Genomic DNA, 461,373 nt, shown 5'->3' on the forward strand with positions numbered 1-461,373 from the left:
TAAGCGAGATAGCAGGAAGTTTACTAAGGTACCTGAAAGAATGGAAGCAATTAAACCACCTCGCAATAAAAACAATGCAAATTGTGTCACCGTAAATCCATGCAAGCCATATGTCATCATACCAACTATAATATAGGCAAATAACGGTAAGGTGCACCCTATCAGAAAATAATATTTGTATTTTTTCGTGACGGCAAACAACAACATGATTGCATAGGCAATCGCAATGAAATTCAGAACAATAAAAAATGGCGGCATAGATTATCAATCCTTACCTTAAAAAAGCATTTTCAATGCGAATGTCGATCAGTTAAGAGTCAATGGGCATTTAATAGAATTATAAATGAGCGAAGCGAATTGATTGTCTTTCTTTGTTATCAAAGAAAGAGGCGCCTTTGGTGCAGAGAAGGATTTTTAATAAAGATTAAAAAAAATCCATCTGCTCACTAACGTGAGCTTCTTCCCTTGATTCCAAGGGAAGACAATCATTCACTTCGTTCATTTCTTAACTAACTGGCATTGCATATTCAATGTTAGAACTTGATATCAAATTCATCTGTCAAAAGTTGCTGCATAAGCTCGTCGGACAAATCACTTCCCTGCGTTAGTTGCTCTGGTGTCAATTTCTCCATGAGCTGATCACGAGCCTCTTGAATTGCTGCCCCAGAACCAACAGATGCAATTTTTAACCAAGCATATGCTTTCACAAGATCTTTGGCAACACCATTGCCTTCTTGATAACAAAGCGCCAAACGATATTGAGCATTGTTATCCCCCTTCATTGCGGCCTTTTCAAATAATTCAAATGCTTTTTGAGGATTTTTTTCTACACCTTGCCCATTAAGATAGCTCATCCCTAGTTCATATTGAGCACCAAAATGATTTTGTTCAGCAGCCATTGTAAAATATTGTGCAGCTTTCACCTCATCTTTCTCAATACCATTACCATTTCTATAGCGAATTCCCAGGTTATATTGAGAATCTTTGTATCCTTTGTTGGCAGCCTCTGTAAGCCAACGAATCGATTCTTTGTCATTAAAATCTGTGCCAAGTCCTTCTGCATAAAATCGAGCAAGTTCATTTTGTGCTGGACCATACCCCATTTCCGCAGCTTTTGTATAGGCTTCAAAGGCCTTAACATAGCTTTGCTCTTGATTCAAACCATCTCTAAAGCAATTGCCTAAATAGTAAAAACCTTCAACAAAATTTAATTGCGCTGCTTTTTCAAACCACACACAGGCTTGCTTAGGATTTTCAGGATAGCCGTACAAACCCTTTAAATAAGCTTTACCCATATAAACAACAGCATCAGGATAACGATGCGCCAAAGCCTTCTTTAACCAATCATTGGCTTTGTTTTGTTCTTCAATCGTACCATAACCTTCTGTGAGGTAGAGAAACACTTTAAACTCAGCGGCTGGCACCTGTTTATTGGCTGCTTTTTTTAACCAGTCAAAGGCTTTAAGTTTGCTTTGCTCAACACCCCAACCATTTTCATATGAAATACCCATTTCATACATCGCCGGACCATAATTATTTTTCGCGGCTTGCTCATATAACTCAAGTGATCGCTGATAACTCTGTTTAACACCATCACCATCTCTGTATAATTTAGCCAATGCTACTTTAGCATCCATCGATCCTGATTGTGCTGCTTGAATTGTCCACTTAACATATTCAGCATCATCTGCGGTAACTCCAAGACCTTCTTTATATGATTTTGCAACTTTAAGTTGCCCTTGTGTATAATTTAATTGTGCTGATTGAAGGTAATATTTAAAAGCTTCTTCAGCATTTTTATCTACCCCCAATCCTGATTCATAAGAAACACCTATCGCAAAAATAGCTGGCGCATATTTTTGCGATGCTGCTTTTTGAAACCATTGCATAGCTGCATGATTGTTTTGTTTCTCTCCCAACCCTTTACTATAGGCCAAACCAATTGCATACTCTGCTGGCGCATAGCGTTGATCTGCGGCTTTCTTTAACCACATATTTGCCATTTTATAGTTAATATCAACCCCTAAACCTTGACTATACATAAGCCCTAAATTATAAGAGGATGGTGCATGACCACTATCTGCAGCCTTACTAAACCAATTCATTGCCTGCCTATAATTGATACGGGTGCCAACACCTTTTAAATAACATTGAGCAAGATTATATTGTGCATTCAAATGTCCTTGCTCCGCAGCTTTTATAAACCAACTCAGTGCAATTTTTGGATTAGTATCTACATAAACACCTTCCAAATAAAATACCCCTAAAGTGTATTGTGCTTCTGCACCGCCACGTTTTGCAGCGGTATTAACCATTTCAAATTGCTCGGGTGTAACCGCAGAATTATCTGTTGTAATGGCTTGATACTCAATGCCACTATTTATATCACTCCCAATATCTTCTGCAAGTGCCATAAAACTCACACCACTGGTAAAGACAATACCGCCCAGCATAGATAATAGTCTAAATTTTGACAGCATGTTTTTTTCCTCAACCATTAGCTAAAATGATAAAAACCAACTATTAATTTAAAGTGTAAAGCATTAAAAAAATTTTTTCTCTTAAAATGGAATTTAGGTGATAAAAAAGTGGATATTTTATCAATTATCTGGAAAAAAAGTATTATCAAAAGAGTGTCAACACTCTTTATTTTAAATTTGATGATATCCTCTCCATTAATGGCTGCTGATTTTGGCAGTTATTTTGATAAAAAAAATTGTACCACCGATCAACCACTGGGCAAAAAATCACCTTGCGCACCAACAAAAGAGTTATATACCTACAATCAAGATTCTGAACTTGGGCACTTACTTCTCAATAAAACGGACAAGATATCAAAGCAAAAAGCAATTACACATCTTACTAAAGCAGCCAACCAAGGTGATATAAAATCACAATATACCTTAGGCATCATCTATCTTGGAAATTATGGTTTCCCAACAGATTATTTAAAAGCAGAAAATTTTTTTCAACTTGCAGCCCATCAAGGTAATGCAGACTCTCAATTTGAATTAGCAAATCTTTATCGCCTAAAAATAGAACCACTGAATAATAAATCTCTTGCCTTCTATTGGTTGCAAAAAGCAGCTGAGAATAGCCACATTGAAGCAATGTATCAATTCGCCCAAGAATATGAAATGGGGGAGAATATTCAATACAATCCCAATACAGCTTTCTATTGGTATTTACGCGCAGCGGAAGCCAATCATAGACTTGCGCAATATCAAATCGCCAAGCGATATGAATCTGGCACTGGCGCTAGACTAGATTTATCACAAGCTTTTTATTGGTATGAAAAAGCGGCCTTTCAAAATTTGCCTGAAGCACAATATCAAGTTGCAAAAATGTATGAAACAGGCACTGGGATTCATGCGAATCCAACGGAAGCACTTATTTGGTATCAAAGAGCCGCAGATAATCATCAAGCCGACGCGCAAGTAAGACTGGCTGAAAGTTACGATCGAGGCATATTGACGCCAATCAACCATACGGTATCTCATTATTGGTATTGCGAGGCTGCAAAACAACAGTTGCCGAATGCACAGTATCAATGTGGTAGTTGGTATACAATTGGTAAAGGTATTGCGATAGATTATGAGAAAGCAATTTTTTGGCTTAAACAATCAGCAGAACAAGATGATGTTCCGTCGCAAGCACTCCTAGGAAAAATTTACTATAACGCAGGACCACATCAGGATTACGCGCAAGCTAAATATTGGTTGGCAAAAGCTGCTAACAACAATGATGCTATGAGCCAATATACCCTAGGTCAAATGTATTGGAACGGAACAGGCGTTGAACAAAACTTTCAGCAAAGCATCCGATACATTCAAATGGCTGCCAATAATGGATTAGTCTTGGCTCAAGCTCAACTGGGGCTTGCTTATCATCAAGGATTGGGAACCCCTAAAAATTATCAAGCCGCTGCTAAGTGGTATAGAAAAGCTGCCTATCAGCAAAACAGTCAAGCACAATTTAATTTATCAATGCTTTATTTTCAAGGTAAAGGTGTGAAAAAAAACATGAAGCGTGCTTACGCTTGGGCTGATTTAGCTGCAAAAAATGGTGAAGCAGATGCAGCCTATGCGCGTCAAAAAATAAGTCATTTATTCACACAGCCTGAATTAGAACAAGCGCAGCAATTAACGCAATCACTAGTGAAGTAAGTTGCCTGTAATTCTCTAAATTTTTAAATGAATAAAGAAAATAAAAATGTCTTTACTCATAAGAAATGAACGAAGTGAATGATTGTCTTCCCTTGGAGTCAAGGGAAGAGGCTCAACAAAAGTTGAGCAGATGGATTTTTTAAATCTTTATTAAAATCCCTCCGCCGCAGACGGCGACTCCCTTTGATTCCAAAGGGAGCATACAGCGCTTTGCGCCACTGAGGAATAACTTAATAAACTATCATTTAAGCAATCAGCATTATACTTCTAATGCCACTTTTGCGCCAAAACGCTCAGAAACATAATTTTCAACGATATCTTTAAATTCAGCAGCAATATTATTGCCTCTTAATATCTTGAATTTTTTACCATCGACAAAGACAGGTGCTGCAGGGCTTTCACCCGTTCCTGGTAAACTAATACCAATATCAGCATGTTTACTTTCACCAGGGCCATTTACAACGCATCCCATGACCGCAACCGTCATATTTTCAACACCAGGAAATTGATTTTTCCAAATGGGCATCTGTGTGCGGAGGTATTGCTGAATAGATTGAGCAAGCTCTTGAAAAAGACTGCTCGTTGTACGACCACACCCAGGGCAAGCGGTCACCATTGGAGAGAAAGCGCGCAAATCTAAAGATTGTAATATTTCCTGACACACTCTTACTTCTTGTGTTCTATCACCACCTGGCTCTGGGGTGAGTGAGGCACGAATGGTGTCGCCAATGCCTTGTTGTAACAATAAAGCAAATGCAGCTGCTGTGGCCACAATGCCTTTGCTACTCATACCAGCTTCCGTTAAACCTAAATGCAAAGCATAATTACTGCGTTTTGCGAGTTCTAAATAGATTTTAACAAGCTCTTGTACTCTACTGACTTTACAAGCCAAAATAATTTTATCTTTCTGCATGCCCATACTTTCTGCTCGTTGAGCAGATGTCAAAGCAGAAAGAACCAATGCTTCTCTTGTAATTGCTTCTGTGGATTTTGGATTTATGCTTTTAGCGTTTTGATCCATTAATCGAACAACTAAGTCTTGATCTAAACTTCCCCAATTCACGCCAATGCGCACAGGTTTATCATTTTTCAAAGCAACTTCAATCATCGTTGAAAAATTTGGATCGTGCTTATCGCCAAAGCCAACATTACCAGGATTAATGCGATATTTTGCCAAAGCAGTTGCACACTCTGGATATTCTGTTAACAAGGTATGACCAATATAATGAAAGTCACCAACAATAACCGGCTTTTCCCATCCAAGTTGAACTAATTTATCTCGAATATAAGGGACTGCTTTTGCGGCTTGTGGATTGTTAACAGTAATTCTGACAATCTCAGAACCTGCTTGCCAAAGCTCAAAACACTGTTGGGCTGTTGCCTCAACATCAGCTGTATCTGTATTTGTCATGGACTGCACAACGATTGGCGCCCCGCCACCAATAATGATGCCCCCTACATTGACAGGAACAGTTGTATGGCGTTTTATTGCAAAATCTTGCTCATCTTGGTTGTTCATTTTCAATACTAACTCATGTTGTAAAACTTTGCATAGAATAGCAAATTTTAGTACAGAGTTAAAATCTAATACTAAAAATGCATCTGTTGTGGGTATATTAAGATCAAAGGCGAAGATACTAGAAGCTGTCTCAAAAGCAGCAACTTTTGGGTTCAGCATTTTGAGACAGCGCTTCTATTTTTATTTTGTCACTTTAGGTCGCGTAGACGTAACAGCTGCTTTGTGATTCGCCTCAACAGGCTTATCATCCGGCTTATGGCTCTCTTGAGGTTTGGGTTTAGCTTTAGATGTATATGTGCTTAAAATGGATTGACCGCCACGCTTTAAATCATCAATCTCATGCGTTAACGCTTGATTTTCTGCGTCTGCGTTAAGCAATGCATTTTCTAGCTCGAGCTGACGTGCTGTTCTTTGCTTTTCTTTTTCCGTATCAATCACTTCTTTAAGCTGTGACAAATATTGGCTGCCATTTAAATTATCGGTAGCCATATTTTCAACATATTGAAATAGAAATAATTTGGTCAGAGAAGAAGCAGCCATCATAGACATCGTTCCAACGGTGAACAAAGTCGAAGAAAGCAAAATGAATGCGCCTAAACTTTCCATGCCCTGATACATAGCAGGCAACCAATCAAGCACCGAGAAAATAGCGGGTAATGGCATTATTCCCGTTAGCATCAAAGTGGTTAAAAGCACTGCAACAAAAGTTAATCCTAAAGGTATAAACCATTTTACGGGTGTGTACCATCGAGGAAAAGGACGAACAAACTGATTCGTATCAACAACTCCACCTAACATACAACTCATCCTATAAGTTCATTACACTCTCATGCAAATGTATGCCAAAGCACCATACTGCATAGAGAGGGTATATCGTTTTAAATTTCGAAGAGTACTATACTCGATAGTGAATCATCCTGCCAAGTTTGCTGAGAGAAAGTTTGCTCAAAAGCACCCAAATTATTATTAAGTTCACTTGATAATATTTCACCTTGTGCTTCAACGAATAATTGCTTAACCGCATCATCTGAATCCATTGTTAGCACATCTTTCAAAGCAATAGATGTATTCTCGCTCTTAGGGAAAGACCACGGAAACAAATGTAAACTATCAAAATTCTCTGTGAGTGAATCAATTGATGATAAATCAAAGCCATGTGATTCTATAAGCGTTTTTAATTCAGGGCGTGCATCACTGTAATCATCTGCGACTTCATTGAATTTATTTTTATACTGTTCACTGCTCATGGCATCTATCACAAGCTTAGCTCTTTCCCACTCATGCGAATTTATAGGCATAGTACTATCAAATAAAGATGGATGGTTATAAACCAAAATATCACTCAAAGCACTAATATCAAGTCTGGGATCATTCTCCAAATAAGATTTTAAAACATCCGTGCACGTATATTGATACCAATCAAAATACCAATCATGTGCAATTGTTTGCGCATCTTCGATCGAATATCCTCTTTCCGCAAGCGCCATAAAAGCAAGTGCCTCAACAGCCACTTCAATGCTTCTCCAGCCACAATTGCCCGTTGTTTGAGGGGGTTCAGGAAGTACATAAAGTTTTTCAAGTCCTAACTGATAATGCAAATCATATTCTAATTTAAACTGATCTTCATTGTTTAAAATGGTTTGCAAGATCTCTGGCGTAACATTTTCTGGATGATGCATTTTGTATACGATTGAACCAGACTCATTACCATCAAATGACATACCGGTGTTTGATACTGCAAAATAACCATTTTTGCTGTCTAAAATAGTTACCACAAAATGCCCTTCCCATCCTGTTGGCAATAAAATAGTATTACCATTTTTATAATTTTGATACAAATCAGAAATTACTTTTTGATCATTAGTAGCATCGGCAAGTTGTGCAGAATAGCAAATAGTTGAGTGAATCTTATCAAAAACAAAATGTTGTAAACTATTGTTAGAATCCATTTGCTTCATATAAGTGGACAGGGTTTGGGCAGCAGCATCTACAGTATAATTTGAAAAATGCCCTTCCGCGCCAATAGAAAAAGAATATTTATGATCAAATGAACCGTTTTTATCATAAGCGATTTGATAATACCCAGCAACAGGCAACACATGCATCAACAATTTTGCATCTATATAAATAGATTCCGTTGTGTCATGCTGATTAATCGCATCTGCTGTTTTATTTATTTCTGCACGCGCTTTTGCATCTTCGGTTGAAGAAGCAACAATTCTTAACAAAACAGAGATGGGTAGCCCTTCTACAACAAACCCTTCACCAGGCACATTTAATACAGCAGGGCTTGTATGCTCTGCTAGTAATTCAATCACACGCAAAAGATTAGATAGTTCATTTTTTTCACCTTTATCAGAGGCCGAAAACAGCGCATCCATTGCGGTATAAAGCGTAATATCATCTACATAAATCTTAGGTTGCTTGAGCAGATATTCAGCAATTTCATAATGCCCTTTGACAATAGACAAGCTCACCGAATCCCATTCTTCATATGAAAAAGCATTAATATTTGCGCCTTTTTCAACTAAAAATTGTACTGCTGCGAATTGATTCATCATAACAGCAACATGCAAAGGCGTGCTATTCAGGTTATCTTTTGCATTAATAGAATAACCTTGATTTAATAAAACCGTCAGCATATGTATATTACCTTCTGCTGCGGCATAATGAAGGGGATATTTGTGATCAATTTTAACAAGGTGATTATGCGAACCTTGGCTTGTTACGCTGGCAACAGCAGCTGTGCCGTACTGCATTTCAAGGGCGTTGATCCAAGATTGAATATCTAAATTCGCTAAAATATCTTCTGCACCTTCGTTTTCTAAATCATTTTCCAAGGCAACATCTGTTTCTTGAATTTTGGGTAGTAAGGGGAATACTTCATGAGCAGAAATATATTTAGTTGTCCGACTTATTTTGGGTGCATTTTTATTATTTTCTAAGGAAAACTCAATGATATTCTTTTCTACTACCTGCATATGCAAACCTACTTACCTAACCAATTTTTAGGCAGTGATTTAAACATAAATTTAGTTAAATGTACAACAATTTCAACGCAAATCTTAAGCCTTTAAAAATCAGCCCACAAACATCATGATTTTAAACAATCAAAAGTTATTTTTTTGATATAAACTTGAAATTTCTCATGCTTATTGCTGTTTTAGCTATTGGCAGATACGCGCAGATACACAAACTTGATTTGCCTCGACTCCAAGTAATATCACTTATCCGACGTTTGAATATTGTCTCTATTTCAATATTTTTTCTAAAAATAACTGTGTTCTGGGCATCTTCGGATGGTTGAAAAAATCTTCTGGCGGCGCCTGTTCAATAATTTCACCATCATCCATGAAAATGACTCTGTCAGCTATATTTTTTGCAAAGCCCATTTCATGAGTAACACATACCATAGTTATGCCCTCTTTTGCTAAATCCGCTATAACATCTAAAACCTCTTTGATCATCTCTGGGTCAAGCGCACTGGTAGGCTCATCAAATAATATAATCTCAGGCTCTAAACACAGCGCTCTTGCAATAGCAACACGTTGTTGCTGCCCACCAGAAAGCTGAGCTGGATACTTGTTGATTTGCTCAGAAATTTTCACTTTATTTAAATAAAGTGTTGCCAATGCTTCTGCTTGTGCAAAGTTTTTTTTCTGCACATTCATAGGTGCAAGCATCAAATTTTCTAAAATATTAAGATGCGGAAACAAATTAAATTGTTGGAACACCATGCCTACTTTTTTTCTAATTGTTTTCAAGCTTCTTAAATTATCAGACAATTGAATGCCTAGAACCTCAATATTACCTTTTTGATGTGCCTCTAAGCGATTAATACATCGAATCAATGTGGATTTTCCTGAGCCAGAGGGTCCACAAATAATGATTTTCTCTCCCTTCTGGATTTGAAGATTAATATCTTTTAAGACATGAAACTCATTATACCATTTGTTAACCTTGTTAAAATTTATAACCGTATTATGCTGCATAACATTCATAAATGATGAACCTTTAATTTAGTTTCGAGTTTCTTGCTGAAAAGCGACATACTGAAACAAATAATCCAATACACTAATGCACAGAAAATATAAGCCTCTAATGCACTACCAATCCATTTTGGATCTGTAATCGCAGATTGAATGATACCTAAAAAATCCAGCATTCCAACGATCATGACTAAAGTAGTATCTTTAAATAAACTAATAAAAGTATTAACAATACCAGGAATAGTAATACGCAAAGCTTGTGGCAAAATAACCAATCGCATGCTCCGCCAATAGCTCAATCCCAGCGCAGCGCAAGCTTCATACTGTCCCTTAGGCACAGCATACATGCCACCTCGTATGACTTCTGCCAAGTAAGCGCCTTGAAATAAAATGATCCCACAGGCAATTTTCAGCAATTTATCAAAATTCACTCCCTCTGGTAAAAAGAAAGGCAGCATAAAAGACGCCATAAATAAAATTGAAATTAAAGGCACACCGCGTACAACCTCAATCACTGTCACGCATATTGCTTTAAGGACAATGAGCTTTGATTGTCTACCCAGCGCCAATAATAAAGCAATGGGGAATGCCAACAATATACAGCATACACTTAAGAATATTGTTAGAAATAATCCACCCCAGAGATCGGTTCCCACGGGCGCTAAATGAAAACTGTCTCCCCGCAACAAAGCAATGCTTGTTATTGCACTCAAAAAAACAATGATCATTTTTAAAAATAGATGTTTTTTAAAAAATGCGAGCAGCCCAATACTCATTAAAAAAATAAAAAACACAAAATTGACACGCCAAATCTCAGCATCTGGATAAAACCCATACAAAAACTGTTTCCAGCGAACACTTATAATCGCCCAACATGCGCCTTTTGTATGACACTCTGTTAAACTTGGGGCAAAAAAAGTAGCATCAATCACCGCCCACTTTATAGCCAAATAGCTCAAATAAATGATCAAACATATGCTTAGCACAGAAAAGAGATTTTTCCAGATAGAGGAAAAAATATTTTGACACTGCTTAGGAATCAATGCACTCACTGAATACTCCATTTCAATCGCTTCTCATAGAGCATCATAAAAAATGAAATTGTCAAACTAATGACCAAGTACACAGCCATTGTAATTGCAATAATTTCTACCGCTTGCCCAGTTTGATTCAAAACAGTGCCTGCAAAAACAGACACTAAATCTGGATAAGCAACCGCTGCTGCAAGAGATGAATTTTTGGTTAAATTCAAATACTGATTGCACAAAGATGGTAATATCACCTTTAATGCTTGTGGCAATAAAATATGCTTTAGTATTTGCCAAGTTGAAAGACCCAGCGCTAAACCTGCTTCTGTTTGACCTCTTGAAATTGACAAAATACCCATCCGAACAATGGTGGCAATATAAGCGGCAGTATAAAGACTGAGCGCAATCACCAATGCCATAAACTCTGGAATCAGAACAATACCACCTTCAAAATTAAAACGACCTAAATAAGGAATATGCAAGGGTAATAAAGCAACGCCAATCATACCCATACCTATAAAAAAACTTATGCCTAATCGCACAACGTTTTTACTAAAAAATCTTCTTGTGAAAGCTATCGTTAGTAAAAACAAAAGAGACAGACTAATAAATACAGCGCCCATACCAGTGAATTCAAAGCTAGGCAAATACAAACCTCGATTTGTAATAAACACCACATTCGCCAAAGATATCGCTTCTGTTGGATAAGGTGCTGAACGTAATACAACGAAATACCAGAACAAAAGTTGCAAGAGTAATGGAATATTACGAATCACTTCCACATAAGCGACAGCACATTTTGACCATATTTTATTCCTGGAGATACTGATTAATCCAATCCCACCACCTATCACTGTTGCCAGCACAATTGAAAATGCTGATACCATCAGCGTATTAATAAGACCAACCCAAAATGCACGCAAATAAGTTGAACGCTCTGAAAAATCAATTAAATGCATGATAATATTGAAACCAGAGGTTTGGTTAAGAAAAGAAAATCCTGAGGCAATACCTCTTGCTTGCAGATTTTGACGCAGGTTATAGGCCAAAAAATATATCAATGTTGCTACAAACAATATTATTAAACATTGAATAGCAGTATTTCTAAAACGCTGGTTGTACCAAAATGGAGATTTTATCTTCATAGCGCCTCATCTAAAAGGTGGTGCATACAATATGCCGCCTTCTGTCCATAAACGGTTCACACCTCTATCCACTTTCAACAAGCTTAATGTGCCTAAATTTCTTTCAAAAATATCGTGATAATTACCTACCTGTAGTATGATTTGGTATACCCAATCATTTTGTAGTCCTAACTTCTCTCCAAGTCCTCCTTGGTAGCCCAGAAGTCTTTGAATATCAGGTTGTGTTGTATCTCCCATACTGCTGACATTATGTTGATTAACCCCTAGCTCTTCTGCATTAATAAGCGCAAACAAAGTCCAACGCACAATATTCGACCAATTATCATCACCTTGCCTAATAACAGGCCCTAATGGTTCTTTTGAAATGGTTTCTGAAAGTATTGTATGATTTGATTGATCTTTTAATTGTAAGCGCTGTGCAAATAGACCTGCTCTGTCTGTAGAGTAAGCATCACAACGTCCTGTATCATAAGCAAGGACTGCTTCATCACTTTTTTCAAAGGTAATGATTTGATATTTAAGATCATGGCTTTGAAAATAATCAGCAATATTCAGCTCTGTGGTTGTTCCTGCATTGGTGCAAATAATTGCCCCATTTAAATCAGCAATAGATGAGACTTTTAAAGTTGAGTTTTTTATCTTATTTTTTACAATAAATCCTTGACCGTCGTAATATAAGACGCCCGCAAAATCGAGACCTAAAGAGCTGTCTCTCGATAAAGTCCATGTAGTATTACGAGCAAGCAGATCAATCTCGCCGGATTGGAGAGCAGTAAATCTATCCTTTGTTGATAATGGTATAAATTTAACTTTCTGTTTATCCCCCAAGGCAGCGACGGCCACAGCCCGACAAAAATCCGCATCTATACCCTGCCAATGGCCACGATCATCGATCGTTGAAAAACCAGCCAATCCTTGAGACACTCCGCACACAAGATATCCACGTGCTTTGACTGTTTGCAATGTATCTTGAAGCGGTATGACTTTCTGAGCAATGGATGTTGTCGGAATCAAATGAATCAATAATAAGAGAAAATATTTTAAATATTTACCCAGTACATAAGTAACAACTTGTCTTCCAATCCTCATTAAGCGTATCAACAAAGAAAAAGCTTTTCTTATAAAAAGTAAGTAGTTACACATATTATCCGCATCCTAAAGCCATACATAACTGTCAGCTTTCTTTACAAAAAAGAAAATAATGATATAAGCATTCACTAATATTTATATGTTTATCAACTGATTATGTTGCTAGGCACAGAAATTGCCTTGCATCGTTTAGACACAAGTGGAGTAATCAAATGAAAAATCTAATCGACTATAACCAGTATGTTCAATCTCTCGAACGCACTGCTGTGGGTGGTTTATGCTTTCATCACATTGAACAATGCATCTATATTACAGACAGCACTCGTAAGCTTCTCGGAATATGGAATTTAGACATGGGGCAACCTGAAGGATAATCTCTCCCTTAAAACACCAAACACGCTTTCCATCATAAGTGCCTTAGAGCAGTTGTGATGGAATTATCTTTTTTTACGATCTAGAACACTCTAAAAAGATTAAACAGCTTGAAAATCAATTAACGTTGCCTTGCCCCCTTCCAAAGAATTTTTGAATAATTCCCTATAAATTCTAGTTTTTATCTGCTCTCTACTGCCAACCAGAAATATCAATAGCAATTATTACTATGACGACAAAGAGCATTATTTGCCACAATACCATTATGTTTAATGACTAAATAGTGTGTTTAAAATGCTTGACTTTGAAAAAATGAATTGCCTCTATACAGCAATTGAAAATGGCAATCTGCTTGAGGTTGAGCATCTTTTAACCCTCGAGGACATCCGCGATAACATTACAGCTAAGAATAATAAAGCTTTTGATAAAGCGGCTAGCGGCGGCCACTCTGAGATAATGAAGCTCCTTCTAACATTGCCGGCAGCAGCAAGAGCCGAAAATAATAAAGCTTTATGTATGGCTTCTAAAAATGGGGATATTGAAAATATAAAATCCCTTCTAACATCTCGGGCAGTGGTAGATAGTATTCAATATGATTACAATAACCGCGCTTTACGCTTGGCTGCACAAAATGGCCATCTTGAGATAGTAAAACTCCTTCTAGAATGTCCAGAGGTGGCAAATAATATCGCAGCCTATGATAATGACACTTTACGTTGGGCTGCTGGGAATGGCCTTCTTGAAACAGTGAAGCTACTTTTAACATTTCCGGAGGTAGTAAATAACATCACTGCCAAGAATAACGAAGCTTTCCGTAAGGCTGCTGGCGGTGGCTATTTTGATGTAGCGAAGCTCCTTCTAGAATTTCCTGATGTGATAAATAATATCGCAGTTAAGAATAACCGTGCTTTTATTGAGGCTGTTGATGGTGGCTATCTTGATGTAGTGAATCTCCTTTTAGCGTTTCCTGCAGTTGTAGATAACATCACTGCCAATAATAACCAAGCACTTCGTTGGGCAGCTCATTGTGGCCATCTTGATGTCGTCAATCGTCTTTTACAGTTTAAGAAAGTCAGAGATAACATTGCTGCTGATGATAACTACGCACTTCGTTTTGCAGCTCTAAATGGTCATCTTGATGTCGTCAATCGTCTTTTAGAGTTTCCGGCAGTAAGAGATAATATTACTGCCAATGATAACGAAGCACTTCGTTTAGCCGCTGAAAATGGTCATTTTGATGTCGTGAATCGTCTGATTCAGTTTCCGGCAGTACGTGCCGCCGTATTGGCAGCAGACAATGCAGATGAAAGTCTTCTCGACTTAGCGAAAAACACAGAAAACTCAATGCGAGCATTAAACCTGCAAGAACAAGGCATAGTGAATGCATTGCAAAAGCTGTACCCAGATTTAGATTCAAAAAATATTTCAGCCATAGAAAAAGAATTGAAATCTTTAAGAAATTATCTTGAAAAGCATTGTAAAGCTAAACGACTGCATTTGATTTTTAGTAGACGTAATTTTCAGTACCAAATTGATAGTATATACCACAAAGCTTGGCGTTATTTGTTTGCACGTCCTAATTCCTGGATGTCTCCAGAAGCTAATTTTGTAGAAGTCACAGAACAAGGCAGACAATCCTCCATTGCAGAAAAAGATTGGCACTTATTAGCATTAATTTGGCGAGCATTGAATGATGAAAACATTAAGCTGAATGCCGATAATCTTGCCTTGATAGAGAATGCTCAACGAACAGAAGAAGGCATTGCTAGTTTAGAGCTGATTAGACGCAACTTAATAGAAAGCTTTATATCCACCTTGGCTTTATTGGCTAGAGCACATAATTATGACGACAACGAAAAAGATGATGGTAAGTTAGATAAACCCAGTTGCAGCATGGGTGTAACTCAGCGCTTGCTCACAGGCCTAATCGGCTTGGAGATAGCAGAAAAACCAGATACAAGACCCATCGGGGTTAATTATTTAGCAGAGCGTTTTAAGGAACAATTAATCACGCATGAAGCCAAAGGATTGTTGCCTAAGCTAAAGACTTTGAGTCATGCAGGATTAGTGCAGCTTAATGAGCTGTTAGATAAATTTATCATGGAGAATGATGGTTCGGTGCTGGATGAACTAGTATCAATATTGGCATTCGAGTCGCAAGAAGTAGATGCGTTTATTGAAGAGGCAAAGAATTATTACGGAGAACTTCGTTTCTTAGCTTTGCACAACCTATCTTACCAAGGAACAGTCTATAAAGACGCAGAAACCCTGATGCGAGGCTTGGCTGCTCATCCACACATTGCTTTTGCGAATGAAGTTTTTCAATTTGTTGAGCAGGAGCTTGCGCTAAAAGCAGCTCAACAAAACGAAGCTGATACAGATGCGGTCATGACTAAGGCTAATGTTTTGCAATTTAGCGAAACAGAATCAAGCAATGCCCCACGCCGTAATCCTGATAGCACATCTAAGAAAAGAAAAAGAGAAGAAGCCTTTGATGAGGACAGCCAAGAAGAAGAGAATCCAAAGAAGAGAAGAAGGATAGGATAATTAAGTTCTTCAGTTTAGTACTTTTCTGGAGGCATTGAAGCCTCAGTCCTCCAGATTATTACTATCAATAAAAATCAATCTATTTTCCTCATAATGATAACCTACACCCTTATCACAAGCGCGCAACTAAATCAATAGAAATTAATACTATGAAAATCACAAGCTAAATTTGCTTTGATTAATGGCAGGTTAGTTAAATAGTCTTTTAGGAGAGAAAATGAGAAATTCAACCGTAAGTATCCCAGAAAATAAAGAGTCTTTTGATAATGCGATTAAAAAAAGCACCCTTAATACAGTCCCTCCTCTTTTAGAGTTTCCTGCAATAGTAAACAACATTGCTGCTAAGGATAACAATGCATTTTTCTGGGCGACTTCAGATGCTAATCTTGCTATCGTCAATCGATTTTTAGAGTTTCCTGAAGTTGCTACTAAGGATAACTATGCATTTTATCTTGAGCCAAAAGCAGATCAAAATGAAATTACAAATACAGATGTGGCCATGCATGAGAGCCGCGTTTTGCAATTTAGCAAAGCAAAATCAAGCAATGCACCTCTGACAGAGCGTTTTGACGATATGCAGTTAGATTCTAATAAATCAGAGCCTTTGAGTACTCGTCTTCAAAAACCTTAATCTACTTCTCAGAAGGTCTGGATTTTTGAAGAAAGATACAAACATGTGCTATCGCACCTAAAAGTGTAATAGCACATACATAAAACCCTATGAGCACTTCCCGTTAAATCATGAGCCAAAGAAAACTTCAGCCGATGATTTTCCACACACAAAAGAAAACAATGCCATTTTATAATGACATAATGCAGAAAAAATTCTTGAATAACCCTCCACAACTCTCACCCCTATCTGCACTCTACTATCGAACAGCAATAGTCAATAGTAATTAATACTATGCAAATTATAAGCTAAATTTGCTCTAATTTATCAACCAGGTTAATCAAATGTTTTTGAGCGATAAAAGAATGATAATACCCGCATCAATACGCCGTCCTTTAAAATCTCCAGAACAGGTAGAGCGCATTGATGTAAAGCCACATGTGAGAGCTTATGATGGCGATCATCCTGCTATAAATCTTAATCTGATGAGGATTTATGAAATACTCAGCGCAAGCAATGCAAATCAAAATCTTTGTGTCTTAGAGCAAACTCATGAAAGCCAGACACAAGAACTGAACCCGCAAGAGCAAGAAGCCATCATGACTGAGAAGCCTATTTTGCAATTTAGCCAAACAGAACCAAGAAATGCCCCACGCCGTAATTCTGATAGAACATGCAAGAAGAAAAGAAAAAATCGAATTTAGAACATAGAGAAACCTGAAAAATAACGCTCTAAAAAGATTGAACAACTTGAGAATCAATTAAGTTTGCCCTGTCCCCTTACAAAGAATTTTTGAATAATTCTCCATAAACGCTACCTTTTATCTGCCCTCTACTGCCGACCAAAAATATCAATAGCAATTATTACTATGACGACAAAGAGCATTATTTGCCACAATAAAATCTAGCTTGATGACAAAATGGTGTTTTTTTTACAATGATTAACTTTGAAATAAATAAGCTCTATGCGGCAATTCAAAACAATGATCTTCATCAGGTTGAACATCTTTTAACAAGCAAAGATGTGCGCGATAACATTGCCGAGAAAGATAACAAAGCTTTTCGCAAGGCTATTAAGTATCTCCGTTTTGATATAGCGAAGCTCTTTTTAGAATCTCCAGAAGTGCGCCATAACATCGTTGCAAAAAATAACAACGCTTTACTTTGGGCTGCTAAAAATGGCTATCTTGAAATAGTGCAAGCTCTTTTAGAATATCCAGCTGTAGTAAATAACATCGCTGCTAATGATAATGAGGCTTTCCGTTTGGCTGCTAGCAATGACAAGATTGAGATAGTAAGGCTCCTTTTAGAATATCCTGAGGTTGCAAATAATATCACAGCCAATAATAACCAGGCTTTTCATGAAGCTATTAACTGGGGTTATCTTGATATACTTGAGCTACTTCTAAGATTTCCTGCTATAGCAAATAACATAACAGTGAATGACAATCACGCTTTTCGTGTAGCTGCTCTTAACGGTCACCTTGCTATAATTGAGCTACTTCTAAGGTTTCCAGCAGTAGTAAGTAATATCACAGCCAATAATAACCTAGCTTTTCGTTGGGCACATCTGAGTGGTCATATGAATGTGTGCCGTCGCCTTTTAGATTATCCAGCAGTACGTGCCGCCGTATTGGCCGCAGACAATGCAGATGAAAATCTCCGTACCTTAGCACAAAACAAAGAAAACTCAATGCGAGCATTAAACCTGCAAGAGCAAGGTATGGTGAATGCATTGCAAAAGCTGTACCCAGATTTAGATTCAGAAAATATTTCAGCCATAGAAAAAGAACTACAATTTTTAAAAACCCATATTGAAAGCCGTCTTGCAGCCAAAGGCTTGAGCTTAGAGAAAGGTGAAGGCGATGTGTTTGAGCGTCAACAAGCAGATACAGAGCACCAAGCTGGTCGCTATTTGTTTGCACGTCCAAATCCCTGGATGTCTCCAGAGGCTAATTTTGTAGAAGTCACAGAACAAGGCAGACAAGCCTCCATCGCAGAAAAAGATTGGCACTTATTAGCATTAATTTGGCGAGCATTGAATGATGAAAACATTAAGCTGAATGCTGATAATGTTGCCTTGATAGAGAATGCTCAACGAACAGAAGAAGGCATTGCTAGTTTAGAGCTGATTAGAAGCAACTTAATAAAAAGCTTTATATCCACCTTGGCTTTATTGGCTAGGGCACATAATTATGACGACAACGAAAATGATGATGGCAAGTTAGATAAGCCCAGTTGCAGCATGGGTGTAACACAACGCTTGCTCACAGGCTTAATCGGCTTGGAGATAGCAGAAAAACCAGATGCAAGACCCATCGGTGCAGATTATTTGGCAGCGCGCTTCAAAGAACAATTAATCACGCATGAAGCTAAAGGATTGTTGCCCAAGCTAAAGACTTTGAGTCATGCAGAATTAGTGCAGCTTAATAAGCTGTTAGATAAATTTATCATAGTGAATGATGCTTCAGCGCAAGAGGAACTCTCATCAACATTGGCATTCGAGTCGCAAGAAGTAGATGCATTTATTGAAGAGGCAAAGAATTATTACGGCGAACTTCGTTTCTTAGCTTTGCACAACCTATCTTACCAAGGAACAGTCTATAAAGACGCAGAAACCCTGATACGAGGCTTGGCTGCTCATCCACACACTGCTTTTGCGAATGAAGTTTTTCAATTTGTTGAGCAGGAGCTTGCGCTAAAAGCAGAGCAACAAAACGAAGCGAATACAGATGTGGTCATGCTTAAGACCAATGTTTTGCGGTTTAGTGAAACAGAATCTAGCAATGCTCGTAACCCTGATCTTTTGGCAGAGCGTTTTGACGATATGCGGTTAGATTCTAATGAATCAGAGTCTTCGAGTAATCGTCGTCAAAAACCTTAATCTACTCTTCAGAAGGCCTAGCCTTTTGAAGAAAGATGCAAACATGTGCTATTGCATCCAAAAGTGTAATAGCACATACATAAAACCCTATGAGCGCTTCCTGCTAAATCATGAGCTAAAGAGAACCTCAGCCGATGATTTCCCACACACAAAAGAAAACAATGCCATTTTATAATGACATAATGCAGAAAAAATTCTTGAATAACTCTCCACAAATCTCACCCCTATCTGCACTCTACTATCGAACAGCAATAGTCAATAGCAATTAATACTATGCAAATCATAAGCTAAATTTGCTCTAATTTATCAACCAGGTTAATCAAATGTTTTTGAGCGATAAAAGAATGATAATACCCGCATCAATACGCTGTCCTTTAAAATCTCCAGAGCAAGTAGAGAGCATTGATGTAAAACATCATGTGAGAGCTTATGATGGCGATCATCCTGCTATGAGTCCTAGTATGATGAGGATCTATGAAATACTCAGCGCAAACAATGCAAATCAAAATCTTTGTGTCTTAGAGCAAAATCATGAAATCCCGACACAAGAACTGAACCAGCAAGAGCAAGAAGCTATCATGACTAAGAGGCCTATTTTGCAATTTAGCCAAACAGAACCCGGCAATGCCTCACGCCGTAATTCTGATAGAACATGCAAGAAGAAAAGAAAAAATCGAATTTAGAACATAGAGCAACCTGAAAAATAACGCTCTAAATAGATTGAACAACTTAAAAAGCAATTAACTTTGCCCTGCCCCCTTCCAAAGAGTTTTTGAATAATTCTCTATAAATTCTACCTTTTATCTGCTCTCTACTGCCGACCAAAAATATCAATAGCAATTATTACTATGCAAATCACAAGCTAAATTTGCTTTAATTTAAAAAGTTAGCCAGGTAGTTTTTAAGAGGAACAAAATGATAAGAAGTTCAAGCGTAAGTAGCCTAGAAAATATAGAATTTTTTTATAATGCGATTATAGAAGGTGATCTTGATGAAGTGAATCGCCTTTTAGAGTTTCCAGCAGTCGTAGATAACATTTCTGCGAATAATAACGTAGCACTTTGTTTGGCAGTTAGAGATGGTCATCTTGATGTCGTCAATCGTCTTTTAGCGTTTCCGGCAGTCGTAGATAACATTACTGCTAATAATAACGCAGCACTTTGTTGGGCAGTTCATAATGGCCATTTTGATGTCGTCAATCGTCTGTTAGAGTTTCCAGCAGTCGTAGATAACATTACTGCTCGTGATAACTACGCACTTCGTGAGGCAGCTGAAAATGGCCATCATGCCATCATCTCTCGATTGATGGAGTTTGAGGCAGTACGTAGAGCCGTATTGGCAGCAGACAATGCAGATGAAAATCTTCGCGCCTTAGCGCAAAACGCAGAAAACTCAATGCGAGCATTAAACCTGCAAGAGCAAGGTATGGTGAATGCATTGCAAAAGCTGTACCCAGATTTAGGCTCAAAAAATATTTCAGTCATAGAAAAAGAATTAAAATCTTTAAGAAATTATCTTGAAAAGCTTTGCAAAGCTAAACGACAGCATTTGATTTTTAGTAGACGTAATTTTCAGTATCAAGTTGATGGTATATATCACCAAGCTTGGCGTTATTTGTTTGCACGCCCAAATCCCTGGATGTCTCCAGAGGCTAATTTTGTAGAGGTTACAGAACAAGGCAGACAAGCCTCCATCGCAAAAAAAGATTGGCATTTATTAGCATTGATTTGGCGAGCATTGACTGATGAGAACATTAAGCTGAATGCCGATAATCTTGCCTTAATAGAGAATGCTCAACGAACAGAAGAAGGCATTGCTAGTTTAGAACTGATTAGAAGCAACTTAATAAAAAGCTTTATATCCACCTTGGCTTTATTGGCTAGAGCACATAATTATGATGACAATCAAAAAGATGATGGCAAGTTAGATAAACCCAGTTGCAGCATGGGTGTGACTCAGCGCTTGCTCACAGGCTTAATCGGCTTGGAGATAGCAGAAAAGCCAGATACAAGACCCATCGGGGTTAATTATTTAGCCGAGCGTTTTAAGGAACAATTAATCACGCATGAAGCCAAAGGATTGTTGCCTAAGCTAAAGACTTTGAGTCATGCAGAATTAGTGCAGCTTCATGAGCTGTTAGATAAATTTATCATGGTGAACGATGCTTCAGCGCAAGAGGAACTCTCATCAACATTGGCATTCGAGTCGCAAGAAGTAGATGCTTTTATTGAAGAGGCAAAGAATTATTACGGCGAGCTTCGTTTCTTAGCCTTAGACAAGCTATCTTACCAAGGAACAGTCTATAAAGACGCAGAAACCTTGATACGAGGCTTGGCTACTCATCCACACATTGCTTTTGCGAATGAAGTTTTTCAATTTGTTGAGCAAGCGCTTGCGCTAAAAGCAGAGCAACAAAACAAAGCTGACACAGATGTGGTTATGACTAAGGCTAATGTTTTGCAATTTAGTGAAACAGAATCAAGCAATGCACGCAATCCTGATAGAACATGCAAAAAAAGAAAAAGAGAAGAAGCCTTTGATCAGGATAGGCAAGAAGAGGAAAATCCGAAGAAGAGAAGAAGGATAGGATAGTTAAGCTCTTCAGTTTAGTACTTTTCTGGAGGTCTTTGGGCCTCCAGCTGTTATCAATAAGAAAAAACATAGCGTTTTTTTCTCTTAGCTTAAAACACTAAATGGCTTAATCTTTATTGATTATATAAAAGCATATACACTCATAACCATATATCCCAACAATCTCTTTGTTTATCGTATATTTGTTACGCCCACCCTATTTTTTAATGCATAATTCCAAAAAAGAATAAAAATAAGACGAGCATAGCAAAGAAACAAATGATGGGAAAAATATGGGGTTCATAGAAGTTAATCTTGATAAAGATATTGATGCTGAAGATGAAAAGGAATTTACAAAAATAGAAGAAACGAAAGAAATAGAACAAGATACTATTTTTAGTCAAGGACACTTAAACAGCACTCCTTTCGTCTATACCACTAAGAGACATACAGAGATTGCTTCTGTTGCTTATCAACTCGTTGATAATTTCCATCATCATGTAAATGCATCTTTAAATGGTACCGCATTTAATGACGCCCAACCTTTTCGCATGTCACATCAAGGTTTAGAACACAGCTCTACAACAAATGAATTATTAACAAGTGTAGGAAAACAAGCATTCGTGCCAGCAATGATGCAACACTTCGCACCACTAATACCCGCAGTGCCATTCATCGCTGCCCCTAAAGCAGCCTTGCCATTTGCAAATGTGCCCTTGTCTCAAGAGGCATTAACCATTGATGAAGCTATTGATGAGTCTCCCTTTGAATTTGTCCTGACAAGAGCGCTGGTTGATTTGCCTGAGCGCGATACGAAGTTTTCTTTGAGTGATTTAGATCAAGGATATTACACACATACCTTTGAAAATATATTAAATGAAATAAAAATCAAAGACACAGCACAAAATATTATGGATACAAACACCACCCAATGGAACGGATTGGTTCACATTGCAAAAGAAAATAGATTTACAGACAGCGCCGTGAACACAATTATTTTAGAGCTTCACACTCAAAACTTGGTTAAAAAGCTTCAAGCACCTGATTCATCACCAGAGAAAGATGCACTTATTGATCAACTAGTAGATATTATTTTTGATGAGCAATACATTACTGCCTATGAACTCTATGAGACAATTGCAGATCTCCTTGAAGAAGATGCGTGGTTAGATATTGCAAAAGAAGCTTTTCATATTGACTATGATCTTGCTATTGAGGACGAGCAATATCTCCTTGGAGAATTCTTAAAAGTAAAATTCTCTGAAACAACGCTTCAATCAATGCTGGATGAGTTTTTAGAGGATGTAGAAAATTTTAATTTTGATCATTATATATTAGAGGCTGAAATTTTAGACCTCAATCCAAGTGAATCAGCAGATTCAGTACAACAACTTTCATTGCAAGAAAAATTAGAATATCGTGATTTCTTAGAAGAAATTATACCACGAATCAAAAGAGATCAATTATTGATTGCAAATGGCGAAACCGATGATTTACCAGAGACAGATGAATTTATCGATACTGTAGAAACAGATTCTGAAGATGAGGTTAATATTACTACATTTTCAGACATCTACAATAAAATTGCCGATATGTTTGATAGCATTTATGGCAATGGCGCATTTGAAAGCATTCCTGATAATACAAGCGATTTGCCCGCTGGAAATGATGAAATAGAGCTAACGCATACAGAATTAGAATACAAGGTTGATAACTTGTTTGCTCGCATCATGAATTTATTAGGCAATACGGATGATACAGATGTAGAAGAATTCTGTGAGATCGCACCCGAACATCAATGGGATAGTTATGATACCATCGATCTTGCACATGAACCTGTTTCTATTTCTCTAGATAATTATGAAGAAATGATGGGTCTTCCTGATCCTCGCGTTTCTTCTAGTATTGTCTACAATCCTCTTTCTGAAGATATAGATGTGCCGGAAAGTACATTTGAAGATGTTTCTTATGATGCACTCCTTGAGCGGATGAGTCGCATTGAAAAATTACACGCAGAAGCATATCCAATAAGCTTGGATGATACATTTGAAGATTCTGATTCCTTACTGCTTGATAGTAGCTCTGATACCATCTCTTTAGATCTAAACACTCTGCTTGGCAATCTATCAACAACACTAATAGAGTCAGCGCCTTTTGACATGACGGCATTCTTTTATCCAACAAATGAAAGTGCTGTAGATTTTAATGATCTGTTCCCGGCAACAATCTTATTTTAGTATGATATAGTCACAGCACATGAGTTTTCGGGTAGGCGTCAAGCCTCGAGCAACCGGAGTGTACATAAAAGTACATGAGGATTGCGAGAGGGCGAAGACAACACCCCCGAAAACTCATGTGCGAAGACTATATAGTCGCTTTTATATATAGCACAAGGATGTGACTTTTTATTCGTGTAAGATTAAAGTATTTTTCTGCCCCACCGATAAACAAATTAATGCTTATTGTTCAGATATTCATTGTTTATTTATCCAGGGTGACGGAAATGTATGATAAATGGCACAACTATTCAAAGTCAAACGCTCAAACGCATGAAGCGCCAACTTCATCATCGCCAGTAGAAGCAGAGATCGTTACGCCAGATTTTTCTCCTGGCACTGTTAGCTCAAATGATGAAGAAGAAATAACCGTCGATTTAATTGAACAATATCTAAAAGAAATTAGGCATATCCCCTTGCTCACTAAAGAAGAGGAAATACAATATGCGCGCCTTGTACAACAAGGTGATAATGCTGCTCGTAAAAAAATGATTGAATCAAATTTACGTTTAGTGGTAAAAATTGCGAGACGCTATCTCAGAAGTGATCTACATATCCTCGATCTCATTGAAGAGGGAAATCTAGGTCTCATGCATGCTGTAGAAAAATACGACCCAGAAAAAGGCTTTCGTTTCTCTACCTATGGTGCATGGTGGATTCAGCAAAATATTGAACGCGCTATCATGAACCAAGGTAGAACAGTTCGTGTCCCCGTACATGTTGTGAAAAAAATTAATTCTTGTTTTCGCATGAAAAGAGAATTGTCTAAGGCACTAGAACATGCGCCTACCTCAAAAGATTTAGCTGAAGCGCTGTCAAAATCAACCAGCGATATTGAACACATGATGGTACTAAGTGAAAAAGTGCTTTCAATTGATAGCCCCTCTTCTGATTACTTTGACAGAACGATGCTAGATACCTTGAAAGATGAAAACTCAGACGATCCTTTTGTTTCTTTCATGGAAAAGAATTTATCCAACCAGATAAATCAATGGCTTAATCACCTTTCTCCTAAACACAGAGAAATCATTGTTAAACGTTACGGACTCTGTGGTTCTGAGCCTAAAACACTTGATCAAACTGGATTTGAAGTAGGCTTAACACGCGAAAGAGTCAGACAACTTCAGACCGAAGGCTTGAAACAATTAAAGCAATTTATTGAAGCTGATGGTGAAAATAAAACATCTTTATTTATTTAAGAAAGAGAGTACGAACTAAATAATACACTCCTCCCATTAACGCTCGAATTTTTTGTGGCATCTGCGATATAATCTTCTATACATTTTTTAGTATTTGATCGCCACATGAATAATTATCTACTTTATATTACCATGGCCTGTAATTTATCAGCCCTTGTATGGCTTTTTTATAAACATGCCAAACTTGCAAAAAATCTATCCTTCTTACTTACACAACATTTTCAACAATTTCAAAATCACTTTAATCAACAACTTTCTCAAGAAGTTGACAAACTGAAGACACAGCAACATACACATACGCAACAATTATATGAAACACATTTAAAATCTCAGCATTTGCAAAATGAATCACTACAAAAACTTATGCATACGCTTCAATCACAACATGAAACAAGCATTCATAAGCTTCAAGTTGCGATTGGTGAAAACTATGCCCACCAACACAAGCAACTGCATGAGGTATTAACACATTCTACAAAACAGCTACACGAGCAATTTAATATTTTAAATCAATCGACTGAACGCCACATGATTCAAATTAATCAATCGATGGAAACACATCTTCTCAAGGGCTTTGAAAAAACCAATGAAACCTTTAGCAGCATTATCCAACGCCTTGCAATCATTGACGATGCGCAAAAGAAAATTACTGACCTATCACAAAATGTTGTCAACTTACAGGACATTTTGAAAGATAAACGTTCCCGTGGTGCCTTTGGAGAAATACAACTCAAAGCACTCATCGATAATTTATTACCCGAACAAAGTTATCAATTCCAATACACGTTATCCAATGGTGCACGCGCAGACTGCACTTTATTCTTACCCAACCCAACGGGAAATATTGTTATTGATGCTAAATTTCCTTTAGAAAATTATCAAAAAATGACTGATTTTGAGGAAAACACACAAGGAAAGATTGAACTAGCGCGCTTATTTAAACAAGACATTAAAAAGCACATCCAGGATATTAGTTCTAAATATATTATTCCCAATGAAACCGCTGAAGGCGCCATTATGTTTATCCCTGCTGAAGCAGTTTTTGCAGAAATTCATGCACACCACCCTGATTTGGTTGAACTCGCTTACCAAAAGAAAGTCTGGATGACCTCCCCCACTACGTTAATGGCCATCTTAACAACCGCACAAACTGTTTTAAAAGACGATGCAACTAAAAAGCAAATACATATTATTCAACGGCATTTAAAACTCTTGGCTCAAGATTTTGGGCGATTTGAAAAACGTATGGAAAATTTATCTAAACACTTACAGCAAGCTAATATAGATGCAGAACAAGTCAATACCTCTGCAAAGAAAATTGCTAAGCAATTTACACTTATTGAAAATGTTGAATTAGCGCATGAGCAATTATCTTGCCTTGAAGCCCAAGAAATAGAGTAACAATATTTCCGTAATGAGGAGAATACCCATGCAAAAAGGCATAGATACCCCAAATGCACTCTTAAAAAAATACCAAGAAAGGTTAAGCGCGTCACAACGTGCGCTTATTGATAATTTTATGGAAACGGTGGGATTTGAGATCACTTCTTGGCAACCTACATTTTCACAAAGCGAGATGGAGTGTGACACTATTCATAATATTGAACTTTTATTAACAAAATGGTTTTGCATTATTGAAGAAAACATTCTCGATATACTCGAGGAGATTCCCAATAGAGACACACAGGCAGGTGAACTGCATACTTGGTTTGTGGCCTTTGATAAAATAATGACCAATCATCCAACAGAGTCAGCCAAAGATAAGTGCAAATTTATGCGCCAATTGATGGCTGCTGTAGATTATAATCTCTCTTTTATAGTCGCTTGTGCCCATTCTGTTGCAAATTGCCCATTCTTCGATTTTACAGCCAATTATCCAAAACTGATTCTCGAACTCAAAAATGTGCATGAAAAAGATCCAGATAACGCTAGCTATCTTTACCCAAAAGCCATAGAGACACTCATTCGCACTTGGGCGAACTCGCACGCAACTCTATTATTGATGCGCTTTGCACCTTGTGTCACCACGCAATATGGACAATACTCTCGGCAACAACCCATTCTCCAAGTTGAGGATACCGCCCCCGGTACACTGCCTAAACTACGGCGTCACAATTCTTTTTCCTAAAGTACCCTGCTAAAGACTTGAGTCTGATCGCTTAATATTCCAAGCGATCAGCACAAAGACAATCATTATGGTTGAAAGCGCCCAAAGCTTTGGCAATTCTGTAAAGGCAAGGTAGCCCACAATGCTGTTAAATAAGAATCGGCAAATATCAAAGGGGGCTAAAAAAGTAATTTCAGCAAAGACCAATGCCTTACTCACACAATAAATAGCAAAAACAGTTAGCAATCCAGCAAGTGACAACCACCCTAAATGAGCTATGCTAATGGGTGTCCATTGTGACAGAGCAGGAATAAAGGATACGGGAATAATAAATAACAATAATGATAAAGTGAGCATGCGTGCACCACAGCCTCTTTGCGCAAGCAATCGTGTCGTGATTTTAGCAACGGCAAAACAAAAAGCAGAAATCAATACAAACAAAACCCCCAGACTATTGGCTTGATTCGCTTTTAGCACTTCTACTGTCTGCATAATAAAAAGAGTTGCGATAAAACTCACGCTGATCAAAGCAATGCGAATAATATTCAAGTTCTCTTTCAAGACCCAATTTGCAATCAACACCCCCATAATAGGGCCAACAATACTCAAAGCAACCGCATCTGATAGCGGCAAATAAAATAAAGCAAAATACCAGGTGATAACAGCAACCCCAGAAAAAACACCTCTGAGGAGGTGAATCGGTATATGTTTCAGCTGCCAAGCAGCAGCACTTTTAAAGTACCATGGCAGCAGTATTAGAAATGCAATTAAATCTTGGAAAAATACAATTTCATAAACAGGTAAAGCAGGAATATCGCTGGCAACCCCACCCGATAAATAACGCGCAACACCATCTAATCCTGCATAGCAAGCAAAAGCAGCTATTTTCCAAGCGGCTCCCATCCATGCATGATGTGATTTTGGGGTTCTAATCTGCTGAATTGCCTGCAAAAGTGCCTCTCATTTTAAAAAAGAGCATATACACGAAGCTCTTTTATTTTTGAAATGAGTATAGGGACAGTTGTCTCTATATTCAATTGTTAATTCCTAAACGCCTACATCGGTCAAAGGCAAACTAAGCTATGATCATCTAAACTTTATTAATAAGGGCTATAACTTTTAATTTATTCAGGAAACTTAATGTTTCGTTCCCTTAAAGAATCTATTATCCATTGGATCACATATGAACCACCGCCCAGTGGCTTTCCACTCTGCGATTTTGAACGCATTCGCTATGAAGTGCGCCCTTCTGATGTATTACTCATTGAAGGCAGAAGTCGGGCAAGCACGGTGATTAAGCAAATAACCCAAAGCTCTTGGTCACACTCCTGTATTTATATTGGTCGATTACACGATATTGACGATATTCAGCTGCGCCAAGAACTGGCAGAGCATTTTACAGGCTCTCCCGATGAACAATTAGTCATTGAGGGTTACCTAGGGAAAGGAACCATCGTCAATCCCCTGAAGAATTACAAACAAGATCATATACGCATTTGCAGACCCAGAGGCTTGTCTCGAAAAGACGCCCAAAAAGTTCTAGAGTACGCTATTTCGCAAATAGGGACAGAATATAATACACGACAAATTTTTGACCTCGCACGATTCTTAGTGCCGTGGAGCATTTTACCGAGCCGTTGGCGCTCTTCTTTATTCGAACATCATGTCGGAGAATCAACTAAAACTGTATGTTCAACCATGATCGCTGAAGCTTTTTCTTCTGTAGAATTTCCAATTTTGCCACTGATTAAACAGCATGAAGAAACGGGTATTGAGCTTATTCAAAGAAATCCCAAACTCTATACACCACGCGATTTTGATTATTCTCCTTTTTTTGAAATCATAAAATACCCTTTCATAGAACTCTCTGATAGTCCAAATTATCGTAATTTACCCTGGAACAGAACAGGATTAGTAAGTTCTGATGGGCAATCTGTCGAAGAAACGCCGATACAATCTAAGAAAAAAAATAAAAATAAGCAGAGTGAAAAAATCAAAAATATCACAGAGCCACTTTCTTCATCAGAATTAGAAAAAGAACCAGAAAACAAGGCAGTGCAAACAGAGAGCCTTTTCTCTGAGTCAGAATTGAATCCTGAATTGAATAATGACCAAACAGCGAAGCTACATATTGAAGACACAGTGCTGAATACGGATAACGAGCCTGCAAACCACCTTAAAGAACCACCTCATACGGAAGACACTGTAGAAAAAATAGCAATAGCAGAAGAGAAGCCATCAAAAAGCTTACTCCAGCGCATAACACCCTCCATTCCAATCAAACTCTCTAAAGGCTAAAGAGAATACAATCTGGCTAATCAAGACAAATTGGATACCAGTCTTTACTGGCATGACACAATATATGAGAAATTTGTAAATTAACCAACTATGCAGGTGATGAGCGGACTCTCCCCTGTATTTATCTAACCTCACCCGCCCTACGGGCACCCTCTCCTGTCAACAGGAGAGGGAAAGTGCCGTATATCATTATTCAACTCAAAAAAACATCCTACAATTACAAACTATGTGCTTGCTCGTCCCTCTCCTAATTTTAGGAGAGGGTGGCTGAAAGCCGGGTGAGGTTAACAAAAAATTTAAAACAGCTCATCACTAAGTGCCGTAAAGCAGATTTCAGCTCAATTTTAGGCATCAACTTGCATTTTAATACAGCGTATAAAAATTGCTTGATACCACATAGCATGGTTCCTACAATAGATTCACCCTACTTATTGTTTTAGTTAAAAATCTTGAAATTCATGACCCAGCAATTCATTTCTCTTTTGCAGTATTGTGTTGTTTTCTACATAGTCTTAACAGCACTATTTTACTTGTTGTCTGACTTTATTATTTTTCAACCGCCTCAACCACCTCGATATCATTTGAATTCCAATATTCAGTTTGTTACCTTGGCCAATGGTGGAAAAATTGCAACGACTTATTATGAAAATCCTCACTCAAAATACACCTTGCTCTATAGCCATGGTAATGCAGAAGATTTAGGCACATTACAAGCTTATCTGTATTATTACTTTCAACGTGGATATTCTATTCTTGCTTATGATTATGAAGGCTATGGCTTAAGCAGCGGAAAAGCATCAGAACAAAATGTTTATCAAAACGTCGAAGCTGTATTTAAATATATGCAAAACGACTTAGGCATTTCTGCAGATCGCATTATTGTGCATGGTTCTTCTTTAGGCTCAGGCCCAAGCGTTCACTTGGCATCAAGACATAAAGTAGCAGGTCTTATTTTAGAAGCCCCCTTCGTCTCTACCTATAGAGTAAAAACAAGATTTCCTCTCATTCCTTTTGATAAATTCGTCAATATCAAAAAAATAGCACAAGTCAAAGCCCCTCTTCTTATCATTCATGGTAAAAGAGATACTATTGTGCCCTTTTGGCATGGTCAAAAATTAATGCAAGCCGCTAATCGACCCAAAACCTTTTTCGAAGTAGAATATGCAGGCCATAACGACCTCATCCAAGTTTCGGGTGCAGCTTACTGGCAAACAATTGAAACTTTTGTAAATGGCTTAAATCATGAATGAACCAATGACTTCAGATAAATTTTCCTGTTACTGCTGTAGTGGAAAAAATTACCAAGAATGCTGTGAGCCTTATCACCTCGGTACATTGCTCCCTGACACCCCTGAACAATTAATGCGCTCACGCTATAGTGCATTTGCTATAAAAGACATGGTTTATATTGAAACGACCATGAAAGAAAAAGCACTGCATTCTGCCGATCTTGAGCAAACAGAAGAATGGCTTAAGCACATTAACTGGAAAAAGCTAAGCGTCATCAAAAGTGAATCACCCCAAGCATCCTCAGGGATTGTTCATTTTATTGCAGAATACGAAGAAAATGGGCAAGAACGACGCCTAGAAGAAATAAGTGAATTTAAGAAAATTGCAGGTAGATGGTATTACGTCCATGGACGCCAACTTAATCCACAACAAGCGCAAGCCAAAAATAAAATTGGCAGAAACGATCCCTGTCCTTGCGCAAGTGGAAAGAAATACAAGCACTGCTGTAGTTGAGGTGCCCCCTAAAAACTAAGATTTGAGTTTTTTCGCGAGTGATTATTGTTCTCAACAATAGGATCGCCACCTTCTGGTGGTGGAAAATCTATATGCAAAGCCTTAAGTCCCCATTCTTCCGAGCTAGATTGTGCTGATTTGCTAAATACTAAAGATTTATCTTTTGCTTCTGCAGGAATGCTGCTTGAAACGGGCTGTTCACTCTCAAGCTGTAGTGCTTCTAATTTCTCTACCAATGAATGAGCTTCCATGCTTGAATCTGATTTTGCTATTGGAACAGTTGAAGAAGCAACTTTTTTTTGTGCGGCTGAGTGTTTTTTTTGTGCATCAAAATCATCGGCGGCTTCAGAATCGGCTGTTGACTCCATTGATGCAGTAGTACCTTGTAGAGCATTCCACTGGAACGATATTAATGCTTGAATGCCCGCACATGCTTCTATCGCAAGCAGTAAATCCGCTTGATGCTCATTTATAAGAGATAAAAATGCATATGGCTGCCCATGAAAATAGGCATAGTTTAGTAATGTCCAACCATTAGGATGATATGCATTTCTTGCATTTACCGAAACACATGATTTGTCTAAGAATGCAAAAACGCTTTGCCAATCATCATATTCTGCCGCACGAAAGAGTGCTGCTTCAGCACATAAAACCTGATAGGTTTTTGCTTTATATCTTTCAATCAATGTTTTTGTATTGACCAAATCACTGTCCTGTTTTGCCCAGTCTAAAATGCTTCTATAACTAGAACGATAAGGCATTATATAATTCGAAGTTAGCCAACCATGCTCAATCAAATGAAGGATCAGTGGCCATTTTTTGTTCTGAATCAAATGTTCCATTGTATGTGGACTGGGATGCTGACAAGCACCAGGATAATGACGTAACCGAGCAATAATCTCTATATTACCTTGAAACAAAGCGTAATCTACAATTGAATTGGATGGTGCAGAAGGAAAGGCAGCTTCCCGTATATTTGCAAGCTCAGGATGCTGATCGAGCATCTTAAAAACATCGACCCATTTACGCTTGTGTATCAACGCAAATAATGTATCAGCCAAAGGTTTTCTAGGATCTTGAAATCTCAGCATTTTATCCCCACTTATCTATATTAGAGAGCAAGCACACTTCTCATTTTATTGGCTATAATTACATAGTTCATTCGAAGAATCTATGCATAATAAAGCTGTTAGTCTAAATAAAAAACAAAATATGGGTAAGATAATTAACTTTTTGTCAAAAAAAAGGTTGAATTTCCATGAGGCGAGAAATTCAACCTTACTGTAAAAAGCAAAATTATATGAGGCTTAATTTTGCTTAGGCATTTAAACTGGTTTCTTCATCCTATCTTAAATGCTATACCGCTATTATACTTATTAAGATTTTTATCCATATCAGAAAAAGTCTTAGTGATGAGCGCCACAAGAGATACAAAAAAGTTAATTGCATGATTATTAATAAATAATAGACAATTTAAGTCATTAGAAGCTAGATGAATGGATTAAATAAGCGGATGAATCTGTTATTCTCAGCATCTTAAGAGCATGATTTTCTGGTGCATCAGGCTACGTTGCATTGTTTAAACTTTCTTCTGCATATACACTTGAGCAATATTACAGCTTCTACTTTCTTCTGTGCTTTAATAATAACTTAACAAAAAAACGATAATAATATGAATAATAAAATTTTTATTTTTGATTTTGATTCCACTTTTATTCAAGTAGAAAGTGTCAGCATTCTAGCAGAAATCACTTTGGCAGATCATCCCAACAAAGCGAATATAATGAAAGAGATCGACGCCTTAACCGAACAAACCATGGCTGGGTTATATTCTTTTTCAGAGGCTTTGCAACAACGCTTGCATTTATTTTCATTGCATCGCACACATATTCAAAAAGCAATTGAAATCCTCAAAACTAAAATAACCCCCTCTATTCAAAAAAACATTGCTTTCTTCAAACAATACGCCAACCAAATTTATATTGTTTCTGGTGGTTTTTATGAAATTATTCTTCCCATTGTTAAGTCTTTTGGGATACAAGCAGATCATGTTTTTGCAAATCATTTTTATTATAACTATGAAGGTAAGGTTGTAGGCCTAGATACAGAAAACCCACTTGCTCAAGATCAAGGAAAAATAAAGTTACTGAAAAAATTAAATTTTGTACCTGAACACACCACGATTATTGGCGATGGCTACAATGATTATGAAGTTAAAGAGGCAGGCTTAGCGGGTACCTTCTACGCCTTTACAGAAAATATTAGCCGTGAAGCCGTTATTAAAAATGCAGATGCCATCATTCATAACTTAGATGGTTTATTTTTACTTTCCGATATCGCTTATCAACCTCAAGATAGAAACAAAAAAGTATTACTGCTTGAAAATATTCATGAAAGCGTACGCTTATTTTTCCAAAACAAAGGCTATGAAGTCATCAGTGAAAAACATGCATTACCAGAAAATGAGCTTATCAAAGCATTAAGCGATATTCATATTCTTGGCATTCGCTCTAAAACAAAAGTCACTGCCACTGTGCTTGAGCATGCCCCCCAATTAGAAGCCTTAGGTGCCTTTTGTATTGGCACCAATCAAATAGATCTCCCCAAATGCCAACAACAAGGTATTGCCGTGTTTAACGCACCTTATAGTAATACCCGCAGTGTTGTTGAACTCACCTTGGCTGAGATGATACTCCTGATGCGAAGAGGTGTTGCGTTGAATCGAAAACTGAACCAAGGTATTTGGGATAAATCTGCTGAAGGCGCTCATGAAGTACGTGGCAAAACACTCGGCATCATTGGCTACGGCAACATTGGTTCACAACTTTCTATCTTGGCAGAAGCCATTGGCATGCACGTTATTTTTTATGATATCGAAGAAAAATTACCTTTAGGCAACGCGCGCGCATTATCCAGTATGGACAAAGTTTTGTCACGCGCAGATGTTGTCTCTATGCATGTAGATGGTCGTAAGGAGAATCGGCACCTTATTGGAAAAAGAGAATTTGAAAGCATGAAACACGGTGCTATCTTTTTAAACTTGAGTCGTGATTCTGTCATCGATGAACAAGCACTCTTAGAGGCACTTCAATCAGGTCATGTGAAAGGTGCTGGCATTGATGTATTTCCCAATGAGCCACATCAATCTGGTAGCACTTTTCATTCTAAGCTTTTAGACCATGATAATGTCTTTCTTACCCCTCATATCGGTGGCAGCACGATGGAAGCACAAAAACATATTGGTGATTATGTTTCTAAGAATTTACATTCATATACCTCGCATGGTACTTCCAGCGGCAGTGTAAACTTTCCTCAAATTGATTTACCCGCTATTGAAAGCGATCATCGTATTATTCACATACATAAGAATACACCAGGCGTGTTAGCAAAGATCAATGGCTTGTTGGCAAGTTTCCAAAACAACATTGAAGGTCAGTTCTTAAAAACCAATGAAGACATTGGTTATGTAATCACTGACATTAACCACCAAGTTAAAGATGAGCTGATAGAAGAACTGAAAAAAATTCCTAATACGATTAAAGTAAGGAAATTGAGCTGAGACGCGCTTCATGCCACTTAGTGAGAGCTGTTTTAAATTTGTATTAACCTCACCCGGCTTTCAGCCACCCTCTCCTAAAATTAGGAGAGGGACGAGCAAGCACATAGTTTGTAATTGTAGGATGTTTTTTTGAATTGAATAATGATTATGGCACTTTCCCTCTCCTGTTAACAGGAGAGGGTGCCCGTAGGGCGGGTGAGGTTAGATGAATACAATTATAAAAACTACATACGCTCAACGGTTTTTAAACCTAAGAGCTGCATACCTTGTTTGAGTACACGTTCAGACAGTTCACATAGCTGTAAACGCTGATCTTGCGCTTCACTGCCAATCACACGGCAATCTCTGAAAAAAGCATTATATTTTTCAGCTAACAAATATAAATATTCACATAAACGATGTGGTAACAGATCATCGGCAATAGAATCTAAACTTTCATTAAACTGTGCCAAATGCAATGCCAATGCAATCTCACTCTCATGCTGAAGCGACACAGGAACCGTTTGCGCCACAATTCCCTTTTCTTGCAATTGTCGTTTAATTCCATGGATCCGCACATAAGCATACATTAAAAAGGCTGCTGTATTACCTTCAAATTGAAGCATTCGGTCATAACTAAATTGATAGTCGTGAATTCGATTAGAGGATAAATCAGCATATTTAATAGCATTCACACCCAAAGCATTAGCAATTTCAGTGATTTGCTCAGTATCTAATCCTCTGCCCTGCTCTTCTTCCCTTGCTTCCAAAATAGCCTGAGCTTTCTCAACAGCAGTATGAATTAAATCAATAAGACGTTCTGTATCACCCGAGCGTGTTTTAAATTTTTTACCATCTGGCCCTAAAACTAAACCAAAGGGAACATGATCAACGCGTGTTTTTTGTGGGTTTAACCAACCTGCTTTTTCAGCGGCTTTAAAGAGCATTGCAAAGTGTGTGGCCTGGCCAATATCCGTTACATAAATGAGCCAATCGCCCTTCTCTTCAAAGATGCGATGCTTAATTGCAGCCATATCAGTCGTTGCATAGTTAAAGCCACCATCTGATTTTTGTAGCATGAATGGTAAAGCTTCACCTTCTCTGTTTGTATATCCGTCCAGAAATAAGCATTTTGCACCATCAGAAATTTCCACAATGCCTTTTTGTTCTAACTCTTCAATTGTGCTTTTTAAATAGGGATTGTAAAAAGACTCACCACGTTCATTTAAATCAATATCTAAAATATCGTAAATTTCTTGATAGCTTTTACGTGAAATCTGACAAATCAAAGTCCAAATTTTTAAGGCTTCTTTCTCACCACCTTGCAAAGCAACCACTTCTAATTGAGATTGCTTTTTGAAATTTGCATCTTCATCAAATTTCGCTTTTGCAGTTTTGTAAAATTGCACTAAACGTGGTAATTCAGCAGAATCAGGATCACTGATAACAGAAGGCTCATATTGTTTAATATAGGCAATCAACATGCCAAAAGCAGTTCCCCAATCTCCCACATGATTCAATCTCAATACATCGTAACCGAGGAAACTTAAAACACGCGCAATACTTTCACCAATAATGGTAGATCTTAAATGCCCCACGTGCATTTCCTTTGCAATATTAGGAGAAGAAAAATCAATCACTACTTTTTGATGCGAAGCTGTTTTGTCAGTTGCCAGATCTGGCGTTTGTAACATTTTGTTACAGCAAGATTCAAGCATAGCAGTAGAAAAGCTAATATTCATAAAACCAGGTCCAGCTACCTCTAGGGTAGCCAGCTCATCACCTAGAATTATTTTCGCAGCATCAAGTGCTGCCTGCGCAATTTTTTGTGGCGGTAAACGCAATACTTTAGAAAGCTTCATCGCGCTATTACATTGATAATGTCCAAAACTACTTTGCGTGCTTTGCGTAATTTCTGCTTCAAAGTTTTCTGTTGCTAACTGTGGAAAAGCATCGAGAAAGGCTTTTGTAAACTGTGCTTTTAAATATCGTTTTAAATTCATTATTATCTCTTTGGAAAAGGAAAATCAAAATAAGTATCAGGAAAAGGTTCATCTATTAAGCTAAAGTGCCACCATTCTTGCTCAATTCCTACGAATCCACATTCACGCATGAGCCGCTGAAGTAATTGTCGATTTTGATAAGCTTGAGTACTCACCTGTGTATTAGCAGGATGAGATAAGACATCCATAAAATCAAAGCAAGTACCCATATCAACGGCTTTGATTTGAGAACCAGACACATCCACAATATTGCAATCAACCGTACTACCCCTGCTATGGCTAGAACGTCGCACAATATAGCCTAACTTAAAAAAATCAGCTTTATCTATATTCGGGTAATAATCTGATTTATTCTTATCACAGCTTGAATGCGCCCATTGCCAAAAATCTTCACTTGCACGTTGAGGGCGATAACTATCAAGAATCAATACTCTAGGTTCACGGATATTAAATGCTTTTTTTACATCTGCATCTTGAATATATTCATGTAATTTTAATAATCCCTGTAAAGCAGGTAAAGTAAGGCAAGCTTGAATATCAGGTGTATATCCTGCCAAGGGGCGCCCCATTAGATTATCATCCGAGGTGTATTTAAGATCGATAATAAAAGGCGTCTCGTCTCCGAGTGTCACAAAGGAATCCGGCATGCTGCAAGATAATTCCGCCAATTTTAAAGATTTGCTTTCATTCAATTTGATATTCAACCAACTTATTTGTGCCGTTTATCTCATTTTAAACTATTTTTATCTTTAAACCCACGCCTATGCGTTTTCAAAAGCCGAATGAAGCGTTAACATAGTCATTCAGAAAATTTTGGAGTCGTTATGTCACGTAAAAAGCGCGCAGAAACAGAACAAATTCTAAAGGCATTGCCAATAGCAAATACTTATCAGGTTTACTATTCCGCTGAAGCAGAATCAAATTTCAATGCGCTGTCGCAAACTTTAGCGAAGCTAAAGGGCTTTTTACAATTCCTAACTAAATTAGACTGGGCACAGTTTTTACATTTTATGAACCATGCCTGCGTGAAACCAGCCAGAGATGTGAGCCTCAAAAACAAAATGGCTATGCCTGAACCCAGCAGCAAACACGAGACTTACAGTGATGTGGTTATTAAAGGCAACGGAGAAACCCAAACACAAAGCGTACAGCCTGGCAAAAGAAAAGGTTTACGTCGTAGATTCGCGGCTTCTAAGTAAGATATAAAGCCCTGTGGGACGACCCTGAGTGTTCCCCACAAATAAATGCTCGTCATTGCGAGTGGAAGCCGTCTATCATTGATTGAAAAAGCACAAAAACATCACGGCTAAAGCGAAGCAATCTATCATGAAATTTTTAAGAAGAGCGCAGTAAGAAAGATTTCAAGATAGATTGCCACGCAAAAGACGTGACAGTTTATCTCTTATTTCACCTTTTTCCTGCGTCTTTTGCTCGCAACGACAAGTTCTTAATTCCTGGGGATCACTCAGGGTCGGCACGAAAATCCTACAATATACTATCAGTAGTCATCATCCTCACCACTTGTATCTATTGTTATAATTCGCCATCCTTGATCTAGTAGCGAATGCTTCTCGTAAATAAATCGAAGTTCAATGGGAATGCGCTGCTTTTTGCCATCTTTCTCAATGTTCACAAAACCTTTGATGTAACCTTTTTTCGCTTCATGACTCAATTCATTTGCACCGGCTTGCCAGTTACGAGCCGTACTCAGACCTGAGCGTTCCAGCTCACTCTGAAATTGCTCTACTGTTGCAGTCTTTTTAAATTCTGTCGCCATCATAAAATAAGCCGTTTCGTAGCTTTTATTTTCTATCGAATGAAAAAAGCCTTTTGCCGCCATTGGTAAAACAGGCATTTGAGAAGAAATAAGGGCTATACCCGCCCCTAATATTGCAAATGCCACCAAAACATAAAGTAGTTTTTTGAAGAATCTAGGCACACAACCTCGTCTTATATACAATCAACCATGTAATAATATTTAAATTATACCGCAAATTTAAGATAAGTGACCTGATGATAGATATAGACCCCAACATAGCAGGACAACTACCTAAAAACAGAATGCAACGTATTCTAAAATTGCTTTGGCAAAAATTCAAACATCAGTCTATCTTCACAAAATGGATCACTTTGTTGCTGATATTATTTACAGTGCTTGTCATTGTTGTATTTTTCTCAACCTTTATTATTTGGAAAATATTTTATTTCTTATTTGCACGCATATTTTTAAATAGCTTAGAATGGTATCTCATGCGTGATCCCCACGAATAAAGATTCGTCATTGCGAGCTGAGCGATCGCCACAAAATTTTTATTCTGAGAAAATCAGATAATATGTCATGCCAGCGAAGGCTCATAGGCGTCAACTTAAATTTCGTAAGTACAGCCATAGCTATTGTTTAGCATGATTCTATCATGTATTTATCTAACCTCACCCGCCCTACGGGCACCCTCTCCTGTCAACAGGAGAGGGAAAGTGCCATATCTCATTATTCAATTCAAAAAAATCTGTTCTACAATTATAAACTATGTGCTTGCTCGTCCCTCTCCTAATTTTAGGAGAGGGTGGCTGAAAGCCGGGTGAGGTTAACACAAATTTAAAACAGCTCTCACTAAGTGCATGAAGCGCGTCTCAGCTTAATTTTAGGTCTCAATTATCTTTAAGTTGACGCATATGAGCGAAAGCTATACGCTCAATACGCCAAAACGCTGTCTTACTTGTTCCGCTTCTGCAGAAACACGTTGCTGTTTTGCAAGCTGTGTTTGCGCTTCAAGCTTCAAAGCTTGTAAGTCACCCCATGTTTGAACCAAAGGTTCTATCATTGATTTAGGAAATAAATTGTAACGGGCAGGCGTGCTATTGCAAGTTCTAAAATGCTTCAATTTCTGTCCCAAACGCCGTTGTACAGCAATATCTAAATTAGCGCTCTGTGCTGGATTGTGCACCTCACCATTAAGAAGCTGATCAACCTCATTAATAATGCCCTCTGCATCAGCCACTCTGTCATCTGCTTGCAATCTTCTTTTACGATAATATTGCAAGGCTGGCATAAAGCGACCACTTAAAAACTCACGAAGCGCATGTCCCAGTTCAGAATCTCGATCGGTGCCATCATGTTTATAATCATTTTTTCTAGCCACCATATCTTGAATTGCCCCTAAGGTTGCCTCTCTCGCCTGATTTCGCTCATCTGAAACTAAGCCTCTTTGAAAATTAGCAAAACAATTTAAAGGCAGAATGTGGCTTGTCACTGCATGAATTCCACCGCGCCCACAATTAGGTTGAGGATCTTCGCCAGCGTTCACGCCTAATAATACATTGAGCTTATCTATTTCACTTGCGGTAAAAACGTATTCTGTATTGGTATTGCCCCCTATTTGGTAAGCTATGGTTCGATACACTTGTTTTGCAGCTGTGCCCGCAGTAGCCCCTCCCAACCACAATCCCAAGGCTCCCGTACAAATATCAATGACCACAGCACCTGCACCATCCGACAATCCATTAAAACCATTAATAATGGTTTCAGGAATAATGCCGTCGACAATGGCACTTCCCCAATCATAAAAAGCAGGCACTTCAATAAACAAGACACAACCACCCGCCATACCTCCTACCAAAACAACAAACATGCCTAAGTTTCTTAGCCTCTTATTGCCTTGGAAAAATCCAATAACCGCATTAAATGCTTCTTTAATTGGATTTAGTTTTAAACTAGACCACAAATAACTCAAACCTTTTGCAACACTTTCTTTCATTTTTACCTCTTATTTAATAGATTGCAGCAAAACCTCATATTGATTGCTTATAAAACTTTCAGGCTCATATTTTAATTTTACTTTTTTCAGTGTTTTGATTTCAGGATAAGCAGCCATCAATTTTTCTGGCTCAGCGAGTAAATTTTGTAAATGAATGCCACCTTTTTCTTGTAAGACAAAGTCATTTATCTCAAGCATCATTTTTTGATATAACGCTAAATCATCTTTATTGTCCTTTAACTTCATGAATAGCGTAACGCCTAAACCAGGATTTTTAGCAAATGTAACAAGTGATATATCATCTTTTTGCACATAGGATGCGAGGCTATGAATAATCTGAATAGAAGGATAGTCTTTTGTTATTGCTTGTAATTTCTCAAAGAACACATTTCTCAAAGCAATTGGTATGACAAAATGCGATCTCCGTATTTCTATCCCACTGTTTATTGTTGCCATCGGGTATCTATTTAACAAAGCGACTTCATTGAAAGAGACTGGATTTGGCTCAAAGATACTTGAAATGTCATGTAAACTAGCATTTAATCCATCGGTAAATGTATTTTGATAGCGTCTTGAAGATTCAAACACATATCTGGCAATTGGATTAATTTTTATGATTTGAAATTGTACGGCGCGTGGCTCAAATATACCGTATGATATTTTTTGCATTTGCTCAAACTGTATTGAAGTATTTTCATCCCCTCTATACCAAAATACCGCTGGCGGATTATGCTCTTCATAAGATGCTTGAGCAAATAAATAGAGATTATCAACTGTTGCAAAGCTAACCTTTAAAATAACACCAATTGTGCCCATGCCACCCAGTAAACTTTCAAATAAATCTTTATTTTCTTCTCTACTACAATGAATAATTGCACCATTTGAGAGCAGAACATCCATCCCCCTTACATGCGTGGATAAAAGTGTTCTATCAAAGCCAATGCCATTTAAATTTTCAATGACGCCTTGGTATACTGTCATCCCACTATCATAAGGATACATCCCAAGCGCACGACCAAATTGTGTCAAATAGTCTTGAATTTGCGCAAATGTCGCGCCACTTTCCGCATGAATTATGTTTGTATCTGCCTCATAATGCATATGTTGAAAGCGAGACAAGCTTAAATTAATTGCATGAGTGTCTAGTGGCTGTGCCGCATTAGCAAGAATGTTAATTTTATTGTTAATCTTACGCGCATCGGCAAGTGCGTCTTTAAAATCGTGCGTGGCAGAAGGGTATTGCACTCGCACAGTATTTTGTTGATTTTCCTCTGATTTATTGGTTATAACCCCCATTACACCTAAAGACAAGAATGATTTTATCATTTCATCTGTATTCACATCCCAAACAATCACTGGAAATTTTTTCTCAAGAAAAACGTCTAGCAACGCTCTTTCGACTGTATAGTGCGCCCCCAAGATATCTGGTTGTATCAAGCGTATCATTTGTGTTTGTAGCCATGGCCATTGATACAGCCATGGAATATGCGTAAAACTGTAAGCAAGTCCTAAATATTTTTTATGGCTTGAGTCAATAAAATTGTACTGTATAACAATTTTAGGATTTTGCTCTCTTAATGCATATAGGAAAAATGGATTGGTGGATTCAACAACCACATAATCAAAAGCTTGATGTTTTTGGATAATACTTGCCAATCCTCGCGCAGAGTCACCAGCAGCATACTCATCATTTACAACATCAATAAAGATTTTTTTACGGCCATTGATACGCGCAAGTGTCTCATCCAAACTTGCTAATTTATAAGGGATTGCTCTTTGTGGTTCTTGATAGTAAACACAACTTAAATCTTTTGTATATTTGCTTGCAATAGTGCCTTGAGCATCTGTGTAATTATCTAATCGACTTGGTTTATATAAAAAGTATTGAGCATCTTTTGTCGCTTGAACGCTAACTTTAAAGGCATCAACATCACTTGCGATAAGATCTTCGATATACTCAAGCGTATTGTAAGGATGTTGGCTATTTTGGAATGTAGAAACGACTATCTTAGGAAATGCTTGTAATTGCGCTTTGTATTGGATAGCTACAGGATGGTAGCTAGGTTTAAAAAAAGAATAAAAAAGACCGAAAAGAATCAGAACAAAAGTACTTCGTACTAATATCTTTTTAAAGCAACCCTCTTTTGCGTGTACTGACATCTAGCTGTTCCTTGGCTTAGCATGTACATCGATGTTCTATTGTAACGATTCACTCCATATCATGGAACGTCTCTTTGGGTGTTCTTTAGAATCTAAGGGGAGCTATAGACAAATATCAAATCAGGGTAAGTAAGATAACAAAAAATACTGATATAAACTCAGCACTTGGAAACAGAAAGAATCCAAGTGCCTTGCTTATTAAATGTCAGGAAAAAGAAAACTAAAGATTTAGTTCGCTATCGCCTTTTTCATTCTTTTTTAGCTCTTCAAGCTTTTGATCAATTTCTTCTTTCATGGGTGCAGCTTCAGTTGCAGCTTTCTCTTTTGCACTTTCTAAAGATTCACCAATGTCTTTTGCTGTCTCTTCCGCACCTTTTTTAATGGTGTCTACGGTATCAGCAACGCCATCTGACATCTCTTGAACAGTATTTTTCATTGAATCTATCATTTCTTGAGATTTTGTAGCATCTTCAGTTTGTGACTGAGGTGCAGCACTGCTATCTTCTGCTGGCTTAGCTTCTTCTGCAGGGGGAACAGTTTGTTCAGCAGCTGGCTGCTCTGTAGGTTGAAGCGCTGGTACGGTGGTTGCATTGCTATCTGTGCCGTATTCCATGCCAGGTGATTGTTCATCACCAACAATTTCTTCAGTTTTATTACAAGCTGTCACAATCAATGATGATAGCAACGCTGCGCATAATAACGATTTTTTCATGCTGCATCCTATAAAGATAAATAAAAAAACTAAGCCTCTGTAGGTCAGAAGCTATGCTCTCATTGTTTAGTAGAAGGTAACAACCACCGATGAGGCTCAGAAGGTAGTTGTTACATAGAAATATAGCAACTAAATCTTAGTTTGTATCAACCGTTGTCTCTTCAGTTGTTGTTGTAGACTCAGTCGTTGTCGTAGATTCGGGTGTTTTTACTGTTTTGGTTTCAGTTTGAGTTGTAGCGGAGCTGTCTTTTTTGTCAGCACTGCTATCGGCTTGTTGATTACAAGCAACAACAAAGACCATTGATGATAAAGCAACTGCAGCTAATATTGATTTCATTGGGCGATCTCCCTTCAGCATTGTTAATATGGGTTTACAATGCCTATACTTTACCTGACATAATTTAACTTTAAAATAGCATGAACAACTTTAATACAATTATTATTGCAGATGGCGAGATCCCTTCCCCTACCTATTGGGGTTCCTATTCGTACAAACAACTTATTTGCACAGATGGCGCTGCTGTTGTGCTAAAAAACTTTGAAATAAATCCAACGATTATCCTCGGCGACTTAGATACATTACTCTCTCATTTTAAAACGGAAGCACAGATCCAAGCAGAATTTCCCCGAGCAAAACTTATTAGAAAGCAAGATCAAGACACAACCGACTTCGAAAAAAGTTTATTATTTGCTCAAAACAAAAATGACTACCCCATTTTATTTTTAGGTATTTTTGGCAAAGCCATCGATCATAGTCTGCACAACTTATGTTTGTTTTCTCAATTTTCATCTGAAGCAATAAATAGGACAGCCATAACAAATGGGACAGCCAAAATTGAAGCGGCTCCTCCCCCCATGGTTTGGCTCAATGAATTTAAGGGAACAACTCAATGGGGCTTTATGCTTCCCCCTAATTGCTGTATACACACGGAAATAGACCAAACCATATCCTTCTTCCCAATGCCTGAAGCAGAATTAAGCAGCACAGGCTTGTATTGGGAGTTATCAAACACAAAACTTTCGCAGCAAAATAAGCACTCTGTACGAAACAAAGCCTCTAAAAACCGTCTATATCTACATACAAAGGGCCTTTGTTTTGTTATCTTGACCCAGAAGCGCTGCCCTATCGTGGAATTACAGCTAAACAACACTAACTAAATGATATTGTTTAGAAAATTCTCTAAAAGAAAAGACAAACGTAGCTTGGTTATCGATGAAGTGCACATGCCCAAGTGGTATTTTGACTATATATATGTTAGATTATTTAAAGTTTGCAAATTAACTATGAATGCATATGGAGGCTGTATATGCCAGACACAATCCAAAATTACGTCGATAAAAGCTGGAACGAATTCTCTAAAACTTATGATTTTGAAAAAAAATTTGGTATAGAAGCATTACGCCATAAACTTAGCCAAGAAAATAGAAGTCGTGGCTTACAAGGCGTAACTCGTGATGAAGTACTTAACTTAATTGGCTCGCACAACAATGAGCTTAATAATGATTTGTCTAGTCGCTTAGAACTTGCTTACCATGCACGACAAGCCAACATGACGCCACGTGCAAAACAACGACCTGAACAAGTAAATGAAAACATTGTGGATAGAGACTTAAGCGGTCCATCCCAAAAGAAATTACCACCTTGGCCAGGTGCAGATAAAATTGATTTCGCATCTAATCCAGCGATTCGCCAAGCCGTTGATAATTTTGCGAATGTCATTAATCATTCTAATGATAGACAAGAAGTTACCGCTGCTTACGATCAACTAAAAGCTGAATTAAAGAATCAGTTAAAAGCTGAATACAAGAATCGTTTAACAGCTAAATTAACACCAACCGCGCCAGCTCCCAAAAAAGAGCTTCGTTAAATAAGAACCTATGTCACTCAGTCAGGAAATTTTACAAGGAACGTATCAAGGCGTGGCAGCACGCCTTGAACAAGGTGACTCCCCCAACATTATTGATGAATATGGTTATACCCCATTGGTACATGCCATTATTACCAATAAAATTGATATCGCTTCACTTCTTTTAAAACACCATGCTCGTGTAGACATACTCGATACCTCTGGGCTTACTGCACTGCACTGGGCTGTTGATATGGGCTACTATGATATCTCAAAGCTATTGCTCGATTACCATGCCAATCCCAATGCCTATAGCAGTCAAGGACAACCCATTCTTTTTTATCCTTTGCTACGCAAAGACAAAAAACTCATAAAACTTTTATTGGAAAAAGGAGCCGATTTACATTTTGCCAAAGATTATATTATGGCGAAATTAGTTGGTCATCGCTTTGAATTACAAGGTGCTTGCGATATCGTGAGTGCAGAAGGACTCTTTTTAGAAGTTGATATGGAAGGCTTTTATTTAGAATTTACTTTAGATTTAATCGGCGACTCACTCAATCATTTCATACACAGTTACGTTGCAAAAAGAATGGATCTACATGAAAAAGAATTGGCGCAGATTATAGATGCCTTTAAACATGCAACCAAATTAAGAGAATTTAAACATATTTCCAAGAGTGTCGAAGAGAATAAAGACACCATCTATAAGCTGACTGAGGCAGATTTACTCTTATTGCCCGTATCCTTTGTTGGCCATGCAATTACCTTCATCAAGCATGGGAATCTATTTGCGAAGTGTGATCGGGGTGTACATAAAATGACCGATCCTATTGTCATTAATACCGTACATAATCAAAAACCTTTGACACACCATTTTTACACACACTTATTGTATAAGCGTCATACACGCAAATATATTCAGAAAGATCTTTATCAAATTTTAAATTTAGAACCTTATGTAAAGCTGCCCATCCAGCATCAAATTACTGGAAATTGTTCTTGGGCAAATGTAGAAGCATCGGTTCCAACCATGCTGTATATGTTATTGCATGACAAACTAAATAATAAAACAGCCGCAGATCAACTCGTTGTTGAAGTTATGCGCTTTTACTTTGCATGGTTAGATTGGGACAAAGATCGCGCCATTGAAGATATGCTTACTGATTTTGAAGATTTATCTGTCAATAGACAAAAAGCAAGAGCCGCGCTACTCGGAGAAGTTTTGTTCCAATCCTGTAATCCTGAAAAGAAAAACGATCTCAACAGAGCAAAAAAAATCTTGGCACTGTTAGTACGCAAAGAATATCATTTCATTATTAGAAGCTATTTGAATGTATTTGGTGGAACAACAGGACGCTCAGCCACAGGCAGCAATCTTAGATTGCTGTTAAAAAATTGTGGTTACCAAGCCGCAGATTTTAGTTCTTAAATGCTTGATATTTACCCTATCCTTATACTATTATCTGCCGTTTTTGTCTTTCTATCGCCCATCATGCTTAAAAGAATACGTGCAAAGTTAAAATACATTCGCCTCAATCGAATCAATAAACAAATTTCACAGCTCTATAAAGATGTAAATCCTTATCAAAGCTCTATTCAAGCAAGAAAAAATCTAGGGATGGAAGATAAAAACTTTGTCTATGGTGAAGTCAACATTATCACTTTTCTTGAAATTCTGAATGATTTATCCCCTGCGCCTGATACTGTTTTTTATGATCTTGGCTCAGGCTGTGGCAAACAAGTCATTGCCGCAAGTCTCGCCTTTCCATTCAAAAAAGTAGTGGGTGTAGAGCTTTTATCTGAATTACATGAAATAAGCCTAAAAAAATTATCGCAATTAAATCTAAATGAGCAGAAAATCTCTTTTATAAAACAAAATTATTTCGAAACAGATATTTCTGATGCAGACATTATTCTCATCAATGCCACTTGCATTGATGAGAATAATTGGCAAAAACTCACAGAAAAGCTTGTTGAAGCAAAAGCAAAGTGCAAATTATGTGTCATCACAAAACGCATCAAACATGAAGCCTTTAAATTGCTTTCACAAAACATGGAGTTAATGAGCTGGGGCTACGCAACAGTTCGGCTATATGAAAGACGCTAAAAGACTTATAAGCAGGGGATCTAAGTGGAAAAACTAAATCTTATTGAAAAAATATTAGTATGGGCGCTGCCTGTTATTTTTGCGATTACCATACATGAAGCCGCACATGGCTTTGTGGCCAATAAATTAGGGGATGACACAGCCAAAAGGCTAGGACGTATTACCGCAAATCCACTTAAGCACATTGAGCTTGTGGGAACCATCATCGTCCCACTTATCTTATTAGCAACCACTAATTTCATTTTTGGCTGGGCAAAGCCTGTCCCTGTTGATATGCGAAAACTCCGAAAGCCCAAAAAACATATGGCAATTGTTGCCATTGCAGGACCACTTTCTAATGGCCTTATGGCTGTTTTTTGGATTCTATTCTTAAAATTAAGTTTATGGTTTGTGCAAAATGATTACGCTATTGGCATGCTACTGGCCTATATGGGGCAAGCGGGTATTGTTGTAAATCTCATTTTAATGATTTTAAATTTATTCCCTATTCCACCATTAGATGGTAGTAAAGTGCTGTCTGCCTTTTTACCAGACAAACTAGATAAATATTATAGCCAAGCTTCTTTGTTGGGTTTGATGATTGTGATAGCACTTGCTGCCACAGGCGTGCTGGGAGAAATCATGTTCCCTATTTTTGATTGGATGCGGTATTACTTATTTTTAATTTTTGGATTGGCATAAAACAGAGTACTCAATCCTTATAGAAAAGTAATCTGACTAATTATTTTTATGCTTAATGCGTGCAGTTACAATTATAGTAGCAATATGAACAAACAACTTATTTAACCAACTTTTTTTTGGGGCTGATTTTAATCCCTCTGACTTTAATCTCTCATAGCATTCTCAAGCTCTAATCGGTATTATCACGCGCTTAAGCTGAAATGGATGTCGACTCAATTCTTTTATATGTTAGAATCCTACTTAAATTTTATATATGGCTGGTGATATGAATAAGCAATACTTACCAAATGACTACTCATTTAAGCTATCTGATTGTCTTCTTGGTGTTCAAACCCTCTTTATTGCACTTGGCGCCCTTGTACTGATGCCACTTCTAACAGGTCTCAACCCCAGCGTTGCTCTTTTTACTGCTGGTGTTGGAACACTCATTTTTCAATATTTAACCAAAGGTCAAATTCCCGCTTTTCTAGGCTCCTCTTTTGCGTTCCTACCAGCAACGATTTATGGCATGGAACATTGGGGCTTATCTGGCACATTGTTTGGTCTGGCCTCTGCGGGTTTAATGTACTATTTATTTAGCGTTTTAATTTACTGGCGCGGTCAGGGGCTCATTGACCGAGTTTTTCCGTCTATCGTGACCGGCCCCATTATTATGAGTATCGGATTGGTACTCGCTCCCGTGGCCATTAATATGGCAATGGGCTATACCGGCAACGGTGAAGTAGAGCTCTTCGCTGAAAACCAAGCCATTGTTGTTGCACTCATTGCGTTAGCCGCGACTGTTGTCACGCGACTATTTGCCAAAGGTAAATTACAGCTCGTACCGATATTAGTAGGTGTACTTGTTGGTTTTATTGCAAGCACATACTACGGCATGGTGGACTTAAGCAAAGTATATGCTGCACCTTGGTTTGAAATACCACAGTTTAGTTTTCCAACTTTTAATATTGAAGCCGTACTAATTATGGCACCTATTGCTGCTGTTTCAGCTATTGAACACATTGGTGATGTAATAGCGATTGGGGGTGTAACCAACCGAAATTATGTACGTCATCCTGGCTTACACCGCAGCTTGCTGGGCGATGGTGTTGCCACCATGTTTGCAGGCTGTGTTGGTGGACCACCTAACATTACTTATGCAGAAGTAACCGCTGGCGTTGCACTTACAAAAACATTCAATCCCGGAATTATGACTTGGTCTAGTATTGCCGCTATTTTCCTTGCATTTGTAGGTAAGGTAACTGTTCTCTTTCAAGCAATTCCAACCCCTGTCATGGGCGGTATTCTAATTTTATTATTTGGTGCTATTATCGTCACAGGTTTACATATTTTGGTTCATTCTCAAGTAGACTTGATGAAACCACGTAACATGACTATCGTTGGTATTATTCTCGTCATTCCTGTCGGTGGCTTAAGTCTGGGCTTGGGTAGCTTTGCAATCGAAGGTATTGGCTTAGGCGGTATCACTGGCGTACTCTTACATTTATTGATCCCCGTAGAGAAAGATCAACAAGCGGTTCATTCAAACTAACGGCACAAAATAAGGGAGCTTAGATTTTCCATGGAATGGCTAACTTGGATTAATGATCCGCATGCATGGGTTGCATTAGCAACCCTTACTGCACTTGAAATTGTGTTGGGTATTGATAACATCATCTTCCTAACGATTTTAGTCGGTAGACTCCCCCCTGCGCAACGCCAATCGGCGCGCTTAATTGGCTTAGGCCTAGCCATGGGCACGCGCATATTACTTTTGTTCAGTATTGCTTGGGTAATGACGCTCACCAACCCACTTTTCTCTATTCTTGAAATGTCTTTTTCAGGCAGAGATCTGATCCTCATTATCGGTGGTTTATTCTTGATGGCTAAAAGTACGCATGAGATCCACAACAGCCTCGAAAGTGACGGTGAAGCTCATGATGAAACAAATACCACCACTCGAAAGGTAAGTTATTTAAGCATTTTAATTCAAATTGCCTTGCTTGATGTGGTTTTTTCTTTGGACTCTGTTATCACCGCTGTGGGCTTAGCAGAGCATGTAGAAATTATGGTTATTGCGATTGTAACTTCAGTCCTTGTTATGATGTTTTCAGCAAAGAGCATTGGTGAATTTGTAGATGAACATCCTACTTTAAAAATGCTTGCTCTCAGTTTCCTTATTCTGGTGGGTGTAGCACTCTTAGGAGAAGGTTTTGAATTGCATATACCCAAAGGTTACATTTACTTTGCAATGGCTTTTTCTGTTATGGTCGAGATGCTAAACATTAAGATGTCTAAAAAAAGAAAGCTTCTTAAGCTAAATAAAAATCTACCTTAAAGTACCGTGTCTCTTTATTTTATGCGAGCCAAGCCTCTGTTGGCTCGCATAAAAAACACTTTGTCAACCAACTTATACATTATATCCTATCGATACTACCGTCTATCTTCTAATAGCTACAGATATTTGTATCAATACTTAAAACCTGTTAATTTTTCATCACTTTCATAAAACAAAACCTTTAAGGGGATTTTCATGGCAACTGCAGGTCCAACAACAGAAGATCAAGCAAAGACAACTCCAGTCGTTGCAGAGAATGACAAGAAAAAGAATCGTGGCACAGTAGGCCTCGCATTTGGCGTAGCAACTGCTGCTATTGTATTTGGTCTAACGCTTGCCTCAGGTGGCGCAGCACTGAGTGCAGCTTTTTTAATTAAATCACTTTTCGTTAGTTCTTTTGTCGGACTATTATTTGGCGCAATGGCAGAAAGTATTGCAAATGGTGAATTAAAATCTAGCCACAGAGTCATGCATGTAAGAAAACATCATATTGGTATTCCTGTACCTCCTCCTACAAAAACACGCACAACCGTGTATCGTACAGGTCCAACGCCAATTATTCATCACGCCAAACCAACCGCGACAGTAACAAAAACAACCGTATTAAATACTGGACCTGCAAAGACTTACACACCAGGCCATCGTAGCCACACAACAACAATGCGTACTACAGCTACACAACCAACAACAATGCCTTCAAGTAAGCCTCATGCAGCACACAGACCAGCAATGCGCAAAAGCAATCACGGCTAATTAAACACTGCATGCAATAAAAAAGCCTCTATCAAAGAGGCTTTTTTTATGGGAATTATTTTGCAAGTAAATAGATAACAGCAACAATCCCTACGACAACAAGGCTTAACCTAAATAAAGGGCCAATCATAGCAGGCAAAGCATTACCTTGTAACATTAGCATCTTACGTTTTACATAGGGATCACTTTTATTAATGGTATATGCTTTTTTATAATAATCTAATGCATTATCACTTTCTTTTCTTTTTTCATAGATAAGTGCACAGTTCACAAAACCAGCACCACTATTATGAAAAGCCTGCGTTGATTTCTTAAATAATTCTAAGGCTTTGTCATCATCACCCAAATGTAAATACAACAATCCTAATAAATTATAAACATCAAAGCCCATCGCTAAATTATAAATATTTTTCTCAATTTTTTTCAGATCGAGATCAATATTAATTCGTTCATACAGTGTCATCGCTTTTATGATCTCACAAAGCCTATCATGAATAATCGCATAAGCATCAGGATCCCAACGACTCATTCTTAGGAAAGTAATAATTGCTTTTGCAGAATAGCGATAAGCATTTTGCACAGATTGATCAAAAAACGATACATACTCATGAGGTCCTAAGCTCTCCATATGCTCGACAAAAGCAAGCTTAACATTAGGTAGCTCATCAAATTGGCTATTCAGACTATACATGCATACTTGGAAATCATTGTTATTTTCAGAAAGAAGCGCATCTCCGCCTAAGCGTTTCACATATTCGCCCATCAAATGAAAATTAAACAACAAGGTATAACAACCTTCATAAGTCATACGATATTTTTCATCCAAAGCAGCAAAGACCTCAAGCTTAGAGGCACCTTTATCTCCCATTAAAAATGCAACATTATGATTCGTTAACGTATTAATATTATTAAAAAAATTAATTGCAGCAATGGGGATCGGCATCAATGCTGTTTTGTCTCTCAATACCGTTTTATATTCATTGAGAATATCTCTTAAATGTTTGTCTTCAAAATATTCATCTAAATTAATGGCTTCAAACGAATAGTCAAATCGCAACTCATTTAAATATTTTACTTCTTTTGTATCAAAATTTTTAAATCGGCTTTTGAGCCCTAAATTTAAAGACACGTATTGATTGTCTTTAAAATTAAGAAAATCATGACGAATACAATCAAATATATAATTCGACACCACAATCAGTGGCTCTTTTATGTCTTGAGAATAGCTTTTTTGAGCATTCTTTAAAAATATGTCAGTATCTGTTTCAACATCAAAAATTGCAAAATCAAGCACACCCTTTTGCACATACTCAGCCAATGAACTGTTGTTTCGACAAAACTCAACATTTTTTTCCGACAAGTCTGACATAATATAGCAAAAGGAAACGTCTATATTCTGTCGTTCAATAAATTCCATGAGTGATTTTAAAAAGTAAAACCCAAATTTTCCTATACCACAACCTAACTCTAAAATATGAAAACAAGTATTTTTAGGGTATTTTTTCGACCAATCAATCAGTAATTGTCCAACCAGATAGGCGTAATGATGACCAATAAATGCATTATTGGTAATATAATAAGGTATATCTTTTTCCCAAGCCTGAATACCCATCGTATTAAAATAGTTTTTCTGTAAATCCCAGAGCTTTGACTGAGAAAAGCGAATCGGATTTTCAATTAACTTACTATCTCTGCTTTTGCCTTCAACAGCACTTTGACTCATTCAAATTCCTTTTCAGATTTTATTTTCAGATTCTACTTTGCTTTCCAAGGTATTAAAATCCCACAATCCTTTATCCATTAATTGGCTAGGGCGAATATTCTGAATAGCACTCAAAATATTACTTGGAATTTTTGGATTTTTCTTTGCCAAATCAAGCAACAAACGCTTAGTATCGTTTCTGGCCATGTTGCTTTGGGAACCACACAAATTACAAGGAATAATAGGGAACTCACTCAAATAGGCAAATTCAGCAATATCACGCTCTTGCACATAAACCAAGGGACGAATCACAAGCAGGGATTTATCATCTGTTAATAATTTAGGTGGCATTGAACGCACTTCACCGTTATAAAAGATTCCCATCAAAAGCGAATGAATTAAATCATCTCGATGATGCCCTAAAGCAATTTTATTAAATCCATGCTCCTTTGCATAACGATAGATATTGCCGCGTCGCAGGCGAGAACATAAACTGCAATAAGTGTGGTTTTCTGGTGTCTTTTCTTTAACAATAGAATATGTGTCTTTGGTCAGTACCGTGTATGGAATATTGCGAGACTCCATAAACAATTTTAGTTTTGAATCATCCCAACCCGGTTGGGATTGATCTAAGGTAAAAGAAAAGATCTCAAAAGGTATTTTAGCGATCTTCTGTAAATGCTGTAGCAATACAAGCATTGTAAAAGAATCTTTGCCACCCGACACACAAACCAAAATTCTATCGTGTGGTTTAATCAATTCAAAATCATGAATTGCCTTTCCTGTGTAATGTAATAATTTTTTCTGTAATCGAGATATTTTTTTTGCCTTTTGCTGGGCAATTTCCTCCTCAGTTTTAGGCTTATTGCTTGGCTCGGGCTGAGGAATAATTGTGCGTGTATCTAACTTCATCATAAAATATTGAACTTCTTTTAAGTGTGTATAGAGAATCCCAGCCAAATACTCGTAATCAAATACCTGTACACATGCTTGGCTGCGATGATGCATCTATCTTAATACAAAGCTACCTACCTGAAAAGCAAACACGCACGGCACCACAGCATAAGCCCTCTTTTTAGCCCATAAAACACCCTCCCATACGAAAATATGGGATTTCAGCGTTGAATATTGAGACAAAAAATCTAGTTACCAGACATAATACGTTCGCAAGCAGAGCTTTCTGACTGCACCATACCAATCAAGCTTTCTACCAACAAAGAAATCCCACTCGTAGCAAAACCCAGTGCCAAAGAGCCGCCTTGCTTAATCATATTGTTATCGATACGCACCTTAGGATCAGAGATTGTGCCTGTAACGCTAACCGCACCTTCAAATTTGCCAAGTTCAATAGGCGAATTACTTTTTGATTTGAAATCTATCAGCATAGATAATTTTTCAGATTTCAAATCAATATCCGCTGAGCCCAACCCCATCAAATGGGTTGACTCTAAACCAATACGCTGCTCTGAACGCGCAACACCGTTATTAATTGAAAATTTTGCAGCCAAGCACTTTAGCTTATCTTGTTTATTTGCTGACAGTATATTAAAAACAGCATCTGAGATGCTGCCCCTCAATTGTCCTGTACTTAAAAGATCCATATCAGAAAGATAAAATTGAGCTTTCGCCTTTAAATTATTCAGATAATCAGGCATCTTATCTAATGGGGCACTACCAGAGAATTCAAAGTTTGCAAGCCCCCCTGCCACTTTCAATTGAGGATTAAAATGCTGGACCATTGCAGCAGCTTTTGCTTTGACAATATTGATGGCAAAATCAGATTGTGGCTTAGCAGAAGAAAGATGTTGCAGGGTAACCTGAGCATTATAATCACCATCAAACACTTTTGCAGTGTTTGTAACCACTACTTTTTCTTTATTAAAATCAAAAGTAAAACGACTTTTCTGAAAAGGGATTCCTTTTATGAAGCATTGCTTAGCATCAAGTACTATCTTTCCTTTTAATCCAGATAATCCAGCTAAAGAAAAGAAACTATTTGATGCATCATTTGATTTGTCATTTTTAGAGAAAATAGACATCTCATCCACTTCAAACTTTCCTGAAACTTTTCGATGACTGCCAAACATGACAAAATTAATGCGGCCATGATATGTGCCAGTATCATGCGTAATCAGCATGTTAGAAAATTTCACCTCATCTTGAGTTGACTCCATTTCGCCTTGCACTTTCTTCAGCATAAATAATGCTTGCTTACTCTGATCTTGAGAAATTTTTAGATTCACAAACTCAAAATAATCAAAATCAATAACATTATTAAACAAGCCATATAAATTAATTTTTAAATTAATTCCACCAACTTCTACTTTGTAAGCAACACCATTCATATCTATTATTAAATCAATATCTTCGATCTGTGTTGCCAAATAAGGCAATAACTGCGCTTTAACATTCCCTTTGATATTCATATCAAAGCCTGTCGCTTTTTTGAAGGACGCTTCAATGGCATCACTATGCTTATTCAAATCAGCAAATTGAATGGCCACCATGCCGCCAATTGCTAGCAATACAAAAAACAAAGTAACTTTGAATATTACTTTAAAGATATTCATTAGAAATTGCATTTTCGCTCCAAATATTGAATGAGAGTATTGATATCATTTATCTCACAATTTGTTGTTCAAAAATTCTCTGTTTATTCGATGACATCTCAGGAAGAGAAATATCGTCTGTTGTTGGTGCTTCTACAATGAAACTGTCGTCTTCATCTTCTTCTTGTTGATATTCTTTCAAAATTTCCATACTTAAATTTTCACCCCTATCAAGCTCTTCCTGATTAAGAGTTTCATAAATACTGTTCTTTAAGTCTTCTGCGGGAAGCATGCCAGATTGTGCCGCTAAATTTGCCCAAGCATAGGCTTCTACTTTATTCGGCGATAGCCTTTCATTAAAATATAAATGCCCTAAACGATATTGTGAAAACTCATCCCCTTGCAATGCAGCTTTTCTGTACCAAATAACTGCAAGTTCAAGATCATTTTTTTCATAGAGATCGTTTTCATACATAATGCCTAGCTCTCTTTGTGCCAAAGGATAAGATTGTGCAGCTGCCTGTTCAATCAGTTTAAGGCCTTTTTCCCAATCTTGTTGGTAACCATGCGCTCCCTCAAGATAATTTTTACCTTGTCTATAGATAGCTGAAGGCACATTGGAATGTGCTGCAAAATCTAACAGTTCATCTGCATTGTTTTCTGCAATATCAACATCAAAACCTTCTTTAAATATTTCTTTTGCTACATCTTGTGCTGCTGGTACTTGCGCTTTAATGGCTTGTGCTAGCCACATTTTTGATTGAGCAGCATCTTTCTCAACACCAGTGCCTCTAAAATACATTTTGGCCACTTCTAAATAAGCAGCGGCATAATGTTGTGATGCAAGATTGCGATAAAGTGAAAAAGCTTCATTTAAATTTATTTCCGTGCCAATGCCTTCCTGATAAAAATTTGCGAGTAAAAAAGCCGCCTTTTGATCATGATTTGCTGCTTTTTCTAACCAGAAAAAAGCGACTCTATCATAAACAGGAATAGAAAAATCCGCCAAGGTTTTTGCTAACTTGTACTGCGCTTGTGCATCACCACTGATCGCCATTAATGCTAAATGCGTAATAACTTGATTTTTGTCATCTATAATTGATTTGCCATCAATAAATAAAGTAGCCATGATCACTTTTGCAGGATGAAAATTCATATTCGCAGCTTGTTTAAAATATTTTATGGCTAGATCATTATCCTTTTCCCAAGGATAATCACCACGTAAAAGTGCAACACCCATTTCATAAAATGCTTCAGGCTCATTTTCATAGGCAGCCTGCTTAAGTAATTGCTGCGCTTTTTTAACATCTTGTCTAACATATTTTCCAGCAATATAGCATTTTGCCAATAAAACTTTTGCCGGTGAATAATCTTGGCTTCTTTGCAATAACTCTGCCACATCAACTTTCACCGATAGTTTATCCTCCATGACAAGCTTCGCAAGTAAATAGGATGCCTTAGAAGAATGTGCCTTACTTGCTCTGGCTAACCACAAAGCTGCCGCATCATAAGCTTTGGCTTCAATTTTCTGCTCAGCAATGACTTCCATTGCAGGAACGAATTGTGCCTTTGCTGCAGCCAATAACAACTGTCGCCCTTTAGCCACATCTAAAAATTCAGCTTGCGATAAAATTTGATACAAAATATATTGTGCTTCTGCATCATGAGCTTGTGCTGCTTTTTCAAACCACGCTTTTGCTTTTGCACTATTTTTCTTAATTATTTTGCCTTCATAATACATCTTCGCTAAGATTTTTTGTGCTCTTAAATCAGAGCGATGTGCGGCTTTTTCTAATAATTGAATACCTAAATTCACTTTATTGTTAGATAAATAATAATTCGCTAAATATAGCTCTGATTCTGGATGATGATTTGCGACAGCTCTTTCAAACCACATAACAGCATAAGACTTATGCTCTTCTCCTAATGCACCTGATTCAAAAGCTTTCCCCAGTGCATGCTGCGCTTGTGGAATATTAGCTCTCGCATCCTGTAAGCAAATAGGGTAAGCTCCCATTGCTCCTATAGATTCAATCAGTTGTTCACATCGCGTCTCTGGAATGATAGATTCTGAAAATCGTGTTTCCGATTTATTACAGCCTGCTATTGTGAAGGCTAATATAATGAGTAATCCAGACCTCAACACCATTATTCTTCCTTGAGTCCTTGAATTCCGTTTTTTAGGTGTATGCCTAAATACTATTATCTTTTCCCAGTGTTTATGCAGCATACTGGATTTAGATTTAAGCACAAAATAGATCTTTTAACATTTTATCATGTATTACAGTTTAACGATCATTTTTGTCATTTTGATAATGGTATAATTATATTGCGATTGCAATAGGCATATCCTCTATTTAAGTAAGTTAATAATAGCTGAAACTGAAATAGATATATCTGTACAAATTTTACGAGCAGCAATCCTTAAATAGGACATCCAAAATATTAAATGGGACATCCACATTTATTTTATTCATCTTAAATCGATAAATGTAGGGTAACCAAAGACATTAGGATTCGTGTCTATAACCTATTTCCTTCATAATTTCACAAAAATGATAAGAAAATCCCCATAAAAAAGTGATTAATCTTTCAGTGAATGAATTGAAACTAAGTTTAGAGTTTAGAGAGATGGGCTAAGCAACGTGTGTATTGGTGTAGATTCGTTTTGCTTGTCTAATACCTTTGAGTCCTTTCCTTGCTGCTTTGCCAAAATTAAGCAATAATATTTCACTTCCTACTGCATAAGAGAAATTTTTACTCAAATTTTTAACTAAAGAAATCCAGTTTATGGGAGTGAATTGTAATCTGGCTAAGATAGGAGTCAAATGCTCAGGAATAGAACCAGCATCTTTATCATTACGAATTATTCTGCCTGTACAATCTACTAAATCAAGGTAATCAGAAAGTCTGAAATCGATAGTATGAGAGTGGGATTTTGAGAGATTAGCAAAAGGCACCAAAGACTTGGGCTGTGCAAGATTATTATATATATCTGCCCTTTCACGCTTTTGTTGCTTGGTAGATTTTAACTTGTTGATTTTCAATTGCTTTGAAATATGCTGAATACGCTCATAAATGGAAGTAAATTTTGATTTTTCTGGTGTCTTGCTAATCCCTGCTCTAATTGGATTCAAATCCACATAAACCATGGCACTTAAAAGTGCCCCCTCATCTAATAAAGCCTGGGATTTAAAGCGTCCCTCCCAGAATCGCCCCGAGGTATCATCTTCTTCATTGACATCTCGAGCAATTTTTTCATTTAAGCAACGCATAAACCAACTGATGCTGGTGAGACGCTCTTTCCAAAGCTCAATTTTCGATTTTAAATGCTTATTTCTTTCGGCATCTTTAGGAAAAATAAATGCCCAACGATTTATAATTTCTTTTTCATCCCAGGCTTGAGATTGCTGCTCATCGACATATAAAACAACATGATAATGATTGCTCATAATAGCGTAAGCGCAAATTTTAACAGCAAAGATATCTGTTAAATATTTTAATCGATCGACAATCCATGCTTTTCTATGCGAATAATCGGTACGGGTAGATTCATCATAACCACAAAGAAAGCTACGACGCACGCATCGATTCATGACGTGGTAATACGGCGTTGCATTTAAATCAATTTGTTCTGAGCGGGCTAAGGTCATAAACTAAAATAAATTCTTTATTATTGAAGGAAATTTTAGCGCAAAATTTTTGAGTGCATCAACTTGTTTTGGATGTCCTGAATTTTTGTTATGATATTATTTTTAAAATGAATGAATGTCATTGTGGAAAAACAGCGATTACTCGATAAAATAAAAATTTCAGATTTTGAACCATCCTACTGGGCACAAACTGGCTTGCAACAAACCATTATGGCCTATTGCTTACCCTACAACCCAATGATAGATAATCAAACTTTAGAACACGTGCCACTGGAAGATGGTGACAAAATTGTGATTGCACTTAATTTTCCCAAACCTTCCATCAAACCCAAACGTGTTGTTTTGCTGATACATGGATTATCTGGCACTTATCTTTCTAAATATATGATTCGTCTCACACAACGCCTCACTCAGTCAGGAATGATTGTTGCACGCATGAATTTGCGAGGTTGCGGCCCCGGAAAATTTCATGCAAAAAAACTATATCATGCTGGTACAAGTCCAGATGCACGTATGGTCTTACAATGGCTTGCTAAACGCTACCCGCAATTAGCGACCACCTGCATTGGTTTCTCTTTAGGTGCAAACATTAGTCTCAAATTAGGAGGCGAATCTGGCTTTGATAATGGAAATTTAGATAGTTTAGTAGCCATTTCTCCCCCTTTAGATCTCTATAGTTGTGTAAAATTATTGGCAAAACCACCCAATAAATTTTTAGATACGCGTTTTGCACAAGAACTGGTTATGGAGGTCGCAACTTTGCATCAATTTCTAGGCACCCCAGTTCCTAATTTTCCTCAAGATTTATCTGTTTATGGTTTTGATGAGTTTTATACTGCTCCTCAAAATGGCTTTCAAGATGCCAAGGATTACTACACCCAATCAAGTGCACTACCCTTTATAGAACACATAAAATTACCTACTTTTATTTTATACGCCAAAAATGATCCCATTATTTTCACAAGAAATTTTAAATATATTCCGCGAAAATCCAATATCGATCTTCTTATCACAGAAAGTGGAGGACATGTCGGTTGGGTTAATAAAGCAAGCTGGCAAGGTATTCGTTGGATGGATAATGCCATTGAGAAATGGATACAGTGGTTTGAAGCAAATAAGTGAACCTCAGGAGAGTAATATTTTACCCTCCTAAGATTCAATTACTTTTTTACCCCTGGCTTTCTTTGACTTTTTTCCGATCTGCAATCACCTTATAAGTGTGTTGTACATCCTCCAAATCAGGAGAAAGTTTTAGCGCACGCTCTGCAATTTCAAATGCCAGATTGAGATCACTTTCCTTCAGCAACCATGCCATATTATTTAAGATAATGGGATGATTGGGCACCAAACTATCTGCTTTAATATATGCTTTGAGCGCTTCTTTGTTGTTTTTAAGCAACAGGTAATAGTTCGCTAGACTAATTTGCGCGACACCATCTTTAGGATATTTATCAAGCCAATTTTCCAGCGTGGAGATTGCCATAGGCTCTTTTTGGGCCAACCAATAATTAGCTGCTAAGTCTATAACCCAACGTGGATGAGGATGTTTCTTTTGTAATTGCTGATATAAATGTGCCGACCTCTCAAATTGTCCCTCTTTGCTATATAATGATGCTCTTAAAGAGAGATAATTTTCAGATTGTATCAGATGCGTATAATTCATTTCATATTGATTGAGTGTTTGTTGCGCCAATGCATATTGTTCGGTCAATCCATAAATCTCTGCCAATGCCAAAAGCACTTTAGGCGATTTTTGTAGCTCAGGTGTTAATCTTGATAAGACAGACAAAGCTTCAGGTAAACGTTTCTCTGTGACATATATTTTCGACAAAGCAAGACTTGCTTGCAAATCATTGGGTGCATGTTCTAACGCCTTAAGCAACCAAGCTTGTGCGGATGCTTGATCATTCTCAAGATTATAATACTGAGCCAGTTTCAAATAACCTCGCACAAATTTAGGATGATGCTCGACAACTGTTTTTAAATGCGCCAAAGCATTTGCTTTATTTCCTTGAGAATAATCTAAATTAGCCAAATTAAAGTGCGCTGTTGGATCGCCTTTATCGATTGCAAGAGAAGCATCAAATTGTGCTCTTGCTTTTTCAAGATCGCGCAAAGCAATGTAGGCAATGCCTTCGAAATTATTTGCCATTATATTTTTAGGGTTTTGAGCAAGTAACTGATCTGAAAATTCAATTGCTTTTTCTGGCTTATTTTGTTTTAGCAGACTCAAAAATTGATAGAATTGTGCTGGCATACTATCATGATTTATTTGCATTGCCTGGTTAAAGGCTTTTTCTGCCAGTTGATACTCGCCCATTTCTAAGCTACCAATACCATATTTTAATTGAACAGCAAAAGAATGAGGATTTTCCTCTAAAGATTTTCCAAGTAAGTTAAGACCTTTTTCTGTCTTGCCGGTTGAAAGATAATGCTGACCTAACATATTAAGTGTACTGCTGTCCGTGGGATCTTTATCAAGCAAGGCAGTCAATCTGGCTTCAGCACTCTGAACATCCCCTAAATTAAACTCAACCATTGCAAGCATTTTTTGCGCCAATATATGGTCTGGATTTTTGTTGATAAAATAGAGCAAATATTTGCGTGCTTGTTCTGGTTGCTGCTTCACATAATGAAGAGTACCTAATAGAAAATGGGCTAGCAAATGATCGGGCGCAATGTTAATCACTCGCTCTAAAGAACTTTGAGATTTTGCATAATCATGCTGTAAAAAGGAAACTATCCCTGACACATAGTTAAGATAAATATTCTCTCCAGAAATAATTTTTACTTTACGAATATCTCTCCACGCATCTTCAAACTTAGATTGATGTGCCAACACCAATGCTCGATATAAACGTGCATATTGATTTTCCAAACTTGTTGGCAAGCTTAGATTTACAGCTTTAGAATAGGATTTTATTGCATCCTTTAGATGACCTTGTATTCTTTCTAAATCTCCTTTAAAAGTCCAAACATCTGGATCTTTATCATTAATCTCAAAGGCTTTGTTGAGCAATACATCTGCTTTTTCTTTTTCATTTTGAGACAGATACAAGGTGGCAAGCCCCAAATATGCACGAACACAATGTGAGTCTAAGGCAATTGCGCGATTAAAAGACGATATACTTTCTGACAATAAGCCTTTACCCAATTGCGCTTGGCCTTTTAGAGCATTCATCATGGCCTGTTCTTTTGAGTGAGCAGAATGTAGATCACCTTCAGAATCTAAAGCATTCAAAGTATCATCGTATTTTTTTTGTTTAATGAGCGCCATCCCCAACAATACAAGCGTTTCATTTTTGGATGCACCCAACTCGATGGCTTTGCGAATATGGCGCTCAGCTTCTAGTGGTTCGCCAATTTTCAACAGTACATCAGCGATTAATTTTCTGGCTTCAACTTGATCTGGTTTTAATTGTATGGCGCGTCTTAAATGCAGCAAACTTTCCGCATAGTTTTTTTCATTATAATCTTTGATTGCGCTATTTAAAGAAACATTTTCTGAGTCTGTATTATTACAAGCCGCTAATAAGCTTGATAACAGGACAAGCGTTGTAAGTGTCAATTTCGTCATGCAAAAACTTCCCTATAAATTTAGTTCCTACTTGTTCTCTAAGGCACTAAGCAACAACGCAAAAAATCAAGGATTTTGACTATAACCCACAACCAAAAGGATCCCCGCATCCCATGGAAAATTTATCCATCATGGGTGTTTCTTCTCGATTTAAATTCATTTTTTGATGAGTTTTTTGAGTTACCTGCTCTTGAACAATCAGCTGAATATTTTTATTAAATTGCGGAAAAAATAGCTGATTCAAATCTGCTTCAAGTATTTCTACCTTTTCTTGATCTAATTTAGCTAAGTTTTTAATTTCCAGCAAGCTTGAATTAACGCAAGGATTACATTCCAAACTACGATGGTTTAAAGGGCTAAAACCAGCTGCTTTCAGTAGCGCATTTCTTTGTTCATTATCTAAATTCAACAAAGGATGCCACACCGTTCTATCTCCATGGTGCTCACAATGCTCAATATATTCTGGCACAATCTTGCGGTATATCGCTTGGCGTTTAGGTAATGCAACTAACCACTCTCCTGCAGGATCATTTTCATCTAGCCATTGTAGAAAGGGAATCCCTTTTAAAAAGCCTGCACACCACTGAAACTTAGGTGTGGGTATGCTGTTGCGTTGCTTAGCTAGGCTTGCAAAGTCACAAGGCGCATCCAAACGAAGGACTTGAAAGCCATAGCGCTTTGCTAAAGCTTCACCTTGTTCAACTTGCCGATGCCAGTTTTGCGCTGCCCAACCAGTATTTATATAACATACAAAAATATTTTTTATATTGGCTGTTTTATGCTGATGAAACCACTGAATCAAAGCAATCGACTCATCACCATAATTACTGCGAATAACAACATTCATTTAATTAAAGCTCATTTAGTATATTCGCTGATGTGGTTTCGAACGCAAACAGTGTGCATTTAAGAAGGCATACCACTTAGCCAAAAAACAATGCCTGCAGCAAAAACACTAATAATAATAACAGCGGCAATCGCATCAAGTGCTTCATTGGATAGTTTTTTCTCTACTTTGGCTTCATTTTTCACTTTATAATCTCCGTATAAAAAAGGTTAAAGTTCGTCAATATTCTATCATGATCTGCTGAAGAACTAAGAACAAGCATATGAGCAAGTTGCTCACTTACCTACAGGTTTGTTCTTATTTAATGCTGCGGCAACTTCAGGGGGCATATAATTTTCATCATGTTTTGCCAATATTTCCTTCGCGACAAAGCTATTTTCAGTGCCCAACTTACCAAGAGCAACAATGCCCTGCCCTTCTCGAAATAAATCCGGCAAAATACCTTGATATTGCACTTCAATGTCATGATTAAAGTCAGTTACACGAAATTTTACCTTTAGTTCTTTTTCACGCTGCACACTGTCTTTAACAACCATGCCTCCCAAGCGAAATTGTGAACTCGCATCGACTTTCTGCTCAACAATATCGGTCGGTGTAAAAAACAAATTAATATTTTGTGATAATGCATATAAGACTAAAGCAACGGCTAGACATAAAGCGCTCAGCCCAATCATGGCAATATAAATTCTTTGTTTTTGTTTAGGAGACATGAGATAGCTTCTTCTTCAATAGACGACGTTTTAGTTGAGATAAATGTCTAGCACTTTGTATCCACAATCCACCCAGTAAGCAGAAACTAATGGCATAAGAAGACCAAATATATGCACCATATCCATTCATTGATAGATATTCTAACATGTGCTTTCCTTATTATTTTTGAGCCAATCACTGTGCTCAGCACTTTGCAAGATCTGAGTTTGCAATCTCAATGTTAAAAGAAAGAGGCAAAACAGTAAAACACCTAGAATCATCGATAACAAGGGGTACAGCATAGAAACATCAATTGCAGGCTTAGAAAAACGCGTGATGGTTGAACCTTGATGCAGTGTTTGCCACCAATAGACAGAATAATGAATAATAGGCAAATCAACTAACCCAACAACAGCCAATATTGCAGGTGCCAAGGATTTAGGTTGGTTTGCCTTTATGGCATCATATAATGCGATATACCCCAAATATAAAAACAGTAGAATTAACTCTGATGTTAAACGTGCATCCCAAACCCACCACGTTCCCCACATTGGCTTACCCCATATCGCGCCGGTCAGCAATGCAAGCAGCGCCATACTAGCACCAATGGGTGCCAAACTATAAGCCATTAACTCTGCAACTTTGAGCCGCCAGATTAAAAAGCCAAGACTTAAAACGCCAATTAAGCCATAAAGCATCATAGATAGCATTGCAAAAGGAACATGAATAAAAATAATCCTATAAGCATCACCTTGTTGATAATCTGCGGGCGCAATAAACAATCCAGCCACAAGACCGTAACTCAAAGCTAAAAAGGCAAAGATCCCTAACCATGGTCTACTTGCAGCACAAATCTGATAACACTGCTTAGGAGACCAAATAGGTGCAAAAAATTTAAGTATTCTATTCACAGTTACTCTTCACTTGTCTGTTGTAAAGTAAGGCTACACAAAAATGGCAAAAATAAAGCACATACGATAGAAATGGCTGCCAGTAATGCACATTCAAACATAGGCTTTTGCATTAATTGCAAAGTCGCTACCGCACTTTGGCCTAATATTAAAATAGGGGTATACAACGGTAATAATAAAAGTCCTAATAATAAACCTGGCTGCGGTAAGCCTACCGTCAGCGATGCCGCTAAAATCATTAATAAAATTAAAGCTGGCGTTGTAATCAGAAAAACAAGCCCTAAACCAACAGCCAACGACACATTAAAATACAGCCAGAATGAAACAATTGGCAGCAATACAATAAAGCCTAAACCTAGCACTAGCCAATAAGCCAAAGCCTTGGCAAGCATAAAAAGCCATAACGGATATGGGCTTAATTTCAGCTGACTGAGCCACCCTTCTTCTAGATCTTTTCTGAGTGCAAGTTCACTCATTGTTAACATTGAGAATAAAACGGCTACCCAAATAACCACAGGGCTTACCCGTATCAACAGCTCAGATTCTCTGCTCAAACTAAAACCAAAGAGCGCAATCGTCAAACTATAGAGCAACAAGACAGGGATCCAATCCCCCTTGTTTCTCAACATCAGTGTCAATTCAGTTGTAAAATAATGCGCGAGTACTTTAATCATTATGTGTCACAGCACTAGAGCTAGTATTGAGCCTAAGCAGATGCATCTTAGATATGCTGCAAAAATCTTGTTGGCTATGACTGCTAATAATAACGTTATTATTTTTTTCACAATGCATTTCAAGTCTGCTTTTTACAAAGTCTGTTGTCTTTTCATCTAATCCAACAAAAGGCTCATCTAATATCCACACAGGCTTATTCAACAGGAAGACACGTGCCAAAGCAACTTTTCGACGCTGCCCAAAAGAAAGGGCTTTCACGAGCTTATGACGCGATGCATAAAGATCAAGTGCTTTTAAAAGCGCCTTTACATCTTCTGATTCTTTCCAAGTTTTGGGTAGAATTTTTTCAGACAGAACCATAAAAGAAAGCTCAATGTTTTCCAAAACAGACATATCCTTTTTTAAGCCATTTTGATGGCCGACATAGCTTAAGTAAGATTGAGCTTGATGAACGTCACAGTCGTTACTTCCATCAAAGCACCACTTCACTGTTCCCTCATCAAAACGCAACAATCCCGTTAATAATTTAAGTAAGGTACTCTTACCAGAACCATTAGCTCCAATGACTTGTAATAATTTTCCACGCTCAAAAAAAAAGCTGACTGGCTGAATAATTATTTTATGAAACAATTGGTATTGCAGATTATCTACTTTGAGCAAATAAGGAGAATTCACTTAGTTCACTTGCTTATTCATGGTAAAACATAAGGTTGGCATTGTCTCTCTTGTGGGTAAAACTTATGTGCGAAGACTATGACTGTAGGATGACACCCAAGCATACAATGCAAAGACAATATCTTACCACAGGCACAAGAGCGCAAAAAGTCGTTTAACTAAAGCGCTTTGCAAAAAAACACTTTCAGAATGGCATCTACACCCAAACCTTTATAGAATAAGGTCGCACTATAAAATATGTTTAGACAAAAAACTAAGGTTATTTAGATGATTGAATTTTTAAGCAACTATGGACTCTTTTTCGCAAAAACACTGACTTTTGTTCTCGCAATTATTGTTGTTTTAGCAAGCTTCATCTCTATGACACAAAAACCCAGAGCTGAAGACGGTCTTTTATTGATCAACAATGTGAATGAAAAATTTCAAGATGTAAAAGACGGTGTCCAATCGGAAATCCTCTCTAAAGCAGATTATAAAGCCTGGCAAAAACAAGAGAAAAAGCGAGAGAAAGAAGAAAATAAGCAAGAAAAAAAATCAAGCAGCAAAAAACCAAGATTATTTGTTCTGCGCTTTGATGGCGATGTGAAAGCCTCAGAATCCCTTGGCTTAACAGAATGCATTAACGCTATCATAGACACAGCTGATAAGAATGACGAAGTGCTCCTCATCCTAGAGAGTGCTGGTGGTTATGTGCATAGCTATGGTCATGCAGCATCACAAGTTCATAGAATACGCGATCATCAATTAAAGCTAACCATTGCAATTGATAAGTGTGCGGCCAGTGGCGGTTATCTAATGGCTTGTATTGCAAATGAATTAATTGCCTCTCCTTTTGCAATTATTGGCTCCATTGGTGTTGTCGGACAAATGCCTAATTTTCATCGCTTATTAGAAAAAAATAACATTGACTATGAGTTACATACAGCAGGCGAATATAAACGCACTTTAACTATTTTTGGTGAAAATACAGATAAGCAACGTGATAAATTCGTTGAGGAAATCGAAGTTACGCACCAAATTTTCAAAGATTATGTATCCAAACATAGACCAATGCTTGATATTGCAGAAGTAGCAACCGGTGAACACTGGCATGCAATGCTTGCGCTTGAAAAGAAACTCATTGATAAAATACAGACCAGCGATGCTTTCATTATGGAAGCTTTGAAAGATCGCCAAGTTTTTGAAATTAGCTATCAAGAAAAGCAAAAAATGTCGGATAAATTTCTTTCTAAGTTAGCACTTCAATTAGAAAAATCTGCACTTACATTATTTACAAAATTTAATTTGTTTAAGTTTTAAGGGTTAATTGAGCTGTTTTAAATTTGCATTAACCTCACCCGGCTTTCAGCCACCCTCTCCTAAAATTAGGAGAGGGACGAGCAAGCGCATAGTTTTTCGTTGTGCAATAGATTTTTTCTAAACAGAATAATGATATGGCACTTTCCCTCTCCTGTTGACACTACGGGATGCACACATTTTCTTTAAACAGTAGAATATACTGTGTCATGCCAGCGAAAGCTGGCATCCAGAATTTATCTTGATAAATAATATTCAAGACTTATTCTGCGTTTTCTTTTAATAGTTTAAATTAATTCTTGATATGTACTAGATGCCAGCCTTCGCTGGCATGACATATTAACTAATTTTTTCAGGATAAAAAATTTGGGGGGATCGCTCAGGGACAAGCTGCGGGACGTGGAGGGAAGTAGGTCAGTAAAATGTCAACAGTCCCTAAATCATTTTGTAATTAAGATTTAGAAAGGGATGCCTTTTTAGCCTGCAATACTCGTATCATTTGCGCTTCAATCTTAGTCAAGCCACAATCCTGCATGAGTGTTTCTTCATCCCCACCCAGCTCAATCATCTTACGCGCTTGATGATAATGTCCCTGACTCATTTCTTTAGATTTTTGGAAAAGATTTTGTACACTTGTCAATTTTTCAGCAAAGCCTGAAACCTTAGATTCTAGTTCTAAAATACGTTCACCCATGGGTGTTAAAGATTGCGTAACTTGCGAAAATTTATTATCCGATAACTCTTGATATAATTTTACTTCATGAATTGATGTACGATATTTATTCACTCTATGAATAACATAACATGAAACAGCAACGCTTACCGTTGTGGTTACAAAAGAAATCCCTAAAATATACGGCACCAATGTACTTGCATCCATTGCATCATTCCTTGAGTGAATTTGTTTTGATTTCAGTGATATTCACGGTACTTGGAGTCCTGCTTGGCAAAATTGTATAAGGCATTATACCGCCTGTCGTTTTTTGTTGTTTTATTGCTTTTTCCATAACCGCAGGCTCTGGTTCTTTAAAAGTTTTCTCTCGCAGTCTTTTCATGCGTTCATTTTTAGCAATAACAAGCACAACCCTTCTATTCTGCTGTCTGCCTAATGCAGTTGAATTGCTTGCAACAGGGAAATTAGAACCATAGCCTGTCACCACAAAGCGCTCTGGAGATAATTTCAACTCTATAAATCGACGCACAACAGCAGCAGCACGTGCGGCAGATAACTCCCAATTTGAAGGAAATAGTTCATTTTCTATGGGTATATTATCTGAAAATCCTTCAACTTGAATGGGAGAAGCAAAAGACGATAAAATATCTCTAAGCGGTAAAAAAACTTTATCTGAGTCTGGCAATAAAATTGCACTACCCATTGCAAAAAGCACGTTTGTATTCAAAGTAAGTTCCAACCAATTTTCCGTTTCTTCAATCGTCATCAAACTTTTATCAATACCACCTTCAAGCTTATGACGCATCTCATCTGTTAATTCAAAAAAAGCTGGCTTTGTTAAAAAATGAGGTGTCAATGCCCCCAAACCTAATTGACCATTTGGCTCACCAGCACGATTGACGGTTTTGCTAACTCCTTGCTCATTTTCTTCAACCGAATAGGCAAGAGGTGTAATATTTAAAAAAGCAAGTCCCAGTGAATCAGCCAATATTCTATACTTGCCCTCATTCACAACAGATAATGCATACATTGTGACAAAAAAAGCAAAGAGTAAGGTAATAAAATCTGCATAAGAAACAACCCAGCGATCATGAGATTCTGGCTCATGTGCGATTTTGCTAGAAATACCTCTACGCTGCTGCATTATCATCGCTCACATAACTCAATAATTTGTACTCAATGGCTTGCGGATGCTCACCTTTAGCAATCGCGCAGATCCCTTCCATGATCATAGAATTTTGGATGGTTCTATTCAAAATTTGATTTTTTAATTTTTTAGAAACAGGGATACAAAAAATATTCGCAAAGGCAACACCATAAATCGTAGCAACAAAAGCCACAGCAATACCTGGCCCCAATAGTTCAGGCTTGTTTAAACTCCCTAAAATATGAATGAGTCCAAGTACAGCACCAATAATACCAATGGTAGGGCTATAGCCCCCCATACTTTCAAATACTCTAGCAGCTTGTAGATCTTTTACCTCACGAACATCAAGTTCGTGCATCATAATATCTCTGATAACGTCAGAAGAATGTCCATCGACAATAAGTTGTAAACCACGACGTGTATAAGAAGATATTTCATCACTTGTTAAAAATTTTTCTAAACTAAGCATCCCTTCATTGCGTGCTAAAATAGACCAATGTATGATGTTTTTGAGATCTTTGTAATAATGCTTATCGGGTGGAAAAATAACCCAAGGAAAGATTTCTAAAGCGCGTTTAAATACGAAATGAGGTGACTCTAACAATACTGCGCCGAAGGTGCCACCTAGCACAATAATCAGTGCAGGCACATTGAGCAGCATTGAAAGTTGGCCACCATCTATATATTGCCCTGCTAAAATCGCAGTGACTCCAAGCATAAATCCTATAATCGTGAGCGAATCCATATGCTCTTATTTCCGTATAAAATTATTTCCACTTATCGAGTCTAGCCTGTAGTCGTACCATTGCCTGGCTGTGAATTTGGCTAATTCTAGATTCACTCACACCCAATACTTCACCAATTTCTCTCAAATTCAATTCTTCATCATAGTAAAGCGCTAAAACAAGTTTTTCTTTGTTTGGAAGATGCGCAACTTCTGATGCCAATTTATTTTTAAAGTCTTCTTGTTGAAGACCATCTAAAGGGCTAGGAATTTGGCTTTGACCTGATGGCTGACTTAAATAATCATCATTCAAGCCCAAATCATCAAATGCAAATATTTTTGCACAATTCATATCTTGTATGACGGAGTGATACTCTTCTAAAGAAATATTAAGTGTCTTGGCAATATCGGCATCTTTTGCATCTCTGCCTGTTTCATTTTCAATTCTTCGAATTGCAATCGCAAATTTCTTCATATTTTTATGAACCGAGCGTGGCGCCCAATCCTCTTTTCTAATTTCATCAAGCATCGCACCTCTGATTCTAATGCCTGCATAGGTTGTAAATGCAGCGCCTTTGGTATGATCATAATTTCGTGCTGCTTCAATAAGACCAATCATGCCTGCTTGTATTAAATCATCGACTTGAATATTCTGTGGTAATCGCGCCAAAAGATGATGGGCGATTTTTTTTACTAAGGAAGCATGCTGCCGAACAAAATCAGAACCTGTATTATCAACTAATTGATACGCCTTTGCACCACTCATGTATTTACCTCTATAAAATTCAGTGGCTTAATCATATCCTCTAAAAACAGCTGTGCCGAATTAGTATCCGTATTAAGCGATTTTTTCATATCGATTAACTTTGCAGCAATTTCTCTGTAGTGCTGCGCTGCTTTAGAACTTGGATATAACTCCATTAATGATTTTTGTTGCTTAATTGCTCGCTTTACATATTCATCGTTTGGAATCCATCCCAAAAAGTGTAATGACACACTTAAATATTTGTCAGCTACATTTGTTAGCTTAGCAAAGATTTCCTTAGACTCAGTCAAACTACTGGACATATTCACCAGTATTTTCATTCTTTTTATTTGATATTTTGTATTTAAAATTTTGATTAAACTGTAGGCGTCTGTAAGCGAAGTTGGCTCATCTGAAAGCACAACAATAATTTCATTTGCAGCCAAAGAAAATCTAACAACCATGTCAGAAATACCAGCTGCAGTATCAATGATAAAAGTATCAACTTGATCACTAAGCGAATTAAAACCATCGATCAATCCCATATATTCTAATGGTTGTAATTGCACAAGACGTTGCACTCCAGATGCAGCAGGAATAATATTGACACCCAAAGGCCCTTTGAGAATAATATCATTCAGTTCACATTTCCCATCAATCACATCATTTAAAGTCAGCGTTGGCTTTAAACCAAGCGCAACATCAATATTTGACAAGCCAAAATCTGCATCCAATAAAAATACTCTTTCCCCTAGCATTGACTGAGCAATAGATAAATTAATGGCTGTGTTTGTTTTACCTATACCTCCCTTACCACCCGTGATTGCGATCACTTGCTTTTTATGAGGCAGAGGCTTGTAGTTCGGATTCATTATTAAATTTCTCCATGAAATAAGTTGCCATTTTTTCATCAATGGAAATTTGGTCTAAAGCATATTGATTAACAACCATCAGCAAATCTTTGATAAGAGAAGAACGATGTGCTTCAATCAGTGGCTCTGTCATCACAGAAGACAGATTTAAGTAAGCAATCGGCACGTCAAAACGCAACGAAAAATCTAACAAAGGAATATAGTTTGGGTGTTCATCAATTTTTGTTATTGAAAGTGCGCAAACATTCATTTCTTTGGTTAAATCAAATAAAGCACTTAAATAAGTTGTACCAACAGAACTAGGAATCACATAAAACAAATTCAGATCGTCGTTCATTTTCTTAAAATAATTCAAATATTCATTACACGTTTCATCCATCATATTTGGGGATGGCATATCAATGAATATCTGCTTTTTATCAGAGCAAAAGGCAATCGCCTCTTCTAACTCAGTAATGGATTCCACATAAAAACAAGGTAAGTTAAAAATATTATAAAAAGCTTTAGCCTCGTGCACAGTGGTTAATTTGTTCTGGTTAATAAAAATAATGCCTATCTGTTCATGAAACTGAGGCTCAACATTCTGCATTAAAAATTTTGCAAACATTGTGGTTTTGCCAGAGCCAGAAGGCCCCGCCATAATATTGTATCTTTTGATTGATTTGTTTTTTTTGTACAACTTGATTTTATTTACAACCGCATTTAAAACAAAAATCCAGGCCTCATCAAAACTAATATCATTGGGCAGCTGAGAGACTAAAGAATCTATCGTTTTAGCCTCAAAGCCAATGGATATCAATTTTTTGTAAACAATGGCTTGAATTAAATTTTCTTTTTGAAACTGCTCCCAATACTGAGCATGATAATGAGAAGTCATCATTTTTTTGATAGATAAAATTTCACTCTTTATGTTCAAATAGGAAAAATCATCTATCGCATCCGTATTGTCTATGGCAGATGATTTTTTTAGAATCACATTGCTAAATCTATCATCAGAACTTGAAACACGATTAAAAAAATAAGGATTCACAGTTGGTGCTTCTTCCTTCGATTTTTTTAAGCGGGACAATGCATTGGCCGTTTTATGTGCATGCTGTGTATTGCCTGTTGAATCATCCATAAGATCAGCAGGTGCTGCAATAACATGCACCTTACCTTCTATGGTTTCATTAGATAAAATAACAGCTTCTGCTCCCAGCTCTTTTTTAATCATATGCAACGCTTCTGCAATAGAACCGGCAACAAATCTTTTTACTTGAAAAGATTTACTCATACTAGCTATTTCCTAATGTAGATATAACATTAATTTGTTTATCATCTGGTATTTCATTAAAGCTCAGCACAGACAATTCTTTGATGGATGGACGCAATAATTTAGACAAGACAGGTCTTAATTCATTGGCAGCCAAAAGAATCACAGGATTCCCCATTGCAATTTGCTTACGTGAAAACTCTACTAACTTTTTCTGAACTTGGTTGAGCAACATAGGTTCTATCACGGGATTCTCTTTTCCTGATTGAATACCTTGTTGCAATATTTGTTCCAATTTTGAGTCAAGCGTTATAACAGGCATTTGACTCGCTGGCCCAATCAATTGCTGTACAATCATACGTCCTAATTTCACTCGAACTTGCTCTGTTAAAATGGCAGGATCTTGACTCTTTGAGGCATAAGATGACAATGTTTCGACAATTGTTTTAGAATCACGAATCGGAACATGCTCTCTCAATAAATTTTGTAGAATTTTAACCAGCGCCGATAAATTCAATTTCTCTGGAATAAGATCTTCAACCAATTTTGGTGATTGTTTGGCTAATCTATCAATAATTTTTTGCGCCTCATCATGTCCTAGCAACTCATAGGCATGATCTTGAACAATTTGACTTAAGTGTGTTGCAATCACTGTTGCAGTATCAACAACGGTATAGCCTTTTGTTTGAGCTTGTTCTTTAAGACTTGGGTTAATCCATACAGCATCCAAACCAAAAGCAGGATCTTTGCAATCGATACCATCGACCTTGCCAAATATCTTCCCAGAACTGATAGCAAGCGCTTTATCCATATGCACCTGGAATTCCCCCATCACAACGCCCATTAATGAAATACGATATTGTGATGGTTGTAATGCCAAATCATCTCGAATGTGAACAGAGGGCACCAAAAAGCCAAGCTCTTGAGAAAGCTTTCTGCGAACCCCTTTGATTTTTTGCATTAATTCTCCGCCAGTTTTTTCATCAACCAGAGAAATTAATTTGTAACCTACTTCTAGGCTGACAGGATCCACACTTTGAACATCGTCCCAGCTGACTTCTTTAGGCTCTGCTTTTTTATCTTCTTTTTCAGAAAGTGTTATACCTTCTTCTTGCCCTACCTCTTTCTCTAAAGTCTTTTGATATAAATAATAAGCAGCGCCCCCCAATAACCCTGCCACTGTGATGAAAACAAAATGAGGCATACCTGGAATAATCCCTAGCATAAACATAACAACCGCAGAAATCATTAATGGTTTGTAATGAGAGAAAACTTGGATTTTAACAAGATCACCAACATCATGGCTTGCAGAAACACGTGTAACCATAATCGCTGCAGCCGTTGATAATAAGATAGAAGGCACTTGCGCAACTAGGCCATCCCCAATTGTCAATAAAGTATAAATACGAGCAGACTCAGACATCGACAAATCATGTTGTAAAATGCCAATAGCAAATCCACCCAAAAGATTAATGATTAGAATCAAAACACCTGCGATCGCATCCCCTCTCACGAATTTACTGGCACCATCCATGGAGCCGTAAAAATCAGCTTCACGCGCAACCTCATCACGTCGTGCTTTAGCTTGTTCTTGATTAATAATGCCTGCGTTTAAGTCTGCATCAATAGCCATTTGTTTACCAGGCATCGAATCTAAGGTAAAACGCGCACTTACTTCAGAAATTCTACCACCACCCTTTGTAATAACAACAAAGTTAATGATCAAGATAATCATAAAGATGACGATACCAACTGCATAATTCCCACCAATCACAACATGGCCAAAAGCTTCAATCACCTTGCCAACCGCATCTGTACCTGTATGCCCTTCTAAGAGCACAACCCGTGTAGAAGCGATATTCAATGCCAAGCGTAATAAAGTTGCCACCAATAAAACCGTTGGAAAGATGCTGAAATCTAATGGCCGCAATGCATAAGTACAAGCCAAAAGCACGATCAAGGACAATGTAATATTAAATGTGAAAAAGATATCTAATAAGATAGGTGGCAAAGGCAAAATCATCATTGATAAAAGCAAAATGATGAATATAGGGATACCAACGCCGATACCTGTTATAAATTTAAAATAATTGTTGGCAACTATCGTTTGCATGTTACTTTACCATATCTTTAGGAACATTGATGTTTGTCGGCAACTTAGGTTTGGACGCTTTACCCTTTTTGAACATTTTAAGTTTATAAACATATGCTAAAACTTGAGCACAAGCCACATATAATCTACTTGGAATTTCTTGATCTATCTCTGTATTATAATAAATAGCACGCGATAACATGGGAATTTGCACAATGGGAATTTCATGATGTTTAGCAACTTGTCTTATTTTCTCTGCAATATTGTCAGCGCCTTTTGCCAATAACTTAGGTGCCTTCATTTTCTTATCATCATATTTAATTGCAACGGCAAAGTGCGTTGGGTTTGTGATAATGACATCTGCCTCTGGTACATTAGACATCATTCGTTGCCGCGAAATATCTCTTTGAATCTTTAACAGTTTATTCTTAACTTCTGGTCTTACATCCGATTCTTTTAACTCATCTTTTACTTCTTGTTTGGTCATCTTTATCTGTTTATGGTGCTCATATATTTGAAATGGCACATCTATCATAGAAATGATAACTAAAGAGGAGCACAATATAAAAAAAGAAAACTCTACAATATTAAAAAACTTCACAATAGCACTTGTAACCATTGGCTGAGAAAGATGCAAAATCTCCTCAAAAAACATATAAAATAATAAAATGCAAAAAGCACTCACCAATACAAGCTTTAAAATAGATTTGACCAACTCCATCATGCTTTTCATAGAGAAAATTTTGCTCAAACCTTTGATCGGATCAAGTCTATCAAATTTTAAGCCGACATTCTGAATGGATAGATTAATACTGCCCACCAATAAAGGACCTAAAAAACAAGCAACGACACAGAGTATTAAAAAAGGTGTTAAAATAGATACACCGAGTGAACCTGCTTCACGCAATATTGTAAACATTGCCTGAGTTTCCATTACATTAATATCTTCTGCCCCAAAGGCAATTGTAAATATTTTTAAGCAATCAACAGCAATCATATTGCCAAAACAAAGAAAACCTACTCCTGCAAAAATAAGTAGCAACATGGTGTTAAAATCTTTAGAACGCGCAACAACCCCTTTCTCTTTGGACTCTTGCTGTCGCTTCGGGGTGGCTTCTTCGGTCCGTTCTTGTGAGTCTTCAGACATTGCTTAGATCATCCACTGGTTAATTTTCTCAATGAGCTGATTAAACATCTCTGTAAACTGTGGTAGCAATGTTACAGAGGTGAACCACAAGATAACCATACCAAGAATCATGGTTACAGGAAAACCAAGAGAAAAGATATTAAGTTGTGGCGTAGCTTTTGTCATTATACCGATAGCCATATTCACGATGAGTAATGCTGTTACGGTGGGTAATGCAATTTTTAGGCCACCTAAAAATATCCAACTACCCAAGGTAATCAATTCATTAAAGTTAATAAATTTGGTACTTGCCAAAGAAACAGGTATTTTATCAAAGCTCTCTACAATCGTTTGTATTAGAAATAAATGTCCATTCATAGACAAGAAGAGTAATGTTACAATCATTAAATAAAATTGACTTAAGGCAGGAACAGAAACACCATTTTGAGGATCAACCATCGAAGCAAATCCCAAACCCATTTGCATGGCACATATTCCAGCCGCCATCACAAAGGCCTGAAAAATAACATGAACGGATAAACCTATCATAATTCCTATGAGGATTTGCTTTAAAAGCAGATAAATCAACTGAAAGAAAGTCAATGCATTTTGGGTAATTGGGGCATTATCATATAACAAAGGGAATACAATCAGGCTAATGGCAAGACTGAGAAACAATTTAAGACGTTTAGGAACAAACTGAGCACCAAACATTGGCATCACCATGAGCATCGCCGAAATACGTGCAAAGGGTAATCCAAAATAAAAGATAAGATTATCTAATTCATAAGGTGCAAACACAGCGGTTACCCTATCAACTGCGGAATAACGTCAAACACTGAATGCGTAAAATCTGTAATAATAGAAGATAACCAAGGTGCAGCAAGAATAAGCGTCAAAAAAGTAACCAATAATCTGGGAATAAAGCTCAGTGATTGCTCATTAATTTGAGTTGCAGCTTGAAAAACACTGACAATAAGACCTGTAATTAAGCTGGGAACTACAATAATACTGACAAGTAAAATGATAACCAACAATGCCTGTCTAAATAAATCAATGACAGATTCTGGGCCCATCTCATCCCCCTGTTATAAAGCTTGTAGCAAGCGTTCCCAATAGTAAATTCCAGCCATCTACGAGTACAAATAACATTAATTTAAATGGCAATGACACAATCAGAGGCGACATCATCATCATACCCATAGACATTAATACGCTGGCCACTACCAAATCGATAATCAAAAAAGGAATAAAAATGATAAAACCAATTTGAAAAGCCGTTTTAAGTTCAGATGTAATAAAGGCAGGCAGTAAAATTGATAAAGGTATTTTATCTGCCTCTTCCTCTAAAGGCGCATTTGTTCTGGATAGCTCATAAAAAAGATGCAAATCATTTTCCCTAGTTTGTTCAAGCATAAATTTTTTAATAGGCAGTACAGCTTGTGTCAATGCTGTTTTCTGATCTATTTTATCGTTCATATAGGGTTGCAAAACATTGTTATTAATTTCTGATATAATAGGTGTCATAATAAAAAAAGAAAGAAACAATGAAAGACCAATAATAATTTGGTTACTCGGCGTCTGTGGCATACCCAAAGCCTGCCGTAAAATAGCTAATACAATGACAATTCTTGTAAAAGAAGTCATCATCAACACCATTGCCGGCAACATCGTCAGCAGGGTCATGATTGCTAAAATTTGAATATTTACCGAATAAGTCTGCGCACCGTTGTTATCAGGCAAAACTTTTAATAGCTCAAGATCAAACTGTCCCGCTAAAGCAATAGATGGCAGCAATAATATTCCTAATGCAAATACTACACGCTTAGTTGTTGCTTTCATGGTTCTCATGACTCTCATGTTCATTCACCTTTGCAATAAATTGGCTATTAAAATCGTCATTGAACACATGAAGCGTGTTAATTGTATTGTCAGAAACACCCAGCAGAAGCTTTTGACCTAAAACCTTTACTAAAACTACTTTTGTTTTTTTACTCACATTTGCGCCACCCATTATTTCTAGATCTTTAAATTGATAGTTTTTTAAAAGCTGTGTCTTTTTCGCAACAAAACCAAATACCACTATCATGGTAACGATCAATGCAAGTGCGAGTGTGATGCTTGACATAAGGCTAGTTGTAATCATTCTTCCCTCATGACCACTTAAAGATTTATTAACTTATAGTCACAGCACATGTTTTTTCGAGTAGGCGTCAAGCCTCGAGCAACCTTCGTTCCCATAAAAGTACATGAGGATTGCGAGAGGGCGAAGACAACACCCTGACATTGTGCCCCTTGCGGGTAAAACTCATGTGCGAAAACTATAATTTGCGAATTCGCTCTTCTGCATTAATCACATCCATTAAACGCAGACCAAATTTATCATTCACAACAACAACCTCAGCATGTGCTATCAAAGTACCATTAACCAAAACATCTAATGGCTCTCCTGCCAAGCGATCTAATTCAATAACGGAGCCTTGATTTAAATTTAATAGCTTTCTAATGCTGATCGAAGTTTTACCAACCTCTAATGACAAACTGACAGGGATATCCATGATCACATCAAGATCAGGATTATCATTTTTAGAGTCTTTATTTTCATTGGTTAAATCTTCAAATCGTGCGCCAGAAGGCATTTTTTGACTTGAAGAATCTGTTGCAGCATCCAAAGCATCTATATTTTCGTCTGTCATTGCATCCCTTATTTTCTATCAAATTTCCCAACGATTTTAACGGCGTAATTACCTTCATGTGTGCCAAATTTCACATCGTAAACAGGTATTCCATTTATTTTTAAAAGACTTATATCTGAAATTTCAATAGGAATGATATCGTCTGACTTAAAATTAACCACATCTTTTATTTTGATTTTTTTCTTAGCTAAAATACAACCGATATCGACGGAAGCTTCCAATATTTCATATTGCAGTGCTGCCATCCAGGCATCATTATTTTGCATTTTTTCTGTACTTTCGCTATTATTTTCTAGCTTTGACTTAATAGGGTCGAGCATTGAAACAGGCAAGGCAAATATAATATCACCTCCACCGCCTTCCAATTCCACTCTAATTTTTTTGATTAAGAAAAACTCATGCGGCTGGATCCATGTGATCATATTAGGATCAGATTCTTTAGAAGAAGGCTCGTATTTAACAGTATGTACTTCTTCCCAGGCAGTATTCAGATCTTGCAAAATTATTTTTAAAACTCTATCAATGATTCTATATTCTGTCAGCGTAAAATTGCGTCTCTCAATATTACCGTGGATTTTTCCATCGCCACCAAAATAATTTTCAACCAAGGTATATACCAAACAAGCATCAAAACAAATGATTGCATTTCCTTTGAGTGGATTAAGCTTTAATATATTAATATTGGTAGGAACACTCAATGCACTCAAAAAATCTTTGCCATTTACAAGGGTCATCGGCTTTGCATTTAGTTCAATTGTCTTTTTCATAATGCTTAAAAGACTAACTTTGGCTTTTCTCATAAAGCGCTCGTAGATCTTTTCAATCTTATAAAATCGGTGCTGTAATAATCCTGGCTGAATTGAAAAGTCGTATTCTCTAGGAAAAGCTGGATCTTGATCCACTATGGAGTCACTATCCTCTTTGCTAAGCAATTCATCAATTTCTTCTTGCTTTAAGACGTCATTCATAATAGATGTTCTTCTCTTGGCTTATTATTTTTACAGCAACAATATAAATTTATTTTTCTTTACAGAGAAAAAGCAAAGATCGTACCAAGATTTAAAGCAGTAATTTCAAGAGGTTATACTTTAGATGTCAAAAAATCGACAGAAATTGTAAATCTAAGAAGACAATAGCAGTTCTATTGACAAGATATTTTATGACCAAACATTTATTTTGCTATTTTTTTGTATCACTATCTAGAATTAATTATGCATACAAATCAACCAAGCCTTTTATATTCCTAACCAGAGAAATGCTTTCACCGCCAGCACTTTCATTTGTATGCGCAAAACCACCATTACCACTAGCGCTTTGCTCATTATTATTTTGCTCATTTTGATGAAATACCCCCACATCTCCAAGATTAAGCCCTTCCTGACCAAATATTTCTCTTAAATCATTTATCTGCGCTTCGATAGCGTCTTTAGCAGCAATTGATTGTGCATTAAACACAATGTGCGTTGCGCCCTCACGCTGAGATATCTTAATTTCTAGCGCACCTAATTCTGGTGGATCAATGATTAATTTTGCTGAGTTTTCATTTTTATTAATCATGAGAAATATTTTATCAAATAAAGGGTTTTCTGGCTTAGCTTCTGGTTTATAGGTTAATTTGCTGGCATGTACATTTGTAATTAATTTTGTATCAGAAACTTGAGTATTTGACATAATATCTGTGGCTGACATTTTGTCTTTAGTCATTGTAGGTTCTGGCTTTATAACACTGTCAATGACCGCAACGGTTGCTTTTGGCATTGCAAACTCATCGATAGGATCTGCTGAAGCAAGTTCTTTAACAAGTTTTTTATGAATAGCAGCTTCAGCCTCAATATCTGCTTTATCAAGATCAAGTTTTGCATTCATTGCTTTGCTGTCTTCTTGTATTTCATCAATGTTTGCTAATACAACATCATCTTGAACAACCAAAGTCGGAAAATCAGATGTATTCTTAAATCCATCACTATTATTCATGATAATATTTGTAATATGCTCATTCATTGTATCTGGGCTTTCTTGTGACAAAAGCTTATTCACAGATGTTTTGATAAGTTCGATATCTGTAGATACCAGAGGAAGACTTGCATTCACAGATACTGAAGATTCATCTTCTGCCACAACGGGCATTACCTCGTGGTTAACTTCAGGATTAATAAGTACATTAATCTCACCATCTTCATCTAAGTCATCGCTCTTAGCACTTGTATCTTTGCTCGTCGTTTTTTGTGCCATCGGCTGGTTATTTATCTTTGTCGAAACTGCTTTCTCATCTGTCTCAGTCGTTTCTGTTTTCGCTTCTTGGTTATTAGGTAGCTTTTCTGCAGCCTTGTTGCCACTTACTGCCGTATCTTTAGGCAAATTATTTCCTCTTGGCTTTGTCTTCTGTTCAGAGGATTGATTGGCTTGTTCCTGTATATTTTTATAAATATTATCTCGTCTGACAGCAACGCCAGTATTATCTCTGTCCAATGCATTGATATTGTTTGTTTTTTTTGGCGCTGTCAAAGTACTTGTCAGCGTGTTGTTGTTTTGCAGACCTAATAAATTCTTTTCCATATTCTCAATCACCAAATGACTATATTACTCACTATACAAAGACCATGCCAAAATACATTTATGATAGAAAAGCGTCCTATCTAGCAATGTCAATATATTGTCACTATCGCCAATGATATTTATATGTTACTCAATCGTAAACAGTTCATTTAATTTAGTAATCATTAAAATCTTTAAAATATCTGGTGGACAATTGCTAATTTTAATACTGGCTGTATCGCCACCGGCATGATCTCGCAAAGCCAATAACATACCCAAAGCAGAACTATCAATATAATTAGAGGCTTTGAGATCCACTACATAATCGTCTGGTTTTTCTTCCATTTGTTCATATGCATTTCTAAAGAGGTGCAATTGACTGAAATCAAAGCGTCCTTCAACCAGTATGCGCAATCGACGACCATTATTTTCAGTATGTGCTGATATAGGCATATGACATTTCCTTATGACGTATGATTATGTAATGTATAATTTCTAAAAAGCTCTTCTATATTTTTAGATTCCATTTTTAATTGTTCGTATTGAATTTCTTTATTTGCACTATCTATCAATTTATCGATCTGAGATATCTTATAATGTAACATTTCAATCAGTTTATTATGATATTGCAACTCTTGTTCAAGTTTAGAAATATTATTACCTAAATCAATAATACTGGTGCGTAAGTAAATGCTAAAATTTTGCTTTAATTTTAAATCATGCATCGTCTGTGCTTGGCTATCACTATCTTGTATGGTATATTCAGACAGATAGGACTCTAACAATGCAATTTTTTCACGTTCTGCCCTGATTTTTGCTGAAGTATTTTGTGCGCGAATGATAATAAAGCCAAGATTCCTATCCCAAATTGCTTTTAATTTTTTATACTTATCAATGACACTCATTTTATAGCTCTTTAACTGTTAATAATTGTTTTTAAATTCTGCACATCATTTTCAAAGGTTGATTTTTCACTAACCATCTGTTGCAAAAACTTTGTGATTTCTGGCATCTTTTTGATGATTTTATCAAACTCAGGGTCACTACCAGCTTGATATGCGCCCAAAGAAATAAAATCTTTTTGTTTCATATACTGGCTATAATAGCGTTTGAACAAACGTGCTGCTTGCAAATGTTCTGGAGAAATGATGCTATTCATAACACGACTGATAGATTGCTCAATATCAATGGCTGGGAAATGCCCCACTTCCACAAGACGTCGAGACAACACGATATGTCCGTCTAAAATACTTCTAGCACAATCGACAATGGGATCTTGAATATCATCAGATTCAGCTAATACAGTATATATGGCTGTGATAGAACTCCCCTTTTGTGTTCCATTCCCCACACGCTCAATCAACTTAGGTAACTTCGTAAAAACAGAAGGTGGATAACCTTTAGTGGTAGGTGGCTCTCCCAATGCTAATCCAAGCTCTCGAATGGCTTGCGCATATCTTGAAACAGAGTCCATTAAAAATAACACGCGCTTATTGCTATCTCTGAAATATTCTGCAATGGATGTGGCATATTCGGCAGCTTGTATTCGGTTCAAAGGCGAGCTATCCGCAGAAGAAACAACCATGACTGTTTTACTCAAGGCTGAACCAAGATTATCCTCAATAAACTCTTTTACTTCACGACTACGCTCACCAATCAATGCAATGACAATGATATCTACTTTTGAATACTTCGCAATCATCCCCATTAAAACGCTTTTGCCAACACCACTACCTGCCATTAGCCCGATACGTTGCCCTTCTCCCACAGTAAGTAAGCCATTGATTGCTTTTACCCCTAAATCTAAGGGCACAGAAATTCTACTTTTTTCTAATGGATTTATCTTTGCCGTAGAAAAAGGCATATTCACAACATCTTTCAATTTACCTAAAGCATCTAATGGTCTTCCATAAGAATCTATCACTCTACCCAATAAACCAAAGCCCATAGGGCTTTGTCTAAATTCATTCAACTGCTTTATTTCAAAATTAGGAGAAAGTCCTGTTAACTCTTCATAAGCCATCAAATAAGTAATATCGCCTTTAAACCCGACGACTTCTAATAGCGCTTTTTCTGATTGCGTAATTTCAATTTCACATAAAGTACCAATTTTAGCGCTCAAACCTGTTGCTTCAATGAGATAATTTGATGCTTTAAAAATTTTACCATACTGTAAAAAACGAGATTCTTGAACATCGGTCTTAAGATATTTTTCAATATCCATGATTTGATTAGTCATTGCTGGTTCCCGTTTTAACTAAATTTGGCTCAAAAAATCTAGCAATTGTTTTCTGAACATCAAACTCAATCACTTGAGAGCTTGAATCTAGTTTAAACTGAAAATCATTAAAGCTATTGTTTTCAACAAATTTTATATCATAACCAGAAAAATCCATTTGAGACATCATATCAATTGTCATTTTATTTGCAACAATAACAATTTTTTTAATATTATCTTGATAAAAAGATAAGGCATCTTGAATAATAGCTTTCAGTGCTGTTTCATGATTTGCCAACTCAACAGCAATCACTTTTTTACATATCTCATTAATGATATAAAGCGATTTTTGCTCAAACATTTCTTCCTGCGCTCTAAAGTGATTACTCATATCATTCATAAGCTGCAACAATGCAGCCTTTTGTGGTAAAACTTCTTGCAACCCCTGTTTTTTACCATCCAAATAGCCTTGTTCTTTTTCTTTTTTTACAATTTCCTCAAGTGCTTTTTTTTGTGGCGTAGACAGGCTTATTTTGCTGTAATTTTGAGATACGTTATTCGCGCCTGAAAAAGTATGCTCTGGAAGTGACCAATTTTTTATATTTTTTCCTTTATCCATTATACAAATTCCTCACCTTTTCCACCGAGTGAAATTTCACCAGCATCGCCCAATTTCTTAGCAATTGCCAATATCTCTTTTTGAGCTTTTTCTACCTCGCTCAATTTTACGGGGCCTTTTGCATCCAGATCATCTAACAATAAGGTTGCTGCACGTTTAGACATGTTTTTTATTACTTTGTCTTTAATAGACGCATCAGCACCTTTTAAAGCAACAACCAATGAATCAGTGCTCACTTCTCTTAATAAAGTCTGTATGCCTTTATCATCAATATTTTTAATATTATCAAACACAAACATTAACTCTTGGATTTCAATTGCCAGATCGTTATCTTTGTCTTTCATTGCATCAAAAATTTCACTTTCTACATTTGTATCAACATAATTCATGATATCAGCTGCTTTTTTAATGCCACCCAATATTTTGGGCTTAATGGTGCGACGATTAGCATATTGATCAATAATAATTTCATTAAGATCAGATATTGCCTCTGTATCAATACTTTCTTGATTGGAAATACGCATAATCAAATCCAGCTGTGACTGTTCATCAAAACACATTAATACTTCTGCCGCTTGATCGGGATCTAAATAACTTAAAACAATAGCTTGTATTTGTGGGTGCTCATATTGTACAAAATCAAAAATAGATTTTGGATCCATCCATTTTAAACTTTCTAAGCCCTTGTTATTGGCCTGCATCAGCGCATCATCCAGTATAGAATCGGCTTTATCTTCACCAATTGTATTGGCCAAAACTTCTCTCACATGGATGGCATTATCAATACCTAGATGTGTTTGACTTTCCGCTTTCTCAATAAAATCAGACACAATTTTCTGCATGCTTTCTTTATCAACATCCTGCAAATTGGTCATGACTTGTCCTAAACTTTGTATTTGCTTAGGCGATAAATATTTCATCACTTTTGAAGCTTCTGCAGGGCTTAACATCATTAATAAGATAGCCGCACGCTCAATTGTTGGGCGCTCTTTTGTCTCAGCCATTTTCTACCTCAACCCATTTTTTAATCACTTGTGCTGCTCTTTTAGGATCTTCATTCACAATATCTTTTACCTTTATTAATGAAGGAGATGCGCCTTGAACACCTTTGGCTGCCTCATTAAAACTTTGTTCTGAAGCAATTCTTTTCAACATTTCTTTCTTTTGCGCAGAAACTTTAGTGAGGTTTTTGAACATAGGGCGCAATACCACAAAGACAAGCATTAGTAAAACAATACCACCAATAATATTTTTAAGCATTGGCATAAACCATGTTTTTTCAAGCAAGCTCGGCGGCGCAAGCTCTTCAATAGGTGCATTTTCTGCAAAGGTTGATTTAATGATAGTTACGGTATCTTTTCGCTCCTCACTAAAACCTATTGCATCTTTAACGAGTTTTTCAACATTTTTCATTTCTTCTTCGGAAAGTGGTGTTTTAACCATTTTCCCTTTTGCGTCATAGCTTACTTTGTCACCAATAACAACAGCAACTGACAATCTCTCTACACGGCCAGGTGCAGATGAACGATGGGTAATCTTTCTATCAATCTCATAATTTTTTGTGGCTTGTCGCTTTTGATTCTTACTTTCTTTTTTTGTATTAGATTGATTTGCTTCTGGGTTATTGTCATTTTCTATTCTTTCAGGTGCGCTACCTGGAACGGGCGGCTCATTAGAAAGCGCCCCTGGAACCCCACCCACAAAATCCCCGCCCTCTTTTGAGATTTCTAAGGTCCTCTCGCTTCTCACAACTGCTGCTTTAGGATTAAAATTTTCTGAAGTTTCTTCTTGAGAAGTGAAATCAACAACAGCAGTAACTTTCGCTTTAATTTGCCCAATCCCTACCATTGGCTCAATTAAATCTTCAATTCTTGAAGAGTACATTTCTTCTATTTTCTTAGCAAAATCTAAATTTTTAGAGGCATTTGCAATTTTATCATTACCCGTCGTGGATAAGAGATTGCCATTCTGATCGATAACTGTCACATCCTTCGTTGACAATCCTTGTATACTTGAAGCAACAAGATGTGTAATAGCTGCAATTTGCTCAGATCCTAAATTATATCCGCCATACAGATTTACAAAAACAGAGGCACTTGGATTTTTCTTGTTTCTGATAAATTCACTTTGCTTAGGAATGGCTAAATGAACGCGTGCTGATTTAATATTTTGAATAGAAGAGATAGTTCGCTCTAACTCTCCTTGCAATCCTCTGATATAGCGTGTGGTTTCAATAAATTGACTTGTGCCAAGACCTGCATCTTTGTCTAAAATTTCAAGCCCTGCCCCCATATTTCCTGTTACACCATTTTGGGCTAATTTAATCCTTGCCTCAAATATTTTAGAAGCTTCCACCATCACTAAACCTGTCTGTGAATCAAGCTTATGAGGAATCGCACTTTTTTGTAGTGCATCCATTACCTCACCTGCACTTAAGCTATCCAATTGATTATAGACAGGTACAAAATTTGGTGTTTGTGACCAAAACACGACATACACACCCACAGCAATACTGAGCGAAATACCTACCAGTAATAAAACTTGTTTTACCAGTGATAACTCATAAAAACCTTGCGCTGCTTCTGATACTTGAGCTTCAGTCACAAATAACTCCTAATTAAATAGGCATGTTCATTATATCTTGATAAGCATTGACTAATTGATTACGTACTTGTGTCATTGCTTGAAAGGATAGATTGGCTTTTTGAAGCGCTACCATTACCTCTGTAATATTAACATTTGGATCATGCATCTCAAATCGAGAAACCAAATCACTTGCATTTGCAGATAAGTTGTTGACACCATTCACAGCTTCTGTAAACATTGAATGAAAAGAATTTTCCTTGACAGTCTCTGGCGCAATACTTGGACTACGTTGAGCCATATCTGCCAAAGTTCTCATTCTCGCTAATAAATCACCAGCATCAATTTGATTCATTTTTAGACTCCCTCCCTGGAATACTAAAGCCAAGCTCTTTCATCTTTGCAAGCTTATAACGTAAGGTACGAGGACTAATACCTAATAATTTTGCTGTTTCTGTACGATTACCATTTAAAGCTTTGAGATTTTCTAAAATGGCCTCATGCTCTGTAGATTCAAGTGTTTCAGATAATTCAACGGATTTAGCACAACCATCTTTCTCTATGTCTATTTCTTCTAGAAAGATATGCTCCGGCAGAATAATATCAGACTGTGATACAATGCAAGCTCTTTGAATCACATTTTCTAATTCACGCACATTACCTGGCCAACGATAGCCGAGTAGTTTATTTAATGCTCTTTCGCTCAATGTGCATATTTGTGATTGACTATATTTTTCAACAAAATAAGAAGCAAAATGAATAATATCATTTTTTCTATTACGCAAGGGTGGCAAGCTGATAGGAAATACATTTAATCTAAAATACAGATCGCCTCTAAACTCATTTTTTGCAACTGCCAATTTCAAATCTTTATTTGTCGTTGCAATAATACGAACATCAAGCGCAATTGCTTTTTTACTCCCCAAGCGCTCAACTTCTTTCTCTTGCAAAACTCTCAAAATTTTGGCTTGTAGTCCAAGCGGCATTTCGCTTACTTCATCTAATAATAAAGTACCACCATTGGCTTGCTCAAATTTTCCTTCGCTGGCTTGATGCGCCCCTGTAAATGCACCTTTTTCATAACCAAATAATAATGCTTCTAGCATATTGTCAGGGATAGCTGCACAATTTATAGCTAAAAAAGGCTTTGTATTTCTAGAGGAATTATCATAAATGTATCTGGCAATAACTTCTTTGCCCGTTCCACTTTCTCCGCTTAAAAGAACGGTTGCATTTGTTTGCGCAACTTGTTTGGCAAGTTGATAAACATCATCCATTTTTTGATCAGAACGTTTTTCTTTATATATCTCAGTCGTATCTTCTAAAATTTTAGTACTCATTTTTTCAATGAGATCATTCAGCTCAAATGGCTTAGTGATATAATCGCTGGCACCATTTTGCAAGGCATAGACTGCATCTTTAACAGTGGCATGTGCTGTCATAAAAATAATGGGTGTTTGCACATTTTTTTCTTTGAGCACAGATAAAAAATCCAAACCATTTTCATCTGGTAATTGAACATCTGATAAAATGATATTAAAATGATTGCTTTGAATTTTTTCGAGTGCCGTAGCGCTATTACAAGCTGTTTCAACTGAGTATTTTTCATAAGTCAATCCAGATGAAATTGCCTCTAGCAAATCAGCATCATCTTCAATGATTAGTACTTTATTATTCATTTTATATTAGCCGTTTTAGGTAAATTAATAGAAAAAATGGTACAATCTGTATTACTAGAGAAAATCAGCGTTCCTTGATGTGCTTCAAATATTGCTTTTGCAACAGGAATGCCTAAACCAGAACCACCTTTTTTGGTTGTAAAATGTGTTTTTTCAATCTGTTTAATATTATCTGAGCGAATACCATCCCCATAATCAACTACTTTTATCACCAAAGCATTACTCTCTTGAATGAGACTTATATCAATTTGCCCTTTGGCATGACTTGCTTCTATTGCATTATCAATAATATTTTGTATTCCACTTAAAAGAGAAAGTTTATTGCCTAAAATATCAAAATTATTGTCTAATGATTCTGCATAATAAGAAAAATTTATTGTTTTAAAAGTATCTTTGTAAGTCTCAATCAAATCTAAAAGTAATGTTTGTAAATTTATTTTTTCTACTTTGATATCATTGCTTTTAAATATTGCTAATTCAGTTTCAATTAATGACTTAATGGTATTCAGTTGCACGCCTACTTTTTCCATCAAAGAAAAAATATCTTTATTATCTTTTAATTGTTTTTTTAAAGACGATAGATATACAAAGGCCGTGGTTAAAGGTGTTTTAAGTTGATGAGCTAATATTGATGAAATATGATTAATTGAGCGCAAGCTATTTAGGGTGTGTACCTGATCAGATTCTCTTTTAATGTCTGTCACATCAGACAAAACCAAGGCTTGAAGATTTAAATTCGTAATAGATTGGGTTGCAACCGATATCTTTTTATTATTTTTGAGTGTGATTAAGTGCCCGCCCTCAGAGATGCTTGATAAACATTCTTGAATCACCGTCATCCAGCTTCGATTGATAAGCTCAATGCCCAATAAATTTTGTGCCATAGGATTGCAATAATAAATAATACCATCAGCTCGCAACAGAATAATCGCCAAGGGTATTTCACTTAAAATTGAAATGTCTGTTTCGCTGATGGCTAGTCTATTATTTTTTGTATTTAACATGTCTATTTTCGTCATGCAAATGATTACTGATTTAAAAGCAATTTTGATGCCACAATCAAAAATCATTATTTTTCAATGGATTAGACAAATGCTTGCGTATATTTGTCAATCATTTGACGAAATGATTACTTGGAGATAAAAAGTAGTTTTAGGAAATGAACGTGCATGTTTGTTAATGCGTTATTCCTCAGTGGCGCAAAGCGCCGTATACTCCCTTTGGAATCAAAGGGAGTCGCCGTCTGCGGCGGAGGGATTTTAAAACATAGATTTAAAAAAATCCATCTGCTCACTCTCGTTGAGCCTCTTCCCTTAATTCTAAGGGAAGATAATCATTCACTTCGTTCATTTCTTAAGTGACTGGTATTAGGGCGTAGCCTGCTCTCTGTCACAAAATTTGTCATGAAAACTGGATACCGCGGACAAGCCGCGGCACGTAGGCATTAAGGTGGGACTCAAATATCAACAATCTCTAAAGCCATAATGCAAAAGCGATTATGCCGCTTGATCTTTTAGCAAATGATACTTTCTAATTTTTTCAACCAAGGTTGTACGTCTAATTTTTAATAGTTTAGCAGCGTGTGCAACAACCCCATTTGATTTATTTAAAGCATCCATAATATATGCCTTTTCAATATTATTAAGCACCTCTTTTAAATCAATACTGTCATCTGTTTTTACAGAGGCCGGAGACACCAAAATGGTTTGACTCAATTGTTCGATTTTAGATTGTGTGACTTCAGCAACATTACCAAGCTCTTTTTTGATCCCTTGCCCTCTGTATTTTTCGGGTAACTGCCCTGCATCAATGGTTTGATTAGGGTACAGAACAAATAAACGCTCAATCAAATTAGATAATTCTCTAATATTACCCTTCCATTCACAATTTTGTAAATGGCTAATACATTGGCTGGTTAAAGATATTTCTGATTTTAGTTCTTTAGATAATCTGCTAATCAAATGATTAATAATGATAGGCACATCTTCTTTTCTTGAGCGCAAGGAAGGCATTTCAATGGGGAACACATTTAACCTATAAAATAAATCTTCACGAAAAACCCCTTGCTTAATACCATCCTCTAAATTTCTGTGCGTCGCAGCAATAATTCGTACATTTGATTTCAAAGATTGATTGCTACCAATACGCTCAAAAACACGCTCCTGAATCACGCGTAGGATTTTAACCTGCATATTAAGAGGCATATCGCCAATTTCATCCAGAAAAATAGTACCACCATCCGCCAATTCAAATCGACCTTTGCGTGTGCTGATAGCTCCCGTAAAAGCCCCTTTCTCATGACCAAACAACTCACTCTCAAGTAATTCATGAGGGATTGCACCACAATTGACAGGAATAAAGGGTTTGTTTCGTCTGTTTGACATCATATGCAGGCAGCGTGCAGCAATTTCTTTACCTGTCCCAGACTCGCCAGTGATAAAAACATTCACTTCGGTATGTGCTACTTTCTGAATCATTGCTTTAATTTCTAAGATTTGACTGCTGTTACCGCTGAGTTCTTGCACTGTGTAACTTTCCATGTCGTCGCAATCCTATTATTGAATCCGTTGAGCCTATGAATTATAGAGCTATTACTATATTTATATTTAATACTATATAATTACAGAGTAAATATTATTCTTAACTGCGCTTAAGTTAATTAATAGCTAATAATCACTGGGTATGTCAAATTATTGTCGAAAATAGTCGAATATTTTTGACATTTTTTGAAAATCACTGGCATTTGATATACCTAAGGCAGTTTTTTATGCAAATAGGTTATCTGTTCTTGTGCAATCGGCGGTTATGCAAAATACCTCTCTACAGATATTATCCTACAGAAGGTTGGGCGATATTCATCTTATGTAACACCAATATACTCAATTACTTCATCTGTTTTTGATAGTTATTCTTGGCTATTCCTATCGCTCTTATCTGACACAAATCATTTTCAATGCTATGTTTCCTTTGCTCAACATATTGTAAGACATTGACGACAAGGCCTAGCATATACTGTAAATCCTCACCCTTTACGTTCATTTCATTTAATACATATTCTATAGAATCACGATGAAAAGCGACGATCATATCATCTGTCACAGAATCAGGGCCTTTAGCAATCTGAACGTTAATCTGTTCAAGCTTCTCTTTGTATCGTTGATAAAGATCTGTTGAAGACATAGCGACTCCCTTATGGTTTTAGTCACAGTACATTAGGCTTACAAGAAGACGCAGCCCTCCTCTCCCTTTCTGTGAAGCGTCGTGGATGAAGGCTATGCATGAGGGTTAATTGCATCCCAGCTTTCTTTTATCTCAAACAAAAGGCCTCGAATTTCCTCCAGGATAGATTCTTGATTATGCAAGTTAGCCTCAACCAACCGACGCATCATATAATCGTATAATTTTGCAAGATTTTCTGCCATTTCGCCTTGCTGTGTATCCAAGCTTGCATTGAGGCCATCAATTAAGGAAATTGCAAGACTTATATTTCGTCCCTTTTCTTCTATATGATGAGCTGTCATCGCTGTTTTTGCATTATCTAAGGCTAATAATGCATTATTCATAAGTATTGCAATAATTTTATAGGGATCTGTCTCTAATTTTTCAGATTCATTAGAAACGGACTGATAGGCTTTTAATGCATGCGCATGATTCACGGTAAACTCCTAAGGGTTATTTTTTATACGCTAATGGATCGGGTAAACTTGAAAGCTGCTGGCTTAAAAAATCACTGGTTGATTTTAAATTGGCAACAATACTATCCATTGCAATAAATTGAGAAAGCAATCGTTTTTCCAAGTTTTGTAAATGCAGTTCTAAGCGCTCTCTTTTCTCATCAATGCCAGCTATGGTTGAATTCAAGCCAGTTGTTCTTGACTCCAAAATCCCAGAGCTTTTAAGATAATTATCAAAAAGCGCATTTAATTTGATAGCAACACCTGTTTCACTTTTAGCAAAAAGTGTACCCACATTATCAAATTGTGTATCGAGTACACTTGTTAATTTTGAGTTATCAATCATTAATTTTCCAGTGTATCTATCACTGGTAATACCCATTTCTGCGAGTGTACTAACGCCACCTGCTCCTGTAGAAACTGCGCTAGAAATTTCTCGACGAATTTGTATTTCAAGATTTCTCAAAGTAGCATCGCCAACCAAATCACCCGAGGCAGACAAAGAGCCTTCTGTCCCAGACTTTTTAAGATCGTTGATTGTTTCAATCATTTTGTTATAACTATTTACAAAGCTTTGAATTGAATTAATTGCGGAATTTTTATCAAGATTAACCGTTAGTAACTTTGGGTCTGCAATATTTGTTTCTTTTAAGGTTAATGTGACACCATCAATCGCATTCTCAACGGTGTTACTTGAGCTGGTGATTATTGAACCATCAATAATCACGGTTGAATCACTACCTGCTTGAGTGATATCTAAATAATCTGAGCTTAAACGTGACAGCCCAGCATTGTCGGTATTATTACCATCTCCATCAGATACAGCAGAAACAGTAAATATTTTGTTTTCTCCTGTTTCATTCGATGAGAACATAATTTTCGACCCCGTATCAGAAGTGACAATTGTTGCACTGATGCCTGTTGTCGTAGAAGTCTCATTAATACGTTTAACAACCCCTTTGAGTGTCTGATCAGCACTTGTTATCGAAAAAGTATGCTCAACGCTTCCAATTTTAAATTTTAGGGAGCCTGTTCCGAGAATTTCATCAGGATTACTAAAGGCAGCGCTGCTGAGTTTGTGATTTTTCGCTAACTGCGTAACTTCTACAGAATAACTCCCTTTTGCAGCCACAGCGCTGGCTGTCGCTGTGTATTTACTTTCATCAGCAGAAATTGCAATTCTGCCTTGGAATTTTGACGGACTCTTTAGATTTGCTAATGTGCTCTGAAAATCAGACAATACACCTCTTAATGTTCCATAAGCTGTGATTTTAGAAAGTACTTTTGCTTCATCACTATTAAATTTTGCTGCTTTGCTTTTACCTTCCGCAGCCAACATGTCATCAACGAGTTGCCTTATGTCAATGCCAGAACCTAGGCCAGATGTTGTTACCGCCATAGTGTCTTCTTCTCTTTGAGTATTTACACATTAATTATGCAACTTATAGACCAAGTCAATAAAATCCACATTCTCGATTTCACGAATTATTTCATTGTTTACATGATTAAAAATATTTATCTTTGATTTTCCAGAATTTTTATCTATATCTAATTGATAGCATCGGCTGATTTGTATCTCACCATTACTGCTTTTATTTTTAGGCGCTTCTGCAGAAAGATCTAGTTTAATCAAATCAAAGCAGTCATCCCTATTGCTTTTTGTTTGAAGAATCGGCAAAGAATGACCTAACAACGACAGTTTTTTCCGCGATTTCTCTTGCGTATTTTCTGAAAGATTGTGTTTTTTAGCATCTGTCATAGCTATTTTTTTCCAATAAAAAAACGGGGGTTTCCCCCCGTTCTTCTTCAATGATTATCGTAACAAACCTAACACATTCTGAGGCACTTGATTTGCTTGAGACAAAATCGCGATACCCGCTTGTTGTAAGATTTGTGCTTTGGTTAAAGCAGCTGTTTCTTGCGCAAAATCCGCATCTAAAATACGAGATCTTGCTGCTTCCATATTTTCAATACCATTTGCAATATTAGAAATAGTGCTTGAAAATCTGTTTTGTACAGCACCTAACTGCGCACGAACACCACTGATTTGGTCTAATGCACCATCGATAACATCGATTGCAGCATTTGCACCCGCTTGTGTTCCAATATCAATCTGACCAACGTCACTTAAAGTAGATGAATTTGCTGAACCCACTGCACCTGCAAACAATGATGTGCCTGTAGAAGCAGAGCCTGAAATATCAGAGGTTACGTTGAAAGCACTGGCTGAGTTGAAAGATATTTCACCGCCCACAACGGTTGAGTCAAAGTTTGTTCTTGCACCACCATCAAAGAGTGATACAGCTTCACCACCGCTATTATTGGCTGCATTACCTGTAACACGAATGGATTGTTCAACAGCAGCAGACTGTGTGCTACCTGTACCAGAAACAACCGTCACATCAGGTGAAGCATAGTCTACAGCAGCACTGTGCTTAAAGTTTTCAATAGCAATGTCTTTACCTGTACTGTGTGTTAACACAATCTCAGCATTGCTACTACCAATTGCAGCAGTGATACCTGTGGTACCCGCAACATCATTGATTGATTTCACAAGTGCAGTCATATCACCTGTTGTAACGGTTGCAACAACAGCAGCCTCTGTCGCATTATCACCATATAGGTTGAAAGACACAGTACCATCTGCTGATAGATCAGATAATGTCAATGAGGTTGTAGCAGAAGCAGTAACCCCTGTTGTTCCTGCAATCGCATTTACAGCGGCAGCAATACTATCGGCAGCTTGTCCTGCAGAAACATTCACAGTATCAGAACCGTTACTACCAACAATCGTCAACACTTGCGCACCAACGTTATTGCTTAGATTGTTTGCAGTATTGGTTGTGCTATTTACAAAGTCATTAATAGAACCATTACCCACAGCAACCGTAGTTGCGGTTGTATTGCTGATAATAGAATCGGTATCAGAAGATATTGAATAGCCTTGATCCATTAAGATATCGACTCTGCCACCAAAGGTTGTTGCTTGTGTTGCAACTAAGGTTGTAGCAGCAGCACCATCTAAACCAACCATATCAAACACACCTGTACCTGCGGTGCTTGCAAAGCTTAAATCGCGACCATCTAAGGCAAATACATCTAAGCTTGTACCATTGCTAACCGCATAGATACCCGCACCTTGCAAGGTAGCGTTTGCATTAATAGCGGTTGCCATTGAGTCAGCTGTTGTTGTTGCACCACTAGAAATCACTTGGCCTTCTAAGGTAATGTTGGTTGCTGCGTTCATGGTTGCCAAATTACTAACAGTAACTTGGTTGAAAGCACGTGCTTCAACACCTGTTGCAGCACTCAGATTAGCAGCAATTGTACTTGCTTCATCATTTGCTGCCACAGCGACTGTTTGCGTTGTTGACACACCAGCACTATTTACATTGGTGATGGTAAAGTTAGATACACTGTAACCATTGGTTGCAGCGTTCGCTTGCGCAGCACCGACTTCAGCACCTAATGCAGCCCCACCTGCACCACCTGCCACACCCACATATAATTCTTTATGGGTTGCACCTTCTAAGCCTTGCGCATTATTTGTTTTTACTGAGTTCGTACCTAATGCAGTAGAACGTGTATCTCTAATAGATACTGAAATGGTTTGATTTGCTTCAGCACCTACATGGAAAAGTGCATTTTGTAAATCACCATTTAAAATTTTCAATCCGTTGAAAGTTGTGGTGTTTGCAACACGTGACATTTCTTGTTTCAATTGATTTGTTTCACCTTGTAAAGCAGCACGATCGGAAGCAGAGTTCGTGCCATTGGCTGATTGAATAGCCAGCTCTCTCATACGTTGCAAAATGTTCGTTACTTCTTGTAAAGCACCTTCAGACACTTGCGCTAAAGAAATAGCGTCATTCGCATTACGAGATGCCTGTGTCAAGCCTTTGATTTGTGATGTAAAACGGGTACTAATTGCAAGTCCCGCAGCATCATCTTTTGCACTGTTAATGCGTAAACCTGATGACAGTCTTTGTAAAGACGTTGATAATGCCTCACCAGAACGCGACAAATTCTTTTGTGCGTTTAATGATGCTAAATTCGTATTAATAACCTGTGCCATTATGATTGCTCCTAAAAAAAGCATCGCTGCTTTAATAATCTTAGCGGATATACACCCAAAATCGGCTATATTTACCGCTCCCAGCCCATAGTATCGACACATTTTTTTAAAGGTTTAGAGATTTATAAAAAAATATTTAATTTAAAATATAAAAATAAAATGTATAGACATGCAGTGCAAAAGATTCTGCAATGAAGGAAATGAAAAATGTTATGTTTAAGTCAGTTTCTATAAGAAATTAAACAAAGACAAGGATTGAATACGCGCAAATGTTTGCTGAGATATTTGAAGCGATAGCGTCATCTGTGATAAAAGTGATACAGCTTCTGCGTAATCTAAATCTTCAATCTTACTTAATGCTTCTTGAGCAATGAACTTAATGTTGTCATTATTTTGATTTAATGAGTCAATCACATTTAATCGAGCACCAATCTGCGCTCTCACATTATTGAGTGAGGATTCTGCACTTTCCAAACTGTTAAGAAAGACACCGATCTCATAATCTAATCGAGCCGGATCATTGCCCAATACTTTAATATTGTCCGAAATATTTTTGGTGCTTGTGAAAATATTTTGTGTTGGCACTTGTTTGATTTCCACATTAAAAACATCACCAGCATTTGGTTCTCCTGTAATCGATAATCTTAGGCCATTAAACTCAATTTCTTGACCTGGAATGTATGTAATATCATCATAACCGGATAAGGGTTGATTTGGGTTTGAATCCGCAACAATATCAAAGGATGTGCCACCCGCATTAAAGATAATAGAATAAGTTTCATTAAGATTGTGCGGTACACCCACTACTTTTGCAGCACTAAAGACGGCGTCGCCACTATTGGTTGAAGTATTAATAGATCCAGCACTTAACCCAATATCACTAGGCAATGCACCTTGTATATTAATACTCTGATTACTGCGTAGTGTGACCGTCGCTCTTGAGACTTGGTTCAAGGCTCCTGCGCTCAGATCAAAATTACCAAAACTCGCAGCTGCACCACCCGCTGTTTGAAGCTGAATATTTCTACCGTCACCAGCCACTAAAATAATGGCTGTGCCCACGCCTCCTGGCTGAGTTGCAATAACCCCTGTTGTCTCACTTTGATTATTAATACTGTTCATTAAGGAGGCTTCTGTGCCTGTCGTATCTGTAATTGTCACGCCATTTAATACAAACTGACCAGAGGTAATCGGTTGACTATTAAAAATACCCAAATTCACCATATTCTCATTAACAATAGCATGAACACCATGTTCTGAATAACTTGTATTAATAGCAGTCGCTATAGCAATGCCACTACGTGCTGCATCTGTTGAAGAAAGACCATCGGAAATTGCCGCAGAGATGGCAATATTATTAATCATTAAATCACCGACATCTAATGATGGCAAAGTACCAGCATTGACTAAACCTGAACTTGCTGTGGTAATAGAAGCAATGCCACGACTTGTATTTAAATCCAATGAAGAAGTTGTCAAGTTAAAAAAAAGTGTCTTGCCCGTATCATTTGATTCAATAAAACTTGCATCATTCAATTGTATTGTTCTTTGCCCTTCATCACCCTGAAATACATAATCACCAGATAAGGATTTGGAAATAGCCTGTGTCAATGTTTTGAAACCAGAAAAAATATATTCGCCATTACCATTTTTAGAATTTGCCAACGACTCCATATCACCTAAAATAACCTGCATTTCATTTGAAATAGCATCGCGCTCAGTGCTTGATAAAGAACCATTGTTTGCTGAAATAGCCAACTCTCTCAATCTTTGATAATTATTTGTAATACTTTGCAAAACTGATTCTTCAAATTCAAGGCTTGATTTAGCTGAATTAGAGTTTTTGCTATATTGTTCAACTCTTAATATATCTTGCCTCAGCTGCAATGCACGAGATGCACCAATGGGATCGTCAGATGGCTTTATGATTTTTTTGCCTAAAGACGCTTTGGATTGAAGTTGGCTCAGCTTAGATTGCTGATTCAACATTCCTTCTACACTTCTTTGAAAATATTCTATGCTTGAAATTCTCATTTATCTACTAAACGCTCCAATTAAAGTATCAAAGAGACTACGAGCAACAGAAAATAATTGTGCAATGGCTTGATAACTCTGCTCAAATCTCAACAAGTTAGCTGCCTCTTCCTCTAAGTTTACACCTGATATGTTATTTCTTCTTGTTTCTAATGCATCTAAGAAACTTTTGCTGGCTTCAGAATTGGTTGAAGCTTGGCTGGCCTGAGATGCAATATCACTTACTGATTGTGAAAGGCTGTCTTGCAAGGTTGCATGACCACCACTAATAAGTTTATCGAGCTGTATTCCCAACATTTTGATACTATTACGATTATCACCACTGCCGTCTTGATTAAAGCCAATACTAAAAATATCACCAGATTTTGGAACCCCTTCTAATGATATTCTATAGCCTGGATCATAAACATAAGTTGAGTTCGGACCTGGTAAAGAATTGTCTACGACACCACTGATGGGAAAAACTTCATGTGTGCCCGAAGAAGGATCATAGATCTGATCAGGACCAATTTGCACACCTGGAAAACCATTTCCAACATTATAAACTCTAAATACAGTGTCAGAGATAAATTCAATTTGGATAGGCGGACTTAATTGTTTGGCTGTTTGAAAAGCATTTCCCAATCTAGATGCAGTAGATGCAGGTGTGCCCGAGGTATCCACCACATTGCTAACCTTCATTATTCCTGTACCAGTATTATTTAAAGAAGCCGAGGTTGCTACAGGATAGGCTAATGCAAGTTGCTTTGGATCTTTAATGATTGCTTTTATTTCTATAGCGGCATTTCTGGTTGGCAAAATAGCAAAACCATCACCGATATTCATGCTGCCTGATTCAACCGATATGGTCATCCCATCTACTTTCATCGTTGAAGAGGTAGATTGAACAACAACAGAATCATCAGACTGACGTCTTAAGGTATAAAATGTGCCATCAAAGGACAAACTGTAATTATCAAGTGTTAAACCTGAATTTTCAGTAGGTGTTGTGCCGCTATTAAAACCAATAGAGGATAAATTGTTTCCCGTAATTTTAATGGATTGGGTTGATGACAATTCCACACCCGCACGCTGTATTTTATCAAGCGCTATCGCACTGCTTGTATCAAAATTTGCAAAGGTTGCAACAGGCGTGCCTACATCACTCGTGAGTTGAATATTTCTGCCATCTTGTGCAATCAATGAAATATTTGAATTTCCATCGCCAATCGCTCGGACACCCGTTTGCGCACTCAAGGCATTAATATCTTGAAGTAATGTAGCTTCATCTGCTCCCGTTGTGACAATATTCACACCATTGATACTAAAGTCACCCGCAGCAAATGCTCCGGCTGTAAATTGCCCTAAGTAAACCACATTTGGCTGCGCTGTAGCTGTCACACCATGCTGTGTAGAGCGCGAATTAATCGCCGCAGCAATTGCAATGGCACTCCCCGTATTCCCAGCACTTGATACACTATCATCGGCCATTGTTGCGGCTCTTATTGAAATGCCATTAAGTGTCATGTTCCCAGTTTGCAGGCTCAGTAAAGATGAAGTGTCAATAATATTTGTGTCAGAAGAAAACACCTCATAGGGTGGTTTCGATGGATTATTAATATCATTAATAGAAACATTTAAAATTGCATTACCTGTATTGCTGGTGCTCGCTATACTTCTATTTCTGATGGCATCTATCGAATTAACATCAGAAAAGACAAGCCCGCCTTGAGCACCATTTAAGTCAATACCCAAGCTATGCTGATCATTCATTGCGCTTGCAATTGTAATGGCTAAACGCCCCATTGCATTAATCGTTGTCGTTAAAACAGAATCTCTCATTGATAAAAGAGCGCCCATTTGCCCACCAGATATATTGTTCGTAATAATCTGATTTGAATACGGCGTGGTAAGTACTACATCTTTTTTTGAAGGATCGATACTGTTGAGCTGGGTTCCTAAGGTGCTTGCCACGCCGCCCATTACAAGAGGCAAACCGCTACCAATAAACACATTTATTGAACCATCTGTATCTTGTATGCTTGAAACACTCACATATTTTGATAGTTCAGATAATAACTGGTCTCGTTGATCTAATAGATCGTTAGGTTGGCCAGAAGCGCTGTTACCACCAATTTTTGCATTAAGACTCGCAATATTCTGAGCAAGAGAATTTATTTCTGTCGTAATAAAACCAATTTTCTGATCGGTGCCAGACAGTTGAGATTGAAGTTGTCCATAAACATCATTAAACCTACCGGCAAGCATATTTACTTGAGAAATAAAAAGTTGTCGTGCAGGAATTGAGTTCGGCGTGTTATTCAGATCTTGAAGGCTTAAAAAGAAATTATTAAAACCTTGTACAACCCCTGTATTTGGATCTGCTAAGAGACCATCTAATTCACCTAATAAATTTGCAAGTGTTTCTAATTCATTGGCATTGCTTGTCTGGGTACGAAGTGCATCAATTGTAAATTGATCGACAATCCGACGTGTAGATAAGGCAGACACACCTGTTCCAATATATCCAGAACCTATTTTGTCAGCAGGACGCGTGACAAAAGTTTCAACTTGCCGACTGTATCCCGGCGTATTCACGTTGCTAATATTATGAGAGGTTGTATTTAAGGCTTTTTGTATAGCCTGTAAACCTGAGGATGCAATGCCTAATAAATCACTCATTTGTTACCTACTTATCTGAGCCAACTTGTCCCTGTAACTGTCTCATAATCACATCTTGCAAACCAATTGACTGCGTTTCGGATAAAGATAAAACAAGCTGCTTATCATACATATCTCTGTACATATCTTCAGAATCGCTGTCAAATAGCTCTGATTTGAGACACTCATCTGCCTCTCGCATACTCTTTAATACCATCTCAAGAAATACAGATTCTAATTGCTTTGCCACAACCGCCAAATCTTCTTTATTGTTGCCGGCTTGCTTTTCAAATTGCTTTAAAGCACTCATATCATAATAATTAAAAGTATCAGCGCGTTTAATATCCATATTACTCACTTTTAGATAATTTCAATATTTGCGTTTAAGGCACCCGCTTGCTTCAACGCTTCTAATATTGCCATCAAATCGCTGGGTGCTGCCCCTACTTTATTGATTGCATCTACGATCGAATCAAGCGACGCTTCTGGTTCTAATAAAAACATTCTATTTTTATCTTGAGAAACAACCACCTCAGATCTATCCACAGGTGTTGTAACGCCACCACTTAAAGAATTGGGTTGTGAAACTGATTTGGTTTCACTAATAGTAACTGTTAAATTACCATGAGAAATTGCAGCGGGTCCCACAGTAACATTTTTGCCAATCACGATTGTGCCTGTTCTGGAGTTAACAATAATGCGTGCAGGAACAACGCCAGGCGCAACCTCTAAGTTTTCTATGGCAGAAATAAAAGCAACTTTTGTTTCTATATCTTCAGGTACCAATACTTTAATAGAAGTGCCATCCAACGCCACAGCCGTTTTAGGTCCTACATACTGATTAATCATTTCAGAAACACGTCTCGCAGAAGTAAAATCAGATTGATTTAGATTAAAAATAACATGATCAGTCAGGAAGAATGGGCTAGGCACGCCTCGTTCTACCATTGCACCATTAGGAATTCTGCCTACAACAGGTACATTCACTGTTACCTTAGAACCATCATTACCTTCTGCGGACAAGCCACCTACAATAAGATTGCCTTGTGCAACTGCATAAATATTACCATCTGCCCCTTTGAGTGGTGCTAAGAGCAAGGTTCCACCTCTTAAACTTTTGGCGTTACCTAAGGATGAAACTGTTACATCCAGAGTTTGACCAGGTTTTGCAAAGGCAGGCAACGTACCGTTTAAAGCAACTGCCGCAACATTTTTAATAGAAGGATTTACATCTGGTGGAATGGTCACCCCTAATTTATTGAGCATGCTTTTAAAAGATTGCTTCGTAAAAGATTCTGTATCACCTGTGCCATTCAAACCAACAACCAAACCATAACCAACCAATTGATTGGAACGTACACCTTGTATGGATGCAATGTCTTTAACGCGTGCAGCATGGCTTTGTACTGAAAACAATACAACAAAGGCACTCATCAAAATTTTCTTAATCATTGCTTATCCTATCTCAAAATTCATATATGAAAATTACAATGGCCATAGAGAACTGCTCACAATTTTAGTTATCCATCCTGGCTTAGATGTATTTGTTAATGAGCCGCGGCCACTATAAGATATACGTGCATCGGCAATTCTATCTGATTCAATGGTATTATCAGGATGAATATCTTGTGGTCTTACAATACCAGCCACACGTATAAATTCATCACCATGATTAATGTTAATCCATTTTTCCCCTCGCACATATAAATTACCATTTGGCAAAACTTGTGTTACCATCACGGTGATTTTACCTGTTAATTTATTCTTTTGTGCCGCATCTGCCTCACCTTTAAACTCACGTTTGGCATCAATACTTGTTGCAAGATTTAAATTATCTGTGGTACTTAAAGGAATAGGCAATTGCTTAGGTAAACTAAAATCTGCAGTCGTTCCTAATAATGTGGGATTAAGAATGGTTGCATCAGATTCTTTTTTCAGCTTCGAATCAGCAGATTTAGAAGCGTCCATCTTTTCATTAAAAATAACGGTAATAATGTCACCAATCTGATGCGCTTTAATATCCTCATACAATGACAAGCCTAGACCCGGATGATAAATCGATCCCATATCAGGTGTGAGTGGTTTACGCACTTCTGGCATAACAGGTGCAAAGTTTGGATCGTTCGGGCTATCAAAATGTGCACATCCGACTAATCCAAGCATGCTCAAAACAACGAATCCCTGTCTAATCATATTACATCCTATTTTATAAATTTTGTGAGAGATATCGCAACATACCATCCACTGTTTCAACTGATTTTGCGTTCATTTCATAAGCTCTTTGTGTTTGAATCAGTCGCACCAGCTCTTCTACCACATTGACATTCGAACTCTCTAACGATCCTTGGGCAAGACTTCCTAATCCTGTTAAGCCTGGAGTACCTGTTGTAGGTGTGCCACTCGCTGCTGTTTCGGTGTATTGATTTTCACCTATTGGTTGCAAACCTGCGGGATTGATAAAATCAGAAATTTCTATGTTACCAATTTGTTGAGGTGTATTATTACCTTGTGTTAAGACTGACACTATGCCATCTGTACCAATAGTAATACTAACGGTATCATCTGGAACAGTAATATTAGGATCTAACAAATAACCATTGCCGGTCACTATTTGTCCCTGACTGTTCAATTGAAAGGAACCGTCTCTTGTATAAGCAATGGTGCCATCTGGACGTGTGATTTGAAAAAAACCTTTGCCATTGATTGCCAAATCCAATTGGTTTTGAGTATTAATCACTGATCCTTGACTAAATATTTTTTGTGTTGCAAGTGTTTTTACACCTGTACCCAACATTAAACCAGAAGGTAACTCGGTATTTTCAGTAGATTGACCACCAGGCTGGCGAACATTTTGATATAATAAATCTTCAAAAACAGCTCTGCTCTTTTTATAACCTGTTGTGCTCACGTTTGCCAAGTTATTAGAAATAACTCTAATATCTGTGTTCTGTGCTTCTAAGCCTGTTACACTGATCCAAAGTGCTGGATGCATGATTCACTCCTTGATATATGCGCCAACTCTCTAGGCGATATATATTATTTTTTTAAATTTACGATACCGTTAAGATTGATGTAGAAGCTTCGTCATTTTGCTCAGCTTGTTTCATCAATTTTAATTGAATTTCAAATTGTCTAGCTAAAGAAATCATATTGGCAATGGACTCTACCGCATTCACATTGCTTGCTTCAAGAAAGCCTGAACTAAGCGTAACCGAAATATCTCTTTCGAGTGTTGCATTATCTTTTGTGTAAATTAATCCATCTTCTTTCTTTTCAAGATTTTTAATATCTGGGCGTACCAGCTTGATTCGATCGAGCACAACTTGCGTATTGGTGGAGGAACCCAATGGCACATAACTCACCGTACCATCAATACCGATTTCAATTTTTTGAGCTGGTGGAATAAATATTTCACCACCCTCACCCATCACAGCTAAATCATTTTCCGTTAACAATTTACCATCTTGATCGAGTTTCAAACTACCATTTCGCATGTAAGCTTCTTTATTTTGTCCATTTAAAACGGTAAACCAACCTTCTCCTTTGATTGCCATATCAAGATCTCTGCCTGTTGGAATCAAAGCACCGGGACTAAAGTCTGTTGCTGCTTTTTCTGTTAAAGCATAGACCCGTGAAGGGAGCGAATCTCCAAACACGGGCATGCTACGAAATTGCGCAAGATCTGCCTTGAAGGCTGTTGTACTGGCATTAGCCAAGTTATTGGCATTCACACTTTGTGCATAGAAAGTGTTTTCTGCCCCACTCATCGTTACATACAACATCTCATCCATATTACTCTTACCTTAAATTAATAATGGTCTGTGTTACTGCATCTGATGTTCGAATCGTTTGCGCATTGGCTTGGAAGTTTCTTTGTGCCAAAATAAGCGCTACGAGCTGATCCGTGAGTTCCACATTCGAGTCTTCTAAAGCCCCCGATTGAATCGATCCTAAATCAGCAGTGCTTGCAGCCCCTATTAATGCTGGGCCTGATGCAAAAGTTTCAACCCAACTACTATTACCTTGTGGACTTAAACCTTGCACATTACCAAAGTTGGCAAGAGCTACTTGTCCTAAGGCTAGCGACTGCCCGTTACTATATCTTGCAATAATCGTTCCACCTGCATTAACATCCACTCCCGATAATCGGCCTGTTGAATAACCATCTTGACTCAACCCTTGCACAGCAAAATCTTCACCAAATTGCGTAGATTGGCTAAAGTCAAAATTAAGAAGTTGCGGGCCTGCAGCGCCACCAACAGGCACCCAGTTTTCAATGGAAATGGGATCTGAGCTTGTTTGGATGATGCCGGATTGAGGGCCTAAAGATAAACCAACTTCTCCAGGAGAAGTGCCACCAATGGTAATGCCACGGTTGTTTGTGGTTGCTAAATTATAGGTTCCACGTTGTGTCTGATTTAGCGCTACACCACCATTTAAATTGAAATTTGAAAATGTGGCGCCCCCTGTTGTACCATCTGATTCTAATTGAATATTACGCGCATCCGCTGTGGTCAAAATAACTTCACTACCTGGGCCACCTGGTTGAGTTGCAACAACACCTGTATTCGGTGTTTGTGCATTTACTAGATTTAATAAATCAGCATCTGAAGCAACTGCCCCCACAATGGCGACACCATTGATGCTTAAATCACCAGCGGCAAGCGCACCTAGGGTGGGAACCCCTATGTCTAAAACGTTAGGATTCGCCGTGGCAATTACCCCATGAAGATTGCTTGTGGCATTAATTGCCGCTACATTGGCAATGGCACTTGCCGATGCATCCGAGGTTGAAAAAATATCAGATGTATTTTTTGCAGCATCAATCGGTATACCATTAATAATTAATTCATTCAAACTCAAAGAAGGTATTGTTCCAGAATTTGCTAATCCTGATGCAGTACTTACCACAGGACCTGCGCCATAATATTGAGGTGGCGCACCCGTATTATTTACGATGAATTTTCCAGAAGAATCAAATACAACAGTATAAGGTGCTGGTAGTTGCCCTGCGCCATAGGCCACAGGCGGTGCACCCACAGGTGGTGTTGCTGCTGTTGGTGTAACATCTGTTCCATCAATGCCCACATAAACATTCCATGTATTTTGTGCAGGTGCTTTAACAAAATAGCTTGTTACAATATGAGAATTCCCCAAACTATCATACACGGTTGTTGAGGTTGATTTATTATAGCTAGAAGGATCCGGAGGATTAGCTGGCGTAAAACCAGTCTGAAAAGGAGAAGCGGGCGGTTTTGTTGATGAATCTAAGTTAACATCAATAGAAACATTACCCGTCGCTCTTGGGGACAGACTTGCATTGGTAATTTGCAAATCACCTTGCGCGCCCGTGATGGTACCTTGTGAATCTGCTAAAAAACCTCTCAATTTTTGATTTGAAGCATTTACAATATAACCATCTTTATCAACACCAAAGGCACCTGTTCGAGAATAAGATATCGAGCCATTATCGCTGAGAATAAAAAAGCCTTCGCCACTCACTGCCAAGTCCAAATTATTATTGGTAAATCCAATTTGACCTTGAGAAAATTGTTGAGTTACTTTTGAAAGCAAAATACCTGAACCAATCGCTGTGCCAGATACACCAAAAGCTGAGTTTGCATATATGTCCGCAAATTCAGCTCTAGACTCTTTAAACCCTGTTGTGCTCGCATTCGCAATATTATTACCAATAACACTCAATTCACTAGAAGCTGCTTTCAAACCACTTAATGCTGTATTAAACGCCATAACGACTTTCCTTCTAAAAATATTCTGATGTTTAGCTTATTGTCTTAACATCACTGATTGAAACTTGGCCTAATCCTGTAATATTGATACCCAAGGCTTGTCCATTTTTATTAATGCTGACACTTTCAACATTCGATGCCACGTAAGTATTCAATGGTGTTTCTTTCCCAAGCACACTTCCCGTTGCGGTAAGTGTGTATTTACCAGGTGCCACCGCCTGCCCATCGCTGTCTAAGCCATCCCAGCTAAATGCAAAATCACCTTTAGCTTGGCTACCGTATTCATAAGTCTTCACTACCTCGCCATTGGCATTACGGATCTCCATTCTCAGGTTATCCATTCTTTCAGTCAGCACCATTGAGCCCTTGACAGTTTCACCATTTGTGAGCATTGCTTGATTGGTTAAAACCTCAACCTTCTTTCCAACCAATGAGGTTGCTTGCAAGGCTTGAGAAGAAGATAATGCACTTGCCACATTGGTTAACGATTGCTCCATATTTTTAATACCTTCAACGGTACTAAATTGAGCCAATTGCGCTAAAAAATCAGCCCCCTTTTCTGGCTCTAAGGGATCTTGATTTTTAAGCTGTGTTACAAATAATTGCAAAAAGTCTGCGCTTTGCGAGTCTTCCTTTTTGTTTACTTGCGTTGGTGTACTTAAACCAATATCCGCTAAACTTACGCTCGGTATTATATTTGTAGACATGCCTTACCTCTAACGCCCTAATCTTATGGTTTCTTGCATTAACTGCTTTGTTGTGTTCATTATCTGCACATTCATTTGATATGTTCTAGAAGCAGATATCATATTTGCCATTTCATGAATCATGTTCACATTAGGCAAAAAGATATACCCTTCTTCATTAGCCATGGGATGCTCTGGCTCATATTTTGTTTGTAAAGCCTTATTGCTTTCGACAATACCCAGTACTTGAACACCCGCAGATTGATAATCACTGTCATCAAAAGCAACATCCGCTTCTGCTTCATTATTTAAAACAGTTGCAAACACAGGGTTACGTGCTCGATAAGTCTTATCTATACTGCTCGATACGCTGGATGCATTTGCCATGTTACTTGCAGTAGTATTTAATCTCACTGTTTGAGCACTCATGCCCTGACCAGCCACATCAAAAATTTGAAACATTCCCATAATTATTCGCCTTTTATTGCTGCTAATGTACTTTTAATTTTTCCATCTAAAAAACGTAACGAAGCAATATAATGCATCGTGTTTTCTGTAAATTGTGCATTTTCAATTTGAGTATCTACTGTATTACCATCTAAAGAAGCTTGATTCGGTATGCGATAAAGCAACATTTCTTCCCCATCGCTCATGTCATTGCCATCAGAGATATGTCGAGCAGCTGTGGTTGTAAGCATTCCAGCCTCATCAGACATGTTATCAATCACTCTTTTGAAATCGATATCTTTGGCTTTATAACCAGGGGTGTCTGCATTCACGAGATTACTCGCGATAATCTCTGCTCTTCTGGATCTTATGTTCAACATGTTTTCATGCAGACTAAACATTTGTTGTAATTCTGAAAGCATGCGCCTCTCCCTTTGACCATTTTTATTTTTGTCAGCAAACTAGTAATAGCAATTAAGATGCCAAATTTATTTTTCATATTTATCAACGCATTGTATTTATATCGATTTACAGAACTGAGAAACTGGCCGTAGGCATCGGCAATAGCTTGCCCATCCATCACAAAATGGCAATTTGGCATAGATTATGCTGGCATATAAAAGGAGCCATATATAATGTCAACTTGTTGACGGTTAGGGATATTCATATGATTGTTAAATTCTTACTCTTTGTACCCGTTTTGTATTTAGCCGCCTTAAAATCACATGCGAATACAACCAGTATGGATGAACTAAAAAACGCAGTTACTGACTTCGTTAAGCAGGATGTGCAAACACTCTATCCTAATAATAACGATTACAATGTGGTACTTGGCTATCTTGATAGTCAATTGAACTTAACAAGTTGTGCTCATCCTTTATCTATTAGCAAGCGTCATGGTGAAGTGAATCAAGGCCGATTAAGCCTGGACATTAGGTGCGAAAGCCCTACTGCATGGAAAATTTCTTTGCCAGTACAAGTACAAATATTCAAGACAGTGGCTGTTTCCAGCGAATTATTATCTAAAGGCAAAACAATCCAAGCCTCTGATATTGCCTTGATAAGACAAAATATTACAGCACTTTCTCAAGGCTATTATGAAAGTCCTGAGGATATCATTGGTAAAGTCATATCTAGACCTATCAGCCAAGGTACCTTAATCAGACCCAGCATGATTCAAGAAGCTGTTCTTGTAAAAAGAGGGAGTGCTGTAAACATTGTGAGTCACGGCAAAGGCATTAGAGTGCAGGCTATGGGCATTGCAATGCAAGATGGTATTAAAGGACAAACAGTAACTGTCAAAAATAAGGCTTCTAACCTGACAGTTGAAGGTGAGGTGCTCTCCTCTGATACCGTGGTTATTAATTTATAGCAGTCATATGATATCTTTCAACTATAATTGTATGGTGCTCGTCTGTGGCGACCGAAGTAAAAAGGAATTTAGTATATGAAAATAGATGGCAACAATCCTCTACTGAACCCAATGCTGTATGCTAAAACAGACGATGTCAGCAGCGAAAAAATAGCTGAAGACATCATAAGCTCAGCAAGCAGCGCTACAGAATCCCCCTTGGCAGACAGCCTACTGCAGATCACTGAAAAGCTTAAATTTCTAAATAATATTAGCAATGAGCTAAGCAAACAAAGCCCTGTTGATGCGGGGCGCGTCGAAGAAGTAAAACTCAAACTCCAAAACTTTGAACTAAGCATTCAACAACCCGGCGAAGCAGGTGAAAAAGCAGCAGAAAAGATTGCTAAAAAAATGATGGAAATGGAAAAATTTTTATCCAAATAGCATCTAGATAAATAGTAAGGAATTTTTATAATGTCTAGCCCAGAGAATCACAAAATAGTAGACGTACTATTATCTGAATTACACACTCAGCTTGAAGCATTGTGCAATACACTTACGCTAGAAAAAAGCATTTTACAAAAACATAAACTAAACGAATTAGAGCCTGTTTTAACACTCAAAGAAACACAATTTGATACTTTAAATATCACCATACAGAAATTAAAAAATTTATTAGACAGCCAAAACCTTGATTTCAACATACAAGGTATGGAAGCATTATTACAAGATGCGCCTAAAGATTTGATGGAGCGTTGGAATACATTTATCACTGTCTTACAACGTGCCCAGGAAACCAATCTGATCAATGGCATGCTTGTGATGGGGATGAAGAATTACAACGATCGTTTGCTCAATTTATTAACCCAAACTACAGAAACTTATCACCCAAATCAACAATCAAAACATCCTCTCTCAACACGACAACACAAGGTGTAATTATGTGGGAACGTATTAAGCATTTTTGGGGACATGCGCCTCAAAAGAAGCAAGAAGAAAAACCCACGCCTCATTTAAATCATTCAATTTATATTGAAAAGATATTACAAAATCTTATTAATTCCAGAAGCATGTTAAGCATTCATTTTCCAGGTTCCGCTGAAACCTTTGTAAGTATGCTTCTTGAAATTCATCCGAATCAAGAATATATCATCTTAGATGAAATCACGCCGATAGAAGGCCATCATCTTGCCATTCAAGGTAGTCCTTTTACCGTTGCTTCCAAAGAGCAAGGCGTGTTTCTTTCGTTTGGTACACGCATTATTCAGCACGCAGATCAGAACGAGCTGAGTTTCTATTATCTTCCCTACCCTAAAGATGTAAACTACAAACAACGCAGACAAGCCTATCGTGTTCCCGTATTGCACGACAATTCATTGCGCGCTGATTTATATTTGCCGAATCAACCTAGAATTTCTGCAAAAGTAGCGGATATTTCCGTTTCTGGTGTTCGATTGACTGTAAAATACAATATCACGCCTGTTGTTGGGGATATGCGCTTTATTGATCAATGTTTATTGATATCACCTTATACAAAACCAACTTCCTTTTCACTTGAAATCAGACGTGTTTATTATGATTTATCCCAGAAATCAACCATCTTATGTTGCCAATTTTTAGAGGTGACTGCAGATAAACAGCTTTATTTGATTGAATTGGTCGGAAAAATGCAGCAAAGCAAAATTATGAATCGCTTCAACGATGGCAAGAAAACAAGTTAATCAACTCATGAAATGCTTTACAGCTTTCTTTTTTACATGCTAAACTCAGTGTAGATTAACAACCTAGGATATATATAGTATGAAGGAAGAAAGCTTAATCAATGAACTTAAGCCCTATCAGCCTTACGGTATACCAATGTTAAAGTTTCTCTTTGGATTAACACTCATTTCTCTTGTAATAACGGCTCTTTATGAGTTTGTCATATAGCAAAAATTCCTCTCTAGCCAAAGCCTCATTATCCCTTTCTAGCAGCAAATGGGGTAATTATGTTGATTTTCTCGCCTCGGTGGCACAGTGGATAGCGCGGCCCCCTCCTAAGGGGCAGGTCGTAGGTTCGATTCCTACCCGGGGCGCCAGTGAAATCAAGGGGTTACAAACAAGGACAAGGGCGCATTCTAAGACCAAATGCGACAATCATTTTTGTGCTGCTGTATAAATAGCTCTTGAGGCGTTTTATAACCCAAACATTTTCTTGGGCATCGGTTCATTTTTAATGCTAACTCATCAAGCGCTTCTTGGCTAATTTTCGCGATATCCGTTTCTCTTGGCAAGTGCCATCTTAAGCGCCCATTCATGTTTTCATTGCTGCCTTTTTGCCAAGGAGAATGGGTTTGGCAATAGTAAACGCGGCACTTCATTTGCTCCTCAAGAAATGCATTATCAGAGAACTCACAACCTTGATCAAAAGTAATACTTTTACACATTTTGCTAGGAAGACCATCAAATTTCTTTTTTATTTTTTCCATCACACCTCGCGAATACTTCCGTTCATTTTTTATCAAAAATACAAGTCGGGATTTTCTTTCAACTAAAGTAGTCACCACTTTTTCTTTAACACCTTTAAACTGAATGGTATCGCCTTCCCAATGACCAAAACGTTCTCTTTTCTCTATTTCTTTTGGCCTTTCTGTGATTAATCGAAAATCTCCATACCGGCACTGTTGTTTTTGCCTAGTATAACGCTTTCTTCTTTTGGGCTGTTTATACGCTAAGCAATGGTATAGTTCTTTTCTTTTGGATTGGTATACAAATTGATAAATGCTTTCATGGCAAGCATAAAAAGTTAGTTTCTGGTATTTCATTCGTCCTGATATTTGTTCAGGACTCCAACCTTTTTTTAAACTTCTAGTGACATAATCACGCAAGACACCCTTTGTTTCAAATTTGCTAGGACGTTTTTGTTTTGCTCGTTCAAGCATCTTTAATTGAGCTGCTTTTGGAAAATAACCTTCTGGTTCCTTATTGCGTTTGAGTTCACGATAAATACTTGAACGATGTTTTGATAGCCTTCTAGCTATTTCTGCTTTGCTAAAACCCATTTCAAGTAAAATACATAAACGTCGTCGATCCTAGATCGACAAATGAGTATACTTACCCATGCGGCAGTCTCCTTTGCTCTTTCTTGTTCCCCAAGAACTTGAATATACAGCATTTTTTGACTGTCGCACTTCTGTTTAGAATTTGCCCCGAATTATATAACACATGCTCTTCTGCTTTTTTTATTGAATAATCTTGAAGGCCATTGTTGATTAATTTTCTCGCAAAGCGTGCGGTAGATGAATAGCCTAATTTCATAGCTTTAGCTTCTAAAGTTTCCTTTTCTTCGTCTGACAAGCGAATAGAATATTTATTATTCACAAGATAGTCCCTATTTGTTTTTACAAGAAATTTTATTGTAACATTTTTATTTAATGCTAGATAAAATGCTTATAAGACTTAAGCGGACAATAGCGGATTTACATGACTTATATCGGACACATACTGCTCAATAAAAGATCCCCATTTTAACCAAGCTTCCTTTTGTTCCTGGGCATATACTGCATGCTGATAGGTTGCAACAAGCTTGTTTAATGGTTGATGGTTGAGCATTTTTTCAATGACATGTGGTGCAGTCTTAAGATACTCACCCCATCCAGTGGCAGCAGAACGACGAAGATCGTGAACTGTGAAAGGTTTTAAATCTGCGAGTGGCGCAACTTTCTTAGTCCCTTTTGTACCCCTAAGCTTTGCAATCGTACTAGTAAGACTATCTTCGTGAATATGACAGTCTTGGCTTTGACGTCCCGTGTCAAACACGAATTGTGATTCACCTGAAATTTGTTTAATTTTTTTGAGAAGGCTTATTGCTAAGTCTGAAAGATAGACTGTATGTGCTCGACGATTTTTGGTTCTTTCCCAAGGTAATATCCAAATTCCTGAATTGAGATCCAATTCATCCCAACGCATTCCAGCCACCTCACCACGTCGTGCACCAGTTAAGATCAATATCTTAATTGCCGTAGACGACATAATTGACATTGTATTTTGAACGGCTAGTCCATTTTGGATAATGGTTCCTTGGTCTAATACTTGCCATAGTAGATTCAATTCTTGCAATGAAAGGACTCGATCGCGAGGACGGCCAGCGGTGGCCGAAAAATCCTTGGGCTTTAAAATACGGGCAGGATTCTCATCAATATAATGTCGAGCAAGCCCATAATCCAGCATCATATTCAAAGTAGTTAGTGCTTTGCGTGTTTCTTCTCTTGTCCCCCTACGTACCATCGCATCTAATGCTTGCGCTAGGTGTGCACGGTGGATATTCTTTGCCAAGATAGCACCAAGGGTGTTTTTAAGGTGCAAACGCCAGCGATCTTCGTGCTGTTTAATCCATTTTGGTGTTATTTGCGCTGCAATTTTGATATGTTCAATCCACTTATCAAATAATACCTGCATTGTAATGGCTTGAGCGTTTTGCACTTTAATCGCTGCTCTAGCTTGTCTTGGATCAATGCCTTCAGAAACCTGCTTGCGAAGCACTGAAAGCATAGAACGTGCTTCTTTTAATGAGACATCATTTAGTGCGCCAATTGTCATTTGTTGTAATTTTCGGCTGCCCGTTAAACGAAAACAATAGAGCCAACTTTTTGCACCTGTTGGGCGAATTCTCAGAAATAGTCCATTACCATCCGATAATCTATATTCTACGTTTTTAGACGCAGCGTGTTGAATTAATTTAGCATTAAGCTTACTCATTGATTCTGGGGTACCCTGTCCTCTGATAATAGGGTATTTTCCGCATCCCATTTCATTATTTGGCCTCGACTATTTTAGCAATTATCTTTTCAAGTCGTTCTACCCTTTCATCTGTCCCAGTTTGATAAGGTGACAAATGACCTGGTAAAGCGTTTATAAAATAGGTGTTTTTTTGATAATCTTTAAATTTCTTAACCAAATAGGATTTTAAATCTGATTCTGATTCAATTATCTCATCAAGCAAAGATTCTCTGCCATCCAATAGAGTAATAATGTCTTCTAAATCATGGCTACCATAGAAATCGTGCTCACCTCTACCATCGAAAGCTTCCATCTTAGTTGCTACAAAATATGGTGCTGTAATCAATAGTATATCTAATTCGGGCTTCAGAAAATGTGGCTTTGCATTCTTTATCGCCGCCTTGTACCAATAATTGCTAAATCCTAATATTTTTGGATCAGTTGGCATAACATCTAACGCTATTCCATCAATATGCCAGCGACAGATTACACCTGTACTGATATCATTTTTAAACCCTAGCTTTCGCAGCGCTGCTTCAATTCCAGCAAAAGATCCATGACCATATACTTCTACAATGGTATCAACATCCATCGTCGCTCTCGGTGGCAAAGGATAAAACTTATCCAGCAATAACTCGACAATACTGCCACCAACGAATACAAATTGCTTTCTCAATGTGCCTAGTTTACTGGCGATATGAATCACCAAGGGTATATTACTCACCTTGCCACCCTTTTACTTTCTACCAAGACTAATTTATCCAATTTTTCTATTAACAGATTTTGAGCAATACTTTTTTCCCTTGCACGTCCTATTCTAAGGGCATCAAGCAGGACCAATATTTCATGTAAATCTGGATCCGGGTACTGCGATAAAGCTTTAGGAACATTTTTATGCAAGGGTTCCAAGGCCACGCCACGACTTTTTCCCTGAGCATAAGGCCAAACAGGAATAGGATCGTTTCCAACAGCAATGATATGCTTTAACGGCTCAGCAGCATAAGCAGTAGGCAATCCAACCGTTAACGCTGCTGGCTTAACAGGAAAACAGTACGGTACACCAAACAAAATAAACTCCTTAAGTGCAGCATAAACAGGGTAGGCTTTTCCCTGACGTACCGTGAACAAATTGCCTTCAATCAGTTGTTTAATTGCAGCATTTACTTGTGAACTAGACAAACATAATTCTGCAGCAATCCCCATCTGCGTCCAGTCTTGCTTTGACGTCAGGATCTTAAGCCCTACTAACAGATCAATTGGTTTTAACATAAATGCCTCCTATTTAATAAGGATAGCACATTCTATATTCTGAATTCTAGAATAAAGAATGACAAACAAGTGTATAATCACTTTCACGCCCTTAAGCAAGCAGAAATTTAGAGCGCAAAGCCGTTTTGGGTATAACCATGGGTATAACCAAATCGTAGGATACAGGGGGATTTTACAGGGAGGAGCAGGACACAACAATTTATTTTTTATATATATTACAGCATGTTATAAACCATATAGGACACCACTGGAACTATTATACCTAGCCTCCTAAGGGGCAGGTCGTAGGTTCGATTCCTACCCGGGGCGCCAGTGAAATCAAGGGGTTACAAACAAGGACAAGGGCGCATTCTAAGACCAAATGCGACAATCATTTTTGTGCTGCTGTATAAATAGCTCTTGAGGCGTTTTATAACCCAAACATTTTCTTGGGCATCGGTTCATTTTTAATGCTAACTCATCAAGCGCTTCTTGGCTAATTTTCGCGATATCCGTTTCTCTTGGCAAGTGCCATCTTAAGCGCCCATTCATGTTTTCATTGCTGCCTTTTTGCCAAGGAGAATGGGTTTGGCAATAGTAAACGCGGCACTTCATTTGCTCCTCAAGAAATGCATTATCAGAGAACTCACAACCTTGATCAAAAGTAATACTTTTACACATTTTGCTAGGAAGACCATCAAATTTCTTTTTTATTTTTTCCATCACACCTCGCGAATACTTCCGTTCATTTTTTATCAAAAATACAAGTCGGGATTTTCTTTCAACTAAAGTAGTCACCACTTTTTCTTTAACACCTTTAAACTGAATGGTATCGCCTTCCCAATGACCAAAACGTTCTCTTTTCTCTATTTCTTTTGGCCTTTCTGTGATTAATCGAAAATCTCCATACCGGCACTGTTGTTTTTGCCTAGTATAACGCTTTCTTCTTTTGGGCTGTTTATACGCTAAGCAATGGTATAGTTCTTTTCTTTTGGATTGGTATACAAATTGATAAATGCTTTCATGGCAAGCATAAAAAGTTAGTTTCTGGTATTTCATTCGTCCTGATATTTGTTCAGGACTCCAACCTTTTTTTAAACTTCTAGTGACATAATCACGCAAGACACCCTTTGTTTCAAATTTGCTAGGACGTTTTTGTTTTGCTCGTTCAAGCATCTTTAATTGAGCTGCTTTTGGAAAATAACCTTCTGGTTCCTTATTGCGTTTGAGTTCACGATAAATACTTGAACGATGTTTTGATAGCCTTCTAGCTATTTCTGCTTTGCTAAAACCCATTTCAAGTAAAATACATAAACGTCGTCGATCCGAGATCGACAAATGAGTATATTTACTCATGCGGCAGTCTCCTTTGCTCTTTCTTGTTCCCCAAGAACTTGAATATACAGCATTTTTTGACTGTCGCACTTCTGTTTAGAATTTGCCAAAATCCAACTTAATTTTATAGGGTCCATACAGGGTCCGCAAAAACAACAAAATATTCTCATCTTGTTCACCACGATTCGACAGACCACCGTTTTGCCTTCCCTAATACAATACCCGAACAAAGTTTTTCTAATGACTTAAGAACAAATCTATCTTTATCTTGTATTAGCCAATATCCGTCATTCAATTCCTGTACATCTAAAATATTTAAGTCAACTAAACAATCAACATAATATTTTTGCTCTTCCCACCAAATCGAATAGAACCAATATAGCTGGATGCGCCGTTTCTATCTCACCACAAGCTTCATCATCGTGCTTTTTCTTCTCTAAAGCAGATATTTGTGCATCACTCAAAATAATCCCGTCGCGTGATACTTGTTCTTCTAGGGCGTTTAATCGCTTTTTAAAATTTTCTAGATTGTTTCGCAGCCAAATTGAACGAACACCGCTCCCAGATACAAATATGCCATTTTTTCTTAACTCATTGCTTGTTCGATGTTGACCATGGGCAGGTTGTTGTGTTGCATACGTTATTACGGCTTGCTCTATAGCATCATCTACACGATTTTTGATGTTTGGACTTCGGCGATTCTTATTAATTAGAGCATCAATACCGCCGTCTTCCACTAACTCTTGATAACGATAAAATGTATCTCGAGATACACCCATGATTTTACACGCTTTTGATACATTCCCAAGTTCCTCGGCTAAATTTAATAAGCCGGCCTTGTGTTTAATGATGGGATTGTTACTATATTGCATGAGAGTTACCTTTTTGTTTTGATTTTAAGATTAGACACCTTTATCAAAACGGGTAACTCTCTTCTAGTCAAGTCCTAGTGTCAGCTCAAGTCGGAACTAATACATGTAATACATTTTTAATAATTTGCATTATTTTTTAATGATTGCTTAAATTGACTTGCTCATTCTTCAACGGACTTTTGAGCACTGTTAATGACTCGCAAACTGTACTATTCACTACCTGTCTAAAATATTGGATAGTTTAAGTGATGGCTCATATTGACAATTAGAACCTCGATTCCCCATTGTTAAAACAAAGTCGCAGAAAGTATTCAATAATTTTAATTCAGGCAATAATTCTTCAATCCAAAGAAATTGCCCCATTTCATTTACTTCTAGAAAAATATATTCTCCAGCTGGCGTCACAATAAAATCAAAACATCCAAAAGAAATTCCCAATTTTTTCATGAGCTGAATACATTTATCATAAATTAAATTAGGTAATTTTATTTCACCAATTGGTATCTTTCCTTTAAAGTGCAAAGATCTCCAATCTATTTCAGAATGATTTTCAATTCTAACCGCTATACAACAATCATTAAAAAACGTTGCTCTTATTTCATATGCTTTTAAAACCAACGACTGATAAATACCAGGCGTCATTTGCAATACCTCTTGCTCTGGCAAAAAATCAGCGGAAACAATTGCTGTTTGTGAAGAAAACACCCCCTCTTCTTCTTGCCAAGAAAATGGCATGAAAGTTTTATAAATCACACCAGTGCATTTATTTTTAGCAAGAAAATCCAAGATCCGATTTTTATCATTACTGACAAGCGTATTTGGGATTATAAACCCTAATTCTAAAGCCAATCTCAAGTGTACAAGTTTACTATTCGCCATATGATAAGAAGAAAATGGGTTAATCCATACCGCTGATTCACACATAAAAGACCACAATGCTCTCATAAATGAAATACTTTCTTCTTTAATGAATTTTTCGTCATCAGGATGAATTGAATTAGGAAGAGTAGGTAATCTAGGTCGTCTAAACCAAACCACGTCTATTTCATTAAGATTAATGCTTCCCTCTTTAGTATATATTTCTATGCTAGATACTGGTTTGAGAAATAAATTTATTTTCTGCTTTAATAAAAACTCACCAGGATCCCATCGAATTCCTTGTGCTCCCTTCATCTCTAAGGCTCTTGATACGATTCGAGCATGAGCATCTTCTTTATCAGCTAAAATTAAAATTTTTTTCATGCTTTGTTTATATCTATATTCTTTAATATCTCTTTAGCTATTCCACCCGCATTAGGCAGAATACTCGTTTCTGCAATTTCATTAAGCGTTGCCATGCAATTTTGATCAATTACATTTATAGCATTGGGATTTTTGCTGACAATTGCATTCAGTGAATATAAAGCTTTATTTCTATCTGCATGTGATGGCAATGCTGCTTGTTTGCAAAAAGCGTTTACACCTTTCTCAAGAACAATGTCTTTCAAAGCACCACCAGCCATGTGCTCGAGATATATAGAAAGGGTTCGAGCGACATCATTTCGAACGAATGCATTTGGATCATTTAAAAACTCTCTATCGATGATATACTGAACAATCTCGGGGGATTGAGACCATGATAAAAGTCTAGCGGCTAAAGCACGTAATTCAGCATCATTAGAATACTCGATAACATCTAGTAAGTTCTGGCTATTAGGTCTTGCCAGCTTTGAAAGAGGTTCAGCAAGTGCATGCAATTCAGGATCGTCAAAATCAAGATATCCTTTATCAAAATTTTCCAGAGAAAATATACCACTTGATACCTTAGAGCAATACAGCGTATCAAATTTATTATAGAAGTCTAATAATTCACTATTGATTTTGACATTATTTCTTATTGATTTAGGAATTTCCCTGAATAAATAGTCATTATTCTTTTTTATAAATTCAACATCATAATAGAATTTTCCTCCATCATATCCAATAAAACTACACGTAACTTTATTATTTTCAAATTCAGATCGTATTACATCGCACCATTTTTTATATTCATCTGAATTCGCTGAGCTAAATAGTTCCCCTTCATTTATTGGAATAATGCTTCTTACTCGAGCAGCTGTTTTGGGATCACAGCCCATTACTTCAACACCAATCCATTTTCCTTCGAAATTATTTGTAATTTCGGCAGCCAATACATTGCTTTGAAATAAAAAGATAAATAGCAGAAAAATAATTTGAAAATACATCATATATCTCTCTAAGCAACATCCTTGTCGTGTATTATGATATATCCTATATATTACACTCAACATCCGCTCTGGGATAACTTGTGTAGACACAATCTGCTTTTCCAGCAGAAATCCGTTGCACTTCTTCTGAGGTTAGCTTTCTACTAATAAGTCTAGCTAGAACTCTATTGTGAGAATCAGTTAATTGAGGCTTCTTAGGCGAGTTAATATTTTTTTGATCTTTCATAAAAATACTCCTTTACATATAGATCTCTAAAACATACATACAACTTTCAGTTTATCTAAAGTCCAATGCCCTGAAAGTTTTTCAAATCCTACACTACTTCCCTACCTCTTACAACTGAAAGAGAGCAATCAAACAATAACAAGACATATATGAATCATATCAAGGTTAAGTTGCAGACATACATTCGACCTCTGAACGTAAGCTCTACACACTGCTCATAAATCACATAAATCATCAAATCCAACTAAATAGTTGTAGTTTATCGAAAGCTGCCCAACATTTTATGTGATATTATGAACTATCGGCACCAGGAAAATAATACTTGATTGCATGCATAATTTTCAAAGCTTAATTTTCTTTAGAGTTTGAAAAAAGACTTTCTTTATCCAAACATTTAATTATATAGCCCACTATATATTCTATCGGCATTCGGTATATTGCACTCAATATCACTATTTTCAATCAAATCTTTAACAGATTTGTCTATATTTTTCCATGTGCGCGACATTTCGTACTGAGTATATGGATGCTTCATAATATTTATCTTTTTATATCCCAATTTTATTCACATAAAAATCAATTTTTATAATCATCACACAGACTTGCATATCTCATTTTTATCAAAAAAAAAAAAAAAAAATCATAAGTACTCTTTAATGCTTCTATATGGATCTGTCTCTCGCTTAGGGTATGTTGGATTAATTTGGTGTTAAGTTTGCTCATTTATTCTGGCATACCTACTTTAAAATCCCGGCTTAATTGCTTAAACATCTATGAACCTTCGCTTTCATTTTTTACTATTTGCTTTTCAAGAGCTTTGGTTTCTCTATCAAAATCAGATTCAAATAATTTATCTTGAATAATACGATATCTTTCGAACTCGCTTTCTGCATGATCCTTTGCTATTTTTGCACTTATTTTTCCTGCATCTTTTAAGACCACACGGTCATCAAATTCTAAAAATTTATCCAAACGTGTTGCCCAATCTTCCATAGTCATTGGTATTTTTCGTTTCGCTCGCTCTTCGGCAAGTTCTAAGTAAGCGTTAACAATTTTACCAAGAGATTCTAATTCTTCACTGGTAAGATAATTTTTAGCTATGGAGACATCGGTTTTTAGTATTTTTCCATCGGGTGCGCCTTCCCAAGTAGTAAGCCCCATATTGTCTTTGGTGCTGTCTGCAAACCAAAATAATCAGTGAAACCCTCAAAAAACCAACGATATTTGTGGCGTAGGTTAAGTGGTATTTCTAATTTGCTTCCAAGCCAGCTGTGAAAGAGTTCATGCGATAAAAGATATATAACCTTAAAACGTTTTTCTTTGGGACCATCTGGAAATACGAAGGTTAAACAATTTTTAGAATGAGTTCCATAAACAGATGGATGTGTAACTTTGTTAGATTGTTGTGCCAAAGAGATCACATAAGGTGGGAAATCTTTATCTTGCATTTTCTTTCTTTGAAAATTAATTAAATCATTAATGAATGGCTTAAGACTTAAATTATCAAATAACGACCAGCGAGCATTTTCTATAATTGTTACGGGTTGAGCGTGAATGGTAAAGGGAAGATTGTATTTCCCAATAAATTGTGAGGATAAAATCTTTTCAATAGGGCTTGTGAAGGTAAAAATTTTATTTTTACCAAAATCAGAAAAAAGAGAAAAGTTGTCAGGCAGCGCAGAAAAATCAAAGGTAACGCGAGCTATCTGAGTGGGCGACAGTTCAGGGTATACAAGTAAATTAAGTGAGTAAAGGTGAAAGTACTGGCTTTGTATAAAATGAAGATGGGTTTCACTAGAAGATTCATCTTAGCATAATTCGTAAGAAGCCTCTATTTCTGCGTTTGGAGCATGTGATAATTTAGTTTTAGAGCTATTAAACTCTAGTACTTGTATGCCACCCTCTGCATTATAGTTTATTTTTCCTTCCCTTAATTGAGAAAAAGAAGCCCATGGCGTCATGATATGAGTGATGCCCTTGTGATCGCCATTAAAAGTAGATGTTATTTGTATACAAAAATCGGATTTTTTAATTTGATATTGTATCTCAGGAATAGCAGAAGATGAAAATGCAGCGCTACTGATAATGAGTAGAACTGCTAGAGTGATTATGCTTCTAAACATAGCTAGGTATTTATTATCAGAAGAAATTGAGCAGCCTTAGCTACATTGCGATGAAACATAGCTTCTCTCAAGCTAAGTTTTTTTTCGTTGTCGATGCTTCATGTGAATCTTTTTTCATTTACATATTCCTCATCAAAATATTCCAAATCTCTGGACTAACAAAATTAAAAAAACAGATATTCATTCCAAGGCAGTGGGTACAGATAAAATTCTGTGTATAGCTGAGAAAAAGAGAAAAGCCTGCATGCTGTCTGAATCCCACAAAATCACCAGAAAATTTTCTGAAAAATTCATTTTACTTTTAAGCAGATTATTAAAATAAAATGATTTTACAAACTCAAGGACTTCAATGAGCATGTTTAGTTGAAGTCTTCAAAGTTTAGAAAAATCATCACTACTTCAGCTGCATGATAATTCTAAAAAAAGACGCGATTATAGGGGACAGAATTGCATAAAACAATTTATATGGTCTAAATTGTTTCATTTAATTAAGATTGCAAAAAATATTATAGGCTCTTGCAAGAGATATGCCCGAATTAGCGTGAGAGATCAGCCATTAAAAAAATATATCAATTAACAATCTAGATCTCTAAATCAATATGAAGATATATAGGATTATATAGTTCCTCTCCCATTAGCAAATATCATCATCAAAATATACAAGCCATTATGGCTATTGCGCGCCTTTCAGAAAGGATATGCATTTGAAATAGATAAACCTCAACACGCTTGACTACTGTCAATTTGCAACTTAAAGTACCACGCTGCAACGCAATAGTATTCAGCTATCTAAAATATAATCAGTTTTTGAGGTTCAAATGATTAGAAATATAATTCTATTATTCACACTTGTTGCTTTGACGGGTTGTGCAACGATTTTCACGGGATCGACCAGTAATGTACAACTACGCGTAGTAGATGCACAAACAAACACGTTGTTAGACAACGTTACATGTTCCATCACTGATAATGAAGGGATGGTATACTTAGTTAATAGCAACCCAGGTAATGTCATTGCGAATAAAGGAAAAGGTGTTTTGCGCGTTGACTGCCAAAAGCCTGGCTATGTGCAACAAAATATGGGTATTTCTCAAAATATCAATGGCGTGACCTTTATTAATGTGCTTTTCTGGCCTGGATTCATTGTTGATGCACTTACTGGCACAATTCACAAATATCCTGCTCAAGCGACTATTCAAATGAAAAAAGAAGGTTAAATACACATAAATAAAATCCCACGAGACGTTCTGTCTCATGTCTCGTGGGCTACATTTGTAAAAGATCAATTCACCTTATCTTTTAAAATTAGTGTTTTCCACTAACTGGTTAAGAATATCTAACTTACCGTGAGTATCACTTAATACTCATCTTTATTATAAAAAATTGATTGAAACTTTGATTCTATCGCACTAATTTCTTCTTGTGTTAATTTATTAAATTCTTTTTCACGAGCACGTTTAGATAACCGACCTTTTTCTTGTTGTAAAAATTGAATAAGTAAGTGTACGAAACGAGCCGGCATATCTAGATAGCCATCAATAAAATTTTTTATTTCATCATATTTTTTTAAATAATCAATTTCTTTAGGTAATACTTCCTCAATAGTTTCTTGAATACACAAAAATAAAAATTCAGCTTGTTTTGTAGCATCAAAATATCGATATAAATCTTTGGTTTCATTTAATACTTCAACATTACCACTTTCTGTGGCACGCCATTTTATATAATCTAACCTTGGGGAAGAATATGATTCTAATACTGCTCTATACTCCTTTATTCTTTCAAGAATCACATAAGAAACAGGAAAAACTACACCTACAGGAGTAAATCCCTTTTCGATTAGAACATGATGGATAAGGTAACGATGAATTCTTCCATTTCCATCTTCATATGGATGAATAAAGACTAATCCAAATGCAATAGCTGCAGCAGCAAGAACTGAATTATAATTTGAAGATGTTAATAAATTATCAGTCTCAATTAATCCTTCCATTAAATCGCCTACATCTTGAAATCGAGCAGAAATGTGATCTGGAATTGGATAGTTAGTTCCTCTTTCATGCTCACCAATAAAGCCTCCCTGGTTTCGGTAGCCAAGATGAGTATATCTAAAATCGGCAATTACAATTTTTGGACCTATATATTGTTGTTTATCATCCAACACATCAACAAATCTAATTTTTTTATCTGCAAGATCAGCGCCTGTTAACCATTCATAAAGGAACCAAATTCTACGGCTATAGGCTCCAGCTAGTTCCAATTGAATCATTTCTTCAAGTTCAGTTTGAGGAATTTTTTTAAATAAAGCGTTTAGGATCCATAAATTCACCCCTTCGTACTTCAAAGAAAATACCAAATGTGCATAAAGATTATCTTCAGGCTTATGCCTAATAGAAAACATTATCCAGCTATCTTTTTGTGGTATTGTTTATGTTTTTGGCTAATTACAGAAATGAAATCAGGTAGCGGTACTTCTAGTTCATATGCACTAATAATTGCTGAATATCCGGCTAGTGCAGCTCCTTTCTCGAGTAACAATAATCCATGAAAAACATCCGCTGTTTGTGAAAATTGTCCGCTATCAGAACTTTTCATGAAAAGCATCCGCTACCTGTGAAAAATACTCGCAATTTGGGGAGTTCAGTGAAAATTGAATGCTTAAAAGAACCTTCTTAGTATGAAACCAAGACAAAAGCTATCTTTCCAACATTTATATACCAAATAACCTATAAATCACACGACATAACAACCTAGGTCTATCACAACATATTGAACAATTTGTGTAACAGGTTGTTGCATAGGGCATGGCTTACTTCCTTAAATTAAAAGGTGTAATCTATGTTTTCGGAATATTACATTAACTGCTTCTTAGAAAGGACATCAGCTCCAACTTATCTTAATGAATACAAAAAAACTTTTTCCACAATGGATGGCAAAATTAATTTTTCACTTAATGTTTTTAGCTTCTGTAGGTTGCATGCCATCAAGCCACTTTTCCTCAAAAAATATACAAAGGAATAGCTCAATGGAAAATCCTAGCCCTATTACTAAGAAAAGTATTTTAGGCTCGTGGAAATTATTAGATTTTCATATTACGCAATCTAATGGTGACACTAAGAAATGGGGTCTAAATCCAAATGGGTTATTGATCTATGACGAATCTGGCTATATGTCTGCCAGTATTAATTCTGGAGCCAACATAGAAGAAAGTACTCAAAATTTAGAACGAAATATTCTATTTTATTCTGGACAATACAAAATAACAGGAAAAAATGAAATTACCCATTTTGTTGATAATGCATCTAATCCATATCGTATTGGTAAAGAATTCATCAGGAATGCTAAATTACTCAAAAAAAACCAATTACAACTTATTGCAGATGGTGAATATGGACGAGCCTATCTACTTTGGGAAAAACTCTAAAGCTTTATTATTACTCTGTATTTTTTTACGGCAACAATAAATCACTAATCATGTAAAAAGCGTTACTTATATCTAAATAAATGGCAAGCTAGTACTAGATTCTAAAAAAATGCCTTATTTTTAATCTAAATAACCATCTTAACCAAAGATTTGAGAACTTTCGCAGCTATGTATAACTATCGGAAGTTCTCGCGCAAAACAAATTGAAATATCTGTTAAATTGAGATTTTCTTTGAATGAATAGATTTTCTAAGCTCTTTGTTTGCTGGGCTCTTTATTTCTTGAGCAGCAATTCCTGCATAATAAGCCCTTGGATGCAAAACAGCTGCTTTATCAAAAAAGCTCTGGAACATGACAGTATAAGATTTAGCTGCTTTCGTGCCAATATCAAATGCCTTTGTCAGAGAAGGATCTAAATTATCCAACTCGCCAACCTTCTTGTTTAAATATTCTTCATTACAGGTGGTTTTAAATTGATCTCTTAGCCCAAAGATCAAGCTTGAAGCAACCATCGAAGCGCCTAAAAGCATCATTCCAAGCAGATTAAATAATGAAAAATAGGTAATGCAACCAATAGCTAAAATAGTTCCAATACCCACGCCCCATAAACGTGAAGTATAGAAATCATGAGGCACTTCTAATTCCTTTTTAGGCGGAACAGCGATTTCATAACTAAACTTATCCTGAATGAATTTAATTAATTCTTGTAGCTTTTCATCATCCACAACGGTGCATTTTTTACCTATTTTACCTGGCAAGTGTATATTTATCGAATTTTCAGACATCATAGATAGCCCGATTGTATTTTGAAATTTCATAAAGGCGTTCATCACCTCCATAAGATCACGTTCACTTACACAATCTAAGCATAGATAAACTTCGTATCCATTAGATTTAGGATGATAAGAATAAATCTGGTATAAAACGATGGTTTTTTATTGAAGAACTTGACATAACGATTTTTCAATTAAACAAACAATAAAGAGAGCATTTTACTGATTACAATGAAAATATCAATATTTTATTCTTAACCTAAAAATCTATTACAGCTTCAAATATACCTAATTGCGTTCTGCTATAAGCAGTGATAGTGGTAATTAATTATCAATATTTTCATAGGATTGCACCATCATTGTATATACAGCCTTATTACCTAACCAAGTAAAACCAACTTATTTCATGTAAGTTCTATTTTACCCAATAATAGATCATCAACAACCTCCAAACAAATTTCATCATAACTTTCTAAATCCTTATTCTCTTCTTTTATTGCCTGCATTTTTTGAATTGCTTCACGAATATCTTCAGGTAATATTTCATTAGGGGCATTATCTCCAGGCCAAGCAGCATCTCGCGTTGCTTTATTTGGCCATCGTGAATAAGCAACCCAAAGACCATCAGTGCCTTTATGCAAACAAGAACCAATCGCACCACATTTTTCTACAAAATAAGTCGCAATCTTATGCCAATATTGCTGATAAAGCGCCTCTTGGTGGGATTTAAGTTTAAACCGATAAATAATAGCAATCATGCCTGCTCCGTCATTATTCATAAAATATTTCTTCAATAATCCTTTTTTGCTCAAACGCTTCCACGCTATTTTTATCTTTTATCTGACATAGTTCAAAGCTTGCCTTCCACAATGCCCATGCACGAGCGCGCAGCCATGTATCTTTGTCCAAACTCATTTCTCTAATAAAAGTATCACGCGCATTGCTTTTTAAAAAAGTCCAGGCAATCACCAAGTCGCAAGCAGGATCACCTATCGCTATACCACCAAAATCAATGATGGCAGATAATTTGTCATTTTGTAGCAGCATATTACCAATCGCAAAATCGCCATGGATCCATACCGGCGGTTTATGCCACTTTGTTTTGCAAGCACGTTCCCATAAATTGATTGCTTTAGTACCATCTATGATATCTGTCAATTCAGCTATTTGCTCTCTAGCACCTTTGTCATAAACGCTAACATGATCACCACGCCACCAATTATGCTGACCAGGATGCGGTCCCTCAACGTTTTTGATATTTTGTAGTGCTTTCAAAAATTTTGCTAAATCAAATGCAAGTGTCTCTTTGACTTTATCATTTAAAACAAGAAGATTGACGCTTTTTCCCGGAAGCCATTTGTAAATTGAAAATGGATATGGGTAATCTTTAGAAGCCAAGCCCATTTTTATAGGGACAGGAATATTAGTAGTTAAATACGGTGCTAATTTGGGCAGCAAATCTTGCTCTTTGGGCACTTTCAAAGCATAGGATTCTGCTGTTGGCATACGGATCAACAGCTCGCTACCCAGCCTGTAGGTTCGATTATCATGCCCTTGCTTTTCAACAGCGCTGATAGGCAGGTGAGCATATTTTGGGAACTGATTGTTAATAAGTTTTTGAGCAAGCTCAGATGTTATATCAAATGATTGAGAAATATTGGTCATTTGCCCTCTACATCAACTGCGTGTGAAGTAAGAATCAACATATCCTTATTCTTTTGCAGCATAGTTTTTCATACAGCAGATTTTCAAGATACTGCGCGTTTATCAAGCTCTCAAGAATGGCGCTGCAACATAAACAATCTATAACTACACCACAAAACTTCATTTATCCGTTGCCAGCGGCGATTCTAGTATATACTAGCCTGTAGACTCTTGAATTTAGAGAATTATGCACATACCCTCTTTTTTATCGCTTTCTCTTAGTAACACAATTCAATAACAACCATAGGAGCCCATTATGAAATTTATCAACAACATTGTACTATTTTCTGCCTTTTTATTCACGTTGAACGCACCAATAGCGATGGCTGGTGATGCGAAAGATTTACAGCGACTCATGGAGGCTAAAATCAGTATGACTGAGGCCATTGAAATCGCAGAAAAAGCCCACAATGGCAAAGCCATTGAAGCAGAGATCGATTCCATGCGCGATGGCAAAGTGGTATATGATGTGGTGGTTGTAAAAGACAATCGTTTTTACGACTTATCCATTGATGCTATCGATGGTAGCGTATTGCGTAATGTTGAAGACAAATAACTATTTTCGACAAGCCTGCCCTCTGTCTATAGCAGAGGGTGTCTTGCTTATACAGAAGTCAATTAACTTCTTGTGGCTGTCCTAAATTATTGTCCTAAATTATTTCGCTTCAATCACTGTTCGAAGCGCCCATCACAAATGAGCATACATGCATAAAATACCATGCTCCCTGATAGTTATTTGAATTTTTGTTAATTTCAATTATATTTGATTTAAGCGAGGCTATTTAAGTATATCAGATGAGCGAAATTGACCGATATCAAGCAATGATGGCAAGAAAATTAGCCGAGGAACAGCAAGAGAAACTGACTGAAACGCTAAACCACCAATTTACACAGCTCCAACAACTCCGAGAAATGTTTACAACCCGAAAAAAGCACACCTATAGGATTTTTTTGTGTTGCTCTTTCTCGTACGCTGTATTGCTATTGTTAGTTTTATTTCAAAACTATATTTTCAAAGGAGAATTATCACATGATTTAATTCTCAATCTTCTTATCGGTGCTATTTTATTTCTTGCCTGTTTAGCCTCCTTTTTAATTGCTGCAGCAGCGCCTTTTTTGACTTTTATATTTGCAGCTTCACGTGGCAATGAAATACATAAAGCACTGAATGAACAGATAACAGCAATTCAAGCTGGCACGATACATGCTCAAGCAGATTTTAATAAATTGGAAGAAATAGATGCTCAAAAAGTAACCGAAATCCAAGAAGGAATTTACTGGTTACTTCCACGCGTTAAAATACTGAGGAGAATTAATACATTAATGTGCTTATCAAGCGTCAGTATGATTCTGTGTTACTTTTTTCTTTTTAGCAATTTTGGCTTTGCATTACCATTTTCAGCAATGAATTTTATTATAGGATCCACCAGCACAATAATGGCATTAATATTCTTTTTACTTTCTGTGGCACTATTAGCTATTTCTGGTTCTCAAATATTTAAATTTAAGATTAATGAATATTAACCCGCCCCCCAAATAATACTCTATTACCTCCACAACTCTTCTGCAATGATAGCAAGTCCTTTACCTACGCTTCCATATACATCGCCGGTGACAAATTGCGCATTTGGAAAAAGGTTGCATATCATGCGATGCACTACGGGAATTTGAGTGGTTCCACCTGTTAAAAAGACAGAATCAATTTGATCTGCATGAATGCTTGCAGCTGAGAGTGTAGTTTCTATTGTTCTTTGTAATCCATTGATTAAATTATGACAATAAGATTCAAAATTATCTCGAGAAATAGCTATCTGTAAGTCATCTTCAACTTTTGAGATATCAATATCATCCAATAAGGATGAGCTTAACTTAATTTTAGAATTTTCTGCTGCCTGCAATAGATAATGCCCCAGTTTTTTTTCTAATACAGTGATGGCACGCTTAATTAAAAATTTTTGCTCAGACACTAGATATAAATCTTTAATTTCATTAATAGTTTTAGTGGAATATAAATTATTCAGTAAATGCCATGATGTTAAGTCATAATACAACGATGTAGGCATTTCAAGCTTACTTCCATTCATTCCTCGAACAATACTGCCCTTACCCAACAAAGGCATAATTGCATGCAAACTGAGATCTTTATCAAAATTAGTACCACCTATGTGTATGCCACCATTAGCAAGAATGTCTGCTTTTCGATTTATTGTTTTGGTTTTATTGTTAAGCCTGATGATTGTAAAATCTGAAGTACCGCCTCCTAGGTCAATAATTAAAGCCAGCTGCTCGTTACGAATGCTGCTTTCATAATCTAAAGCAGCTGCTATTGGCTCAAATTGAAAGACAACCTCTTTAAATCCTTGCTCCTTCATGATAAGTTCCATTGTATCTTGTGCTAACTTATCTCTTGCATCATTTGTGTCGTGGTAACGCACAGGTCGCCCTAATACGACCTGGCTAAGTTCTGTATTTAATTGTCTTTCAGCAGTCTCTTTAATATATTTGATTACCAAGCCGATAATATCTCGATAGGTTATCCATTCCCCGCATACGGCAATTTTTTCATTCAACAAAGCAGAGCCTAAAATGCTTTTCAAAGACAACATTAATCGCCCCTTTCCACCTTCTAAATAGCGATCTATCCCACATTGTCCGATGAAATGCTCTTTTATTTCTGAATCAAAAAAAATAGCAGATTTAAGGATGGGAGATTCACCGTTCAGTGCTATTAATGATGTTTTAGAATGATGAGATATTGCCAGTGTTGAATTACTAGTACCGAAATCTAAACCACAACTTAACATTTGCTAACCTTTATTCATTGAATGGGGAGGGTGCTGCATGAGTGCGAATACCATACACAGATGTAACAAAACTAACTACCCATATTATTTGATATACAAGGGCTTACTCGTCCCTATATGACCTACAATAAAAATCGTATTATTATCGCCCTTAAGTTTATCAGTTAATTTTATTTTATAAAGAATATTTCGTTTAAGGTCAGATAAAAAAAAATACCGCTGTTTACTGCATGATGAATAATTCGCTACTATTAATAAAAGCTGTCTAAAAAATAGCAATTTAATTAATAAGGTAACCTACACCAATGATTGGTTCTAAAACACTTTCAGAATTAGTACAAAAAGAAGAGCTTGAAACATTAAGAAAACAAGTTGGCATCCCAGGCATATCAGCTGCTTATATTAATGGTATTAACGACGATGATATTCCCTCCACTCTCGTCGATGGTATCAGCAATTCTGGTTCAGAAGTTACAGATAAAAGTGTATTTGGCGCAGCTTCATTAAGCAAACCTGTATTTGCTTATATTGTTTTAAAATTAGCACAAGAAGGCAAAATTAATTTAGATCAAAATCTTGATGAGATGTTTAACACAGCTATTAGCCGTGGCCACGAAGTGATTAATCCTTGGTCCAACCTCGTCGTTGGTGGCCTAAAAGATATCACCGCTCGCATGATATTATTGCATCGAACAGGATTACCTATAACGGCAAAAAATGATGAGGCGCTTAATTTTGAATTCGAACCTGGTACACAATATGGGTACTCTGGTGTAGCTATCCAATGTTTACAGGAAGCAATCGAAGCATATACTAACAAAAGCCTTGAAGATCTTGCTCAAGAATATGTGTTTGACCCGTTTCATATGAATAATAGCAGCTTTGATCGCGTTGCTGCTAATAGCCTACAAACAACTGCATCTGATTACGCTCGTTTTATGCAGGGTTGGATGAAAGATGAAAGCTTGAAAGATGCTTTTGAATTTGATCCAAACTTTACAATGAAAAGAGATCCCTGGGCAACCCAATTAGAAAAGATTAAAAATGATGAAATTGAACAAAAAGTAATCGAAAATGAAACATTAGACAACGTTGCTTGGGGTCTTGGCGTTGGTCTTCAACGAAATGCAAATGGCTCAGTGACTGCCTTCCATTCAGGAGACAGCACCAACTGTAGAGCACTGATGGCATTTAATTTAAGCACTAAAACGGGCGTTGTTTTCTTCACCAATTCAGATAATGGATTAGCGTTGGCAGATAAGATCATGTCTCAAACCGTTCCGCTTGAAGATGGATCGAATTATCTTTTCCGAAAATATGGCTTTGAACGCGATTTTAAAGATGGCTGGCAAGAAAGGGAAAGAAGTAGGTTTGAGAATATTGGTCACGCATTTCCCCCTAATAAACCTCGTCTAGAAGTCTCTGCCTCTTCACATACCCCAAGATCTCTGCCAATCTTAAGTTCTTTCTCGCCAAGCACCTCTAGATCAAGCGATATCGTTTCTAGCATTGAACAATTGCTCATTCGTGCAAATAATATGGGACTTGATCCACAGAAGCTACTAAGAAACGAAGGAATAAATATTGAACAGATGGATAATTTTTCTGAATTACAACGATTAGCTCAAGATGGAAATAAAATGGCGTACGATCTCTATAAAGTTGCTGCCGAAAATATGCAAGGCCGTTCCAGATTGGCCAGCAAACACTTAGATGCAGCCAAAAACCCACTTCAAATCAAAAATACAAAGGATAAATAATGTAACAGAGCTAGCCCCAGCTGTATTTTCTAAGAACTAGCTCTTTTAAAATAGTTTAAAAAGTATTGCTACCATTACTATTACGCAGGCGAGGAGAAGAATCATCATCTTTCTCTTCTTGTCCACTCAATCCATTATCTCCTAGTGTATCATGGTCTAAAGAAGTGGTTCTTTTAGCCTTACTAGAAGAATGCACAAAGATTGGCGTGGACACTGTCGACGCTCTTGCGCTCAACCAAGGGCTAGACGTTGTTACTGAAGCAGACGAGGATGAAGGAAAAGATTCCAATGATTCTTCAGAATGCTTTTCTATGATTCGTTGCTGGCGGTCTAAAATCTCTTTTTCCTCTTCACCCAGTTTCCTACATTTTTCAAATTCAGGCGATGACGATATATCAGAGCTTGATGTTGCGCTTAGCGTCAACTGAGGAGACGATCTCATCATTTTTGTAGTTTTGGTTCTACTTAAAAATCCAGAAGCCCAATTTTTCTTCTTTGCGCGAACAATTGCGTCTTGTCCCTCACCATCATTTTTGGAGAATGTCTCAGGAACAAAATGCCCTTGCAAAACGAGTTTCTCACGCTTGATTGCAACAAGCCGACCTGGTGCCCATGCTAAAAAAGCGGTGTCAGCCCAATGACGAAAGCACGCTGCCAATTCACTTACATCTCTATAATGAGCATCTTGATGTGTATTTGCAAATTTTGAAACATATTCAAGCATTTTTCCAATGCATTCAAGCTCATCCACGCTCAAGATTTTTTCAAAAATCTTAAAATGTCTAAGCTCTATTTTATCTGGGAAAGCATGCCAAGCATAAAGTAAAGCAGCTATTTTCATCATGGCGGGCTCACCATGATCGACAGCGCAATCACCTATCAGCAGGTCTGTAGCATATTGAGATAAACCTATTTTTTTTGCCACTTCAAATAAATAATCATCTTTATAATAATCACCAACTGGCCTATCTGCACTTGGTGGATTGCCCCCAGGACTTGCTTTAACTCCCAAAAATCCATGCCCCAATATTTGTGTTTCTGCTACAATTGTTTCTAAATCATCGACAATGCCGTAGATAAGTGCTTTTTTAGAGCAACTGACAGAACCAAAAGTAAAGGCTTGAGTCATTTCGTTATAGTGTCGATTTAAAAATTCAACTAATTGATGATTTTTACCATGGTATTTGGCGGCTTCTATTTTAGCAAAGAGGCTCGTTTCTAAAATAGCATGGGTTTGTGCTAATTCAGTTCCAATATCTGTTAATTTAAGAGCATCAATTTGTTTGGCTATGAGATTAATAGCTTGTTCTAACTGATGATATTCTTTATTCCGTTGTTCTGCATTGGTGCCACCACCAAAGACAATATGTTCATCTAAAAAAGAAATACCAAAGCTACGCAAAAGCGCTAAATATTGTTCGACGGTATAATCTGTTTCTAAATCACTTGGCGCACGATTGGTCATAATCCCCAATTGTTGGTTTGGTGCTACAGATTGGAACAGTTTAATAGGTAATAATAAATGAGGATTTTTGACACAATTGTCATAGCATTTTACAGAAGTATCATCCATATCCCAAAAAATAAAATAGGTATGCAAATCAATATGATGAGCATCAGATGAGGAAGAACTAAACGGTGATGAAGATAACATGTAGATTACTTTTTTAAAAAAAGAAAATGAGGATTTTATGTTTTTTCTTATAACATGTAAACAATACCAGGCATTATGTCATTCAACCCCAATATCTTGCTTGGATAACTAATTCAACATTTACCCCTAAGCAGATCCATAAATAGAAGAAAGGATAAGAAAGACAATAACACTGCAAATACACCTATTATTTTCATTGTTCGAAACAGGTGAATCTCTACAAATTTCTATCGGATTGTTATCCCAGAATTTTGTAAAACAAAATATCTGGGATCCACGAGCGCTTTAGAAATATTCTCTGATTTCTCTATGAAAAAATAAATATAATAAAACGTGTTATTTGGTATTACTTAAATCTGGGCGCACAAGAGAGATAACTTTTACATGTCTATTTTTTCCATCAGGCAATGGCCAATCAATGCTTTGTCCAATACGCAGCCCAATTAAAGCAGCACCCACTGGCGCAAAAATAGATATTTTACTTTTCTCAATATCTGCCTCATTAGGATAGACTAAAGTCACTTTTTGCTCTTTGTTCGTATCTAAATCCATAAAGGTAACCTCTGAATTCATTGAAACGACATTTGCAGGTAATTCGCTTGCAGGAACCAAGGTTGCACGCCCTAACTCTTCTTCAAGCAATTCAGCAATCTCTGTTTTTATATTTAAAAGCAGTGATGATATTTTTTGATAATCTTCTTCTGATATAACTAAAGAGGGAGACTTACCCATATTGCATCCTTATGAATATTTAAAAAGTCTAGTTTTAAAGTAATATTTTAGCCGCAGAATCGCGACCCTGCGGCGTTAGGAAATAAATTTCAAGACCATCCTTCTTTCTAAGGAAAAGAAAGAATGAGGGCTTGTAAAGGAAAAGAGACAAGAATGAGTCATTTGGATAAAATAAAATTAAACCGTTCGTTTTATGAATAAAAGTAAATAATTCTTATTCCTTAATTATCGTGAAACAACCTAGCATCTGTCAACTAAATTACCTAAAAAGCCAATTAACAAACATAAAGAATAGCCAAGCCCAACATGGATGTCCTGACAGCTATACTGATAATTTTTACTGCAATTTTAGTAATTGCCAATAACGAGAAATAGTTTCCAATGCCTCATTATTGACATCGGTTTGAAAGATACCACGGCTAAGCGTCTCATCATCAGGAAAAAGAATTTTATTATCGAGCAATGTTTTTGGTAAACTTTCTTTGGCAGCTTGATTGGTAATAGCATAATAAGTTTCTTGTACTTGGATGGCAGCAATTCTTGCTTGCAATATGTAATTTAAAAAAATATAAGCATTTTCAGGGTGTGGCGCATCACTTGGAATTGCAAAGGCATCAACCCACATCACAAATTTATCTTTAGGATAAATAAATTCAATTGCAGGATTTTCTCTACTCGCCTTATAGACATCTGCATTCCATGCCATTCCCACTGTAACATCTTCATCAATAATTAAAGAAGCCACTGAATTGTTGTTATATAAACGAATATTGGGTAATAATTTAAGTAAATGCTTATATGCCTCAGCCAAAATATCTGCATTTTGTTCATTTGGAGACTGATCTAAGGTTAATAACCCAATATTAAAAACCTCTCTGGGATCATCTAACATCAGCAAAGCATCGTAATATGATTGAGACCAAAAATCAGACCATTTTTCAATTTTTTTTGAAGCATGATAGTTTCGATTCACAAAAATGCCTGTAACACCCCAAACCCAAGGAATACTATATTCTCCCGTGAGATCATAATCTGGATGTCTAAAACGAGGATCTATGTTTTGATAATTTGTCAAAGCATTGAGGTCTATCTTCTGTATCATCCCCTCTCTGATCATGCGCGATATATAGTAACCTGAAGGCTCAATAATGTCGTATTGCCCTTTGCTGGCTTTCATTTTAGCATATAGCATTTCATTGCTATCAAAAGTTGCAAAATTTACTTTAATGCCCGTGTCCTTTTGAAATTTTTCAATAATTTCAAGAGAAACTTCTTGAGGCCAAGCATATACATTCACAACCTTCTCATTTGCTTGCACAAAAGCACAAAAGGAGACGACAGCTAAGCTTAGCCAAATCCTCATATTTTTCTCCATTTGCTTACCCATTGAGAAAGGCATACTAAGATAAGCGTCATCAGAAACAGCATTGAACACAATGCATTCACCTCTGGAATAACACCTAAACGAGCAAGACTAAAAATTTTAACAGATAAAATCTCAAAATTAGAGCCAGAAACAAAGTAACTAATGATAATGTCATCAAAAGACAAAACAAAACATAATAATCCAGCAGAAATAATAGCAGGTAGCAACAATGGAAAAATAACACGTAAAAATATTTGTTGTTCACTAGCGCCGAGATCGCTTGCTGCTGAAAAAATATTAGGATCGATGCTTTTAACACGACTATAAATAATCACAACAACAAAGGGAATACAAAATGTGACGTGTGCAATATACAAAGACCAAAAGCCTAAAGAAAGCCCCATCATTGAAAACAAAATTAAAAAAGCAATTGCTAATACCAGATCGGGGACAATCAACAGAATAAATAATAAGCCCTGCAGTAATTTTTTCCAAAAGAAGTTGTATCGATAAAAACTGACAGCCCCTAATGTGCCTATTAATAAAGCCGTTGTTGTTGCAGACAAGGCCAAATAAAATGAATGCCAAACAGCTATCCACAAATTACTGTCTTGTAATGCATGTTTATACCAAGTTGTAGTAAAACCATGCCATACCATCGAAAAATTAGCATCATTAAAAGAATAAACAATCAATGCAAAAATAGGGACATATAAAAACAAATAAATCAATCCAAGGTAGCCAACTTTAAACCACCGATTCATAATTGATCCTCTTTTTCCCTTTTAGCCAATAAATCGCTAAACCAGCGCCCATAATAAGCGTTAACATAATATTTGTGGCTGCACCTCGTGGCCAATTGTTTTCAGTGAGAAACTGATCTTCAATTAAATTACCAAGCAACAATGCTTTAGCCCCCCCCAAAAGATCCGAAATATAAAATAAAGTCATTGCTGGCAAGAAAACTAATGCAATACCACCGATAATACCAGGTAAGCTTAACGGGATAACGATCTTGCTAAAAATAGTAAATTTACTTGCTCCTAAATCTTTAGCTGCCTCTATTAATGAAAAATCAAAACGTTCTAAGTGGCTATAAATAGGTAGAATCATAAATGGTAATAAGTTATAGACTAGACCTATCCCAACCGCAGTATTACTAAAAAGAATTTGCAAAGGCTCCTGAATCAAACCTAAAGAAATTAATAATGAATTCAATAAGCCTTTTGCCTTTAAGAGACTCATCATTGCATACGTGCGCACCACTGAGCTTGTCCAGAAGGGCAGCAACAACAATAATAAAGCGTAATTTTTCAGTTTTGCAGGTAACCGCGAAATAATATAGGCAAAAGGATAACCTAATAGTAAGCAGACCAGTGTCACCAAAAAAGCGACATAAAAAGATTTAAAAAATATCTTTAGAAAGATAGGATCTAATAAATCTTTATAATTCTGTAATGTAAACTGTGTAAATGCTAAATGCTCTGGGTCATCTTTTAAAAAACTAATGACAAGCATTAGAATAAAAGAAAACAGAGAAAAAACAAGCAACCACCCACTGATTAAGGAAATTGAGAAGAAGCGAAATTTGTCTTTCATTATTTATCCTTCATAGGGTAATACAACTTCCCACCCTAAAGGCCAGTTAATCCAGACCGATTGACCTACTGCATAAGTGATTTCATGCCCACCATCTTCATCAAAAAATTTGGTTGCCGATAATAATTTTCCATTGGGCAATTTTAGAATCAGATCAATGGTTGTTCCCTTATAAATGACTTCATGGATCAAAGCTGGGAACATATGGCTTTCATCTTTAGAAGCTATATCATGAATGCGTATATCTTCAGGTCGGATTAAAACATGAATTTTATCTGATATTTTAAAGTTACCCGTATTTTGCAATTCATATTGAACATCTTGAATGGTGACAATAATTTTATCAGTCTTCACATCGTCAACCGAAATATCAAATAAATTACATTCTCCAATAAAACTTGCTGCAAAAAGATTTTTGGGATTCTCGTAAATATTGCGAGGCGTTCCTTGCTGAACGATTCGGCCATGCTGCATTACAACAATTGTATCAGACATAGACAAGGCTTCTTCTTGATCATGCGTTACAAAAATAAAAGTAATACCCAGTTTGCGTTGTAACTGCTTAAGCTCAATTTGCATATTTTTTCGCAAACTGTAGTCTAAAGAACTCAAAGGCTCATCAAGCAGAAGAACCAGTGGCTCTTTGACGACCGCTCTTGCGATTGCAACACGCTGCTGTTGTCCCCCACTCAACTCTTTGGGTTTACGATTTTCATAACCCAATAAGCGTACGATCCGCAACATTTCCATTACACGGTGTTGAATTTCATTTTCTGCTACCTTATCGCAACGTAAACCAAAGGCAACGTTATCAAATACTGTCATATGCGGAAATAAGGCATAGCTTTGAAACACTGTATTAATATGTCTTTCTTGTGGAAGCAGCTTTGCTGCATCTTGCCCATTAATTAACATTGTTCCCGCAGTTGGCGTTTCAAAACCTGCTAACAAACGTAATAAAGTGGTTTTACCGCAGCCTGAGGGGCCTAGGAAAGTTAGAAACTCGCCATCTTTAATATCAAGATCAATGCTTTCTAGAATTTTTTGATTGTCGTAATATTTTTGAATACCACGCAATTGTATGATGATTTTCCGCTCAGACATGAGATCCCTTTTATAAGCAAGTACACTATGATTGGCTGTATTTTCAGCGAAGCAATGAGAACGAGATACTTAGCTGGGACTTATCCATAAAACGATTCCATCCCATTCATTATTTCCATCTAATATACTCTTTTGATGATCTGATATTCAATCTTTATCATCCTGCTCAACAAAGGCTTAACGGACAAAATATGACTGATTAACAACAAATAAACATTAAAAACCAACAATTGTTTTGTTGGATAGCTTCTTAAGCATTAGAATTATTGTGGCGCTTCTGATAAACTATTTAGTTTTGGAGTAAAATAACTAATGAATAATGCTATTCCAGCCTGTCCTCAATGTAAATCTGAATACGCTTATGAAGATAGAGATCTTTTTATCTGTCCTGAATGCGGACATGAATGGAACCCTAAACAAAATGTAGAAGAAGCAAATACGCTTATCGTTAGAGATGCCAATGGCAATATTTTACAAGATGGCGATTACGTTGTTCTAATAAAAGATCTAAAAGTAAAAGGCTCTTCCTCGGTCGCAAAGATTGGTACAAAAGTCAAAATTCTTCATCTTACGGAAGGAGATCATAACATTGATTGCAAAATAGAAGGGATCGGTCCAATGATGTTGAAATCTGAATTTGTGAAAAAGGCATAGTTTTATAATTACAGTAATGCGTTATAACCTAAAATAAAGCGCTTTATCACTGAGTGTTCCCCATGAATTAAGATTTGTCGTTGCAAGCTGAGCAATGACGAAGCTTTCTTTGTGGGGATTCCTTCATGGCATATACACATACTTATCTACGAAATACATACAGAGAAGAACAACAGCAATTATTATGCTTATTTTTACAAGCCCATTTAGTGCCTGCTTTATCTCATGATGTCTATTTAACCAGTTTTTAAAAAATCCCATAATTCATACATGTTAGCAGCTCATAATACTTATTTTAGACTATTTTATATAGAACAATCCAAGGCCAAAAATATTTTCAGTAAACGCAAAAATAAAGCGCAGTATCACTGCGCTATTTAAATTAAAGCTTTGAAAGACGAGAACAAGAAGTTTCTTGCCTTAAAGAAACAGATGGCTCTGCAATATGCTTTGTAGAATCTATTGTGGTCTTATCTGTTGACCACCAAATTGCAAACAATGGCTTGTTTAATTCTAAATATTTAAACTGAAGCTCTGTAAGAACGTCATTGTCATCACAAATATTTTTTGCTTTAATTTCATCGACCTGAACCGACATTCCAAATTTTAAAACAATTCCCTCAACCCATTTCTGCGTCAAACGCTGGGAGGAAAGAATGATTTTCATTTTTATACTAGAAATTTGCTCTGCATAAGTGGCCATTTCTGGAAATTGTTGCTGAAGATATGGCAATGCGATTTGCAATCTTGGTACGATATTAAAATGAAAACCATATACCTTACCCCGATCATCCGCATGGCTGTCTCTCTTTCCATCCACCATATAACTTAATAATTCAGACACACCTATATCGCCAAAAGGAGGTAAAGATTGCTTCATAAACACGGAAAGAATGCAGCAAGGATGAAATTTATTTTCCTCAGTCCAATTCGTGGTTAAACCCATGATATACACCTTAAAAATCCTAATAAATTGCGAAGCATTATAACAATTGAAAAAATAATGTATACATCCAAGAAATCAGAAAGAAAATATTCATAAAAACCTATTCATTCTTTAATATTTAACAAAAAATATTATCCAATATGTATTAATTAATAAATTTTGTTAAAATAATCACTATTGCAGTTATATGCATATACACTTTATAGGCATCCCAAAATGAAAAAAGGCCCCACCATCTATCCTCATTCACCTGATGTGACTCAGAATTATTCTTACATGCCTTATTTCAAATCTTTATTTGCTTCGCAATCTGAGCTTGGCAAACCCGTTACAGTTGGAAAAACCTACACGAATGCATTTTTTGATGATTTAGCGCCAGTACATTATTTTTTTACTTATATCGCAGGCTTTCTAAGTGGTGGTTGGTATGGTGGCAAAGGCACTCAACTAAATGCTCAGCAAAAACGTCCATACAAAATTTATGCAGATAAAAATGGTTGCTGCTCTTTTAAAAATAATCCGGCAGCAAAAATTCCTAGCGGATATTACCGATACATAGTTTCTCCAAAAGGCGGATTATATATTTTCGGTGCTGATCCCTCATTATTCCACAATTCAATTCGTGGCTCACAACCAGTGCAATGTGCGGGATCACTATATATTGATAGCGGATTTATCACTCGCATTGATAATTCAAGCGGCCATTACCGCCCTAGCCGTTCTCAATTTATGCGTACACTGGGCGGACTATATGCAGCACGATTTGTTGATGATGGAACCAAAGTATTTACACTCAATGCTAATAGCTTTTTCCCCATTCGTCACAACCATGAAGGTGCTATTGATGAATTAATAACATCTGGTGTCATTCAAATTCCCCAACCTTGGCAAGCAACACACGCCATACATAATAAAATGAAACAACGCCTATAGTTTTGCTTAATGCAACCAAAGCTCAAAACTAATTTTAAGAGCATAATGTGATTTAAACAAAGTTATTTAACTTATTTTTTATAATACAAATTATCAAACTTTTATATAAGCAAGCTTGATTTCACAAATAAGTTAATTTACTATACAAAACCTTTTCTATGCAGTAGTAGGTTTTATATATATGGCAGATCAAAATTCACTCAAGAGCCCCCCCCAATCAAATTATTTCATGCTCTTTGCAAATATTCTTAACTACCAGCCAACAGAATCAGCACAAATAAGTAATCCCAGATTTTCCGAAGCTCTTTGTTATACGTCCAATTTTTTATCAAGCCTTAGTAATAAAACCATAAAACTGCCCTCTTGCTCAAAGCTCAATCTAAGTGAATTAGAAAAAAATACTCAATCCGCACAGCTCTGCATGAAACAAGCCATAACGCTGTTAGATGAAATTGAAAAGCAAGCGAATGAACTTAAGAAAAAGCAAGAAGAATTCGAGGCGCGTGCAGCAACAGCTGCACAAACAACAAATACAACACAAACAAATCCTCTTTCAAGAAAAGCAGTACAACTTAATGCTAAATACAAAAAGAAAGACACAAATAAAAAAAATGTAGACGAAGGCGTACAAACACTCTATCAAAACACATTAACAAAATTATCAACACAAGTTTTAGAGAGTTTAAATAAGCACAATCGTGTATTCATTCCTATCTCATCAAATAACCAAGAAAAAAACACAGCCTTACTCTGTGAATTTAGAAAACAAGAAAATGGTGAAATGCTATTTCTTGTTTGGAATACTGGCATTGGTATTCACAATCACACAAGCACGGATCATCCAGAAACAAATAAACAGTATTCACCTGTGCGAGTATTTCGATGTGCTAATTACAAAAATATTTCTAAAGCAAATTTTAACGCTTTTATTGAAAAATGCCTTACACCTGCTTTACCCGATCTTGGTAATGAAACATTGCCCACGCCAGAACAATATTCAAGCCATATAATAGGGCAAATCACCTTTCTTTCTGGAGAGGAAATAAACAGCACGCCTTATTACACATCTACTATAAAACCACAACCCAATGGCTCTTCTGCCTGGAAAGTATTAGAAACATTTCTAAAAAACACAGCACTTACGTCGGAACAATTTAATGAAGTAGACTATGAGATATCAAAAAATGCTTTTGAAACACTTCTAAACGAAAATGAAGATGTTATCAAACGCTTTCGTCCTCTCCAACAAGAAATAGAAAATATTGCTAATTTATTCACATTAAAACTACAAGATATATCAAAAAAACTGAATTTTAGCGTTGAACGTCAGAAAACTGGACAACAACTCATACAAAGAGCCCAACAACTGGTCAGTGCTCCACAACCAGCACCTCAAATTGATGCACAAAGGCTCAGCACTTTTCTTCCTCCTGTTCAACAACAAATTAACTATAGACCTCAAAGGTTAAATCATTTCTATAAAAAAGCTGTTCCAGCATTAACAACGCCAACGAAAAATGAATATAGCATTGAAACCATACCAGAGATAAAAAACTTAGATCAAGCAAATGCCATCATGCAAAAGTTTATAAAAAAAGCGCAGGCATCTAATCCCCCCCCTCTATCCGCTGCACATGGAAAGTCTTCAAAGAAAACTGAAAAACAGCAACCGCTTCAAATTATTAAGCAATTTGAAACGTTTTTGAATGCCTTGCCACTGACAGATGATTTTGTCAATCAGCAAAATACAACTCAAATACATGATTTTGCATTAACTTTACAAAATTTTGTAAATCTTTATTTAAAAATGTGTAGTAAATATGATGGTCTACCGCATGGTGAACGCCAAGTTGCACTCTACAGTGCTATTGCAGTGCTGGAACTCATTGCAAATAAAAATTTCGAAAAAAGAGCAGATGTTCTAGAAAATTTATATTCAGTGAATGATGACATCACTTTTTCTGAGATTTTAAAAGCAAATATGCCCAATATCTCTCATCCAGTACTAAAATACTTAAATCTGTTAGAGAAAGAAGAGCAAGATAAACTCCCTGCTAGACATAGAGTATTCGAAAACAGCGTACGATCTCACTATTTTACAGAAACAAACAGTACAACACATGTTAGATTGCGAGAGATTCAAGATATTCTCAAGAGAAAAGAATCAAATATTAAAATGAACAGATTATCGTATCTGGATTTAATTGTTAGTGAAAACCAAGCGCTAAAAAAAGCTGCAGGCCAAACAGGAAATACCCAAAAAGCCAAGCAATATACTGGGCATTATTTTCACGAAAATGCTAAGACATTAGCCTCTCAGTATCCTAATGAGTACAGAAATGCAAGCTTATGTTTAACATATAGAACTCTGACAAATAAAATACAAAACTATTTAACCCAAAGCAATTCAATCTATTCATCAACATATGATGAAACAACTCATGAAAAAAACTGGGAGTATCTAAAATATTCTCAACAACGAACTGGAGAGATATATAGCCATGAACACGGTTCATCATACTATTATTCAATGTATGGTAATAACCCGCTAGAAAAGCTACATCCTATCAATGACGAGAAACTCCAGAAAGATTTTCAGATTGAATTAAAAAGGCATACAAAAAAACCAACCCCCAATAATATTCAAATCAAGCTTCATGCTAACAGCATTGATAAAAAATTAGACTTGCGCAGAATTCTTAGCCAAATTGGCGCATGCCCAGAATCTCAAGTTGTTGCGGCAATTGAATATTTGCAATCAAATGCCACAAATATCAATTCAGAAGATATTCAAAATATTGTATTCATGCTCTTATTTGACAAAGGTTTAATGGCACGTGAAATAAAAGAAAACCCAGGTGCTATTTTATCATTGCTAAAAATAATGGAGTCGAGTTTAAAATTTTATACACATGATGGTCTCAAACAACCTTTTGTCTTTTATTTAAAATTAAATACTTTTTTAAGAAAGACACTCACATCTGCAAATAAAGATTTGGATTCTTACAAAAAAATACTGGCAGAAACAGATAGGATTGCAGAGCTATTTAATAACAACCAGATTAAACTGCAAAACATCAAGGAAAAAAGTTCTTTTGAAACTAAGATGCTTAAGGATCTACAAGCACTGAAAATCATTGAGCTCAATAATCAATTAAAATTAAAAGGCGCACTCACGCAGGCGCAACTAACAGAAGTTTACCAACTAAATTTCAGCATGCGCTACGCTCAAGATCTTGTAAACAATCCATTTTTAAATAAAGAATTTGACTATGCTTTGCATGATTTAAAGGCCTACGCGATATCCAAGCCAGAAATGACAACGCGGCAAGTTATTAAAGATGTGATTAGTACACTCGCTGTCGATTTCAGATTTGCGAGGGCAAAATTCGATTTCCCTCATATCACCAGTGGTGACACCAGCATTGATCTTATCAATGCTGAAATCATAGCTAAAGATTTAAGATCCAGACCATTACCCAAAGAAATGTATCAAAATGAAAGCTTTAAAGAGCTTTTTGGCAACGAAGATATTATTTCACAAAGGCTCAGCTATGACCAATACACATTCATGTTTGAAAACGAAAAATACAGAATAGAGGACGGCCAATATTCTTTCAATGATAAGTTTGTCATTCAGAAAAAAATGGCAAAAGAAAACGAACCAGCCCAATGGTACCAATTAAAACAAGCGCCTGAAGAATACCAAAGTATTCAAAATATTCTTCCATCTACCTTCATTAATAAGCAACATCTTATTTGGGAATCTGAGCAGGGAGACATCCTTGTTGTTGACAAAGCAACTAAGCATAAAAAGCTTATCTACTCAGCACAAGACAAAGCGGCCTATTTGTTAGATGAATATGGCCATAGAGAAAAGCGACTTCTATCCAAAGAGGCCTTAACATCTCCTAGCGATCTTACATTTTTAGCCTCTTTTGAGGATCCTGACTTCATTGAGATCTCTGAAGATCTAGCAACAAATGCAATTCATATTCATTTACCAAGATATGACTTAAGCTTCACTTCTCAGCTTATTAATGAAAATCTATATTATATAAGTGATAACGATCAAGATCTTTGCTTACTTAAGTCCAATAACATATCTCTTGAGGGCTACGATAAATCAATTATATTGGCAAATTTGCCAAATAATAACGGTGAACAAAAACCTGTTAAAACATTAATAGCAAAATTCGATGTAGATAAAGACAAAGAACAGTTAACAGTAACACCTAAACAATATGCCACCTTCTACCATGCCAGACAAGGGCACGAACTTGAACCAGCTTCAACAACGGATGCATATTCTCTTGCTCTCCTTTATCAATTATTCTTAAATAAAGAGAAAGGACATGACGTCTTAAAGAAATATGCTCATATGTTCCTTGGTTCTCCACAAGAACTAGAAGCCATCGCCACAATTGCAATGGCTGGAGACAATAAAACGACAGCTGTAAACATGCCATCAACAACAACCCAAGCAATAAAAATACTTGCTTGCAATGTAATTGTGCAATATTTACGACAAGGTCATACCATCAGCAGCATGATTGAAAGTTTAAAAAACCAAGATTCATCTGAAAATGGTACAGCATTGACAGAAGAAAAAATTGAAATGCTTAGCCAATATCTCCAAACATTCAAGATTACTGCACAAAGTAGTCTAAGAGAATATTTAATCATTAAAGATTTTATTCCCAAATCAATGCGCTTAACCCGAGGCGAAGAACTGGCTATCATTCACTTCGTAAAACAAGATAAACCTGATTTTTATCTTGACATCCAAACCAAGAAAAAAGAACTGAAAAATCTTTTAAAAGAATATTATAGCTTAGTAAAATTAAATACGAATGTTGCAGCAATTACGACACAAACAACAGAACGTATTGATATCATAAAAGCTAAGCTCTTAAAAGAATACCATTTCACACCTAAAATCGATATCTTATCTGACAAGACATATGATCTAACAAAACGTGATACGAGATTACCAGAGTCATTAGGGAGTCAAGCAGGGACAACAGCTTTAATCAAAATAGATGATTTGACATTAAACACAAGCTACGAAGCAATAAATGCCAATTATATGCGTTTATTTAAAGAAGCAACGAGCAATCCTAAAAAAGAAGCGCAATTACATAACTTCTTGAATGCAAAATTAAAAACATTAATCCCTCAAAGCAAAGCTCAACAATCTAATATTAATTTTGACGGATTAGATCAACAGCAGGCAGAAGAATTAGGCTTGCCAGATAGCCTGATAAGTCTAATGAACACGCTGGGCGAAATTAAATTACCCGAGGTATTTACACCCGCGCCACAGATTAGTTTTTTTACGCTATTAAAAGCAATGATTTCAAACAAAAACAAGGTTAATGAAATCATTACTAAATATGAAAATGTCCACAAGATCAAAAATAATCTCAGTGGCCACATAAAAATTATTAACAGCGTTGGAAACAGCCGATATATCAATAACGCAAGAGAGGCTATTGAATTTGCCTTATCACATCAATCTATTAAATTCGATATGCCTGCGCTACAAGAAAGCACAGGCAAAAAGCAAGATATCCGCTTTATGTCGAAGATAACAGAAAAATCTTATGTACAAACAAAATACAGCGATAAAACATCACTGCAAAATCTAGATACGATTTTGGAAAGAATTAAACTAAACGCAAAGTTAAACGCCAAAACAAAAAATAGTACTGAACGCACAGAAAAAGTTTTTAGCACCAACGCTAACAAAAGTGATCTCTTCTATCAAAGCCTTATAACAGAATCCAATCAGGACTATGTGAAAGGAAAAGCGGATACTATAAATACTTCACTTCTACAAGGTCAGTGGTTTAAAGCTTTAAGTCCTATTGCAACCCGCAATCAATTAAAGCATGAAATTAATACCGTAATAACAGATCATAAAGATGCTCATAAGGCATTACACGATACTATTGTAACGCTTATGAATAAAGGGCCTAAAGATCCTAAAGCTCAATTAGAATGGCAATTAGCATTACAATCGAAAAATAGAAAAGAATTGACAATAGAAGATGCATTCAAATATTTTTCTAAAGGATGCTTAAGCGACTTACAAAGAAAGCTCCATCTCGAAAAAGATGAAGCTGAGCGCTTAATGCAATTAACTCAACAGTATCTTGTTGAAGGAACACTGCAACAACAATATCAGCGAATTTTAAAGCTTATAGAACAGCTTGAGTCCAATGAACTGAGCGCTGACAACCAAAAATCTCTGTTAAATCAATTAGGATTAGAACTAAGCCTACGTCGTTGTTATGACGTAAATAAATATCGAGATATTTTGCTGTTTGAATATCTTGATAACAAGATTGTTTTTCCGAAACAAATTAGCATACTGGAAAAGCTACTTAAGCAAAAAGGCGATGGTAACTACGAGAGTGTCGCGATTCAATTAATCATGGGTGGTGGTAAGTCAAAAGTATTATTACCACTATTAGCGAAGTTACGTGCTAACGGAACAAACTTAACGATCATCGAAGTTCCTGGTGCACTCTTAGAGACTAATTTCTACGATTTACAATCTGTCTCTAAGAAATTAGATCAAAAAGGAAACCTGTTAAAATTTAACCGTAATATCGATACTGACTCAAAATATTTCTATCGTATGCGACAGCATTTACGCTCTGTTATTGCAAATAAGGAATATATTGTCACTACACGAGAAAGCATTCAATCTATTGAGTTAAAATATATCGATGTGCTTACAAACCCACAAGAAGATTTGGTTGAATGGGAAAAACAAATTAAATATCTTGACGATATTGTTAACCTTATTCAAAACAAAGGTGATGCAATCATCGATGAGATTGATCTCAACTTAAGAACCAGAGATCAATTAATTTATACCGTTGGCGATGGACAGCCAACCCCCCAATATATTATTGAATCGATTATTGCTTTATACCAAGCCTTTGCACACATTGATCACAATGTAAGTGGCACTAAAGTTAACCTTCACGATGTTGTTACTCTAAAAGCTGAAAAACCAAGTGATGAAACGATAAAGTTGATGCTAGAGAAACTGCGTGCACATCTTGTAAACAGCAAGCAATCACCCATTGCATTACTCTTAAATAAACTAACGACATCAGAATTAGCGGAAGTAGATAGATTTTTAGCAAATAAATTCACTAAAGTCCCTGATTGTATTAATAAAATGCCTTTAAAATCTAAGTCGATCTTAGCTGTATATAAAGAGCATTTAAATCGCTTGTTACCAACCTCTTTATCTCGAAAACTATACGAGAATTTTGGGTTATCCCATGATCCTAAAAAGAACGATATGGATAAAGAAATTGCAATTCCATATGTAAGTAACAATACACCCAATGAATCTGCAAAGTTTCAAAATCATTTGCTGACAAAGAACTACACTATCCAAACACATTTGGTACAAAGTATCTCTGCGCATATATTTAAAACAATGCTGACTGATTTAAAATCTAGATTACTTGCAGAAATCAATCTAAATACATATTCAAAACAGCCAATCCATCGGATTGAAAATCTTTTCAAATCCATGCTTGGAAATGATATCGATCTCAAATCTTTAGATCTTAGTGATCAAGAGAAGATTAATCTTTTACATCAGAAGTTTAAAGACTCACAAAAAGTAAAAGAATTCTGTCTAACAGAATATATTTTACCACATGTGTTATCTAATCCATTGACCCTCTGTTCAAATGATCAAAACCATGTATCAGCATACCGCAGTACAGTTGGCTTCACAGGAACGGATTATAACTACCGTTGTTTCCACGATAGTATTCGTCGTGACAACACCGAAAGTCTTGGAACAGATGGGCAGACCATAGCACACTTGCTTAGAAAAGAACGACAAACCCACATATTAGATCAGAATAACGCTCAAGTTTTATTTAATTTATTGAAAAATCATTCTTCTTTAGAAGATGTTCGAGCTATTATTGATGTGGGCGCACAATTCAAAGGTATTTCAAACCGACAAGTTGCAAACAAACTTGCTGAATTTTATGCTGAAAAACCTGAATTAGATATTAAGCACATACTTTACTTCAACAAAGACAATGTATTGTGTGCTTTAAAAGTAGGACATAATCCTGAGCATGAAGAACCACTTGTTTTAGGATCAAGCGATAATATTTTAAGCAAATTGGATTGTGAGAGCAGTCAATATTTTAGCTATTATGATCAAGCACATACAACTGGAACTGACATCAAACAAGCACCTAACACCATTGGTATTGTAACGGTTAGTGAAAAAGTAATGCTAAGAGATTTATTGCAAGCTGTGATGCGATTGAGAGACTTAAAAGACTCTCATCACATCGAATTTGCTGTCATGCAATCACTTGCTAAAGAATATCCCATGATTAAAAAATGGGATGTAAAAACAATCTTAAATCTATGCTTAGAATATCAGGCAAAAACGCTTATGGAAGAACATTTGTCAGCAGCATTTAATAAAATCAACAATGTTGTGCGACATGAGGTATTAAACCAAATTAAAACCTCAAAAAATATTATGGATAAGATGATATTTTCAGATGCTTACAAAGAAATGTTGTATCAATTTGATAATGCCTCTTATTTTGATAAATACGGCATGCCTGAATCAATCATTGAAACAGAAAATCTGCTTAAAATGGCACAAGAACAAGCCATTACACTTTGGAAAAATTGCTTACAAAATGCTCAGAAAAAGATCGACACCAAGGTGCTTAGTCAAATTAGCGAGCAAATGAATCAAATCATTGCTAAATCTATAAAAATTTGTAAAAAGCATCAGCCATCTCCGCTTCAAAGCAATTGTGACAATCAAGTTATTTCTCAAATTGAAGTGCAAAACCAACTTCAAAATCAAAAAGAAAATGAAATTGAAGTCAAAGATGCAAATGTCAAAGAGCGTGTTTATAAATCTTGGGATAAGATAGATCTCGCAACTTATAATGTAGGTCAAACTATATCTCTGATAAATCTTAAGCAAATTGCCACTGCATATAAAAAACCAAATATATCTCTGATGAGTCTTGAGCAAATTGCCACTGCACATAAAAAACCAAGAAATTGGAAATTTGATAACAATATCCAAGTTACAGAGAACTTTTATAATACTTGTAAGAGTACGCCAGCAGACAAGATCAATAGCTTTAAGAAACCTTTGTTCTATGTAATGAGCATTCAAGATGGTGAAAAACTAAGCAAAGTGTTGATTACTCAGCAAGAAGCACATGAATTGCGTGAGAAGCTAAAGAAAAGCACATTACCTAAAAATCGTCATATTTGGATTGATACCCCCAGTGGCATTCCATATGCAGGTATTCAGCCTGATTCAAAGCAAAAACATAAAGATGAAGACAGATTAAGAGAGCAAATTTATTTCTTTAATGCAGATATTGTGTATTTAGCAGCAAATTATAGCTCTTTAACTTGGTTCAAAGACAATGCAGAGGATAAGCTAAACTATTTAGAGCAAGAGTTTTTAAGCTTACACCCAAGCAAGGCTGTTACCTTTTCTCTATTGAAAGAAATTTTGCATCAAGACGGAAAATTAAAACCAGCAACAACACCTGAAGCAAGTAATGTCTTAACAAATAAATCATGGAAAACTTTGCATGATGCTTATTTTTATCCAGAAACGCACAAGCACCCTGCTCATACAAAAGAGGAATATGCTCGCCTGAAAGCTTATGCAAGACACCGTGACAAAATTGGTTTCTTCTCTATTAAAAGTAAATTTCAAGAGTGTAAACAAGCCATTTACTCTTACTTCATTCGATTGAAGAATTCTCTGTTTAGAGCGGGCATTAACTTTGCACTACAGCATTTTAAGATGAGCTGGATTGATAGTGCGCTAACCAAAAAATCGCAGCTTGCTATTAATTTTGCTATCTCAACGATATGGACCGTAGCCTTTGCTGTTAATTGGTATTTTGCGCTTGGCTTTGGGGCATACCTCATGTTGGGCAGTACGGCAACCAGTGCGATTTTTGCAGCAAGAACCGCATGGCGCTTGTATGCTAAGAGCAACTATGACTCGATCACAAAGATTGAGAAAATATCCAATGCTTCTGAATTATATGCACTGAAGAAAGGTACCGAAGCAGGGACATATCTTGGATATACCAAGGGATTCTTTAGCCCAACCTGCTATTACTATTCAAAAGCATATTATGCGGGCTTGGAAATTGGTTGCAGCTCTAATGAAGGGGTGCTCAAGGATGAAATTCGAAGAAAATCCATCGCTAGCCCTGCCGCATAAAATCGCCTAAAAATCTCTACATACTCAATATACAAATTGGTTTCTAGATGTTGTGAATGCAATATCTGGAAACCAATTCTGCCCCAGCATTTACTGAGAAAATTTTTCCTCAAGAGGTAATTCCTCATAAAGTTGCAAAGCACAAAGCGATAACAAGCAGTATGTCAAGAAGCAATAAAAACCAGTTTCTAATTGAGCGTTCATATTAACAAGAATATTAATATCAATAGGAATACCTAGTATCGATGCTTCATGTGTATTACCGCTTGAGCGAGAACCCGTTGATAAGAATGCAAGAAAAGTCGCAACAACAAACACATCACACATCGACCATTTAGCAATGGCCTTTATGAAATTTAAAAGCCTATTGGCTATTTTTTTATCTTTAATCAAAATCACATAAATAAGTAATATTCCTTTAACAACTGGCACAATAATACTAAAAAGAAGAATCATTATTGATACAAAATAGTATTCCTGTTTAAATAAATCATAGACTGTTTTTAAAATAGAATTAGAGGTGTTAAAAAATTCAACACCCAAATGACCAACCACAGAATTTACTGAGCCTTGTGTATTGATCGTCAACATGGACAAATAAACACCAGGAAATAGAAAAACAAAAGAAATTAGCAAAATAACAAGCGCAATTTTATTGCGCAAACCTATACTTTTTAACATACTAACTCTGTCCCTGTATTCTTTCTAATCTTCAATCATTTAAAACTGCCTCATTATATCTATGACTTCAATCCTAAGATAGCAACCCTTCTCTAATTCAGGACATCCAATTAAAAGACATCTCTGGAATAGAACCAACAGCTTTATCATCACGAATAACGCATAAACCAACTAATACTGGTAGCCGCTCTATCCAGTGCTGAATTTAAGGTGGCTGTCCTGTGATGATGGATATCTTAGGGACTATATCTTAGGTATACTTCTGGTAAATCTTGGATTGCAACCGTTAACTGCACATCCAAACTACTAACTGATTGTTGGAATGCTTTTTTCAACACATCCATGAGCATTAATCCAATAGCATTTAACTGCTCTTGGCTTCTTCCTTTAATAACACCGATTGATAAGTATACAAAAGCATTATTTTTTTCTCCCCCACCAATTAAAAAATGCTCTTGTCTGACTACGCGTGTTTTACAGCTCCGTAGCTGAGTAGGTAGTTTTTCACTGAGAATGGTATGAATTTCAAGAAGCGCTTCATTCACATCCTTTTCAATAATATTGTGGCTCAACTCTAACAAAATTTGTGGCATCTTTTGCTTCCCAATAGAATAGATAGTTATTTTTTAAAAAAATTTTTTAGATATCTTTCTCTCTCCTCTCCTTGAGGAGAACCCACATAGAATTCATCAAAATTCTCTACGCTCTTTACTGACGTCTCATGTAGCTGATAAGAAGTGCTGCACCACTCCTCTTTATTACTTTTTACAGGCCCCCACATTGGCAATGAAGAAGAAATTTCTGCTTCGAGTTCTGGCTCTGGCTGCTGTAATGTTCTTTTTCTTGGCGTTCTAATAGGGATAGGCGGAGAAGACTTTGGTTTAAACGAATCATAAGAAAAGCTTAAGGTTAGGGGGGAGACCTTTGCCTCATCTATAACGGGGGCATCTTTTTTCTCATCACTTTCTCTCGCCTGAAGAGATTCTAATTCGTATTGCAGAGAACTTGAATCATTCTTTTCTTGCTTTCTTTCAAGTAATTTTTTAAGCCCTAACATTAGCTCCTCCTTTTATATAACGACTTCTCTTTATCGGTTTAGAATTTTCTACGATATTGATGAACGCCTGGAGGAGACCCTACATGCCACATATCTTCACCCTGTTGAATAAATTCATGAGGAGGAGTAAAGGCTGGTAAAGGTTCTTCTGAGTTTTCCAGCGAGGGACTTTCTTTTGGAATCTCTCTAACTGCCGATGCAGTAGTCGATGCAGTAAATGCAGGTAAATATGGTTGTGAGCCGGTCTCTTCGCTTTCTTGAGGCAACACATCTTCTACTCTTTGGTTGTGCTCACCTTGGTTGCGCTGATCACGATCTTTTTTTTTCTTTTTGATGGATTTTAATAAAGAATCAAGCATGAAATAAATCTCCTAACAATAAACAACTATCGTTTAAAATTATGAGATTTATATGCATTCTGCAAGCTTTTCTCGCTTTGAATCCATTTATTGCAAAGCCATGCAACTTTATGAGATATTTATTGTATAGCTTACAAGCTAACCAACATGAAGATGATATTAAACTAACTTCTCTCTCGTTTTTTCCACAGATTGTGTGCATAATGTTGTGAATAAGCTGCTCGTAGCGTTAAGGTATTAAAAATTTAGCTGAGTTTTACGTGCTTATGAGAGATTGTACAAAATTTGACCAGGTTGAATGAAAATGCTTGCGTTGTTAATAACTTTTATCCCAATTCTTGTCCTCTTAATATGGGGCAGACAACTGTCACAGAATGTGCAAACCATCCTGAAGGTTCTATGTCTACCCTTTGTGGTTCTGGTTGCCTTCTATTCTTTCCTCATTGCCATGGGGATCTTGCTCGCCTACTTTATCTATCTCAAATTTATTTTGCCGTACTTAGAAAAAAAAGATAAATTCCCACCCATTCAGTGGTGAACCATTTCTGTTCCGTAGAAAGCGAGCTTAGAATAATAATTTCAGAACAAAGTCTGATAATAATTTACTTTTTCTTTGGTTTGCATAACCACAGAATCTATTTGATCTTGCACAAATTGTCGCATTGGTGAAAAGCGGCTACTGATAACAAAGCGCAGCATCCAATCTGATAGGTTTCCTTTATAGTTATTGAAAGCCACAACGTAAACCAATAATAATTTGGCATAAGCTAAATCAATGGGAGATGGCTGAGTCACTCTATTACCAAGCAACATAGGAAAAGCTTCTCGGATCTGTGGCACCATACCACTTGTGCCTCTACCAAAGGTCACTGCAAACTGTATTTTATCCTTGAGCGAGCTACGACCTATCGTATCTGCTGCTTGATAATAGTACTGCAATTTTGATTCTTCTGCGGGAGAGGTTACCTGGCTACGTAAAGCTTTAATATCCTCTTTGTATTTTTGTATTAATATTTTGATGGAATAGCTTTTTTGCATAAAACGTGTGTCTATCTGCTTTTCTGTCATCATGTTACCTTTATACTTTATTACTTTGCTTGCTCTTATCATATTCCATTTATGAACCAAACTAAAGAATTGATAGCTGAATTAAAAAAAGCAGGTATACACAATCCTAAAGTGCTAGAAGCTATCCAAAATGTGCCTAGGAATCGATTTATACATTCTAAGGATAGCCACAGAGCATTCAAGAACATAGCTTTGCCGATTGATTGCCAGCAAACTATCTCACAACCTTATATTGTTGCCTTAATGACAGAAGCGCTCTTTCGGCATAATAACCCACAAAAAATATTGGAAATTGGCACAGGTTCTGGCTACCAAAGTGCTATTTTGGCCTATCTATTTCCTACAGTGTTTAGTATCGAACGCATTCTACCGCTTCATAAAAGCGCAACAGAACGATTAAAAGCACTGAATATTAGAAATGTACAGACAGCCTATGGTGATGGCTTTATAGGATGGCAAGAACATGCCCCTTATGACGGAATTTTAGTAACTGCTTGCGCACCTGAGGTACCAATCAGCTTATTGGCCCAACTCTCTCCCAAAGGCGGTGTCTTAGTCATTCCCTTAGCGTCTCAAAAAGGTGCTCAAGAGCTTCGTTTGTTTGAAAAACAAGATGACAAGATCACGTCATCTCACTTAGAATTCGTAAGTTTTGTGCCTCTCTTAGCAGGCACTCATGATCCCAACATAAGCTCTAAATAAAGCGTGGTATTTCAAATTGAACGTAAATATATTTTTCGCGGCTGTCCCTAATCCCGACAATCGTCAGTTACTGAGCCAAAAAATTCTTCAGTGTGAAGCTAAACGCTCCTCACAATTAAAGATTGATTGGAGCCATCTAACTGATTTGCATATCACTTTAGGCTACTTATCCGGTGTTCAAGACATTGATCTCCGTGCAATTGCCCAAAGTTTTCTCTTTTTAAATCAAACCAGCAAATTTCTGGCAACAATCAAAGATGTGCGTATTTTTGGTAATGCCATTGTCTTAAGAATGGAACCTTATCAAACATTCTTGGGGCTTTTTAAAAAAATGAAGCAACAATTACAAGTCACCTTGCAAAACAAATATCAATTTAAAGAACACGATCGTTTTGATGCGCATATTACCATTGGTAGAATTCAAGCCCCTCGGACATTGACGCCCCCACAGAAATTACAATTATGTAATATTGTTGCCGAGCAATTTGCAAATACAACGATTGTCATTCAGCAAGTAGCACTCATGCAGCGAATACCTGAACATCTTCTAAGAAATGCTAAATCAGCTCAATACCAAGCATTACAAGGGTATAATTTTAAGTGATCTGGCATAAAGACGCTTTGCGGCTTGCTCCCCTCCCTCCACAAAGGCTTATGGATTGGTTGACAGGCCCTCAAATACTCAGCGCTGAGCTTAGCAAGGTTTATACAAAGCTAAGCTTAGAGCGACTATCAGAAGGGGCAGAAGTCATTTTAGCGACAGAACAAGCAGCATTGTTAAAGCTAACCCCCGTTCAAGAGCGGTATTATGTGCGTTCTGTTTTTCTCATCGGCAATGATACACCTGTCATCTTTGCAAGAACCGTGATTCCAGAGAAAACCTATCAGCAATATGCAGAAAACTTTGCTTCTTTGGGGAATCAATTTATTGGTCTTCGTTTATTACACAATAAAGAAAATGTCGTCAGAAGTGCATTTGAATATGCCGCTGTAAAGGCACAAAATCCTCTCTATCAAGAGGCAGTTCGCTTTGGTGCAGAGAATCAAGCCCCCATACTTTGGGCTAGACGTTCAGTATTTTGGATGGGGGGATTACCTTTATTGATTACAGAGCTATTTTTAAGCGCCCTGTATTAAAAAATAGCTGCTATCTAAAAGACATTTGATTAATGGGCATTCCCTATCCCAAATCAGTGATCCCCACAAAATTTTTATATTGAAAAAATCAGATAATGTGTCATGCCAGCGAAGGGTGGATCCCAGATATTTTGCTTCGCAAAATTCTGGGATGACAGCCTAGTAGAAATTTGTAGGAATAGCTCAGCTTCCAAAATAGGAAGAACTACCTACAGTTATTTCCTGAGGCTGTTATTTTCTGGGACTAGAACTGCGACTTCTTGAGCGCGAACGATTTGATTTATCACTCTCATGATCAGATTCTGAGTCTGAATCTGACAAAGAAGAAGAAGCTGAAGGCAGAACCTTTCCAGCGGTATCGTCAAGAGGCTTTACATCATCACTGAGCACTAAGGTTTGAGTTGTGGATTCTAACTTTGGGCTCTCACTCTTCTTGCTCAGATCTTTAGAAGCTGAACGGGCACGACATTGATTCATCATCAACAAAGTTGTTGCTGCTGTGACACCAAGCGTAATCCCTACTGCAGCTGTTCTACCCCAAGGGCCAAATGAGTCTGCATATTCTAATCCAGCTTCAACGCCCTCTTCTATGGCTGTCGTATTTAAAAGCCCATTTAATTGTTCCAACATAATCCGTATCCTTATCGTTATAATTAATTCAATCTCCGTGCAATGCTTATATATCCAATAAGCGCTAAAAATAATAACAGCTTAGATAAAGATAGCAACTAAACGCCCATATTTGAGAAAAAAGATAATTATTTCAAATAGTTAAAATAGAAAAATCTTTTACCTCCTAGTTAGTTAGAAAAATGGTATTTTATTAGTAACTTATCTTTATCTCGTATTTTGTATCGATTTTTGGAAGTAAATTGATTACTATTTCTTACCTTCAGTAGTATATTTTCAGCCTTATGGCTAAGTCTTACAGAGTCTTAATGAGAAAAGATTCTCTCGTCAGGTACATGATGATTGTGAGTGATAAGACTCACGTTATTTTTTAGTTAATAATCGATATAAGGTTTTGTTTCGTATGGATATCAATCAAACGATTGCTCAGGAACTTGGTGCACAACTTTGGCAAGTAGAAGCTACTGTCAATTTATTACAAGAAGGTATCACTGTACCGTTCATCGCCCGCTATCGAAAAGAAGTCACAGGTAGCTTAACCGACACCCAATTACGAACACTTGAAGAAAGACTTAATTATCTAACCGAACTGGAAGACAGACGAAAAACCATTCTCAGCAGTATCGAATCTCAAGGTAAACTCACACCTGAATTATCAGCAGCCATTATGGAAGCAGATAATAAAGCGCGATTAGAAGATTTATATTTACCCTACAAGCCTAAGCGCCGCACCAAAGCACAGATCGCAATTGAAGCCGGCTTAGAACCATTGGCAGATGCGCTACTCACAACACCAGAATTAGAACCAAAGCAAGAAGCAGAAAAATACTTAAATACAGAACACAGCATAAACAGCATAGAAGATGCACTCTTAGGTGCAAAGCATATTTTAACAGAGCGTTTCTCTGAGCATGCAGATCTGATTACCCAGATCCGTGAATACATATGGGCACAAAGTACCTTAAAGAGTGTGGTTGCTGAAGATAAAAAGCATGAAGCACTGAAGTTTCAAGATTATTTCGATTTCCAAGAGCCAATCCGAAAAATCCCTTCTCATCGTGCCTTAGCTCTATTACGTGGCCAAAAAGAAAATTTCTTGAGAATATCTTTAGAGCTTACAGAAGATGATTACAATTACATCAAAGGTTTAATTAACGAGTGCTTCTCAATCGCCATGCGAAATCGCCCAAGTGATGCTTGGTTACAAGAAGTGGTCGAGTGGTCTATTAAGATTAAAATTAAATTAAAAATTGATGTCGATTTGATCTTAAGATTAAGAGAAGCAGCAGAAGAAGACGCTATTCAAGTATTCAAGGATAATTTATCAAATCTGCTCATGGCATCCCCAGGTGGCCATAAAGTTGTATTAGGTCTTGATCCAGGTCTTCGAACAGGTGTTAAAGTCGTCGTGGTGGATGCTTTTGGAAAATTATTATTCCATACAGCTATTTATCCACATGCACCCAGAAATCAATGGGACGAGTCCATTCAAATTTTGGCAAAACTCTGTGAAACCTTTAAAATTGAATTAGTTAGCATTGGTAACGGTACCGCATCACGCGAAACCGATCGATTGGTTTTAGATTTAATGAAGCAACACCCTGCTTTAAATTTAACCAAAATTATTATTTCTGAAGCCGGTGCTTCTGTTTATTCAGCTTCAGAATTAGCTGCCAATGAATTTCCAGATTTAGATGTAAGCTATAGAGGTGCAGTTTCTATTGCTAGACGTTTACAAGATCCGCTTGCTGAACTTGTGAAAATTGATCCAAAATCTATCGGCGTAGGCCAATATCAGCATGATGTGAATCAAATCAAATTAGGACGCGTTCTAAACAATGTGGTTGAAGACTGCGTAAACTCAGTTGGTGCGGATGTGAACACCGCTTCTGTCCCCCTACTAAAAAGTATTGCAGGGCTGAATGAAACGGTAGCGCAAAATATTGTCAAATACAGAGAGGCCAATGGTCCCTTCAAAAACCGTGCTGAAATCAAAAAGGTCAGCCGTTTAGGCGAAAAAACCTATGAACAAGCGATCGGATTCTTACGCATTATCAACGGTACAGATCCACTCGATGCATCTGCGGTGCATCCAGAAGCCTATCCTATTGTTGAAAAAATTATAAAAAAGACAGGGCTGCCTATTCAAAGTTTAATGGGTAATGCCGCTGTCGTGCAGAAACTTGCAGCGCAAGACTTTGTCGACGATGGCTTTGGTGTGCCAACCATTAAAGATATTTTTGTAGAGCTTGTTAAGCCTGGTAGAGATCCAAGACCTGAATTTACCACCGCTCAATTTAAAGAAGGTGTTGAAACCTTAAACGATCTAAAGCCCAATATGGCATTAGAAGGCGTTGTTACGAATGTGACCAAATTTGGTGCTTTTGTGGATATTGGTGTTCACCAAGACGGTCTAGTGCATATTTCTGAACTGTCTGATCAATACGTTACCGATCCCAATCAAGTGGTCAAAGCAGGTCAAATTGTCAAAGTGAAAGTATTGGAAGTTGATTTGCAACGCAAACGCATTCAATTAACCATGAAAACAAAATCTACAGAAGGTGGAAAACAAGCAAGCAGCCAAAACACACATAATACGTTTCAATCAAACGGTTCGAAGCAAAAATATAATAATCAATCGAATAAATCCAAGGCACCTCAACAGCAATCAGCGCTCGCTGATGCATTGATGTCTGCATTGAAAAAATAGATTGCGCTACTGAACTGGATGCCCGCCGAGCGGGCATCATATATCTTTAACGACTACCTGGCTTTACTCTACGCGTCTCATCTTTATGTGCCGTCTTAAGCTCTTCAATCACAGGTCTATGTGTTGCACGTAGATCATGAAAAATTAAAGGTGCTCTATGTGTTTGCCCTGCCACTTCTACAGTAGAAGTTTCAGCAGATGGTTGTTTTTTCTCTTCTGCCTGTCCTTGCCTTTGTTCTGTCTTCTCTAAATCTTTTAACGCCTTAGCCTGCTTTTCTTGCGCTTTCTCTTGTTTCTTTTCCTCTTTGGCATGCCTTTTTTGATCTTTCTTATCTTGTATTTTATGAAGCTGCTCATTGAGTCTGACTTCTTTACGCATGTCCGGTGTCGTCACACGGACTGCTTTTTCATTGGCGCTGTGGGTTTTATCCATAGAGCGCTCATGCTGTGCCATCAATACAGCAGAATTTGTCACAGCGGCTGTGGTAAGCCCCGCACTAACCACACCTAAGCCTATACCAACCCCCACTGCAGCAGGCGCACCAGGTGAGAAGGCCACAGGCAAGACAATCGTCGATACACCTGTTACCAAAACATTTATAGCACTTAAACCAACATTCAATAGATCTCTTGGAACTGCTTTTTTTAGAAAATTACGCTCTTCTGCTTTTCGTAAAAATGTGTGGGCATCACTAAATTGATCTCGAAATTCTGCGCGCGCTTGTGATTTACTCTTTTTAGTTGCCATAATCTCAACGGCCTTTTCTTTGCCGTAATATTTTTCCATTAACTTTGTTTTTGCTTTCACCGCCATATTTTCAAAAGGACTTGTGATTTTATCTTTAATATGCGCCTCAACATGCTTTCCTACTTTTTCATATAGATACTTACCGGCTTTCCCGTCCATCATTGTGCGTGGTTGCATAAATTTAGTATTGGATACATTAGGCGATTCCACATTAATACCACCGGTTTGAATGTAATCAATCAAAGCTGCATTACGATGTTGGTTCAATAAGGTCACTGCTTCTGTCGGCAATTCTACTTTGGGGATCACTCGGTGCTGGGCAAGAAAGGCGCTTTGTTGTTCTTCTTTTTGATCGGATGCTTTAGCATCAGTTACAACAATGCCAAGCTGTTTAACTTTTTCTCCAAGCATCGAAATTTTGTCAAAACTTTCTTTAAAATCTGCACTATTGATTTGATTTTCTCTCATAAATGCAAGGATTCCCGTCGGTACAAGTTCATTTAGACTCTCTGGATTTTTTTTGATGTTATCCATCACTTCTCTTCGAAAAGCCTCCTGCTTTTCAGGCAGCAAATTATCATGTATTTTTTTCACCTCATAAAATATTTCTCTGGGCAAGGACAAATGCTGAGCCAAGGCTTGTGCTTGTTTGGCATCTATATTGGGGTTTGAGTCTTTAATATAATCAATCAGTGTTTTATCTAGCGCAGCGCGTTGAGTCTCAGAATGCGTATTAACAAAGTGATTGGCCATTTGAGCATAGACCTCTTTAAGATCATCACGACTCATCTTCGGTTTCTCTATCAATGCTAGCATCTTCTGTTTAGTATTAGGTGAGAGATCTTGAGCGTAAATATGTTCATGAGTGGCTTTAAAATGCTTAACCTTGCTTTTTAGATCAGAAGAAATGGGTAGTTTCGGGTATTCGTCTTTTGCTTGTTTATAATGCGATAGATCCGCATTGATATTACTTATTCTTTTTTGTATTTCTGGTGAAGCTTTTTCTGAAAGCTTTAATTCTGCGTTTATTGCTGTGAAATCAATAGCTGAAATCTCTCCTTTATGAAAATTTTCAATTTGTTCATTCACCGTTCTAATAAGCTTATTTTTTTGCTCTGTACTCAAATCAGGATTTTCAATAACATGTTGTCTTAATGCATAGAGTTGATAATAAATTTTTTCTGGCAAATCAATATAATTTCTTACAACATGCTTTTGCTCATCTGATAATTTTTTTGATTTATCTATTCTTTTAAATAATTTGTCTTGCGTAATTAATTGTTTGTTTAAATTATCTAATGATTTTTTATCTACTAATAAAATTCCCGTAGATCTGACTACGGCAGCAACCGAAGCTGCAAGCATAAAAGGAGGTGCAATGGTAGAAAGACCGGCAACAGTAACAACCATTGCAGCAACAGTGACAGGAACAGAAATTGCTATTAAAGTAAAGGGAAGAATTTTCTGCGCTGCCGTCATATTATTTGTGTTCATTTTATTTTTGATAAAATTGGTCACACCCATTGCGGTACTTGCAATGGCATTACCACCAACAGCAGCCAAATCTTTTAAACCATCAATGATTTTACGCTCAGCGATATTATCCCATGCAGAAGCAAGTAAAAGATTTGTCTTTTTAAATGAAGGGCCAGAGGACGCTTGTGTGTGTTTTGGCATACTATAATCAATCAATCGAGTGATGATTATATTGTAGCATTTAACAAAGTTTGTTAACTATATATATTTTTAATTGATTGATATCTATCAAAAATATACCGAGTCGATTCTCACGTTTACTCAATTTCTAAGCAGTGTTTAATGATTACTACCTGCATATACAAGCTTTAATTTTTTGACTGTTCTAAAGCAAGATTGAGAAAAATAATACTACCAGCAGCAATTAAACTAAGCGCAAAAGGCAAAACATTTGTTGGCGGTATATAAACAACACATGCCCCCAACATGCCTCCCAACATAAACTCTATGCACCCTAAAAGTGCTGCGGCTTTACCACTTTGTTCTTTAAAAGGTTTTAAAGCACCTGTACACGAAGGCCCTAATGCAAAAGCGCAACCAGCACTTGCGATCATGCCAGGAATAAGCAATGTTTCAATACACATACCAAGATAGTGTTGCATTATCCACACTAAAATACCTGCACTGACATATAATAACGCACCAATAGAAACACTTTTTTTAACCCCTAATTTTGCGATAAGAGAAGCAAAAATAAAAGCAGCTAACAAAAAAGCGCTGGCATTCACACTAAACAATATTGCAAAATAGGTTTCAGATAATTGCAAATGCTGCAAATAAATAACCGGCGATATTGAAAAATAACTGAACATGACAGTTTGTACCATTGCCGCACAAACAGCATAACGCCTAAAGCTGACATTTTTGAGGATATGCCAATAAGTTTTCAGAAAATTGCTAGGCTTGCTAACAGCGATTGTATGAGGTGGATATTCAATTCCAAAACCACACATTAAAGCAAGCATACCTAAAAAAGCGAGAAAATAAAAATCTGCACGCCACCCATAATGCAAGGCTAAAAACACCCCCAAGCTGGGTGCAATAATCGGCGCTAACGTACTCATGCTACGCAAATAGGTAAATGCTTTTATTGCATTATTACCTTCATATTTATCTCGTACCAAAGCCAATGCAATAACCATCGCACCGCATGCACCCAATGCCTCCAGACTTCTGCCAATCAAGATATGCAAATATTGATCAACACTTGCTGTTAATACAGAGCCAGCAATATAGAATAATATGCTTACAAACAAAGGAATACGACGCCCAAAACGATCGGTAATAGGCCCCACTATCAACTGTCCCAAGCCGAAACAGTACATATAGATGGTCATTGTCCATTGAATTTGTGGAAAATTTAAATCAAGCGCACGCATCATGATTTGCTGGGAAGGAATATACAAATCCAATGCCAAGCCCATGAGTAATACCATAGGTGTTAGCAAAGCAATGAAACGAAACATAGTGTTATTTGACGACGTCATGAGCGCTTATATGATAAAAGATACCACAGTAATCTTAACAATTGCTGTGGTCTTTTAATAGCTTTGTGAAAATTATGATGAATTCATGCGCCCATCGGTAACAAATAGTTTGTCAAGAAACTTTTTGTGATTAAAGAGACACGTTTGAAGTAGCAGCAGTCAGCGCATCCGTTATTGTAACGAAACCAAGTGGAATGTAAGCATAAACTTCACTGCCACAACTCATCTGGCATTCTGCCAACAGATCGGTGCCGATTTGCTTATAAGCTTCGCTTTCAATCCCAAATTCTGGTGCAAGCAACATAAATGCCCAAAAACCATTGATAGAAATTAAGCATTCCATTGAAACACTATACTCTCCACCTGATACTTTATCTAATTCTAAACTTGTTAATGATCGCATATTGCGCCCCTCTTAATTGCTGTAGGTGATGCCGAATACTATAGGAGATAGCAACAAAGTGGAATCATTAAGTGCTGTTGATTAGCTTATTTAAGAAAGAAGATCCAGGTAGAGTAGTCGATCATCGAGTTTTGAAGATCGACTATATACTCAATTTTGTATCTTAAAAGTTGGCTGGTTTCTCTATATGAGTAGAAGTAGTTTCCGCAAAATTAGAAGATGCAACAACCTGCTGTTGTTGTTCGCTTTCTTCTGACAAGGATGAATCTACCTCTAATTTAGCAATTGGTTCAAATAATTGTCTCGCTTGTTCTTTAGGATAAACAATCACTAAGGGTTTTGCATGCCCCATAGAATCTAGATCGCGCATGACAACATATACAGAAGAGCCATCGCTCAACTCAGCAATTGAATTCAAGGCTTCTGCTAATTTTAAATTTTGTTCTTGTTTTAACGCTTTTGCACCCTTTTTAAATTGAAAAGGATTAAGAGAAGCAATATATTGCAGACCATCGGCCAAACGTGTCCCATCGATCAGATTCCATACTGTATTTTTCAAAGCAGCCATTACGACTGTTAATGTAGAAAGAATATTAACGTACCATATTTTATTGTAGGTTTTGTATAAACCTTCTGCCGTTTCTTTTAACTGATCTACACCATAATCAAATGCTTGATCTATAAAAGAAGGTGGTTCTACAACAGGTAGTGGCTCCGGAAAATAAGAATCTTTTACTTGCTGATAAAGACCAGGAAGATAATAAGCTACAGTGGCAGTGCCTGCTAACACTAGAACATGCCCCACCTTCAGTGAATATACAGGCGTGCTTAAAAGATTAGAAACGGTGCGTTTTACTGTATCTGCTACAGTAGTGAATGCGTTTGTAATGCCTGAATACCATGCCATGTTAACCAAAACCTTATTGCTCTATGAAGTATTGGTTCGAAAACTAACACAATGTTTTTCTTACATCAAAACAACACCGACCAAAGGCTTGATATTTAGGCTTAATGGATCTGCTGTGAGGGACTCGGCAAGGCTAATAAGATAAGTTTGTGTAAGATGCTTTGCCCAGAACTTGCCTGCACAAACTCTGGCTCAACCATCACGCTTTGCTTTTTTAATTTGTCTAACTTGACGCGAATTTGATTATCTTCAAACACTTCTTCTCGTTCTAGTTCAACTGTTTTATGTTTTGTCATCATCAACCTTTTTGTTTTATTGAAGCTACAAATGGAACAGCGCCATATCACGCCTCTTATGATGTTTATAATGGGGACATAATATAATGTTTCAAGCCCCTATACTCGTTTAATCATATCTAGTTATTTAACTATTAAGAATATCTTTGAATCCTAAGCCCTAAATTTTATACACTAAGTAATATAATATTTTTAAAATTGTTTGTTTTATTACTTAGAAGACCTTATGAACTGTAAACTTATATCACACATTAGCTTCCTCTGCTTCTCTTTAATGCTTTCATTTTCCGCCTATAGCAAAGAACCCAATTGGGAAACTTATGAGCAACTCTTGCAAAAATATGTAAGCGTAAAACCCATGGAAGGCGGAACCATCCACTGGGTCAACTATAGTAAAATGAAAGAAGATCCTCTGTTTTTAGAAGCAGTGAAACTCATTGAAAGCTACCCCACAGCAGAACTCTCCAATCAAAAAGAAAAATTAAGCTTTTATATTAATGCCTATAATATTCTTGCAATGAAAATGGTCGTTGATAAATGGCCTTTAAAAAGCATCAAAAATGCAGGGGGATTCTTTACGGCAGTATGGCACAAAAAAGTAGGAACGATTGATAATCAAACAGTATCTTTACACTACTTGCAAAATATTATCCTGCGCAAAATGAATGAGCCGCGTATTCATTTTGCAGTCAATTGTGCAACCATTAGTGCTGCTAATCTAAGACTAGAAGCTTATACTGCAGAAAAACTAGAACAACAACTAAACGAACAAACTCGTTTATTTTTAAAAGATTCTTACAAAGGCGTGCAGAAGAAAAATAATCAATACCATGTCTCAAAGATTTTTAAATGGTTCAAAGAAGATTTTCAATCCACAGGCAATATAGCAGCTTACATCAACCAATATTATCCTATTGATAAAGACCAAACCATTCTCGCTGATATCGACTACAATTGGCAATTAAATGGTGAATAATACATGACAAATTTAAATGATTTTGGCAATGAATATAATTACCCGCCTCTAGATGTGCCTCATCTTTTAGAGGAGCCTTTTGCACAATTTGAATCATGGTTACTTCATGCGATTCAAAACCAAGAAATTGAACCCAACGCAATGACCCTCGCAACGGTAAACAAGCAATATCAAGTTTCTGCACGGATGATGCTTTTAAAGTATTTTGATAAAAATGGCTTTGTATTTTTTTCAAATTATTTGAGTCGTAAAGCAGCTGCGCTAGAAGAAACTAAACAATCTGCACTGGTATTTTGGTGGGCAAAATCGGCAAGACAAATTAGAATCGAAGGCAATGTTGAAAAATTAGATGAGAAACATTCAGATCAATATTTTGCCAAGCGCTCCAAATCTTCTCAATGTGCTGCGCTGGCTTCACAACAAAGCGAAATCTTAGCCAATAAAGAGATTCTTCTCTCTCGCTACCAACAGCTGAAAGAAGAATCAAAAAATAAATCACTGAGCAGACCTCCACATTGGGGTGGATACCTCTTAAAACCGAATTTATTTGAATTTTGGCAAGGCAGGCCACATCGCTTACACGATCGTTTTGTTTATCAACGCCAAGAAGAAAAATGGATTATTAACAGACTCTCACCCTAGGCGGCACTACTTTTTGCACAATACCCTGCCGCCGTCTGCGACAGGGGGCATTTATCAATCTCTCACTTAAAAAAAATCAATCACATTTCTTTCGGTTGGCTGTATCTTGCCGTTCATCTTCTCCAAAAGTGAGACTTGGAATAGTTGGAATACATGTAACAGAAGAGCAAGCCGCAGATAAATTTAGATTTCGAAACTGTGTTAATAAATTATTACCCATTCTTCCTGTCATATCAGAGACAACGCTTGTAGCGTCTCCTACAAACTTTCCTAGATCATTACTTATCTCTGTGAAGAATGTGGAAAAACTGTCTGTCCAAGAATCAGGATCTGATGCTTCAACATCTGTATGCGCTATCTCAAGCTGCTTAGCTGGCGCTCGAGGTTTTATATCATATTGGTACTCTACATCTGGTCCCAATAGATGGGTATTTAAATGGGTAATACTTTCATTATTTTCCAAGGCTGTATTAATTGCCTCTACAGCATCTTTGCTTTCGCAATAAAATGAAAGCGTAATCTGAGCAATAGGCTTATTAAGCAAGGCTGCCAATCGTGTAGCAAGCGCTGGAGAAATTGTATTCCAACGCAAGGTTAAGTTAAGGTATCAAGCTGAGCATCTGCGTCTTTAAGCTGAGCCTCTAAAAAAATAATATCTCCTGAATCACAATCCTTATTCCCTTTCTCAATGCTAATGCTCCCGCTCATGTCTTACTCCCTTTTTGTTCACGTGAAAAACATACAATAGAGGATCTAAATGATTATTTAAAGCCTGTTATCCTGCTTCTATTTTTCTTTGTTCTGGCGCTGATATTATCTGCCCAACATCTATAGTGAAAGCCAATTTTGGATCTACAATGCCATCAAAAGCTTCTATTGCTTCTCTGCCCAATAATAAGGGATAAAGAAAGTGTTCACGGTTTGTTAAGTTAACTCGAATATCACGCTTTTCTTCGCCAACTTGAATGGGCATCATGACTACAAGCCGTTCAGCTAAACGTTTCTTGTTACTTTTACTTTTTTCTGTCCGCATTTTTATTCGAACATTACCAATATATTTCTGCTTTAGCTCAACGCTTCCACCATTGCCGTCCAATACTCGAAACAACAAATAAGGGATCCCATCCTCTTCAACTTCTCGTATATCCGTCGCATCTAAGGAGGCTGATTTTGCGCCGGTATCAAGCTTTGCAGTTAGTAATATGCCTGCATCAGATACCCTTACTTTTTCAATATAGCCATACACCTTTTTTTCAACACCAGCCATTGAATGGGTTGATACCACGAACAACACAGATAATAGAATTAAGAAAGCTTTCACGTGACGACTTTATTAAGCTCTGCAACAAAAATACAGGCTTAATCCTAACAGTTTTTCCGGCAAATTGTGAAGCTTGATTACAGGACAGCCACAATAAAACGAATAGTTTGGTAGATTGACAACTAATATAGAGTTCTATACATTTGGCGCTTAATTCTTAAAACAAAATAACTGCAAGGAAGCCTGTTTATTATAGGAGACAGGTTAAAATGACCACCTCAGGACCACTTCCCCAACCCCTCACTCCACCTAAAAAGCCAGCTTTTAAACTTGGTTTGCATTTAAGCCCACAAAGCCACAAAGTTGCAACACGTCTTCCCAAACACACAGCAATCAATGATTTGTGGGAACTAAACATAAATAATTTAGGTAATGAAATAACACAGTGTATTTCTATGCTATTCTCACATATTGTAGAAAGAGGTGAGCCTCGCGAAGAGATTGATACTTTTCATCATAGCACTGCCGCAACAGCACTGTGGGAAGCCCATCATGGCAAAAAAATTAAAGGCAAAGACCATGCCATAAAAGCAGGTGGGCTTTTTAATAAAGTACGCAATCTTCTATCAACAATTAAGAGCACGCTAAAATACGCAAGCCTAGATGAAGAGCAAGAAGAAATACTGCTTAATTTTCAAGCAATATTAATCGGGCACCATAATAATTTAGTCGTTGCCTTACAAAAGCAACCACAAGCTAAAAAAGACCATCTTGAACAAAACGCTAACATTAAAGTGGACGAATTAAAAAAAATAGGCTTAACAACAGCTCAGCAAACCCGCATTCGCACAGTGTTACCCGCATCTCCGATAAAAACAACTCAAGAGAAGTGCCAACAAGCTACGCCTAAAAAGCGCTCCCGCTCTGATAAACTTAGTATCCTTGCACTACAAAGCGATCGACCTCTGACAAAAGAAGATTTTGACAATTTTCTTAGCACCAGTGTAGAAACAACGACTCCAGAAGTATCTAATGATGCACCGAATGTTGAAGCCGGCATAGCTTTGCCAATGCCTTCTCCAATACCTTTTCTAATACCTCGTCAAATAATGATGAAAGCTAAGACAGCGGTCAGCACATTAGCAACAACACACAAAAGGCTACTTTTTGCTGATACGAGCATAAAAGAAACAACCGATGCTAAAAAAGACACGTCAATCTCTATTTCTGATACAGTAGAACCAGCAAAAGATTTAGTGGATAAATCTTTTTCAATCCATGCTGAGCTAATGAAAAAAGGAAAATTGGTAACGATGAGCACGGAGCCAGTATCAGATGATGCTGACACGGTATTGCTTGGAACAGTTCAATCAACGGTGTTAACAGGCTATAAATCTCACAAAGAGCAACATCAAAAGCTTCTTACTAAGCCAATAGACTTGAGTATTCCAGAAGATGCTGAAAATCTTGCACATCAAAAAACACCTGCTAAAACAAAGCTTAGCAAAACCACCAAATAAGTTTTCAAGTTAACTCATTCCTATTGCTCTTTTAATGTATTTTTTTAAAAGAGCAATAGCGCTCTTCTGGTTTTTAAGAATGCTTTAGGTTACATTGTCAAATACCTGAGGTAACAATATATATCCTTAAAAACTATGCAAAAAAATTTTGATGTTGTGATCGTAGGCGCTGGATTTGCAGGTCTTTCTGCAGCAAAAGCACTCACCTCCTCCAGTTTATCTGTCTGCCTCATTGATAAAACAAACCACCATTTATTTCAACCACTTTTATATCAAGTAGCAACCGCTGCGCTCTCTCCAGCCAATATTGCCTATCCAATCCGAGAAGTTTTTAAAAAAAATCCATCTATTTCTACACTTATGGCCGAAGTTGTTAAAATTAATTTTTCAGATAAAAACATAGAACTTAACAACGCTCAAATTATTCATTATACCTATTTGATACTTTGCCCAGGCTCTATGCATCATTATTTTGATCATCCAGAATGGGAAGCTTTTGCGCCAGGTCTAAAAACACTATCTGATGCCTTGACAATTCGCGACCACACTTTAGCTGCTTTTGAAAATGCAGAAAAAGAAACAAATCCTGAAACACTAAGCGCACTTTTGAATTTCGTCATTGTTGGTGGAGGACCGACAGGTGTAGAAATGGCAGGAAGTATTGCAGAAATAGCACATCAAAGCTTAAACCAAAATTTTCGACAGATTAACCCCATCAATAGCCAAATATATCTTATTGAAGCCGGCGCACAGTTATTAGCAGGATATCCTGCGACCGCTGCAGAACAGACTAAACAAGACTTAGAAAAATTGCATGTCACCATAAAATTAAACCATAGAGTCACAAATATTAATGAAAAAGGTGTCTTTTTAGAAAGCACTTCTGCTACAGAAACAACAACACTATTTATTCCATCGCATAATATTGTTTGGGCAGCAGGAAACCAAGTCTCTCCACTCATCAAAGCACTTAATGTAAAAGCAGATCGTTCTGGGCGTGTTTATGTGAATCCTGATTTATCTATTCCCGAGCATCCCAATGTATTTGTATTGGGAGATTGTGCGCATTTTCCAGACGCGGTAACGGGAAAGCCTCTACCAGCAGTTGCCCCCACAGCAAAACAAATGGGGCAATTTGTAGGAAATTTAATTAAAAATGAAGTAAAACAATCCACACCAAGAGGAATATTTAAATATCAAGACTGGGGCATGATGGCCACAATTGGAAAATATAAAGCAATTGTATTGTCTGGGCCAATAAAATGTAGTGGATTAATGGCTTGGATTATGTGGGGTATTGTTCATATCTTCTTTCTTATTTCATTTAGAATGAAGGTGATTGTCTTTTTTGAATGGATGTACTATTTCTTTAGAGGTCAAAGAAATAGCCGGCTTATTGTTCCCCGCAAAGAGAAACATAAGCCAGACCTAAAAGAATAATATCTAATGCTTATATTTTTTTAGGGGTTTGCTGCATAACAAATCTTCTTTCTTGGCAGCAACAACACCTTCTGTACCATGCACTGCATTCTGCTGCTTATGCACACGCAGCTGTGGCACAAAATTTCTGCTACATCCCAAGTCCTCTATTGATATATCAAAAGACTTAGCAGTTTGCTGTGCAGACGTTTTTTTATTCTCAGCACCGTACATACTTCCTAAAAATAATGTAGTCGCAGCAACCACACAAGCCACTAACAATAAGCCTGCAACAGCCGGATTCATGATAGTAAAAAATTGTGGTATCACACTGCTTGCCAATAATAACAAAGCTGAGAGTCCAGCTATTCCACCCATGATTTTTAATAAAAAACTATTATCTGCTGTTTGTAATTCAGGTTTTGCGCCTGCACCATCTTGTTTAGGCTGCTGCGATTGAGGTGTGGGTGGTGCCACAACCACTGGCGGTGTCTCCGTAATAGGCGTTGTGACTTCTACGTCATCCGTTAAATCAGCAGGAGCACTCGTTGTTACGTGCTTTTTCTTTATACTCTGCTTCTTTTTAGAAACGATAGATGGAGGAGACCCCACAACAGAAGCTTTTTTGACCGTCTGAACAGCTGGTTTCTTAGGCGTTACAGTACTCGGTTTAATCACTTTAGGCTGGCTTGGCTCAACTGCCGGTAAAATATTTTTATTATATTGTTCTTTAGTAAGACCATTCATCATCAAATATTCTTCTTCAGAGAAATCTGCCAGATCTTTTTTATGATGTGCAGCAAAGGTCCCATGTTCTCGTAATATTTGCGCTAAGTTTGCTCTCGCCTCTTTTTGCTGGACAGCGACAATATAACGTGTACGCTGCGGTTCATATTCACGCATCATCTCTTTAGAGGCAGCATCATTGGGTAGTAATGCATTCCAGTGATTGCCCATTTTTTCCACATGAAAAACTAAAGCAGTTTCAGGATGCTTTCCGGCCTCTTCAGATGTTTTAAAGGCATCGATCACATTAATATGATGTCCTGCTTCATTACGTTTTTTATCATAAAAACGAATGACATGGTGCAATAATTGGCTAAGCACTTTCATTTCAAAGTGTCCTGCCTCAATGGTAGGCGAAGCAATACCATTCTCGCCGTACAGATAATAATTCAGTCCAACTGTTTCACCATTGTGATTAAAAAACCACTTTCTGAGAGCATCTTGCCGTTGCTTTGTATTCAAGCGATTATTTTGCATTAGCTCTTTCACTTTCGCTTGAATTTCAAGCATACCATCAAAGTGGAAACTTACTTGAACCTCATCGCGTGTTGACAGTGTAATACATTGATTAATGGCATCATGTAGTTCTAACTTCACTTGTTCAAGAATGGCAGGATCGTTTTGAATTTTATCTGTTACCAATGCACGCAAACCTTGGGCAAGCATCTGTTGAGCGGCTACCCAATCAAGCCCCTCTTTATCATCACTCAAATCATGAATGAACTTATCTAAAGCGCTCTTAATTGAAGCTTTTGTATAAGGTTCTCCCAAAGTCGCTTTAAGATCAATGGTATTCACACCCTCACTTGTATGGCTTAATAACCTACCAATATTTTGTCTAAAATCTTGGTTATTTAATAATTGTTCTAAATTGCCTTCTCTATAGCTTTTTATTAGCCAGATGGACTCTGTATTATATAAACAATTACCATCACCCAAAGCTTGAAATGTTAACATCTACTACCTCGTTGCCTGTATTTAAGCGCGAAACTGTCTCAAAAGCGTGTATTATCCAATTTATTAAGTAATGCATTCAGTGCATATACTCATTATTAATAAAAAGTAGGGATATTTAATACTCTTTAAACTTTTATAAACGGTAATATTTTACCGACAAAACCAATTTGGCAAGCTAACACCATTGAGGAATGATGTCAATTTAATTAGTCTTTTTTGCATCTTAATTTGGTCATAATTCTTCACTTTCATAATTATCTAGTTTTTTTTGCATATATTTCTGCAAAATAAGTGCATGACTATACTTGACCTCTTTAGCGGCAAAAACCAATGTTATGATTTTTCTGTTAGATTGGAAAAGCGCTTGAAATAAATCTTTTTTTTTATTCAGCTCTTTTGTATAGTTTTTTTTGAATTCAGCCCATTTTTCAGGATCATGTCCATACCATATTCGCAAGTCAGGACTGGGCGCAATATCTTTCAACCATAAATCAATTTTAGCGGATTCTTTTTTAACGCCACGAGGCCATAATCTATCAACCAAAATCCTAAAACCATCTGATTTCTCAGGCAACTCATATATCCTTTTAAGCTTAATAAGCATCTTTATCCCTATTCAAGTTGCAAATCTATTAAAAACTTATTTCCAATTTTTTATCGCATCTGCTAGCGTGTAATGATTTAACGATTTTATGAATGATTCATTTGCTTCGTAAAGATAGTGCTTGAGTTGGCAGAAATTCGTTATTTTACAAGTATTGCTATCTTTATTAAAACACTCCACAAGATGCATTGTAGGCTCTAATTCTTTTATTAAATCTCCTATTTTTAACTTAAATGAATAAGGTGTAATCTTTATACCGCCGCCCTTTCCTTTGCTGCTCGTTATATAGCCCAACTGCGATAATCGATGCACAACTTTAACAATATGATTATGAGAAACACCATAATACTCAGATATTTCTTTTACTGTACAAAGTTTGTCTGAGTGAAAAGCTAAATACATGAGACTTCTCAAACCATAGTCTACAAAATTTGTTAACTGCATATTATAAGACCTTGAAACTAAGTTAAATATTAGAAGCTGTCTCAAAAATACCATTTTTCGTTGCTCCTTCGCTGCAGATCCTTTTACGCTACTCAAAGAATCTGCGCCTTGGCTGAAAGAAAAATTACTATTTTTGAGACAACTTCTAGTATATTATTAATATGTATAATACATACATATTAAGGAAAGCAAAACAATGTTAGATGAATATACTATTAGAATTATTAAATCAACAGTTCCAATCCTAGAAAAGCACGCCGAACAACTCACCTACCATTTTTATAAAAGAATGTTCTCCCATAATCCAGAAGTAATCCCTTTGTTTAATTCAGCCCATCAATCAACCGGACATCAACAAAAAGCATTGGCCGGCGCAATTTGTTCTTATGCAGCTAACATAGATAATTTGGAGGCTCTCGGAAGCTCTATCGAACTCATTGCACAAAAACATGCTTCATTACAGATTAAACCAAAGCATTACCCTATCGTAGGACAGAATCTACTTGCCTCAATCCAAGAAATATTAGGTAATGGCGCAACAGACGAAGTGATCCAAGCATGGGCACAGGCGTATGATTTCTTGGCGAACATTCTTATTGGGCGCGAGACACAGATCTATAAGCAACATGCAACAACCACAGGAGGTTGGCAAGGTTTCAAAGCCATGCGTGTCATAAAAAAAGAAATCGAAAGCAGCATTATCACATCTTTCTATTTGGCATCTCTAGATGGTAAAAAACCACCTCAATTCAAACCTGGTCAATATATAACAGTACGTGTACCAACCCCCGATGAAACAACAACCATGAGAAATTATAGTCTCTCCAATCAGCCAGGTGAAGACTGGTTGCGCATCAGTGTAAAACGCGAACAAGGTTATAAGGCCAATATTCCAGATGGTTATGTTTCTAATTATTTGCATGATAACATTGATATAGGTTCAATCTTAGAAATAGCGCCACCTTGTGGAGAGTTTTTTCTGGACATAACAGAAAAACATGAACGCCCACTTGTGCTTTTATCCGCTGGTGTGGGTATCACTCCCATACTCAGTATTTTACTCAGTGCTGTTACTGTTATGTCAAATCGTGAGATTATTTTTATCCACGGTAGTTTGAATGAAAACGTGCATGCTTTCAAAAACAACACTAATAGTTTAGCAAAAAAACATCACAACTTGAAAGTTTACTACCGTTACAGCGATCCTGAAAAGCCTGAAAATCTGCGTAAAGGCATGGATAGTACAGGGTTGATTGATGCTCAGTTCATTGAAAGCTTAGTATCACAAAGAGACTGTGATTATTACTTTTGTGGCCCTCACCCCTTTATGATAAACATATATCATGAGTTGCTTGCCTGGGGGATCCCACCCGCACAAGTGCATTTTGAATTTTTTGGCCCCAACCAAGAATTAGAAAAAAAACAACTTCAATAAAATCTCGCCCCACCCGATCCAAGGAAGGATATATACTGATGTATGAATATATCAGATAAAAGGCCATAAAAAATGGATATATCGAATTGTAAAATATTTTCAAAAATATAAAATGTTTATCAGTTTAGCTTATAAACAATATACCGTCTTTCAACTTTATTAACAGAGCATCACCAAGCAATAAGGAGAAACTAATATGTCTTTAACGTTCTCCCTCATTGACAACAAAGCAAAATCTCGTTTCGATGGTAAAAATATCCAAAATACTAAAAACGATCAATTAAGAAATATATCAGAAACAGAAAATATCTCTCTAAATTGCACTGTTCCTTGTTCGGCAAACAATACAGCATCCTATTCCATCGATAGAAAGACACACACACTTAAAAGTGGCACAGAAGGTTCTGTCAGAGTAGCAAAAAATCTAAATACAAATACTTTTTGTCTTGTTAAAATAAAATCTTCCTATAATATTTCAGAACTATTCTCTGCTTCACGAAGAGAATATAAACTTGCCAAAGAATATTCTGATGCATACATGCTTGCTTACCAAGAGGTGCAGTCAAAAGAACAGGGAAAGGCATATTTATTTATGAATGAAATATCAGGACGAACAATAGAAGAGTTTAATGCAGAAGGGCTTTCTGCCATTGAATGTCTACGTATTATTCATAATTTATTACTTGAGTTATCTGTCTTAGGCCAGAAAAATATTAATCATAATGACATTAATGATAGCAACATCATAATAGACGATAATTTTGACATCTACTTTATTGATTTTGGTCGATCAACAAAAAATACAATGAATGGGCTGATTTATGGCTATGACTTTGATGCCATTTGCGAAATCATTATTGATGATCTCAATCTTATTCGATACGATCGAGAGCTAGAAACACTTTTACGTACAAAATTAGATACTGCAAAAGACGCTAGTGACAATTTTAACTATATAGACATCAATGATCTTATACTTGAAGTAGAAAATAGGATCCACAATTCAAAAGATCAGAAAATACCTCTCAAAAAAAGAAACCAAACAGAATTTTTCTCTTCCTCCACATCGCCAATCGATGATCATATCTTTTTAACATCAGCAAAGAAAGCACGATATTGATAACATGAGCAGAAGACTCTAGCCCAACATAGATATTTTCTTTACTTATTAGTTCATGATCTTATTTGTAAAATTCAACAAAAAACTCCACAGGTTCTGTGAGCGAAACATGATGAATAACTTCAGGCTCAATAACACCATCCTTACCTGGCTCCAACAAATATGTTTCATTAGTTCCTATGATATAGTCCAATTTCCCCTGCATAATTTTAATTAACCCCCATACGTTTTTCTTAGTACTATGATTCTTTAATAATCCTGGTGGCACACTTTCATGAGTAAAGGTTGGCGTACGTTTATAAAACATGAGGTCATTAGGAAGTATCTTCATTTATATCCTTTAATTTTATTTGAATAGCTTCAATAATATGTATACCAAACGCATATTACTGCGTCAAGCTTAGACATTAGTCTTATTTTTTAGGGGCTGTCTCAAAAAATAAGCATTAGTGCATATTAGTCAGATAAATAATGTTTATTTAATTTTTTATTGATCTCTGGCAATATTAGATAAAAATATGTATTATAAATACATATTTTTTAGAACGTGGTTCACGGGTAGGCTGATTACACTACTATTGATTGAAACATTCTATCTATCACCTATTCTTGATGTCAAAACAGATCGTATAATTTCTAACAGCATTGCTCATCCCAATATATTTCATTGCTTATATATTGGTACTAATATGCTAAAAATAATTATTGCTTTAACGGGAGCCTTTTGGCTCATGAATGAGAGAGCTAAATGAAGGAAAATATAATCACTGAAAAGAATATACGCAAGCTTGTAGACGATTTTTATAGCAAAGTACGTGCAGATAAAGCGCTTGGCTCCATTTTTATTAAAGCAATTGGAAATGATCTCAATGAATGGGAACCACATCTTCAAAAATTATGTGATTTTTGGTCTTCCATTATGCTAGGAAGCAAACGCTATCACGGCAGTCCTTTTCAAAAACATCTAATGCTTCCTGCCTTTGATAAAGCCTTATTTGAGCGTTGGCTGATGTTATTTGAAGAAACAACCCAAGAGATCTACACCGAAGAAATAGTCAATCAATACAAAGAAAAAAGCACACGCATTGCAAAAAGCCTTCAATTAGGGCTCTATCAAATTCCTAGAGATGCTATTTAACTTATACTATAGCTAAATCAATAAGGATTTTGAATGCTTAAGAATCTTTTAATCTAATTTCAATCCGTTCTTTTCCGCTCCCAATATTCACTCTTTTAAGAATAACATACCCAACCTCACCCGTAGATCGGACATGCGTACCCCCACAAGATACCTTAGAAAAACCCTCAATTTCCCAAAAACGGCGTTGTTTTTCAATATCAGAAATGCCAGTTATAATTGACAAATCTTGCTTAATAATCTCATTATATTGCACTAATAATTCTTCAAAAAGATGAGAAATATTTTTATCATACACAAAATCTATTCTCGCTTTAGCTTCTGCGATATGTGCGCCAATCTTTTTAAGATTCAGTTTTCTTTTTACTAACTCAAGAATAAGCTCAGCAGCAAAATGTAAGCGCATTAATCTATATCGGCGCTCCCAATTAATTTCCATGATAACCTCATCTCCCACAGCCAATCCATGCGCCGCTGAAAGACGATAATAAATCAAGTTACCTACTTTTTCTGAATCGATAATAGGAAGACCATGAATAGTGGCCTCATCACTTTCTTGTCCACCAGAAAATGAAAAAGCTATTGTTTCTTCCAATAAAATACGATCGAAATTAACCTCAGACACTCTCGTTATTAGTGTTTTTTTATAAGGTTCATCCCAAAATATCTTTTGCATATTTTAACTCTTTCTTATTTCCAAAGAGAAAATTTTTGGGTAAGCTCAGTTAGCTTATCCCAGTCGCCAAACAACACAATACCAAAGTAAATGAGATCTTCCTCTTTCACTTGCTTAGTACACTCTATCTGCTCTTGATATGTTCCAACAGTCATCGTATCGGTAAAATCATTAAAATTGATATTATAATTCATAGCTTCATGACGCAATTTTTTAATTTTATTTGAGCTCTCAGAGAGAATAATAAAAGGGATCTCAGAAATATGAGGGTGAACGTTTCCATCGGCATCTTTATAGGATGTTAAGCGTAAAAAATCCTTTCCTATCGCTGAGCCCAAACCAATGCACATATGCGCCAAGGCATTCATCAACTTACCAGGCTCTATCTTTTTATTTAGAACAGCCACCAATTTATTTGGGAATTGATTTTCTACCATATAGCCTCTTCACAGTTTGTGCGTTATAGCGCATAATAGGACTATGCTAACATCGTGCGCTATAACGCACAAGCCCTTCTAGATAAAAGGCATTTTGTGAAAGACATTAATAATCGTATATCTCAGACTCTAAAATCATTACGCAATGAGCGCAATTGGAGCCTAGACAAGGCTGCGGAGAAAACCGGCGTGAGCAAAGCAATGCTTGGACAGATTGAACGTGGAGAATCCAGCCCCACTATTGCCACCCTCTGGAAAATAGCGAGTGGCTTTCAAACTTCTTTCTCTTCTTTTATTGAAGATTGCCCCCCTCATATTCAAGAACCGATTCATCGTGCAGGCGTAGCACAGCATCTTCATCCCTCAGATAAAAAAATCCGAGTGATGCCACTCTTCCCTTTTGATAAGCAATTAAATTTTGAGCTTTTCGTTATTGAATTATTAGCAAGTTGTGAGCATTTATCTCCGCCACACGCAACTGGCGTTATTGAACATGTCATTGTCATTCAGGGAACAATTGAAGTCTTTGTAAACAATGTTTGGCATCCCTTAAACAAAGGGGAAGGTTTCCGATTTAATGCCAACCAAGTTCATGGCTATCGTAATATGGGCAAAAAAACAGCTTGTATTCATGATATTATTCATTATCCAAATAGTTAAGCCATATCATTCATTGCAGAAACAGAATTAGTTCATCCATAATTATTATGCAAGCATTAATTATGGATGAATTTTTCAAGAAATACTGATCAATTTTTAGGAAACTTGTATGCCAATCATTGCAACAGCATAAGGATTTTGGCTAACAACGCCATGGCCTATAATCCCTACACCAAAATGTTTCACTGGTGTCCAAAACAACTGCGCTTCGACAGGGATTCCAACCCCCTCTTCAGTTTCCGAAGAATAACGATAATAATAACGGCCATATTCTCTTTCTTTTATTTCGGTCTTATAGTAAGAAATGCCTACTGCCCCTGACCAATACCAATTTGAATGTCTCTTTTTATAACCTAGTAGAAGACCAACATCGCCATTTGAGGTATGATCATTATCTGTTCGACCTGTGCCAGTACTTTCAAGCGTAACAAATAGATTGTTCGTAATCATGCCATTGAAACTTAACTGAGCTGCAAATCCGAAGTTATCTAATGTATCGCCCTGAGCAAATGTTGTACCTTTACCCATTCCTAAATTCACCCACCAACGGTGAGAAACATCACACGGCTCAGATTCAACCGCATTTGCAAGACAGGATTTAAAAATACTAATTAATAGAATAGATTTGAGCAGCTTCATGTTTTTATTCTTCTCTATAATAATTGCTTGAATAGGGGGTTTAAGATCATACCTAACACAAAAGTGGAGCAACTCTATATTAATCAATGACATGGTTCAAGTGTATCTACGCTGGTTTGAGGAACCATCAAAAGCTTTATGTTAAAGTTTTTTAATGAAATGGCACTGCTAAAGCAAAGAATGGCAATGTTGGAAATTCGGATTTTTAGGAAAATGGATGATAGCAAATCCAGGCAATTTCTCTAATTTTAATGACTTAAGAATTTTACAGCAAAAGTACAAGAAGTTTTTCTCTCTATTGCCTAAGCGCAATTTCAACCACTCCTCTTGGTGCAAACATATCCATAAAGTGCTGGTACATAATTTCTCGATTTTCACCACCAGAGGAAGATAATAACAACTGTTGAACATATTCAGAAATATCTTCAATAATTCGCTCATAACGATAATAAGCTAAAATGTTTTTATCCACTAGGGTGTTACCATAGCCTTGATAAAACAATGCTTCTTCATGAGGCTGATTCCACACATTACCCACACCACCACCGATAAACATCAAATCTCGCTCTTTGGGCGCCATAATAGGTTCATCCCAATCAACGATATAGATTCTGTCATGACCATCTACAAGTACATTCCCACCGTGAATATCTGAATGACACAGACTATATTGAGGATTAGAACTTGGGATTATATTTGCAAGATTTTCTGCGGCTTTGACTAAATGCAAAATAATTTTCTGCTCTTGCCTCATGAAAGCAAATAGTTTTTCAGCAATCTCATCTGTGATTTTTAGTGCATTGAATTGCTCATAAAATGCACACACACTTTGCCGAAATTTAAGAGAATAATTTTCTTTGCGCAACCGCGCTTGCATTCCAGTCGGCACTTTAAGACCATGAATTTGCTGTAAGGCTTTACCAAGTAGAATCCATTGCTGATCAGAAAGCGAATGAGAAAAAGCATCCTGTGCGTCAATAAATGGATATACAACTAGGTGAAAATCCCCTATTGACACCATCACTTGCTGTTGATTAGTTTTAATGGGAGATATGATCTGTCTGATCCCTGCTTGCGCTAATAACTCAATGATAGCAAGATTAATTTCATTGTAGTGACCATGCCTTAATTTTACGAAATAAGACTGAGCACGTGCATCTACCTTAAAAACACAAGCATTGGTATCTGCACCTCTGTGCAAGGCTAAAATCTCTATAATATCAAGATCATAATGCGCTTTTAGACAATTCTCAATCTGCTGTTCATTCAGAAATTCTCTTCCTCTCATATTTTAATATCCCTTACTTTCTCAATTTTTCCCATCAATAAGCAAGTACATCCATGTCTTATGCCATATTAGCCAATCATGGCGGGAGCTAGACGTCGCATTAAAAAAACACAATTTATCCATTTTTTACTTTTTTAAAATTAACCCAACCATTCTTACTGGCGCTTCAGTTCCACCTTTAATTTTCATCGGCAATGCCAAACTATAGCTTCCAACAGGCGGTAAGCTTCCTGCATTAGCTATATTTTCAACAATATATTTATTAGCGCCCAAAACAGCTTTATGTACAGGATAGCCATTTTCTGGGCTATCTGGCGATAATGTATCAATACCGAGACCAACAATATTTCGTTCAGCCAATAAGAAGTCAGCCGCTTCTAATGATATACTTGGAAAAAGCAGGTTATTTCTGTATTTTTCTGGTTGTTTCCAATACTTATCCCATCCAGTCCAAAAGATTACAAAGCTTTTCTTGGCAATCAGTCCATGCTTATCTTCAAAATTTTTAACATCCTGAAGGGATACAACATAACTTTCATGCGATTTTTCGGAAACATTAATCACCACACATGGAGCAAGCAATTCATTTACATCTAAATCAGCAATGCTTTTTCCTTCTGTAAAGCAATGTGCCGGCGCATCAATATGAGTACCTATTCCCTCATGCATTTGAATTTTGTGGGTGCGAAACTGATATGTACTGTTTGGCTCATAATCATGATGAATCTGATGCTTAAAACCACAATCACCATCCCAAGAAGGAATTCCTTCACTTAAAGAATGCGTTAAATCTACTAACTTAAATGGAATTTTATCTAAATTGATTTTTGAATTTAATTCAACATTTTTCATAAATTACTCTTCTTGAGGATCATTAGTTGAATAATTTCATTGTATTGCTCAGATTTTTCGATGCTAAATTGCCTAAACCCTACTTTTTCATAAGCTTTAATTGCTCTTAGGTTTTCAATATTTGGATCTATTACAACAACCTTAAAATTAGGATAGATTATTTGCGTCAGAAAAGAGTGCAAAATTTTTGCGCCACATCCTTTCCCTAAATAACTTTCATCACCAATAAATAAATCAACACCTGCTATCTCAGATGGAGAAAATTGACTAAATAATTCATGGTTATAATCTATGATTCCTTCTGGTAAAAAATCACTCAAAGCATAATATTGAATAAATCCAATTTGATGGTGCTCTGCATGCACGATAAAACTCGGTACAAGATCTTTATTTTTGATCCTAGCGCTATACATTTAATTCAATGTCCTTTTTTGAAAAATCTAATCCTTTAGCATACCATTTTTTAACATGCGGGACTTGAAACCAAGTATGCAAAATTTCCAAATCTTTTATAGTAAGTGCTTCAAATCTAAGTTCAAGTGGTTTGGCAGGCAGATTTGCACATTGTGGAGATTGGGTTACAATCAAATTGCGATCGAGAGAAGTATCAATCTGAGTTTTCCTCGTCCCCCAAACAGAAATTTTCTTATCAAAAATTTCTGTTAACTGTTGAAAATAGGATACATCCCCATTATCTTCCAAAGCCCATGCCCATGCCAGTACCGCCTGCACAAAGCACCAATTCCAGATCCTGTGCTCAGAAATCTCAAGTATTTTAGCAAAGTGATGAATGCGATGTTCTATAATCTTTAGTGCATTATCTAATTCTAGCAATTTTGGCATAGGATTGCGGATGAATGCTGCAACTTCATAAGCTGGTTCACCAATTACACCTTTAGGATCAATTACAACCCAATCATCGCCCTGTTGCAAAATATTATCATGATGCAAATCGCCATGCAGCAAAACAGAAGCGCTAGAGGTCTCAAGTAAAGTATCGCGTAATTTCCTTGCTTTATTTAAATAGTAATCAGGTATGCTAGAATCTTTATTCAGCACCATCAGCCAATCTTTAATATGAGGGAATATCTTTAGAAAAGGAGGTGCTGCTTGATGTAATTTCTTTAAGCACCCACCCATAATATGAATGGCATCATATTCTTTCTCTGGAAAATAAGTTTTCAAAGAAGCCCCTGAAATAGCCCGTTCAAGCAGGAGCATCCCTTCCTTTTCTGCAAGTACAGTTACCGCACCAAACCCTGAAAAAGCTTTTAATGCTGCTGCTTCTCGTTTGAATCCATCATTACCAAGACCCAATTTTAGGATGATAGCTTGTTTGTCTTGAAAGCCTGAGAGCACATGATTGTAAGACAAATTATTAACTGGCTTTAAATCTGACAATCCATATTCTGCTTTAATTTGAGCAATCAAATGAGGCAAATCCACTAAAAATTGCTTACCCTTTTGCCCATACATATTTATGATATTTTTTTCTAGTTCTTTCATATCATTATTTGTTTTTTCTCAAATCTTTAGTTATCCATGAAAAATTTATTTTCTATCAACCGCGATGATTATTTTTTCAGAAAATCACTTATTCCACTCCTTAAAAAACACATCAGCAAATTATTTAACACTAAAGTTCTTGAGTCCTGTTTCTTAATACTCTACAACACAGCTATCAACAACGCTGTGTCTCTGGATATCTAAATGACGAACATTTCATATCAAAATCTTGAGATATCATGAAGCAACCATCCGTTAATGCTGCTATAGGGTTAAATGGTATCTTTAAAAAATTATCTGGTGAAAATTGCAGCACCACTTTGGAAAATTTGTTTGAAATTGAATTCAAAATCAGATCAAGATCACAGAGTTTTGTTGCAATAATATCTTTTATGTACAATGTTTCATCTTTAATCTGATAAATAACCATACAATCCATTGACTCAATATAGTAAGCAGACATATACAGTAAATTGAGCGTTGCGACTGTTGTTTCTTTGATAATGCCAAAACAGTTTGAAATGGGAATACGATCAGAATACAATCTCTGCATCAAACTTAAATCTTCAGGATTATCTAGATCAATTTTCCTTAGAGACTCCTGCATGTATCCTGAAACATATGTCCCCAATAATGCACCTATGAAAGCTAAAATTGCTGTACCAATAGAAACGCCTAATTTCAACTTACTATTCTTCATATATTTTATTAACCATACTCAATGAAGCAAACAATAGCTCAATCTCAATAAAGGAGGCACTTTAAGCCAAAAATGTTGATCTACTAACAAAATAATAGTTAAGCGCCAAAGGCAATCATATTTTATTTTTGTCTGGATTTACAGTTAGGAAAACGCAAAACAAGCCCGTTAATTTTTTTGTTAACTTGAGGGAATATGAAGATGATCTATATATTCATCAAGGTCTTGGATCATTTTTTGAGACAGAAGGTGCAGAAAAGCAGTTTTGCCTTGCTCAGAGGCCTGAATGGGAGTGATACTTTTGATAATTTTTGCTAAAAACTCGGTCAACAGTAATCATTGTTAAAACCGCTGCATATTAATTGTAGCGGTCGCAATATCATAACAATGTTGGAAACTCAGATTTCTACAGGGTTGAATGATAAGCTAATTCACCCAATTTCTCTAATTTTAATGAGTGAGGCATAAATGTCTTCAAAAGATGGGGAGCCACTATAATATAAAGCTGAATTTTGGGAAAACCTTTTATTGTATAAATTAAATATTTCAGGGTTAGAATCAAAGTTAAAAGCAATATTCTCTTTTAGATTTTTTATGTCTTTTGATCTAAATCTTAATTCTTTATGCTTGACATAATCGTCCGTACCAATAAATTTTTTTACTCGATCTTGCTGAAAAAGCTGATGTACATCATAGAAATGCCTTAAGAAGTTCATTTCAAACTCACCACTTTCAATCTGCTGACGAACTTTGGTACTAATAGCCTGCAGCTTTTCTACAAACGTATACTCCGGTAAATAACATTTTATAGCTTTTGCTCTATTATCAATTAGATCGGGCATAACATCTTTGGCTTTATCAAAAGCCCAAGAACTAATGTCAATTGGCGAATTTGGCGCTATCGCATCAAAACCAACCTCAAGTAGAATATTTGGCTTAATACCGTTTGGGGTGTCAAAAAAACTTTTATATTGTAAGCTTATACCTGCATTTCTAAAAAACTCATCATCAAATTTCTTATCTCTTTTAGACTCCATGCTTGAGATATTAATTTCATTAGCTAGATCATCAAAAAATAATTGCCTGTCTGTAGCATATTTTTTATCAGCAAATTTTGTTCTGCTCGTTAATTTATATTTTGGATCAGGATAAATGTGTATATCAATATCCTCAGAAAAGCGATTAATAATTTTGAATGCTTTTGAAAGAGATGTCCCACCTTTCAATTCAAACTCATAGCCTTGCTGTTGTAACCCCCAGAGGGCATGCATAATCCAATAATCTTTCTCAACCAAATATGGTTCGTCTATTCCAATTTCGTCCGCAACAATCTCAAATAGTTCTTGAGCCTCATCTATTTCATGTAAAAACTTCATGCAACCTTCTTAACTGGATACTGCTTGCCATGTTCTAAAGCAACAAAGAATTTCTTCGTGTAAACGTGCCCATATTGCTTTGCCAGAGCAAATAGCTTAGTATTATCGAATTGATTTTCTTGCACACTATTGGCAACATTATTTAAAAGCTTTCTCGGATCTTCACCTACATCTTCAAGATTATTTACTAAATCAACAAGCAAATATTCTTTGGTTAAATCTTTCGGATAACCTTTAGCTTTTAGCTTAAATTCATAGGTTCGATTGCCTAGTTTAAGATCACCATGCCTCTTTTTGTTATAAACAAATGTTTGTTTTTTTAGCTGAGTTAACCCTAAACCCAAACCATTATAAAGATTAGGTGAGAATATTAAAAAATCATCCGTTTTTAAGAACGCGCTCACTACTTGCTCTGCTGATGCTGGCACATCTCCAAAACGACTTTTTTTGGGAAGCGAGTATAAGCCTGGGCCCACTCTTTTTAAGTAGCCTTCCTTCTGTAGCTGCTTTAAGTCTCTGCCAAGTGAGCCTGAGAGCGATTCTAAATCACCCCAAGAATAAACTTCACCTACAGTGAGCTTTGACAGCAAATTATAGCGTTTTAGTACTCTGTTCATAGTGAGTAATATAGCAAGTTGATAAGCTAAATGCAAGTATTTTAAATTAAAATAATGTCATAATTTAAAGATAGAATATATATCCTATTGATATAAAACATATTTATTAGATTGTATATCAACATATTAAGATAAAAATCTATCGTGATAGTACCCTATACATTACTGATATCCTGCTCAGTATTCGTTTCAAGGACATTAAACGTTTTGCTCACCAAAGATGAAAAACGCTTATTATCCAAGTGTGTATATCGCATGGTTGTTTGAATACTCTTATACCCAGCTAATGAGGCAATTTTATGCAGCTCAGCCCCGCTATTAGCTAAAGTTGAAAAAAGGCATGACGCAGGCTATGAAATACCAGCTTTTCACCTTTTTCATTAAACAAAGCAATTTCTGCTTGCTCAAGCGCTCTGTGCGATTCATTGCGAAAATCATAAATAGATAATGGATTGTGTGGACTGCCAAAGATCAGACCATGCCCCAATGCACGATGGTTCTTCAACTCAGCAACAACGATATCTGTTAAATGTAGAACCTTGTCTGTGCCATTTTTAGTATCTTTACAATGTGCTTGTTGTTGCTGCAGATCGATATCGCACCAACATAATTTTTCAAGCTCACCGCGTCTTGCTCCTGTTGTAATTGCCATAAGAATGAGTAAATAAAACAATGGGATTACCGAAGGATTCCATCGCAAGATGAAGCTCATTCAAAGAAGAGCATATGGATTTAGAAATTTTGAAAATTATAGATTAAGAGTTAAAGTGCTATGTTCGTAAACTGAAGTGCCCCCTTAAGTAGGGAAGACCCGCAAAAGTGGCTCTGATTTATTGCCTTTCATTAATCAGTTACCAGGTAGAGAGCGTGTCAAAATAGCTTGTATTGATTTAAGTGTTACTTATCGAAACCTCATTAAGAAGCACTTCCCTAAAGCCTTAATTGTAACGGATAGGTTTCATGTACTAAGACTGATTGAACAGGCTTTTATGAAAACCTGTCACAGCATCCATCCACAAATGAAGTATCACAGAGGAATACTGGCTATGTTTAGAACGCGTCCTGAGCATCTAACCGAAACCAAGAAGCTTAAACTTAAACAATTCTTAGATGAACATCCGGCCATACAGGTGCTTTATCAGTTTAAGGAGCGACTCTTTACTCTTCTAAAACATAAACATCGCAAGGCAAAGGAATGCAAAAATCTAATCCCTATTTTCCTTGATATGGTTAAACAGCTCAAAGCAGCCATCTTCTTACCGCTTGTTAAGCTCGGGAAGACCTTATTTAAATGGAGAGAGGAAATAGTAAGAATGTGGCGATTCACAAAGAACAATGGAATTACCGAAGGATTCCATCGCAAGATGAAGCTCATTCAAAGAAGAGCATATGGATTTAGAAATTTTGAAAATTATAGATTAAGAGTTAAAGTGCTATGTTCGTAAACTGAAGTGCCCCCTTAAGTAGGGAAGACCCAGAATGTGGCGATTCACAAAGAACAATGGGATTACTGAAGGCTTCCATCGCAAGATGAAGCTCATTCAAAGAAGAGCATATGGATTTAGAAATTTTGAGAATTATAGATTAAGAGTTAAAGTGCTATGTTCGTAAACTGAAGTGCCCCCTTAAGTAGGGAAGACCCGAAATTTTGAGAATTATAGATTAATAATTAAATGGTGCCCGGGGCCAGACTCGAACTGGCACGGAGTTTAACCTCCGAGGGATTTTAAGTCCCTTGCGTCTACCTATTTCGCCACCCGGGCATTGATTGAAAAGTTGGAGGCTGAGGCCGGAATCGAACCGGCGTACGCGGCTTTGCAGGCCGCTGCATAACCACTCTGCCACCCAGCCAAAGCATCTGATTATCGAAAATCAAATGAGACAAAAATGCATGCTAAAACTTGGAGCGGGAAACGAGATTCGAACTCGCGACCCCAACCTTGGCAAGGTTGTGCTCTACCACTGAGCTATTCCCGCGTTATGTTGGGGCATTTTATAGAATTCCTATGTTCTGTCAACCCCTTATTAGACCTAATATTTTAGAATTAAGACACTCAATTTACTAAAATAAAACTTTAAATTTTAAATTTTCTATCTAATCCAAGCGAATTAATTAATCTTTAAATCCAACTTCGATAATTGCTGCACGTAAATAGTTATACATTGACCATAATGTCAGCGCCACAGCAACGTACATAAGCACTATACCCAGCTTTATAAGCGGTAACGACCAATCTGCAGGATTAGCTAAAAGAATAACTATAGCTAAGATTTGAATAAGGGTTTTTGCCTTACCCAAGTAGCTAACTGCCACATTTGCTTGCTTACCAATCTCTGCCATCCATTCACGAAGCGCAGAAATCGCGATTTCACGACTTACAATGATTGCTGCGGGGATAGTTACCCAGATGCTGCCAAATTCGCCTACGATTAATACAAGCGCCACAGCAACGATTAATTTGTCTGCAACAGGATCTAAGAAGGCACCAAATCGTGATGTCTGATTTAGCTTTCTTGCAAGATAACCGTCTAACCAATCCGTTAAACCTGCAAGACAGAATATCCCTGCTGTAATCATTCCAGCATGAGAAATAGGTAAATAAAAGCTCAATACAAAGCAAGGAATTAAACATATTCTTAACAATGTAATTGAATTGGGTATGCTCATTAGCATGAAGAAATTTCCCTAAATCATTCAGATTACCAAGCTCGTTGCAGGCTAGCACGACATTATCGATAGAACAATATTTTCTGTCTTAAATCTTAAACTTTAGTATTTCAAATATATATTAGTACACTGCAACATTCGTTTTTGCAAATGAACGAAGTGGATAATTCTCTTCCCTTGATTTCAAGGCGCACTAAAGTGAGCAGAAGGATTTTTCAGAATCTTTGCTTGAAAAATCCTTCTATGCACCTAAAGATGCCTCTTTCTTTGGTTACAAAGAAAGAACATTGATTCGCTCCGCGAATCGTACTAGTAAGCCTTAGCACGTTTTCGTTTAGACTTCTCTATTCTATGTTTAATCATACGTCTTCGCTTACTGAGCTGCTTAGGTGTAAGCTCATTCACTTTATGCTTATAAGGATTTGCCGTTGTTTTAAACACAAGTTTTACAGGCGTTGAATGCAGTTTCAAAGCCTTCATATAATAATGCATCAAATAACGTTGGTAATGCGGTGGCACGCTTTCTGCCTGGCTGCCATGAATAACAACGGTGGGCGGGAAATGTCCCCCACTATGTGCATAACGTAATTTAATGCGTCTACCATGCACCAAAGGCGGCAAAGCTTGCATTTGTGCCTGATACAAAATTTCTGTTAACTGTGCCGTAGAGTATTTTTTACTTGCTTCTTTATATGCACGAGCAATCAGCTTATACAAAAGCCCCACATTGGTGCCATGAAGCGCAGATATCGTTTGCACTTTAATAAAATCCGCAAAACGTAAACGCTGGCTAATTTGCTGCTTAACCTTTTGCTTTTGTTCTGTTTCTAAATTATCCCACTTATTCAAACATAGGATAATTGATTTACCTGCCTCTATCGTATAGTGAATCAATTTTAAATCTTGTTCGCCCAAACCTTCTTGTGCATCGATAATAATCAAGGCAACGTGGCATGACTGCACTGCTTGCAAGGTTTTGACGATAGAGAACTTTTCTATTTTCTCTTTGATATTCGCCTTTTTACGAACACCTGCCGTATCAATTAAAATAAATTTTTTGCCAAAATGTTCAAGCTCAGACTCAATGCTATCAATGGTTGTACCTGCTTCATCATAAACAACCATGCGTTCTTCACCCAACATGCGATTTGTCAGAGTGGATTTTCCAACATTGGGTCTACCAATAATAGCAACTCTGATAGGTTGCTCTTCTTCAAAAGTATCTTCTAAATCATCTAGCTCTGCTTCTAAAGATTCTAAATCAAGCGCCTCGTCGTCTTCGTCTTCTTCATAATAACCACAGTCTTCATTCACAGGCTCTTCAGGTGGCAATAAACTATCCAGCACATGCGCCATCAACTGATTCAGACCACGATTATGTTCAGCAGAAACACAATGAATTTCTTTGATGCCCACTTGATAAAACTCTGCGGACAAACAATCTGCATCACCGGCATCAATTTTGTTCACCAATAGATACAATGGTTTATTTAACATTCGTAATTGGCTGGCAATTTCTAAATCTTCAGGCATTAAACCTGCTTTAGCATCCACAACAAAGAAAATATGTGAAGCATCATTCAATGCCGCTTTTACTTGGCTTTCAACCAAACTACGATAGGTGTCTTTTAGAAAAAGACCACCTGTATCAACAAAAATATGCGGCACATCATGTCGTCGGCCATGTCCATATTGGCGATCGCGCGTTATACCTTTGAGGTTGCCTACTAATGCATCTCTCGAGCACGTAAATTGATTAAAAAGTGTAGATTTACCTACATTGGGTCTACCTACGATCGCAACTACAGGAATCATGGTGTATATCTTAACCTTTATGTCTATTATTCATATCAAGCGACAAGTCTACGCGAGAGAGTTTGCCATTTTGTTGTGAAACCAACAAGAAATCATTTGCAGCAACAGGCGCCTGATAAAATTTCTCACCTGCTTCTGCTCTACCTTGCAAATGGCCTGTCTGAGTATCCAACCAATGCACATACCCCCCTCTATCAGCAACAACAATATGCCCCTGATAAAGACTTGGATTGGTTATATATCGTGTTGCAAGTTGATTTTGCTTCCACAAGGTAACGCCGGTCTGTCTGTCAATCGACCATAAATTATGCTCATCATCGGTGATGTAAAGCGCTGTTTGATCATAAGCCATATTTTCATGTGCAGAGATATTACGCTCCCAGTTGAGCTGCCCTGTTTCTAAATCAAGGGCTGCTAGCTTGCCTTGATAAGCAATGATATAGACAGTATTACCAATAACGATAGGATCAGCACTGATATCAACCATGCGTTGTAATTCAGAGCGACCCCGAGAAGTTACAAGCGTATACTCCCATTCAATCATGCCACTATACAAATTCAAAGCAACCAATCTGCCCGAAGAAAGGCCAACCAATACTTTATCTTGGCTTACAACAGGCGCACTTTTGGTTCGCAACGTCAGCGCCGGCACAGAGTGATTGACGCGCCATAGTATTTCACCATTTCTAGAATTCAAGGCGTTTACACTGCCATCTAAGGCATTTACAACTACCATTTGACCTTGGCCACCCGGCATAGAAACCACTTCACTTGAAACGGATTGACGCCACAATTCTGCACCTGTTGTTCTGTCTAAAGACACAACAAATTGCTTTGCGGTCACAATCAATTGATTATCAATAACAACAGGCCCTGCTGTAATATTCAAACCAATCTTATGCGACCATACTTCTTTGCCATTACTAAAATTTAAGGCAGAAACTAAACCATTGTCTGAAGCTGAGTAAATGGTGTTTTCAAAAATAATGGGTCGAATTTTATTGTATAAACTATAATTTTCTTTGCCTTTTTTAGTCCATGCAATTTTTGCTACACGATGCCCACTATTCTTTGATTTCATTTCTGGCAAAGCACTTAATTCAGGCTCTGCTCTTTTCTCAAAAGGATTACGAATAGGACTTTGTCCGCAAGCAGTCAACCCCAAAATACTTGCAGTTAAAATCGCTGCACTTACTTTTTTATACTTCAAATTAAACATTATTTGTTGCCTACCCTTTTTGCTTTGTAGCTTCGCTTTCTTTTAATGCTTCAATATCTTTGTTGCTTAAACCAAGATTATTGAGCTTTAATGTGAGCAATGGACCATGAAGTGCTTCATCCGGTGCTGCCAAAATCGCCGCCTTATAAGAATCTACTGCATCTGCCAGCTTATTTTCTTGCTTATTCATATCGCCTTTTAGCTCCTCCATTAAGGTGAGCCAACCATTTGCATTTTTCTTATCATACAAGGCATACGCTTTGTCTAACTCGCCAGCTGCCAAAAATACTTTAATGAGACGTATTCTCGCTATTTTTTTGAAGTCATTATCGATACTTTTTTCCATGACCCATTTCAAATGCTTCTCAGCTTGAACATAGTCTTTTCCTTCAACTGCTTTTTTAGCAAGCATAAGAGAAGCTATTTGCGCATAGGGTGTTTTTGCATATTCGTTAATCAAACGATTTGCTTTACTCTGTACACTTGCTTCATCATTTTGTTCTTCGCTCTTTAGCATCCCAAAATAATGTTCTGAAGCCTGCCCAACCAACACTTCTTTATGGTGAAGCCAATAGCGCCCCCCTAAGAAAATGCTCATTACAATAATCACAATCCATGACAACATATTGCCATGTTTACTAAACCATTTCTTAATCGCTTCCCACTGTTGTTCTTCAGTTTCGTAACCTACCACAACGATCTCCTTACAGAATTAATTCCAATCAACGAATCGCATTTTTTAAAAATATAATCAAATCTTCAAACCCGAGGCTTTGTTGCTCCGTATGAGCACGTAATGACTTGAGCGTAAAACGCTTATTGCTGCGTTCATCTTCACCATAGATAATCGCCCATTCTGCACCACTTTTATCCGCTTTTTTAAATTGCGACTTAAAGCTACCTTCACCACAATGGCACACTAATTTAATATGTGGGACTTCATCTCTAATTTTTTCTGCAATCGCCAGCGTTTCTAAAGAATCATGCACAATAAAAACATCAACGCTTTTAGTTGCTGGTAAAGCCGCTTTTTCTTGCAATAGTAATAATAATCTTTCAATACCTAAAGCAAAACCTGTGCTAGGTGTGGATGTTTTTTGGCCACCAATGAGACTTACTAAATCATCATATCGACCGCCAGCGCAAACTGTACTTTGTGCACCCAGTAATTCAGACTTCCACTCATAAACAGCATGCGTATAGTAATCAAGCCCTCGAACCAAACAAGGGTTAATCACAAAAGGTATAGAATGCTGGCTAAGATGATGTCCGATTGTTTCAAAATGAGCCGTAGACTGCTCGCCTAAAAATTCTAAAATGCTGGGAGCATCTTTTATTAAGGCTTGCATGCTACTTTCTTTGCTATCCAAAATACGCATTGGATTTGCAGTCAACCGTCTTTGCGAGTCTTCGTCCAAAGCATCTTTATGATCAGAAAAATACTCTACTAATTTTTGCCTATAAACGAGTCTTTCTTCATAAGTGCCTAAAGAATTAATTTCTAAAGTCACGACATCAGAGATATTGAGCATTTTCCACAGCCGCGCTGTCATGAGTAGCAATTCAATATCAATATCTGGCCCTGAAAAACCAAAAGCCTCTACACCCAACTGATGAAATTGGCGCAAACGCCCTTTCTGCGGACGTTCTCTTCGAAACATCGGCCCTAAATACCATAGCTTTTGGCTTTGATTATGGATTAAACCATTTTCTAATACGGCCCTTACACATTGCGCCGTTCCTTCTGGCCGAAGACTTAAGAGATCCCCACCTTTATCTTCGAGGGTATACATCTCTTTCTCAACAATATCAGTCACTTGACCTATCGCACGCTTAAACAAGTCCGATTTCTCGAGTAGCGGAGAACGAATTTCATTGTAGCCATAGCCACCCAACAAACTTTTAAATTTGTCTTCCAAATAATGCCAATACCCAATATCTGCGGGTAGTATGTCTTTCATACCTTTAACGACCTGAATATCTAGGCCCATGACAAATCATCCTATCGTTTCTACAAATTATAAAAGCTTGGGCTCTAATGGCATAAACAATCATTTAAAGCTCAAATGTGGAGGCCACATTTTCCCAGATTAAGGGCTAGCAATAAAGCCAACCCATGGAAAATGTTCAAAGATAAGGCAAAAAAAAGTACGAATATGCCTTCTGATATGCAAAATCAGAAAAAAATAAGGTTAAATTCAAAGATGCCAGCAACAAAATTATTAGACTAACTCATATTGGTGTCTAAAATTTCCAAAAATAATGGCTCACGCTCCACTTTCTTACGATAGTAATCGATGATCGTTTGAGGTACTTCCATCATCTCAACAGGTATTGAGTGCAATTGCGCATATTTAATTTGATCTTGTATGCCTTTAGACTTTTCCCAGCCAGGCATCTTTAAAACAATAACTTTATCGCAACGTTTTATCATGCAATGATTAAAACGCTGCCAGTCCTCCAGACGATCTGTTAAATCAGCAAAATTTTCTAGCATGGCATTATGATTTGTTGCAGAAAACACATGAATACCATCGCGAATGAGCTGCGCAGCCATCCATGCAGTCACTAAATAACGAGTATCTCGGATATTTTTTTCTTCATGTGTATAGGGGGAAGCAAGATAGGCCATGGTTTGATTTTGCGACATCGTATTAACTTCCTAGCGTTTAAGTTAACTGGAATGCTTATCATATTATATCCAGTACTTAATGAAAAGGCGGTCTTCAGGGTAAGGACAGTCCGTTAAGAACAAATTAGTATTTAATAGAATGACGAATGAGCGAAGCGAATTGATTTTCTTTCTTTGTTATCAAAAAAAGAGGCGCCTTTAAGGTGCAAAGAAGGATTTTTAATAAAGATTAAAAAAAATCCATCTGCTCACTAACGTGAGCCTCTTCCCTTGATACCAAGGGAAGAAACTATTCACTTCGTTCATTATCAAAGATAAAGACTAGAATAGTCGAAGCACTTGGACGTTAGGCAAGGCGGCAAGCGTCCAAATAACAGGAGTGTATGAAAAATACATGACTGTTATTTGAGACGCGAAGCCAACAAAGCATAACGCTCAAGAGCGAAGACTAGATGGCGTGCCAAGAGCCGTCGGGCTTACGACATGCCGTCCCATACAATTTCTCAGTACGGCCATGCACATGAACGGTCGTAACAAACTCGCGACAGTAATAACCTATTTCCGATTCGCCATCACGCACAGGTCTGTAGGTACCCCAATTGCCTGATTTTGCATTGTTCCAATATACGGTTTCTCCAACAGGAACGCGTGTTGCTTTTGTAAAGGCATAATTGGCTTTTTCCCTGTCATTATCATCCATGCTCACGCCAATTTGATTACCAATTAATCCACCTAAGAGTGCGCCAATTGCGCCACCAACGACACTACCTGCGCCATGGCCAAACTGAGCACCAATGATACCACCCGCAAGCGCCCCTACCACTGTTCCACCCGTTTCTTTTGGTCCTGCTGACTCACAGCCACTGAGTAAAACAATTGTAGATAAGGCCACTGCTGAAAGCTTTAATTTATTCATCATATGACTTAGTGCAAATGCACTCCTCCCAAGATTAATATAACGAGCAATATGTCCTATTTCGACCTGATGCAAAAATCCTTAACCACAAAAGATAACCTTATGTGATGCTATAGTTACAGATAAAGAGATTTGGGAAGTAATGCTGTATGGCTTTAAAAGCAATATCTTCGTCTGCTATTTTTATCAGTGTTGTTTTGATTGGCTTTTTAGTCATGATGCTTTTTTACAGTGCGGTGCTACTTCAAGATCTATGGAAGGTAGTTTATGCTCACTGTAAAGCTACAAAAGAATAAACATTTAAGATTTATTCTTTTGTAGCTGATGATGGCTCAATTCTTCCGCCTGTAATTCACTCATCACCATATCCTGAATTGTATCTTCCATCGTTTTGGCATTTTGAGCTGCTAAATTGAATGCTTCTGAATCCGAGCTTTTTTGATATATCCAGTGTGCAAATTCAGAGACACACAATAAAATTGCCAAGGCCGCAAACCAACGGAATTTAGATTTATAAGAAGGCAATGCAGGTGAGAATGATTTTTCCTCATAAGGAAAAACCTCATTGACACGCTGCTCGTATAATCTCAGCACTTCTTCTCGAGCAATATCTAAATAAGTGGCATATTTTATATAACAGGCAATGAGATCTTGCTTACTGCGCAGCAGCGGTGAGTCCAAATCATCTGACTCAATGATTTCTACCATTGTTTGACTAACACCTAAGTAAGCAGCTATATCTTCTATTCTTTGATTTTGCAGAATTCTTTGGCTTTTTAACAAAGCACCAGGCCCCGAGAAACGAGTAGCAACCTCATCTTTTTCTAAGAAAACATGAATTTGCTCGTCTGACAGTGTTCCCATTTGATCACTCATGGTTCACGGCTCCTATATCAATCAATGCTATAAATTTCTAAGGGTATTAGGATATTGCGCATTTAGCATTAATTGTATGCTTGCTTCTTTGTCCTTTTCACCCGATAGTTCTGCCAATTTCAAACCTAATAGTAACGAACGCTTGGTTGGCGCTGCTAACTTTGTATAAGTTGAATAATAGCTTTGTGCTCGTTGATAATCATTGTTTTTAAACTTTATAACTGCCAACTCTAATAAGGATTGGTATCGATTGGGATCGTGTTTCAATGCACGCTCAAAATAATTTTCTGCCTTTGCAAGATTTGGAACTTGCATAATACAAAGGCCTGCATTTTCTAAAACTTCAGCGGTCTTAGAATAGGTCAAATCTTCTAGCGCCAATAAAAACTCTTTTTCTGCTTCTTGATAGCGACCTTGTCGACATAAAAATGCGCCATAATTATTATGGCTTTTACCATTTTTAGAGTCTAATCGCACTGCTTTGGCATAAAATTTTTCTGCTTCAACAAATTCGCCTACCTTCTCAAGATAATATCCATAAGCTTGATTAACATCTGCAACATTAGGTGCCATTTCAACGGCTTTTACTAATTTAGACTTAGCACGCACATAGTTACCTTGCGTTAAGTAACCCATACCTAATTCAGCATTTAATCGTGCGGCTTTTTCATAATCCACAACATTAGGCATGTCATACATGCTGGTAGGCGATGTTTGAGATATTTTTTCTTTAGGCTGGTTGGCTTCTTGAGATTTATTTACAGTCTGGCACCCAGATAGCAAAACTACGAGTGCTACTAATAATCCTTTATTCAAACTCATAAACGCTCCTAATAAAGCTTCACAAGGAAATTTTAAGCGAATAGCCTAATTAATCGTTGGCTCCTGGCTGACAGTCGTATTAACTACCACAGGCAGCTGATACTGTTTCATCGATTGATAAGCTTGGCTTCTTTTGGTTCTATCCAATACACGACCTGCTAATTGCCCACAAGCAGCATCAATATCATCACCACGCGTTCGTCTTACGATTGTAATGATGTCATGAGCCATTAATATTTCTTGGAATGCTTGGATGGTTTCTTTAGAAGAACACTTATAATCAGCGCCTGCAAATGGATTAAAGGGAATTAAGTTTACTTTAGCAGGGAAATTATTTAAGACCTTAACCAGTTCATGTGCATGATGCTTTTGATCATTAATACCCGCTAACATGACATATTCAATCGTTACTTTTCTACGTTTGTGCTTTTGCGTCCAACGTTTGCAAGTTTTAATTAAATCTGCAAGTGGATATTTTTTATTAATCGGCATAATTTCAGTACGAATCGCATCATTAGGTGCATGCAAAGAAACCGCTAAAGCAATATCGGTATCATCAATAAATTTTTCCAAGAATGGCAATACACCTGAAGTACTGAGCGTTACCCGTTTTTTAGATAAATTATAAGCAATGTCATCTTGCATGATACTAATCGTTGGAAGTACATTCTCGTAATTTAAGAGTGGCTCACCCATTCCCATAAATACTACGTTCGTTACGGGATTTTCTTTTTCAATTTCTTTACGCAAAGTATGCACAACATACCAAAGTTGCCCAATAATCTCGGCAGGCGTAAGATTTCTCTGGAATCCTTGCTGCGCTGTATGGCAAAACTTACAATTGAGTGCGCATCCTACCTGGGATGAAATACATAAAGTTGCACGATTTTTTTCTGGAATATAAACCGTTTCTATCGCTGAATTATTAAATGAAGAAAATAGCCACTTGCGTGTTCCATCTTTAGAATGTTGCATAGACAAAAGCCCTGGCGTGCGAATGTACGCATTTGCCTTTAACTTTTCTCTTAAAGCATGACTCAAATCTGTCATCTCATCGAAATCGATAACGCCCTTTTGATGGATCCATCTCAACATCTGCTGAGCACGAAATGGCTTTTCATTCATTTTTATAAAGAATTGAGTTAACCCCTTCCTATCTAGGTCTAATAAATTTACTTTTTCTTGAGAGTCTGTCATAAACTTAAGTCTTATTTATAAGGGGTTACAATACTTCAATAGAGTCACAGCCGATGAGTCATCAGGTAGGTGCTGATTGTATGATAACAAAAGCTCCCACCTCGAAAACTCATATACAAAGACTATTAGCGAATACGCTCGCAGAGTTCATTGCTTTTGAAAAAGAAAGCAATTTCACGCTTAGCAGTATCTTCAGCATCAGAGCCATGTACTGCATTTTCATCAATACTTACAGCAAAATCAGCGCGAATTGTACCAGGAGCTGCTTCTTTAGGATTGGTTGCCCCCATTACATCACGATTTACTTTAATCGCATTTTCACCTTCAAGCACTTGAACCAACACAGGTCCGCTGATCATAAATTTTACTAAATCATTAAAAAAAGGACGCTCTTTATGCACTTCATAGAATGATTCTGCTTGTTCTTGTGAAAGTTGCATCATACGAGCAGCAATCACGCGCAATCCTGCTTTTTCAAAACGTGCAATCACTTGTCCAACAACATTTTTAGCCACTGCATCAGGTTTAATGATAGATAAGGTTCTTTCTAAAGCCATTTTTTACTCCGGTTTAACTGGGATACCCAAGATAATATTTGGGTGATTGAACAAACTAAATTTAATACACTAATATTATACGCAAGTCATGTTTGGTTTGTACATTTGCAAGATTACTCTCAACAACCACAATCCTTAATTAATTGTGGAGTCGTCCCAAGAAACACGGGCGGGCACAGGGACCCGCCCCTACGTTTTAACGACTAATTATTCAAGCTCTTTTATCCAAGCCATTTGGATAGCTTCTAATATTTTTTCATTACTTCGCTTTGGATCATCCTCAAAATTAGGCAATTCACAAACCCAACGATGTAAATCGGTAAATCGTACGTATTGTGGGTCTTGATCAGGAAAAGCATCCGCTAAATCCTCAGCAATCATGTACACATCAGTCCATTTATAAGCCATTAACCTTTCTCCGAAACATGATTAATTGTATATTTAGGGATCTCTATTTCTAAATCTTCCGCTTCAATGATGGATTGGCAACTTAAACGAGACTCTGGCTCCAAGCCCCAAGCCCTATCAAGCAAATCCTCTTCTCGTTCTTCAGGAGGTATCAATGAATCATAACCTTTCCTGACAATGACATGACAGGTTGTGCATGCGCAAGACATTTCACAAGCATGTTCAATGTGAATATCATGTTCAAGAGCAACTTCTAATATGGATTGACCTGGTAATGCTTCAACCGTTTTCCCCTCAGGACAAATCTCTTCATGTGGCAAAAATGTAATTTTAGTCATAATCTTTAAAAACTTCAGAAATAGAGCGGCCAGTTAATGTTTGATCCAATACCCATTGTAACCTTTTTTGCATCAGAACATCTGCTGCAGATTCTAGAGCTTGAATTTGTGTATTTAATTTAGCAACAGAGTCTTTATTTTCAATCTCTTTGCTCAAAGCCTCTTTTGTATCTTGTATATTTTGGATTTCAAGATCAGTCAGCAATTCACTAGAAGATTGCATTGCTTTTTCAATCGTATCAATCAAATGCTGCGCTTCTACACATTTTTCGCTGATTTTTCTATTTTTTATATCTTGGCTGGCATTCATAATTGAATCGTTTAACAAGTCACCAATTGCATCAGAAGAAAGATCAAAAGTAGGCTTCACTTGAATATGAGATTTTGTTTGGCTTTGTAATTCAATCGCTGTTACATCTAGTAAGCCATCAGCATCAAGACGAAAACTGACTTCGATACGAGCTAATCCCGCCGGCATAGGCGGAATACCCGTTAAGTCAAATCGAGCCAACGAACGGCAATCTTTTGCTAGCTCACGCTCCCCTTGTACAACATGCAATGATAATCCCGTTTGATTGTCCTGATAGGTTGTAAAAGTCTGAGTGCGCTGACAAGGCATCTTCGAATTTCTCATTAAGATCTTTTCAACCAATCCCCCCATCATTTCTATGCCCAATGATAAAGGAATGACATCTAATAAAACATGTGGATCTTTACGATTACCTGACAGAATACTGGCTTGAATGGCTGCCCCCATGGCAACAACTTTATCGGGGTCAATGCTATGATGCAATTTACCTGGAAAATGCTTTTCCATTAACTCGATAATATAAGGAACACGTGTTGAACCACCCACCAATAAAACGCCATCAATCTGTGCGGATGAAACATTGGCTGTTTTTAATACTTCATTCACTGTTTCTAAGGTGTTCATCACTAAAGGGAAAATCCAATCTTCAAATTCCGCACGTGTGATACGAATTGATTGATTTTCAATATTAACCGATACTTCCGTTTTTGTGCTTAAAGCCTCTTTTGTATTTTTTGCAATGACACGCAATGAAGCAATATCTACCCTAGCTTCTACTTTATCTCTCAAATGCTCAGCAATAAGGCGATCAAAATCATCACCACCAAGATGAGATAATCCTCCCATGCCCAGTACTTCAAAGACACCTTTCTCAATTTTCAGCAATGAAACATCAAAAGTGCCTCCGCCCAAATCATAAACCAAATAAAGTCCCTCAGCTTTTTGCTCTAAGCCGTAAGCAATGGCTGCTGCAGTTGGTTCATTAAGTAGGCGTAAAACTTGAATGCCCGCAAGACGTGCCGCTTCTACAGTTGCTTGGCGTTGTGTTTCATCAAAATACGCAGGAACAGTGATCACAGCCTGATCAATGGAAGCATCTTCACTATGCGACAAATGGAGTAAGGCTTTTAATATCTCTGCTGAAACCTGTACAGGTGTTACTGTTTTCTCATGAATCTGAATATGGGGCTGGCTTTGCTCAGAATGATGATATTGATATGGGAAATGTATATTTTGTATTTCTAAATCTTGAACACTACGCCCCATTAAACGCTTGATGGAATATAAGGTTTCAGAAGGTGATGCCATCAATTTTGCTTGTGCTTTAGCACCCACTAATACAGATCCATCTTTATCGTAATGAACGACAGACGGTATTAAGTCACTTTGATTTTCTTGAAAATATTTTACTTTCTCATTTTCAAAAAGTGCAATGATGGAGTGCGTTGTACCCAAATCAATACCAATCGCTTTTTTTACAAGCTTAGGTTCTTCTAATGGTTTAATCTGTAATAAATTCATTGAGTGTCTCAAATATTTTTTAATTCTTCATCTAATTTCAAATAAAATTGAAGCTCAAAGATAAGTCGTTCAATCTCTTGTTGAATAATATTTTTTTGTTGTTTTTCTTGTGATTTTTCTGACATCAACTGCTCAAAAGAATGAGTCAATGCTTGCTCATATTGTAACTGCATTTCTGAAATTTTATTTTTTAATTCTGCTAATATCTGTGAATTAGGCTTTGATTTTAATGATTCAATCTCTTCTCTCAAAGACATTTGCTCTATCAAAAATGCTGTATGAGAAGAATTAGAAATATTTTCATCTGGGCTATCTACAACTTTAGTTTGCATGAGATGCGCGAATAAATATTGTGCGCGTTTTAATGGGCTCATTAAAATCTGGTATGCATCATTAATTAGAGTTGAGAGCTGCAAGAAATATTGCTTTTCATAACTTGAATGATTAGCAAAATTATCAGGGTGAAAATTAGATTGTAATCTCAAATACTGCTTTCTTATTTCAACAGGATCTTGCTTAAATTGCCTGTTTAAACCAAAAATCTCAAAATAATCTTTGTCAAAAATGCTGTTATTGCTCATCTTCATCAACTAAGGTAAAACTCTCACCACAACCACACTGATGCCCAACATTTGGATTATCAAATTTAATACCTTCATTGATACCTTCTTTTGAATAATCCATTTGTGTACCACCTTTAAAGAATTTCAAATAAATTTCTTTATCAATAACGACAGAAAAATCACCAAAATGAAACACAAAATCAAAAGCAGTGATCTGAGATTCTTTTGCAAATTCAAGGACATATTCATATCCTGAACAACCTGCTTTTTTAATACCTAGCCGAATGCCTAATAAATCCTTGCCGTGCAGTAATTTTTTTAAATGTTTCTGCACAGAGTCAGACAATATTAAACCAGGATCATTTTCCGGCAACTGATTAAGCGTTTGCGTCATTATTTCTGGCCTCTTTCTTTGCCTGATAATCTTTAATCGCTGCTTTAATCGCATCTTCTGCGAGCAATGAACAATGAATTTTTACTGGTGGCAATTTTAATTCATTGGCAATGTCTTTATTCTTGATTTCCGTTGCCTCATCTAAATTTCGACCTTTGAGCATTTCCGTTGCGAGTGAACTAGATGCGATGGCAGAACCACAACCATAGGTTTTAAAAACTGCATTTTTAATCACACCCGTTTCTTCATCTACTTGAATTTGCAGTTTCATGACATCGCCGCATGCAGGTGCGCCCACCATACCCGTGCCAACGTCTGTTCTTGATTTGTCTAAGCTACCAACATTGCGTGGATTTTCATAATGATCAATTACTTTTTCGTTATAAGCCATCTCTTAACTCCTTAATGTGCTACCCATTCGACTGTTTTTAGATCAATGCCCTCTTGATACATTTCCCAAAGCGGCGATAAGGCTCTTAATTTTTCGACAACTTCGTGAATACGTCCAATCGCGTAATCAACATCCGCCTCAGTAGTAAAACGACCTATCGAAAATCTCAACGAGCTATGTGCTAATTCATCTTCTAAGCCTAATGCTTTGAGCACATAGGAAGGTTCTAAGCTTGCTGATGTGCAGGCTGAGCCAGAAGAAACAGCTAAATCCTTTAATCCCATGATCAAAGATTCACCCTCAACATAATTAATACTAAAATTAATAATACCAGGGACACTGCTTTCTAAAGTGCCATTAAGTGACAAAGCTTCAATATGAGAAATACCATCCCATAATCTTGTCTTTAATTGAGCGATACGCAACGCTTCCATTTGCATTTCTTGTTTTGCAATAAGACATGCCTCACCTAAGCCAACGATTTGGTGAGTTGCCAATGTACCAGAACGCAACCCTCTTTCATGACCGCCCCCATGCATCTGTGCTTCTAAACGTATACGTGGTTTACGACGAACATATAAAGCACCAATACCTTTAGGACCATAGATTTTGTGCCCAGAAAGTGACAACAAATCAATTTGATTGCTTTCCATATCTAAGGGGATTTTACCTGCGCCTTGTGCAGCATCCACATGGAAAATAATATTTTTTTCACGCGTAATGGCACCAATTGCATGGATATCTTGAATAATACCAATCTCATTATTGACATGCATAATTGAAACAATAATCGTATCTTCTCGAATGGCATTTTGAACCACTTCAGGCGTGATTTCTCCCTGACTATTAGGCGTAAGATAAGTAACCTCAAAACCTTCTCGCTCAAGCTGTCTGCAAGTATCTAAAACCGCTTTATGTTCTGTTTTGCTGGTAATAATATGCTTACCACGACGATGATAAAAATGCGCAGCACCTTTAATCGCTAAATTATTTGATTCTGTTGCGCCACTGGTAAAAACAATTTCTTTGGGATCAGCGTTAATCAAAGCAGCAACTTGCTCCCTTGCTTTTTCAACTTGTTTTTCAGCATCCCAACCATAGGCATGTGAGCGTGATGCGGGGTTTCCGTAGCACGATTGTATACAATTAATCATCTTTGTTTGTACGCGTGGGTCGATAGGAGTGGTCGCCGCGTAATCAAAATATCGTATCGTAGATTGACTCATAGTTTTGGTCCAATAGCACAAGGTTCAACAACAGAAACTTTAGTAGGTACTTGCAATGTGTGTATATGATTCAGAATATTAGGTCTTTGCGTCAGATCTTTAAGTGTTACTTTATGCAAAAATTCAAAAATAACGTGATTTAAAGACTCCCATAAATGATGCGTCAAGCATACTGCACCATCATGACAATTGGCTTGACCTTGACATAAAGTAGTGTCCATCTTCTCTTCTACTGCTTCAATGATTTCGGCAATGGTGATTTCTTCCGGCTTTTTGCTCAGAAAATAGCCGCCTTGTGCACCGCGCACGCTATTGAGCAAGCCTTTTTGGCGCAGCTTAGCCGCCAACCGCTCTAAATACGCAGCAGATAGATGATGACGTTTTGCAATATCAGGGATGTTAATAGGCCCTTCTCGTTGCATTAAAGCCATGTCTAAGAGGGTAGTAACAGCGTATCTTCCCTTTGTAGTTAGCTTCATTTCTTCTTTTCTAGTAATTTAAACAGCTGCAATGTCTCATACCCAAGTAAAGTAGTCAAGATTAGAAATATTATAATGCTTGGGCTATTGCTAGGACAGCCAATCATCTAAAAAATTATGTGGTCTCGCTCAAGGAGACTTTGTAAATAATAGCTTTACAGACCCCTCGTAAGATATTCACATCTTCCATATCTAAACGCGCTTTGAGCAGTAATCGCTTCAATCTCAGCATCAAAATACGGGTAGGTTTAGGATCGATAAAATCAACAGCACGCAAAGCTTGCTCTAAATGTTCAAATACACCCATCACATCATCTAAGCTCGCAGGCACTGGGGCATCCCCCAACAATGTATCTTGTTGCTGCTCTTTTTCTACATAATGTTGATATATCTCATAGCAAATAATTTGAACGGCTTGGGAAAGATTTAATGCTTCATACTGTGGATTTGCAGGGATATAGAGGTGAAAATTACATAATGATAATTCTTCATTCGTTAAACCACTACGCTCAGTACCAAAAACAATGGCAACCTTGTCACTGTTGCTATGCTTTAGAACTTTTTCTGCACATTGTTTAGGGGTCACTTTTGGCCATGGGATTTCACGCATACGTGCACTTGTCCCAAAAATCAGCTCACAGTCCTTCACTGCTTCATGCAAAGAAGTAACAACCTCAGCTTGCTGTAAAATATCATCTGCACCTGCGGCACGCTCCGTTGCAACGGCACATGGAAATTTTTCTGGATTTACTAAAACCAATTTTTTGAGTCCCATGTTTTTCATAGCGCGTGCAACTGCACCGATATTACCGGGGTGACTCGTCTCACAAAGAACAATTCGAATTTTTTCTATCATGGTATAAATTTCTTCGCTGGTTTTTAATTTCTTCACCCGTTGTTATAATGCTAGCCAATCAAACAAGAACATTATAGACAACTAACTCATGCACCCATTATTAAATATCGCTATTAAAGCTGCCAGGGCCGCAGGCAAGATGATCGTCCGCGCAGAAGATGAAGTCAAGTCGCTTACCATCATTGAGAAAGGCAAACATGATTATGCCAGCCAAGTTGATAAAATTGCAGAAGAAATTATTATCGATATTATTCGTAAAAATTACCCAAGACACAAAATTCTAGCCGAAGAATCCGGCTTACTAGAACGTGCTCATTCAGAAGATATTACTTGGATCATTGATCCACTCGATGGTACAACAAATTTCCTCCATGGCTTGCCACAGTATTGCGTATCTATTGCCGTACAACAATTTGGAAAGATCCAGCATGGTGTTGTATATGATCCAAATAGAGACGAGCTTTTTTCAGCCAGTCGAGGTGGTGGCGCGCAGCTAAATGGCAAACGTATTCGCGTAAGCTCAACCCTCAAATTAGACAGAGCTTTAATCGGCACGGGTTTCCCTTTTAGAGAATTTCACAATCTTGATAAATATTTGAGCTTCTTTAGAAAGCTCCTACCAGAATGTTCTGGCGTGCGTCGCGCAGGTGCTGCTGCTTTAGATTTAGCTTATGTTGCAGCAGGTCGCTTAGATGGTTTTTTTGAATATGATCTTAAACCTTGGGATATTGCAGCAGGATCATTATTGATTCTTGAAGCAGGTGGCTGGATAAGCGATTTACATTCAGAAAAAGACTGTATGGAAACAGGCAATGTTTTAGCGGCTACACCTAAGATTTTTCCGATTTTAAAAGAAATGCTTTAGATTTACGGATATTTATACAAAGTGGCACTTCCCCTCTCCTGTTGACAGGAGAGGGTGGGTGAAAGCCGGGTGAGGTTAGATCAACAGCAATAAAACATAAAACTCAAACTACGGCATATCGTCTGCTAATTTCTTCGGTGCCCCCATTAAATCTGCCTTACTGAGTCCGAATGCAACAGCTAATGCGCCAGCAACATATATAGACGAGTAAGTACCGATAAGGATACCAATCAACAAGGCAGTAGAAAATCCATGTAATGAATCACCACCAAAGAGGAATAAGGCAACAACAACAAGTAAGGTTGTCGCTGAGGTCATAATGGTACGAGATAACGTCTGGTTGATAGACATATTCATAATTTCTACAGCAGAACTCTTACGAACTTTTCTGAAATTTTCTCTCACTCTATCAAAAACAACAATTGTATCATTCAAAGAATAACCAATTGCCGCTAAAATACCAGCTAATGTTGCAAGATCAAACTCAATTTGATAATAAGCAAAGATACCTAAAATCAATATTGGGTCATGCAACAATGCAATAGCTGCACTGATACCAAAACGATATTCAAAGCGCATTGCAATATAAATCATCGTTGCAAAGAGCGCGACTAAAACGGCTAAAGCGCCTTGCTCAGCAAGCTGTGCTCCAACTTCAGCCCCCACAAACTCAATACGAAGTAACTCGACGTTTTCCTGATTGGCTCTGAGGGCTTCTAACACCTTATGTCCCAACTCGTCTTCCGTCATGTCTTCTTTATTGGCTATTTTTAATAAGATGTCATTTACAGCGCCGTATTGAGTTACTTTCGTACTTGAAAAGCCTGCTGCCGCTAACTGTTCATTGACCGAGTCAACATCCACTGGCTTATCATAGCGTAACTCAAGTTGTGTTCCGCCCGTAAAATCCAAACCAAAATTTAAGCCTTTCATAAATAAAAGCGTAACCGAAATAATAAAGACAGAAATAGATATAACGGCGGTTATTTTTCTCTGCCCCATGAAATCAATATGAGGAATATTTTTAAAAAACTCCATGTTAAATCCCCACTCTTAATTTTTGTACTGTACGACCACCATAAGCAATATTTACCATTGCACGTGTACCCATAATTGCCGTTAACATAGATGTTAAAATACCAATGGTTAATGTAATAGCAAAACCTCTGATAGGCCCTGTTCCCACACTAAAGAGGATAACAGCAACAATTAAAGTGGTTAAATTTGCATCTATAATGGTAGACAAGGCTCTTTCAAAACCAGCATGAATTGCCGCTTGTGCAGATAAGCCTAGCCTCAATTCTTCTCGTATACGCTCGAAAATAAGTACGTTTGCATCTACGGCCATACCAATCGTTAATACAATACCTGCTATGCCTGGTAAAGTTAGTGTAGCCCCCACCAAAGAAAGAATTGCCACTAACAAGATAACATTAGCGACCAATGCAAGGTTGGCAATAAAACCAAATACACTGTAATACAACAGCATAGCGACAACTACTAAACCTAGACCAACAGCAATCGATAACTTGCCCAATCGAATGTTTTCTTGTCCAAGGCTTGGTCCTACGGTGCGCTCTTCAACAATCGTAATAGTAGCCGGCAAAGAACCCGCTCTTAACAAAATAGCTAAATCTTGTGCTTGCTGAAGTGTAAAGCCTGTAATCTGAAAGCGATTACCTAAAGGACTACGAATGGTCGCAAAACTGATTAAGTTCTCAGACGTCCATGTTTTTTTAACAGATTCACCATTTTCCTCGACGGAATCTGTTTTGGTTTCTATGTATACAACCCCTAAACCAACCCCCACATTTTCCAGGGTTGTTTTTTGCCACAAAGCTAAACCTTTATTGGCAACTGTTACATGTACTGCAGGTTGTCCTGTTTGACCATCAGAACCCACAACGGCACCGATAATAGAATCGCCGGTTAAGATAACGCGCTTACTCAATAAGACCTGCCTATTACCTCTATCGGTATACCATTTTGTACCTGGCGGTGTGATATTGGGCGTTGCCTTTTTGGCTTCTTCTGTCGCTTCCAGATGGAAGGCCAGCGTAGCGGTTTTTCCAAGAATGTCTTTAGCGCGCGCAGTATCTTGAATACCAGGTAATTCAACAATAATGTGATTTAAACCTTGTCTTTGTACAACGGCTTCTGATACACCTAGCTCATTTACACGATTACGCAAAGTAGAAATAGACTTTTCTACCGTTGAATTGGTGATTTCTTGCACACTCACTTGTTTAATATGACCAAGTAATTGATAGCGATTATCAACTTTCTTTTGAATGAAATCATAATCTTTAAAATGTTGATTAATGATTTTAAGCGCGTCTTTTGCCCCCGCTTCAGAATCAAAACTTACAACAACTAACTTATCATTGTCTACTTTGTAAAGCTGGCTGTAACGAAGCTTGTTTTCACGCATGAGTGAACGAATTTCACCCAATGCACTTTCTAAATATCGACTGAAAGAACTCTCAACATCCACTTCCATTAAGAAATGAACACCACCACGCAAATCTAATCCTAGTTTCATGGGACTCGCACCAAACCAAGTCAACCAAGCCGGTGTTTTAGGTGCTAAATTTAAGGCGACAATATAATTCTCACCCACAACCTCTTTAATGGCCTCTTTGGCTTGCAATTGTATTTGGGGGGTAGAAAATCTTGTTAAAATAGTTGAGTTTTCATGCTTAATAGAGATATAAGGAATATCTTTTTCTTTAAGATGATCTTCAATTTTCTCAATGATGGAAGGATCAAGACTAGAGCCAGTTGAAGCAAGTACTTGTACAGCAGGATCTTCACCAAATAAATTTGGTAATGCATAAACAAGCCCTACCAATAAAATGCCTAGTAATAATAAGTACTTCCATAGTGGATACTTGTTTAACATACTACTCCTTGTTTATATATAAATACTCAAAGTCATGTAACCCAAATAGAAAACTGTCTAGCCGATCTTAGAAGCCATCTCAAAGTTACTATTTTTTTGAGACAGCTTCTATTATTTTATATTGCCGACTAGACAATCGAAGACCATACCACTTAAATATCTTTCATCGTACCGCGTGGTAATGTTGCAGAAACAGCATGACGCTGAACTTTTACTTCAATACCTTCAGCAATTGAAAGCACTAAAAATTGATCGCTAACACGCAGAACACGGCCAATAATGCCTCCCGCAGTAATAACTTCATCATCCTTGGTAATACTTTTAATTAAAGCTTGCTGTTCTTTGTGGCGCTTAGATTGTGGGCGAATTAATAAGAAATAGAATATAAGAATGAAACCACCCAAAAAGATAATATGGCCAAAGGGATTTTGCCCAACAGCACCGGCTCCGGTATCGGCAAAAACAGAGGAAGTGTAACCAATTGATAATGCGATTAATAATGCTATATTTCTCATAAAGACACCCAAGATATTTAACTTACTTTAAAATTATTCAATAATTTACAAAATGGACTAGCAATCTACCGTGTAACGGTTTTGGAATCAAATATATCATCCATACAGTTTGCTTGTTAAATAACAAGTATCAGATAAATGTTGATCTCATCGCAGGGTTTGGTATACTTCTCGACCAGATTGGCCGGAGTGGTGGAACTGGTAGACGCGCTAGACTCAAAATCTGGTGATGGCAACATCGTGCGAGTTCAAGTCTCGCCTCCGGTACCAACTAATCTGAATTTCTAATTAAATGACTTGCTTAAGCACATCCTTCATCTCTTTATTCCCATACTCAGCTTCGACACATCATTTGACCAAGATACAAAGTAATCTTTGTCTGTACAAATCGCCATTTGCATCGCCCTCTGGAAATGATTACTTTTTATACCCAGTTCTTTATAAAGACCCAGCATGGTTGTCGTCAATATTCCAGATATATGCGCAATATCAAAGCTCCGCACACTTGAATCTCCCAGTTTTTTTATCGATAAACTTGCAAGCTGCTTTGCTTGAATGACTAAACAAAAGGCAATATAAAGCTTCTGTGCATCTCTTTCTTTTAAAGCCCCGAATCCCAATCGACTAGAACGTTGACTATATTTTTTCAAAATATTCATAAAAGAATGAATTGAATAGGCACTTAAAATATTCTTAGCGTCAAACAAATCCTCATTTAATTTTATTTTTTTGCTCAAATCAAACATGCAACTTAAAAAATTATTATCTAATTTATATTTTTTGATAAAGTATTCATAAATATTTTTCTCAAATTGCTCGAGATAAACAGGCACAGTGTCTCTCATGGCTTCTTTCTGTACTTGCAGTAATTCTGTATTACTTGCTAAATATCGATTCCACAGACTCATTAATTTAGCGCATTGAACACGTTGATTTTGATTGCCTGCTATTGTCAAGAGTTTATCGGCATATTTAATGCAATGTTCTCTGAAAGGATCTATCTCACCCGACATAAAAGCTTGCCTCAATCTCTTTGAGACTTGCTCTAATAATCTATCAATTTCTTCTGTCTGAGCAGCATTGCCAAACATTCTAATAAAAAGACATTGTTTTAAAAATTCCATTTCTTTTTCTAACAACTTTGCATCCAAAGATATCGGTACCTGCTTATCAAAATGAGGCGCTGTAGAAAGAGCCTCACGTTTTGATAACAATGCATCCATTGTGGATTCAAGATTACTAAAAGCAATCATCATATTGGATAAATATTTTTCAGATTTTTTACTCAGTTCCTTCTCCAAGCGACTGGTGTTAATTTTTTCTGATGCCATTAACCACTGATATAACATGCTATAAGTAAGCCATTCATTTCTCTCAAATACGATATCGAAAGCATCATGAAGATCGCCTTGCATCAACCGACCAATACGTTCACACAAAGCATTTGCAAGCGCATCTTTGGTTTTAGAGCTCAAGTATTTTGCAAAAGTATATTGCAGTGTACTATTTTTATCTCTAAACAAAGCGAGATCACGTATCGATTGATTACTGTTTAATCGCTCAATTAAAGTTTGAGCCAGTTGTTCTGCCAGTTCTGGATATTGTGTTTGCGTGCGCCTAAAGAGCTTAAGCTGATTCAATAAATCAGAGCTGGTTTTTAACTCAATTCCTGAACTCGAAAGATATTTATGAAATGCATTTAAAGAAATTGCCAAGCTATCATGCGGTGAGACCAGTCCTAAAATCACCTCAATGCGTACCAATAATTGACTACGCATTTTCTTTGATACACCATATTTTAAAAGAATCGCATCTTCTTCATTCAACACAAGCTCATGAAGCTTTTCAATATCCATATTATGATAAATAGCTTGGTATGCATGAAATATTTGACTTCGCTTCTGTATAAGATCTTGAATTCTCTCTTTAACTGACACAGAAAATTTAGATATTTTTATTTTTTCTATATATGAAAACTCTTGCTCATTTAATTTTTCCAATTTTTTTGAAGCCGAATTTTGTTCTAAAATTATTTCATCTTGTATTTTATCCACAAAACAAATATACAGATATTCAAGAACCCTTTGTTGGTAATCAGTTATCTTTTTCTTCAATATGGAGCTATCAAACTGCATCAATTCTTTCTGCCCTTCAAAATCTTCAATAAAATGATTCAACAAATCAACAGCAAGACTCATATCCCCCATTTCTAATGCTTGTATAATCTGTTGTGCTCTCTTTGCATCTTCAATTTTTTTAGTCAACAACATAAATTGAGGATGTGTTTTAAAACTTGTATCTTTGGTATAACGCTCGATCAAGCGAATCACATCATCACTCATATCTTCATTCATAGCATCAAGTCGCTTAACAATCATCTCAAAAACAGCATCTAATTGCTTCCCATAATATTGAGAAAGATTCGTCTCTGTAGTAGGAATTTTAATATTTTCATAATGATATTTTAAATCTAAGGTTGGCCGTCCCAAAGAGGCCATTTCTGAAAATTTATCTGGCTTTGATAAAAATAGATTCAGCCATAATGCTCGATTCTCTTGCAATAATTCTTTAGATTGCTGAACACCAAAAAAATCCAACAAGTATTGAAGATGTCCTCGCCACTCATTATTTTCTTTTAAATTTTTCAACATATCTGTGTAGATTTTAGCAAGTAAATTCTTCCCTTTTTCTAAGGTCAGAAATGAATCTAAATCAGGTATGTATTTTAATAAAGCTTCAACATATATTTGAGTATGCTGTAAATCATTTATTTCTAACAACCTTTTTATTCGAAGCACTCTATATGCCTCTTTATTCACAAGAGATCCAAATTTTTCAATCATATGCATGAAGCCTAAGGTTTCGATTTTAGAAAAATTATTTTTCTTAATCGCATGGGCAACAGAGGCATCAAAATACTCATTCATCTCGCTTATAAAAATAGGATTATGCGTCACAATATCAAACAATTGTTTTGAATCTAAAACTTCTTGATAATTTTTATTTTTAATAAGATATTGCAAACGTTTAGCGTAATAAATACCATAGATTGCTGGATGATTCATGTTTTCAATCAGCTGATCAAAGGCATGGTGACTACCATCGTATCTTTCTTTCAGTATTTGATATAACTTTTGGGTTACTTCCTGAATTTTTACTGCATTAGAAAAAAACTGCGCCTCATCTTTAGTCGTAATTGATTGATCAGCATGTGACAGAAGGAAAGAAAATCTTTTATCACTATATTCAACGATCAAGCCTACATCCCCTAAAGATAAAATTATGTCCTCATAAACTGCATTATTTCCAGAATAATTTTTAACATAATTTTGGAAAAGCTTATATAAAAGCTTCATATACGGCTTTTCATTTTGGGCAGATTTTAGATCATGAATATATTTTCCAATATTTTTGTATTCTAATTTTATTTGCCCTGCATCATACTGCTTTTGGGGATCTAAATTCTTTTCCTGATCTTTGGAAACATCCAATAAAGAACGAATAAAAATAAATTTATCATCTAAGTTTTCATTTCTTTCATCTTTCCAATTTTGATAGCCTTTGGGGTAGAATTTTTTCAAAAATAAATAAGCAGCATCATCTCCTTTGTCTCCTGTTGAAAAGACATATTGCTTCGCAATATAGGCCAGCAGCAACAAAAACTCTTTTTTGGCCTCCTTCTCATTCTGAAAGTCAAACAAAAATTTTGTGTATTGAAACAAAGTTGTCAGCTCATCCTCTGTTGAGGGCAATTTCTCTCGTAAAATCAATCCTGAGATAAGAAGTGCCGCCTGATATTGTTGAGATGTCCAATATTTTTTGGCAAAACTTAAAAAAGAGTAAACATTGTCTTCGTTTAAGGATCTAAATTCTTCTTCTGGTTTTATATCATGAAGAAAATTAAATTTTTTCAGAATATTAATCGGATGCATAATACGATTATATTGAGCAAGCAATGATGCATCACCATAGAGCGTTAAAAAACGATGAATATCTATCAACATATTTTGAGGCAACAGAAATACTTTTTGCTTGATATTATCAAAAAGACTATACTCCAAGTCTTTAACAATCTGTATTGCAATGAGTTGTCCGTCTTTTTTCATTTCAAATTCTGACTGTTCTAACAAACGATGATAAATATTAAAAAAAAGATAATTTTTATGCCTATTAAAGAAAGGTACCCATTTCAATAACACACCTACCGTCCAAGATGGTTTGAGGCTTTCACCTCGTTTTTTCTCTCTTATCAAAATATCAGGGATTTCTAATGCATCTTGAAAGGCCGCTGTTTGACTTAAGAAAGACAAATTCAGACCTTTGCCTTGTGCCTTAGCCTCTTCTAGCTGAGTTTTGAATTTTTTGATTTGACCAATTGTTTCATTAATGAGTAAAACAGCTTCTGAATGAGCACCTAAAAACTTCCGTTTGAGCCACCCCAAAAAATCTGAGGCTATTGTATGCGTCTGGAAAAACCAGAAATGAATCCAGTTTGTGAGTGAAAACCCTTGCGAATCTGGAATAAAAGCTGACAATTCTTTTGGAACAAGAACATTATTTTTTAAGACAACAGGAATGAAATCAGACTCTGCCTTTTCCCCATTCACCCATTTGCTTAAATACCACTTACTTTTGGCTTTTTCATCATCAGAACGTTTAATAAACTTAACAAGTGTTTGAAATGTAGCAAAATCCATATCATATGAGAGTGATGCTTGATTTTGTCTTAATAAAGGCTGAATAATACTTAAATCTTCTTTTTGATCATAGATAAAAACTAAATCACGTATTTCTTTCATTAAGGCAAAATGATTATCATCAAATCGTACATTACTGCCAATACTTGCAGCATGTACTCGCCAGCTCATTGCCGACAACAAATTTTGTTCTAAACGAGCAAGCTTACGTTTATTAATAGATATAATATTTTTAATTTTTTCATCTGTAGGAAAATCTCTTTTAAGATGTATACCGTTTTCTATAAAATCAAGAAAAGATTTAAAATTCTGGAGATCAATTTTAATCTTTAATAAATCTTTGGCACTTGCTTGCGCAAAAACACCTTGCGAAAGCCAATCTGTTTTTAAATTCTTGAGCCTGGTTGTTCTTTGGCTAATAAGCGAGGTAACATCTTCAATAATTTGATAGGTTTTACCTTTTTCTCCTTTGTCAGATTCTATCGCTTTTTTTATTAAATATTCTTTGGTTATTGTTTCAGGTTGTTCTAAGAGTGGCAAGAGCACACCCAATCTAGCGCCTTTATCATAATCATCTAATGCCTTAGCCGCACACCACACAGCATCTTTATAATTTTTTCGATCATTTTTATCTAAAGCATTCGCGCATGATTCAATTTTATCCCAAAAATGCGCATACACTTCTTCTTTAGGGAGCAAACCCAACATACCCCGTATTCTTAAATTTTTTTCCTCAACAGCATTCATTGCTGCATGCGCAGATTCAAAACGTTTTTTTTGTTCTGTTAGATCTTTAATAACGCTAGAGCCAATTTCGAATGATTTTTCGCTGTTCTGCCAGCGAGTTTGCGCTTTAGCCAATGATTCATTGTATGCTGTTTGCAATGATACTGCTTTTTCATAGTAACTATAAATACTCGGTGGTTTATTTAAGAGGTTATTGAGTGCTTCGACATCATGATTGAAGACAGATACATAGTCTTTTAGTTTACCGGCTTCATCTTGAAAAGTGCCAAGCTGCGAAGATAATCGCTCTTGAATAAGTTGATCACTTTCCACTGGAAATGGGATGAATATATCCATATATTCCTCACAATCTCTTTCTTCGTCCATACATTAATTATTAAGTTCTATGTCATCACCTGCATAAAGTGATTTGTGCTGCCATGCCAGCGAAGGCTCATAAGCGTCAACTTAAATTTCGTAAGTACAGCCATAGCCATTGTTTAGCATGATTCTATCATGTATTTATCTAACCTCACCCGCCCTCTGTCTCTTCTACATAAGTTGATTATAAGCATAGTAACTGTCTTTTTCTTCGTTCGCAAAGCGAACATGTTCTCACTTTGTAAAGGGAGACGCTCGTGCAGCGTAGCTGCGACGAGCAGAGGGATTTAGCTGTTTGACCTTAAATCCACAGCATAAATCCCCCTTGCGCACTTGTCAGTGCGCGTCCCCCTTCAAAAAGTGGGATTTCTTATTCGCTACGCTCATCGAGCGTTCTGTTAAAAATATAACTCTGTAGCTTAATCAAAAATGTGACTAAGAGACAGACCCGCCCTACGGGCACCCTCCTGTTCTGGAAAGAGACATGCTGTTAAAATATTACATGGCACTCATGTACGAAGACGATAATAATCTTTATACCACTTCACAAATCGATTTACTCCCTCTTTAATACTCGTATTAGGGCAATAATTAAAATCATGCTCCAAGGGTGTTACATCCGCATGTGTTGCTGGCACATCGCCTTGCTGCATAGGCAAGAATGCAAGCTTTGCCTTTTTGCCACATGCTTCTTCAATAGCTTCAATAAATGCCATCAATGGTACAGGTTGATTATTGCCAATATTGTATACACGATAAGGCCCATGACTTTTATCTGGCGTTCTCTCGGTCATGCTCATATTTGGGTTAGACTGAGGTGCTAATTCAAGAATTTTTAAAATGCCTGTGACAATATCATCTACATAGGTAAAGTCTCGAATCATTTCACCATTATTATAGACAGACACTTCATCCCCATTGTAAATCGCTTTTACGAATTTGAAGAGCGCCATATCGGGACGCCCCCAAGGACCATAGACTGTAAAGAATCTTAGTCCTGTGGTTGGTATATGATACAAATGTGAATATACATGCGCCATTAACTCATTTGATTTCTTAGTTGCTGCATATAAACTAATAGGATGATCAACATTGTCTTCTGTAGAAAAAGGTAATTTTGTATTACTACCATAAACAGAGCTAGAAGATGCGTAAACAAGATGCTCAATGTGATAATGGCGACATGCCTCTAGTACGTTGATAAAACCTGTTATATTAGAATCAATATATACAAAAGGATTTTCAATAGAATATCGAACACCTGCTTGCGCAGCCAAATGCACAACCCTATTAAATCTCTGTGTTTCAAAAAGCTCATTAATGAGACTATATTCTTTTATATCGCCCTGAACAAAGGTAAATTTTTCATAATGTGATAAATTTTTTAGCCTATCTTTTTTCAACTCTACACTGTAATAATCATTCAAATTATCCAGCCCCACAACCTCATGATTATTTTCCAAAAGCTGCTTTGCAACAAAAGAGCCAATAAAACCTGCAGCACCTGTAACCAATACCTTCATTACAATCTCCAAATCTGTATGCCATGTTTTTCAAATTCTTTTTGATCGAGTGCTGATTTTACATCATAAATAATACGACAATTTGCAAAACATTTTGCATACTGTTGCGGCTCTTTTTCTAGAAATTCTTTATGTGATACACAAAGCACAATCGCATCAACATCTGTTATTTGATGCCACCCCACTAAGTTTACGCCATATTCTATTTTTGCTTCATCAACAGCTGCCACAGGATCATGTACTAATACCTCAATATCATAAGATTGCAATTCATGAATCACATCAACAACCCGAGTATTTCGCACATCTGGGCAATCCTCTTTAAAAGTCAAACCTAATACAGCCACTTTAGCGCCTTTTACATGACTGTCAGAACGAATCATTTGCTTCACAGTTTGTCCCGCAACATATTTCCCCATGTTGTCGTTAATACGACGCCCTGCAAGTATCACTTCTGGACGATAGCCTAATTGCTTTGCTTTAAAGGTTAAATAGTAAGGATCGACGCCAATACAATGCCCGCCAACAAGCCCTGGGAAAAATGGCAAAAAATTCCATTTTGTACTTGCTGCCGCAATAACAGCCTTGCTATCAATACCAATTCTTTCAAAAATGATGGCAAGCTCATTCATCAATGCAATATTTAAATCACGCTGCGTGTTTTCAATTACTTTTGCAGCCTCTGCAACTTTTATGCTTTCTGCTTTAAAAACACCAGCTTTGACAACAGAGCCATAGACTTGCGCAACAATCTCTGTGGTTACCTCATCTTGACCTGATACGACTTTGGTTATGTTTTGAAAGGTTTTACTTTTATCGCCTGGATTAATTCGCTCTGGTGAATAACCAACGCTAAAATCAATCCCACCTTTAAGAGAAGATATTTTTTCTAGAATGGGTAAACATACTTCTTCCGTCACACCAGGGTATACCGTAGATTCATATACAACGATATCACCCTTTTTCAAAATACTCGCAACTGTTTCTGAGGACTGAACCAAACAAGTTAAATCTGGCTGGTTTGCCTTATCCACAGGGGTCGGAACAGCAATAATATGAAAATTTGCTTTTCTCAGTGCTTCTTTCTGCGTTGTGAATTCAATTTTTGCTTCTTTTAATTCTTTCTCAGAAACAGCTTGAGTATGATCATGACCTTTAGAGAGCGCATTAATTCTTTTTTCATTGATATCAAAACCAATGACTTCTTGTGTTAAACCAAAGGCACATGCCACAGGCAATCCAACATAACCTAAGCCAATTACAGAAACTTTTCTTTTGGATTCCACCGTCCTCTCCTTAGCATTCTTTATTTTTATAACTACTTGCATACATACAGTGCATATCAATGAGAGCAGAAAATCAACCACTTCTCACGCTGTAAAGTGGGATTTTCTATTCACTTCACTCATATTAAAAAAGTTTTATCTAATGTGACCACAATATAGCATCCATAAATTATAACCACACTGCTTTTTTGACGGTAATTTGTCATCCGAATCGCTTTTTTGATAAGACATGTATTTGGCATGAGTGCTAGCTTCAATATATTTTTAAAAATCAAGCATATAAACTCCAATTTCTGATATTCAAGCTCATTTTTTAGTTAGAAAACTTGTTTGTTCGATGGTTTATGCTAACTTAGTGCATGATTTGAGGATATAATCTTACAAATTTTATAGACACTTATTAATCAATATGTTTACTAACACACTTATAAATACATCCCCTCATCTACCAGCCTCTGTGTTTCGGCGCTTAGCAGCATTTGTATATGATGCTTTTATTGTCTTTTCCCTTGCTATTCTTGCAACTGCTTTTGCATTGATTTTGAATGAAGGTCAATCCTTTCAGAACGTTCAATATTTATTTCTGAGTTATTTATTTATAGTCATTGCCAGCTTTTTAACCTGGTTTTGGCAAAGAAGCGGTCAAACATTAGGCATGCTTTCATGGAAAATTAAGGTTGTTCAATCAGATTTAAGACCGCTGACTTGGAGAAAAGCGTGGATGAGACTATTGATTGCCATACCTTTCTCGCTGCTGTTTGGCATAACCTGGCTATGGTGTTTTTTTGATAAGCAGAAGCAAAGTTTGCATGATAGAATTTGCGGCACTCAGGTCATTCATTACGCTCAACCGCCTAAAAGCAGGAAAAAACGGTAGGGTGCTCCCCACCGTTTTTTAAATCTATTTTTGAAAACGATAAATCACTTTCAAAACAATCATCATAAAAAGCAGTACAGCCAAAATACTTAAGGGCAACAATCCAAGCCATGCTTGTGGAAACAACTGTAATAAAGCAACGCCCACAGCTCCCACACTCATATTAATAAAATTCATCATACTGGCAGCACTTGCCTTGTCGTCACAGCTGCTGCTTGACAGCACAGAAGCATTCGCCATTACTAGGGTTAAAGATGCATTGATCATCATCATTGGCAGCAATAAAGTTATAATACTCATATGCATATAGAAGCCTACCAGCATCACAACTGCACTCAACAGTCCAAAAACTATGCCATATTTGATCACAATATTTGCAGCATATTTTTGATTTAATTTATTTGCACACCAAGAACCAAGCAATATCCCTAAAGGTGGTATAACACTTAAAACACCAAATTGAGACTCATCCATCTGCAAAACATCCATACAAATAAAGGGGCTTGCCGCACTATACATATAGATAATTGCAGTACATCCTCCCATCAACATCGCATAAGAGACAACCTTTTGATTTTTTGAAACCACTAAAAGCCCATCTGCAATGCTTTTTAACTCCAAGCACTTTATCCTCAAGAATACTGGCTCTTTCAAAAACAAAGTAGCTAAACAAAACATAAAAATGCCATAGGCAAATAAAAAATAAAAACAACTTTGCCAGTCAAAAATTTCACATAAAAATCCGCCTAAAAACAATGAAACACCAGGTAAAATTGCAAATGCCATCATCATTTTTGAAGCAATCGTACGCGCAGCAGATTGTTCATAAAAGTCATTTAAAAGTGTATATGCCATCATCAAACCAACACTTGCGCCCAGTGCCATGATAAAACGACCAATTAATAACAACAAAAACAATTCTGTGTGATAAGAGACAATACAAAAGGCAGTCCCGAAAAGCTGTAAGGTAATTCCAAATTTTAATGCCGGCAAACGACCAAAACGATTGGCGATCGGACCATAGGGCAATTGACCAAGCGCATAGCCAACCAAATAAAGGCTTACCGCCAATTGAGCCGCCGCATTAGACACACCAAAAAAATCTGAAATACTAGGCAATGCAGGCGTAAATAAAACCGCACATACCGTACCAAAAGAAATTAAGAGAACCAGCATGAGTACATGTGGTTTTTTTGCGATATCGTTGCCGACGGTTGTGCTAATCATAATAAGACCCTATGCATTCATAAACTAAAACTAATCTTGCTTACTCACTATGGTATAGGCCTTGATAAAACATAACAATACGCTATATTATTAACTATTGTTAACATTAAGTTTACATATGAAGTTAAAATTAGAGCAATTACACTTATTCAAACAAGTTGCAGATTCTAATAGTTTCACGGCAGCAGCAACGATATTAGGTATATCTAAGGTAGCGGTTAGCAAACAAATTGCTCAACTAGAACTGATTCTTAAAGTGCCATTATTTGAACGCACGACACGAAAGTTAGCACTTACCCCACAAGGCGAAATGCTCTATCAGCATAGCGTAGCAGTACTGCAACAAGTACAAAATTTAGAAGATGCCTTTTCTGCTTTACAAAGCACGCCAAGCGGTAATGTACGAATCATGGTTACGCCTCATTTTGCTGAATATTTTCTGCTCCCTCATTTACCTGAGTTTTTAAGCACTTATCCTGAAGTAAAAATTGAGATCTTACTAGAAGAACGTTTTCCGCATTTAGAAAAAGAAAATATTGATATTTTCATGGGTTCAAGCATGCCTGGCTATGATAATTTAGTGCGAAAACAAATAGCACAAACCCGCTATGTGCTCTGCGCCTCACCTCAATACCTTGAAAGATATGGTACACCGCACACCCCTAAAGATCTCATCAAACATCGTTATTTAACCCATACTATGCGCAGACCCAGTGATGTAATTCATTTTTCAAAAGGAGAAGATCTCAAAGTCTCTCCTATTCTCAGTCTCAACGACACAAAAGCATTACTACAATGCGCCATTAATCATATGGGGATCGTTAAACTGCATGATTATGTGGTTCAAGAAATGCTCTGTCAAAAAAAGCTTATAGCGCTTTTACCTTCTTACCATGAAGAGACAATCCCTATTTATCTTTTTTATACCTATAGAAAATTTTTACCGAATACAATGAGAGTGTTGCTAGATTTTATTGAAGCAAAAATGCATTGTCAGGATAAAATGAGACAATAAAAATACAGGACAGCCATATGTATTTTTAGCAAAAAATTATCATTCATATCTATCGATATAATCATACAATTCTGACATGCAAATTAATTAAATTTCAAAAAAGGTAAAATAATCTGTTTTTTCTATTGGAGATTGAGTAATTGTATAAAGTGAGGAATAAGTTAAGCTATCGCTTGAGGATTATTGTATATTTTCTTTGCTTGAGTAATGCCTTTTAAAGCTTTCTTTCTCTCTTTACCAAAATTAAGTAGTAAAATTTCACTTCCCACTGCATGAGCAAAGCTTTTAGCTAAATTTTTGACTAATGAAATCCAATTCATGGGTTCGAATTGCAATCTGCTTAAAATGGGCGCTAGATGTTCTGGAATAGAACCAGCTTCTTTATCATCTCGAATCACTCTGCCTGTATAGTCCACAAGCTCTAGATAATCAATAAGTTTAAAATCAATGGCATGTGAATGATTCGTTGCGATGTTTGCAAAAGGCACTAAGAACTTGGGTTGGGCGAGGCTATTATATATATCTACTTTTTCGCGCTTAAGCTGTTTAATGGATTTTGGCTTATTGATTTTTAATTGCTTAGAAATATGCTGAATGCGTTCATAAATAGAGGTAAATTCCGATTCTTCCGGTGTCTTTGTAATCCCAGCTCTGACAGGATTTAAATCAACATAAACCATTGCGCTCAACAACGCACCTTCATCTAATAGAGCTTGGGACTTAAAGCGGCCTTCCCAAAATCGCCCAGCGGTATCATCTTCTTCGTTTACATCGCGTGCGATTCGTTCATTTAAGCAACGCATAAACCAGCTGATGCTGGTGAGTCGCTCTTTCCAAAGTTGAATTTTTTGCTTTAAATGCTTATTTCCTTCGGCATCTTTGGGGAAAATAGCTGCCCAACGACGGATGATTTCTGCTTCTGACCACGCTTGCGCTTGTGTTTCTTCCACATATAACACAACATGATAATGATTACTCATGATGGCATAAGCGCAGATTTTGATAGCAAAGATATCGGCTAAATATTTTAATCGATTGACAATCCACGCTTTACGATGCGAATAATCTTTCTGTGTTAGTTCATCAAAACCGCACAAAAAGCTGCGACGCACACAGCGGTTCATGACGTGATAGTACGGCGTTGCATTCAAATCAATTTGTTCTGAGCGAGCTAAAGTCATAACTTAAAAAATATCCCTATTACTGAAAGGAATTCTAGCTCAAAAATTTTGGGTGAAGCAACTTAATGTGGCTGTCCTGAATTTTATTATCTGAAGCGCTGCTTGCTGTTCTCTTTTACCTCTTCAGCAGAACGCACTTCTTTCAGTATAGCTTCTCCCGCCTTCTGAATAGCTGCTGCATTCCGTGGATCTTTTAAATCAGGGTACACCGTTTCTAAATTTTGCTTTTGTGCTTTAATCATTTTATCCATACCTGATTCACGACTATTGTGTTCTCGACCAATTTCACTTTCTATTTTTGTCAAAATAGCATAAATTTTCACAGCTTTTTCATCTGGACCTTTGTCTTTTAAATTCGTAATGCAATCACTGAGTAATTTTATCTGCGCCTCTCGCTCTTTTCCCTTACCAAACATAGCCTTACCCGCATCTTTATGTAAATTAGACATCCATCTTCCAACCGTAACAGAAGACTGGCTTCTACTATGCTCTTCATATAACGACTTAATACCTTTTTCATCTTTAGCAAGAAAATTTTCTATTCCTTCCAGTGCTTTCTGTTGATGTTTTTGTGCTCCCTCTCTAGCTTTAGCTAGATTTAATTGATGTTGCTCTTGTGCAAAAGAAATAAATTTACCTAAAAAATCATGATTGCTTGTCAGGACTCCACTTGGAGGCATGCCACCAGCAGCAATAGCGGCAACCTTTTTAGGATCATTAAGGATCTCAGTCATAGCCGCAATCATTTTCTGCTTATCCATAACAACACCTTGAGAATTTTTAATGTCCCCTGGATAATTATTGATGATTTTTACAAGCGCCCCTAGATTGTTTGCAGATTGGACGCTTGCGGTAAGTGCTGCCTCTCTAGCTTGAGTGGCTAGATTTAATTGATGTTGCCCTTGTACAAAAGACATAAATTTACCGTAAAAACCATGATTTCCTGTCAGGTTTGCATCTCGCACTGCATCTTGACTCATACCTTTAGCAGCAACAATAGTGGCAACCTCTTTGGGATCATTAAGGATCTTAGTCATAGCCGCAATCATTTTCTGCTTATCCATAACAATACCTTGAGAGTTTTTAATGTCCCATGGATAATCATTGATGGCTTTTACAAGCGTCCCTAGATTATTTGCAGATTGGACGCTTGCGGTAAGTGCTTCTTCTCTAGCTTTAGTGGCTAAATTTAATTGATGTTGCTCTTGTACAAAAGACATAAATTTACCGTAAAAACCATGATTTCCTGTCAGGTTTGCATCTCGCACTGCATCTTGACTCATACCTTTAGCAGCAACAATAGTGGCAACCTCTTTGGGATCATTAAGGATCTTAGTCATAGCCGCAATCATTTTCTGCTTATCCATAACAATACCTTGAGAGTTTTTAATGTCCCATGGATAATCATTGATGGCTTTTACAAGCGTCCCTAGATTGTTTGCAGATTGGACTCTTGCGGTAAGCACTTGAGAATCTCGAAGCTCTTGAGCATCTCGAAACGCTTGCGGATTAATCTTTCTTTCACGCAAGTAATTATCGGTCATCATTCTTACTTCTGAGCTCAAATTAGGTTGCATGTCTAATTTAGTGTATAATTGATCTAATATCTGCGGCATTGTTGGGCGCATTTTAGGATCAGGATTGAGTATACGCCTATAAAAATCCTCCCCCATTTTGAGACCAAAATCATGTTCAAACATTTTTCCAATAGAATATATATCTGATGCTTTTGAAAATGTTGCAGGATTCCTTCCATAAACATTACCATTGATTATCTGTACAATCTCTGGTGCACAATAGATGGGAGATCCTTTTGCTCCACCAATAATTTTATCTTGACCAGGTGCTAATACCATGGAAAACCCAAAATCAATTGCACCTATGACAATATTTTCTCCCTTTACATTAGCCATAAAATTTTCTGGTTTGATATCAGCATGTATAATGTTTTTATCATGTAATACTTTTATAGCTTCAGCGGCTTTAATTGCCAATAATAACCGTTGGGAGTCAGGGAGATCTTTGCGAGGTGCACCTCTCTTTTTGCCCATGTAAAGCTCTTCAAAAAGCTCGTTTCCCTCTTTTAATTTCATAACGGTATATAATTTGTTTTGTGCATATTGCCCTTTAAAAGTCTTTCCATATACTCGATCTGCCTCACCTTGTAATTCACCAAGCATTTTCATGATTTTTACTTCAGAATCTAAATCTCCACGTTTTGTTCTTCCTTCAACTTTTACAGCAAAATTCTCTCCATTCATATTTTGAACTGTTTTTACTTTTCCAAAAGCACCTTCCCCCAAACACGATCCTGTTTTAATTGCATAAATAGCATCTCCTACTTTAATAAAAGAACAACCCAATCCATTTGTTTTTTTATCACATTTTGTGGTGCTTGGATTTTTCTCAAAATATTGAATAGCCTTAGCCCAATCCATAGGCTCTACCTTAAACAAACCATCTTTGGTCGCCGGAAGTGCTTGTTCATATCTAGGAGGAGATACTGGTGGAGAATAGGTTTGTTGTGGGTATCCTGGGTATTGTGGCTGTTGTGTCAGAATTGGCGCTTTGCTCGCAAATTTTCTTATTGCTTCAAAATAAGTTGGCGGCGGATTCCGATCTCTAGGTACTATAACAGTTGTGCCTGAAGGTACTTTACTTATGTTATGCGTAGAATCATCTACTAACATTGTATCTTCTCTTCTTAATCCTACACCGTGCTTATTAAAATGTTGTATTGCTGCTGTAATATGCTGCTCTTTGCCATCAGGTGAGCCGTCTGGTTTACCATGACTTGGATAACCGCCAACAATACAAATTTGCTGTATGTATTTGTCTTCAAGTCCCAATTTTTTCAAGGTAGGTAATACCACTTCGGGATAGTGTGTAAAAGATGTGATCGCAATTTTATGGCCATTATCGATTGCTTCACGAATTGTTTGTGCCATTTCCGCACCATTTTTAAGTCCATCAGCACTCGCTAAGAATGCCTCTATTGTCTCTAATGATGCGCCACTACTCTTTGGCACAGCTTGATCAGTGCGCATATTTTTAAAGGTGCCATCTTGCTGCAGTACCTGTACGCCTGGCTCGGTATCATTTGCTCTCACTCCACGCCCCCTCATGGCAGCGTGGAAATGACCATTCACGATAGTCTGGTCAAAATCAAAGCAAATTAGTTTAGTTCCAGGCATAAAACACCTCTTAAATCGCTATAGAACGACTGTAATACACAGATTTTCTCAAGATGCATCACAACAGTTTTGCATACTTATTTAGTCTCGACTCCTTAAATGCAAGAAAGTTTCAATTAATGGCGAACTAATGAGCAGCAACTTAATATGACTGTCCTGGATTTTATCTATCTGAAGCGCTGCTTGCCGTTCTCTTTTACCTCTTCAGCAGGACGCACTTCTTTCAGTATATCCACTCCCACCTTCTGAATAGCTTCTGCTTTCTGCGGATCTTTTAAAGCAGGGTACACCGTTTCTAAATTTTGCTTTTGTGCTTTAATCATTTTATCCATACCTGATTCACGACTATTGTGTTCTCGACCAATTTCACTTTCTATTTTTATCAAAATAGAATAAATTTTTTCAGCTTTTTTATCCTGCTCCATACTGGGATCTTTATTTACATGTGCTATGCAGTCGCTCAACAACTGTATTTGCTCTTGTCGAATTTTTTCTTTGCCAAACACAGCTTTACCTGCATCTTTATGCAAATTGGACATCCATCTTCCAACAGAACTAGAAGAATGGCTTCTACTATGAAATTTATAAAGATCCTCAATGTTTTCCTTATTCATGGAAAGTAAATCTGGAATCTTATCAACCTTTCTTTGCTCTAGAAGATCTTTAGTAGTGTTACTAAGATGAGATGCAGCTTCTAATTTTTTGTACAACTGATCAAGTAGCTGCTCCATATTAGGACGCAGAGCAGGGTCATAGCTTAATATATCGGGAATCTTTATACCAAAATCTTCTTGATACATAACACCCAAGGCATAAATATCAGATGCGAAAGAATATTCATGATGATACACTTCTGGTGCAGCATAACCAGGTGTTCCTTTTGCACTATCCCCAATTATTTTATCTTGTCCAGGTGGTAAAATCATGGCAAAACCAAAATCAATAGCCCCTACTGTTATAAGATTGCCTTTTGCATTTGCCATGAAATTTTGTGGTTTAATATCTGCATGAATAATTCTATGTTCATGTAAATGCTTAATTGCCTCAGCAGCTTTAACAGCAAACAATAATTTTTTCTCTTCACTTATATTTTTTTCTGCATATTCATCTCGAGCCACCTCTATGTATAATTGATCCCACAACTCCTTCCCTTGATGTAATTGCATTACCGTATAAAGTTTGTCAGGGGCATATTCACCTTTAAATGTCTTGCCATAACTACGTGTAGCCTCACCTTTTAACTGACCAATTAATTTCATTGCCTTTAATTCAGCATCATCATTACCACGTTTGCCTCGCCCCTCAATTTTCACTGCAAAATTTACTTTTTCTTCATTCTGCAAAATTTTCACTTTACCAAAAGCGCCTTCACCTAAACACTTTCCAGATTTTACAGCAAAAATTTCTCCCTCTACTTGTATGAATGAATTTGAAATTTTATTTCCTTTTCTTGCAAACTTAACAGCATTAGGATTTTCCGCAAAATACTGCTTTGCCTTTTCCCAATCTTTCTTTTTAATTGAAAGCAAACCTTTGGTTTCAGGATAATTTTGTTGAGGCGCTGATTTTGATTGTTGCATTTTAGGCTCAGGAGCAACAGGTGAAGAATTGTTTTGGGGTTGCACATTATCTGGTTTTTTCTGTTGTGGCTGAGCATGAGGAGAAAATTCTGGAGTCTTCTTTGCTTTTTCAAAAACATCTTTAACAATTCTCTTGAAATTATGTGCCCCAGGTTCTTGTATATTTATTGCCTCTTGCAACAAAACATTTAAATTTTGTAATTTTTGCTCAGATGACATGTCTTTATTTTTAACCAAACCATCCAATTTCTCTAACAATGATGTTATAAATTCTTCTCTTCTATCTTCGCGACCGATACCCCATATCATATGAGTATAATTTATTTCACTCTTTACCTTTTTAATCAACTCATCAGCTTTTACGCTTGGATTAGATTGTGCTTCTTCTCTCGCTTTAGCTGCCATGTATTCTTTTTGTGCACATTCTTGAATTTTATTTCTTAGACCATAATTACCTGTCAGTTCAGATCCTCCCCACTGATAGATATCATCAACAACTGATTTTAAAACAGCAGGCTGATTCGCTATAACTTCAAGTCTATGAATCATGGTTGCTTTATTTAAAGGTTGGCCATTTTGAGCAGACAGCTCACCAGGATGTGCACGTATAATTTCAATCAATTCTTTAAGATTATTTGCTGTTCCTATTCTTTGCCGAAAGTCAGCGTCAGCACGCAAATTTTCTTCATGCTTTTGCGTGACAAGTTGCATAAATTTTCCATAAATACCATGTGCGCCTGTCAAACCATAGCCACGAACGTGTTCTAGTGGTAAACCACCACGAGCATGAATTTGTGCAACCACTTCTTTATCGGATAATATAGCAATAACGTTAAAAGCTAATATATTTTTATCTATCTTATTACCTTGAGAGTTAATTATACTCCCCTGAAAGCTACGAATAGCATTTGCTAGCTGCTCTGCAGTTTTAGCATTAGCAATAGCTTGCTCAAAGATCGCTGTATTCTCTTGTACTGGAGATTGTATTGGAGATGAAGGCTCTATACGCTGCACTACTTGTCTCGCCACCATAAGAAGTGACATATTCTGTCTTATAAAATCAATTGTCATTGACATCTGCGCGCTATCACCTAATCTATTACGTATATTTGCTTCGAATTGACGAATTTGACTGTTATTATTTTTTTTCTCATAATCGTCTAAATTACTTTTTAAAGATTCAAATTCACGCACCAACTTAAGCACATCTTCATGCTCTTTAATTGTTGGATCTAATGTGCTTTTTAATTGAGAAAAAGGTATGTGCGTCATACCTGCTGGGATTGCACTAGATATTTCAGAGCCTATCTCTTTTAGGCGTGCTAACATCTCTTGTATGGATTGTTGCTCAAGTTGTAATGCCTGTCTTTCTGATTCTAATTGCTCTCGCTCTTTTGCTCTGCGTTCAGCAGCTTCTTGCGCTGGGGTTTTCTTTTGCTCTGCAAAAGATTTGAAGAAAATACCATGATCGGAGCCAGATTTTTCTTTTAGAAAACTTGCATTCTCGTTTGAGAAACCCAACATTCCTTGTCCGGCTGCAATTTTATCTTGGTGTAATACAGTCTTAACTCTCCCTAAGATTTTTGCATCTGCCTCTGAGGCAGTAAAATGCATCTGGCTCCAATTTTGAATGGTGTACTGAATCTGTTCTGTTGAGGCAGAGGGGCTGTTTTTTCTTATATTTGCAATTAATTCATCTAAAGCAGTAATTGCATCTCTAAAATTTTGAAACGGCATAACTACACCTTACTCTACAAGACCTTTACTTTAAGAATTAGATTTAAGGAGAAAGTTCAATTAATAAAAGAAATGAATAAAGGACGAATTGCCTCAAATTAAATCTAACTCTATGAACGCAAAGTAGGCTTCGTTGCCTCATATTAAAAGTAACCAGGGAACGGGAGGTTACACATATGGGGTATCAAGAAAAAAAGAGCTATCTTCAAGCGATTTTGTTGCGATACGTGAATGCTGATAGGTCAAAAAAGAGTGCAATACTCAATGAGTTTTGTGCTGTATGTGGATACAATAGAAAATATGCGATTCAGCTACTAAAGAAGAAACCAGTTAAGGAAAAAAAGAGAGCGGGATTAAAACCAGTGTATGATAAACCCGCCCTCTTAGAGCCATTAAAGCAGATTTGGTTTACCGCCGACCAACCCTGTGGCAAAAGGCTAAAACCCATCATTAAACTCTGGCTGCCAAGCTATGAGTCAACCTATGGCTCTCTAGCACCTGAAATAAGGCACCGGCTATTATCAATTAGCCCTGCTACTATCGATCGCTTACTAAAGCCTATACGAGCGACAAACAAACTTAAAGGACGCTGTGCAACCAAACCTGGCATCTCATATACAAATACAATTTAGTCATTGGGATATAACACGGCCAGGTTATGTGGAAGCAGACACTGTTGCGCACTGTGGCGATAGTGTTGCTGGTCGTTTTGCTTGGAGTCTAACCGTTACAGATATTTTTACAGGTTGGACAGAAAATCGAGCCATGTGGAATAAAGAAGGTGGCCTTGTTTATGAACGTATCAGTGATATAGAAAAGGTTTTACCCTTTGAGGTTTTAGGGTTTGATTGTGATAACGGCGGTGAGTTTATTAATCATGCATTACATGATTATTTTACTAAAAGAGAAAAGCCTGTTCAGTTTACACGTTCACGCCCCTATAAAAAGAATGATAATGCTCATGTAGAACAGAAAAATTGGACGCATGTGCGAAACCTATTTGGGTATGACAGGCTAGACAAAAAGAAAACGGTTGTTTTGATGAATGATTTATACCGAAACGAATGGAGCCTGCTTCAAAATCACTTCATGCCATCGATGAAGCTAAAAAGCAAAGAGCGTATTGGCGCTAAATACAAGAAACAATATGAACCTGCAAAAACGCCTTATGAGCGGGTATTAGAGTCAGATTCTGTTGCAGATACCACAAAAGAAAAACTACAGGCTATTCATGCAACCCTTAATCCGTTTACACTTAAGAAAATAATAGAAACAAAATTGGTTGAAATATTTAAGCACATAAAAGTTAGTTCAAATGTGAGGCAACGACTCTAAGGAGAAGAAAGATGAATATTGCATATCTATTCAGCAACGGCCTCGAGCTTACTGTTTGTTTTTTATCTGCTTTTAACAAAATAAAAGTCTTTGAATTAAATGTTCTCGGTTACTTTAGTTATGAGGCAACGAACGACCCCTTGGGTTAGGTTTTGCTATGAGGCAATACGAGGAAATTAACGGCAACGAACTCAGAGCAAGAAGCTTGCAATTACACTGAGTATTTTTTAGTATAAATTTTAATTAAAAACTTGAGATGCTTGTTGTTATAAATTATCTTTTTTTAACACTTGAACAATCACTTGGGCAAATTGAAAAAATCCAAATAATGTTAGGTTTGAGTTTTGGTTACTTTTAAAAGCATAGTTAATCATATCCCACTCTGATGCAAAGTTAAGATTTTCGTTTTAGCTACCACTCTCTTTCTTTTTCACTATCATTTTATAGGTTTCTTTAAGACCGCTGCATAATAATTTCCAGCATTTCACTAAAAATTCTTTTATTTTTGGCAAAAGCCATAACACAAAGGCTTTCGTTTTAGGGTAAGCATAATTCCAACCTTGTATTAATTTTGGCTTAAGTGCGCTCCAAATCCCCTGTAATTTTTTCATAATGGATTGCATACACATATCCAATTTACTTGCTACTTCTGCTTTTGCAGGCTCAGAGATTTTTTCTTCTTTTTTAGCTTGTTCTTGTTCTGGGTTTTCCATAATTTTCCTCATTGCAGATTGTTCAGTGGTTGGGTCAATAGGTGCATTTACTTCATTCCTTTCTTCTGATGTTACTAAGGTCAGTAATTCTAAAGAAGGATCTACATCAGGATACATAAGATGAAAGGTATTTCTATATGCAGCATCCCTTACAATAAAGGCAAAGGCTTCAAACATGGGCACAATGAGTTCATGATTTTCTTTATAGCCAAAAGCCTCTTGGAACATGGGTGCAATTGTACTTGTAACAATAGGCGCAACCTCATAAGCATCACGTTCTTCTGGTGTAAGTGATTTATAAATAAGATGCAATATTTCATGCAGGCAATAGGCTCTTAACTTATCATCCCTCTTTATCAATTCTGTGATAAGCGTCTGCATGCAAGCTTGATAATGCATGCTTTTTTGTTTAAGATCTTTTGTCTTATTTTGCCTTATCCCATCAATAAAATTTTGTAATAAAAGATTACCATTATCAAAAAAAACTAAATTTCTGAAATAATATTTCACGGATTGAATGATATCTTTTGATGTGGTTGAATCCAGCTCTAAAAGAATGCTATTACCTTTGGGTAATCCTGATTTTTCATCCAATAATTTGAGAACTTTTTCTAGATCGGTTTCTGCCAACCATAGATGAGAAGACATCTCTTTTTCGTTTTCAGATTGAGAAAAATAGTTTTCAGATAAATTTATGATATTTCTGAAGCGTTCTACTTTAAGATTGTGCATATCTTCGCTGTAACAGACTACAGTTAACCTGATAGAAGATATCGGCAGCGTATATACTAAACTTTAAAGAGAAAAAACTACATATAAAAACAGTTATCAACTATGCTGCCAGCGCTTCAAAGCGTAACATCCCAATCCGAAGAAAATCAAAGTAGGCAAACAAGCGCCGATAATAGGATGGAGCTGATAAACCAAAGTAAGTGGCCCAAAAAGATCGTTTACTGTATGAAATAAAAAACCAACAACCATACCAATCACCAGTTTTAGCCCTTGTGTAGATGAACGTAATGGCCCAAATACAAAAGGAATTGCTAAGAACATCATCACCATAATGGCAAAAGGTTGTACTATTTTTTGCCATAGTGCAAGCTGATAAGGTCGATAATCTAATTCATTTTGTTTACGATATTGCAAAGTTTGCCATAAACCAACCAATGAAAGTTCATCTAAATATTTTGTACCTAATATGCGTAAAATATTAGGATCGATTGTGCTATGCCAATCAATTTGTGGATAATGTTGAGTCTGTAATCTATCCTCAAAAAAAGTAGTTACTTTAACGTCATATAAAACCCAATGGTCCGCAATATAATCAGCATAAGATGCTTTACTGGCTTTTTGCAGGGCAAAATCCTTATCAAATTCATAACAAATTATCCCTTCTAAATGCCCTCCCACATCGACAGAGCGAATATTAATAAATTTATTATTATCCCTTAACCAAACACCATGTTCTGTTTTTAAGGTTTGACCACCGCTTAAAACAATGGCTTTTTGATTTTGCGCTATTTTATCTGTGGTCGGCGCAACCCATTCCCCCAAACACCAAGCAAAAACAGCCAAGATAAAAGATAATTTAATAACCATGCTCATAATCTGATTGATGCTGATACCAGCAGCACGAATCACAATAAGCTCGCTGTGGCTTGCCAAAACTCCCAAGCCCATCAAAGTACCTACCAATGAAGCCATAGGAAACATTTGATAGATGGTTTGTGGCATTGACAATAGATTAAACATAATCATATGCCAAAAGGTGTAGTCACCTTTACCAAGGTAACGAACTTCGCTGACAAAAGAAAAGATAAGCTCTATGCCAAAAACAAGAAACATAGAAAGCAGAATAGTTCCCAATAAGGTTTTCCAGACATACCGCGTAATGATTTTCATTGTTTATGCCTGACGCATTTTAGGGCGAATTTTAAGATGTTTCATCATGTTTTGGAGCCGGCCCGATACCTGTAACAGTAAAATAAAAGCGAAAATAATAAATAAAATATGCACAGACCATACCCCCACGCTTACGGGCAATACTTTGGCTTCTACCCAACGTTTTGCCATCGTCAAGAGGTTAAAATAAATAATGGCAGATAAGATACCAACAAAGAGCTTAGAAAAGCGCCCTTTTCTCGGTGTTACACGACTTAAGGGCACAGCAAGCAAGCCTAAAACAAAAGTAGTAATAGGAATAGAAAGACGCCATTGCAATTCAGCAAGGTTACTAGGCATCGGATTGGAAAATAACATCGTCGTAGGCATACTACGGTGATAATACAATCCTCGTTGCGGGATTGTTTCTTCAATTAATCTTTGGTAGCTTTCAAAAGCAATCACACTATAATCATTTTCACCTGGCCTACCTTGATAGCGCTTGCCTTGAAACAAATGCACGTAGGTATTACCTGATTCACTATCTAATAAAGCCTTACCGCTACGAGCCGTTAACACACTCCAATCTTTATTTTCAAGTGCAAGCGCAGGCTGTTCAGCAATAAAAATATCTTTTAATTCAGAGCGATCACTATTCACATCGGCAACATAAAAAATCCATCTATCATGCATAAAAGCATGAAATCGCCCAGGTACAACTGTTTTCAATAAGAGCATTGGCCCTTCTTCTTGCAAAAGCAAATCCCTATATTGATAGCAGAGTGGACTTACATATAACGATAAAGTGGCAGAAATCAATGCAATCGGTATAGACAGATATACCACGGTCATTGTTAAGAAGCGCCAACTAACACCGCAAGCAAGCATGACAGGAATTTCTAAATCTACAAATAATTTGCCAAAGCAAAGCAAGACGGCAAGAAAAAATGCTATCGGCAATATAATAGCCAACAGTTCAGGCAGCTGTAGCCACATCATTTGAAAGAGTGCGTTGGCAGCAAATTCTCCCATCGCTGCTTTTGCTATCAAACTGACCAATTTATTGCTCATAACAATGAGCAAGAGAACTAAAGTTGTTGCTAAAAAGTTCTGTATGAGTTCTTTACAAAGATATCTTCTTAAAATCATTGGATCGCATTATTTAAGTCATTTAAAAGATTACTGACTCATGTTAAATTCTTAAGCTAAAAATAACTACTGTCCCCATAAACAAAGAGAAACATTTATTTTTGAGATCAGTTTGAATAAAAAATGGTTCAAAAAGAGACATTCCATTATATGGGGTGAGTCGTTACGCCTAAAATACAACAGTCATCTTCAATAGTAAAAAGTAAATCATAGCTGTCATAAAATTTAAGGTAGGCACCAAGCATCTGAGTATGTAAAATATACTCTCTTGCATGACTATAAGCACACGCTAAAATTTAGCAGTGAAGCTATTGAACAGACATTTCGAACGAATTATACAATTGGTGAGCAAAGATGGAATATCAAATTAAAAGCGGACAACCAGAAAAACAACGGCATGCCTGCATTGTCGTTGGGATCTATGACTCCAGAAAAATGAGTAGATCGGCTGAATTACTTGATGCAGCCAGCAATGGATATATCAGCGCCATTGTCCGTCGCGGCGATATTGAAGGAAAATTCAATCAAAGTCTCATTTTGCATAATGTTCCAGGCTTACTGTCTGACCGTATACTACTCATTGGCTGCGGTAAAGAACGCGAGATTGATGAAATCCAGTACCGAAAAATTATCAGAAAAGCAACGGAATGCCTGAATGACATTGGCGCAATGGAAGCAGCCTCTTATTTAACGGAACTCCCCATTAAAGGCCGAAACCTCGCATGGAAAGTTCAAGAAGCAGTGATCAGCAGTGAACAAACACTATACCGTTTCGATCAATTAAAAAGCCAAAAAGAAACAGATAGACGCCCTTTAAGAAAACTCATATTAATGGCCAACAATCGTGGCGAACTCACCCAAGGTGAAATAGCACTCGAAAAGGGTATCGCTATTTCTGCTGGTATGTCCTTAACAAAAGATTTGGGCAATATGCCAGCCAACATTTGCACACCTGAATATCTGGCAAAACAAGCACAAGTACTTGCAAAATCATTTTCTGCCATGACATGCAAAATTCTCGAAGAAGAACATATGAGAGAATTAGGCATGGGCGCCCTGCTCTCTGTAACAGCAGGCAGTCAAAGCAAAGCAAAACTGATTCAACTCGAATACAAAGGTAGTGATAAAAAGAAAAAACCAATTGTATTAGTTGGTAAAGGCATTACCTTCGACACAGGTGGAAATTCCCTCAAACCACCTGCTGGCATGATTGGAATGAAGTTTGACATGTGTGGCGGTGCAACTGTGTTAGGCGTTTTAAAAGCAGCTGCTTTATTAAAATTACCGCTTAATATTGTTGGAATTGTACCGGCTTGTGAAAATATGCCGGGCTCTACAGCTACTCGCCCAGACGACATTGTAACCAGTATGTCTGGCAAAACCATTGAAATTCTCAACACCGATGCAGAAGGCAGACTCATTCTTGCCGATGCGCTTACCTATGCAGAACGCTTTGAGCCGGATGCAGTCATTGACATTGCAACCTTAACAGGCGCCTGCGTTGTTGCCCTTGGTTATGAAGCAAGTGGATTAATGAGTAATCATAATCCTCTCGCCAATGAGTTATTAAATGCAAGCCAAATAGCATTTGACAGAACCTGGCAATTACCCCTATGGGACAGCTATCACGATGTTCTAAAATCAAATTTTGCAGATATGGCAAATGTGGGTAATATGTCTGCCCCAGCCGCAGGCACTATTGTCGCTGGCTGCTTCTTGTCCAAATTTACAAAAAAATACCATTGGGCACACCTTGATATTGCTGGTGTCGCCTGCCAATGGTCAGGTGATAAAAAAGGCGCCTCTGGCAGACCTGTTCCCCTACTTGTTCAATTTCTTTTAAATCGTAGCGAATAATTAAGTATTATAATGGATAAAACATATCAACCACATTCTCTAGAAACAAAATGGTATCAACATTGGGAAAAATCTGGTTACTTTAAACCTCAGCCCAGTCAATCCAAAAAAGCGTATTGCATTATGCTGCCTCCACCCAACGTAACAGGTAGTTTACACATGGGGCATGCATTCCAAGATTCTATTATGGACGCACTTATTCGCTATCACCGCATGCGTGGTTTTTCAACGCTGTGGCAAGGAGGAACCGATCATGCAGGTATCGCAACGCAGATGGTGGTTGAACGACAATTACAAGCCCAAGGCGTTTCTAAACACGATTTAGGACGAGAGAAGTTCATTGAAAAAATTTGGGAATGGAAAGAACAATCGGGCAATACCATTACCCAGCAAATGCGAAGACTCGGTGCTTCTATTGATTGGAGCAGAGAATGTTTCACGATGGATGATGAGCGCTCTGAGGCAGTAAAAGAAGTTTTTGTTCGCCTGTTTGATGAAGGATTAATTTACAAAGGCAAAAGGCTCGTAAACTGGGATCCTAAACTCCACACTGCCGTTTCAGATCTAGAAGTTATTTCAGAAGAAGAAGATGGATTTTTATGGCATATTCGCTACCCTATTGCCGGTCAATCCACTCATATAGTGGTTGCAACAACTCGACCTGAAACATTACTAGGCGACGTCGCTGTCGCTGTTCACCCTGACGATCCTCGTTACCAGCATTTAATAGGACAGAAACTTCAATTACCCTTGTGTGATCGTCTCATTGATGTGATTGCAGACAGCAGTGTATTACCTGATTTTGGAACAGGTTGCGTGAAAATTACACCAGCTCATGATTTTAACGATCATGAAATGGGTAAACGACATGGCTTAGCCATGATCAATATTTTTAACGACAGTGCGGTCATTAATCAAAATGCGCCCCATCAATATCAAGGACTTGAGAGATTTGCTGCACGAAAGAAAATTGTTGAAGATTTAGAACGTCTTAACCTCATTGAAAAAATAGAGCCTTATAAACTCAAAATTCCAAGAGGCGATCGATCTGGCGAAATTGTTGAACCTTATTTAACAGATCAATGGTTTGTGAAAGTCGCCCCCATTGTCGAACAAGCCATTCAAGTTGTAAAAACAGGAAAAATAAAATTCGTACCAGACAATTGGAAAAATACTTATTTTGAGTGGATGAATAACATTCAAGATTGGTGTATCAGCAGACAGCTTTGGTGGGGGCATCGTATCCCTGCTTGGTACGATGAGGAAGGCAAGCTCTATGTCGGGCGCACCGAAGAAGAAGTGAAACTCAAATATAATATCAGCCTGAATACAAAATTAAGACAAGATAATGATGTATTAGATACGTGGTTTTCTTCTGCTTTATGGCCTTTTTCAACTTTAGGTTGGCCACAAGAAACAAAGGAATTAGAAACTTTCTATCCAACAAATGTCTTAGTCACTGGCTTTGATATCATTTTCTTTTGGGTAGCACGTATGGTGATGATGGGACTAAAATTTACCGACAAAATTCCCTTTAATACCGTCTTTGTACATGGTCTCATTCAAGATTCACATGGACAAAAAATGTCTAAATCAAAAGGTAATATTATCGATCCGATTGATTTGATTGATGGGGTTGATCTTGAAACGCTATTAAAGAAACGTACTGCAGGTCTTATGCAGCCACAGATGAAGACTCAAATCGAAAAAAATACAAAAAAAGAATTCCCCGAAGGAATTCCAAGCTTTGGTACCGATGCACTTCGTCTGACTTTCTGTGCTATCGCAACAACAGGCAGACACATTCGTTTTGATTTAAATCGCGTATCAGGTTACCGTAATTTCTGTAATAAATTATGGAATGCTGCACGATACGTTCTTATGAATGTAGAAGAGCATCCCTTGGGTAAAACGGAAGCGGATCGCACCTACTCTATTTATGATCAATGGATACAATCTTCTTGGCAACAAACCAAGCGCATGGTTGCACAGCATTTTGAAGAGTATCGGTTCGATTTACTGGTTCAGTGTTTATATGATTTCACCTGGAATCAATACTGTGACTGGTATTTAGAATTTACAAAACCTGTTTTAATGCAATCAGATAATGAGTCCTTAAAAATGGGCGCTCGTTATACACTGATATCTATCTTAGATGAATTATTACGTGTTTTTCACCCTATTATTCCTTTTATCACAGAAGAAATTTGGCAACGTACTCACGTGATTTTAAATCAGATGCCAACTACAGAGTCAAAGGAAAGCATTATGACGCAAGCTTATCCAGAATATAATAAGCACCTTCATAATGCACAAGCTGAAAGAACCGTTGAATGGCTCAAAGCCTTCATCATCAATATCAGAACCATTCGTTCAGAAATGAATTTAAGTCCAAGCCAAACCATCCCTGTTGTAACAACAGGTGGCTCTAGCTTTGATATTGAAAATGTGAATAATTATCAAACGGTTTTAAAATCTTTAGCGAAATTATCAGAGCTATCACAACTACCTCCAACAGAAGAAGCACCTGTTGCAGCAAGCAGCTTGATTGGCGATATGACGCTGCATATCCCTCTAAAAGGTTTAATTGACAAAACCAAGGAAATTGAGCGGCTCACTAAAGAAATGGGTAAATTGCAAAAAGATATCGATCTCTTTAGTAAAAAATTAAGCAATCCATCCTATGTCGATAATGCACCTAAAGAAATTATCGAAAAGGACAAAGAGCGCTTAACAAGTGCTGAGACAAATCTTGCAAAATTAACAGAAAACTTTAATAAGATTTCTGCTCTTTAACCCTCACCCGCCCTTTCAGGTCTCCCTCTCCCAAAATTGGTAGAGGGAAAAATCATTCGCTACGCTCATTTGTTTCGGAAATTTATTTGATGAGTACAGCGAATCATAACCCTTCTACCAATTTTGGGAGGGGCTGTCTGCAAGCCTAGTAAAGGTTCAATTGACCATTAAGACGCAATTGAAAACTAATGCTTGATTTTGCTTTTGCACTTTCTCATTCCATCAAAAATGGCTTGAGATATATCGAAAGGAAACATAGCTGGCAAAAGCTCAGATACTGTCTTTATCACAAATTCCATCTTGTCGCATACTTCATTAATAATATTGTACATCTCTTCTTTGGGGAATTGACATTTATCCGCCATTGTAAGCCAATGCTCCAATGTCATATTATGCCAATGGTAATGCGTATTTTTGCTTTTCAATGACATTGCCATTTTTAATTCTTTCCACTCTAATTGACGTTTTATTGCCAAAGGATAAGCAGAGATAACATCATAAATAGGAGTAAGTTTATATCGCCCACCCGCTTCTATTAGAATACTAAAGTTCTTAGCATGTCCATCAATTGCACCTAATATCCAAAAAAGAAAAACTGTTTTCATAAACTGATATCGATCAGTTTTTACAGCTTTTGAACCCTCTAATATTTTCATAATTTGGATAATACCTGGTCCACCATCTGATTCATATTTTAGGCTAGAGGGCATTCCTAATACTTGACAAAAATCTTCTTGAGGCAAACGCAACAACCATTTTTTATCTTTATCCCAAACTCTATCAAATCTTTCTACCACAAGCGCTTTTGTTTTTTCAAAATACTCAATAGATGCTTCATTGACAGGAAGATCATATGCCGACAATATTTTCAAACACAACCATTCATTTTCTACACTATCACTCAAATCAATATTTGAATGCTTTATCATACCTATTGGCAGCTTAATAATGTGACTCGTCGGTGTATTTTCTTCAGGAACATACCATTGATCTTGGTACCACAAGAGTGCTGTTTTTTCTTGCGCGCCAGCGATTGAAATCCGAAAATTAGAAAGAGCGCCCATTCCAAGTGGTGCTGATTGATAATTTTTTAATAAATCTGCTATGGCTACATTGTCAATTTTTTTTGCTTTAATCTTCAATTGATTAAAATCTTTTTGCTCTTTTAAAAACTGTAATGCACCCACACAATCAGAGCCAATGTAAGAAAGAACATCAAAACATTCATTTGTTTTAATTTGGAATCTTGCTTGAATCCGTTTTCGAATCAAAACACTGTCTGGTAATAAATTATCAAAATAGTTATAAACTACATCACCTATATAAGTTTCTTCCCTTAAAGGCATAGATAAACTAATAGGCCTTGCATTTTTATTATGCAGCCAATCATCTTGATACACAAAGCTTAAATCATTTGGTAACTGCTGTAATACCCCTACTTGAATGCCATTCATATAAACATAAAGTACATGCTCAAGCTGCTTGGCCATTTTACCAAGCCCCTTTTTCAGCGTTATCAGATTCATCTTTTGAACGAATGATCATTTCTAAATCAAGTGCAGCCAATAATCGAAACAAGGTATCAATTCGTGTTCCTAATGCCCCACTTTCAATGCTAGATACTGTTGCTTGTTTAAGCTTAAAAGCTTTACCCGCATCGTGTTGATTCAGTTTTTTTGCTTTTCGCTGCCGTTGAATTGCCATCCCCAATGTCTTAGGTGAGTAAACAAATTGCTCCATCTCAAACTCCCAAGGTATTTCATAAGGTATATAAAATATACCTGTATAGGGATAAATAACGGGATATCCCTGTACAGGTATAATATGAATAATATACCTATATGGGTATAAAATCAAATACCCATCAAGTCAATTACCCAAGATTCTGCGCTGGTTCAACTCTCACCTGCTTCAATTTTAAACCCCAGGCTAATTTGCACAGACAAAGCAATTGAATAAACCATTTACCAAGGTCGATTTGATACCATTTGTGGCTAAAAAATGGCATTTGCATATAACGGTGATGATTATTGTGCCACCCTTCTCCAAAGCTAAGCAGGGCAACAAATACATTATTGCGACTGGTATCGGGTGATTTATCATAATCTCGTTTGCCCCATAGATGGCACACTGAATTAACGCACCAGGTAGCATGGCTAGAAATAAATAAGCGCAGCAATCCTCCCCAAACCAACCCAACCCAACCTCCCAGCAACACAGGGATGAGCAAACAAACTAGGCTATAATAAAAATAAAAAGTACTCACATGTCTCACGATTTGATCTTGCAATAACCATTTACCATAGCGTTTAAAATCAGGCTGATAGTCTTTAAAGATCCAACCACAATGTGAATACCAAAAACCTTTTTTAAAGGGTGTGTGAGGATCGCCCTTTTTATCTGCGTGCACATGATGCTGTATATGAATGCTTGCCCAGCTTGCTGGACTCCCTTGCATGGCAGAAGAACCCATGACTAACAATAAATACTTAAGCCATGGCTTTGTCTCAAAAGCACGATGACTCAACAATCGATGAAAACCAACAGAGATCCCCAAGCCAGTTAAACAATACATCACTAGCGCAGTCACAAGGTGACTTTGGGTCACTTGTTCTGTCACTATCGTGTAAACAGCAAGTGGTATAGAAAGAGGTGTAATAAAGACAAGAAAAAATGCATAGTAGTAATTTATATTTGTCCGATTTCTAACATAATGGTGTTTAATTGTTTTATGTAAGGCACTAAGCATTTTATACTTATACTGATTTGCAAATAATTTATTTTATCAAAAATAGAGCAAAATGAGGATTCAGAGAGCAGCAAGATTCATTCTTAAAAGAAAGAGGCAGACTATTTACCGCCTACGCCCCGCGGCTTGTCCTTGTCTCTTCTACATAAGTTGATTATAAGCATAGTAACTGTCTTTTTATTCGTTCGCAAAGCGAACATGTTCTCACTTTCGTAAAGGGCGACGCTCGTTCAGCGTAGCTGTACGAGCAGAGGGATTTAGCTTTTTGAACTTAGCCTCCAGCATAAATCCCCCTTCAAAAAGTGGGATTTTTTATTCGCTACGCTCATCGAGAGTAATAAAATTGACAGCTAAGACAGTAATCTACTACTGTTACAGAAAACTAAATAGCAATCTTTATATTTTAAAGGTGAGAAAAAGTAAAATAATAAGAAGAGTATACAAATGTCATTAAATCCGGTAATCAGCCGTCTAATCCAAAAAGCCTATAAAATGGGCTTTGCAGATATTCATACTTTTGATGAAGATAGAATGCGTGCATTTTTGACACATCCTAAATTTAAAACAAATTCAGCACCTTTTGTTGATTATAAAACGCATCAAAATGTGACCTTGCGATGCTACACCCCTATATGTCCATTATCTAATCAAGCGCTAAAAAAGCCAATGGGTGTATTAATTTATCTTTCTGCAACTGCCTTTGTCTTAGATAGGCTAGATGCCAGCAATGATTATTGCAGTCTGCTTGCCAATACTTTGCAAATGAAAGTGATTAATATTCAGCATGGTCTAGCCCCCGAACATAAATTTCCGAAATTTTTAGATGATTGTGTCGATAGTATTATTTGGTTAGTCGAAGAATCACATCGCTTAGCGATTCTACCAGAAAAATTAGTCATTTGGGGAGAAAGCTCTGGTGGCAGTATTGCAGCCTCTTGTACACACGTACTAAGAGATAGAGGTTTAGGCTATATAAAACATCAAACTTTATTTTATCCTATGGTAGATTTAGTAAACCCATATCCCTCTAAAGAAATTTTTGGATCTGGCTACATGCTTGATAAAACCTTTATCGACTGGCTAGATGAAAGAGGATTTTATCCAAGCCAAGACCGATCACATCCTCTTGTTTCACCGTTACTCTCCAGCAATTTCAATAATTTACCTCCTGCCACAATTATGACTGCTCATTATGATCCCTTGCGGGATGAGGGAGAGTTGTATGCAGAAAAATTAAAACAAGCCGAAGTGCCTTTATATCACAAACGATTTGACGATATGATTCATGGCTTCATGCGGTTCTATGGCAAAGTGCCAACCTGTCATGAAGCCTTCACGACTGCATGTCAACAAATTAAATTATGTTTATCGAAACCGCAATAGTGTCAAAATAATCAATTAAATTTGCAACGCTGTGACCAGGTACCGTGCCCATATTTTCCAAAATGAGCTCTATTCCTGTAAAGTGATTTGCAGCATCAGCATTATTAAGCAGTATTTTTAGATCTGAATTTTCTTGCGTTTGATGAAAATCTAAAAATACGTCCGATAAATTAATGATGCCATCACTATTTTTATCTGTGACATTTTTAAAGATTAATTGATTATTATCACCATTTGCTAAATCTCTGATAAACACTGTAGATATTGCTTGATTGCTGACATCAATAATAAATTGATCATCCCCTCTGCCGCCTTCCATGTAAATAATGCCGCTTTGATTTTCAGAGGAAAGCACATCACCTTCATGCTCACCAATTATTCGCGTAACCGTCGTCATGCCAGGGTAGAGATGAATATTTAAATCTGCATTAACAGATTGGTTCACAACATCATCAAATAAGGTATAAGTAAATGAATCCGTTAATTCTTGCTCAACTTTTCCAGGTGCATATAAGTAATAACCATCATTATCCAATAACAGTTTGCCACCTAAGGGTGTTGGAATTGTCAAATAGTCACCATCTATCGGCAATGAAATAGAAACCGAATCGTTATGAGCATTTGCAACAGCCCCCATTAAATCTAAATGATGTGTAGAGATAAATCCCACAGCATCTTGAACAGTGAAGGAAATTTTACTTACCTTAGCATCTTGAGAATAGAACAAATCATTATCCAATACATTGCCAAGAATAGAATCAGGCAAAGTTTCAAGTAGCTTTTGAGAAAAAGTAAACAATTGAGAACCTGGCTCAATGATATGGTCATCATCTGAAGCAATGGGTTCTAAGGGAGAACGCAAGCTTTCATCTGGATCGATACCAACAGCAAATACGTTAATAGACTCTACCAATGCATTTGGTACTTGGGTCTTTGTATCATGAATAAAATCTTGCCAACTACTCCATGCTTGAGGCCAAGCAGCTTGATCGGTTGCGGTATGATAAGTATTAGGAACACCATCAGAAATAAAATAAACAATATGTTCAAAATGCGCCATAGCAGGGTCAACAACATCCGCTTCTAATGCAACGCGCGTATGATATAAGGCACTGTCATAATGTGTGGCTCTACCCAAAGCATTGCCTGTATCAGGATTTTGCATCTGAATTTGAATACCATCCTGTGCATGCGCATTACGTCTTAGAACATAATCTCTTGCATCTTGAGCAGAGGTTGCCGCATAGCTAAAAGCACCTGCTAAACCATCACCTGATGCAAAAGCCACAATTGTAATAGCAAGTTCATCTGACATTAATTCATATTGATCAATCAATTGAATCAATGCATCTTGAGCCATTTCAAGCCGTGAATGATTATATATCTTTGCATCCATACTACCAGAAATATCTAAAATCAAAACGAGATTATATTGATGTATTCCTTTGCCAGAATTTATATAATTATCATTATCATTTGCAAGTGGCAGATTGTCATTTAAATCAATGCTAACGCTTGCTGACGCACTTTGTTCATCTGAAGATACAGTATAATCAAATACTTCCTGTTTCTTCCCTATTGTAAAATCATCTGGTGCTGTGTAATGGAAATTACCATCTGTCTGAATTTCTAAAAAACCACCCAGCGGTGTTTCAATGATTTGATTTAGATTGGATATCTTAATTTGCGCTTCATTTACAGTTGCAATTAATTGTGGATGATTAACCCGAAAATCTTGTGCTGCTTGATTATTCGCAAAAGTAAATCTAATTTCATTGATTGCAGCTTGGGGCGCACCATTTTGTACTGCCAACTGATCATTATCCAATATATTACCCACCAATGTATTGGGTAACAGCTTAATATTTTGCTCAACAATTTTAAAATTAGAAACAGCCACACTATCAGATAAGGTTATCTTGACTTCTACAATTTCTGACAAGGCAAGCTCTGTTACATCAATTGCTTTAATTCTATTTGCTGAGCGCGAACCAAATTGTAAGCTATTGTCATAAAAAGATGACAATGGATCTAAAAAAGATTCAAAAGGAACGATTGTAGAACGTCCGTCTTTATCATAAAACCTAATCTCAACCGCTTGCATTTCTGGGCCATACTCTAAATTAAAGATGTCAAAGCCAAAACTATAAATCGGAGACTCAAAATTAAAGGTAATCTGACCTGCGGGAGTTGTTGATTGGGGCTGTGGTATATCTAAGATCCCATCTTGATTCTGATCAACATCATTAGCGGCAATAACAATTACATTAGCAGAGACCTCATTTTTGATGTTGCCTTTCTGCCAAGGATTTTGTAAAGACTGTACACCATTTTGAGGGTCGCTTGAATCAATAAGTGTTGCTATATCTGGCCCATTCCCAAAATTATCTATTTCTGTAATCACCGCATGCGAAAGCAATGCTTGCGGCGCTAAAGCTTTCCCCGCAGGTAATTGATCCAAACTAATTGTAAACGGTGATTCAATTAAAAGCTTATCACCGACTTTGTTTAAAGAATAAAGATCATTTTGCGCAACAAGAGATGGTTTCAGAACAACAGGCTCTGGCACAATAATAGCTGGAATAATGAAAGGTGGCCAAACAACAGGACTTGCAGCAACAAAATTGTTTTGAGCTAAACCATTATTATCTTCTCTGTAAACTGGCACTTCATATTTAGATGCTTGAAATAAGTCAAGGTTACGCGCAACACTTTCTATATCTCCATCTTTACCATATCCTAAATTCTCAGACAGAGAGAAACCTGACGAATTTTGCGCTGAACCCGTAGATTTAAGCGTATCTTTAACAGAAGGCTCTGGACTGTCTTCTTGCTGAACTACAGTTGGAAAAACAGAGACTTCTTTTGATAAATTTTCAGCATCTAAACTTTTTTGTATCTCATCTACATCTAAGAGCTCAATACGTTCATCAACACTGTTGTCTGACTGAGTATTTTTAAATAATGGCAACGTGCTTGTTTTACTTTCCATGACTTCTTTTTCCAAAAATAAAGAATGTATACCCACAACAGATGATTCTTAGCCGTAAAGGGTATATACCGATAAAATCCCCGCTTAGTCTATCTCTATCTTCTTACAATGAACATCTTTTTGTTGTAAATACACCATTTTAAGCTGATCTTCCAACCCAAGCATTTTGCTTTAATTACACAAGCATTATTGATTTATAAAAAAGTCAATGAAACGAAAAAGGGAGACAAATAATAACGGATATACCACTTATCCATAGAGTTATGTTGGTTGTCTTAATTTTGTTTAAAAATGAATAGAAATATCCCATACTTCAAACTAAGAACAAAAATATCTAAAGAAAACAGCCTGGGGAAAAACATAGATATGAAAGCAGAACAAACAATATTCTCTAACAGTACACCAGTCTCAAAATATGGGTTTGGCATATTGCATAAAGGACTATCAAGCTCAAACTATAGAGAATTAACTAAGCTCTATGGCATTGCAAAGCTCAAAAGATTAGAAGCGCGTCTTAAAGAACTTAGTTTTTTTAACAACTAGGATTTTAATAATCAGATAAAAAGTCTACTATCTTTAATTTAGGCAATTCTGCATAGGCCTCTTTAAAGCGCTTTATTAAATGATAGTTATCTTTTCGCCACGGATGAAAATTTGGCATAAAATAGCTCAAATAAGGCATCAGCTGTTTTCTCATAAAACCAGGCCCACCCCAAAGAATCCATACCGTTTTGAGCCAAAATTTTGGACTCAATAATTTTTTATCTGTTTTAGCTAAATGCACGTAATTTCTTGTTAAATACATCCACAACACAAAAGTCATTAACAGCATACCTTTCACACGAATCCAATAACTCCCTCCCACTGCTTTATATAAATCAAACACAACGGCTTTATGATCAATTTCTTCTATGGCATGCCACCGCCACAATGCAGCCATTTCTTTAGGCGCTCCTGATAACCAATTTTTTTCTGTCAATAATAGATCAGAAATAACAGCCGTCACATGCTCTGCCGCTAAGGTAAAAGACAAATGCATTTCTGGAGAAAATTTTTGAGCGAGAACTTTAAATTTATCAATGTTTAATTTTTCAATTTGTTTTGGATTATAGCCTTGGTTTTTTAATAAACATTGCATGCGAATGAACTCGCTACCATGTGCAGATTCTTGTCCAATGAATCCTTGGACCTGTTCTTTTAGCAGGGGATCTTGAATATCTTCTTTGTAGGGTAAAACACTGGTAATGGCAAGACGCTCAAATGCAGGGGCTAATAGCGCTATTGCGTTAAAAATATAGGTTCTAACATCATCGCCATTATTCCAATATTTGGGCAATTCATAACTCAAACCAAATCGAAGCCTTCTCACTTCTATCTGTTGAGTGCTGGATTGTTCTGTTGCATTTGATTTTTGATTCATCCTTGAACGTATTGCTCCATTCTTAGGTTTCCATTTTATTGCAAAGCATTAATGTTCGCGGGTTGACAAGAAAGACACCTCCGGCCACCGCTCACTTGTCATCGTCAAATTCACTCTACTGCTTGCTAAGAAGGTTAAGTACTGCGCCCCATCTAAGGCAAGCTGGCTTGATAATTTCTCTTTGAATTTCTTGAGCTGCTCTGGATCATCGCATTTGATCCAACGAACTGCTGCAATATTGACAGAATCATAAACACACTCTACACGATATTCATTAAGCAAACGGTGTGCTACCACATCAAACTGCAAAGTTCCTACCGCACCTAAAATAATTTGATTTGAATCCAAAGGTCTAAATACTTGTGTTGCGCCTTCTTCTGATAATTGATCCAAGCCTTTTTGCAATGCTTTCATCTTCAAAGGATCTTTAGGCCTAACTGCTTGGAATATTTCAGGCGCAAAATTAGGTACACCAATAAATTTAAAATTTTCACCTTCGCTAAAAGTATCGCCAATTTGAATCGTGCCATAATTATGCAAACCAATAATATCGCCAGGCCATGCTTCTTCAACATGCTCTCTTTCACCCGCCATAAAGGTAAGCGCCGTTGAAATTTGGACTTTACGATTTTGTCTTACATGATGTATTTTCATACCTTTTTGATAATGGCCTGAACATACACGCAAGAAAGCAACACGATCACGATGCTGTTGATCCATATTTGCTTGTATTTTAAATACAAAACCTGAGAATTTTTCTTCTAATGGGCTCACTTCTCGTGTATCAGTTTCGCGAGACAGTGGTTTTGGCGCATGATCAACTAAAGCATCTAAAATAGCGTCAACACCAAAGTTATTTAAAGCTGAGCCAAAATAAACAGGCGTTAACTTTCCATCCAAAAAAGCTTGTGTATCGAATTTCTCACATACTTCTTGAATGATCTCAATTTGCTCTTTAAAGGCTTTATAGTGTATGCCACAGCGCTCAACAAAAGCAGGATCCTCAATCGACGCAATTTTTTCTGCGACTTTCAGTTTATCGCCACGACCAGGTTCAAACACATAAATACTTTGGCTTAAAATATCATAGACGCCTTGAAAACCTTTACCCATACCAATGGGCCAATTGATAGGCGCACAACGTATATTTAATATTTTTTCTATTTCATCCATCAATTCAATGGGATCTCGACATTCTCTATCGAATTTATTGACAAAAGTAATAATCGGCGTGTCTCTTAAACGGCACACTTCCATCAGTTTAATGGTACGAGATTCAACCCCTTTTACCCCATCAATGACCATCAAGGCAGAATCTACAGCGGTCAAAGTGCGATAGGTATCTTCTGAGAAATCTTCATGTCCAGGCGTATCTAAGAGGTTAATAATATGTTCTTTGTACGGAAACTGCATAACAGAGGTCGTAACAGAAATTCCCCTTTGCTGCTCCAATAACATCCAATCAGAAGTTGCATGCCTTTGTGCCTTACGTCCTTTAACAGTACCAGCTAACTGAATTGCACCTCCGTATAACAGAAGCTTTTCTGTGAGTGTGGTCTTACCCGCATCCGGGTGAGATATAATAGCAAAAGTCCTTCTTTTACCAAGTTCAACTTCTAACTTTGACATGATTACGCTTGCTCAATAGAATATATATTTAGAATAGTAACATAGCGATTGCTTACACAATCACCCATCATAATAGATTGCAATCATATCTATTTAGTTAGAAAATGTAGACCCTTTTTTACAAATATTTGATGCAGTATTTATGGCAGCTTATGTTTAGGCGCATTAGCTCATATTCAAGTGAGCAAATGACTGTCCAAAATATTTTTGCCTTAGCTATCAGTGAGAGGCTCCATGACCAACAAACATCCTGTGCGTACATCAACGGAAGACAACGAAAATACATTAAAACCATGGACGCTTCTTATCTGTGTGCTTATTGGACTTGCCTTTTGGTTTAGCCCTGCGCCAACGGGACTCAATCAAGCCGGCTGGCACGTGTTTGGACTCTTTGTGACAACCATTGTGTCTCTGATCCTTAAACCGCTCCCAATGGGTGCTGTTGCATTGATTGCCATTGAAATTGCTGTACTCACTAAAATCGTTACCGTAAAACAAGCCTTCGGCGCTTTCGGTAGCACCGTTGTTTGGCTTGTGGTCTTTGCGCTTTTTATTGCTAAAGGCTTCAACGTAACAGGCTTAAGTAAACGTATTGGTTATTTTTTCACTGCACTGCTTGGTAAAAAGACACTTGGCTTAAGCTATGGTCTCATGCTAACCGATCTCATTCTAGCGCCTGCTATCCCAAGTGTTACGGGACGCTCTGCAGGAATTGTGTATCCTATTTTAAAGGACATTGCGACTTCTTATAAAAGCTTTCCAAACTCTGAATCATCCAGAGATATTGGTGCATTTTTAACAATCACAGCCTTTCATGTCACTGTAATCACCTCAGCGATGTTTATGACAGCAATGGCTGCTAACCCATTAATTGCATCTTTAACAGCTGATCAAAACATTACTCTAACCTGGGGAATGTGGGCACTCGCAGCAATTGTTCCTGGGATAATCAGCTTGTTTGTTGTACCTTGGTTTATTTATCTTATATATCCACCCAAAATAAAAACAACGCCTAATGCAAGAATTGAAGCCCTTGCTAAGCTAAAAGAACTGGGCAGCATGACCAAACGAGAGTGGATCATGGCTTTTACAGCTATTGTTTTGCTCGTTCTGTGGATGTCAAGCCAATATATCGATCCTGCAGTTGCGGCCATGGTTGGACTTTCTATTCTGCTTATCACGGGTGTTTTAGAATGGAATTCATTAGTCAAAATTGACAGCGCCTGGGAAACCTTTGTTTGGTTCTGTATTATCATTTTGTTGGCAGGACAATTAAGCGAGCAAGGCGTTCTTTCTTGGTTCACAAACAATGTGCAGTCGCAGTTCAGAGGCTTACATTGGCACTATGCTTTCCCCTTACTTTGCCTCATTTATTTTTACTCTCACTACTTTTTTGCAAGCTCTACAGCACATGTAAGCGCCATGTATCCAGCCTTCTTGGGACTCGCGATTGTACTTGGAACACCTGTGTTACTGGCTGTTTTTGTACTTATCTTTTTCAGCAATTTATTTGGTGGACTAACACACTACAGCTTGGCACCAGCCCCCCTGTTGTTCGGTGCAGGTTTCGTCAACATTAAAGACTGGTGGAAAATAGGCTTTGTTGTGAGTGTATTAAACATCATAATTTGGTGTGGCGTTGGCATCCCATGGTGGAAATTTTTAGGATATTGGTAATTTTCTCTTGATTATCTGTATCAGTACTTCTAACATGCTAAATCTATTTTTAGGTTGTATTAATTTTTAACACGGGGGTTGTTTGTGGCAACTTTAACCATTGAAATTCCAGATGATTTATATGATGAACTTAAAGAAACGGCTACAGAACTAAAGTCTAATCCCAGTGATGCGCTTATTCTTGCTTATAACCACTTTATGCAAACAGAAGTGGTTGATAACGCTGTAGAAGGAATGGAACGCAGCGCAATTTCAGATGAAAACTTAATTTCTTTCCCAGAACTTAAAGAAGAAGTGGATATTGATATCAATTTTCACCCGCTTGCAATGGAAGAATTAGAGTCTTTAGACGAAGAAGATCAAATTGAGCTTATTGGCCAATTGATAGAAAGACTCTCTCAAGACGATGAAGATTTAACAGATGATGTGGATTTAGTTTTAAATGAAACTGAAGCAGCGACCGTATTATTATCTTCATTTGATTTTGGTGACATTGTTTACCGTGTAAACGATGAATTCATCACCATTTACCACATTGCGCTCAGCGATGCCTTTGATGAAGAATTCGAGATGGATGAAGAACTCGATGATGAATTTGAAGAAATTGACGAGCTTGACGGCGAATTAGAATTTGAAGAAGACGAAGAAGACAAACACTAAAATTAAGACTAACTACTCACTCTTCTAAACCTATAAAAGAAATGAGTAGTTAAATTTTAAACTGTTTAATTCTATTCCAAGTCTCTCTCTTCAAAGCTGCATTATCATGTAGTAATTCTAGTGCAGGCAGCAATACTATCTTAGAATTGTTGTCTGCTCTGTCTCTCAGTAATTCTGCATCCCCACCAAAGCAAAGCCCACAAAGGGTTGGTTCCTCATTTACATTATCAAGCACTCTAGAAAAATCACCATACTGAATATTCTGTCTATCCCAAGACAATGCATTTAAAATATTCTCTAATAATTGCTGATTCTGTTGCTCAAGATTTGCATCTTGGTTTTTCCGATGCATCACCCAATATGGCTTAGAATCAGCGCCCTCTTCACATGATTGACGAGATACAAAGCATTCAATCTCCATTTCATCCAAACAATAGGCTTGTAAAATACTTAACTTCAATTTTTACCTCATTTAGAAAAGTTCATTTAAAGCATTTACATATGCTTTTATCGACGCATATACGATATCTGTATCTACCCCTTGACCATGAGCAATCTTGCCTTGTTTTTCTAAACGTATTTTCGCGGTACCTTGCGCCTCAACACCCTCATGTATTGCATTTAAGCTAAAAAACTGTAAATGTGCGCCACTGTGAATAATTTTTTCAATAGCCTTAAAAGCTGCATCAATTGGGCCATTACCTTCAGATGAAGCTTCTTTTTCAACCCCATGCACCCCTAAGACAACATTAATCTGTGCAGGGTGACCTAAACGACTCTTAATATGAATGTTTTGAATGGTTATTTTGTCTGCTTCTTTTTTGTTGCTATTTTTAAATAATCCAATTAAATCTTCATCGTAAATTTCATGCTTTTTATCTGCAAGCACTTTAAAATTTTCAAATAAACGGTTGAGATCTTCTTCCGATCGAAATGGATAGCCCAAAGACTCAAGGCGCGATTTAAAGGCATTGCGACCAGAATGCTTACCAAGCACCATACGATTGGTGTTCCAACCCACATCTTCTGCACGCATAATTTCATAAGTTTCTCGATTTTTTAGCACCCCATCTTGATGTATACCAGACTCATGTGCAAAGGCATTGATACCAACAATCGCTTTATTCGGCTGAACGGCAAAACCAGTCACCGCAGAAACTAATTTTGAGCAGGCAACAAGCTGATTACTTTGAATACGCGTATCACAAGGAAAAATGTCTTGTCGCGTACGAATCGCCATCACAATCTCTTCTAAGGATGCGTTTCCTGCGCGTTCACCCAATCCATTAATGGTACATTCTATCTGCCTGGCGCCATTTAACACACCCGACAAAGAGTTCGCAACCGCCAATCCTAAATCATTATGACAATGCGTAGAAAAAATAGCTTTATCCGCATTAGAAATATTTTCAATCAAATATTTCATGCGTTTACCAAACTGTTCAGGTAAATTATATCCAACTGTGTCTGGAATGTTGATAGTTGTTGCACCGGCCTCAATCACCGCTTCAATAATTTTACACAAGAAATCGTTTTCTGAACGTCCTGCATCTTCTGGCGAAAACTCAATATTATCTGTATATTTTCTCGCCATTTTAATCGAACGCACCGCTCTTTCTAATACCTCTTGCGGTTGCATACGCAGCTTTTTTTCCATATGAATCGGTGAGGTTGCAATAAAAATATGAATGCGTTTATTATTCGATGGCAGTAATGCTTCCGCTGCTCTTTGAATATCAGCCTCAACACAACGCGCCAAAGCACATACGGTAGATTCTTTTATGGATTGAGCAACGGCTTTTACTGCCTCAAAATCACCAGGGCTTGAGATAGGAAATCCAGCTTCAATCACATCTACTTTAAGCCGCTCCAAAGCTAGGGCTATAGTCACTTTTTCTTCTAGCGTCATGGACGCACCCGGGCTTTGTTCTCCATCCCTGAGCGTTGTATCAAAAATAATAAGTTTATCCTTGGAAACCATATGTCCTCACTTATTTTTATGTGCATTCAGAGCACAATACTGATCATCATGCTAACGCATACTACATTTTCTTATTTCGCTTTTCTTTTATCCTTCCAATGAACCCACTTTCTCTTTAAGGCTAATGCAGGACCCGATAATACATAAATTGCAAAAGCCCCCAATAATACTTGTGGCGGATCGATTGATATAAATACCAAAATAATCAAAGCCAACAATACCGCCATAAACGGCACTTTATCTTTTAGATTAATCTCTTTAAAACTATAGTAACGAATATTACTGACCATCAACGCGCCTGTTAAAATCGTAATAATCGCCGCTATAATACAGATCTTATGACCAGGCACGGCATACTCATGAGCAACCCATATCATACCGGCAATCAGTCCTGCTGCAGAAGGAGAAGGCAACCCACTAAAGTATCGTTTATCAGAATGATCCTGAATGTTAAATCGAGCCAAGCGCAATGCTGTCGCAGCCATATAGAAAAAGGCAGCTAACCAGCCAATTTTGCCCAGACTACTCAATCCCCAACTATAGGCCACCAATGAAGGGGCAACCCCAAAAGAAACAATGTCTGCCAAACTATCATATTCAGCACCAAAGCTACTTTGTGTATTTGTTAGTCTAGCAACTCTTCCATCTAAGCCGTCCATGACCATGGCTATAAAAATGGCTACGGCAGCGTGATCAAAATCACCTCGCATAGCAGCAACAATCGCATAAAAACCAGCAAATAAACCTGAAGTAGTAAACAGATTGGGCAATAAATAAATACCTTTGCTACGTGAATCAAGGCTGCCCTGTTTATGAGTATCAGATTCTATATCTTTCATTGTGATCATATTTCCTAATCAAAATACGATAATAGGTAAAAAGAACAGTATAAACCATCCTCCCTTTTACCACACCTTTAGCTCAAGCTTAAAAAGTTCAAAGAACAAAAATGATGTTAGTTAAACATCTTTTTATTTATACCGCATTATAATGAAAAATAAGATATAATAAAGTTAAAGTGTTGTTTTCAGGGAAGATTTAACAGCAATTTCAGGCGGACGAAATATTTCATGACTGAAGACAAAAAACCCAAAAAAATTATTATTGAAGGTGTGACGGAAGAAGGTAAAACCTTTCGCCCTAGTGATTGGGCAGAACGCGTCAGTGGCCAATTATCCACCTTTAAAAACCACCGCATATACTATTCGCCTATGCTACGCCCTTCTTATAGTAAGGGAAATCGCTGCGTCGTATTAGATCCTGCCTTAAAAGACACGAATCCTGAACTTTATAAACATATTCTTGATTTTGCAATTGCAAATAAACTAAAAATCTGTGGGGAAGAAGACGGGGATGAACAAGAAGACAATGAAAACAATCAAAAAACTTAGTATTGCCACTTTAATCGCATTTTTTTCTATAAACTGTTTTGCAGATGAGGTTGATCTCTCACAGAAATCAACACAAACACTCAAGGAATCTGACAAACAGCTTGAAGAATCGCTCAATCGTGAAGCGAAAATCCAAGAGCTGGTAAAAGAAAATGATTTGCTCAGCGACAAACAAAAACAGAAAGCAAAAAATGAGCAAAAAGAACGCGCTCGCAATGAAATCTTAAAAACAAACTGCACCCGTGCTAAAAGCCGTCTCGAAGATTTGATGACAAATGAACGGATATTGATCCAAAGCAAACAAGGTAAAACCCATGCTTTATCTCAAAAAGAAAAGCTGGATGAGATACAATCTACTGAAATTGCCATCAAAAAATATTGCACAAATTAATTTAACCCTCACCCGCCCTTTCAGGGCGCCCTCTCCCAATATTGGTAGAGGGAAAAATGTTCGCTTTGCGAACAAAGGAAATGGATTTTAAAGAAAAGGGAGCCACCTATATGTTGAGTGAATTGTCTAGTTTCATTCAGATAACCATAGATATTCTTTCTGGGATAATGGTGTTTCTTTTTCTAGGTGCTGCCATCACAGCAATATACATGTATATTGCTGATAAAATTCAAACTGAACAAGCCATTCGTCATAATTATCCACTGATTGGCAGATTTCGCTATTTTTTTGAAGAATTAGGCACTTTTTTTAGACAATATTTTTTCGCCTTTGATAGAGAAGAATTACCCTTCAATCGAGCCGATCGCAGCTGGGTTTATCGCGCAGCCAAAAATGTTGACACAACGCTCGCTTTTGGCTCAACACGCTCGCTCACCAGCGTTGGCACGGTACTCTTTGCAAACTGTACGTTTCCAACGCTCTCTACAGACGCGGTAGAACCCGGATCCGCAACAATTGGCCCCTTCTGCCGACACCCTTTCACAACAAAATCTTTCTTTAATATTTCTGCGATGAGCTATGGATCCATTTCTAGGCCTGCTATCTTAGCCCTCTCAAATGGCGCCCATACCGCAGGTTGTTGGTTAAATACGGGTGAAGGTGGTCTGTCCCCCTATCACCTGGAAGGCGGCTGCGATATTGTTTTTCAAATTGGTACTGCAAAATACGGTGCTCGAGAACTTGATGGTTCTTTATCCGACACCAAGTTAAAAGAACTCTCTAATATTCCACAAATTAGAATGTTTGAGTTAAAGCTATCGCAAGGTGCAAAACCTGGCAAAGGCGGAATTTTACCGGCTAAAAAAGTAAATCCAGAAATCGCCAGCATCCGAGGTATTCCTGTATGGCATGACTCCATTAGCCCCAATAGACATACTGACATTAACAGCAATCAAGACTTATTAAAAATTCTTGATCACATTAGAGAAGTGACGGGCAAACCTGTTGGCTTTAAATTGGTCATTGGTAATCAAGAATGGATTGAAGAATTCTGTCTCGATATTATTGAGTTTGGCATTGAAAAAGCCCCAGATTTTATAACAATTGACAGTGCAGATGGTGGCTCGGGTGCAGCGCCACAACCTCTTATGGATTATGTGGGTTTAGTAATCAGAGAAAGCTTGCCTATCGTGACAGATGCATTAATCAAGCATAATTTAAAGGAAAGAATAAAAATCATTGCTTCTGGCAAGCTGATTACGCCTTCAGATGTTGCTTGGGCACTGGCTACTGGTGCAGACTTTGTTCAAACAGCAAGAGGGTTTATGTTTGCTCTGGGCTGCATTCAAGCATTACAATGCAATAAAGATACCTGCCCAACAGGCGTCACTACTCATAATAAACGCTTACAAAAAGGCTTAGATCCTCTCAAAAAAGCAGTACGTGTTGCAAATTACCACATGAATATGACACATGACGTTGGTATGATTGCACATAGCTGTGGTGTTGCTGAACCCAGAATGCTCACACGTGAACATGTGAGGATCGTAAATGAAAAAGGCATATCTATACCTTACACTGAGTATTTAAAAGAAAATAAGCTTTAGTTTAGAGTAATGTTTAAAGCTTTGATGTATTTGGACTTCTGCGAGAACTTGGGATTGGGCTTGCATTTAGAGTCCTATTCTCTAGTATGGATTCTTCTTCAACCTCACCTACTGGCACAATCTGGTCATCATCTGTCAAGAAAGAAGAAGATGTTGCAGCAGATGTAATGGTAGAAAATTGCGTGAGAATCCTAGGGTCAGATGAATCTATAGACATATCCACATAGAGCTGCGGAACTCTTTGGTTTTCTTTTTCTTCGGCGGCTTCTAATAATTGGTTAATTTTTACAAGCAATTTATCTTTTAAGATAATTCTAGAATGATAATTTTCTGGAAACGAGGAAAGATAGTCTATTTTATTAGAACATATTTGTACATTATAACAAGCCAATAATTTGGAGCTATTTTGCAAAGCAAGATTTAGACTCCCAACAGTCGAACTATAAGTAATAAAACTTGCGTTATTGAAAGTTGTTCTTAATCTTTGATATAAATCATTACAAAATATATCTGAACCACCTAAACCATAATTTGACTCAAAAATAACACACGCCATATCCTGTGGGGAAATATTTGCACACTGCGCCATTACAGAATGATACAGCGTATTTTGAGCAGCTTGATATTGAATTGCACGATCTATTTCAATAGGAGATACAACGATTAGATTTACATTAGGAACTTTAGCAGTTATTAGTTTATTAAGAACCAAACTATCCATTTTACGATGCAAGAATACAAGGATTGATTTCATAATGTTAATGCCATACTGCCATATATTAGTTTAAATGCAAACTAATATAGCGCCTTTCATATACGAAAAACAACTTAATAGCGCCAAATACACAAATTAAGCAGACAAACTGCTCAACACAAAAGTAGCTGGCCCATCATTTACCAACCCCACCTCCATTTTTGCGCCAAAAACACCCGTTTTAACTTTAGAATATTGCCCACTCAGATACTGGATAAAATACTCGTATAGCGGTAAGGCCTCTTTAGGATCTGCTGCCTTAGAAAATGAAGGTCGCAAACCTTTATGCGTATCTGCCACTAAAGTGAATTGAGACACAATCAATAATTCACCAGAAGTTTGCATCACATTCAAATTCATCAGATCTTTTTCATCAACGAAAATACGATACGCTAAAATTTTATCTGCTAAACGCGCTATTTCTGTTTTTACTAATGGGTTTTGAGCATCATTTTTATCAATCCCTAAAAAAACAAGCAGCCCTTTCTCGATACGATTAAAACGCTTACCCTCAATCCATACTTCAGCCATACTCACACGCTGTAACAAAGCAATCATATTATACCCTTCACAGATGAATCTTAGCCGTAAAGGGCACAATGTCGGTGTTGTTGTTAGCTTCACGTATCTCACAATAGCCATGTATTTTGTATACACTCCTATTGCTCGAACACTTACCGCCTAACCAGCGAATCATCTGTTGTGGGTATAAACGGCTCATAGTTTGCGCCACGTTGAACCTTTCTCTGAATCTTCTATGGCTATGCCCATTTCCGTTAATTGCGTGCGGATCTGATCGGCCTTAGCCCAATTTTTCTCTGCACGAGCTTGAATTCGCTCTGCAATTAATAACTCAATGGCATCATTTTCTTGATTATCACCTTTGAAAAAAAGCTCAACGTCTTTATCCAAAATACCTAATATTTCCCCTAAAGATAATAAGATATTAGCAAGTTCATTCGCAGCAACCATATCTTTTTCTGTTTTAGCAATATTAATCTTATTTGCCAAATCAAACATCACAGCTAAAGCTTGTGGTGTATTAAAGTCATCATTCATTGCTTGAAAGAATTTTTCTTTCCAAGGATTATCTTTCGCAGGAGAAGTTTTATTAAGATCTAAGCCTTTCAAGGCCGTGTATAAGCGTCCTATTGATTGTTTCGCTTGATCCAAATTTTCAACAGAATAGTTAACAGGGCTTCTGTAATGGCTTGAAATGAGAAAATATCGAACAACCTCTGCATCATACTGAGCTAATACTTCACGAATGGTGAAAAAATTGCCTAAAGACTTTGACATTTTCTCTTTAGAAACTTGTACAAAACCAACATGCATCCAATGATTAACAAAGGTTTTGTGTGTGGCTGATTCAGATTGTGCCCGTTCATTTTCATGATGAGGGAAAACCAAATCAGCACCACCGCCATGGATATCAAAGTGATCCCCCAAGCAATCCGTTGACATGGCAGAGCACTCAATATGCCAACCAGGTCGCCCCTCTCCCCAAGGTGAAGCCCAACTTGGCTCATTGGCTTTTGATTTTTTCCACAATACAAAGTCCAACGGTGATCGCTTTGCTTCTTGCACATCAACACGTGCACCCACCATTAATTCGTCAATATTTTTATGCGAAAGCTCACCATAGGATTTATATTTTTGTACAGCAAAATAAACATCGCCATTCTCTGCCTGATAAGCAAGTCCATTGTCTTGAATGGCTTGAACCATACTGATAATTTTATCCATATAATGGGTGGCTCTAGGCTCTTGATTAGGGCGAATTACATTCAATTTTGCTTCATCTTCCTGCATGTATTGAATGAATCTTTCCGTCAGTTCTGTGATGGATTCATTATTTTCAAGTCCGCGTTTAATGATCTTATCATCGATATCTGTGATGTTTCGAACATAAGTTACGTCCCAACCACTTGCTCTTAAAAAGCGTGTTATCACATCAAAAGAAACAAATACTCTGGCATGCCCAATGTGGCAATAATCATAAACAGTAATCCCACACACATATAAGTGAATTTTTCCTGGATGAATAGCTTTAAACTCTTCTTTTTTTTGTGTGAAGGTATTATAAATTTGTAGCATGCCAACAGGTCCTTAGAATTCTTAATTTTTATATTAGCCCATGAATTGTTGTCTAATCATAAATTTTCTCTGAGCCAATTCCACACGCTGGATCAAAGCATCTTTACCAAGAAAATCAAATATTTTTTGCAATTCAGGGCCATGCGTTTCACCAGTGAAAATTGCACGCAATGGCATGAAAAGTGCTTTGCCATTAAAGCCTTCTTTTTTCAAAGCCTCTATTAATGCTGAATAGGAAATTGCATCAGTTTTTAAATAATCTTTAAGGCAAGTCCAAAATTTAGTATCTATTTTAGACAAGTAACCTTTTGCTTCCTGAGAATATTCCAGTGAATCCTGATTGTTCAGTCTTTGACTCCAAAATTCCACATCTTTAGGAAAACTAATATTACCTTTTACAACATCCAAAAGCTTCTCCGCTTGTTGCACATGAACATTGTTTTTTTCTAGCCATTCTATCTGTGTAGCTATATCTGCTTTTTCCACTGCAATTTTTTGCCAATTGTTTAATTGCATTTCATCATATCTAGCCGCACTTTTATTGATATTGCCTAAAGCAAAGGCTTTACCAAGCTCATCTAAGCTTAAATAGCTATTATCTGTAATGTTATGACCTAAACGCGCAAGATAATTTAAAATAGCCAACTGCAAATAACCACCATCTCTCAGCTCTCTAATAGAATGAGAACCATTTCGCTTAGACAATGGCTTGCCATCAAAACCTAAAATCAATGCCATATGGGCATAATGAGGCGCTTTCAAACCCAAGGCTTGCAAAATAATCAACTGTCTTGGCGTGTTGGTCAGGTGATCTTCACCACGCAAGACATGCGTTACTTCCATTAATGCATCGTCAACCGCATTACAAAACATGAACGAAGCGGAGCCATCTTGTTTCTGAATAATAAAATCACCTAGATCGGCGCAATTGAACAATTTAGGACCTTGAATAAGGTCATTGAAGCGAATCTCTCCTGCATCAGCAACTTTAAAACGTAAAGCAGGCTTAATGCCCAATGCTTGTTTTTTCGCAATTTGAGATTCTGTTAAATGGCGACAAGTGCCGGCATATCGCGGTGCAGCTCCTGCTTGCAACTGTGCCTTACGCTGTAAGCTCAACTCAGCTTCTGTGCAATAACACCAAAAAGCATCTCCCTGCTTGAGGAGCTGCTGATAATAAGTTTCGTAAATTTCACCTCGTTGAGATTGAAAATATTCGCCGGTTGATTCACCCGCCTTTGGACCTTCTTCCCAATCCATACCCAGCCAATGTAAATCATTGATCAATGCTTGCGTATATTCATCTTTAGAACGCGCAGCATCTGTGTCCTCAATTCTTAGCAAAAAGGCACTCTTCTCACCTGCTGCCTGTTGAGATTTAGCAAATAAGTAACTAAAGAGTGCAGTACGTAAATTTCCTAAATGCATAAGCCCTGTTGGACTTGGGGTAAAGCGCGAACGAATAGTAACTTTGTTAGTCATCTAATTATCTCTTTAAGATTTATAGCGGTTAAAGCTCAATCATGGTACCCTACGGGCACCTTTTTAACAGCCTATGAGAATACGAAACAATGATTATACTCCATACCAATTTAGGAGACATCCACCTAGAATTGTATCCTGAAAAAGCACCCAAAACAGTGCAAAACTTTATGCAGTATGCCAAAGATGGTTTTTATAATAAAACTATTTTTCATCGTGTCATCAAAGGATTTATGATCCAAGGTGGCGGCTTTGCCACTGATTTAGATGAAAAGTCACCCCAAAATGGCAAAATTAGCAATGAAGCGAAAAATGGCCTCAGCAACCAAAAAGGTAGCATTGCCATGGCACGAACCAGTGAGCCACATTCAGCACAATCACAATTCTTTATCAATCTCGCTAATAATGAATTTTTAGATCACAAATCTGAGTCTATGGAAGGCTGGGGCTATTGCGTTTTTGGTAAAGTAACTCAGGGTATGGACATTGTAGAACTGATTGGCAAAGCTAAAACCGGCAGCCGTGGTTATCATGATGATGTTCCGCTAGAAGAAATCACCATCGATTCGGTTGAAGTGCTTGACGCTCAGTAAAAATCACACCCTCTTTGTTTCAGATGTTCACTTATCTGAAAATAAGCCTGAGCTTACAGCGCTTTTTCTTAAATTTATTAATGAAAAGGCACTATTTGCTCAGGAGTTATATATTTTAGGCGATCTCTTTGATGTATGGCTTGGCGATGATTTAATTGGTAATTTTGAACACGAGATTGCCACAGCCTTAGAGACATTAGCAAATGCAGGTGTTAAGACTTATTTTTTAGCAGGTAACCGAGATTTTTTTGTTGGTGAAAAATTTCTCAAGCTTGCCAAAATTACCGCGCTTAAAGATCCCTGCGAAATTTCCATATTCGGCTACTCTCTATTATTAACGCACGGCGATCTGCTATGCACGGATGATAAGCTTTATCAGCGTTATCGATCTTTTGTACAAAATCCACTTTCAAGAAAAATTTTTCTCCGCTTTCCAATACAATTTCGTAAATTAATTGCACGTAAATTACGTTCGCGCAGCAAACAATACCAACAGCGACAACCTATTGCAAAGTTAGATGTCACTGAAGAAGGTGTGCAAAAAATACTCGCGCAAAAACAAGCGAATGTAATCATTCATGGTCATGTTCATCGTGCAAATACCATTAACCATAATGTTAATGGTCGAGTAATCACTCGCTATGTACTGGGCACATGGCATCATACAGGTAGTTATATTGTGTTGGATACTCAATCAGTTGAAATAAAAGTCTTTCAATAAACTTAAGCGATTAGACATTCGCTAATGCTGGCGTTTGTATACCCTTCACAGATGAATCTTCGGTGTTGTTGGCTTCGCGTATCTCACAATAGTCATGTATTTTGTATACACTCCTATTGCTCGAACACTCGCCGCCTAACCGATGAACTATCTGTTGTGGGTATAGATTGCTTATTTTATTTTCAGTTACTGGCTTGAATTGATTCCCTTCGCGCTGATAATTAATAATATAAATACTTTCATAACCTGTTCCTAATTTGGTTGAATTATTAAAGTATTGATACAGTACAGCACAAAGAATAAATCCAAATAGCAAGTAAATGAAATTTCTCGAAATTATCTTTGCTTTCGCGGAAAACAGTTGACTTTCATAAAGTGGGTTTCTACGTTCGTAGTGAGATAGATAATCAGTTCGGATTTTTTGTTGGCTCATACGCTTTCCTTGTCGTTTATTTTAATAATAGCGCCGGCCAAAACTCTCTTCAACTGTACATATTATTCTTTATCTTTTCATTTTTAACAAGAATTTATTATTATTTATAATGATTCAAAACGATAACCCTCAATATAATCAAGCTCATCTGCAAAAAAACCAGCTTGCATTCTTGCCGCGATATTGTATGGTCCTCTTAAATAATCAGCTGCATGTTTTTGCACTAATACTTTAAATGTTTGCAAGGCATCAAGCTGTCTTTCTTTGCACAAAAAATGATACCAATGATTTCCAATCTGGACATGATTTTTTTCATCATGAAAAATAATTTTCAAAATAGATGCGCCAATTTTATCACCTGATTTTTCAAGTTTCTCTGCCATAAAAGGTGCGACATCTAAACCACGTGCCTCTAATAATCGTGGCACACAAGCCATACGTGCCAATACATCATAAGATGTATCAATTGCCATTTGCCATAGACCATCATGCACAGAAAAATCACCGTAAGCATATCCCATATTTGCTAAATGTTGATTCAATAAATGAAAATGATAAGCTTCTTCTGCAGCAACACCTAACCAATCAACATAATATTGCTCAGGCATAGTTTCAAATCTGCATAAAGCATCTAATGCTAAATTAATGGCATTAAACTCAATATGACAAACTGCATGAATCATAGAAGCACGTCCTTGCGAACTCCCGACACGTCTTGCTTTGAGTGCGTTGGGGTTTACCCAGCTTAAATTAGACGGAAAACCAACCTCATTTATACAAAAAGAATGTGATCGCTGAAAAGTGATCTGCTCGAAGAGAAATGCATTATATAATTCTCGAATGCAGTATATTTTTTCTTCAGGATCTTGCAAAGCAAGAACATGATTTGCTCTGTCAAATAAAGAGTTCAGATTCATTCATTGTTACTCAATAGATTATATTAAACGGTAATATTAAATGACTTATCACCAAACTGCTAGCACATAGGTCAGAAGATTAAGTCTTGAGACAATCTGTTGTAGCTACAACTCATAATTATATTGGGAACTCTTTCAGACAAACCCAAGTCATTTAGGTAATGAATAATTAGGAGTCTTAAAAGCCATGACTGCCCCTACCCCCGAAGAAATTGAAGCCGTTGGAGATGCATTAATCACACTAACGCACACCGAGTATTCAGAAGAACAGCTGGATGAAATGAATCATTTTTTAAAAAGCTATACTGAAGACTATGCAAAAGAAAGTATAACCACTTTATTTGAAAAAGAAGATAAGTGTTTAGAAGCATTAGAAACACTTCATATTTTTGTTGAAAAATACCATAGCCATGGAGAAATATATCATGAATTAAAGATGGAAATGGATGAGGTTGCTTTTTACATCAATGAAGAGCCAGGTTCCATTTTTCTGTAGAACCTAGCTCTTATCTCATTACATCCTTGTGAGTTTTTTTATAAATTTACTTAAGATAAAACAAGCTCATCGTTCTTTACATGCACACGTATCACACTGCCTGCTTGATAATCTCCTCGCAAAATAGCTTGTGAAAGCGGATTTTCTAGATACTGTCTTAAGGCACGACGCAAAGGTCTTGCACCATATAGTGGGTCATAGCCAATATGTGCAAGCTTATCTAAGGCATCTTCTTCTACCTCAAGCGATAAACCTATTTCTTGTAAACGTTCTCGTATCTCTGCCAATTGTATTTTTAAAATGTCATGAATATGCGTTTGATTCAATGCATGGAATACAATAGTTTCATCAATACGATTAATGAATTCTGGTTTAAAATAATCGCCTAATAAACCTGTCACTTCCTTTTTCATTTCTTCATAAGGCTGACCAGACATGACTTGGATACGTTCTGCACCAATATTAGAGGTCATGACAATAACACAGTTTCTAAAATCAACGGTTCTACCTTGCGAATCAGTTAAACGTCCTTCATCAAGTAATTGCAGTAAAATATTGAAAACATCAACATGTGCTTTCTCAATTTCATCTAACAAAATAATACTATAGGGTCTGCGTCTTACCGCTTCGGTTAAATAACCTCCCTCTTCATATCCAACATACCCCGGAGGTGCACCAATTAAGCGCGATACAGAATGTTTCTCCATAAATTCAGACATATCAATCCGCACTAAAGCTGATTGCGTATCAAATAAAAACTCTGCCAATGATTTACACAATGCCGTCTTACCAACCCCCGTTGGCCCTAAAAACAAAAATGAACCCACAGGTGTATGCGGAGAAGCAAGACCTGCCCGAGAGCGCCGTATTGCATTGGCAATGGCACTGATGGCTTCTTTTTGTCCGACAATATTTTTAGCTATTTCTTCTTCCATTCTGAGCAATTTTTGTTTTTCGCCTTCCAGCATTCTGCTAACAGGTATGCCAGTCCATTTAGCAACAACCTCAGCAATTTCTTCTTCTCCTACTTTGTTACGCAATAAGGTAGCACCCTGTGCTTCTACTTCACTGGCCTTTTGTAATTGCTTTTCAAGTTCAGGAATTTTACCGTATTGTAACTCTGACATACGACCTAAATCACCGGCACGTCTTGCGGCTTCATAATCATTTCTCGCTCTTTCCAAAGCTTCCTTAATATTTTTCGCACCATGTAATGTTGCTTTTTCTGCTTGCCAAACTTCTTCTAAATCAGCATATTCCTTCTCAATACGATGAATATCCTGCTCCAAGTTTTTCAATCTTTCTTTGGATGCTTGGTCTTGCTCTTTTTTAAGCGCCTCGCGCTCCATTTTGTACTGAATCAATTTGCGTTCAAGTTTGTCCAAAGGTTCAGGCTTTGAATCAATCGCCATACGAATGCGGCTAGCGGCCTCATCAATTAAGTCAATGGCTTTATCTGGTAACTGTCTATCCGTAATATAACGTTGTGACAAATTGGCTGCGGCTATGATAGCTGGATCCGTTATTTCCACACCATGATGAATTTCATAGCGCTCTTTTAAGCCACGCAAAATTGCAATGGTGTCTTCAATGGATGGCTGCCCAACAAAAACTTTTTGAAATCGTCTCTCAAGTGCTGCATCTTTTTCAATGAACTTACGATATTCATCTAATGTAGTCGCACCCACGCAATGTAATTCGCCTCTGGCAAGTGCTGGCTTTAACATATTACCGGCGTCCATTGCACCTTCTGCCTTACCTGCGCCAACCATTGTGTGAATCTCATCAATAAAGAGAATGATCTCACCTTCTTGCTTTGAGAGATCTTTTAATACTCCCTTTAAACGCTCTTCAAATTCACCTCTAAATTTTGCGCCTGCAATCAACGCCCCCATGTCCAGCATTAAAACGCGTTTGCCTTTTAAACCTTCAGGTACTTCATGATTCACGATGCGTTGCGCCAAACCTTCTGCAATAGCCGTTTTACCAACCCCTGGCTCACCGATTAATACAGGATTGTTCTTAGTACGACGCTGTAGAACCTGAATTGTTCGTCGTATTTCTTCATCACGGCCAATGACAGGATCTAATTTTCCTTGCTCCGCACGTTCTGTCAGATCAATGGTAAATTTTTCTAATGCCTGCCTTTGATTTTCAGCATTTTCATCATTAACGGCTTCGCCACCTCGTGTTTCATCAATGGCTTGCGTTAGTTTTTCTTTGCTCGTACCTGCGTTTTTTAATATTTTTGCAGCACTATCGCTACTGTCAATGAGGGCAAGCAAAAACAATTCACTTGCAATGAAACTATCTTTTTTGGCTTTGGCTAATTTCTCTGCTTGTAGCAGTAACTTATGTAATTCAGGAGAAAGTCTTGGATCTTCAGCACCCTCTTGCAATACTGAAAGCTGATCCAGTGCCTGACTGACATCTGAACGTAACTTATCAATATTCACACCCGCTTTTTGCAAAATAGGTCGTGCGGTGCCCCCAGATTGATCGAGCATTGCTGATAATAAATGAATAGGTTCAATCAATGAATGTGAGCGGTTAACGGCTAATGAATGTGATTCATTGATGGCTTGTTGAAATTTATTGGTTAACTTGTCTAACATGCATATTTCCTTAGATTATATTCATTACATGTCAACTTTAAGCGCTCTTGTTGTAATCTGAGACGCGCAAGTGAGCCTTTTTAAGAAAGCCCACCGCTGTAAAATCTAAACCCCAAGTGCTCTGACATATATTCTTGATTACATAATGGGGATTCACAATCAAAATTAAAGAGCTATATACCCGCAAGGTGCACAATGTAGGGTAGGCGAGCAACCTTCATGTATATATTATATTAGTACATGAAGGTTGCGAGATAACAAAGACAACACCCCTTAAAGTTTATGGGCGAAGACTAGGAGATAATGTAATAACAGTTGCCATACGCCCTGTTATTTTTTCCTTTCGATAAGAATAAAAATGCTTTGTATCTGTGTAGGTACAGTAATCCCCACCAAAAATATGATCAATCCCTAATTTATAAAGTCTTATTTTGGCAAGGGCATAAATATCTGCAAGCCATTTACCCGGCCTTTTCAATCGTTCAAAGGCTTGGTTTGCAGCATAATCTTGTTGTACAAATAAATCATAGACATCTCTACCCACTTCAAAAGCACGAGGTCCAATTGCAGGGCCAAACCAAGCGAGCAACTCACCATTGGCATGAGGTTTAATTTGTTCAATCGCACGCTCAATAATGCCTTTAGCAATGCCTTGCCATCCACAATGAATAGCAGCAACTAAGCTACCAGCCGTATCACATAAGAGTAAGGGTAAACAATCCGCAGTCATGACAATGCAAGAAAGTCCTGCTTTTCGTGTCCAAATACCATCTGCATCTAGATAGTTTGCATTGGGTCTGGTTAATTCAATTACGCGATCACTGTGCGTTTGATTTAACCATGTTAATTTAGGGTTCAAATTGAATTTTTGTTGTAATCTCAAACGATTGAGTGTCACATTCACGACGTCTTCACCAACATGATGCGCTAAATTGCATTTATCGTATGGTTTACGGCTTAAGCCCATTTCTCGCGTTGTAGTAAAAGCGCTAACCCAATTCGGAGCTGGCCAATTTGGTGTGATGACATTCATCTCCTAACTCCTTAAGCATTGTTTTTATATCTTCTGGAATGGGAAGCTCCCACGCCATGGCTTCTTGTGTTGCTGGATGTGTTAGTCCTAAATAATAAGCATGTAAAGCCGGTCTTGGAAAGGCTTTAATTTTATTTCTGAGATCTTCGCTTAGATTAGGCGCCAATATGCCTCTGGCTTTATAGAGTGGATCACCAATGAGTGGATGACCAACATGTGAAAAATGCACGCGAATTTGGTGTGTTCTGCCTGTTTCTAATTTAACATTGAGCAGCGTATACCCCTTGAAGCGCTTAGCTACTTTGTAATGAGTAACAGCGGGTTTACCGTTGCCTGCAACTGTCATTTTAAGACGATTTTGTCGACTACGCCCCATAGGATAAGAAAGGGTTCCACCGCTGATCAATTCGCCTTTTACCAAAGCATAGTAATGTCGACTTAATTTTCTATCTTTTAAATCGGCAACAAGCTGATGGTAGGCAAGCTGACTTCTTGCTACAACCATGAGACCTGTCGTGTCTTTATCTAAACGATGAACAATGCCTGCGCGTGGCAATAGTTTTAATTCAGGATAATGAAACAACAGTGCATTAAGCAAAGTTCCTTCCCAATTCCCTGCGCCTGGGTGTACGACACAGCCTTTGGGCTTATGGATAACGATAATGTCTTCATCCGCATAGACAACATTGATGGGCAAATCTTCGGCTTTGTCACTCAATTCAGTTAGCTGAGATTTTATAAAAATTTTTTCAGCGCCTGCAACTTTTTGCTTTGGCATGGCAGAAGCACCATCTACCAAGACATCTCCTGCGCGAATCCAGTCGGTGATCTTTGAGCGAGAGTGTTCAGGAAAACATTTGGCCAGTGCCGCATCTAATCGCATGCCTTTGAAATCTATAGGTATTTCTGTTTCAAGCTGAATTTTCATTTAAAGTTACTTAACCCATTTTTTTGGACATATTGTTTGTTATATATCTTAAATAATAACGATGCCCAAATCCACTCCATACGAACCCCACAAGAAGCACACATTTTATTGAAGCTCAGTAATAAGTTTTTACTAAGAATGGATGGAATAGATTATGTAGAGGCGGAACCTGAGCGCTCCCCCTCAAATTTTTATTCTGAGAAAATCAGATAATATGTCATGCCAGCGAAGGCTGGCATCCAGTAGCCCTGTGGGCTACCAGGCGCAAAACGCCTGTGGCTCCCAGATATTTTGCTTCGCAAAATTCTGGGATGACAACCTAGTATAAATTCGTGGGGATTGCTCAGGAGGGCGAACCCACTGTGTCCGTCCTGAAATTTGACGACCGGCGCAGAACCCGCCCCTACGAATGAATTGGTTCTTGTGTGGGTGTCCCATAAGCTAGGTTTTACAGCCAAGTTGGCTTATTGACCTTTTTTGGTTTAATCTTGTGGGCTTGTAAAAATAGTTGTAACCCACACATTATGTATAAAGAAATGAAAAAACTTGCCTCATGTCTGTTAGTTACATTGATACTATCAGGGTGTCATTCTACTTCCAAAGATGAACGTTATAACAGCATGAGTGCCAACGAAATTTATCAGCAAGGTGTAAAAAACACGAATAAGAAACGTTTTAAACCAGCTGTCGAAGATTTTGAAGCACTTGAAGCCCGTTACCCCTTTGGTGATTATGCAGATAAGGCTCAGCTTGGCTCTATCTATGCGCTTTACCTCAATGAAGATTATGCGCAAGCATTACCTGCGACAGATCGCTTTATTCGCATGTATCCACGCCACCCTCATGTAGATTATGCCTATTACATGAAAGGCTTAATTCACTTCTCCGAAGCCATGGGATTTTTCAGTAAATATTTACCCATGGAACGTGCAGAAAGAGATCCTACACCTGCCAAGAAGTCTCTCGCATCCTTTGATCATCTTGTTACACATTATCCAAACAGTGTTTATGCGAATAATGCAAAACAACGTATGGTCTACTTGCGTAATTTGATTGCAGAAAATGAATTATTCGTTGCACGTTTTAACCTCAAGAAAGGTGCTTATTTAGCCGCAGCCAACCGTGCAAACTACATTGTTGTTCATTTTGACAAATCACCACAAATTGAGGAAGCACTTGCGATTATGGTACAAGCCTATCGTCGTTTAGAAAGACCTGAGCTTGCCCAAGATGCTTACACTGTATTAAAACAAAATTTCCCACAATCTGAATTTGTTCAGAAATTAGCATAATTAATAAGGTAAAAGATGCGCACGAGTCAGTTACTACTTGCAACCATCAAAGAATCACCTCAAGACGCAGAGCTTATCAGTCATCAACTCATGTTTAGGGCTGGTTTAATCCGCAAACTCGCTTCAGGCCTTTATACATGGCTTCCCATGGGGCTGCGGGTTCTCAGAAAAGTAGAACGTATTGTCCGCGAAGAAATGGATCGCGCCGGTGCACAAGAATTATTGATGCCTGCCGTACAACCTTCTGAACTCTGGCAAGAAACAGAGCGTTGGGATGCTTTTGGTCCTCAACTCCTAAAAATTACCGACAGACACAAGAGAGAGTATTGTTTCGGCCCGACGCATGAAGAAGTGATCACTGATTTAATGCGTTCAGAATTAAAGAGCTACAAAGAATTACCCAGTTGCTTTTATCAAATTCAAATGAAATTCAGAGATGAGATCAGACCTCGTTTTGGTGTCATGCGTGCCCGTGAATTTTTAATGAAAGATGCTTATTCTTTTCATATTGATAAATCTTCTTTGGAAAATACTTATCAAGCAATGTATCAAGCCTATTCTAAAATTTTTGAACGTTTAGGTTTAAATTTTAAAGTTGTACTCGCAGATACCGGAGCCATCGGGGGCAGTGTATCCAATGAATTTCATGTACTGGCTTCATCTGGTGAAGATGCAATTGCTTTTTGCCCCGCATCAGACTATGCCGCAAACGTGGAAACCGCTACAGCCATGTTGCCCAATACAGCACGCGCAGATGCAAAAGAAACATTGAGAATCGTTGAAACACCCAATATTCGTTCTGTCGAAGACCAAGCCAAGCATATGGGTTTAGCGACAAAGCAAATTGTAAAAACGCTTTTAGTTCAAGGCAAAGATTCGCCCGTCGTGGCTCTTTTGTTAAGAGGTGATGATACGCTCAATGCCATTAAAGCGGAAAAGTTACCAGAAGTATTCTCACCGCTTACGCTGGTAGATGAAGAAACCGTACAATCTGTTTGCAAGTGCCAACCTGGTTTTGTTGGCCCCTTTGAGCTCAATATTCCAATCATTGCGGATCATGCTGTCTTGAATCTGTCTGACTTCTCTTGTGGCGCTAACCAAAATGACAAGCATTATTGTGGTGTCAATTGGAATCGTGATCTCCCCTTACCCACAAACGTTGCAGATTTAAGAACCGTCAAAGAAGGTGATTTAAGTCCTGATGGCAAAGGCTCTTTGGAAATCTGTCGAGGAATTGAAGTAGGTCATATTTTCCAGCTTGGCAATAAGTATAGTCAAGCAATGAATGCAACCGTTCTGGATGATAAAGGACAACGCATTGTCATGGAAATGGGCTGTTACGGCATTGGAGTATCTCGAATCGTTGCAGCGGCTATTGAGCAAAATTATGATGAAAAGGGCATTATGTGGCCAACCCCCATGGCTCCCTTTCATATTAATTTGATTCCCTTACACTACCATAAATCTTATCGTGTGAAAGAAACGACGGATAAACTCTATCAAGAACTACAGCAACATGGCTTTGAAGTTTTGATGGACGACAGAAATGAAAGACCCGGACGCATGTTTGCAGAAAGCGATTTGATTGGTATTCCACATCGATTAGTCTTGAGTGAACGTGCTTTAGATGAAAATAAGATTGAATATAAAAACCGCAGAGAAAGTGATAATCAAATGATTGATTTTGATCAATTAATTGCGTTTTTGAAAGAAAAGGTTAAAGTATAACTTGCTCTGTAGGGGACGACCATTGTGTCGTCCCGCTTGTTCTCAGGTTATTCGAGACGACACAATGGTCGTCCCCTACAAAGATCCTTTCTTTTACAAAAAAACATCCATGAAGAACACGAAGCGTTTAAGCGATGCCTTCATCTGTTTCAAAAGATACAACCGCTCTACGATTCTGCGCTAAAGCATCAGGACTTGATTTTGTATTCACAAGCTTTTCTTCGCCATAGCTTTTTACTTTAATTTGAGATTCTTTAACGCCCTGCGTTCTTAAGTATTCAGCTACGGCTTCAGCACGACGCATACCAAGTGCTAAATTATACTCAGCTTTACCTTTTGGATCGGTATAACCTTCAACATTGATTTTTGCAGAAGGATTTTTTGCTAAATATTGTGCAAACTGATCCAATTCTGTTTTTGCATGTTCATTTAAAGCAGCGCTATCATGTTTGAAATGGTAGGTGCTTGAAACAATGTGCTGTTGATTCTTATCTTGATTTTCTTGCGCGTTTTTTGCTTCATCCGATGCTTTGTTAACAGCAAGTGTTTCAGCATCAACGTTAGCATTAACAAATGCAACTTGATTTGTATGATTGTGATCAAAAGAAGCTTGGTAATTATGATTATATGTGCCACACCCAACCAATGCAAAACTGCAACTTAATGCAACAATAGCAGCTTTTACTAAAGTTCCGTTACTCATTATTATTTTCCTAATTATAGATTATCAGATAAGAAAAAAGGCAACATACCGATAAATTAATGAGAATGCAAGCAGCTCAGCGCGCACTTTAATTCAAAATCATCGTAAAAATAAAGGTTTAAAGGCATGCTATTTTTAAAAGCGAATACTAAAATCTTGATAGACCTCTAAGTCATGCTCATTCACTTTAACATCCGTTACATTTGCAGCATCAGATCCGAGCCACAACCAGTCGCAGAGAGATTGCACGGCATCCTCATCACCGCAAATAACGCACTCAACGCTACCGTTTGGTAAATTGCGTACCCAACCGGTAAGCCCTAATGCTTTTGCTTTTTCTTGGGTTGTCTGGCGGTAAAACACCCCCTGCACTTTCCCTGTAATTAAACAATGTTTGCAAATTTTCACGTCAATTTCCAAATGTTAAAGAAGTTATTATGTTAGTTTTCACAAACACACGCTGTATGTAGAAATTTAATTAACTAGGATGTAAGATAGTTCATCTTAAATTTACGCATGCTTAGGTTAAGAATGCAAGTCACTTTGTACCATAATCCACGCTGTTCAAAATCACGACAAGCGCTTGAAATTTTGAACAATATGTCTGTAAATCTGACGATAGTTGAATATCTTAAGACACCACCTTCTGTTTTAGAACTTAAGAAAATAATTATGCTATTAGGTGGTGAAGCAAGAACCTTGCTTCGCGTTAAAGAGGATAAATATTCAGAGTTAAAGTTGAACAACCCATCACTGACAGAAGAACAGCTAATTAATGCGATGCACCATTACCCAATCTTAATCGAACGCCCTATTGTGATCACTGATAAGCTAGCAATCATTGCACGCCCCCCTGAAAAAATTTTGGAAATATTAAAATAATGAATACAAAAACATCTATTCTCATTTTATATTACAGCAGCCAAGGCGCTACACAAAAAATGGCAGAACTGATTGCCTTAGGTGTTGAAAGCATTAGCAACGTGACAGCCAAACTTCGAACAGTGCCCAGTTTGCATCAATCACAAACACCAAATACCGCTTCTTCGCTGATGGTGACACGAGATGATCTCCTCAGCTGCTCAGGCTTGATACTGGGTAGCCCCACTCGTTTTGGAAATATATCAGCTAATATACAACACTTTTTAGAATCTACTTTAGACATTTGGCTTTCAGGACAACTCATTGGCAAGCCAGCCGGTGTCTTTACATCGAGCAGCACGCTACATGGCGGGCAAGAAAGTACGCTACTCAGCCTGTTACTCCCACTCTTGCACCATGGCATGATCGTCACAGGTTTACCCTATCATCATCCTGAGTTACATCGCACCCAAACTGGGGGCAGCCCTTATGGACCCAGCCATGTAGCAGGCACACAGGGCGATCAGCCTATCAGCAAAGATGAGCGAGCACTTTGCATGGCTTTTGGTAAACGTATAGCAACGATAGCCATGCGCTTAAATTCTCAAGAAGGATCTCATACTTAAAAATACTACCATCTGTCTAAAATTGCTTGTTGAATGCTAAAGAACCCCCTAGAATTTTCAACCTATAGTCTTCGCACATGAGCTTTTAGGGGTGTTGTCTTCGCCCTCTCGCAATCCTCATGTACTAATTGTACACTCCGGTTGCTCGAGGCTTGACGCCTACCCAACATTGTGCCCCTCGCGGGTAAAACTCATGTGCTGTGACTATTATTAGGTTTTTAATATTTTTAAAGGTTGCGATTCATGAATTTCAAAACACATGCTGCTGTCGTTGGTGCTACTACCGTTGCTTGGACTGTCGCAGCTATTTATTTAAGCCCTGCTGTACTTACCGTGGGTGAAATTGCCCTAACAACAAGTATTGCCGCCGTTGAATGTACAATTGCATGGGGTCTATTTCTTGGAACCAAAGAATTAGTCAAAGCCGGATTTAATCGTGCCGCAGAGAAGGCAGCTACCCTCGATGGTTCTAGCTTATCGGCAGGCGCAACTTATGTAAAAGAGAGTGCCTCAAGCGCTTATACTTCTACAAGTCGCTTTTTTGGTAATTTATGGAATCGTCAACAACAGCCAGCAGCAGCTAATGATTTACCAGAGCCCACTATAGAAACTTCGCCAAAGCCTTCTAGCTCACGCAAAGCAAAGAAAAAATAGTGTATTTGCACAAAAAGGAACCGTTTGGTTCCTTTTTTTTGACACTTATCTGAATCAAATAGCACTTTCCCCGCATTTTTTATAAGCTAACTACATCAGCAGAAAACATACAATTTAAATATCTGGGGAGCTTATATATGTTAGATTTTCTCACTTCTAAAAAAGATGGCAAACAAGATTACAGTGCTATTTCAAACGCCTTAATGTCTGGTTTTGGTAATTTATTTAAAATGTTTACCTCTAGCTCAAGCAATAAGAATAGTACCCATCGTAGCAAAGAAACGACTTTCGGTTTTATTCCAAAATTCGCCGGCGCATTTGCAGAAATGGCAACAAAATTTACCAAAGCACTTTTTGGCAACAGCTCTGATCCATTGGTACAAGAAGTTGTTAAAAAAGTAGATGATGTAGGACAAAGCTTTGTTAAAATTCTTAAAAGTGATAACCCAATTGAAGCATTGGTACGTGAAAGCGCTTATCAAAAAATGTCACCTGAAACGGATTTATATGCGGGTGGTTTAATGGGGTTATTCAATATGTTTAGCAAACCTAGCTACAGCAAACAGCCTTACAATCCCGTAGCAACACCGGTTGACTACTCTTACTATAACAAGAGCAAAAACAAACCCTAATAGCGTTTCCCCCACGTTAAGGGCTCAACAGAGCCCTTTTTTTTCGCTGCTCATTTACGCCTGTTAAACTGCGCTGCTCAAAGAATCTGCGCCTTGGCTGAACACAAAGTTGCTATTTTTGAGACAGCCTCTATACTCTGTTAAAGTTTTAGTATTTTTTTAACAAAGGGGATAGTAATTTTTCTTTGCAAGGTTAATGAAGCAACATCTAATTGCTCTAAAGTTAAATAGAGAGAAGACATGGAACGCGTAACTCTATTAATAATAAATTCAGCCACCTCTTGATTAATCTGCATGCCTCTTTTTTTGGCTCTTAACTGTAAAGCACATACCAAATCATTATCTTCCAAGGCATGTACTTGCACAGCAATGCCCCACTCCAATCGAGAACGTAAATCCATCAATTGAATATGTGCTCCTTTAGGAGGTTGTTGAGCAGCAATAATTAATTTTTTTTGTGAGGTTTTTATTCTATTGTACAAATAGAAAATGGCCTCTTCCCAAAGCTTATCTCCTGCAATCGCATCTAAATCATCCAAACAAACCAAATCCGTACGCTCTAAATCCTGCAAAATATTGGTATTGAGCTGCTGCTTTAATGGTAAATACAAAGAGGCTCTTTGATGTAAAGTTGCAAAATGACAAGCTGCTTGAAGTAAGTGCGAACATCCAACCCCTTTTCTGCCCCAAATGTAAATAAACTCATCGTGAGGGCTTAAGATAGCTCTTTTTATAATGTTAATGATATGTGCATTTGAACCAGCATAAAACGATTCAAAAGTACAATCATCTTTCAATTGCAAGCAAAGTGGCAATTGGTTTTCCGTAACGATATCTACCATTAAGGCGTCCATTGATAAGTTAAATCCAGTGATTCAACAGGCCGTTCATGATAGCCCAGCGCTGCAAATCGTTTTTCCATACTAATAACCTGGGACAAAATTTCTTTGTCAACTCCGTTTTGAGGTTTTACCTCAAATATAACACCATTTGCAAATACTTGTCGCACGGTTACTCCCTTGACCTGCTCCAAACCATTCAAATAGGATTCCGCTCTAGAAAAATCACGCGAAGACTGTATTCCCTTTACCCCAATTAATAATGATTTAGAAAAAGCGGTGTCTTGCTGTTTAATACCATAACGCCCTTGTAAATCACTGATCACAGATGTAAGGCCTTTTTGTAGTAAATCATTAAAGTCTGCACTTTGCATAACCCATTCACGATGATAGCTATCAATGAGTATCTGCCATTGTGCTTCCCATCCTTGTGGTTTTTTTATCATTTTGCCGACTAAAATAGCATTCGCACCATAACGGCTTGATGCCCCAGTCAAAACACTTGGGAAATTACTAAAAATATCTGACACAGAAACATTTTGCATATCGGTTAAATCCATGACCGGCAAAACCAAAGGTAAACCTCGCTCTTGCGCAAAATCTAAGAGCATAGCGTGCAAATCAGGGTTTGATTGCTCTCCCATAATATAGCGCTTATTATTCTCATCCATAGCGAGCCATAAAATCAGTGTGGGACGCTTTTGCCCCCACAACGCATACCCATTCTTGAATAATAAATCATTCATCATCTGCGCACTGAATATTACTCTTAATTGATCGCCATGATAATCATAACGTTCAACATAAGCGCTCGCATTTTTCAGTGCTTGCTCCACTGCAGGCAGCTTTAATACATCCTCTGTTCCTGCAATACGTTTGAAAATAATCCTCATTCCTTCTTGAAAAAGCGCTATTCTTTGGGCTTCATCTCGACTGGGTGCCACTATCACCGCCTGATACAAATTTTGAGAAATTTCTGTATTTGCGGGCACATTCGCACAAATATTTGTACAAATTAACATAGAAAAGAAACTGAACAGTATCTGTGTGATGGAAAAATACTGTCTTATCTTGGTTAGTTGTTGTAACATTTGTATCCTTTTTACGACCTTCAGTATTGGCGATTTTGGCAGTTTTAAAATCATAATTTAGCTGGCTTAATTATTTGATTCATTGTTAATCTTGAGGATTACGCATTATGTCTACACCACTCACCTATAAAAACGCAGGAGTGGATATTGAACTTGGAAATGAATTGGTTGATAACTATAAAGATATCGTTTCCTCCACTTTCAATCCAGCCGTACTTAACCCACTCGGTGGCTTCTGTTCATTGTATGACTTGTCGCATTATAACTTGAAACAACCCGTTTTGGTCTCCTCAACAGACGGAGTGGGCACTAAATTACGCTTAGCATTGCAGTGGAACAACCATAAAGGCGTTGGAATTGACCTTGTTGCGATGTGTGTGAACGATTTACTTGTAACAGGTGCAAAGCCACTCTTTTTCTTAGATTATTATGCAAGCGGAAAGTTAGATAAGACAATTACGCTAGAAGTCGTGCAAAGTATTGCCACCGGCTGCAAAATTGCAGGTATGGCACTGGTAGGCGGCGAAACCGCTGAAATGCCAGGCATGTACCACAACAAAGACTATGACTTAGCAGGTTTTTGTGTTGGCGCCGTTGAAAAATCAGAAATTGTAAATGGCAGTGATATTACTGTTGGAGATACACTGATTGCTATTGCCTCTTCAGGTGTGCATTCAAATGGCTATTCATTGGTTCGTAAAATTTTAGAATCAAAGCCAGCCCTAGAAGATGACAACTTAGATGGTCGTTCTATTAAAGACATTTTGCTCACACCAACGAAAATTTATAGCCAATGCATGCAAGCCTTACACCAAGCAAAATTATTAAAGGGTGCAGCCCATATTACGGGTGGTGGTATTACTGAAAACGTGCCTCGTTTTATTCCAAAAACATTTGCAGCAAAAATCAATACTGGCAGCTGGGATTTACCCCCTGTGTTTGATTGGATTAAAACACATGCACAACTTTCTTTAGACGATCTCAGAATCACCTATAACTGTGGCGTTGGTATGGTTGTCTGTGTTGCAAAAGAAAATGCACAACAAGCACTTACACTCTTAGCACAGCATCACGAAAATGCCTGGATCATCGGTGAAATGGTTGAAAATACGCAAGGCGCACAAGTGATCTACACACATGAATAACGCAATCTCCGCTGCCTGCAAAGTTGTTGTATTAATAGGTGGTAGTGGCAGTAACTTGCAAGCACTCATTGATGCAATGCCTAATAGTCATTATGAAATCGTTGGGGTTATCAGTCATAACCCCAATGCTTTTGGATTAGAAAGAGCAGAAAAAGCACATATTCAAACCACTGTTGTTGATCACACTGCTTTTGCAGAACGCAGTCATTTTGAAGTGGCTTTACATGAGGCAATTCAGCATTTTAAGCCAGATCTTGTGTTACTCGCTGGATTTATGCGTATTTTATCTGACACTTTTGTCACACAATACACAGGCCATCTCTTAAATATCCATCCATCCTTATTACCTAAGTTTAAAGGACTACACACACACCAGCGTGCATTAGAGCAAGGTGAAACTCATCATGGTGCGAGTGTACATTTTGTTAGCGCAGAATTAGATGGTGGCCCGGTGATTGCACAAACCATCATTGAAGTAGGAGAGGACGCATCAGCAGAGGCATTACAACAACGCGTGCTAAAAACAGAACACTGGCTCTATCCTGAGATAGTTAACTGGTTTTCTAATGGGCGCTTAAAATTATCACAAAATGTTGTACTATTGGACAATCAGCCTATTCCCGAAACTGGACTTCAATTTACATTCACAGAAATCGAAGGCATAAAACAGTGAAACACCCTATTCCACAAATACATTTTTGGTTTTTAAGCACGATTGCTGCTGTTTTAATTTGGTTAACTAGTCCAGCTGTAAAGGCTTATATAAAGCAAGATACATCACAAACACAAAGTAACGCTTTCCCCTTAGCAGAATACGAAGCTCGCTATAACGTTAAATACTTCGGCGTCACTGCCGGTGAATCCATCCACCGCTTACAAAGAAAACAGGATGGAAGCTACCACTTTGAAAGTAAAACAAAACCCACTGTAAAGCTCCTCCCCTACCAATATCATGAAAGTACCGACTTCGCTTGGGAAAAAAACCAAATAAAACCACAAAATTACTTTTATGATATACATGAAGGCAAGCGATCAAAAAGAGGCAATGTTGCCTTTGACTGGGAAAATAAAACCCTCGGCAACAAAGTTTCTAAAGAACCTTGGGAAATGGCTATCCCAAATAATGTTCAAGACAAACTAACGCAAATGCTACGTCTTCGTTATGACTTAACCCAAAATAAAACCAATTTAGTTTATACCGTCGCAGAAGATGATGAGGTAAAAACTTATTCTTTTCGTATTCTAGGTGAAGAAGAGGTGAAAACACCTTTGGGCACATTCATTGCAGTCAAAGTTGAACATGTGCATCGCAAAGGCCACCGAACCAATACATGGTTTGCTAAAAAGCTAAATTATTTGCCCATTAAAGTAAATCAACTACGCAAAGGACGTGTGGTTGGTGAAGGTGAGATCACCTACTTACATTGGACAAATCAAGAGAAAGAAAAGGAAGGTTTAAAGAAGGGATAATCTAGCAGCTGTCTCAACAATAATAAGTTTGAGATAACTTCTACTACATAAGGAGAGTGTTCATGTATGAACTAACAAACAATGAAGTTGTGCAAGTTTCTGGTGGTGAATATCAAGATTGGCAAGTCGTCGCCATATCAGGCATCGCCTCAGGCCTTGCCTTTGCCGGCATCAAAGCCTTTCAAAGCTGGTCTGTACTCACTGCGGGTAAATATTTCGTTGCCTGTAGCGTACCAACCGCTATTGCAAGCAGCCTGATTGTAGGTGGCATGCATTTACTTTCCTGGATCCAATCTCCAACAGAATCAGTTCCTGAATCTACGGGAGAAACAACTTTAAGCTAAGCATTAGTACAGATTGATTGATTTCGTGTATAATGGCGTCGCTTGAGTGCGCTCGTAGCTCAGCTGGATAGAGTACCTGGCTTCGAACCAGGTGGTCGGGAGTTCGAGTCTCTCCGAGCGCGCCATTTTTCCAATCAAATAGCTACAGAGCTTAATTTATAGTACTACCATTCTTCAACATAATCAGTGCCGGAGTGAGACGAGCATACGCGATTTGCCGCATCCAAAAGTTCCTGCAATTCCGGTTCACTGTAGTGCGTTGTAATATCGCCATTCCGATGTCCCAGTAGTACTTTTCTTGTTTCAAGAGACACACCAGCAGCACGTAACCTTCGACCAAAGGTATGTTGGGTCTTCCCTACTTAAGGGGGCACTTCAGTTTACGAACATAGCACTTTAACTCTTAATCTATAATTTTCAAAATTTCTAAATCCATATGCTCTTCTTTGAATGAGCTTCATCTTGCGATGGAATCCTTCGGTAATCCCATTGTTCTTTGTGAATCGCCACATTCTTACTATTTCCTCTCTCCATTTAAATAGGGTCTTCCCGAGCTTAACAAGCGGTAAGAAGATGGCAGCTTTGAGCTGTTTAACCATATCAAGGAAAATAGGGATTAGGTTTTTGCATTCCTTTGCCTTGCGATGTTTATGTTTTAGAAGTGTAAAGAGCCGCTCTTTAAACTGATAAAGCACCTGTATGGCAGGATGTTCATCTAAGAACTGTTTAAGTTTAAGCTTCTTGGTTTCGGTTAGATGCTCAGGACGCGTTCTAAACATAGCCAGTATTCCTCTGTGGTACTTCATTTGTGGATGGATGCTGTGACAGGTTTTCATAAAAGCCTGTTCAATCAGTCTTAGTACATGAAACCTATCCGTTACAATTAAGGCTTTAGGGAAGTGCTTCTTAATGAGGTTTCGATAAGTAACACTTAAATCAATACAAGCTATTTTGACACGCTCTCTACCTGGTAACTGATTAATGAAAGGCAATAAATCAGAGCCACTTTTGCCTTTAACGATATCAAAGATACGGTGGTTTTTTAGGTCACAAAAAGTGGTGGCAAATCGTTGTTTTTTAGAAAAGAAGTGTTCATCAATCCCAAGTATTTTAGGCCAGTGTTGGGCTTTAATATTCTGAGCACGCAATAAATAATGCTGCTGATACCATCGTTCAATAGTGGATTTACCGAGCTTTAAGTGCTTGGCTAAATCTAATTGAGAGACACCTTGGGTATGTTGTTCAAAGACCTGGGCTTTTAATCTTTCTGTAGCGCGTTGATGTTTTAAGATACCGGGAAAGCGTTGATTAAAATAACGCTTGCAAGCATAACAATAAAACTTATGTGCTTTGAATCTAATGTAGGCACGACGTAGGCCAACGGATTCATATTTTACCTCACGCATGAAGGAGTGCTTGATGCGTAATTTAGAGCCATCACAGAAAGGGCATTTGGGCTTCCGATTATAAGTAGCCTCAATAACTAAAGGTGAAGCATTTAAGACTTTCTTAATTGTAAAACCAGGCAAAAATAAAATAAGATTGGTACGGGGCATCTTTAACCTCATTTTGCTAAATCTTTCACATACTTAGCTTAATACATTACGGTTAAAGTGCCCCCCTTATTGGGGTTGAGCCAAGAAAAAGCGTTAGTTCTATTTTATTTTCCAAAAATCCATAACCTTGATAATAAGCTTTTGCCTTGTCATCTATAGCATGGACAAGCAACCCACGTACAGCAGCGATTCTAGATGCTTCCATTGTTTTAATCAAAGCTTCTTTTAAAAGATGTTTGCCAATACCTTTTTCTTGCCACTTTAAATCAACAGCGAGTCTACCTAGAATCATAACAGGTATTCTTTCTGGTGCATTTTGCTTAAAACTTCTTGTCATTTCATCACGATTAACACTGCCATACACTAAAGAGTAGTAAGCAATCACTGTTTTATTGATACAAACAACTCTAGTGGTAGAGAACTTGTTTTGATTGTCTAAGGCTCTAGTCTTAAGCCAAATATTTAAAACATCATTACCGCAATCAAAATCACTTAGCTCATGTTCTTCTGAAATTAACTTCGGTGCACTTATTTTTCCCACGGCGCTTTCTCTTTAAACAAAGCTTTTAATGCGGGTATTTCTTTTGGTGGAGCATCTAACATTTTTTTAAATGCATCAAAATCTTTATCGCTTAAAAAGAAATCTTGCCTATTAAGAAGATCATTCTCAACCGCCCGGGTTACAGCATCGATGATGTAGCTAGTTCGGTCAGAATGTGGACGCAGCTTGACAGCTTTATCTAAAAGAGCGAGATGTTTAACCGGATATTTTAAGTTAACGACCTTTTTTTGAGCCAGTTTTTTATTTTGCGGACTCTTACGTGCAGATTCCATAAAATTACCTATGTATACGTTGTATATATGATAAATATATACCATGATGTATACGTTGTATATATGATAAATATATACCATGATGTATACGTTGTATACACAACTCATCAAATAATAATCTTGTACCCACACGTTTTTACAGGGTATTTGGTGGTGTGCTAAGGGAGTAACACCACCCGCATATTACCTCCTTAATTCTGTTATTACCCTCTTTCTTAAAAAAAGCCAGATTCAGTTCTACACAATTATGCAAATACAGCATTTCGCAACGGGTCCCCGTAACATAATTATTGTAAAAATCGACAGATTAATTTTAAAAAAAATAACTTCGAACCAAGTAGTTAGAAGTCCCCGAGCCTTTCTTTTCATCTGATCCGTTCTTGAAACATGGGTAGCACTTTGGATATCAAGCAGCCTGTTGGTTTTTTAAGATATCTGGAAAGCGTTGATAAAATAAAGTCCATTTAACATATGCACAATACAGACCAATTGACCCATATTTTACCTCATGTATGAAAGAGTGCTTGATGCGTAATTTAGAACTATGGTAGAAGAAGCCTTTATGACTTTCTTAATTATAAAATCAGACAAAAATAAAATAAGATTGGCAGGGAATATTTTTACCCTAATTTTTATAGCATTTTCACATAAATAACTTAATACATCTCGGTTAAAGTGTCTCTTTGAGCCAATTAGTTTAACCTCCGCATAATTACTGATCCAGCCAATACTGCAATCTCTCTTCGGATTTTTCATAGATTTGCTCACATTGACTCATATATTTATTCATTAATATCGAAATATTCTCAAAATTATTATCTATATCAGCAATCATTTCTTTCATTAATAATTCTGCTCTTGCTACAGCAGTTTCTGGATGCGAAAAGCTTATAGCCCCCTCTAATAAGGCCTCTCCTGCATCCCGATATCTAATTGATAATTCATCACCTTCTTGAGTTTTTTTTTTCCGAGAAGCTGCTTCTGAAATCAGCAAAAAATAAACTGAACATTCAGCAAGCTCATAGGAAAAATTATTTTTTGCCCGAGACTGATCATATGCGTTTGCAGAAAACGGTATAAGAATAAGCATAAAAATTAAAGCTAGTGATATATTTAGCATTTCTACCTCTTAAGGAAATATGCATCTAACAACGACAACTTGAACAAAAGTACTATCACAACACACTAATCTTCCATAACAGCAACCGCAAGCACCTTGATGTCAAGAACAGCATCCTCTGCGCTCTATCCATTTATTCCGTAATGCTTGGTTATCTGCGTAGCCACACATATTTGTGCGAGAGAGCTGTAGCCTTTTTTAGAATTTCCTTTTCACGCTCGATTTTTCTAATTTTAGCCTCAAGTTCTTGTATACGGCGTTGCTCAGATGTTATAGCTTTCCCTTTTGTCGGGGGTACACCTTGACGCTCTTTCTTTAACTGACTGCCCCATCGTTCCATTGTCGATGCCCTATGCCTACTGTATTGGCCGCCTCTTTGGCCATATAACCATCATCTAGCACTAAACTGGCTGATTCGTTCCTAAACTCAGGCGTAAATGCTCTTCGCCCCATTTTGGATACCTCATTTTTCGTTATGGCATTTTACCATCTTTATGCGTGTCCAAAATCATTAGACCACTACAGCCAGCACCTAATAGAACAACATGTGGTCTCATATTTCTTGGACTCTCTATGAATTTATTTTTCCTCATTTTTTCGATCTTTGTATCTATGTGGATTAGATATTTTATCCAATTCGTTTACCATATTTCTAACCCGATAAACTTCTTCTAAAAAAGAACTTAGAAAACCAATGCACATTACTACACTAAACTGTATTCCTCTCAATTGACCGTGCTCAATGAATACCATTTTAAATTCAGAACCATCGGCCTCTTTTTCATATAACTGTTGTAGTTTTTTTAATTTTAGATCTGAGTTTTCTGATGGCAATTTATGAACAAGCTCGTTTCTAAGTTGGTTTATCGACGATATCATAGTCCACATGCTATTTTCACACTCATCAAGAGATATTGCTCTAGCAATATGTGTTTTTTGGCTAAATGTTAATTTTGAACTGGTAATAAACCTTGAATTAAACACAAACTGTGAAATTATTTTAGTCAAAAACTCCTCAAGTAATAATTGACCTCGCAAAACAGTTACATCCACATCATCTGTACTAAAAAAATATTCTTGATGTTTTTTTATGTAACTTATATAGTTGTTACTCATTATTACCCCATATCAAAAATAACAAACAACTCTTGTTCTTATATATCATTTTCTTGATTAACTTTTAAAATGCAACATAGGAAAATTAATTCCTCAGTGTATCTTCTTGCGTACTTTAAGTATCCATATGCAAAAACCCCATTTAGAAAGGAGAATAAAATGAGTATAAATAACAGCCCTGGGAAAAATGAACAAAACACCCAAGTCATAATAAAAATTAAAAGAGCATAAAAGAAATGTAAGACTGATGCCATCAGCATATTTCTCATAAAACCGTAAAGAGCGACATAATTATGAATACGGTCGTAATGAGAATGAGTATTTTCCAAAACAAAATGATAAATAAAATGAAAGAATTTACTAAGCTCATTTGGTTTTGATTCATCCAAACTCATATCAGGAAATAGACATGCCATTATAAATTTTATCTTTCTCCTTGCCTCCACGTGCATTGCAATTGGTTGAACGCGATGAAAATTATTTTCCTCTCTAATTCCGTCAATAACATCATCTTTGGTAATTGGAGGAGAAAATAAGAGTTGTTGGATCTTTAAAGCAGGTAAAATTGGAATTGCCCAAAATATAAAATTAATAACACTTCTTATACAACCATGCTGTTTAATAAATTCATCGTTTTCTTTCACATAGTCACAGTGCTTAACATTTGAATGACTTACGTTCATTTCTTGTTCATTTAAATCATTTTGCGTATATAAAATATAGTTGAATGTTTTTCTTAACCGAGCAAAATAAGGCAATTCTTCAATTATAATATTAGATAATACAGATATTACGTGTCCAATAATATAAAATATGACTAATAGAAAAGGAGATACTAAAAGTAGGAACTCTAATTGCTCACATTTCATAAAAAATTTATCTAAATAAAAAAAACTACAAATTGAATATGAGCTTTCAATACCTACATACTTGTAATCAATAAAGAAAATTAATGCACAGAAATAAATGCCTGGTATTAAATAACCTAAAAAATCATATAGTGAAAATGGACTATTTTTAGCTGTGGAACTAGGCATATATTGTTAATTCAAAAAATATAGTGGTGTTCTTTTATCGGCTAAAAGATTGAGATATTGAAGACCAACCATACACTGACTTTATTGGCAGTTAAAGTTTGAGACATATTAGGATGTTAAATTAAGTTTCTAATAAATCATTTGATACTTAAGTCCTTATCAATTTCATCCAAAATTGATTTAATATTTTCCTCAACAGACATCAAGCCGTCAGTGGGCTCTTTGTGATTTATATTAACTTCAACCTGTTCATCTTTACCTAACAAACTAGCAGAAACATTCAAATAGGTTGCGGGATTTCCGATCCTAACTGAATGGAGAGCCTCTGCACCATGTTTGCGCCAATCATCCATTATGATAGGCCATTTTTTGAAAGGGCGCGCCCAACGAATCCCAATTTTTAAAACAGTTAAAAGCTGAACATTAAACTCTTCTACCGCTCTTCAATGCCTCCCTAGCAACCGCCTTAGTCAAAGCTTGCACCACATCAATATTCTGAGTCTGAATATTGTAGTTATGGGAAACCAAATTAAGCGTGAGTGTTGCTGTACTATTATTGTTTGAATAAATTGAGTTATTCATTATGGGAACTCTAGGTGGCACTAAGCCACCACGAGCAAACTTAGGGAGTTGTAATTGATTAATTTGATTCAATAAGCCAAGGCCATAGCGTTTAACGGCAGAGGCTCTGATAACAAACTCACCACTTGATAGCCTAGCTAAAATTGAATCGCTGGTTGAAGTTCCTTCGCCCATAATCAACCCACCACGTGCTTTCCGTTGAGGCTTTAATAGTTCTTGCGCTCTGCTTTCTATGTTTTGACCATCAGGGATTACAACCGCGGAAATCTTAAGTGGATTATTCAATAACTGAGCTTGAATTTGATTGCACAGCTCTTCAGCTGATTGAATTGCATCATTTATATCAAAGGACACAGACAAATGCTTTAATAAATCAGCATCTGCCTTTATTTGAGTAATTTTATCTACTATCGAGGCAATATTCTGTTCTTGAGCTTGAATCTCTGCCTGCACAACTTTATCAGCAATCGCAGCAGTTGCTTCAGCTTGGCCTATTAAATAGGATTTGGATACATTACCAGTTTTAGAGAGGAATTCAATAATATTTTTGGCATTATTGGCAGATTGAGTTGCTCTCTCTATATCCCCTGACTTCAGCGCACTTTTCGCATCTTCTTGAGCAGAAGATATATCTAAGACCGTTAGCTCATCATCAGCCCTCTTCGGAGGCGCATTAATTTTGTTAATTAAAATCTGATATTCTTTAGCAATTGTTTTACGCTTTTCTTGCAAGGCGCTTAGCTTGCCATTTGCCTCATCATAAACCTTAAGCTGCTCCATTAGGCTGGACTTTAATCGAAACGTTTCTTCCTGCTTGATTTGAATGAATTGATTGGAATTTTTACGCTCAATGTCTGTCCGCTTTATTAGAATGCCATTTACAAAATTTAAATGTTCTGAAAGTATTCTATTTTCTCTAACTGCCTCAAAAGCAGTATTACTTTGAAAATTTTTCCTTGATTCTAAGTTAAGGCGAGCACTCCAATACTGCTGAACTGCTTCTAGGCGCTCTTTGTAGAATAACCGCTCAACTTTGCTTAAGCCCTGAAATTCTTCAATACTCATTCGGACAACACAAAAAAACTACCGCGTGCTATTTATGATTACCTGTCATGACTCAATATAATTTTGTGCACTTTTCTTCAAATCTAAATATTGTTTGACTAAAGAGATACTCTCTACAACCACACCCATCGCTAAGCCTATACCAATTCCCTTGAGGGCTTTGCCAAGCAAAGTAAAATTCGTTACTAATTGTGCTGTAACTAAAGAAGCGACCACAAGTGATTTTGAAAAGCTTATTAATTTAATACCCAAAAGAGCTTTAGCAATAAATATAAATGCTTCTTTGAACTCAAGTAGACTTGATAAATATTGCTTAATGTTTGGTATGACATTAATTATGCTTTGTGTAAAATTTACAACTGCCGGTGCGATAGAAACGAATGCTCCTACTAACTGTGACTTTACGACTTGGGCTAGCAAATCAAATTGGTCAAGCGTCTTTTCAGAGCTTCTCAATAAGCTCTCATCTATGACAATGCCTAACGATCTTGCGTGCTCTCGATAAACTTCAATACCCTTGGCACCATCTTTTAGTAGCAAACTGAGCTGTCGCAGCGGCAGCACGCTCTGCTTGACTGTCCATCCTTGCTAAAGCATCTGCAACATCGTTTAGCACAGCCTCAGTGCTGCGTATACTGCCATCTGCAGCAATCAATTCTATACCTAAGTCTTTATTAATAGAGGCAGCTGCACCGGTACCATTAGTGGCCTCACCTATACGTTTAGTAAATTGCATCAATGAGCTCTCAAGTTTTTGTGTAGAAATCCCCGCTTGAGTGCTAGCAAATCGAAACTCTTGCAGGAAAGAAGTACTCACACCAACCTTATCGGAGGTTTTGGCTATACATACGCCACTTCAAATAGGCTTTTCCCTAACAATCCAATACATGCAGCTGCGCCCGCCAATATTGCTAGTTATCTGGCTACATCTCTTATTCCATTAGCAAATCGCTGCGAGCTGTCTGACAATGTATTGAAATCATTCCTGATTCGTTTAGACTGTGTTGCCGATGTGCTGCCCATCTGCTTAAAACGAGAAGAGAGCTCTTGTTCTGCTTGTCGGATAGAAGCCGAAAAGGGGCTGGTATTTGCTGTTAAAGTTAATTCAACATTATAATTTTTCATAAAACAGAAGGTTGATATGTTTACAAATAACGAAAATCAGAACAAACTGGACGCTTATCATGAAAAAATTGTTCAAACCTTTTGGGAAAATAGCTGCTCATCATTAGATAAATTTCAAAACCTAATGGGGCTTTTAATTCTGGGAGGACTGGTACTTTTCTTTCAGGATGAGGTTGCTAAAAAAATAAGTAGCGTTAAAGATCTTATTCTTACATTCTATTATCTTTCATTAGTGCTGTTGGCATTATCAAGATATCTAACAGTGAATGATTATAGAATATGGATGGATGAAGTTCATAATCACAGAGAGAATATAAAAACTCGCTCAACGCCATTTAAAGAACAAATTCACACAGGTCTATTTTCCAATATTTGTTTTTATATAAGTGTGCTTTTATTTTTTATAGGCTCTTTAATAGGCATTAATTCTATTATTGGTACTAATACATATTTTATAGTTATGTGTGTAGGGTCATTAGTCTTTATTGTGATCATTCCATTGTTAGCCGCATATATGTCATATAAATCTGCCAAGGGTAATTGAATAAATTGGAATGCCCCCTTTCTATCAAGGCAAGCGGTTCTTCTCCAAGCGTGCTAAACTCTCTGTGATGCTGTACTGAGAACCCTCTTTCTCATACCGAAAAAATCTGGATTTAGCACCTTGCACTTATCAACCACCGCCCTTAGCTCAGATGGTGTAAATTCATTAAGACTATCTTGAACCAAATCTGTCATGCGTAAAATGTCACCGATGCCGATTTCTTCGAATAGCCCTTGATCCATTACAGTATTTACAGCATCTATAATAGCCTGATTCCATATCCCTGAAAAACCATACTTATAATCTTATGAACAAGAATATATTAAATTAGTAGCATATATTTGCATTGTTTCAATCTGTTCTTCCAAAAGAGTGTTCCGCTTATCTTGGAGCAAGTTGTAGTATTGGGTACTTTTAATTACTGCCTCATAAGATTCTAATAATTTTTTAATTTCTTCATAAAAAGCTCTTTGATCTTTATGCAAATAGAATGCCCAGGATGCATCTGTATAGCTCTAATCTCTTGATATACATCACGAAAAGCAAAAATAATCTTCTTAATATCTAAGAGGGCTTTATACTGTTCTGTTCCCTTTATTGTATTTCCTACGTTTTCAAACCACAATAGGCCATAATTACAAGTAAAATTGAAGTTATACTAGAAATGCCTTCAAAAAAATCTCAGCACATGACATACGAATTATTATTTTTTAATTACCTTGACTAGCTATATCGGTTGTTAATTAAATTTCCTAAATATTAATGTAAAGGTGTGACAGACTTTTGCAGGGATCAGTGCTGCTTTGTCAAGAAAAGTACAGCAAATTTGCAATGAGCGAACCACAAAATCAAGTTATAATTGAGCCAAAACGATTTCTGGAGAAAGTAATGCTGTAGTGGTCTAATGATTTTGGACACGCATAAAGATGGTAAAATGCCATAACGAAAAATGAGGTATCCAAAATGGGACGAAGAGCATTTACGCCTGAGTTTAGGAACGAATCAGCCAGTTTAGTGCTAGATGAAGGTTATACGGCCAAAGAGGCGGCAAATACAGTAGGCATAGGGCTATCGACAATGGAACGATGGGTCAGTCAGTTAAAGAAAGAGCGTCAAGGTGTACCCCCGACAAAAGGGAAAGCTATAACATCTGAGCAACGCCGTATACAAGAACTTGAGGCTAAAATTAGAAAAATCGAGCGTGAAAAGGAAATTCTAAAAAAGGCTACAGCTCTCTTAATGTCCGAGTCATTGAATCAGTAAAGCTAATTGACACTTTAAGAGAGCAATATACGGTTGTTGAGTTATGTACTATTTTTGGCATTAGTCGTAGTCGTTATAATTACCAGAAAAAAGAAAAAGTGAGTTCTAACTGCACAGAGAGAGAGGAATTAAAAGCAAAGGTCATTGATATTCATGCTAAAAGTCGATGCTCAGCTGGCTCAAGGACAATATCAGCGCAGTTAAAGGTGGAAGGAGTATTTGTAGGTCGATTCTTAATGAAAGAGGCTGGTATTGTAAGCAAACAAGCTCGTAAACATAAGTATAAAGCAAGTGGACAGTCTGCTTTAATCGCAGCTAATGAGCTGAAGCGAGAGCTTAAGGTTAAGCAGCCAAATCAAGTATGGTGTGGTGACATAACCTTTATATGGGCGGGTACGAGGTGGTTATACCTTGCTGTTGTGCTAGATCTTTATGCTCGTAGAGTTGTTGGCTGGAGTATGTCTACGTGAATGACTATTTAACTCCAGTGGCATGCGAACAAGCTGCTGGGTAAATACCCTCTTAATGCATGGCCAAATTTACTTGACCACTACATGCACCTTACAGAAGAAGAAAAAAATAGATGCTTGAATGATCCTGATTATCTAATTAATAAATTTTATCAAAATATAAAGTTTTGTATGGCACAACACAAGGCTGCCTGTTCAGGTGATATTATTAAAGCCCATACTATTAGTAAAAAATATTTAAAATTTATATGTGATGATGAGAAAAAGGTTTATTTAACCAAAGCTTCTAGATTTAATAATAAAAATTTGATTGCTTACAAATTGGGAGCTATTAGCAAAGCATCAATTTTTACAGGATTTTGTGCTAATCATGATAAGAAATTATTTACTTCATTTGAAAATCATTCATTAGTACCATCTCGTCAACAGATCTATGACATTTCATTTCGAACGTTATGCAGAGAATATTTTTATAAAAAAACAATATAAATTTTATGCGCCTATTAAAAACTTCCGAGTTTGGCTTTATGAACAAAACAGGCTATTTAGATTCAAGTATGTATGAAAATAATTTGCTTCATGCACGCAAAGAAGCAAATTGATCTGATCCCCTGACTGTGGACACCTAATTTGATAAACTAAATATCAGTTAGGAGACGTGTATGTCCAAGTATAAGAAGTATGATAAGTCATTTAAGCAAAGAGCAGTGCAGCTAGCACTGACCTCCGAACAACCCACCTCAAAGACAGCGAAAGATCTCGGCATTCTTGAGTCAACGCTTTATAACTGGATATCCAAGGCTAAAAAAGACAAAAATATCCCTGAGGTCAAGGATGAAACTCCTGATTTAAAGCAACTTCATGAAGAACTGTTGAAGCTACGCAAGGAAAATGAACGCCTAAGGGATACCTGCGACATTTTAAAAAAGGCTACAGCCTACTTCGCGAACGACCCGAAGAAAGATTCAAATTCATAGAGAAAGAACGTCATCATTATGATGTTGTTTTGCTCTGCGAATGTATGCAGGTCTCCCGAAGTGGGTATTATGCTTGGAAAAACCGACCAGTCGAACCTGAGTGTAATGACACTTTTATAAAAGAGAGGATGAACGCTATCTTTTTGCTGAGTCGATGTTGCTATGGCTTCAGACGCATGCAGAAAGCACTTAAAAACGAAGGTATCGATTGTAATCATAAAAAGGTAAGCCGTTTAATGAAAGAATTAAAGCTGTTCCCCAAAGTAAAGAGAAAATTCAAAGCCACAACCAACTCAAACCACAAGCTGCCAATCGAGCCAAATCGGTTAGAGCGCAAATTCTTTGCGATAAAGCCGAATATTGCCTGGGTTGGCGATATTACCTATATTTGGACTGAACAAGGTTGGCTTTATTTAGCGACAGTCATCGACCTGTGCTCACGAAAGGTCAAAGGCTGGGCCATGGGTGAGCGCATAACAGCTGACTTGGCTGTTTCTGCGTTAGAGATGGCACTAAAACAAGTTGATTGTTCTAAGGCTCTTCTATTCCATTCTGATAGAGGTGTTCAATATGCTTCCCACGCTTTTAAAGAAGTTATTAAAAATAATGGAATGGTTCACAGTATGAGTCGTAAGGCTGATTGTTGGGATAACGCCGTTGCTGAAAGCTTCTTTGGCACTTTAAAGCAAGAGCTTGTCTATCACTGCAAATTTAAAACACGTGATGAGGCAAAATTAGCTATTTTTGATTACATCGAAGTGTTCTATAATCGTATCCGTTTGCACTCAACGCTGGACTATCAAACACCTGATAGTGTAGAAAGAGCCGTATTAGCTGCGTAGTTCGGTGTCCACTGAATGGGGGGCAGGTCAAATACTCACAAAAACTTATACAACACATTTCTAAAACATAAAAGAACACAAAAAAAAGAAAGAGGCTTAGGCTATATCGTCATAGGCTTTGAAAGGCTTCCAATCGCTGCAACTGGTATTTTTTTTCCCTTTACATAATGTATTAGGAGAAAAAATTCAACATGAAGATCACGGGCAACAAGGGTTTATTTACAATTTAATTCCACTAGAACAGGAATCTTTATTTATCATAGGATTCATGATGTCTACTCAAAATAATCTTCATAAAAATTTTTTAAATCCTTTCTTTGAATTTAGCAAAAATAAAAATGATTTTTTGAATTATATATTAACTTATATTTTATATAATAATGACAATATAGTAATTAATCCAAAATGGTACGATAATCTAGAACCAGCGTTCAAAGATGAATTAAGTCAATTAATGAATATTCAAACAAATAAATATGCTGAGACGATTACAATAGATTATCCAATTCAGTTTTCAACGCATATAAAAAATACAAGTTGTAAAATCTTAAAATATCATTTTTGAAAGATAGAATATAATAATCGATCATTTTAGTCGCAATATTTTAATTCGATCTGTATTAGCAGCTACGGAAAATTCTTCTTTTCGTTTTTGACGCAGCATTTAGAGAACATACACGCTCTAACTATAGAATTATTTACACAAGAAATATGTTGACTTGACCTGCCCCCCATTCAGTGGACACCGAACTACGCAGCTAATACGGCTCTTTCTACACTATCAGGTGTTTGATAGTCCAGCGTTGAGTGCAAACGGATACGATTATAGAACACTTCGATGTAATCAAAAATAGCTAATTTTGCCTCATCACGTGTTTTAAATTTGCAGTGATAGACAAGCTCTTGCTTTAAAGTGCCAAAGAAGCTTTCAGCAACGGCGTTATCCCAACAATCAGCCTTACGACTCATACTGTGAACCATTCCATTATTTTTAATAACTTCTTTAAAAGCGTGGGAAGCATATTGAACACCTCTATCAGAATGGAATAGAAGAGCCTTAGAACAATCAACTTGTTTTAGTGCCATCTCTAACGCAGAAACAGCCAAGTCAGCTGTTATGCGCTCACCCATGGCCCAGCCTTTGACCTTTCGTGAGCACAGGTCGATGACTGTCGCTAAATAAAGCCAACCTTGTTCAGTCCAAATATAGGTAATATCGCCAACCCAGGCAATATTCGGCTTTATCGCAAAGAATTTGCGCTCTAACCGATTTGGCTCGATTGGCAGCTTGTGGTTTGAGTTGGTTGTGGCTTTGAATTTTCTCTTTACTTTGGGGAACAGCTTTAATTCTTTCATTAAACGGCTTACCTTTTTATGATTACAATCGATACCTTCGTTTTTAAGTGCTTTCTGCATGCGTCTGAAGCCATAGCAACATCGACTCAGCAAAAAGATAGCGTTCATCCTCTCTTTTATAAAAGTGTCATTACACTCAGGTTCGACTGGTCGGTTTTTCCAAGCATAATACCCACTTCGGGAGACCTGCATACATTCGCAGAGCAAAACAACATCATAATGATGACGTTCTTTCTCTATGAATTTGAATCTTTCTTCGGGTCGTTCGCGAAGTAGGCTGTAGCCTTTTTTAAAATGTCGCAGGTATCCCTTAGGCGTTCATTTTCCTTGCGTAGCTTCAACAGTTCTTCATGAAGTTGCTTTAAATCAGGAGTTTCATCCTTGACCTCAGGGATATTTTTGTCTTTTTTAGCCTTGGATATCCAGTTATAAAGCGTTGACTCAAGAATGCCGAGATCTTTCGCTGTCTTTGAGGTGGGTTGTTCGGAGGTCAGTGCTAGCTGCACTGCTCTTTGCTTAAATGACTTATCATACTTCTTATACTTGGACATACACGTCTCCTAACTGATATTTAGTTTATCAAATTAGGTGTCCACAGTCAGGGGATCAGATCAACTCTGCTATAATTATAAAAATTCTCTAAAACAGAACATTTGAATAATTACAGAGCTACAAGCATGTCACATGAAAAAAAGCCAGGGATGATCAAGATAGCAATTCGCGACTTCTCTAGCACTGAGATAGATAGAATTGCTAAATCTGCCAATTGCACTGTTGAAGATGTAAAATTTATTTTAAATATTATAGAGTCACATTTTAAAAAGAAAAAATATGTTGATATCTCTGTAATATCAACACACACAGCCTTCTCAATTGATAAGGCAAAGTTTATTATTAACTCGATTAATGCAGTATCTAAAACCCCCAACGAAGAACCATTGCAAAGATCCCAAACATTAATTTTTGAAAAAGCAAAAGCCCCGGATAAGAAAAGAAATAATGATACAGAAAATCCTGGACCTATGGTAACCGCAAAAGATCAAACGAAAGGACCAAAAGGCAGAATTTAATTATGAAACTAGCAGACATTTGGAATTCTCACGTAGCATATACAAAAGAATTTTCTACAACCACTCGGCAATTAGCTTTTGCATCCATAGCGGTGTGCTGGGTTCTAAAACCTCAAAATATTGAAATATTAACTCTTACGCCATTAGTTTGGGCAATAATTTTCGCAGTAGTCTATTTTATTTCAGATTGTCTTCAGTATGCCTCCGGTGCACTGGTTCATTATCGACTTGCCAAGAAGTGCGAAGCACAACAACTTGACTCAATACCCAAAAGCCCCAGACTAGATATTTTCCCATATCTTTTTTTAACTTTAAAAGGCATAGCATTGATAGTAAGCTATATTGCAATCGGGTTCTATTTATTTTAAAAATAGCCTCCTTTTATTTATATCCACCCATATCGAACCACCACCATTAGCGTTTATTTTGATATTGCAGAGTTGATAAGAACCAGGCTCAAAACAGGCTCTCATGTGACATTTTTTTATAAATTTTATACAAACTTAAAACTTTAAGTGAGGACTTAGCTCGTTCTCTCCTTACCAATTGCGACAGCATTCTTTTCAAAAAATATATATTCAGAAAAATAATCAAGTAAGTTAGGTTTTTTTAATGTGCAATTTTGCAAATGATTCATTAGAACCAAGAGCAATGCCGAGAGATTTCCACCAAGTATCTTATTCGCATCACCTGGTTTTCTAAAGCACCATAATTTTTTTCTCGTGCTAAATTCAGGTATAGCATTTATTGCTTTTATTTGCGGAGGAATATCTTCTAGACGCCAATTTAAAATCACTCCTTTATTTAGAAAACAAGTGACATTGGGGAGATTTTTTTGTTCAGCTTGGACGAAAATACTTAACTCTTCAATTTTATTTTCAATACTGTTGCCGTCAACAAAAAGCATAAATTTAAAAAGTGGATTCTTGTAGGGTCTTTTATCGCTAGTGGTAATATTTGAGCCATCTAATGCAAAATCATTGAATTCATTTGGTTTGGTTTTTTCTCTATAAAACTCTTCATTTAATGATTTTATATGTTCGGAAAAATCATTAATTTCTTTTGGATTATTAAAAGTAGACCTAATTTCTCCTACAGCATATACTGATTCAAATGGGATATATTCTGTGCCATCTTCTGCTTTAAATAAAACAGGTACATTATCAGCATCAGATATAATAATATCAAATTGCCGAGAAATGTTTCTTTTCACATCAATGATATGACCATGCCCGACATAAAATCTTTTAGGAAGTATTTTACTCAACACATTTCTTGCACATATTTCAACTTCATTGCCCGAACTTTTAATATCCTTGGTCGAATGAATTAATTTAGCTTTTTCTCGTGCGAGCCATATATCAGTAGCATAAGCATGATATGAATCTAACAAGTTATAAGGTTTTGTTTTCATATATTTTTTCAGGAAAGCATAAAAAAGTTGTTTAGTACATTATATCTATAAAATATGAATAAGAAACCAACAAAAGATTTTTTTCATTCTTTAGGCCAACTGTTGTTCTCTTAAATCATAGTTCGAATTGCAGCCTATTCACTTAGCTTTCTAAGATGGTTTTGTAGTATGCATACATTCAAGTCATTACCCCCCATAGCTCCACCTACTAATATGGTAATTCATATGGTTTGGGTCGAGAGCTTATGGTTACTTAGATAATAAATAGAGCATGACGGACTTTTGCCGGGATCAGTTCTGCTTTGTAGGGAAAAGTGCCGCAACTTTGCAATGAGCGAACCACAAAATAGTGTTAAATATCAAATAGATGATTTATATAATACGAGCTTCGAACCAGGTGGTCGGGAGTTCGAGTCTCTCCGAGCGCGCCATTTTCATCTTTTTTACTAGTTCCGACATTACCCTATGGGGTAACAGTGATAAATAAAAAACGTTTATTGCTGTCGATTACAAACAAGCTTAACCTCTAAATTAAAACCTAATACATGAGCGTACTCATGCAACCTTTTTAAATGTTGGCTCTTCAAGTGCGTCTGCCTTGAACTGTGCCAAAGAAGGTCTTTTAGTGCCTTTAGTCATAGTGACTTTCTCCGTTTTATGGGTCTCACAAATTCTTATCTCGTAATGTTTTAAATCAAAGTTGATGCTTGATACTCTCCAAAGGAAGAAAAAGCGTTAGTTCTATTTTATTCTCCAAAAACCCATAAGCTTGATAATAAGCTTTTGCCTTGTCATCTATGGCGTGGACAAGCAACCCACGTACAGCAGCGATTCTAGATGCTTCCATTGTTTTAATCAAAGCTTCTTTTAAAAGATGTTTGCCAATACCTTTTTCTTGCCACTTTAAATCAACAGCGAGTCTACCTAGAATCATAACAGGTATTCTTTCTGGTGCATTTTGCTTAAAACTTCTTGTCATTTCATCACGATTAACACTGCCATACACTAAAGAGTAGTAAGCAATCACTGTTTTATTGATACAAACAACTCTAGTGGTAGAGAACTTGTTTTGATTGTCTAAGGCTCTAGTCTTAAGCCAAATATTTAAAACATCATTACCGCAATCAAAATCACTTAGCTCATGTTCTTCTGAAATTAACTTCGGTGCACTTATTTTTCCCACGGCGCTTTCTCTTTAAACAAAGCTTTTAATGCGGGTATTTCTTTTGGTGGAGCATCTAACATTTTTTTAAATGCATCAAAATCTTTATCGCTTAAAAAGAAATCTTGCCTATTAAGAAGATCATTCTCAACCGCCCGGGTTACAGCATCGATGATGTAGCTAGTTCGGTCAGAATGTGGACGCAGCTTGACAGCTTTATCTAAAAGAGCGAGATGTTTAACCGGATATTTTAAGTTAACGACCTTTTTTTGAGCCAGTTTTTTATTTTGCGGACTCTTACGTGCAGATTCCATAAAATTACCTATGTATACGTTGTATATATGATAAATATATACCATGATGTATACGTTGTATATATGATAAATATATACCATGATGTATACGTTGTATACACCACTTATCAAATAATAATCTTGCACCCACACATTTTTACAGGGTATTTGGTGCTGTACTTTTGCTCAAAATTTTAATTAATATATTGATTTTTATAATATTTTAAACAGAGATCCTGCTAATGAAGGTAATGTGAATAAGAAAGGGAGTAACATCACCCGCATATTACCTCCTTAATTCTGTTATTACCCTCTTTCTTAAAAAAATTTTGCGAGCTTTTTGCCGAATACAGATATTTTGGCTTTGCTATGACATCAAGAATTATATTTAAAATTAACTTAAGCCCTTTGATAGCGCATAACTACTACAACCAAGACAAAATAATTAGGCCTAGTTTGACAGTAATCTCTCTGAATGCTTTAATCCCTTCATTTTTAGGAGAAAAAGATGGGATTAACTAGAATATCTCGATAGAATTTATTTTTACATTCTTCTGATAAGAATAAAGCAATCAAAATCGTTAAAGAATTTCTCAAACAGAATGAGAATATCAAGCCAACCAGTGAAATTGAGTATTCAGATTACAAAAAACTTAAGGGCATTAAAGTAAGCTTTACCTGCCATCATACTGCCCCTTCATGGTCTGAACTTGCCTATGATTTAATACTAACAACTCAAACTTCAGCTAGAGGATTGATACTGACTGGTTCAATTGATGAGGCTGTAGATATTTTTTCAAATAATGTATCTGGCGCAAAAGGAGTGATTGAATCACTCGGCATGGTTTGTAGTCGAGTGGATTATTCAGTAGAAAATGATATCTGTAACCAATAAGCTTATATACGTGGCTGTCCCAGGTAATGTTCTCGTTGCTATTCAAAGAGAGGCACTTTACGACAGGAGATTTTCAAGGTAAAAATTTAAAAAATCCATCTGCTCACTAACGTGAGCTTCTTCCCTTGATATCAAGGGAAGAAAACCATTCACTTCGTTCATTTTCTTACTGAAATATGGATGCTCTATACCTTATAGAATCAAAAAAAGTAGAACCACCTGCAATTATAAAGTAAACTGCAGAATGTTCAACTTTAGAGAACCTGCGGTTCTTTTGCTTAAATTTTTGGTTTTAAGTAATTACTTACACGCTGATTAACTTCGCCCATAATCATCACCGCTGAAGCAACTCGGCTCATTCGCCAAACGCTGCCTTTGTACATACCTGAAATCCCCTCTTTTCTGAGCTTCTCTTTTGCAAGTGCCCAAAGTGGTAATGGGGATCCAGTTTGCTGTGCCGTTTTCAAAGTATCCCAAGGTTGTGAAAGCACGCCGACAGCAACGCCTGCAACGGCACCACCCGCCATACTCGCTTGTCCTTCAGACATCAATTGTGAAAATCGCTCTTTCATATAGGGGGCAGCAAAGCCATAGCCAACTGTAAACTTTGCATCACGTATTGCAGTGCCAGCCATCCCTCGTCCAAAACCTTTCAAACCTTCATTCGCATATATATGTTTCATCGTAGCAAAAAAGCCGCGCTCTGGCGTTTGTTGAGTCATGATAAGTTCAGTAGGGCCACTTATGGTTGCAGAGAATCCGCCACCCACTGCATTATAAGCGATCTTTTCCATCTCTGTAGGCGGATTATGGTCATCATGACGAAAAGTGCTAATCGCAGCCACAGTACCTACTTGCATCGCAGTCACCGGAATTGTAGAGGACATGTTAGGAAGCCATCCACGATACAATACGCTTGGATTGAAAGTAAATTTCTCTTTTGGAGGAATACGATCATCCTGGTAGCGTGTTTTTAAAGTCCAAAATGGATGATCAATAAGCACCTCAACAGCACCTGCAATTCCACCACTCGCTAATGAAGACCCCAAAATACTTTTTTTCTCTTGTAATGAATCTGAGTCTGACTTAAATTCAGGACCATTTTGCATGATAAGACTCCTACGAATATTTAAATTCATATTTAAAAGATAAATATACGCAAAAAAATTGCGAACAATTTATTTGCTTAAACTATGATCAATTATAGTCACAGCACATGAGTTTTACCCGCAAGGGGCACTGTCGGGTAGGCGTCAAGCCTCGAGCAACCTTCGTTCCCATATTAGTACATGAGGATTGCGAGAGGGCGAAGACAACACCCCCGAAAAATCATGTGCGAAGACTATATTATCTGGGCTGAGATCTGGCCTAACGAGGCGCAGATATATCACTCGATAGGCCGACTGCAGATGTGACTAAAATCACTAAAGAAATGAAAGCAGCAATACTAAAAACAGAAAAGGCTTCTGCTTTTTTAAAGTTATTGATGCTTATAGAATTCATATCAATTAATGCTATATGAGAAAAAGAATATTAGACGAGGCTAACATACTCAATGCTATAATACAAGCCATCATGCTCTTGCTTCTGTTTTAATAGAAACCTTGATAATTTAAGCTGTAAATTCGAATTTCACTGTATTCTTAGCAACAATATTAGTTAACAAGCTTGTTATGATTGCACGTACTATAAATATAATGATTTATTTTATATACCAGAAAGGGTTCTAGCAGTAAAAGACAAAGAAAAAAATTTCTCTTGCTCTTTCACCTCAGAACCAGAATCATGGCTTTAGTGATGTGATGACTCTGCTAGGCTCTTTAAGCATTATCATGTTCAAAATTTCTTTCAAAATTTCATTTGGTTTTGGAGGGCATCCTTTGATGGTGGCATCCACTGGAATAACATTATTGACTGCGCCACGACAGGCATAATTTTCGCCAAAAATTCCACCGCAACTGCCACAGTCGCCAAGTGCCACAACCCATTTAGGGTTAGGAACTGCCTGATACGCCTTTTTCAATGCTTGCTCCATGTTGACTGAAACAGGCCCTGTTACCAAGAGTATATCTGCATGTCGAGGGCTTGCCACAAAATGAAGCCCATAGCCTTCTATATTATGATATGGATTGTTTAACGCTTGTAATTCAAGCTCACAACCATTACAAGAGCCAGCATCAACATGACGGATCGCTAAAGAACGTCCAAATATTTTAAATATTTTCCGATGCAATACAGGTATTGTGTCAGTATTTTGAAGTTCTGGAAGCGTCTTACTTTTTATACCTACCCGAAAAGTTTTTTGAAAAATTTTTATCATACAAATGCCTCACAAATCATGACCAGCATAATTCAAATTAAATGATTTATTAATCAGAGGAAAATCAGCCACAATGTTGCCTAATACAGCAAGCTCAAGTGCCGGCCAATTCAAACTCGATGGATCGTGAGGATGTACGCGAGAGAGAAAATTATCTTTTCCTGTTTTAAGGGCAATAAATACCGCACCTCGAAATCCTTCAACCCAGCCATACCCCTCTTTATTAGCAGGGAGCTCATGAATATTAACCGCAATAATATCCTTTGTAATTTTAAGTTCATGCAAAATATGATTCAAAATACGAATGGATTCAAAAAGCTCACCAAATCGCACCTCCGCACGTGCCCAAACATCTCCTTGTGATTTAATGATCTCATTTACTTTTAAATCAGTATAAGGAAAAGTAGGATTATGAACACGCTGATCACAATGAATACCACTCGCACGTGCACAAAGACCCAAAACCTCTAAATCTTCCGCTTGGCTTTTATTTAGAATACCTGTCCCATTAAATCTATCTTGTACACCACCATGTTGATCAATGATCTTCTTTAATTCTTGAATTTCATTTTTAATAATAGCCAACTCATCTCTGATTTGATCCAAAGCTTCATCATTGAGATCGGATTGGACACCACCTGGTATAATCAAATCCATAAGGTATCGATGTCCAAAAATCAGATCATTGATACGCAACATATCTTCTTTTAATCTTGAAAAATGTGCCAAACCAAAAGCAAAACCTGTATCATTTATTAAAGCACCAATATCACCCAAATGATTCATCATTCTTTCACGTTCAAGCAACAATGCTCTTATCCATAGTGCACGTTTGGGTGGTAAAATATCAGAAACTGTTTCAATTGCCATTGCATATGCCCAAGAAAAAGCCACCGTTGAATCACCGCTGATTCTACCAGCAAGCTTTGCTGCTTCAAAAAAATGAAGCTTTTCAAATCGCTTTTCTATTCCTTTATGCTTGTAACCTAATCGTGCTTCAAGACGCAAAATTTTCTCACCAACAACTTGAAAACGAAAATGTCCAGGCTCTATGATGCCTGCATGTATCGGCCCAACTGGAATCTCATGAACGCCCTGTCCAGAAACGCGCATGAAAGAATAAGGCCGAGTACACTTTGTTATACCCTTCACTGATGAATCTTCTTTCTGTAATGGAAAATAATTGGTAGGCCATTTATGATGAGAAAGCCAAGATCTCTCATCTTTTGTCTGCATTGCTTTTATACCAAGTAAATCAAAAACAGCACGTTGCATACGATTTGCACTCGGAAAAATAGGTGTTAAATCTTGATAATGTGGATTGTGTGAATCAAGATGCAATTTCAAAATAAGTAAATTTTCATTTAAATAAAATGTTATATTTAAGTAATATCTATCAACAATCTCTCCATTGTCTTCACCCCATAGACACAACAGCTTAGCACCGGCCTCAATTAAATGAAGATAAATATTTTTGATATGATCGTTTGATACAATTGCTTTGTATATTTGAAAATCTTTTGAAACCCGCTGAAATTCTATGCCACTAAAATTCATACGCTTAATATACTCTCATGATAGGGTTCAAAGGGATAGTAATTGTTTTGCCGTCTGATAATACCAATCTTTTATAAAATCAGGCATATAAACACCTAATACAATCACAATAAAAATATGAATAAAAAATGGTATGAGTGAAGGTCTAAACTTAAGTTCTTTAACTTTAGATATGCCAAAAACCATGCCTTGCACTTTAGAAAAAATAGCAGCAAACGCCACCGCCAATGAAATCAAAATAAGCGGCGCAGCCCACGGCTGTTCATTCATCGTGGTTGTGATAATTAAAAATTTACTTGTAAAGACACCAAAGGGAGGCATTCCTAAGATAGCAAGACTCCCCAGCATTAAACTCCATCCTATCAAAGGGCTTTGCTCAATAAGCCCTTGAATATGTTTAATTTTTTGACTGCCTGCTTTTTGTGCAGCGTGACCAACTGCCATAAAAATGGCTGATTTGGTTAATGAATGCATCGTCATATGCAATAAAGCAGCAAAATTAGCAATAGGTGTACCCATTCCATAAGCAAAAGTAATCAAACCCATGTGCTCTATTGAAGAATAACTATACAATCTTTTGATGTCCGTTTGTCGCAGAAGTATAAATGCTGCAACAATAATGCTTAATAAACCAAATGCCATAAGCGCATAACTTGGAAAGGCATTACCAATAGACGGCTCAATTAAAATTTTACATCTCATAATCGCATAAAGCGCAACATTTAATAAAAGACCTGATAATATAGCAGATATCGGCGTTGGCCCCTCTGCATGTGCATCTGGCAGCCAATTATGAAGAGGCACTAATCCACATTTAGTGCCATAACCTATCAATATAAATACAAAAGCAATTGAACTGATATTGGGATCAATTTGACTTTTAATGGCATTTAAAGAGGTCCAAAACAAAGCATCACTGCCACTACCCAATACTTTTTCAGCAGCAAAGTAGATAAGTATTGTGCCAAGCAAAGCTTGGGAAATACCAACACTACAGAGAATAAAATATTTCCATGCAGCCTCAATAGATTCACGTGTTCTATAAAGGCTGATTAAGAGTACTGTTGACAAGGTAGCCCCTTCCATTGCCACCCATAATATACCTAAATTATTTGTCATTAATGATAACAGCATTGTACCGATAAAGATTTGATACATACTATGATAGAGCTGCAATCTCTTCGGAGATAAGTTTCTATGCGCCACTTCATTCTTCATATAGCAGCGACTAAATAATGCGGTGGTAAATCCTATAAATGCGGTCAAAAAAACGATAGAAATATTAAATGAGTCAACATAGAACCATTGTCCCAAAGCCATCATCGAGCCATTTTTATTTATCTTGTATAAGAGCAACATCGAAAATAATGTTGTTAAAAATGACGATGCTATATTAAACAACTCAGCATAACGCTTGTGGCCTATCATTCCCAAAAGAATGCCACTCAAAAAAGGAATCATTAAAATTATTAATATAAGCATTTTATTTTTCTTTAAGATTTTCCAAATGATGGATATCAAGGCTATCAAATGATTGTCGAATATGGAGAAAAAATACACCAAAAATAATAGTTCCAATCAACACATCAAATGCAATTCCCAGCTCAATCGCAAAAGGCATTCCTTTGCTTGTACAAGTAGAAGTAAAGAGCAAACTCGTTTCTAAAGATATAAAGGCAATCGCTTGAGTAATAGCTTTTTTTCTGATGATAATCATCATTAAGGAAATAAGAACGCAAGATAAGGCAATTCCAAGTGTTGAACGCGTCAATCTTTCTGCATTTTCGCCGATGGGAAAAGAGAGCGTGAAACTAATGATAACTAAGCCAATCCCCACCAGCAAGATGGTTGGGATATTGTAATTTATTTCAATTTCATTAATGAGGCCAAGTTTGTTAATCACTCTATAGATAATATAAGGCAGAAGAAATACTTTTAGAATAACGGTAATCACGCATGAATAAATCATTGCGTTTTCTTTGGTTGAAAGTGCAATAAAAAACATACAACATGCTGAAAAAAACCCTTGCCAGCTCAACAAGTATATTTGATTACAAATTTTTCTCTGAAAAAGAAAAGCAAAGGTAATTAAAAGAATAAAACTGGATGAAAGATTAATGAGTTGTTCTGTCAAAGCCATTACGAAACCCTCAGTGTTAATAACAAATGAAGGAGGATACCTAAAACAGCAAGCAGAAAGCCTATAGATAGAAATTCTGTTACTCTAAAAATTCTTAATTTAGCCATTGTACTTTCAAGACAGACAATAAAAGTAGCGCCCAAAAATAACTTTATGACACAAGAGATAAGGCCGATGAAAAAACTTAAGGGTGTAATAGCAATGGGTATACCCCAAGGCATAAATATTGATATGCCAATCAGACTATAAATCACAAATTTAAGATCACAAGACCATTGAATAAGCGCTAAATGACGTCCAGAATACTCTAAAATCATCGCCTCATGAATCATGGTAAGCTCTAAGTGTGTTGATGGATTATCAACAGGCAAACGTGAATTTTCTGCAAGCATCACAATCAAAAAAGCAAAAAACATAAAGACAAGACTTGGATAAATCTGCAAGGGATGCGTAATGAGATAGGTTGATACAGTACTCAAAGAGGTAGAATTAGCAAGAAGCGATACACCAAAAAATATCATGAGCAAACAAGGCTCTGCTAGAAATGAGACAAACATTTCTCGCCTTGAGCCTAAATTTCCAAAAGACGTGCCAATATCCATTCCTGCAAGCGCAAGAAAAAATCTTGCAAATCCAAACAATCCTGCTAAAGCAATGAGATCTGCTGCGTTCGAAGCAAATAAATTTACAGAAAAAATGGGAATAAGCATCGCGGCAAAGACCATACACCCTATTTGAATATAGGGTGTTACTCGATAAATAATAGATGCATGATGGGCAACCAAAGTTTCTTTTTGAAATAATTTTCGTAAATTTCTGTACGGTTGAAAAATGCCTGGCGCACTTTTATTTTGCAACCACAAACGGCAATTGTTTAACCATCCCATAACAAGTGGAGATATCATTAAAACAAATAGTGCTTGAAAAACGACTAATACGATTTCCATCTTACGATTACCAATAAAATAATTAATGCGACCACATTGTATGTTAAGTAAATATTTATTTTACCTTGCTGAATCTTTGCGATAAGCCGAGAACTTTTTTCTACTATCTTTATAATAGGGATATAGAGTTGCTCCCACAATAAATCATGAATAACGGAAATATATTTTGGCTTATCATCAAAAGCATTAAAATGATTTTGAGATATTTTCATGAATTGGCCAAATACATTTTTCAAGGGTTGTCCAAAGCCTTCAGCAGTATCTTGCATACGAGGCGTTAATGTTGTCAAACCGCAACGCCAAGGCTCAATACGACGCGTGTTACGATGATAAATAAAGCGCACCATTGTAAATAGCACCAACGTTACACCAAGAATGAAAATTAAATACAACAGCGGATTATAGCTGGCTTTCTCAATTGATATGGGAACAAGGGTAAGCGCTTCATTGGGAAATATTTCTAAAGAATCTTTCTGTTTTAAAATAAAATAAGCTATCGGCTTTAAGACTGAGATGAAAAAGCTTGGAAAAATACCCAACATAAAACATGAAAATGCAAAATAGGAAAGTGCAATTTTCTCTGTTAATAATGCATCTGTAGCACTATTAAGTTTTTTCTCTCGAGGTTGACCCAAAAAGATCACACCAAAAAATTTGACAGACATATACCCCGCTAATCCAGCGACTAATATAAAGAGTGCTGCACAAAGTGGCATAATGAGCCTTAAATAATTTTCAGAAAGCTCTGCAAAGGACAAAAAAGATTGAAGCATCAGCCATTCTGACACAAAGCCATTGAGCGGTGGCAAACCTGCCATTCCAATCACGCCAATTAAGCTGAGTATTGCTACCCAAGGCATAAACCGTATCAATCCACCTAACTTGCCAAGATTTCGCTCTCCAGTTGCGTGTAAAACATTTCCCGTTGATAAAAAAAGCAAACTTTTAAAAAAGGCGTGACTGAGACAATGATATAAAACAGCGACAAGTGCTAAAGCACTCAGATCACTATTATTCATGGATGAAAAGCTAAGACTTAAACCCGTTATCGCAAAAATAAGCCCCATATTTTCTATGGTTGAAAAGGCTAAAAGTCGTTTCATATCTGTTTGTGCAATTGCATAAATAACAGCGTAAAAAGCTGAGAATAAACCAATAATGAGCAATATTAGCCCAACCCAAGAGGGAAAATTTCCACCCAAAATATCAAAAGCAAATCTAATAAAACCATAAATGGCTGTTTTTACCATGACGCCACTCATAATGGCAGAAATGGGTGATGGCGCAGCGGGATGTGCTTCCGGGAGCCATACATGAAATGGCACCAATCCAGCTTTAAAAGCAAAACCTAAAAAGGCAAGCAGCAAAGCGAGCATTTTCCAAAGAGGCGCTAGCGTAACCTGTCGTAGTAAATCAAAAGAGAAATTACCCATTCCATGCTGTGCCACGCCCAAGGCTAATAAGAGCGCTAGAGCACCAATATGAGAAATCAGAAGATAAATAAACCCTGCCCTTCTAGATTCTAAAGAATGATGATTTACGGTGACAAGAAAATAAGAAGTTAAAGCCATTAACTCCCATGCAATCAGAAAGCTATAGCCATCATTGGCTATAAAAACCCACGCCATTCCAACCAAAAACAAATGATAAAAAACAAAGGTCGTTTGAAAAGGCCGTCCTTTGATATCTCTAAAATAAGATGAGGCATGCAAGGAAATTCCAGCCGATGAAAGCCCCAAAATAATTAAGAAAAAACTTGAAAGGCTATCAATGCGAATCAAAAACGGAAAATCCAGAAGCCCAAGCGGCAGAATAAGAGTTTCACACGTTTCTTGACTTAACAAGAAACTCGCAAAATAAACAATCAATAGACTGGATATAAAAGTAGGAATAAAAAATATTTTTGTATTTTTAAGATTTTGAAATAAAAATGGCAAAAAACCACTGCTTAGCCATACCAAGATAGAAGCAATGATTCCATATTCGTTAAAGTTAGCTATCATTTCTCAAAATCTGCTAATGGTTTTACAATCACATGTGTCAATTTTGCATGCCATAAATCCCAATCTCTTTGCAAATCAAGCCAATATTCTGGTGTTGTTCCTGGGATAGCTTCACTAAAAGACAAGGCTGAATCAGCGGTTACCCCCCGCTTTGCATTAATGATTTCATTGAGTCGAGCATAAGTCCATCCCAAATGCAAAGCAAATGCTGTTTGCGTAATCCCATTTGCTTCAAGAAAATTACTCACAAGTACTTGTCCAGGATGCACTGGTTGTTTCATTCCCATGTGAAATACCAAATGTTTATATCATATATCGATTTACGATATTATATTTTTTCATAAACAGCAATAGCCATCTTGGCTTTTTATGGTTTACAGGAATGTAAGATAGTGTCATGACATCGCAATACTCAACTTACTTCTATTTTCATGATAGGATTCTCTCTTCAGGGCAAGTGAGCACACTTGCCCCCTGACGAGGTGAACCGTACCAGGCAAGAAAAGACGGCTCTTTATAAACTTTACACAATAAGGAGTATTTTATGTCTGTCACATGGTCTTGGATTACGCTTGTCATTGCCGGCCTTCTTGAAATTTGTTGGGCTATCGGTCTCAAATATACCAACGGTTTCACAAAATTAGCGCCCAGTATTTTTACTATTTTAACGCTGGTAGCCAGCATCTATTTACTGGCTCGAGCCAGCCAAACACTCCCTATAGGCACAGCATATGGCGTATGGGTTGGAATTGGAGCACTTGGTGCTGCTGTATTGGGCATTATTTTGTTTAACGAAGCTGCTTCACTTACTAGAATTTTCTTTTTGGCTTTACTGCTTATCGCAATTATTGGCTTAAAACTCACCACCCGATAATCAAATATTTTTTCTCGTCAAAATGCCAGTGCGTACTGGCATTTTGTTGCACAACTTATTGTGGCTGTCCTATATAATTTTTTTTTCAACGGATAAATTTTTGATATAGTAAATCGATAATTAAGGAATAGCTTAGTTAAAAAGGAAACTCAATTAAACCAGATTCATGATAGCTAAAGGACTTGCATAGATGGCAATTATCAAAACAACGCTAACAACACTTATTACAGCAATCGCAGTCGTTGCAATTTATGCAACCACCAAACCGGATGATTTTAGAGTTGAACGCTCGCAGATTATCAAAGCCCCTTCAGAAAAAATTTTCCCCTTGATTAATGACTTTAATCATTGGCCACAATGGTCTCCCTGGGAAGATCTCGATCCTAATATGAAAAAAACACTAAAAGGTGCGCCTAAGGGTGTAGGAGCCATTTCAGAATGGGAAGGCAATAAGGATGTTGGCAGCGGTAAAATTGAAATTATAAAATCTACACCTAACACTCAAATCACTATGCAATTAGACATGCAAAAACCTTTTCCAGCAGCAAATACTGTTGAATTCTCTCTTGCCTCTGAAAAAGATGAAACAAAAGTAACATGGTCAATGAGTGGCAAAAATAGTTTTATTGCCAAAGTCATGAGTATTTTCATAAATTGCGAAAAAATGGTTGGCGATCAATTTGAAAAAGGACTCAGTAAATTAAAAGAAGTTTCTGAGAAATAGAATAAATATCCATTATCTATATTAAAGACAATCATGAAGGGCTACCATAAAATGAGTAGCAAAATTAATTATGGCAGCTCCTCTGATTGCGCTTCATCTAACGCCCTTAAAAAAGGTACAAGCGCATCCACACTTAAGATATGATCTATCTTTAACATATTGAGCGCAGCCTGTGGCATTTCTGGTGCTTCTGCTGTTTGTGGATCTTGAACGATGGTAAGGCCTCCTCGTTTTTGTATAGATTGAAGCCCTTTACACCCATCAGAATTTGCGCCAGTTAACAAGATACCAATCAAGTGTGATTGATATGCAACAGCAGCGCTTTCAAATAAAACATCAATAGAAGGACGAGAAAAATTAACAGCTCCTTCTGACGATAAAGACAATGTGAAATCATGTTCTATTAACAAGTGATAACCAGGAGGAGCAATATATACAACCCCCTCTTGAATAGTTTCTCCTAAATCAGCTTCTTTTACTTGCATCATGCTAGATTCATTTAAATATTCTGCAATGATGCTTTTAGCATCCTCTTTAAGATGAATTACAATGATAATAGGAATAAAATTTTTAGGAAACTGAGGAATGATATTATTTAAAACTGAAAACCCACCAAATGAGGTTCCTATCACAATCGCTTTATATTTTTTGCTGCTCATGACATGTTATTTACGATACATTATGTTCTAATATTTCTCGAATCTTCGATGCTAATGCATCTAATCTATACGGTTTCATAATATGCTCTTCTAATATATTTTTATCATGTAATGCAATTTTAGGATATCCCGATGTTAATAAAACTCGTATATTTTTGATATATGTTTTTGCTTGAGCAGCAAGCTCAACTCCGTTTATGCCACCAGGCATAATCATGTCTGTAAATAGCAAATCAATTTTTGCATTGTTTTTAATAATATTAAGCGCTTGAGTAGCATCATGTGCAACAAGTATTGTATAACCAATACTACTCAAATATTCTACTACTAAATCTCGTACATTTGATTCATCCTCAACAATTAATATTGTTTCATGGCCTGTGATATCTTTATCTTCGTTAACAAGCTCTTTTTTATGAACGACCTCATCAGAATATTTAGGAAAATAAAGATTGAACGTCGTACCATGATCCAGCTCACTATATACGGTGATCATTCCTTTTGATTGTGTCACGAAACCATATACCATACTTAAGCCAAGCCCTGTTCCTTTGTTTTTGGCTTTAGTTGTATAAAATGGCTCAAATACATGGCTTAGCGTTTCTGCATTCATTCCTATGCCCTGGTCTGTAAATGATATTTTTGCATAATCGCCAGGTAAAACTTTATATTGACCAATAGAAATAGTTCTATCTACACTAATATTTTGAGCTTGTATATATATTTTTCCTCCATTAGGCATAGCATCTCTTGCATTAATTGCCAAATTTATCAAAGCATTATCAAACTCATTTGCATCAGCCCAAATGGGCCATACATCATCAGCACATTCCAAACATAACTGAATAGTTTCTCCTAATGTAGGCGATAATAACTCAACAGCATTATGCAAATGCTTTGCAAGCTCTATATTTCTTGGAAAAAGTGTTTGTTTGCGAGAAAATGCAAGCAATCTTTTCGTCAAAGCTGTTCCTCTGTTAACGCCATTTAACGCAGATTGCACGTGCTTCATTTCTTCTGCTTCAATAGACAATTTCATTGCAAGCAATTCTAAATTTCCTTGCACAGTCATTAAAATATTATTAAAATCGTGCGCAATACCACCTGTTAATTGCCCCAAAGACTCCATTTTTTGTGCTTGGTGTAGTTGTTGCAAGGTTTTCTCATTATTGATCCTATGAGTTGCATCAGTAAAAACAACAACAGCACCTAAATATTTATTCTGGTTATCACGCAAAGAAGTAACGACATAATCAACAGGGAAATTACCACGATCTTTTTTGATAAAAGCTTGATCCATTTCGCGCGAGGAATAGCCATTAGAACTGGCTTTATATATTTTTGTATCTTCCCAAACATATTGTTTAGCAACAAGACTCTCTTTAGGTAAAATTTTTTCTATCGACTCATTAATAAGATCTTTATAATCCCACCCTAGCATTGTCATTGCTGCAGGATTAATAAAATTAATACAGCCCTGTGCATCAAGACCAAAAATACCTTCTCCTGCTGAATCTAAAATAAGTTGATTGCGTCTCTGTAACGCAATATTTTCTTCACGCGATTTGTGCATTTCCATAAATATTTTAACTTTGCCAAGCAAAATATTTTCTTCAATTGGTTTATACAAATAATCGACTGCACCAAGCTCATATCCTTTAAGCCTATGATTTTCATCAGTATAATAAGCCGTAAGAAAAATAACAGGTATTTTTTTTAGATCATCATTAGTATGCATAATTTCTAAAACTTCATACCCATCCATTTCTGGCATGTTTACATCTAACAATATTAAAATCAAGTTTTCTTCTTGAACAGCTGATGCCAATGCAGCATTTCCAGAAGATGCTTTAATTAATTTTACATTTAATCCTGACAATAGCTTTTCTAAAACTATTAAATTTTCTATCTTATCGTCAACCAATAGCACAGAAGGTTCTTCGGTATATATGGCATTATTTTTCATGCGTTTATAAAAACCTTATATGATTTAAACAAATCCTTTTTTATAAATTTTCCATTCTTTATCAAACAACTCAAGCCCAGGATTTATACTCATAAAATCTAAGCTTTCCTTTACACCTAAACACAAGGCGCCACCAAAACATAGGCTTTCATTAAATAAATTTATGGCTCTGCATTGTAATGTCGCATCAAAATAGATAAGCACATTTCTACAGAGAATTAAATTCATCTCTCCAAATGCGTGATCTTGGGCTATATTATGTTCAAAAAAGAAAATGTTTTTCCTAAGTTTGTTATTAAAGATAAAAGCATCATATTTCAAACTAAAATAATCCATTAAATCGTGCTTACCACCTGATTTATAATAATTTTCTTTATACACATCAAGCTGATCTACCTCAAAAATACCTTCTTTTGCTTTTTTGAGCTGCAATGGATTAATATCTGTGCCATAAATACGTGCCCTGTCATACATGCCCTCTTCATGTAATAAAATTGCCATTGAATAAACTTCTTGACCAGAAGCACAACCAACATGCCATATTTTGATAAATGGGTATGTTTTTAATATAGGGATTATCTTTTTTCGTAATGTTAAAAAAAATCCTGGATCTCGAAACATTTCTGTTACAGGAATGGAGAAACAATTTAACAAGTCATTGAGAAGCAATTCATTACAAAATAATTTTGGAATAAGCTCAGAAATATTTTTTAAATTATGTTTTGAGGCAAGACGATTTGCAGAACGTCTTAATGATTCTTTTTTATATTGACCAAAATCCCAACCATAAAGCATCTTTATTGCTTGAGTCAAAAGCTCCAACTCTAAAAGTTCTTTGTCTTCAACTTTTACTGACATACACAAGCCTTTAGAAGAATAATGAGTTTATCAATATCTACAGGCTTGGTTAGATAATCTGTTGCACCTAACGCCAAACATTTCTCACGATCAGATGACATTGCTTTTGCAGTTAATGCAATAATGGGCAAAGAAGAAAATTTAGGTATTTGACGAATTTTTTCAATCGCTTCTAATCCATCCATGACAGGCATCATGATATCCATGAGAATCCCATCAAAATGATTTTCTTTATTTAGCATATCAATTGCTACTTTACCATTTGATGCAATGGATACATCCACACCATATTGTTTTAATATTTTAGCGAGGGCAAATGTATTGCGCATATCATCATCTACCAATAATATTTTTTTATTATTTAATCCATTATTATCCTCAATATCTTGATAAAAAGGATCTCCCTTAGAAATTGATTTTTCCATTTGATGTAAGAACAATGCAGTTTCATCCAAAAGTCGCTCTAAAGAAACCTTACCCTTGATAATGATATTTTTAGAATATTTTTGGAGCAAATCATGCTCTTCTTCTGTTATTTCATGTCCGGTATATATAATCACTGCTGGATGTGCAAGTGAAGAATCTTCCATTATTTTACTGATCACATCAAATCCAGAAACATCTGGCAATCCCAAATCTAACACCATGCAATCAAATTTTTGAATTTTTAGCAAATGTAAAGCTTCATTTCCAGTGCGCACACTTAATACTTGTATAGATTTTTCTTCATAAGCTTTTTGAATTTGTGCCCTCAAAACATCATCATCTTCAACAACTAAAAGTTTATTAATGCGATCATTTATGCTGTGAGATACACTTTGGATAGCCAAATCAAGTTTTTCAATAGAGATAGGTTTCATTAAATAACTTGCGGCACCATACTTCATGGTTTCTTCCTGCTTATCTGCGCCGCTAATGAAATGGATAGGTATACTCTTTGTTTGAGGATTATCTTTCAACTTATCAGCAACCGATAAACCATTCATATCTGGCAAATTAATATCTAGTAAAATACAAGCAGGTTTTTCTTCTAAAGCTATTTTTAATCCAGTATGGCCTGTTGTAGTATGTTTACAATCAAAGCCCTTCTTTTTACAAACATCCATTAAGATTTTAGCAAATTGTATATCATCTTCAATAATTAACAGTGTTCTACTTGTTTTTTCAGAAATGCTTTTTTGTTGCAGGTTGTTTTTTGCATGTATTTCTATGCTCTCAACGGGATTAAGCACTTCATCAGATTGCGTGCTTACAATAGGCAAATAGAGAGTGAATGTACTACCCTGCCCTTCAATACTCTCTAGTTGAATTGCCCCACCCATTAATTTTGCTAGCTCAGCTGATATAGATAATCCTAAACCGGTACCATTATATTTACGATTAAGCGCACCATCACCTTGATAAAAAGTCTGAAATACTTCATTATGCTTTTCTTTAGGTATTCCTATTCCTGTATCAATAAGACTCCAAGCAATATATCTTTCTTTATCTATATTACTCATCGCTAATTGACTTGTAGAAGATGGCTTATGCACTAACAACTTAACAAAACCATTTTCTGTAAATTTAAGTGCATTAGAGATTAAATTTTTGATAATTTGTTTCAATCGCTGTGCATCTGAATAAATTGAATCAACAACGCCCTGTTCAATCTCCACAGAAAAATCAAGTTTTTTACTTTGGAAAATTGCCATAAAATCAGCTTTTATAATATTCGTAAAATCTTTTATGATGATTTTTGAATTATGAATTTCAATTTTCCCTGCTTCTACTTTTGCAATATCTAATACATCATTAATCAACTGTAAAAGATCAACACCACTTCTATGTATCACATGCAATGACTCAATTTGATCTTTATTCAAATTCTGCTCTTTGTTGTCCGCAAGCATTTTTGATAAAAGTAATAAACTATTTAATGGTGTTCTTAATTCATGTGACATGTTTGCCAAAAATTCAGATTTATATTTACTGGCCACCTGAATCTGCTTTGCTTTTTCTACTAAATCTGCTTGTGCTCTTTTCAGTTCTTCCGATTGTGCTTGTAAACGTGTATTACGTTCTTCTAATGATTGATTCAAGGTACGTTGTTCTTCGTCTCTTACTCTAAGCTCTTCTTCAGAGGTTCTTAATTCTTCTGCTTGCGTTGCCAGCTCTTCATTAGATGCTTTTAATTCTTCTTGCTGCACTTGTAATTCTTTTGTCATATTTCTTTGCTGTATAAGCAATTTTTCAGTCACTGTTTTCTGCTCACAAACTCGGATGCTACTTGATACAAGTGGCGTGATATTTTCTAAATAGCTAATTTTTAATGGTGTAATAATTTCATGAAAAGCAAGTTCAACAACACCCACCAACTCCCTTTTATCTATTAATGGAAAAGTATAAGTATTCAATGGGGGTTCTTCTGTTAATGCTGTCGTGATTACCAAGTCACGTCGCTTGATATTCTTTAATAAGATAGGCTTCTTCTCTAAGGCAACTTGCCCTACGATGCCATGACCCAGTAAAAATTTATTTGATAATAATTCTCTCTCTGTATAAGAATACGAAGACACCAGATTAAGCTGCTGTGTATCTGAATCAAATAAATACAGTGCACCTATACCAGATTCTAAATATCGACAAATAGCTGCCAAAATTTCATTGCATAAATTAGAAAGTTCTGGATTCTGAGATATTGCTACCAATACTTGACTCGTACCTTCCTGCAACCACGATTGCTCCTCATAATACAGTTTATTTTGGATCAATTTTTTTGTCATATTCGATAAAGCAAATACCAATTTATCTTGCTCAGATCGTGGTTGTATAGACAGTGAATAATCCCCGTCAGAAATTGATTTTGCTGTTGAGGTGATTTCTCTCATTGTTGCTATCATTTTATTGATAGATTTTGCTAAACGCTGGATTTCAAGACTACCAGTAACTTTAACATCTTTCCCAAGTTCACCTTTAGCAATTAATTCTGCTGCTTCTGTTATATTGATAACAGGAGATGAAATACCTCGCGACAACCGTGCACTGAATAAGGCGCCAATAATCAATCCAAAGGCTAGGAAGCTCCACTCCATTACACTCAGCAACCACATCGATTCCTTAACAAGCATAACTTGTTGTGCCATTTGTTCATTTTCATATCTAATCAAAGACTCTAAACTTTCTCTAATAGGTGTTACTAAATTTTCCCTATCTTCTATAAATAATTCTAAGGCCTTTTTTCTGTCTATTAAGGTATAATCCTCTATTTCTTGTTGACTTCTCTTCAATGGTGCAATGTTCTCTCTAACAATTTGGAACATTTCTATTTGTTTTGGATCGCGTGATATATTCGTTAGTTTCTGTAAAGATTCAGCACTTACACTAATTTTATTATCCCATGCAATGAGTCGCGTTTTTTTAAAACTCTCTTCTGGAATAATCAACCAGCCTCTTAAAGACGCAATAGATTGATTAATACCATTGAGCAATTCCAAAGAAGCTTGAACAGTTGGCATGCGCTGATTTACAATATCATTTATTACTTCATTTGTTCTATAAGTCTGCCAAAGAGACAACCCTATTGATAATGTCAAAATCAATATCAAGAGTGAAAATGATAAAGCAATCTTTGCATATAAAGTTAGCCCTAAGCGTTTGGCCTGCATTTACCAATCCTCATGAATTTTAAAAAATCAAATTCCTATTTTCATTTACTCTCAGCCCCGATATACAACACTATATTGCATAAGTAGATGATATTTTTATTTATTTGCTGTATCTCGCATATTTAGAAGAGGACATATCTGCCTCAATTTGCGCAGCTAAATCACTAGCTTTTTTTGGATCTTGCTTCAGTATTACACGCAAATCATCATCAATACCTTCTAATACTTCTGCTTTTTTAATAGACTCATCCAATGCTATAAATGCTTTTTCATGTTCTGGGTTATTGCCATCCATAACAATCGCAAGCACTGTTAATGCCTCTCTATTGGTCAATGCCTCCATCGTTAAACCAACTTGCATTAATGCGGTATTCAATCGTTGATAGCCATCAATATCAGGCTCAGCCTCGTGCGTATATTGTCTTATTGCATCTAGAACACTTGGATCAGGCGCAAGATTATCTGTATGAGGATGAGTTGTTAAAGCAGAGACGGCTAAAATATTAGCGTTCAAATTTTGAGATGCAGCGTACAAAGTAGCAGTAAAACCACCAGCATTCACATGATCATCGTTAATAACAATATTTCTGCCAGCCAAATCTGCAACCTCAAAGAAAGGTTGTTTTAAAATCCTTTCATAGGCAGTCGCATCCGTTCGACTGGTTGCTGTTAAAGTCATCACAGGCTCATCTACAAAAGAAACGCCACTTAACTCTGGATATTTTGTTTCCTTCAGTTTATTGAGCTCTCTCACCAGCATTTGAGAATACATATTCGTAAGAATATTATAATTTGTACCTGCTTTATCATAATCTTTAATCGGCCTGACAATGGCAATCTCATTGCCAAATTCTGGTTTGTAGTTTTTGATGGATTGATCTAATAACTTTTCGATATCTTTTGGATCCATTAATGCGTCTAATACTTTATAAGCCGCATCCAATCTAAATTTCATATCTTTATTTTCAATGTCTACGATATCAATTGAGAAACTTAATTTCATTCCAGAAGGTTTCATTGCAGAACTTTTCTTCTGTAATTGTGTGGCAGCCACCCTCTCTTTCTTTAAATTAGAGCCTTTTTTCGCAATTTGACGCAAATCAGCTAAATGCAACTCCATAACTTTATTTATAAAAATATTATTTGTTGCATTTTTTGAATTCGAAAAGATATTCAGTTTATCTGTGCCTTTTTGGCTACATAATGAGTTAATTTTGGCTTGTTCTTCTTCGCTAAATTGAATTAATGCGATGCTATCATCAAGGGCACTTATCGCCGTACCTGGTCTCACTTTAGATTTTTCATACAAAGTCTCTAATTTTTCTTTTAAGGCAGGCGGTGTAATCTCTGCAATCACGCTTTCTAAGGCTTGTTCTAATTTGCGTATATCAGGCATCTCTGGAACAAAACTGGAGCTAAGAACAGCTGTTCTTTTTCGATCTGATTGTGTATATGCCTTTCTCTCGGTGAAATCAGGAGAGTCTGATGAAGAACCATTTACAGACATACTCGACTCTTCGTCTCTAATAAATTTGTCGTATAGCTAAGTGTAGTTGAAAAAAATAGAAATCAGAGATTTTAAAGAAGGATTCATAGCAGAATTGTTTAAATATGCAGCCTATATAAGTATAAAAATAGGGATATTTATACTATTTAAGGCTGCATAAAGAGAAATATTTCATTTGGACGGCTTCTTTTTTTTGTCCATTGCCTCTTTTTCTTTTTGATCGAGGTATTGATTAATACCTGCGGTCATTTGTCTGTCTTCTTCAGCAAGCCTATCACGCTCTTCTTTTGACAAGAGATCAGATTTAGGAACCGCTGTAGGCTTAGGTTGATCATCCTTCTTATCAGGACCTCTTTTCATTTTTTGCCTCTAACATCTCATGTAAATATTTTACTGTAATGCGTATATACCCAGGAAAACAACTTAGCTATTTCCCATTTGTTAAGACTAGCATAAAAAAAACTGTATAAAATTTAGCAATTCGAAGCACTAACACATAATGCATAACTATAAAACTTAGCAACTCGAAGCAGTTATGTATTAGGCTAGGCGCCAAGTCTCGAGCAACCGGAATGTACAATTAGTACATGAGGATTGCGAGAAGGCGCAGGCAACAACGCATAATGCATAACTATAAAACTTAGCAACTCGAAGCAGTTATGTATTAGGCTAGGCGCCAAGTCTCGAGCAACCGGAGTGTACAATTAGTACATGAGGATTGCGAGAGGACGCAGGCAACAACGCATAATGCATAACTGCAAAGAGTTTAGAAGCTGTTTCAAAAATAGTAATTTTTCGTTCAGCCAAGGCGCAGATTCTTTGAGCAGCGTAGTTTACACAGATGTAAATGAGCAGCGCAAAAGAAGCTGCAACAAAGGCTCAACGAAAAATGGCATTTTTGAGGCTGCTTCTAGGCAATGGGGAGAGTAACGCCCTTCTGCCCCTGATACTTCCCTTCTCTATCCGCATAGGAGGTTTCACAAATTTCATCAGACTCTAAAAAGAGCATTTGTGCAACACCCTCATTTGCATAAATCTTCGCAGGTAATGGCGTTGTATTTGAAAATTCAAGCGTTACATGCCCTTCCCATTCTGGCTCAAGTGGTGTGACATTTACAATGATACCGCAACGCGCATAAGTAGATTTACCCAAGCAAATAGTCAATACGCTGCGTGGAATACGGAAAAACTCAATGGTTCTTGCAAGCGCAAATGAATTCGGTGGGATCACACACACATCACTCACAACATCTACAAAACTATTTTTATCAAAGCCTTTTGGATCAACAACGGTTGAATGAATATTCGTAAATACCTTAAATTCGTTGGCGCAACGCACATCATAGCCATAACTAGATGTACCATAAGATACAACTTTTTGCCCATGATGATAGCGCACTTGTCCTTCTATAAACGGCTCAATCATACCGTGCTTTAAAGCCATTTCCCGAATCCATTTATCTGATTTAATTGCCATCTTTAATGTCCTCTTATGACTCAACTACAATTTTTTGAGTCGGGGTAGAATAATCCAGTGCACGTGTTGCAAGTTGCATACTCACTTGCTCCGCACAGTTTAAAAATAATTTTGCTTCTTTGCTCAGCATTTTCGCATCAATAAGTTTTTCACCCTTATCGCTCTTTTCACGAATAGATCTTGAGAGTGGTAATTGCGCAAGCAATGGCAAATCAAATTCGCTTGCAAGTTGCTGCCCCCCTCCTTGACCAAAAATGGCTTCCATATGGCCACAATTTTCACACACATGCGTGCTCATGTTTTCTACGACGCCTAATACAGGGATAGATAACTTTTCAAACATTCTATAGGCTTTATACACATCTGCTAAAGCAATGTCCTGTGGCGTTGTGACAATGACGGCTGCACTCAAAGGAACCTTTTGTGCCATAGTAAGTTGTATATCTCCGGTTCCCGGCGGCAAATCAAGAATCAAATAATCACAGGCTTGCCAGTGGGTATCATTGAGCAGTTGTTGTAGTGCTTGGCTAACCATGGGGCCTCGCCAAATCATGGGGGTCTGCTCATCGACTAAGTAGCCCATCGAAATCGTTTGTAAGCCAAAGCTTTCTACGGGTACAAATTTTTTGTCATCGGCTCCCGCCTTTGTATGTAATTTACCTAGCATTCTTGGCTGACTTGGCCCATAGATATCTGCATCCAACAGCGCAACTTTTGCGCCTAAGGTACTGAGCGACAAAGCAAGATTGAGCGCAACCGTTGATTTACCTACTCCGCCCTTTCCAGAAGCGACGGCAATAATATTTTTGATATTAGGTCTTGGCTGCAAAGCAGATTGCACTTTATGGCGTCTTATCAATGGATTTACGTCCAAACGAATAAACAAGTCTGGCCAGTGCCTGCTCAAACGCTCTATAATAGACTGTTTTAATTGATAATAATTATCCTGAGACAAGTAAGGTATACCAAGTTTTATCTCTAGCTCATTTCCTGTCAACTGAAGTGCCCTAAGTAACTTAGGATCGGCAAAATTTAAGTTCAAAACAGGATCGATGCATGCTGCCAGCTCTGACCGCACTGCTTGTTCAGTTAATGCATATGTATCATTCATTAGAGAATCACTTACTTACCCATCATGCTTAATGGAAGTTATTTGCTGAAATCGGTATAGTGTGCCGAAAGTTGAGCCGTTTGCAAGAGGAAATCATCATTATGTCGAAAGAATTGTCGCAAAAACGCGAAATATTAGTCACCAGCGCACTCCCCTATGCAAACGGGGATCTACATTTAGGACATTTAGTCGAGTATCTTCAAAGCGACATTTGGGTTCGCTATCACCGCCTTCGTGGTACTACTTGCTATCATATTTGTGGTAGCGATGCGCATGGTACCCCCATTATGCTGCAAGCTGAAAAACGCGGCATTTCTCCCGAAGCACTGGTGAATGAAGTGCATCAATCTCAGAAAGAAGATTTTCTGAAATTTGGTGTCGCATTTGACAATTTTTATACAACACATTCCCCTGAAAATAAAAAACGCTCTGCTCAAATATATGAATCCCTCAAAGCAAACGGGGATATTGAAAGCAAAACCATTAATCAACTATTTGACGCAAGCAAAAATATGTTTTTGCCTGATCGCTACGTCAAAGGCACCTGTCCTAAATGCAAAGCAGCCGATCAATATGGCGATAGCTGTGAAGTATGTGGTGAGCATTATGATCCTACTGAGCTCATAGATCCTGTCTCTGTACTCTCTAATACACCACCTCAATTAAAAGAATCAGAACATTATTTCTTCAAGCTCGATTCCTATACAGAGAAGCTTAAAGCATGGACACACAATGGCCATTTACAACCACAAATTACACGAAAACTAAATGAATGGTTCGATGCCGGCTTAAGAGGATGGGATATCTCCAGAGATGGCCCTTATTTTGGTTTCAACATTCCAAACACTGAAAATAAATTTTTCTATGTGTGGTTAGATGCACCGATTGGATATATGGCAAGTTTTGAAAATTATTGCCAACAAAATACCTCTATTCGTTTTGAAGATTATTGGCATAAAGACAGCACAAAAGAGCTATATCATTTTATTGGTAAAGACATTGTTTATTTCCACGCGCTGTTTTGGCCAGCCATGCTCATGGGTAGTCAATATAGAACACCAACCGCTATTTTTGCACATGGCTTTTTAACCATTAATGGCAAAAAAATGTCAAAATCCAGAGGAACCTTTGTCACGGCTAAGCACTACTTAAATTATCTAAGCCCCGAATACCTTCGCTATTACTTTGCAGCAAAATTGAGTGATGGTATCGATGATCTTGATTTAAATTTAGATGATTTTGTGAAGCGCGTGAATGCAGATTTAGTCGGTAAATATGTGAACATTGCCAGCCGTTGCGCTGTCTTCATCAACCGTCATTTTGACAATACATTAAGTGATAGCATTGATGAAACAATCTATCAAAAATGCATTGAATCTTCTGAAGAAATTGGGCAAGCATGGGAAAACCGTCAATATAACCAGGCCATACGTTTAATCATGAAGGTTGCAGATATCGCTAACCAATATGTAGATGAACATAAACCCTGGGAATTGATTAAAAAAGGGCAATCAGAGCAAGTTCAAAAGATCTGTACCCTCGCACTGAACCTCTTTCGTATATTGACCATTTATTTAAAGCCAGCATTACCTTCTATTGCAAAAGAAGTTGAAGCTTTTTTAAACATTAAAGAACTCAGATGGGATGACTTAGAAAAACCTTTGCTCAGTCAGAAGATTGTAGCCTTTAAACCACTCATGAATCGTGTTGATCCTAAACAGGTAGAAAAAATGATCGAAGAAAACACCCCAACTCAAAACACCGCACCTGCAACAGCAGATACAAAACCAAGCGCTGCGCCAGAGAAAGCGAAGCAATATATTTCAATTGATGATTTTGCAAAAGTAGATCTTCGTATTGCAAAAATTATCCAAGCAGAAAATGTTGAAGGTGCAGATAAACTTGTTAAACTCATTCTTGATATTGGTGACGAACAACGCCAAGTATTTGCAGGTATTAAAAGTGCCTACCCACCAGAATCATTGGTTGGCAAATTAACCGTTATGGTTGCAAACCTCGAGCCTCGTAAAATGCGCTTTGGTTTATCAGAAGGCATGGTTTTAGCAGCAGGCCCTGGCGGGAAAGATCTTTGGATATTACACCCTGATCAAGGTGCAGAACCTGGTATGAAAGTAAAGTAATCCTATGAAAGATGTGCTGCTAACAGAAAAAATAGAAGCTTTATTGCCACAGACTCAATGCGAGAAATGTGGCTTTAAAGGATGTAATCCTTATGCGAAAGCACTGGCGGAAAATCAAGCAGAGATTAATCTCTGCCAGCCAGGTGGAAATGTTACGATGCGTGCATTAGCAAAGCTACTGCATAAACCTGAACAACCACTGGCTGAAGAGGCGACACATGCACAAATCGCTAAAACCGCAGTGGTACAAGAAGAAGCCTGCATCGGTTGCACAAAATGCATTAAAGCCTGCCCTGTCGATGCCATCATTGGCACTTCTAAAAAATTGCATGTTGTTATTAGCGATTTTTGTACAGGTTGCGAACTATGCCTGCCCGTTTGTCCTGTAGATTGCATTGATATGGTTGCGACAAATGATTCTTTACCTACTTGGATCATTGAAAGTTCAGAGAAACGCCAACAAAAAGCAAAGGATAGCAAACTTCGCTTTGAAAAGCGTAATGTGCGTATACAAACAGAGCAAGCAAAAAAGCAGGTTGAAAGAGAAAGCATCATCACTCAAACCAATTATAAAGATGATATTGCTGCTTCTATATTAAGAGTAAAAGCGAAACGTAAAGATTTTTCATTTGAAACCAATACATCATATGAATAAAGAGAAACGATCTGAGATTTTCGCACGCTTTGAGCAACAAAACCCAGCCCCCACAACAGAGCTGGTGTATGGTAGTACTTTTCAGTTGCTAGTGGCTGTTATTTTATCTGCACAAGCAACAGACGTCAGTGTCAATAAAGCAACAAAGCTTTTGTTTAAAGACGCTCCTACACCAAAACGCATCTTAGAATTAGGGGTTGCTGGCTTAAAACCTTATATTCAATCTATCGGCCTTTATAATACGAAAGCAGAAAATATTATTAAAACCTGTGATATTCTTCTTCAGCAGCATAAGGGTCAAGTACCAGATGAGCGTGCTGCACTTGAAGCATTACCAGGCGTTGGCAGAAAAACAGCAAATGTTGTTTTAAATACTGCTTTTGATCAGCCCACAATTGCGGTTGACACGCATATTTTTAGAGTTGCCAATAGAACAGGTATTGCACCAGGCAAAACACCTCTAGCAGTTGAAGAAAATTTATTAAAATATGTACCTAATCAATATAAAAAAGATGCACACCATTGGCTGATTTTGCATGGACGCTATGTTTGCACGGCACGAAGCCCTAAATGCGCTACTTGCATAATCAATGATTTATGTGAATATAGTCTTCGCACATGAGTTTTCAGGTAGGCGTCAAGCCTCGAGCAACCGGAGTGTACATATTAGTACATGAGGATTGCGAGAAGGCGAAGACAACACCCCGGAAAGCTCATGCGCGAAGACTATACCCTAATAAAAACTAAGTGGATAAACAGAGGCATATGATGGAAAATTTTAATCATCAAGACACCCGAAAAGTATTTTTTGAAGCTTGGCAAAAAGAATTGCATTCTCAACCTGTCACGCCACTAGAAGGCATTATCGTAGATGTACTGAAGCGCCATCCAGAATATCAATCCATTTTTTCGCACCAAGAAGCATTTGAAAACTTTCAGATTAATTTAAAAAATGGAGGCGTGAATCCATTTTTTCATTTAAGTTTACATGTGGCTATTTTAGAACAAGTCAATGCCAACAGACCTAATGGCATCAAAGAAATTTTTGTACGTTTACATAACAAATACCACGATCAAACAGAAGTAGAACACAAAATGATGGAAGTACTCGCGCAATTATTGCACGATGCAGCCCATAAGCCAGAGTTTTTGGCAGATGATTCAGAATACTTGGAAAGATTAAAACGATTGTTTAGGTGATAAAATAAAATATCGATGAGCACCGCGAATCACTTCTTTCTTTGTTATCAAAGAAAGAGGCACCTTTAGGTGCAGAGAAGGATTTTTAAAATACAGATTCTAAAAAATCCATCTGCTCACTAAAAGTGAGAGCCTCTTCCCTTGACTTCAAGGGAAGAAAATCATTCACTTCGTTCATTTCTTAACGAAACACTTTAAGCTCAACCCGTCTGTTCTTCGCGCGGCCTTCTGCGGTCTTATTAGAGGCAACGGGCATCCTATCTCCAAAACCTTTGAGCGTGAATAGCTCAGGATCAACCCCCTGATAAACTAAGTAATCTTTCACTTTCCACATACGCTCATTAGCAGTTTGTCGATTGGACATATAACCACCCTTACTATCAGAGTGTCCCGTTAAATCAATTCTATAAACATTCTCATCATGAGTAATATGCTCCGCCAAAGCATCTAACTTTATCATTGTCTCTTCGTCCAGCGCTTTACTGCCACTTTCAAAGTAAATGGTTGATTTTTTGATTGTATCAAAGGGGTATGCCACTAATTCATCTACGCAAGTAAGATATTTTTTATACGCATTTTGAAAACCAGAGGTTGCTAAAATAATAATATCTTTATCTTTGCTTGTTACTTTATTTTTAGGGATAGAATCATTGCTTCTTTGAAATTCTATTCTTGGTTCTCGACCTTCTGCTAAAGCAGAAATCATTTGATAGGGGGTCATTTTAGTAAGATGAATAGGTCTTTTACCAGTGGCTGCTTTTATTTCAGCTAATTGTTTGCGATTTGAACTGGCGGTTGTTTTCCAATCGGCTGGCGCATCCACAATAATCACAGGCGTTGCAGATCTCCTTCCCAAAGATGCTTCTAAGAAAAATTCTAACGTAGTGCCTGCTTTTTGAGAGAAAGTAGCAACACCATAACCAGGTATGGCGTGAGAAAGCGTGCAAAGGCGCTTGGAAGACTCTGTAGACCATGCGTCTTTATCAATGGGCGATTTATAAGTATCCGCCCAAGCAACAGAGGCTAGGCTGATCCAGGCAAAGCAGGTTAGAATGACACTATAACGGATGCTCATAAATGCAGTAAAAAATTTTTGATCCTACAACAACTATAGCTAATGAATGAGATATGAGAGAACTTAAAATTATTCAGCCTGATGACTGGCACTGCCATCTACGCGATGGTGCCTATTTATCCAGAACAGTACCTGATAGTGCCGCTATTTTTAAGCGAGTCATTGTCATGCCCAATCTAACAACGCCTATCACCCACCCTTCAGCTGCAAAAAAGTATAGGGAACGGATCTTAAATGCCGTACCTGAAGGTAATGATTTTGAACCACTCATGACACTTTATCTGACAGATGAAACAACGCCTCATGTGATTGCAGAAGCAAAAGCAAGTGGGATCATTCATGGTGCAAAATTATACCCTCAAGGCGTCACGACACATTCTGAAGCCGGTGTAACGAAATTAGAAAAAATTTATCCTACGCTTGAGGCAATGAGTGAACATCACATTCCCTTATTGATTCATGGTGAAGTGAACGATCCTGCTGTTGATATCTTTGATAGAGAAAAGTATTTTATTGATAAAATACTTACACAATTAGTCAAAAATTTCCCAAGCTTAAAAATAGTATTTGAGCATATTACAACCAAAGATGCTGTTCTCTTTGTGGAAGAAAGCTCTAAAAACGTTGCAGCAACTATTACCCCCCATCATTTGTATTATCAACGCAATGCAATGTTTATGGGTGGCATTAGACCGCATTACTATTGTTTGCCTGTCTTGAAACGCCAGGAGCATCAACTTGCACTCATTGCGGCTGCAACAAGCGGCAATCCAAAGTTTTTCATAGGAACAGATAGCGCTCCACACGCCGTTACACGTAAAGAATCCAGTTGTGGCTGCGCGGGTATCTACAATTCACCCACTGCTTTGGCATTGTATGCAGAAATATTCGCTACTCAAAACAAACTGCATAAGCTGGAAGGCTTTACTAGCCTATATGGTGCTGATTTTTATGGTTTAGCCCATAATCAGAAAACCATCACATTACGCGAAATATCCAAAAACGTTCCTGAAACCTTAAGCTTTGGTGATGAAACCATCATTCCTCTCAAAGCAGGTCAATCAGTAAAATGGGACATTATTTAGAAACTATTCATGAATATAAATTTAGCAAAACGATTTCGAGAATTTTTACCCGTTGTTGTAGATGTTGAAACAGGCGGTATTAATCCGCAAACAGATGCATTATTAGAACTTGCGGCTATTTCTATAAAAATGGATAACGTAGGAAAAATACATCCAGACAAAACCTATCATTACCATGTACTCCCCTTTAAAGGCAGTATTTTAGATCCTGTGGCATTGGCATTGAATAAAATTGATCCCTTCCATCCTTTTCGCTTTGCAGTAACGGAAGACGAAGCGTTATCCGATCTGTTTAGGAATATCAGCAAAGAATGTATTAATAAAAGATGCCAACGTGCGGTATTAGTGGGACACAATGCTTGGTTTGATCTTGCTTTTTTAAATGCTGCTAAAGAGCGCTGCGAGATTAAAAAATCCCCCTTTCATCGATTTACATCATTAGATACAGCAACTTTAGGCGCTTTAGTATACGGACAAACGGTTTTAGCAAAGGCCTTGAAAAAAGCCAAGATAGGATATTCTAAGAAGTCAGCGCATTCTGCTCTTTACGATACAGAATGCACTGCTGAGTTGTTTTGTAAAATCGTCAATGAATGGGAATTCAAGACTTAAACAAAACTCAACACAAGGCTTAAAGCTGTGCTTGATTTCCTTCAAGATAGCTTGCAACGCCTTGTGCAGTTGCCTTCATGCCTTCTTTGCCTTTTTCCCAACCTGCTGGGCATACTTCGCCGTGCGCTTCATGATATTGGAGTGCATCGATCACGCGTAAAATTTCATCAATATTACGACCAATAGGTAAATCATTAACGATTTGTGAACGTACATTTCCTTCTTTATCAATGATAAATGCAGCACGAAATGCAACACCCGCTTCAGGATGCTCAACGCCATAAGATTGGCAAATACGGTGATTAACATCTGCAACCAAGGTGTAATCTAATGCGCCAATACCGCCTTTGTTAGGTGGTGTATTACGCCATGCATTGTGCGTAAATTGAGAATCGATAGAGATCCCAATTACTTCTACATTTTTTGCTTTAAATTGATCGATACGATTGTTCAATGCAATGAGTTCTGAAGGGCAAACAAAGGTAAAATCAAGAGGATAGAAGAATAAAACGCTGTATTTACCCTTAATTGCATCAGATAATTTGTAATCCGCTCTAATTTCACCATTCGCCATAACCGCAGCACTATGGAAATCAGGGGCTTTTCGAGCTACTAAGACAGTCATTTAACACTCCAAAAATTTATTTATATGCAAGGGAAAATATGCTAACACATATTATTTTAAGCGACTATTGGTGAATTTATTCAATGCGCTGGATAATCTATGCAGATTGGCGGACATGCTTGTCGCTTTGTCCGCTCTACTAATATAGGAAGAAATCAAACAGCCGCTTCTTTGGAAAGCATTTTCTCGCCAACCAAGCTCTCTTTTGCAAGCAATTCTTGTAGTTCACCCTTTTCATACATCTCAGTGACGATATCACAGCCACCAATCAACTCGCCTTTTACATATAACTGAGGAAAGGTTGGCCAATTAGCATATACCGGCAAGGTTTGTCGAATATCTGGGTTTTCAAGAATATTTACATAGGCAAACTGTGCTTTGCATAACTTTAACAAATGCACTACTTGGCCAGAAAAACCACATTGTGGAAACTGGGGCGTACCCTTCATATAAAGTAATAAATCATGCCCTTCGATTTGCTGCTTAATACGCGATAAAGTATCCATGAAAACCCCTACAAATTCAAAACTCGCATTGTAGAGGATCTTCGTCCAAATTTCATGCAATGCTTGATATATGTTTAGGCCATGCTTAGACTACCGTCGACTATAGATACAAATAATTATTATGTTAACTAGATAATTGGAGTTGATCATGGCAATTGAGTTACCCGCGCTCCCCTACGACCTGGATGCACTACAACCACACATTTCTAAAGAAACATTAGAATTTCATTATGGTAAACATCATCGTGCATACGTGGACAATTTAAACAAATTGATAGCAGACAACACTGAATTTGCAGATCAAACACTAGAAACTATCATTTTAAAATCTTCTGGTGGTATTTTTAACAATGCTGCACAAGTATGGAATCATACTTTTTATTGGAATTGCTTAAAACCCAATGGTGGCGGCCTTCCTACCGGCAAATTAGCAGAAGCCATTAATCAAAGCTTTGGCTCTTTTGAGGCATTCAAAGAAAAATTTACACAAACAGCAATTACTACCTTTGGTTCTGGTTGGGCATGGCTTGTTAAAAAACAAGACGGCAGCATAGATTTGGTTAGCACTTCTAATGCAGCTACCCCTATGACGCAAAATCAAAAAGCATTATTAACATGCGATGTTTGGGAACATGCTTATTATATTGACTATCGTAATGCACGTCCTAAATATCTTGAGCATTTCTGGGAACTCATCAACTGGGATTTCGTTGCGGAAAATTTCGAAAGATAAGCACATCTTAGATTAAGTTCATTGCCAAATTTGCAAGCAGCATGGTAACGAAGCAATCCATATATTAAGATGGATTGCTTCGCGAAGCACTTGCAACCTGAGTGCTCCTTACAAAATTTTTATATTGAAAAACTCAGATAATGTGTCATACCAGCGAAGGCTGGTATCCAGTAGCCCTTTGGGCTACCAGGCGCAAAGCACCTGTGGATCCCAGATATTTTGCTTCGCAAAACTCTGGGATGACAATCTAATAGAAGTTTGTAGAGTTATTCACCATAGACTATTCCGATCTCAAAAACTATATTTTTTCACAGCCCCATAGCACAGCTTTGTTCAACCACCTTAATCCCTTTACTCTTTTTAATGGCATAATTAAACATTAAGCCTCTAAGAGATTAGCTATTTTCTACCCTGCCTATTTCTTAGGTCTATTGCCTTGAAAATCGATTTTAAATTTGTTATCAGATATTTAAACACGCGCTAGTGTGTACCATACCAATAACGCACCTCCAATAATAATTTTGAGCCTTGCTGACGTATACAAGAAGCTGCGATAAATTGATGAAAGACGCTCAGTTTCAAATAAAAAGGACGGTGCCAATGATTAGCCAAGCTCCTCAAAAAAATCTCGCCACAAAGCTCAATTTGATTTGGAATAATAACACTGTAATTACAGAACAAGCCCTCTACGATCTGCTTGTACTCACCAGTCTCAATCATGAATCAATGACACTATCAGGTGAGTCAATCTTTGCAGCAAGCATGCCAGAATTAATCTCTTATGGAAAGCAACCCCTAGAAAAAGCAGCCTTGGATTTGTTAGGGCAATTCATCATTCAGACCCAAGATGCTATTCTCTTAGAAAAACTAGCACAAAGAATGCTTGAAACAGCAGATACTCAAAATATATTTACAAGCTTAAAGGCAACAAGCTGCACAAAACTAGCATGGGTTAATATTGAATTTAGTAAACAATACAATAATTACTTATTGGAAACACTCTCATTAGATGAACTCAAATGGTTGTCTATTGTTATTGATTCAGGCCAATATATTTCCCAAATCGGAAAACAAGATCATAAACTCACAGCCCCATTACCAAGTAATGCGTATTTTGAAAACATTAATCGAACATTAACATTAGCGCAAGCAAATTCAGAAATAAGAGCCTATTTAAGTGCCACAATAAAAAGCAAACTAATGGCTTTATCAACGCCCAAAGCCGACTATGTACGCGAGTCAGAAGACTTGGTCAATCTTGTGACAGAAACTCAAATACGTGCTGAATTCTACCCTTTTGCTCGCGCTCATATGACATGGATTAAAGGTTACGCAGCTAGTATTGGGCAAGCATTTGCAAGTGAAGAGCCTACATTTTTGGAATGGGCATTAGTCACACTTTCCACTGGCAATAGCGAATATAAAGCTTATCAACCATCTGCTGAAGAATATGCAACATTACAATCATGGATAAATAGCTATGGCAGAGGATATCTCATTGATACATTGGATCTATATTTAAGCAAACGCGCTATCACTACACCTCATGATGCAGTTTCAGGATACTATGATAATGCGGTGCAAAGTTTAGATCTCAATAGCAAACGATGGCTGTTATTAGAACTCGCCTTTAAAAATTTTCCCCAAATAAATGAAACGGGCATTCAACAGCCTACACAAGAGCAATTGGCTATATGCAAACAATTGATTGAAAACACAAACGGATGCACAAGCCTTTGGCGTAATTTACAAGAAAAATTAATTCAAAATATAGGTCCACAATTAAAAGAAACCTTCTCTATTATATCAGCGACGCTTTTTGCGATTGCTAGCGAATTACCGGATGAGGCAAGATTATGGCTGTATCTCGCAATCATGACAAATACAAAACCACAATTCTTTGATTTAACCAATATTCACTATCACGAACAACTTAGTAACACAGCCATCCGCCAAATTATCACTTCTGATATTACAGATCACTTTATATTCTTAGCAAGTTGCTCTGATATGATGCGCTCAATTATCAAAGCCGCTTTAACACAGAAAGACAATGCACCTGATTTTGCTCAAAAAGTCAAAACCCTTCCTCTATACCAAAAAAGTTTTACAGAAAATGAGCTAAAAAGATTGGATGAAAATGCTAAACATTGGCTGCTTTACGCACTTTGCTTTAATAATGTTGTCACAAAAGCAACTGCAATATCTTCTACGCTTAATATTACGGTTCCAAGTGGTCGGCTTTTTGAACATGTGAATATAATGCTAAATCAAGCACAAATGAGTTCTGAGCAAAGAGCCATGTATATAGAACAACTTGTTCAAGGTTTATCGTATTCTGCACACGATGCATTTGGATCAGTTGTTCAAAATTTTATCAATATCACCATTGATACGCTTAATGAAGATGAGCAAGCTTGGCTGTTTTTATGCTTACATCAAAAAAACTGCAATATACAATCTGCCGATTTCAATAAACAATTTCCCAAACCAACTGAGAAACTTAGCGCTGTAACTAGAATATTATATTTACTCAGTATGTTCCCCAGTAAAATCGCAATAACAACACAGCATTTAAAAGAAAAAAATGCTATGTTGGGCTATTTTGAACCAACCTTATTAGACGCATTAGGTCTTGTAACAAATCAATATATTGAAGTTTGCGAAATGGCAAATCTGGCCTGCATGGATGAAAGACAATCTACTCGCTTTGCATTTATACTGTCACAAGCACTACCAGCACCCATAAAAATATGGATGGCTGCTAACCTGGAACGAGGTGTAGTTGATGCTTCTCTTATGTTCATGATGATTTCTCAAAATAAAATACCGCCTCATATTGCCATGCCATTATTACATAATGCCACTTCTTTACTATTACTTGCATTAAAATGGCCAAACTTGAAAGAAATCATCATTGAAAAATTTGGCGGAAACAAAAATTCAATAAAACCTATCACTGCAATAAATGTCAATAACATGCCATTAGGTGATGTTGGTATGAGTATGCTATGCGAAATACTCTCTACCCAATCTGATGCTTTAATGGCTTTTTCTGCGCAAGGAACAGGCATCACCGACAGAGGATTGCTCAGTTTCAGTCAAAAATTACTTGCTAAAGCATCGCTTGAAATTATTGATTTTGGAAAAAATGATATTTCTATAGAATGCCTTAGCATGTTATTTGAAAATCCTTTACTTAAAGAAAATCCTCAATACCTCATTAGACTTGTGTCTGCAATATTGTCTGATTTACAACATCCTGATGTTATCATCTATCTAGCAAGCCATTTATTATTAAAAGATGTTTTAACAGATAAAATACCATCACAAGATACACTCGCCTTTTATAAAAAACCTGAGTTTACAAATGCACTTCAAAAAGCAGACTTCCTGCTGAGCCAAGGAGAAAATATTCCCTTGGTAGAAAATATGTTAAATACCATTACTCAAAGTATACCTGCTATTGTGCTGGATACTCAGCTTATCCATGCAGCACTATCAGCAAAGGATACCTCTATAGTAAGCGCTGTACTCTTTCATGTGATGGATAATATTACTAATCCATCAACCATTGAATGGATTAAAACTTGTTTAGAATCAGGTGAAATCCATTTACCCAATATGGGTGGTGCTGATGCCAAACAAGGTGATGTCCTTCAAATGCTTCAGTCTGCCTCATTGATGCTAGCGCTCAACCAAGATCTACGTCAAAAACTTTATCAAACATTAGGTGGCGATCATGGACAATTATTGCCACCCATTCGCACGATAAATATACAAAACTGTAAAATACCAGAAGATTTACAAGCAGTGCTATGCTTAGGATTAGACAGCAATCTTGATACACTCCAAAATTTACAGTTCAAAGCTATGGGATTATCAAACCAAACATTAGAGAGGATCTGTCGTTCAACACACAGTCATTTGACTATGAAAAGTCTAGATATTGGTGGTCATACAATGACAAGCGACACTCTGAATGCAGTCTGTGAGGCTTTAGAAAAAGGTCATATACAAAACCTAGATTTATCAGAATGTGCAATCAACTCTGAGATGCTAAATACAGTCATTGGCGCACTGCTAAACAGCAATGTTCATCATCTTAAAGCACAAAATAAATTAACAGATATTGAAAACAGCGCTTCACAAATCTCTGATTTTGCAGCAAAATCTATTGCTCAATTTTTAGCCAATCCTAATTGCCCGCTTGTTTCTTTAGATCTCTCTCATAATAAAATCAGTGCATTAGGCTTACATTATATTACCTCAGCCATTACATCTAACCCTGCCTCTAAACTTGAAACACTCTGTCTGAATCATCAATTATCTATGGGGGATGCTTTTATCAAACAGATTGGAGCCTTAATTGCGCACCCCACACAACTCAAACAGATAGAGATAAACGGCCATACCGCTAAAAAAGAAGCTCTCGAACTGTTAATTCCCGCTCTTGCCAAAAATACATGTCTGCAAAAATTATGCATACATCCCAAACAAGATATGTCTTCTGAAACTGACTCAGAAATAGAGAAAATATTGCAGACTATTAAAACCATGATTGCACAAAATAGCCAGCTATCAGTTATGACTTCAGATCTTAAACAACTCAAACTAGAGCGCTCTGATAGCTCAAGCAGTGATAACGCAGAAATAGATGTGCTCATAAATGATTTGGGTAAACAATTAGTTTTTTCAAAAGCCAAATCACAAAGTTCAGAGACTTTGCGTATTTCTGGAGATATAGTCACAGCACATGATTTTTCGGGTAGGCGTCAAGCCTCGAGCAACCGGAGTGTACATAAAAGTACATGAGGATTGCGAGAGAGCGAAGACAACACCCCAGAAAACTCATGTGCGAAGACTATATTTCTAAAAATATCGACTCATCTCATATGCGAAATACAGAAGCTAAATTTTAGCCATAGTACATGAGGTTTGCTCACACGGAACACAATGCCGATATGAAGATTACGAGAGGACAAAGACAATACCCATGAAAACTCATGGGGAAAGACTATAAGTGGTATTTTTTCACCGACGAGCACCCTATTGCTCAAATATCCACTCTGTTAAAATGCCAAACTTATTTATATAAAAAGATATTTTTCTGTTATGAAAGAACTCAATCTTAATGAAACAAAAGAAGTGACGGGAGCATCACTAGAAAGCGTTAATACATTCATACAAGTTTTAGAACTTGCAAAAGCACTTAACAGTAAAGATTATATGGCTATAATCAATGAGAATTTTCCTGATTTTATAGAATATTTTATTGAACATAAAGATTCAATTGCACAAAAATTGCATATACAGCTATAAAACAGGATGATCAAAGACAGTCTTTTATATGGTTTCAGATAACTTTTCTGCCTGAGTATCACTCAGAATATTAAAATCATCTTTAATGATTTCAATATTCTGATTCAGTACCAAAGCACTGTCTTCAGAGGCACCTTTGAGCCACTTATTTAGGAAGCGCTCCACACAACCGTACCAAAATATACGGTTATTTGCGTTATTTAATTGATGTCCTTCTTGATTGAACAAAACACCACTGACAGGAATATCTTGATGACTTAATTTTTCAATAAATTTTACAGTCTCTGTATATCTGACAATCACATCTCTTTTGCCATGTCCCATTAAGAGTGGTTTTTTAATTTTATGGTAGTGCTTTAACGGTGAGATTTCTTGCAATTGCTTTTTACCTTCATCAGAAGCAACATCACAGTTAAAGATTTTGTTTATCAGTGCATGATTGTTTTTCCACTCTGGTGGAAGTTGTGCTATCAATGCATTTAAATCCACAGGTCCCATCAAATCAACTGCACAACGATAAAAATCAGGGTATTTTATCAAGCTCATCATTGCTGCATAACCGCCAAAGCTGGTACCCATAATGGCAATTTTAGCAGGATCAACAGACTGCAATGCCAAAAAATATTCAACAGATTGCTTTATATCTTCAAGAATCTTGCCTCCCCACTCCCCATTCCCTGCTTCAAGATGCGCCTTTCCAAAACCAATTGATCCTCTGAAATTCAAGCTAAGTACATGATAGCCACGGTTGCTTAAAAATTGATGAACAGGCTGCCAGCCCCAAAAGTCTCTTGAGTGAGGGCCACCATGAATCAAAGCAACCAGTGGTGCTTGAGATTGGGTTGATGACTGCGTAGATGCTTTTGTAAACAAAGCATGTAAATCTAAGCCATCTTTTGCTTTCAACCATATCGTTTCTGTATTGCTTCGATAATGCTTAATATTTTCTTGGAATAAGGGTACTAATTGTTGTGTAGCAAGATCGTAATGACTATATTGAATAGGTTTTGTATCACTGTGATGCGCAATGATCCAATGCTGATTATCCATACTTTGTGAAACAATATGAAAGTGATTATTCTTAAACTTTGTCAACAACAATAAATGCTGCTCAATATCTGACTTTAAACCAAACCATTTGATATAACTATGTTCGCTGTGACAAGCAATCACCGCATGCGTATTGGGGTGCCAGATAAATTTAATGATATCTGCTTTCTCATCTTGTGCTAAAACACTTAATTGTGATGTTTGCAAGTGATAAGCAAATAATTGAGCACAATGGCTTGATTGACTAGAAACAAAATACAAAGATTTTGCACTTAAACGAGGCTTGAGCTCATTAAAACGATGCATCAACATCATGTCATGCTGATTAAATTGATAAATACTTTTCCATTGATGCGCAACGGTTGAATGGCTCAGATCGACAATTTCCCCACCATCTTGATTGATGCGGATACCAAAGCGAACATCACCTTTTGTATCAATGATGTAATCACTAAATTCAGCATCGTAGTAAAATAGCTCAAATTGATTTGTCGTTGCATCTGCTATATATAACTTATAGTTTTTACTATTTTTATCTGTTAAACAAACAATGGCTTTTGCGCTATTGGGTATTGCCTCTACCCATTTTATAAATGCACCTTTACAAAGAGAAGTTTTCTTATTTTCTAATAGGCTATAGCAAATAAGCTCTGTTCCATATTGTTCTGAAGACTTTAGATACAAAATATGCTGATTCGTATGTATCCACCAATAATCAGAAAAATACCCTTCCTCACATAGTGTAAGACATTCTTCTTCATTATTAAGCTTTTGGATGCGTAATTGCTTTTTATCATGAGTACTATAAATTGAGCTGATCCATTCTGCTTGAGGACTCAGTTTTACTAAAGAATAATCTGGGTCTTTAAAAATGGTCGCTTTTGGTATTAACGGAAACATAGCATCTCACTTAAAATTTTATTACGTCGCTTGATAACTCGACACTTGACATTCAGGCGCCCAAATTCTGAGCATTGCATTACCTTGCTTTTGTAATTCATACTCTACGCCACGAATTTCAACACCGTAAGAAAGGCTTTGCAACATAGCAACCACTTCACCCACATAAGGCGACAGTTGGCCTTTTGTCGTAACCAATGGAAATATTCTTACTTCGTTGGCAACACGCACTAACTCTTCAATAGAAGCCACATGATAGGAAAGCGATAGTTGCTCACTAAAGGTAAATAAATAGTGACATACCAATGCCAAGCCAAACTGCCCATCTCTAAATGATAAGGTGGGCAAACTATCATAACAATAACGACCTTCAGATAATCCAATCTCAAAATCACTAAAGAAACTTTCCGTACCACTCTCTATCAAATTCAAATATTCTTGCGCTTTTTCAGGCAAGATTGAAAATTTTTCTGTTCCTTCTTTAAAGGTGGTTTTTAGCTCTTCACTTGCATGATTTACCAATTTTTTTAATTCATCAACGGGTAGTTGATAAAGGGGATCGCAAGCAGTCACAAGCTTCTTCTCTTTGTACATATCGGACGTAAAACTTGAGGCGCCTGCGCGGCAATCAAGAATACGCATATTTAATTCATGCTCAGTTAAACCAAACATTTTAATGTACTCTGACAGTCCAAATCCAAGTGCCGTAACGCCAGCGATCCCTTTATCCATTGTAATGCCCTTTTAGTTTAGTTTTTCACGCATTGTTTTTGCTGCATTCACCATTTGAATCAATGCCTCTTTGGTTTCTTCCCAATTTCGTGTTTTCAAACCACAATCAGGATTCACCCAAAGCCGTTGTGCAGGTATAACTTTTGCAGCTTTTTCTAGCAATAATGTCATTTCTTGCTGGCTTGGCACACGAGGTGAGTGTATATCATAAACACCAGGTCCTATTTCATTTGGATATTTGAATGCTTGAAATGCCTCCAAGAGTTCCATTTGTGAACGTGAAGTTTCAATGGTGATAACATCTGCATCTAAGGCTGCAATTGACTCAATCACATCATTAAATTCTGAATAACACATATGTGTATGAATTTGAGTGCTGTCTTTCACGCCACAAGTTGCAAGCTTGAATACATTCACCGCCCATTCTAAATACATTGGCCAATCACTTTGTTTAAGAGGCAAGCCTTCTCTAAATGCCGGCTCATCCAATTGAATGATCTGAATACCATTTTGTTCTAGTTCAACAATTTCATCTCTTAAGGCAAGTGCTATTTGCATTGCAGTATCTTTTCTGGGCTGATCATCACGCACGAAAGACCAACATAGCATGGTCACAGGACCCGTCAACATACCTTTCATTGGTTTTTTCGTCAGAGATTGAGCATATTTGCTCCATTCAATGGTCATTGCTTTGCTGCGCTGAACGTCTCCATAAATAACGGGTGGCTTAACACATCGCGAACCATAGCTTTGCACCCATCCATTTTGAGTAAAAGCATAGCCATCTAAGAGTTCGCCAAAATATTCAACCATATCATTACGCTCTGCTTCACCATGCACAAGCACATCTAAATCAACTTCTTCTTGCCACTTTACTGCATTTTTAATTTCAGCCTGTATGGCTTGCGTGTATGCCTGTTCTGTCAAACGACCTTCTCGCTTCTCTTTTCTCAAATTACGAATATCTGTGGTTTGAGGGAAAGAACCAATGGTTGTCGTTGGAAATAAGGGTAAATTTAAAGCACTTGCCTGAACCTTAGCGCGTGTTTGATAAGTGCTCTTACGAGACAGCATTGCTGCATTCACTTTAGCCATTTTTTCTTTAACTGCATCACGATGAATCTTTTTAGATTGCTGTCTTGTCAGTTTTGCATTATCACTTTCTTCAAAACAAACTTGAACACTTGAGGGTCCTTGATTAATCGCTTTTGCTAAAATAACAATTTCATCTAATTTTTGCACAGAGAATGCCATCCATGATTTTAAATCATGCGGAATTTTTGATTCTTGTTGCAAATCAACTGGACAATGTAATAAAGAGCAAGAAGTAGAGATCCATAAACGATCTTGTATTCTGTCTTTAATTTGGCTGAGTGTTTCATATGTTTTAGATAAATCAGCACGCCAAATATTTCGACCACTTACCACACCGGCTGATAATATTTTATAATTTGGCAAATTGTCTAAAACAGAGATCAGCTGGTTTGCACCGTTTACCAAATCAACATGAATACCATCAACAGGTAATTGACATACAAGACGTGTATTTTGTCCTAGAGTATCAAAATACGTTGCTAATAATACTTTTAGTTTAGGCTGTTTTAAGCGTGTATAGGTTGCCTCAAAAGCATCTTTCCATTCTTGCGGTAACTCTAAACTTAAAATAGGCTCATCTATTTGAAGCCATTCAATATTTAAGGCTTGTAATTTGTTGAGTATTTGTCCATAAGCAGTAATTAAATTATCTAGCAACGACAACTTATTAACTTTTTCATCTCTTGATTTAGATAACCATAGAAAAGTTAAAGGCCCTACAATCACAGGCTTGACATTATGACCTTGTTGTTGCGCTTCTTCTATTTCATCAAACAATTTACTAGAAGCAATTTTAAAATTCTGTTCTGCATTAAGCTCAGGAACAATATAGTGGTAATTTGTATCAAACCATTTGGTCATTTCTAGTGCTGGCACATCTTTGCCAGTGGGTGCACGCCCTCGCCCCATTCTAAAATAAGTATCGATATCAACATTTTCATCTGCTTGTAACGCACCAAAACGTTCTGGTACAACACCTAACATTGCCGCCATATCCAAGATATGATCATAGAAAGAAAAGTCGCCCACTGTAACAAAATCTAATCCAGCTTGCTTTTGCAAACGCCAGCTTTCTGCCCTTAATTCCTTAGCTTTTGCAAATAAAGCCGCTTTATCAATTTTCCCCGCCCAATAAGCTTCAACGGTCTTTTTCAACTCGCGATCTTTACCAATTCGAGGGAATCCTAAAATATGGGCATATGTTACCATTTTGCAATCTCCATCTTATTTTTATAGAGCTTTTCCAGCTCATACCAACATGCCTTTGTATTTATTATTACACACGCGTTTTTTATAACTAAGTGCAAAAACTCAAGCTATCGAGTCAACCTAAAGAATCTTTAATAGCTTGCCAGGTATTTTGGCACTAAATAGTTTGTATACTCAACAATGAATCATAGTCATTAAACTTTGAATATTCGTCTCTAGCCTATTTTAAACAGTCTATTAACTTAAGCCCACCCTAAAGAGATAAAAGGCATGAGAGCCAATTAATACATAATACGCATCTTAACCTCTTATATTTGCCATTGACTCAAAGACGCATATACACGAAGACTATTTAAAAAAAAACTAAATAAATCAAAATATTATATAAAATATCCTTAAAAACTGCCTCTTTATCTTTAATATGGCTGTCCTAATAGATCTGTCCTAATAGATCTTCCGATAAATCTTTGGGCTTCATAAGATAATATTTATAAAAATCAATATATTAAGAAAATACTTATCTATGGGTGTCCTAATAATTGGGTTGTTTTTACCGTAGGTCGGCAAAAATAAGTTAAATATCTCAAAATTATTGACTTTTTTTATGTTTTTTTTCAGTTAACTATTGAACTTTCAAGTTTAGCCGGTATAATTACCCAATTTAGAAGGCTAACGATAATTGTGGTTGATTAAACGTTGGCTTAGTTTTTTTGATGTTGAATAACTTATGGTAGGTAAAGACAATGGCACGACGTAATGATAAACGCGAAAGACTAGTCGACGCAGCTGATCAACTTTTTCATCAGCAAGGTGTTAGCACTACGACTTTAGCTAATATAGCAACTTTAGCAGACGTTCCTCTCGGTAACGTTTATTACTATTTTAAATCTAAAGATTCTATTACTCTGGCCGTTATTGATCGCCGTAAAAGAAAATTAAACAATTTATTCACTGAATGGAACACGCGTGAAGATGTTAAGAGTCGCTTACAAGGACTCATTGAGTATGTTGCTAGCCTTGCAGAAGAATCTGCTCAATTTGGCGATTCATTAGGCAGCCTTTGCCAAGAACTTGGCAAACAAGGTGGCGCTATCTCTGCTGCCGCTGCAGGTTTAATGAATGAAATGATTCACTGGTGCGAAAAGCAATTTAAATCACTTGGCAAATCTGAAGATGATTCTGCAAAGCTTGCTTTGAACTTAGTTTCAAGCTTGCAAGGAATCAGTTTGATTACTTTAGCATTTAAGGATCCTGACTTTGTAAATCGCCAAGGCCAATTCTTAACACAATGGGTACAAATGATATAATCCATTGAGAGATCTCTGATCTTGCCTTCTCTTTATTCTCAAAGAGAAGGCATTTTTCTTATTCCCAGCTTCTACCCAGCTTTTCCACAAGTTATACCCAGGTTCTCCACTTGCATTCACAGTGATTACGCACTATCTTGTATGTAGGTGCTCGATTAGATCTATATGTTGGGGTTCAAAAGGTATTCCCCCAAATTGAAATTCCACTTTGTATTAATAAGTTGACCTTCTTATATTGCGGTCAAGGTGCACTTTTGTCTCTAAAATATCGTTCTCTACTCTTTCGGAGGAATAAAGCACATGACAGATATGATCACTGAAACCACTCAGTCTGTAAAAGATCCAAATGTCATTATGTACCCAGCAGATACCAAGTCGATTAAACCCGGCCAGCTCTATGTCATGCGCCGTGATAATCGTACTCTGGTTCCCTTTGATCATGACAAAATTACCATTGCTATTACCAAAGCTTATTTAGCAGTAGAAGGTGGCAACGCAGCAGCATCGCGACGCGTTCATGAACTTGCTGGAGATTTAACGCAACAAGTGGCCAAAGCAGTTCAACGCTACTTAAATACAGATGGCTTTATTCGTGTTGAAGAAATACAAGATCAAGTTGAATTAGCATTGATGCGTAATGGCTTACACAAAGTAGCCAGAACCTATATTCTTTATCGGGAAGAGCGTAGACAAGCAAGAGAATCAAAATATAAAGAGCAAGATGGCCGCACAGATGTTATTCAAGTCACTCTGGAAGATGGACGTACGCGTGCACTTGACGAAGAAAATTTACAAAAAGTAGTTGAACAAGCCTGTGCAGATTTAGCCGAAGTGGATGCAAATGCCATCATTGAGGAAACAAAACGCAATCTTTTTAATGGCATTAAAATAGGCGATTTGCACAAAGCCTTAATCATGAGTGCCCGCACAAAGATTGAGCTCGAACCTAATTATTCTTTTGTTGCAGCAAGATTATTGTTAAATGACTTGCATTATGAAGCGCTTAAATTCCTCGCGCTACCCATGACGCACACAGATAAAGAGAAAGTAGCACTCTATCCTCAAGTATTTCAAAAATATATTGAAACAGGTATTGAGCACGAGCTTCTCAGCGAAGAATTAAGAACCTTTGATTTAGATATGCTGGGTCAAGCACTCAAGATTGAGCGTGATCGCCAATTTACCTATTTGGGCTTACAAACACTCTACGATCGTTATTTTATTCATCACCGTGGTACACGTTTTGAATTACCACAGATTTTCTTAATGCGTGTCTCTATGGGACTTGCGATTAAAGAAAAAGATAAAAACCAACGTGCCATTGAGTTTTATGATCTCTTGTCTTCTTTTGATTATATGAGTTCAACACCAACACTCTTTAATTCTGCAACACCCAGACCTCAATTATCCAGCTGCTATCTCACGCATATACCAGATGATTTAGCGGGTATTTACAATGCAATTAAAGATAATGCGCTACTTTCTAAATTTGCAGGTGGCTTAGGAAACGACTGGACAGCCGTACGCGCAATGGGTGCACACATTAAAGGCACTAATGGTAAATCACAAGGTGTTGTACCTTTCTTAAAAGTAGCAAATGACACTGCGGTTGCCGTAAACCAAGGTGGAAAACGTAAAGGCGCTGTCTGTGCTTACTTAGAAACATGGCACTTAGACATCGAAGAGTTTATTGATTTAAGAAAAAATACAGGTGATGATAGACGTCGTACCCATGACATGAACACTGCAAACTGGGTGCCTGATCTTTTCATGAAACGCGTCATAGAAAACAAAGAGTGGACACTGTTCTCTCCAAATGATGCGCCTGATTTACATGATTTATATGGCTTTGCATTCGAAGAAGCCTATAAAGCCTATGAAGCCAAAGCTGAACGCAATGAAATCAAAAATTTCAAGAAAGTTTCTGCCCTTAATTTATGGCGTAAAATGTTAAGCTTGATTTTTGAAACAGGTCACCCATGGATTACATTTAAAGATCCTTGCAACTTACGTTCGCCACAGCAGCATGCAGGTGTTGTGCATAGCTCAAATCTTTGCACTGAAATTACCTTGAATACTTCCGTGGATGAAATCGCGGTATGTAACCTAGGTAGTGTTAACTTAGCACAGCATGTGACAGAAAGTGGAATTGATACGAAAAAGCTGGAAAAAACCATCAAAACAGCAATTCGTATGCTGGATAACGTGATTGATATTAATTACTACTCTGTTATTCAGGCGAGACGTTCTAACTTGCGCCACCGTCCTATTGGTTTAGGTATCATGGGCTTCCAAGATGCGCTCTATAAACTAAACATTCCTTATGCCTCTGAAGCGGCTGTTGAATTTGCAGATAAAACAATGGAATTGGTTAGTTATTATGCAATCAGTGCTTCAACAGACTTGGCAGAAGAACGTGGTGTTTATTCTTCTTTTGAAGGTTCTTTGTGGAGCAAAGGCATATTACCAATTGATTCTATTGCCAACTTAAAGGTTTATCGTGGTGAATATTTAGATCTCAATACAGATAAAACCTTGAATTGGGATAAATTAAGAGAACGCGTTCAAACCGTTGGTATGCGTAACTCTAATGTAATGGCAATCGCTCCCACTGCAACGATTTCTAATATTTGCGGTGTGACACAGTCCATTGAGCCAACCTATCAAAACCTATATGTAAAATCTAACCTGTCAGGTGAATTTACGGTAGTAAACCCTTACTTGGTAAAAGATTTGAAACAGCTAAATATTTGGGATGAAGTTCTTGTTAACGATTTAAAATACTTTAATGGTAGTGTGCAAAAAATTGATAGAATACCTGATTCTATCAAGCAAAAATATGCTACCTCATTTGAAATTGATGCAAAATGGTTGATTGAGGCTGGCGCGAGAAGGCAAAAATGGATCGATCAAAGTCAATCTCTCAATATTTATATCGACAAGCCCTCTGGTAAGAAGATTGATGATATTTATAAACTGGCATGGATAAGAGGCTTAAAAACCACTTACTACTGTCGCTCACTCGGTGCATCGGATGCAGAAAAATCAACCATTACACGAAGTACTTTAAATGCTGTACAGATGACCGATGCGATTGAACAACCTAAGATGTGTTCGATTGATGATCCTGAATGTGAAGCATGTCAATAAGGAAACAATAGCTATGACATCAACAACACAAGAATTTGATCTAAACAAAAATCAATCCACAGCCGTCGAAGGTGGTGTTACTGGATTAGAAGATTTAGAAATGGGTGCTGCACGGATCCGCGTTGATGATAAAAAAATCATCAACTGCCGTGCAGATTTGAATCAGCTCGTCCCTTTCAAATACGATTGGGCTTGGGATAAGTACTTAACAGCCTGCGCAAATCACTGGATGCCGACTGAAATCAACATGGCAGCAGACGTAGCGCTATGGCGATCTCAAGATGGTTTATCTCCTGATGAACGTATGATTGTTGAACGTAATTTAGGCTTCTTCTCAACAGCAGATTCGTTAGTGGCAAACAACTTAGTATTAGCAGTGTACCGCCATATCACAAATCCAGAGTGCAGACAGTATTTATTACGTCAAGCCTTTGAAGAAGCCTTGCATACCCATGCTTATCAATACGTTATTGAAAGCTTAGATATGGACGAATCACGTATCTTCAATATGTATAGAGAATTACCTGCAGTTGCTAAAAAAGCAGCGTGGGCACTTCCATATACACAAAGCTTGGGTGATCCATTGTTTAAAACAGGAACACCGGAAGATAACCAACGACTATTGCGTGATTTGATTGCATTTTATGTTGTATTTGAAGGCATATTCTTCTACGTGGGCTTCACACAAGTGCTCACTTTAGGAAGGCGCAATAAAATGGTTGGAACCGCAGAACAATTCCAATACATTTTACGCGATGAATCCATGCATCTGAATTTTGGTATTGACGTCATTAATCAAATCAAAATTGAAAATCCTGATATATGGACAGAAAATTTCAAACGCGAAATCATTGCGATTATTCGTGAAGGTGTAGACTTAGAATATCAATATGCGGTTGATACAATGCCTAGAGGTATTTTAGGACTCAATGCAAATATGTTTAGGGAATACATTGAGTTTATTGCCAATAGACGTTGTGCACAAATTGGTATAGCAGAACAGTATCCGGGCGCAACCAATCCTTTCCCTTGGATGAGTGAAATGATGGATTTGAAGAAGGAGAAAAATTTCTTTGAAACTCGCGTTACCGAGTATCAGACAGGCGGGACTCTCAGCTGGGATGATTAACATCCCTTTTTTGCCCAGGCTATGCCTGGGCTTTTTTTATCTCAGTACTGCGTCCTCCTCACATACTTTATGCTACATAGTCTTTACGCCTAAATATCCATATTCAATAATACGTGTATATTCTCAATAATAATTAGTTTTGACTTTAAGATTTCATTTCACCAAATAGCTAAAAAAGCCTAGAAGGTTCACGCCTTCATATAAAATAAGCTAATCTTTAACTAACTCTACTCGTATTTTTGTATGAATATGAAAGGTGTATATCCAATTAATCATGTTTGCAATCGAGCGATTGCAGAAATCATTGAGATCCAGAAGCCACTCAATGCATTACATGGGTTGCATTTGCTTTTTTATGGCCGTTATTACAATGACCATACGGGTTACCTGTTTTATACCAACAAACCCTTTTTTTCTATTAGAACAAGCCTTAAAGTCCCCTTTCCTGGAACCTATATGAAAGAAAATATACATCCATGGAAAGAGCTACATGCTGACAGTTTTATAAGAATTGCCGAAGATTTTAACATCTTTGATGCCATCAACTTTGTACAACAAACAGAAAATGGTCAAGAAGTTTTTACTTATGCTTTTTCACGAAGGGACAATCCTGGTGTGGCATTTTATTTAACAAATTTAGAATTAATAAAGAAATTTAATGATTTCTTTAAAATACGAGCTGCCTCATTGATTGAGGAGGCAGATAGAAACAAAATCACGATTCCAGATCATCTTATAGGAAAAGAAAAAAATCGACAGCCTACCTATCAAGACGAAGTGAAATTCTTACTCACAAATTTCAGCATTCCAGATGATTTGAATCAAGAAAATAATCTGCTACATACACTCACCGAGAAAGAATTTATCTGTCTTTGCTATTATTTAACAGGAAAGACTGCTGCAGAAATAGCAAAGATACTGAATATTTCTTCTAAAACAGTTGCAGCACACTTGTATAACCTAAGAACCAAATTAAGCTGCAAGAATCGTAGTGAGCTTTTTGAAAAAGCTTGGCTCTATGGGCTTATTTCCTCTGATATTATTCACAAATAATTTGTTTGCCAGATAACTATTTATTATGACATTCCTTATTAATAAAATTCCTGATTCGCGCGAAGCAACTTTGTAAATTTAAGAATTTGTCGTTACGAGCAAAAGACGCAGGAACAGGCGCTCATATTAATAACTAATGTTATACTGCACTAAAAATTAAGCCTGCAAAGTTGATTGATTTTGCAAGTTATGTTAATAAGTACCGCTAGCACTTCATCATTTAATTGGACTTTATAAGATATGACCTCTCTTTCAAATTCGACACTCTGGCAACGCATGCATGACTATTACGATCAATTAGGACCAGAGGTCTGGGAAGACGAGGTTGTCCCCTTACAAATCACCAGCAATACATATCTTGCCAATACTTATGCGAAGCTCATCATGGCACAAATGCATGACTATATTGCCAAATATGGCAAACCAAGCGCGCAAAACCCCTTCCATATCATTGAGATTGGCGCAGGTCACGGTCGATTATCTTTTTATCTTTTAAAAAATTTACAACTTGCTTTCAAATTATATGGCTGGCCCACCGACTGGCTCAAATATGTCATGACTGATATTAGCTTGAAAAGCTTAACCTCTTGGAAACAGCATCATGCGTTAAAACCTTATTTTGAATCTGGTTGCTTAGACTTGGCGGTGTTCAATGCATTAGAAGATACTGAATTACAGTTAGTACTCTCTAAAAAAACAATTAAATCAAAATCCTTAAGCAAACCACTCTTTGTAATCTGCAATTATATTTTTGACACGCTTTTACAAGATGCATTTCAAGTCATCGATGGTAAACTACATGAAGTAGAGCTCATTATTAAGAATGAAGAACGAAATAAAAACAAAGATCTCAAAGATTATTTTAAGAAAGCCTCTTATCAATTCAAAAGACATCCTATTCAGACAAATTATTACGCCCAACAACCTGTTTTAAATAAAATATTGAAAAACTACGAAGATGAATTCGACAATGCATCCTTTCTAATACCCATTGGTGCGATTAAATGCATTCAAAATCTTCATCATTTTACCAAAGGCCCCATGATGCTTCTGGTATCCGATAAAGGTTATACAGAAACGGATTTATTTGATGAAAACGAAGATCCAGACATTAGCTTTCATGGCTCTGTATCTATGATGGTTAATTTTGACGCTCTAAGCCAATATACAGAGTTGAATAAAGGCACTAGCTTTATGATGGGCAATAAAGGAGCTGATTTCCAAGTAGCGAGCTTTGTCTACCATGCAGACTACGCTATTCCTAACACGACCTATGCCTTTGCCAATAGCTTGTCTACTTACAGCCCTCAAGATCTCTTTGATATTTCTTATATAGAAGACGATTTGAACCCTGGTTTTAGCACCCTTGAGTCTATTATAAATCTTCTGAATCTTGCAGACTGGGATCCCAGTATTTTCCATGATTATTATCCGATGCTTTTAGAAAAGCTCGAGTCTCAAGAAGTTTCACTGGATTTAGAATACAGTATATTGAATGGTTTAGAGCGCGTCTGGCAATTTTTCTTCAAGTTAGAAAAATCTCAAGACATTCCTTTTGCCATTGGCTCTATTCTCTACAATATGGACTTCCCGGAAAAAGCTGTTGAATATTATAAACAGTCGATTATTTATTACGGTAAGGACAAAGAGACATACTATAATCTAGCACTTGCTTATCAACAATTAGAAGACAATAAAAAAGCTCAACAAATGATTGAAAATGCGCTTGCGCTACATCCTAATTATCGTGAGGCTAAAAAATTATTAAAAGAGATAAAAGAATCATCTAATATTAAGGAAAATGTCTAATACTATATACTGAAATACTGGATGCCAGCCTTCGCTGGCATGACAGTTTTTAAATAATTTAGCTTATGATTATAGAATATACTGAATGTTAATTTTTCACTGCCATGCCAGTGAAAGCTCATAAGCGTCAATTTAAGGAATTTCTGGGATTCGATTATAAAATAGTGGTACCCATTCTTCATTCGCAAAGCGAATATTTTTCCCTCTACCAATTTTGGGAGAGGGTGCTTCGAAGAAGCGGGTGAGGGTTAAATAAGTTAATCACTTATTAATTATTCGGTGTTTTCCTTAATGAGCGAATACTAGTATCCAGTACGTTTCTTACAGAAAATATGACATCAAACAAATAAACAAAGCATAATAGAAAATATCTTTATATGAGCAATAACCTAAAAACACTATTCATTCTCATTTTTACATTATTCACCATAATGGGATGCGAACAAAATACCCAAGAAAAAATCACGCTGGGCACCTCTGCGGACTATCCACCGTTTGAACATATTCAAGATGGTAAAATAGTCGGTCTTGATATTGATGTCGCACAATTTATTGCCAAACGACTTAATAAAGAGCTAGTGATTCAAGATATGGATTTCGGTGGCTTGATACCTGCGCTCAATGCTGGAAAAGTCGATTTTGTGATGGCAGGCTTAAGCATCAGTGAAGAAAGGAAAAAGAATGTAGATTTTACACTTGCCTACTTTGAGCCTCAATTTACTTTGCTTACCTTAAAAGATAAGCCAATCACAGATTTAAATGATTTAGCCAATAAAAAAATTGGTGTTCAATTAGGCAGTGTCATGGAGTCTTTTTTAAAAGATTTACAAGAAAAGCTCCCTACCTTAACACTTGAATCATTACCTAAAAATATTCCCTTGATTCAAAATCTCAAACTAGGTCGTTTAGATGGTGTCATGGTTGAAGATGCGCAAGCAAATGCATTCGTAGCAGCCAACCCTGGCTTAATAGCCAACAATCTGCCAGGTAGCCAAGGTGAATATGCTATTGCTTTAAGCAAAAATTCACACTGGCTCTCAGACTTCAATATTGCGATTAACGATTTAAAACAATCCGGTGAACTCGAGCGTATCAAACAAAAATGGATCGAAAACCAGGACAATAAACAACATGCAAATAGCTATGACTGGGTGATCTATATCATCAAAGGCTTAGGCGTTACTTTAGAATTTACCGTTATTTCAGTGCTGTGCGGCTTAGTCATTGGTGTGATTCTAGCCTTAGCGAATCTATCTAATAGATGCCTATTTCAAACGCCTGCTAAATTTTATATCTCTATCTTCAGAGGCACCCCACTGCTTTTACAGCTAAGCTTTGTGTATTTTGCAACACCCTCTTTAACAGGCTATAACATTTCAATTTTTCTTGCTGGGGTTACTGCCTTCTCGCTCAATTCTGGCGCCTATATCGCAGAAATTATTCGCGCAGGCATACAGTCCGTTGATAAAGGTCAATTTGAAGCCTCTCAAGCATTGGGTGTACCTTATGCTTTAATGATAAAAGATATTATACTGCCTCAATCCTTTAGAAATATTCTCCCCGCTTTAGTCAATGAAACGGTCAATATGCTGAAGGAGTCAGCCATTATTTCCACCATTGGTGCAGCTGATCTAATGAAGCGCGCGCAAGTCGTCTCTGCTGAGCAATATACCTATTTTGCACCCCTCTTGGTTGCAGCAGGATGCTATTACATTACCGTTTTTATCTTGAGCCATTTTGCCACACGATTAGAAAATAAATTGAGCTTAGCCCATCATGATTAAACTAACAAAAATCTCCAAATTTTTTGGCAGCAAGCAAATCTTAAACGAAGTTTCACTTAGTATCTCACAAGGAGAAGTGTTAACCATTATTGGCCCCTCAGGCAGTGGAAAATCCACCTTATTGCGCTGCATGAACTTTTTGGAAATACCCAATAGTGGTGAAATATGGGTTAATAACCAATTATTAACGACTCAAAATGCGCAAATAATACGACAAAAAGTCGGTATGGTTTTTCAACAGTTTAATCTATTTCCACATAAAACGGTGTTAGAAAATCTTATCTATGCGCCCACCAAAATTTTGAAAATACCAGTACAAGAAGCCAAAGATCAGGCTATGACTTTACTGCAACGAGTCGGCTTGAGTGATAAAGCAAACGCTTACCCCACTCGGCTCTCTGGCGGTCAGAAACAACGTGTTGCCATTGCAAGAACACTTGCTATGCGACCTGATGTCATTTTATTTGATGAGCCAACGAGCGCCCTTGATCCTGAAATGGTCAAAGAAGTGTTAGAAGTGATCAAAAGCTTAGCGCATACAGGGATTACCATTGTGATGGTCACACATGAAATGGGCTTTGCCAGAGAATTATCAGATAGTATTGTCTTTTTAGATAAGGGAGAAATTATAGAACAAGCTTCCCCTTCTGATTTTTTCACTAAACCAAAATCAGAAAGGGCGCAATTGTTCCTGGAGAAAGTTCTATAATTGGAACTTACTCATGGCTGTGGCTTGTTCTAAAGCCTCTTCATCATTTAAACCAGCGTTAAGTGCCATTTCATAAGCTCTAGCAAAAATATCATCATTTGATTGTTCATTTCTTTGTGCTTCAAATTGAGCCAGCATCATTGACTGAGCTTCAAATGCTTCTTCTACTGTTGCATCCACACCTGTTTCATCTAGTAGAAAACGCCTTGCTTGGTTGGTTACTAATCCAGCGTCTTCTGAATAAAATTTCTCTGTTTTTACTTTAACGGTAGAAGCTTGACCTGATTCAAACATTGCTAATTTTTGAGCAAATTCTGATTTCCCAGCACCACGTAACGCCATTGCATAATCTCCTAAAAGATCTGTTTAAATTAATAGACTTAGTATGCCAAAGCAAACTCTTGAGCAAAATTCAATTAGGATAAGATGCTATAAACATCTGATAATTGGAGGATAAGCAAATAATTTACGACTGAAGGACGTTTTTTAAGGCAGCAGCCTTATCTAAGGTCTCTTGATATTCTGCTTGCGGATCCGAATCCACCGTAATCGCCCCACCAGCTTGAAAAGTGACGCGATTGCGTTTCATTGCGTATGAGCGAATCAAAATCGATAAATCCATATTACCATCAAAGCCAATATAGCCCATTGACCCACAATAGGGTCCTCTTGCGGTAGGTTCTATTTGAGCAATAATTTCCATAGAACGAATTTTAGGTGCACCTGTGATTGAGCCACCAGGAAACGTAGCTTTGATGAGATCAACGGCATCGTATTGAGGTGCTAATTGCGCCCTCACTGTTGAAACTAAATGATGCACCGTGGCAAAACTTTGCAATTCACATAAGTGTGGTACTTCTACGGTGTGTGGCAAGGATACGCGAGACAAATCATTGCGCATTAAATCCACAATCATAATATTTTCTGCTCTGTCTTTATCGCTGGACGTTAATTCGTCTTGAAGCTGTTTATCTAAAATAGGATCCTGAATTCTGCGTCTCGTGCCCTTAATTGGGCAGGCTTCAACGATAGAATCTTCTAATTTCAAAAAACGTTCTGGCGAAGATGATATAATTTGGCAAGCAGAGAAATTTAAAAATCCAGAAAAAGGTGCTGGATTTTGATGTTGTAATTTTAGATACAATTCAAAGGGATGACAGTTGACTTGGGTTTCAAAACGTTGCGAAATATTCACCTCAAAAATATCACCCGCATAAATATGTTCAATGGCTTTTTCCACGGCCTGAATATAACTTGCCTCATCAAAGTTTGAAACAATGGGCGAAAGTATTTCAATTTTCTCAGGTATTTTAAAGTGGATGTGCTGACTATTTATAAAATCAATGATGCTTTGCTGGCGCTGTTTAGCTTGTTGTAAGCGTGAATCCCTCTCATAGGGTAAGCCACTTGAGAACAAATAGAGCATCTTCGCGGAATGATCCCACGCAAATACGATATCATAGAAGGCAAAAATGCAATCTGGCAAAACCATATCATCTACTTTGGGATTGGGCACTCTCTCTAATGCTCTGTTTAGATCATAACTAAAATACCCCATACCACCACCTTGAAAAGGGGGCAAATCTGAATGCTTTGCTAATGTATTTTTTCTAAGTATGCGTTGTATTTCATCTAAGATATTGCCTTGAAAGCTCACATTAGCAGAACGTATCCAATTATTTTTAGCAACGAGCTGTTGATAAGGACGCACGCCTAAAAAGCTATATTGAGCGAGCCTGTCATCGGGTTTCACACTGTGCAATAAGACGGTGCCCTCTTCCTCTGCAAAGAGTCCAGCAATCGCTGTCGGAGAATGATAGGGCAAAACCACAACCAATGCTTTCTCTGTATCATTCACTAATGGGTGCTCCATTGCTCTATTCAACCTGCTGCGGATTTGGCATCGCATTCGGCGTTGTTCTTGGCAAGGATACAAAGTGTGACTTCTCATGGGTTTTTTCTGGTTTGTATATCACAGCAATCAATGTGTACAAAAACAGTCCAACAGACACTGCTAATAAGTAAAAACATAAGCCATTCGGCCCCATCCAATCCATCATCATCGAAGGCAATAGAGGACCTAGTGTTGAGCCTATCCCATAAGCAAGCAACAAAGTAGAAATGGCAGAAACCATCTCATTATGTGAAACGTGATCAATGGTGTAGCTGGTAGCAAGCGGATAAATAATAAAAGAGCTTGCTCCAATGACAAAACCTAAGACCATCAACCAAGGTATATTGTAAATATCAGGAATAAAGAGTATGAAAGCGATAACGCAGAAAAAGCTCATACCCACCATGACCTTACGTCTATCAATTTTGTCTGACATTTTGCCAATTGGATATTGTAAAAGTGTACCACCTAAAATCATGGCCAACATTACCCAGCCAACCTCATCATCTGGTTTAGCATTTTCTTGAAGATAAACAGGCACCAAGGTGTATAGAGGACCTAAAATCAAACCAGAAATAATACAGCTGATAACACCTAAAGGTGCTTTTTTAAATAAATAACGAAAAGAAAGAATGCTTGGATTTTCTGGACTTGGCGCACTAAATCGCGTCATAGTAACGGGCAATACGGAGAGTGCTGCGCAAATCGCAATCATACAATAGCCCATCAGCTCATAAGCAAAAGGTATTTTAATAAAGAGCTGCCCTGTCGCTTGGGCTAAATAGTAGGCAACCATATAAACAGAAAGGACGGTGCCACGATTCTCTTGTGTGCTGGCTGCCATGAGCCAACTCTCAATCACAACACAAATACCTGCTAAGCAATAGCCGCTGATAAAGCGAATGACAATCCATAAAGTCGGCGAAAAGAATAAACCCTGTACCAGCGTTGTAACTGCAATAAGCGCAGCAAACGCAGAAAAGGCGCGAATATGGCCTACTCTAAAAATAAAGTGCTGAGAACGAAATGCACTGATAACCAAGCCTGAAAAATAAGCCGATGACACACAGCCTACCAGCCAATTTGCAATATCCTGTGTTTGCAGATGCACAGATGTAAAAGTGGTATAGAAGCCACTACCTAACACCAGAATCATAATGCTTGCAATTGGCGCAAATAAAGCTAACCGACTATTTTTCACAACGGCCTCTAACTTATTTAGTTATTAATTATATGGATACAGAGAAATGTAATGACAAGCGCTTATTATTCAACTAACCTTAACTTTTTTCAATCGATACTTTAATATATAGGCGCAACGTAACGCCCAACGAGTTTAGGTCTTAGCACATGTCAAAAACGTCTCTCTATGCTCAACCCAAACATAAAACCTCATTTGTATTAAACCAATGGGATCTATTTATTTTACTAATTGTATTTGGCGTCTTTGCTGCCCTTGTCTGGGGTGCTCAACAAATGGTTACCCCCTATCAATTAGGTGAATCCATCCAAGTTTCTTTATCACCTAGTATGCTACCACAGTATGCTATTAGAACTGTCATTCGTATGGCTATTGCTCTCTCTTTTTCACTACTGTTTACCTTTACAATTGGCACGCTTGCAGCCAAAAGCCGGCGCGCTGAAATGTTTATTATTCCCTTTATAGACATTATGCAGTCTGTCCCTATTTTAGGCTTTTTATCCATTTCAATTTTAGGATTTATCTATTTATTTCCCAGCAGCCAACTGGGTCCTGAATGCGCTGCCATTTTTGTTATTTTTACCTCTCAAGTTTGGAACATGGCCTTGAGTTTTTACCAGTCTTTAAAAACAATTCCCAAAGAATTAAACGAAGCCTCTTCCATGTTCCATTTAAGTGCTTGGCAACGATTTTGGCGTTTAGAAGTGCCTTTTGCCACACCGAGCCTTATTTGGAATACCATGATGTCTTTGTCTGCGGGTTGGTTTTTCGTGGTCGCCTCTGAAGCCATCTCTGTGAATAATCAAAAAATCATGCTACCTGGCATTGGCTCTTACATCATGCTGGCTTCCAAAGAATCCAACTATGCAGCCATTTGCTATGTTATTCTCACCATGTTTTTAGTCATTTTAATCTATGATCAGCTTATTTTTAGACCACTGATCTCTTGGTCTGAAAAATTCAAATTAGAACCTAACCTAGACATGGAATCTAACAGTACCTGGTTTCTTAATATTTTGCAGCGCGCTCATATAACGCACCAATTTGTACGCTTAATGAACCGATGTCGAGATCTCATTACCATACCAAAGTTTAAAAGAAATATAACAAGTACTGAGAGAATACCCGTTAAAGTAAAGCAAGCACTCTCTTGGACTGCCATTACCTTTTGGAACTGCCTATTACTTTTAAGTCTTTTAGCTTGCGCCTTTTTCTTGATTCGATTTATTTATACCGAGTTGTCATTGACGGAAGTATTAGAAGTTTTTGAACTGGGTTTTATTACGACCATCAAGGTATTCATTCTCATCGTCTTATGCTCGCTTATATGGGTGCCCATTGGTGTTTGGATTGGCCTTAATCCCCGTATTGCACAAGCGGTGCAACCCTTAGTGCAGTTCTTAGCGTCCTTTCCCGCTAATCTCGTCTATCCCGTATTATTTATGTTGATAGTTACCTATAAGCTAAATGTCAACATCTGGACAGCCCCTCTGATGATCTTAGGAACACAGTGGTACATTCTATTTAATGTTGTCGCTGGCACCATGCAACTACCATTGGAATTAAGACTTGCTGCCAAGAATTATGGGGTTAAAGGCTGGCTATGGTGGCGCAAAGTGATTCTACCTGGCATCTTCCCTTATTATGTAACGGGTGCCATGACTGCGGCAGGCGGCTGCTGGAACGCAAGTATCGTCGCAGACGTTGTCGAATGGCAACAAACCACCTTACATGCGACTGGCATTGGTGCTTATATCACAGAATTTACAACGGTAGGCGATTTTCCACGTATTGCACTTGGTATTTCAGTCATGTGCATTTATGTCATTGTGATCAATCGTTTAGTTTGGCGAAAATTATATGAGCTATCAGAAGAAAGATATGGTCACAGCACATGACTTGTCGGGTAGGTGTCTAACCTCGAGTAACCGGAATGTACATAAAAGTACATGAGGATTGCGAGATGGTGAAGACAACACCCCCGAAAAGTCATGTGTGAAGACCATGCAGCGTTAATTAAGGAAATGGGTATTTAAGTTACTATGAGCGATACAAAAAAAGTAATTTTTGAAGTCAAAGATGTACGTAAAACCTTTCGCTCTTCCGAGGGGCAAGAACTGGTTGTACTCGAAAATGTCAATTTCAAAATGCATGAGAATGAAATTGTTGCGCTACTAGGCAAATCAGGCTCTGGAAAATCAACCCTTTTACGCATTATTGCTGGTCTTGTAAAACCCAGTGGCGGACAGGTCTTATATCACGATAAACCTGTCACTAAACCTGTCCAAGGCATCGCAATGGTCTTTCAAAGTTTTGCGCTCATGCCATGGCTGACCGTACTTGAAAATGTAGAACTTGGGCTTGAAGCACTAGGAATCCCCCGTCAAGAGCGAAGAAAACGTGCCCTCAAAGCAATTGACACTATTGGCTTAGATGGCTTTGAATCTGCTTTCCCTAAAGAGCTATCGGGCGGTATGAGACAACGGGTTGGTTTTGCAAGAGCGCTTGTGGTAGAGCCAGAATTGTTACTCATGGATGAACCTTTCTCTGCTCTAGATGTACTTACAGCAGAAAACTTACGTGGCGACTTGCTAGATCTCTGGACCAGCAATAAAACACGCACCAAGGGCATACTCTTTGTCACACATAATATCGAAGAGGCTGCACAAATCGCAGATAGAATTATTATTTTTGCAAGTGATCCAGGACATATTCGTGCAGAACTCAATCCTTCCTCTGCTGTTCCTCGTAATTTACAGGATTTGCATTTCAGAAAACTGGTTGACGATATTTATACACTCATGACAACCAGTGAACGCAGCAAAGTACGCCCAGGAGATGCCGGTAGAGATTATAAAAAAATGGAGCTTGGATATCGTCTGCCTGATGCGGGTGTTTCTGAGTTAACAGGCTTGGTAGATGCCTTAGCCCAACAAACCGATGGGCCTGTCGATCTCCCGCTTTTGGCAGAACAATTGCATTTAGAAGCAGACGAACTCTTCCAATTAACCGAAGCACTCGAAATTCTTGATTTTGCAACAGTATCCAAAGGTGACATCGCGCTAACAGAGGCCGGTAACACTTTTGCAGATGCAAATATTTTAGAGCGCAAGAAGCTATTTGCAAAGCAATTAGAGAAACATGTTCCTCTAGCCAAACATATTCGCACACGCTTAGAGCTACGCCCCAATAACCGCGAACTCGAAGATGTTTTCTTAAGCGAATTGGAAGCTTATTTAACCAACGCAGAAGCAGATCGCGTCTTAACAGTTATTATCGATTGGGGTCGCTATGCAGAAATTTTTGCATATGATTATGATTCCGGTATTCTCAGCCTTGAAAATCCTAAGTAGTTTGAAATTCATGAGAAAACTTTTACTCTGCTGTCTGATTACACTGACAAGCAATACCGTAAGTGCAATTGAGCCTGTTAGTCTAAGTGTAAAAATAAATGGTGTCAGTGAAGACATTGAAAAACATATTCGCTCAGACATGAGTCTACAACATTTGCGCAGCGATCCTGCCATCAGTGAATCTGTTTTAGAGTACTATATTGAGCGTGCTATTCAAGAAATTACAGTCTCATTACAACCCTATGGCTTCTATAACCCCCATATTACTGCCCGAAAATCATTTAAAAAAAACCGTTGGTTGATCAGCTTTAGCGTTGATAAAGGGCCTGTTGTTCAAATTGAGACAATAGATATTCAAATAGAAGGCCCTGGCTTATATAATCCCAATTTAAGCAATATTGCCAAGCTAATGCCTTTAAAAATTGGCAATACATTATTGCATGAAGAATATGAGGCTGGAAAAAAGGCAATTTTAAACGCAGCTATTTACGAAGGCTATTTAGCAGCAGAATTAACAACGCATCGCGTAGAGGTTGACACACAACGCTCAAAAGCCAAAATAATAATCGTGCTAAATACCTCAAACTTATATTATTTTGGGCACACAACCTTTAGTGACAGCCTTTTAAATAATACATTTTTAAATCGCTACCCCACTTATGAAGAAGGTGATCCTTTTACCGCTCAGAAATTATTGAATTTAGAAGATGCACTTAGAAATAGCGATTATTTCAGCACCGTACGTGTTGATTCACAACCCAATCATGAAACATATCAAGTTCCCATTTCTGTGGATTTAGAAGATCAAAAGCCAAATCATTATCTATTTGGCGCAGGCTATGGAACCGATACCGGGCCTCGTGGCAAAGTAGGTTATTTAAGACGACGTGTGAATAGTAAAGGGCATAAATTCAATGCTCAACTACAATTATCAGAATTGTTTCACAAAGTAGAAGCAGATTACATTATTCCAGGAAAACGACCACAAACAGATAGTATTTCTATTAATAGTAAATACATGGAAGATGAATATAATGAAAAGCCTGTTGAAAGCTTAGAGCTTACTTTAAGCGAAAAACGAGAAATTTATGGCTGGGATAGAATCATGGGCTTAAGCTTTATTCATGAAAAATCTGTTACTTTTATTAGTAATGAAAGTAGACGTGATGATTTACTGTTACCTTTCATTGAATTCAAAAATACAACAAGAGATAATCTCAATAATCCTACCCGTGGTAGAACACGTATGATTCGACTAAAAGGAGCGCATGACGACTTGGCAAGCAGCGTTTCTTTTGCGCAAATTTATTTTCAAGAGCGCTGGTTGCATTCCTTTGCCTATGATTTTAAAACCTTATTTAGGTTAGAATTAGGTGCAACACTGCCTAGAACTTATGACAAATTACCTCTCTCGCAACGATTTTTTGCAGGTGGTGACACCAGCATACGCGGTTTTGGATACAGAAGCTTGCCCGCTGAAATTGATAAAGATGATGAGAGACAACCTGTGGGTGGTAGCTATTTATTTGTCACGAGTTTAGAGTTGGGAAAAATGATTTACAAGCCATTTGGCATACATAGCTTTATCGATATGGGGAATGCATTTCGTAGCTCAAAAGATGAAGTGCAAATCGGTATAGGTGGCGGTATAAACTATGATACAAAGCTAGGCCCTATTAAATTCTCAATTGCCAAACCTATTACCAATGCAGCCCAATCTTGGCGTATTCATGCAACCTTCGGGCCTGAATTGTAACTAGAATTTCTAAAAGGGGCGATTGCCCCTTCTAAGTAATGACAGATTCACGCTTATTTTTTCCTAGCACCTTGATGCCCACCACTGTAGCGCATATCAGGCTTGTAATTTCCTTGCCCCTTTTGCAGACCATATTTAGCGCGTATTGCTTCTCTTTTTTCTCTGTTAGCAGAAAAATCATGTTTAGGTGAATAAGATTTAGATTTATCTTCTAATAATTTTTGAGGTTCATAAGCAAAAAGCCCTTTGAAAAAGCTTTTCACCGAAGAAAGTGCGGAAGTAATTGTCTTTTCAATTTGTGTTAATATCGATTTTGCTTCTTTAGACAATTCAGCAGGATCTGCTAATACCTTGTCTACTTTACGCAGTACATTGGTTGCTTTATCTTCAAATTCTCTCGCTAATTTTTCAGCGTCATCTGGCTCATTTTGCAAATCATTAATAAATCTTTTAGCGCCTTTCTCCATATCATCTGCCACAGCCCTCAGATCCTCAACGAAATCTCCACCTTTCTTTTTAGCTTTTCTTACCTGATGTTTAACTTCTTCTTCTGTATTTCTGGCACGACCACCTCGTTTTAACCATTCCGTAAATTCATTTAATTGATATAAAATATTACGTTCTGCCTTAGGCATAATAAACTCCTTAGCATGATAAAAACATCTTCACCCGTTGGACGCCTCCTTGATTCTAAAAGTTCAAACCAAAAAAAATCATAAGCCATTGATTAATAATAACATATAGAAAACTTCATCAAGCAAACTATCAAGCAATAGAGTGTATCTACTTCAAATCACAATATAATTTAATCATCAAATACTTTATTCACCAGATACTTATGAGTAGAATACGAGCTTTATTTAACAAGCTAGCTGGGGTTTTGTATCCGTACATTCTGGTTGCTCAAAAAAATTTTCCAATGGGGACTGTATTGCTGCTTTGGACTTGTGGCTTGTTTGTGCTTTTGTATTTATACCGAAACTGGCACAAAAGCCACACTTGAGTTCATTAATGATTTCACAAACTATAGTATTAAATACGATCATGTATCTGGTACTTTTGGACATCATCTTTCTTTCGATGCTTTGGAATTAAAGAGCAAAGATTTTAAGCTTCAAGCCCAGTCTTTAAGCGTTAGCTGGCAATGGCTTTTACTCTTTCAAAGTGAAATTAATGTATCACAGCTCAATGCCCAAAATATTGCACTTATCCTGCATCATAGTGAAACCACCACACCCAATATTAATAGCCTTGATGACTTACAAAACTTTGTAAATTCAAAATTGTTTTTTCACATGACTATCAATGAAGGCGAGATTCAGAAAGCCAAGATAAGCACCCCTACTTTTACACACGATATTGAACACATTGTATTAAAGACTTTTCAATCCAATCATTTATTAGATTTAAAATATCTTAGCTATGAAGGAAGCTTAGGGTTCATACATGCCCAGCAAGATGAAAAACTACAAGTAAAATGGGATCTAACACTCTCTGCCCCCACAGTTTTCTCTCAATGGATAGAAGGAAAGGTGAAAACAAAGGGTGATGCTATTTTTTATGAGCACGATTTGAAAAACGAAAAAAACAAAATCGATGCTGAATTTTTTGTCGAAAAACTAAATATAAAAGAAAAAGAACTTCTAAATAGCCAAATTAATATTCAAGGCTCTTTGCAAGCACACAACATCGCCATAAAAAGCATTCTGGGCGATCCTATTGAAATCATAACCACAGCAACGTGGCATCAATCAACATGGACGGGCAACATAGAAAAAATTCTATTCTCTCACAAAACCCTTAACAAGCTACCAAGCACTTACGGCACTCTAAAAATAAGCAAAAAATCCAACTGGAAAGTCCAATTGAATATGAATGTATTTGGAGAATCTTTAAATTCAAAATTAACGATCAAAAAAGATGCGCCTTTTGCAATGAGTGGAAAAATTCAATCACAGATCCAAAATCTAAAGTCGCTGAACCATTTTTTTCCTTTCTTATCAGGAACGACTGATGGCTCAATAGATATCGACATTGATCTTAAAGGCACTGTTTTTTCTCCTGAGTTTGTAACAAAAGCGAAGGTATCTGGCATTCACTTTTCTATGCCTCAGTATGGAACCAAAACAATACTGGATAAAATTGAAATAACGCAAAATAAAAAAAATGAAATGCTTATCGATGGTTATGGCCATATCAATAATAAAAAATTCACGATTGATGGCTTGGCACATGTCAAAAATTATCAGCCTTACTTATCTGTGAATATAAAGGGCGAAAACCTTGTTTTAAGCCAAACTCCTGAATATTTTATTGTGGCCTCTCCTAACCTTAATTTCACCTTAGAAAATAATGTGCCCAAGCTCAGTGGCCATATTCATATCCCACAAGCGGATATTAAACAACTCAATCATTCAAAGAAAGCATCACACTCTGGTGATATTGTGATCATCAATCATGAAAAAAGTCATGAGAAAAAAGACAAAGCAGTATCTTCAACCATACCACTTAGCACACAAATTGAAATTAGTTTAGGAAATAATCTTAAGTACAAAGGCAAAGGTCTGAACTGCCAGTTTAAAGGACATCTTAAGCTCACTCAAAAACCCAACCAAATCCCAAGACTCAAAGGTGAGATTAATCTGATCAATGGTAAATATCGCTTTCAAGGAAAATCTTTTAATCTAACTCATGGTAAGCTTATTTTTACAGGTAGCACCATGAGTAATCCACTCATAGATATTGAAGCCAAGCAAACCGTGATGGCGTTACCCCGTAAAAAGTCTGCTGCGCTTATTACTCAAATGGATATGGGGGTTCGTTTAAAAGGAAAGCTCAATGATCCCAAAATCAGCTTTTTCTCAAATCCCTCAATGTCAGAGGCAGATATTATCTCTTATCTTATTTTAGGTCGCCCACAAAGCGAAGCGTCTCAAGGCCAAGCTGAATTACTCTTTCAAGCTGTTTCACAATTGTCTTCCATGTTTGGCAATGAGAACAATGATATCTCTCATAATCTTGCAGAACGCTTAAAATTAGATTACGTCGCTTTTTCTAAAGGCTCTAACAATCAAAATACTTCTTTAGAAGATACTGTGCTTATGCTGGGGAAACAACTCTCTGATCGACTTTATCTGAATTACAGTCTTGGCTTTTTAGATTCAACCAATAGCATTGGTATGCAATATGTTTTAGGCAGAAATCTGTCGGTTGAAGCACAAACAGGCACAACGGGTTCAAGTGCGGATGTTATTATTTCGTTGGATCATTAATGGGTTAGGGCCGACACAGCGGTCGGCCCCTACAAAGAATATAAAAAAACTATATTTAAATGAAGCGTTATTGTAGGGGCGGGTCTCTGTGCCCGCCCTTCTGAACCGAGACAATCGCTGACCTTTACAATAGTACAATTAACTAAAAAACACATCTTGTGTCAGCTTCTTTCTGGCCAACAGTGTTTTTAAATGATCTAAGCTTTCTACTTGTATTTGCCTAACCCGTTCACGCGTTAGACCAATTTCTGCGCCTACATCTTCTAAAGTGGCTTGTTCGTGCCCTCTTAAGCCAAATCTACGCACGATGACATCTTGTTGCTTTTGATTGAGGGTATCCAACCAATTATCAACAGAGCTTTTAAAATCTTCTTCCATCAGTAAAGATAAAGGATCATGTTCTCCTTCCTCTTTAATGGTATCAACAATAGAGCGATCTGTCTCTGAGGCAACTGGCAAATCAAGAGAAGTCGTTTTTTCATTGAGTCCTAGTATTTTTTCTACAGCTTGTGTTGGCTTTTTGAGCGCATGTGCAATTTCTTCAGAATTTGGCTCATGATCTAACACATGTGCTAACTCTCTGCTGGTTCTTAAATAAACATTCATTTCTTTTACAACATGAATCGGCAGACGAATCATCCGTGTTTGATTCATTAATGCACGTTCGATGGTTTGTCTTATCCACCATGTTCCATAAGTAGAAAAACGAAATCCTCTTTCAGGATCATATTTTTCAACGGCACGAATAAGCCCTAAATTCCCTTCTTCTATCAAATCAAGTAATGGTAAACCTCGATTAATATAGCGTCTAGAAATTTTAACCACCAATCTTAGATTGCTTTCAATCATCTGATTACGTGATTGAACACACCCTTGCTGCGCACGTCGTGCATAGTAGATCTCTTCCTCCGCAGACAGCAAAGGCGCATAACCAATCTCTCCAAGATACATATGCGTTGCATCTAAAGCTTTTTCATAAGAATCCTCGGCATCATCCTCTTCAATGAGCGTATCTTCTGTGAATACCACTTCATCACGTAACTCATCAGCTTTTTCAGATTGCAAAAAGCTAACGTCATCGTTGATAAGTTCCATCGCTGTGTCACTCGTAGAGAAGTCCTCACCCAAGACTTTATTCTTATTTTCTTTCTTATTGCCCTTGAGTGAAGTTTTCTCACAGAATACGTCCCATCCCTGAGCCATAACAGGATCTCCTTTCTTGTCGTTATTATTCTTACCGTCTAAAACTCAAATGTTAAAACTACAGTTCAGATATAATTTTTGTTATATCATTCATATCTTTGAGTATTCGTTCAAAACGTTCATCGGTCAAAGCGGATTGAATACGCTTTTGAGCTTGATGCCATAAAGGTATTCCTTTATCGAGCGTGGCTCTGCCCTGCTCGGTCAAGGAGTATGCCTTAGAACGTTTATCTCTAGGCTCAATAGTATGAATGAGTCCTAACTTCTCTAAGGGTTTTAAATTACGCGTTAGCGTGGTTCTATCCATCACTAAAGTGTGTGCCATTTCGGTTAAGGTACGCGCCGACACAGAGGCTAGAGATACCAACAAAGTAAACTGTGTAGCACGAATACCTGCTGGCTCTAGCTGATGATCATAAAACTGTGTAACGGCTCTTGTTGCCTTACGTAGGTTGAAACAACTACACTTAGGGTTAATCAATTTTGGGTTTATAGGTTCGTTGGCTTCCATGGGTTTATCTCCTCACAAAAAGTGTAGGATCCCGCACCCAGGTTATTCAAGGAGAAAAAAGTCAGTTTTCACAAATTTATTTTAAGTCCTTGCAATTACTCGTAATTTTTTTTCACATTCAGCGAGAGCGTGTCATGATAAAATGTAAATCGAGGGTACATACGCCCAGTATTCCCCCATATTAGACATATTAATTCATACAGCCTGGATCGATACCTATACCTTAAAACGTACAAAGACTTTGAATTCATTAGGATTGGAGAAGAAAATGAAAAGTCGGTTCAACACACAAAAAGCTATTTCAATCAACAACAAAAGCTATCACTACTACGATCTTAAGGCACTACCTGAAAGCTACAACATAGATAGATTGCCTTTCTCAATTAAAATTCTGTTAGAAAATTTATTGCGCTTTATGGATGGCGTCAACATCACAGATAAAGATGTGGAAGCGGTGCTACATTGGGATCCTAAAGCGGTTCCTGATCAAGAGATCGCCTTTACACCAAGCCGTGTTATTTTACAGGACTTTACAGGTGTCCCTGCGGTAGTAGATTTAGCTGCCATGCGTGTTGCTATGAAGAAATTAGGCGGCAACCCTAATAAAATTAACCCTTTAGCACCTGTTGAACTGGTCATTGATCACTCGGTCATGGTTGATCATTTTGGAAACAATAAAGCCTTCAATCAAAATACAGAATTAGAATATGAGCGTAATTTTGAGCGCTATGCTTTCCTACGCTGGGGACAAAATGCATTCAAAAATTTCAAAGTCGTCCCACCAGGCACCGGCATTGTTCACCAAGTGAATTTAGAATATCTGGCACGTGTTGTCTTTGAAAATAATACAAATGGCACCTCTTATCTTTATCCCGATACATTGGTAGGAACAGATTCTCATACAACCATGATCAACGGTTTAGGTGTTTTGGGTTGGGGGGTTGGCGGTATTGAAGCAGAAGCAGCAATGTTAGGCCAACCTATTACTATGCTCATACCGCAAGTGGTTGGCTTTAAAATCACAGGTAAATTACCAGAAGGCGCAACAGCCACCGATCTGGTACTCATTATTACACAAATGTTAAGACAAAAAGGTGTTGTTGGTAAATTCGTAGAATTCTATGGAGATGGCTTAGACAACCTCCCCTTAGCAGACAGAGCAACCATCGCAAATATGGCACCTGAATATGGCGCAACTTGCGGTATTTTCCCGATTGATGATGAAACCTTAAACTTTTTGAAGCTGACAGGTCGCCCCCAAGAACAAATCGATATCATAGAGCATTACACAAAAGCACAAGGTCTTTTCAGAGTTAAAAACCAAAAAGAAGCTGAATACTCAGATGTTCTGTCTCTTAATTTAAGTGAAGTTGTACCTTCTATTGCTGGCCCTAAACGCCCTCAAGATAGAATTCCATTAACACAATCTAAAGAAGCATTTAAAGAAACGATTTGTCAACAATTAGCTGAACGACAAGATAAAGTATCTGATGATATGGCTATCAATGAAGGGGCAAATATCATTGAAGGCGAAGTACCGATTGTGCTCAATGATCAACATCATATGCTACGCCATGGCGATGTTGTGATCGCAGCAATTACCAGTTGTACAAATACCTCCAATCCAGCTGTGATGTTAGCAGCAGGTTTAATCGCTAAAAAAGCAATTGAAAAAGGTATTCATTCTAAACCTTGGGTAAAAACCAGTCTTGCCCCAGGCTCACAAGTTGTTACTGATTATTTAGAAAAATCAAAATTAACAACTTATCTTGATCAATTAGGCTTTAATCTGGTTGGTTATGGTTGCACAACCTGTATTGGTAACTCTGGTCCACTACTTCCTGAAGTTGAACAAGCCATTCAAAAAGGAAATTTACAAGTTTCTGCCGTTTTATCTGGTAATAGAAACTTCGAAGGCCGCATACACCCACAAGTCAGAAATGCTTATTTAGCCTCTCCACCTTTGGTTGTTATCTATGCGCTTGCAGGAACCATGAACATTGACTTGTACAAAGATCCTATTTCCAAAGATAAAAATGGTAATCCAATCTTCTTGAAAGATATTTGGCCTTCACATGAAGAGATTCAAGCAGAAATCAAGAAATCAGTTTCTCCAGAATTATTTAGAGCGCGTTATGCAGCTGTGTATGATGGCGATCAACATTGGAAAAATATCAATGTAACCGAGTCTGAACTCTATCAATGGGAAGAAAATTCTACCTATGTAAAACACCCTCCTTACTTCGAAGACATGTCGCTTGAAGTGCCTAAAATTGAAAATCTGAACAATGCGCGTGTTTTAGTAAAGGTGGCTGATTCTGTTACAACCGATCATATTTCTCCAGCTGGCAGTATTTCATCTAAATCTCCAGCAGGACAATATTTATTGGAAAGAAATATCCCTGTTTCTGATTTCAATTCTTATGGATCTCGACGGGGTAATCACGAAGTAATGATGCGAGGCACTTTCGCCAATATTCGACTCCGTAATCAAATGGCGCCTGGTACAGAAGGCGGATGGACAACGCATCAAACCAGTGGCGAAGTTATGTCTTTATACGACGCATCTTTGCGCTATGCAAAAGAAAATGTGCCTCTCATTATTTTGGCAGGAAAAGAATATGGCACAGGCTCCTCTCGCGATTGGGCAGCCAAAGGCACACGACTCTTAGGTGTACGTGTTGTCATTGCAGAAAGCTACGAGCGTATTCACCGTTCAAATCTCATTGGAATGGGTGTACTCCCCTTAGAATATAAAGCGGGTGAAAATGCCGATCAACTAAAATTAACAGGACAAGAAACGTATTCTGTCAAATTAGATGATTTAAAACCACAAGGTGATGTAACTGTTGAAGTTGAGCACAATGGAAACAAACGCTCATTTAAGGCTACGGTTCGCATTGATACACCAAAAGAACTCAGCTATTTCAAACACGGTGGTATTTTGCATTATGTATTACGTGAATTAGCTAAAAATGGGAAATAGCTAATAGCGTGAGCACTCTTATATTGTAGTGGCCGGTCTCTGTGCCGGCCAAAATTATGGATTATGTAGGGGCGGATCGCTGTGTCCGCCCTGAATGTGACGGGCCGGCACAGAGACCGGCTCCTACGAATGCATTGGATGCTGTGTGGCTTGGCTGCAATTAATTCGCTTCAATCATAGTAATAATCATATAAAACAAAGGTAGTTAAGATCATGAGTCAAATTAACATGCGTACAGTAACAGACAGTATGGGTGAAATGTCTGTACCAGAAACCGCTTTATATGGCGCACAAACACAACGCGCGGTAGAAAACTTCCCAATTTCTGGCTTAACTATGCCACGCAGCTTCATACAAGCAATGGGATGGGTTAAAAAATCCTGCGCACTTTCAAATAAAGCCTTAGGCTTTCTCTCTGAAGATAAAACCAAAGCCATTGTAAAAGCAGCAGAGCAAGTTGCAGAAGGTGCATTAGACAAACAATTTCCTATTGATGTCTTTCAAACAGGCTCAGGCACCAGCACTAATATGAATACAAACGAAGTAGTTGCTCGCTATGCAACACTCGAAGCAGGCATCGATATTCATCCCAATGATGATGTAAACATGAGCCAAAGCAGTAATGATGTTATTCCAACAGCAATTCATGTCAGTACCGCTGTTCAAGCAAAGCATAAACTGCTACCCGCATTAAAGCACTTGCATAAAACCATACAAGCCAAAGCAAAATCACTAGAAAATATTACCAAAACAGGCCGCACGCATCTTATGGATGCAATGCCTGTCACTCTCGGACAAGAACTCAACGGCTGGGCACAACAGATTGCAAATGGCATTCAACGCATAGAATCTGCATTAGAACATGTGCAATTATTAGCCATCGGTGGTACAGCCGTTGGTACAGGGATTAATGCCCACCCAGACTTTGGCACAAAAACAGCCCAATACTTAAGCAGCGAAACCAATGTTGCTTTTAGCGTCAGTCCTAATCTATTCGAAAGCTTAAGTTGCCAGGATGCTGTTGTTGCCTTCTCAGGACAACTACGCGTCATTGCTGTCAGCTTTATGAAAATTGCAAATGACTTAAGATGGATGAACAGTGGCCCTCTTGCTGGCATTGCAGAAATTTATTTACCCGCATTACAACCTGGAAGCAGCATTATGCCAGGCAAAGTAAATCCTGTAATCTGCGAATCAACCATGATGGTAAGTGCACAAGTAATGGGCAATGATGCAACCATTATGGTTGCAGGCCAACATGGTAACTTCCAGCTCAATGTCATGCTGCCTGTGATTGCTTATAATGTTTTGCAAAGCATAGAATTACTTTCTAATACAGCAATTATGCTTGCAGATAAAGCAATTAAAGGCTTCACAGTGAATGAGACAGAGATTAAAGATAGGCTCGCTAAAAATCCCATTTTGGTAACAGCTTTAAACCCAGTCATTGGTTATGAATTGGGCGCCAAGATAGCCAAAACAGCTTATGCGGAAAATAGAGCCTTACTTGATGTTGCTAAAGAAATGACGCAATTATCAGAAAAAGAACTTAAGACTTATCTGGATCCATTTACACTGACTAAAGGTGGCCTTGTAGAGAAATAGAAGTACAAAAGCTATCCTTAAGTTTATATAGTCTTTGCATATGGCTGTCATACTTGAACAGCCATGTGTCACGACTATAGCTATTTACCTTTAATGTGCAAAAGAAAAAGGATTCACTGTGGGCTTAAGTTATCAGTCAAAATTGGTTGCGCTTATATCCAGTGTTTTTATTTCTATCACAGTTTGTCTTTATTATGTGCTCACTTTATCTTTAAGCGAAAGTAACTTACGCGATATTGAAAAGCAACTCGGCTTTACCAGCACCCTGATTGACGATCAATTATTAGATAAAACAGAAGATATTATTTATTATTCCACACAATCATCTTCTATATCTCAATTTTCTAATCAAGTCCCCACGCTCAATCAAGAAAGAATGCTGTTAAGACTCCATGAACTGGCAAATGAATTTCGCGCAGATCGCGCTTTATTGATTACAAAAGGCTTAACCATTAAATCTGATACTTATATACAAAAAAACAGTCCACAAAACTTCCCCTACCCTGATATCCGCGATCATTTAGAAACAAACTCAGCTTTTCAAATTGTGTTGCCAATGAATGACGTTATTTATCACTGGGTGATTTTTCCGATTCAATCTCAGAATGAAACTTTATGGCTCGCTTTTGGAAATGAAATTGATAAGATTTTTAAATATGCCTTAGATAATATTTCTCCCTTAAATATTAATTTAAGCTTTGCTTATGAGATGCCTCAAAGCCACTGGCGGTATCCCAAAGAAAATTTTCGACTGTTAGGTGCTGATTTTGAACATGCAATTCAAAAGTATCTACATCATATCGATGAAAAAAATGCTACGCAGCTGAGTATCAGACAAGGCAACCAAGTTGTTTTTATGCTGCCATTGATTCAAAGTAAAAATAGCCCAAAAATAGTTGCTATTCTTATCTATTCTTTTTCTGAATCTTTTAAGCCTTATCTCACTATTATTTATAAAGTGATCGGTCTTTTTCTTACTGCATTCGTATTAATGGCTACGGGTCTTATCCTGATCAATCGAAAATATAAAACTGCCCTTTTAGCTATTGTTCGTTTTGTTGAAAAACTCAACGAAGGCGATTATCAGCAACGACTACCTTATCATGGGAAAGGCGTTATCAGTCAATTATCAACATTGCTAAATAACATGATTGCTAAAATTCATTTGAGAGAAAAAGAATTACTCCATAAAACGCGCTATGACCCCATTACAGAATTACCCAATAAAAGTTTCTTTATTGAACAGCTAACAAAAATACTACAAGCACATGAAGCAAAGCAATTAGCTGTTGTCTTGGTCACTATACATCGATTCCCTCAAATTAATCACGCCTTAGGACACCGCGTTGCAGATCGCCTCTTGCACCATGTAGGCGCTAGAATTGTAGGCGCATTTGAAGATGCTTCCTTTGTTGGCAAGCTATCAGGCAACGTATTTGCAATGATATTAACAGACGTTATGCCTTCAGACGCAGAGAATATTTCCGATCGTATTCTAGATTTATTCGAAAATCCATTCAGTGTATACACTGTTACCATTGATTTAAGTGCGCATGTTGGTTTTAGTTTTTATCCAGAAGATGGCGATGAAAGCGATATTCTTATTCAAAAATCGGATGTTGCCTTATTTAAATCACAATCCAATGCTGAACACTTTGCTATCTATGATGCAAGCAGCGATCCACACCAATTCAACAAACTTTCTCTTATGAGTGAACTAAAAGAAGGCTTGCAACACGACGAGTTTTTGGTTTATTACCAACCTAAAGTTGATCTAAAAACCGATCGCATCATTCAAGTAGAAGCCTTGGTCCGCTGGATGCACCCTTACAAAGGCTTTATGTCTCCAAATTTATTTATTCCGCTTGCAGAAGAAACAGGTCACATTAAAAAAATTACTGCCTGGTTGCTCAATCAAACATTTGCGCAATGCGCGCTCTGGGAAAAAGCCAATATCCCACTTCAAATATCTGTTAATCTCTCTGTGAAAGATTTGCTAAATCGCAATCTTCTTAAATATATTAACGGCCTGCTTGAAGTACACCACATCAACCCGAATAATATTATCTTTGAAATTACAGAAAGTGCCTTCATGCAAGATCCAGAAAATTCGCTCGGTGCCATTAAAAAAATGCGCAACCTAGGATTTTCTTTTACCATTGATGATTTTGGAACAGGATATTCATCAATGAGCTATCTTAAAAATTTACCTGTTGATGAATTAAAAATCGATCAAACCTTCATTAGAGACATTGCTCAAAACACCAAAGATGCTCAGATTGTGCGCACCACCATTGAACTGGGTCATGGACTTGGTTTGGTTGTCGTTGCAGAAGGTATAGAAGATGAAGCCGCTTATGAGCTCTTAAAAACCTTCGATTGCGACATTGGTCAAGGATATTTCATGAGCAAGCCTGTGGCTTTAAGCGAATTAGAAGAGTGGCTCAAAACCTCACGCTGGGGATTGCCCACTATATCCCATAAGTAGGCAGCTCCCCTCTCCCTAAAGCCTCATTTACAAAGGCTAGGCGGGATCGCTTAGCTCATCCATATTAGGTGCATTTTTAGAGTCATTGGATTCAATACTCTCTCTTAAACACCAAAGCACTATTAAACCAGGCAATGCAAAAATAACCGTCCAAAAGAAAAATTCTGTCCATCCCAACCAGTTGACAAGATATCCTGCAAAAGGCCCTACAAACACCCGTCCTATTGCACTGAATGCACTGAGCAAGGCAAATTGTGTGGCGGTATATTGAGGGTTACATAAGCTCATTAGCAAAGCAATAAAAGCCGCTGTTCCCATACCACCCGCTAAATTTTCTATACACACGGCTGCAATCATCATCTGTAAATTAGGCCCAACCCAAGCCAATAGCATAAACAATAAATTTGTGATGGCTTGTAAAAAACCAAACCAAAGCAGCGAGCGATATAAGCCCATTCTCGCCATTAAGACACCGCCTAAAAAAGCGCCTACAATGGTAGCGCTTAAGCCAATAATTTTATTTGTATAACCAACCACCTCTAATGAAAATCCAAGTCCTCTTAATAAGAAGGTTGTGGTTAAAGAGTTTGCAAAGGCATCTCCCAATTTATAGAGCACAATTAACAAAAGAAAAAAAATAGCATTTTTGCGAGAAAGAAATTCTTTAAAGGGATCGATGCAGGCTGCCCATAAACTGGGAGGAGGCGCTTTATAATGAATGGGTTCCTGTGACCAAAGCGTTGCAATGACACCTACCCCCATCACACCTGCCATCATCAGATATACCATCTTAAAGCCAAGATGCTGTGCTAAAATCAAAGCCAGTCCACTAGAAACAATAATCGCTAATCGGTAGCCTGTTACAGCCATTGCAGCACCAGCGCCTCGTTCTTCGGGCGCTAATATCTCTGTTCGGTAAGCATCGACAACGATATCTTGTGTTGCAGACATAAAAGCAATACTTAAGGCAATGACAGCAACGGTCATGGGTCTAACACTGGGAGAAAAACAACTGATAGCAATTAGCAAGGCTATGAGCACACATTGTGTACCAAGCATCCAGCCTCTTCTATGCCCTAAAATAGGTGGCCTAACCCTATCAACAAGTGGCGCCCATAAAAACTTATAAACATAGGGCTGTCCTACCAAAGCTAAGAAACCGATAGTAACAATATCTACATTCTCAACGGAATACCAAGCTTGTAGCGTTGAAGCGGTCAATCCCAAGGGTAGCCCCGAAGCAAAGCCCAAAAGCAATACCACCATCATGCGTTTCTGTAGTAATAATTTGTACCAAGGAAGTACGTTGATATTTGTCATTTAAAATACTTAAATTAAATTTTGACTTATGCAATAGAATACCTCAGTCTTGCCAGATGTTTGAGATAAAAAAACAATTATCTGCTGTACTGCTCTTTATTTGGATGAGTGCTGTCTCATACTGTCTTGCTGCCAAAGACACTGTGTCCACCGCCCCCAGTTTATCCTGCTTTGTTACAAATGCAGAATTTGGTTTTTGGCCACAAATCAAACAAGATTATAAGACACATTATGGAGACTATGGCTTACCACGATTATTTGCAGGTCTCAGTATTGCGGCTGTCCTTGCCAACACAGGCATTGATGAATCCTTACAAAACAGATGGCAGTCTGACCTTAGAAACAGAACAACTGACCGAATCAGCAACATCAACGATCATTATGTAAATAATTTATCTCAATACGCTGTTGCTATCCCCATTTACTTGTTATCAACACTGTCTGGCAGTTATTCTTCAGATCCCAATATCAAATCCATTGCGAGGTGGGGCAATCATGCTTTTCGAGCCCTTGCATTAGGCTTACCTCAACAAGCGCTCTTAACAGAAGTCTTGGGAAGCACTCGACCTGAAAATGGCCCATCAGACTGGAAATTTTTAAAGGACAATCGAGCTGTTAGTGGACATGCTTTTTTTGGATCTCTACCTATCTTAACCGCTGCAAAGTTATCTGATTCACTGCCTTTCAAAATGCCACTCTATGCGCTTTCATTACTTCCTCCTCTGGCACGTATTAACAACAACAAACATTACAGCTCTCAAGCTTTCCTCGGTTGGTGGATAGCTCTACAATCGGTTAGTAGCGTTGCAGAATCAAACAAAGTTAGAAAATCTGATAAAATCAAAGATATGCAACTTATCGTATTACCTAAACAAATATATTTCCATTACACTATGCAATTTTGATATAGTGCTCTTTTGGCTAATTTATAAGGCATTTCTTTATGAAAACTCGTTTGGCCGCCCTTTGCTTGGCATCAATGATGACAACTGCTTTTGCTGCAAATGACACGAAAGCGACATCATTAAACGGCAAAGAAGAAAAAGTAAGTTATAGTATTGGTGTTGATATTGGCAAGAGCTTTCATGAACAAAATATCGCTGTAAATGAAAAAGCATTTTTAGCGGGTGTTCGTGATGGGCAAAAAAACAAACCAGAACTTATGACCGATGCAGAAATTCGTGAAACTCTGTTAGCATTACAAACAGAATTAATGGAAAAACAAAAAGAAGCAACAAAGAAAGTAGCAATGAAAAATAAAATTGATGGCGATAAATTCTTAGAAGAAAACAAAAAACGTACCGATGTCAAAGTAACTAGCACTGGCTTACAATATCGTATTCTTACAGAAGGCAAAGGTGACTCTCCCAAATCAACCGATCAAGTAAAAACCCATTATCGTGGCAAATTGATTGATGGTACTGAATTTGACAGTTCTTATGCCAGAGGCGAACCTGTTACATTCCCTGTAAATGGCGTTATTCCTGGCTGGACAGAAGCATTGCAAATGATGAAACCTGGCAGCAAATGGGAACTCTTTATTCCTTCTAATCTTGCTTACGGTGAACAAGGTATTGGCGATGTTATCCCACCTAATTCTGTCCTCACCTTTGAAGTGGAACTTATTTCTATAGAAGGTAGTGAACCTGCAGCCAACTTATCAACCGATAAAAAAGCACAAAAAACATCTTCTACACAAGATAAGTCAAAACAAGCTGTTAAATAGCAAGTTGCTCGCTTGTATCTAATATCAGTCGGTTAACAAATGAACGAAGTGAATGATTATCTTCCCTTGGAATCAAGGGAAGAGGCTCACTTTAGTGGGCAGATGGATTTTAGAATTTATTTTAAAAATCCTTCTCTGCACCTAAAAGGTGCCTCTTTCTTTGATTACAAAGAAAGAAAATAGATTCGCTTTGCTCATCAACACATCTATGAAATTTTGAGACCACGCCTAACAAATAGGAACATTAACGGCCAACCCTCCCATCGCTGTTTCTTTATATTTTGAATGCATATCTGCGCCTGTTTGTTTCATGGTTTGTATCACTTGATCCAGCGATACTACATGCTTACCATCTTCTAACATGGCAATATGTGCTGCATTCACAGCATGAATTGAGGCCATCGCATTTCTTTCAATACAGGGTACTTGAACCAATCCTAAGATTGGATCACAAGTTAAGCCGAGATGATGTTCCATACCAATTTCTGCAGCTTGCTCGACTTGCCAAATACTACCACCTAAAACAGCCGTTAATGCGCCAGCTGCCATGGAACAAGCAACACCCACCTCGCCTTGGCATCCCACTTCTGCACCACTGATAGATGCTTGTTTTTTATATAAAATGGCTATGCCACCTGCAGTGAGTAAATAGGTTATAACATCTTCTTTTTTGGCTTTAGGATAAAAATGTAAAAAATATTTTAAAACAGCAGGAATAATACCTGCGGCACCATTCGTAGGTGCAGTAACAATACGATGCCCTGCGGCATTTTCTTCATTCACAGCCATCGCATAAACATTTAGCCAATTAAAATCTTTTTTAGTGATATCATTTTGCTCGGCTTGATTTAATAAAGCTTGATAATGGATAGGTGCCCTTCTTCGTACTTTTAAATCACCCGGCAACAATCCTTTGCCTTTACAACCATTATCAATGGCTTGATCCATCACAGACCAAATTTCATATAATTTTTCTTTTATTTCATCTTCACTACGCCAATGCTTTTCATTTTCTAAAACCAATTCAGCAATCGTGCATTTTCTTTGATCGCAGTATTCAAGTAGTTTTTGAGCGGTTTCATAGTAATAAGGTAATTCTCCTTTTTCTTTAATAATATTTGGAGAATGCAAAGCAGTGTCGGATATAATGAATCCACCGCCAATGGAATAATATACTTCGGAGTGTACTATATTATTTTCAGCATCATATGCAGTAAAACGCATACCATTGGTATGGTATTCTAAATTTTCTGTATATTTAAAAATAAAGTGTTCTTGATATTCAAAATCAATGATTTGATTTTGAATCATAAGCGTCTTTTCTTGAATCAAACGATTCATACGCTGATACACAAAGGCAGGATCAACTGTATCAGGCTGATAGCCTTCTAATCCAACAATGATGGCGCGATCTGTTCCATGCCCCTTACCTGTGAGCGCTAAAGAACCATACAATTCTACTTCCAGTCTTTTTATCGCACCATTTGGCAACTGTGCAACAAAATCATTTGCTGCCCGCATTGGCCCCACGGTATGAGAACTAGAAGGACCAACACCAATTGAAAAAAGCTCAAAAATACTGATCATAAATTGCTGCCTTATTGATTAAAGACGCCGATTAATTTTATGTTAGTTAATTAAAACAAATTAACATTCCGCCATTATATCAAAGTGTATGACAAATTTAACCTGAGCAATGTAAAAGCTGTTTATGCGATCTCGCCTCTTTTTCATTAACCTCACCCGCCGCCCCGGGCACCCTCTCCTAAAATTAGGAGAGGGACGAGCAAGCATTGAGTTTGAGTGTTAATTCCCAGCATCTGCGTCTAAATCTAATTTATGTCAATTATGTGTTTTGGCACTTTCCCTCTCCTGTTGACAGGAGAGGGTGCCCGAAATGGCGGGTGAGGTTAGATTAAAAGCGCACGAGCAACAACACGCGTAAAGACAAACCAGGGAAGAGCCAATGCTCAAACTCATTTGTCTTTAGGCTAGGCGGCAAATGTTTGCATGACAGGAGTGTATACAAAATACACGACTGTTGTGCATAACATGCTGCCAACAACGCATAAAGACAAACCAGGGAAGAGCCGATGCTCAAACTCATTTGTCTTTAGGCTAGGCGGCAAATGTTTGCATAACAGGAGTGTATACAAAATACACGACTGTTGTGCATAACATGCTGCCAACAACGCATAAAGGCAAATGAGGAAGAGCATCCTAGTCGCGGCGTAAGCGCTCAGTAGCCGCAATCGGCGTTGGATAACGATTCACAATCCAATAAGAAGAAATAACAAAAGTAACAATGGTTGCTGTTTGAATGAGGCAATAGGCTGCTGGGGTAATGATTTGATTCTTTTCCGCAACATAAGCAACCAACAAAGAAAACTCACTAATTTGACCTATGCGCACCCCTACTTCCCATGCAGCTTTTGAAGAGGAGGCTGTCTTTAAAAGCAAGGGTTTAAGGGTAAGCGGCTTAATCACTAACATTAATGAGGCAAGAATAACGGCAGGAAGCGCAACTTCCGACATAACAGCAACGTCAATACGCGCCCCTAAAGAGAAGAAAAATAAGATTAAAAAGAAATCTCTTAAAGGTCTTAAACTATCCGCAATAAATCTTGAAATGGGGCTTTGTGCAATCGAAATACCGGCAACAAAAGCACCAATCTCAAATGATAAGCCTAAAAATTCTGCTAATTCTCCTATACTTAAGCACCAACCTATGGCAACTAAAAATAAGTATTCATGAATGCGATTAAATTTTTCAAAGATTTTAACTAAAACAAAGCGTTCTGCCATAAAGGCTAAGAAAATAATAAATGGTAAAGCAAGCAGCACTTGCGCAACTTCTAAAATAGATAATCCATGTCCTGTGCCAGCACCGTGTATCAGTAACATAGCAAAAATAGCAATGATATCTTGCAAGAGCAAAATACTGATAACAATCTCACCTGTTTTTTGATGGTGCATTACCGTTGTAGGCAGTAATTTCAAGCCAATAATGGTGCTTGAAAACATCATACAAATGCCAATAATCAAGGAATCTGCTGTATTAAAGCCTGTTAACCAGCCTACCCCATAACCCACTACAGCAAATACCAACGAACTCACAACCGTAATAAAGGTTGTTTGTGTGAGCATCTTGATCAGATTTTGGGGTTGTAAATTTAAGCCAAGCAGGAACAATAAGAAGATAATACCAATGTCCCCGATATCTTTAATGATGATAGGATCAGAGACAAGCTTTGCTCCCCAAGGGCCTAAAATAGCACCTAACAGTATGTAGGCAACTAACAGTGATTGACGTGTATAGAGTGCAAGTGTGGCAAGCACTGCTGCGCCACAAAAGATCAAAAAAATAGAAAAGAGGATATCATTATGCATGCCCTTTATTTTGTCAGGTCAATAGGCTAAGAACAAGTAGAAATTTTATATGCTAGAGAAATTTATAGCTGTTGTCTTGATAACTAGCATATCCTTAATATATTAATCATCCACAAAACATCCTCTATATTTTTATTAAGTAGGATAATTAAATTGAATGAGATAGAACTAAAACAACATTTTGAAGATGCTTTTTATAATCAACAAAACGGTAAAGTTGATGAGGCCATTGTATTATTTAAGCAAATACTTGATAAATTCCCGAATCATGCAGATGCCTTACATGGCTTAGGCATCGCCTATGCACAAAAGAAACAACTGCAACAAGCAATACCTTATCTCAAACAAGCCATTCAACTCGCACCTGCTGTTCCAGGCTTTCATAATAATTTAGCCAATGCCTACAAACTCAATGGTCAGCTAGATTTAGCACAGCGACATTATCTTGAAGCCTTACGCCTAAAAACCCCCTACTCTGAAGCGAATAATAATTTAGGCAATGTTTATTATTTACAAGGCTCGTACAGAGAAGCCGCAGAGCAATTTAAAAAAGCACTTCGCATCAACCCTGCGCTTTGGGATGCACATTTTAACTTAGCGAATTGTTATCTACGGCAGGATTTATTTTTAGAGGCAAAGCCACATCTTGAAGAAGTCTTAAAATACAGACCCGATCATTTAGGTGCAATCAATAATCTGGGTATTATTTATTGCTTGCTGAAACAATTTGAAGCAGCCATTCCCTTGCTTGAAACGGTGATGGCGCGTGAACCTAGTAATGTTGAGTCTCTCTTTCATTTAGGTATTGCGCATGCCTCTAGCAATCAACTTGAAAAAGCAAAACAAGACTACATTCAAGTATTAGCACTCAATGACAAGCATGATAAAGCGCACCACAACTTAGCAACACTCTATTTGCATTTAAATGATAAAGAAAATGCACTTAAACATTATGAAAGAGCATATCAGCTTAACCCTCACAATCAAACCGCGCTTCATATGCACAAAGCCTTAACAGGTCAAACTTTAAAAGAGGGTGCGCCACATGAGTATACACGCGCTTTATTTGATCAATATGCTTACAACTATAATCAGCATATGAAAGAACAATTAAAATATAAAGTCCCGCAACTTTTAAGAAGCTTAATCAATCCCTACAGCCAGAAAAAAACCTCTACCTGGAAGGTACTTGATTTAGGATGTGGTACAGGTTTATGCGCAGCTTACTTTATGGATATTTCAGATAAATTATATGGCGTTGATCTCTCTCCTAATATGGTTGATCAAGCAGCCAAACTAGAAGCCTACTATAAATTAGCCGTCAGTGATATCAGTGATTATTTAGCAAAAACCAAAGAAAGCTTTGAACTTATTATTGCTGCAGATGTTTTTGTTTATTTTGGTGATTTAGAGTCAATTTTGAATCAGTGTTATAAAGTCATGACTGAGAATGCATATTTTTTATTTTCAATTGAAAGCTTAGAAAATGGCACATCTCCTGCTCAAGATTATCAACTTGGCGCAACAGGTCGATACCAACATAATCCAGATTATATTAAATCACTCGCTGAAAAGTTAAGTTTTAAGAAAATTGCACAGCAAACAGCAGCCATTAGGCAACAAGAGACAGGTGCTGTGATTGGAGAGTTGTATTTATTGCAGAAATGATAGACAGCTTTTATTTATAAGACTTGGATGCCAGCCTTCGCTCTAAGTAATCCCCACAAATAAAGGTTCGTCATTGCGAGTGGAAGCCGTCTATTATTGATTGAAAAAGCACAAAAACATCACGGCTAAAGCGAAGCAATCTATCCTGAAATCTTTAAGAAGAGCACAGTAGGAAAGACTTCAAGATAGATTGCCACGCAAAAGACGTGGTAGTTTATCCCTTATTTCACCTTTTTCCTGCGTCTTTTGCTCGCAACGACAAATTCTTAATTCATGGAGAGCACTCAGAGCCTTCGCTGGCATGACAGAACATGCAAAAACTATCTTGTCATGCCAGCGAAGGCTGGCATCCAGTATCTAAAAATATTTATTACAAATAAAAATGTGGCTTCTGTGTAAAGACCGGCCCTGCCTCTAACAATTGAAAAAGAATTTGTAGTTGTTGGCCATAGTAAGAACGCTTTGGAAATTTTTCAAGCTCTTGCTCTAAAATAAACATGAGCATACTATAATTCGCTTTGGGATCAACTAAAAATTTCTGTAAATAAAACCCAACTTTTGACCAGCTTTTACAGCATCTTTTATGATATTTTGCCGTAACCGAAAGAAAAAATCTTTTCTTGTCTGAGTTTTTTAAATACAGTCGAACGTCATGAACAATGGAGCGAAGCTCATTATCACCATTTCTTTTTTCTTTGACATTGATGTCATAGCCGTAAGTAGTACTGATGGTTGTCATGAGAGCTTTACCCCCTACTTTATTGCTTTAATATAGCCTTCGCACATGAGTATATGCAAATACACCTGAAATTGATAGATTATTTATATTTGGACTCTCTTTATAGCCTACCATTAATCCACTGAATATTAAACACTAAAATTTATTTTATACTGTTTATTATTGAAAAAATAACAATTCCAATCCATCGCCACAAACAAACAACCTGAAGAAAAAGCCATAAAAAAAACAGGATCAAAATTAGTCTAAACTCTTTGTAATATTGACATTTCTTGATCGAATTATAATGTACATACAACAAAATAATGATCATATTGCAGCCAGCTATGACGCAACGCCTTATCAAAGCTTTCCCTTTAAACAAAGCCATCCAGCCCATTTATTTACCTTGGGAACACTCTTTAAAATGCAGCCTACACCCGTTGAAAAGGCACGTATTTTAGAATTAGGCTGCTCAGCAGGTGGTAATATTATTCCTGTGGCTGCACACTATCCAAATACACAGTGCTTAGGCATTGATTTCTCAGAAACAGAAATTGCAAGTGGTATGGCTCAAATCAAAGATCTTGCTCTAAAAAACATGGAATTACGACATCAATCCATTTTAGACTTTGGAAAAACAGAAGGACTCTTTGACTATATTATTTGCCATGGTGTTTTTTCTTGGGTAGATGAAAAGGTTCAACAAAAAATCCTTCAAATATGCAAAGAAAACCTAAAACCCAATGGTATTGCCTACATAAGCTATAATACCTTGCCTGGCTGGAACATGATGACAAGCATCAGAGATCTGATGTTATGGCATACGCAGGCAATTGAAGATCCTCAAAATAAGATTGCACAAGCAAGAATGATTTTAAAATTTATGACTGATGGACTTGCAGAAGATATTTCTCCATATGCACAATTTTTAAAACAAGAGATCAAAGTGCTCTCTAAACAAGCAGACAGTTATATATTGCATGAACATTTGTCTCACTATAACAAAGCACTTTATTTTCATCAGTTTATGGAGCAGGCAAGTAAACACCAATTATCTTATCTCTCAGATGCCATGCTTTCTACCATGTATGCGGGCAATATGCCTAAATCTTTCTCTGAAGAGTTAAGCAAAGTTCATAATATCATTGCCACTAACCAGTATATGGATTTTATTCGAAACAATCGATTTCGATGCACTTTACTCTGTCATCAAGAATATCCGGTTGATAGAAGATTAAATGTCAAAGATGTCAGCAATTTGTATTTGCAACTACATGCAAAACTCAATGAAGCAGAATTTACAGAAGAAATGATCCATTCAGATAAAGTTCTTAAAGTGAGTTTAGGCGCTATTACAATGACAGCACAGAATGCGCAACATAAAGCGGTACTTTATGTTTTACATCACAATCGCTACAATTTAATTCATTATAATGAATTAAAAGAACAACTCAGAAAATATTGCCCACTGCCGGAGAATCAATTAGATCATTTATTGATTGAAGATGTTAATTTAATGCGTATGATACTTGCAGGGCTTTTGTATTTTTCTACCAACCCAAGTACTTATACGACCAATATTAGTGAAAAACCCATCGCATGCCGTTATGCCCGATACCAAGCCAAAACACAAAATTTTGTAACCAATCGTTTACATCAAGTCATGCACTTAGATCCTTTTGCAAAAACCGTTTTACCCTACCTAGATGGTGAACACGATCGACAAAGTATTACTGCGTTGATGACAGACAAAGCCATTAATGGCGAACTAATTCTCTTAAAGCAAGATCAAAAACCAGTAACAAGCAAGACAGAAAAAATGAAACTCATCAAACAACTCTATCAAGATATCATTGTTAAGCTTGCAAACTCAGCTCTTATAATAGGTTAAAATTCTAACCTATTTATCAATTTAAAAAACAGGACACCCAAAATAATTCTGGAATCAAAAAAAATATGGCTGTCCTATTTATTTTGGCGTTCAATTTATTGCTACGCAGTATTGGCTACTGCAAATTTTGAGGATATGATTAAACCCATGTATGTCAACTATAAATGGGTCAGTTCATGGACAAATTTAAAAAATTAGCGCTTTCTACTTTATTACTCGCAAGCACACCTTTTGCTGCAGCCACTGCATTTTTAGGCAGTGATTTCTATGTGAATCCTTATGTGGCAGCGGAAGCTGGGTGGCGGCATTCTCCTTGGGAAAGTGCTTTTGGTGAAAGACATTTTAAAGAACAACACACTAACCTAAACTTTATTTTAGGAGCGCAATTCCACGATTACTTTGCGGTCGAAGGTGGTTTCCAAACAACTGATCAACGTCAAAAGCAAAGTTTTTATTTTGGCGCGCAAAACGTCACTGAAGAGCCTGTATTAGGATTTTTAAATGGAGCAGGTAATGAAGCATCTTCTTTACATATGGCTCAATCAAAGATAGATGGATGGCATCTTAACCTAGTCGGCCTGCTTCCTGTCTTACCTAAAACAACTCTTTTTGCATCAGTAGGTGTTGCTTGGATGAAATTTCATGTAAACACAGTCCCAGTTTACGATCATAACGTGTTAACGACGGCTAACCCTGTTAGCCAATGGAATAGCAGCAGAGACGCTGTGTTAAGACTGGGTATTGGCGTAAAGCAAATGATTACCGAAAATTTTGGCTCTCGTTTATTTTTAAACTGGGAAAATACTAGTCTAGAAGGCCGTATACCTGGAACAGGCGTTGTCAATCCTCCCACACTTGATTCTGAATTTTATACTGCAAAATCTAAGAATAGCTATGTGGTTGGTTTAGGGTTCTACTATCAATTCTGCCCAAGCAAAGGATAAAGAGCATAAAAAAAGCCCAATTAAATTGGGCTTTTTTATTTTTTATGCCTATCTTTTTATTACTGTCCGTATTTTTCCCTTCTCTTCTCAGCATCATTGTATTCAGCAACTTTTGTTGCTGCTGAAGAGTTGAATGCTTTTTTACGACTTATATCACCTATCTTAAGGCCATTAATCCATGTCTTTTGAACTTCACCGAGATCAATGTGATCAAGATGCGATACTTGAGCAGCATGTTTAAAAGCTTTGTCCCAATCACCACCAGTTTCTATAAATACCTGCATTGGCGACTTCTGAGCTACTTCCAAACGCTGTTGTTGTAGTAACTGTGAAGTAGCTAATTGACGTCTCAGCTCTTCTATTTCACGAGTAAGGTCTCCTGCAACAGCTCTGAGTCTTATTAGCTCTTCATCATTACCCAAGCGATTTGCAAGTTGTATACCTCGTTGAACGTCTTGCAACTCATGATTAGCTCTTTCTGCTCTTTGAGCAACTTGTTGAACAATAGGCACTACATTAGCGCCATGACGCTTGATATATTCTGCTTCAGCCGCAGCATCTAATCTAGCTGTCATCCGCTCATTTTCAACAAGGTCTTCATTATCATACAAGTCTATCTTAATTTCCCTACGAATTTCCGCAGTTAATCTACGCATATCTTCATTACGCTGTGCTTGCTCTAGCTCTAATCGCTTTGCATTTCTTGTACTCGCAATTTCTTTTGTAATTGTTTCTAAGAGTGCAACAGCATCTTGCTCAAGCCTAATGATGTCAAAATTACAAGTAGCTACAACTGAAAAATGTTTAACTAATTCTAAGCGCCCTTCTGGAGAACTAAAATCTTCTGGATTACTGCCAGCAAGATATTTTCTCAATAAAACCTGAGGATCTTGGTGAGGAATCCTACGATTAATCTCCCTTAAGGCAGCTTCGAAGTCTTCCAGCTTTCCAGGCAGCCCATCTAGCTCAGCCCTATAATCCTCGAGGCTCTCATTAATCGGGGAAATTTTTGATTCTAATAACTCTACTCTACGAATAAAGTCCTCACTATCACTATTTTTATAATTGATATCAACTAATATTTGAGTATTATCTGCGACCTTATTTATAGGTACATCTTCTAATTTAAGAGCAGAATCTGTTTTGTGTCCTATTGTAACCTTATCCGCAAAAAACATATCACCTTTGATAGTATCTGCGTCAAAGACATAGCCTTCTGGCTTGAATCTCTGCTCAAGCGCTAGAGCAACATCATTGTCTCTCATCCTATAACCTAAAGCTACATAGAGAATATCAGCCATCGTTATATTTGAACGACTGAGCTTATCTTGAAGTATCGATTTTAACTCATCTACTTTTTCTGAACTGCTGGCATCAAAGTAAATAGCAAAATCAATGCCAATAAAATTGGCAAGCCTATTTAATTGAGTGCCTGTAAGAACATCAAGATAAAGTGAATAACGTGTTTGAGCGCTTTTATCTTCTTTGGGATTTCCCTCTGTCGCTACAAAAATATTTCCGTCCTTATCAAGGTCTCCAGAAATATATTTTCTAGCATCTGATTCTGATACAATTTTAAATCCTGCTATTTCTGCTTTTCTAATGCCATCTACTTCTTTTTCAAAACGACGAGTATCAACATCATCTGCCACAACAAACATAAGCGGATAATCAGCTACTTTGATAATTAAACCAGCAAGACTATCTTTGTGAGCATTAAGCCTACCTACTGCTCTAGCCTCATCTTCTACCCGCTCATTTTTTTTAAACTGAATCTTTAAGTTACCATCCTTTGTATATCCCTCTAAAACATAGCGTTGGTTTGCTTCTTTCTGCGCTTGAATACCACCTTTTACAGGCGCAACTGGCACTTTTAAAGCATCCATCATCATTTTTTTCAAAATAATATCTTGATTCAAAATTTGAAATGAAATACTTAAATATTTGTCACTGCCAATGAAAGGAGTAGGTCTATCACCAACATTTGTCATGCCTAAAAACTTTTTAGCGCCAGCACCAGCAATCAATCGTCTCAAGTCCAATCTAACGATCTGGCTATGCCCTTCAACACAATCACTCACCATTTGTGAATATCTCTCAGCACAGGCTTCCAGATCTTTATTTAAGCTTGCTTTTTTCTCGTTGTTATTCGCAGCTATAGCCCGAATAGAATCCTTCTCTTCTTGCGCATTCTTGTAAATAAGAGCCATATCTCTATTAAAATTACTGATTTTTTCTTTGAGTGCATCGAGCCCCTCTGGATAATCTTGGCCATACTCTTCTAAAAATCGTTTTAACCATTCCGCTTGCGCTGGGTTCTCGTGATCGTCTATGACTTGATGGGAAGAAGATGCGACCCCCTGTTGTTTAACAGGCTTTTGTTTGGCACGTTTTAATAGCTCTTTTACATCTCCACCTTGAGCAAAGAAATCAAGTGGCTGTGGTGCTCCGCTATTATTGGCATTACTTAATTTCTTTTTACCTTGATGATATGCCTTAGAACTTGTTTGCCATAAAGCTGTCATCTTCTCCAAGAGATATAATTCATCCTTCTGCTCTGCGTTGATTTGAGCCTCTACCGTTAATTTTGTACGTTGAGCACCAATCGCTTCTATTTTTTGGCGCGTTATTTCTAATTGAAGACGAAAAGGATCTACCAAAGTTACATCGCCCTCAGCAGCATCTAATTTTTTATTTAAAATGTCGACACTCTCTAATAACTTATCTTCCTCTTCTTTTAATTTTGCTAAGGCAACATTAAGCTTTCCACGCTCAACATTAATATATTCCCGCATTGGGGTTGCTTTGCTCTCCGCATCACGAGCAGCTTTTACACGAATATTCAGCTCTCTTTCAATCTCTTTTAATTCTCCATATTCGCGACCATACTGAACAGCCAAGTCATCTTCGGTAAGACCTTGTCCTGCCAAAAAACGATGCAACTCAATAAATCTATCTCTCTTTGTATTCAGCTCTTGATATTCTGCCTCAATCAGTGGGTCTTTTTTTAGTCTAGCTTCAACAACGAGCTTTTCAGCTTTTATTTTTTCTTTGTTTAAATATTCTTCAACAGCAGCAAAGTTGCCACTACCACCTTGAAAAGTAGCAATTTTCTTTATGATAGGCAAAAGAATATCTTTTTCACCCGCTGAGACTAGATCAAATAATAACTTATTAAGCACAGCTTCTTTTAATGCTGCGCGTTTAGGAACGGCTAGTTGTTCTTTTTCCTGATCATTTTTTCCTACCGCATCTTTATAGTTAGATATTAAGCTATCGGCATATAAATCAATAATTTGTCCTTTAATATCATTAAAACCAGGTGTAAGATGATCAAAAATTGCTATCAAGCTCTCTATTCTCTCTTCTGCTTCTCTAGGATTCATTAGCGGAGGACCAGATTGCACAAAAGCCATATTTAATGCAGCGTGGTAATCATCAACATTTTTACTACCAGTATTAAAAACTTCTTTTAATTTCTCCAATCTGAATTTAAACATCACAATTGCATTTGGCGCGCGTATCATAATCTCTCTCCTAAAAATAAAATAAGAAAATATTTAAACCTAAGTCTCGCGTAGGTTAAGCTTTAATCAAAAGTTAGTTTATCAGCTTTTTCATTAACTTGAATAGAAGACCTAGCTAAAAGCGATAGAGTTCAATAAATTAGTGACCATTGGTAGGACAGCCATAACTATACAAAACAACAGCATTACCTTTCAGGACAGCCAGATTTATATTTCCCATAACTTGTAGGACAGCCATAGCTGTATGAAATAAAGTAAGAAAATACACTTGCGGATACAAAGATTAGAAAGATAATGTTAGAAGCTGGTCTTTAACTCAGCTTCTAAAGGAGAGAAGGATGATAGGATTGGTTCTATTTTTTTAGCCATTCAGACCAAAGTATTTGGTGATAGTCTGCTTGCTTTGCATATTCATAAAATGAAGCCAAAAACTGTGTTCTTTCCAAACTCCACTCTTTTTTCCAAGCTTTTTCTGGATCATCTGAGCTTTTTGCTAAATTTGCCCCACCCATTAAATGATGTCGACTGAGAATATCTTCTAAAGATACTGTGTTAGCATTGTGTAACATGTCTAAAAGAGCAATAAAGGTGGTAGTGCGCCCTTTACCCGCCCTGCAATGAAAATGCAACCAAGCATCTTTAGGAAAAGATCTCAAAAACAGAATATAACTATCCACCTCTTTGTCACTAGGTCTTCTATGATCGGATACTGGTAAGCGCATGTATCGTAAGCCTAAACGAGAGACTAGTTTCTGCTCTGTTTCAATCTGCTTCACATCAATAAGATGTGATTTTGTTGCCAATATCAAACCACCTGCTTTATCAGTAATTTCTTCTATATGCTGATTACCAGGCTTGATATGGGTGAGAAGCTTTTGCTCAGTTGTATCTATCTCTGCCGCTGTCCGCTCATAATTAGATTGGTTTTGCGGTACATACCAGCTAATCGGTAAACCATTTACAAAACCATGACTTTCTCTTCTTAAATCAATAATCCATATTTTACTTTTATCTGGATCCATTTGTGATAATACGTTTTTTAAAGATACTTCAGAAAACTGCGCACTTGCTGAATACTTTAAATTATCTAATCCTGTACGGCTGGGTGCTTCAGTATGAGACTTTATAAAAGGGCTAAGATGAGTGCGAAAATTTCTAGGGATCTCTTTATCTAATTCTTCATCAAATACTAATCTGGCATCTGATTTGGTGGTATCGTTCATGTGAGACTCACTTTTTTGCGCTAAGAGTGGTTGCATGCTAAGAAGAAAATAGAATGAAAATATTAGAGATAATAAAGCTTTGGTTTTTAACATGACTTATACCATAATGATGATGATTATGTGTAAATTACACTTCTATTTCATGAATGTACAATTATCAACATCCAAATAGGTTAGATTAATGACAAATTGGTTAGATGTATTGCCAGCCACACAAATTCCTCCAGGCACACACCATGTTATTGTTAAAGAAGGCGTTGCTATTGCCGTCTTTAATATAGAAGGTAAATTTTATGCCATTGAAGACAGTTGCACTCATCAAGGACTTCCCTTAAGTGATGGATTCCAAGAAGAGGATAAAATTATCTGCCCATTCCATGGTGCTAAATTTTGTATCAAAAGTGGGCGAGCACTTTCCTCTCCCGCATACATTAACCTCAAAACCTTTGATACGCGATTAGTCGCAGATATGGTTCAGGTCAAAGTATAACTCGTATTTAAGCAAATCCCACATATAGGACAATCCCACATATAGGACAGCCAATTATAAATATTGCTGTTTTAATTCCGTTAAGACGATTTATTTTTATTTGACACTTAAAATATTAAATAAAAGAAATAGAATGAATAAGAATTGATTAGAAAATAAGCAAAACTGAATTAGGCAACGTGATCGGCAATATAGCTTTTCTTTGCTTGAGTAATACCTTTTAAACCCTTCCGCCCTTCTTTGCCAAAATTCAATAGCAAAATTTCACTCCCTACTGCATGGGCAAAGCTTTTACCTAAATTTTTGACTAATGAAATCCAACTCGGAGGATTGAATTGTAATCTCGTTAAGATAGGAGCCAAATATTCAGGAATAGAACCCGCCTCTTTATCATCGCGAATAACTCGACCGGTATAGTCCACAAGCTCTAAATAATCTATTAACTTAAAATCTATGGCATGAGAATGATCTTTTGAGATGTTGGAAAAAGGCACTAAGGACTTGGGTTGTGCAAGATTGTTGTATATATCAGCTTTTTCGCGCTTAAGCTGTTTAATGGATTTTGGTTTATTAACCTTTAATTGCTTAGAAATATGCTGAATCCGCTCATAAATGGAGGTAAACTCTGACGCTTCAGGTGTTTCTGCAATCCCTGCTCTCACAGGATTTAAATCAACATATACCATTGCACTTAAAAGTGCACCTTCATCCAATAAAGCTTGAGATTTAAAACGCCCTTCCCAAAATCTACCTGCAGTATCGTCTTCTTTATTTACATTACGAGCGATTTTTTCATTTAAGCAACGCATAAACCAACTGATGCTCGTCAAGCGCTCTTTCCAAAGCTGTACCTTTTTCTTTAAATGCTTATTTTCCTTGGCATCGTTGGGGAAAATGGCTGACCAACGATGGATAATTTCTTCTTCTGACCAATTCTCAGCTACTTTATCTTCTACATATAAAACAACATGATAATGATTACTCATGATGGCATAAGCACATATTTTGATGGCAAAGATATTGGCTAAATATTTCAATCGATCGACAATCCACGCTTTACGATGCGAATAATCTTTCTGTGTTAGTTCATCAAAACCACACAAAAAGCTGCGACGCACACATCGATTCATGACGTGATAATACGGTGTCGCATTCAAATCAATTTGTTCTGAGCGGGCTAAGGTCATAGATTAAATAACATCCTTATTACTGGTTTGAATTTTAGTAAAAAAATTCTGTGTAGTTCAACTTATCTTTGGCTGTCCTGATTAAAAATGGATGTCCTTTTTGGAAATCGGCTTAAGGCTACCGTTTATCGACTTGTGCTTGTCAGTCACACATATATCTAGTCAAATAGCCTGGTTATTAGGCTATCTCCACTTCAACCCTTATATATAGCGTTGAATTTTAAGGCTGTTTTGAGACATGAATACTAAATCATCAACATTGGCATTTGCAGATATTATCGTGGCAGATACACTCACTATTTTTCCATCAATGGAAGATTCTGAAATTACAAGTCAAGATACTGCAGAGTCTACAGAAGATAAAACACAAGATGTTAGGCTTGTTGATGCACTTAGAGAAATAAAAAACAATCCAGCCGCTGCGACTCGCTCACTTTCTGTACTTAAAAGCTCTGGCTTCACACAACCTCTTAAAGTTGAACAAACACCTTTACATATCGCTGCAACCAAAGGTGATGTCAATGAGATTAAAAAATTATTAAAAGCAGGATGGAATGTTAATCAAGAAGATTATCGTAGTGCCATGCCAATTCACATCGCAAGCATGTTTGGTCATCTTGAAGCCGTACGCGTACTGGTGCAACATGGGGCAGATTTAAAGGACAAGAGTTACGAAGGTCAAACCGCACTACACTTAGCGGTGCTCAACTATCATGTTGATGTTGTTAAACATTTATTAAACGCAGGCGCTAATCCTAAAGATAAAACATATGCTAATCATAGCAACGCTTTTGATCAAGCCTTAAAATTACTGGATGGTTTAACCGACGAATTACTAAAGTCTCCACAAAATCCTGAACGACTCACGCAAGCTAAAAATTTAGTTGAAATTATTGATGCACTTTGCCAGCACAGCCAAGCCCCCTTTCTTGCAACATATGGTAGTAGCAGCAAATCAGCCTCTCTCATGCCTATCAGTGTGTTGTTAGATGTTTTTTCTTCTTATATAGAAGATAACGCTCTAAAAAACATGATGCTCGATACTGCACATAAAATTGCACTTCAAGATGACAGTGGTGAAAATTATATTCGTGCAAAAACTTTTTTAAACACTTTTGCAACCAGTGAAACCTATCTTGTTAAAGTACACAAAAATCAAAATGCACTTGTGGAAACAGATGGGTATTATGCAAAATATATCACTAAAACCATGGCTCAAACAGCCCAAGTATTCTCTACTACTTTAGAAGATGTTCAAGCAAGAAAAGTATTTGATAAAATCTCTGCTAGCTTAAAGCTATCTTATGAGTACGCGCAAAATTTTGCAGATCCTAAAGCGGCCGAGGCTGCTTTGGCACATTATCAAGAAGGGGAAACCGTTTTATTACCCACTGGCTGGCGTGGTCATAGCGTTGCTACTTTCTTTTCAAAACCACAAGCTACTTTTGCCGTAGCAAATGCAGGCAAACATTATTTTGAAGATCCCTTTGGTGTTATTTTTTATAAGCTTTCAGATCCTGAAAAAGTATCTGAAAATCATTTTCATAAAATTTTAGCCAATCAAGAACAACTACTATTAGAATTCAAAAGTTTATACGAGCTTGGCATTAATGGGCGATTTGGCTTTATTGAAACCCCCAAGCAAGCACATGGTAATTGCACTCATTATAGCTTTAAAATTGTCGTTGAAGGGCTGGCAATGATTGAATATCTCAATCTAGGATTGAGTATAGAAGAGGCTCAAGCAAAAGCACATCACTATGCAGAGCAATTTGAAATCTATCATAACACTTATTTAATAGACGATATGATCACTGAACACTCTTTATTAGACATGAATGCCTATAAAGATATTTACAGCGAGCTATTGAAGCAAGCAAAGGATTCTGCTGTTGCAAAAGAAACAAGTGATTATCTAAAAGAAAAAATAATGGATGTTTTTCAGGTCGATCTAGAGGCCCACAATGCACCTTCACAAGATACAAAAATACATCTGGGTGATGTGCTTGAATGGATTGGTGCAAAACTGCCTACTTTTAAAACAGCTGCAGGAAATACAACAGACAGTCCACAAGAAGACAATATGGATTTATGTTTAGATAACAGCTCTTTCACGCCTCATTTTAATGAAATTAATGGCGCGCCTATTGTGCATGCCCTTGATGACATGCACATTCAACTACAACCTGATCTATTATAATTTATAGTCACAGCACATGAGCTTTAGGGTAGGCGTCAAGCCTCGAGCAACCGGAGTGTACATAAAAGTACATGAGGATTGCGAGAGGGCGAAGACAACACCCCCTAAAGTTCATGTGAGAAGACTATAGCTGTTTTGCTAAAAATAACCACGTCTCTAGTACAGTATCTGGATTCAAGGAAATACTATCTATCCCCTGCTCCATGAGCCAAAGCGCTAAATCAGGATGATCAGATGGGCCTTGGCCACAAATGCCAATGTATTTATTGTGCTTCCTGCAGGCCTCTATTGCTTGTTTCAATAGATATTTAACCGCAGGATCACGCTCATCAAAACTGGCAGCTATCAATGCGGAGTCTCTATCTAACCCAAGTGTTAATTGGGTCATATCATTAGAACCAATTGAAAAACCATCAAAATAAGCTAAATATTGCTCTGCTAAGATAGCATTGGTTGGCAATTCACACATCATAATAATGCGTAAATCATTTTCCCCACGTTTCAAGCCATTTTGTGCTAAAACATCGATAACCCCTTTTGCTTCTTTGAGTGTACGCACAAAAGGAATCATCACTTCAACATTTTTAAAACCCATATTATTTCGAACATGGCGTATTGCCTCGCACTCCATTGCAAAACAGGCTTTAAAATTGTCTGCAATATATCGAGATGCACCCCGAAATCCCAACATGGGATTTTCTTCTTTGGGTTCGTATTTATCACCCCCAATCAAATTTGCATATTCATTTGATTTAAAGTCAGAAAATCTCACAATGACTTTTTGAGGGGCAAATGCTGCGGCTAAGGTAGCAATACCTTCTGCTAATTTTTCAACATAAAAATGCCTTGCCGAAGCATAACCCTTGATACGTTCATCTATTTTTTTCTTCGTTTCTGAATTCTGCGAATCATATTCTAAACAAGCATTTGGATGAATACCGATCGTTTGACTGATGATGAATTCAACGCGTGCTAAGCCAATGCCTGAATGCGGCAAAGAAGCAAAATCAAACGCTCTATCGGGATTTGCCACATTCATCATAATTTTAAAGGGAATAGGCGGCATTTTATCAAGTTCAAGTTTATTGACTACAAAATCTAATTGACCTTCATAAATATACCCCACATCCCCTTCTGCACAGCTTACGGTAACGCTTGAGAGATGTGTAATTTTTTCTGTTGCATCATGACACCCCACAACGGCAGGAATACCTAATTCCCTAGCAATAATGGCAGCATGACAGGTTCGTCCACCACGATTGGTTACAATCGCAGATGCGCGTTTCATAATAGGCTCCCAGTCTGGATCTGTCATATCAGTTACAAGTACATCTCCTGGTTGGATTGTATCCATGTCGTCAATGCTACTCACAACCTTAGCAATGCCTGAACCGATTTTTTGACCAATACTTCTACCTTCTACAATCACCTTACTGCGCTGATTAAGCTGATAGCGCTCCATAATTTGAGATTTTCGGCTTTGCACTGTTTCTGGACGCGCCTGTAATATAAATAACTCTTGTGTTTCACCATCTTTAGCCCATTCAATGTCCATCGGTCTGCCATAATGCTTTTCAATAATCAGTGCAAGCTTGGCTAATGTTTCTACTTCCTTCTCATTGAGCGAAAATTGATTTTGTAAGGTCAAAGGCACTTCTACTTGTTGAACACTTGTACCCTGCGATCGCAGAGCTTGATGCTCTGCATAAATCATTTTTCGTTGTTTGCTACCAATGGATTTACGAATAATCGCAGGACGATTTGCAAGCAATGTCTGCTTATGGACATAAAATTCGTCAGGATTCACAGCCCCTTGCACAACCATTTCACCTAAACCATAGGAAGAGGTGATAAAGATTACTTGATCAAAACCTGATTCAGTATCAATGGTAAACAATACACCGCTAGAGGCTAAATCACTGCGCACCATTCTCTGGATACCTGCAGACAGTGCAACATCATGATGATCAAACCCATGATGCACTCGATAAGAAATCGCTCTATCATTAAACAATGAAGCAAATACTTCTTTCATTGCCACTAAAATATTATCAATGCCCTTTATATTTAGAAATGTTTCTTGCTGTCCTGCAAAAGATGCTTCTGGCAAATCTTCTGCCGTTGCAGAAGAACGAACCGCTACAGTACAAGGCTCACCATTACTGAGTTTTTCGTATTCTTTTCTGATTGAATTCTCTAACTCTGGTTGGAAAGGTGAATCAATAATCCATTTACGAATCATTTCACCTGTTTGCTTAAGTAAAGCAACATTATCAACGTCCAGCGCTTTAAGTGTTTGCTCAATTTTCTTATCCAAGCCACCTTGGCTTAAAAATTCTCTAAATGCTTCGGCGGTTGTTGCAAATCCAGGTGGCACTTTCACATCTGCTTTTGCAAGATTACAGATCATTTCTCCAAGTGATGCGTTTTTACCGCCCACAATGGGGACATCCTTCATACCAAGTTCAGTAAAGGGTATAACATATTTTGAGACAGGCATAACTTCTCCAAAAGGGGCATGGTACACTAGAGTAGATCATCTTACATTTGGAGAGCAGAGTGAAGCGTAGAACAGCGTTTTTTGTCTCAGATAGGACAGGTATTACTGCCGAAACCCTTGGATTGAGTTTAATTTCCCAATTTGAAGAGGTTCATTTTACGCAAGTTACCTTACCATTTGTGGATTCAGAAGACAAAGCGCAAGAAGCGACCAAACGCATCAATCAAGCTTTTGAAGCAGATGGCGCAAGACCCTTAATCTTTGCAACCATCATAAAACAAGATATCCGTGAAATTTTAGAACGATCTCATGCCTTTTATATCGACTACTTCAATACTTTCATAGGCCAACTTGAGCACGAATTAGAAACGCCTTCAACCAAAGCTATTGGCCGTATTCATGGTATGCGAAACACAACAGTATACAACTCTAGAATGGATGCGGTTAATTTTGCACTTAATTTCGACGATGGTGCCAAAACATCTAACTATGAAACTGCAGAAATTATTTTATTAGGTGTATCTCGCTCTGGCAAAACACCTACTTGCTTATATCTAGCCATGCAATTTGGGATCCATGCTGCCAATTATCCTATTACTGAAGAAGATTTAGACAACGATGGACTACCCAAATTTCTCATGCCTCACCGCCAAAAACTCTTTGGTTTAACCATTGAACCAGAACGATTACAAACCATACGCCAAGGCAGACGGCCTAATAGCCGATATTCTGAACTAGAACAATGTAAACGAGAAGTAAAAGCTGTTATGAAATTATTTCATCAAGAAAACATTCCCTATCTAAACTCAACTAATGTATCTATTGAAGAGCTATCGACAAAAATTCTTGTGATTTCAGGCATTGAAAGAAGAATTCGTTAATTAGAGCATATACACCACAAAGTTATTCATCAATAAAATATTTTGACAATCTTTAGTGATGAAATGATAATTCAAACGAGTTGACAATCTTATAGTTATCTAGCTTTTGAAATTTTATTTGGAGTTACATATGAGAAGTTTATCCAGTCATGAAATTCAATTTGTTTCAGGTGGCGCACAAACCGTTGTAGAAACTGAAATCATTATTTACCAACCCAGCCCCTTGGTTATTTTCGTTAGAGAATTTGCTTATCTTGTGATGCAAATTGGACTCAATTTATTAATTGATATTCTCTTATACAGTGGCGATGAACATGTCTATGTAGATGAGTATTATTATTACTAATACATTGAGATAAAAGGAGTGGGCACGCTAATCGCTTTGTCCCCTCTGCAATACTGTAAAATTATTTTTTACAGAACTCTCGATTCGCAACAGCGAATCATAACGCCTCCACCAATTTTGGGAGAGGCTGGCCGAAGGCCTGGTGAGGGTTAAATATGAGTAACATTCATAATCAACCCACGAAGAAAAGTCAGCCTTATGAAAGCAAGAAATTTGCTTCACCACGCTCATCACACACTCAACACCTGCATTAAACTATCAACAGGCATATCCCACAACTGATCTGCATTGTTAAACAATTCAAACCATTGTTCTGTCTTTTGCGGCAAAACTTGATTGCAGTTATTACAAAACTTCTCAAGCAACAAAGGAACACCTTCTTTACGGCGGCTTTTATGGCCAACAGGATAAAAAGATTCTCCACTTAAAGCTTGCTTTGTATTCTTAAATTGAATATGCAGCTTATTTGGAATAGCGCGTTTGTCTGGATCGAAATATGCTTGTGTAAAGGCTGGCTCTTCTATTACTTCCATTTTTGCCCTTAAATTATCAATCCTTGGATCTTTAGCAAAACTATCTTCATAGTATTCTGCTTTGAGATCGCCCATTAATAGTCCAACCGCCACCATATATTGAATACAATGATCTCTATCTGCAGGATTATGTAAAGGCCCTTGCTTATCGATAATACGCTTACCCGCTTCTTGCGTGTAAATAGTAATTTTTTCTATATTGTCTAAGTCATCTTTTATATCTGCATGCATGTTAAGCGCTACTTCAACAGCGGTTTGGGCATGAAACTCAGCAGGATAAGAAATTTTAAACAATATGTTTTCCATGACATAGCTATCTAGCGGCTGTACAATCTTTAGTGGCTTGCCATCAAAATAGCTTGCTTCAAAGCCCCATTTAGGTGCAGTCAGAACACTGGGATATCCTTTTTCACCTTGCAAGGTTAATAAAGCCAAACGCACTGCTCGGCTGGTTGCGTCTCCTGCTGCCCATGATTTACGGCTACCCGTGTTTGGTGCATGTCGGTAGGTGCGTAAGCTCTGCCCATCTATCCACGCCTGCGAGAGTGCATCGATGATTTGATCTTTAGAACCCCCTAAAAGCTTAGTTGCCAGAGCAGTGCTTGCCACCTTCACGAGCACAACGTGATCAAAACCGACCGCATTAAAGCTATTCTCCAAAGCCAAGATACCTTGAATTTCGTATGCCTTAATCATTGCCTCGCAGAGAGAACGAACAGTGTAAGACGCTTTCACATCAGACGTTCTGCAACGATAGTCCATTACCGCGAGTAAAGCACCAAGATTATCAGAAGGATGCCCCCACTCTTTGGCAAGCCAAGTATCATTATAATCCAACCAACGAATCATAGTACCAATATCAAAGGCGGCTTTAATGGGATCGAGCACATAGTCTGTAGCTGGAACACGTACACCATTTTGAATACTCATACCCTTCACCCACGGCCCCAGCAGCTTTTTACAGGCAGGAAATTTAAGTGCTAAAACAGCACATCCAATACTATCCATCAAAGCTAAGCGTGCTGTATCAAAAGCAAGGTCACTATGAATTTCCTTATCTGCAACATAATCAGCAATTTCCAACAAAACTTTATCTGGATTGGGTCTAATATTTTGCATAACAGTCCTTTATTCTTTTTCTTTGCAGATCACAAACTAACGCACAGAAATATCTGTCAATGGTCTAGCACTTGGGCCAATATATTCTGCTGTAGGTCGGATAAGCTTATTATCTTTACGTTGCTCTATAATGTGTGCTGCCCAACCTGTGATTCTTGACATCACAAAAAGAGGTGTAAACATAAAAGTAGGGATGCCACAAAAATGATAAGCACTGGCACTATAAAAATCTAAATTTGGAAATAATTTTTTCTCTTCCCACATCATAGATTCAATTTTTTCTGAAACAGGATAAATTGTTTTATCCCCAGAGAATTCTGCCAATATTTTTGATTGTGCTTTTATCACATCAGAGCGTGGATCGCATTTCTTGTAAACACGATGCCCAAAGCCCATAATCAACTCTTTTTTCTCTAGCATTTCTTTAATACGTGTTTGTGCTTCTTCAACGCTATTAAACTGAGAAATCAAATACATTGCAGCTTCATTTGCACCGCCATGTAATGGGCCTCTTAAAGTGCCAATGGCTGCGGTTACCGCAGAATAAAAATCAGATTTAGTCCCCGTACAAACACGTGCAGCAAAAGTAGAAGCATTAAATTCGTGCTCAGCATATAAAATTAAAGAAATATCTAAAGTTTTTTCCATCATTTCTGCTAAATCTGAATGCTGCCGAATCCGTGGCCCATGTAATAACGTTAGAAAATGCGCAGCAGTGGTTTCTGCGGCAATATTGACTTCAATTTTATGGCCGTTTTGATGATAGTGGTACCAATACAATAAGGCAGAAGGAAAAATTGCAAGTAATCTATCCGCAATATCTTCGGCTCTTTTGCCTTCCACCTCAGGCTCAAGCACACCTAGCAAAGAACAGGTTGTACGCAATACATCCATAGGATGCGCACTGCCAGGCATTTTCTCCAAGCAATTTGCCAATGCTGGCGGAATACCACGTAAACTTTTTAATTTATTTTGATAATTTTTTAACTGCTGTTTATTAGGTAAGGTACCCCAAATCAGCAAATGTGCAACTTCTTCAAAGCATGCTTTTTCAGTCAAATCATAAATAGAGTAACCTCGATAATGTAAATTATCGCCGTCTTCACCGACAGTGCATATCGCCGTTCTTCCTGCAACAACACCTTTTAATCCTGCTTGGCTCCCTGTTGGATTACTACTCATCACTTGACTCCTCTTGCTCTAAATAACGATTTAATTTTTCTTCATATTGTACATAATTTAATACATCATACAGTTCATCACGTGTTTGCATTAAAGAAATGACGGATTGCTGTGTACCTTCTTGACGAATCGCTTGAAATACACGAGATGCCGCTTGATTCATCGCTCGAAAAGCACTTAAAGGGTAAAGAACCATATCAACATTATTTTGTTTGAGTTGTTCCACTGTATAAAGTTGTGTTTTACCAAATTCAGTAATATTTGCTAAAAGCGGAATAGAAATATGTGATTTGAAGCGTTTATATTGAGCAAGATCGGTAACGGCCTCTAAAAATAATGCATCAGCCCCTGCTGCTTCATAAGCTTTAACTCTTTTAATAGTTTCTTCTTCTGCTTCATAATGCAAGGCATCCGTACGCGCCATTAACATGAATTGCGAATTTGTTTTACCCGCACATGCAGCTTCTAAGCGAGCACACATTGTATTAGTCTTAACGATTTTCTTTCCATCTCGATGACCACAGCGTTTAAAATTTGCTTGATCTTCTATATGAGCTGCCATTGCGCCTGCATTGCAGAGTAGTTTAACGGCTCTTTCTGTATTGAGAGGGCTATCCCACCCCGTATCAATATCTACCAATAAGGGTAAATTTGTTATCCGCGTAATAGACTGAACTTCATGCAAAACATCATCGAGTGAAGTCAAGCCCAAATCAGGAAGCCCTCGAACGTTCGCGACACCAGCCCCTGATAAATACAAAGCATTGAAACCTTGTTGCTCAGCGATTTTTGCACTCAATGCATTGATAACACCCACAATTTGTAAAGGGTGTTCATTGTGAAGGACATCATAAAAAGAATTTTTTTGAGTCATAACTTGTTCCATAAGTTATTAGCAGGCTGTCATTGTAACCTGCCTAAAACCAAGCTTCTAGCCCACAAGCTTCAAATAAGTTTTTAAATTAACTTTATTTTGAAATCCAATGTGCTTTTCTAAGCATGATAAATAAGAGTGGTGGCAAAGAAAGTGTAACAAGCCCAACAATAAGATAAGCTTTATATAAAATTTGGTTTTCCATATTTAACTGGGCGGGTGGAATAAAACAGATTGTCATTGCAAACAAAGAAGCCAATATTCCCAAACAAGCAACGATCCACATACCCATATTATTTTTACCTGGCACACGATAATGCCTTAATACTTCTTTTTGCGTATACCGCAATCTAATACCCGCTGCAAAAATTAAAATATACATAATCATTGCAAATTGAATGGTCAGTGCGGTTACAATCCAAAATGAGCTATTTACATCCGGCATAAAAAAGAAAATCAGCGTCAATGAAGAGGCAATGACTGCTTGAAATAAAAGTGTACCAATTGGCATATTATTTTTATTTACTTTCTGCAAAAAAGGTGGCAAAAAACCATCTGTCGCACAGGTTAGAATGCCTTTTGCAGGCCCTAAAATCCAGGTATTAATACCCGCAAGTGAACCAACCACTGCCATGAAGGCCAACACAGGAACCGCCCAGACCATACCAAAGGCATGAAAAAATGCTTCATAGGCCTGCATAAGTCCAGCGAATAAACTCACATCTGTTTTTGAAACAACAAATGCGATTGATAATGAACCCAATATTGAGATAGCCAAGATAATAACGGCTGAGATAAGTATGGCTCTAGGATAATCTCGCTGTGGATTTTTGGCTTCTCTAGCGTGAAAAGCAGACATTTCCATACCTGCCAAACCTAATAAAACACCCGCAAAAAACACCATACTTTCAAGGCGAAACTCTGGCAAAGCTGATTGCATACTGACTTCCATTTTAATAGGGTTACCTAGATACAACCAAATCATCCCTAAGGAAATAATCAGAATACCTGGCAACAAAGTACCTAATATGGCACCCATTGAGCTGATCCAACCGGAAGTTTTCATTCCTAAAAAATTAACAAAGGTTGCTATCCAAAAAACACTTAGCATCACAACAACCATGTAATGTTTATTATGGATAAGAGCGGGGTTAAAGATGTAAGCAAATGCACCAGCAGTAAAGGTCAACACTGTTGGATACCAAGAGATGCTCAACATCCAAGAAATCCACACCGCAAAAAAACCAACTTTTTTACCAAAGGCTTCGCTTACCCAAGCATAGAGACCACCCGCATGCGGCCACCCTGTCGCAAGCTCAGCGCAAACCAAGGCAGTTGGAATAAAAAAGACAAATGCAGCTAAAAGATAATAAAAAATACTAGCAAAGCCATACTCGACCATGATAGAAAGATTTCTCAAACTGATGATTGCAGCAACATTAATCATCGCCAGAGTAAAAACACCGAGTATTCTTTGGTTAACCAACTGTAGCCTTTGGCTTGTATAATATTAGCCGGAAAGCTTATCTTAACTTGTCCTTAGGATGCAATCATTAATTGGATTCATCACCGTTTTGTATAGCTTCGAAGATTTGTTATCTAACAATCAAATTCTATTGTTAAATTTAAGGAATTATTAATGCCATTCCCTATTATCTCATTTGATGCAACTGTGGAATTAACCCAAACACAATACTATTTAAAAGCAGCTATAGAATTACTTGGAGCGGAAGCTTTTGAAGGACCTGGTAGAGATTATAATGGTTTTCCAGAAATATTGTTTAGAGCGGCCAATCTTGGAGAATACCTAAACAAATCAGAAACCGCTTCTATCATGCTTTTCCATCAAATTGTGAGACATCCTGAAAGGGAATACACTTATAGAAATTTCAATTCAGCCATGACCTTTGGCTCATTTGTTGCATCAAATCTCTTAATATCCACTGTGCTAAACCGCTATCAAGGCAATCCAAATTTTAACAAGATACTTGCATATCATCTTCTCAAATCAGCAACCAATGCTTATAACGCAGCAGCCTTACATTACCAAGATAATGCAACAGAGCAAAGCATTCAAGAATGTCATCAACTCTTAATTTATGCATATTCTTTACTAAATGCCTGCGAATTTTTATGCCCTGATGCAATAGAACAAGATCCTTATTTACAGAAAACACACCACACTTTACTAGAAAATTTCATTGCTGCAAAAGAAGAACTCCAAGCAAAAGGCGTTGTGCTTGAAGTGAATGAGCTTAATACTCTTGTTGAAAAAAGAAATACCATTGAAGAAAGAATGTTTAGAAACACAAAGGCACGCGTTATCTTTACACCAGAGCTAAAATGGGCGCAAAGATTAAATCCATCTGCTTTAGCAGAACTCATTCACATTATCCAAGAAATACAGGCAGGTAATCTACCCAGACAACAGATTGCGCTCTATCTCTCTCATTCTGTAGGTCATGCAATCACTTTAGATATTTCTAAAAATAATAACTCTCAAAAAATAGAGATTATTGCATTGGAATCAACCTGCAACTGGCAATTTGTAGATGCCTTACAAAAAATAACAGATGCCCTCACAAAATCTGAAATCAAACATAATATTATTGCCTGCCAAACAGGGCTACAAAAAGATGGCATGAGCTGTACGGCTTATGTTTTATGCTTTTTATCCTTACTTGCCAAAACATCCTTTCAAGAACTCAGTCAAAAAACAGCATCCTTTCACGCACAACCAGATTTTTTCATCTCTTCTCAATTGGGCTCACAATCTATGTCTACCATTCCAAATGTCAGATGGTTCGACGTAACAGCATTAGGTAAAAAAGCGGTGATGATGGGTCAATCTTTTACAAAAATGCGTAGTGATCTACAGAAACTCTTTCCAGATCTTGAACACAAAAAAATTGAAACTATGATCGCGGATCTAAAAAGGCATTATAATATAGATAGCAAAGAAATTGACTCTTATATTGACTACAAGCGCAGAGAATACAAAGCCATCGCATCAGGACAACCCTTTAAGCATATCTCTTGGGATGGCATTGCAGCGAAGCTGACAGGGACATCTCAAAAAATACCACCCACACGAGAAGTGGCATTGCGCCGCTTAGCAGCAGGCTTTGGAACAGTTCAAGAACTCGAATATCTGATTTCCAGTATGGAAGCATTATCTCTCTCCTGCCAAGACAGCGGTGAAAAGGGTTATACCCCTTTACATCATGCAGTTAAAAATGCCAAAGAGAAAAGAGCTTTCTTATTGTTAAGCTCAGGTGCCGATCCCGATATTGCGGATAAAACACCAGAGCACAAAACAGCAAGACAATATGCTGAAGCATTAGAAACCACCCAACCTTCATATATAAAGACCAAACTTGCACAATAAAGCACTGAATCATGTAATGCCGGTCAGTAAAGAAATGAACGAAGTGAATGATTATCTTCCCTTGGAATCAAGGGAAGAGGCTCAGCTTTAGTGAGCAGATGGATTTTTTTAAATCTTTATTTATAAAATCCCTCCGCCGCAGACGGCGACTCCCTTTGATTGTAAAGCTGTCTCTTAGTCACATTTTTGATTAAGCTACAGAGTTATATTTTTAACAGAGTTCTCGATGAGCATAGCGAATAAAAAATCCCACTTTTTGAAGGGGGATGCGCACTGATAAGTGCGCAAGGGGGATTTATGCTGGAGGCTAAGTTCAAAAAGCTAAATCCCTCTGCTCGTCGCAGCTACGCTGCACGAGCGTCTCCCTTTACGAAAGTGAGAACATGTTCGCTTTGCGAACGAAGAAAAAGACAGTTACTATGCTTATAGTCAACTTATGTAGAAGAGACAGGATTACAAAGTGGGCGTAGGATGCTTCGCACCAACACTCATACTTGTATAGGTGCTAATCTTTTTATAAACGAAATATAGATTAGGGATTCTGCTCTAGATTATCAACCAAACAAGCTTTTATTATCTTTAAGTTGACGCCTATGAGCCTTCGCTGGCATGACAACACAAATCACTTAATGCAGGTACGGATAAAACACCAGAACAAAAAACAGCAAGACAATATGCTAGTGATTTAGTGAGTTTCCATTCATGAGTTGTAACTTCAAATAAATTACTGATTAATAGCATTATTAATACGCGGACATAATATTTAGGATAGTTATGAAGCTGCATTGTTTTGGTGCGACACAAGAAGTAACCGGCTCTTGTTTTTTAATTGAGAATCAAAATAAAAAGATCCTCGTTGATTGTGGCCTTATACAAGGAAGAGCCATAGATGAGAAAAGAAACTACGAAGCCCTTCCATTCGTTGCCAAAGAAATTGATGTGGTTATTCTAACCCATGCCCACATTGATCACTCTGGCAGACTGCCTATCTTAATTAAAAATGGATTCAGTGGAAAAATTATTTCTCATCCAGCAACCATAGATCTATGCGATATCATGCTGAGAGACACAGGTTTCTTAAATGAAAAAGAAGTTGAAACCTTAAACCGTAAGCGAGAAAGAAAAGGACTCGACTACCGTGAGCCACTCTATACTGTTAAAGATGCTATAAATACTATGCAATTTTTTAGCCCTCTTCCTTATGACAAAATCGAAGAAATATTACCCAATGTAAAAATTAGATTTTTAGATGCAGGTCATATTTTAGGTTCAGCCATTGTGGAAATGTGGTTAAGTGAAGGCGGTGTTACTCGAAAAGTTGTCTTTAGTGGTGATTTAGGACGTCAAGGATTACCTATTTTAAAAGATCCTACCTTTGTTAAAAATGCAGATGTGGTCATTATGGAGAGCACCTATGGTGATAGAAATATACAACCGTGGAAAGAAACCATAAAAGAATTTTCACAAATAATTGAGGAAGCACTCTCATCAAAAGGAAATATATTAATCCCTGCTTTTGCAGTAGGTAGAAGTCAAGAAATTTTATATAGTCTCTTTGTAAATTACGATAAATTACCCTTACAAAATACTTACATTTTCTTAGACAGCCCTATGGCAATAGAAGCAACTAAAGTATATACCAAACATTGGCAATTATATGACAAAGCAACAAAAGAGTTAATAAAGACCAGCGGTAGCCCCTACCAATTGCCTAATCTACGTTTAACCGTAGATACAGAACAATCTATGGCCATCAATCAAATCAAACAAGGTGCCATTATCATTGCAGGAAGTGGTATGTGCGAAGGTGGCAGGATACGACATCATCTCAAGCATAATATTTGGCGTAAACAATGCCATCTCTTATTTGTAGGTTATCAGGCACAAGGCACACTGGGACGCACGCTGATAGATGGCGCATCAGAAATTCGACTCTGGGGAGAAAGAATGCGTGTTGCTGCTAAAATACATTCTATTAACGGCTTTTCTGCCCATGCCGATCAGGAAACCTTACTAAAATGGTACGGCCATTTTGAAAGTAGCCCCGCACTTATTCTTGTACATGGAGAAATTTCGGCACTCTCAACGCTGCAAAATGAAATATATCAAAAATTTACAGTACATCCATGGATACCAAAATACAAAGACAGTTATGATTTAATTAAGAAGCAACCTATAAGTGAGGATTAAAATCATATTTAACCCTCACTCGCTTCTTTGAGGCCCCCTCTCCAAAATTGGTAGAGAAAAAAATGCTCTCTTTGCGAACGAAGAATAGGCAACAATATTTTATATCAAATCCCAGAAATTCCTTAAGTTAACGCCTATAAGCCTTTGCTGGCATGACACATATATTCTACTGTGTCATGCCACAACCTAAAGAAATATCATTGGACAGTAGAAAGAGATTCAGACGATACAGCTACATTCTCTTCTCTACCTGACAAGATCCGTAACATCACAGGCACCACATACAATGTAAATACAGTACCAAGCGCCATCCCACCCACAACAACCCAACCAATTTCTTGGCGCGATTCACTACCAGCACCCATGGCAAGTGCAAGCGGAATGCAACCACAGATGGTTGCCATGGTTGTCATTAAAATGGGTCTAAATCTTAAAAAACTTGCCTTAAGAATTGCTTCTTCTAGAGAGACAGCTTCATCTCGCAATTGCTTGGTAAATTCAACGATGAGGATACCATGTTTCGTGATCAATCCAACCAAAGTAATAAAACCAATTTGACTATAAATATTTAAGCTCCCCCCATGCAAATGCATGGTAATGAGACTACCAAAAGTAGCAAGTGGCACACTCAACATAATGACAAAGGGTTTAATAAAACTTTCAAATTGCGCAGCTAACACCAAGAAAACAACTAACAGCGCAAGTAAGAAAGTATAATAAATACTACCAGAAGAATTCATATACATGCGCGTGGTGCCGGTATAATCTATCTGTGCAAGCCCATCTATTTCTTCAATAACACCTCGAAAATATTCAATGGCTTCATCTACTGTATAATCAGGCGCTAGTGATGCAGAAATTTTGGCACTGGGTAATTTATTAAAGCGATTTAAGCTAGAGGCCACTGTCACTTCTTTTGCTTCAATGAAATTAATCAATGGCACCATTCCATTTTTAGTTCTTACTTTGACATCATAGATATCTTCCAGTTGATGTCTAAAAGCTTTAGATGATTTAACCACAACATCGTATTGTTTGGCGCCTTTTTGAAAGTGAGTAACATCTCTACCCCCCATCAGTATTTGTAAAGTCTGCCCGATCTCATCCACGCTCACGCCTGACAAAGCAGCTTTCTCTCTGTTAACAACCAACTCAATTTGTGGCTTATTCGCTTTTAAATCTGTATCCAAATTTGAAAGCTTAGGATTCATCCTTGCTTTAGTCATAACCTTTTCAACCGTTGTTTTTAATTTTTGATAATTTCCTGGATACTGGATCATGATGCTCACACCTGTATCAAAAAAATCATCCGATAAAGAAGATGGCGGATTCAAAGCAAAGCTCATCAATCCGGGGATCATATAAAGCTTTTGATTTAATTCATCCACCACTTGGAATTGAGATGCTTTTCTCATGTTTCTATCTTTTAAGATAGTGAAAGCAATGGCTTGACGCACATTTGGATAGCCTACAATGAGGAAGTAATCTTTTATATCTTCAATACTGTCGATGATAGGCTCAAATTTCAAAGCATGCTTTGTTGTAAATTCAATGGTTGCACCTTCTTTTGCCATACCCATCAGCATTGCAAAGCCTCTGTCTTCCATTGGTGTCATTTCAGATTTTAAACTACTGAATAAAATCCCGTTTGCAACCAAAACAAGGGCAAGTGCCGCAACAATCCAATAACGTTTTTTCAGACAAAATGCTAAGCTCTGACGATATTTTTGAGATATCTTATTAATACCGTTTTCAATGATGTAATAGAACTTACCATGGCTACTTTCTTTTTTAAGTAGCTTTGAACACATCACAGGAGACAAGGTAAGCGCAGTAAAACCGGATATAAATACACAGCCAGCAAGTACTACCGCAAACTCTGTAAATAGCTTACCAAATTTACCTTCCATAAAGGCAATGGGCGCAAAGACTGCCGCTAAGGTGAGTGTCATGGCAATAACCGCACTACCAATCTCATTCATACCTTTGCGTGCAGCTGCTATAGGTGATTCACCTTCTTCAATATGACGATAGATATTTTCAAGTACCACAATGGCATCATCTACCACCAAACCAATCGCCAAAACCATTGCCAATAAGGTAAGCAAATTAATACTAAATCCAAATATATATATCATCATCATTCCACCCAGCAAGGAAATGGGTATGGTGATGATAGGAATCAGGGTTGCTCTCATGGATCGTAAGAAAATAAAAATAATGAAAACAACCAACAGCACCGCTTCAAGAATGGTTTTACGCACTGCTTGAATCGATTCTTTAATGACTTTGGTAGAATCATAAGCAATTTGAAGCTCAATGCCTTTAGGCAACGAATTTTTAATGCTGGGAAAAACGCGATAAAGCTCATTGGCAATATCTAAGGGGTTTGCAGTCGATTGCTTGACCAAACCAAGCGCCACACTGGGCTTGCCATTAAAGCGCGCAATAAATCTTGTGCTCTTAGCATCAATCCGCACATCAGCAACATCTGCAAGCTTAACTAAATAGCCATTGCTATCACGTAAAATAATATTTCTAAATTCATGTTCTGTCTGTAAATCTGTTTTAGAATAGATGGTAAATTCAGTTGTCTCTCCTTCAATACTTCCTGAAGGTAAAGCAATATTCTGTCTACTAATGGCATGGATCACATCTTGAACTGTCATTTGATAGGCTGCTAAGCGTGCCGGATCTATCCAGACTCTCATAGCTGGTAGTCTGTCACCGACCATTTGCACCCTTGCAACACCCGGCAGTATCTCTAATTTGTCTTTAATGGTCTGCTCAGCAATTTCACTCATCTGCATTAAAGAAAACTGTTCACTGGAAAGCGATATCCAAACAATAGCATGTGAATCCGCTTCTACCTTTGAAACAATTGGATCTTTAGCATCTCGTGGCAGCTCTCCTTTTACCCGGCTAATGTTATCCCTCACATCATTGGCAGATAGTTCAATATCTTGATTGGGTTTAAAGACCATCGTTACATTACTAGAACCATCATTACTAGACGATTGGAGAAAATCCAAGCCTGTGATTCCTGAAAGCGCATCTTCAATAACGCGTGTAATTTCTGACTCAACGATTTCAGCACTTGCACCAGGGTAGCTTGTGGAGACATTAATGACGGGTGTCGTGATATCTGGGTATTCACGTACAGTGAGCTTTTGAAAAGCAATGATACCCGTTAAAACAATCATCAAATTAATAACAATTGAAAAAATGGGTCTATTAATACAAAACTGACTTAATTTCATAATTGCTTCGTTATTTTGCTTCGTTATTTTTGTTTGTGACGACTATTTTTGCACCATCAAATAGCTTTATTTGGCCCGCCAAGACAATTTCATCATCTTTTGTTAAACCACTTAGAATTTGAACCATGTCTTTTTCTTTAATACCGATGCGAACTTCTGTTAATGCTACTTTATCTTCTACAATTTTATAAACATAACAACTATTTTCTTTATATATGATGGCTTCTTCTGGAATCGTTAAAGCACGCTCAAATGTATTAAATACAATATTTAATCGGGAAAATAAGCCTGGTTTTAATAGAAAATCTGAATTATCAAAAATAGCTCTCGCATGAATAGCTCTGAGCGTTGAGTCTAAAGCAGGCGAAATGGCATATATCTTACCAGCAAAGGTTTTACCTGCTATTGCATCTATCTGTAACTGAACAGGCAAGCCCTCTTTTAATTGTAATAAATATTTTTCTGGCAAATAGAAATCCACCAGAATATTACTGATATCCACCAATTCTACTAATGGTTCTCCTGGGCTAATGTAATCACCAATATCTACATCTTTAAGACCAAGTACACCAGAAAAGGGAGCAATAATACGTGTTTTCTTAACATTGGCTGTTGCAAGTTCAACACTGGCCTCATCGAATTGTAATGAAGCTAATGCTTCCTCTACCTCAGAAGAAGAGCCTGTGCCTTTTGCAAGCAATTTTTTGACACGCTCATATTTGAGTTCACTCAGCTCATGTTTTGCCTTTGCTTGTTTTAAAGCAGCACTATAAATACTATCTTCCAGCTTAATAATGGTTTCACCGGCTTGAACAGATTTTCCTTCTGCCAAATGTAAATCAACGACTTTTCCAGGAATATCTGATTGCAAAATGATACTTTTCTCTGCTTTGAGCTCACCTTGAGCGCTTGCGACATTATATAAAGTACGCTCTGATACTTTTACACTCTCTATTGGCGCAGGTGGTATTTCACTTGGCATCTCTGTAGCATTCAAGACACATACACGAGCAATAAACAGAAAAATAATGGTTAAAAATTGCACTGTACGTGACATAGATGGACCTGCGATGGTTATAATATTATTTATTCAAGAAGCTCAATTTAATTCAAGTTCTTTATGATTTTCTTGCTTGATGATTGACTGATTCAACAAAATTCTAAAGCAATTATTTTTTAGCTGGCCAAAATAGCACAATTTATCCTACAATGTCTACTATCGCATTATATGCAAACGTTGATCTGCTGTCTTAAAAATCAATAAATACAGTATTCTTGCTCAGATGGATTGCTTCGCGAAGCGCTCGCAACGACGGAGTTGCGAGCAACTGTCCTGAAGCATTAAATTTCACGGGCCGACACAACGGTCGGCCCCTACAAAGATGCCATATGTTTGTATCAAATAGAAGTGAAAGTATTGTAGGGGCGGGTCGCTGTGCCCGCCCGTCAAAAATTCAAAAAAGTCATAGTATTAAAGTAGTACAGGCAAACCAAAGCGTGCCTACAACACGTTAGCCGTAATGCCAGTCAGTTAAAAAATGAACGAAGTGAATGATTATCTTCCCTTGGAATCAAGGGAAGAGGCTCAACTTTTAGTGAGCAGATGGATTTTTTTATCTATGCTTTAATCACTCCGCCGCAAACGGCGACGCCCTTTGACAGCAAAGAAAGCATACGACGCTTTGCGCTACTATCGAAGTTAAAAAACTTATTTATTTCTTCTTTGATTTCGCTTTTTTATCTTTTGACTCTTTCGCTTCTCTGGTATCAATGGGACTACTGGTTGGCACACTTTCATCTATCACACCATCTCCCAAAATATCATCAAGTCTCAAAACAGGCACTGAAGAAGGCCTTGTTTCTGTCATTCTAACAACTGTAGAGCGCGGAAGTATCTCTGCTGCCGATGATACAGACTCAAGATCTACTGGCGAAGATTCTGATTCTACACTGTGGTGATGCGGGCTAAAACTCAGTCCAAGACCTCTAAATTTCTTTGTTAAGCCTGATAGTGTCGTACGCTTGGTTAAAGGTGGTGTTTTATCATTTTTTTTACGCTCTTTTTTAGGGCTTCTTTCCAAGTCAAAAGAAAAATCATCTGCATCTGAACTCACTATCGGCTTGATGCTTTTACCTCGTCTTGGATGAGATTCACCTGTGTAAGAACGCCTTCTTTGCTCAGAAAAAATCAAAGGAGAAGAAGAGTGTTGCATATCTGCATCTTCTTCTAAACTGCTATGTACAGAAGAAGACAATAATAAAGGAGGCGATGAAGGTATATTTAATCGTAAAGATGAAGAAGAAAGGCTTTCTTGTGATAACTTTAATGCTTGTGAATGCGCAGAGCGTTTTGGACTGTCTGGTATATAACGCCGAACACTCGAATTATTTGTTTCTGCCGACGGCAATCCTTCTGCTCTGCGTGCACGCAAGCGTCTAGCGGCTAATATATTCTGCATATAATGCGGATTTGTATATTTTTCTGAAATTTCGTACTTTCCGTACAATTTTCTAAGCTCTGATTGCAAAATAATCAGCTCTTCAAGCTCAGGTCTTTTGGCAGGATCTTCGTTCGTGCATCTTATTAATAATCGATGCAAAAATTGAACAAGCGCCGTTGCATCAGGATTAAGCACTTGCTCATACATGGTAGGCTTAACAAAGCTCTCGCAAAACACATCTGATAATAAATGCCTTATCTCATCGATTGTTAAATTCCTATCAAAATGCTCAATTTCTTCTATAAGAAGTAACTGTGCTCTTAATACTTTTTGAAAATTTATTTGTGTCAGTATTTCTGCAATCACAACACCTAATGAAAATAAATCAGTAGCACCCGTTATAAATGGCCTTTGTGCGGGCGGCAAATCCATTTCAGGAGCAGCATAACCTTTTGTAGAGCGATTTGTTTTATCTAATTTAACAATATCTTCTTCACTTATTTTCCGATATCGATAAGCAGAGCCAACATCAATCAATACCAAAGGATTTAACCCCGTATTCAATGGAAGTTCTGCAACAAAATTGTCTGTTTTTATATCTCGATGTGCAATGCCACGTATATGAAATTCAACCACACACGCAAGCGCATGCATAATAAGCTCTGCTCTTTTTAGAAGTGGCAATTTTTCTTTTTTACTAAAGTGCTCAATACTGTCTTCTATATAGTTATGATCTCTTTCGTATAATAAATCGAATAGTTTAATGCTGCGGACATAGTCCATCAGTGTGCAATGCAATCCCTCTTGATTTTGAGCAATCCCAACAAAGCGGTTAAACTCACGTAGCATTTTTCGCTCTTGGTCTCTGTCTTCATCAGCAGAAATACTGTCAGGGTGAATTTTAACTGCTATATATTTTCTCGTTTCAAGATTCTCTGCAAGTAGTACTTCTCCCTGCCCTCCTTTACCAATTGAACGGGAAAGTAAAAAAAGACAATTCTTACCTGTTTGAAAGTTATATGTGTAGATTATGTTATAGTTTTGAAGTCGTGTACTTTCAGGATCTTCTATTTCAATGCTATAGACATGACCAAGCTCAAGTTTCTGTCGGATCACCTGTTCTTGAATTAATTGTCTAGCCTCTTCAGAAAGTGAAGCTGGCGCGATTGTTGATGAGCTTTCAAAATTTTGATCAGATGAAGAAGAGGTGCCACTTAACAATGTATATACCCAAAATAACATGTTGCAATGCATGATGCTAGCATATCATTTAAGCGACAATCAATTTTAAACGGCGTTTAACTTAGATATCTACTAACTATAGTTATTTTTAATTTTTGCAGAATGATTTAGCTCTTTGCCAAACAACTTAAACTCTAATTCACCCATTTGACGTACAAGATGCTCTTGAACTCCAGGGATATCCACTGCTAAGTCGCTCTGAGTGCCATCAAGAATTTCTGTCAACCAAACAACAGCATAATCGCTATTTTCTAACTGAGATAATTCTGCAACCGCTTTATTATCTGTAGAACGCGGTAAGTCAAATACACTGGTCAATAGGAATCTATCAACATTTGTGTCTTCACGACCAATTGCAGATTTTTCAGTCCATTGCTGTTTTGCTAATAATTCAGAGTGTTCCCCTGAACGAATAGCTTCTAATAATGACTCAGCTTGTGCCATTGTTTTTGCATTGCTTTTTTCATAAATAAGCATTGCCTTGATATCATCTTTTACAGATGCAAAATCTTTGGGTGCGGCTGGAACAGATTCAGAAATGCGCAACACAACGTAACTTTTATCATCCAGTTTAATCAAGTCACTGTTATTGCCATCGTTTTTAACATAATCACTGAACGCGGCTTCAATGAATGCTTTGGCATTTAAATCTTGATCCGCAGGTCCAAGCGCTCTATCAAATAGTTCGGTGTGCTTTATAGTCAAGCCTAATTTATCCGCAATCGGCAACAAACTATCAGGGTGATCATAGGATATATTTGCTAATTGATCTGCCAAATTCACAATTTCATCTTCTGCCCAACGCTCTCTCATCGCTGCTAATACTTTATCTTTTACTGTTTCAAAGGCATGAATCTTTTCAGCTTCCACATCTAATAGCTTAACAATATGGATACCATAATCTGTTCGAATAGCTTGGCTTACTTCACCTTTTTTAAGTGTAAAAATAGCTTGCTCTAGTTCTGGCAATCCTATTTCACCTTTTACTATCCACTCTAATTTTCCACCTTGTTGCTTTGTCTGTGTATCATCTGAATATTGAGATGCCAGACTATCAAAAGATTCCCCTGCCTTTAGCTTTGCTTGAATATCTTGAACTTTTTCTTTGGCTTTTGCCTCCAGATCTGCTTCTGCATTTCTGGGGATCTGTATCATAATGTGTGCGGGCAAACGTCTCTCAGGCTCATTAAATAAAGCTGAATTTTCTTTATGATAAGCTCTTAATTGGTTGTCATCTGCATGAAACTTCGCTTTGAGCTCATCTGCATTTAAGCGCACAAACTCCACAGCTATTTTTTCAGGTGTATAAAATTGAGCTGTATTTTCGTCATAATATTTTTTTATATCATCATCAGAAACAGAAACGGTATCAATAAAATCTTTTCGATGGACAATTGTATATTTAAAGCTTCTTTTTTGAGTGTAAAACTTCACAAAAGAATCAATTTCAGGTTCTACAACAAAACTGGTATAGGCTAAGCTTGAAAACAATTGCTGCTGAAGTAATTGTTCTGTTAATAAGCTTCTAAAGGCCTTATCGTTGAGATTCATACCATATAAAACGCGACGATAGACCTCGGCAGAAAATTGTCCATCTTGTTGAAATAATGGAGATTCATAAATGATTTGCTCAATACGTGTTGGATTGACTCTAAAACCAAGCTTTGCAGATGTTTGAATTAATAGTTTTTCTTCAATGAGGCTATCAAGCAATTGCTTTTTAATAAGGCTAGAATCAAGCTTAGATACACTTTGATTTTGCTGGCTCAGCGTTTCATACCGAGATTCAAGTTCTTGAAGCATGATTTTTTGGCCATTCACAGTTGCGACTGTGCTGCCTGAGGATTGTGTGTCTGGAGATAAGAAACTTCCCGACCCCCAAAATAAAATGAACGTTAATGCAATTAGAATTACAATCACCCAGGCAATCCAACCTTGGGCCTTTTCTCTTAATGCTTGTAACATTTTATTAACCTCATAGAGAGATGGGGCTGAGCCATTCAAGAAGCAATTCATCATGAATTACTTACACGAATTTTTAATTTTTTTAATGTGAATTTTTAGTTCGAAGCTTTGAATCCTCTCCAAAAAAATGAAGAGGATTCGTGCAGAAAATGGCGGAGCGGACGGGACTCGAACCCGCGACCCCCGGCGTGACAGGCCGGTATTCTAACCAGCTGAACTACCGCTCCAAATCTGGTGGGTGCTGAGGGGCTTGAACCCCCGACCCTCGCCTTGTAAGGGCGATGCTCTCCCAACTGAGCTAAGCACCCGATTATTATTACGCTTCTTCTTCTTCGGTAACAACGGAGCCAGAGTTTACAGCATCTTTCAGTCCTTTACCAGCTTTAAAATTAGGAACATTTGATGCTTCTATATTTATTGGTTCGCCAGTCTTAGGATTACGCCCTACTCTTGCAGCCCTCGCTTTAACCGAGAAAGTGCCGAAACCAGGAAAGGTTAACGACTTACCACTGCGAAGCGTAAGAGTAATCGCTTCTAGGAACGAATTCAATACCCGTTGTGCAGTTGCTTTAGAAATTTCTGTTTCTTCAGAAATCAAATCAACTAAATCTGACTTATTGACAGCAATCTTACTCACTCGGTTTCCCCTTAAGTTTTGTAAATTATTCGATGGTCCTTCATTTAACCAGGGAAGTTACCATGGCAAATCATGACACACAAGCAAAGCTGTGAATTTTTTATCAAAAATTCACAGTCATTCATTTAGTTAGTCAATGGGACTGGACGTCTGTTGGTTCTGAGTCAGCATTCTTTTTTTTTACTGCTTCAGCATTCACTTCCTCTTCTTTTAGAGGCTGTGGTAATTGCGTCAAGGCAATTTCAAGTACTTCATCAATCCATTTCACACAATGAATTTTTAAGTCCTTGATGATGTTTTCAGGAATCTCTTTTAAGTCACGCTTATTCTCTTCTGGAATAATCACAACCTTGATACCTGCGCGCCTAGCCGCCAATAATTTTTCCTTGAGTCCACCGATAGGCAGCACTTCACCACGCAGCGTAATTTCACCCGTCATGGCAACATCTGCTCTAACAGCAATATTCGTAAGCACCGATACGAGCGCCGTACACATACCTATCCCTGCACTAGGGCCATCTTTAGGCGTAGCACCTTCCGGTACATGAATGTGAATATCTTTCTTCTCATAGAAATCTGAGGGGATACCCAACATTTTGGTACGACTTCGAACAACCGACAACGCAGCTTGAATAGACTCTTGCATTACTTCGCCAAGCTTCCCTGTGCTTGTAGTTTTGCCTTTACCAGGAACTGCCATTGCTTCAATAGTTAGGATATCACCCCCAACTTCTGTCCATGCTAAACCTGTCACTTGTCCGATTCTATCTTGCTCTTCAGCAACCCCAAATCGATAACGCTGTACGCCCAAATATTTTTCAAGTGTTGAGTCTTCTACAGATACTGTTTTGATAGTGTCATCCATCAAAATTTCTTTAACAACTTTTCTTGCCAATTTGGCAACTTCTCGCTCTAAACTTCGCACCCCCGCTTCACGCGTGTAATATCGAATCATCGCGAGTACCGCTTTTTCAGAAACCTTGAGTTCACCTTCTTGCAAACCATTATTCTTCATTTGCTTAGGAATCAAGTATTTGATCGCAATATTTAATTTTTCGTCTTCGGTATAACCAGACAAACGAATAACTTCCATTCTGTCCAATAAAGGCGCTGGAATATTTAGAGAGTTAGCCGTTGCAACAAACATGATATCTGACAAATCATAATCCACTTCTAAGTAGTGATCATTGAAAGAATTGTTTTGTTCTGGATCTAGTACCTCAAGCAAAGCAGAAGCAGGATCACCTCTAAAATCCATTGCCATCTTATCTACTTCATCTAGTAGAAAGAGCGGATTTCTAACGCCTACTTTAGCGAGCTTTTGTAAAATCTTACCAGGCATAGCGCCCACATAAGTTTTTCGATGCCCTCTTATTTCAGCTTCATCTCTCACGCCACCTAAAGACATACGAATGTAATTACGTTGCGTAGCACGCGCAATAGAGCGCCCTAATGATGTTTTACCAACCCCTGGTGGCCCTACCAAGCATAAAATAGGCCCTTTAAGTTTTTTCACTCTTTTTTGTACGGCAAGGAACTCAATAATACGTTCTTTTACTTTCTCAAGACCGTAATGATCAGAATCTAAGATTGCCTCGGCCTCCGGTAAATCTAATTTTAATTTAGATTTCTTTTTCCAAGGCACTTGAAGCATCCAATCAATATAGTTTCTGCAAACAGTAGCTTCTGCAGACATCGGTGCCATCATTTTTAATTTATTAAGCTCATTATTTACTTTCTCAAGTGCTTCTTGAGACATACCTGCTTTTTCAATTTTATTTTTTAATTCTTCATATTCATCTGCTTGATGGCCTAATTCTTCTTGAATCGCCTTCATTTGCTCATTTAAATAGTACTCTCTTTGGGACTTTTCCATCTGACGCTTTACGTTTGAACGAATACGATGTTCAACTTGAAGCATGTCAATTTCAGATTCCATGAGCGCCATCAGCTTTTCAACACGCAATCTTAAATTGCTCATCTCTAATACAGATTGCTTATCCTGTATTTTAAGAGAAATATGTGCTGCAATCGTGTCAGATAAACGTCCTAAATCATCGATACTGGCAACAGAGGTAACAATCTCAGGTGGGATCTTTTTATTCAGTTTAACGTATTTCTCAAACTGTCCCATGAGTGTTCGAATTAAGACTTCTGATTCACCTTCAGAAATAGGATGCTCTTCTAGCACTTCTGTTTGTGCTAAGAAATAAGGATCATTGCTCACGAAGGATTCTATTTTTCCTCGTTTTATACCTTCAACAAGTACTTTAACAGTACCATCTGGTAACTTGAGCAACTGTAATATGGTGGAAATAGCGCCCACTTGAAAAACATCTTTTTCGGTGGGATTGTCTTTGGTTGCCTCATTTTGAGCAACCAATAAAATTTGTTTTTCCCCTGCGGCCATAGCGGCATCCAACGCTTTGATCGACTTTTCTCGTCCAACAAAGAGCGGGATCACCATATGAGGATAAACAACAACATCTCTGAGAGGTAAAACAGGGATCTCGATCATTTCACCTTTCTCATCACTTTTTGATTCAACGTCCATATGGTTCCTTAGTAATAGACTCTGGCGAGATCATTTATTTGTGTGATTAAAGACATGGAAAGTAGTTATTTGGGATTGAACACAAAAAGCACTATCCATTGGCTTTGTTGCATAACTCTATTTATATGGTGCCATTCTACAATCCGATATCAAATATGGGGACAAGCTTTTGATAGAGAATATCCAAGATCTCAGGATCGTGGCTTAAAGCCTACAGAGTAGCAACAATCACTAAAGCAAAACTTAAGCCACTGTTGCCATTACTTCAAAAATGACACACAAAAATTAATTATGTAACAAGCCCTATTTATTTATAGTTATATACTTATTTTTCGTTATCTTGTGCAACTTTTTGTTTTCCATCACCTTCATAGATGAAGATAGGATTTGTATCACCACTAATAAAACCTTCATCAATGACAACTTTAGAAACATCTTTTAAAGAAGGTAAATCGTACATTAAATCCAATAATGCTTGCTCCAGAATAGATCGTAAACCACGCGCACCTGTCTTGCGTTGCATTGCTTTATTAGCCACTTTCTGCAAAGCTTCTTTACGGAACTCTAATTCAATGCCTTCCATTTCAAACAATTTTGCGTATTGCTTTGTAAGCGCATTTTTAGGTTCTGTTAGAATGTTAACAAGCGCAGCTTCGTCTAAATCTTCTAGTGTTGCCAATACAGGTAAACGACCTACAAATTCTGGTATTAAGCCATATTTTACAAGATCTTCTGGCTCAACATTTAACAATGTTTCACTTACTTTCTTAGAATCTTGCTTACTAGTCACTTTGGCAGAAAAACCAATGCCACTTTTATCTGAACGATCCATGATCACTTTTTCTAAGCCAGCAAATGCACCACCGCAGATAAATAAAATACCAGAAGTATTTACTTGTAAAAATTCTTGTTGAGGATGTTTACGTCCACCTTGGGGTGGAACAGAAGCAACCGTACCTTCAATTAATTTCAATAAAGCTTGCTGAACACCCTCACCTGATACATCGCGTGTAATAGATGGGTTATCAGATTTTCTTGAAATTTTATCAATTTCATCGATATATACGATACCTGTTTGTGCTTTTTCAACATCATAGTCGCATTTTTGCAATAACTTTTGAATAATATTTTCAACATCTTCACCTACATAACCTGCTTCGGTAAGCGTCGTTGCATCGGCAATAGTGAAAGGCACATCGAGTAAACGTGCTAAAGTTTCGGCCAAAAGTGTTTTACCACTACCTGTTGGGCCAATGAGGAGGATATTACTTTTACCCAGTTCAATGTCATCTTTTTTAGTGTTACTTTGTAAACGCTTATAATGATTATAAACAGCAACAGATAAAACTTTTTTAGCTCTATCTTGGCCAATCACATATTCATTTAAAATTGCATTGATTTCATGCGGGGTAGGTAAATCAGCAGCTTGATTAGGTGAGCTACTCTCTTCTATTTCTTCACGAATAATATCGTTACATAACTCAACGCATTCATCACAGATAAAAACGGAGGGACCAGCAATTAACTTACGAACCTCATGCTGACTCTTGCCGCAAAATGAGCAATACAATAGCTTACCATTCTCATTTCCACGACCGCCTCTTTTTTCACTCATTAGAAGTACCTCTGATATCAAAACCTAAAAGATCTTAGGACACGTATTTTTACATGATGGGGGCAATATGCTGTATTTCAAGCCGTGTGACTACAAATATTCGTAAATCACCCCCGTATGTCTCTATCTTAGCAGATCCTTATGCTCGTTTTTCAATCACTGTATCTATGAGTCCGTACTTCACAGCTTCTTCAGGATTCATGAAGTAGTCTCTATTGGTATCTTTTTCAATAGTATCAATAGGTTGGCCTGTATGATGGGCTAAAATTTCATTCAATTTAGATCTTGTTTTAAGAATCTCTTTAGCATGAATTTCAATGTCACTTGCCTGACCTTGAACACCACCTAAAGGCTGGTGAATCATCATTCTTGCATTTGGTAATGCATGTCTTTTACCTTTAGCACCGCCCGCTAGCAAAAACGCGCCCATGCTTGCAGCCAAACCAGTACACAGTGTACTTACATCAGGCTTAATAAACTGCATTGTGTCATAGATTGCCAAACCAGCTGATACAGAACCACCAGGTGAATTAATGTACAAATAGATATCTTTATCTGGATTTTCTGATTCTAAAAAAAGTAATTGAGCAACAATTAAATTTGCACTGTAATCTTCAACAGGTCCAACTAAAAAAATAACGCGTTCTTTGAGTAGCCTGGAATAAATATCATAAGCTCTTTCGCCTCGAGCAGATTGCTCAATAACCATAGGTACACCTATGTTATAAATATCTCCATTGCTTTGCTTGAAGTTCATGATTTATTGCTCCCCTTTCATAGTGTAATTAGGTATCCATCAAAGAACGCTTCCATCGTTCCAACCTATACATAAAATCGCTGTTATTCAATAGCGCATGCACATGATCTTCTTAAAAAAAATCTGTGCATGCGCTTTAGTTTTTAATTTTCAGGATTCATTACTTCGTCGAAGCTAACTGACTTTTCAACCAACTTCATATCTTTGAGTAATGACTCTATTGCTTGTTGCAACAATACTACCCTTTCTACACTTGATAATAATTGTTTGTTGCTAAAATATATATTTACAATTTCTTCTGGATTTGGGAACTCTTGAGCAAGATATTCAACTTCTTTTCTCAGTCTCTTACCATCCGCTTTTACATTGTATTTCTTGATTATTTCATTAACCAACAAACCTAGCTTAACCCTTTTGATAGCTGAGTCATTTACCTCTGCATCATCTAGTACTTGAGCTGCCTTTTCGTGCTTTCTTTCACTTTCTTTGTGAATCGCTCTTTTTTCTTGTTGAACGAGCACGTCAGGTAAATCAAAATTATTTTCTTTTAACAAAATCTCAAGCACATCTTCTTGCAAGCCTTGGAATAAAGTTCTATTCACTTCATCTTCCATTCTGCCTTTAATTTTCTCACGAAGTGCTGCGGTATCATCTGCTTTCAAGCCTAAGCGTTCTGCCAATGTGGCACTGGTGAGCGCTTCGTTTGCTTGAACTTCTTTTACAGTGATATTGAGCTTAACGGCTTTACCCGCTGCTTTTTCTTCAGCCCATTTTTCAGGATATTTAGTATCAAACTCAACGGTCTGCCCAGCTTTACAACCAACAAGCTTTTCACTCAAACCAGGCAAGGTTGTTGCATGGCCTAATTCAATTTTTACATTGTTTTGCGTTTCATCGCTTTCAGCACCATCAAGCTTACGTGTAAAATCGATGACTAATCTATCGCCATTTTGTGCAGCTTTATCCGTTGCTTGCCAGCTGCCCAAGTTACGGCAAAGTTTTTCTTGCATCTTGTCTACGTCAGCTTCTGTTACAGTTGCTGTTTTTTTATTGATTTCAACATTGCTGAGATCGGCTAAAGCAATTTCAGGAAATATTTCAAAGGTAACCGTAAAGCTTAAGTCTTCTTGCTCTTTATCTTTGATTTGCTCAACCACAGGCTGGCCCGCAGGTGTAAGCTTATTTTCAACCAATGTTTCTTTTAAGGTTTCTTCAATTAATTCAGCAATGACTTCTTGACGTACAGAACTACCAAATTGTTTTTGGATCACTTGAACGGGCACTTTACCAGGTCTAAAGCCTTTTAACTTAACTTCTTTAGAGAGCTTGGTAATTCTATTGCTTAATAAGGTTTGGAGTTTTTGATTAGGGATTGTTGCTTCTACTTTACGCCCTAAAGAACTTGTGCTTTGAACTGAAACTGACATGAACTGCCCCTCTTAGGAATTAAATTTCAAGAAATTATTCTTTATGATTTTGCAACCAATTAAATGGAAAGAGGGCATGCTCTTTCAATAATGTGGTGCGAAAGGAGAGACTCGAACTCTCACGGGTTGCCCCACTGGAACCTAAATCCAGCGCGTATACCAATTTCGCCACTTTCGCATAAAAGAAATAATTTATCTATCCAATTAATGTAGCGATAATTGAATAGAATCACTACGGCACATTTGCAACCCTTTCCACCCACCTCAAACAGACGTGCGTCGTATTTGAAGTACAAAGGCTCAGTTATCTATTCAACAACTAAGCTATTTATTGGTGGGCCGTGTAGGTTTCGAACCTACGACCCGCTGATTAAGAGTCAGCTGCTCTACCAACTGAGCTAACGGCCCCAGAGTATTTTATCTGAAACGGTAAGGACAGCAAAATGAAATTGGGGTGAATGATGGGACTTGAACCCACGACGACCGGAATCACAATCCGGGGCTCTACCAACTGAGCTACATCCACCATAGTGGCGCGCTTGGCAGGATTCGAACCTGCTACCCTCGGCTTAGAAGGCCGATGCTCTATCCAAATGAGCTACAAGCGCTAAAACAAAAAATGGTCGGGGTAGAGGGATTTGAACCCCCGACATCTTGCTCCCAAAGCAAGCGCGCTACCAGGCTGCGCTATACCCCGACTTAACTCTTTAATCTTAAGATTTTATTTGGCACATCAGCACCAAAAACTTAAGTTTACCAACCAACCACAAAACAGTTAGTGAGTTTTCTACACTGTTTCGCTGTTTGCGTATTCACTATACCCAAACTTGGCGCATCATAATACTAACTTCTTACCTAAATAGTCAATGCAATCTTCTGGAAAATAATAAAATTTCGTGCCACACTGAACGCCTTATTAAGTTAGAGGGCATTCGATGACAGCTCATTCTAAAATCATAGATGGCAAAGCAATTGCCAAAGTATACAGAAATAAAATTGCGATAACAGTGCAAAATTTAATATCTGCGAAAAAACGCCCGCCTGGGCTTGCTGTTATCTTAGTAGGAGAAAATCCCGCGTCTACTGTTTATGTAAAAAATAAACGCCTTGCCTGTGAGGAAGTTGGATTCTACTCTGATGTACAGCATTTTCCCGATAGCATATCAGAAACAGAGCTGTTAGCCCATATTCATAAATTAAATCATGATAAGCGCGTGGATGGCATCTTAGTTCAGCTACCTTTGCCAAAACATATCGACGAATCATTGGTGCTTGAGGCAATTGCAACCGACAAAGATGTAGATGGCTTTCATGCTTACAATTTAGGTAGGCTAGCACAACGCAAACCCTTTTTAAGACCCTGCACCCCCAAAGGGATTGTCATGCTCTTTGAAGCTTTACAATTTTCTGCGCGTGGTAAAAATGCAGTTGTCGTTGGTGCCTCCAATATTGTTGGACGACCTATGGGGCTGGAACTACTCAATTTAGGTGCCACTGTCACCATCTGTCATCGATTTACAGAAAACTTACCATCGATTATCAAAGGCGCTGACATTCTAGTAGTGGCTGTTGGAAAACCACATTTTATTCTTGGTGATTGGATAAAAGAAGATGCCATTGTCATCGATGTAGGCATTAATAGACTTGAGAATGGTTCCTTAGTAGGAGACCTATGTTTCGACGAAGCGCTTCAAAAAGCAAAGCTCATTACGCCTGTGCCCGGTGGTGTTGGTCCAATGACAATCGCAAGCTTATTAGACAATACCCTAACAGCTTATAACCTTCACAATGAGGATGACACACCAGAGTAATACTAAATTCCAATCACTATGTCAGTCATGCCGGAAATTATCCGGCATCTCTAGACGTTGTCCTAACAAGCTATCTCTTGCTTTATTCTGATAGTGTTTGCCAGATTTGGCTTCTTGGGAGACAGTTTTGGCAAAAGCGCTTCTACAGCATCTTCTTCTGGCTCTTGCTTCACGACGACAGGGCGTGTAAATCTTAAATTGCCACGCTTTTGTCCCACATAGATAACATCATCATCGTCTTCGTGCGAACCCAGATTTAAGGTGGTCTTTAAATTTTTGACTGCTTGATGCGGTTGTAACCATGCCTGTAACAATCCTGTTAAGCCCTTTGGCGCAACATTCCCTTCTTGTTGATGAATGGCATTATCAATCAAGTAGGATAATCGACTCGAATTAAATACCACAAAGATTGAAGAGAAAGCCATTGTAATACTTGCTAAAACTGGATTCAAAACAAAACCAAAGAATGGATATAATAAGCCAGAAGCAGCAATCAAACTGAGCACATTATAAAACCCTGTCCACAACAAGTTTTGATGAATATTTGCCATCGCTTGTTTAGAAATAGTCAACAAGATGGTTAAGTCCGATAAAGACTGTACAGTCACTTTAGAACGTGTCGATGCATGCGTCCATGGTCCAACCGCAATCCCCACGTCTGCCTTGTTAATGGCTTCAATATCATTAGCGCCATCTCCAACCATCGCAACAATACGTTTATTCTTTCTAATTTGAGCAATATAGGCTGCTTTTTGATCGGGACGCCTTTCAGCAAAGACTTTCTTAATGCCTAATTGCGTAGCCACTAAATTCGTTGAGGCTTCGTTATCACCAGAAAGCACGTATAAATCAATATTTTGCTTTCTCAACGCTTCAATCGTCGCTTTGGCATCTGGTCGAATATTATGTTCTAAGGCAATCATACCCACGCAATGATAATCTGGCTGATAGCCTGTGGCTTCTAGCTTACTGGCTTCCCTTGGTGTGGCTACAGCAATATACAGTATGGTATAACCGTTTTTTTCCCATTCAGTTTCTTTGTTTTTAAAGCTATTGTTAATAAATACCTTTTTATTCTGTAACTGAGCATAATTGCCTACAAGGACTTTAACATGCTCTTTCATTTCAGTCTCAAGCACACCTTCAAGTCCATTATCCAATTGCTCCACACTAACAAGCTTAAGCGTATCTTGTAATGTGTCTTCTAATGCATGTGCAATCGGATGAGATGAGCCTTGTTCAATACTTGCAAAATATTTGAGTGCTTGCTTATCTGACCATCCAGAACGAGAGGTAAATACCTCTTTAACGGTAGGCTCAGTTAAGGTGCCTGTTTTATCAAAAACAATGGCATCTAATTGTGCAACCTTCTCAATGACCGTTGCTTGATGAACCAATATTCCCTTTTTAAACAATTTAAAAATACTAATCATTGTGGAAATAGGCGTCGCAAGTCCCAATGCACAAGGACATGCACACAAGGTAACAGCCAAAGCAGATTTAATCATATAAGCTAATTGAGGCGCAGGTCCCCAAATAAACCACCCAAGCCCACTTAAGATAGCGAGTGTAATAATGGCTGGCACAAATATTTTTGCGACTTTATCAATGGTTGAAGAAATAGAGGTTTCATTTGAATTACCGCGTCGTTTTGCATCTTCAATCAGTTTGGTTAAATTTCCTTCATCGCCATTTCGAGTCGCACACACATAAATCGTAGCACCTCGATTTAAACTACCACTGTGCACTGAGCTTCCTTTTCTAATGACACAAGGTTTTGCTTCTCCTGTGAGTGTGCTTTGATCGAGGGTTGATTTTTCATCATCCTTAATGCCAATCACAACGCCTTCTACCGGTACACGCTCACCAGCCTTAATTTCCATGATGTCATGTTTTTTAAGTGTTTTATAAGGAATATTCTCAGTTTGTGCATTTTTTAGGTCAGAGATTAAAATTTTAGGAGAAAATTTTAATTTGAGTCGATTTGCTTGTTGTGGCTGCAAATCAATGAACATATCTTCTATACTTTTTACTTTAGCACGTGTCTTTTCTTGCAATCTTTCACGAACGCCCTTGCCAAGATTGATGATGCCAAGAATCATATTCACTGCCAAAAATTGATAGTGCAGCACAGCAAAAGGAAAAAAGGTGGGAAAGGCAACCAACAGCATGGAATAGAGCCAAGCACTCCCTGTTCCAAGCGAAATCAAAGTATTCATGTTATAAGAACGATTTTTTAAGAATTGAGTGAATGCATCTTTATAAAATTCTCTACCCGTTACATACATAATGATCATCGTCAAGGTGCCCAAACTAAGCCCTACTAATTGTCCCGGCAAAGTCAATGGCGTTGGGATCCAGCCCATCATACTGATGATCCATATGGGTGCACCGATACCGAGATTAATCCAAGCATTGTTAAAATAGTGTTGAAATGTAGATTGGTTTTTCTCTTTGTCTTCTTGCAAAGATAAGGGCTCTAAAGCAATATGCTTTAATAATGGATCTGTCTGTATGGCTGCAAAAATATGTTTTAATGTTTCTTTATTTTCATCATCGATTAATTCTAATTTAATGGATTTGGACGAAAAATTTACTTGATAAGAATTTAAGAGAAACGACAATTTATTAAAAATAGCTCTTAGATGATCGCTTTCAGATTGTGTGTACAACCCTTCCACGGCAAAATAAACCGTTCTCTTGTCTGTCAATAACTTTGTATTTGCAAATTTTGGGCTACTTTCTTTAATATCATCAATAACTTGTTTAGGCTGAATTGGCTTATTGACAACCACTTTACATCTTTTAGTTAAAACATTGATCTCAATATTTTGTACATAACCTTTTGCAAGCAAATGTGCTTTAATTGTGTTAACACAGTTGCCACAAGTCATATCAGGAATAGAAAGATAATAGACAGTTGAATCAGTCATCAGAACCCCACCTCAAAAAATGCTTCGAGTACATAGCCTTGATATAGTCTTCGCACATGAATTTTTGGGGGTGTTGTCTTCGCCATCTCGCAATCCTCATGTACTTTTATGGAAATGAAGGTTACTCGAGGCTTGACGCCTACCCAAAAACTCATGTGCTGTGACTATATATGAAGTTTAAGCATTCTTTATAGAGGGAAGCCCTAAATAATACTGAGGATAAGCACTTTAATACTTACCAACTACAATGAAACTTAAAACTCAGCTTGAGGACATATGTATTTTAGATTATTGATAATGATTTTAAATATAATCAATCACCGTATCAAAATCATCATTATTTTCTTTATTCTCACCACGTGCTTTTGCAACTTGATTCAAATAATCTGTTTCATCTCCTGTCAGATAAATACCATCGAAAACAGCACTTTCAAACTGCTTTATCGATTGATTTCCCTCTTTTGCAACAGAGACAAGATCATCCAAATCAAGATAGATTAGCTTATCAGCATCTATCATTTTTTCAATTTCTTCTATTGAATGATTATGCGCAACAAGTTCATCTTTACATGGCATATCAATACCATAAATGTTTGGAAAGCGAATAGGCGGGGCGCTGGACGCAAAATAAACTTTATTAGCGCCTGCACTTCGCGCCATATTGATAATTTCTTTTGACGTTGTGCCACGAACAATTGAATCGTCGATTAATAAAACATTTTTATTTTTAAATTCAAGCTCTATCACGCTCAGTTTTTGATGGACTGCCTTACGGCGCGTTGCTTGACCTGGCATGATAAAAGTTCGACCAATGTATCTATTTTTTACAAATCCTTCTCGCAATTCAACACCCAGTCGATTAGCCAATGGAATGGCCGCATTGCGGCTGGTCTCAGGAATTGGGATAACCACATCAATATCATGATCTGGCCATGTTTTAATTATTTTCTCTGCAACATGCTTACCCAGATTTTTTCTGACCTTATAAACTGAAATTTTATCAATGATTGAATCGGGTCGAGCAAAATAGACAAATTCAAACAAACAAGGCGATAGACTGGCTGTGCTTGAACAAACTTTTCTCACAATCTCGCCATTGGTTTTAATAAAAATAGCTTCCCCTGCCCCCACATCATCGATAATCTGAAAGCCTAATGCAGTCAATGCAGCACTTTCTGAAGCTACCATCACTTCAGGATGTGCCCCTCCATCACGCTGCCCCAAAATAAGAGGTCTAATACCAAAAGAATCTCTAAATGCAACAACCCCATGTCCGGCAATCACGGCAACAACCGCATAACCACCTCGACAACGTTTGTGCACACCACTCACTGCTTTAAAAACTGCTTCTGGTGTTAAATTTAAATGTGAAGCACAGGCTTGTTGTAATTCATGCGCAAATACATTCAAAATAACTTCTGAGTCAGAGCCTGTATTGATATGTCTAAGATCATCTTTAAATAATTCAGATTGTAATTGCGTGGTATTGGTTAAGTTACCATTGTGGGCAAGGGCAATACCAAAGGGAGAATTCACATAAAAAGGTTGTGCTTCAGATTCTGAGCTAGATCCTGCGGTAGGATAGCGAACATGACCAATACCCATGTTTCCAGTCAATCGTCGCATATGGCGTGTTCGAAAAACATCTCTCACAAGACCATTACCTTTGCGAAGAGAAAATTTTCTATCATTACAAGTCATCATGCCTGCAGCATCTTGACCTCGATGCTGTAATACCGTTAATGCATCAAATATCTCTTGATTTACAGCTTGACTAGCAACTATACCAACTACACCACACATATTTTATATCTCATCTTAATAATAGAAAGAGCGCAGCGCTAAATGGTTCACGGTACGAAATACACAATATTCTGCACATCTAACTTTTTTGTGATTTTACTTCAGATTTCCTCTCGGGAAACTTAAAAGGCTTGGCATGTTCCTCTGGCAGCCTATCTTTAACCCATAAAGCCAACACTTCGAATTTTTCAATGGAATACGATGATGTCCACGTATCAGCTTTGGTTAATGGCGTTAAGCCCGCTAACAATACCACAATCGTCACAATAACAACACCTCTGAATAAACCAAATGCCCCCCCTAAAACTCTGTCTGGCGAGCTAAATGGGGTACTTCTGACCAATTTCCCAACAAAGAAATTAATAATGGATCCCACCAACACGGTTAGAATAAAGATGATGAAGAAAGCAGCAATCGTCTTAATAAAGGGTTCTTTTGTAAAAGTTAAGATGCTTGAAAAAGGCCCAGAAAACACAACGGCCAATACAACCGCTGATATCCAAGTAACCAGTGAAATAGACTCTTTGATAAAACCTCGAAAGAGTCCAATGAGAATAGAAAATAGGATTACCGCTAAAATCAGAATATCTGGCCAACCAATTTCTGCCATAGAATGCCTCAACTTGATATAGGTTGATGTTGAATAACGACGCCTTGCAGTCGATACTTAGCCTTTAACTCTACTTTCAAAGAATCTGCTTCAGCCTTAGCAACTTTGGGTCCTACTAATACCAAGGTATAAGTGCCTTGGCTATTTTGCATATGTCTAGAGTAAGCTGGATAACCATCTTTTTGCAAATTTTTGACTAAACTGTCTGCGTTTGCCCCTTCTTTAAAAGTTGCTAGCTGAACAACCCAAGCAGCAGAAACTTCGGTAATTCTTGCTTTTTTAGCAGGGAGACTGTTCTCTGTCTTAGTCTCAATGCTATTTTTGGCTTGCTTTAATGCAGGCTGTGTACTTTTATCATCTTGTTGAAGCAAATCATTTGTATCTTGCTGAGTTGCCGCTACTTTTTCTGTAGTGCCAAGACTAGCCTGCTTTTGAACAGCATTATCCATCTCAGAGGTTATCGCAGAAGACGCATCCGTATCTATTGCAAAAACAGCAGGAAGTGGGAGTATTGTGTCCTTTTGGGCAACGATTGCTTGTTGGGTTGCTTTAGAGACATTCTGCGCACTGCTATCTTCAGAGCCAATTAATTCTTGTATAGATTCATTCAACGCCAAATCTTCTGTATCTTGATAGGCTTGCATGACTGTTTCATCAAAACTAGGCTTTTCAAGCTGATTCAAAACAACCAGGTTCTCCGGTTCAGAAATGGGTGTCAATGCCGCACTTGCAACGGGTTCTTTCATTTGCATATCTGTTAAATTAATTTTCTTATTATTTTCTGAAAAAAACATCGGTACAAATATGACGCCCAAGGCTAAGAATACGACTGCGCCAAATAATCTCTCTTTTATTTTTTGCATCTCTTTCTCCAAGTGTGATACGAATGCAAGTTAGCTTAATTTATTTGCCTCTAACCATTCGCTTACAGTAAAGAAGGAACCAAAGACAATGACTTGATCTTGTGCCTTCATATCTTGCATTAGCACTTCATATGCTAGTTTAGTTGAATCTACACAAAATATCTTATTAACACCACAGCTTGAAAGTGACTCAACCAACATTTTTTGTGGAAAAGCTCTTGAGGAATTGAGCTTTGGAATATACCAAGCATCAAATACGTCCTTAAACATATTGGATACCTTATCAATATCCTTATCATTGAGCATCGCCCACACAGCAAACCGTTTTCCTGGCTTGTCATGCGCTAATATCCTACTTTTAAGTAGCTGACAGCTTTCTTCATTATGCGCCACATCGACAATCATTTTAGGTCTTTGCATTACTGTATAAAATCTACCTAGTAATGAGGCTTTTTCTAAACTGTTGATCACCACACTTAGATCTGGCAATGCAAGCATAGTACCTAAAATCTTATAGGCGCATAGGGCTATTGAAACACTGTTATTGGGTAAGTTGTGTTGCGGCACAGAAATAGGCTGATCTTTAAAGCGCCAATACATTTCATTGTTTTCAAGCCCCCAATTGAAGTCACTGCCATCGGTATAAGTCTCACATTTCAACTGTTTTGCACGCTCTATCAAGCTTGGGACTAATGCAGATTTTCCTACGATACAAGGCTTATTTTCTCTGAATATACCTGCTTTCTCTTTTGCAATACTTTCTAAATCATGCCCTAACCAACCTTGGTGATCATAAGCAATTGTTGTAATCAATGATAAATCTGGGGATAAGCAATTGACAGCATCTAAGCGCCCACCTAATCCAACCTCAACGAGCAACACATCCAAAGGCTGTTGTTTAAAGATGTAAAAGGCAGCGAGTGTTGTAAACTCAAAATAAGTAAGTGATATATCGCCTCTTAGCTTTTCAATCACCTCAAAAGCATTGATCAATGCGGCATCACTGACACATTGATCGTTAATGCTGATACGTTCATTAAATTCGAGCACATGAGGAGAGGTATAACAAGCAACCGATAAGTTGGCTTTTCGCAATAGTTTGTTTAAGGCACAAATAGTTGTTCCTTTACCATTCGTGCCAGCAACCAGAATCACTTTTGCATCAAAATGAAATAAACCAGCACTTTCGCCAACTTGCCTTACACGTTCTAATGTCAAATCAATCGTTTTAGGATGCAACGATTCTAGATAGCGTAGCCACGTATGATTGTCTTGCATAAATGCGTCATCTCAATTACGCCGGCACTTCTTTGGATGCGTCGGCCATGCTGCTGTTTAGTGTGTCATTCTCATTCAACAGTGTTTCTGGCAGTGGATGAGGAAGATTTAACATTTTCGTAAGTACACAGGCAACTTTATCGCGTAATGCACGTCTATCTAAAATCATATCAATAGCGCCATGTTCCAGCAAAAATTCACTACGTTGAAAGCCTTCAGGTAAAGATTCTCGTACAATTTGCTCAATCACGCGAGGGCCTGCAAAACCAATCAATGCTTTGGGTTCAGCAATAATAACATCGCCTAAAGTTGCTAAACTTGCAGAAACGCCACCCATGCAAGGATCTGTTAAAACCGTTATAAACGGCAATTTACAGGCACTGAGCTTAGTCAATGCAGCACTTGTTCTTGCCATTTGCATCAACGATATCAATGATTCTTGCATTCGAGCGCCACCACTTGTCGCAAAACAAATTAATGGCATTTTTCGTTCAATGGCGCGTTCAGCCGCCAAGATAAACCGTTGCCCCACAATTTGCCCCATCGAACCACCAATGAAGCCAAACTCAAAAGCACATGCCACAACCGGCAATTGATGCAAAGTTCCTTGATAGACAATGAGTGCATCTTTCTCATTTGTACTTTTTTGAGCAGCAACGAGACGATCGCGATAACGTTTGGTATCTTTGAATTTTAATTTATCAACAGGCTCAAGTTCTTTCCCAATTTCTTCTAAAATGTCCTGATCTAAAAAGCTTTCTAAACGCTTTCTTGCTCCCATGCGATGATGATGCGTGCACTTTGGGCAAACTTCCAGATTCCGCTCTAATTCAGAACGAAATAATACCGCACTACATCCCTCACATTTGGTCCATAGACCTTCAGGGATGGATTTCTTCTTGGCGGTTGTGTGAATTTTGGATGGAAATAACTTACTAAACCAACTCATTTTAATAATCTTACCAAACTAAACCGAGGATTATAACTGTTTTCTGGATAAGAAATAAGCATTGTGTCTTTGCTTTTAGCTTTGAATTCATAGGATGAATGCATATTAATGCTTAATGAGCATCAAAAATAGATGTTATATCACTAACAAATTCACTATCTGCTTGCTGAGAAAGATTGGCAGAAGAGCCCAAAGCGCCTGAATCATAGCGCACGTCAAAGAAATAAAGCCCATGCGCAGGCGCGGTCATACCCGCTTGTTTTCTGTCCAAAGACTCTAAAACTTCTTTCATCCAAACAGGGGGCTGTTTATTTGCACCAATTACCACCAAGGTACCCACAATATTTCTCACCATATGATGTAAAAAAGCATTCGCTTTAATATCAAGCTGAATAATATTATTTTTTTGCAGCAGAGTAATTTGATTCATGGTTCGAATAGGGGTATGCGCCTGACAATGTGATCCTCTAAAAGCACTGAAATCGTGCTGACCAATCAAAGATAAGGCTGCTTCTTGCATTTTCTGCACATCCAATGCGAATGGATACCATGCCAAGTAATTCTGAAAAATAGGCGAAGAAACTTTTTTGTTTAAAATTAAATAGCGATAATGACGCTCAAATGCAGAAAAACGCGCATGAAAATCACTTGCCACTTTCTGCACCCACTGAACTTTAATGTCTGAGGGCAAATGTGCATTTAAGCCATTTAACCACACATATTCAGAGCGCTCTTTTTCAGTATCAAAATGAACAACTTGATTCAGTGCATGCACACCTTTATCAGTACGACCTGCTGGCACAGCATTGGTTGCAACCCCTGTCATCTTGAAAAGAGCAGCCTCTAATTCAGATTGAATGGTGATTTTGTCTGGTTGGCATTGGTAACCATGGTAACGCGTGCCATCATAAGCCACACCTAAAGCGATTCTTTCTGTCATTCATCAAATTCCGTTGCTGGCCTTTAATCACAACCCTCTTAAAGTAAGGACTGCCCCTAACACCCAGCTGAAAATTATACAGAAAGATTATTTTTTAGCAAACAAACTTGATATGAGCGCCGATAAGTTAGGACAGCCATAAAAGATGAAAACACAGGTACGGCTCTCATTACATTCACCTCAGACACTGAATAATCAACATCTGTAATCTATCAGACCTAATATTGGCAACAGATCTCAAGATAGAGTCATCGTATTTTATTTTTCGGTCTTAAGATCTGCAAATCATCTTCTATTATTTCCATTTCGTTCTTAAGCAAAAATGCGTTCGCTTTTTCCGAGTTGGACGGATTTATTTTAAGCTCTTCTACAATTAGTTGACGGATATAATTTTTGGATTCTGGGTCATGTTTAACTATCACATCTAAAGTGGATGCCTCTTTATCTCCTTCGACTGAATTAGTAATTTTTGCGCTGTAAATATCCACCCCGCGTTTAATAAATTCAATGGCAATAGAAATATCAACTTTAGATAAAGCCAATGCATAAAGTATTTGCTGATCATTGACTAGATTAAGATTCGGACTATATTCTAGCAATCTGCAGATGACCTCATGAAAAAAAATCTTATCTTCTTCATTATTTGAATTGGAGTCTGATAATAACCTTCCATATTCCTCTAAAACAAAAGTGAGAGGCGACAATTGATGTTTTTCGATCTGAATAAAACCATGTTCAAGCAATAAATTAACAGACTCCATGTTCTTTGTTTTGATAGCTATTGTAAGCAGTGGTTCTTGACTTTCATTACGACGACTAAAGCTGCTAGCTTTTGTATTTTTTACATCTGACTCGTAATTTAAGATAAATCTAGCATTTTCTATTTTTCTTTCTCGTATGAAATAAAAGAGCAATTCACTTATGTCATTATCGTAAAGAACATTATTTTTAATTATTAGCGGAAGAAAATCTGGCCTAGACTTTAACCTCTCAATCATTTTTTTGTGATCATGAATTTCGCACAAACTATCTGCACAAAAATTAGCAATATCTGTCTCTTCTCTTTCTAACGCTAAATAAAAAAATTTCTCTTTATTCATAAGTTTTATAAGAGACTCATTGTTAATCTCTAACAATATTTTTAGAAACTCAAAATTATCAGTCGCATTAATGACTTCTTTAATCTTGTTTTTTTTATGCCATTCAGTAGACCTCGTAATATTTATTTTCCCAATCAATAGACGAGATAACGCCATATTATTTCTCATAATTGATAATTGTAGCGCCTGAGCAATTTCTTCTAGATTTGGTTCTACTCCATTTTTGAGCAACAACTCGACTATGTCTAAGTTTTTATTTTTAAGCGCACACATGAATGGAGTATTACGATTCGCACCATTTATATTTATGCTTGCGCTATTTTCTAACAAAAGATTAACTATTTCTACGTTATTATTAAGAACGGCATGCATGAGTACAGTTACTTGATAAGAATCACATGCATTTACATTTGCTCCGTTATCAATCAACAATTTAGTCATTTGCCCGTTTGATTTCGAAACGGCATGCATAAGCGTTGTCTCTAAAACCTTATTACTTATGTCTTCTTTGCCTTGTTTTATTTTTTTAATCAATAGCTCCGTCGCTTCTACATTATTACTATTAATTGCTGACATTAACGCTGTGTTTTTATCAATACTGCGTATATTCCAACCAGCCCCTTTTTCAAACAAAAACATGCAAAAATCAAAATCCTCATCATTAATAGCTTGCGGCAGAATTTTTTTCTCGATAATACTTAGCTCCACCGCCCCCTTTTCAATTAAAAATTTTTGAAGCGCTACATTTTTTTCTTTAATGGCTCGATCAAGAATCGTTTGGTTTTTTGTGTTTTTAACATGAACATATTTTTCTATTTCTGCGCCAAAACCAATAAAATCAAAAACAAGCGCCAAAGGGACTGAACTACTTTCCAGCAGCATTTCTACAGCAGTTTTACCATTATTAGTCTTAACATCTAAACAAGGAACGTTTGGTTGTAAAAGTTTATTTTTTATTAGATCAAATTTTCTTGACTCAATAGCATACATTAAAGCTGTTTTCCCTTTTTTATCTTGAACATTTATATCTGCATCTAATCTCAGTAAAGCTTCAACGGCATCCATGCTCTTTTTCTCTAAAGCGTACATTAGAGCTGTTTTCCCTTTTTCATCTTGAGCGTTTATATCTGCACCTGAGCTCAACAAAGCTTTAACAGCATCAATGCTCTTTTTCTCTAAAGCGTACATTAAAGCTGTTTTCCCTTTTTTATCTTTAACATTTATATCTGAGCCTGATCTCAGCAAAGTTTCAATACTATCAGTACTGTTTTTCTCTGAAACAAGCATTAAGGCAGTCATCCCAGCTTGATCCGTAGCATTTACTTCTGCACCTCTCTCAAGCATATTTTTTGTATTTTCAAGATTAGAAAGTGCAAAGAACCACGCAGGTTTTCCTTCTGCATTTTTTTTATTAACATCTATACTAGGTAATAAATTTAGAACAAACTCGACAGGCTCTTTTTGTTTACTTGCCAACGCATACACTAAAGCAGAGCGATTTAACTTGTCCTCTACATCTAATTTTGCACCATGGTTGAACAACGCATTCGCAACATCAAGCTTTCCTTCTTTTATAGCTAACAATAATACTGTTGCACCAGATTTATATTGCACTTCTATATCCGCACCCTTGTTGATAAGGCTATCTATTTCTCGCAAACATTCAGCTTTTGATTTAAATAGAATTTGTATTGGTGTCTCATTATTTTTATTGATTGCATTAACATCCAATAAATCTTGATCTATATATCGCCAGATTTCATCGTACCCAATACGCCCAGAATAAAAATTATTATATGCCTCTATTATATCATTAATTTTTTCATTGATTCCCAACTCTGAACCAATTTCATTTAGTTGCTTCTTTATCTCGTCTATAATCTCGAATTGATGTGCCTTAAGGAGTCCCTTAGACATAAGATCTAAGAAACCACCTTCCTCTGCGCAAAGCCCCCAAGGAATAAAATTAAAAATTTCTTTTAATTTTTCTGATTTTAACATACTATTTTCATAACGATGTAACTCACGACTAATTTGTGATTTACCCATATTCTTTTTAATCTCATTTGTACAATAATCAGATGAAAAATATAACCTATCAGGGTCTGAAACAATCAATTGTTTGCTTGAGTCATTATAGTCATGATAATCATCAAACATTTGATTTTTGTTTGTGGGCACTTCAACACCAACCGTAGATGAGATTCCCGACTTTGCTCCACAATATACATTTTTTATGCCCTTATCAGTGACAAGAATACCAGCCAAGCTATTATAAAATTTTTTCAATAATTCTTTGTCGTTGAAATTTTTTATTTCTATTGAATCAAAAACAATTCCGTTTGATTTACTAAGCCAAGCCCAACATTGTCCCAAAACTTCATCTTCTATCTTTGGAGAGTTAATATCACCTCGGCAAACCACATAAAAACCACCTCTAGGGCTGGTAAGGCCATGAATGGTACAAGGCTCTCCTGCCTCACCAGATAACGATTGACAACAATTTGTTAATTTGCCAAAACAAGCAGCCCGTGCTGCTTGCATGTCATCTGATACGTCAACTTTCATAAGATAAGTATCTGGATAATTTATATGACGGCCATCTATGACAACATCCGGTATTAAATTACTACCATTTCGTCGTTCTAAACCTACAAATTTTGCATAGTCTTTTTGGGTTAGACCATGCTCCAGCATATACTTATAAGCACCTTGGCTTTGTTGTAAATAATATTCATTGCAGGCTTTTAATATTGATAAATCTGCATTTTCTAGTTCTATACCAGCACTCATCTTATAAAGCTCTAGACGTAATGCAGCTATCTCAATATTTAAATTATTTCGCTCCGCCTCTTCATGATCTGTAATCGTATTTGCATCCTTTCTTTCTAACTCTTTAAATCTTTTATTTTTATCTTCAATTTCTTTCTTCTTTTCTTTAAGATTTCTTAAGTACTCTCTACTTCTCACCTCTACGCCATCTGTAGCTTTATTTTTATTTAATATTTTCTCCAAATCAGAGGCTCTAGCTAATAAATCCAAAAACTGCTTGTCATTTCTATTGGTTTGAAAAAATTTTTTCCACACTAAAAAGTTACAGCTTTTGACATCTGGGATAACAAAAAGACAGGCATCATGCACTGATTTTTTCTCTTTAATATATTTGATTGCATCTTTAGCATTATCAAACATTAACGAAAGCTTTAAAGCATGGTCTTCTGGAGTGCCATTATTCTCATATACATACGCCAGTTTGCAGTACCTGAGCAACTCTTCATATAGCGCTTCATTGTAATATTCTCCATACTTATCTACATAATCTTGCGAAACCAACGATGAAGATTCATTGCCATACACAACATCTGCAAGCGCATATTTTCTTCCGAGTGATACGATGATTGGATTGATATATTCTTGCATACTTGAGTATTCGCTCAGAATATTTTCTTTGGCAGTATTTAGCTCTTTTTCTTTTTTTGCTATTTTCTTTTGCAATTCTTCTACAAAACTTTCGGTATTTTTATTAGACGCATTTTTTTTATTCAGGGCAATCCTACTATTTTTTAAAGCACTATAAAGCTTGTCTATACTATCCAGCCTATTGAATAGATTTATAATATTTTCATCACTCATAATCACTTACCAATTACTTTTTTCCTCTCGTAAAGCAAAGAGGTTATTTTTCGTCAATAAGTTCAATTTGCAGACAGGGGAATTACACTGGTTTTTGAAAAAAGCTTGAGCCAAAGATCAAATGCATTTCAGGCAATGGGATATTGAATTAAGCGACGTGTGTACTTGAATATAATTTCTTTGCTTGAGTAATACCTTTTAAAGCTTTCTTTCTCTCTTTGCCAAAATTCAACAGTAAAATTTCACTTCCCACTGCATGAGAGAAGCTTTTGCTTAAATTTTTGACCAATGATATCCAGTTTTGAGGCTCGAACTGTAGTCTGCTTAAAATAGGTGCTAGATGTTCAGGAATAGAGCCTGCTTCTTTATCATCTCGAATCACTCGACCTGTATAGTCTACAAGCTCTAAATAATCGACAAGTTTAAAATCAATGGCATGAGAATGATGCGTTGAAATATTTGCAAAAGGTACTAAGAACTTGGGTTGTGCAAGATTATTGTATATACCCTTCACAGATGAATCTTCGGTGTTGTTGGCTTTTTCGCGCTTGAGCTGTTTAATGGATTTTGGCTTATTGATTTTTAATTGCTTAGAAATATGCTGAATACGTTCATAAATGGAAGTAAATTCTGATTCTTCAGGCGTTTCTGTAATCCCAGCTCTGACAGGATTTAAATCAACATAAACCATTGCACTTAAAAGTGCCCCTTCATCTAATAAGGCTTGGGATTTAAAGCGTCCTTCCCAAAATCGTCCTGCGGTATCATCTTCTTCGTTTACATCGCGTGCGATTTTCTCATTTAAACAACGCATAAACCAACTGATGCTCGTCAAACGCTCTTTCCAAAGTTGAATTTTCTGTTTTAGATGCTTATTTTCTTCGGCATCTTTAGGGAAAATAGAAGCCCAACGACGGATGATTTCTGCTTCTGACCAATTCTCGGCCACTTTATCTTCTACATATAAAACCACATGATAATGATTACTCATGATGGCATAAGCACAGATTTTTATAGCAAAGATATCAGCCAAATACTTTAATCGATCAACAATCCATGCTTTACGATGCGAATAATCTTTTTGGGTTAGCTCATCGAAACCACACAAAAAGCTGCGGCGAACACATCGATTCATGACGTGATAATACGGCGTGGCATTCAAATCAATTTGTTCTGAGCGAGCTAAAGTCATAACTTAAAAAATATCCCTATTACTGAAAGGAATTCTAGCTCAAAAATTTTGGGTAAAGCAACTTAATATGGCTGTCCCGGATTGAATAGTCCTGGATTGAATAACTGACAGGCTAGACATCTACAGGGTTTTGCGTAAACATCATATGCAACTCACCCATCACATTCACATCAGGTGTCGAATAATGAACATCTGTAAAATGCATCGTTTCTGAGGTATAAGCAGTCTCTGAAGTATTCAGCAATGCTGTTAAATCTTGAGGTTCAGAAGTCAAAGCACTGAGCGAACCACTATCTGCTGTTTGAATGATATCTGAAAAATGCAAATCCAAGCCTTTCCCATTACCTATATCTGCTATATGCAATAAAGATAAATTATCGGCTGGTTGTGGTGCCTGATGGCTAAATGATTGCGACAAAGCATGCTCAACATTATCATTCACTGTTACAAATGCGATAGAGTCATTGCCCATACCATCATGATGATGTGCGTCTATCACTTCTGCCGAGAGCGTTGGCAATGCTGCTTGCGCTTTTGAAGCATACACAGATAATGATTCACTGATAACTTGCTCGGAATGCTCGCCAAAAAATTGTTTAATTGCGTGTGCTGTATCTACCTGTGGATCTGACAATATATCACTTAAAATGACACTGTCATGGAATGCTAATGGAATATGCTGTAGGTCTAAATCTGCAAGAGTTGAATCATTCACTCTATCCCACAGAAAGTCACTGCTGATATGATTATGCACAATCCCATCTGTTACTAAATCATATATTTTTCCAATACTTTCTGGATATATCATAAAATTATTATAATTTTTAGCAGTCGACAATCCAAAATTATCACCCGACAAGAAATCTTTTGTAAAATCTAGCTCAGAATAAATATTCCTAAAAATGACCGTTTTCGTTTCATCATTTAACCCAAAATGCTTCACAAAAGTATTATCTTCCACAATACTTTGTTGCCATCCTTGAGAAGACAAGCCATGAAAAGGATTACTCGGTGAATGTAAAGAAAAATGGACATCATCGGCATTCATAAGCGTAAGTTTTACAGAAAAAGGTGAAGAGGATACATCATGATTTTTAATGTTCATAAGTATTTCAAAAGCATCATGATGCTCGTCAATCGCATGCACATCACTGCTGAGGTCAAAATGATTATGCGGTGCTTTCATTTCAACTTCCACAGAATGCAAAGTGTCCACCTTTCTCATATTGTTTTCATCAAGATGCGTTAATGCAATTTTAGGAATAAAGGTTTTTTCAGCAAGCGGTGGCAATAGATATAAATATCCAGGCTCAATGCCTTCTGCTGATAAATTTTCCAAGCCCTTACCTTGCTTGATTTGCCATTCACTGTAAATAAAAGTCAAATGAGATAATACAGAAAACAATCCCAGTCCTTCAGCAGGAATTTCAATAAGACCATCACCACTCACTAATATCTCGAACTGGTTTCCCATGATATCTGTTGCCAAAATAAAATCAGGATGTGCTACACCACTACCAGCCCCAAAACCATTAATAAAAACAGGTGCTGCAAATTGCAGATCTGTAATGTGTAATGCATCATTTTTCAATACATCGGTAAAGCCCAACATAGGCACACTGATCTCAAGCTGGTGTTCAGACGTCATAATGCCTAGCTCTTGATGAATCGGGATTTTAATGAGCTCTGGTAGCATATTCTCCACAAGCTGCTTATCGCCCAATTTAGCAAAATTAGGCTCATGCAGATTATAAGCTTTGCTATACTCATTGCCTACTTCAGGCATATTCGCGCTTACATACTGTTTATTTAAATATTTTGGAAAAATATCCATAATTTCTAGTATTTTTGTAGTCTGCAAACTCACGCGGCACTCTCCTGAGATGATTGTAGTAGGTCTGTTTTGAGAAATAACCTTATAATTTAAGTATTAGCACAGGTAAAGAAGAGTGTGTGTTTTTAGGTGTATATGAGCAAAAAAGCGGTAGATTACTTCGTCACTACACTTTTTGCAATGATGACAGGCTGTCTAATAAATGTTCAATCACTATTTTTTGTTCAGCACTGCTTGTTTCTTTTAAGGATTGTAATAAGCCAATTGCAGATGCAATCTCTCTTGCCTCAATAAATGCTTTGGCCAATTCAATTAAGGATTCTATATCTTCACCCAAATGATTTAAGTGAATCAAATTGGATTTTTCTGCTGTTGTTTCTCTTTCAAGTGCAGAAGGACTAACTGAAAAAGGTATTGAGTTGCTCATTTCTTCAGAAGGCAGCGCCTCAGATAATGTTGCATCTTGTAATTTTACGTCTTGCAACTCTGCGCCTTGTAATGCTGTATTTTGTATTTCTGTATCTTGTAGTTTTACGTCTTGTGCCATCATAGTAGGCTGATCATCAAGGGGCAATAGCTCAAGCTTTGTGCTCTCAATTTCAATTGACTCGCTGCTTTCATGCTCTATCGGAGCCTCAAGTATCTCTGTATTTTCTTCAGCAACAGAAGGCAAATGAATCATCTCTTCTTCATAAACCTCTTCCTGAATCTCTTCCTGCACAGAAGACTGTTGGTTCAATCCTAGTTTTGAATCTATTTCTAAGTCTGATTCTTTTATTTCATATTCGGGAATATCTGTTTGCGCTTCTTGCTCACTATATACATTGATAGAAAATGCATCTTGTGGATGAATATCTGCTATATTTTCTTCTGCATTTTTTTCTTCGGGCATAGGTGTATCGGAAAGATTAACATCTTCTTGAATCGTCGCTACGATTGATTCTTGATTCACCTTTTCTATGAGAAACTCTATCTTTGACCAAATATCTATATCAATCTCATGCAGATCTGTGGGAATTTTTTGCTTCCAAATATTAAATTGTGCAAAATTTTCAGTGTAGATAAAAAGCTCAAGCAACTTTAATAATGCTAACCAATGATTGGGTGCTGCCTCTAAGATCTCTAATAACTGTTGTTCTGCTTGGTGATAGTGCTCATATGCTACAGCAATTTCAACTTCTTCTAATTTATCACTATATTTTCGCTTAATTGCTTCATATTCAAATTTAGCATTCAATGCATTTTCAGCACGAAGGTCGCCCTCTTTTTTATCGTCGATCTTAACGCCTGTAAGCGCCTTGTCGAGATCAAAATCTAATCCATAATTCACAATTGATTCTTCATTTTTCTTTTTGGGAACAACCGTTTCTGGTGATTCAGCTGTAAAATCAGATGTTTTTTCCTTAGATATGGCATATTTTCTACGCCATCCATAAATTCCAGCTGAAGTAATAGCGCTTATTGCTAATAGCACTAATGTCCATGTCATCCACGAAGAAGAGGAGCCTGGGGTGGCTGCCATAGGACTATCCACCAGCGCAGTATTTTGTGATAGTGCAATATCTGACTGAACAGCTACTTTGTGATTAGAAGCATTTGAATGTTTCGTTTCTGTATTAGAAACTGTGGATGTATTTTTTTCTTTTTGCTCAATTTGTGATTTTAAAGTGGCAAGTTCAGTTGTTTTAGAAGAAAGCGCATTAACAAGATCTTCATTATTTTTTTTTAATTCTTCATTACGCTGATAAATATCTTCATTTTTACGTTGTAATGTATCCAATGCTTCTTCCATCATTGCAAGCCGCTGGCTAAGTGCTGATGCATTCTGATGAGTCGATGGATCTTCTAACTCAGAATTTTCAAAGGATTTTTTTTTAGCGGGATCCCTATCTTCTGTAGAAGATAATATTTTGAGTGGTTTTCTGTTTGTAAAATCTGCTTGTGCTGTTTTAATAAGCCCGCCATCAGCAGCAGTCACTTCTGTAGATTCCTCAAATGATGTTTCTTTAGCAATACGTGATTTAGCTTCGGCAGAAGAAGCTATCTTAATTTCTTCTTGCGTAGGTAAATTTATGTACTCACCTACAATAATTTGATTTATATTATTATTAACAAAGACATGAGGATTTTTCTGGTAAATCGCTAAGACACCTTGAGAGACAGTATAGGAAGAACCTGACACTAATTTATTAGCAATTTGCCACAGAGTATCTTCTTCTTTAATAGGCCCATACTCTTTTCCAAAGCTCAATGTAGCAGCGATTGTTCTCGCCCCTATTTGGCCTGCCTTTGCTACAGCAGCAGTTGGTCTGGGTGCAACAGATGAGTAACTATCTTTATAGTATGGCTGAGGCGCTGCGTCTTGCGGATCTAATAAAACGGTATATTGGCGTACTATTTTTCCTGTTGGCCATGCAACATTGAGTAATAGATCGACGACTGGATCTTTAATTGGATTTCGAGAATGTATCTGAATAACCCCAATATCTTCAGATTTTTTGACAACGGAAAATTTTAAATCGGACAACCAAGGCGCTCTGTAAATACCTGCTTTTGTGAATAAATTTGGATCTGCTAAGGTGATTTTAATTTGAGTTTCATCCAAATCACCTAAATTATTCAATGGAATATCTGCATTCAAAGGCTGATTTAAGTTTGATCTAATATGGATAGGTCCTATCCCCAGCGCATAGCTATGCAATGGCGCAGCCAACATAGATAGCAGCAATAAAGCTAAAGTTTTGCTCTTTAGCTTATTTGTAAGTGCTGCACTTTGTTGCTCATTTGACTGATGACAATTTTCCATGTGTAATCTAACCAGCTTGGTAAATTAAGATCCATTCAATTTGATAATAGAACTATAAATAGTCTCTTACCACACTTTCTGCAATCTGAACGCTATTTAATGCTGCGCCTTTGCGAATATTATCTGCCACAACCCAAAGGTTTAATCCATTTGAGCATGATATATCTTCTCTTATCCTACCAACAAATACAGAATCCTTTCCAGCAGCATCTATGACAGGTGTTGGGTAGCCTTTTGCCTTATTTGCATGCTTAACTTTGATACCTGGTGCTTTTTCTAGTAATTGCACTGCCTGAGCAGCACTTATTTTTTCCTTGGTTTCAATGCTAATGGCTTCGCTGTGCCCATAGAAAACAGGCACTCTCACTGCCGTGGGATTTACCTGTATTGTATTATCATCCAATATTTTTTGTGTTTCCCAAACCATTTTCATTTCTTCACGGGTGTAGCCATTTTCTAAAAATTCGTCAATCTGAGGGATCAAATTGAAAGCAATTTGTAGTGGGTAAACTTGTGATTTAATCGGTTGACCATTCAATAAAGCAGCTGTTTGCCCTGCCAATTCTTCAATTGCTTTTTTCCCCGTGCCAGAAACAGATTGATAGGTTGCTACATTAATTCTGGTAATACCCACAGCGTCATAAATTGGTTTTAATGCCATCAGCATTTGGATGGTTGAACAATTTGGATTCGCAATGATATTTTTATTCTTATATTCTGCTATTTTCTCAGGATTCACCTCTGGGATTACTAAAGGAACAGCGGAGTCATAACGAAATTGCGAAGTATTATCAATGACAATCACACCCTTAGCCGCTGCTTTTGGAGCATATTCTTCAGATATTTTTCCACCCGCTGAAAACAATGCAACCTGAACTTTAGAAAAATCAAATTCGCTTAAATCCTCAACCATCAAACTACGATTGCGAAATTTCATTCGCTTGCCTTTAGATCGTTCACTTGCCAAGAGATATACTTTTTCACAAGGAAAATTTCTTTCTTCTAATATCTCTATCATAGCCTGGCCGACAACACCTGTGGCACCCACAATAGCCAAATCGATCTGCTTAATCATGGTTTCTCTCTTAATATCAATTAAACTTTAATAAGACTTTCCTAATTGCATGCCCCATTTCTTCTGTTCCAACGTAAGAGGCGTCTTTTGCAATATCTTTGGTGCGAAGTCCTTGCGCTAATACTTGCTTGATTGCATCCTCAAGCATATTTGCAATGTTAGGTTGATGCAAAGAGTACTTGAACATCATTGCGACAGATAAAAGCGTCGCTATGGGATTCGCAATATCTTTACCTGCAATATCCGGTGCAGAACCATGTACAGGCTCATATAGGCCAAACTGCGCATCATTCATCGATGCAGAAGGCAACATACCAATGGAACCTGTTAACATTGCTGCACTGTCAGATAATATATCACCAAAAACATTTTCCGTTAAAATAACATCAAATTGCTTTGGTCTCTGAATAAGTTGCATAGCTGCATTATCAACATACATATGACTTAATTCGATCGTTGGGTACTGTTTGTGCACCTTCGTTACAATTTCTCTCCACAATTGAGAAACCTCTAATACATTTGCCTTATCCACTGAGCAGACTTTCTTCCCTCGCTTTGTCGCAATATCAAAAGCCACTTTGGCAATTCTTTCAATCTCAGTCTCATCATAAACCATTGTATTTCGAGCACTTTTGATCTTGTCTTTTATTTCAACACCGCGAGGCTCACCAAAGTAAAGCCCTCCGGTCAACTCTCGGATAATCATAAGATCTAAATCTGTGACATATTCTGGTTTCAATGTGGAAGCATTCACAAGCTCAGCATAGAGAATCGCAGGTCGTAAATTTGCAAAAAGATTAAAGGATTTACGCAACTGCAATAGCCCTTTTTCAGGTCGCTCATTGGGATTTCGAGTATCCCATTGTGGCCCCCCTACCGCACCTAATAAGATTGCATGAGCATCTTTTGCTAAGGATAATGTAATTTCTGGTAAAGGGGTACCTGTCTTATCAATTGCCCCTCCTCCAACAAGCGCATACTCCAATTCAATCCCTAAAGAAAATTGCTGATTGAGCTGCAAAATTGTTTTTTCAGCTTGTGCGACAACTTCTGGGCCGATACCATCGCCTGGTAACAATAGTAATTTGAATGTCATATATTGCTAAATCCTATAATAATTTTTGTAGTCTTCTCATATGAATTTTCAGGTAGGCGTCAAGCTTCGAGCAACCGGAATGTACAAAGAAGTACATGAGGATTGCGAGATGACGAAGACAACCCCCTTGAAAGTTTATGTGTGAAAACTGTACACCCAAGGTTCTGATTGTGATCGCTTAGCTTCATATTCTTTTATTTTTTTACTTTTTGCCAAAGTAATCCCTATTTCATCCAAACCATTTTGTAATTTTTCTTTATCTGATGCATCAATATTAAAAATATATTGATAATGATTGGATATAACAGTTTGCTGATTTAAATCAATTTTCCATTGTGTACCGGGATGCTTTTCTATTTCATCAAACAATGTATCAATCTCTCTTTCAGACAAGACAATGGGTAACAAACCATTTTTAATTGAATTATTGAAAAAAATATCCGCAAAACTAGGCGCAATGATTGCTTGAAAACCATATTCTACCAATCCCCAAACAGCATGCTCTCTTGAAGAACCACAACCAAAATTTTTCTGGGTAAGTAAGATAGTTGCCCCTTGAAATTCTGCTTTGTTGAGTGAAAAATCAGGATTGATAGGACGTTTGCGGCAATCCATACCTAATTCACCTTTATCTAAATATCGCCATGCATCAAACAAGAAAGCACCATAGCCTGTTCTTTTGATAGATTTTAAAAACTGCTTTGGCATAATCGCATCTGTATCAATGTTGGCTTGTTTCAATGTCGCAACAATGCCTTCAATCGTTGATATCTTTCTCATGCTATTCCCTTACACATTCTTATAGAGAGAGATCGACAAATCGGCCTTCTATCGCTGCCGCAGCAGCCATTGCAGGGCTTACAAGATGAGTACGACCTTTATATCCTTGACGCCCTTCAAAATTGCGATTTGAAGTAGAGGCACAATGCTCGCCTGGCTCTAACCTATCTGGATTCATACCTAAACACATAGAACAACCTGGATCACGCCATTCAAAGCCAGCTGCAGTAAAAATTTGATCTAAACCCTCTTGTTCTGCTTGCTGTTTTACTAGACCTGACCCCGGAACAATCATGGCTAATTTAATATTTTTAGAAATTTTATGACCTTTTACAATTTCAGCCACAATTCTTAAATCCTCAATGCGACTGTTCGTGCAAGAACCAATAAAGATTTTATCGATAGGAATGTCTTTAATCGGCAAATTGGCACTTAAGCCCATATAGGCAAGCGCATGTTCATAATTTTCTCTTTTTACGATATCTTGTATGCTACGTGGATCGGGTATTTTTTGATCAATCCCTGCCACCATTTCAGGAGAGGTTCCCCAGCTTACTTGTGGCTTTAACTGCGCTAAATCTAAATCAACCGTTTTATCAAAAGTAGCATGCGGATCAGATTGCAATGTTTTCCAATAATTTGATGCTTGTGTCCAAAGCTCAGCTTTGGGAGCCAATGGTCTACCCTTTACATAGTTTAAAGTGGTTTCATCAACTGCGATCAGACCACAACGCGCCCCTGCTTCAATAGACATATTACAGATGGTCATTCTTGCTTCCATGCTTAAATCATGAATAATATCGCCATCATATTCTAAGGCATAGCCATTCCCACCATTAGTGCCTATCTTAGCAATGAGCGCTAAAATCATATCTTTTGCAAAGACATATTTTTGCAATTTTCCTATAAAATGAATCTTCATATTTTTAGGTTTTTTCTGCACTAAACATTGTGTCGCAAGTACATGCTCTACTTCTGAAGTACCGATACCTATCGCAATGGTTGCAAAAGCGCCATGCGTAGAAGTATGAGAATCACCACAAACCAAAGTCATACCCGGCAGCGTTGCCCCTTGCTCTGGACCAATGATATGAACAATCCCTTGCCTAATGTCATTCAATCCATATTCTGTGATATGCCATTTTTTGCAATTTTGATTTAAGGCTTCAATTTGTGCGCGGGAGATTTCATCTTTAATATGATGTCTGTTAATAGTGGGAACATTATGATCCGGTACAGCGAGATTAAGCGCGGGACGCCAAACCGTTCGATTGTTTAATACTAAACCTTCAAATGCTTGTGGAGAAGTAACTTCATGAATTAAATGTCTGTCTATGTAGAGTAAGCTCAAACCATTTGGCAACTCATCTACGACATGACTTTCCCAGATTTTATCATACAGCGTCTTTGCCATTTGAATTCTCTCTCTCCAAATATTTTTCCTTCGCTCAATCAATATATACCCTTCACAGATAGCTTGTCGGGTAGGCGTCGAGCCTCGAGCAACCGGAGTTTACATTGAAGTAAATGAGGATTGCGAGACGGCGAAGACAACACCCCCGAAAAGTTATCTGTGAGGGGTAAACAATTCAACTAGCCGCCTTTAATAGCATCACCATCAAGGCTATCCCACCGATTAATATTAATGCTAATACGCCCATGGTTGTGAAGCTTTTTGACATATTTTCTTTAGATAATAATTCTGGATTCGCCTTGAGAACTTTATAAATTCTCCAAACAATAAACAAGCACATTGCTGCGATTAATACTTGAATGATTGTATCCAACTCATTTTCTCCTTAATTTTTAATATGAGCGAAGCAAATAAAAACCTCGATTTTTAGAAGCTAATTCTTCTACGCAAATCGATTTCGTAGGGGTCGGTCAACCCTGAGTGCTCCCCACGAATAAGGGTTCGTCATTGCGAGTGGAAGCCGCCTATCACTGATTGAAAAAGCGCAAAAATATCACGGCTAAAGCGAAGCAATCTATCCTGAAATCTTTAAGAAGAGCGCAGTAAGAAAGACTTCAAGATAGATTGCCACGCAAAAGACGTGATAGTTTATCCCTTATTTCACCTTTTTCCTGCGTCTTTTGCTCGCAACGACAAATTCTTAATTCGTGAGGGATACCTCAGGGTCCGCCCCTACATAATCCATCCCATCAATTCTTAATAAAAACCCATTACCGGGGTTAAATAAATATGTGCATCTCTAAAGCTTACTCGCACAATTTTAGTCGCAGCGAGTATGTTTTAGAGTAGGCGCCGAGCCTCGAACAACCGCAGTTTACAATTCGTAAATGAGGATTGAGAGGGAGCCAAGGCAACACCCACTAAAGCTTAGTCGCGAAGACTAGGTCTATTTCCAAAAGAAATAAGCCAATGATCCATTAACACAATCGCCATCATTGCTTCACAAATGGGCACCGCACGAATACCCACACAAGGATCGTGTCTTCCTGTTGTGATGACTTCAACTGAGTTTCCAGCACTATCAATGGATTGTCCAGGAATACGAATACTTGAGGTAGGTTTAAATGAAGTATGTGCTTTAATCACCTGCCCACTTGATATACCTGCTAAAATACCACCCGCATGATTCGACAAAAATCCGTTTGGGCTCATTTCGTCTCGATGCTCTGTACCTGTTTGAGCAACAACATCAACCCCATCTCCTATTTCAACAGCTTTTGCAGCATTAATGCTCATTAAAGCTTGAGCAAGATCGGCGTCTAATCGATTAAAAATAGGCTCACCTAGGCCAACTGGCACGCCATGTGCTTCTACACTGACACGTGCCCCTATTGAATTACCTTGCTTTAAAAGTGACTGAATAAGCTGCTCAAATGATTCATTCTTGCTTGCATCCGGTGAAAAAAATGGATTTTTTTCAATTTCATCCCAACTAAAATTTTGTGCTTCAATTTTAATATCACCCATTTGAGATAGATAGGCTCGTATACTGATATTAAATTGTGCAAGAAATTTTTTAGCAATAGCCCCAGCAGCAACACGTGCAGCTGTTTCCCTGGCAGACTGACGCCCACCACCACGATGATCACGAAAACCATATTTCTTAAAATAGGTGTAATCACCATGACCTGGTCTAAATACATCTTTTAGATTATCGTAATCAGAAGCACGTTGATCATGATTTTTTATCATGAGTGCAATCGGTGTTCCAAGGGTTTTACCTTGAAAAACACCTGAGAGTATTTCAACCTGATCTTGCTCACGTCTTTGAGTCGTGTATCGAGACTGTCCTGGTCGTCTTCTATTAAGTTCTGGCTGAATATCCGTTTCGTCTAATGGTAATCCTGCCGGACAACCATCAACAATGCAGCCTATGGCTGCGCCGTGACTCTCTCCAAAGCTTGAAATAGAAAATATTTTGCCAAAAGTATTACCAGCCATATTGTATTTTAAGCGGTTCTTGAAAGTTGCTGTTTAAATTCTTTAAGCTCATCTTTGGTTAATAAGAAGACGCCTTCACCACCATTTTCAAATTGTAACCAAGTAAAGGGTATATCTGGAAATGCTTCTTCAACATATCCTTGGCTATAGCCAACTTCAACAATCAAAATACCACTGTCAGAGAGATGTTGTTCAGCTTGTGATAAAATGCGCTTTACAATCTGCAAACCATTTTCTTTGCTTACAAGTGCCATTTCAGGCTCAAAATGATATTCAGAAGGAAGTGTATTATATTCTTCTAAACTAACATAAGGTGGATTAGAAACAATAATATCGTATTGCTTATTGCCTAATTCGGAGAACAAATCAGATTTAATAACCTCAACACTGTCTTCAAGGCCAAAGCGTGCAACGTTAATTTTAGCAACCTCAATGGCGTTATCGCTATAATCTACAGCATCCACTTTTGCTTGAGGGAAGGTAAGCGCACAACCAATAGCAATACAACCTGACCCTGTTCCCAAATCCAAGATTGATTCTACATGCGTTTCTTCAACCCACGGACTAAATTCATCTTCAATCAACTCTGCAATAGGTGATCTAGGAATGAGCACTCTTTCATCAACGTAAAAGTTTAAGCCTGCGAACCAAGCTTCTTTGACAAGGTATGCCACAGGAATGCGATCTACAACACGCTTCTGTATTCTTTCAACAATACATACACGCTCAGAATAAGATAGTTTGGCATCTAATACATTAACATCAATATCAGGTGGCAAATGTACTGAAGATAGAATTAAATTAACAGCTTCGTCCCAAGCATTATCTGTCCCATGGCCATACACTAAATTTTCTTTATTAAACTGAGACACTGCCCAGCGAATTAAATCGCGGGTTGTAATCATTTCATCTTGGGCTTCTTTCATTTCTACTTCAGTTGCCATAGCTAACCTTAACAATAATTTAGAAACTTTTTATTGTCCTTAATTTATATAGGTTAATCAACGAATATTATTGATTTATAGTGAAAATTTATATTTTGGCGTGTAAAACAGCGTCTCTTTGCACTGTAGAGCAAAGCTTTTCTTGCGCAACAATATCAAAGGTATCTTTCTTACTTTTTTGTGGCACAAAGAAACGTAAAGGCGGTACCGTAAAATTGTCGATTGGCTGACTATGATCTACAGCATTTAGGGCAGGCGCAACCCTTGATTCATCTGTTGTTTTAGCCTTTACGCCAGGTGACTGTATTTCTGACGAATCCAATCGTGGCGATACGCTATTCGGTAGAAAGCGCAATGTAGCAGGTGGCCGTGGTGATGAAATCATAGGTAAATATCCAGCTACAACAACGCTACAAAGAAAAAACAAAGCGCTCATCCCCCATGCGCCTAAATAAATCGCAGATAAAGCACAGATCACCAACACGCAGGCAAGAATACCAACCCCTTTTTTCTGCTTACGCTGTTGCGAACGATTCAGCTCCCATTGCTTAATATTGAGAAATACTCTTCCCAAAGAAGAACAATCTCGATGTTGCGCACTCCCGCTTAAATTTTCTGGCTTTTGAAGCTCGTTAAAAGAGGGATCTTGCATCGATAGAGAAGAAAACGATTGTATGCTTTTTCTTTCTGCATCCTTGTTGCTCAGCATATGAGACTCCTTAGACTCGCTAGAATTTTGTGACTATACCATTAATAATTTCTTTAATAAATTGTTAAAATCATTAGCAATAACAAGATTATCAATTAAATTGATCAAAAACTGAAGCTGAAATTAAAGCCACTACAGCTAGATCAACGCAAAGCGATATTTTTGAGGTCGCGTATAACATCTTGCTTCATTTTTTCAAAAGCATCATCCTCTACAACAAGCTCTGATTTTAGATACATTTTTTTCACCAAGTTTACATTAAAACCAGACTGGTTAAGATTTTTTAGAATTGCCAAACCATCTTCCAAGGTGTCTGCCTCAATATCATAATCAACTTCAAGCTCATCATTTTGGTATGTCTGCTGATATAAGGCAGCAGCTTTGTTGAGTTCATGAAAAGCAGTACCACTAAAACGAGCCGTCGTATCTGTAAAGTCAATTTGTGCAAAAATATTTTTTTCTCCCATTGCAACAAAACGACTAGAATTCCTATCACTCTCCTCTATCCATTGAGAGTCATTAAATACATTCAATAATTGACTCATGTATTTATTCTTAGCATCCGAAGAGGAATGATTCCCTCCATTATCATAAAGAGAAAATTGCAAGGCTGATTCTGAGCTTGTATAATATTCTCTAAATAGATCGTGCATCATATCTGATTCAGATTTTTTAATTGTTGTATTTATTTCTTGTTTTTCACTTAAATCTTTTCCTTTCAAGTTTGCAGCCTTAAGCAAAATGGCTTTTTCTTTTAAAAGAAAAGCATGTGCTTCTCTTGCTTGCTGAATCAAAATGATATAATCATTTAACACACGAAGTTTTTTAACTGCACTGATATCTTTTTCATTATATTTTATTAATACTTTTTGCAAACCGTCTATTTCGTTCTTTAAGTTAATATTTTTTTGCAAAAATATCTCGCGTCGCTTAGATTTCTCCGCAACTAAATCTTGTGCTTTCTGATATTCTTTAAATAATGTAGGCTCTAATAAAATTTCGCTTTCTGTAGCCGTATGATTGTCTATTTTGCTTTTCAGATGTTGATAAGCGGTTTGGCTTGCATTTAATTTTTCATTGAGTATCTGCATGTTTTTCTCAAAAAGAGCATTATCTTTTTCAAGTGCTTGTACTTGATATGTTCTATTCTCTATTTTAATTAAAATAGACTCTATTTCATTATTTAATGAAAGATCATTATCTGCAATTTCTTTTTGAACTTTAGATTCCCAGCGATCTAAATAAGGTAACATCATTTCAAATTGTTGAATCAGTGGAATAATTTCTGTCTGAAAAATATTTTTCATCTCTTTGACAGACTTCGAATAATATTTTTGCTCAAGATTTTTATAAGAATCAACTAAATGATACTGAACATTTTCTCCCATATATAAGGCATGATATGAATCTAATGCAGAAGCACCATTTTGATATAGCTTTAACTTATCAGCAATATTCAAATTAAGATCCATAGTGGCTGTTGGCTTATATTGCCCCTCTGAACCAATGTCATCAATTATTTGTATAGAATTGATATTATATCTATCACGTAATATTTCTGAGCGATTATGCATGCCATATAACACACTGGCAATAAAAGATGGGAGTGTTAAAGTGGTTTCAGATTCTACTCTTATTCCCCATCTTGATTGAATTTCTTCTTGAGAATCAATCAAGATCCCTAATGTGCAAGGATTCACACCCGCATGATTCCGGCCATGAGACAGATATTTGGGTTGATCAAATACTTCTATAGGGTAATTATTTGCAATGCCCCCATCTGCATACCATCGGTTATTATAATTGACGGGCATAAAACCACCTGGAAAGCTCATGGTCATGCGTACTGCTTTATGTAATGGGAGATCTTTATCTGATTCAGCAGAAAATGTCTTTAATGAGGCATCCCCTAAATCTGTTGCAGTCAATATAATATCTAATAACCCAAGTGTGGGATATTTTTTTCTCAAGGTCTTTAATTGTCCCAAGGTAATTTCTGATAAATTTGTAATATTCTCTTTCTCAAGAAAGGCAGACAACCTTTCTGTTAAAAATTGATCGATCAAATGATTTTTTTCTTCATCTGTTAATAAAGAGGGATCTTGAGGCTGATAGATTTTTATAAGATCATCCTCGGTTAAGGCATTAAACAGCATTTCCTTTAACTTATGCTCTAACTTCCGATGAATCAATTTCTTTAATAGAGAATCAAAATTTTCGCCTTTGAACAAGCCCTTATTTTTAAATAAAGAAACGATGCCTGACAATGAAACACTCATGCCAGAAGCTTCAAATAAGGCATCTATCCCCCCTAAATCAAAGGGCTCATCCATAAGCTCATCAAAATTAATCTCGTTGATGAAAATATTTTTCAATTCTTCTGCATTATAACCAAGCGCAACTAAAGAAGCGGTAATACCACCTGCAGAACTTCCCGCAACTCTCTTAACATCTTTAAGCATCCCATTTCTTTCCATGGCTTCAATGGCACCTACATAGGCAATACCTTTCACGCCGCCACCTTCAAATACAATATTTTCAATCGGCGGCCTAGTTTCTTGTTTTAAGCGCTCTGAAATTGTGCTCTCAGACAAAAGAGTGGTAATTTTCTTTTCATTATATGCAATACCCTGTAATAATTCTTTTTGAAACTTCTCTTTATCAAAAAATTTACCTTTCTTCACTTTCTTTTCATTTAAATGACTCTGTTTTTTATTCTCAAGCCAATTAATTTTTTGAGGCAGTTCAATATTTCTACCAAATCTTTTAAAAATTCTTACAAATGGATTTGTAAATCGCTTTAATATATTCCATCCAATCTGAAAAGGTAATTTTACAAAGCTTAAAACCACATTGGGCATAAAATCCACAAGAATTGCCTTTGCAATATTTTTGATATTTGTGCCAGCCATATACAAATATCTAAACCAAGCTTGTTTATATATGTAATTACTAACGTTAACAATATTATCTACGGAACTTTCTTTATTTGAATAGGATTGCAGTCTAATATTAGGTCTTTCATGATCTACAAAATCCACTTTTACCGTTGCCTCATCTGCGGCTAAAAACCCTAAAATATTAGCATCCCCAATGTAGTTTTGTGCCAATCGATTATAATTCTCTTTACCTATTTTGCTATGATTAATCAGTGTATAACCCAATAATTCTGGCATTAGTTTATATTCATTTAATTTTTGAATATTTGATTTAAGATCTAATGCACATTGCACATCAACACGGCTTGGATCAACCAGCACTAAGTTAATTTTACTAATATCCATCAGGCCTTCTCTATGAGAACAAGATTTTATTTCATCCAACAATGCTTGCAATAAATACTGTGCATCTTGTCCTGCCAAACCTTCTCCGTGTATGGTAATTTTATAAGTTGAGTTATTTGGTCTTGCTATCTCTTTTGATTGGCGAATATTCCATAAAATTTGATTGATGATTTCCTCTTTGCATTCTTCAAATTGTTTGATTCGCTGCTGACTATGCAAAGAAGCAACGCTGAATTTATCACTCTCTAAATCTGAGGCCTGAAATGCAACAATAATTTCTTTTTGATCAATTGAAGTATTTTTCAAATGCAATGATTCTGGTGTCAGTATATGTGCAATGACAGGCAAGCTATCTTTTCCAATGGACGGATTATTAAATTCTTTTCGAGTTATCGTTTGAACCGTATAATTGGTTGACATTTTTCCATATGTCTCTTTATCCTTTGTGTTTAGACGCTGTAAGTTATAACTTGCACAATCTTGATTTTCAACAACAATCTGATCACCCCATTTACCTATACTCAATTGGCGAGTGGTCTTTCTTAAGCTCTCTGCATAATAAATATTCTCATCTTCAGAGGGAGTCACAACCCATTTTTGAGCCATTCGTATACGCTCAAGTTCAACACATTTTTCATAGCAACGTTGTTGAGCAAATAATGCAGATTCCGCAATTGACGCACCAACGTCATAATGTTCTATCATTGCTTTTTCAAATAAAGCATTCAAAGGCAAATAATTTTCAAGCAGAATATTCTCCTCTAGCTCAGAGACAAATATTTTAAATAAAATATCTGCTGCCATTTTTTTATCTGTCAAACCGCTAAATTTCTTACTCCTCAGATAAAAGCTCAATACGCTCTCGCTTGCTTCTAAGCTATATCCCATTTTTAACATTGCATCAATTAATTCAATACATCTATTAGCATTTTCTCCAGATTGAATGTCATCATACTTTAATATGTTTAGAAATGTGTTAAAATATTTTTGATGTAGTTTTTGTGTCATTAAAAATATATTTTTTTCATATTCTGTCGAGGTTCGAGGATCAGGATATGAACGTTGATAGCCATGTATCGCATCCAAGGCAAGATCAAGTTGCTCATGTAATTTTAACTCGATTTCTTGGAGTTTTTCTATGAATCTATTTTCCTGAAACAGCGTATATTCTTGTTCTTTTATCAAAAGATTAAACACATAGTTATCTGCTTGTTTATATTCTTTTTGAACTTCTTCCAAAATACTATTACGGTTGCTCTCCACTTTCTGAAACTTTCGTTTATATTTCTTTTTCTCCTCTTTTAATCTATTATAAATCTCTGATAAATCTTGCCCTTGCCTTTCATCAGGTATATCTGCTAAATTTTTTATCCGTCTTTGACAATTTCGAATATCAGAATCAAGCAATGATATCTTTGTTGTTAAATTATCAATTTGAAGGTTAATAGTTTCCAAATGATGTTCGTATTTATGAGTTCTTTCAATACGAAGCGCTTCATTTTGAATAATAGCCTCATCGCATAAATTTAATTTATTTTTCACTTCTGCCAGTAAATCAGAAATAGGCAACGTATTAAAAGCAATGTTTATTGTATGAACTTCATTTAAAATAGGCCAAATTTCTGTTTCTATGATTCTTTTTAGTTCAGGCTGTCCTTTTGAATAGTATTTTTCTAAAAAATCTTCATACTCAGGTAAAGTCGATAAAATGTCTTTCTTATTATAATAATTATCAAAATAAAACTGTGTTGGCTCTCTTCCAGAGTCAATCAGCTTAGCTTTCATCTGTGCACTTAAAGCGAGATCCATTGTTGGAACGCCCAAGTCATCTATTTGTATCGATTGAATATTATAAATATCTTTTAGTATTTCCCAGCGATTATGAATGCCACTTAATACGCTACCTGCAAATTTTTTAATGGAAAGTTCATTTTGCGCAGGTTCTTTTTTCCCCCAGCGTACGCCAATTTCTTCTTTAGAATCAACAAGGAATCCTAATGTACACGGATTAACACCTGATTGATTTAAACCATGTGTTTGAAACTGCTCTGCATTGAAGATATGCATTGGATAATTATCTGCAATACCACCATCTGCATAATATTCACCCTGATACAAGACAGGCTCAAAGCCAAAAGGAAAACTCATTGTGATCCTAACCGCATCTACAATACTCATTGTGGGATCTGAATCACGTGAGAATACTCTCAAACTACCATCCGATAATTTTGTTCCCGTAAGGTAAATAGATTTTAAATTCCACTCAGGAAATTCTGATTTCAATTTTTCAAACTGTTCAAATGTAATATTACCTAGATCGTTGATATAATATTTATCAAGTAATTCAAGCATTTTTCCTTGAACAAACATCTCAATTTCAGCATCACTTCCTGTATCTTTTAATTCATTAATTTTGTCTTTATATATCTTTTGAATATGTGTCTTCAGATTTTCTTCAACTTTCTTTTTTAAAATTGCTTTGACAACTTGAACAAAAGCATCCCCTTTATAAAGACCCTTATTTTTAAATAGCATAACAATATCTGTTATACCGATACTCATGCCAGCAAGATTAATAACACGCGTAGGATCCCAGGTAATTCTCCTATCCATCAGTTGCGTGAAGTCAATTTCATCTGACATAATTCTTTTTATTTCAGATACAGAAAATCCAAAACCAAGTAACAACGCAGTAATACCACCCGCAGAGCTACCTGCAACACGCTTAACCCCTTTTAAAATATTTTCTGCTTCTAAAACCTCGATAGCACCCGCATAAACAAGTCCTTTGACGCCACCGCCCTCAAAAACTAGATTTTCTATAGGCACACTTCTTTCTCTATGCAAATCTGCAATATTCGCATATTTCAGAAACAATTCGTGTATATATGGTATTGAAAGCGCTGTTTTGCTCATTAAATGATAATCTTCTTAGGCTGATATTTTTATCCCAACATATCAAACATAGCATTATCTGCGAGACAATTAATAGTCCTACTATCAAATGCTTATACAAGCATAGTCACAGCACATGAGCTTCCTATATATAACGAAATTTCTTAATACTAAAGTCCAGTATACTTATCTAGTGCCACATGATTTTATAGTCTTAGAACGGCTATAAATATGAGTGTAGTAGCACATGAGCAAGTTTAAATTTACCTTCGCTAAAGAAGCAGAGCCATTACGTTTTTTGCCTACTACAGCAAAAAATTTTAAGGTGATAAAGAAAATAACAAAGAAAATTCAATCACCTAAAGCGGGATTTATTGATGAAGAGTCTTTACTACCTGGTGCTGTTGAGCATACTGAATTTATTGGAAAATTAGAACTATCTGATCATAAAACCACAAAGAATCACTTAGAGTTCAAGCCACTGATCTTTCAGAAATCCTTATTAAAATTTAATCTTCGCTCCCAAGGTATAGATTTGTATTATACACTCTCTCATCATAACCGAGAGCTGATTGCCACCCAAGGTGCAAATGGGGCGCTTGTTTTCAAAGCCGTTATAAATGATACTGGGAGCTATTCATTCATCTTATTCAAGCCAATTGATAGAGAACGCTCGCTTAATTTAATCGTCAATGAAAATTTTAATACCAGCCTCTTTGAAATGGATGGTGCTGTCGATCTAAACAATGTGTCTGGATGGAAATTAAGGCGCAAAGCTTTGAACAATCAGTCTATTTCTGAGCTATATCAAAAAATTAAAACCAATATCAATGAAATGTATCAAGTCACTTTTTATTATCGAAATAATCAAATTAAAGAGACAAATACACCACCCATTGATGTCTATTGGAATAATGAACATCTCGTAAGACTAGATAATACCTCTACTCGTGCAAAAGGCTACACCTTTTCTGTATTGAGTAACACCGAAAAATTTTCTCAATTACGATTTGTGTGTGCAGATGATGCATCCATCAAAAACTTGCTCAGTAATATATCTGTGCTCAGTCGAGCACAAAGCAACATTCCCATTGTTTTAGCATTTGCTTTAACGAATATAGAGGACATGGAGAATATACTAGAGGGTAATTTTAAAATAAATATTACAGCAACGCCTTCTCTCGAGCTAAATAATCATTTACCCATAGATATTGTTCTGGATGAAAAAAATATTTACCAAACAATTGTGATTAATGATGAGAGCATCAGCAACAATCCATTCGCCAAAATAAATTTAGATTCTATCTTTGAAATGCTTAATGTAGAAAAAGATAATCGACAGGTTCAAATTATACAACGTGAACAAGACGGGATCCCAAGCAACTTCTACGCAATAAAAGTATCTAGCAAAGATAATGATTTTTCACCTATCACCGTTGCTGATCTTCAATTATCCTTTCCTGGTGGAGATGCAGGAACCGCCGTATTTTTCAAAAATGTAGCTATTGATGAAGTTTGAGACTATTTCTAATATAGCTCAGAAATTTTATCATCCCAATAAACGCTGTTAATAATCCAGGTATCTTGAGGTTTATAAAAACTTAATTGCCATTTTAAGGCATGGCGTTCAAATTTCTCAACAAAAGTATGTTTTATCATGCTGTTGCCAACCATTTCCGTTTTGATATATTCAATACCAATCGGTTTTCCATAACGTTGTTCAACAATTTGTCTTTGCTCAATTGTATGAGATTTAAGGTTATCAACCTCTTGAGCAGAAAGCGGCCAATGCAATTTTAAAATATTAAAGGCATCATCAATCTTTCCAGATTCAACATAATTTACAACTTCTTCTGCAATCTTTAAGGTCTGATGTTCAGAACTGTTTCTTTGGCAGCCTGATGTCAACAAGCTTAAACTCAATACCAAGAATCCAATATTTTTTGAGAAATTCATATTTTTATTCCGTTTTTGATAATATTAATTTCAATTCATTTTCATCAATAATAGGTACACCTAACCCTTGTGCTTGTGTGAGCTTCGAACCTGGTTTATCCCCTGCAATAAGCCCAGAGGTATTCTTAGAAACACTACTTGCTACTTTTGCGCCTCTTGCAAGTAAAGCAGCCTTTATCTCATCTCTTGGCAGAGATAATGTGCCTGTAATAACGTAGGTTTTACCAGATAAATCAGTATTTTTGGCTTTTTCAAGTTTTGATGGCCAATGCACACCATTTTCAATCAACTGATGAATAATATTTTGATTAGAAGGCTCACGAAAAAATGAGTATATATGTAAGGCACTCACAGGACCTATATCCTGTAGAGACTCCAAAGATTCTATATCTGCTTGCATTAGGCTGTTTAAATCAGAATAACTTTCTGATAGTTGATGCGCTGTTGCCTCCCCTACCTCTCTAATACCTAAGGCGTAGATAAACTTATTAAAAGTCGTTTTCTTACTCTTCTCTATGGCTTCTAAAATATTAGAGGCTAATTTATCCCCCATTCTCTCTAGCTGCAAGAGCTCTACTTTGGATAGAGTATATAATTGTGCAACATTTTCTATCAGCTTTGCATTTACCAATTGCTCTATTATTTTTGCCCCTAATCCTTCAATATTCATGGCTTTTCTGGAAACAAAATGTTTAATGGCTTCAATTCTTTGGGCAGCACAACTCAAACCACCTTCACATTTTGCCGCTGATTCTCCTTCTAGGCGCACAACCTTTGCGCCACATACAGGACAATGCGTAGGCAAAATAATTTTTTGAGTTCCTAAAGGTCTTTTCTCTAAAATAGGTTTTACCACTTCTGGAATGACATCGCCCGCCCTGCGGATAATAACAGTATCACCTATCTCAATGCCTTTACGTTCAATCTCATCCATATTATGCAAGGTTGCATTGCTCACAACGACACCGGCTACTCTTACAGGTTTTAATCTCGCAACAGGTGTTAATGTACCTGTTCTACCAACCTGAAAATCAACCGACTCTAATGTGGTTATTTCTTCTTGTGCAGGAAATTTGAAGGCAACTGCCCAACGCGGCGCCCTTGCAACAAAGCCTAAACTTTCTTGCAATGCAATATTATTTACCTTAATCACAACGCCATCTATTTCATAAGGCAAGCTATGCCGCTTAGACAGCAATTGTTGACAATAATGTATCACTTCGTTTTTATTTTTTACAACAGCCGTCTCTGGGCAAGTGCGAATGCCCCATTCTTTTAATCTCAGTATATTCTCATTATGCGTATCGGGCAGTAAATTCTTTTCTGAATAAATAGCAGAATAGGCATAGAATGCCAGCGGTCGCTTTGCAGTTATCTTTGAATCTAATTGTCGTAAACTACCCGCAGCTGCATTTCGAGGATTTGCAAATAATTTATCATTTGTGCTGAGTGCTTGCTGATTTAATTTCTCAAATCCACTGAGTGGAAAATAGACTTCGCCTCTAATTTCTAAATAATCTGGAAAGTCTTTCTTTAATTTCAATGGAATGCTTTTAATTGTTTTTATATTTTGCGTAATATTCTCGCCCGTATATCCATCACCTCTGGTGAGAGCACGCACCAACACCCCATGTTCATAGATAATACTGACAGCGACACCATCAAATTTAGGTTCGCAGTTATATTCTATTTCTTCAGAAGAATCGATCATTTGCTTAATACGATGATCAAACTGGAAGAATGCTTCTTCTGTAAAAACATTATCCAAGGATAGCATAGGAACCTGATGCGCTTCAGATAAAAAGGCCGTTGAAGGTGCAGCACCAACCCGATGAGACGGTGAATCAGGTGTCTGTAAATGTGGATAAGTGGCTTCTAACGCAAGTAATCTCTGAAACAAACGGTCAAACTCGATATCCGGTATCGTAGGCTCATCCAGAACATAATAAGCATAATTATGCTTTTCAATCTCACTTCTTAAGAATTCAACTTCTTTTATGAGTGAAGCCTCTGCCAGTTTAGGCTTTAATTTCTGCTTGTCCATTATTCTGCCTTTAACGCAAGCAATCTTTCATCATAATGTTGAATTTTCTGGCGATAAGCTTCAAGTGTTTGTGTCGTTAAGTAATTATGCTGATCATCACATAATTCACCATTTAAATGAGCAGCCAACTGCCGAGCACTCTTTAGCATTTGCTCAAATATATGCATATTATGCGCTGTATCGATGGTTGGCAAAACCATAAAAATTACAAGCCCTGCAATGCGTTGATGTTTCATCTTTTCTAAATCAAAGATGCCTGGCTCAACAGATTGAGCAACACTATACAATACTGGGTTGCTTGGACTATCTCCCACATGACGATGAAATATATTTTTACTACTAAAATAGAAATAATTGCCTTTTAGAACAGCCTCTAATGTCCGCCCACTAAAACCACCTGATCGTGAGGCAATGGAAAGAGTAATGACTAATGGTTCAGCATTTACATTCTTTTGTACGGGAGCTTTAGCAGGCTTTGCAATGCTATCCATCGCTTGTGCAGCACCCAAGATTGCCGTATTTTTTTTAGGCATTGCAGATATAGCAAGTGGCTCTATATCACCAAATAATGGATCAGAAGCATCTTGGGTAGAAGCACTACTTTCACGCTTATTTATCCGATCTGCAGGCATATCCTCATGTGTCTGATCATGATGATGATTAGGGTGATGATTATTCGATTGATGATTATTTT

At 37.2% G+C, this 461,373-nt stretch carries 397 protein-coding genes, 13 tRNA genes, 8 pseudogenes and 1 riboswitch (2 of these 419 only partly in view); of the genes and pseudogenes, 135 read left to right on the plus strand and 283 right to left on the minus strand.

Annotated features, from left to right (window positions below):
- Both CC99x_RS06350 and CC99x_RS06355 read right to left on the minus strand, forming a co-directional pair.
- Positions 1-258 carry the 5' portion of a hypothetical protein gene (locus tag CC99x_RS06350; RefSeq protein WP_057622550.1) on the minus strand. It extends 21 nt beyond the left edge of the window, so the window shows 258 of its 279 coding nt (coding positions 1-258); it begins with the start codon at positions 256-258; its stop codon lies off the left edge, out of view.
- A 275-nt stretch (positions 259-533) separates the two neighbouring features.
- The gene (locus tag CC99x_RS06355; protein WP_057622547.1) at positions 534-2,480 is read right to left on the minus strand and encodes a tetratricopeptide repeat protein; all 1,947 of its coding nucleotides are present in this window, start codon (positions 2,478-2,480) and stop codon (positions 534-536) included.
- 108 nt (positions 2,481-2,588) lie between these two features.
- On the opposite strand from CC99x_RS06355, the gene CC99x_RS06360 reads away from it, so the two are divergent.
- On the plus strand, positions 2,589-4,166 hold the full coding sequence (locus tag CC99x_RS06360) for an SEL1-like repeat protein (protein WP_057622546.1): 1,578 nt from the start codon (positions 2,589-2,591) through the stop codon (positions 4,164-4,166).
- 259 nt (positions 4,167-4,425) lie between these two features.
- On the opposite strand, the gene ispG is transcribed toward CC99x_RS06360, so the two are convergent.
- From ispG to CC99x_RS06395, 7 genes are all read right to left on the minus strand, one after another.
- Positions 4,426-5,685 (minus strand): flavodoxin-dependent (E)-4-hydroxy-3-methylbut-2-enyl-diphosphate synthase, encoded by a 1,260-nt coding sequence (gene ispG, locus CC99x_RS06365; RefSeq protein WP_057623208.1) that lies wholly within the window; start codon positions 5,683-5,685, stop codon positions 4,426-4,428.
- Positions 5,686-5,865: 180 nt separating this feature from the next.
- Positions 5,866-6,483, minus strand: coding sequence for a hypothetical protein (locus CC99x_RS06370; protein WP_057622544.1), 618 nt, complete (start codon positions 6,481-6,483; stop codon positions 5,866-5,868).
- Positions 6,484-6,563: 80 nt separating this feature from the next.
- Positions 6,564-8,666 (minus strand): ankyrin repeat domain-containing protein, encoded by a 2,103-nt coding sequence (locus tag CC99x_RS06375; protein ID WP_057622542.1) that lies wholly within the window; start codon positions 8,664-8,666, stop codon positions 6,564-6,566.
- 270 nt (positions 8,667-8,936) lie between these two features.
- Positions 8,937-9,686 carry an amino acid ABC transporter ATP-binding protein gene (locus CC99x_RS06380; protein ID WP_077065310.1) on the minus strand — a complete coding sequence of 250 codons (750 nt, stop codon included), beginning with the start codon at positions 9,684-9,686 and terminating at the stop codon, positions 8,937-8,939.
- Complete coding sequence (locus tag CC99x_RS06385) at positions 9,683-10,738, minus strand: amino acid ABC transporter permease (RefSeq protein ID WP_057622540.1); 1,056 nt, start codon at positions 10,736-10,738, stop codon at positions 9,683-9,685. Before CC99x_RS06385 ends, CC99x_RS06380 begins: the two co-directional genes overlap by 4 nt.
- Positions 10,723-11,847, minus strand: coding sequence for an amino acid ABC transporter permease (locus CC99x_RS06390; protein WP_057622538.1), 1,125 nt, complete (start codon positions 11,845-11,847; stop codon positions 10,723-10,725). The genes CC99x_RS06385 and CC99x_RS06390 overlap by 16 nt, the downstream gene beginning before the upstream one ends.
- A 6-nt stretch (positions 11,848-11,853) precedes the next feature.
- The gene (locus CC99x_RS06395) at positions 11,854-12,990 is read right to left on the minus strand and encodes an amino acid ABC transporter substrate-binding protein (RefSeq protein WP_200953401.1); all 1,137 of its coding nucleotides are present in this window, start codon (positions 12,988-12,990) and stop codon (positions 11,854-11,856) included.
- Between the two features lie 158 nt (positions 12,991-13,148).
- Between CC99x_RS06395 and CC99x_RS06400 the strand changes: the two genes are divergently transcribed.
- From CC99x_RS06400 to CC99x_RS06450, 11 genes are all read left to right on the plus strand, one after another.
- Complete coding sequence (locus CC99x_RS06400) at positions 13,149-13,310, plus strand: hypothetical protein (RefSeq protein ID WP_158003176.1); 162 nt, start codon at positions 13,149-13,151, stop codon at positions 13,308-13,310.
- A 292-nt stretch (positions 13,311-13,602) separates the two neighbouring features.
- Positions 13,603-15,855, plus strand: a complete 2,253-nt coding sequence (locus CC99x_RS06405; protein ID WP_057622536.1) for an ankyrin repeat domain-containing protein — start codon at positions 13,603-13,605, stop codon at positions 15,853-15,855.
- Between the two features lie 217 nt (positions 15,856-16,072).
- The gene (locus tag CC99x_RS06410) at positions 16,073-16,486 is read left to right on the plus strand and encodes a hypothetical protein (protein WP_057622534.1); all 414 of its coding nucleotides are present in this window, start codon (positions 16,073-16,075) and stop codon (positions 16,484-16,486) included.
- A 344-nt stretch (positions 16,487-16,830) separates the two neighbouring features.
- Positions 16,831-17,169 carry a hypothetical protein gene (locus tag CC99x_RS06415; RefSeq protein ID WP_141651856.1) on the plus strand — a complete coding sequence of 113 codons (339 nt, stop codon included), beginning with the start codon at positions 16,831-16,833 and terminating at the stop codon, positions 17,167-17,169.
- A 233-nt stretch (positions 17,170-17,402) separates the two neighbouring features.
- Positions 17,403-19,349: an ankyrin repeat domain-containing protein gene (locus CC99x_RS06420; RefSeq protein ID WP_057622531.1), complete on the plus strand. Its 1,947-nt coding sequence runs from the start codon at positions 17,403-17,405 to the stop codon at positions 19,347-19,349.
- Between the two features lie 344 nt (positions 19,350-19,693).
- Positions 19,694-20,032 carry a hypothetical protein gene (locus tag CC99x_RS06425; protein ID WP_141651855.1) on the plus strand — a complete coding sequence of 113 codons (339 nt, stop codon included), beginning with the start codon at positions 19,694-19,696 and terminating at the stop codon, positions 20,030-20,032.
- 232 nt (positions 20,033-20,264) lie between these two features.
- Positions 20,265-21,941 (plus strand): ankyrin repeat domain-containing protein, encoded by a 1,677-nt coding sequence (locus CC99x_RS06430; protein WP_057622527.1) that lies wholly within the window; start codon positions 20,265-20,267, stop codon positions 21,939-21,941.
- Between the two features lie 272 nt (positions 21,942-22,213).
- Complete coding sequence (locus CC99x_RS06435) at positions 22,214-24,157, plus strand: hypothetical protein (protein WP_057622525.1); 1,944 nt, start codon at positions 22,214-22,216, stop codon at positions 24,155-24,157.
- 266 nt (positions 24,158-24,423) lie between these two features.
- Complete coding sequence (locus CC99x_RS06440; protein WP_057622523.1) at positions 24,424-25,395, plus strand: sigma-70 family RNA polymerase sigma factor; 972 nt, start codon at positions 24,424-24,426, stop codon at positions 25,393-25,395.
- A 105-nt stretch (positions 25,396-25,500) separates the two neighbouring features.
- Positions 25,501-26,796, plus strand: a complete 1,296-nt coding sequence (locus CC99x_RS06445; protein ID WP_235528018.1) for a DNA recombination protein RmuC — start codon at positions 25,501-25,503, stop codon at positions 26,794-26,796.
- Between the two features lie 28 nt (positions 26,797-26,824).
- Entirely contained in the window at positions 26,825-27,523 is a 699-nt protein-coding gene (locus tag CC99x_RS06450) for a hypothetical protein (RefSeq protein ID WP_057622521.1), read from the plus strand.
- Positions 27,524-27,532: 9 nt separating this feature from the next.
- On the opposite strand, the gene CC99x_RS06455 is transcribed toward CC99x_RS06450, so the two are convergent.
- The gene (locus CC99x_RS06455; RefSeq protein ID WP_057622519.1) at positions 27,533-28,453 is read right to left on the minus strand and encodes a DMT family transporter; all 921 of its coding nucleotides are present in this window, start codon (positions 28,451-28,453) and stop codon (positions 27,533-27,535) included.
- Positions 28,454-28,642: 189 nt separating this feature from the next.
- On the opposite strand from CC99x_RS06455, the gene CC99x_RS06460 reads away from it, so the two are divergent.
- From CC99x_RS06460 to CC99x_RS06470, 3 genes are all read left to right on the plus strand, one after another.
- Complete coding sequence (locus CC99x_RS06460) at positions 28,643-29,800, plus strand: YiiX/YebB-like N1pC/P60 family cysteine hydrolase (RefSeq protein WP_077065309.1); 1,158 nt, start codon at positions 28,643-28,645, stop codon at positions 29,798-29,800.
- Between the two features lie 458 nt (positions 29,801-30,258).
- A complete protein-coding gene (locus CC99x_RS06465; RefSeq protein WP_057622517.1) occupies positions 30,259-31,050 on the plus strand; it encodes an alpha/beta hydrolase in 792 nt (263 codons plus the stop codon).
- Positions 31,043-31,543 carry a YchJ family protein gene (locus tag CC99x_RS06470; RefSeq protein ID WP_057622516.1) on the plus strand — a complete coding sequence of 167 codons (501 nt, stop codon included), beginning with the start codon at positions 31,043-31,045 and terminating at the stop codon, positions 31,541-31,543. The genes CC99x_RS06465 and CC99x_RS06470 overlap by 8 nt, the downstream gene beginning before the upstream one ends.
- A gap of 8 nt (positions 31,544-31,551) precedes the next feature.
- Here CC99x_RS06470 and CC99x_RS06475 read toward each other — a convergent pair whose 3' ends face one another.
- A complete protein-coding gene (locus tag CC99x_RS06475; RefSeq protein WP_057622513.1) occupies positions 31,552-32,634 on the minus strand; it encodes a hypothetical protein in 1,083 nt (360 codons plus the stop codon).
- 581 nt (positions 32,635-33,215) lie between these two features.
- Between CC99x_RS06475 and serA the strand changes: the two genes are divergently transcribed.
- Complete coding sequence (gene serA / locus CC99x_RS06480) at positions 33,216-35,102, plus strand: phosphoglycerate dehydrogenase (RefSeq protein WP_057622511.1); 1,887 nt, start codon at positions 33,216-33,218, stop codon at positions 35,100-35,102.
- 224 nt (positions 35,103-35,326) lie between these two features.
- Here the strand turns inward: serA and argS are convergent, their stop codons facing one another.
- Together argS and CC99x_RS06490 are read right to left on the minus strand one after the other, a co-directional pair.
- The gene (gene argS / locus CC99x_RS06485; protein WP_057622509.1) at positions 35,327-37,084 is read right to left on the minus strand and encodes an arginine--tRNA ligase; all 1,758 of its coding nucleotides are present in this window, start codon (positions 37,082-37,084) and stop codon (positions 35,327-35,329) included.
- A 2-nt stretch (positions 37,085-37,086) separates the two neighbouring features.
- Positions 37,087-37,731, minus strand: a complete 645-nt coding sequence (locus CC99x_RS06490; protein ID WP_141651854.1) for a M15 family metallopeptidase — start codon at positions 37,729-37,731, stop codon at positions 37,087-37,089.
- Between the two features lie 177 nt (positions 37,732-37,908).
- On the opposite strand from CC99x_RS06490, the gene CC99x_RS06495 reads away from it, so the two are divergent.
- Positions 37,909-38,283 carry a hypothetical protein gene (locus CC99x_RS06495; protein WP_057622505.1) on the plus strand — a complete coding sequence of 125 codons (375 nt, stop codon included), beginning with the start codon at positions 37,909-37,911 and terminating at the stop codon, positions 38,281-38,283.
- Between the two features lie 299 nt (positions 38,284-38,582).
- Here the strand turns inward: CC99x_RS06495 and CC99x_RS06500 are convergent, their stop codons facing one another.
- Positions 38,583-39,023, minus strand: a complete 441-nt coding sequence (locus CC99x_RS06500; RefSeq protein WP_057622503.1) for a hypothetical protein — start codon at positions 39,021-39,023, stop codon at positions 38,583-38,585.
- Positions 39,024-39,097: 74 nt separating this feature from the next.
- On the opposite strand from CC99x_RS06500, the gene CC99x_RS06505 reads away from it, so the two are divergent.
- Complete coding sequence (locus CC99x_RS06505) at positions 39,098-39,355, plus strand: hypothetical protein (RefSeq protein WP_057622501.1); 258 nt, start codon at positions 39,098-39,100, stop codon at positions 39,353-39,355.
- A gap of 413 nt (positions 39,356-39,768) precedes the next feature.
- Here CC99x_RS06505 and CC99x_RS06510 read toward each other — a convergent pair whose 3' ends face one another.
- From CC99x_RS06510 to CC99x_RS06525, 4 genes are all read right to left on the minus strand, one after another.
- The gene (locus CC99x_RS06510) at positions 39,769-40,839 is read right to left on the minus strand and encodes a hypothetical protein (protein WP_057622499.1); all 1,071 of its coding nucleotides are present in this window, start codon (positions 40,837-40,839) and stop codon (positions 39,769-39,771) included.
- 9 nt (positions 40,840-40,848) lie between these two features.
- Positions 40,849-42,999, minus strand: a complete 2,151-nt coding sequence (locus CC99x_RS06515) for an FAD-binding protein (RefSeq protein WP_057622496.1) — start codon at positions 42,997-42,999, stop codon at positions 40,849-40,851.
- A 220-nt stretch (positions 43,000-43,219) separates the two neighbouring features.
- Entirely contained in the window at positions 43,220-43,711 is a 492-nt protein-coding gene (locus CC99x_RS06520) for a hypothetical protein (protein ID WP_057622494.1), read from the minus strand.
- A 136-nt stretch (positions 43,712-43,847) separates the two neighbouring features.
- Positions 43,848-44,048, minus strand: coding sequence for a hypothetical protein (locus CC99x_RS06525; protein ID WP_057622492.1), 201 nt, complete (start codon positions 44,046-44,048; stop codon positions 43,848-43,850).
- An 80-nt stretch (positions 44,049-44,128) separates the two neighbouring features.
- Between CC99x_RS06525 and CC99x_RS06530 the strand changes: the two genes are divergently transcribed.
- From CC99x_RS06530 to CC99x_RS06565, 8 genes are all read left to right on the plus strand, one after another.
- Positions 44,129-44,869: a thiamine diphosphokinase gene (locus CC99x_RS06530; RefSeq protein ID WP_057622491.1), complete on the plus strand. Its 741-nt coding sequence runs from the start codon at positions 44,129-44,131 to the stop codon at positions 44,867-44,869.
- 149 nt (positions 44,870-45,018) lie between these two features.
- On the plus strand, positions 45,019-45,579 hold the full coding sequence (locus CC99x_RS06535) for a hypothetical protein (RefSeq protein ID WP_057622489.1): 561 nt from the start codon (positions 45,019-45,021) through the stop codon (positions 45,577-45,579).
- 10 nt (positions 45,580-45,589) lie between these two features.
- Positions 45,590-46,990, plus strand: coding sequence for a Dot/Icm T4SS effector AnkH/LegA3 (gene ankH, locus CC99x_RS06540; protein WP_057622487.1), 1,401 nt, complete (start codon positions 45,590-45,592; stop codon positions 46,988-46,990).
- Entirely contained in the window at positions 46,991-47,668 is a 678-nt protein-coding gene (locus tag CC99x_RS06545) for a class I SAM-dependent methyltransferase (protein ID WP_057622485.1), read from the plus strand. It abuts the gene before it with no gap.
- 24 nt (positions 47,669-47,692) lie between these two features.
- Positions 47,693-48,349, plus strand: coding sequence for a site-2 protease family protein (locus CC99x_RS06550; RefSeq protein WP_057622483.1), 657 nt, complete (start codon positions 47,693-47,695; stop codon positions 48,347-48,349).
- Between the two features lie 265 nt (positions 48,350-48,614).
- Entirely contained in the window at positions 48,615-49,880 is a 1,266-nt protein-coding gene (locus CC99x_RS06555; protein ID WP_057622480.1) for a uracil-xanthine permease family protein, read from the plus strand.
- A 30-nt stretch (positions 49,881-49,910) separates the two neighbouring features.
- Entirely contained in the window at positions 49,911-50,666 is a 756-nt protein-coding gene (locus CC99x_RS06560; protein ID WP_057622479.1) for a TerC family protein, read from the plus strand.
- Between the two features lie 195 nt (positions 50,667-50,861).
- Positions 50,862-51,419: a hypothetical protein gene (locus tag CC99x_RS06565; RefSeq protein ID WP_057622477.1), complete on the plus strand. Its 558-nt coding sequence runs from the start codon at positions 50,862-50,864 to the stop codon at positions 51,417-51,419.
- A gap of 55 nt (positions 51,420-51,474) precedes the next feature.
- On the opposite strand, the gene CC99x_RS06570 is transcribed toward CC99x_RS06565, so the two are convergent.
- The 5 genes from CC99x_RS06570 to CC99x_RS06590 form a co-directional block, all read right to left on the minus strand.
- Positions 51,475-53,142, minus strand: coding sequence for a tetratricopeptide repeat protein (locus CC99x_RS06570; protein ID WP_057622474.1), 1,668 nt, complete (start codon positions 53,140-53,142; stop codon positions 51,475-51,477).
- Positions 53,143-53,154: 12 nt separating this feature from the next.
- Positions 53,155-54,129, minus strand: coding sequence for a tRNA 2-thiocytidine(32) synthetase TtcA (gene ttcA, locus CC99x_RS06575; protein WP_259596624.1), 975 nt, complete (start codon positions 54,127-54,129; stop codon positions 53,155-53,157).
- A 134-nt stretch (positions 54,130-54,263) separates the two neighbouring features.
- Positions 54,264-55,703 (minus strand): AsmA family protein, encoded by a 1,440-nt coding sequence (locus CC99x_RS06580; protein ID WP_057622472.1) that lies wholly within the window; start codon positions 55,701-55,703, stop codon positions 54,264-54,266.
- A gap of 37 nt (positions 55,704-55,740) precedes the next feature.
- Positions 55,741-57,819: a tetratricopeptide repeat protein gene (locus tag CC99x_RS06585; RefSeq protein ID WP_057622468.1), complete on the minus strand. Its 2,079-nt coding sequence runs from the start codon at positions 57,817-57,819 to the stop codon at positions 55,741-55,743.
- 487 nt (positions 57,820-58,306) lie between these two features.
- Entirely contained in the window at positions 58,307-59,323 is a 1,017-nt protein-coding gene (locus CC99x_RS06590; RefSeq protein ID WP_057622465.1) for a hypothetical protein, read from the minus strand.
- A 123-nt stretch (positions 59,324-59,446) separates the two neighbouring features.
- On the opposite strand from CC99x_RS06590, the gene CC99x_RS06595 reads away from it, so the two are divergent.
- Positions 59,447-60,445, plus strand: a complete 999-nt coding sequence (locus CC99x_RS06595) for a YheT family hydrolase (RefSeq protein WP_158003175.1) — start codon at positions 59,447-59,449, stop codon at positions 60,443-60,445.
- Between the two features lie 46 nt (positions 60,446-60,491).
- On the opposite strand, the gene prsT is transcribed toward CC99x_RS06595, so the two are convergent.
- The 8 genes from prsT to ccmA form a co-directional block, all read right to left on the minus strand.
- A complete protein-coding gene (gene prsT / locus CC99x_RS06600; RefSeq protein ID WP_057622462.1) occupies positions 60,492-62,900 on the minus strand; it encodes an XrtA/PEP-CTERM system TPR-repeat protein PrsT in 2,409 nt (802 codons plus the stop codon).
- 79 nt (positions 62,901-62,979) lie between these two features.
- Entirely contained in the window at positions 62,980-63,747 is a 768-nt protein-coding gene (locus tag CC99x_RS06605) for a hypothetical protein (protein WP_057622459.1), read from the minus strand.
- A 59-nt stretch (positions 63,748-63,806) separates the two neighbouring features.
- Complete coding sequence (locus CC99x_RS06610) at positions 63,807-63,932, minus strand: hypothetical protein (RefSeq protein WP_057622455.1); 126 nt, start codon at positions 63,930-63,932, stop codon at positions 63,807-63,809.
- 90 nt (positions 63,933-64,022) lie between these two features.
- Positions 64,023-64,457, minus strand: a complete 435-nt coding sequence (gene ccmE, locus CC99x_RS06615) for a cytochrome c maturation protein CcmE (RefSeq protein WP_057622453.1) — start codon at positions 64,455-64,457, stop codon at positions 64,023-64,025.
- Entirely contained in the window at positions 64,447-64,605 is a 159-nt protein-coding gene (gene ccmD, locus CC99x_RS06620) for a heme exporter protein CcmD (protein WP_077065307.1), read from the minus strand. Before ccmD ends, ccmE begins: the two co-directional genes overlap by 11 nt.
- On the minus strand, positions 64,599-65,339 hold the full coding sequence (gene ccmC / locus CC99x_RS06625) for a heme ABC transporter permease CcmC (protein WP_057623199.1): 741 nt from the start codon (positions 65,337-65,339) through the stop codon (positions 64,599-64,601). The genes ccmD and ccmC overlap by 7 nt, the downstream gene beginning before the upstream one ends.
- Before the next feature lie 11 nt (positions 65,340-65,350).
- On the minus strand, positions 65,351-66,022 hold the full coding sequence (locus CC99x_RS06630) for a heme exporter protein CcmB (protein WP_057622451.1): 672 nt from the start codon (positions 66,020-66,022) through the stop codon (positions 65,351-65,353).
- Positions 66,015-66,698 (minus strand): heme ABC exporter ATP-binding protein CcmA, encoded by a 684-nt coding sequence (gene ccmA, locus CC99x_RS06635; RefSeq protein WP_057622449.1) that lies wholly within the window; start codon positions 66,696-66,698, stop codon positions 66,015-66,017. Before ccmA ends, CC99x_RS06630 begins: the two co-directional genes overlap by 8 nt.
- A 267-nt stretch (positions 66,699-66,965) precedes the next feature.
- Between ccmA and sohB the strand changes: the two genes are divergently transcribed.
- Positions 66,966-67,997, plus strand: coding sequence for a protease SohB (sohB, locus tag CC99x_RS06640; RefSeq protein ID WP_057622447.1), 1,032 nt, complete (start codon positions 66,966-66,968; stop codon positions 67,995-67,997).
- A 448-nt stretch (positions 67,998-68,445) separates the two neighbouring features.
- Here sohB and CC99x_RS06645 read toward each other — a convergent pair whose 3' ends face one another.
- The 41 genes from CC99x_RS06645 to flgB form a co-directional block, all read right to left on the minus strand.
- Positions 68,446-68,874, minus strand: a complete 429-nt coding sequence (locus CC99x_RS06645) for a DUF2802 domain-containing protein (RefSeq protein WP_057622445.1) — start codon at positions 68,872-68,874, stop codon at positions 68,446-68,448.
- 4 nt (positions 68,875-68,878) lie between these two features.
- Entirely contained in the window at positions 68,879-69,811 is a 933-nt protein-coding gene (locus tag CC99x_RS06650) for a flagellar motor protein MotB (RefSeq protein ID WP_057622443.1), read from the minus strand.
- Positions 69,798-70,559: a flagellar motor protein gene (locus tag CC99x_RS06655; RefSeq protein WP_057622442.1), complete on the minus strand. Its 762-nt coding sequence runs from the start codon at positions 70,557-70,559 to the stop codon at positions 69,798-69,800. The genes CC99x_RS06650 and CC99x_RS06655 overlap by 14 nt, the downstream gene beginning before the upstream one ends.
- Positions 70,560-70,581: 22 nt before the next feature.
- The gene (locus CC99x_RS06660; protein ID WP_057622440.1) at positions 70,582-71,304 is read right to left on the minus strand and encodes an RNA polymerase sigma factor FliA; all 723 of its coding nucleotides are present in this window, start codon (positions 71,302-71,304) and stop codon (positions 70,582-70,584) included.
- Positions 71,301-72,155: a MinD/ParA family ATP-binding protein gene (locus tag CC99x_RS06665; protein ID WP_057622437.1), complete on the minus strand. Its 855-nt coding sequence runs from the start codon at positions 72,153-72,155 to the stop codon at positions 71,301-71,303. The genes CC99x_RS06660 and CC99x_RS06665 overlap by 4 nt, the downstream gene beginning before the upstream one ends.
- The gene (locus CC99x_RS06670) at positions 72,124-73,428 is read right to left on the minus strand and encodes a flagellar biosynthesis protein FlhF (RefSeq protein ID WP_057622436.1); all 1,305 of its coding nucleotides are present in this window, start codon (positions 73,426-73,428) and stop codon (positions 72,124-72,126) included. The genes CC99x_RS06665 and CC99x_RS06670 overlap by 32 nt, the downstream gene beginning before the upstream one ends.
- Position 73,429: 1 nt before the next feature.
- Positions 73,430-75,520: a flagellar biosynthesis protein FlhA gene (gene flhA, locus CC99x_RS06675; RefSeq protein ID WP_057622434.1), complete on the minus strand. Its 2,091-nt coding sequence runs from the start codon at positions 75,518-75,520 to the stop codon at positions 73,430-73,432.
- Between the two features lies 1 nt (position 75,521).
- Complete coding sequence (gene flhB / locus CC99x_RS06680; protein WP_057622432.1) at positions 75,522-76,646, minus strand: flagellar biosynthesis protein FlhB; 1,125 nt, start codon at positions 76,644-76,646, stop codon at positions 75,522-75,524.
- Between the two features lie 3 nt (positions 76,647-76,649).
- Positions 76,650-77,426 carry a flagellar biosynthetic protein FliR gene (fliR, locus tag CC99x_RS06685; RefSeq protein ID WP_057622430.1) on the minus strand — a complete coding sequence of 259 codons (777 nt, stop codon included), beginning with the start codon at positions 77,424-77,426 and terminating at the stop codon, positions 76,650-76,652.
- Between the two features lie 5 nt (positions 77,427-77,431).
- A complete protein-coding gene (gene fliQ, locus CC99x_RS06690; RefSeq protein WP_057622428.1) occupies positions 77,432-77,701 on the minus strand; it encodes a flagellar biosynthesis protein FliQ in 270 nt (89 codons plus the stop codon).
- A 1-nt stretch (position 77,702) separates the two neighbouring features.
- Positions 77,703-78,485: a flagellar type III secretion system pore protein FliP gene (gene fliP / locus CC99x_RS06695; protein WP_235528014.1), complete on the minus strand. Its 783-nt coding sequence runs from the start codon at positions 78,483-78,485 to the stop codon at positions 77,703-77,705.
- On the minus strand, positions 78,451-78,771 hold the full coding sequence (locus CC99x_RS06700) for a flagellar biosynthetic protein FliO (protein WP_057622425.1): 321 nt from the start codon (positions 78,769-78,771) through the stop codon (positions 78,451-78,453). Before CC99x_RS06700 ends, fliP begins: the two co-directional genes overlap by 35 nt.
- A 175-nt stretch (positions 78,772-78,946) precedes the next feature.
- On the minus strand, positions 78,947-79,321 hold the full coding sequence (gene fliN, locus CC99x_RS06705) for a flagellar motor switch protein FliN (RefSeq protein WP_057622423.1): 375 nt from the start codon (positions 79,319-79,321) through the stop codon (positions 78,947-78,949).
- 8 nt (positions 79,322-79,329) lie between these two features.
- Positions 79,330-80,289, minus strand: a complete 960-nt coding sequence (gene fliM, locus CC99x_RS06710; protein WP_057622422.1) for a flagellar motor switch protein FliM — start codon at positions 80,287-80,289, stop codon at positions 79,330-79,332.
- A 241-nt stretch (positions 80,290-80,530) separates the two neighbouring features.
- Complete coding sequence (locus CC99x_RS06715) at positions 80,531-81,877, minus strand: flagellar hook-length control protein FliK (RefSeq protein WP_057622420.1); 1,347 nt, start codon at positions 81,875-81,877, stop codon at positions 80,531-80,533.
- 126 nt (positions 81,878-82,003) lie between these two features.
- Positions 82,004-82,309 (minus strand): STAS domain-containing protein, encoded by a 306-nt coding sequence (locus CC99x_RS06720; protein ID WP_057622418.1) that lies wholly within the window; start codon positions 82,307-82,309, stop codon positions 82,004-82,006.
- A gap of 11 nt (positions 82,310-82,320) precedes the next feature.
- On the minus strand, positions 82,321-82,761 hold the full coding sequence (locus CC99x_RS06725; RefSeq protein ID WP_057622417.1) for a flagellar FliJ family protein: 441 nt from the start codon (positions 82,759-82,761) through the stop codon (positions 82,321-82,323).
- 11 nt (positions 82,762-82,772) lie between these two features.
- On the minus strand, positions 82,773-84,095 hold the full coding sequence (locus CC99x_RS06730) for a FliI/YscN family ATPase (protein WP_057622415.1): 1,323 nt from the start codon (positions 84,093-84,095) through the stop codon (positions 82,773-82,775).
- Positions 84,088-84,693 (minus strand): FliH/SctL family protein, encoded by a 606-nt coding sequence (locus CC99x_RS06735; RefSeq protein ID WP_057622413.1) that lies wholly within the window; start codon positions 84,691-84,693, stop codon positions 84,088-84,090. Before CC99x_RS06735 ends, CC99x_RS06730 begins: the two co-directional genes overlap by 8 nt.
- Positions 84,693-85,697, minus strand: coding sequence for a flagellar motor switch protein FliG (gene fliG / locus CC99x_RS06740; RefSeq protein ID WP_057622411.1), 1,005 nt, complete (start codon positions 85,695-85,697; stop codon positions 84,693-84,695). The genes CC99x_RS06735 and fliG overlap by 1 nt, the downstream gene beginning before the upstream one ends.
- On the minus strand, positions 85,690-87,297 hold the full coding sequence (gene fliF / locus CC99x_RS06745; RefSeq protein ID WP_057622410.1) for a flagellar basal-body MS-ring/collar protein FliF: 1,608 nt from the start codon (positions 87,295-87,297) through the stop codon (positions 85,690-85,692). Before fliF ends, fliG begins: the two co-directional genes overlap by 8 nt.
- A gap of 13 nt (positions 87,298-87,310) precedes the next feature.
- Positions 87,311-87,631, minus strand: coding sequence for a flagellar hook-basal body complex protein FliE (fliE, locus tag CC99x_RS06750; protein ID WP_057622408.1), 321 nt, complete (start codon positions 87,629-87,631; stop codon positions 87,311-87,313).
- Positions 87,618-88,955, minus strand: a complete 1,338-nt coding sequence (locus CC99x_RS06755; RefSeq protein WP_057622405.1) for a sigma-54-dependent transcriptional regulator — start codon at positions 88,953-88,955, stop codon at positions 87,618-87,620. The genes fliE and CC99x_RS06755 overlap by 14 nt, the downstream gene beginning before the upstream one ends.
- Positions 88,952-89,959, minus strand: a complete 1,008-nt coding sequence (locus tag CC99x_RS06760) for a sensor histidine kinase (RefSeq protein ID WP_158003174.1) — start codon at positions 89,957-89,959, stop codon at positions 88,952-88,954. Before CC99x_RS06760 ends, CC99x_RS06755 begins: the two co-directional genes overlap by 4 nt.
- Positions 89,960-90,451: 492 nt before the next feature.
- Positions 90,452-91,495, minus strand: a complete 1,044-nt coding sequence (locus CC99x_RS06765; protein ID WP_057622399.1) for a sigma-54 interaction domain-containing protein — start codon at positions 91,493-91,495, stop codon at positions 90,452-90,454.
- 343 nt (positions 91,496-91,838) lie between these two features.
- Positions 91,839-92,135 carry a hypothetical protein gene (locus CC99x_RS06770; protein WP_057622398.1) on the minus strand — a complete coding sequence of 99 codons (297 nt, stop codon included), beginning with the start codon at positions 92,133-92,135 and terminating at the stop codon, positions 91,839-91,841.
- Positions 92,136-92,227: 92 nt separating this feature from the next.
- Positions 92,228-92,611, minus strand: coding sequence for a flagellar export chaperone FliS (gene fliS, locus CC99x_RS06775; protein ID WP_077065306.1), 384 nt, complete (start codon positions 92,609-92,611; stop codon positions 92,228-92,230).
- Between the two features lie 16 nt (positions 92,612-92,627).
- Positions 92,628-94,028 (minus strand): flagellar filament capping protein FliD, encoded by a 1,401-nt coding sequence (fliD, locus tag CC99x_RS06780; protein WP_057622396.1) that lies wholly within the window; start codon positions 94,026-94,028, stop codon positions 92,628-92,630.
- A 30-nt stretch (positions 94,029-94,058) separates the two neighbouring features.
- Positions 94,059-94,388 (minus strand): hypothetical protein, encoded by a 330-nt coding sequence (locus tag CC99x_RS06785; RefSeq protein ID WP_057622394.1) that lies wholly within the window; start codon positions 94,386-94,388, stop codon positions 94,059-94,061.
- A gap of 54 nt (positions 94,389-94,442) precedes the next feature.
- A complete protein-coding gene (locus CC99x_RS12920) occupies positions 94,443-96,704 on the minus strand; it encodes a flagellin N-terminal helical domain-containing protein (protein WP_057622392.1) in 2,262 nt (753 codons plus the stop codon).
- A gap of 228 nt (positions 96,705-96,932) precedes the next feature.
- Positions 96,933-98,738: a flagellar hook-associated protein FlgL gene (gene flgL / locus CC99x_RS06800; RefSeq protein ID WP_057622390.1), complete on the minus strand. Its 1,806-nt coding sequence runs from the start codon at positions 98,736-98,738 to the stop codon at positions 96,933-96,935.
- A complete protein-coding gene (gene flgK, locus CC99x_RS06805; RefSeq protein WP_057622388.1) occupies positions 98,739-101,399 on the minus strand; it encodes a flagellar hook-associated protein FlgK in 2,661 nt (886 codons plus the stop codon). It abuts the gene before it with no gap.
- Positions 101,400-101,406: 7 nt separating this feature from the next.
- A complete protein-coding gene (locus CC99x_RS06810) occupies positions 101,407-101,727 on the minus strand; it encodes a rod-binding protein (RefSeq protein ID WP_057622385.1) in 321 nt (106 codons plus the stop codon).
- A gap of 11 nt (positions 101,728-101,738) precedes the next feature.
- Complete coding sequence (locus tag CC99x_RS06815; RefSeq protein ID WP_057622384.1) at positions 101,739-102,830, minus strand: flagellar basal body P-ring protein FlgI; 1,092 nt, start codon at positions 102,828-102,830, stop codon at positions 101,739-101,741.
- Positions 102,831-102,863: 33 nt separating this feature from the next.
- On the minus strand, positions 102,864-103,571 hold the full coding sequence (gene flgH, locus CC99x_RS06820) for a flagellar basal body L-ring protein FlgH (RefSeq protein WP_057622382.1): 708 nt from the start codon (positions 103,569-103,571) through the stop codon (positions 102,864-102,866).
- 13 nt (positions 103,572-103,584) lie between these two features.
- Positions 103,585-104,370, minus strand: a complete 786-nt coding sequence (flgG, locus tag CC99x_RS06825) for a flagellar basal-body rod protein FlgG (RefSeq protein ID WP_057622380.1) — start codon at positions 104,368-104,370, stop codon at positions 103,585-103,587.
- Positions 104,371-104,428: 58 nt separating this feature from the next.
- Complete coding sequence (locus CC99x_RS06830; protein ID WP_057622378.1) at positions 104,429-105,169, minus strand: flagellar basal-body rod protein FlgF; 741 nt, start codon at positions 105,167-105,169, stop codon at positions 104,429-104,431.
- A 7-nt stretch (positions 105,170-105,176) separates the two neighbouring features.
- The gene (locus CC99x_RS06835) at positions 105,177-107,129 is read right to left on the minus strand and encodes a flagellar hook protein FlgE (protein ID WP_057622376.1); all 1,953 of its coding nucleotides are present in this window, start codon (positions 107,127-107,129) and stop codon (positions 105,177-105,179) included.
- A 31-nt stretch (positions 107,130-107,160) separates the two neighbouring features.
- Positions 107,161-107,835: a flagellar hook assembly protein FlgD gene (locus CC99x_RS06840; RefSeq protein ID WP_057622375.1), complete on the minus strand. Its 675-nt coding sequence runs from the start codon at positions 107,833-107,835 to the stop codon at positions 107,161-107,163.
- A 9-nt stretch (positions 107,836-107,844) separates the two neighbouring features.
- Positions 107,845-108,282 carry a flagellar basal body rod protein FlgC gene (flgC, locus tag CC99x_RS06845; protein WP_057622373.1) on the minus strand — a complete coding sequence of 146 codons (438 nt, stop codon included), beginning with the start codon at positions 108,280-108,282 and terminating at the stop codon, positions 107,845-107,847.
- Between the two features lie 2 nt (positions 108,283-108,284).
- Complete coding sequence (gene flgB / locus CC99x_RS06850) at positions 108,285-108,683, minus strand: flagellar basal body rod protein FlgB (protein WP_057622371.1); 399 nt, start codon at positions 108,681-108,683, stop codon at positions 108,285-108,287.
- A 245-nt stretch (positions 108,684-108,928) separates the two neighbouring features.
- On the opposite strand from flgB, the gene flgA reads away from it, so the two are divergent.
- From flgA to CC99x_RS06875, 5 genes are all read left to right on the plus strand, one after another.
- Complete coding sequence (gene flgA / locus CC99x_RS06855) at positions 108,929-109,633, plus strand: flagellar basal body P-ring formation chaperone FlgA (protein WP_057622369.1); 705 nt, start codon at positions 108,929-108,931, stop codon at positions 109,631-109,633.
- 75 nt (positions 109,634-109,708) lie between these two features.
- Entirely contained in the window at positions 109,709-110,056 is a 348-nt protein-coding gene (locus tag CC99x_RS06860; protein WP_057622368.1) for a flagellar biosynthesis anti-sigma factor FlgM, read from the plus strand.
- A 30-nt stretch (positions 110,057-110,086) separates the two neighbouring features.
- A complete protein-coding gene (locus tag CC99x_RS06865; RefSeq protein ID WP_057622367.1) occupies positions 110,087-110,551 on the plus strand; it encodes a flagellar protein FlgN in 465 nt (154 codons plus the stop codon).
- A 2-nt stretch (positions 110,552-110,553) separates the two neighbouring features.
- Positions 110,554-111,333 (plus strand): flagellar brake protein, encoded by a 780-nt coding sequence (locus CC99x_RS06870; RefSeq protein WP_057622365.1) that lies wholly within the window; start codon positions 110,554-110,556, stop codon positions 111,331-111,333.
- Positions 111,334-111,614: 281 nt separating this feature from the next.
- Positions 111,615-111,690 (plus strand) — tRNA-Arg (locus tag CC99x_RS06875).
- Positions 111,691-111,729: 39 nt separating this feature from the next.
- Here the strand turns inward: CC99x_RS06875 and CC99x_RS06880 are convergent.
- The 13 genes and pseudogenes from CC99x_RS06880 to CC99x_RS06940 all read right to left on the minus strand — a co-directional run bounded on the left by CC99x_RS06880 (position 111,730) and on the right by CC99x_RS06940 (position 122,402).
- Positions 111,730-112,713: pseudogene (locus CC99x_RS06880) on the minus strand (IS30 family transposase).
- Positions 112,706-112,972 (minus strand): hypothetical protein, encoded by a 267-nt coding sequence (locus CC99x_RS06885; RefSeq protein ID WP_057625649.1) that lies wholly within the window; start codon positions 112,970-112,972, stop codon positions 112,706-112,708. The pseudogene CC99x_RS06880 and the gene CC99x_RS06885 overlap by 8 nt, the downstream one beginning before the upstream one ends.
- 78 nt (positions 112,973-113,050) lie before the next feature.
- Entirely contained in the window at positions 113,051-114,349 is a 1,299-nt protein-coding gene (locus CC99x_RS06890) for a tyrosine-type recombinase/integrase (protein ID WP_057625648.1), read from the minus strand.
- 55 nt (positions 114,350-114,404) lie between these two features.
- Positions 114,405-115,094, minus strand: a complete 690-nt coding sequence (locus tag CC99x_RS06895; RefSeq protein WP_057625647.1) for a nucleotidyl transferase AbiEii/AbiGii toxin family protein — start codon at positions 115,092-115,094, stop codon at positions 114,405-114,407.
- Complete coding sequence (locus CC99x_RS06900; protein ID WP_057625646.1) at positions 115,091-115,639, minus strand: hypothetical protein; 549 nt, start codon at positions 115,637-115,639, stop codon at positions 115,091-115,093. The genes CC99x_RS06895 and CC99x_RS06900 overlap by 4 nt, the downstream gene beginning before the upstream one ends.
- A 351-nt stretch (positions 115,640-115,990) precedes the next feature.
- Entirely contained in the window at positions 115,991-116,974 is a 984-nt protein-coding gene (locus CC99x_RS06905; RefSeq protein ID WP_057624734.1) for an IS30 family transposase, read from the minus strand.
- A gap of 353 nt (positions 116,975-117,327) precedes the next feature.
- A pseudogene (locus CC99x_RS06910) lies at positions 117,328-117,825 on the minus strand (helix-turn-helix domain-containing protein); the annotation flags it as partial.
- 216 nt (positions 117,826-118,041) lie between these two features.
- Positions 118,042-119,067, minus strand: a complete 1,026-nt coding sequence (locus tag CC99x_RS06915; RefSeq protein ID WP_057624735.1) for an MvdC/MvdD family ATP grasp protein — start codon at positions 119,065-119,067, stop codon at positions 118,042-118,044.
- A complete protein-coding gene (locus CC99x_RS06920) occupies positions 119,064-120,053 on the minus strand; it encodes a HEAT repeat domain-containing protein (RefSeq protein ID WP_141651906.1) in 990 nt (329 codons plus the stop codon). Before CC99x_RS06920 ends, CC99x_RS06915 begins: the two co-directional genes overlap by 4 nt.
- A gap of 43 nt (positions 120,054-120,096) precedes the next feature.
- The gene (locus tag CC99x_RS06925; RefSeq protein WP_057624737.1) at positions 120,097-120,279 is read right to left on the minus strand and encodes a hypothetical protein; all 183 of its coding nucleotides are present in this window, start codon (positions 120,277-120,279) and stop codon (positions 120,097-120,099) included.
- 771 nt (positions 120,280-121,050) lie between these two features.
- Positions 121,051-121,461: pseudogene (rhuM, locus tag CC99x_RS06930) on the minus strand (RhuM family protein); the annotation flags it as partial.
- Entirely contained in the window at positions 121,395-121,727 is a 333-nt protein-coding gene (locus tag CC99x_RS06935) for a M61 metallopeptidase family protein (RefSeq protein WP_057624738.1), read from the minus strand. The pseudogene rhuM and the gene CC99x_RS06935, both read right to left, overlap by 67 nt.
- A gap of 360 nt (positions 121,728-122,087) precedes the next feature.
- Positions 122,088-122,402: a hypothetical protein gene (locus CC99x_RS06940; RefSeq protein WP_057624739.1), complete on the minus strand. Its 315-nt coding sequence runs from the start codon at positions 122,400-122,402 to the stop codon at positions 122,088-122,090.
- A gap of 818 nt (positions 122,403-123,220) precedes the next feature.
- On the opposite strand from CC99x_RS06940, the gene CC99x_RS06945 reads away from it, so the two are divergent.
- Entirely contained in the window at positions 123,221-123,619 is a 399-nt protein-coding gene (locus tag CC99x_RS06945; protein WP_057624740.1) for a hypothetical protein, read from the plus strand.
- A 140-nt stretch (positions 123,620-123,759) separates the two neighbouring features.
- Here the strand turns inward: CC99x_RS06945 and CC99x_RS06950 are convergent, their stop codons facing one another.
- Together CC99x_RS06950 and CC99x_RS06955 are read right to left on the minus strand one after the other, a co-directional pair.
- Positions 123,760-124,803 (minus strand): Fic family protein, encoded by a 1,044-nt coding sequence (locus CC99x_RS06950; RefSeq protein WP_057624741.1) that lies wholly within the window; start codon positions 124,801-124,803, stop codon positions 123,760-123,762.
- A complete protein-coding gene (locus tag CC99x_RS06955) occupies positions 124,803-124,997 on the minus strand; it encodes a hypothetical protein (protein ID WP_200953468.1) in 195 nt (64 codons plus the stop codon). The genes CC99x_RS06950 and CC99x_RS06955 overlap by 1 nt, the downstream gene beginning before the upstream one ends.
- 430 nt (positions 124,998-125,427) lie before the next feature.
- On the opposite strand from CC99x_RS06955, the gene CC99x_RS06960 reads away from it, so the two are divergent.
- Entirely contained in the window at positions 125,428-125,826 is a 399-nt protein-coding gene (locus CC99x_RS06960; RefSeq protein WP_158003215.1) for a lipocalin-like domain-containing protein, read from the plus strand.
- Positions 125,827-126,041: 215 nt separating this feature from the next.
- Here the strand turns inward: CC99x_RS06960 and CC99x_RS06965 are convergent, their stop codons facing one another.
- The 3 genes from CC99x_RS06965 to CC99x_RS06975 form a co-directional block, all read right to left on the minus strand.
- Entirely contained in the window at positions 126,042-126,644 is a 603-nt protein-coding gene (locus CC99x_RS06965; RefSeq protein ID WP_057624744.1) for a hypothetical protein, read from the minus strand.
- A 359-nt stretch (positions 126,645-127,003) separates the two neighbouring features.
- Positions 127,004-127,378: an antibiotic biosynthesis monooxygenase family protein gene (locus CC99x_RS06970; protein WP_235528083.1), complete on the minus strand. Its 375-nt coding sequence runs from the start codon at positions 127,376-127,378 to the stop codon at positions 127,004-127,006.
- Complete coding sequence (locus CC99x_RS06975) at positions 127,371-128,264, minus strand: aminoglycoside phosphotransferase family protein (protein WP_057624745.1); 894 nt, start codon at positions 128,262-128,264, stop codon at positions 127,371-127,373. Before CC99x_RS06975 ends, CC99x_RS06970 begins: the two co-directional genes overlap by 8 nt.
- A gap of 295 nt (positions 128,265-128,559) precedes the next feature.
- On the opposite strand from CC99x_RS06975, the gene CC99x_RS06980 reads away from it, so the two are divergent.
- The gene (locus CC99x_RS06980) at positions 128,560-128,859 is read left to right on the plus strand and encodes a PepSY domain-containing protein (protein WP_057624746.1); all 300 of its coding nucleotides are present in this window, start codon (positions 128,560-128,562) and stop codon (positions 128,857-128,859) included.
- Between the two features lie 428 nt (positions 128,860-129,287).
- Positions 129,288-129,827, plus strand: coding sequence for a hypothetical protein (locus CC99x_RS06985; protein WP_259596634.1), 540 nt, complete (start codon positions 129,288-129,290; stop codon positions 129,825-129,827).
- Positions 129,828-129,850: 23 nt separating this feature from the next.
- Here CC99x_RS06985 and CC99x_RS06990 read toward each other — a convergent pair whose 3' ends face one another.
- Positions 129,851-131,107: an Hsp70 family protein gene (locus CC99x_RS06990; protein WP_057624748.1), complete on the minus strand. Its 1,257-nt coding sequence runs from the start codon at positions 131,105-131,107 to the stop codon at positions 129,851-129,853.
- Between the two features lie 305 nt (positions 131,108-131,412).
- Here CC99x_RS06990 and CC99x_RS06995 point away from each other — a divergent pair, with 305 nt between their 5' ends.
- Positions 131,413-132,867 carry a serine hydrolase domain-containing protein gene (locus CC99x_RS06995; protein WP_057624749.1) on the plus strand — a complete coding sequence of 485 codons (1,455 nt, stop codon included), beginning with the start codon at positions 131,413-131,415 and terminating at the stop codon, positions 132,865-132,867.
- 55 nt (positions 132,868-132,922) lie between these two features.
- On the opposite strand, the gene CC99x_RS07000 is transcribed toward CC99x_RS06995, so the two are convergent.
- The 6 genes from CC99x_RS07000 to potA all read right to left on the minus strand — a co-directional run bounded on the left by CC99x_RS07000 (position 132,923) and on the right by potA (position 139,322).
- On the minus strand, positions 132,923-134,521 hold the full coding sequence (locus CC99x_RS07000; protein WP_057624750.1) for a hypothetical protein: 1,599 nt from the start codon (positions 134,519-134,521) through the stop codon (positions 132,923-132,925).
- A 336-nt stretch (positions 134,522-134,857) separates the two neighbouring features.
- A complete protein-coding gene (gene rnk / locus CC99x_RS07005; RefSeq protein ID WP_057624751.1) occupies positions 134,858-135,253 on the minus strand; it encodes a nucleoside diphosphate kinase regulator in 396 nt (131 codons plus the stop codon).
- Positions 135,254-135,590: 337 nt separating this feature from the next.
- Positions 135,591-136,688: an extracellular solute-binding protein gene (locus tag CC99x_RS07010; protein ID WP_141651908.1), complete on the minus strand. Its 1,098-nt coding sequence runs from the start codon at positions 136,686-136,688 to the stop codon at positions 135,591-135,593.
- Positions 136,613-137,383: an ABC transporter permease subunit gene (locus tag CC99x_RS07015; RefSeq protein ID WP_057624753.1), complete on the minus strand. Its 771-nt coding sequence runs from the start codon at positions 137,381-137,383 to the stop codon at positions 136,613-136,615. The genes CC99x_RS07010 and CC99x_RS07015 overlap by 76 nt, the downstream gene beginning before the upstream one ends.
- A complete protein-coding gene (locus CC99x_RS07020) occupies positions 137,367-138,218 on the minus strand; it encodes an ABC transporter permease (protein ID WP_057624754.1) in 852 nt (283 codons plus the stop codon). The genes CC99x_RS07015 and CC99x_RS07020 overlap by 17 nt, the downstream gene beginning before the upstream one ends.
- A 3-nt stretch (positions 138,219-138,221) precedes the next feature.
- Complete coding sequence (gene potA, locus CC99x_RS07025; RefSeq protein WP_057624755.1) at positions 138,222-139,322, minus strand: spermidine/putrescine ABC transporter ATP-binding protein PotA; 1,101 nt, start codon at positions 139,320-139,322, stop codon at positions 138,222-138,224.
- Between the two features lie 312 nt (positions 139,323-139,634).
- Here potA and CC99x_RS07030 point away from each other — a divergent pair, with 312 nt between their 5' ends.
- A complete protein-coding gene (locus CC99x_RS07030; RefSeq protein WP_057624756.1) occupies positions 139,635-139,976 on the plus strand; it encodes a zinc ribbon domain-containing protein YjdM in 342 nt (113 codons plus the stop codon).
- 125 nt (positions 139,977-140,101) lie between these two features.
- Positions 140,102-140,227 carry a hypothetical protein gene (locus CC99x_RS07035; protein WP_259596635.1) on the plus strand — a complete coding sequence of 42 codons (126 nt, stop codon included), beginning with the start codon at positions 140,102-140,104 and terminating at the stop codon, positions 140,225-140,227.
- Between the two features lie 131 nt (positions 140,228-140,358).
- Here the strand turns inward: CC99x_RS07035 and CC99x_RS07040 are convergent, their stop codons facing one another.
- Positions 140,359-140,922, minus strand: a complete 564-nt coding sequence (locus CC99x_RS07040; protein ID WP_057624757.1) for a hypothetical protein — start codon at positions 140,920-140,922, stop codon at positions 140,359-140,361.
- Positions 140,923-141,138: 216 nt separating this feature from the next.
- Between CC99x_RS07040 and CC99x_RS07045 the strand changes: the two genes are divergently transcribed.
- Both CC99x_RS07045 and CC99x_RS07050 read left to right on the plus strand, forming a co-directional pair.
- Positions 141,139-141,855, plus strand: coding sequence for an IQM protein middle domain-containing protein (locus CC99x_RS07045; RefSeq protein ID WP_057624758.1), 717 nt, complete (start codon positions 141,139-141,141; stop codon positions 141,853-141,855).
- A 181-nt stretch (positions 141,856-142,036) separates the two neighbouring features.
- A complete protein-coding gene (locus CC99x_RS07050) occupies positions 142,037-152,137 on the plus strand; it encodes a DUF3638 domain-containing protein (protein WP_057624759.1) in 10,101 nt (3,366 codons plus the stop codon).
- Between the two features lie 90 nt (positions 152,138-152,227).
- Here the strand turns inward: CC99x_RS07050 and CC99x_RS07055 are convergent, their stop codons facing one another.
- The 5 genes from CC99x_RS07055 to CC99x_RS07075 all read right to left on the minus strand — a co-directional run bounded on the left by CC99x_RS07055 (position 152,228) and on the right by CC99x_RS07075 (position 155,302).
- Positions 152,228-152,818, minus strand: coding sequence for a paraquat-inducible protein A (locus CC99x_RS07055; protein ID WP_057624760.1), 591 nt, complete (start codon positions 152,816-152,818; stop codon positions 152,228-152,230).
- Between the two features lie 236 nt (positions 152,819-153,054).
- Positions 153,055-153,411, minus strand: coding sequence for a 5-carboxymethyl-2-hydroxymuconate Delta-isomerase (locus CC99x_RS07060; protein ID WP_057624761.1), 357 nt, complete (start codon positions 153,409-153,411; stop codon positions 153,055-153,057).
- 26 nt (positions 153,412-153,437) lie between these two features.
- Positions 153,438-153,875, minus strand: coding sequence for a hypothetical protein (locus tag CC99x_RS07065; RefSeq protein ID WP_057624762.1), 438 nt, complete (start codon positions 153,873-153,875; stop codon positions 153,438-153,440).
- Between the two features lie 38 nt (positions 153,876-153,913).
- Positions 153,914-154,234, minus strand: a complete 321-nt coding sequence (locus CC99x_RS07070) for a hypothetical protein (RefSeq protein WP_057624763.1) — start codon at positions 154,232-154,234, stop codon at positions 153,914-153,916.
- A gap of 579 nt (positions 154,235-154,813) precedes the next feature.
- A complete protein-coding gene (locus CC99x_RS07075; RefSeq protein ID WP_057624765.1) occupies positions 154,814-155,302 on the minus strand; it encodes a hypothetical protein in 489 nt (162 codons plus the stop codon).
- Positions 155,303-155,353: 51 nt separating this feature from the next.
- On the opposite strand from CC99x_RS07075, the gene CC99x_RS07080 reads away from it, so the two are divergent.
- Genes CC99x_RS07080 through CC99x_RS07090 form a run of 3 tightly spaced genes read left to right on the plus strand, consistent with a single transcriptional unit; the run spans position 155,354 to position 157,141 of the window.
- Positions 155,354-156,004 carry a protein-L-isoaspartate(D-aspartate) O-methyltransferase gene (locus CC99x_RS07080; RefSeq protein ID WP_057624766.1) on the plus strand — a complete coding sequence of 217 codons (651 nt, stop codon included), beginning with the start codon at positions 155,354-155,356 and terminating at the stop codon, positions 156,002-156,004.
- 16 nt (positions 156,005-156,020) lie between these two features.
- Positions 156,021-156,608, plus strand: a complete 588-nt coding sequence (locus CC99x_RS07085; RefSeq protein WP_057624767.1) for a 2'-5' RNA ligase family protein — start codon at positions 156,021-156,023, stop codon at positions 156,606-156,608.
- Entirely contained in the window at positions 156,605-157,141 is a 537-nt protein-coding gene (locus CC99x_RS07090) for a chorismate lyase (protein ID WP_057624768.1), read from the plus strand. The genes CC99x_RS07085 and CC99x_RS07090 overlap by 4 nt, the downstream gene beginning before the upstream one ends.
- A 231-nt stretch (positions 157,142-157,372) precedes the next feature.
- On the opposite strand, the gene CC99x_RS07095 is transcribed toward CC99x_RS07090, so the two are convergent.
- On the minus strand, positions 157,373-157,771 hold the full coding sequence (locus CC99x_RS07095; protein ID WP_057624769.1) for a hypothetical protein: 399 nt from the start codon (positions 157,769-157,771) through the stop codon (positions 157,373-157,375).
- A 403-nt stretch (positions 157,772-158,174) separates the two neighbouring features.
- Between CC99x_RS07095 and CC99x_RS07100 the strand changes: the two genes are divergently transcribed.
- The gene (locus CC99x_RS07100) at positions 158,175-160,481 is read left to right on the plus strand and encodes a Tex family protein (RefSeq protein WP_057624770.1); all 2,307 of its coding nucleotides are present in this window, start codon (positions 158,175-158,177) and stop codon (positions 160,479-160,481) included.
- 46 nt (positions 160,482-160,527) lie between these two features.
- Here the strand turns inward: CC99x_RS07100 and CC99x_RS07105 are convergent, their stop codons facing one another.
- The 5 genes from CC99x_RS07105 to CC99x_RS07125 form a co-directional block, all read right to left on the minus strand.
- A complete protein-coding gene (locus CC99x_RS07105; RefSeq protein WP_057624771.1) occupies positions 160,528-162,906 on the minus strand; it encodes a hypothetical protein in 2,379 nt (792 codons plus the stop codon).
- Positions 162,907-163,073: 167 nt separating this feature from the next.
- The gene (locus CC99x_RS07110) at positions 163,074-164,252 is read right to left on the minus strand and encodes a multidrug effflux MFS transporter (RefSeq protein ID WP_083477360.1); all 1,179 of its coding nucleotides are present in this window, start codon (positions 164,250-164,252) and stop codon (positions 163,074-163,076) included.
- 130 nt (positions 164,253-164,382) lie between these two features.
- Entirely contained in the window at positions 164,383-164,655 is a 273-nt protein-coding gene (locus CC99x_RS07115; protein WP_057624773.1) for a hypothetical protein, read from the minus strand.
- A 163-nt stretch (positions 164,656-164,818) separates the two neighbouring features.
- Entirely contained in the window at positions 164,819-165,562 is a 744-nt protein-coding gene (locus CC99x_RS07120) for a hypothetical protein (protein ID WP_057624774.1), read from the minus strand.
- Between the two features lie 101 nt (positions 165,563-165,663).
- Complete coding sequence (locus tag CC99x_RS07125; RefSeq protein WP_057624775.1) at positions 165,664-165,858, minus strand: hypothetical protein; 195 nt, start codon at positions 165,856-165,858, stop codon at positions 165,664-165,666.
- Positions 165,859-166,132: 274 nt separating this feature from the next.
- Between CC99x_RS07125 and CC99x_RS07130 the strand changes: the two genes are divergently transcribed.
- Complete coding sequence (locus CC99x_RS07130; protein WP_057624776.1) at positions 166,133-166,834, plus strand: DUF547 domain-containing protein; 702 nt, start codon at positions 166,133-166,135, stop codon at positions 166,832-166,834.
- 3 nt (positions 166,835-166,837) lie between these two features.
- Positions 166,838-167,476, plus strand: a complete 639-nt coding sequence (gene pdxH, locus CC99x_RS07135) for a pyridoxamine 5'-phosphate oxidase (protein ID WP_057624777.1) — start codon at positions 166,838-166,840, stop codon at positions 167,474-167,476.
- A gap of 76 nt (positions 167,477-167,552) precedes the next feature.
- Here the strand turns inward: pdxH and CC99x_RS07140 are convergent, their stop codons facing one another.
- Positions 167,553-168,068, minus strand: a complete 516-nt coding sequence (locus CC99x_RS07140) for a hypothetical protein (RefSeq protein WP_057624778.1) — start codon at positions 168,066-168,068, stop codon at positions 167,553-167,555.
- Between the two features lie 183 nt (positions 168,069-168,251).
- Positions 168,252-168,797 carry a putative ATP-dependent zinc protease gene (locus CC99x_RS07145; RefSeq protein WP_077065438.1) on the minus strand — a complete coding sequence of 182 codons (546 nt, stop codon included), beginning with the start codon at positions 168,795-168,797 and terminating at the stop codon, positions 168,252-168,254.
- A gap of 209 nt (positions 168,798-169,006) precedes the next feature.
- Here CC99x_RS07145 and CC99x_RS07150 point away from each other — a divergent pair, with 209 nt between their 5' ends.
- Entirely contained in the window at positions 169,007-170,257 is a 1,251-nt protein-coding gene (locus tag CC99x_RS07150; protein WP_057624779.1) for a hypothetical protein, read from the plus strand.
- Positions 170,258-170,392: 135 nt separating this feature from the next.
- Positions 170,393-171,697, plus strand: a complete 1,305-nt coding sequence (locus CC99x_RS07155) for an NAD(P)/FAD-dependent oxidoreductase (protein ID WP_057624780.1) — start codon at positions 170,393-170,395, stop codon at positions 171,695-171,697.
- Between the two features lie 3 nt (positions 171,698-171,700).
- Here the strand turns inward: CC99x_RS07155 and CC99x_RS07160 are convergent, their stop codons facing one another.
- The 3 genes from CC99x_RS07160 to CC99x_RS07170 all read right to left on the minus strand — a co-directional run bounded on the left by CC99x_RS07160 (position 171,701) and on the right by CC99x_RS07170 (position 174,467).
- Positions 171,701-173,419 (minus strand): hypothetical protein, encoded by a 1,719-nt coding sequence (locus CC99x_RS07160; RefSeq protein WP_057624781.1) that lies wholly within the window; start codon positions 173,417-173,419, stop codon positions 171,701-171,703.
- A 232-nt stretch (positions 173,420-173,651) separates the two neighbouring features.
- Positions 173,652-174,023 (minus strand): DUF488 domain-containing protein, encoded by a 372-nt coding sequence (locus tag CC99x_RS07165; RefSeq protein WP_057624782.1) that lies wholly within the window; start codon positions 174,021-174,023, stop codon positions 173,652-173,654.
- A 36-nt stretch (positions 174,024-174,059) separates the two neighbouring features.
- Entirely contained in the window at positions 174,060-174,467 is a 408-nt protein-coding gene (locus tag CC99x_RS07170; protein WP_057624783.1) for an Rrf2 family transcriptional regulator, read from the minus strand.
- Between the two features lie 196 nt (positions 174,468-174,663).
- Here CC99x_RS07170 and hmpA point away from each other — a divergent pair, with 196 nt between their 5' ends.
- Positions 174,664-175,902, plus strand: a complete 1,239-nt coding sequence (gene hmpA, locus CC99x_RS07175) for an NO-inducible flavohemoprotein (protein ID WP_057624784.1) — start codon at positions 174,664-174,666, stop codon at positions 175,900-175,902.
- A 196-nt stretch (positions 175,903-176,098) separates the two neighbouring features.
- Positions 176,099-177,022 carry a protein kinase domain-containing protein gene (locus tag CC99x_RS07180; protein WP_057624785.1) on the plus strand — a complete coding sequence of 308 codons (924 nt, stop codon included), beginning with the start codon at positions 176,099-176,101 and terminating at the stop codon, positions 177,020-177,022.
- Positions 177,023-177,083: 61 nt separating this feature from the next.
- On the opposite strand, the gene CC99x_RS07185 is transcribed toward CC99x_RS07180, so the two are convergent.
- A complete protein-coding gene (locus tag CC99x_RS07185) occupies positions 177,084-177,353 on the minus strand; it encodes a TehB family protein (protein ID WP_057624786.1) in 270 nt (89 codons plus the stop codon).
- Positions 177,354-177,770: 417 nt separating this feature from the next.
- Between CC99x_RS07185 and CC99x_RS07190 the strand changes: the two genes are divergently transcribed.
- A complete protein-coding gene (locus tag CC99x_RS07190) occupies positions 177,771-178,160 on the plus strand; it encodes a group III truncated hemoglobin (RefSeq protein WP_057624787.1) in 390 nt (129 codons plus the stop codon).
- Positions 178,161-178,197: 37 nt separating this feature from the next.
- Here the strand turns inward: CC99x_RS07190 and CC99x_RS07195 are convergent, their stop codons facing one another.
- Positions 178,198-178,836 carry an alanyl-tRNA editing protein gene (locus tag CC99x_RS07195; protein ID WP_057624788.1) on the minus strand — a complete coding sequence of 213 codons (639 nt, stop codon included), beginning with the start codon at positions 178,834-178,836 and terminating at the stop codon, positions 178,198-178,200.
- Between the two features lie 14 nt (positions 178,837-178,850).
- A complete protein-coding gene (locus tag CC99x_RS07200) occupies positions 178,851-179,273 on the minus strand; it encodes a DUF2000 domain-containing protein (protein ID WP_057624789.1) in 423 nt (140 codons plus the stop codon).
- Between the two features lie 96 nt (positions 179,274-179,369).
- Between CC99x_RS07200 and CC99x_RS12985 the strand changes: the two genes are divergently transcribed.
- The gene (locus CC99x_RS12985; protein ID WP_057624790.1) at positions 179,370-179,933 is read left to right on the plus strand and encodes a helix-turn-helix domain-containing protein; all 564 of its coding nucleotides are present in this window, start codon (positions 179,370-179,372) and stop codon (positions 179,931-179,933) included.
- Between the two features lie 96 nt (positions 179,934-180,029).
- Here CC99x_RS12985 and CC99x_RS07210 read toward each other — a convergent pair whose 3' ends face one another.
- The 9 genes from CC99x_RS07210 to CC99x_RS07250 all read right to left on the minus strand — a co-directional run bounded on the left by CC99x_RS07210 (position 180,030) and on the right by CC99x_RS07250 (position 187,623).
- Positions 180,030-180,572: a hypothetical protein gene (locus CC99x_RS07210; protein WP_141651909.1), complete on the minus strand. Its 543-nt coding sequence runs from the start codon at positions 180,570-180,572 to the stop codon at positions 180,030-180,032.
- A gap of 295 nt (positions 180,573-180,867) precedes the next feature.
- Positions 180,868-181,860 (minus strand): phosphotransferase, encoded by a 993-nt coding sequence (locus CC99x_RS07215; RefSeq protein WP_057624792.1) that lies wholly within the window; start codon positions 181,858-181,860, stop codon positions 180,868-180,870.
- Between the two features lie 126 nt (positions 181,861-181,986).
- Entirely contained in the window at positions 181,987-182,712 is a 726-nt protein-coding gene (locus CC99x_RS07220; protein WP_057624793.1) for a cyclase family protein, read from the minus strand.
- Positions 182,709-183,125 carry a GNAT family N-acetyltransferase gene (locus CC99x_RS07225; RefSeq protein ID WP_057624794.1) on the minus strand — a complete coding sequence of 139 codons (417 nt, stop codon included), beginning with the start codon at positions 183,123-183,125 and terminating at the stop codon, positions 182,709-182,711. The genes CC99x_RS07220 and CC99x_RS07225 overlap by 4 nt, the downstream gene beginning before the upstream one ends.
- Entirely contained in the window at positions 183,118-184,218 is a 1,101-nt protein-coding gene (locus tag CC99x_RS07230) for an aminoglycoside phosphotransferase family protein (RefSeq protein WP_077065439.1), read from the minus strand. Before CC99x_RS07230 ends, CC99x_RS07225 begins: the two co-directional genes overlap by 8 nt.
- 175 nt (positions 184,219-184,393) lie before the next feature.
- The gene (locus CC99x_RS07235; protein ID WP_057624795.1) at positions 184,394-184,918 is read right to left on the minus strand and encodes a hypothetical protein; all 525 of its coding nucleotides are present in this window, start codon (positions 184,916-184,918) and stop codon (positions 184,394-184,396) included.
- A gap of 431 nt (positions 184,919-185,349) precedes the next feature.
- Positions 185,350-186,294, minus strand: a complete 945-nt coding sequence (locus tag CC99x_RS07240; RefSeq protein WP_057624796.1) for a nucleotidyl transferase AbiEii/AbiGii toxin family protein — start codon at positions 186,292-186,294, stop codon at positions 185,350-185,352.
- Positions 186,291-186,911 carry a DUF6088 family protein gene (locus tag CC99x_RS07245; RefSeq protein ID WP_057624797.1) on the minus strand — a complete coding sequence of 207 codons (621 nt, stop codon included), beginning with the start codon at positions 186,909-186,911 and terminating at the stop codon, positions 186,291-186,293. The genes CC99x_RS07240 and CC99x_RS07245 overlap by 4 nt, the downstream gene beginning before the upstream one ends.
- Positions 186,912-187,233: 322 nt before the next feature.
- Complete coding sequence (locus tag CC99x_RS07250) at positions 187,234-187,623, minus strand: tyrosine-type recombinase/integrase (RefSeq protein ID WP_083477363.1); 390 nt, start codon at positions 187,621-187,623, stop codon at positions 187,234-187,236.
- Here CC99x_RS07250 and CC99x_RS07255 point away from each other — a divergent pair.
- The 3 pseudogenes from CC99x_RS07255 to CC99x_RS07265 form a co-directional block, all read left to right on the plus strand.
- Positions 187,580-187,693: pseudogene (locus tag CC99x_RS07255) on the plus strand (transposase); the annotation flags it as partial. The gene CC99x_RS07250 and the pseudogene CC99x_RS07255 overlap by 44 nt on opposite strands.
- Positions 187,694-187,738: 45 nt before the next feature.
- Positions 187,739-188,356: pseudogene (locus CC99x_RS07260) on the plus strand (ISL3 family transposase); the annotation flags it as partial.
- A gap of 31 nt (positions 188,357-188,387) precedes the next feature.
- Positions 188,388-188,522 (plus strand): annotated as a pseudogene (locus CC99x_RS07265) (transposase); the annotation flags it as partial.
- A 63-nt stretch (positions 188,523-188,585) separates the two neighbouring features.
- Here CC99x_RS07265 and CC99x_RS07270 read toward each other — a convergent pair.
- From CC99x_RS07270 to CC99x_RS07315, 10 genes are all read right to left on the minus strand, one after another.
- Positions 188,586-188,674, minus strand: a tRNA-Leu gene (locus CC99x_RS07270).
- Positions 188,675-188,688: 14 nt separating this feature from the next.
- Positions 188,689-188,762: transfer RNA gene (locus tag CC99x_RS07275), tRNA-Cys, on the minus strand.
- 51 nt (positions 188,763-188,813) lie between these two features.
- A tRNA-Gly gene (locus CC99x_RS07280) sits at positions 188,814-188,888 on the minus strand.
- 136 nt (positions 188,889-189,024) lie between these two features.
- Positions 189,025-189,579, minus strand: a complete 555-nt coding sequence (gene pgsA / locus CC99x_RS07285; protein ID WP_057624834.1) for a CDP-diacylglycerol--glycerol-3-phosphate 3-phosphatidyltransferase — start codon at positions 189,577-189,579, stop codon at positions 189,025-189,027.
- Positions 189,580-189,888: 309 nt separating this feature from the next.
- Complete coding sequence (gene der, locus CC99x_RS07290; RefSeq protein ID WP_057624800.1) at positions 189,889-191,394, minus strand: ribosome biogenesis GTPase Der; 1,506 nt, start codon at positions 191,392-191,394, stop codon at positions 189,889-189,891.
- A gap of 10 nt (positions 191,395-191,404) precedes the next feature.
- On the minus strand, positions 191,405-192,613 hold the full coding sequence (bamB, locus tag CC99x_RS07295; RefSeq protein ID WP_057624801.1) for an outer membrane protein assembly factor BamB: 1,209 nt from the start codon (positions 192,611-192,613) through the stop codon (positions 191,405-191,407).
- Positions 192,614-192,623: 10 nt separating this feature from the next.
- Positions 192,624-193,307 carry a tetratricopeptide repeat protein gene (locus CC99x_RS07300; RefSeq protein ID WP_057624802.1) on the minus strand — a complete coding sequence of 228 codons (684 nt, stop codon included), beginning with the start codon at positions 193,305-193,307 and terminating at the stop codon, positions 192,624-192,626.
- Positions 193,308-193,335: 28 nt separating this feature from the next.
- Positions 193,336-194,604, minus strand: a complete 1,269-nt coding sequence (hisS, locus tag CC99x_RS07305; protein WP_057624803.1) for a histidine--tRNA ligase — start codon at positions 194,602-194,604, stop codon at positions 193,336-193,338.
- A gap of 236 nt (positions 194,605-194,840) precedes the next feature.
- Positions 194,841-195,263, minus strand: coding sequence for a DUF1937 family protein (locus CC99x_RS07310; RefSeq protein ID WP_057624804.1), 423 nt, complete (start codon positions 195,261-195,263; stop codon positions 194,841-194,843).
- A gap of 430 nt (positions 195,264-195,693) precedes the next feature.
- Positions 195,694-196,164: an RT0821/Lpp0805 family surface protein gene (locus CC99x_RS07315; protein ID WP_200953470.1), complete on the minus strand. Its 471-nt coding sequence runs from the start codon at positions 196,162-196,164 to the stop codon at positions 195,694-195,696.
- A 146-nt stretch (positions 196,165-196,310) separates the two neighbouring features.
- Here CC99x_RS07315 and CC99x_RS07320 point away from each other — a divergent pair, with 146 nt between their 5' ends.
- Complete coding sequence (locus CC99x_RS07320) at positions 196,311-196,457, plus strand: hypothetical protein (RefSeq protein WP_158003217.1); 147 nt, start codon at positions 196,311-196,313, stop codon at positions 196,455-196,457.
- Between the two features lie 4 nt (positions 196,458-196,461).
- On the opposite strand, the gene CC99x_RS07325 is transcribed toward CC99x_RS07320, so the two are convergent.
- The 13 genes from CC99x_RS07325 to CC99x_RS07385 form a co-directional block, all read right to left on the minus strand.
- Positions 196,462-197,037 carry a helix-turn-helix domain-containing protein gene (locus CC99x_RS07325; RefSeq protein ID WP_057624805.1) on the minus strand — a complete coding sequence of 192 codons (576 nt, stop codon included), beginning with the start codon at positions 197,035-197,037 and terminating at the stop codon, positions 196,462-196,464.
- 27 nt (positions 197,038-197,064) lie between these two features.
- Positions 197,065-197,859 (minus strand): type IV pilus biogenesis/stability protein PilW, encoded by a 795-nt coding sequence (gene pilW, locus CC99x_RS07330; RefSeq protein ID WP_057624806.1) that lies wholly within the window; start codon positions 197,857-197,859, stop codon positions 197,065-197,067.
- Positions 197,860-197,904: 45 nt separating this feature from the next.
- Positions 197,905-199,056 (minus strand): dual-specificity RNA methyltransferase RlmN, encoded by a 1,152-nt coding sequence (rlmN, locus tag CC99x_RS07335; protein ID WP_057624807.1) that lies wholly within the window; start codon positions 199,054-199,056, stop codon positions 197,905-197,907.
- A gap of 125 nt (positions 199,057-199,181) precedes the next feature.
- Positions 199,182-199,613 carry a nucleoside-diphosphate kinase gene (ndk, locus tag CC99x_RS07340; protein ID WP_057624808.1) on the minus strand — a complete coding sequence of 144 codons (432 nt, stop codon included), beginning with the start codon at positions 199,611-199,613 and terminating at the stop codon, positions 199,182-199,184.
- A gap of 207 nt (positions 199,614-199,820) precedes the next feature.
- Entirely contained in the window at positions 199,821-200,021 is a 201-nt protein-coding gene (gene iscX / locus CC99x_RS07345) for a Fe-S cluster assembly protein IscX (protein WP_057624809.1), read from the minus strand.
- Positions 200,021-200,359, minus strand: a complete 339-nt coding sequence (gene fdx / locus CC99x_RS07350; protein ID WP_057624810.1) for an ISC system 2Fe-2S type ferredoxin — start codon at positions 200,357-200,359, stop codon at positions 200,021-200,023. The genes iscX and fdx overlap by 1 nt, the downstream gene beginning before the upstream one ends.
- Positions 200,352-202,190, minus strand: a complete 1,839-nt coding sequence (hscA, locus tag CC99x_RS07355) for a Fe-S protein assembly chaperone HscA (RefSeq protein ID WP_057624811.1) — start codon at positions 202,188-202,190, stop codon at positions 200,352-200,354. Before hscA ends, fdx begins: the two co-directional genes overlap by 8 nt.
- A gap of 8 nt (positions 202,191-202,198) precedes the next feature.
- Positions 202,199-202,771 carry a Fe-S protein assembly co-chaperone HscB gene (gene hscB / locus CC99x_RS07360; RefSeq protein ID WP_057624812.1) on the minus strand — a complete coding sequence of 191 codons (573 nt, stop codon included), beginning with the start codon at positions 202,769-202,771 and terminating at the stop codon, positions 202,199-202,201.
- The gene (locus tag CC99x_RS07365; RefSeq protein WP_057624813.1) at positions 202,761-203,147 is read right to left on the minus strand and encodes a HesB/IscA family protein; all 387 of its coding nucleotides are present in this window, start codon (positions 203,145-203,147) and stop codon (positions 202,761-202,763) included. Before CC99x_RS07365 ends, hscB begins: the two co-directional genes overlap by 11 nt.
- A complete protein-coding gene (gene iscU, locus CC99x_RS07370) occupies positions 203,131-203,538 on the minus strand; it encodes a Fe-S cluster assembly scaffold IscU (protein WP_057624814.1) in 408 nt (135 codons plus the stop codon). The genes CC99x_RS07365 and iscU overlap by 17 nt, the downstream gene beginning before the upstream one ends.
- A gap of 11 nt (positions 203,539-203,549) precedes the next feature.
- Positions 203,550-204,764, minus strand: a complete 1,215-nt coding sequence (locus CC99x_RS07375) for an IscS subfamily cysteine desulfurase (protein WP_057624815.1) — start codon at positions 204,762-204,764, stop codon at positions 203,550-203,552.
- Positions 204,761-205,243: an Rrf2 family transcriptional regulator gene (locus tag CC99x_RS07380; protein ID WP_057624816.1), complete on the minus strand. Its 483-nt coding sequence runs from the start codon at positions 205,241-205,243 to the stop codon at positions 204,761-204,763. The genes CC99x_RS07375 and CC99x_RS07380 overlap by 4 nt, the downstream gene beginning before the upstream one ends.
- Positions 205,244-205,358: 115 nt before the next feature.
- Positions 205,359-206,135, minus strand: coding sequence for a TrmJ/YjtD family RNA methyltransferase (locus CC99x_RS07385; RefSeq protein ID WP_057624817.1), 777 nt, complete (start codon positions 206,133-206,135; stop codon positions 205,359-205,361).
- Positions 206,136-206,187: 52 nt separating this feature from the next.
- Between CC99x_RS07385 and CC99x_RS07390 the strand changes: the two genes are divergently transcribed.
- Entirely contained in the window at positions 206,188-206,964 is a 777-nt protein-coding gene (locus CC99x_RS07390) for an inositol monophosphatase family protein (protein WP_057624818.1), read from the plus strand.
- Positions 206,965-207,072: 108 nt separating this feature from the next.
- Here CC99x_RS07390 and secF read toward each other — a convergent pair whose 3' ends face one another.
- The 3 genes from secF to yajC form a co-directional block, all read right to left on the minus strand.
- Complete coding sequence (gene secF / locus CC99x_RS07395; protein ID WP_057624819.1) at positions 207,073-208,002, minus strand: protein translocase subunit SecF; 930 nt, start codon at positions 208,000-208,002, stop codon at positions 207,073-207,075.
- Between the two features lies 1 nt (position 208,003).
- Positions 208,004-209,866 carry a protein translocase subunit SecD gene (gene secD, locus CC99x_RS07400; protein WP_057624820.1) on the minus strand — a complete coding sequence of 621 codons (1,863 nt, stop codon included), beginning with the start codon at positions 209,864-209,866 and terminating at the stop codon, positions 208,004-208,006.
- A 152-nt stretch (positions 209,867-210,018) separates the two neighbouring features.
- Entirely contained in the window at positions 210,019-210,381 is a 363-nt protein-coding gene (gene yajC / locus CC99x_RS07405; RefSeq protein ID WP_057624821.1) for a preprotein translocase subunit YajC, read from the minus strand.
- 183 nt (positions 210,382-210,564) lie between these two features.
- Here yajC and CC99x_RS07410 point away from each other — a divergent pair.
- Positions 210,565-210,651, plus strand: a tRNA-Leu gene (locus tag CC99x_RS07410).
- Between the two features lie 44 nt (positions 210,652-210,695).
- Here CC99x_RS07410 and CC99x_RS07415 read toward each other — a convergent pair.
- From CC99x_RS07415 to CC99x_RS07425, 3 genes are all read right to left on the minus strand, one after another.
- The gene (locus tag CC99x_RS07415) at positions 210,696-216,161 is read right to left on the minus strand and encodes a hypothetical protein (protein WP_057624822.1); all 5,466 of its coding nucleotides are present in this window, start codon (positions 216,159-216,161) and stop codon (positions 210,696-210,698) included.
- A 533-nt stretch (positions 216,162-216,694) separates the two neighbouring features.
- The gene (locus CC99x_RS07420; RefSeq protein ID WP_057624823.1) at positions 216,695-217,708 is read right to left on the minus strand and encodes an NAD-dependent epimerase; all 1,014 of its coding nucleotides are present in this window, start codon (positions 217,706-217,708) and stop codon (positions 216,695-216,697) included.
- The gene (locus CC99x_RS07425; RefSeq protein WP_057624824.1) at positions 217,708-219,036 is read right to left on the minus strand and encodes a nucleotide sugar dehydrogenase; all 1,329 of its coding nucleotides are present in this window, start codon (positions 219,034-219,036) and stop codon (positions 217,708-217,710) included. Before CC99x_RS07425 ends, CC99x_RS07420 begins: the two co-directional genes overlap by 1 nt.
- Before the next feature lie 367 nt (positions 219,037-219,403).
- Here CC99x_RS07425 and CC99x_RS07430 point away from each other — a divergent pair, with 367 nt between their 5' ends.
- Positions 219,404-219,871 carry an RDD family protein gene (locus CC99x_RS07430; RefSeq protein ID WP_077065440.1) on the plus strand — a complete coding sequence of 156 codons (468 nt, stop codon included), beginning with the start codon at positions 219,404-219,406 and terminating at the stop codon, positions 219,869-219,871.
- A 24-nt stretch (positions 219,872-219,895) separates the two neighbouring features.
- Here the strand turns inward: CC99x_RS07430 and CC99x_RS07435 are convergent, their stop codons facing one another.
- Positions 219,896-221,098, minus strand: a complete 1,203-nt coding sequence (locus CC99x_RS07435) for an MFS transporter (protein ID WP_057624826.1) — start codon at positions 221,096-221,098, stop codon at positions 219,896-219,898.
- A 118-nt stretch (positions 221,099-221,216) separates the two neighbouring features.
- Between CC99x_RS07435 and CC99x_RS07440 the strand changes: the two genes are divergently transcribed.
- Entirely contained in the window at positions 221,217-222,113 is an 897-nt protein-coding gene (locus CC99x_RS07440; protein ID WP_057624827.1) for a LysR family transcriptional regulator, read from the plus strand.
- A gap of 161 nt (positions 222,114-222,274) precedes the next feature.
- On the opposite strand, the gene CC99x_RS07445 is transcribed toward CC99x_RS07440, so the two are convergent.
- The 3 genes from CC99x_RS07445 to CC99x_RS07455 form a co-directional block, all read right to left on the minus strand.
- Positions 222,275-223,294, minus strand: a complete 1,020-nt coding sequence (locus tag CC99x_RS07445) for a hypothetical protein (RefSeq protein ID WP_057624828.1) — start codon at positions 223,292-223,294, stop codon at positions 222,275-222,277.
- Positions 223,295-223,380: 86 nt separating this feature from the next.
- On the minus strand, positions 223,381-226,488 hold the full coding sequence (locus tag CC99x_RS07450; protein ID WP_057624829.1) for a protein kinase domain-containing protein: 3,108 nt from the start codon (positions 226,486-226,488) through the stop codon (positions 223,381-223,383).
- Positions 226,489-226,655: 167 nt separating this feature from the next.
- Positions 226,656-229,805: a protein kinase domain-containing protein gene (locus tag CC99x_RS07455; RefSeq protein ID WP_057624830.1), complete on the minus strand. Its 3,150-nt coding sequence runs from the start codon at positions 229,803-229,805 to the stop codon at positions 226,656-226,658.
- A 176-nt stretch (positions 229,806-229,981) separates the two neighbouring features.
- Here CC99x_RS07455 and CC99x_RS07460 point away from each other — a divergent pair, with 176 nt between their 5' ends.
- Genes CC99x_RS07460 through CC99x_RS07470 form a run of 3 tightly spaced genes read left to right on the plus strand, consistent with a single transcriptional unit; the run spans position 229,982 to position 231,289 of the window.
- A complete protein-coding gene (locus CC99x_RS07460) occupies positions 229,982-230,437 on the plus strand; it encodes a hypothetical protein (protein ID WP_057625658.1) in 456 nt (151 codons plus the stop codon).
- A complete protein-coding gene (locus CC99x_RS07465; protein ID WP_259596588.1) occupies positions 230,397-231,140 on the plus strand; it encodes a transposase family protein in 744 nt (247 codons plus the stop codon). Before CC99x_RS07460 ends, CC99x_RS07465 begins: the two co-directional genes overlap by 41 nt.
- Positions 231,141-231,151: 11 nt before the next feature.
- Positions 231,152-231,289: a hypothetical protein gene (locus CC99x_RS07470; RefSeq protein ID WP_259596574.1), complete on the plus strand. Its 138-nt coding sequence runs from the start codon at positions 231,152-231,154 to the stop codon at positions 231,287-231,289.
- 258 nt (positions 231,290-231,547) lie between these two features.
- Here CC99x_RS07470 and CC99x_RS07475 read toward each other — a convergent pair whose 3' ends face one another.
- From CC99x_RS07475 to lptF, 3 genes are all read right to left on the minus strand, one after another.
- A complete protein-coding gene (locus CC99x_RS07475) occupies positions 231,548-232,585 on the minus strand; it encodes a hypothetical protein (protein WP_057625441.1) in 1,038 nt (345 codons plus the stop codon).
- Positions 232,586-232,681: 96 nt separating this feature from the next.
- Positions 232,682-233,755: an LPS export ABC transporter permease LptG gene (lptG, locus tag CC99x_RS07480; protein ID WP_057625442.1), complete on the minus strand. Its 1,074-nt coding sequence runs from the start codon at positions 233,753-233,755 to the stop codon at positions 232,682-232,684.
- A gap of 3 nt (positions 233,756-233,758) precedes the next feature.
- The gene (lptF, locus tag CC99x_RS07485; protein ID WP_057625443.1) at positions 233,759-234,883 is read right to left on the minus strand and encodes an LPS export ABC transporter permease LptF; all 1,125 of its coding nucleotides are present in this window, start codon (positions 234,881-234,883) and stop codon (positions 233,759-233,761) included.
- A gap of 354 nt (positions 234,884-235,237) precedes the next feature.
- Here lptF and CC99x_RS07490 point away from each other — a divergent pair, with 354 nt between their 5' ends.
- Positions 235,238-236,740, plus strand: a complete 1,503-nt coding sequence (locus CC99x_RS07490) for a leucyl aminopeptidase (protein ID WP_057625444.1) — start codon at positions 235,238-235,240, stop codon at positions 236,738-236,740.
- Between the two features lie 12 nt (positions 236,741-236,752).
- Positions 236,753-239,536, plus strand: a complete 2,784-nt coding sequence (locus CC99x_RS07495) for a valine--tRNA ligase (protein ID WP_057625445.1) — start codon at positions 236,753-236,755, stop codon at positions 239,534-239,536.
- A gap of 185 nt (positions 239,537-239,721) precedes the next feature.
- Here the strand turns inward: CC99x_RS07495 and CC99x_RS07500 are convergent, their stop codons facing one another.
- From CC99x_RS07500 to CC99x_RS07510, 3 genes are all read right to left on the minus strand, one after another.
- Positions 239,722-241,026, minus strand: a complete 1,305-nt coding sequence (locus CC99x_RS07500) for a type II toxin-antitoxin system HipA family toxin (RefSeq protein ID WP_057625446.1) — start codon at positions 241,024-241,026, stop codon at positions 239,722-239,724.
- Between the two features lies 1 nt (position 241,027).
- Positions 241,028-241,276 (minus strand): helix-turn-helix domain-containing protein, encoded by a 249-nt coding sequence (locus CC99x_RS07505; protein WP_057625447.1) that lies wholly within the window; start codon positions 241,274-241,276, stop codon positions 241,028-241,030.
- A 133-nt stretch (positions 241,277-241,409) separates the two neighbouring features.
- Positions 241,410-242,285 carry an acyl-CoA desaturase gene (locus tag CC99x_RS07510; protein WP_057625448.1) on the minus strand — a complete coding sequence of 292 codons (876 nt, stop codon included), beginning with the start codon at positions 242,283-242,285 and terminating at the stop codon, positions 241,410-241,412.
- 444 nt (positions 242,286-242,729) lie between these two features.
- Here CC99x_RS07510 and CC99x_RS07515 point away from each other — a divergent pair, with 444 nt between their 5' ends.
- The gene (locus CC99x_RS07515; protein WP_057625449.1) at positions 242,730-243,668 is read left to right on the plus strand and encodes an alpha/beta hydrolase; all 939 of its coding nucleotides are present in this window, start codon (positions 242,730-242,732) and stop codon (positions 243,666-243,668) included.
- On the opposite strand, the gene CC99x_RS07520 is transcribed toward CC99x_RS07515, so the two are convergent.
- Positions 243,640-246,696, minus strand: a complete 3,057-nt coding sequence (locus CC99x_RS07520; protein ID WP_141651940.1) for a vWA domain-containing protein — start codon at positions 246,694-246,696, stop codon at positions 243,640-243,642. The two genes, CC99x_RS07515 and CC99x_RS07520, sit on opposite strands and share 29 nt — an antisense overlap.
- 255 nt (positions 246,697-246,951) lie before the next feature.
- Here CC99x_RS07520 and CC99x_RS07525 point away from each other — a divergent pair, with 255 nt between their 5' ends.
- Positions 246,952-247,203 (plus strand): hypothetical protein, encoded by a 252-nt coding sequence (locus CC99x_RS07525; protein ID WP_057625451.1) that lies wholly within the window; start codon positions 246,952-246,954, stop codon positions 247,201-247,203.
- A 4-nt stretch (positions 247,204-247,207) separates the two neighbouring features.
- On the opposite strand, the gene CC99x_RS07530 is transcribed toward CC99x_RS07525, so the two are convergent.
- On the minus strand, positions 247,208-248,080 hold the full coding sequence (locus tag CC99x_RS07530; RefSeq protein WP_057625452.1) for a metal-dependent hydrolase: 873 nt from the start codon (positions 248,078-248,080) through the stop codon (positions 247,208-247,210).
- A 48-nt stretch (positions 248,081-248,128) separates the two neighbouring features.
- Entirely contained in the window at positions 248,129-249,709 is a 1,581-nt protein-coding gene (locus tag CC99x_RS07535) for a peptide chain release factor 3 (protein ID WP_057625453.1), read from the minus strand.
- Positions 249,710-249,943: 234 nt separating this feature from the next.
- Between CC99x_RS07535 and CC99x_RS07540 the strand changes: the two genes are divergently transcribed.
- Positions 249,944-251,386 (plus strand): DASS family sodium-coupled anion symporter, encoded by a 1,443-nt coding sequence (locus CC99x_RS07540; RefSeq protein WP_077065490.1) that lies wholly within the window; start codon positions 249,944-249,946, stop codon positions 251,384-251,386.
- 84 nt (positions 251,387-251,470) lie between these two features.
- Positions 251,471-252,046 carry a hypothetical protein gene (locus CC99x_RS07545; RefSeq protein ID WP_057625454.1) on the plus strand — a complete coding sequence of 192 codons (576 nt, stop codon included), beginning with the start codon at positions 251,471-251,473 and terminating at the stop codon, positions 252,044-252,046.
- Between the two features lie 49 nt (positions 252,047-252,095).
- Here CC99x_RS07545 and CC99x_RS07550 read toward each other — a convergent pair whose 3' ends face one another.
- From CC99x_RS07550 to pssA, 3 genes are all read right to left on the minus strand, one after another.
- Positions 252,096-252,506, minus strand: coding sequence for a DNA polymerase III subunit psi (locus CC99x_RS07550; protein WP_057625455.1), 411 nt, complete (start codon positions 252,504-252,506; stop codon positions 252,096-252,098).
- A 12-nt stretch (positions 252,507-252,518) separates the two neighbouring features.
- On the minus strand, positions 252,519-254,027 hold the full coding sequence (locus CC99x_RS07555) for a 2-isopropylmalate synthase (RefSeq protein WP_057625456.1): 1,509 nt from the start codon (positions 254,025-254,027) through the stop codon (positions 252,519-252,521).
- Positions 254,028-254,098: 71 nt separating this feature from the next.
- The gene (gene pssA, locus CC99x_RS07560; protein WP_057625457.1) at positions 254,099-254,866 is read right to left on the minus strand and encodes a CDP-diacylglycerol--serine O-phosphatidyltransferase; all 768 of its coding nucleotides are present in this window, start codon (positions 254,864-254,866) and stop codon (positions 254,099-254,101) included.
- Between the two features lie 231 nt (positions 254,867-255,097).
- Here pssA and CC99x_RS07565 point away from each other — a divergent pair, with 231 nt between their 5' ends.
- From CC99x_RS07565 to CC99x_RS07575, 3 genes are all read left to right on the plus strand, one after another.
- Positions 255,098-255,418 (plus strand): DUF3579 domain-containing protein, encoded by a 321-nt coding sequence (locus CC99x_RS07565; protein WP_057625458.1) that lies wholly within the window; start codon positions 255,098-255,100, stop codon positions 255,416-255,418.
- Positions 255,396-255,809: a hypothetical protein gene (locus CC99x_RS07570; protein WP_057625459.1), complete on the plus strand. Its 414-nt coding sequence runs from the start codon at positions 255,396-255,398 to the stop codon at positions 255,807-255,809. Before CC99x_RS07565 ends, CC99x_RS07570 begins: the two co-directional genes overlap by 23 nt.
- A gap of 110 nt (positions 255,810-255,919) precedes the next feature.
- On the plus strand, positions 255,920-257,416 hold the full coding sequence (locus CC99x_RS07575; protein ID WP_057625488.1) for an FMN-binding glutamate synthase family protein: 1,497 nt from the start codon (positions 255,920-255,922) through the stop codon (positions 257,414-257,416).
- 13 nt (positions 257,417-257,429) lie between these two features.
- Here CC99x_RS07575 and CC99x_RS07580 read toward each other — a convergent pair whose 3' ends face one another.
- From CC99x_RS07580 to gltX, 5 genes are all read right to left on the minus strand, one after another.
- Positions 257,430-258,137 carry a hypothetical protein gene (locus tag CC99x_RS07580; RefSeq protein ID WP_141651941.1) on the minus strand — a complete coding sequence of 236 codons (708 nt, stop codon included), beginning with the start codon at positions 258,135-258,137 and terminating at the stop codon, positions 257,430-257,432.
- Between the two features lie 129 nt (positions 258,138-258,266).
- A complete protein-coding gene (gene dtd / locus CC99x_RS07585; RefSeq protein ID WP_057625461.1) occupies positions 258,267-258,728 on the minus strand; it encodes a D-aminoacyl-tRNA deacylase in 462 nt (153 codons plus the stop codon).
- A 10-nt stretch (positions 258,729-258,738) separates the two neighbouring features.
- On the minus strand, positions 258,739-258,891 hold the full coding sequence (locus CC99x_RS07590) for a hypothetical protein (protein WP_158003238.1): 153 nt from the start codon (positions 258,889-258,891) through the stop codon (positions 258,739-258,741).
- Positions 258,888-260,267: a cysteine--tRNA ligase gene (gene cysS, locus CC99x_RS07595; RefSeq protein WP_057625462.1), complete on the minus strand. Its 1,380-nt coding sequence runs from the start codon at positions 260,265-260,267 to the stop codon at positions 258,888-258,890. Before cysS ends, CC99x_RS07590 begins: the two co-directional genes overlap by 4 nt.
- 33 nt (positions 260,268-260,300) lie before the next feature.
- Complete coding sequence (gene gltX, locus CC99x_RS07600; protein ID WP_057625463.1) at positions 260,301-261,749, minus strand: glutamate--tRNA ligase; 1,449 nt, start codon at positions 261,747-261,749, stop codon at positions 260,301-260,303.
- Between the two features lie 89 nt (positions 261,750-261,838).
- Here gltX and CC99x_RS07605 point away from each other — a divergent pair, with 89 nt between their 5' ends.
- Together CC99x_RS07605 and CC99x_RS07610 are read left to right on the plus strand one after the other, a co-directional pair.
- Positions 261,839-262,342, plus strand: coding sequence for a peptidylprolyl isomerase (locus CC99x_RS07605; protein ID WP_057625464.1), 504 nt, complete (start codon positions 261,839-261,841; stop codon positions 262,340-262,342).
- Entirely contained in the window at positions 262,329-263,063 is a 735-nt protein-coding gene (locus CC99x_RS07610) for a UDP-2,3-diacylglucosamine diphosphatase (protein ID WP_057625465.1), read from the plus strand. The genes CC99x_RS07605 and CC99x_RS07610 overlap by 14 nt, the downstream gene beginning before the upstream one ends.
- 10 nt (positions 263,064-263,073) lie before the next feature.
- Here CC99x_RS07610 and CC99x_RS07615 read toward each other — a convergent pair whose 3' ends face one another.
- Both CC99x_RS07615 and CC99x_RS07620 read right to left on the minus strand, forming a co-directional pair.
- Positions 263,074-263,496, minus strand: coding sequence for a hypothetical protein (locus tag CC99x_RS07615; RefSeq protein WP_057625466.1), 423 nt, complete (start codon positions 263,494-263,496; stop codon positions 263,074-263,076).
- Positions 263,497-263,600: 104 nt separating this feature from the next.
- Positions 263,601-264,413 carry a ferritin-like domain-containing protein gene (locus CC99x_RS07620; protein WP_057625467.1) on the minus strand — a complete coding sequence of 271 codons (813 nt, stop codon included), beginning with the start codon at positions 264,411-264,413 and terminating at the stop codon, positions 263,601-263,603.
- Positions 264,414-264,600: 187 nt separating this feature from the next.
- Between CC99x_RS07620 and CC99x_RS07625 the strand changes: the two genes are divergently transcribed.
- Entirely contained in the window at positions 264,601-264,909 is a 309-nt protein-coding gene (locus tag CC99x_RS07625) for a hypothetical protein (RefSeq protein WP_057625468.1), read from the plus strand.
- 50 nt (positions 264,910-264,959) lie between these two features.
- Here the strand turns inward: CC99x_RS07625 and clpB are convergent, their stop codons facing one another.
- From clpB to rluD, 3 genes are all read right to left on the minus strand, one after another.
- Positions 264,960-267,524, minus strand: a complete 2,565-nt coding sequence (gene clpB, locus CC99x_RS07630) for an ATP-dependent chaperone ClpB (protein ID WP_057625469.1) — start codon at positions 267,522-267,524, stop codon at positions 264,960-264,962.
- A gap of 280 nt (positions 267,525-267,804) precedes the next feature.
- Positions 267,805-268,557 (minus strand): peptidoglycan editing factor PgeF, encoded by a 753-nt coding sequence (gene pgeF, locus CC99x_RS07635; RefSeq protein WP_057625470.1) that lies wholly within the window; start codon positions 268,555-268,557, stop codon positions 267,805-267,807.
- Positions 268,514-269,485 carry a 23S rRNA pseudouridine(1911/1915/1917) synthase RluD gene (gene rluD, locus CC99x_RS07640; protein ID WP_057625471.1) on the minus strand — a complete coding sequence of 324 codons (972 nt, stop codon included), beginning with the start codon at positions 269,483-269,485 and terminating at the stop codon, positions 268,514-268,516. Before rluD ends, pgeF begins: the two co-directional genes overlap by 44 nt.
- A gap of 536 nt (positions 269,486-270,021) precedes the next feature.
- On the opposite strand from rluD, the gene CC99x_RS07645 reads away from it, so the two are divergent.
- A complete protein-coding gene (locus CC99x_RS07645; protein WP_158003239.1) occupies positions 270,022-270,777 on the plus strand; it encodes an outer membrane protein assembly factor BamD in 756 nt (251 codons plus the stop codon).
- Between the two features lie 15 nt (positions 270,778-270,792).
- A complete protein-coding gene (locus CC99x_RS07650) occupies positions 270,793-272,505 on the plus strand; it encodes a proline--tRNA ligase (RefSeq protein ID WP_057625473.1) in 1,713 nt (570 codons plus the stop codon).
- 127 nt (positions 272,506-272,632) lie between these two features.
- Here CC99x_RS07650 and CC99x_RS07655 read toward each other — a convergent pair whose 3' ends face one another.
- On the minus strand, positions 272,633-273,208 hold the full coding sequence (locus tag CC99x_RS07655; protein ID WP_057625474.1) for an OmpA family protein: 576 nt from the start codon (positions 273,206-273,208) through the stop codon (positions 272,633-272,635).
- 135 nt (positions 273,209-273,343) lie between these two features.
- Entirely contained in the window at positions 273,344-273,616 is a 273-nt protein-coding gene (locus CC99x_RS07660) for an acylphosphatase (RefSeq protein ID WP_057625475.1), read from the minus strand.
- Between the two features lie 123 nt (positions 273,617-273,739).
- Here CC99x_RS07660 and arsC point away from each other — a divergent pair, with 123 nt between their 5' ends.
- The 4 genes from arsC (at position 273,740) to CC99x_RS07680 (ending at position 275,981) form a co-directional block, all read left to right on the plus strand.
- Entirely contained in the window at positions 273,740-274,090 is a 351-nt protein-coding gene (gene arsC, locus CC99x_RS07665) for an arsenate reductase (glutaredoxin) (RefSeq protein ID WP_057625476.1), read from the plus strand.
- Positions 274,090-274,695, plus strand: coding sequence for an NAD(P)H:quinone oxidoreductase (gene wrbA / locus CC99x_RS07670; RefSeq protein ID WP_057625477.1), 606 nt, complete (start codon positions 274,090-274,092; stop codon positions 274,693-274,695). Before arsC ends, wrbA begins: the two co-directional genes overlap by 1 nt.
- 243 nt (positions 274,696-274,938) lie before the next feature.
- Entirely contained in the window at positions 274,939-275,349 is a 411-nt protein-coding gene (locus CC99x_RS07675; RefSeq protein ID WP_057625478.1) for a hypothetical protein, read from the plus strand.
- Positions 275,350-275,486: 137 nt separating this feature from the next.
- Positions 275,487-275,981 (plus strand): hypothetical protein, encoded by a 495-nt coding sequence (locus CC99x_RS07680; RefSeq protein ID WP_057625479.1) that lies wholly within the window; start codon positions 275,487-275,489, stop codon positions 275,979-275,981.
- A 140-nt stretch (positions 275,982-276,121) separates the two neighbouring features.
- On the opposite strand, the gene hda is transcribed toward CC99x_RS07680, so the two are convergent.
- The gene (gene hda / locus CC99x_RS07685) at positions 276,122-276,835 is read right to left on the minus strand and encodes a DnaA regulatory inactivator Hda (protein ID WP_083477408.1); all 714 of its coding nucleotides are present in this window, start codon (positions 276,833-276,835) and stop codon (positions 276,122-276,124) included.
- A complete protein-coding gene (locus CC99x_RS07690; RefSeq protein ID WP_057625481.1) occupies positions 276,823-277,911 on the minus strand; it encodes a DUF2066 domain-containing protein in 1,089 nt (362 codons plus the stop codon). The genes hda and CC99x_RS07690 overlap by 13 nt, the downstream gene beginning before the upstream one ends.
- A 107-nt stretch (positions 277,912-278,018) precedes the next feature.
- Here CC99x_RS07690 and purM point away from each other — a divergent pair, with 107 nt between their 5' ends.
- From purM to CC99x_RS07715, 5 genes are all read left to right on the plus strand, one after another.
- On the plus strand, positions 278,019-279,056 hold the full coding sequence (gene purM, locus CC99x_RS07695) for a phosphoribosylformylglycinamidine cyclo-ligase (RefSeq protein ID WP_057625482.1): 1,038 nt from the start codon (positions 278,019-278,021) through the stop codon (positions 279,054-279,056).
- A complete protein-coding gene (purN, locus tag CC99x_RS07700) occupies positions 279,049-279,729 on the plus strand; it encodes a phosphoribosylglycinamide formyltransferase (protein ID WP_200953507.1) in 681 nt (226 codons plus the stop codon). Before purM ends, purN begins: the two co-directional genes overlap by 8 nt.
- Complete coding sequence (locus CC99x_RS07705; protein WP_057625483.1) at positions 279,726-280,526, plus strand: DUF3108 domain-containing protein; 801 nt, start codon at positions 279,726-279,728, stop codon at positions 280,524-280,526. Before purN ends, CC99x_RS07705 begins: the two co-directional genes overlap by 4 nt.
- A gap of 62 nt (positions 280,527-280,588) precedes the next feature.
- Positions 280,589-280,870, plus strand: a complete 282-nt coding sequence (locus CC99x_RS07710) for a hypothetical protein (protein WP_057625484.1) — start codon at positions 280,589-280,591, stop codon at positions 280,868-280,870.
- Between the two features lie 48 nt (positions 280,871-280,918).
- A tRNA-Arg gene (locus CC99x_RS07715) sits at positions 280,919-280,995 on the plus strand.
- Positions 280,996-281,034: 39 nt separating this feature from the next.
- Here the strand turns inward: CC99x_RS07715 and CC99x_RS07720 are convergent.
- From CC99x_RS07720 to CC99x_RS07780, 13 genes and pseudogenes are all read right to left on the minus strand, one after another.
- A pseudogene (locus CC99x_RS07720) lies at positions 281,035-281,220 on the minus strand (hypothetical protein); the annotation flags it as partial.
- A gap of 30 nt (positions 281,221-281,250) precedes the next feature.
- Positions 281,251-282,426: an ISL3 family transposase gene (locus CC99x_RS07725; protein WP_057625485.1), complete on the minus strand. Its 1,176-nt coding sequence runs from the start codon at positions 282,424-282,426 to the stop codon at positions 281,251-281,253.
- Positions 282,427-282,478: 52 nt separating this feature from the next.
- On the minus strand, positions 282,479-282,967 hold the full coding sequence (locus CC99x_RS07730; protein ID WP_057625486.1) for a GNAT family N-acetyltransferase: 489 nt from the start codon (positions 282,965-282,967) through the stop codon (positions 282,479-282,481).
- A complete protein-coding gene (locus CC99x_RS07735; RefSeq protein WP_057623779.1) occupies positions 282,955-283,260 on the minus strand; it encodes a type II toxin-antitoxin system TacA family antitoxin in 306 nt (101 codons plus the stop codon). Before CC99x_RS07735 ends, CC99x_RS07730 begins: the two co-directional genes overlap by 13 nt.
- 712 nt (positions 283,261-283,972) lie before the next feature.
- The gene (locus tag CC99x_RS07740) at positions 283,973-284,380 is read right to left on the minus strand and encodes a hypothetical protein (protein WP_057625635.1); all 408 of its coding nucleotides are present in this window, start codon (positions 284,378-284,380) and stop codon (positions 283,973-283,975) included.
- 315 nt (positions 284,381-284,695) lie between these two features.
- Positions 284,696-284,833 (minus strand): transposase, encoded by a 138-nt coding sequence (locus tag CC99x_RS07745; RefSeq protein WP_141651951.1) that lies wholly within the window; start codon positions 284,831-284,833, stop codon positions 284,696-284,698.
- Positions 284,834-284,959: 126 nt separating this feature from the next.
- Positions 284,960-285,496, minus strand: coding sequence for a hypothetical protein (locus CC99x_RS07750; protein ID WP_057625634.1), 537 nt, complete (start codon positions 285,494-285,496; stop codon positions 284,960-284,962).
- A 38-nt stretch (positions 285,497-285,534) separates the two neighbouring features.
- Positions 285,535-286,533, minus strand: a complete 999-nt coding sequence (locus CC99x_RS07755; protein WP_057625633.1) for a hypothetical protein — start codon at positions 286,531-286,533, stop codon at positions 285,535-285,537.
- 137 nt (positions 286,534-286,670) lie between these two features.
- Positions 286,671-286,886, minus strand: coding sequence for a hypothetical protein (locus CC99x_RS07760; RefSeq protein WP_057625632.1), 216 nt, complete (start codon positions 286,884-286,886; stop codon positions 286,671-286,673).
- 70 nt (positions 286,887-286,956) lie between these two features.
- Positions 286,957-288,180, minus strand: a complete 1,224-nt coding sequence (locus tag CC99x_RS07765) for a hypothetical protein (protein WP_057625631.1) — start codon at positions 288,178-288,180, stop codon at positions 286,957-286,959.
- Between the two features lie 45 nt (positions 288,181-288,225).
- Positions 288,226-288,636: a hypothetical protein gene (locus CC99x_RS07770; RefSeq protein ID WP_141651950.1), complete on the minus strand. Its 411-nt coding sequence runs from the start codon at positions 288,634-288,636 to the stop codon at positions 288,226-288,228.
- Positions 288,637-288,688: 52 nt separating this feature from the next.
- Positions 288,689-288,997 (minus strand): hypothetical protein, encoded by a 309-nt coding sequence (locus CC99x_RS07775; RefSeq protein WP_057625629.1) that lies wholly within the window; start codon positions 288,995-288,997, stop codon positions 288,689-288,691.
- 98 nt (positions 288,998-289,095) lie between these two features.
- Positions 289,096-289,305, minus strand: coding sequence for a hypothetical protein (locus tag CC99x_RS07780; RefSeq protein WP_057625628.1), 210 nt, complete (start codon positions 289,303-289,305; stop codon positions 289,096-289,098).
- A 16-nt stretch (positions 289,306-289,321) separates the two neighbouring features.
- Between CC99x_RS07780 and CC99x_RS07785 the strand changes: the two genes are divergently transcribed.
- The 7 genes from CC99x_RS07785 to CC99x_RS07815 all read left to right on the plus strand — a co-directional run bounded on the left by CC99x_RS07785 (position 289,322) and on the right by CC99x_RS07815 (position 293,966).
- Positions 289,322-289,849, plus strand: coding sequence for a hypothetical protein (locus CC99x_RS07785; RefSeq protein ID WP_057625627.1), 528 nt, complete (start codon positions 289,322-289,324; stop codon positions 289,847-289,849).
- Between the two features lie 963 nt (positions 289,850-290,812).
- A complete protein-coding gene (locus CC99x_RS07790) occupies positions 290,813-291,112 on the plus strand; it encodes an IS3 family transposase (protein ID WP_057625624.1) in 300 nt (99 codons plus the stop codon).
- 98 nt (positions 291,113-291,210) lie between these two features.
- The gene (locus CC99x_RS12990) at positions 291,211-291,582 is read left to right on the plus strand and encodes a DDE-type integrase/transposase/recombinase (RefSeq protein ID WP_141651949.1); all 372 of its coding nucleotides are present in this window, start codon (positions 291,211-291,213) and stop codon (positions 291,580-291,582) included.
- 84 nt (positions 291,583-291,666) lie between these two features.
- Positions 291,667-292,071, plus strand: a complete 405-nt coding sequence (locus CC99x_RS07800; RefSeq protein WP_057625622.1) for a hypothetical protein — start codon at positions 291,667-291,669, stop codon at positions 292,069-292,071.
- A 173-nt stretch (positions 292,072-292,244) separates the two neighbouring features.
- Entirely contained in the window at positions 292,245-292,559 is a 315-nt protein-coding gene (locus tag CC99x_RS07805; protein WP_259596534.1) for a transposase, read from the plus strand.
- Positions 292,556-293,401 (plus strand): IS3 family transposase, encoded by an 846-nt coding sequence (locus tag CC99x_RS07810; protein ID WP_259596692.1) that lies wholly within the window; start codon positions 292,556-292,558, stop codon positions 293,399-293,401. Before CC99x_RS07805 ends, CC99x_RS07810 begins: the two co-directional genes overlap by 4 nt.
- A gap of 118 nt (positions 293,402-293,519) precedes the next feature.
- Positions 293,520-293,966: a hypothetical protein gene (locus CC99x_RS07815; protein WP_057625656.1), complete on the plus strand. Its 447-nt coding sequence runs from the start codon at positions 293,520-293,522 to the stop codon at positions 293,964-293,966.
- Between the two features lie 185 nt (positions 293,967-294,151).
- Here the strand turns inward: CC99x_RS07815 and CC99x_RS07820 are convergent, their stop codons facing one another.
- Both CC99x_RS07820 and CC99x_RS07825 read right to left on the minus strand, forming a co-directional pair.
- The gene (locus tag CC99x_RS07820) at positions 294,152-295,060 is read right to left on the minus strand and encodes an IS3 family transposase (protein WP_305790524.1); all 909 of its coding nucleotides are present in this window, start codon (positions 295,058-295,060) and stop codon (positions 294,152-294,154) included.
- Positions 294,994-295,308, minus strand: coding sequence for a transposase (locus CC99x_RS07825; RefSeq protein ID WP_259596534.1), 315 nt, complete (start codon positions 295,306-295,308; stop codon positions 294,994-294,996). The genes CC99x_RS07820 and CC99x_RS07825 overlap by 67 nt, the downstream gene beginning before the upstream one ends.
- A gap of 126 nt (positions 295,309-295,434) precedes the next feature.
- On the opposite strand from CC99x_RS07825, the gene CC99x_RS07830 reads away from it, so the two are divergent.
- A complete protein-coding gene (locus CC99x_RS07830) occupies positions 295,435-295,827 on the plus strand; it encodes a hypothetical protein (protein ID WP_057625653.1) in 393 nt (130 codons plus the stop codon).
- Between the two features lie 2 nt (positions 295,828-295,829).
- The gene (locus CC99x_RS07835; RefSeq protein ID WP_057625652.1) at positions 295,830-296,195 is read left to right on the plus strand and encodes a hypothetical protein; all 366 of its coding nucleotides are present in this window, start codon (positions 295,830-295,832) and stop codon (positions 296,193-296,195) included.
- 155 nt (positions 296,196-296,350) lie between these two features.
- On the opposite strand, the gene CC99x_RS07840 is transcribed toward CC99x_RS07835, so the two are convergent.
- The 12 genes from CC99x_RS07840 to CC99x_RS07895 form a co-directional block, all read right to left on the minus strand.
- A complete protein-coding gene (locus CC99x_RS07840; RefSeq protein WP_057625651.1) occupies positions 296,351-297,241 on the minus strand; it encodes a DUF6602 domain-containing protein in 891 nt (296 codons plus the stop codon).
- A gap of 694 nt (positions 297,242-297,935) precedes the next feature.
- Positions 297,936-298,424: a GNAT family N-acetyltransferase gene (locus CC99x_RS07845; protein WP_057625650.1), complete on the minus strand. Its 489-nt coding sequence runs from the start codon at positions 298,422-298,424 to the stop codon at positions 297,936-297,938.
- Positions 298,412-298,717, minus strand: a complete 306-nt coding sequence (locus tag CC99x_RS07850; RefSeq protein WP_057623779.1) for a type II toxin-antitoxin system TacA family antitoxin — start codon at positions 298,715-298,717, stop codon at positions 298,412-298,414. The genes CC99x_RS07845 and CC99x_RS07850 overlap by 13 nt, the downstream gene beginning before the upstream one ends.
- Before the next feature lie 1,152 nt (positions 298,718-299,869).
- Entirely contained in the window at positions 299,870-300,700 is an 831-nt protein-coding gene (locus CC99x_RS07855) for an MC/SLC25 family protein (protein WP_057623781.1), read from the minus strand.
- Between the two features lie 259 nt (positions 300,701-300,959).
- Complete coding sequence (locus CC99x_RS07860) at positions 300,960-301,094, minus strand: hypothetical protein (protein ID WP_259596644.1); 135 nt, start codon at positions 301,092-301,094, stop codon at positions 300,960-300,962.
- A 280-nt stretch (positions 301,095-301,374) separates the two neighbouring features.
- Positions 301,375-301,911 carry an NADH-quinone oxidoreductase subunit B family protein gene (locus CC99x_RS07865; protein WP_057623783.1) on the minus strand — a complete coding sequence of 179 codons (537 nt, stop codon included), beginning with the start codon at positions 301,909-301,911 and terminating at the stop codon, positions 301,375-301,377.
- Between the two features lie 9 nt (positions 301,912-301,920).
- Positions 301,921-303,468, minus strand: a complete 1,548-nt coding sequence (locus tag CC99x_RS07870) for a hydrogenase large subunit (RefSeq protein WP_057623785.1) — start codon at positions 303,466-303,468, stop codon at positions 301,921-301,923.
- Positions 303,469-303,495: 27 nt separating this feature from the next.
- Positions 303,496-304,950, minus strand: coding sequence for a hydrogenase 4 subunit F (locus CC99x_RS07875; protein WP_057623787.1), 1,455 nt, complete (start codon positions 304,948-304,950; stop codon positions 303,496-303,498).
- Position 304,951: 1 nt separating this feature from the next.
- Complete coding sequence (locus tag CC99x_RS07880; RefSeq protein ID WP_057623789.1) at positions 304,952-305,608, minus strand: hypothetical protein; 657 nt, start codon at positions 305,606-305,608, stop codon at positions 304,952-304,954.
- Entirely contained in the window at positions 305,608-306,555 is a 948-nt protein-coding gene (locus CC99x_RS07885) for a respiratory chain complex I subunit 1 family protein (protein ID WP_057623790.1), read from the minus strand. Before CC99x_RS07885 ends, CC99x_RS07880 begins: the two co-directional genes overlap by 1 nt.
- Positions 306,540-308,558 (minus strand): hydrogenase 4 subunit B, encoded by a 2,019-nt coding sequence (gene hyfB / locus CC99x_RS07890; RefSeq protein ID WP_057623792.1) that lies wholly within the window; start codon positions 308,556-308,558, stop codon positions 306,540-306,542. Before hyfB ends, CC99x_RS07885 begins: the two co-directional genes overlap by 16 nt.
- Positions 308,555-308,845 carry a HigA family addiction module antitoxin gene (locus tag CC99x_RS07895; protein ID WP_057623794.1) on the minus strand — a complete coding sequence of 97 codons (291 nt, stop codon included), beginning with the start codon at positions 308,843-308,845 and terminating at the stop codon, positions 308,555-308,557. The genes hyfB and CC99x_RS07895 overlap by 4 nt, the downstream gene beginning before the upstream one ends.
- Before the next feature lie 161 nt (positions 308,846-309,006).
- A riboswitch (guanidine-III (ykkC-III) riboswitch) is annotated at positions 309,007-309,074 on the plus strand.
- Positions 309,075-309,102: 28 nt separating this feature from the next.
- On the opposite strand from CC99x_RS07895, the gene sugE reads away from it, so the two are divergent.
- Positions 309,103-309,432 (plus strand): quaternary ammonium compound efflux SMR transporter SugE, encoded by a 330-nt coding sequence (gene sugE, locus CC99x_RS07900; RefSeq protein ID WP_057623797.1) that lies wholly within the window; start codon positions 309,103-309,105, stop codon positions 309,430-309,432.
- A gap of 190 nt (positions 309,433-309,622) precedes the next feature.
- On the plus strand, positions 309,623-310,156 hold the full coding sequence (locus CC99x_RS07905; protein WP_077065349.1) for an SRPBCC family protein: 534 nt from the start codon (positions 309,623-309,625) through the stop codon (positions 310,154-310,156).
- A gap of 68 nt (positions 310,157-310,224) precedes the next feature.
- On the opposite strand, the gene CC99x_RS07910 is transcribed toward CC99x_RS07905, so the two are convergent.
- From CC99x_RS07910 to apbC, 8 genes are all read right to left on the minus strand, one after another.
- A complete protein-coding gene (locus CC99x_RS07910; protein WP_057623799.1) occupies positions 310,225-310,815 on the minus strand; it encodes a chemotaxis protein CheB in 591 nt (196 codons plus the stop codon).
- A gap of 10 nt (positions 310,816-310,825) precedes the next feature.
- Positions 310,826-312,781 (minus strand): response regulator, encoded by a 1,956-nt coding sequence (locus CC99x_RS07915; protein WP_057623803.1) that lies wholly within the window; start codon positions 312,779-312,781, stop codon positions 310,826-310,828.
- A 24-nt stretch (positions 312,782-312,805) separates the two neighbouring features.
- Positions 312,806-313,639, minus strand: a complete 834-nt coding sequence (locus CC99x_RS07920; protein ID WP_057623805.1) for a CheR family methyltransferase — start codon at positions 313,637-313,639, stop codon at positions 312,806-312,808.
- A complete protein-coding gene (locus CC99x_RS07925) occupies positions 313,630-317,286 on the minus strand; it encodes a response regulator (RefSeq protein ID WP_057623808.1) in 3,657 nt (1,218 codons plus the stop codon). The genes CC99x_RS07920 and CC99x_RS07925 overlap by 10 nt, the downstream gene beginning before the upstream one ends.
- Positions 317,287-317,386: 100 nt before the next feature.
- Positions 317,387-318,793, minus strand: coding sequence for a hypothetical protein (locus tag CC99x_RS07930; RefSeq protein ID WP_057623810.1), 1,407 nt, complete (start codon positions 318,791-318,793; stop codon positions 317,387-317,389).
- A 171-nt stretch (positions 318,794-318,964) separates the two neighbouring features.
- The gene (locus CC99x_RS07935; protein WP_057623813.1) at positions 318,965-319,153 is read right to left on the minus strand and encodes a hypothetical protein; all 189 of its coding nucleotides are present in this window, start codon (positions 319,151-319,153) and stop codon (positions 318,965-318,967) included.
- Positions 319,154-319,703: 550 nt separating this feature from the next.
- A complete protein-coding gene (gene dcd / locus CC99x_RS07940) occupies positions 319,704-320,270 on the minus strand; it encodes a dCTP deaminase (protein WP_057623816.1) in 567 nt (188 codons plus the stop codon).
- Positions 320,271-320,283: 13 nt separating this feature from the next.
- Positions 320,284-321,381, minus strand: a complete 1,098-nt coding sequence (gene apbC / locus CC99x_RS07945; RefSeq protein WP_057623819.1) for an iron-sulfur cluster carrier protein ApbC — start codon at positions 321,379-321,381, stop codon at positions 320,284-320,286.
- A 101-nt stretch (positions 321,382-321,482) separates the two neighbouring features.
- On the opposite strand from apbC, the gene metG reads away from it, so the two are divergent.
- From metG to CC99x_RS07965, 4 genes are all read left to right on the plus strand, one after another.
- Positions 321,483-323,522: a methionine--tRNA ligase gene (gene metG, locus CC99x_RS07950; protein ID WP_057623820.1), complete on the plus strand. Its 2,040-nt coding sequence runs from the start codon at positions 321,483-321,485 to the stop codon at positions 323,520-323,522.
- Positions 323,523-323,526: 4 nt separating this feature from the next.
- A complete protein-coding gene (locus CC99x_RS07955) occupies positions 323,527-324,177 on the plus strand; it encodes an RnfABCDGE type electron transport complex subunit B (protein WP_057623823.1) in 651 nt (216 codons plus the stop codon).
- A complete protein-coding gene (nth, locus tag CC99x_RS07960) occupies positions 324,170-324,799 on the plus strand; it encodes an endonuclease III (protein WP_057623825.1) in 630 nt (209 codons plus the stop codon). The genes CC99x_RS07955 and nth overlap by 8 nt, the downstream gene beginning before the upstream one ends.
- Positions 324,800-324,942: 143 nt before the next feature.
- Positions 324,943-325,377 (plus strand): DUF1841 family protein, encoded by a 435-nt coding sequence (locus CC99x_RS07965; RefSeq protein WP_083477292.1) that lies wholly within the window; start codon positions 324,943-324,945, stop codon positions 325,375-325,377.
- A 181-nt stretch (positions 325,378-325,558) separates the two neighbouring features.
- Here the strand turns inward: CC99x_RS07965 and CC99x_RS07970 are convergent, their stop codons facing one another.
- Positions 325,559-326,452: an OmpA family protein gene (locus CC99x_RS07970; protein ID WP_057623829.1), complete on the minus strand. Its 894-nt coding sequence runs from the start codon at positions 326,450-326,452 to the stop codon at positions 325,559-325,561.
- A gap of 53 nt (positions 326,453-326,505) precedes the next feature.
- On the opposite strand from CC99x_RS07970, the gene pyrC reads away from it, so the two are divergent.
- Together pyrC and rnt are read left to right on the plus strand one after the other, a co-directional pair.
- Positions 326,506-327,537, plus strand: a complete 1,032-nt coding sequence (pyrC, locus tag CC99x_RS07975; protein WP_057623831.1) for a dihydroorotase — start codon at positions 326,506-326,508, stop codon at positions 327,535-327,537.
- 9 nt (positions 327,538-327,546) lie between these two features.
- Positions 327,547-328,149 carry a ribonuclease T gene (gene rnt, locus CC99x_RS07980; protein ID WP_057623833.1) on the plus strand — a complete coding sequence of 201 codons (603 nt, stop codon included), beginning with the start codon at positions 327,547-327,549 and terminating at the stop codon, positions 328,147-328,149.
- 19 nt (positions 328,150-328,168) lie between these two features.
- On the opposite strand, the gene CC99x_RS07985 is transcribed toward rnt, so the two are convergent.
- Complete coding sequence (locus tag CC99x_RS07985; protein ID WP_057623837.1) at positions 328,169-328,774, minus strand: peroxiredoxin; 606 nt, start codon at positions 328,772-328,774, stop codon at positions 328,169-328,171.
- A gap of 155 nt (positions 328,775-328,929) precedes the next feature.
- Positions 328,930-329,280 carry a Grx4 family monothiol glutaredoxin gene (gene grxD / locus CC99x_RS07990; protein ID WP_057623839.1) on the minus strand — a complete coding sequence of 117 codons (351 nt, stop codon included), beginning with the start codon at positions 329,278-329,280 and terminating at the stop codon, positions 328,930-328,932.
- 148 nt (positions 329,281-329,428) lie between these two features.
- Here grxD and CC99x_RS07995 point away from each other — a divergent pair, with 148 nt between their 5' ends.
- The 3 genes from CC99x_RS07995 to CC99x_RS08005 all read left to right on the plus strand — a co-directional run bounded on the left by CC99x_RS07995 (position 329,429) and on the right by CC99x_RS08005 (position 335,335).
- A complete protein-coding gene (locus tag CC99x_RS07995) occupies positions 329,429-330,013 on the plus strand; it encodes a superoxide dismutase (RefSeq protein ID WP_057623841.1) in 585 nt (194 codons plus the stop codon).
- Between the two features lie 600 nt (positions 330,014-330,613).
- Positions 330,614-334,828, plus strand: coding sequence for a leucine-rich repeat domain-containing protein (locus tag CC99x_RS08000; protein WP_057623843.1), 4,215 nt, complete (start codon positions 330,614-330,616; stop codon positions 334,826-334,828).
- A 300-nt stretch (positions 334,829-335,128) separates the two neighbouring features.
- Entirely contained in the window at positions 335,129-335,335 is a 207-nt protein-coding gene (locus CC99x_RS08005) for a hypothetical protein (protein WP_057623845.1), read from the plus strand.
- A gap of 24 nt (positions 335,336-335,359) precedes the next feature.
- On the opposite strand, the gene CC99x_RS08010 is transcribed toward CC99x_RS08005, so the two are convergent.
- From CC99x_RS08010 to metE, 3 genes are read right to left on the minus strand one after another with little or no spacing between them, the layout of a single operon-like run.
- Positions 335,360-337,285 (minus strand): alpha/beta hydrolase family protein, encoded by a 1,926-nt coding sequence (locus CC99x_RS08010; RefSeq protein WP_057623847.1) that lies wholly within the window; start codon positions 337,283-337,285, stop codon positions 335,360-335,362.
- A gap of 21 nt (positions 337,286-337,306) precedes the next feature.
- Positions 337,307-338,017, minus strand: a complete 711-nt coding sequence (locus CC99x_RS08015; protein WP_057623848.1) for a hypothetical protein — start codon at positions 338,015-338,017, stop codon at positions 337,307-337,309.
- Positions 338,018-338,029: 12 nt separating this feature from the next.
- On the minus strand, positions 338,030-340,321 hold the full coding sequence (metE, locus tag CC99x_RS08020; RefSeq protein ID WP_057623850.1) for a 5-methyltetrahydropteroyltriglutamate--homocysteine S-methyltransferase: 2,292 nt from the start codon (positions 340,319-340,321) through the stop codon (positions 338,030-338,032).
- A gap of 743 nt (positions 340,322-341,064) precedes the next feature.
- Here metE and CC99x_RS08025 point away from each other — a divergent pair.
- The 7 genes from CC99x_RS08025 to CC99x_RS08055 all read left to right on the plus strand — a co-directional run bounded on the left by CC99x_RS08025 (position 341,065) and on the right by CC99x_RS08055 (position 351,262).
- Positions 341,065-341,628, plus strand: coding sequence for a TetR/AcrR family transcriptional regulator (locus CC99x_RS08025; RefSeq protein WP_057623852.1), 564 nt, complete (start codon positions 341,065-341,067; stop codon positions 341,626-341,628).
- A 312-nt stretch (positions 341,629-341,940) separates the two neighbouring features.
- Positions 341,941-344,778, plus strand: a complete 2,838-nt coding sequence (locus tag CC99x_RS08030) for a ribonucleoside-diphosphate reductase subunit alpha (protein WP_445971461.1) — start codon at positions 341,941-341,943, stop codon at positions 344,776-344,778.
- 13 nt (positions 344,779-344,791) lie between these two features.
- Positions 344,792-345,907, plus strand: a complete 1,116-nt coding sequence (locus CC99x_RS08035) for a ribonucleotide-diphosphate reductase subunit beta (protein ID WP_057623854.1) — start codon at positions 344,792-344,794, stop codon at positions 345,905-345,907.
- Positions 345,908-346,150: 243 nt separating this feature from the next.
- Positions 346,151-346,960 (plus strand): LuxR C-terminal-related transcriptional regulator, encoded by an 810-nt coding sequence (locus CC99x_RS08040; protein WP_057623857.1) that lies wholly within the window; start codon positions 346,151-346,153, stop codon positions 346,958-346,960.
- Between the two features lie 240 nt (positions 346,961-347,200).
- On the plus strand, positions 347,201-348,769 hold the full coding sequence (locus CC99x_RS08045; RefSeq protein WP_057623859.1) for an SAM-dependent methyltransferase: 1,569 nt from the start codon (positions 347,201-347,203) through the stop codon (positions 348,767-348,769).
- A gap of 377 nt (positions 348,770-349,146) precedes the next feature.
- Complete coding sequence (locus CC99x_RS08050; protein WP_057623863.1) at positions 349,147-350,553, plus strand: ABC transporter substrate-binding protein/permease; 1,407 nt, start codon at positions 349,147-349,149, stop codon at positions 350,551-350,553.
- Positions 350,546-351,262 (plus strand): amino acid ABC transporter ATP-binding protein, encoded by a 717-nt coding sequence (locus CC99x_RS08055; RefSeq protein ID WP_057623865.1) that lies wholly within the window; start codon positions 350,546-350,548, stop codon positions 351,260-351,262. The genes CC99x_RS08050 and CC99x_RS08055 overlap by 8 nt, the downstream gene beginning before the upstream one ends.
- On the opposite strand, the gene CC99x_RS08060 is transcribed toward CC99x_RS08055, so the two are convergent.
- The 3 genes from CC99x_RS08060 to CC99x_RS08070 all read right to left on the minus strand — a co-directional run bounded on the left by CC99x_RS08060 (position 351,257) and on the right by CC99x_RS08070 (position 354,357).
- Positions 351,257-351,604: a hypothetical protein gene (locus CC99x_RS08060; protein WP_057623867.1), complete on the minus strand. Its 348-nt coding sequence runs from the start codon at positions 351,602-351,604 to the stop codon at positions 351,257-351,259. The genes CC99x_RS08055 and CC99x_RS08060 overlap by 6 nt on opposite strands.
- A gap of 124 nt (positions 351,605-351,728) precedes the next feature.
- Complete coding sequence (gene pabB / locus CC99x_RS08065) at positions 351,729-353,135, minus strand: aminodeoxychorismate synthase component I (RefSeq protein WP_057623869.1); 1,407 nt, start codon at positions 353,133-353,135, stop codon at positions 351,729-351,731.
- Positions 353,136-353,139: 4 nt separating this feature from the next.
- Positions 353,140-354,357, minus strand: a complete 1,218-nt coding sequence (locus CC99x_RS08070; RefSeq protein WP_057623871.1) for an MFS transporter — start codon at positions 354,355-354,357, stop codon at positions 353,140-353,142.
- A 149-nt stretch (positions 354,358-354,506) separates the two neighbouring features.
- Between CC99x_RS08070 and CC99x_RS08075 the strand changes: the two genes are divergently transcribed.
- The 3 genes from CC99x_RS08075 (at position 354,507) to CC99x_RS08085 (ending at position 359,466) form a co-directional block, all read left to right on the plus strand.
- The gene (locus tag CC99x_RS08075; protein WP_057623873.1) at positions 354,507-356,255 is read left to right on the plus strand and encodes an ABC transporter permease; all 1,749 of its coding nucleotides are present in this window, start codon (positions 354,507-354,509) and stop codon (positions 356,253-356,255) included.
- A gap of 144 nt (positions 356,256-356,399) precedes the next feature.
- The gene (locus CC99x_RS08080; RefSeq protein WP_057623875.1) at positions 356,400-357,710 is read left to right on the plus strand and encodes an ABC transporter ATP-binding protein; all 1,311 of its coding nucleotides are present in this window, start codon (positions 356,400-356,402) and stop codon (positions 357,708-357,710) included.
- A gap of 10 nt (positions 357,711-357,720) precedes the next feature.
- Positions 357,721-359,466, plus strand: coding sequence for an autotransporter assembly complex protein TamA (locus CC99x_RS08085; protein WP_158003198.1), 1,746 nt, complete (start codon positions 357,721-357,723; stop codon positions 359,464-359,466).
- A 53-nt stretch (positions 359,467-359,519) separates the two neighbouring features.
- Here the strand turns inward: CC99x_RS08085 and CC99x_RS08090 are convergent, their stop codons facing one another.
- Entirely contained in the window at positions 359,520-360,101 is a 582-nt protein-coding gene (locus CC99x_RS08090) for a hypothetical protein (RefSeq protein ID WP_057623879.1), read from the minus strand.
- Between the two features lie 312 nt (positions 360,102-360,413).
- On the opposite strand from CC99x_RS08090, the gene CC99x_RS08095 reads away from it, so the two are divergent.
- Positions 360,414-362,738, plus strand: coding sequence for a translocation/assembly module TamB domain-containing protein (locus CC99x_RS08095; protein WP_057623881.1), 2,325 nt, complete (start codon positions 360,414-360,416; stop codon positions 362,736-362,738).
- Between the two features lie 138 nt (positions 362,739-362,876).
- Here CC99x_RS08095 and rpoS read toward each other — a convergent pair whose 3' ends face one another.
- Positions 362,877-363,941: an RNA polymerase sigma factor RpoS gene (gene rpoS / locus CC99x_RS08100; RefSeq protein ID WP_083477295.1), complete on the minus strand. Its 1,065-nt coding sequence runs from the start codon at positions 363,939-363,941 to the stop codon at positions 362,877-362,879.
- 58 nt (positions 363,942-363,999) lie between these two features.
- Positions 364,000-364,452 (minus strand): MarR family winged helix-turn-helix transcriptional regulator, encoded by a 453-nt coding sequence (locus CC99x_RS08105; protein WP_057623883.1) that lies wholly within the window; start codon positions 364,450-364,452, stop codon positions 364,000-364,002.
- Positions 364,453-364,720: 268 nt separating this feature from the next.
- On the opposite strand from CC99x_RS08105, the gene acnA reads away from it, so the two are divergent.
- The 3 genes from acnA (at position 364,721) to CC99x_RS12995 (ending at position 371,531) form a co-directional block, all read left to right on the plus strand.
- Entirely contained in the window at positions 364,721-367,438 is a 2,718-nt protein-coding gene (acnA, locus tag CC99x_RS08110; protein WP_057623885.1) for an aconitate hydratase AcnA, read from the plus strand.
- A gap of 213 nt (positions 367,439-367,651) precedes the next feature.
- The gene (locus CC99x_RS08115; RefSeq protein ID WP_057623887.1) at positions 367,652-369,043 is read left to right on the plus strand and encodes a class II fumarate hydratase; all 1,392 of its coding nucleotides are present in this window, start codon (positions 367,652-367,654) and stop codon (positions 369,041-369,043) included.
- Between the two features lie 118 nt (positions 369,044-369,161).
- Positions 369,162-371,531 (plus strand): EAL domain-containing protein, encoded by a 2,370-nt coding sequence (locus CC99x_RS12995; protein WP_057623889.1) that lies wholly within the window; start codon positions 369,162-369,164, stop codon positions 371,529-371,531.
- A gap of 36 nt (positions 371,532-371,567) precedes the next feature.
- Here the strand turns inward: CC99x_RS12995 and CC99x_RS08125 are convergent, their stop codons facing one another.
- Positions 371,568-372,851: an AmpG family muropeptide MFS transporter gene (locus CC99x_RS08125; protein ID WP_057623891.1), complete on the minus strand. Its 1,284-nt coding sequence runs from the start codon at positions 372,849-372,851 to the stop codon at positions 371,568-371,570.
- On the opposite strand from CC99x_RS08125, the gene CC99x_RS08130 reads away from it, so the two are divergent.
- The gene (locus CC99x_RS08130; protein WP_141651873.1) at positions 372,845-373,756 is read left to right on the plus strand and encodes an acyltransferase; all 912 of its coding nucleotides are present in this window, start codon (positions 372,845-372,847) and stop codon (positions 373,754-373,756) included. The genes CC99x_RS08125 and CC99x_RS08130 overlap by 7 nt on opposite strands.
- 38 nt (positions 373,757-373,794) lie before the next feature.
- Positions 373,795-374,577, plus strand: coding sequence for a BamJ family beta-barrel-assembly machinery protein (gene bamJ, locus CC99x_RS08135; RefSeq protein ID WP_077065350.1), 783 nt, complete (start codon positions 373,795-373,797; stop codon positions 374,575-374,577).
- Positions 374,578-374,805: 228 nt separating this feature from the next.
- Here bamJ and CC99x_RS08140 read toward each other — a convergent pair whose 3' ends face one another.
- Both CC99x_RS08140 and CC99x_RS08145 read right to left on the minus strand, forming a co-directional pair.
- Positions 374,806-376,164, minus strand: a complete 1,359-nt coding sequence (locus CC99x_RS08140) for an L-serine ammonia-lyase (protein ID WP_057623895.1) — start codon at positions 376,162-376,164, stop codon at positions 374,806-374,808.
- A 633-nt stretch (positions 376,165-376,797) separates the two neighbouring features.
- Complete coding sequence (locus CC99x_RS08145) at positions 376,798-377,967, minus strand: cation:proton antiporter domain-containing protein (RefSeq protein WP_057623897.1); 1,170 nt, start codon at positions 377,965-377,967, stop codon at positions 376,798-376,800.
- 153 nt (positions 377,968-378,120) lie between these two features.
- On the opposite strand from CC99x_RS08145, the gene CC99x_RS08150 reads away from it, so the two are divergent.
- The gene (locus CC99x_RS08150; RefSeq protein ID WP_057623898.1) at positions 378,121-379,635 is read left to right on the plus strand and encodes a tetratricopeptide repeat protein; all 1,515 of its coding nucleotides are present in this window, start codon (positions 378,121-378,123) and stop codon (positions 379,633-379,635) included.
- A gap of 370 nt (positions 379,636-380,005) precedes the next feature.
- On the opposite strand, the gene CC99x_RS08155 is transcribed toward CC99x_RS08150, so the two are convergent.
- A complete protein-coding gene (locus CC99x_RS08155) occupies positions 380,006-380,374 on the minus strand; it encodes a hypothetical protein (protein ID WP_057623900.1) in 369 nt (122 codons plus the stop codon).
- A 286-nt stretch (positions 380,375-380,660) separates the two neighbouring features.
- Between CC99x_RS08155 and CC99x_RS08160 the strand changes: the two genes are divergently transcribed.
- A complete protein-coding gene (locus CC99x_RS08160) occupies positions 380,661-382,247 on the plus strand; it encodes a methyltransferase regulatory domain-containing protein (protein WP_141651874.1) in 1,587 nt (528 codons plus the stop codon).
- A 176-nt stretch (positions 382,248-382,423) separates the two neighbouring features.
- Complete coding sequence (locus tag CC99x_RS08165) at positions 382,424-383,191, plus strand: outer membrane beta-barrel protein (protein ID WP_057623906.1); 768 nt, start codon at positions 382,424-382,426, stop codon at positions 383,189-383,191.
- Between the two features lie 59 nt (positions 383,192-383,250).
- On the opposite strand, the gene CC99x_RS08170 is transcribed toward CC99x_RS08165, so the two are convergent.
- Positions 383,251-386,718, minus strand: coding sequence for a hypothetical protein (locus CC99x_RS08170; protein WP_057623908.1), 3,468 nt, complete (start codon positions 386,716-386,718; stop codon positions 383,251-383,253).
- Positions 386,719-387,071: 353 nt separating this feature from the next.
- Positions 387,072-387,941 carry a phosphatase domain-containing protein gene (locus CC99x_RS08175; protein WP_259596653.1) on the minus strand — a complete coding sequence of 290 codons (870 nt, stop codon included), beginning with the start codon at positions 387,939-387,941 and terminating at the stop codon, positions 387,072-387,074.
- 181 nt (positions 387,942-388,122) lie between these two features.
- Between CC99x_RS08175 and CC99x_RS08180 the strand changes: the two genes are divergently transcribed.
- Positions 388,123-388,431 carry a non-heme iron oxygenase ferredoxin subunit gene (locus CC99x_RS08180; protein WP_057623912.1) on the plus strand — a complete coding sequence of 103 codons (309 nt, stop codon included), beginning with the start codon at positions 388,123-388,125 and terminating at the stop codon, positions 388,429-388,431.
- Positions 388,432-388,601: 170 nt separating this feature from the next.
- Here the strand turns inward: CC99x_RS08180 and CC99x_RS08185 are convergent, their stop codons facing one another.
- Positions 388,602-389,618 carry a transposase gene (locus CC99x_RS08185; protein ID WP_057623914.1) on the minus strand — a complete coding sequence of 339 codons (1,017 nt, stop codon included), beginning with the start codon at positions 389,616-389,618 and terminating at the stop codon, positions 388,602-388,604.
- Between the two features lie 238 nt (positions 389,619-389,856).
- Here CC99x_RS08185 and CC99x_RS08190 point away from each other — a divergent pair, with 238 nt between their 5' ends.
- On the plus strand, positions 389,857-391,818 hold the full coding sequence (locus CC99x_RS08190; protein WP_057623916.1) for an ankyrin repeat domain-containing protein: 1,962 nt from the start codon (positions 389,857-389,859) through the stop codon (positions 391,816-391,818).
- A gap of 124 nt (positions 391,819-391,942) precedes the next feature.
- Here the strand turns inward: CC99x_RS08190 and ppsA are convergent, their stop codons facing one another.
- Positions 391,943-394,318: a phosphoenolpyruvate synthase gene (gene ppsA, locus CC99x_RS08195; protein WP_057623918.1), complete on the minus strand. Its 2,376-nt coding sequence runs from the start codon at positions 394,316-394,318 to the stop codon at positions 391,943-391,945.
- 59 nt (positions 394,319-394,377) lie between these two features.
- Between ppsA and ppsR the strand changes: the two genes are divergently transcribed.
- The gene (gene ppsR / locus CC99x_RS08200) at positions 394,378-395,199 is read left to right on the plus strand and encodes a posphoenolpyruvate synthetase regulatory kinase/phosphorylase PpsR (protein WP_057623920.1); all 822 of its coding nucleotides are present in this window, start codon (positions 394,378-394,380) and stop codon (positions 395,197-395,199) included.
- A gap of 130 nt (positions 395,200-395,329) precedes the next feature.
- Entirely contained in the window at positions 395,330-395,545 is a 216-nt protein-coding gene (locus tag CC99x_RS08205) for a hypothetical protein (protein WP_057623921.1), read from the plus strand.
- Between the two features lie 230 nt (positions 395,546-395,775).
- Here CC99x_RS08205 and CC99x_RS08210 read toward each other — a convergent pair whose 3' ends face one another.
- The 4 genes from CC99x_RS08210 to CC99x_RS08225 all read right to left on the minus strand — a co-directional run bounded on the left by CC99x_RS08210 (position 395,776) and on the right by CC99x_RS08225 (position 400,739).
- Positions 395,776-397,197, minus strand: coding sequence for a bifunctional 2-methylcitrate dehydratase/aconitate hydratase (locus tag CC99x_RS08210; RefSeq protein ID WP_057623923.1), 1,422 nt, complete (start codon positions 397,195-397,197; stop codon positions 395,776-395,778).
- 36 nt (positions 397,198-397,233) lie between these two features.
- Complete coding sequence (gene prpC, locus CC99x_RS08215) at positions 397,234-398,379, minus strand: bifunctional 2-methylcitrate synthase/citrate synthase (RefSeq protein ID WP_057623925.1); 1,146 nt, start codon at positions 398,377-398,379, stop codon at positions 397,234-397,236.
- Positions 398,372-399,253 carry a methylisocitrate lyase gene (gene prpB / locus CC99x_RS08220; protein WP_057623927.1) on the minus strand — a complete coding sequence of 294 codons (882 nt, stop codon included), beginning with the start codon at positions 399,251-399,253 and terminating at the stop codon, positions 398,372-398,374. The genes prpC and prpB overlap by 8 nt, the downstream gene beginning before the upstream one ends.
- Positions 399,254-399,347: 94 nt before the next feature.
- Positions 399,348-400,739, minus strand: coding sequence for an amino acid permease (locus CC99x_RS08225; RefSeq protein ID WP_200953418.1), 1,392 nt, complete (start codon positions 400,737-400,739; stop codon positions 399,348-399,350).
- Between the two features lie 153 nt (positions 400,740-400,892).
- On the opposite strand from CC99x_RS08225, the gene CC99x_RS08230 reads away from it, so the two are divergent.
- Positions 400,893-402,641: a YopJ family acetyltransferase gene (locus CC99x_RS08230; protein WP_057623932.1), complete on the plus strand. Its 1,749-nt coding sequence runs from the start codon at positions 400,893-400,895 to the stop codon at positions 402,639-402,641.
- 774 nt (positions 402,642-403,415) lie between these two features.
- Positions 403,416-404,831 carry an MBL fold metallo-hydrolase RNA specificity domain-containing protein gene (locus tag CC99x_RS08235; protein WP_057623934.1) on the plus strand — a complete coding sequence of 472 codons (1,416 nt, stop codon included), beginning with the start codon at positions 403,416-403,418 and terminating at the stop codon, positions 404,829-404,831.
- 197 nt (positions 404,832-405,028) lie between these two features.
- Here the strand turns inward: CC99x_RS08235 and CC99x_RS08240 are convergent, their stop codons facing one another.
- The 16 genes and pseudogenes from CC99x_RS08240 to CC99x_RS08315 form a co-directional block, all read right to left on the minus strand.
- A complete protein-coding gene (locus CC99x_RS08240; protein ID WP_057623936.1) occupies positions 405,029-408,091 on the minus strand; it encodes an efflux RND transporter permease subunit in 3,063 nt (1,020 codons plus the stop codon).
- 10 nt (positions 408,092-408,101) lie between these two features.
- Entirely contained in the window at positions 408,102-409,148 is a 1,047-nt protein-coding gene (locus tag CC99x_RS08245; RefSeq protein WP_057623937.1) for an efflux RND transporter periplasmic adaptor subunit, read from the minus strand.
- A gap of 655 nt (positions 409,149-409,803) precedes the next feature.
- Positions 409,804-411,774, minus strand: coding sequence for a protein kinase domain-containing protein (locus CC99x_RS08250; RefSeq protein WP_057623939.1), 1,971 nt, complete (start codon positions 411,772-411,774; stop codon positions 409,804-409,806).
- Positions 411,775-411,846: 72 nt separating this feature from the next.
- The gene (locus tag CC99x_RS08255) at positions 411,847-413,739 is read right to left on the minus strand and encodes a SurA N-terminal domain-containing protein (RefSeq protein ID WP_057623941.1); all 1,893 of its coding nucleotides are present in this window, start codon (positions 413,737-413,739) and stop codon (positions 411,847-411,849) included.
- 150 nt (positions 413,740-413,889) lie between these two features.
- Positions 413,890-413,966: transfer RNA gene (locus CC99x_RS08260), tRNA-Asp, on the minus strand.
- A gap of 5 nt (positions 413,967-413,971) precedes the next feature.
- Positions 413,972-414,047: transfer RNA gene (locus tag CC99x_RS08265), tRNA-Val, on the minus strand.
- Positions 414,048-414,055: 8 nt separating this feature from the next.
- Positions 414,056-414,385, minus strand: a pseudogene (locus CC99x_RS08270) (HU family DNA-binding protein); the annotation flags it as partial.
- Positions 414,386-414,509: 124 nt separating this feature from the next.
- Complete coding sequence (gene lon / locus CC99x_RS08275) at positions 414,510-416,930, minus strand: endopeptidase La (protein ID WP_057623943.1); 2,421 nt, start codon at positions 416,928-416,930, stop codon at positions 414,510-414,512.
- Positions 416,931-417,255: 325 nt separating this feature from the next.
- On the minus strand, positions 417,256-418,545 hold the full coding sequence (gene clpX / locus CC99x_RS08280) for an ATP-dependent Clp protease ATP-binding subunit ClpX (RefSeq protein ID WP_057623944.1): 1,290 nt from the start codon (positions 418,543-418,545) through the stop codon (positions 417,256-417,258).
- A 139-nt stretch (positions 418,546-418,684) separates the two neighbouring features.
- Positions 418,685-419,302 carry an ATP-dependent Clp endopeptidase proteolytic subunit ClpP gene (gene clpP / locus CC99x_RS08285; protein WP_057623945.1) on the minus strand — a complete coding sequence of 206 codons (618 nt, stop codon included), beginning with the start codon at positions 419,300-419,302 and terminating at the stop codon, positions 418,685-418,687.
- Positions 419,303-419,445: 143 nt separating this feature from the next.
- Positions 419,446-420,729 carry a trigger factor gene (gene tig, locus CC99x_RS08290; RefSeq protein ID WP_057623946.1) on the minus strand — a complete coding sequence of 428 codons (1,284 nt, stop codon included), beginning with the start codon at positions 420,727-420,729 and terminating at the stop codon, positions 419,446-419,448.
- 93 nt (positions 420,730-420,822) lie between these two features.
- Positions 420,823-420,907, minus strand: a tRNA-Leu gene (locus tag CC99x_RS08295).
- Positions 420,908-421,061: 154 nt separating this feature from the next.
- Positions 421,062-421,137, minus strand: a tRNA-Lys gene (locus tag CC99x_RS08300).
- A gap of 42 nt (positions 421,138-421,179) precedes the next feature.
- A tRNA-His gene (locus tag CC99x_RS08305) sits at positions 421,180-421,255 on the minus strand.
- Positions 421,256-421,260: 5 nt separating this feature from the next.
- Positions 421,261-421,337: transfer RNA gene (locus CC99x_RS08310), tRNA-Arg, on the minus strand.
- A gap of 12 nt (positions 421,338-421,349) precedes the next feature.
- Positions 421,350-421,426: transfer RNA gene (locus CC99x_RS08315), tRNA-Pro, on the minus strand.
- 238 nt (positions 421,427-421,664) lie between these two features.
- Between CC99x_RS08315 and folD the strand changes: the two genes are divergently transcribed.
- Positions 421,665-422,540 (plus strand): bifunctional methylenetetrahydrofolate dehydrogenase/methenyltetrahydrofolate cyclohydrolase FolD, encoded by an 876-nt coding sequence (gene folD / locus CC99x_RS08320; protein ID WP_057623947.1) that lies wholly within the window; start codon positions 421,665-421,667, stop codon positions 422,538-422,540.
- A 62-nt stretch (positions 422,541-422,602) separates the two neighbouring features.
- Here folD and CC99x_RS08325 read toward each other — a convergent pair whose 3' ends face one another.
- The 20 genes from CC99x_RS08325 to CC99x_RS08420 all read right to left on the minus strand — a co-directional run bounded on the left by CC99x_RS08325 (position 422,603) and on the right by CC99x_RS08420 (position 456,700).
- Positions 422,603-425,473 (minus strand): heavy metal translocating P-type ATPase, encoded by a 2,871-nt coding sequence (locus tag CC99x_RS08325; RefSeq protein ID WP_057623948.1) that lies wholly within the window; start codon positions 425,471-425,473, stop codon positions 422,603-422,605.
- A gap of 303 nt (positions 425,474-425,776) precedes the next feature.
- On the minus strand, positions 425,777-427,276 hold the full coding sequence (purF, locus tag CC99x_RS08330) for an amidophosphoribosyltransferase (protein ID WP_057623949.1): 1,500 nt from the start codon (positions 427,274-427,276) through the stop codon (positions 425,777-425,779).
- Between the two features lie 79 nt (positions 427,277-427,355).
- Positions 427,356-427,886, minus strand: a complete 531-nt coding sequence (locus CC99x_RS08335; RefSeq protein ID WP_057623950.1) for a CvpA family protein — start codon at positions 427,884-427,886, stop codon at positions 427,356-427,358.
- Positions 427,887-427,894: 8 nt separating this feature from the next.
- Positions 427,895-428,749 (minus strand): SPOR domain-containing protein, encoded by an 855-nt coding sequence (locus tag CC99x_RS08340; RefSeq protein WP_057623951.1) that lies wholly within the window; start codon positions 428,747-428,749, stop codon positions 427,895-427,897.
- A gap of 30 nt (positions 428,750-428,779) precedes the next feature.
- On the minus strand, positions 428,780-430,027 hold the full coding sequence (gene folC / locus CC99x_RS08345; RefSeq protein WP_057623952.1) for a bifunctional tetrahydrofolate synthase/dihydrofolate synthase: 1,248 nt from the start codon (positions 430,025-430,027) through the stop codon (positions 428,780-428,782).
- Between the two features lie 16 nt (positions 430,028-430,043).
- On the minus strand, positions 430,044-430,976 hold the full coding sequence (gene accD / locus CC99x_RS08350) for an acetyl-CoA carboxylase, carboxyltransferase subunit beta (RefSeq protein WP_057623953.1): 933 nt from the start codon (positions 430,974-430,976) through the stop codon (positions 430,044-430,046).
- A gap of 112 nt (positions 430,977-431,088) precedes the next feature.
- Positions 431,089-431,916 carry a tRNA pseudouridine(38-40) synthase TruA gene (truA, locus tag CC99x_RS08355; protein WP_077065351.1) on the minus strand — a complete coding sequence of 276 codons (828 nt, stop codon included), beginning with the start codon at positions 431,914-431,916 and terminating at the stop codon, positions 431,089-431,091.
- 248 nt (positions 431,917-432,164) lie between these two features.
- Positions 432,165-436,649, minus strand: a complete 4,485-nt coding sequence (locus CC99x_RS08360; RefSeq protein WP_057623954.1) for an ankyrin repeat domain-containing protein — start codon at positions 436,647-436,649, stop codon at positions 432,165-432,167.
- A 148-nt stretch (positions 436,650-436,797) separates the two neighbouring features.
- On the minus strand, positions 436,798-437,841 hold the full coding sequence (locus tag CC99x_RS08365) for a hypothetical protein (protein ID WP_077065352.1): 1,044 nt from the start codon (positions 437,839-437,841) through the stop codon (positions 436,798-436,800).
- A 112-nt stretch (positions 437,842-437,953) separates the two neighbouring features.
- Positions 437,954-439,708 (minus strand): hypothetical protein, encoded by a 1,755-nt coding sequence (locus CC99x_RS08370; protein WP_057623955.1) that lies wholly within the window; start codon positions 439,706-439,708, stop codon positions 437,954-437,956.
- A 133-nt stretch (positions 439,709-439,841) separates the two neighbouring features.
- Positions 439,842-442,481, minus strand: coding sequence for a FimV/HubP family polar landmark protein (locus CC99x_RS08375; RefSeq protein WP_057623957.1), 2,640 nt, complete (start codon positions 442,479-442,481; stop codon positions 439,842-439,844).
- Positions 442,482-442,533: 52 nt separating this feature from the next.
- Positions 442,534-443,556 carry an aspartate-semialdehyde dehydrogenase gene (locus CC99x_RS08380; RefSeq protein WP_057623959.1) on the minus strand — a complete coding sequence of 341 codons (1,023 nt, stop codon included), beginning with the start codon at positions 443,554-443,556 and terminating at the stop codon, positions 442,534-442,536.
- Between the two features lie 16 nt (positions 443,557-443,572).
- Positions 443,573-444,652, minus strand: a complete 1,080-nt coding sequence (gene leuB / locus CC99x_RS08385; protein ID WP_057623961.1) for a 3-isopropylmalate dehydrogenase — start codon at positions 444,650-444,652, stop codon at positions 443,573-443,575.
- A 135-nt stretch (positions 444,653-444,787) separates the two neighbouring features.
- Positions 444,788-445,432 (minus strand): 3-isopropylmalate dehydratase small subunit, encoded by a 645-nt coding sequence (gene leuD / locus CC99x_RS08390; RefSeq protein ID WP_057623963.1) that lies wholly within the window; start codon positions 445,430-445,432, stop codon positions 444,788-444,790.
- A 19-nt stretch (positions 445,433-445,451) separates the two neighbouring features.
- A complete protein-coding gene (gene leuC, locus CC99x_RS08395) occupies positions 445,452-446,846 on the minus strand; it encodes a 3-isopropylmalate dehydratase large subunit (protein WP_057623964.1) in 1,395 nt (464 codons plus the stop codon).
- Between the two features lie 175 nt (positions 446,847-447,021).
- Entirely contained in the window at positions 447,022-447,219 is a 198-nt protein-coding gene (locus tag CC99x_RS08400) for a hypothetical protein (protein ID WP_057623965.1), read from the minus strand.
- Positions 447,220-447,773: 554 nt separating this feature from the next.
- On the minus strand, positions 447,774-448,847 hold the full coding sequence (gene aroC, locus CC99x_RS08405) for a chorismate synthase (protein ID WP_057623966.1): 1,074 nt from the start codon (positions 448,845-448,847) through the stop codon (positions 447,774-447,776).
- A gap of 8 nt (positions 448,848-448,855) precedes the next feature.
- Positions 448,856-449,791 carry a 50S ribosomal protein L3 N(5)-glutamine methyltransferase gene (prmB, locus tag CC99x_RS08410; protein WP_057623967.1) on the minus strand — a complete coding sequence of 312 codons (936 nt, stop codon included), beginning with the start codon at positions 449,789-449,791 and terminating at the stop codon, positions 448,856-448,858.
- 88 nt (positions 449,792-449,879) lie between these two features.
- On the minus strand, positions 449,880-450,500 hold the full coding sequence (locus CC99x_RS08415; RefSeq protein WP_057623968.1) for a hypothetical protein: 621 nt from the start codon (positions 450,498-450,500) through the stop codon (positions 449,880-449,882).
- Between the two features lie 143 nt (positions 450,501-450,643).
- Complete coding sequence (locus CC99x_RS08420) at positions 450,644-456,700, minus strand: patatin-like phospholipase family protein (protein ID WP_057623969.1); 6,057 nt, start codon at positions 456,698-456,700, stop codon at positions 450,644-450,646.
- Between the two features lie 226 nt (positions 456,701-456,926).
- Between CC99x_RS08420 and CC99x_RS08425 the strand changes: the two genes are divergently transcribed.
- Complete coding sequence (locus CC99x_RS08425; protein WP_057623970.1) at positions 456,927-458,198, plus strand: hypothetical protein; 1,272 nt, start codon at positions 456,927-456,929, stop codon at positions 458,196-458,198.
- A gap of 8 nt (positions 458,199-458,206) precedes the next feature.
- Here the strand turns inward: CC99x_RS08425 and CC99x_RS08430 are convergent, their stop codons facing one another.
- The 3 genes in view from CC99x_RS08430 to CC99x_RS08440 are tightly spaced (at most 4 nt apart) and all read right to left on the minus strand, a layout consistent with a single transcriptional unit that may run on beyond the window.
- Positions 458,207-458,635, minus strand: a complete 429-nt coding sequence (locus CC99x_RS08430) for a hypothetical protein (RefSeq protein WP_057623971.1) — start codon at positions 458,633-458,635, stop codon at positions 458,207-458,209.
- A 4-nt stretch (positions 458,636-458,639) separates the two neighbouring features.
- On the minus strand, positions 458,640-460,679 hold the full coding sequence (ligA, locus tag CC99x_RS08435) for an NAD-dependent DNA ligase LigA (RefSeq protein ID WP_057623972.1): 2,040 nt from the start codon (positions 460,677-460,679) through the stop codon (positions 458,640-458,642).
- On the minus strand, positions 460,679-461,373 hold the 3' portion of the coding sequence (locus CC99x_RS08440; protein WP_057623973.1) for a cell division protein ZipA. Its footprint extends 130 nt past the window's final position; 695 of the gene's 825 nt are visible here — the last part of the coding sequence; its start codon lies beyond the right edge, outside the window; it ends in the stop codon at positions 460,679-460,681. The genes ligA and CC99x_RS08440 overlap by 1 nt, the downstream gene beginning before the upstream one ends.

It is taken from the genome of Candidatus Berkiella cookevillensis (assembly GCF_001431315.2).
Classification (GTDB): domain Bacteria; phylum Pseudomonadota; class Gammaproteobacteria; order Berkiellales; family Berkiellaceae; genus Berkiella_A; species Berkiella_A cookevillensis.

Bases quoted from the DNA above. Each gene is read 5' to 3' on its own strand.
- CC99x_RS06355 (WP_057622547.1), bottom strand. From the start codon at position 2,480: ATGCTGTCAAAATTTAGACTATTATCTATGCTGGGCGGTATTGTCTTT.
- ispG (WP_057623208.1), bottom strand. From the start codon at position 5,685: ATGAACAACCAAGATGAGCAAGATTTTGCAATAAAACGCCATACAACT.
- CC99x_RS06370 (WP_057622544.1), bottom strand. From the start codon at position 6,483: ATGTTAGGTGGAGTTGTTGATACGAATCAGTTTGTTCGTCCTTTTCCT.
- CC99x_RS06375 (WP_057622542.1), bottom strand. From the start codon at position 8,666: ATGCAGGTAGTAGAAAAGAATATCATTGAGTTTTCCTTAGAAAATAAT.
- CC99x_RS06380 (WP_077065310.1), bottom strand. From the start codon at position 9,686: ATGAATGTTATGCAGCATAATACGGTTATAAATTTTAACAAGGTTAAC.
- CC99x_RS06385 (WP_057622540.1), bottom strand. From the start codon at position 10,738: ATGGAGTATTCAGTGAGTGCATTGATTCCTAAGCAGTGTCAAAATATT.
- CC99x_RS06390 (WP_057622538.1), bottom strand. From the start codon at position 11,847: ATGAAGATAAAATCTCCATTTTGGTACAACCAGCGTTTTAGAAATACT.
- CC99x_RS06395 (WP_200953401.1), bottom strand. From the start codon at position 12,990: ATGTGTAACTACTTACTTTTTATAAGAAAAGCTTTTTCTTTGTTGATA.
- CC99x_RS06400 (WP_158003176.1), top strand. From the start codon at position 13,149: ATGAAAAATCTAATCGACTATAACCAGTATGTTCAATCTCTCGAACGC.
- CC99x_RS06405 (WP_057622536.1), top strand. From the start codon at position 13,603: ATGCTTGACTTTGAAAAAATGAATTGCCTCTATACAGCAATTGAAAAT.
- CC99x_RS06410 (WP_057622534.1), top strand. From the start codon at position 16,073: ATGAGAAATTCAACCGTAAGTATCCCAGAAAATAAAGAGTCTTTTGAT.
- CC99x_RS06415 (WP_141651856.1), top strand. From the start codon at position 16,831: ATGATAATACCCGCATCAATACGCCGTCCTTTAAAATCTCCAGAACAG.
- CC99x_RS06420 (WP_057622531.1), top strand. From the start codon at position 17,403: ATGATTAACTTTGAAATAAATAAGCTCTATGCGGCAATTCAAAACAAT.
- CC99x_RS06425 (WP_141651855.1), top strand. From the start codon at position 19,694: ATGATAATACCCGCATCAATACGCTGTCCTTTAAAATCTCCAGAGCAA.
- CC99x_RS06430 (WP_057622527.1), top strand. From the start codon at position 20,265: ATGATAAGAAGTTCAAGCGTAAGTAGCCTAGAAAATATAGAATTTTTT.
- CC99x_RS06435 (WP_057622525.1), top strand. From the start codon at position 22,214: ATGGGGTTCATAGAAGTTAATCTTGATAAAGATATTGATGCTGAAGAT.
- CC99x_RS06440 (WP_057622523.1), top strand. From the start codon at position 24,424: ATGTATGATAAATGGCACAACTATTCAAAGTCAAACGCTCAAACGCAT.
- CC99x_RS06445 (WP_235528018.1), top strand. From the start codon at position 25,501: ATGAATAATTATCTACTTTATATTACCATGGCCTGTAATTTATCAGCC.
- CC99x_RS06450 (WP_057622521.1), top strand. From the start codon at position 26,825: ATGCAAAAAGGCATAGATACCCCAAATGCACTCTTAAAAAAATACCAA.
- CC99x_RS06460 (WP_077065309.1), top strand. From the start codon at position 28,643: ATGTTTCGTTCCCTTAAAGAATCTATTATCCATTGGATCACATATGAA.
- CC99x_RS06465 (WP_057622517.1), top strand. From the start codon at position 30,259: ATGACCCAGCAATTCATTTCTCTTTTGCAGTATTGTGTTGTTTTCTAC.
- CC99x_RS06470 (WP_057622516.1), top strand. From the start codon at position 31,043: ATGAATGAACCAATGACTTCAGATAAATTTTCCTGTTACTGCTGTAGT.
- CC99x_RS06475 (WP_057622513.1), bottom strand. From the start codon at position 32,634: ATGCTGAGATTTCAAGATCCTAGAAAACCTTTGGCTGATACATTATTT.
- serA (WP_057622511.1), top strand. From the start codon at position 33,216: ATGAATAATAAAATTTTTATTTTTGATTTTGATTCCACTTTTATTCAA.
- argS (WP_057622509.1), bottom strand. From the start codon at position 37,084: ATGAATTTAAAACGATATTTAAAAGCACAGTTTACAAAAGCCTTTCTC.
- CC99x_RS06490 (WP_141651854.1), bottom strand. From the start codon at position 37,731: ATGCCGGATTCCTTTGTGACACTCGGAGACGAGACGCCTTTTATTATC.
- CC99x_RS06495 (WP_057622505.1), top strand. From the start codon at position 37,909: ATGTCACGTAAAAAGCGCGCAGAAACAGAACAAATTCTAAAGGCATTG.
- CC99x_RS06505 (WP_057622501.1), top strand. From the start codon at position 39,098: ATGATAGATATAGACCCCAACATAGCAGGACAACTACCTAAAAACAGA.
- CC99x_RS06510 (WP_057622499.1), bottom strand. From the start codon at position 40,839: ATGAAAGAAAGTGTTGCAAAAGGTTTGAGTTATTTGTGGTCTAGTTTA.
- CC99x_RS06515 (WP_057622496.1), bottom strand. From the start codon at position 42,999: ATGTCAGTACACGCAAAAGAGGGTTGCTTTAAAAAGATATTAGTACGA.
- CC99x_RS06520 (WP_057622494.1), bottom strand. From the start codon at position 43,711: ATGAAAAAATCGTTATTATGCGCAGCGTTGCTATCATCATTGATTGTG.
- CC99x_RS06525 (WP_057622492.1), bottom strand. From the start codon at position 44,048: ATGAAATCAATATTAGCTGCAGTTGCTTTATCATCAATGGTCTTTGTT.
- CC99x_RS06530 (WP_057622491.1), top strand. From the start codon at position 44,129: ATGAACAACTTTAATACAATTATTATTGCAGATGGCGAGATCCCTTCC.
- CC99x_RS06535 (WP_057622489.1), top strand. From the start codon at position 45,019: ATGCCAGACACAATCCAAAATTACGTCGATAAAAGCTGGAACGAATTC.
- ankH (WP_057622487.1), top strand. From the start codon at position 45,590: ATGTCACTCAGTCAGGAAATTTTACAAGGAACGTATCAAGGCGTGGCA.
- CC99x_RS06545 (WP_057622485.1), top strand. From the start codon at position 46,991: ATGCTTGATATTTACCCTATCCTTATACTATTATCTGCCGTTTTTGTC.
- CC99x_RS06555 (WP_057622480.1), top strand. From the start codon at position 48,615: ATGAATAAGCAATACTTACCAAATGACTACTCATTTAAGCTATCTGAT.
- CC99x_RS06560 (WP_057622479.1), top strand. From the start codon at position 49,911: ATGGAATGGCTAACTTGGATTAATGATCCGCATGCATGGGTTGCATTA.
- CC99x_RS06565 (WP_057622477.1), top strand. From the start codon at position 50,862: ATGGCAACTGCAGGTCCAACAACAGAAGATCAAGCAAAGACAACTCCA.
- CC99x_RS06570 (WP_057622474.1), bottom strand. From the start codon at position 53,142: ATGAGTCAAAGTGCTGTTGAAGGCAAAAGCAGAGATAGTAAGTTAATT.
- ttcA (WP_259596624.1), bottom strand. From the start codon at position 54,129: ATGCATCATCGCAGCCAAGCATGTGTACAGGTATTTGATTACGAGTAT.
- CC99x_RS06580 (WP_057622472.1), bottom strand. From the start codon at position 55,703: ATGCAATTTCTAATGAATATCTTTAAAGTAATATTCAAAGTTACTTTG.
- CC99x_RS06585 (WP_057622468.1), bottom strand. From the start codon at position 57,819: ATGGTGTTGAGGTCTGGATTACTCATTATATTAGCCTTCACAATAGCA.
- CC99x_RS06590 (WP_057622465.1), bottom strand. From the start codon at position 59,323: ATGACCTTAGCCCGCTCAGAACAAATTGATTTAAATGCAACGCCGTAT.
- prsT (WP_057622462.1), bottom strand. From the start codon at position 62,900: ATGACGAAATTGACACTTACAACGCTTGTCCTGTTATCAAGCTTATTA.
- CC99x_RS06605 (WP_057622459.1), bottom strand. From the start codon at position 63,747: ATGAATGTTGTTATTCGCAGTAATTATGGTGATGAGTCGATTGCTTTG.
- ccmE (WP_057622453.1), bottom strand. From the start codon at position 64,457: ATGTCTCCTAAACAAAAACAAAGAATTTATATTGCCATGATTGGGCTG.
- ccmD (WP_077065307.1), bottom strand. From the start codon at position 64,605: ATGTTAGAATATCTATCAATGAATGGATATGGTGCATATATTTGGTCT.
- CC99x_RS06630 (WP_057622451.1), bottom strand. From the start codon at position 66,022: ATGATTAAAGTACTCGCGCATTATTTTACAACTGAATTGACACTGATG.
- sohB (WP_057622447.1), top strand. From the start codon at position 66,966: ATGATTGAATTTTTAAGCAACTATGGACTCTTTTTCGCAAAAACACTG.
- CC99x_RS06645 (WP_057622445.1), bottom strand. From the start codon at position 68,874: ATGGATGCAAGTACATTGGTGCCGTATATTTTAGGGATTTCTTTTGTA.
- CC99x_RS06650 (WP_057622443.1), bottom strand. From the start codon at position 69,811: ATGCAGCAGCGTAGAGGTATTTCTAGCAAAATCGCACATGAGCCAGAA.
- CC99x_RS06655 (WP_057622442.1), bottom strand. From the start codon at position 70,559: ATGGATTCGCTCACGATTATAGGATTTATGCTTGGAGTCACTGCGATT.
- CC99x_RS06660 (WP_057622440.1), bottom strand. From the start codon at position 71,304: ATGAGTGGTGCAAAGGCGTATCAATTAGTTGATAATACAGGTTCTGAT.
- CC99x_RS06665 (WP_057622437.1), bottom strand. From the start codon at position 72,155: ATGAATCCGAACTACAAGCCTCTGCCTCATAAAAAGCAAGTGATCGCA.
- CC99x_RS06670 (WP_057622436.1), bottom strand. From the start codon at position 73,428: ATGAGTAAATCTTTTCAAGTAAAAAGATTTGTTGCCGGTTCTATTGCA.
- flhA (WP_057622434.1), bottom strand. From the start codon at position 75,520: ATGCAAACGATAGTTGCCAACAATTATTTTAAATTTATAACAGGTATC.
- flhB (WP_057622432.1), bottom strand. From the start codon at position 76,646: ATGTCTGAAGACTCACAAGAACGGACCGAAGAAGCCACCCCGAAGCGA.
- fliQ (WP_057622428.1), bottom strand. From the start codon at position 77,701: ATGGGCCCAGAATCTGTCATTGATTTATTTAGACAGGCATTGTTGGTT.
- fliP (WP_235528014.1), bottom strand. From the start codon at position 78,485: ATGAGAGTCATGAGAACCATGAAAGCAACAACTAAGCGTGTAGTATTT.
- CC99x_RS06700 (WP_057622425.1), bottom strand. From the start codon at position 78,771: ATGATTACAACTAGCCTTATGTCAAGCATCACACTCGCACTTGCATTG.
- fliN (WP_057622423.1), bottom strand. From the start codon at position 79,321: ATGACAGACGAAAATATAGATGCTTTGGATGCTGCAACAGATTCTTCA.
- fliM (WP_057622422.1), bottom strand. From the start codon at position 80,289: ATGAATGACGTCTTAAAGCAAGAAGAAATTGATGAATTGCTTAGCAAA.
- CC99x_RS06715 (WP_057622420.1), bottom strand. From the start codon at position 81,877: ATGGAAAAGAATTTATTAGGTCTGCAAAACAACAACACGCTGACAAGT.
- CC99x_RS06720 (WP_057622418.1), bottom strand. From the start codon at position 82,309: ATGCCTATATCAGCACATACTGAAAATAATGGTCGTCGATTGCGCATA.
- CC99x_RS06725 (WP_057622417.1), bottom strand. From the start codon at position 82,761: ATGAGTGTCATTGATAAGTATAAAAAATTAAAAGCAATTTGGGATAGG.
- CC99x_RS06730 (WP_057622415.1), bottom strand. From the start codon at position 84,095: ATGACTAATCAAATCATGGATATTGAAAAATATCTTAAGACCGATGTT.
- CC99x_RS06735 (WP_057622413.1), bottom strand. From the start codon at position 84,693: ATGGATAAAGGAAAAAATATAAAAAATTGGTCACTTCCAGAGCATACT.
- fliG (WP_057622411.1), bottom strand. From the start codon at position 85,697: ATGGCTGAGACAAAAGAGCGCCCAACAATTGAGCGTGCGGCTATCTTA.
- fliE (WP_057622408.1), bottom strand. From the start codon at position 87,631: ATGAATCAAATTGATGCTGGTGATTTATTAGCGAGAATGAGAACTTTG.
- CC99x_RS06755 (WP_057622405.1), bottom strand. From the start codon at position 88,955: ATGAATAATAAAGTACTAATCATTGAAGATGATGCTGATTTGCTAGAG.
- CC99x_RS06760 (WP_158003174.1), bottom strand. From the start codon at position 89,959: ATGTTAAATACAAAAAATAATAGACTAGCCATCAGCGAAACAGACATT.
- CC99x_RS06765 (WP_057622399.1), bottom strand. From the start codon at position 91,495: ATGGAAAGTTACACAGTGCAAGAACTCAGCGGTAACAGCAGTCAAATC.
- CC99x_RS06770 (WP_057622398.1), bottom strand. From the start codon at position 92,135: ATGTCTTCAACAGATCTTTATCAACGATACAAAGAGAAGCTTGAACAG.
- fliD (WP_057622396.1), bottom strand. From the start codon at position 94,028: ATGGCGGTAACAACATCTGGCCTAGGTTCTGGCATTGACATAAGGCAA.
- CC99x_RS06785 (WP_057622394.1), bottom strand. From the start codon at position 94,388: ATGACAGATGCTAAAAAACACAATCTTTCAGAAAATACGCAAGAGAAA.
- CC99x_RS12920 (WP_057622392.1), bottom strand. From the start codon at position 96,704: ATGGCACAGGTTATTAATACGAATTTAGCATCATTAAACGCACAAAAG.
- flgL (WP_057622390.1), bottom strand. From the start codon at position 98,738: ATGAGAATTTCAAGCATAGAATATTTTCAAAGAAGTGTAGAAGGAATG.
- flgK (WP_057622388.1), bottom strand. From the start codon at position 101,399: ATGAGTGATTTATTAGGCATTGCATCCTCAGGTTTACAGGCTATACAA.
- CC99x_RS06810 (WP_057622385.1), bottom strand. From the start codon at position 101,727: ATGGATATTAAACGCGCTGATACTTTTAATTATTATGATATGAGTGCT.
- CC99x_RS06815 (WP_057622384.1), bottom strand. From the start codon at position 102,830: ATGATTAAGAAAATTTTGATGAGTGCCTTTGTTGTATTGTTTTCAGTA.
- flgH (WP_057622382.1), bottom strand. From the start codon at position 103,571: ATGATTAGACAGGGATTCGTTGTTTTGAGCATGCTTGGATTAGTCGGA.
- flgG (WP_057622380.1), bottom strand. From the start codon at position 104,370: ATGCATCCAGCACTTTGGATCAGTGTAACAGGCTTAGAAGCACAGAAC.
- CC99x_RS06830 (WP_057622378.1), bottom strand. From the start codon at position 105,169: ATGGATGAGATGTTGTATGTAACGATGAGTGGGGCAGAAAACACTTTC.
- CC99x_RS06835 (WP_057622376.1), bottom strand. From the start codon at position 107,129: ATGGCGTTTAATACAGCATTAAGTGGTTTGAAAGCAGCTTCTAGTGAA.
- CC99x_RS06840 (WP_057622375.1), bottom strand. From the start codon at position 107,835: ATGTCTACAAATATAATACCGAGCGTAAGTTTAGCGGATATTGGTTTA.
- flgC (WP_057622373.1), bottom strand. From the start codon at position 108,282: ATGGGAATGTTTCAAATTTTTGATGTGGCTGGTCAGGGCATGAGTGCT.
- flgB (WP_057622371.1), bottom strand. From the start codon at position 108,683: ATGCTTTCAGAATTACAACAAATGTTTAGTCTGCATGAAAACATGTTG.
- flgA (WP_057622369.1), top strand. From the start codon at position 108,929: ATGATTGTTAAATTCTTACTCTTTGTACCCGTTTTGTATTTAGCCGCC.
- CC99x_RS06860 (WP_057622368.1), top strand. From the start codon at position 109,709: ATGAAAATAGATGGCAACAATCCTCTACTGAACCCAATGCTGTATGCT.
- CC99x_RS06865 (WP_057622367.1), top strand. From the start codon at position 110,087: ATGTCTAGCCCAGAGAATCACAAAATAGTAGACGTACTATTATCTGAA.
- CC99x_RS06870 (WP_057622365.1), top strand. From the start codon at position 110,554: ATGTGGGAACGTATTAAGCATTTTTGGGGACATGCGCCTCAAAAGAAG.
- CC99x_RS06890 (WP_057625648.1), bottom strand. From the start codon at position 114,349: ATGAGTAAGCTTAATGCTAAATTAATTCAACACGCTGCGTCTAAAAAC.
- CC99x_RS06900 (WP_057625646.1), bottom strand. From the start codon at position 115,639: ATGTTAAAACCAATTGATCTGTTAGTAGGGCTTAAGATCCTGACGTCA.
- CC99x_RS06905 (WP_057624734.1), bottom strand. From the start codon at position 116,974: ATGAGTAAATATACTCATTTGTCGATCTCGGATCGACGACGTTTATGT.
- CC99x_RS06915 (WP_057624735.1), bottom strand. From the start codon at position 119,067: ATGAAAAAAATTTTAATTTTAGCTGATAAAGAAGATGCTCATGCTCGA.
- CC99x_RS06920 (WP_141651906.1), bottom strand. From the start codon at position 120,053: ATGATGTATTTTCAAATTATTTTTCTGCTATTTATCTTTTTATTTCAA.
- CC99x_RS06925 (WP_057624737.1), bottom strand. From the start codon at position 120,279: ATGAAAGATCAAAAAAATATTAACTCGCCTAAGAAGCCTCAATTAACT.
- CC99x_RS06935 (WP_057624738.1), bottom strand. From the start codon at position 121,727: ATGCAAGATAAAGATTTCCCACCTTATGTGATCTCTTTGGCACAACAA.
- CC99x_RS06940 (WP_057624739.1), bottom strand. From the start codon at position 122,402: ATGTTTAGAAGCATAATCACTCTAGCAGTTCTACTCATTATCAGTAGC.
- CC99x_RS06945 (WP_057624740.1), top strand. From the start codon at position 123,221: ATGATTAGAAATATAATTCTATTATTCACACTTGTTGCTTTGACGGGT.
- CC99x_RS06950 (WP_057624741.1), bottom strand. From the start codon at position 124,803: ATGTTTTCTATTAGGCATAAGCCTGAAGATAATCTTTATGCACATTTG.
- CC99x_RS06955 (WP_200953468.1), bottom strand. From the start codon at position 124,997: ATGAAAAGTTCTGATAGCGGACAATTTTCACAAACAGCGGATGTTTTT.
- CC99x_RS06960 (WP_158003215.1), top strand. From the start codon at position 125,428: ATGGAAAATCCTAGCCCTATTACTAAGAAAAGTATTTTAGGCTCGTGG.
- CC99x_RS06965 (WP_057624744.1), bottom strand. From the start codon at position 126,644: ATGAAATTTCAAAATACAATCGGGCTATCTATGATGTCTGAAAATTCG.
- CC99x_RS06970 (WP_235528083.1), bottom strand. From the start codon at position 127,378: ATGAATAATGACGGAGCAGGCATGATTGCTATTATTTATCGGTTTAAA.
- CC99x_RS06975 (WP_057624745.1), bottom strand. From the start codon at position 128,264: ATGACCAATATTTCTCAATCATTTGATATAACATCTGAGCTTGCTCAA.
- CC99x_RS06980 (WP_057624746.1), top strand. From the start codon at position 128,560: ATGAAATTTATCAACAACATTGTACTATTTTCTGCCTTTTTATTCACG.
- CC99x_RS06990 (WP_057624748.1), bottom strand. From the start codon at position 131,107: ATGTTAAGTTGTGGTTTAGATTTCGGTACTAGTAATTCAACACTGGCA.
- CC99x_RS06995 (WP_057624749.1), top strand. From the start codon at position 131,413: ATGATTGGTTCTAAAACACTTTCAGAATTAGTACAAAAAGAAGAGCTT.
- CC99x_RS07000 (WP_057624750.1), bottom strand. From the start codon at position 134,521: ATGTTATCTTCATCACCGTTTAGTTCTTCCTCATCTGATGCTCATCAT.
- rnk (WP_057624751.1), bottom strand. From the start codon at position 135,253: ATGGGTAAGTCTCCCTCTTTAGTTATATCAGAAGAAGATTATCAAAAA.
- CC99x_RS07015 (WP_057624753.1), bottom strand. From the start codon at position 137,383: ATGAATCGGTGGTTTAAAGTTGGCTACCTTGGATTGATTTATTTGTTT.
- CC99x_RS07020 (WP_057624754.1), bottom strand. From the start codon at position 138,218: ATGAAAGACAAATTTCGCTTCTTCTCAATTTCCTTAATCAGTGGGTGG.
- potA (WP_057624755.1), bottom strand. From the start codon at position 139,322: ATGTCTGAGCGGAAAATCATCATACAATTGCGTGGTATTCAAAAATAT.
- CC99x_RS07030 (WP_057624756.1), top strand. From the start codon at position 139,635: ATGAATAATGCTATTCCAGCCTGTCCTCAATGTAAATCTGAATACGCT.
- CC99x_RS07035 (WP_259596635.1), top strand. From the start codon at position 140,102: ATGGCATATACACATACTTATCTACGAAATACATACAGAGAAGAACAA.
- CC99x_RS07040 (WP_057624757.1), bottom strand. From the start codon at position 140,922: ATGGGTTTAACCACGAATTGGACTGAGGAAAATAAATTTCATCCTTGC.
- CC99x_RS07045 (WP_057624758.1), top strand. From the start codon at position 141,139: ATGAAAAAAGGCCCCACCATCTATCCTCATTCACCTGATGTGACTCAG.
- CC99x_RS07050 (WP_057624759.1), top strand. From the start codon at position 142,037: ATGGCAGATCAAAATTCACTCAAGAGCCCCCCCCAATCAAATTATTTC.
- CC99x_RS07055 (WP_057624760.1), bottom strand. From the start codon at position 152,818: ATGTTAAAAAGTATAGGTTTGCGCAATAAAATTGCGCTTGTTATTTTG.
- CC99x_RS07060 (WP_057624761.1), bottom strand. From the start codon at position 153,411: ATGCCACAAATTTTGTTAGAGTTGAGCCACAATATTATTGAAAAGGAT.
- CC99x_RS07065 (WP_057624762.1), bottom strand. From the start codon at position 153,875: ATGTTAGGGCTTAAAAAATTACTTGAAAGAAAGCAAGAAAAGAATGAT.
- CC99x_RS07070 (WP_057624763.1), bottom strand. From the start codon at position 154,234: ATGCTTGATTCTTTATTAAAATCCATCAAAAAGAAAAAAAAAGATCGT.
- CC99x_RS07075 (WP_057624765.1), bottom strand. From the start codon at position 155,302: ATGACAGAAAAGCAGATAGACACACGTTTTATGCAAAAAAGCTATTCC.
- CC99x_RS07080 (WP_057624766.1), top strand. From the start codon at position 155,354: ATGAACCAAACTAAAGAATTGATAGCTGAATTAAAAAAAGCAGGTATA.
- CC99x_RS07095 (WP_057624769.1), bottom strand. From the start codon at position 157,771: ATGTTGGAACAATTAAATGGGCTTTTAAATACGACAGCCATAGAAGAG.
- CC99x_RS07100 (WP_057624770.1), top strand. From the start codon at position 158,175: ATGGATATCAATCAAACGATTGCTCAGGAACTTGGTGCACAACTTTGG.
- CC99x_RS07105 (WP_057624771.1), bottom strand. From the start codon at position 162,906: ATGCCAAAACACACACAAGCGTCCTCTGGCCCTTCATTTAAAAAGACA.
- CC99x_RS07110 (WP_083477360.1), bottom strand. From the start codon at position 164,252: ATGACGTCGTCAAATAACACTATGTTTCGTTTCATTGCTTTGCTAACA.
- CC99x_RS07115 (WP_057624773.1), bottom strand. From the start codon at position 164,655: ATGCGATCATTAACAAGTTTAGAATTAGATAAAGTATCAGGTGGAGAG.
- CC99x_RS07120 (WP_057624774.1), bottom strand. From the start codon at position 165,562: ATGGCATGGTATTCAGGCATTACAAACGCATTCACTACTGTAGCAGAT.
- CC99x_RS07125 (WP_057624775.1), bottom strand. From the start codon at position 165,858: ATGACAAAACATAAAACAGTTGAACTAGAACGAGAAGAAGTGTTTGAA.
- CC99x_RS07130 (WP_057624776.1), top strand. From the start codon at position 166,133: ATGCTTTCATTTTCCGCCTATAGCAAAGAACCCAATTGGGAAACTTAT.
- pdxH (WP_057624777.1), top strand. From the start codon at position 166,838: ATGACAAATTTAAATGATTTTGGCAATGAATATAATTACCCGCCTCTA.
- CC99x_RS07150 (WP_057624779.1), top strand. From the start codon at position 169,007: ATGACCACCTCAGGACCACTTCCCCAACCCCTCACTCCACCTAAAAAG.
- CC99x_RS07155 (WP_057624780.1), top strand. From the start codon at position 170,393: ATGCAAAAAAATTTTGATGTTGTGATCGTAGGCGCTGGATTTGCAGGT.
- CC99x_RS07160 (WP_057624781.1), bottom strand. From the start codon at position 173,419: ATGTTAACATTTCAAGCTTTGGGTGATGGTAATTGTTTATATAATACA.
- CC99x_RS07165 (WP_057624782.1), bottom strand. From the start codon at position 174,023: ATGCTTATTAAGCTTAAAAGGATATATGAGTTGCCTGAGAAATCAGAT.
- CC99x_RS07170 (WP_057624783.1), bottom strand. From the start codon at position 174,467: ATGCAGTTAACAAATTTTGTAGACTATGGTTTGAGAAGTCTCATGTAT.
- hmpA (WP_057624784.1), top strand. From the start codon at position 174,664: ATGTTAGATGAATATACTATTAGAATTATTAAATCAACAGTTCCAATC.
- CC99x_RS07180 (WP_057624785.1), top strand. From the start codon at position 176,099: ATGTCTTTAACGTTCTCCCTCATTGACAACAAAGCAAAATCTCGTTTC.
- CC99x_RS07185 (WP_057624786.1), bottom strand. From the start codon at position 177,353: ATGAAGATACTTCCTAATGACCTCATGTTTTATAAACGTACGCCAACC.
- CC99x_RS07190 (WP_057624787.1), top strand. From the start codon at position 177,771: ATGAAGGAAAATATAATCACTGAAAAGAATATACGCAAGCTTGTAGAC.
- CC99x_RS07195 (WP_057624788.1), bottom strand. From the start codon at position 178,836: ATGCAAAAGATATTTTGGGATGAACCTTATAAAAAAACACTAATAACG.
- CC99x_RS07200 (WP_057624789.1), bottom strand. From the start codon at position 179,273: ATGGTAGAAAATCAATTCCCAAATAAATTGGTGGCTGTTCTAAATAAA.
- CC99x_RS07210 (WP_141651909.1), bottom strand. From the start codon at position 180,572: ATGAAGCTGCTCAAATCTATTCTATTAATTAGTATTTTTAAATCCTGT.
- CC99x_RS07215 (WP_057624792.1), bottom strand. From the start codon at position 181,860: ATGAGAGGAAGAGAATTTCTGAATGAACAGCAGATTGAGAATTGTCTA.
- CC99x_RS07220 (WP_057624793.1), bottom strand. From the start codon at position 182,712: ATGAAAAATGTTGAATTAAATTCAAAAATCAATTTAGATAAAATTCCA.
- CC99x_RS07225 (WP_057624794.1), bottom strand. From the start codon at position 183,125: ATGTATAGCGCTAGGATCAAAAATAAAGATCTTGTACCGAGTTTTATC.
- CC99x_RS07230 (WP_077065439.1), bottom strand. From the start codon at position 184,218: ATGAAAGAACTAGAAAAAAATATCATAAATATGTATGGGCAAAAGGGT.
- CC99x_RS07235 (WP_057624795.1), bottom strand. From the start codon at position 184,918: ATGAAGAATAGTAAGTTGAAATTAGGCGTTTCTATTGGTACAGCAATT.
- CC99x_RS07240 (WP_057624796.1), bottom strand. From the start codon at position 186,294: ATGAAGTTTTTACATGAAATAGATGAGGCTCAAGAACTATTTGAGATT.
- CC99x_RS07245 (WP_057624797.1), bottom strand. From the start codon at position 186,911: ATGAACAGAGTACTAAAACGCTATAATTTGCTGTCAAAGCTCACTGTA.
- CC99x_RS07250 (WP_083477363.1), bottom strand. From the start codon at position 187,623: ATGAGCTTCATCTTGCGATGGAATCCTTCGGTAATCCCATTGTTTTAT.
- pgsA (WP_057624834.1), bottom strand. From the start codon at position 189,579: ATGAGCATACCCAATTCAATTACATTGTTAAGAATATGTTTAATTCCT.
- der (WP_057624800.1), bottom strand. From the start codon at position 191,394: ATGATTCCTGTAGTTGCGATCGTAGGTAGACCCAATGTAGGTAAATCT.
- bamB (WP_057624801.1), bottom strand. From the start codon at position 192,613: ATGTTTAATTTGAAGTATAAAAAAGTAAGTGCAGCGATTTTAACTGCA.
- hisS (WP_057624803.1), bottom strand. From the start codon at position 194,604: ATGGGCCTAGATATTCAGGTCGTTAAAGGTATGAAAGACATACTACCC.
- CC99x_RS07310 (WP_057624804.1), bottom strand. From the start codon at position 195,263: ATGTCGCAAAATCAAACCATGGCCTATCTTGCTTCCCCCTATACACAT.
- CC99x_RS07315 (WP_200953470.1), bottom strand. From the start codon at position 196,164: ATGATGAATAAATTAAAGCTTTCAGCAGTGGCCTTATCTACAATTGTT.
- CC99x_RS07320 (WP_158003217.1), top strand. From the start codon at position 196,311: ATGGCTTTAAAAGCAATATCTTCGTCTGCTATTTTTATCAGTGTTGTT.
- CC99x_RS07325 (WP_057624805.1), bottom strand. From the start codon at position 197,037: ATGAGTGATCAAATGGGAACACTGTCAGACGAGCAAATTCATGTTTTC.
- pilW (WP_057624806.1), bottom strand. From the start codon at position 197,859: ATGAGTTTGAATAAAGGATTATTAGTAGCACTCGTAGTTTTGCTATCT.
- rlmN (WP_057624807.1), bottom strand. From the start codon at position 199,056: ATGACAGACTCTCAAGAAAAAGTAAATTTATTAGACCTAGATAGGAAG.
- ndk (WP_057624808.1), bottom strand. From the start codon at position 199,613: ATGGCTTTAGAAAGAACCTTATCTATCATTAAACCTGATGCAGTGGCT.
- iscX (WP_057624809.1), bottom strand. From the start codon at position 200,021: ATGGCTTATAAATGGACTGATGTGTACATGATTGCTGAGGATTTAGCG.
- fdx (WP_057624810.1), bottom strand. From the start codon at position 200,359: ATGACTAAAATTACATTTTTGCCACATGAAGAGATTTGTCCTGAGGGG.
- hscA (WP_057624811.1), bottom strand. From the start codon at position 202,190: ATGAATTTATTACAGATTAAACCATTAGAAGAACCTAAGCTTGTAAAA.
- hscB (WP_057624812.1), bottom strand. From the start codon at position 202,771: ATGAGCAATAACAGCATTTTTGACAAAGATTATTTTGAGATTTTTGGT.
- CC99x_RS07365 (WP_057624813.1), bottom strand. From the start codon at position 203,147: ATGACGCAAACGCTTAATCAGTTGCCGGAAAATGATCCTGGTTTAATA.
- iscU (WP_057624814.1), bottom strand. From the start codon at position 203,538: ATGGCTTATAACGAAAAAGTAATTGATCATTATGAAAATCCACGCAAT.
- CC99x_RS07375 (WP_057624815.1), bottom strand. From the start codon at position 204,764: ATGAGTCAATCTACGATACGATATTTTGATTACGCGGCGACCACTCCT.
- CC99x_RS07380 (WP_057624816.1), bottom strand. From the start codon at position 205,243: ATGAAGCTAACTACAAAGGGAAGATACGCTGTTACTACCCTCTTAGAC.
- CC99x_RS07390 (WP_057624818.1), top strand. From the start codon at position 206,188: ATGCACCCATTATTAAATATCGCTATTAAAGCTGCCAGGGCCGCAGGC.
- secF (WP_057624819.1), bottom strand. From the start codon at position 208,002: ATGGAGTTTTTTAAAAATATTCCTCATATTGATTTCATGGGGCAGAGA.
- secD (WP_057624820.1), bottom strand. From the start codon at position 209,866: ATGTTAAACAAGTATCCACTATGGAAGTACTTATTATTACTAGGCATT.
- yajC (WP_057624821.1), bottom strand. From the start codon at position 210,381: ATGAGAAATATAGCATTATTAATCGCATTATCAATTGGTTACACTTCC.
- CC99x_RS07415 (WP_057624822.1), bottom strand. From the start codon at position 216,161: ATGGATATATTCATCCCATTTCCAGTGGAAAGTGATCAACTTATTCAA.
- CC99x_RS07420 (WP_057624823.1), bottom strand. From the start codon at position 217,708: ATGAAGGTATTGGTTACAGGTGCTGCAGGTTTTATTGGCTCTTTTGTT.
- CC99x_RS07425 (WP_057624824.1), bottom strand. From the start codon at position 219,036: ATGCAAGTAGTTATAAAAATAAAGAATGCTAAGGAGAGGACGGTGGAA.
- CC99x_RS07430 (WP_077065440.1), top strand. From the start codon at position 219,404: ATGTTTACTAACACACTTATAAATACATCCCCTCATCTACCAGCCTCT.
- CC99x_RS07435 (WP_057624826.1), bottom strand. From the start codon at position 221,098: ATGATTAGCACAACCGTCGGCAACGATATCGCAAAAAAACCACATGTA.
- CC99x_RS07440 (WP_057624827.1), top strand. From the start codon at position 221,217: ATGAAGTTAAAATTAGAGCAATTACACTTATTCAAACAAGTTGCAGAT.
- CC99x_RS07445 (WP_057624828.1), bottom strand. From the start codon at position 223,294: ATGACTTTAGCTCGCTCAGAACAAATTGATTTGAATGCAACGCCGTAC.
- CC99x_RS07450 (WP_057624829.1), bottom strand. From the start codon at position 226,488: ATGCCTGGAACTAAACTAATTTGCTTTGATTTTGACCAGACTATCGTG.
- CC99x_RS07455 (WP_057624830.1), bottom strand. From the start codon at position 229,805: ATGCCGTTTCAAAATTTTAGAGATGCAATTACTGCTTTAGATGAATTA.
- CC99x_RS07460 (WP_057625658.1), top strand. From the start codon at position 229,982: ATGGGGTATCAAGAAAAAAAGAGCTATCTTCAAGCGATTTTGTTGCGA.
- CC99x_RS07470 (WP_259596574.1), top strand. From the start codon at position 231,152: ATGAATATTGCATATCTATTCAGCAACGGCCTCGAGCTTACTGTTTGT.
- CC99x_RS07475 (WP_057625441.1), bottom strand. From the start codon at position 232,585: ATGCACAATCTTAAAGTAGAACGCTTCAGAAATATCATAAATTTATCT.
- lptG (WP_057625442.1), bottom strand. From the start codon at position 233,755: ATGAAAATCATTACGCGGTATGTCTGGAAAACCTTATTGGGAACTATT.
- lptF (WP_057625443.1), bottom strand. From the start codon at position 234,883: ATGATTTTAAGAAGATATCTTTGTAAAGAACTCATACAGAACTTTTTA.
- CC99x_RS07490 (WP_057625444.1), top strand. From the start codon at position 235,238: ATGGAATATCAAATTAAAAGCGGACAACCAGAAAAACAACGGCATGCC.
- CC99x_RS07495 (WP_057625445.1), top strand. From the start codon at position 236,753: ATGGATAAAACATATCAACCACATTCTCTAGAAACAAAATGGTATCAA.
- CC99x_RS07500 (WP_057625446.1), bottom strand. From the start codon at position 241,026: ATGGCCAAGCAGCTTGAGCATGTACTTTATGTTTATATGAATGGCATT.
- CC99x_RS07505 (WP_057625447.1), bottom strand. From the start codon at position 241,276: ATGGAGCAATTTGTTTACTCACCTAAGACATTGGGGATGGCAATTCAA.
- CC99x_RS07510 (WP_057625448.1), bottom strand. From the start codon at position 242,285: ATGCTTAGTGCCTTACATAAAACAATTAAACACCATTATGTTAGAAAT.
- CC99x_RS07515 (WP_057625449.1), top strand. From the start codon at position 242,730: ATGTCATTAAATCCGGTAATCAGCCGTCTAATCCAAAAAGCCTATAAA.
- CC99x_RS07525 (WP_057625451.1), top strand. From the start codon at position 246,952: ATGAATAGAAATATCCCATACTTCAAACTAAGAACAAAAATATCTAAA.
- CC99x_RS07530 (WP_057625452.1), bottom strand. From the start codon at position 248,080: ATGAATCAAAAATCAAATGCAACAGAACAATCCAGCACTCAACAGATA.
- CC99x_RS07535 (WP_057625453.1), bottom strand. From the start codon at position 249,709: ATGTCAAAGTTAGAAGTTGAACTTGGTAAAAGAAGGACTTTTGCTATT.
- CC99x_RS07540 (WP_077065490.1), top strand. From the start codon at position 249,944: ATGACCAACAAACATCCTGTGCGTACATCAACGGAAGACAACGAAAAT.
- CC99x_RS07555 (WP_057625456.1), bottom strand. From the start codon at position 254,027: ATGGTTTCCAAGGATAAACTTATTATTTTTGATACAACGCTCAGGGAT.
- pssA (WP_057625457.1), bottom strand. From the start codon at position 254,866: ATGAAAGATATAGAATCTGATACTCATAAACAGGGCAGCCTTGATTCA.
- CC99x_RS07565 (WP_057625458.1), top strand. From the start codon at position 255,098: ATGACTGAAGACAAAAAACCCAAAAAAATTATTATTGAAGGTGTGACG.
- CC99x_RS07570 (WP_057625459.1), top strand. From the start codon at position 255,396: ATGAAAACAATCAAAAAACTTAGTATTGCCACTTTAATCGCATTTTTT.
- CC99x_RS07575 (WP_057625488.1), top strand. From the start codon at position 255,920: ATGTTGAGTGAATTGTCTAGTTTCATTCAGATAACCATAGATATTCTT.
- CC99x_RS07580 (WP_141651941.1), bottom strand. From the start codon at position 258,137: ATGGATAGTTTGGTTCTTAATAAACTAATAACTGCTAAAGTTCCTAAT.
- dtd (WP_057625461.1), bottom strand. From the start codon at position 258,728: ATGATTGCTTTGTTACAGCGTGTGAGTATGGCTGAAGTATGGATTGAG.
- CC99x_RS07590 (WP_158003238.1), bottom strand. From the start codon at position 258,891: ATGAGCCGTTTATACCCACAACAGATGATTCGCTGGTTAGGCGGTAAG.
- cysS (WP_057625462.1), bottom strand. From the start codon at position 260,267: ATGCTACAAATTTATAATACCTTCACACAAAAAAAAGAAGAGTTTAAA.
- gltX (WP_057625463.1), bottom strand. From the start codon at position 261,749: ATGACTAACAAAGTTACTATTCGTTCGCGCTTTACCCCAAGTCCAACA.
- CC99x_RS07605 (WP_057625464.1), top strand. From the start codon at position 261,839: ATGATTATACTCCATACCAATTTAGGAGACATCCACCTAGAATTGTAT.
- CC99x_RS07615 (WP_057625466.1), bottom strand. From the start codon at position 263,496: ATGAGCCAACAAAAAATCCGAACTGATTATCTATCTCACTACGAACGT.
- CC99x_RS07620 (WP_057625467.1), bottom strand. From the start codon at position 264,413: ATGAATCTGAACTCTTTATTTGACAGAGCAAATCATGTTCTTGCTTTG.
- CC99x_RS07625 (WP_057625468.1), top strand. From the start codon at position 264,601: ATGACTGCCCCTACCCCCGAAGAAATTGAAGCCGTTGGAGATGCATTA.
- clpB (WP_057625469.1), bottom strand. From the start codon at position 267,524: ATGTTAGACAAGTTAACCAATAAATTTCAACAAGCCATCAATGAATCA.
- pgeF (WP_057625470.1), bottom strand. From the start codon at position 268,557: ATGAATGTCATCACACCAAATTGGCCAGCTCCGAATTGGGTTAGCGCT.
- rluD (WP_057625471.1), bottom strand. From the start codon at position 269,485: ATGAAAATTCAGCTTGAAACAGAAATACCTATAGATTTCAAAGGCATG.
- CC99x_RS07645 (WP_158003239.1), top strand. From the start codon at position 270,022: ATGAAAAAACTTGCCTCATGTCTGTTAGTTACATTGATACTATCAGGG.
- CC99x_RS07650 (WP_057625473.1), top strand. From the start codon at position 270,793: ATGCGCACGAGTCAGTTACTACTTGCAACCATCAAAGAATCACCTCAA.
- CC99x_RS07655 (WP_057625474.1), bottom strand. From the start codon at position 273,208: ATGAGTAACGGAACTTTAGTAAAAGCTGCTATTGTTGCATTAAGTTGC.
- arsC (WP_057625476.1), top strand. From the start codon at position 273,740: ATGCAAGTCACTTTGTACCATAATCCACGCTGTTCAAAATCACGACAA.
- wrbA (WP_057625477.1), top strand. From the start codon at position 274,090: ATGAATACAAAAACATCTATTCTCATTTTATATTACAGCAGCCAAGGC.
- CC99x_RS07675 (WP_057625478.1), top strand. From the start codon at position 274,939: ATGAATTTCAAAACACATGCTGCTGTCGTTGGTGCTACTACCGTTGCT.
- CC99x_RS07680 (WP_057625479.1), top strand. From the start codon at position 275,487: ATGTTAGATTTTCTCACTTCTAAAAAAGATGGCAAACAAGATTACAGT.
- hda (WP_083477408.1), bottom strand. From the start codon at position 276,835: ATGGACGCCTTAATGGTAGATATCGTTACGGAAAACCAATTGCCACTT.
- CC99x_RS07690 (WP_057625481.1), bottom strand. From the start codon at position 277,911: ATGTTACAACAACTAACCAAGATAAGACAGTATTTTTCCATCACACAG.
- purM (WP_057625482.1), top strand. From the start codon at position 278,019: ATGTCTACACCACTCACCTATAAAAACGCAGGAGTGGATATTGAACTT.
- purN (WP_200953507.1), top strand. From the start codon at position 279,049: ATGAATAACGCAATCTCCGCTGCCTGCAAAGTTGTTGTATTAATAGGT.
- CC99x_RS07710 (WP_057625484.1), top strand. From the start codon at position 280,589: ATGTATGAACTAACAAACAATGAAGTTGTGCAAGTTTCTGGTGGTGAA.
- CC99x_RS07725 (WP_057625485.1), bottom strand. From the start codon at position 282,426: ATGCCCCGTACCAATCTTATTTTATTTTTGCCTGGTTTTACAATTAAG.
- CC99x_RS07735 (WP_057623779.1), bottom strand. From the start codon at position 283,260: ATGGAATCTGCACGTAAGAGTCCGCAAAATAAAAAACTGGCTCAAAAA.
- CC99x_RS07740 (WP_057625635.1), bottom strand. From the start codon at position 284,380: ATGCTAAATATATCACTAGCTTTAATTTTTATGCTTATTCTTATACCG.
- CC99x_RS07745 (WP_141651951.1), bottom strand. From the start codon at position 284,833: ATGGGGCGAAGAGCATTTACGCCTGAGTTTAGGAACGAATCAGCCAGT.
- CC99x_RS07750 (WP_057625634.1), bottom strand. From the start codon at position 285,496: ATGAGTAACAACTATATAAGTTACATAAAAAAACATCAAGAATATTTT.
- CC99x_RS07755 (WP_057625633.1), bottom strand. From the start codon at position 286,533: ATGCCTAGTTCCACAGCTAAAAATAGTCCATTTTCACTATATGATTTT.
- CC99x_RS07760 (WP_057625632.1), bottom strand. From the start codon at position 286,886: ATGGATGATTGGCGCAAACATGGTGCAGAGGCTCTCCATTCAGTTAGG.
- CC99x_RS07765 (WP_057625631.1), bottom strand. From the start codon at position 288,180: ATGAGTATTGAAGAATTTCAGGGCTTAAGCAAAGTTGAGCGGTTATTC.
- CC99x_RS07780 (WP_057625628.1), bottom strand. From the start codon at position 289,305: ATGAAAAATTATAATGTTGAATTAACTTTAACAGCAAATACCAGCCCC.
- CC99x_RS07785 (WP_057625627.1), top strand. From the start codon at position 289,322: ATGTTTACAAATAACGAAAATCAGAACAAACTGGACGCTTATCATGAA.
- CC99x_RS07790 (WP_057625624.1), top strand. From the start codon at position 290,813: ATGGGACGAAGAGCATTTACGCCTGAGTTTAGGAACGAATCAGCCAGT.
- CC99x_RS07800 (WP_057625622.1), top strand. From the start codon at position 291,667: ATGCACCTTACAGAAGAAGAAAAAAATAGATGCTTGAATGATCCTGAT.
- CC99x_RS07805 (WP_259596534.1), top strand. From the start codon at position 292,245: ATGTCCAAGTATAAGAAGTATGATAAGTCATTTAAGCAAAGAGCAGTG.
- CC99x_RS07825 (WP_259596534.1), bottom strand. From the start codon at position 295,308: ATGTCCAAGTATAAGAAGTATGATAAGTCATTTAAGCAAAGAGCAGTG.
- CC99x_RS07830 (WP_057625653.1), top strand. From the start codon at position 295,435: ATGTCACATGAAAAAAAGCCAGGGATGATCAAGATAGCAATTCGCGAC.
- CC99x_RS07835 (WP_057625652.1), top strand. From the start codon at position 295,830: ATGAAACTAGCAGACATTTGGAATTCTCACGTAGCATATACAAAAGAA.
- CC99x_RS07840 (WP_057625651.1), bottom strand. From the start codon at position 297,241: ATGAAAACAAAACCTTATAACTTGTTAGATTCATATCATGCTTATGCT.
- CC99x_RS07850 (WP_057623779.1), bottom strand. From the start codon at position 298,717: ATGGAATCTGCACGTAAGAGTCCGCAAAATAAAAAACTGGCTCAAAAA.
- CC99x_RS07855 (WP_057623781.1), bottom strand. From the start codon at position 300,700: ATGCAAAATGGTCCTGAATTTAAGTCAGACTCAGATTCATTACAAGAG.
- CC99x_RS07860 (WP_259596644.1), bottom strand. From the start codon at position 301,094: ATGAATTCTATAAGCATCAATAACTTTAAAAAAGCAGAAGCCTTTTCT.
- CC99x_RS07865 (WP_057623783.1), bottom strand. From the start codon at position 301,911: ATGATAAAAATTTTTCAAAAAACTTTTCGGGTAGGTATAAAAAGTAAG.
- CC99x_RS07870 (WP_057623785.1), bottom strand. From the start codon at position 303,468: ATGAATTTTAGTGGCATAGAATTTCAGCGGGTTTCAAAAGATTTTCAA.
- CC99x_RS07875 (WP_057623787.1), bottom strand. From the start codon at position 304,950: ATGCTTATATTAATAATTTTAATGATTCCTTTTTTGAGTGGCATTCTT.
- CC99x_RS07880 (WP_057623789.1), bottom strand. From the start codon at position 305,608: ATGGCTTTGACAGAACAACTCATTAATCTTTCATCCAGTTTTATTCTT.
- CC99x_RS07885 (WP_057623790.1), bottom strand. From the start codon at position 306,555: ATGGAAATCGTATTAGTCGTTTTTCAAGCACTATTTGTTTTAATGATA.
- hyfB (WP_057623792.1), bottom strand. From the start codon at position 308,558: ATGATAGCTAACTTTAACGAATATGGAATCATTGCTTCTATCTTGGTA.
- CC99x_RS07895 (WP_057623794.1), bottom strand. From the start codon at position 308,845: ATGGGAATGAAACAACCAGTGCATCCTGGACAAGTACTTGTGAGTAAT.
- sugE (WP_057623797.1), top strand. From the start codon at position 309,103: ATGTCTGTCACATGGTCTTGGATTACGCTTGTCATTGCCGGCCTTCTT.
- CC99x_RS07905 (WP_077065349.1), top strand. From the start codon at position 309,623: ATGGCAATTATCAAAACAACGCTAACAACACTTATTACAGCAATCGCA.
- CC99x_RS07910 (WP_057623799.1), bottom strand. From the start codon at position 310,815: ATGAGCAGCAAAAAATATAAAGCGATTGTGATAGGAACCTCATTTGGT.
- CC99x_RS07915 (WP_057623803.1), bottom strand. From the start codon at position 312,781: ATGAAAAATAATGCCATATATACCGAAGAACCTTCTGTGCTATTGGTT.
- CC99x_RS07920 (WP_057623805.1), bottom strand. From the start codon at position 313,639: ATGTCAGTAAAAGTTGAAGACAAAGAACTTTTAGAGTTGGAGCTTTTG.
- CC99x_RS07925 (WP_057623808.1), bottom strand. From the start codon at position 317,286: ATGCAGGCCAAACGCTTAGGGCTAACTTTATATGCAAAGATTGCTTTA.
- CC99x_RS07930 (WP_057623810.1), bottom strand. From the start codon at position 318,793: ATGTCTGTAAATGGTTCTTCATCAGACTCTCCTGATTTCACCGAGAGA.
- CC99x_RS07935 (WP_057623813.1), bottom strand. From the start codon at position 319,153: ATGAAAAGAGGTCCTGATAAGAAGGATGATCAACCTAAGCCTACAGCG.
- dcd (WP_057623816.1), bottom strand. From the start codon at position 320,270: ATGGCAATTAAATCAGATAAATGGATTCGGGAAATGGCTTTAAAGCAC.
- apbC (WP_057623819.1), bottom strand. From the start codon at position 321,381: ATGAATGATACATATGCATTAACTGAACAAGCAGTGCGGTCAGAGCTG.
- metG (WP_057623820.1), top strand. From the start codon at position 321,483: ATGTCGAAAGAATTGTCGCAAAAACGCGAAATATTAGTCACCAGCGCA.
- CC99x_RS07955 (WP_057623823.1), top strand. From the start codon at position 323,527: ATGAAAGATGTGCTGCTAACAGAAAAAATAGAAGCTTTATTGCCACAG.
- nth (WP_057623825.1), top strand. From the start codon at position 324,170: ATGAATAAAGAGAAACGATCTGAGATTTTCGCACGCTTTGAGCAACAA.
- CC99x_RS07965 (WP_083477292.1), top strand. From the start codon at position 324,943: ATGATGGAAAATTTTAATCATCAAGACACCCGAAAAGTATTTTTTGAA.
- CC99x_RS07970 (WP_057623829.1), bottom strand. From the start codon at position 326,452: ATGAGCATCCGTTATAGTGTCATTCTAACCTGCTTTGCCTGGATCAGC.
- pyrC (WP_057623831.1), top strand. From the start codon at position 326,506: ATGAGAGAACTTAAAATTATTCAGCCTGATGACTGGCACTGCCATCTA.
- rnt (WP_057623833.1), top strand. From the start codon at position 327,547: ATGAATATAAATTTAGCAAAACGATTTCGAGAATTTTTACCCGTTGTT.
- CC99x_RS07985 (WP_057623837.1), bottom strand. From the start codon at position 328,774: ATGACTGTCTTAGTAGCTCGAAAAGCCCCTGATTTCCATAGTGCTGCG.
- grxD (WP_057623839.1), bottom strand. From the start codon at position 329,280: ATGGATACTTTATCGCGTATTAAGCAGCAAATCGAAGGGCATGATTTA.
- CC99x_RS07995 (WP_057623841.1), top strand. From the start codon at position 329,429: ATGGCAATTGAGTTACCCGCGCTCCCCTACGACCTGGATGCACTACAA.
- CC99x_RS08000 (WP_057623843.1), top strand. From the start codon at position 330,614: ATGATTAGCCAAGCTCCTCAAAAAAATCTCGCCACAAAGCTCAATTTG.
- CC99x_RS08005 (WP_057623845.1), top strand. From the start codon at position 335,129: ATGAAAGAACTCAATCTTAATGAAACAAAAGAAGTGACGGGAGCATCA.
- CC99x_RS08010 (WP_057623847.1), bottom strand. From the start codon at position 337,285: ATGTTTCCGTTAATACCAAAAGCGACCATTTTTAAAGACCCAGATTAT.
- CC99x_RS08015 (WP_057623848.1), bottom strand. From the start codon at position 338,017: ATGGATAAAGGGATCGCTGGCGTTACGGCACTTGGATTTGGACTGTCA.
- metE (WP_057623850.1), bottom strand. From the start codon at position 340,321: ATGGTAACATATGCCCATATTTTAGGATTCCCTCGAATTGGTAAAGAT.
- CC99x_RS08025 (WP_057623852.1), top strand. From the start codon at position 341,065: ATGGCACGACGTAATGATAAACGCGAAAGACTAGTCGACGCAGCTGAT.
- CC99x_RS08035 (WP_057623854.1), top strand. From the start codon at position 344,792: ATGACATCAACAACACAAGAATTTGATCTAAACAAAAATCAATCCACA.
- CC99x_RS08040 (WP_057623857.1), top strand. From the start codon at position 346,151: ATGAATATGAAAGGTGTATATCCAATTAATCATGTTTGCAATCGAGCG.
- CC99x_RS08045 (WP_057623859.1), top strand. From the start codon at position 347,201: ATGACCTCTCTTTCAAATTCGACACTCTGGCAACGCATGCATGACTAT.
- CC99x_RS08050 (WP_057623863.1), top strand. From the start codon at position 349,147: ATGAGCAATAACCTAAAAACACTATTCATTCTCATTTTTACATTATTC.
- CC99x_RS08055 (WP_057623865.1), top strand. From the start codon at position 350,546: ATGATTAAACTAACAAAAATCTCCAAATTTTTTGGCAGCAAGCAAATC.
- CC99x_RS08060 (WP_057623867.1), bottom strand. From the start codon at position 351,604: ATGGCGTTACGTGGTGCTGGGAAATCAGAATTTGCTCAAAAATTAGCA.
- pabB (WP_057623869.1), bottom strand. From the start codon at position 353,135: ATGGAGCACCCATTAGTGAATGATACAGAGAAAGCATTGGTTGTGGTT.
- CC99x_RS08075 (WP_057623873.1), top strand. From the start codon at position 354,507: ATGTCAAAAACGTCTCTCTATGCTCAACCCAAACATAAAACCTCATTT.
- CC99x_RS08080 (WP_057623875.1), top strand. From the start codon at position 356,400: ATGAGCGATACAAAAAAAGTAATTTTTGAAGTCAAAGATGTACGTAAA.
- CC99x_RS08085 (WP_158003198.1), top strand. From the start codon at position 357,721: ATGAGAAAACTTTTACTCTGCTGTCTGATTACACTGACAAGCAATACC.
- CC99x_RS08090 (WP_057623879.1), bottom strand. From the start codon at position 360,101: ATGCCTAAGGCAGAACGTAATATTTTATATCAATTAAATGAATTTACG.
- rpoS (WP_083477295.1), bottom strand. From the start codon at position 363,941: ATGGCTCAGGGATGGGACGTATTCTGTGAGAAAACTTCACTCAAGGGC.
- CC99x_RS08105 (WP_057623883.1), bottom strand. From the start codon at position 364,452: ATGGAAGCCAACGAACCTATAAACCCAAAATTGATTAACCCTAAGTGT.
- acnA (WP_057623885.1), top strand. From the start codon at position 364,721: ATGAAAAGTCGGTTCAACACACAAAAAGCTATTTCAATCAACAACAAA.
- CC99x_RS08115 (WP_057623887.1), top strand. From the start codon at position 367,652: ATGAGTCAAATTAACATGCGTACAGTAACAGACAGTATGGGTGAAATG.
- CC99x_RS08125 (WP_057623891.1), bottom strand. From the start codon at position 372,851: ATGACAAATATCAACGTACTTCCTTGGTACAAATTATTACTACAGAAA.
- bamJ (WP_077065350.1), top strand. From the start codon at position 373,795: ATGAAAACTCGTTTGGCCGCCCTTTGCTTGGCATCAATGATGACAACT.
- CC99x_RS08140 (WP_057623895.1), bottom strand. From the start codon at position 376,164: ATGATCAGTATTTTTGAGCTTTTTTCAATTGGTGTTGGTCCTTCTAGT.
- CC99x_RS08145 (WP_057623897.1), bottom strand. From the start codon at position 377,967: ATGCATAATGATATCCTCTTTTCTATTTTTTTGATCTTTTGTGGCGCA.
- CC99x_RS08155 (WP_057623900.1), bottom strand. From the start codon at position 380,374: ATGACAACCATCAGTACTACTTACGGCTATGACATCAATGTCAAAGAA.
- CC99x_RS08160 (WP_141651874.1), top strand. From the start codon at position 380,661: ATGTACATACAACAAAATAATGATCATATTGCAGCCAGCTATGACGCA.
- CC99x_RS08165 (WP_057623906.1), top strand. From the start codon at position 382,424: ATGGACAAATTTAAAAAATTAGCGCTTTCTACTTTATTACTCGCAAGC.
- CC99x_RS08170 (WP_057623908.1), bottom strand. From the start codon at position 386,718: ATGATACGCGCGCCAAATGCAATTGTGATGTTTAAATTCAGATTGGAG.
- CC99x_RS08175 (WP_259596653.1), bottom strand. From the start codon at position 387,941: ATGAACGATACCACCAAATCAGATGCCAGATTAGTATTTGATGAAGAA.
- CC99x_RS08180 (WP_057623912.1), top strand. From the start codon at position 388,123: ATGACAAATTGGTTAGATGTATTGCCAGCCACACAAATTCCTCCAGGC.
- CC99x_RS08185 (WP_057623914.1), bottom strand. From the start codon at position 389,618: ATGACCTTAGCCCGCTCAGAACAAATTGATTTGAATGCGACACCGTAT.
- CC99x_RS08190 (WP_057623916.1), top strand. From the start codon at position 389,857: ATGAATACTAAATCATCAACATTGGCATTTGCAGATATTATCGTGGCA.
- ppsA (WP_057623918.1), bottom strand. From the start codon at position 394,318: ATGCCTGTCTCAAAATATGTTATACCCTTTACTGAACTTGGTATGAAG.
- CC99x_RS08205 (WP_057623921.1), top strand. From the start codon at position 395,330: ATGAGAAGTTTATCCAGTCATGAAATTCAATTTGTTTCAGGTGGCGCA.
- CC99x_RS08210 (WP_057623923.1), bottom strand. From the start codon at position 397,197: ATGCAAAATATTAGACCCAATCCAGATAAAGTTTTGTTGGAAATTGCT.
- prpC (WP_057623925.1), bottom strand. From the start codon at position 398,379: ATGAGTAGTAATCCAACAGGGAGCCAAGCAGGATTAAAAGGTGTTGTT.
- prpB (WP_057623927.1), bottom strand. From the start codon at position 399,253: ATGACTCAAAAAAATTCTTTTTATGATGTCCTTCACAATGAACACCCT.
- CC99x_RS08230 (WP_057623932.1), top strand. From the start codon at position 400,893: ATGCCATTCCCTATTATCTCATTTGATGCAACTGTGGAATTAACCCAA.
- CC99x_RS08235 (WP_057623934.1), top strand. From the start codon at position 403,416: ATGAAGCTGCATTGTTTTGGTGCGACACAAGAAGTAACCGGCTCTTGT.
- CC99x_RS08240 (WP_057623936.1), bottom strand. From the start codon at position 408,091: ATGAAATTAAGTCAGTTTTGTATTAATAGACCCATTTTTTCAATTGTT.
- CC99x_RS08245 (WP_057623937.1), bottom strand. From the start codon at position 409,148: ATGTCACGTACAGTGCAATTTTTAACCATTATTTTTCTGTTTATTGCT.
- CC99x_RS08250 (WP_057623939.1), bottom strand. From the start codon at position 411,774: ATGTTATTTTGGGTATATACATTGTTAAGTGGCACCTCTTCTTCATCT.
- CC99x_RS08255 (WP_057623941.1), bottom strand. From the start codon at position 413,739: ATGTTACAAGCATTAAGAGAAAAGGCCCAAGGTTGGATTGCCTGGGTG.
- lon (WP_057623943.1), bottom strand. From the start codon at position 416,930: ATGGACGTTGAATCAAAAAGTGATGAGAAAGGTGAAATGATCGAGATC.
- clpX (WP_057623944.1), bottom strand. From the start codon at position 418,545: ATGAGTGAAAAAAGAGGCGGTCGTGGAAATGAGAATGGTAAGCTATTG.
- clpP (WP_057623945.1), bottom strand. From the start codon at position 419,302: ATGAACTTCAAGCAAAGCAATGGAGATATTTATAACATAGGTGTACCT.
- tig (WP_057623946.1), bottom strand. From the start codon at position 420,729: ATGTCAGTTTCAGTTCAAAGCACAAGTTCTTTAGGGCGTAAAGTAGAA.
- folD (WP_057623947.1), top strand. From the start codon at position 421,665: ATGACAGCTCATTCTAAAATCATAGATGGCAAAGCAATTGCCAAAGTA.
- CC99x_RS08325 (WP_057623948.1), bottom strand. From the start codon at position 425,473: ATGACTGATTCAACTGTCTATTATCTTTCTATTCCTGATATGACTTGT.
- purF (WP_057623949.1), bottom strand. From the start codon at position 427,276: ATGTGTGGTGTAGTTGGTATAGTTGCTAGTCAAGCTGTAAATCAAGAG.
- CC99x_RS08335 (WP_057623950.1), bottom strand. From the start codon at position 427,886: ATGGCAGAAATTGGTTGGCCAGATATTCTGATTTTAGCGGTAATCCTA.
- CC99x_RS08340 (WP_057623951.1), bottom strand. From the start codon at position 428,749: ATGCAAAAAATAAAAGAGAGATTATTTGGCGCAGTCGTATTCTTAGCC.
- folC (WP_057623952.1), bottom strand. From the start codon at position 430,027: ATGCAAGACAATCATACGTGGCTACGCTATCTAGAATCGTTGCATCCT.
- accD (WP_057623953.1), bottom strand. From the start codon at position 430,976: ATGAGTTGGTTTAGTAAGTTATTTCCATCCAAAATTCACACAACCGCC.
- truA (WP_077065351.1), bottom strand. From the start codon at position 431,916: ATGACAGAAAGAATCGCTTTAGGTGTGGCTTATGATGGCACGCGTTAC.
- CC99x_RS08360 (WP_057623954.1), bottom strand. From the start codon at position 436,649: ATGAGTGATGAAAATATTATAAATCTATTCAATAGGCTGGATAGTATA.
- CC99x_RS08365 (WP_077065352.1), bottom strand. From the start codon at position 437,841: ATGACTTTAGCTCGCTCAGAACAAATTGATTTGAATGCCACGCCGTAT.
- CC99x_RS08375 (WP_057623957.1), bottom strand. From the start codon at position 442,481: ATGGAAAATTGTCATCAGTCAAATGAGCAACAAAGTGCAGCACTTACA.
- CC99x_RS08380 (WP_057623959.1), bottom strand. From the start codon at position 443,556: ATGATTAAGCAGATCGATTTGGCTATTGTGGGTGCCACAGGTGTTGTC.
- leuB (WP_057623961.1), bottom strand. From the start codon at position 444,652: ATGACATTCAAATTACTATTGTTACCAGGCGATGGTATCGGCCCAGAA.
- leuD (WP_057623963.1), bottom strand. From the start codon at position 445,432: ATGAGAAAGATATCAACGATTGAAGGCATTGTTGCGACATTGAAACAA.
- leuC (WP_057623964.1), bottom strand. From the start codon at position 446,846: ATGGCAAAGACGCTGTATGATAAAATCTGGGAAAGTCATGTCGTAGAT.
- aroC (WP_057623966.1), bottom strand. From the start codon at position 448,847: ATGGCTGGTAATACTTTTGGCAAAATATTTTCTATTTCAAGCTTTGGA.
- prmB (WP_057623967.1), bottom strand. From the start codon at position 449,791: ATGGCAACTGAAGTAGAAATGAAAGAAGCCCAAGATGAAATGATTACA.
- CC99x_RS08415 (WP_057623968.1), bottom strand. From the start codon at position 450,500: ATGCTGAGCAACAAGGATGCAGAAAGAAAAAGCATACAATCGTTTTCT.
- CC99x_RS08420 (WP_057623969.1), bottom strand. From the start codon at position 456,700: ATGAGCAAAACAGCGCTTTCAATACCATATATACACGAATTGTTTCTG.
- CC99x_RS08425 (WP_057623970.1), top strand. From the start codon at position 456,927: ATGAGCAAGTTTAAATTTACCTTCGCTAAAGAAGCAGAGCCATTACGT.
- CC99x_RS08430 (WP_057623971.1), bottom strand. From the start codon at position 458,635: ATGAATTTCTCAAAAAATATTGGATTCTTGGTATTGAGTTTAAGCTTG.
- ligA (WP_057623972.1), bottom strand. From the start codon at position 460,679: ATGGACAAGCAGAAATTAAAGCCTAAACTGGCAGAGGCTTCACTCATA.